The organism is Pelagibacterium halotolerans (assembly GCF_044811015.1).
GTDB lineage: Bacteria > Pseudomonadota > Alphaproteobacteria > Rhizobiales > Devosiaceae > Pelagibacterium > Pelagibacterium halotolerans_A.
In genome coordinates, this window is sequence record NZ_CP085243.1 from 1420187 (window position 1) to 1881559 (window position 461373).

Here is a 461373-nt window from a genome sequence, read left to right on the forward strand (position 1 = left end):
CGACGATGGCGGCCCCGACATTCCGGGCGTGCATGTGATCTCGATACCGGACAGCAATCGCGTCACCGCCCATGTCATCGTGCCGCAACTTCCTGCGCCGGCCGGGCTGGCGCATTACACCGAGCATCTGGCGTGGCTCAATGCCGTCGGCGAAGAAAAGCGCGATGCCGACCGGCATTCCAATGCCTGGACGAACGACTATGCCATAGGGTACTGGCTGTCCGGCGCGCCCGCGGACCTGCCAGACATTCTGCGCACCCTCAAGGGCGTGTTCGCGCCTCTTGAGGTGCCAGAAGACTTCGCCGAGGACGAACGCGGGATCATCCAGCGCGAGTACGAATACCGCGTGGTGAACAATCCCGATGCACAAGCGGGCGAGGTGATGGACGCCTTCCTCTACGAAGGCAACGCCATCGCTGCCTCGGTGATCGGCACGCCGCAAGACATTGCGGCGCTCGATTATGACAACGCCCGGGCACTGCATGTGGCAACCCATGTACCGCAGGACGCAAGGCTTGTCGTCGTCGGCGGTGTCAGCGAAGGCGCGGTGCTGGCGGCGATGCGCGAAGCCGGTTGGCCCGAAGCCGACACGGATGAGCACAAGGTGGCCCCGCCTCAATTCGATCTCGACGCTCCGGCCACGCGCGCCATACGCCATGTCGAGGCCGATGCCGCTCCGCGTCTTGTGTGGCGGCGTGTCGTGACCCTGCCTGAACCGGTCCCCTTCGACCTTCTGGAGGCGCGGACCGCGCTCTTGCGCGATATTCTCGACACGAATCTGCCAGGGGGGCTGGCCGGTCCCCTTCGGTTCGACACGATGATCGCCAGCAGTTTCGGTATCGAGATCTGGCCGATTGACGAAGACAATATCGAACTCAGCTTCCGTGCGGCGCCGGACCGGGATGTCTCCCTGGCCATGCTGCAAGACGCCTTCGAGACAACGCTGGAAGATATCGCCCGGAATGGAATCCCTCAGACCACGTGGTCCCGTATCCTCGGCCGCTTCGACGGATTCTGGCCCGATTGGGCCGACGCGGACGAAACCGCCGACTGGATGGCCGCCTATGTCCTGGACCGCATTTCGACCCTGCGCGAGCCGTTGTCCGCGCACGAATTGGATGAACTCAAACCCGCGCTGACGCTCGCTTCCACCAACGCCCTTTTGCGCGCACTCGCCGGAGAGGGTCGCACTGCCGTCGCCTTCATCGGCCCTGAGGAGAGATTTGAATGATCCGTATTGCTCTTGCCCTGATCGCCCTTCTGGGCCTTGCCGCCTGCGGAGGCAACAGGCAACCGTCTGCTAGTGTGGAAACGAGCCCCGGCGGGATCGATTTTACGCTTGTGGAGATGCCGGACAATGAATGGGTGTCGATCCAGATCGCCTGGCCCACGGATTGGGCCTGGCGCGAGGATGTCAACCAGGCCGCCCCCTATGTCGGAACACAGCTGATCCTTGCCGGTGGCGCCGAAGGCTATCCGGCCGGTGAGGTGGGCGAGCGGTTCGCCGATCTGGAATCGGAGGGCAATCTCGGTGTTTCACCGGACCACATTTACGGGGACTTGACCTTCAAGACCGAGCACATGGCCGAAACGGTCGAGATCGCCAATGCCCATCTGCGCGCGCCCACGCTCGATGAGGGATGGTTTACCCGTGTTCATGACGGGTTCGCGCAGAGCATGGCCGAGGCCAAGGCGCAACCCGCGCAGCGCAGCTTCGATGCCGCCCGTTGGGCGGTATTCGGCGACCAGCCCCTGCGCGATGCGCTCTCGCTTGACGCGCCTACCACGATTCCGACGCTGACCCGCGAGGATGTCGTTGCCTGGCACGCCCAGACCATCACGCGGGACCCCGAAGCCATCGTGGTGGCTGGCGATCTCGACGCGGAGAAAGCCGGGGCTGCGCTCGATGCCCTGTTCGACGGTCTGCCCGAGGCGACGCACGACATCGCCAAACAGGAGGAGGCCGATTTTTCGCCGCGCCGCATTCTCTTGCACGTGCCCGCGGCTGAAACGACCAACCTAACCTTCATCGCCCCGCTGCCGCCAACGCGGCTTGGGGGAGAATACGAGGATGTCATCATCACGCAGGCCCTTGGCGGCGGCGATCAAAGCGCGTTGCATGAGGCCGTGCGCACACAATTGAGGGCCAGCTACGGTTTCGGGGCCGGTTTCACCAATTATACCCGCAACATGCGCATTCTCGTTCTCAGCGGCGCGGTCGACACCGAAAGATTGGCGGACGCTGAAAGCGTCGTGCGGGAGGCGTATGCGGCGTTTCGGGAAAATGGTCCCACCGGGTCGATTTCCGACCGCAAGGCGATCCTTGAAGAGAATCTCACGGAGATGTCCGAGTTCGTGTTCGACCAGGCCTACGCGGAGCTGCAAAGCGCATTGGACGGGTTCGAGCCGGGCCGTTCGCTTCGCTTGCATGAGGAACTGGCCGCTGTCAGCGAAGAAAGCATCCTCGCAAGACTTGCAGCGGATTACCCGCAGGACGGCGCGTTCCTGGTTGTCGCCGTTTCGCCGGATGCCGATGCCCTGCCCGGTGCCTGTGTGATCTCTGCGCCGGAAGAGGCCGTGGATTGCCGATGAGCGACCGTGCTCACGCGAAAGCGGGCGAAATCCCGCTTTCCTGGTTCAGCAAGACACTTTGGAAGTTCACGCCACTCTACATCGAGCTGATGTTTCTGGCGATCTGCCTGCGCCTGATCGGGCTGGTCGAGCCGTTCATCTTCCAGGTTATCATCGACCGGATCCTGCCGTTCCAGCGCGAAGCCTCACTGCTGGTCGTGGTGGCGATCTTCGTGGCCGTCAGCCTGTTCCAGCTGGGATTCGAGGTGCTGTCGCAACTTCTCGGCATGCTGACAGCCAATCGCGTCACGCGCGAGTTCGGCACACGCATATTCGAACATCTCTTCAAGCTGCCCTTCAGCCACTTCCGCAAATGGTCCGTCGGAGAAACCATCGCTAGGATCAGCGAAACCGACACGATCCGGGCGTTTCTGGTGGGGACGACAACCGGGGTCTTTCTCGATCTTGCCTTCGTGTTCATTTACATTGCCGTGCTGTTCGCCCTTTCGGTGGAACTGGCCCTCATCATCCTCGCGGCCCTTCCGATACAGATCCTGATCTATCTCGGTTTCGGTCCGTTCCTGCGGCGGCGACTGCGCGCCCAGTTCGATGCAGGCGCCGCGCATCAGACCCAGATGGTCGAGAACATCTCGGGTATCGCATCGGTCAAGGCGTTGAGCGCCGAGGATAAAATGCTTGAGCGGCTTGATCAGACGCTTCATGCCAACCTCAATGCCGGCTACCGGGTCGGCCTTCTGAACATCTGGAACGATAAGCTCCTTTTCATCGTCGACAAAGCGATCACCATCAGCATCATCTACTTCGGGGCACAATTCGTGTTCGCCGGACAGATGACCCTTGGCGAACTCATTGCATTCCACCTGCTTGCTGAAAAGGTAACGGGCCCCATCGAGAATTTCTCGAGCCTTTGGGAAAGCTGGCAGAACATCCGTGTCTCGCGGCAGCGCCTTGGCGATGTGGTCAATACGCCCATGGAGCCCTTCAACGCGTTGCCCAAGCTTCCGCGTAATATCGATGCGCGGCTCGAGTTCGTCGATGTCGATTTCGCCTATATCCCTTCTGCACCGATCCTGCGCCGTTTCAATTTCATCGCCGCCCCGAACACGCTGACACTGATCGTCGGTCCATCCGGGGTTGGCAAATCGACCTTCGGTCGCCTTGCTTCCGGTATTGACGTCCCCGACAGCGGAGAAGTGCACCTTGGCGGCGAGAGAATCGCAGAGTACGAACCGCACGATGTCAGAACCCGTATCGCCTATGTCCCCCAGGAACCATACCTTTTCTCCGGGACATTGCGAGAAAACCTGACGTTCGGAGACGCGGAAATCACAGACGAGATGATTGCCCATGCCCTCCGGACTTCTGCCGCCGAAACGCTCGTCGAAGAGCTTCCTCTTGGTCTCGATACCCATGTCGGGGAACGTGGCTCGGCTCTATCCGGCGGTCAGCGGCAGCGTGTCGCCATCGCGCGATCACTTGTCCGGAACCCCAAGGTCATCATTCTCGACGAGCCGACCAGCGCCCTCGATGCCGCCTCCCAGCGCCGTATGGCAGCCGAGTTGCAGAAGCTGAAACGCGAGGCAACGCTGATCATCATTACTCACAGCCCGGATACTTTCGAGAACCCCGATCAGGTGGTCGATTTCGAGGGGCTACGGTGACGTCATATTCCGAACCAATGAAGATCACGTCCCCGACATTGCATGGGACGGTCCTGCTCACGATCGCAGTCTTCGTCGCGATCCTCGTTATGTCATTCGTCTTCAGAGTCGAGATCGTGACCCGTGGCGCCGGTAGAGTCGTTCCGATCAGCCGCGTGCAGGTGGTTCAGCCGGAGTTTTCCGGACGCATCATCGCTATCCATGTTCGCAACGGCATGTCCGTTAGCCAGGGCGATATTCTGATCGAACTCGATCCGACCGAAGCCGTGGCCGAACTAGAGACAATTCGAGCGGAGCAGGAAAGGTTGCTTATCGAGATGGCACGCATCGATGCCATCGTGCGCGCACTTAACTTCAACCCCGATGACGTCGATTTCATGGAGCAAGCGCAACGCCTCTTCAACGTCCCTATCGCATTGCGTGAACATCCTTTCACTGACGAGCAACGCAACCTGTTGAACGCCGAGGTCGCGGACTACCTTGCCTCGCTGGCTCAGATTGCTGCACGCGAAGAAACCAACCGGCGATCCGAGGACGTCACCAATGCCAATATCGAACGTGTCAATGCCGCGCTGGACATCCAGGCCGAGCGACTGCGCACGTCTGAGGAGCTTCTGCAACGGGGCACGACGAGCAGGGCGGATTTCCTCAATGTACAACAGGCCTTCACGGAATTGGAACGCGAGCGGGACGTGCACCTGCGAGAACTCGAACAGAAGGTTGCCGAACGCGCTGCCCTCGATACAGAACGGCGGCGGGTAACGGCGGACCTACGGAGTTCTTTGCTCGACCGGAAAGTGCAAATTGACGCCCGTCTGGCCACACTTGCCGAAGAGGAGCGCACAGCAAAGCACCGTGTGGACGCAGCGAGGCTGGAAGCGCCCACATCAGGCGTCGTCGATCAACTCAAGGTCTTCACGATTGGGGGCGTAGCAGATGCCGGAGCAAAATTGCTTCGCATCGTTCCGACTGGCGTTGAAGTCGAGATCGAAGGAACGTTTTCGAACCAGGATATTGGCTTCATGGAGGTCGGCCAGCAGGCGAATATTCGCCTCGATGCCTATCCGTCGGAACGGTTCGGCTTCGTACGCGGTGTGGTTTCCGACATCGCTGCGGACTCAGCAGAGGTGACTGAAGGCCAATGGGGCTACACCGTGCGGGTTGAGCCAAACAAGGGTTTTCTGGAAGCTGGGTCTGAAACCCTTCCTCTGCGCCCTGGCATGACCGCGACAATCGACGTGACCACAGGTACGCGCCGCATCATCAGCTATTTCTTTGCGCCGATAGTAAGAACAATCCAGGATGCCATGGGTGAGCGTTGAGCGCAGTTTTCGGTCGTCCTCACGGTACGGACCGATGCATGCAATGGCCATTGCCGCGATCCATTTCGCGGAGAACGTTCGCCGCCGGTCGTTCCTCGCCGTCAGATATCGTTCTGGAAGTGCTGTCGATTGAAGTTGAGTTACCGTTCGATTTAGACTTGGCAAGTTCGTCCAAGAGGCCCAGGCGTTGGCCGTCAACTCGCCGACGCGATGTAGCCGCACTGAGCTCACCGCGCCGCGGCGATTGGTCTTGACTCGGTTGCCTGGCCGCGTCCGCACAGCGCCATCGGGAACACCCGTCCGATATCACTCATGAACGCATCAAGGGCAGCCGGCCCACCCTGATGGTTCATCCCCGGAAATTCCGAATCCGGGTGGTCCAAAGTCGGGTAGCAGCTCAAAACAACCCCGGAGTCTACGTCAGACCGACCGGCTCTATCGCAACCTCAAGGATTGGGTGACGCTTGACGAGTTGGATATCGAAATCCACCTCGCCAAGGAGGGCACGGTGCTCTCGGCCGATTCGCGCTCGTCGGAAAAGTTCATGCACGGCATCAAGGTGCTGATGGCGAAGAACTATATCGACAACCTCTCCGAGGAAGCGCGCAAGGGGCAGATGGAGAAGGCCGAACAGGGTATCTGGCCGTCCAAAGCGCCGCTGGGCTATCTCAACGTCACTGCCAAGGACGGCAAGAAAGTCATCGAGCCGGATCCGGCACTGGCGCCCATGGTCACCAAGCTGTTCGAGCGCTACGCGACCGGCCATTATTCTCTGAAAGCGCTCACCAAGGCGGCCCACGCCGACGGTTTTGTCTACCCGAAGAGCGGCAACCGCGTTCCGGTCAGCACGATCCATGCCATCCTGCGCAATCGGCTCTATTCCGGGCTGTTCGAATGGAACGGCAAGCTGCACCATGGCAAGCATGAGCCGCTGGTTTCCATCGAGCTATGGGAGCGGGTGCAGGGCGTGCTGACGGGGCGGAACACGACGCCGATCCATTCCTATGGCCGCGAATTCGCCTTCTCCGGCCTCATGAAATGCGCTGACTGCGGCTGCGCCGTTGTGGCGGAAATCAAGAAGGGCAAATACATCTATTATCACTGCACCGGCCATGCCGACGGCAATCGCGGCAATCCGTCCGACTGCCGGCGCAAATATGTGCGCGAGGAGGTGCTGGAGGCGCAATTCGCGGCGTTGCTGGATCAGCTCTATTTCGACGAGGAAGTGCTGGAATGGGTGCGCGAAGCGCTGAAATCCAGCCATACGGACGAGCGGCGCGATCATGAGGACGCCATCAAACGCTGCCAGGCCGAATACAAGCGGCTGGAGGACCGTCTGAACGCCATTTATCTCGACAAGCTGGACGGGCGGATCGATCAGACCTTCCATGATCGCATGGCCAAGGGGTGGAAGACGGATCAGGTGCGGCTGCTGCGCGAGATCGAGCGGCATACGGATGCTGAGCATTCTTATATGGACGACGGAATCAGGCTGCTCGAGTTGGCCCGGAATGCCCGCGAACTCTTCGCCAAACAGGAAGCTCACGAGAAAAAACGGCTTCTGAATCTGGTGCTATCGAACTCGATCTGGCGCCAAGGAGAGGTCGAGGCGACCTTCCGGCAACCTTTTGATTTACTTGTGAAAACAAACGCCGCGATCGCGGCGAAAAATGACCCTGGCGGAGACTTATCCACAGGTCATGCAGTTTGGCTGGGGCGGCAGGATTCGAACCTGCGAATGCCGATACCAAAAACCGGTGCCTTACCACTTGGCGACGCCCCAATGCGCGCTGCTTGTTACACCGTTCGGCTGACGTGTGCAACACCGCGAAACAGGCTTGAACCGTCAATAAACGCACTATATAAGGCGGGCCAACATGGTGATCGGCGGCAAAGCCGGTCCTGCTTGTCGGAGTATAGCGCAGCCTGGTAGCGCACCTCGTTCGGGACGAGGGGGTCGCAAGTTCGAATCTTGCTACTCCGACCATTCTTCTCACCCCGGCCTCGCTAGCGAGGCCGGGGTTTTGTTTGTTGCCCCTGCACGCGACCGCTGCGGAACGCCGCGTGTGGGAAGTCGCATTGCTGCTCACAATGTTGGCGCATCATCGTCGCGTAAAGCGCAACGATTATTTCATGAAGTCTCACCTATCTGATCGCTAAACATGGGAGACTTGTGGTATTCTTAATATTGCTTCCGACACGAGGGAGTATAATAGGGGACCACAATCATGAAAGCCAAATTTCTGGGGCTCAGTTTGGCGCTGACCGCCATCCTGCTTACCGTTCAAGCGCAAGCGCAAAGCTACGACCGGCGCGTCACAATTGAGAACTTCACCTCGGTCACGATGACCTATTTCTATGCCTCCAATGTCGACAGGGCGACCTGGGAAGAAGACATTCTTGGCAATTCCGTCTTGCCGTCGGGAAACTCGGTGGTGATCAACATCGATGATGGATCGGGCTACTGTCTTTACGACTTCCGCGCCATCTTCGCCGACGGTTCCGAGGCGATCCGCTCGGGCGTCAATGTTTGCGAGGTCGGCGTCTATACCTATTACGACTGATCCGCCATAGACCGCGATAAACAAAAGGGCCGGTCATTCGACCGGCCCTTTCACGTTCGACATTAGTCGAGCTCAACTCTCGCCGCGCTTTACCAGCGTCCAGCCGCCCACAACAGTGAGAGCCGCGAAGCCCATCTTGAGCGTGTCCCAGAGAATGAAAGGCTCGACCGCGCCCTTATAGGCGGAAACAACCACGTTGGACTGGTCGATCCAGCCGGCCTGCCCGGACATCACCAGAAGCCAGGTGAATCCGAAGGCGAACAGTGCGACCGCGCCGAGCATCATGGCGCCGAAGGCCGGCAGCACGCTGCGGGCCGCGCCGCGATCGGCGAGGTAGCCGATGATGACCGCCATGACGAGGAATCCAATGAGGAACCCGCCCGTGGGGCCCATCACATAGGCCGGGCCGGCATAGGCGCCGGCAAACACCGGCAGGCCGGCGAGGCCCTGGACAAGGTAGAGCGCGACAGTCGCCGCACCGATGCGCAGGCCGAATGCTGCCGCGATGATAGCGACCGCCATGGACTGCAGCGAAACGGGAACTGGCCAAACCGGAACCGAAATCTTGGCGGCGACGGTCAAAACGATCGAGCCGAGGAACGCCACCGCGATCGCGGTGATCGCCTGCGCCGTGCGGGATTTGGGCTGCAATGCACCCAAAAGCGTATTGGACGTGGCAAAAGTCATGGCCATCACGAATTCCTTTGCGTTAAAGCCGAGAGAACGTCCAACTTCTAGCCACACTCACGCACACGCGCAATGGCCATGCCGACGCTGCCGTATCAAACCGACTTCGATCCCCAGACAGGAACACCCGTCCCCGTCGGCGCGGGAATCGTCCGCCTTACTGCACCCAATACGGGGCCCTACACGTTCACCGGTACGAATAGCTTTATCCTCGGCGGATCCGAGGTCATGGTGCTCGACCCCGGGCCTGACGATCCCGTGCATCTTGAGGCCATCATGACCGCTATCGGCGGGCGCCCCGTGGCCGGTATTCTTCTTACCCATACGCATCCAGATCATTGCGCGCTGGTGCCCCGGCTCCAGTCGCGGACGGGCGCGCCGCTGCTTTCGGGCGGGCCGCATCGGCATTCCCGCCCGCCCACCTGGCGCGAATCGCTGATGCGCCGGCGAGGTATAGGTTTCCGGCTCAAACCGGACACGGTGCTTTGGGACGGTCAACCGCTCGAGCTCGATGGACTGACGCTCACCGCCATCGCCACGCCGGGCCATTGCGCCAATCACTTCGCCTTCGCTGTCGAGGGCACGCGGATGCTGCTTTCGGGCGACCACGTCATGGGCTGGAACTCCACACTCATCGCCTCTCCAGACGGCAAGCTTTCGGATTACTTCGCCTCGCTCGACAAGGTTATCGCCCTGCATCAAACGCGCTACGTACCCGCCCATGGCGGCGAAATCGCCGACGGGCGCGCCTTCGCCAAAGCGCTCAAGGCACACAGGATGATGCGCAACGACCAGATTCTCGACGTGCTCAGCGCGGGTCCCCTATCGCTCCGGCAAATCACGGCGGCAATCTATCCGCAGCTTCGAGGACGGCTCGCTTATGCCGCACGGCAGACGGTGCTCGCGCACCTCGAATACCTCGCCGAAACCGGCATGGTCGCGCTCAAGCGCGGCGCGTTCAGCGTCAGGGCGTGGTTACCGGCGTAGCATCCCCGGGTGCGTCGGGCGCGACATCCGGCACGACATTGCTACGAAGATGCTCAGCCACGGCCTGGTCCAGCGCAACCAGAAAGCTCTCCAGCGCACGGCCATTCGCTCCCAGATCGTGTTCGACATTGCGGACCGACGCCCCGCGCACATCGAGCCGGGCGCCGAGCGGCGCCGGCTCGATCCTGACCGCGATCTCGTCGGACCAGCCCAGCAGCGATTTGTGGATTGCGTTGAGCTGGCGTGCAGCGTCCGCGCCTTGCGAATCCTGGATGAATATCAACTGCCAGCCCCTGCCCTCGATAACCCCCCGCGCGATGCCGAAGAGGGTGGCAGGATCGAGCCTGTAAGACCGCGTAAGAACGCGCGGAAACGCCTCGAGGGCCATATCGGGATCGATCGGCTCCGGGCTCCCGGAACGCGGGAAAATCAATTCGGGGGCGTCGCGCGGGTCGGTGGATATGTCGGCGGTCGAAGGGTAGCTCGCCATCAGCCAGACCGCTGTACCCGCCGGCAGGAGGCACAGGACGCCCGTGAACAGCCCGATGCTCGCAAGGCTCCATCCCTTGTCGCCGGTGAACCAGAGCCTGACGTAGCCGGCCAATGCCAGCAACACGGCAAGACCGCCCGCCGCCGTCGCGATCGCGAGGCAGACTTCAAAAACGTCCGTGCTGATCTGGCCAAAGACGTGCAGGAGAATCGACAGCACCAGAAGGGGTACCCCGAAGGTGCCAACCCGCCGCGACCAGACCGCAAACTTCGATGTACGAAGAAAGACCCGCATGAATGGTTCAGGTCCCGCTCAGGGGTAGAGCCGGGTGCGCGTCCAGGACGCGTCGAGTCCCTCGCGCCGGAAGACGAACCGGTCATGGAGCCGGAAGGCGCCGTCTTTCCAGAACTCGATTTCAAGCGGTTTGACGCGAAAGCCCGACCAGTAGTCTGGGCGCGGCACGTCATCACCGAACTCAGCCTGTAGCTCTTCGACCTTGTCGACAAGCGCCTGGCGGCTTTGAAGCGGCTGCGATTGCGCCGAGGCATGAGCGCCGAGCCGCGATTGCACAGGGCGCGTCGCGAAATAGGCGTCGGCCTCCGCGTCGCTCACCGCTTCGACGGGACCGCGTATCCGGATCTGTCGCCGCAGCGATTTCCAATGAAACAGCAGCGCCGCCTTGGGATGCGCCTGCAGTTCGCGCCCCTTGGCACTGCCGAAGTTGGTGTAAAATACGAACCCTCGCTCATCCCGGCCGTTGAGCAGCACAACACGCGCGTCCGGCATGCCGGTCTCGTCGACCGTCGCCAACGTCATGGCGTTGGGATCGTTGATTTCGTTTTCTCGCGCCGCCTCCAGCCATTCGGAAAAGAGGGCGAAAGGATCGATTTGCCCCTCATAGCTGTCGTCGAGCAATTTGTCGGTCAAAAGCGAAGATTGCGCGGTCATATCCGTACCACTTTCAGGGGCTGTTAACACTATGGATAGGGGTTTGACGGGTCATAGTCCGAACAACAAGCGGGATTTTTCGCGACAAGGGACCGGACCATGACCCGCCCGAAGGGTTTTGCATAAATCGTTCAATGCCGACGCGTTTCCCCCAAAACGAGGAATAACCCGCCCTGCGGGAAACACTTGGCATTGAACGATTTATGCAAAATCAAACCCCTATCCATAGTGTCAACAGACCCTAGACATTAGGCGGGCCGGTCGCCATATAGGACGCGAAGATGCGGCGTTGCAACCGCCGCGAAACGAATAGAAGTTGATGGCTGTACCCGACTCAAACCAGAGCCGGGTACGCTGTTGCGGGACAAAAGAAAGAGCATGCGCGACCCTTATACAGTGCTCGGGGTGCCGCGGGACGCGAGCGATAAGGACATCAAGTCCGCCTATCGTAAGCTTGCCAAGGCTCTGCATCCCGACCAGAACCCCGACAATAAATCGGCACACGCCAAGTTTGCCGAGGTGACCGCTGCGTACGACTTTTTGTCGGACAAGACCAAACGCGGCCAATATGACCGCGGCGAGATCGATGCCGACGGCAATCCGAAATTCGCCGGGTTTGGCGGTTTCGACGGCGCTGGCATGCGCGGCGGACGCGGCAGCGCTGGCGCGGGCGGTTTTTCGGCTGAGGATATTTTGAAGGAATTCATGAGCGGGTTCGGCGGCGGACGGCGCTCGGCTGGCGCCAACCCGTTTGCGGGAACCGCAGGCGGCGCGAGCTGGGATCCTTTTACCGCATCGACGTCTTCCACAGGCCGGTCGGCCAAGGGTGAAGATGTCACCGTCAATCTCGCCGTCACGCTTGAGGACGCGCACCAAGGCGCTTCGGTGCCCGTGACGCTGCCAACGGGCAAAACGGTGTCGGTGAAGCTCCCCCACCCGCTCGAGGAAGGCCAGCAGATTCGCTTGCGCGGCCAGGGCAAGCCTTCTCCGCTCGGCGGGCAGGCAGGCGATGCGCTGGTCACCGTAAAATTCGCGCGCCACAAGCAGTTCAGGCGCGAAGGCAACGACCTGCGCGTCGACGTGCCGATCACGCTCTACGAGGCCGTTCTGGGCGCCAAGGTGCGTGTCCCCACGCTTTCGGGCACAGTTGAACTCAACCTGCCGCCGGGCGTGGATACGGCCAAGGCACTGCGTCTCAAGGGCAAGGGGTTGTTCGGCAAAGGCGATCTCTACGTCAATCTGCGAGTGGTCCTGCCTGAGGGCGGCGACCCGGACCTCGAGAGCCTGATGCGATTCTGGCGGGATCAGAAGCCCTATAAGGTGCGGGATTAACCCGCATTTTGTTGTGGCACGGCCGGTGAGGCGCTTTATCTCATCACAGCGGCTTCTTGAGCCACTTGCCCAGCACGCCGACGATCCCCTCGCGGAACAGGAGCACCGCGACGACGAAGATCGCGCCCTGCAGCACCGTGACCCACGCGCCGAACCCGGCGAAATAGTTCTGCATCGTGACGATGATCGCCGCGCCGAGGATCGGGCCAAACACCGTATGCATACCGCCCAGAAGCGCCATCAGCACCACCTCGCCGGACATCGCCCAATGCACGTCGGTCAGTGACGCGAGCTGGAAAACCAGCGCCTTGGTTGCGCCCGCAGTCCCGGCAAGCGTCGCCGACATCACAAAAACGGTGAGTTTGTAGCGGTTGACGCGATACCCGAGCGAAACCGAGCGCGCCTCGTTTTCCCGAATCGCCTTTAGAACCTGCCCGAAGGGCGAATGGATGATCCGGTAAATGAGGAACAGGCAGGCAAAAACAACCACGAAAACGAAGACATAGAGTGCCCTGTCGCTTGAAATATCGATCAGCCCGAACAGCATGTTACGGGGCACGGCCTGAATACCATCCTCGCCGCCGGTGAACGGGGCCTGCAAGGAAACGAAATAAACCATCTGTGCAAAAGCGAGCGTCACCATCGCGAAATAAATGCCCTGACGGCGGATCGCGAGAGACCCGATGACGAGCCCCAGAAGCGCCGCCGCGCCGGTACCGAGGAGCAGGCTCAGTTCGGGCGTCAGTCCCCAGGCCTTGGCGGCATATGCGGACACGTAGCTTGCCGAGCCGAAGAAAGCGGCATGGCCAAAGCTCAAGAGCCCGCCATACCCGAGCAGGAGGTTGAACGCACACGCAAAGAGCACGAAGCACATAACCTTCATCAAAAAGACCGGATAGAGAAAGAAGGGGCCTATAGCGAAGAAGGCGACGAGCGCCGCGAAGATCGCAAGGTGGAGCCTGGGGATATTTAAAGGCGTCGTGTGTCGCGCGTTGGTCGGGTTGTCCATAAGCGTCTGGTCGGTCATCACGCGACCCTCCCGAACAGGCCGGCGGGCTTTATGAGCAGCACCAGCGCCATGATGACGAAAATGACGACGGCGGAGCCTTCAGGATAGAAAACACGCGTCAGTCCCTCGACGATCCCCAATCCGAATCCGGTCAGGATCGCCCCCATGATCGAGCCAAGCCCGCCGATGACGACGACAGCGAAAACGACGATGATCAGGTCGGTACCCATATTGGGATTGACCGAATAGATCGGCGCCGCCAGCACGCCCGCGAGCGCGGCAAGGCCAACGCCGAAACCGTAGGTGAGCGTAATAAGCCTCGGCACGTTAATGCCGAAAGCGCCAACCATTGTTGGGTTTTCCGTCGCAGCGCGCAGATACGCGCCCAGCCGCGTCTTTTCGATCAGGAACCACGTGCCGAAGCACACGACGACCGACGCCACGACGACCCAGGCCCGGTAGTTTGGCAGGAACATGAATCCAAGATTCGTACCGCCCTGCAGCGCGCTGGGAATGGAATAGGGCAGACCTGAGACACCGTACTGGTTACGGAACAGGCCCTGGATGATGAGGGCCAACCCGAAGGTCAGTAGCAGCCCGTAAAGGTGATCGAGGTGATAAAGCCGCGAGATCATCAGCCGCTCGATGACGACGCCGGTTGCCCCCACGATCACCGGCACGAGGATGAGCGCCCACCAATAATCGACACCCAGATAGGTTAGCAGCATCCAGGCGACGAACGCACCCATCATATATTGCGCGCCGTGGGTGAAGTTGATGATGTTCAGAAGCCCGAAGATAACAGCCAGCCCGAGGCTGAGCAGCGCGTAAAACGAGCCGTTGATAAGCCCGAGCAGCAATTGGCCAAAAAGGGCGGCGGCCGGAATGCCAAAGATTTCGAACATGGGCGTGTGCTTTCAGACGACGCTGGATTTAGGGGATGCGCCAGCGGTCGGCGCATCCCTCTGTTCGTCAAGGCCGGGTTATTCCACCAGCTCGCATCCGCCCTCTTCAAGCGGGCGAAAGGCGTTCTCGGCCGGGATCGTATAGACGAGATCATAGTAATCCCACGCACCTTCGGACTGGTCGGGAGACTTCACGCGGAACAGGTACATGTCGTGGATCTTGCGCCCATCGGCACGGACCTCGCCCTCACCGAAGAGCGGATCGGAGGTCGGCATGGCCTTCATCGCCGCCATCACCGGGCCGGCTTCGACGCCTCCGGTTTCCTCGATCGCCTTCAGATAATGCAACATGCCCGAATAGACTCCCGCATGCACCATGGTCGGCATATTGCCGCCATTGCGCTCGGCAAAGCGTTCGGACCATTCGCGCGTGCCCTCATTGAGGTCCCAATAGAAGCTCTCGGTCAGCACCAGCCCCTGCGCGGCTTCGAGGCCGAGGGCATGTACGTCGGTGATGAACATCAGAAGAGCGGCTAGCGACTGACCTGACTGGGTGATGCCGAATTCGGCGGCCTGCTTGATGGCGTTGACCGTATCACCGCCGGCATTGGCCAGCCCGATCACCTCAGCACCTGAGGACTGCGCCTGCAAGAGGTAGGACGAAAAGTCCTGGCCAGGGAAGGGGTGACGGACCGAGCCCATCACCTCGCCGCCGGCCTCTTCGACAACCGCGCCGGTATCGGCCTCGAGCGCGTGGCCGAACGCGTAGTCGGCGGTGAGGAAGAACCAGGTGTCGTCCCCGGTTTCCACCATCGCCTGCCCCGTACCATGGGCCAGCGACCAGGTGTCATAGGTCCAGTGCACGGTATTGGGCGAGCACTGCGCGCCCGTCAGATCGGACGACGCCGCGCCCGAAACGATGAAGATCCTGTCCTTTTCGCGCGTGATCTCGTTGACCGCGAGCGCCGCCGAGGAGGTCGGCACGTCGAGGATCGCATCGACGCCCTCTTCGTCGTACCACTGGCGGGCGATGGTCGAGGCGACGTCGGGCTTGTTCTGGTGGTCTGCCGAGATGATCTCGACATTGATGCCACGCTCCGCGGCGCCGAAATCCTCCACCGCCATTTGCGCGGCGATCACCGAGCCTTCACCCGATAGGTCGGCATAGGTGCCCGAGCGGTCGTTCAGGACGCCGACCTTGACGTCGACGGCATAGGCCGATCCGGCCATGGCCAGGCCCATGGCGGCTGCCAGGATGGGGGTTGCGATTTTCACGTCTCTATCCTCCCTTGATAAACGTGACGAAGGCGCCTCCGGACGCCTCCCACTGGTTTCACACGCCAAGATAGGCGTGCAGTTTCTCGATATTGTCCTCGAGTTCGGCGTTGGGGATCATGTCGATCACCTTGCCCGTTTCGACGACGTAATGCCGGTCCGCCACCGAAGCGGCGAAATGGAAATTCTGTTCGACCAGAACGATGGTGAAGCCCTCTTCCTTCAACCGTGTGATAGTCCTGCCGATCTGCTGGACGATTACCGGCGCGAGCCCTTCGGTCGGCTCGTCGAGCAGCAGCATTTTCGCGCCCGTGCGCAGAATGCGCCCGATCGCCAGCATCTGCTGTTCGCCGCCCGAAAGCTTGGTTCCCTGGCTCGACAGACGTTCCTTCAAATTGGGGAACATCTCGAAGATCGCCTCGACCGACATGCCGCCCGGCTTCACCCTTGGCGGCAGCAGCAGGTTTTCCTCGACCGAGAGCGAAGAGAAGATCGCCCGCTCCTCCGGGCAGAGCGCAATCCCCGCCTTGGCGATCGCGCGCGAGGGCGCGTTGATCAACTCCCTTCCCTCGAACCGCACCGAGCCGGTGCGCTTTTCGATAATCCCCATGATCGCCTTGAGCGTCGTGGTCTTCCCTGCCCCGTTGCGGCCCAGAAGCGTCACGACCTCGCCCGGCGCGACGTCGAACGCCATGCCGTGCAGCACATGGCTTTCGCCATACCAGGCCTCGAGGTCGGAAACGGAAAGAAGCGGCGCTATGTCGGTGCTCGGCTGCGCGCTAGTCATGGCCCACTCCGATATACGCTTCGATAACGCGCTCGTCGTTCGAGACCGTCGCGTAATCGCCCTCTGCCAGCACCTGGCCGCGCGCCAGAACGGTGATCGTGTCCGATAGATCGGCGACGACCGAAAGGTTGTGTTCGACCATCAGAATGGTCCGGTTCGCCGAAATCCTCTTGATGAGCCCCGAGATGCGCTCGACATCGGCCTGCGCCATACCGGCCATGGGCTCATCGAGCAGCAGCATTTCAGGTTCCAGCGCCAGGGTTGTCGCGATCTCGAGCGCGCGTTTGCGCCCGTACGAAAGCTCGCTGGCGGTGTGATGCGCGAAGTCCGCGAGCCCCACTTCCTCGACCCGGCGCACGGCTTCATCGTTGAACTCGGCCAGAACCTTCTGCGCCCGCCAGAAGTCGAAATTGTGCCCCCGTCGCCGCTGCAGCGCGACACGGACGTTCTCGAGCACGGTGAGTTTGGGAAACACCGCCGAAATCTGAAACGACCGCACCATTCCGAGCCGCGCGATCTCGGATGCGGCCAGCGTCGTGATATCGCGGCCCTTGAAGGTGATCCTCCCGGCGGTCGGTTGCAGGAACTTCGTTAGCAGATTGAAGCACGTGGTCTTGCCCGCGCCATTGGGCCCGATCAGCGCGTGGATCGACCCGCGCCGGACGTTGAGATCGACGTCGTTGACCGCCATGAACCCCGCAAACCGCTTGGTCATGCCCTTGGCCGAGAGGATGAGGTCCGTGTCCGTCATTTGGCTGTCCAACCTCCATCGATCGAGATCGCGGCACCCGTGATCGAGCGCGCGAGATCGCCCGTGAGGTAATACGCCATCTCGGCGACCTCCTCGGGCAGCACGAACGCTTTCGTCGGCTGGGGCGCAAGCATCACCTTGCGCACCACGTCCTCCTCGCTCATCTTGTGCACCCGCGCCTGATCGGCCACCTGCGCAGCGACCAGCGGTGTCCAGACGTAGCCCGGACATATGGCATTTGCCGTAATCCCGGCCTCGGCAACTTCGAGCGCCACAGTCTTGGTGAGCCCGACCACCGCATGCTTGGTCGCGACATAGGCCGATTTATAGGCGGATGCCCGCAGCCCGTGCGCTGAGGCGATGTTGATGATCCGGCCCCAGCCCCTGGCCTTCATCCCCGGCAATGCGGCGCGGATCGTATGGTAGGCGCTGTCGAGGCTGACGGCGATGATCCGATGCCAATCCTCAGACGGAAAGTCCTCAATGGCCGCGACCTTCTGGATACCCGCATTGTTGATCAGCACATCGACGCGTCCGAACCGCTCGAGCACCCGGCCCGCGAGCGCCGCAGCCTGATTGTCATCGGAAAGATCGGCCTTGAAATATTCAGCCTTACCGCCTTCCGCCGCGGTTTCCGCAACCGCCGACGCCGCCTCGGCATCGGCTTCAACGCCGTTGACTGCGACCGTATGACCCGCCGCCGCGAACCGCTTTGCGATCGCTAATCCTATCCCGCTCGTTGCGCCAGTGACCAGCACAACACGATGTTCGACCTTCTCGGACACCGAGGTTCCATCCCTTTGTCTCGTCCGGACCGTTCGTCGGCCCGCCTTGTTACGCATAGGCCTATCAAGGACCGTGCCAGTTTGGCGGACCAGTCCTGGGAGGTCTGGCGCGGTAAGGGTTTGGTCTCCACCACGTTGCATTTCGGATGGGGCGGCGCACCGGCGCCTGTCCGATGTGCCGGACATGTCTGTCCGTCAAACCGGACACCTCGGGCTCGTCTGGGTGGCGACGTACGGGCTAGCGCATCGGACCACAAACCCACCAGCCCCACCGGCGCAAAGGCGTGCGACGATAAGCCGGCGAGACCACTGGCACGGGCATTGCTTCACACCGGAGGCGCTGCAAGCATGCACGATGCACGGTTGCCTCTTTCTGCCCCAGGCCAGAAAGCGGTACGCTATACGCTATCGCCACAACAGGTGCGAACTAGCGCGCCGGGAGGAGAATGAATGACCACAGACGTCCACATCGTCGCGGCCAAACGCACGGCTATCGGCGTTCTCAACGGCGGGTTGGCCTCGCTTCCCGCACACGCGTTGGGCACAATTGCGATAAGAGCTGCACTCGATGCGGCGGGCGTTCGTCCCGACGCGGTTGAGGAAACCATTCTCGGCCAGGTGCTCACCGCCGGGACCGGCCAAAACCCCGCCCGGCAGGCCGCGCGCGGCGCGGGCGTTCCAGACGCCAGCACAGCCTTCGGCGTCAATCAGGTCTGCGGCGCGGGCTTGCGGGCCGTTGCGCTGGGCTATCAGCAAATACTCTGCGGCGACGCGGACGTCATAGTTGCCGGCGGACAGGAATCGATGAGCCAGGCACCACATGTCGCGACACTGCGCGCCGGCAAGAAGCTCGGCGACATCACCCTCATCGACACGGTGATGCGCGACGGGTTGGTGGACGCGTTCTACGGCTATCCCATGGGCGTGACGGCGGAAAACGTCGTCCGCCAATGCGGCATCAGCCGCCAGGCGCAGGACGCCTTCGCGCTCGCATCCCACCAGAAAGCCTCCGCCGCAACGAAAGAAGGCCGCTTCGCTGCCCAGATCGTTCCGGTCACCATCAAGACCCGAAAGGGCGAAACTGTCGTCTCCGAAGACGAACTCATCCGCCACGACTCTACGCTCGAAGGCATGTCTAAGCTCAAACCCTCCTTCGAGGCCGATGGCACCGTCACCGCAGGCAACGCTTCGGGCATTAACGACGGTGCTGCCGCGCTCGTCCTGATGTCGGACGGCGCGCTCAAATCCCACGGCGCAACATCCATGGCGCGCATCGTCTCCTGGGCGACGACCGGACTTGATCCCGCCGTCATGGGTCTCGGCCCCATAGCCGCATCGCGCAAGGCGCTTCAAAAGGCCGGCTGGTCCGCCGACAGCGTCGACCTCTGGGAGGCTAACGAAGCCTTCGCGGCGCAGAGTCTCGCCGTCGTCGATGACCTCGACATCGACCCCGACCGCGTCAACGTCAATGGCGGCGCCATTGCACTGGGGCATCCCATCGGCGCCTCGGGCGCACGGGTTCTGACGACGCTCATTCACGAGATGACCCGCCGCAATGTCAAACGCGGCGTCGCGACGCTCTGCATCGGCGGCGGCATGGGCATCGCCATGTGTGTTGAACGGTAAGGAGGAGACAATGAACGATATCCTCTGGAAACCCACCGACACAGCGGTCCGCGCCACCGCCCTCTGGGGCTTCGCCAACAAAACCCGCCCCCTGCATGGCGCCGCGCCAGAGAACTACGCCGCCCTCCTCGACTGGTCGATCAACGACCCTGACACCTTCTACGGTGCCCTCTGGGACGAACTCGGCATCATCGGCGACAGGGGCGAAGCCGCCTTCATCCCCGGCGAAACCATCCGTGATGCGCAGTTCTACCCCGGCGCCAAACTCAACTACGCCGAAAACCTCCTCCAGCGCCGCGACGACAACCCCGCCATCATCGCCCACCGCGACGACGGCACGCGCCGGGCCATAAGCTGGGGCGGGCTCTATGATGCGGTCTCCCGGCTCGTCCAGGTCCTGCGCGCCGAAGGGGTTGGTCGCGGCGACCGCGTCGCGGCCATCGTCACGCACGATATCGAAGCGATCATCGGTTATCTCGCCACCTCGGCCATCGGGGCAATCTGGGCCTCATGCTCGCCCGACTTCGGTCCCGCCGGCGCGTCGGACCGGCTGTGCCAGATCGACCCCAAGGTGCTGATCGCGGTGCCGGGCTATTCCTACGCCGGCAAGGCCATCGACGTGACGTCGACCATCCGCGCCGTCGCCGAGGGCACCAGCCTCAACCGCATCGTCACTGTCGGTGATGTGCCCCCATCGGTCGCGGACCTACCGGCTGTCTCATGGGACGACGCGCTCGGCGCCCATACCCCGCAAAACATCACCTTTGAGCGCATGGACTTTTCCGCACCGCTCGTCATCCTCTTTTCCTCCGGCACCACGGGCAAGCCCAAATGCATCACCCATTCGGCGGCCGGCCTTCTGATCCAGCACAAGAAGGAACTCGCGCTCCACTGTGACATCCGCGCCAACGAGCGCTTCTTTTATTTCACCACCTGCGGCTGGATGATGTGGAACTGGCAGGTCTCCGGCCTGTCGCTGGGCGCAACGCTCGTCACCTATGACGGCAACCCCTTCTACCCCGAGGCCGGCCGCCTGTTGGACCTCATCGACGCCGAGGACATATCCGTCTTCGGCACCAGCGCAAAATACATCGACGCCTGCGCCAAGGCCGGCCTCAAGCCGGGGCAAAGCCACAAGCTCGAACAGCTCAGGCTCATCCTCTCGACCGGCTCGCCGCTGATCCCCGCAAGCTTCGATTACATCTACAACGACTGGAAAAAGAACGTGCACCTCGCTTCGATCTCGGGCGGCACCGATATCTGTGGATGTTTCCTCGGCGGCAATCCGATGCTTCCGGTGCGGCGCGGGGAGCTCCAATGCGCGCTCCTCGGCATGGACGTCGATACGGTCGATGACGACGGCAATCCGGTCTCCGGTGCCCCGGGCGAACTGATATGCCGCAATCCGCACCTGTCCATGCCTGTCAAATTCTGGGCCGACACGGACGGCAGCCGCTACACCGAAGCGTACTTCTCCCGCTTCCCCGGCGTCTGGGCGCATGGCGACTTCGTCGAAAGGCGCCCCTCGGGCGGCTTCATCATCCATGGCCGCTCCGACACGACCCTCAACCCAGGCGGCGTGCGCATCGGCACGGCGGAGATCTATCGTCAGGTCGAAACGCTCGACGCTATTGAAGAGGCTGTAGCCGTTGGACAGGACATCGACGGTGATCAGCGCGTCATCCTGTTCGTCAAGATGCGCGAAGGCCGCGCGCTCGACGAGGCGATGGAAAAGGAGATCCGCAGCCGCATCCGCGCGGGCGCGAGTCCCAGGCACGTCCCGGCAAGGATCATCGCGGTCCCGGCGATCCCGCGCACCCGCTCGGGCAAGATCTCCGAGATTGCTGTGCGCGATACGATCCATGGGCGCCCGGTCAAAAACACTACCGCGCTCGCCAATCCTGAATGCCTTGCCGCCTATCGCGATCTCCCGCAGTTGCAGGTCTAGCGGGACAGGCGTAGCCTCGGGTCGAGGAGAACCCGCCGATGATCGAAACTATTGGACCGTCTGGCAATACGCCCCCCGCCCTTGTCGCCGCCGCGATGGGGGCCTTCGATATGCTCCGGGAGTATTTCGAAGGCGCGATCATGGTGGACGCGGATGCGCGCATCCTCTGGCTCGACGGGAGATATCGTCGCCTTCTGAAGCTGGCGGAAGATTTCGACCCCGTTGGTCGTCCCGTCGAGGACGTGCTGCCGCATTCCCAACTGCGCCGTGTGGTCAAGACCGGCCGTCCAAGCCTTCTCGACATCATGCAGTTCGATGACCGCCAGTTTGTCGTCTGCCGAATTCCATTAAAAGACGAGGACGGTGTCGTTCAAGGCGCCATAGGCTTCGTCTTCTACGACAATGTCGATTATCTCGCGCCGATCCTCAAAAAGGTCGAATCCCTGCAGCGCCAGCTCACCCGCGCCCAGGCTGCCCTCACCCGCGAGCGGCAGACCAAATATTCGCTCTCGAATTTCGTGGGCACGAGCGAGCTTGTTCAGGAGCTCAAATCCCAGATCCGCCGCTTCGCGCTCCGTGACGGCCCGGCGCTTCTCCTCGGCGAAACCGGCACCGGCAAAGAACTCCTCGCCCACGCCCTGCACCAGGCCTCGGACCGCGCCGAGGGGCCTTTCGTCGCCGTTAACATGGCCGCAATTCCTGAGTCGCTGCTCGAGTCCGAATTCTTCGGCGTTGCGCCCGGCGCCTATACGGGCGCGGAGAAAAAGCAGCGCAAGGGCAAGTTCGAGCTCGCCCATGGCGGCACGCTGTTCCTTGATGAAATCGGCGACATGCCGCTCTCGATCCAGGCCAAATTCCTGCGCGTCCTGCAAGAAGGCGAGATCGAGGCGCTGGGCTCGAATGCTGTCAAGAAAATCGACGTCCGCATCATCGCCGCCACCTCGCAGGACCTTGACGAGCTGATGGCTGAGCGCAAATTCCGCGCCGACCTTTACTACCGCATCGCGGTCCTCACCGTGAACGTCCCGCCCTTGCGCGACCGCCTCGAAGACATCGGCCCCATCTGCGAACGCCTCCTCGACACCATCCCCCGCGCCGAGGATATGGCCGGCTGGAGCCTCGAGCCCGAAGCGATCGCCTTGCTGTGCCAGCACGATTGGCCCGGAAACGTCCGCGAACTCCGCAACACGCTTGAACGCGCCGCCGCCATCGCGCCCACCGAAACCCTTGACGCTGAAATCATCGCGCGCGCCATGCCGCGGCCCTCGCGCCCGGCTTCAACCGAAGCCCCCGAACTCGCCGACGCCCGCGCCCGCGCCGAACGCGAAGCGATGATCGACGCCCTCAAACGCGCCAACGGCCAAAAAGCCGTCGCCGCGCGCCTGCTCGGCGTCTCCCGCAGCCAGTTTTACGAAAAGCTCAAGCGGTACGATTTGAGCAATTGAGGCGGCTCAACGCACCACAAACCCGTGCGCATACGGATCCCTCGGATCAACGAAAATCGTATTGTACCCCGTCATCCGCGCCCATCCGCCGACCGAGGGGATGATCGCGTCGAAATCCCCCACCTTCGCCACCCCCTCGATCCGGCCACGAAACAGCGAGCCGATGATCGACTCGTGGATGAACTCATCCCCCACCGCGAGCTTACCCTTGGCCGCCCACTGCGCCATGCGCGCGGACGTGCCCGTTCCGCAGGGCGAGCGGTCGATGGCCTTGTCGCCGTAAAACACCGCATTGCGCGCCGTCCCGCCCGGCTCGGTCGGCGCGCCAGTCCAAAGAATATGGCTCAGCCCGGAAATCTGCGGCTTTTCGGGATGCACGAACTCGTATTTCGCGTTGAGCGCCGCCCGCAATTGCGGCGACCAGCCGATCAAATCGACCGCGCGGTGATCCGCCATATCGCGGAAAGTCTCCTGAGGGTCGACAATCGCGTAAAAATTCCCCCCGAACGCCACATCCACCCGGACCGCCCCGAGCCCGGGCACTTCGGCACTCAGACCGGTCGCGTAGAGAAACGACGGCACGTTCGTCAGCCGCACCTCTTCGACGAACCGCCCCTCCTGCCGGTATTCGGCCACCACCAGCCCAGCTGGCGTATCGAGACGCAGCACCCCAGGGTCGCGCGGGGTCACCAGCCCGTTTTCGAGCGCCATCGTCACCGTGCCGATGGTGCCGTGCCCGCACATGGGCAGGCACCCCGAGGTTTCGATGAAGAGAATCGCCACATCGCAATCCTCCCGCGTCGGCGGATAAAGGATCGCGCCCGACATCATGTCGTGCCCGCGCGGCTCGAACATCAGCGCGGTCCGGATCCAGTCGAACTGCTCAAGAAAATGCGCGCGCTTTTCGAGCATCGTCGCGCCCTCGAGCCGTGGCCCGCCGCCGGACACCAGCCGCACCGGATTGCCGCACGTATGCCCGTCAATGCACTGGAACGTATGGATCATTCTAGCGCCTGTCCGCCCGGAAGGGCGCCACATCGATGCCCGGCGCCTCGCCGCACACCATTCCTGCGACAAGCTCGCCCGTCCCCGCCGACTGCGTCAATCCCAGATGTCCGTGCCCGAACGCATAGGTGACGCCTTTCACCCCCGGCGCGGGAGAAATCACCGGCAGGCTATCGGGCATAGAGGGCCTGAAGCCCATCCACTGCGTCCCTCCGCCGGTTTTCAACCCCGGCAGGAATCGCGCGGCCTTTTTCAACATCGCCTCGGCACGCCTGAAGTTCGGCGGCAGGTCGAGCCCACCCAGCTCCACCGCGCCGCCCACGCGCACGCCCTCGCCGATGCGCGAGACGACAAACCCGTGCCCGCCGAAGGTCAGATGCGTCTCGAGTGGAAACGCCCCGGCGGGCAGCGTCGTGTTATACCCCCGCTCGGTCTCGAGCGGAACGTCGTGCCCGAGTTGCCGCGTCAGCCGCCGCGACCACGCGCCCGCGCTCACCACCACATGTCCGGCAAGGATCTCGCCATCCCCCGTCTCGATGCTCACCGCGCCATCCCGCGCCGCGATCCCGCGCACCTCGGCGGTCTCCACCGCCCCGCCGCGCTCTTTGAACCGCTCCGCAAGCGTCCGCGTCCAGACCATCGGATCGGTAACGTTGAACCAACCCGGCGTATATCCGGCATGGGTGAACCGCGGTGCGATCCCCTTCTGCACCCGCGCAATCGCCTCGGGCCCTTCGAGGTGCTCGAACGCGATCCCCGCCTCTTCGCGCAACCGCCACCCCGGCAGGCTCGCCTCGAACTCCCGCGCGCCCTCGTAAAGCTGCAATTGCCCTTCGCGCCGGATCAGCTCTTCAAGCCCGTAGTCGGCAATCTGCCGCTCCAGCGCCTCCTGCGATACCCGCATCAGCGCACTCTGCGCCTTAACCGCCGCCGCATACCGGTCCGGCCAGCTCGCCCGCCAGAACCGCAAGAGCCACGGCGCAATCTTGAGCGCGTAGCGCGGCGGAACGCTCAACGGCCCGAGCGGATCGAGGAGCCATTTGGGCGCCTTGCGCATGATCCCCGGCGTCGCCAGCGGAATGATTTCGGAAAACGCGAACGCCCCGGCATTGCCTGCCGAAGCCCCCGCGCCCGGCCCGGTCTTGTCGAGCACGGTCACGTCCCGCCCCCGCGCCTTGAGCGCCAGCGCGACCGAGAGCCCGACCACGCCGGCACCGATCACCACAATGTCACGGGAGACCATCTGTATCTTCCAAACAGCTAGTTATACTTCGAAAGGTCCGGCCTGCACGCGAAGCGTTCGTTCACCAGCGCGTCCACCCGCGCGCGGTGCTCGCCGACGAGCGGCATGCGCGGAGCGCGGACATATTCCTCCGACCCGAACGCGATCTTCTCGGCCAGCTTGATCTGCTGGACGAGGAAGGTCGAGACGTCAAGATCGAGCAGTGGCCGCATCCAGCGGTAGAGCTCCCGCGCCTCTTCGATCCGCCCGGCCTTGGCCAGATCGTAAAGCTTCTGGTTTTCCTCCGGAATCGCAATCGAAACCCCCGACACCCAGCCGTCGCACCCCATCAGAATGGCCTCGAGCCCCAGGTTGTCGACCCCTGTGAACACCTTGAACCGGTCGCCCACGGTGTTGAAAATCTCCGTGCACCGCCGGATATCGTCCGAGCTTTCCTTGATCGCAACCATATGCTCGTCCTCGGCGAGCTCGACCATCATCTCCGGCGTCACGTCGACGCGATAGCTCACCCGGTTCGAATAGATCATGATCGGCAAATTCCCCGCCGCCGCGATGGCCTTGAGGTTCGCGATCGTCTCCTCATAATTGGTGTGATAGATCGGCGAGGGCACCACCATCAGCCCGTCCGCACCGGCTGACGCCGCGCGCCTGGCGAGGTCGCAGGCCTCCCGCGTCCCCGGCTCGGAGACGGTCAGCAGCGCCGGTTTCGCCCCTGTCACCGACTTGGCGATCCGCACCACTTCGAGCCGTTCGTCATGGCTGAGCATATTGCCTTCGCCCAGCGTGCCGCAGGTGATGATCCCCGCGTTTCCCGCCGCGATCTGCAGCGCCATCGATTTCTCGGTCGCCGCCGCATCGAGACTGCCATCCTCTTTGAACTTGGTGGTGATGGCGGGCATCATGCCGGTCCACATGGGCTTGGTCCTTCCTCTCGTGCGCGGATAACCGGGCGCCTTTGGTCACGCCCCGCATCCACTTTATATTTTATTTGTCGACAAGAAGATTGCAGCTTGTCGACCCGCCGGTCAATCCCTAAAAATTCTCCTCGAATGGAACCGCCGGAGCCCACCACCGATGACCCCGCCCAAAAAGCCTAAACCCCCCGCCACCCCTCGCCCGCGCGGCTCGGGCGTGCGCACGGTTTACGAGCAGCTCAAGGCCGAAATCATCGACCTCACCCTGCGCCCCGGTAGCCCCATCGACGAGGCCCAGCTCTCCACCCGCTTCGCCATGTCGCGCACGCCGATCCGCGAGGCGCTGGTGCGGCTGGCGGCGGACGGGCTCGTCGAAACCCTTCCCAACCGCTCGACCATCGTCTCCAACATCGACTTCCTGAATCTTTCGAGCTTTTTCGACGCCCTGACGCTCATGTACCGCGTCACCACGCGGCTCGCCGCCCAAAACCGCACCGAAGCCGAACTCGAAACTATCCGCGCCCGCCAGACCGACTATCTCGAAGCCGTTGCCCAGAAGAACGCCCCCGCCATGATCGCCGCCAACAGCGCCTTCCACGCCGAGATCGCCCGGGCGGGCAAGAACAAGTACTACACTGAGCTATTCTCAAAAGTTCTCGACGAAAACCGCCGCATCCTGCGACTCTATTATTCCTCGTTCAACGACGAGGTGCCCCGGCAATATGTCGAGGAACACGAGGCGATCATCGCGGCGATCGAGCGGCGGGATGTGGAGGCGGCGGACAAGCTGGCGACCCGGCACGCAGATCAGGTGGTCAAGCAGATTCAGTCGTATATTGCGGCGGATCGGCGGGGGTGGGTGGAGTTGGGGTGAACATGATGACGCCCCCACACGAAAGCTACTTTGGGGAACGGCGATGCTCAAGCTTTCAGTAAATTGGCGGAGGGTAGGGAAAGAACCGATAACGGCGCGGATACCTTGTCCCGGGACGAGCCCGGGATGACAATTGGAGTATGGCACCACCTTGCACCATCCCCAATCTGTCACCCCGGCCTTGTGCCGGGGCCAGGTATGCGCGCCGCTCTCGGCTCTTGCACCACACACCGAACGCCTGGCCGCAGCGGTTCCCCCGAGAAACTTATCCCCGCCCCCGAAACCTCGCTTATGATGCTTCTCACGGACCCGCTTTTGATGGGCGCAGGCGCAACGAACGTTTGGGCGGGACCGGTCCGGGTCCGATGGGAGTCGTCCCAGCGGAGGCCCAAACGTCACCGAGGCCAGCCACGGCCGAGCTGTGGTAACCGCCGAAAGGCGGCGGGGATTGGCCCCAGCCCGAGCGGACGCCAAGCCAAAAATCCCGGACGTATGCGGCGAGGCGTGCCTCGCATCTATAATCAGTATGAGGCGCGTCTCGCCGCATACCGTCCACGCTATTTGACATCCGAGGCTTCAAGGCCGTCGGACGAATAGGTGTGTCTCGTTTGGGGATTTTATCCGCGGACGGGCTTTTTGCGTACGCGGCGGACGGGGCCGGCAGCTATGCGGTCTTTTTCGTCCTGCTCTTCTTTTTCGAGCCGGAGGGCCCGCAGGCGGGCGGTTTTGGCGCGGGTTGCCTCTAAAGCCAGTTCCTCCTGGCGGAGCGCCTCGCGCTGGCGGGCTTCCAGTTCCAGTGTTTTGCGCTGCGGACTGACTTTGGGCACTCTTGGGACGCCTCCAAAAAAGAAAAGGCCGCCCGGAGGCGGCCTTTGAAAGCCTTAGGCTTCCTGGATGTTGATCGCTGACGTACGACCGTCGCGACCCTTTTCCAGATCGTAGGTCACCGCCTGGCCTTCGACGAGGGTCGAAAGGCCCGAGCGCTCGACAGCCGAGATATGCACGAATGCATCCTGGCCGCCCTCGTCGGGCTGAATGAAGCCGAAGCCTTTGGTGGTGTTGAAGAATTTGACTTTGCCGGAAACCATGATGGATCCTTTCAGTGGCAGGGTTTCTTGCCGCTTATGCAAGCAAGCCGATCCTCTCTTTAGGATCTAAACGTCTTGCAGATCAGGTATCCAAGTGACCGGCAGAACCGGGAAATCAGGTAGCTAAGAGCATCGAACGTGTGCGCGCACAATATCAGCCACGCGCGAACAAAACAAGATGGGACGTTGTTCGTCTAACCTCGCGGCGCGGCAGCGCGTTCCAGCCGGTCGTTGATCGCCTCGCCCAACCCCGTCATCGGGATCGGCGCCACGGCGATCTTCCCGGCGTCCGAGGCGTCCAGCCGGGCGAGGAAGGAAAAGAGGTTGCGCGCAGCCTCGTGCAGATCGCCCATGGGCGACAGGTTGAGCGCGGCGCGGGCGCCCTCCCCCGTAAAGTCGCCGAAGCCGAGATAAGCTTCATCGGCGTGGGGCGTTTCGGCGTTGAGCCGCAGCCGGGCATCGGGCGCGTAATGGCTCAAAAGCATCCCCGGCGCGGCCACCGCCGCATTATGCCCCGCCACCGGTACCGCGATCCCCAGCGCCGCCTCCACCGCTTCGCGCGGCAGGGCGCCGGCGCGCAATTGCGTGACGGTGCTGCCCTCGACTGCAAGGATCGTCGATTCCAGCCCGCTCTCGCACGCCCCACCGTCGAGCACAGGCACGCGGCCCGCAAACCCCCGCCGCACCGCCTCGGCGGTCGTAGGGGAGAGTTTGCCCGAGGGGTTGGCCGAAGGCGCGGCCACCGGGCGCCCCACCGCAGCGACCAGCTTTCGCGCGGCCTCGTGCCCGGGAATGCGCAGCGCGACAGTGCCGAGCCCGGCGGTGACGAGATCCGATAGTTCCGCATCGGGCGCCAGCGGCAGCACCAGCGTCATCGGTCCGGGCCAGAAGCGTTCGGCAAGCTCCTCGGCGCGCGGGGAGAACACCGCGATCTTGCGCGCCATCTCCATATCGGGGCAGTGGCAGATGAGCGGATTGAAGCGCGGGCGGCCCTTGGTTTCGTAGATCGCGAGCACGGCGTCCGAATTGGTCGCGTCCGCGCCGAGTCCGTAAACGGTCTCCGTGGCAAAAGCGCACAGTGCTCCCGACCGCAGGATCGCGGCGGCCTCTTCAATCGTTTTCGGGTCTTTCTGTGGGGCGCGCATCGACGCTGTTTGACAAGGCAATTGTGTCCCGTCAAGAAGTGGTTCAACGGAGAATGTTCAAACCCATGACGACCCTTCTGGTCAGCCAGACGAATGGTGACAAGCACGTAACGCCAAAAGGCCATGCCGAGCGCCCTGAGCGGCTCGAGGCCATCGCCAACGTGCTCGCCCAGCCGCGCTTCGACCGATTGCAGCGTGAGGATGCGCCCGCGGGCGATCTGGCGCTCGCCGAACTCGTCCATGCGCCATCGGTGCTCAACACGATCCGCAGGATGCGCCCCGCCGAGGGCATCGGGCAGATCGACGCGGACACCTTCGTCTCGGGCAAGAGCCTCGAAGCCGCAGGTACGGCGCTCGGCGGCGGGTTGCGTGCGCTCGAAGCGGTCGTTCTGGGGGAAGCGGACAACGCCTTCGTCGCCGCGCGGCCGCCGGGGCATCACGCCGAACGCGACCGCTCGATGGGCTTTTGCCTCATCAACACCATCGCCATCCTTGCCCGCCAGGCCCAGCGGCTCCACGGCGCAGAGCGTGTCGCCATCGTCGATTTCGACGTGCATCACGGCAATGGCACGCAAGACATTTTCAAGGCCGATCCGACCGTCTTCTACGCCTCCTCGCACCAATGGCCGCTCTATCCGGGTACCGGGCACCCCGACGAAACCGGCGTGGGGAACATCGTCAATTGCCCGTTGCCGGAAGGTTCGGGCGGCGCGGCGATGCGGGAGGTCTATCGTGACCGCATCCTCCCTGCGCTCGATGCGTTTCGGCCCGATATCATCCTCGTTTCGGCAGGGTTCGATGCCGAGCGGCGCGATCCGCTGGCGCAGCTCGAATGGGTGGCGGACGATTACGCATGGCTCACGGGAAAGTTGTTGGACATCGCGGGCAAGCGATGTTCAAACCGGATGGTCTCGATGCTGGAAGGCGGCTACGATCTTGCTGGCCTTGCCTCCGGAGTCGCGGCGCATGTCGGTGTCCTTCTGACCGGTGAAGCCGGACGGGAACATGAAGAAGACTAGAAGGATATCGAAATGACCGAGATTTCGGAACTGAGCTTCGAGGCTGCTCTCGACGAGCTCGAAAAGATCGTCCAGCAGCTCGAAAGCGGCAAGGCCCCCCTGCAGGAGTCGATCGCCATTTACGAGCGCGGCGAGGCGCTCAAGCGCCATTGCGAAACCCTGCTCAAACAGGCCGAGGCTCGCATCGAGAAGATCACGCTCGCGAAAGACGGCACGCCTACGGGCACAGAGCCGCTGGACGGGCAATAAAGCGAGAGACAATTTCCGGGGGAAAAAACAGTGCTCAATAAGGTTCGCATCGCCCTTTGGGCGCTTGTGGCGCTTGCCGCCATTGCTGCAACGGTCATCTATTTCACGCGCCCTATGGACCGCTCGGGTTCGATGTTCGGCGGGCCGTTCGAAATGGTTTCGACCGCAACGGGCGAGACCTTCACGCAAGCGGACCTTCAAGGAACGCCGACGCTAATGTTCTTCGGCTACACCTATTGTCCGGACGTCTGCCCGCTCACGCTGGCTGAAGCCACGGCCTGGAAAGAGCAGCTGGAGCTCGGTGCGGAAGACCTCAACATCATCTTCGTGACCGTCGACCCCGAGCGCGACACGGTCGAAACGGTGCGCACCTATCTCTCCAATTTCGGCGAGGATGTTTTCGGCCTTGTGGGCAACGAAGCACAGACCGAGCAGATCAAGCGCTCCTATGGCGTTTTCTCCGAGAAAGTCGAGCCTGAAGGCTCCAGCGAATATCTCGTCAACCACACCTCGTCGGTCTATATGATCGACGCGGAGGGCGAGTTTTTCGGCACCATCGCGTATGGCGAGGACACCAGCACAGCGATGGACAAGATCCGGCGTCTCACCGGGGCATGAGCGAACGCGAAAGGCTCGACCGCGCGCTCGAGGCCCGCGGCCTCGTTCCTTCGCGTGCGCGGGCTTCCGATGCGATCAAGCGCGGTGTCGTGACGGTCAACGGCATCACCGCACGCAAGGCGGGCCAGCAGGTTGCCCACGACGACGTTATCGCCATATCCGACCCGGTGGGGGGCTATGTTTCCCGCGCCGCCCTCAAGCTCGTTGCGGGACTCGACGGCGCGGGGTTCGATCCCAAGGGCAAGGTCTGCCTTGATCTCGGTGCCTCGACAGGAGGATTCTCGCAGGTTCTCGCACAACGCGGCGCTGAAAAAATCTACGCCGTCGATGTTGGGCATGGGCAATTGCACCCGGACATAGCCGCGCTCCCCAACGTCGTCTCGCTGGAAGGCACCAACGCCCGTGACCTCGACGAGGCGCTCGTCCCCGAACCCATCGACATGCTCGTCTGCGACGTCAGTTTCGTCTCGCTCGCCAAAGTCATCTCACCGCCATCTAAGCTTTGTAAGCTTGGGGCGGAGGCAGTGCTGCTCATCAAGCCACAATTCGAAGTCGGTCGCGACTTCATCGGCAAAGGCGGCATTGTCATCGAGGGGTCACATGTCGACGCTGCGGTTCAGGCGGTGATCGATCATATGGCGCAACTGGGCTGGACACTGGTTATGCGCTTGCCGTCGCCCCTTACGGGCGGGAACGGAAATATGGAGTATATCGCGGCGTTCCGGCTCTAAGATGTGGGAAAATTGCAGATGGCGCGGTTTGTCCTCGTCCCGTTCGCCCTGGTGCTTTTGATCGTCGGCGCCATCGTCGCCCCGACCCCAATCCCCTTTGGCGTCCCGATGATGGCGCTTGCACTCTTCATCCTGATTGGAACATCCAAAACCGCGCTGCGCCTCGTCCGCCGCGCCCGCCGGCGCTGGGACTGGCTCGACGATGCGCTTACCGTGCTTGAGCAAAAGTCGAAGGGCGCGGTCGCGCGCACCTTCAAACGTTCGCGGCCAACGCGGCTCAAGCGCAAGCACAAAATCTGCTGAGCCGTTTATTCGGCGATGGTGATCCCGAACGCTTCGAGCCCGATATAACGTCGCGAGCGTGACGCCATGGGCTTGATCGAAGAAATCCCCAGGTCGCGCAAAATCTGCGCGCCCAAACCGACCTCGCGCCATTCGGCCTCGCGATCCTTGGCCGAGCGGTGCGTTTCGCTCTCGTCTGCACCGCCGTCATGGGCCACGCCAGCAGTTCCCTCGCGCAGATAGACCAGAACACCACTTGTTTGGGCAAGGTTTTCGAGAGTTGTATTAAGCTTGGACGCTCCGCCGAAAACGTCCGAGACGATATCCTCGCGCTGCAGGCGAACCGGAATGTTTTCGCCGCGCGAGATATCGCCGAAGACGATGGCAAGGTGCTGCACGCGGTCGTACGGAGTCGTATAGGCGTAGGCGATGGCTTTACCCGCGCCCGTTTGGATATCGAAAGTCCCTGCCCGCTCGATCAGTTTTTCGCGGCGTTGGCGGTAGGCGATGAGGTCAGCCACCGACACGAGCGGCAGGTCGTGTGCCTTGGCGAATTCCGACACCTGCTCGCCGCGCGTCACGGTGCCGTCGTCATTGACCAGTTCACAGATGACGCCGACGTCGGGAAGCTCCGCGAGCTTGCACAAATCCACCGCCGCCTCGGTATGACCCGAGCGCATCAGTACGCCGCCGCGCCGGGCGATCAGAGGAAAAATGTGCCCCGGACGCGAGAAATCTTCTGCGCCCACATTGCCGTTCGCAAGCGCGCGAACGGTTGCTGTGCGATCGTCTGCCGAAATTCCCGTCGTCGTGCCGTGCTTGAAATCGATCGAAACCGTAAACGCTGTCGAATGCGCAGAATCGTTAACCGCCACCATCGGGTCGAGATGGAGCTTTGCGGCCCGCTCGCTGCTGATCGGCGCGCAGACGATCCCCGAAGTGTGCCGCACGATAAAGGCCATCTGCTCAGACGTGATCATGGACGCAGCGACGACGATGTCGCCTTCGCCCTCGCGGTCATGGTCGTCGATGACGACAACCATGCCGCCACGCTTCATCGCCTCGAGCGCGACTTCAACCCGTGCGTCAGATTCGCTTTTCGCCATCGTCCTACTCCCTAAAACCGATGCCGCCGTCACGGCCGGTCTGCCCGCGATGCCTCAAATAATGATCGGCGAGAACAATCGCCATCATGGCTTCGCCTATGGGCACAGCACGAATCCCCACGCATGGATCGTGGCGCCCCTTGGTCACGATATCGACATCCTCATTGGCGGTCGTCACCGTCTCGCGCGGTGTCAGGATCGAACTCGTCGGCTTGACCGCAAAACGCGCGATGAGGGGATCACCATTGGAAATCCCACCCAGAATGCCGCCGGCCTTGTTGGACAGGAATTTCGGCATCGGCTTGTCGGAACGCATCTCGTCGGCATTCTCCTCGCCGGTCAGCGCCGCAGTCTCGAAGCCCGCGCCGATTTCGACCGCCTTCACCGCATTGATGCTCATCATTGCCGAAGCGATGTCCTGATCGAGCTTGCCGTAGACCGGTGCGCCCCAGCCTGCCGGAACGCCCTCTGCAACTACCTCGATAACAGCTCCCACGGATGAGCCTTTTTTGCGAATGCCGTCGAGATATTCGGCCCAGAATTCAGCCGCCTTGGGATCGGCGCAAAAGAAGGGATTGTTGTCGACTTCGTCCCAATCGAAGTTGGCGTAATCGATCTTGTGCGGCCCGATCTGGACGAGCGAAGCCCTGATCCTGACCTCCGGGATAACGAGCTTCGCCACCGCGCCCGCTGCAACGCGCGCAGCCGTCTCGCGCGCGGAGGATCGTCCGCCACCGCGATAGTCGCGGATGCCGTATTTCTGGAAATAGGTATAGTCCGCGTGCCCTGGCCGAAACTTGTCACGGATATCGGAATAGTCCTTGGAGCGCTGATCGGTGTTTTCGATCATCAGCGAGATCGGCGTGCCGGTCGTGCGCAAGCCGTCGGTCCGCTCGTCCTCGAAAACGCCCGAAAGGATCTTCACCATGTCCGCTTCGCGGCGCTGGGTCGTATAACGCGACTGTCCGGGCTTGCGGCGGTCGAGATCTCGCTGGATCACCTCGGCGCTGATTGGCAGGCCCGGCGGGCAGCCGTCGACGACGACGCCTAGCGCGGGCCCGTGGCTCTCGCCCCAGGTGGTAATGCGGAATAGCTGACCGAACGAATTGAAGCTCATTGGCACCCCGAAAGTGAGTTGGCGCCTTTCTAACGGAATGCTCGGCAAAGGGAAATGCGCTTTTCGGAGGGCGGTGTTTCAGCTTTGAAAATCGCTTTGCATCGCTGTCCGTAGCCGCCAGGCAGATCAAGGTCGCACAGTATGGGCGAATGGACACAATGGAGGACTGCCATGCAACGCAATGATTTTGGAAATCTCGGCAAGGTCAGCCGCCTTACCCTTGGCGGGGGCGGTATTGGCCAGGTGTGGGGAGAAACGACCCGTGAAGAAGGCATTGCTACGATCAAGATGGCGATCGACGAGGGCATAGACGTTCTTGACGCCGCGCCCGGCTATAACGTCTGCGAAGCACTGATCGGCGAGGCGTTCAACGGGCAACTGCCAGAGCACGTCAAGGTGACGACGAAATACGGGTTCGCCGCAGCGCCGGGCGAGGAGGCTTATGCTCGATTCCGCGCCTCTCTCGAAGACAGCCTCAAGGCCATGCGGCTCGATCGCGTCGACCTTCTGTTCCTTCATAACGAAATCCGACCGGATGACGGCGTGGCACCGGACGGCCATTCGCATTTCACGCGCTGGTCGGTCTATCGCGACCATGTCATTCCCGCCTTCGAGCGGTTGATGGATGACGGCCTGATCGGCGGCTGGGGCCTTACGGGCGTTGCAAAGACGCCTCAGATTCTCGATGCGCTCGGCACCGTACCGGCACCCCATGCGGTGCAAGCCGTCGCGAACCTGCTCGACAGCCCTGGCGGGCTCGTTGTCGAGGACGAACAACCGCGCCAGCGTGAGATCATCGCCATGGCGCAACGCAATGGCATCGGCGTCATGGGTATCCGAGCCGTCCAGGCCGGCGCGCTGACACGAAGCTTCGACCGGGACGTCCCCGAAGGTAATCGCGATCTGCCCGACTACCGCAAAGCCGCACCGTTCCGCGCACTTTGCGCCGAATGGAGCGAAGACCCGGCGGTCATCGCGCACCGCTACGCTCTGGGTATCGAGGGAGTGGATACGCTTGTGCTCGGCGTCAAGAATCGCGCCGAGTTGAAAGACGCGCTCGACGCTGAAGCGGCCGGACCGCTTGATCGGGAACAGATGCAGGCGATTGAGGATTTGGGTCTGCGGCCCAAGGTCAATCGGGCTGCTTAGTCGTCCCACGTCTTTTCGGCGGCGTGCAGCGTCATGCTGCCGCCGACGAAATGCGCGATCACGCCTTGGGGCGGCGCCCAGTTGAGAACGTCCTTACGCTCCGCGCCTTCGACGATATGGCGCAGAACGCGCAGGATGCCTCCATGGGCGACAATGACGCAATGGTGCGTCAACTCCTCGGCGAACGCGACGAGCCTGTGCGCAACGTCATCGTAATTCTCGCCGTTCTCTGGCCGGAAGTGCCAATAGTCCGCATCCCGGTCGCCCGGCGCGAGGGCAAGCTCCCGATTGATTTCGTCGTGTAGCCGGCCTTCGAGATTGCCGAAGGAAATCTCGACGAGTCGCTGGTCGTAGTGTACCTCGGGCAACCGCACGTCGAAGGCCGCGCGCATGCGCTCCATCGTCTCCCGCGCGCGACCGAGCGGCGAGGCATACCAGTTGAGACTTGCCGGGTCGGTGCCGGCCTCCTCGAGCAGGAAACGCAAGAGAACGCCATTCGCGTCGGCCTGCTTGCGGCCCGTCGCGTTGAGCGGGATGTCCCGGCTCCCCTGGTAGCGGCGTTCTTTGTTCCAGTCGGTCTGGCCGTGGCGCGCGAAATAGAAGTCGGGCCAAGAAACGGCAGTCATGGCAGTCGATCTTTTCAAACAGGCGGGCGGTTATTCGCCCTCATTCTCATCGAGCGTTCTCATGCCGATGACATTGTAACCGGAATCCACGTAGTGAACTTCGCCCGTCACGCCGTTGGAAAGCGGCGAAAGCAGATAGAGCGAGGAATTGCCCACCTCGTCGATGGTGACGTTGCGGCGTAGCGGCGCGTTCTCCTCGTTCCACTTGAGCATCTCGCGCAGACCCGCAATGCCGGACGCGGCAAGCGTCTTGATCGGGCCTGCGGAAATCGCGTTCACGCGGATGCCGTTGGGGCCCATATCGGCAGCGAGGTAGCGCACGGACGCTTCGAGCGCGGCCTTGGCGACGCCCATGACGTTATAGTGCGGCAGGACTTTTTCGGCGCCGTAGTAAGTGAGAGTCAGGATCGAGGAGCCCGGTTCCATCAGCGGCTCGGCGCGCTTGGCGAGTGCGGTCAGCGAATAGACCGAGATGTTCATCGTCAGCGCGAAATTGCCGGGCGTCGTGTCGATATAGCGCCCATCGAGTTCTTCCTTGTTGGAAAAGCCGATGGCATGGACAAGGAAGTCGAGCTTACCCCATTTGGACTTCAAGACATTGAACACGGCATCCATCGCGTCCGCATCGGTCACGTCGCATGGCAGCACGAGGTCGGATCCGAATTCCTCGGCGATCGGCAGCACACGGCGGTGCAGCGCCTCACCCTGGTAAGTGAAGGCCAGTTCCGCCCCCTGTGCGTGCAGCGCCTTGGCGATGCCGTATGCAATCGAGCGGTTGTTGGCGACGCCCATAATGAGCCCGCGCTTGCCTTCCATCAAACCAGCCATGTTTTTCTCCGCAAAATGACCTTTGCAGGGGTTTTGGCACAGCGCAGAGCGACGGGCAAGGTGGATCGCGGACGCGTTTTGCGATACCCCCGACGGCATAGCCGGGACGCCGCAAGTTGTGGCATAACAAGTTCCGAAAGAAGACGGCGGACCTACAAGATACTCTATGACACTTTCCCAGGACCAGATCATCTACGCGCTCACTGAGCTTTTGGGTGCTGACAGCGTGATATCGGCGCCCTCGGAGATGGCAGGGTATCTCACAGAGCCCCGGCGTCGTTTCACCACGCCGGCACGCGCGGTCGCCCTGCCCCGCACGGTTGCCGAGGTACAGCACGTGATGGCGTGGGCGCATGAAACCAACGTCCGCATCATTCCGCAGGCAGGCAACACCGGGCTTGTAGGCGGCCAAGTGCCGCTGTTCGGCGATGAGGTGATCGTCTCAATTTCCAGGCTGAAGGGCGTACGCAACGTCGATCCGGCAGCGGGGCACATGACGCTCAATGCCGGGACAACACTCGAGGAAGCACGCGAGATCGCAGAAGACGCAGGACTCCTGTTCCCACTCCACATCGCATCGCAGGGGTCCGCGCGAATCGGAGGTGTACTGGGAACGAATGCCGGCGGTGTGCAAGTTCTCTCCTATGGAAATGCGCGCGAACTGTGCATGGGCGTTGAGGCAGTCCTTGCCGACGGCACGCTTTATCAGGGCCTCAACGCCCTCAAGAAGGACAATACAGGCTACGACCTCAAAGACCTGTTCGTCGGCTCCGAAGGCACGCTTGGGATCATCACAGCGGCAACGCTCAAGCTTTTCCCCAAGCCTGCGGACTACGAGACGGCGTTCCTCAACGTCGCCTCACCCGATGCGGCGCTCAAACTGTTCGGACAATTACGCGCGCGGGCAGGCAATACGCTGACGGCGTTCGAATTGATGCCGCGCATTGGGATCGACTTCCAGCTCAAGCACAGCATGCTTGAGCACGACGTGGCCACTGAGCCCTCGCCTTGGCACGTTCTGGTGGAGATTTCGGTACCCGAGGGACGCGCGCCAGGTGCGCTGATGGCGGCGCTCGAGCCGGCATTCGAATCCGGGCTGGTCAGCAACGGCGCGATTGCCGAATCGCTGGCGCAACGCGAGGCGATGTGGCGGGCGCGCGAGCAGATGTCGGAAGTTCAGTCGCGCGAAGGCGCGTCGATCAAGCACGACGTCTCGGTGCCCATCACTGCGGTGCCTGCATTGATCGAACGTGGTTCGAAGGCTGTTGCCGGGATTGTCGAGGGCATCCGCCCGGTGCCCTTCGGACATCTGGGTGATGGCAACATCCACTTCAATTTCAGCCAGCCCGAGGACGCCGATCCCACGGCCTTCATGGCCGGCGCCGAGCCGGTGCACGCGGCTGTTTATGCCATTGTACGAGAGCTTGGCGGTTCGGTTTCGGCCGAACACGGGATCGGGCAGCTCAAGACCGGGCTCCTGGCCGAGGTCAAAGACCCTGTCGCAATGGCGATGATGCGCTCAATCAAATCCGCGCTCGATCCCAAGGGGATTTTGAACCCCGGCAAGGTGCTGGGCTAGCAATCTGTGCCCAACCGCCTACATTGACCGAACCACAAGACATCTCAGGCCTCCTCCCAATGCTTCTCGACATCAATTTTCTCGATGATGCCACGCGTCCGCGTGCACCAAAACTCGAAAACCTCACCTCCGCCCAGCGCCGGCCCGGCATGCACCTCAAGATGATCCATGATCATCTCCGCCAGAACGTCACGACCCTGCGGCAGGTGGTCAAGGATACCGCCAAGGGCAGGATGAGCGCGGCGGAAGTCGAGAAGGCCATCGATTCGCTTGAAATGGTTTCGAACTACCGGCAGTTCGGCAACCTATGTGGCCAGCACTGCCAAATCGTCCACGCGCACCACTCGATCGAGGATGCGCACATCTTCCCGGCCCTTTCGGAAAAGGGCGAAGCGTGGAAGAAAGTCACCGATCGTCTGATGGAAGAGCATAAGGTCGTCCACGAACTTCTGGTGCGGCTCGTCGATGCGCTCAACGCCCTGGCGCAGAACCCAAGCCAGGAAAATTTCGAGGCCGCGAGCGAGATCAACGACGCGCTGGGGCGCGTGCTGCTCTCGCATCTGGGCTATGAAGAAGAGTCGATCGGCGATGCACTGGGGTATTTCGAGATCGACGTTTAAACGAGCTTGTGCGCAATAAGGCTCTCGGCTGTTGCCGAGACAGCTTGGTCCGCTGCAATCAGCCTGCGGCCGAGCAGCGCTTCTGCGGTGCTGGAATCGAGGCTTTTGCGTATACCGAGTTCCCCGAGAATCCCGCGGATATCCTTGTCGAAGAGAGCATAGATGCGTACGGCCCAGTCGGGCATTTCGAAACGCGGAAGCTTCCGGGCATAGTCCGCATGGGTCTTGCGCAAGACCTGTGCCACCTCGAACATGAACATCGGGCGTTCGCCGATGGGTAGGCGCTTGCCGCCGACGTCGCCGGTCAGCGCGGCAACATGCGCGGCAGCGACGTCGCGGACGTCGACGATCACGAATGGCACGCGTGGCGCTGCCGGTACCGTGCCGTCGAGAAGGCGCTGAACGATCGCCGCGGAGGTGCCTGGATCTTCGTCGAGGAGCGGCCCCAGGATGCCGCTGGGATTGATGGTGACGAGGTCGTCTTCGCGCCCGGCGGCCTTCATCAGCTCCCAGGCGCGGCGTTCCGCGCGGGTCTTGGATTCCACATAGGCAGTGACATCTCGGCCTTCGAGATTGGTCCAATCATCTGCCGTGAAGGGCGCAGTGCGTTTCGGATCATGGCCGTAAGCTATTGAAGCCATTGAGGAAGTCAGGACAATGCGTTCGACGCCAGCAGCGAGTGCGGCGTTCAGCGCGCGTTCGGTGCCCTCTACGGCGGGGCGGATCAATTCGTTCTTGTCCCGGGGCATCTGGATAACGAAGGGGGAGGCGGTGTGGAGGAGGTAGCGGCAGCCTTCCATCGCTTCACGCCAGCCCTCATCGCGGGTCAGGTCGAGGGCGACGAATTCGAGATTGGTTGTGTCAGCGCCAGCATTTTCAAGGGTTTGGCGGACCTTGTCAGCCTTGGAAAGGTTGCGCACACTTCCACGTACGGTATATCCCGTATTGAGAAGGGCCAGGGCAATATGGCCGCCGAGGAAACCCGAGATGCCCGTCAGAAGAACACGATCTGTCATAATGACCTCATTATCAAAACTGAACGATATATATGATATTCGTTCATTTCGTTCAATACGGCGATGACGACAATGGCACAATCGATGAGAAGCCGGGACAGGCGGCGTCGGATTCTCGAAGGGGCGGAAGCGGTATTCCTGCGCTCTGGGCTCAAGGGCACGACGATGGAGATGGTCGCCAGGGAAGCCGGCGTCGCCAAGGCGACGCTCTACAGCTACTTCCCTGACAAGGACGCGATCTATGCGGCCATTATCGAGATGATGGCCGCGGACAAGCTTGCGGCGTTTCATCGCGGGCTGGCCCATCATGGCCCCCTCGATGAACGGATCGGCGAAGCGCTCGCCGGCAAGCTTGGGGTGGCAGCCGACCTCCTCGCCCGCTCGCCTCATGCGGACGAGATCTTAAACGAGCACCACCGGCTCGCCGGCAAGCTCAAGGCGCTCGACGACCAGGTGGAAACGGAGCTTACCGATCTGCTCGCCGCAGAGGGCGTCCCCGACCCGGAGATAACCGCACGCATGCTTCTGGCTTCGGCCTATGGCATCCTCCTCAAACTCCCCGACCCCGCCCAAATGCGTGCGGCGATCAAGCTTCTGGCCACCCGGGTGCTTGGTGACGGGGATAAACCGTAGTAACTATACGGTTACAACCTCTCGCCAACGGAGCCCCTGCCCCATGAACCACCGCGACCTGCTCAAGGCCATGTTCCAGGCCGCCGTCGATGCCGCCGACCCGATGACGGGCATCAGGGCGCATCTACCGGCAAAGCCCAAGGGCAAGACGGTGGTGATCGGCGCAGGGAAAGGTGCCGCGCAGATGGCGGCGGCGTTCGAGACACTCTGGGAGGAGCCGCTCTCCGGTGTCGTGGTGACACGCTACGGCTATGGGTGCGAGACGCGGGATATCGAGATCCTCGAAGCGGCGCATCCGGTGCCCGATGCGGCGGGGCTTGCGGCGGGCAAGCAGCTTATCGATGCGATATCGGGGCTTTCCGAGGACGATCTTGTCGTCGCGCTCATCTGCGGGGGTGGCTCAGCGCTCCTGCCCGCACCGCCCCATGGGATGACGCTTGAAGACGAAATCGCGGTCAACGAGGCGTTGCTGGCCTCCGGCGCGCCGATTTCGGCGATGAACACGGTGCGCAAGCATCTCTCCACCATAAAGGGCGGGCGGCTCGCGGCAGCGACCAAGGCGCCAGTGGTTAGTCTCATCGTCTCGGACATTCCCGGTGACAATCCGGCGCATGTGGCCTCGGGCCCCACGGTGCCCGACCCGGCGACGCGGCATGACGCGCTCAGGATCGTCGAACAGTACGGGCTCGCCCTGCCGTCCCCCGCGCTCAGGCATCTTAACTCCGAAGCCGCCGACGCGCCCAAGCCGGACGATCCCGTCTTCGCCCGCGACAGCCACCACATCATCGCCTCGGCGGGCGTTTCGCTCGAAGCGGCGGCGCAGGTCGCGCGAGAGGCGGGCTTCACCCCCGCCATCCTTTCGGACGCCATCGAGGGCGAATCGCGTGAAGTCGCAGGCGTCCACGCCGCCATCGCCCGCGAAGTGCTCCACCGCGACCGGCCCTTTCAAAAGCCCGCCGTGCTGCTCTCGGGCGGGGAAACCACGGTGACGATCCGCAAAAAGGGCGGCCGCGGCGGGCGGAACGGGGAGTTCGCGCTGGCCTTCGCGCTCGAGATCGAGGGGGAAGCCATCACGCTTCTGGCCGCCGATACGGACGGGATCGACGGATCGGAAGACAATGCCGGGGCGTTCGCGGATGGTGAGACGGCAGCGCGGATGCGCGCGGTTGGGCTCGACCCGCGCGGGCTGTTGGATGCGAATGATAGCTATACGGGGTTTGCGGCAGTCGGGGAGGTGTTCGAGACCGGACCGACGGGGACGAATGTGAACGATTTCCGGGCGGCGGTTGTGGGGTAGGCGACCGTAGTCACTTTCTACTCAGAAGCTCGCTGCTCGTCACTGACCTGCACCGATGTACCGTCCTTGCCGTGCGATGCGAGAAATTGCCGCCCGAGTGCCAAGGCACCTCCCCCCAGTATCAACACGACAATCAAGATAGCAGCCCACACGACCTGCCTTTCATAAATCATATAAAATGCCGCCGCTAGGCCAATTGCTACAGTCCCAAACATTAAGAAATCTCGTCGACGCATCTGTGCGCTCGGGACACGAATCGCTTCACTTTCCCAATGGTGCCTATGCTTCTGCTCTTGCTGCAAATGACCAAACAGAATTGCTGGCGCCTCAGGGTACAGCTCTGCGTATTCTTTCATCGCTTTAGCACTTGGCAGTGGTCCGGAATGAGAGCTGACGTATGTCTGGCTAACTTCGACAGCCATTCCGGCAAAGGCAGGCGCCAACACTTCGGTAAGGACATCATCCGGAACATCGCTTCCGCGCTTTGCAAGTTCACCTTTGACATGACGTACGGCCGCTTCTACGTGATGCGTAGCCACCTCGGAAGCGTCCTCCGTAGCCACATCATCCTCGTCTTCGGCGTCGTCAATCGGATGTTCCAACGCCCCACCTTTCACGTAAGGCGGCCTTGACCGCTCTAATCTTGTTCCTATGCGTTTCGGCAAGCTGGTCGTAACCACGGGGACTCCGTGGATGGCCGTGCATATCTCCGGCGGATGTCGTCTTGACTACTAAAACCGCAAGGTCATGAGCCATTGCTTCGGCATCGCGGCATAGCCCCGACTTCTTTGGTTGAACAAAAACCAAATCATCGCCACCGGTACTTAGCGACGCGAGAGACGAAAGGTACCCTTCCTCACCGTGAATTGGGCCAACGAAGGCATACTCGTTAAGCGGAATCAGTTTAGCCCTACCTATGCCCCACGACACCAGATCATCGCGTTTACCAGATCGGAACTCTTCCAGCGTTGCGCCCGATAGAGCAATCGTTTCTGACACAGGATGCAGCGTAGGTGGGACTACCGTTTTCGACACATGAAACTCTGATGCTTTATCCGTCCGACTTGTCACGACAGTATCTCACGCTCTACCTAATCGGGGATTAATGCATATTTGCGGGCCTTTGCAAGGCACTATCACTAACATGTTATACCATAACGACTGATCACTTTTTCAATAGATCAACTTCGGTTGCCACACAGGGGCATACGCCGGCATGGTCTGTCAATGACACCCACACCAAGGACCGGCGGCGCTTACGCCACCAGTCCGTTGTCGTCGTCCGGTGCGTCGGTGAAGGTTTCGCCGAAATCCCCTGCCCCGTCGACCAGCGCACGGGCGGCCTGTTGGGCGGCGGCGACGGACTCGAAGATCTTGCCTTCGAGGGGGAAGACGCCGAGCTTGACGGCCATGAAGCGGAAGTCGCCGTCGCCGGGGACGACAACACCCTGAGGTTCACCATGGACAGAGATAACGATCGGCTTGGTCATTTCGAAAAGTCTCCGAAGCGATCCGCCCAAACCCTATGGGCAGTGCTAGCAGTCTAATGTGAGGGTCTTGTGACGGCGGTGTGGCGTTATCGCGCTACGTGCCAAGTCCAGGAACTACACATCGAACCCGTATGTTTGAGCCATACGGAATACGTGGAGACGGACGCGGTCAGGCGTGCCCAAACTGTTAGTGTTGCCATTGTGCCGAACTCCAGCCTGACCTTACGGACACCCTTTACGGGCGTCACGATCGGTCTTTTACCAAGAACTTGCGTGGAAATCGAGCCCCCTTGTGCCAATTGGGCGCACGGACGCGAAAAACTTCCCGCGCAGTGAACGGCAAATGGGGAACGACGTTCCCGGTTTAAAGGCTAGAAAAGGTCGAGTTGAGATGGATTTGCCGGCTTGACGTCCTTGGCTTCGCCAGAATCCGCCTGGGGCTTTTCCACAGTGACCGGTGCGATCAAATCCTCGCCCTCGTTGCGGGCGGAATTAACCCGGTTCGAGACCGGATGGGCGGTCATGGTGCCCTCGGGGGCGGAGCGAATCACCTGAAGCGCGGTTTTGGGATCGGTGCCGCGAACGTCGAGCCAGGCATCGATGTCGGTCATACCGAGGATGGCAGGCATGCGGTCGTGGATTTGGGCAAGGTCGGAATTGGCGGGCACGGTGATGATGGCCGCTGTATCGACTTCCTCGCCGTTGGGTCCCATCCAGGACGCGTAGAGCCCGGCCATGGCCAGGGGTTCGCCAGATGCCGAGGTGATGTAATGGGGCAGCTTCTTGCCGTCGGGGGTGCGGCGCCATTCGTAATACCCCGAGGCGGGGACGACGCAGCGGTGGTGACGGACCGATGCCTTGAAGGTGGGCTTTTCCGCCATGGTTTCGGCGCGGGCATTGATAATGAGGGAAAAATCGCGCGGGTCCTTTACCCAGGCGGGGACTAGCCCCCAGCGGGCGAGCTTTGCGGCGCGTTCGCCCGATTCGTCACGCCAGATGGCGAGGATGGGCTGGGTAGGGGCAATATTGTAGCGCGGCGGGTACTCCGGTACATTTGCGACCCTGAACAGGATCTCCATCGCCTCGGATGGCAGCGTGAAAGCGTAGCGTCCGCACATGATTCTTCCGGCTCCTTGCCGGAACGTTATAACAAGAGGAAGCACCCCATGCAGCCCAACGGATGCTCAATTGCGCTTCTGAATGGCAACGCCGTGCTTCTGATCCAACGCGCCTATGCGCCCTTCGAGGGGCTCTGGACACTGCCGGGCGGCGGGCGGGAGCCAGGGGAAAGCCCGATCGAATGCGTGACACGGGAACTTTTCGAGGAGACCGGGTTGATCGTCGAGGCGCCGGCGCAGGTGCTTATCGAAACCGCCGAGGAGGCGGGCATAACCTATCGGCTCGCGGTGTTCGCGGCGCGGCACCCGTTCAGGGCGCCAATGGTTTCGGACGAGATCGCCAATTGGGACTGGGTGCTGCTTGAGGAAATTCCCCGCTATCGGACGACGCCGGGGCTCGACCGGGTGGTTGCTGCTTGCGCGCGGCATCTGGACCGCTATGGATATGCGTCTTAGCGTGTGTTTGCACACGCCAAGCTATTGCCGGGGTTTTTATTCTGAAGCGCCTTTTTGCCATCCTTATCGCTTTGCTGCCGGGCGCGGTGCTGGCCGTCGATCCGCCCTACCAGCCGCAGATGGAGCGACTCGCGGAGATTCTCGGAAGCCTCTATATGCTCGCACCGCTATGCGGGCAGGAGGAGATCGACTGGCGGGCGCAAATGGCCGAATTGATCGCGCTCGACGAGCCGGATGCGGACCGGCGGGCCCGACTCGCAGGGGCGTTCAATGCGGGGTACGAATCCTACGCGCGATTCTACCGCACGTGCACGCCATCGGCGGAACTGGCGCTCGAGCGGCTTTTGACCGAAGGCGCGGCGCTGGCGCAGGATATTCATACGCAGTTTGCCGAATAGCCTGCCCTTCGTAGCCTTGCATACGGATTTGCACAGATTTCGCCTTCCGCGTTAACCAACTGGTCATTTCTTCTTAGCAGTGCCGCAAAGCCGTGTTAACAGTCGGCTCATGAGCACGTTTCGTACCACGTTCCCGTTTTCCGCATCCGTATCCGGCTTCGAGGCCGAGCACGAAGAGCGCCGGATTGCGCTCGAATACCTCGCTGAAGCGTGGAACGCAGCCGATAGTGATGGCGTGGATACCCAGGCCCTCGCGCATGCGGCAATGTTCGCCGCCCTCGCGACGCTGGTCAAGAATTACGGCGAAGAGGCCGTAGCCAGGATGATCGGCGAGATCCCCGACCGGATCAGCAACGGCGAATATACGCTCGACCGCGTGCTGCAGTAGGGCCTCACCACTCCAGAACGATCTTGCCCGCGCCGCCCTGAATGGCGGATTGGAAGGCCGTGTCGAAATCATCCGCCGGGAAGCGGTTGGTGATGACGGGGCGGACGTTGAGACCGGATTCGAGCATGGCGAGCATCTTGTGCCAGGTCTCGAACATTTCCCGGCCGTAGATGCCCTTCAACGTGAGCATCTTTAAGACCAGCTTGGCGAAGTCATATTCGAAGGGTTTTGCCGGGAGCCCGAGCATCGCGATCTTACCGCCCATGATGAGGTGATCGGTGAGCGTCGCCAGCGCGGCGGGGGCGCCGCTCATCTCGAAGCCGACATCGAAACCCTCGTTCATGCCGAGCGATTTGACGATGGCCGTAAGATCGTCGGAGGTGTTGGCGGTGACGATTTCGGGCTCGGTCTTTTTTGCGAGTTCGAGCCGATGATCGTTCGGGTCGGTGATGACAACGTGACGCGCGCCGGCGTGTTTTGCCACCGCGGCGCTCATGATGCCGATAGGACCGGCGCCGGTGATGAGGACGTCCTCACCCACGAGGTCGAAAGCGAGCGCGGTGTGGACGGCATTGCCGAGGGGGTCGAGGATGGCGCCCATTTCGTCGTCGATCGTGTCGGGCAAGGGGACGATGTTGAAGGCGGGGACTTTGACGTATTCGGCAAAGGCACCGGGAAGGTTGACGCCTACCCCCTTGGTCTCAGGGTCGAGATGGAAGCGCCCTGCCCGGCTCGCGCGGGACTTGAAGCCGATGACGTGGCCTTCGCCGGAGACGCGCTGGCCGATCTCGAGGTTGGTGACCGCTGAGCCCAGTTCGGCGATGGTGCCGCAATATTCGTGGCCGATGGTCATGGGGACCGGGACCGCTGATTGGGCCCAGGCATCCCACTTATAGATATGCAGGTCGGTGCCGCAGATGCCGGTCTTGGTGACCTTGACCAAGACGTCGTTGGGGCCGAGTTCGGGGATGGGGACGGTTTCCATCCACAGGCCGGGTTCGGGCTTGGCCTTCACGAGGGCTTTCATGGTGCGGGTCATCAAATGGCTCCGAAGTCCTTGCCCACGGCAATGAAGGCATCAATGGCGAAGGTGAGGTCGTCCTCGGTCAGGGCGGCGGACATCTGGGTGCGGATGCGCGCTTTTTCGCGCGGGACGACGGGGAAGGAGAACGCGGAAACGAGGACGCCTTTTTTCTGCAACGCGCTGGCCATGGCCTGGGCCTTCCCCGCATCGTAGAGCATAACGGGAATGATGGGGGTTTCGCCGGGAACGAGGTCGAAACCGGCATCGGCGAGCGCGGTGCGGAAGCGGGTGGTGTGGCGGGCGAGGGTATCGCGGCGGTCGTCGGCTTTTTCCGCGATGTCGATGGCCTTGATGGCGCCCGCGGTGACCGAGGGTGGCAGGGCGTTGGAGAAGAGATAGGGACGCGCGCGCTGGCGCAGGATGTCGACGACAGGTTGCGGGCCGGCGATGAAGCCGCCCATGGCGCCGCCGAGGGTTTTTCCGAAGGTGCCCGAGATGATGTCGACGCGGTTGCCCGCACCGGTCAATGCGGGCGTGCCCCTGCCCTTTTCGCCCAGATGGCCGGTGGCGTGGCAATCGTCGATCATGACGGCGGCGCCGTAGCGTTCGGCAAGGTCGCAGATTTGCGGAAGCCTGGCGATGTAGCCGTCCATCGAGAAGACACCGTCGGTGACGATCAGCTTGAAGCGCACGCCTTGGGTGTTGGCGATCTTCAATTGGGTTTCGAGGTCGTCCATGTCCGAGGTGGCGAAGCGGAAGCGGCGGGCTTTCGAAAGCCGCACGCCATCGATGATCGAGGCGTGGTTGAGGGTGTCGGAGACGATTGCGTCGTCATGGCCGAGCAGGGTTTCGAAAATGCCGCCATTGGCGTCGAAGCACGAGCCGAAGAGGATCGCGTCGTCCTTGTCGAGGTAGCGGGCGACGGTCGCTTCGAGTTGCTTGTGGAGCTCGTGGGTGCCGCAGATGAAGCGGACCGAGGCCATGCCAGAGCCGTATTTTTCGAGCGCGGCCATGCTGGCGGCGACCACCTCGGGGTCGTCGGCAAGGCCGAGATAGTTGTTGGCACAGAGGTTGACCATCTGCCTGCCGCCGACCGTGACGCGGCCGGATTGAGATGACCCGATCGCCATTTCGTGCTTTTCGAGCCCGTCGGCGCGAATGTCCTCAAGGGTGGCCGAGAGATGCTCGGCGAGACCTTTCATCATGGGGTAGCCTCCTCAACTCGCACATTAGGGCTACCCTGAGGAACTCAGACCGGCAAGGGGCCGTCGGATTTGACCTCTTCCATAACGGGATATGTGCGAGTTTCGCTGACGTTTGGGAGGGTCAACAACACATCGCCCAAAAAGGCCCGATATTGCGACATGCCCGCGAGGCGCGCCTTCAACAGATAGTCGAAGCCGCCAGCGACCATGTGGCATTCGAGCACCTCGGGGACCTTGCGCACAGCCTTGGCGAATTTGTCGAAGGCGTCTGGGGTGGTCTTGTCCAGCGAAACTTCGACCAGGACGAGGAGTTCGAGCCCGACGCTCTTGGGATCGACCCGGGCTGAAAAGCCGGTGATGACGCCGTGCGCCTGCAGGCGCTTGAGTCGGTCGCTCATAGAGGTGGGGGCGAGCCCGACACGCTGGGCGAGCTCGGCATTGGTTATACGGCCATCGAGCTGAAGCTCTCGCAGGATGCGCCGGTCTATACGATCAACTTCCGTCATTTATACGCTCTATTCCGGTATTTCCTTATATTATACGGAAATAATCGAAAAAATCCAATAGCTCTCCGGGCGGAACCGAAGCATGCTCAGTGCAATTGCCCTCGCAGGGGCAAGCGAGCATAGTTAAACCCAGGCATGAGAGGCATCCTGCGATGGCTATTGACGCAACCACCGCGCCCGCTTCCGACGCTCCGGCGCGGCCCTTTTCCGACTTTCCGGGGCGCTCCGCGCGGGCAGACGAGCCGCTCCGCGCGGCGATCACCGCGGCCTATCGGCTCCCTGAGCCCGAGGCCGTGCCGCCGCTGATCGACGCTGCGACCGTTACGAGTGCCGAGGCGGACAAGATCCGGGCGCTTGCCGAAGACACCATAAAAGCCATCCGCACGCACGGGCCCGGCTGGGGCATCGACGGGCTGATCCACGAATATGCGCTTTCGAGCCAGGAAGGCATCGCGCTTATGTGCCTTGCCGAGGCACTGTTGCGCACGCCGGACAACGAAACGCGCGACCTGCTGATTGCCGACAAGATCGCGCCGGGGAACTGGCAAAGTCACCTCGGCATGGACCGCTCGATCTTCGTCAACGCAGCGACCTGGGGGCTGGTGGTGACCGGCAGGCTGGTGACGCCGGTGGACGAGCAAGGGCTATCGAACGCGCTCTCGCGGCTGGTTTCGCGCTCGGGCGAACCGGTGATCCGGGCCGGCGTCAAAATGGCGATGAAGATGCTCGGGGAGCAGTTCGTCTGCGGGCAGACGATCAAGGAAGCCATCAAGAATGGCAAGCGGCTCGAGGAAAAAGGCTTTTCCTATTCCTACGACATGCTGGGCGAAGCCGCGACGACGGCAGCGGATTCCGCGCGTTACATGGACGACTACGTCAACGCCATCCACGCGATCGGCAAGGCCGCCAAGGGCAAGGATCTCTATGAAGCGCCGGGGATTTCCATCAAGCTCTCGGCGCTGCACCCGCGCTATACGCGGGCAAAGTACGAGCGCGTCATGGACGAATTGCTGCCGCGGGTGAAGGATCTCGCAGCGCTGGCGCAGGGCTACGGGATCGGGCTCAATATCGACGCCGAAGAGATGGACCGGCTCGAACTTTCGCTCGACCTGCTCGAAGCGCTCGCGATGGACCCGGCTTTCAACGGCTGGGACGGGATCGGGTTTGTGGTGCAGGCCTATTCCAAGCGCTGCCCCTATGTGCTCGACTGGATCGTCGACCTCGCCAAACGCAGCGGGCACCGGATCATGGTACGGCTGGTCAAGGGCGCCTATTGGGACTCGGAGGTCAAACGCGCGCAGCTTGAAGGGCTCGAGGACTTTCCGGTCTTCACCCGCAAGGTGCATACCGATGTGAGCTACATCGCTTGCGCGCGGAAACTGCTCGACGCGCGCGAGCACGTGTTTCCGCAGTTTGCGACGCATAACGCGCAGACCATGGCGACGATCTATACGCTCGCCGGATCCGACTTCAAACACGGCGACTACGAGTTCCAGTGCCTGCACGGGATGGGCGAACCGCTCTATAATGAGGTGGTGCCTAAAGAGAAGCTGGATCGGCCCTGCCGGATTTACGCACCGGTCGGGAGCCATTCGACGCTTCTGGCGTATCTGGTACGCCGGCTCTTGGAGAACGGGGCGAATTCGAGCTTCGTCAATCAGATCGCGGATGAAGATATTCCCGTCGGGCGGCTTGCCGCCGATCCGGTCGCGGTTGCGAGCGCGATTTCGCCGGTGGGATCGAAGCATCCCGACATCGCTCTGCCGAAAGACATTCTCGCCCGCGGGCGGATGAATTCTCGCGGACTCGATCTGAGCAACGAGGATGCGCTTATCGCGCTTGGAAAGGCGCTTGGGGAAACCGTCGGGACTGACTGGACCGCTGGCGAGGACAAGGGCGGGAACCGTCGCCCGTCGATCAACCCCGCCGACCACCGCGACATCGTGGGAACCGTGTTCGAGCCAACCGAGGCGATGATTCCCGAGGTCATGGCGCGCGCGCAGGCGGCAGCGCCGGGGTGGGCGGCCGAGGCACCGGCAACGCGGGCGGCGATGCTCTATCGCGTGGCCGATATGATGGAAGACCGCATGGAGCGGTTCATGGCGCTGGCCATGCGTGAGGCTGGGAAGACCGCAGCCAACGCGATTGCCGAGGTGCGGGAGGCCGTGGATTTCCTGCGCTACTACGGACAGCAGGTTGAGGAGATGTTCGACAATGCAACGCATAGCCCGCTCGGGCCGGTCGTTTGCATTTCGCCCTGGAATTTCCCGCTTGCGATCTTTACCGGGCAAACGGCTGCGGCACTCGTCGCGGGCAATCCTGTTATCGCCAAACCGGCGGAAGAAACCCCGCTCATCGCGCAGGAAGCAGTGCGGCTGTTCCATGAGGCGGGCGTGCCTGCCGATGTGCTGCAGTTTCTCCCCGGTGACGGGACGATCGGCGCGGCGCTCGTCGCGCAGAGGGAAGTGTGCGGTGTGATGTTCACCGGGTCGGTGCCGGTGGCGCACGCGATTGCGCGGCAGCTGGCCGGGCGGACTTTGCCCAATGGAGCACCGGTGCCGCTGGTCGCGGAGACCGGCGGACAGAATGCGCTGGTCGTCGACAGCTCGGCGCTGACCGAACAGGTGGTGCTCGACGTCATCACCTCGGCGTTCGACAGTGCGGGCCAACGGTGTTCGGCGCTGCGGGTTTTGTGTCTGCAAGAGGAGGTCGCGGACCGGACGCTCGACATGCTCAAGGGCGCGACCGAGGAGCTGGCGCTGGGCAATCCCGATCAGCTTTCGACCGATGTGGGGCCGGTGATTACCGATGAGGCGCGGGACAATATCACCGCGTATATTGCTGAGATGAAGGAGAAGGGGTTCAGGGTCACGACGCTGGATCTGCCGGGATCTACGGCGCACGGCACCTTCGTTGCACCGACGATCATCGAACTCAACGATATCTCCGACCTCGGACCGGAAGTGTTCGGGCCGGTGCTGCATGTGGTGCGCTACAAGCGCAGCAAACTCGATGCGCTCATCGGCAAGATCAATGCACTCGGCTACGGGCTGACCTTCGGGCTGCATACGCGGATCGACAAGACGATGGCCGATGTGGCCGGTCAGATCGAGGTGGGCAATATCTATATCAACCGCAACCAGATCGGCGCCGTGGTGGGCGTACAGCCCTTTGGCGGACACGGGCTTTCGGGCACCGGCCCCAAGGCGGGAGGGCCGCTCTATCTGCGGCGGCTGGTTTCGACGACGAGCCGCAAGGTCTTTGACCTCCCGTTGCGTCAGGCCGGACCAACGCTTACGGGGCTCGCCGAGTGGGCGGACGCGCGGGACGAAGACCAGCTCGCCGACGCCGTGCTGCGCTATGGGCGGCATCCGGCGATCAACGCCGAGAGCGAATTGGCCGGACCCGTCGGGGAAAAAAACGTCTATCTCACGCACAGCAAGGGCGTCGTGCTCGTTGCGCCGCAAACGTTGACGGGGCTGGCGCATGGGCTGGCGGCGGCGCTGGCGGCGGGCAATGACGTGGTAGTCGAAGGTGGCGAGGAGATCGAGGCTCTGGTGGCGACCTTGCCGCAGGAGATCGGCTCGCGTGTGCGGATGGCGGTTGCGGGAGATTTCGAACGGGTCGATGCGGTGCTGGCCGAAGGCGATGCGGCGACCGTGAGCGCCATGAGCCAACGCGCAGCGGCGCTCGAGGGGCCGATCGTGCTGGTTCAGGGGTTTGCAACCGAACAGCTGGCGTCGGGTGAAGCGGTTTACGCTGTGGACCTGCTGGTCAACGAGGTGGCGATCAGCACGAATACGGCGGCGGCCGGCGGGAATGCGAGCTTGATGGCGGTGGCTTAGGGACGTGTGGCCTCACCCCTCCCTGTCAAGGCTACGACGTTCACACATTTCATTTTGAGGCACAAATCCTCGCGCCAAGCACGGGGTCCCTTCTCCCTTGAGGGAGAAGGTGGCCGCGAAGCGGTCGGATGAGGGGTGCGCGCCTGCGACAATGCGCAGACGCTGTGTTGTTCGAAGCGCCGCAGACACCCCTCATCCGACCTTTCGCTGACGCGAAAGCCCACCTTCTCCCGCAAGGGGAGAAGGGGAACCGTGCGTATGGCATGAGTGAGTACCACAAATAAGATGTGTGAACGTCGTAGCCTTGCGCGGGAGGATGGGATCCAGCGAGAAGCCGAAATTCTCTAACCGACCGGCTGCAGCGTCTCCATAAACCGGATGGGCTGCCCCTGTGCGGCTGTGACGAGTTCGTTTTCCCACATCACCGTCGCGCCCCGGATGACCGTGCCCACCGGCCAGCCCTTGACCGAAACGCCGTCATAGGGAGTCCAGCCGGCCTTGGACGCCACCCAATCATTGGTTATGGTTTCGGTGCGGTTCATGTCGACGACAGTCAAATCCGCATCGTACCCCACCGCGATGCGGCCCTTGCACGCGAGGTTGAAGAGGCGGTTGGGACCGTGGCTGGTCATGTCGACGAAACGCTGGAGCGAGAGCCGGCCGGCGTTGACGTGGTCGAGCATGATGGGGACGAGGGTCTGAACGCCGGTCATGCCCGAGGGGGAATTCGGGTAGGGCTTGTCCTTCTCCTCGCGCAGGTGCGGGGCGTGATCAGAGCCGAGGATATCGGCGACGCCGTTGGCGACGCCCTTCCAGATGCCCTCGCGATGCTCGGCGTCGCGGACGGGGGGGTTCATCTGGGCGTAGGTGCCTAGCCGGGTATAGGCGGTTTCGTCGAGCGTCAGGTGGTGCGGGGTGACTTCGACGCTTGCGACATCCTTATGGTCGGCGAGGAAGGCGATCTCTTCTTTTGTCGAGATATGGAGGACGTGGATGCGTTTTCCGGTTTTGTGGGCGAGGGCGACGAGGCGTTTGGTACTCATCAGCGCCGCTTCTGGATCGCGCCAGAGAGGATGCGAGGACGGATCGTTCTCGACGCGGACGGATTTGCGGTCTTCGAGGCGGTATTCGTCTTCCGAATGGAAGGCGGCACGGCGCGAAATGGCGCGGAGGATGGCTTCGACGCCTTCGTCGTCTGCGACAAGCAGCGAGCCTGTCGAGGAGCCCATGAAGACTTTGACGCCCGCGCAGCCCGGGAGGCGTTCCAGGATCGGGAGATCGGCGATGTTCTCGCGGGTGCCGCCGATATAGAAGGCGAAGTCGCAGTGCATGCGGTTCGTCGCGCGGGCGATCTTGTCTTCGAAGGTTTCGCGGGTGATGGTCAGCGGGTTGGTGTTGGGCATTTCGAAGACGCCCGTCACCCCGCCCATTACGGCGGACAGCGAACCGGTGGCGAGGTCTTCCTTGTGGTCGAGGCCGGGTTCGCGGAAATGGACCTGGGTGTCGATGACGCCGGGGAGGATGGTGAGGCCGGTGCAATCGACAATTTTGTCGGCGGTCGCGTCCGAAAGCGCGCCGATGGCGGCGATCTTGCCCTTGGAAACGCCGATATCCGCACCACCTATGCCATCGTGGTTGACCAGCGTGCCGCCTTTGAAGAGACAATCGAAATGGCGACTCATGGCATAAGCTCCTGGTGGTGGTGGCGATTGCCGTCGGGTGTAGCGGAGTGCGGGGCGGAAAGTCCAGATTGGAGCCTGAAATGACCGTTTATTTGCGCGCGGATCGTGTTGTTTTCCGGTTTTCCGGACCCGATGCGACGCATCTTCTGGCCGACGTTCTGACTGCGCCGGTCGATGAGACCGAGGGCATAGCGCGCTGGTTCGGGCTGTTGACGCCGCAGGGCAAAATCATCGCCGAGGGGCTGACCGGTTGGGCAGACGGGGTGCACTGGGTCGATGTGCACGAGAGCGTCGCGGAGAATTTCCATAAGCGCATGCGGATGTACAAGCTGCGGGCGAAGCTCGAGATCGAGATGCTCAATGAGACCCATCGCGTGGGATGGGCCGAGGCTGCGCCGCAAACCGGCATCAGCCATGCCGATCCGAGGGGCGGCGGCTTGGGCTACCGCGTGATCGCGGAGACCGATGCGGCGGCGGATTGGGCGCGGGGCGATGCGCCGGAGGCGGCGCGGATTGGCGCGGGGATTGCGGCGCTCGGGTGGGATTTCGGCACCGAGGAGGCCTTCCCGCACGATATCGGCATGGATCAGCTCGACGGGGTGGATTTCAAGAAGGGCTGCTATGTGGGACAGGAGGTCGTTTCCCGGATGCAGCATCGCGGCACGGCGCGGCGGCGGCCGGTGATCGTTTCGGGGATTGGCGAGGCGGCACGGGGGGATAGCCTCGTACTCGACGGCAAATCGGTGGGAACGATCGGCACGCCGGTCGCGGGCAAAGCGGTCGCCATCGTGCGCGTCGACAAGGTGAGCGATGCCAATGCAGTGACGCTCAACGACACGTCCGTTCAGCTTGCCCTGCCCGGGTGGGCGCGCTACGGTTTTGCCCTCGAAACGACCGATTCCGAATAACAAAACCTCGTGGGGGCCGGATGGCAAGGGCACAATCGCGCGCCTGGCAGCGCATGCTTTCGGGCCGCAGGCTCGACCTTCTGGATCCCTCCCCGCTCGACGTGGAACTCTCCGACATCGCGCACGGACTTGCGCGCGTGGCACGCTGGAACGGGCAGACGCAGGGCGATTATGCCTATTCGGTGGCTCAGCATTCGGTGCTGGTGACCGAAATCGTGGGAGCCATGGAGCCGAACGCGGACGATGTCACCCAGCTCTATGCGCTGCTCCACGACGCGCCCGAATATGTGATGGGCGATATCATCTCTCCGTTCAAGGCGGCGATGGGGGGAAATTACCGCGAGGTCGAGGACCGGCTCCTGAGCGCGATCCATATCCGCTTCGGCTTGCCCGCGACGCCGCCGACCGCCGTGCGCAAGCTCATCAAGCGCGCGGACAAGGAAGCGGCGTTCTTCGAGGCGGTGAACCTTGCCGGGTTCGCCGCAGATGAGGCCCGCAGGATTTTCGGCGAGCCGACGCTGGCCGGATTCGACCTACCAGGATTCGAGCGGTTGATCCGCCCTTGGCCCACGCAGGAAGCCCATGAGCGCTTCGTGGGCGTTTTCGACAGCCTTTTCACCGAGCGCTGAAGCAAACGGCGACAGGTTTCGCCGTCTACCTAACATATTGAAATCCTTAAAATTTAAATCAAATTTTCGCTATTAACCGTCGCGAAGGAAGGGCTTTGCGTTAACGGGTGGGAAAGGTTGATAAAGCGTTAACGCAACGTTGACGCTTTGAGGAATGGCCATGCGACATGCCCGTCACACGCCCGCCCATCACAGCACGCTGATCGCTCCGCATATCCGGATTGCGGTCGCGTTTTTGTTTATTTGTGTCTCGCTTTTGGGTGCGAGCGAAGCGTTTGCGGACGAAGCCACGCCGCTTTCGAATCTCGTCAAGTTCGACGGGCGGGACTATCGCGTCACTGCGGCGGGCTGGGTGTCGCTCGAACCAACGAGCACGGCGAGTGTGCGCAAGATCGGCTATGGCAAGGTGACCGAGGTCAATATCGCGACGACCGCGACGGGGGTCTATTCGAGCGATGCGATCGTTTCGCCGTATGTGCTTTATCCGGGCATCGACGTGCAGCCGGTCTTCTCGCTGCGCACTCTGTGGGAACTGGTTTCGAAGGCGATGTTGTCTTATGGGGGGGCGCAGGGGACGTCGTCTTCGATCTATCTTTGGGGGGAAGCTCCGAGCGGGCTACGGACCTATACCCGGATCACGGATCTGGGCCTGCGCTCGTGCATGTCCGGGGGCAGCTTCATGGCGTGCTATACGAGCCGGTAGGGCTCTACCCGAACAGCCAGCCGGGCTTGAACCTGTAAAAGACGTGCAGGCCGACCTGCGTTACCTGCTCCATATTGCGTGCCCAGTGCGGGCGGACGTAAGTCGCGTGGTAGTGCGTCGCGTCGGCGACTTCTGAGAGGTAGATATCCTCGTTGAGGACTTCGGCGGTGATTTCCTTGGCCTGCGCCCAGGCCTCGGGCTCGTTGATGCGGTCGGCAATACCGTCGCAGGCGAACGAGAACTGGCAGGCATTGCGCCGGTGCTGGTTCTGGTAGACGACGCCGCATATGGTGTCGGGATAGTCCTCGTGCGCGACGCGGTTCATGATGACCTGAGCCACCGCGACCTGACCACGATAGCTCTCCCCACGTGCCTCGAAATAAATCCCCGTCGAGAGACACCATTGCTCGCGCTCCGAGTAATTGTGGCGCGGTGTGAAGTCTGTTGGCGGGGTGGTGGCGCGGGCGTAAGCCAGGCTTTCGGGAATGGAAACAGGCGCCGGCCGGCTGGAAGTGCCTGAGGTGCCCCCAGAAATCGCATCAATGGCGGCGAGGCCGCCCGACGAAACCATATCCGGGTCGATCGACGCGACGGACATACGCGGACCGGCTTCGTCCTGGACATCTTCGTTATCGGCCATCATGAGTGAGGACTGCCTGGTGATATTGGCGTCCTCAAGCGAACGCGCCGAGGCAATGGCGATCCGGGCCTCATCGAACGCACCGGAGAACTCCGCAATATCGGTTTGCGGCGCTGCACGGCTCGTCTTGCCCATGCGATTGGGGCCGGTGAACATATCGTTCTCAAAGAGCGTGGCGACCGAGCCGGTGATGACGGGGGTGCCGGTCTCGTAGCTTAAATAGGCGGTTGGGGTGGCCGGCATCTCGGTTTCGAGGTCAACGCTCCGCCCGCCGCCGGTGGGCGCCATCGTCATGCCATAGAGAGAAAGGCTGAGCGCGAGCCCCAAAATGGCACGCGCTGGTCTACTCGATATGCGGACCTTCGCCCGCACCGGATCCTGCCGATACGCCATACTCTAACGCCAACTACCTTTTTCGGTGCGACAGCGGCCAACCCGACCGTTCGGGCGCACCGAACGCCACGCAAACTCTTCGGCAGTACGCGAGCCCGGCATGAGACTTTCCCAAGCCCTCTGCAGCAGCTCAAATTCGCGACCGCAAACTCCGCGATGCCCAAAAGCAACACAAACACGATCAAATGCCGACAATCGGGATGATCGATTATTAAGGTTAGAAAGGTGTAAACAGGGGCATTCGGGCGCTGGAAAGGAGACAATCAGGCAGCGGGGAGGAGATTTTCCGGCCAAGATATGGCAGTATAGTTGACTAAATTTGAGTGCAGGTTCCCGAATCCCTTTCCCATCCCTCCCGCAAAGGGGGGGGAGTGCTACACCATGTTTCTGACAACGAGGTGCCCGCCAAGGGGGCAACACCCTCCCTTGTTATGGGAAGGGTGGAGCACCGCGCCGGCGGAGCGGAGATACCCCCTACACATCCTCCTGCGCCAACACCATGCGCGCGACCGGGACCCGATAGGGGGAGCAACTCACGTAGTCGATGTCGAGCCCGGCGAAGAACCGTAGCGAGCGGGGTTCACCGGCGTGTTCGCCGCAGATGCCGACCTTCAGATGCGGGTTGACCGCCCTGCCCCGCTCTATGGCGATGTGGATCAACTCGCCAACGCCGCGCTGGTCGATGGTGACGAAGGGATCGACATCGTAAAGCGCACGGCGGTGATAGGCGGCGAGGAAAGCCGGGGCGTCGTCGCGGGAGATACCGTAGGTAGTCTGGGTCAGATCGTTGGTACCGAAGGAAATGAAATCCACCTCGCGCGCGATATCGCCCGCACGCAGACAGGCGCGGGGCAATTCGATCATCGTGCCAAAGGAGAGGCTGGCGCCTTCGCGGAAGACTTCCGCGTTGCCGATGAGATCTCGAACGCGGGATCTGACCCAGGCAACTTCTCGCGCGGACGTGACGAAGGGCACCATGATTTCGAGATGGACCGGCAGATCCTGATTATCCATCGCCGTTTCGACGCCCGCGACCAGAGCCCTGATCTGCATGGAGAGGATTTCGGGATAGGTGATGATCAGGCGGCAGCCACGATGCCCCAGCATGGGGTTGACCTCAACGAGACGCTCGAGCCGCGCGCGCAACGCCTTGACCGATAAGCCCAGCGCCGAGGCGGTTTCCTCGATATCGTCTTCGGAGCGCGGCAGAAATTCATGCAGTGGCGGATCGAATAGACGAACGTTGACCGGCTTGTTCTGCATGGTCGCAAAAAGCGCGGCGTAGTCGGCGGCCTGATAGTCGACGAGCCCTTCAAGGGCGGAGGCGCGGTCATATTCGTTTTCCGAGAGGATGAGGCGCCTGAGCGCCAGCATCCGGTCGGCGGAAAAGAACATGTGTTCGGAGCGCGCGAGGCCGATGCCCTCCGCGCCGAAGCTCAGGGCGGTGCGCGCGGCTTCGATGGTTTCGGCGTTGGTGCGCACCGCAATGGTGCGGCTGTCGTCGGCCCAATCGAGCAGGCGCGACAGCGCCCCCCCGATATGCGGGCGCGATAGTGGCAGCGCGTCAGCGAAGACCTGCCCCTCGGTCCCGTCGATGGTGATCTTGTCTCCGGCGGCAAAGCTGCGCTCGCCGATTTTGCAGGTACCACTGGCAGCGTCGATCTGCAGAGCCTTCACACCCGCGACGCAGGGTTTTCCGGTGATACGCGCGACCACGGCGGCGTGGCTGGTCATGCCACCACGCGCGGTGAGAACGCCTGTCGCCGCCTTCATGCCCTCGATATCGCCTGGCCCGGTTTCAATGACGACGAGTATGCAATGCCGCCCGCGTGCGCGGAGCCTCGCGGCGTCCTCTGGAGAAAAGACGATCTCGCCGCTTGCGGCGCCCGGGGAGACGCCCAACCCGCTGGCGAGCGGCTCGGTACCCGCGCCGTCGGCAAGCCGAGGGTGTAGCAATTGCGGCAATTGCGAGGGGTTGAAGCGCCTGACTGCCTCCGCGGGCGTCCAGACCTTGCGGTCGACCCTGTCGACCGCAGCTTCAAGCTGTGCGCCTGCGCTCACCTCGACCGACCGGGCGGAAAGGAAGTGCGCCTCGTCTCCTGCTATCGCGACGGCGCAGGCCATATGCTGGCCGGAGGCCGCATCGATTGCATTGGCCAAATCGAGCGCGCTTTCAGGCAATTTCGGCAGGCGGTCGCCCGGAAGCGCGACGGGGCCGAAGGCACCGGTCGCGGTATTGCGCGTCAGGAAATGCGCAAGCCGGCCTGCGGCCTTGGACTGGACGATGACGATCTGACTGTCGCGCGCCTCTATTTCCGCTTCGCCAGCCCAGCCTTCAGGGGCGCCATATGACGCGAAGGCGGCGTCGATCGCCTTGCCCAGCGGCCGTTCGGGATCGACGGCATCATCCTCGCTTTGCGGGGCGGGAATGCCGATCTTTGCGGATTTCAGGCCAGGCATATGCTTGGGCGCGGAGGTTCTGACCACAAGGTCAGGCGGCTGGGTGCCGGGTTTGACGAGCTTGAAGAGCGTGGCAACCCAGACCTTGCGCAGGTTATCCCCCTGCGTTGGGCGTTCGGCCTGCAACGCATCCCACGCTGCCCGAGTGATCGCGATTGTAGGAACGACCGGCAATCCCACCTCGGCCATCGCGTAGATCCACAGCGCCTTGCCCACCAAAAGCCGGATCTGACTTTTGGCGAGCGAAGGCAGGCCCATGGCCGGCGCGAGTGCAAACATTTGCTGGGACGGTGCCACCGGAAAATTCCCCTTGATTCCCAATCATATTGCCCGTGAGCGGGGCGTTGGGCAACAGCCCGACACTGCGGTCAATTGACTGACGATCGTGGCTTGACTTGGGCGGGTGGAAACCGCATGTCAGGACCTATGAGCGCCAAACCCCATCTCGATATCTATCTATGCGCCCCACGTGGCTTCTGCGCGGGTGTGGACCGCGCGATCCAGATCGTGGATCTGGCGCTCAAGAAGTATGGCGCGCCCGTCTATGTACGCCACGAGATCGTGCACAACAAATACGTTGTCGACGGATTGCGGGCCAAGGGTGCGGTGTTCGTCGAGGAGCTTTCGGAAATCCCCGAAGGGACCGAGGCGCCGGTTATTTTCTCCGCGCATGGCGTTGCCAAATCGGTGCCCGAGGAAGCGCGGCACCGGAACATGTTCTATCTCGATGCCACATGTCCGCTCGTCACCAAGGTGCATGTGGAAGCCCAGCGGCACGCCGAAGAAGGGCGCGATATCGTGCTGATCGGGCACAAGGGGCATCCGGAGGTGATCGGCACGATGGGGCAGTTGCCGCCGGGCAAGATCACGCTCATCGAGACGGTTGCGGACGCGGAAGCGTTTACCCCGCGCGATCCTGCCAATCTGGCGCTCGTGACGCAAACGACGCTTTCGGTGGACGACACCAGCGCCATGGTGATGGTGCTCAAAAGCCGGTTCCCCGAGATCTCGGTGCCGCATAAGGAAGATATCTGCTACGCGACGACCAACCGGCAGGAGTCCGTCAAGGCCGTCGCGCCGAAGGTGGACGCGATGATCGTCGTCGGAGCGCCGAATTCGTCGAATTCGATGCGATTGGTGGAAGTGGGCGAGCGCGCCGGATGCCGCGTGTCGGTTCTGGTGCAGCGGGCGAGCGACATCGACTGGGCCCAGTTCGAAGACATCGCCTCGATCGGGATCACCGCCGGGGCGTCCGCGCCCGAGGCGCTGGTCGAAGAAGTGATCGACGCGTTTTCGGAACGCTATGACGTTGCCGTCGAGATGGTCTCGACGGCGGACGAGAATATCGCCTTCAACATCCCACGCGTCCTGCGCGAACTCGAAGCAGCGTCCGGGCACGTGGCGTGAGGCAGAGCGTCGTCATTCACACCGACGGAGCGTGTTCGGGCAATCCCGGCCCTGGGGGCTGGGGCGCGATCCTGCAATATGGCGGGACGACCAAGGAACTCAAAGGCGGTGCACGGCTGACGACCAATAACCAGATGGAACTGACCGCCGCAATCGAAGCGCTCAACGCCTTGAAACGTCCCTGCGAGGTGGAGCTTTATACTGACAGCCAGTATGTCAAGAACGGCATCAATGGCTGGCTTTTTTCCTGGAAGAAAAACGGCTGGAAGACGGCGGCGAAAAAGCCGGTCAAGAATGTGGAACTCTGGCAGGCGCTGGACGCGGCCGTTTCTCGGCACAAGGTGAATTGGCACTGGGTGCGTGGGCATGCCGGGCACGATCTCAACGAGCGGGCCGACGAGCTCGCCAATGAGGGGATGGCGCCGTTCAAGACGGGTGCGCGGGCGGGTTAGCGGGCTGCCGGTTTTTCCTTGCGGAACAGCCCCAGCACCGGCGCAATCGCAAATTCGGCGACCGGGATCAGGATAAATCCAACGACAAGGCCGAGGACGCCCGAAAGCGTGGCAGCGGAGAGCCAGCCAAGGATGCCGCCAAGGGCAGGAATGGCGGCTTGCACTGCGTGGGCGGCGTCTTCGATCCAGTGTTCTGGGTCGTGGAGCCCGAAGCCGGCAAGGCCGTGGATGAGGATGCCCCCGCCGACCCAGATCATCGCTGCGGTGCCGACCGCCGAGAGGGTTCTCATGAAGCCCGGCATCGCCTTTACGATCCCGCGCCCAAGCGCCCTGCCCCAGGCGGTGCGGCCGTTCTTGGCAATATAGAGCCCGAAATCGTCGGCCTTCACGATCAGTGCGACGCCGCCATAAACGACGCCGGTGATGCCGAAGGCGACGACGGCGAGGACAAGGGCCTGGTTGACGATATTGCCCGCGGGGATGGCCGCGAGGGCGATGGTCATGATTTCCGCCGAGAGGATGAAATCGGTCTTGATCGCTCCGGCGACCTTTTCGGCCTCGAGCTTTTCGGCATGGGCAGCGGAGGGCTCGACCTTGGCCTCGTGGTGCGCGGCACTGTGGGGGAAGAGGGTCGCGTAGACCTTTTCGGCGCCTTCATAGCAGAGGTAGGCGCCGCCGATCATCAAGAGCGGGTTGATGAGCCAGGGGAGGAAAAGGCTCAGGATGAGCGCGGCGGGGAGGAGGAAAATGAGCTTATTTTTGATCGAGCCGAGCGCGATCTTGCCAACGATGGGCAACTCGCGTTCCGGGGCGAAGCCGTGGACGTAGCGCGGGGTGACGGCGGCATCGTCAATGACCGCGCCCGCGGCCTTGGCCCCGGCTTTCATCGCCTGGCCGGCAATATCGTCGAGCGAGGCGGCGGCCACCTTGGCGATGGCGGCAACGTCGTCGAGAAGGGCGAGAAGGCCGACACTCATCGATGGGCTCCGTCTTTCGTTTCCGCTTATCCGGCGACCCTGCCGAAATCGGCAACCAGGTGCATGGTGTCGCGCAGTTTCGCCAAGAGGTTCAACCGGTTGGCGCGGATGGCCGGGTCGGCATCGTTGACCAGCACCGCTTCGAAGAAGGCGTCGACCGGACCGCGCAGGGCTGCGAGAGCGCTGACGGCACCCGCATAGTCATCGGCGGCCAGCTTGGCATCCACGGTGGTGCGGGCAAGGTCGATGGCCGTTGCCAGTTCGGTCTCCTCGGGCGCGGAAAGCGCCTTCGAGTCGACGTCGCCAGTATAGGCCTTGCCGTCCTTTTTCTCCTCGGCGACGACGATGTTGACCGCGCGCTTGTAACCCGCGAGGAGCGCCTTGCCATCGTCGGTTTCGAGCAAAGTGCCGAGCGCGGTGACGCGGGAGACGATCTGGAGGATGTCGTCGCTGTCCTCGGAGATCACCGCGTCGACGAGGTCGTGGCGGGCGCCGGCGTCGCGGAGGGAGACTTTGAGGCGGTCGTGGAAGAAGGCGAGGAGCCCCTCATTCGGATTGAAGACACGTTCGAACGCTTCCCAGTCCTTATCCGAAGGACGCGCAGCTCGAGCTATAGTTAGTGTCGAAGACATCACCACGTAATTTCGTTCGCCCTCGCTCAGCCCCCGGCCCAACAAGCGCTGTGCGATCAGACCGAGCAAGTTTAGACGCAGACCATTCTCGCCAACGATCCGGATCACGCCTAGCGCCGCCCTCCGCAATGCATATGGGTCCTTACTGCCGGTCGGCTTTTCGTCGATTGCCCAGAAGCCGGTGAGGACATCGAGCTTGTCCGCGAGCGCGACGGCGATGGCGACGGGATCGGTGGGCACGCGGTCCGACGGGCCGAGCGGCTTGTAGTGGTCCTCAATGGCGGCAGCGACCTCGGGCTTTTCACCCTGTGCCAGCGCATAGTAGCGCCCCATCAGGCCCTGGAGTTCGGGGAACTCGCCGACCATGCCGGTGGGAAGATCGGCCTTCGAGAGCGTCGCGGCGCGCTTGGCGTCGGTGACATCGGCGCCCACCAGCGGCGCGATTTCGGCGGCCAGTTTTTCGATGCGCGCGACGCGTTCGGCCTGGGTGCCGAGCTTGGCGTGGAAGACGACGTTTTCGAGCTTGGGCAGATTGTCCGCGAGCGGGGTTGCGAGGTCGGATTCGTAGAAGAATTTGGCGTCCGAGAGCCGCGCGCGGATGACGCGCTCATTGCCCGAACGAATAGTCTTGCCGTCATCCTCGGCGATGAGGTTGGAGGTCAGGATGAACCTATTGGCAAGCTTGCCCGTGGCCGCGTCGCGCAGGCAGAAGCATTTCTGGTTGGCGCGGATGGTGGCGATGATGGCTTCCTCGGGGACCGAAAGGAAATCCTCGTCGAACGTTCCCATCATCACGACCGGCCATTCGACGAGCCCGGCGACTTCCTCCAAAAGCCCCTCATCCTCGATCAGTTCGAGCCCCTGCGCGAAAGCAAGCTGACGGGCGTCGGCGCGGATGATGTCCTTGCGGCGGTCGATATCGAGCACGACCTTGGCCTTTTCGAGCGCCTGCACATAATCGTCGAAGCGGCGCACCTTGATAGCGTCGGGCGCGAGGAAACGGTGGCCGAAGGTCTGGTTACCGGTTGCAATCCCATCGATTTCAAACGGCACAATCTCCGGCTCCTCGCCCTCGGGGCCGAAGGTCGCGGTCACCGCGCGCAAGGGACGGACCCATTCGAGCCGGCCCGAGCCCCAACGCATGGGCTTGCCCCAGGGGAAGGACTGGACGGTCTTGGGCAGGATGTCCTTCAAGATCTCGATGGCCGGGGCGCCCTTCTTTTCGATCACCGCGACGTAGAAATCGCCCTTTTTGGGGTCGGACTGGATCTTGGCCTCGTCGATCGAGGTGAGCCCGGCGCCGCGCAGGAAGCCTTCGACGGCTTTTTCCGGCGCGCCGACCTTGGGGCCCTTGCGCTCCTCGCGCGTATCGGGAGACGCCGGCGGCAGGCCGGTAACGGTGAGCGCAAGGCGGCGCGGGGTGGCAAAGGCACCGGCGCTTTCATAGACGAGACCGTTTTCGACCAGCGCGTTAGTGACGGCTTTTTTGAGATCCTCGGCAGCGCGGCGCTGCAGGCGGGCGGGAATTTCCTCGGAAAAGAGCTCGAGCAACAGTTCAGGCATGGTCGGATGGCCTTGGGCGGGTCATTTTGGGGTTTGGTTGGGCGAAGCGGTAGCAGGGGACGGGGCGAAAGTCCATTGGGTGGGAGGTGCCGCGCGGCGGCTACTCGCAATATGTGGCGAGGTTTTCGAGCGTCGAGTTGAGTCCCGCCTCGTGATCCTCCGCCCGGATACCGTGGGGCACGTTTTCGGCTCGGATCGTGACCCGCGTGCCATCTTCGGATGGTTCCAGCGCCCATGTCATCGTCATGGTGCCCGCAAAGGCAGGATCGTCGGAGACGAAATCGACCGCCCAGACCATGCGCGCACCGGGGATCAACTCCGCGAAACGCGCCTCGACGATATCGGCGTTCTCCGAAGCCTTGCCCAGAGCACCTTCGGGATTCTCATAAATCAGCGTCATGCGGAATCGTCCGCCGGGATGCGGCTCGAAGATTTCGAAATGACCGCTCATGCCATGGGGCGGCAGCCAAGAGGCGACGGCGTCGGGCGTGACGAAGGCGCGGTAGATGGCGCCCGGTGCAGCACGAATGATGCGGGATGCGGTGTCGGTGCGTTTGGCCATTGTAGCCCTCCTCGACAGCACCGTTTCACCATAGTGGCTTCCCACCCCCTTGTCATCGCCGTGCTCGGCCCGGTGATTACAAGGGAGAGGAAGTGCTGATCCGCAATCATGGCTACGGCGTCCCGATCACCATCCGATTGCCCTCGCTATCCCGAAACTCCGCAACCGTCCGGCCAGGCTGCCAGGCGGGCTCGTGCGGCTCGGTGACGATCTCGACCCCCTTGGCCCTCAACGCTTCGACAGCCGTTTCGACGTTGCGCTCGACGAGGACGAGAACCGGCATGTCCGAAGGCGTGTCGTTTTCGCGGTGAATGAAATGCAGATGGGTCTGGGCGCCGGGGAAGCCGAGTTCGATCCAGCGCCAGCCATCCTCGCCCATAGGAGCGTCGGCGGCGACGGTGCAGTTGAGGTTTTCGGTATAGAACGCCTTGGCGCGGTCCTGGTCGAAGACGGGCAGTTCAGCGAATTGGATGTGCATGTCCGGGCTCCTTACCGGGATGAAAAGGTTTGGTGCAGGATTTCGGCGAAGCCGTCCGCATACGCTTCGAAACCCGAATGATCGCCGGGAAAGGTGACGGGATCAACACCGAGGGCCTTGGCGAGCGCGAGGCTCATTTCGGCAATCGGCAGGCCTTCGGACTCCGACCCGATGCCGACGATGACACGCGGTTCGCCCGCCTTCAGCGTATCGACCTCGGGGCGGTAATGCGCGAGCGGCAGCATGCCATGGGCGAGCCAGTACTCGAAATTGCCGCTGACGCGCTCGAAGGTTTCGAAGGCCTCGGGCGGTATATCCAAATCGGGCGGACCATCCGAGCTGTCCGAAAGGGCGTTGGCGCCGAAGAACATGCCCATGGCCGCGTCGACGCCGTCGTTTTTGTAGGTCTCGTAAAGCGCCTCGTCGAAGGCGATGGCTTCGGCGGGGTCGTCGAGAAGCATTGTCGTGGGCGGCTCGTGGGCGAGGAGCATCTTGACCTTGTGCGGATAGCGGGCCGCGAGGTTGAGCCCGATCTGGGCGCCACCGCTGGTGCCGAAGACATAGGCGCTGCCCTCTCCCAGCGCGTCGATCAGCGCCGCCGCGTCATCGGCCTGGGTATCGAGATCGAGCGGCTGGGTGTCGCCGTCGAACGGCGAGCGCGAATTGCCGCGCGGATCGTAGGCAACGACGGCATAGCGATCCGCCAGGACACGGGCGAGATCGGCGAAGACGCCTGCATCTTGCGGGCCGCCGGGGATAACGAGCAGCATCGGCCCTTGCCCCCAGCGTTCATAATAGAGCGTTGCGCCGGGCACCTTGAGCGTGCCGGCTTTTGGGGACTGGGACATCGCATATTCTCCTGTTGCGTCCATCGCGGTTTCCATCTGCGCCGGGGCGGTGCCCGGGACCATGATTGCGGCGGCGACCGCCAGAAGTCCGATCGGTTTCATCTCGCGCTCCTTCTGAGGCGGCCAACTTATAGAACTAGACCGTCCAGTACTAAATGACTTGCACAGAACTAGACTGTCCAGTACTGTGGTGTCAACATCGAATCGGCTCAAGGGGAATGAACCTTTCATGGCGAAAGCGACTCCGGACGACCATTCAGGCTACGCAGCGAGCCTGCGCTCGACCAAGAAACGCAAAGCGATCCTCGATGCGGCGACGGAGATTTTTCTCGTTAACGGATATCTGGGGACCAATATGGACGAAATCGCCGCGCGTTCGGCGGTGTCGAAACAGACTGTCTACAAGCATTTTTCCAGCAAGGAGGCGCTGTTCGTCGAGATTGTCTCCTCTATGACGAACGCCGCTGGCGACCTCGTGCATGAGAAGGCACCTGACGTCGATAGCGTGAACGTCGCGGCCTATCTCGAGGAATACGCCTTTCGCCAGCTCTATATCGTCCTCACACCGCGTATCATGCAGTTGCGGCGGCTGGTGATCGGCGAGGTGCCGCGCTTCCCCGAGCTTGCGAAGGTACTTTACGAACGTGGTCCGATGCGGGCCATTGCGACGCTGGCGCGGGTATTCGAGGCGCTCAAGGCGCGCGGCGTCCTTGCGTTCGACGATGCCATGATGGCGGCAGCGCATTTCAATTGGCTGGTGATGTCCACCCCACTCAACCGGGCGATGCTCTTGGGCGACGATGCGATTCCCGGCCCAGACGAATTGCGCAAGGAAGCGCATGAGGGCGTACGGGTGTTTCTCGCCGCTTATGGCGTAAAGAAGGGAAGTTGATGGCTCAGGAACAGAGAATCGCCCGCTGCGCGTGTAGCACGGTGGAGATCGCCGCACTCAGCAAGCCGGTCGCGCATATCGTCTGTTATTGCGACGACTGCCAGGCGGGTTCGGCTGCGGTCAGCGCCCTCGGTGCCGACGGTGGCTCGGATTATCTCGTTTATCGGGAAGATCGGATCGCGCCGGTCAAGGGCGAAGACCTTTTAGAAGGGTACAAGCTCAAGCCCCGGTCGGCGACGAACCGGGTGGTTGCCAGCTGTTGCGGCGCTGCGATGTATATGGACTTCGACGATGCGCGGCATTGGGTTTCTGTCTACAGCGCACGGTTTGACGAGGACGTCCCGCCGCTCGACGCGCGGATCTGCGTCAAATACGCTCCCGCGCCTGCCGCTCTTGCCGAAGACGTCCCATGTTCGGAGAGCTATCCGGTGCGGTTCTTGCTGCAATTGCTTGGGGCAAGGGTGGCTATGCTGTTCGGGCGATGAGCCGGCGCTATCCGGGCGGAAGCGGGCTTGGGGCCTGGACCCTAATATGCCCGGGCCGTGCAGAATTCGGGCACGTCGAAGAGAATATCCCTCACCTCGGATGGCGCGATGTCCGCGAGCGCGGCGCGGGCGGCATTGGCGTGCCGTTCGGCTTTGGCCATCGTTTGGGCGAGCGCGCCGTAGCGGTTGAGAATCGCGAGCACCGCTTCGAATTCGACATCCCCGCCATCGGCGTTGCCGAGCGCGACTTCGATGATGCGGCGTTCCTCGGGCGAGGCGGTCTGTAGCGCGAGGATGATGGGCAAGGTCATTTTGCCTTCACGAAGATCGTCGCCGGTGTTTTTCCCCAGCGCACCCTTGGCGCCGCCATAATCGAGCACGTCGTCGACCAGTTGGAAGGCCATGCCGAGCTCGCGTCCGTATACGGCCAGCGCCTTTCGCGCGAGCGGGTCCGCGCCACCGGCCTTGGCGCCGACTTCGGTCGCCGCCTCGAAGAGCGTCGCGGTTTTGGCGCTGATAATCTTTTCGTAGTCCTCGGGGGTCGCGGAAAGATCTCCGGCCTTGGCGAGCTGAAAGACCTCGCCCTCGGCAATGACGGCCGCGGCGCGCGAGAGCACGCCGAGCGCATCGAGGTCACCCGATTCCACCATCATCAAAAACGCCTGCCCGAGGAGAAAGTCGCCCACGAGCACCGATGCCTGGTTGCCCCATATGGTGCGCGCGGCGGGGCGGCCGCGGCGCATGTCGCTTTCGTCGACCACGTCGTCGTGCAAAAGCGTGGCGTTGTGCATGAATTCGACAGCGGCGGCGAAACGCACGCCATTGCCCTGGGCCGTACCGAAGAGCGCGGCGGCGGCGAGCGTCAGCATGGGCCGGAGCCGTTTGCCGCCAGCGTCGATCAGGTGATTGGCGACTTCGGGAACCATATCGACCGGCGAGTCCGACCGTGACAGGATGAGCCGGTTGACCGCCTCCATATCCTCACGCGTCGATGCGATCAGACGGTCCATTGTGCCGGGACTTACGCCCTCGTACTGTTTCGCCAAACTCTCAACCGGCATATGTCAGTTCTCTTTCGCGAAGACGGCCTCGTCCCTAGGCCATCGCGTTGCAAACGTCTATTGTTGTGTTCTCGACACCTATGAGGCGGCGCACACAAGCAAGATATGTCGGTAAACCAGACGCCCGGTTTTGTAAAACATCAAGACACGACAATCGATGCCTTTCTGGGCGGCAAATTGTCCATCTGCCAACCCAAGGGCGGGTTCCGGGCCGGGCTCGACTCGGTGCTTTTGGGCGCCAGCGTGCCTGCCGGAACCGGCAGACTGCTCGATATGGGTGCGGGCGTGGGCGTCGCCGGACTGGTGGCGCTGGCGCACGCACCGGCCATGCACGTCCATATGGCGGAAATCGACCCGGAGATGGCCGCGCTCGCTCGCGCCAACGCTGAACGCAACGGGTTTGACCGTCATGCCGAGGTTTCGGTCCTCGACGTAACCGCCTCCGGTACCGCCCGCGCCGCGGCGGGCCTGGGAACGGACATCTACGATGTCGTTATCGCCAACCCCCCTTTTTTCGGCAACGGCACGCTGGCGCCAGACAACGGCCGCGCCCGGGCGCGGCATATGGACGAGACCGCGATCGATGCATGGGTCAAAACCGCGGTATCGGCTGCTCATGCGCACGCAGAAGTGATCTTCATCCACACGGTCGCCGCCCTGCCCGAACTGCTCGCCGCATTCACGGCGCGCATGGGTGGGGTCAGTGTCCTGCCCATAGCGGCGCGGCCGGGCATGGCGGCGAGCCGGGTGCTGATCTCGGGGCGCAAGGGCTCGCGCGCGCCGCTGACGCTCTTGCCCTCGCTCGTGCTGCATGGCACCGAAGGCAACGCGTTTTTACCCCATGTCGACGCGGTCTTCCGCGGAAAATCGGTGCTGGACTGGCGAAACGGCGTTGAAATGCCTAAATGCTCGGCTGAGTAGAGGAGTTCGAGATCTATGACCGATACCGCGCCCACCAAGCCGGCTGCCGCCGCACCCCTGCCCTGGTACGGGCGCGTTTTCAGACGCGGCGGGCCGGTCATCCCCGTCGTGCGGATGCAGGGCGTCATCAGTTCCGAATCGCGGCCGGGCCGGCTCAACATTGCGGGGGTCAATCCGCTCCTCGAAAAGGCGTTCGCGTTCAAGAAGGCGCCGGTGGTCGCCATCGTCGTCAATTCCCCGGGCGGCTCGGCGGTGCAATCGCGGCTCATCGCGCAGCGCATCCGGCAGTTGGCGGATCAGAAACATAAAAAGGTGCTCGTTTTCGTCGAGGATGCCGCGGCCTCTGGCGGATACTTCATTGCCACGGCGGGCGACGAAATCATCGCCGATCCGTCCTCGGTCGTCGGGTCGATCGGCGTGATCTTTGCGAGTTTCGGGCTGGTCGAAGCCATCGGCAAGCTCGGCGTTACGCGGCGGCTCTATACGGCGGGCAAGAACAAATCGTTCCTCGACCCGTTTCAGCCGGAAAAGGAAGAGGACATCGCGCGCGTCAAGCAGTTGAGCACGGATGTGCATGAAGTCTTCATCGATCACGTCAAGGAGCGCCGGAGCGACAAGTTCAAGGTGGACGACGACGTACTCTATACCGGCGAATTCTGGACCGCCAAGCGCGGGCTCGACATGGGGCTGGTCGATGCTCTGGGCGATGTCTATTCGACGCTCCGCGAGCGGTTCGGTCCGCACATCAAACTCAAGACGATCGCACCGCGTCGCGGCTGGTTCGCCTTGCCCCGGTTCGGGCTCGGCGCGGACGCCGCCGCCGAAGCGATCGCGCGGATCGAAGACCGGTTGATCTGGTCGCGGCTAGGGTTATAGCGCCATGGGCATATCCACACTCGTCCTCATTGTCACCGGACTGCTGATCGGGCTAGGCCTGCGCACGATCATAAAGGACTGGCGCAAAAAGTTCGAAGAGGATGACAAACTGGCCGAAGCGCGCAAGAAGGCGCAACAGGCCCGCAACCGCGAGGAAGCCAAGCGCCCGGACGTCGTAACGTTGGAGCGTGGCGAAGACGGGGTCTACCGGCCCGGCAAGCGGGATTGAGCGTGCTTGACCTTATAGTGCACCCAAACTAGGTTCGCGCGGCTTTTTGCCCGAACCTGTCGAGACTGCCATGCCCGATACGTCCAAGCCCCACATGGACCCCCGAAACTCCTTTCAGGGGCTCATCCTGACGCTGCAGAACTTCTGGGCCGAGCAGGGTTGCGTGATCCTGCAGCCTTACGACATGCAGGTGGGCGCGGGCACCTTCCATCCGGCGACGACGCTGCGCTCGCTCGGCCCCAAGCCGTGGAACGCGGCCTATGTGCAGCCCTCGCGGCGCCCGACCGACGGGCGGTATGGGGAAAATCCCAACCGGTTGCAGCACTATTATCAGTTCCAGGTGATCCTGAAGCCCTCCCCGGCAAACATCCAGGACCTCTACCTGCAATCGCTCGCCGCCATTGGGCTCGATTCGAAGGTCCATGACATCCGTTTCGTCGAGGACGACTGGGAAAGCCCGACGCTGGGTGCGTGGGGGCTGGGCTGGGAGTGCTGGTGCGACGGGATGGAGGTCTCCCAGTTCACCTATTTCCAGCAGGTGGCGGGGTTCGAGTGTGCGCCGGTGCCCGGCGAGATCACCTACGGGCTCGAGCGCTTGGCGATGTATGTGCAGGGGGTCGAGAACGTCTACGACCTCAACTTCAACGGTGGCGGGGGTAACTCCAAGGTCACCTATGGCGACGTCTTCCTGCAGAACGAGCAGGAATCCTCGAAGTATAATTTCGAAGTTGCCGACACCGAGATGTTGTTCCGGCATTTCGCCGACGCGGAGAAGGAATGCCTCGCGCTACTCGAGGCAGGAGATGAGGGCGAACGGCACACGCTGGCCCTGCCTGCCTATGAGCAGGTTATCAAGGCGAGCCACACCTTCAACCTTCTCGATGCGCGCGGGGTGATCTCGGTGACCGAGCGGCAGAGCTATATCCTGCGCATCCGCGAACTGGCCAAGCAGTGCGGTGCGGCATGGCTGAAGACTGAGGGCGGCGGGGCTTAGAGGCCCGTGGCCTCACCTCTTCCCTGAGACCACGGATTCATACATCCGTTCAGAGGCGCGGTTTCGCCGCTGCCACGCTTTACAATCCGAGATGCTGCATCACCAAATCCCATTGATATCGCGCCATGCCGGTGCGAAAGTCGCTTTCAGCCAATCGCGAAGAGGGATGCGGATATGGGTTGGGTTATTCTGGTGCTGGCCGTCGCCATCGTCGGCTACGCCATCGTTCTCTACAACAGCCTCGTCAAGAACCGGCAATTGACCGAGGAGGGCTGGTCGGGCATCGACGTGCAATTGAAGCGCCGAGCGGACCTCATTCCCAATCTGATGGAGACCGTCAAAGGTTATATGAGCCACGAACGCGAGACGCTGCAGGCGGTCACCGATGCGCGCGCGGCAGTGCAGGCGGCGCAGAATGGCACGCCAGGAGAGCGCGGGCAGGCCGAAGGGCTGCTTTCGGGCGCGTTGGGGCGGTTGTTCGCAGTGGCCGAGGCGTATCCGGATTTGAAGGCCAATACGACCTTTATAGAATTCCAGGAGGCGCTGCAGACGGTTGAGGACGAAATCCAGCTCTCGCGGCGCTATTACAATGGTGCGGTGCGCAATCTCAACGTGTCCGTGGAATCCTTTCCCTCCAATATCGTCGCCAACAGCTTCGGGTTCACGAAAGCGGAGTATTTCGAGCTTGAGAATGAAGCCGACCGTGCCGTGCCGGAAGTGAGCTTCGCGCGTTAATCCGGGCGCCATATTGCGGGGGAACTCATGACAAAGACCGCAGCCTTCGTGCTGGGCTGGATGATCATTGCCGTACTGGTGCTCATCGCACCGGCGGGTATCGCGTCCGCCGCCGAGGTCATCGAGCGGTTCGATACGAACATCACCGTTCATACGGACACGTCGGTAACGATCACCGAGACGATCGCCGTCAACGCCGAGGGGATTTCCATCAGGCGCGGGATTTTCCGCGATATCCCCACGGCGCTCGAAGGGCCGCAAGGCGCGCCGATCGTCTCGAATCTCGACGTCATTTCCGTCACCCGCGACGGCCGCCCCGAACCCTACGCTGTCGAATCGATCCGGAACGGCAAGCGCATCCGGATCGGGGATGCGGACGTCTTCATCAGCCACGGGCTCCACACCTACGAGATCACCTATACGATGGATCGCGCGGCGCGCATGTTCGCCGAGCATGACGAACTTTATTGGAACGCGACGGGTAATTTCTGGCAGTTCCCGATTCTCGCGGCAAAGGCCACCGTCACCCTGCCCGAGGGCGCGGACATCATCGATCTCAATGTCTTCACCGGCGCGCAGGGCGCGACCGGCAGCGCCGCGCGGGCGGAGCGTGTTTCCGATACCGTCGCGCGCTTTGCCACCACCGCGCGCCTTGCCCCCTATGAAGGCATGACCGTCGCCGTCGCCTTCGAAAAGGGCGTCCTTGCCGGACCGAGCGGCGGACAGGCGGCCTGGTACTGGTTCTGGGACAATCGCGGGCTCATCATTCCGGCGATCCTGCTTGTGATCGTACTTGCCTATAATGGCTATGCGTGGTCGTCGGTCGGGCGCGATCCGGCCAAGGGGGTCATTTTCCCGCGGTTTTATCCGCCGGCCGGTTTCTCGCCGGCGCTCACCCACTACGTGCACCGCATGGGCTGGCAGCGCAGCGGCTGGACGGCGTTCTCGGCGGCGCTCATCTCGCTCGCCACCAAGGACCTCGTCGAGATCGACCAGGAAGGCAAGAAGACCATCGTGCTCAAGGTGACCGGGAAGCAGCCGGAAGATGAATTGCCGCCGGGCGAGGAAATCATTTTCAACTTTCTTTCGAGGAAGGGCACGGTCAAGATCGACAAGAAGCATGGCAAGGCGCTCGGCGAGACACGCTCGAAATTCGTTTCCGCGCTGCAGAACGAGAACCGTTCGGTCTATTTCAAGAACAACATCCTTTATACGCTGTGCGGTGTCGCAATCGGCATTGGAGCGCTGGTGGTGATGGTGCTTGCCGGCATTCTCGATCCGCTCTTCCTTTTTTTCGGCCTGTTCGCCTCGGTCTTTCTTTCGCTTTTCGTCTTCGGCGTGCGCTCGATCTGGCAAGGACCGCTCTTCGGCCGCTTCATGGGCGGGCTCGTCGCTGCCGTGTTCCTTTTCAATTTCGGAGGCATAGCGCTGGACGCGCTGGACATGGCCAGCATTAACTTCCCCATTATCGCGGCGATCTCGATTGCCGCGACCACCATCGTCTTCGGCATCCTGATGCGTGCGCCGACCGTGCATGGCCGCAAGGTCATGGATGAGATCGAGGGGTTCAGACTGTACCTCGAGACCGCCGAAAAGGAGCGGCTCAACTTCCAGGACGAGCCGGACATGACCGTTTCCCGGTTCGAGGCGATCCTGCCTTACGCGATGGCGCTCGGGGTGGAAAAGCCGTGGTCGGAGCGGTTCGAGAACGACCTCCAGCGCCATGCGGTACGGGATGCGGACACGAGCTATACGCCGCGCTGGTATCACGGCGGCGATTTCTCGAGCGGCCGGTTCGCCTCGACGATGAGCGGGGTGGCGACGGGCATGGCCGCAGCGATGGTCTCGGCGCAGCCGTCGTCATCGTCGGGATCCGGCTTTTCGGGCGGTGGGTCGTCCGGTGGTGGCGGGGGTGGCGGTGGCGGCGGCGGTTGGTAGGCCGGTTGCTCCCCGAGAATTCGGATGGGCCCGTACGTCCGCCCTACGCCGCCAATATTGGTGTCGCGGCCACCCAATACCCCGGCAGCTTCTCCCTCAAATCATGAGCTGCCTGATGCGCCGCCGCAGCGCTGCCATAAAGGCCGAAGCAGGTGGCGCCCGAACCGGACATGCGGGCGAGCGCGCAGCCTTGGGTCTGGGCAATCGCACCGATAATGCCGCCAATCGCCGGGACGATTTCGCGCGCGGGAGCTTCGAGATCGTTGCGGGTATCAGCGAGCCAGAGCGAAAGCATCGCCGCACGATCCATGGTCCCCGGAAGCTGCGGCATGGCGGGATTGCTCCGCGATTTCAACCGTCGGAAGACCTCCGGGGTCGAGACCGCCTCGCGCGGGTTGACCAGTACCAGATGGAGCGCGGGGAATGGATTGACAGGCTTCAGCGTCTCCCCGATGCCCAGGACCTCGCAGGGGCGCGAGAAGAGGCACATCGGTACGTCTGCTCCCAAATTTGCGGCGAGCGCGAAGAGGTCGGCGTCGGGGATGGGCTCGTCCACCAGTTGCGCCAGGAGCCGGATCACAGCTGCCGCGTCCGCCGAACCGCCGCCTAGACCTGCGGCGACAGGCAGGTGTTTTTCGAGGTGCAGCGCCACGCCGGTTTCAAGCGCATCGGGAAAGCGTGCGCGGAACTTTTCAACCGTACGGACGACGAGATTGGACCGGCCATTCGGCAGGTCGTCGCCGAAGGGGCCCGATACCGACAGCGCGTCGGTTTCCGCCGGCTCAGCGGAGACCAGGTCGGCGAGTTCGGTGAAGACGCACAGGGAATGGAGCGTATGAAAACCGTCCTCGCGCCGCCCGGTCACGTGCAGCGCGAGGTTGACCTTGGCCGGCGCGGTCTCAGTGAGGCGCTTCACGTTAATAGACAGCCCATCATCAGAAGCGCCTTACTCATTCTTGCCGTGGCCCCGTTCCCTTCATCCAAATCGCCAGGCTAACACGCCTGTCATCTGGATGAAGCCTGGCACTCAGTGAGCCTCTACGTCGGTCTGGACGTGATTGCCGTTGGCAACGGTGGCCTCGCCATCCAGTCCATGGATGAGCTTGGGCCGCGCCCTCGCGGTGACTGTACCTTCCTCATCGACGTCGATGGCGATGCGCCATTGGAACATGGCCTCGCGCCGGCGCCCGGCCATCCAGTAAGCATCGCCCAGATGGTCGTTGAGCTCGGGATCGTTTGGCAGCAGCGATACCGCGCGTTCGAGTTCGGCAACGGCGTCCTCAATGCGGCCAAGCTTGAAATAAGCCCACCCGAGGCTGTCAATGATGTAGCCGTCACGCGGGCGCATCTCGACCGCGCGCTGGATCATGTCGAGCGCGGTTTCAAGGTTCATGCCCTTATCGACCCAGGTGTAGCCCAGATAGTTGAGCACCTGAGGCTGTTCGGGGTTGAGTTCGAGCGCATGGAGGAAATCGGCCTCAGCGGCATCCCAATTGCTGGCGCGCTCATAGGCAATGCCGCGGACATAATAGAACCGCCAGTCGCGCGGGCGTTCGCCGTCGATTGCATCGAGAAGCTGCGAATAGGCTTCGGCTGCGCCTTCCCACTGTTCATCATAGCGCAAGATGTCGCCAAGCGCCCCCAGGGCTTCGACATTGCCCGGATCGTTGTTGATGATGTTGCGCAGCCGCGAAATCGCCTCGTCCTGCCGTTCCTGGGCGTCGAAGTTCTCCGCGATGGAAATCAGAGCGCTCGTTCGCAGCGGCGAGGTTTCAGGGATGGACGCGTAAATTTCATTCGCCGCGTCATACCGGCCCGCCGCAGAAAGAATGTCGCCGAGACTCATCGAAACGATATCCGCGTCGGGGTCGAGATAGAGCGCGAGGCGCAGGAAGATAATCGAAAGCTCGGACGAGCCGTCGCGTGCGAGCGCGGCGCCGAGCCCGTGATAAACCTCGGCTGCACCGGCTTGAATGTTGGCGGCGAACAAACCCGGCTTGCGCCCTTCGGCAATCGGCTTGCGCAGAGCGTCGATCACCGGGTGGGCGATGCCCTCTTCGGTGAACCTGTCGAGCACGGCCTGCGCCTCCTCAAACCGCCCGGCATTGCCAAGGATGCGGATATAGGCTTCGGCGATACGGGTGACGAAGGGGTCGATCTCGTAGGCCTGCCGCGAAAGCGTGATCGCCTGTTCGCGATTGCCGCCCAGATCGGCCATAACGGCGCGATGGAAGACGAGAAACTCCTCGAAACCTCCCTGCCCTATCGAATCGAGCGTCGCGTTGGCTCCGGCAAGATCGCCATTGCCCAATTGCGCCCAGGCGCGGGTAATCCCGGCGGTAATCCCGACGAGCGATAGGTTCGGAATGCGCGCGAACATCTGATCGGCGGAGGTATAGCGGCGCTCTTTGAGCGCGACCGTACCAAGGGTCAGCCGGGCGAGTTCGTCGGCGGGGTCGAGATCGAGCACGTGCTGGGCGATCGGCGCGGCCTCGGAAATCTTGCCGGCTCCGAGATAGGCCAGAAAGGCCCGGCCGGTGAGGATCGGGTTGTCCCAATCGGCCTCGGCCGCGCGCATGAAAAACTCAGCCGCGACCCCGGGATTGAGGTCGTCCTGCGCGGCCAGCCCCGCGAGATAGGACCCAGTGATCGAGGGCTCGCGCAGCGACAGCATGTCCGTCTGCGCCGCCGCGGCAAACGGAGCCACCGTGGAGGCCGCGATGGCGAGCCCGAGGCCGGTCAGTTTCCGGAGGATGATATGCACGCGTTTCCCTTTGATTTTCCTGGCGCTAGAGCTTTTTCGATTTTGATGGAATCAAAATCGGGCTCCAAGTCTTTGTTTTGTCACGTGTCCGAACCGAAAAAGTAGTAACCACTTTTTCTGGACACGCTCCAGCGATACCCAAACAGGCCAAGCATGTCGAATTTGAGACGATCCTAGGCAGCAAAGTCTTTACCATTCGCGAACCGCCCGCAAGCCCGGCGCATTCACGCACCCGTCACATCCCCGAGTAATTCGGTCCGCTGCCACCTTCGGGCGGCACCCAGGTGATGTTTTGAGCCGGGTCCTTGATATCGCAGGTCTTGCAGTGCACGCAGTTCTGCGCGTGGATGCGAAAGACTGGCTCGCCGTTTTCCTCGGTCATCTCGTAAACGCCCGCCGGGCAATAAAGTGGCGCGGGTTCGCCATAAAGGGGCAGGTTGTCCTCGACCGGCACCGCCGGATCGGTCAGCCGCAAGTGCACGGGCTGATCCTCATCATGGGCGATGTTGGCGTGATAGACCGCTTCGTTGCGCGCGAAGGTGATCTTTCCGTCGGGTTTGGGATAGGTCAGCGGCTTGACCTTTGAAATCGGCTTTAGCCGCGCGAAATCGGGCTTGTGCGACACCATCCCGCCGAACGGCGACTGTTTTATGAGGCTCGATACCCACATGTCGAAACCCGCCAGGGCAACCCCCACATACAGCCCGAAGCGTGACCAGAGCGGCTTGACCGAGCGGATGGGATAGAGATCGTCGCGGATGCCGCTCGAAAGCACTGCCTCGTCGAGCGTTTCGATCTCGTCATTGGACCGCCCGGCGCCGATGGCGGCGGCGATTTCGATAGCCGCGGCCTTGCCCGAACGGATGGCGTTGTGGATCGCCTTGAGCCGGGGAACATTCATGAAACCCGCCGAACATCCGATCAGCGCACCGCCGGGAAAAGCGAGCTTGGGGATCGCCTGCCAGCCGCCCGAGGTGATCGCGCGCGCACCGTAGGAGATCATCGTCGCGCCTTCGAGCAACTCCCGGATTTCAGGATGCAGCTTGAATCGCTGGAATTCGCCGAAGGGCGAGAAGGTCGGGTTCTCGTAGTCCAGATGCGGCACGAGCCCCAGATAGATCTTGTTTCCCTCCGCGTGATAGCAGAACCCGCCGCCCGAGGTCGCGTTGCCCAACGGGTAGCCCATATAGTGGGACACCTTGCCCGGGCTATGCTTGGCCGGATCGATCTCCCATATTTCCTTGATCCCCAGCCCGTATTTCTGCGGTGCGCGGCCTTCATCCAGATGGAAATTGCGGATCAGCCGCTTGGCGAGCGAGCCGCGCGCGCCCTCGCCGATCAGCGTATACTTCGCGCGCAGCTCGATCCCCGCTGCGAAGGTGGACTTATGGCTGCCGTCGCGCGCCACCCCCAGGTCGCCGGTGATGATACCGAGAATTTCGCCGTCCTTGCCGAAAATCAGATCCATCGCCGCGGTGCCGGGGAAAACGTCCACCCCAAGCGCTTCGGCCTGCTCGGCCAGCCAGCGACACAGATTGCCCAGCGAGGTGATGATCCCGCCCTTCGTCCGCATGATCGGCGGAATGAGGGCGTCGGGGAAGGTATAGGCCTTGGTTTCCGTCAAGTAGACGAAATGGTCTTCGGTCACTTCCGGCCCCACCGGCGCCCCTTTTTCGCGCCAGTCCGGGATCAGTTCGTCGAGCCCGGCCGGGTCCATCACCGCGCCGGAAATGATATGCCCGCCCACCTCGGCGGACTTTTCCACCACGATGACTTCGAGGTCGGGGGATTGCTGCTTGAGCGCGATGGCCGCGGCGAGGCCCGAAGGACCTGCGCCGACGATCACGACATCGGTTTCCATTGTCTCGCGCTCGAGGGAATCACTCATGTGAGGCCGTCCGTACTTGCTTGCAAAAGGGGTATGCCCCCTACGCGCCGATATGCAATAAGCGTCTTGCATACAGGGTAGAGAATGGCAAATCGAGACCTCAATCGCGACGAAATCCTCGCGGCGCTGGACTGGTACCGCGCCGTAGGAGTGGATATCGCGGTGCGGGAAGACCCGGTGGACCGGTTCGCGCTTTCAGCCATCGCGCCAGCGAAAACCCAACGTGCCGCACCGCCGCAACGGGCATCTCAGCAGGCCCCGGCGAGCCAACCGCCCGCCGCGCCTGCCGCTTCCACATCGGACGCCGATCCGGAAACCGCCCGTGCCCTCGCCGCCAAGGCACAAACCCTCGACGACCTGCGCGAAACCCTCGCGGCCTTCGAAGGCTGCGGGCTCAAACTCCGCGCCACCAACCTCGTCTTCGCCGACGGCAATCCGGACGCCGACATCATGCTCGTGGGCGAAGCGCCGGGCCGCGACGAGGACCTGCAAGGCAAACCCTTCGTGGGCCGCTCGGGGCAATTGCTCGATAGGATGCTCGCCGCGATCGGGCTGGACCGCACGAAAGTCTATATCGCCAACACCGTCCCCTGGCGTCCGCCGGGCAACCGCACCCCTGCCCCGTCCGAAGTCGCCGTGTGTCTGCCGTTTTTGTACCGCCAGATCGAGCTCGTCGCCCCCAAGGTCCTGGTCGCGCTGGGCGGCGCCTCGGCCTCGACGCTGTTCGAGACCAATACCGGGATCACGCGGCTCCGGGGCCAATGGCGGGATTTGACGATCAATGGCCACACCATGCGCGCTGTCGCGACGCTGCATCCGGCGTACCTCCTGCGCCAGCCGGCGGCGAAAAAGCTTGCGTGGCAGGATTTGTTGGCAATCCAGGGGGAATTGGGTGGATGATGTCGCCCTGATGAATGCCGGTGAGCCCCGCTTTCACTTCTCCCGTTGAGAGAGAAGGGAAAACGAACCTCCGAACGCCGTAATTTATCCCATAAATCCCGCGTCTAAGCTGGGCTCGAAACCTTCCGCGATTTCGTCCGGTCGATCCCCAGCATATGCTCGCGGTAGATGATGAAAATCCCGGCCAGCACCACGATCGTCCCGCCCACGAGCATTTCAGGCGTCGGGATTTCCCCGAAGACGATGAGCCCGACGAGGATCGAGAGCACCATCGAGGAATACTCGAAGGGCGCGATGGTCGAGATTTCGGCGTGCCTGTAGCTCTCGGTCAAAAGAATTTGCCCGAGCCCTCCGGCGATCCCCGCGCCGACGAGGATGGCGAATTCGGCAGGTCCCAGCGGCACCCAGCCGAAAGGGATGGTCATGAGCCCGATCGCGGCACTCACGATGGAGAAATAGATCACCACCGTCGCGCTACGTTCGGTCTTGACGAGCGTGCGGACCATGAGCTGCGCCGATGCGGCGACAGCGCATGCGGTGAAGGCTGAAAGAGCGCCGAGCGTTTCGGGACCCATCGCCTCGGTGCCACCGGAAAAAACCGTCAAGCGCGGCCACATGATGATCACGACGCCCACGAGCCCGACCAGCACCGCTGTCCAGCGGAAGGCCCTGATCTTTTCGTGCAGAAAGACCGCCGAGAAAATGACGACGAAGAGCGGCGTCGCGTAATGGATCGTCGTCGCTTCGGGCAGGGGTAGCCGCGTCAATCCGAAAAAGATGAGGAACATGCCCGATGTGCCCATGACGCCGCGCAGGATGTGCCCCGCAAGCCTCGTGGTCTTGAACCCGTCGATCAATTCGCGCCTGACGCCGAGAAAAATCATTACGGGCATGAGCGCGAAGGCTGAGCGGAAGAAGACAAGTTGGCCGACCGGCACGCCTTCCGCGGATTTGATGATCGCGCTCATGCCGACAAAGACGAAGACCGAAGCGACTTTAAGCGCGATCCCCAGCATGACGCTGCTTTTTACCGCCCAGCGTTTGGCAGTGGGCTTAGGGGATGCAGGTTGAATATCGGGCACGGAATATTTCCAAGGGTGGGCGGCTTAGGCCGACATGAATGCAGAAGCAAGGCTAAAATATTAGTTGCTGGCGCGGCCGTTTCGGTCAAGGGTCTAGACGGTCTTTTCGTTCGCATCGGTGAAGGACAACGCCATCGTTATGTCATTTCTCCCTGCCTATCGTCCTTGTGCTTCGTACGGGTAGGCAGCCACGTTCGGAGCAGCTACCATCACCGCGAATTCCTATTCCATCCAAGGCCTTGGCATGTCGCAAGTCGTCAAGATTTCCGCCCTTTTATTCAGTTCGGCGCTGTTGATGTTCGCGGGCGGGATGCACGGGCTGATTCTCCCTGTGCGCGGTGAGGAGGAGGGATTCTCGCTCCTTGCGCTGGGTCTCATCGGCACGGGCTGGTCGATCGGGTTCATCGCAGGGTCGATTGCGGTACCCAAGCTCGTCAAGGCGGTCGGGCACATTCGCGCCTATGCCGTGATGGCCGCTGTCGCGTCGATGACAATCCTGCTGAACCTGCTCGTCATCAATGATTGGGCGTGGATATTCCTGCGTATCTTTTCCGGCTTCTGCTTTGCCGGAGCGGCGATGGTGGTGGAAAGCTGGCTCAACGAGGTGTCGGACAACGAAAGCCGGGGCACGACCTTTTCGATCTATATCTCGGTGACGCTGTTCGCTTCGACCGCCGGCCAGATGGCGATCTCGGTGACCGGTGTGGCCGGGTTTATCCCCTTCGTTCTCGCCGCGCTCGCCTATACCGCTGCGGTGCTGCCCACGGCCGTGACGCGCACGCCGCAACCTTTGCCGCTGCAATCGGCCACTCTGGACATACGCTATTTGATCAGGACGTCCCCTATCGCGGTTCTGGCAGCCTTCGCGGTCGGCATGACGAACGGCTCATTTGGGACGCTGGCCCCCGTCTATGGCATCGAAAGCGGATTTTCGACCGCAACGATCGCCTATATCATGAGCCTCGCCATCGTCGCCGGAGCTCTGTCGCAAATTCCACTGGGTCGGCTTTCAGACAGGATTGACCGCCGCAAAGTTATCATGGGCACGTCGATTGTCGGTGCCGCGGCGGGGATTGCGATGATTACGATCAATCCCGGCGAGAACCTCATGCTCTATGCTCTGTTTGCCGTCTATGGGCTCGCGGCCTACTCGATCTACGGAATTGCCGTTGCACATGCGAACGACTTCGCGCTCGACGGGGACTTTTCGAAGGTTGCTTCCGGCATGTTGCTGATCTTCGGAACGGGATCGATGCTCGGGCCGATCGCGTCGTCGGTCGTCATGAGCATCTTGGGACCCGTTGCCCTGTTTGCCGTAGGCATCATCTTTCACGGAACCCTCGCCGGTGCCGCCTATTGGCGCATGCAAGCGCGCGACGCAGCGCCTGCCGAGGAACGGGCACCTTATCAGGTCGTTCCGGCCGACCATATCGTAACCTCGGAAACCGCTGCCCTCGACCCGCGTTCCGACCCTGAGGACATCGTTTTGCCTGACGACGATGAAGAGCAGGAAGAGACACCACAGGCGCAACCAGGATAATCGGGGCCAGCCATGTTTCCCTATAAGACCGACGACAGCATCGCCTTCGTGCCCGTGACTTTCGCCATCCTCGCGGTGAGCGATACGCGGACGTTGGAGACCGACACCTCGGGCGCGCTCCTCAAGGAGCTGATCGAGGCCGACGGACACCGGTGTTTCGACCGCAAGGTGGTGAAGGACGACCGCGAGGCGATTGCCGGCCAGGTCAAAGCGTGGATCGATGCTTCGGACATCGACGTGGTCGTCACGACCGGCGGCACGGGCTTTTCCGGCCGCGACGTCACCCCCGAGGCCGTTGAGCCCATGTTCGATAAACGGATGGAAGGGTTCTCCGTGCTCTTCCACCAGTATTCGGCAACCAAGGTTGGCACCTCCACGATCCAGTCGCGGGCGACCGCGGGGCTGATCGGGCATACCTTCGTTTTCTGTCTGCCCGGCTCGCGCGGCGCATGCCGCGATGCCTGGGAGGCCATCCTACGGCATCAGTTCAATAGCCGGCACATGCCGTGCAACTTCATCGAGGTGATGCCGCGACTCAATGAGTGAGTTATCGCACTCCGGCAAATGTTCTTGTTATGTTCCGTTCGTTTCGCTAAAGTTAACGGGAACGGACAAGGCGTGATTCGCCTTGTTCCTCGCGAAATGGACGGAGACCGGATATGGCGCAGGTTGCGGCATCGGGGCACATAAACGAAGCACGGGCGCGGCTGTTCGGCACGCGGGATGTCGATCTTTTAAGCCGGCCAATCGTCGAGAGCGACGCACTGAGAGGGCGCGGCGCGCGTTCGAACGAGAGCGGGCGGTTCGAGCGGCTGCGGCGTGAATTCGTCGAGGACGGCTGGGAGGCCGACCACGAGGAGACTTTCGAGACGCGTGAGCATATCGAGCGCGCCAAATCGATCATCACCCGAAACGTCTCGCCCGACATTGGTTTCGACCGCTCGATCAACCCCTATCGCGGGTGCGAGCACGGCTGCTCCTACTGCTACGCGCGGCCCAGCCATGCCTATCTCGGGCATTCGGCGGGGGTCGATTTCGAGCGCGACATCTATATCAAGGTCAACGCCGCCGAATTGCTGCGCGCCGAACTCGCCAACTCGCGCTACAAGCCCAAGCCGATCGCGATCGGTACAAATACCGATCCGTACCAGCCGCTCGAGCGCAAATACAAGCTTATGCGCGGCATCCTCAAGGTGCTGCTCGACGCGCGGCATCCGGTGATGATCACGACGAAGTCCGCACTCATCGTGCGCGATCTGGATTTGCTTACCAAGCTCAACAAGCACGGGCTGGTGACGGTGGGTTTGTCCGTCACTTCGATGGACCACAAGCTCTCGCGCTTCATGGAGCCGCGTGCCTCGACGCCCTCGCGGCGGCTCGAAGCGCTGCGGCTGCTCTCGGAAGCCGGCATTCCAACGCGGATCATGGCGTCCCCGATGATCCCGGCGGTCAACGACCACGAGCTCGAACGCATTCTCGATGCGGGCAGGGCGCAGGGCGCGAGTCTTGCGTCGATGATCGTGTTGCGCTTGCCTGGGGAGGTGCGCGACATTTTTCGCGAATGGCTGCTTTCGAACTACCCCGACAAGGTCAAGCACGTGATGAACCTCGTGCGCGACATGCGCGGCGGGACAGAAAACGATCCGCGCTTCGGCTCGCGATTCTCCGGCGAGGGGCCTTATGCGGTGATGATGCAGCAGCGCTTCGACAAGGCTTGCGCGCGCTACGGGCTCGAGCATGACAGCGTGCCGCTGCGGACCGATCTGTTCGTTCACCCGCAAAAGGACGATGCGCAGTTGAGCCTCTTCTGATAGGCTCAGCAGGCCGATTTTGAGCCAGGGTGGAGGCAGCTGTGACTGACGGAGCGGTATTGGCATCCGAATACTGGCGCCGGATGAATACCAACCGGTGGGCCTTGGCGGGCGAGCTTTTCGCACCGGATTTCGAGATTGTCTGGCCGCAATCGGGCGAGGTGATCTCAACACTCGACAATTTCGTCGCGCTCAACGAGAACTACCCCGCCAGTGGCCCGTGGACCTTCACCGTCCACCGCCTGATCGGCTCGGGCCGGCAGGCGGCCAGCGAAACGCTCGTCAGCGACGGATCGGTCGAGACCGTTGCGCTATCGTTCTTCGAATGTGCCGACGACAAGATCAGCCGGCTCACCGAATACTGGCCGGAAGCCTTCGAAGCCCCGGAATGGCGAGCGCAATGGGTCGAACGGATGATCGACTGAGAGCCCATCCGAAAATTCGCTTGCGCAGCCCTTCGGGTCGGACGGGTCGATCTGTCGGGCTTTTCCTCGGCGCGCCGTTGGGGCAGTTTGGCCGTCATGGTCAAATCCGATTCGTCAGTTCCCGATGCTCCCAGCTATGCGCTCGAAAAAGCGGCACTTGAGCGCGGTTTCAAATGCATCGCGGGCATAGACGAGGCGGGACGTGGCCCCTTGGCTGGCCCGGTCGTCGCCGCCGCTGTCGTTCTCGACCCGGACCGCATCCCCGACGGTCTCAACGATTCCAAAAAACTGACCGAAGCCAGGCGATCGGCAATCTTTGCCGCGATCATCGCGAACGCGGATGTCGGGTTCTGCGCGGCTCCAGCCACTGTCGTCGACCGGCTCAACATCCGCGGCGCGACGCTTTGGGCAATGTGCGGAGCGCTCGATGCCCTGCGGACGAAACCGGATCTAGCACTCGTCGATGGACGCGACATCCCCGAAGCTCTTTCCTGTCCGGGCGAGCATGTCATCGGCGGGGATGGCAGAAGCCTATCCATCGCGGCAGCTTCGATCGTCGCCAAGGTGGTCCGGGATTCGATGTGCCCGATCATGGATTGCGGCCATCCGCATTTCGATTTCGCCCGGCACAAGGGCTATGGCACGGCCGCGCATCTCCAAGCGCTTGTTGCACACGGCCCGACCGAACTGCACCGGCAGAGCTTCGCGCCCGTGATGGCGGCGCGGCGATAGCCGCCTCAATCGCGCGACACCACCGCATCTTCGAGGCATTCTTCCTGCTCCGCCGACGCAGACCGGCGCTCGCGCCATTCGCACCAATGCTTTTGCCAGAGGATCATCCACAATAGCCCCTGCCATTCCGGCGCCTGCAGCGGATCCGCGAAGCGATCGCGCGAGCGGCGTCTTTGCATGCGGCCAGCATGCACATACAGTGCAATCCAGTCATACATGAGAATGCTCCTTTGTTCGGAGCACCTCACATAAAGGGCCTGTCCGGACCAATGTAGACCGGCGGGTGAAAGGGGCCTTTCATCCATGAAAAACGAAAGCGGGGATGATCTGCGGCTCTTTCTCGAAGTCGCGCGGCACGGCGGCTGACCGGCGCCGCCCGGGCCGATGCGCCGCGCACACTGCTCGACCTCGTTAGAGCAGGAGCCGGATACAGTGTCCCCCCATGCTTTGTGGGCGATAGCGAACCGGACCTCGTCCGTTACGGAGAAGCGATCAAAGCGCACAGCGCGCTATTTAAGGGCCGGTCCGGACAAAAGCATTTCCTGTTTTGATGGAATCAAAACAGGAGCTTTAAGTCTTTGTTTTGTCGCGTTTCGCTTGTGCGGCCCTTCGGGTCCGAACCGCAAAAGTGGTATCCACTTTTGCTGGAAACGCTCTAATGCTCGGGAATGAAAGGACGCGAGGATGACCCATCTGCCGACGCTCGCCCTGGTTTATCTGGGTGCCGCCGTCGCCGAAATCGCCGGCAGCTTTGCCGTTTGGGCCTGGTTGCGCAACGGACAGTCGGCGCTTTGGCTCATTCCCGGCGGCGTGATGCTGTTTGCCTTCGCCTATCTTCTGACGCTGATCCCGGCGGATTATGCAGGCCGGGCCTATGCCTCCTATGGCGGGGTTTATATCGCTGCTTCGCTCGCCTGGCTCTGGCTGATCGAATCGCGCGTGCCCGACCGCTGGGACCTTGTCGGCGCTGCGCTGGCGCTGGTGGGAGCTGCCGTGATCGTTCTGGGCCCGCGTAGCTAACCCTATGTTAACCCTAAACCTTAGGCCCGGTTTAACCCTAACGGGGTACAAACAGGACCGTTAGTTTTGCGTTAGGGTTACTGTTATGTTGCGTACCGGTGCGGCGGCGCTTATGCGCCCGCAGGACGGCCTTTCCGGCCGCGAGTCTCTTCCCCTCGATACGATCCTCGTCGGCGATTGCATCGCGCATATGGAGGCCCTGCCCGCCAATTCGGTCGATCTGATCTTCGCGGACCCGCCCTACAATCTCCAGCTCGAAGAGGGCTTGACGCGACCCGATCAGAGCCGTGTGGATGCCGTCGACGACGACTGGGACAAGTTCGAAAGCTTCGCAACCTACGACGCGTTCACCCGCGCCTGGCTCACCGCCGCGCGGCGGATTTTGAAGCCAGATGGGGCGATCTGGGTCATCGGCTCGTACCACAATATCTTCCGCCTCGGCACGGCGCTGCAGGATCTGGGATTCTGGATGCTCAACGACATCGTGTGGCGCAAGGCCAACCCGATGCCGAACTTCCGCGGCACGCGGTTTACCAATGCGCATGAGACGCTCATCTGGGCGTCGCGCGACAAGAAGAGCCGGCCGGTCTTCAATTACGAGGCGCTCAAGCTTGCCAATGACGACACGCAGATGCGTTCGGACTGGCTGTTTCCCATCTGCACGGGCGCCGAGCGCTTGAAGGACGATAACGACGAGAAGGTACACCCCACCCAGAAGCCCGAAGCGCTGCTTTATCGCATAATGCTCGCAACGACGAAGCCGGGGCACGTGGTACTCGACCCCTTCTTCGGCACGGGCACCACCGGCGCGGTCGCCAAAAAGCTGGGGCGGCATTTCATCGGCATCGAACGCGAAAATGCCTATATCAATGCCGCTTTGAAGCGCATTGCGGCCATAAAACCGCACGAAAAGGCTGCTATTGCCACGATAACGCCAAAACGCGCGGAGCCGCGCGTTGCGTTCGGGGCGCTCGTCGAACAAGGACTAGTGACCCCTGGGACGCAACTGTTCGACGCAAAACGGCGTTATACTGCCACGGTACGCGTGGACGGTTCGCTTATGAGCGACGCCCATAGTGGTTCGATCCATAGGGTCGGCGCGCTGGTGCAGGGGTTCGATGCCTGTAACGGCTGGACCTTCTGGCACTATGAGGATGAGGGCCAATTGCGGCCCATCGATGCGTTAAGGGCCCAGGTGCGGGCGACGATGGACAAGCTTTCTGCCTGATTTCGACCTCCAATCAGTCAGGCATTCTGGCCCCCGGCAACCTACCGGGGGCTTTTTTTGTCCGGCCCGCCTGCGTGAGAATCTTCGCCCCTGCCATCGTCCAACCACAATTTGGCGCATTGACGCAATGCCGCACCCTACCACTAAGCTTCCAACCCATTGATTTAACTTCATTTTTAAGCCATCACATCGCCTTGACTTCCCCCAAAGCCAACACTATGGTGCGCGCGACTTTTCGAGGCACCCTCTTGCCGGGTGTCCGGCGGGGGTGGAGTGGGCAGGTAAGTCGCGTGACCAATTCCAATAACACCCCTGACGGACATGAGCCCAAAACGGGCGCGCACCCTTCGGAGACTTCCGATCTGGCTGCGCGCATCGCCAAGGCCCAGGCCGCCAGGCGCGCTCAGACCGAGGCGCAGAATGGCAGCCGGCAGGACGACATGACGGGACTGGCTCGCGGTTTGCGGATCGGTGCCGAATTTGTTGCGGCCATTCTGGTGGGTTCAGGGCTAGGCTACCTGATCGACCAGCTTGCGGGGACCTCGCCTTGGGCATTGCTCATCATGTTCATGTTGGGCTTTGCCGCTGGTGTTTTGAACGTCACTCGTGTAGTGGCGGAACTGAATGCGAAGAGCGCGGCCGGGAAACCGGACGCAGAAGACTAGACCCGACGGGCAGGACAGGGGCGAAACGACCTTGGCGAACGATCCGATTCACCAATTTGTCATCCAGGACATATTCACCTTCGGAACGATCGGCGGAGACGCCGCCGAAGGTTCGGGCATTTCGCTCGCCTTTACCAATTCCGCGTTCTTTATGGTGCTCACAACCGGCATCGTCGCGGCTTACCTTATCCTTTCGACCCGGGGCCGCGGTCTTGTACCGACCCGCTGGCAGCTGACCAGCGAGCTGATGTACGAATTCGTCGCCAGTATGGTGCGAAGTAGCGCGGGCACCGAGGGGATGCGGTTTTTCCCGTTCGTCTTCTCGATCTTCATCTTCATTTTCGTCGGTAACATGCTGGGCATGGTACCCTACTTCTTCACCATCACGAGCCACATCATCGTCACCTTCGCCATGGCGATGACGGTCATGACCGTCGTGGTGGCTTACGGTTTCATCCGGAACGGGCCGAAATTCCTGAAGCTTTTTGTGCCCGCGGGTGTCCCGGGCTACCTTCTTTTTCTCGTGACGCCGATCGAGGTCATTTCCTTCCTCTCGCGTCCGATCTCTCTTTCGGTGCGACTGTTCGGCAACATGCTGGCCGGCCACATCACGCTCAAGGTGTTCACCGGCTTTGTTGTCACAATGGGCTCGCTGGGCTTTTTGGGCATACTGGGTGCAGCCCTTCCGCTTTTGATGGGCGTTGCGCTCACAGCTCTCGAATTCATGGTGGCCGCAGTTCAGGCTTATGTCTTTGCCGTCCTGACCTCCATGTACCTCAACGATGCGATCCATCCGTCGCATTGATCTCCTAAAACGAAAATCAACGTTCCAAGGCTTTGAAAGGATCTAAAAATGGAAGCTGAAGCCGCAAAGTTCATCGGTGCCGGTTTGGCCTGTTTCGGTATGGCGGGTGCTGCCATCGGTGTGTCCAACATCTTCGGCAACTTCCTCTCCGGCGCCCTGCGCAACCCGTCGGCTGCGCCTTCGCAGACCGGCAACCTCATCTTCGGCTTCGCTGTGACCGAAGCTCTGGGCATCTTCTCGTTCCTCGTTGCCCTCCTGCTGCTGTTCGCCGTCTAATCGACCTTTCAAGCGAACTTAGAAACGGTTTCGGCAGCCGGGGCTTGACCCTTGGCTGCCGGTTCTTGTCCGGATCCCATCCGGAAATACGCACCGGCGAGTGACAAAGATATGGCACGCATTCTCATTGCCCAGGCCGACGGCACCGAAGGGGAACTGCACGTTCCTGCCGAGGACCAGATCCAGTTCGACGAGGTCGGTGGCGATCATTCCCAACCCGAGGGACACCTGATCGAGGGGACCGAAGCGCATGGCGGCGAGCATACGGATATCTTCCCGCCGTTCGATACCTCGACATTCCCCTCGCAAATTCTTTGGCTCGCGATCAGCTTTGCCGCGCTCTATTTCATCATGAGCCGGATTGCCCTGCCGCGGATCGGCGAAATCCTCGAAGTGCGGCGCGACCGTATCGAGGGCGATCTGGCGGAAGCCGACCGGCTGCGCCAGAAGACCGACCAGGCAATTGCCTCTTATGAAGAGGCACTTTCGGATGCTCGATCCAAGGCGCACGAGATCGCGGAAAAGACGCGTGCGGAGATCAAGGCCGATCTCGACGCCAAGCGCGCCAAGGTCGAAGCCGACCTGGGCAAGAAGATGTCTTCGGCCGAGGCCCGTATTGCCGAGACCAAGGCTGAGGCGCTAGGACATGTAGATGCTATCGCTGCGGAGACGGCGCAGGCGCTCGTTGCCCAGCTCGTGGGCAAGGTTCCCGTCAAGGCCGCGCGCGATGCTGTTGCCAAAGTGACCAAGGAGTAGCTCGATGGAATTCGATAATACTTTCTGGGCCTTCATCGCGCTCATCCTGTTCTTCGCGGTCATCATCTACCTCAAGGTTCCGGGTATGATCGCCGGGCAACTCGACAGCCGCATCCGGAAGATCGAGGAGGACCTCGAGGAGGCGAAAAAGCTTCGCGAGGACGCTCAGGCGCTACTCGCCGAATACGAGCGCAAGCGCAAGGCTGCCGAAAACGAAGCCGATGAGATCGTCGCCGCCGCTAGGGAAGATGCCGAGCGGATGACATCCGAAGCCCAGACCGCGCTCGAAGAGCTTGTCGCGCGCCGCACGAAAGCAGTTGAAGACAAGATTGCACAAGCCGAGGCGCAAGCGCTCGCCGAAGTGCGCGCCCGCTCCGCCGACGTTGCGGTGGAAGCGGCCCGTGTTCTGCTCATCGATCAGGTCAAGGAACAGGGCAGCGACCTTGTCGATCAATCGATCAAGGATGTCGGTGCCAAGCTGAATTGAGGCGTTGCCGAAGCGTTGAATTTGAAACGGGCCCACAGGGGCCCGTTTTGTTTTGGAGGCTTGTCGCGGTCACTGCTACGCCCAGTCCACCCAGCGACCGTGATAGTCCGCGAGCCCCAGCGTTTGCTTTTCACCGCCCGGCCAGACGGTTTGTTTAAGCACTGCACCGCCTGGGTGATCTTCGGTTTCCATATACATCCAAACAAGTGGAGTTTCGTCGGTAGCTTGTGCACCGGCGGCTTCGAAGGCTTTTGCGATGTGTAGGCGCGTATCAAGCGGCAGGTATTGCCAGACGATCGTATGAAAAAAGACTCGCACGATACCGGGTTCGGCAGGGGTGGCGAGCATGCGGTCAACCCAGTCGGCGGCGTCGGCCTTTTCGACACGCAGAGATGTGCTGGCAGCGGCTTCGAGCGCGGCAGATATCCGGCCTATACGCTCGTGCTGATCCGCCCAAATATAGGCTAGAAGATGCTCGACCTCCTCGGGATCGCCGGGATCGAGCGGGTTGCGGTCACAGCCAGCGCGGCTTTTGATTTCGAGCTTGGTTTCAAGGTCGGGGGCATTGCCGCGCCACTCACTTTCAATATGCACGAGCGCTTCGGGCGAGCCCCATTCGCGGTCGTCGCCGAGGACGTAATGGAAGCTGTCGAAGGCGAGATTGATGCCGGCGCTGGCGCCGATCTCGTAGATCGCCAGTGGCATATCGAACCGTTCGGCAACGTTCAGCATCATCCCCAGGATGGCCGATGAGCGCATGACCTCATTGGTTTGTGGAGGGCTGTCGAGAAAGTCGTGCAACACATCGTCATGCCTGTAGATCGCGGCAGCGATGGCTTCCCAGAGCACGTCGGGTTTGGTCTCGAGCGGTGGATAGAGCGACGCCAGTTCGCGCGCCTTGCCCGAACGCACCAGGCTGTGCAGCGCACCGACGGCACGCAGCGCCAATGCGTCGTCCTTCACCGATTCGGGCCAGTTGATGATCCGCGCCCCAAAACGCGACGACGCATCGAGATGGTCAGCGAAAAGCTCGCAAAGCTGCGCGGTGAAAGGGGAGCCCAAACTTCGGCAGGCCTGTGCCTGGAACCGGAAGTTCTCAAGCACATGGGGGGTCATGTTCGACATATTTGCCCTCCGCGAAGAGAACCTTGCGAAGTGCAAGGCGCTCTATAATCCTGTTGGTCGCGCCATCGACCCGCGAAAGTGCACCCCACTTTCGCTGATGGCGCTCCAGATGCCGGGCGAGTTTATTGAGATATCGAACGCAATCAATGACAAGTTTGCCCCACCCAAATATGGCGAGGCATTGACGCAGCGCTATTGAGCTGCTTCGGACAGGCTCCATTTGAGCCGCGGCTGGCGCGCTGCGCGGGTTTCGTCCAACCGGCGCAGCGGAGCGCGGACGGGGGCGGCGGCAAACCGTGCAGCGTTGCCTATTTTTGCGTCCTGGGCGAGATCGCGCATCATGGCGATGAACGCATCGAGCGTCTGCAGCGATTCGGACTCGGTTGGCTCGATCAGCATGGCGCCATGGACGACGAGGGGGAAATACATCGTCATCGGGTGCACGCCCTCATCGATCATCGCCTTGGCGAAGTCGAGAGTGGAGACGTCCGTGCCCTTCAAGAACGTGTCGTCGAAGAGCACCTCGTGCATCACCGGTTGATGATTGTAGGGCGCTGAAAAAAGGTCCGAGAGACGGGCCTTGATGTAGTTGGCGTTCAACACCGCGTCGCGTGCAGCCTGCGCCAGCCCGTCGGCGCCGTGGCTGAGCATGTAGGTGAGCGCGCGCACGAACATGCCCATCTGTCCGTGGAAGGCGGTCAGACGCCCGAAGTGCTGGCCCTCGGTATGTTCGACGAGCTCGAGCGCATCGCCCTTGTGCCGCACAAAGGGAACGGGGGCAAACGGTGCGAGCGCAGCGGAGAGAACCACCGGCCCGGCGCCCGGACCGCCGCCGCCATGGGGCGTCGAGAACGTCTTGTGGAGGTTGATGTGCATTGCATCGATCCCCAGGTCACCCGGACGCACAACGCCCATGATGGCGTTGAAATTGGCGCCGTCGCAGTAGAAATACGCGCCGGCTTCGTGAACCGCGCGGGCAATCTCGATCACCTGTGGCTCGAATAACCCGCAGGTGTTGGGATTGGTGAGCATGATCGCGGCGACATCCTCCGAGAGCGCGGCCTTGACCGCCTCGACGTCGACCGTTCCGTGTTCATTGGCGTCGATTGACTTGACCGTGTAGCCAAGGAATGCGGCGGTTGCCGGGTTGGTGCCGTGGGCGCTTTCAGGCACGAGCACGATCTTGCGGTGCCCCTGCCCTTTGGCTTCGTGCGCGGCCTTGATGGCCATCATGCCGCACAATTCGCCATGCGCGCCGGCCTTGGGGGACATGGCGACGGCGGTCGTGTTGGTCAACTCCATCAGCCAATGGCTGAGCTGTTCGATGACGCCGAGCGCGCCCTGGACAGTGGAGACCGGCTGAAGCGGGTGGACGTCGGCAAAGCCGGGCAATCGCGCGATTTTCTCGTTCAATCGCGGGTTGTGCTTCATGGTGCACGAGCCCAGCGGATAGATACCCGAATCGATTGCGTAGTTCTGGCGCGAAAGGCGTACATAATGCCGCATCGCCTCGGGTTCGGTGAGCCCGGGCAGGTCGAGCGGCGTCTTGCGGCGGAGCCCGCCGAGGCGGTCGTCGGACACCTCGATATCCGGCAGGTCAACGCCGGAATGATCGCGGTCGCCGATTTCGAACAGCAACGGTTCAGCGGGGAGCAGCGCGGCCGTACCAGTGGGGAGGGGACCGGGCGCGGTGACCGGGGCGGAGGGACGGCCTTGCGTGTTCATGCTCATGCCAGTTCTCCCTTAAGGGCGACACAAAGCGCGGCGATGTCGTCGTCCGTTGTCAGTTCTGTGGCGGCAAGGACGATGAGGTTTTCGACCTCGGGCTTGCCCGGCTCCAGCCGCGATACGGGAACACCCGCGAGAATACCCTTGGCCGCGAGTGCTTCGACGACCGGCGCGGCGGGCCTGGCCAGCCGGATGGTCATCTCATTGAAGAAGGTCTTGTTGAGCACCTCGACGCCCGGCACGGCGGACAGCGCATCGGCCAGCGCCACGGCGCGGGCGTGGTTGAGGCGCGCGAGCCGGGAGAGCCCGACTTCGCCCAGCAGCGACAGATGGATCGAGAAGGAGAGCGCGCAGAGCCCCGAATTGGTGCAGATGTTGGAGGTCGCCTTTTCGCGGCGGATGTGCTGCTCGCGGGTCGAGAGTGTCAGAACGAAGCCGCGCTTGCCGTCCGCATCGACGGTTTCCCCGCAAAGCCGGCCCGGCATCTGCCGGACGAATTTCTCGCGGCAGGCCATGAGACCGACATAAGGCCCGCCGAAGGTGAGCGGATTGCCGATGGACTGCCCCTCGGCCACGACGATATCCGCGCCAAGTGCGCCGGGCGCTTCGAGGAGCCCCAGCGAGACGATCTCCGTGACGACAACGATCAGCAGCGCGCCTTTTTCGTGCGCAGCGTTGGCGAGCGCGGAAACATCGCGCAGGTGCCCATAAAAATCGGGGGTTTGGATCACAATGGCCGCGGTGTCTTCATCGATGTGGTCGACGATATCGCCCTGCCCTTCAGGCGACGCAGACAGGCACTCAAGACCCTCTTCACCCGAAAGATAGGTGACGACGGTATCCCGATATTGAGGATGCAGACCGCCCGAAAGGAACACCTTGCTCTTCTTCGTGATCCGGCGCGCCATCAGCACGGCCTCGGCAGTCGCGGTCGAGCCGTCGTACATGGACGCATTGGCGATATCCATGCCCGTGAGGTGCGCGACCTGGGTCTGGAACTCGAAAAGCATCTGCAAGGTGCCCTGCGAGATTTCCGGCTGGTAGGGGGTATAGGCGGTGAGCCATTCCGAGCGCTGGATCAGGTGATCGACCGTCGCTGGAACATGGTGCCGGTAAGCCCCTGCCCCAACGAAGAACGGCCCGTCGGCACCGGAGCGATTCTGTTTCGCCAGAGCGCGCATATGCGCTTCGACAGCGAATTCGGGCTGGTGGTCGGGCAGATCGGGCGCGAACGTGCCGAGCACCGATTTGGGCACGGCGGCAAAAAGATCCTCGATCCCGGCCGCGCCAATGGCGGCGAGCATGTCGGCCCTGTCGGCCGCGGAATGGGGCAGATAGCGCAATTTACAGCCTTTGCTTAAGCGGTGTGATCGGCGTAGGCGGCCTCGTCCATGAGGCCTTCGAGTTCGGATTCGTCGGAGAGTGCAATTTTGAAAATCCAGCCGCCATTGGCGGGGTCGGAATTGATGAGCCCGGGTTCGTCGCCCAGCGCCTCGTTAACTTCGGTCACGGTGCCCGAAACGGGGGCATAGATTTCCGATGCGGCTTTGACCGATTCAACGACGGCAGCCTCGTCGCCCTTCTTGAGGCTTGTACCAACGGCGGGCAGCTCGACGAAGACGATATCGCCGAGCTGTTCCTGAGCGTAGTTTGAAATCCCGATAGTGCCGGTCTTGCCCTCGACACGGACGTATTCGTGATCTTCGGTGTAGCGGGTGGTCATGGTGAGGTTCCCTCGATTATGGTTTGCGCACGTAGTGGTTCTGAACGAACGGCATTTTGACGACGGCGCCGGAAATGGGCTTGCCGCGCACCAACGCGGTGACCGGACTGCCAACGCTGGAAGCATCGGTGGGCATATAGCCCATGGCGATCGGCGCCTGGATGGTTGGGCCGAACGTGCCGGAAGTCACTTTGCCGATAACATTGCCATGCACATCGACCAAGTCCGCGCCCTCGCGCACGGGCTGACGACCTTCGAATTTGATGCCGACGCGCTTGTTCTCGGTGCCCTCGGCGATCTTCTTGAGAATCGCCTCAGCGCCAAAGAAACCACCTTCAGTGCGGCGATTCTTGCCGATGGCGAAGACGAGGCTCGCCGAGACCGGATCGGTCCGATCGTCCATGTCGTGACCATAAAGACAAAGACCCGCCTCAAGCCGCAGGCTATCGCGGGCGCCAAGCCCGGCAGGCTTCACCCGCGCGTCGGAGACCAACAGATCAAAGAGCGCTTCGGCATCCGCGTGGCCGATGGAAAGCTCGAACCCGTCCTCGCCGGTATAGCCGGACCGGGACACGACCGCTTCAATACCGCCAATCGTGGTAGGCGCAGCCTGCATGAAGCCGAGCTTTTCGACGATATCCGTGTGTTGGCCGAGGACTTCGGCAGCCAGCGGGCCTTGCAACGCTATGAGCGCGAGGTCGGGCCGCATCTCAATACGCGCCGCGCCTTCCAATGTTTCCTGCATGTAGCGCAGATCATGATGCTTGCGGGCCGCGTTCACGACCATAAGCATCACCCCGTCTTCGGCCTGCCCTGCAACGGGGCGGGTGATGATCAGATCGTCCTCGATGCCGCCATCTCGATTGAGCAGAACCGTGTAACGCATCTCGCCTGGCGCGAGAGAGGCGAGATCGGCGGGCGTGACGGTTTCGAGCGCCTTGACCGCCGCCGCGTGATCGTGCGCGACGAGGACGATCTGGCCCATATGTGAGACGTCGAACAGCGACGCCGAATTGCGCGTGTGGTTATGCTCGGCGACAATGCCGTCGGGGTATTGGACAGGCAGCATATAGCCGCCGAATTCGACCATGCGGCCGCCGGCGGCGACGTGCTTATCATAGAGCGGTGTTTTATTGACTTCGCCGGTCAGCGCTTCGGCCATGCCGATCTCCCTGGTTGCAAGACGCACCGTGCCGACACGAAGTTGTATCCTGCGCGGTGCCCCCTCTGTCGGTCAACCTGAGAGATTTCCCGGGATGCTTGTCTGCATCACATCCCGGCTACGCCCTTCGGTGGGAAGCGATAGCGCTTCCGCTTTCCAGAGTTCTACGGCGGGCAGCGGTCCCTTGTGCCTGAGAGTTTCCGGGGCGGTTGCTCCTTCGGCGCCTCGATCTTTGAAGTCGAGGACTCTCCCGCTGCCTGGGACCGACCTTTAAAGAAAGCCGGCCACAAGTCAATTGCCCCGGCGCGGAACAGCATACGCCGGGACGGTTTTTACAAGGCTAGTTGTCGAATCCCACCCAGAACGTGATGTCCTCGCCGCCGACATAGGGTACGGCAACATTTTCAGCCGTGTAGGCGAATTCGTTGGCTGCATTCGCCGAGACCGTGACGGGAATGCTGTAAAGCTCGGAAAAAACCGCCATGCCGTCGCGCACAACGACGAAGCGAAGCGGCACGTTGACGGATGACTGGTTGAATGCCGGACCGGGAATGACGCGACCGACCGCACCCATGCTCACCGTGATCTGCCCGTTCGAGACGACACAGTTGCGCGAAATCCTGTCGATGACCGCCTGGTAGCGCACAGCGTTGCCGGAAGTCACGCGGTAGGAGCCCGCGCCGTCGCGCACCTTGATTTCGGGGCATTCCGTGGCGATCGCCGGCATAGCCCCGGCGACGGCGGAATCGATCTGACTCTGGCTGGGAGTGACGCTCGACAATGCCGGATCGCCTCCACCAAACATCGAGCCCATGGAGCACCCGGCAAGTGCCAGCGCGAGGACCGGGGTCAGGATGCGTGGGATGAAAGTCAACGTCATGGCCGGTGCTCCTTTCGCGGTTTTTCAGAGTGCCTTGACGGCGTCGAGCATAACGGGAGCGCCGGACTCAACCACCTCGCCGGGGGCGGCTTCGGTATTCACCGTCTTGACCACGCCGTCGACGATGATGAGCGCATGGCGACCGAACCTTGTCCCCAGCCCGCCCGCCGACAGATCGCGGTCGAGCCCGATGGCCTTGGCGAATTCGGCCAGGCCGTCGGCGATAAACTCGACCTTGTCCAAAGCATCGGTAGCTTCGGCCCAGGCGCGCACCACGTGGTGGTCGTTGGCCGTAGCGCAGACGATTTTGTCGACACCGGCAGCCTTGAAGTCGTCCGCTGTGAGCAGGTAACCTGGCAGATGATCGACGTGGCAGGTGGGTGTGAATGCACCGGGCACCGTAAACATTATGACTGTACCACCCCCGAGAATTTCCGCCGCGCTGGCGTCAGCAACGCCTGCCTTGGTGACATGCTTGACGGGAACAGCTGGAATCGGCTGACCGGGTGCAATCGCCATATTATTCGTCCTTATACGTATGTTCTGCCGGCCCTTCATATTGCAGTTGTCGGGCGACGTCGAGCGTTCCGGCGGAAATTGGATCTCAGAGTCTGCCGACTTCCCGGGTAACTTCGTAGGGCCCGTCCTGGGTCATAAAAGTCAGCGTTGCACTCTTGCCCACCAGGTCAGGATGTTGGCCATTCGCAAAGACGGGAAAGAGCAGTTGGCTCCCATCCGCGCTCAGCTGCCCCGGTCCCAAAGGCGTCGTTTCCCCGGCAATGTCGGCGATCGTGGTTTCGTAGGGAAAGCCAGAATCCAGAAGTTCGACGGCAAGTTGGGAGGTTTCGGAATCGAAACACGCGTCGCCGAAAGGATCGGTATTCCCGTCCCACGGAAGCGGTGTTTCCGCGAGCGCCTGGCGGATGCGCAGGCTGTGACCGGTGTCGGCAGCATCGAACGCGAGCTGGTGAGTGAAGCTGACAACGACAGGGACACAGATATGCGAGCAGATCCCAAGCGTCGCTTCAGCTTCAAGAACCGGCGCGTCGCCCGTGGTTTGAAGCTTTATCGGCAGAACCACATGGCCGTAATAAACGTAGTCGAGATAGCCGCCATCGGTCTCGCGGACGGGGAACGGCCAGACCACGTCCAGTGCGTTTATGCCTTGCGAACCCGAGATATCCAGCGTCAGAGGAATGCCGGTTTCTCCCGGTACGCGCCAGTAGGTCTTGGTGCGGGGCGGCATGTCGATTTCGACCGCTGCCCATGTGCTGCCGTCGCCTTCGCGAACGTCGGAGAAGACGAGGCGCAGGCGCGAATTCTCACCAACCGATTGCCATTCGGTTTCCCCTGCGTACGAGGCATTGGTCATCGCAAAAAGAGCAAAAGCAAAAAGCAACAATCTCATGGCGGATTTGATAGCCCGGCGCGAAACATCCGCCAAGCACGAAACGATCAGGGGTTCGTGATCGTTAGACTCTTTGTGTTTGGATCTCGTTGGCTGTAAACTTGGAGGTGCGGCGGGCAGAAAGAGAAGGGCATGATGGATACGCTCAAAGGTCAGTTCCTCATTGCTACGCCCGACATGGCCGATGAACGCTTTGCCGGGGCGCTGGTCTATGTCGTTGCGCATGGCGAAGACGGGGCAATGGGACTCGTCGTCAACCAGGCTCTACCCGATATGCACTTTTCCGATATTCTCGACGAGGTCGACCTGGGCACGGATGACGAAGAAATCCGCGTCTCGGACAGTTTGCTCGACAAAGACGTCCTGCGCGGCGGGCCGGTGGATTCGAGCCGCGGGTTCGTCCTCCATACCGCCGATTACTTCCGCGACGGCAATTCCTATATCGTCGACGACAATGTATGCCTGACCGCAACCCTCGACGTTTTGCGGGCGATTGCGCAGGGCCAGGGCCCCGAGCAGAGCCTTCTGGCATTGGGCTATTGCGGCTGGGGTGCGGGCCAGCTCGAGGCCGAGCTCAAGCAGAATGGCTGGCTGACGATGGAATTTTCCGACGAGCTGTTGTTCACCGTTCCACTCGACAAGCGCTACGATGCGGCGCTCAAGAAAATCGGCGTCACGCGCGCGACACTCAGCCCGCAACAGGGTAGCAGCCTGCCGAATTAGCGCTATCCCTTGCCGTTCAGCTTGCGCCGTAGCTCTTCGGCAGGCATCGCCGCGCCATAGACGTAGCCCTGGGCGTAGCGGCAGTTGAGGGACTTGAGCCGTTCGGCCTCTTCCATGCTTTCAACCCCTTCGGCGATAAGCGCGATATCGAGATCGCGCGCGAGCGCCACGACCGAAGAGATAATCGGTACCTGCGTGTGCGACATGCCAGCGTCGTCATGGATCTGCACGAAGGTCGCGGGCAGCTTGAGCGTGTCGAAGGGGAACCGGTGGAGATAGGCGAGGGACGAATACCCCGTGCCGAAATCATCGAGCGCCAGACCCAGCCCAAGGTCCTTAAAGGCTTTGAGCATATAGACCGCGTGCTCGGGATTGCTCATGAGCTGGCTCTCGGTCACCTCGAGCTTCATATGGTTGGCGACGCCGCGATATTCACGCATGAGCGCGCGAATGTCCCCAAGAAGGCTTTCGCTGGTCATCTGTCCCGCGGAGAGGTTGACCGAAACGAAGAAGCGCTCGCCCAAGTCGAGTTCGTTCACCCAAGTCTGTGTCTGTGCGGCGGCTTGCTCGAAGGCGAGGCGACCGAGTTTTTCGATCTGACCGGTGCGTTCTGCGAGCGGGATGAAGGCGTTCGGGCTCACCGCCCCGCGCTCGGGATGGTTCCAACGCATCAACGCCTCGGCACCGACGACAGCCTCGGTATGGATGTCGACGATGGGCTGGTAGAGGAGTTGCAGATCGCCATTGTCGAGAGCCTGCTCGAGATCGTCCTCCATGGCTTGCGCGTAAATCGCAATCGAGCGCGTCGCGGCACGGAAAGCCTCGATACGGTCCCCACCATGGCGCTTGGCATAGTGCATGGCCAGTTCAGCGTCACGCAGCACATCCTCGGCGGAGACCGGACGGTTGTCGTAGATCGTGATGCCGATCGAGGCTGTGAGCGAGAGATTGCGATCGCCGAAGTTGAAAGGTGTCCGCAGCGCCTTGCGCAATTGCTCGGCGACGTCGGCGATCTGGCTGGCGGATTGTTCGGAGAGCAGAATCACGGCGAACTGGTCGCCGCCGATCCGCGCGAGCGTATCGAGCGGGCGCAGGAGCCGCGAGAGGCGGCGGGAGACGCCGAGGACGACAGAGTCGGCGGCCATGTGGCCAATGCGCTCGTCGATATCTGTGAACTTGTCGATGTCGATCAGGAAAACCGCCGGTTTGACCTCGTCGAACTCGCGCGAGCGCATCAGCGCGCGTTCGAGCCGGTCGAGAAACAGTTGGCGATTGGGCAGTCCGGTGAGGCTGTCGTGCACGGCGTCGTGCAGAAGCCGCTCGCAGGCGGCGCGCTCATCCGTGACGTCCTGGAGCGTGCCCACGATACGGATCACCTGGCTATCGCTTCCCAGAACCGGTTTCACCCGCATCTTGAAGGTCCGGTAATTGCCGTCGAACCCGGCAACACGGATATCGGAATTGACCTTGCCGCGCTTGAGTTCGACCAGCGTATCGAGCGCCGTGCGGAAGCGGTCGCGGTCGTCGGGGTGAATGCGGTCGAGCCAGCGCTTGATCGCTCCGCGCAGCGCGCCCTTGCGCTCGCCCAGCCGCGTGGCGAGCTCGTCGGAGACATTGACGCGGTCGCGGTCGATGTTCCAGTCGAAGACGAAATCGCCCGATCCGGTCAGCGCCAGCGCACGGCGCTCAACTTCCGACAGCGCACCAATCGAAACCTGCCCGTCGGAAAACGCATGCTGGATTGCCGTGAAACCCAGAAGCATGACGATGAGCACCAACCCGCCGGAAACGGCGGATTGTGCGATGTCGTTGGAGACCTGCCCCGTAACCACCATCCAGGCATAGGCAAGCCATGCGAGATAGATGACCCAGGTCGGGACGAGCAGGATCGCGCGGTCGTAACCTCGTATCGAGAGAAGCGCGATGAGGAACAGGCCCAAAAGGCCGATCAGTGCCAGGGAGGTCCGGGCGATGCCTGCGGCGATGACCGGATCGATGAACGAATACCCCAAAAGCGCGAGGAAGATGGCCGAGAGCCCGAGCGCAAGGTGGGTGAACCGGATGTGCCATCGGTGGAGGTTCAGATAAATGAACAAGAACGCGAATAGCGTAATTGCGAGACCGGCCTCGGCGGCAGCGCGCCAGGTCTGGATGGCCTGGTTTCCAGTCCCGAGCAATTGGCCCAGAATACCGAAATCGACAAGGAGATAGGCCAGAACAGCCCACGCGAGCGCGGCCGTCGCCGGAAATACGCCCCTGCCCTTGACCACGAACATTATGGTCAAGAACACCGCCGCGAGTGACGAAATACCCAATACCGTGCCGCGAAAGAGCGTGAATGAGTTGATGTACGTCCGGTAGGCGTCAGGTTCCCACAGATAGAGCTCGGGCAAATCCTCGCCGGCGAGTTCGGCAACGAGCGTCACCGTCGCTCCGGGATCGAGAACGATTTCGTAGACATCCGCTTCGCGGTCCGGCACACGCTTGGGGCGCAGACCCTGCGAGGGGGTCAGCGCGGTAATCCGCGCGCCGCCAAGGTCCGGCAGAAAGACACCCGATCCGGGCAATCGGAAAAAAGGCGCGACAAGCAGCCTTTCGATCTGTGCATCGCCCTCGTTGCGCAAGGCGAAGGCGGCGAAGTTCGGGTCGCCTTCGGAATCCACCGCGACAACCTCAATGCGGCGAATGATGCCGTCGGCGCCCGGAGCGGTGCTCAGCTGAACATGCCCGTCGTCGCCATCGAGAATGTCGACACCGGCGGCAACGTTGAGCGCATTGATGCCCTCGGGCACCGAAATCACTTCGAACGCCGCAGCCTGCCCTGCCCAACCGGCCAGCGTCACGACCATGACGGCAATCGCGATCAGAAGGCGGGAAAACGGCTGGCGCATAAAACTCACAAAATCCTGATATACTCTTTGGTAACGGCGATCCGCCTGCTTTGGCAACCGCACGCAGTCAGTTCTTAGGGGCCTGTCAACACTTATGGATAAGCCCTAACCGGCAAGCGCATCATAGTGCTCGCGGGTTAGCGCAAACAGCATGTGATCCCGCCAGGCGCCGTTGATCTGCAAATAGTGCTCGGCAATGCCGATTTCCTTAAATCCGTTCGCTTTGAGAACCCGCCGGGAGGCTTCATTGTCCGGCAGGCAGGCCGCATCGATGCGGTGAAGCGCCAAAGTGTCGAAGACAAAAGGCAAGATCAGGGCAACCGCCCGCGTCATTATGCCTTGTCCCGCATAATCTTCGCCCATCCAGTAGCCAAGCGTCACGTTCTGCGCGGCGCGCCGGCGAACGTTGGAGAGCGTCAGGCCGCCGACCAGAGGCAACTGCTTGTCGATATGAGCGAAAATGAAGAACGCGAATTCAGTGCCCAACATCGCATCGCGCCGGTTGCGCCGTACGCGGGCGGCGAAGTTGCGGGCGGAGAGGTCCGCGTCGGACCAGCGCGGCTCGAAAGGCGTGAGGAATTTACGGCTTTTTACACGCAGCGCGCGCCATTCGACGTGATCGGATTGATGGGGGCAGCGCAACAGCAGTCCGTCGCCCTGGATAACAGGCGTTGGCTGGCGCATGACGGCAAAACCGAACACCCCCGTTCGCCGTCACTTAAAGTTGGAAGCGATCGCGGAATAGTCCGGCATCTTGTGGACCGGGCCGACGCTCGCCACCGAAGGATTGGCCGCCGAGAGGATCTGCCCGGCCACATGCTTCACGCGATCGGCATCGATACGGTTGATGCGGTCGACTGTTTCCTGCAGCGGAATGGGGCGGCCCCAGAGGATTTGCTGCCGCGCAAGCTGGCCAGCGCGGGAGGACGGGCTTTCGAGCGACATCAGCAGTCCCGCCCGGATCTGGGCGCGCACGCGCATGACCTCTTCCTCGGTGATATCCCGCGCAGCCTTTTGCAATTCTTCGAGCAACACAGGCATCAGTTCGCCGACCTCGTCGCCGCCGGTCGATGCCGCCACGCCGAAAACCCCGCTGTCGGCAAAGGCCCAGTGGAACGCATAGACGGAATAGCACAAGCCCCGGCGCTCGCGCACTTCCTGGAACAGCCGGGAGCTCATGCCTCCGCCCAATACGGTCGCGAGCACCTGGGCGGCGTAGAAGCCGTCCGTATTGTAGGCGCGGCCTTCGAGCCCCAGAACGATATGGGTCTGCTCGTGATCGGAATCCTCACGCTTGTCGCCGCCCTTGTAGCTTGCACGGTCGGGTTCGGGCGCGCCGGTAGGCTTGAGGGTATGGAAACGATCGTTGATAACGTCGACGAGTTGGTCGTGATCCACATTACCGGCAGCCGAAACCACCATGTGATCGCCCACATAATGGCTATCCATATAGGCGCGCACCGAGCCGGAATCGAAACTGCGCACGGTTTCCGCCGTACCTAGAATGGTCCGCCCGATGGGCTGTTCGGGATAAGCGGCGCTTTGGAAAAGGTCGAAGACGTGATCGTCGGGATCGTCCTGGGACGCTCCGATTTCCTGGACGATGACGTGCTGCTCGCGCGCGAGCTCCTTTTCGTCGAAAACCGAATTCTGAAGGATATCGGAGAGGATGTCGGCGGCGAGTGCCACGTCGTCCTTCAAGATACGCGCGAAATAGCCGGTGTGTTCGATAGATGTCGCCGCGTTGATATCTCCGCCCACCGATTCAATGGTTTCGGCGATTTCGCGAGCCGAGCGTGTCTTAGTGCCCTTGAAGGCCATATGCTCGAGTAGGTGCGAGATGCCGTGCTGGTCGTCGTTTTCGCTGCGCGACCCGGACCTCACCCAAACGCCAAGAGCGGCACTTTCGAGATGAGGCATGGCATCGGTGATCACCGTCATGCCGTTATCGAGGGTCGTGCTTTTTACGGGCAAAATTCTAATCCTCCCAGGCGCGTGTTTTCGCGCGAATGAAATCTTCCACTTTCGAGGCGTCGTTGGCCAGCACCGTATAACGCTCCTCGCGATTATTTAGGTCGGCGAGACGCGGCGGCAAGGCCGGATGCACGCCCGTCGCCGCTTCTACCGCTTCGGGGAACTTGGCCGGATGCGCCGTCGAGAGTGTGATGATCGGCGTGTGGCCGAAATTGAACCCGCGCCCAACCGCAACGCCGACAGCGGTGTGCGGATCGATCAGATAAGACGAATGCTCGTAAACATCGCGGATGATATTGGCCGTTGCCGTCTCGTCGGCCATGCCGGCGCCGAAGTCCGAGCGGATCGTTTCGAGCGCAACGCCCGGAATGGCGAAGCCGCCGGACTGCTTGAGCGACCCCAATAGCGCTGCGGTCTTTTCCCCGTTCCTGTTGAGGGCTTCGAACAGGAGCCGTTCGAAATTGGACGAGACCTCGATATCCATCGAGGGGCTGGCCGTGGGGATCACGCCGCGCTTGTCATAGCGGCCGACCTTGATGGCGCGGCGCAAAATATCGTTGGAATTGGTTGCAACGATCAGCTTCTCGATAGGCAGGCCCATCTTTTTGGCGCAGTAGCCGGCGAAGATGTCGCCGAAATTGCCGGTCGGCACGCAGAACGTGACCGGGCGGTGCGGCGCGCCAAGTGCGATAGCCGAGGTGAAGTAGTACACAATCTGAGCGACGATCCGGCCCCAGTTGATCGAATTGACGCCCGAAAGCTTGGCCGCGTCCCTGAACCGATGGTCGGCGAAGAGATCCTTGACGATAGCCTGGCAATCGTCAAACGAGCCTTCGAGCGCGATGTTATGGACGTTGGCGTCCGCCACCGTCGTCATCTGCCGGCGCTGCACGACGGATGTGCGGCCCTTGGGGTGCAGAATGAAGATATCTGTGTTCTCGCGTCCTTTGAACGCCTCGATAGCCGCCGATCCCGTGTCACCCGAAGTCGCGCCGATGATCGTCGCACGCTGGCCGCGCTCGCCAAGGATATAGTCCATCACCCGCGCGAGGAACTGCATCGCCACGTCCTTGAAGGCGAGCGTCGGGCCGTGCCAGAGCTCGAGCACGAAATGACCCGGTTCGAGTTCGGTCACGGGTGCAATCGAGGGATGGTTGAAGCTCTTGTAGGCTTCCTTGATCATGGTCTTGAGGACATCGGCAGGGATTTCGTCCCCGACGAAGCGCGAGATCACCGCGAGCGCCACATCCTCATAGTGGCGGTTGGCGAAATTGTGCATCTCCTCGGCGGTAAATTGCGGCCAGCTTTCGGGAACATAGAGCCCGCCATCGCGTGCGAGGCCCGCCAGCACAGCATCACAAAATCCCAGTGCCGGCGCTTGGCCGCGCGTACTGACATACCGCATGAAAGAGGACCCCTTATTGTTTTGGGCGCACCTTAACTCGGACTTCTCACACTGGCTACGTCCTGCGTCGGATTTTGGCGAGTCGCATACGGGTGCGGAGCGAAAAAGCGTATCGGGCATACGCTTTTCTCGCGCCGTGCCCGGAGGCGGCCGCCAAAATCCGACCCGAAGGGCTGGTTGAAAGTGGCGACAGTGTACGCCGGAGAGCTTGCACGTATGTCCAATACGCACTGCGCTCTCCGGCTACCCTGACGCCACTTTGAACCAGCGCAGGGCATAGCCAGTGTGAGAAGTCCGAGTTAGTTGTCATTGTCCCGATGGGCAAGATTTCCCGGATGGAGCTGGCGCCATATCCAGAAGCCGAGCATCACGAGGGTTACGAGTGCGAAGGCATACCATGTACCCGCATATTCGAAATGCCGGTTGGGAAACGTGATCTTCGTTTCCCCGCCCTGGGGCAAGGTGCCTGATGGACCCGCGATCTGGTCCAGCGTGACGGGCGCAACAGGCGCGATCCCTTCGGGCAGGAACAGCGCGAGCCGTTCCGGATCCCGCACCCATTCGCGGCGCTCGGCGACCTTGGGACCCGGCGTAAACGGATTGGCCATTTCGGGGCGTCGCGCGACACCTTCGATTGCGACTTCGCCCTGGGGTGCGGGGCCCCCATTGGCAAAAGAGGAAGCCTGATTTTCAGGCACGAAGCCGCGATTGACCCAGAGCGCGCCGTCATTGTCCGTCATAAGGGGTGCCATCACCCAGTATCCCGGGCCGGAGAACTGGCCATTCGCATCGGTGAGGTTATCGAAAACGAGCACCGTCAGGTCGTGTCTGAACGTGCCTGTCACCTTGAAAGGGCGGTAGTCGAATACTTCGGGATCGATCGAGGACCATGCGCTGGCCGCTGGAAACGCAATAGGCGCTTCGGAAAACCGCGCTTCGACGCGAGCGATGAGCGTGTCTTTCTCCGCGAGGCGTTGAACTTGCCAGGTGCCCAGCACCAGAAACACGACCATCAGGAGGAGCATGAAGACGACGAAAGTCCACTGACCTAGCGAGCCGAACCTGCGCGCTGCCATCAGCCTTCCATCTCTCCCGGTCCCCCGCCGGGCCGGGCGCCGGCCTTATATTGGAGGTTGATCATCACGCCCTTGAATGGCCGCAGGAGCGCGATCGAGAGGATGATCGTGGTGGGGAACCATAAGAGGATATGGACGATGAACGGAAAACCGAACAGCGCATCCGTTAAGAGCCACAGCAGCACGACGATGGTCCCTACGGGGAACATGATGAGGACGGCAGGGCCGTCACCGCTATCGGCAAAGGAATAATCGAGCCCGCAGCTTTCACAGGTGTCGGCGAGGGTCAGGAAGCCTGAGAATAAGTGCCCCTCGCCACACCGGGGACACCGGCCAGCAAGACCCGTAGCGATTGGGGAAGGCGGCGTAGCGTTCATGTGAGTATCGCCGGGAGCCCGAATCGGGCTCCCGGCCTTTCTGTTTGTCTAATGGATCCCGACCGCGCCGATCGAGCCCCAGACGTAGATCGAGGAAAACAGGAACAGCCACACGACGTCGACGAAGTGCCAGTACCAGGCAGCGAATTCGAAGCCCAGATGCTGCTTGGGCGTGAACTGCCCGGCTATCGCGCGGACAAGGCACACCAGCAGGAAGATCGTGCCGATGAAGACGTGGAAGCCGTGGAAACCCGTCGCCATGAAGAAGGTCGCGCCGTAGATATTGCCCGAGAAGGAGAACGGCGCCTCGGAATATTCGAGGATCTGGACGGAGGAGAACAGCACGCCGAGCAGGACAGTCAGCACAAGCCCCCATTTGAGGCCCTCCCGATCACCCTCGAGCAGCGCATGGTGCGCCCAGGTGACCGTGGTGCCCGAAAGCAGCAGCACGAGCGTATTGAACAGCGGCAGGTGCCAGGGATTGAACACTTCGATGCCTTGGGGAGGCCAGTGGCCACCGGTGAACTCCGTACGCGCGAACTGAACCGCCTCGCCTGGATACCAGGACGCATCGAAATAGGCCCAGAACCAGGCGACGAAGAACATCACTTCCGAGGCGATGAACAGCATCATGCCGTAGCGGTGATGAAGCTGGACGACCGGCGTGTGGTAACCGGTTTCAGCTTCCTTCACGACGTCCGACCACCAGGCGAACATGACATAAAGCACGCCCACGAGCCCGGCCAGGAACATCCATGGCGGCGAGCCGTGCATGAAAAGAATACCGCCGATGGCCATGATGAGCACCGCGACGGACCCCAAGAAGGGCCACGGGCTCAGATCGACCAGATGGTAGTCATGGTTCTTGGTAGCTGCCATGATTTATGTGTTCCCCATCAATTTTGGTGAAATGTGTAAGACAGCGTGATCTGCTGGATCGTCCGCAAGGTGCTGTCGGAATCGAGGTCGGGATCGACAAAATAGGTGACGGGCATTTCGACCGTCGTATTGGGCGGAATCGTCTGCTCGGTAAAGCAGAAACATTCGATCTTGTTGAAATAGATACCGGTGGTCTGCGGCGTTACGTTGAAGCTTGCCGTCGTCGTCAGCGGTTCGCTCGAAAGGTTGGTCGCGCGGTAGACGATAGTCTGCACCTCGCCGATCCTGCTCGTCGTCACCGCCGCGGGTTCGACATGCAGCGGCAGACCCGCATCTATATTGGCGTCGAAGCGCACGCCCATTTCCCGGTCGATAACGCCCTTGGGATTGGCCTCCGCCGCCTGTGTGGTGCCGCCATATCCGGTAACGGCGCAAAAGATGTTGTAGAGCGGCACGGCGGCAAAGGACATCCCCACCATGAACGCAACAAAGCCCGCCGCCATCAGGACGATGGTGCGATTGGAAACTTTGCGGTGGATCGGATGCGCAACGGCCATCGGAGTGCTCCCTAAAGCGGCCTGTCGAGGACGCCCGGACCGAGCTTGATGATGGTCACGGCGTAGAAAATAAGAACCAGCGCGCCCAGCGCCAGACCGATCGCGATAGAACGGCGGCGGCGGCGCTTCTGAAATATCTCAGCTTCGGTCATATTCTTTTCCTCATCCGCCATCAGACCGACCCAAACCATCTGATGAGGCCCACATCGGCCAGCAGCGCGACAAAAAGCACAAACAGATAGCTCAAGGAATAGGCGAAAAGGACGCGGGCGCGGCGCTTCATCTCAACCCCGCTCGAAAGGCGGACCCGGACGGCGAGCGCGGAGAATATAGCCCCCAGAACCGCAGCCGGGATCGCATAGAACCAGCCCACGAGCCCGGTCAGCACCGGACCGAAGCCGGTTACGGTCAGAAGCACCGTATAAATGACGATCTGGTTTTGCGTCGCACGTTCGCCGGCGACATTGGGCAGCATCGGAATGCCTGCAGCCTCGTAGTCACCTTTCTTATAGAGCGCCAGTGCCCAGAAATGGGGCGGAGTCCACAGAAAGATGATCATGAAAAGGATGAGGGCATCCATCGAGACCGTGCCGGTCACCGCCGCCCAGCCGATCATCGGCGGGAAGGCGCCCGCCGCACCGCCGATCACGATGTTCTGTGGCGTCGAACGCTTGAGCCACATCGTGTAGATGACAACATAGAAGAAGATCGTAAAGGCCAGAAGGCCCGCGGCGAGCCAGTTGGTCGCCAGCCCCAGCGTGCCGACGGAAAAAGCCGACAGCGTCAACCCGAAGCCGAGCGCCTCCTCGCGCGTGACGCGACCGGAAGGGATCGGCCGGTTGAGCGTGCGGCTCATGATGGCGTCGATATCGGCGTCGTACCACATATTGAGCGCGCCGGAGGCCCCTGCCCCCACCGCGATGCACAAAATGGCGACGAAGCCGATGAACGGATGAATATTGCCGGGAGCGACGAGCATGCCCACAAAGGCCGTGAACACCACAAGCGACATGACACGCGGCTTTAAAAGCGCAACGTAATCCTCCACCCGCCCGCCAGCGGATGAAGAAGCCGTCTTTGCGTTGTGCTCCACGAAAACCAAGAGTGAGGATCCCGGTACTTTTTCTAAAAGATGCAACCCGGCGAACCGGGTTGCACATGTCTTGCATGACTTCGAAACGCCCGGCCTAGCTGAAGCGCGGCAGGGTCTCGAACTGGTGGTACGGCGGCGGCGAAGAAAGCGTCCACTCGAGCGTGGTCGCGCCTTCCCCCCAAGGATTGTCCGCTGCCTTGCGCTTTTTGGCAAACGCTTCAACCAGCGACCACAGGAACACAGCAACCGCCGCAAGCGTAATCACGTAGCCAACCGAGGAGACCATATTCCACAGCGCATAGCTGTCGGGGTAGTCGATATAGCGGCGCGGCATACCGGCGAGGCCGAGGAAATGCTGCGGGAAGAAGATCAGGTTCACACCGACGAACATGATCCAGAAATGCAGCTTGCCCAGGAACTCGGAGTACATCACGCCGAACATCTTGGGGAACCAGTAGTACCAGCCCGCGAAGATGGCGAACACGGCGCCCAGCGAAAGCACATAGTGGAAGTGCGCCACGACGTAGTAGGTGTCGTGGAGCGCGCGGTCCGCACCGGCGTTGGCCAGGACGACGCCTGTCACGCCGCCGACGGTGAACAGGAAGATGAACCCAACGGCCCAGAGCATCGGCGTCGTGAAGCGGATCGAGCCCCCCCACATCGTCGCAATCCACGAGAAGATCTTAACGCCGGTCGGCACCGCGATGATCATGGTCGCGGCAACGAAGTAGCGCTGGGTGTCGAGCGACACGCCGGTGGTGTACATGTGGTGCGCCCACACGACGAACCCGACGGCACCGATCGCGATCATCGCGTAGACCATGCCCAGATAGCCGAAGATCGGCTTGCGCGAGAAGGTCGAGACGATGTGGCTGATGATGCCGAAGCCCGGCAGGATCAGAATGTACACTTCCGGGTGACCGAAGAACCAGAACAGGTGTTGGAACAGGATCGGATCACCGCCGCCGGCCGGATCGAAGAAGGTCGTTCCGAAATTGCGGTCAGTCAGAAGCATGGTGATGGCGCCCGCAAGAACCGGCAGCGAAAGCAGCAGCAGGAACGCGGTGATCAGCACGGCCCAGGGGAAGAGCGGCATCTTGAACATGGTCATGCCGGGCGCGCGCATGTTGAAGATCGTGGTGATGAAGTTGATCGCACCAAGGATCGAGGACGCGCCGGCAATGTGCAGGGCCAGGATCGCAAAATCCATCGCAGGCCCGGGCTGACCGGTCGTGGACAGCGGCGGATAGATCGTCCAACCGCCGCCGACCCCGAAAGCGCCCGGAGGGCCTTCGAAGAACATCGACATCAAGAGCAAGATGAACGCCGGCGGGAGCAGCCAGAACGAGATGTTGTTCATGCGCGGGAACGCCATGTCCGGCGCGCCGATCATGATGGGCACCATGAAGTTGGCAAAGCCGCCGATCATCGCTGGCATGACCATGAAGAAGATCATGATCAGCGCGTGCGCGGTGGTGAACACATTGAACATGTGCTTGCCGGCGTCAATCGCAGCATTACCCTCGGCGCCATAGGCCATAGCAGCGAGGCCGTGGAAGATCTGAATGCCCGGCTCGGCAAGCTCCCAGCGCATGAAGCCCGAAAGCGCGCCGCCGATGACCCCCGCCACGACGGCGAAGACCAGATAGAGTATGCCGATATCCTTATGGTTGGTCGAATAGACGTAACGCTTCCAACCGGTCGGAACACCGTGGTGTTCGGCGTGAGCGTCGTGAGCCACGTCAGCCATTATTCTTTCCCTCACTCAATCTTCATTCGGCCTGCGCCAGAAGCGCATTGGCCCCGGCCAGGTCGCCCTCGCCCGCCTGCGCGATCCAGGCATCGAACTGCTCCTGGCTTACGACGCGCACAGCGATCGGCATGAAGGCGTGATCCTTGCCGCACAATTCCGAACACTGACCGTAGTACATCCCCGTCTCACGGGCATAGAACCAGGTCTCATTATTCCGCCCAGGCACCGCGTCAACCTTGATGCCGAAAGACGGCACCGCGAACGCGTGGATTACGTCGGCACCGGTCACGAGCACACGCACCGTGGTATCGACTGGAACGACGAGTTCCTGATCCACGGCCAGAAGGCGGGGTTCATCCGGTTTCTCCTGGGCGCGCTGCTCGTCGGTGAGCATGATCGAGGCGAAATTGACGCCGTCATCCATATATTCATAGCCCCAGTACCACTGGTAGCCGGTCGCCTTGATGGTCAATTCGGGCGCCGGAACAGCGACCTCGCCATTCGAGAAGATCGCGGATCCCAGATAGCTGCGCTCGCCATCGGGAATGGTTTCCTGATCGGCCAGAACGCCGAAGGACGGGATCGCGATAACGATGAGGATCAGGATCGGCACCACGGTCCAGACGATCTCGACAAGCGTGTTGTGGGTCGTCCTGGAAGGCGTGGGATTTGCGCGCTGATTGTACCGCACGATCACCCAGATGAGGAGCGCAAGGACAAACAGCGTGATCGCCGTAATGATCCACATAAGCAGGTTGTCATGGAACGCTGTAATGGAGTCCATGATGGGGGTAACCGACGTCTGCAAGCCAATCTGTCCCGGGGCCGCATGTCCGTCCTGCGCCATTGCGGCGGCGGGAGACACGGCGGCAAGTGCCGCGAGCGAGGCCTTAGCGAGACGGAAAGAAAATCCTGTCACCTGGATCTCTCCTGAACCTTCGTTTGTTTTATATGCCCCCATTACCCGGCCCGACGCACGCATAGCGATAAGCTGCACGCGCCCGACTCAGATGCAGGGTGCAGGGTTTTCTCGTGGGTCAGCTAAACCACATCCGGGGAATGAAGGCAATTGAACATCAGCCCCGGTTCGTGCGTCATATTGCACCGATTTCGCCTCATGCGTGCCGCAGTTGTGCCTCAAGCGCTGTGATTGGATTGACAAAGGCGGTTGCGCCTTGGACACAAGGGCGAAACCATGAGCCGACTCGGAAATAGTCGGCCGGCGTTCGGCAGGAGAGAATTCGTGACGCGTATGACCATTCCGCTTTCGGCGCTGCTCATTGGGCTTGGCCTCATCGTTACCGCGCTCCTTACCCAGCCCGCGCAGGCGCAAGGTACAGTGCGTTCGCAGCACGGAGACTGGCAGTTGAGCTGCGACATGCCTCCCGGCGCGAGCGAGGAGCAGTGCGCGCTCATCCAGAACGTCACCGCCGAAGACCAGCCCAACGTTGCGCTCTCGGTCATCGTGATGAAGACTGCCGACCGGCAGGCGCGCCTCTTGCGCGTGCTGGCGCCGCTCGGCGTACTCCTACTCGGAGAATCGTCCGACGGCCAGCCCGTCGGCGGGCTCGGGCTCAATATCGACGGCGAGGATCAGGGACGCGTCCACTTCGTACGCTGCCTGCCCAACGGGTGCATCGCCGAAGTGGTGATGGACGATGCGCTGATAGAAAGGCTGTCCACGGGCGAGACGGGTATCTTTATCATCTTCCGCACACCGGAAGAGGGCATCGGCATTCCGGTTTCACTCAACGGCTTCGCGGAAGGCTTTGCGGCTCTGCCGTAGCCCAAAAACAAAAGCCGGACCCCAAAAAGGTCCGGCTTAAGGCTAGGAAACACAAGGCCATAGGCAAATTCGACCTTGCTGAGGTGGAGGACCTTCCGTGCTTTGAATGGCCCACCCACGTCGGCAAAAACGCAGGGGGGCAGAAGGCCCACCGTCAGGCTATCGGCAAGGGGTCACCGAAGCCATTCGGCTGCGCGCGCGTTACGGCGCGCGTCGAGGAATGCGCCGGCGGCAACACCGGGGTGACGCAAGGCCTCTGCAACATCATGATGGGTCAGGCCCATATCACCGAGTTGGGCCGCGTCCATACGCATCATTGAAACAAGGGTGGACCGGCGCATGCCGGAACCTCTGTGGGATTTACCAAAAAACCAGGCCATCGATCAACTCCATCTGGCACTAGCACGGGCGCAAGGCACCGCGCGCCCGGCAGGGCCGGGCACCGTTATTCAACCGATCGGACTCGTCGTCTTTGGGGCGCTACGTCCGGATCATCATGCACGAAAGGGGAGATAGGCACTTGAACCGCATTATTCAAACAAATAGATTTCATCTTTCTGATCAAAAAAAGTGATGGATTTGCGCAATGGCTGCGCCCCTCGATCTCGACCAGCTTCAGACCTTCTGTGCGATTGCCGATTGCGGCAGCTTCACCGAAGCGGCAAAGCGCGTCTACAAGACCCAGTCGGCGGTTTCCATGCAGATCAAGCGGCTGGAAGAACGGCTTGGGCAATCCCTTTTCACGCGCGACGGACGGCGTGTCACGCTCACCACGGAAGGCGAGGGGCTCTACGCCCGCGCCCGGAGAATGCTCAAGATCAATGCCGAGATCATCGATATGTTCTCGGAGGGTGACCTTGCGGGCAATATCCGGTTCGGCGTGCCGGACGACTACGCCGTGAAGCTCCTGCCCGTGCTGCTTTCAAGCTTCCAGCGCACGCACCCCAAGATAACGGTCGATGTGAGCTGCCAGCCTTCGGAAGTGCTGCTCAAAGGCATGCGCGAAGGACGGTACGACATTATCGTTTTCACCCAGGGCACCATGCATGAGTTCGGCGAGCTCTTCCGTACCGAGCGGATGTTCTGGGTGGCGAGCCATGGCGGCCGGGCGCTTGCGACCGACCCGATGCCGCTCGCCTGTGGCCCCAATTTCTGCATCTGGCGCGCCGATGCGGTGGACGCGCTGAGCCGGGTCAACCGCGATTTCCGCATCGTCTACACCTCGTCGAACGCCATGGCGATCACGAGCGCGGTGCTCTCGGACCTCGCCGTTGGCTTCCTGCCCGAAAGCGCGCTGCAGCCGGGTATGCGGGTGGTCGGCGAGGAACAGCGCCTGCCCCGCCTGCAGGATGCCCAGATCGCCCTCCTGCGCGCCTCGCACGCCTATGGCGGGATCTACGACGCGCTGGTGAAGCATATTACCGAGTCGATGGGCAATCTTCCGGGTTCGGACCGCAATGGGGCCGAGGCAGCGGAGTAAGCCCCTACTCCTCAAACGTCTCTTCGCTGATCGGCTTGCCGGCATCGTAGGCGCTCTGCGCCTTGCGCGTCATGATCTGCGTGTCGCGCTCGAACGCGCGAGCTTCCACGATCCGGTCTTCGTTGGTTCCTTCGGGCGGTACCATATGTTGCATCAGAAGACGCGTGCGCTCCCGGTTGATGGCAGTGTTCATTTCGATGAAGCGCGTAATCGCATCGATTTCTTCGACGGTGAAATACTGCATGATCAGGACGCCGATATCCGCGAACTGGCTGAACACGCGCGCTGCAATCCGCCCGGCAAGCTCTGTCGGCTCGATCCAGACCTTGCGCCGGTCGGTTTCATCGCGCACACGGCGGGCGTAGCCGGCACGCTCAAGCCGATCGACAACGCCGGTCACCGCACCCGTCGTTAGCCGCGCCTGTTCGGCCAATTGCCCCGCGGTAACCCGCCCCGCAAGGCTCATGATCTCAAGGCAACGTCCGCCGTTGGCGTCGATTCCGAGAAATGCCGCGAAGGTCTCGTCGAAGAGCGAGGTTGCAACCTGGTCGTGCCGCACGGCGGATTTGAGCGCCATAGCCGCGTCAGCGGGGTTGCCATTTGAATTATCTTGCTTCATAAGATATTTATACCCTAAGATAATATCCATCGTCCAGAGTTTTTGCCCATGCCTACCCCTGCTTCCGATCTCATCGTGCATGCGCGCGGATTGAGGCGCGTGTATAAGACCCGCAAGACCGTGATCGAAGCCGTTCGCGGTATCGATATCGATGTCCATCGCGGCGAAATCGTCGGCTTTCTCGGTCCCAACGGCGCGGGCAAGACAACGACGCTCAAAATGCTCTGCACCCTGCTCGAACCTACGGGGGGCGAGGCGCAGGTCGTCGGCTGCGATCTCTTGAAAGATCCCGAAGGCGTGCGGCGGCGGATCGGCTATGTCTCGCAAAGCGGCGGTACGTTCGGCGAGGCCATAGCGGGCAATGAGATTGTCGATCACGCCCGGCTCTACGGCATCCCCAAGCAAACCGCGATTGCACGCGGCAAGGCACTGCTTTCGGCGCTCGATCTCGAGGGCATATGGGACCGCAAGTGCAATGCGCTTTCGGGCGGCCAGCGGCGACGGCTCGATATCGTGATGGGCCTCATCCACGAGCCTGAACTCGTCTTCCTCGATGAACCCTCGACCGGTCTTGATCCGCAAAGCCGCGCCAATCTGTGGGATCACATCCGCAAGCTGAGGGACGAGCTGGGCACGACAGTGTTCATCACCACCCATTATATGGACGAGGCCGACCAGCTTTCCGACCGCATTCTTGTCATTGACCATGGCGAGATCGTCGCGACGGGCACCCAGGAAGAGCTCAAGAAACGCGTTTCGGGCGACGCGGTGACGCTGACGCTCGAAGACCCCGAGACAGCCGAAACCGCCGCCGGGCTGCTCGGCGAATTGCCTGGTGCGGATGCTCCGATTGTCGAGGACAGTGTTGTGCGCGTCCATCTTCCCGACGGCGGCGCGGCATTGCCAGGCATCCTCCGGCTTCTGGACAAGAACGCCATCGAGATCGCCGGCGTCGCGGTCAAGCGCCCGACACTGGACGACGTGTTTCTGACTTTGACTGGCCGCTCGCTACGCGACGAAGCCGCTTAGAGGATACCCCCAATGCGCTTTCTCTCCGAAACCTACATCGTTTTCCTGCGCGCGCTGCGGTTGTCGCTGGCAAACCCCACGTGGAGCCTCATCTCCATCATGCAGCCGATCCTCTATCTCACGCTGTTCGGTCCGCTTCTGCAGCAGGTCGCGCAGACGCCGGGATTTCCCGCCGGCGATGCGTGGCAGGTGTTCGTTCCCGGACTGCTCGTTCAGCTGGGGATTTTCGGTACGGCATTTGTCGGCTTTGGCATCATCGCCGAGTGGCGGTCCGGCGTGATCGACCGTATGCTCGTCACACCGGCGAGCCGCTGGGCGCTGATCGGCGGCCGGGTTTTGCACGATACGCTGCTCGTCATCACCCAGGGGCTTATCCTTCTCGGCGCGGCGTATGTCATGGGGCTCCGCGTGCCTTTGGACGTCGTCGTCGTCGGGATTTTCGTCGTGGGCCTGCTGGGCGCCGCCTTTTCCGCGCTTTCCTACGCGGCGGCCCTGAGCTTGAAGAGCGAAAACGCCTTTGCCCCGCTCGTCAACATGTTCGCGCTGCCGATCCTGCTGCTATCGGGCATCCTCCTACCCATGAGCCTCGCACCGTTCTGGCTCCGGATCGTTTCCGACATCAATCCGATCAAACATGTGGTCGAGGGTTTGCGCGCGGTCTTCCGCGGCGACATCGCGTCACCGGAAACCGGCATTGGCGTCGCCGTCGCGCTGGGCTTTCTGTTACTGGGCACTTGGCTGGGCGTGCGGGTATTCAAGGCGCAGACGAAATAGCCAAACGCCGACTGCTCTACGCCGCTCCGCGTGCCATCGCATGATCGGTATAAATGCGGGTCACATCCCCGTGCCACTCGCCATAATAGCAATCAAGCAGCCGTTCGGCGGGCGTTTTGCCGGTTTCGAGCGTAAAATCGAGTGGCTTGAGAAAGATCGACTCGTCAGCGCCTTCCCAATTGCTGCGGTCGCGCGCCTTGAGCCCCACGCGTGCGATTGCGACAGCCTCTCTGGCAAGGTCGCGAACCGTTCCGGACCGGAATGGCGTATTGAGCGCCGTGCGCGGCACCTCGGCGCGTAAACCTTCGCGTTCCTCGGCGGTCCAGTCCTTGACGAGATTCCAGGCGGCCTCCAGGGACGGACTGTCGTACATAAGCCCGACCCAGAACGCGGGCAGCGCACAAACGCCCTGCCAGGGTGCGCCGTCCGCCCCGCGCATTTCAAGGAATTGTTTCATCCGCACTTCGGGGAAGAGTGTCGAGAGATGGTCTTCCCAATCCTTCAGCGTCGGAACCTCGCCGGGCAGTTGCGGCAGCCTGCCATCGAGAAAAGCGCGGAAGCTCTCGCCGGCGCAGTTGATGTATTTGCCGTCGCGGATAACGAAATACATCGGCACGTCGAGTGCGTAGTCCGCATACCGCTCGAAACTCATCCCCTCCTCGAACACAAAGGGCAGCATGCCTGTCCGCGCTGCGTCGGTATTGCGCCAGATGTGCGATCGGAACGAGAGATAGCCATTGGGCTTGCCCTCCAGGAAGGGCGAATTGGCGAAAAGCGCCGTCGCGATCGGCTGCAACGCCAACCCGACGCGCAGCTTTTTGACCATGTCCGCCTCATCGGCAAAGTCGAGATTGACCTGCACCGTGCATGAGCGGAACATCATCGAGGTGCCCAGCGTGCCGACCTTTTCCATATAGGGCGCCATGATCCCGTAGCGCGATTTCGGCATTTGCGGGATTTCCGCGAGCGTCCATGTCGGCGTTACGCCCATACCGAGAAATTCGATCCCCATCGGCCCGGTGAACTTGCGCAGCATGCGTAGATGATCGTTGGTCTCGACGCAGGTCTCGTGAATCGTTTCGAGCGGTGCGCCCGAAAGCTCGAACTGCCCCCCTGGTTCGAGAGAGATCGCGCCACCGCCAAGCGGGTTGTTGAGCCCGATGACGTTCTCGCCGTCATAGTACGGCAGCCACGCGGTCTCGCGCTGCGCTTTGTCGAGCAGCGCGCCAATGCCGCGCTCGCCGAAATACGGGACGGGTTTGAACGTGTCCGAATAGTAGGTGAATTTCTCGTGCTCGGTGCCGATGCGCCAGTCGGATTTGGGCTTGCAGCCACGTGAAAGGGTTTCGACGAGCTGATGCCGCGATTCGATAGGCGGAGACGACGCATGGGCCATGAGCTACCTCGGTAATCGGCGCCGGCGATCTTGTGGATTGGTTTTGTACCGGCGCCGCGACAATACCGGTCCAGATTTTGGTTTCAATCCCTTTTATCGTCAATTGCCGATAAATGTCTTACCAGTCTCCGGCAACCGCCTGTATCAGCGCAAGCGCCGCCACGGCGGCGGTGTCGGCCCTCAAGATACGCGGCCCAAGGCTGATGGGGATCACGAAATCTTGTGCGAGCAAACGTTCGCGCTCCTCGGGCGCGAACCCGCCTTCCGGCCCGATAAGGAGCCCCAGACGCTCCCCTTCGAGCGCTGCGAGGGTATCTATGGGCGACTCGGACGCCGCTTCCTCGTCACAAAACACAAGCTTCCGGTCGCCATGGGCCTCCCGCCAGCCGGAGAGAAGCGCATCGAACGCGATTGCGTCTCCAATCTGTGGAACCGAGAGCACTTCGCACTGTTCCGCCGCCTCTATGGCGTTGGCGCGCAGCTTGTCAGGATTGACGCGCGGGTTCTGGACATGTCGCGTGAGGACCGGTTGGATGATCCCGGCCCCCATTTCGGTTGCCTTCTGGACGATATAGTCGAGCCGCTTGATCGGCGCGAAGCCGTACCAGAGATCGTTGGGCTCGGTCTGCACCGCGCTTTGCTCAACCAGCGTGAGCGTTACGGTCTTCTTGGACGCCTGCGCGATTTGCGTTAGAAACGCGCCGTCGCGGCCGTTAAAGACCACACACTGCTCCCCTGCCCCGCGCCGCAATACGTTGACGAGGTAGTTGGTCTGCGCCTTGTCGAGCGCGATCTCGGCGCCGGGGCTCATCGCGATATCGACGAAAAGGCGCGGCAGGCTCTTGTGGGTACGCGGCATCGGGTCCAATTGACTTGCTGGTTACGGAAGCTACTGCTTTGTGAGAGAAGCAAAACTCCACGCCCGGGGATAGCCCCCTTGCGCGCCTTGCCACAAGAGGCTCGCTCCATTGGGTAGGAAAGGAACCGTCATGTCATCGCCATCCGCCGGACCGTCGGGCAGCGTCGCGGACGCGGTAAAGGGCAATTGGGTCGACCGTTTCGCGCCCGAAGCGGCAAAACCCTATCTGCGCATGTCGCGGCTGGACCGGCCCATCGGCTACCAGCTCCTGTTCTGGCCCTGCGCCTTCGCGCTCGCTATCGCCAGCACGGCAACCGGGACTGTCTTCAACATCTATTATTTCGTGCTCTTCCTCATCGGTGCAGTGGCCATGCGCGGCGCCGGGTGCACGTTCAACGACATCGTGGACCGCGATATCGACGACAAGGTCGCCCGCACCCGCTCGCGCCCGATTCCGTCTGGACAAGTGAGTGTGAAGCAAGCCGCTGTGTGGCTCGTAGCGCAGGCGCTTGTCGGGCTCATCGTGCTGTTGCAGTTCAACACGCTCACCATCCTCTTCGGGCTTGCCTCACTCATTCCGGTGGCCATTTATCCGTTCATGAAACGGTTCACCTACTGGCCGCAGCTCTTCCTCGGTTTTGCGTTTTCGTGGGGGGCATTCGTAGGGTGGACGGCAGTTACCGGCGGCTTCAGCTGGGCCCCGGTCGTCCTCTATGCCGCGACCATCGCCTGGACCATCGGCTACGATACGATCTATGCGTTGCAGGACGTGGAGGACGACGTTCTGATCGGCGTCAAATCCACCGCACTTCTGGTGGGCGAGCGGCCCAAACCCTTCGTCACCGGCTTTTACGCGCTCGCGATGGTCCTCTGGTTCGTCGCCGGCCAACTTGCAGGCTCAGGCTGGGACCTTGCAGTCTTCATGCTGGCGCCGGGCGCGATCCTCGCCTGGCAGGTTGTAACGCTCGACCGGATGGATGGACAGAACTGCCTTACGCGCTTCAAGGCGAACCATTGGGTGGGCGTGGCGCTGACGCTGGCATTTATTGTGGCGGGGCTGGTTTAGGGGCTTTGCCAACCGACCGACGCAGTCACCGCTTGTCAGCTGCCTTGTACACCTGCCCTCTGTCGCGTTTACCAACCGCGATCACAACGATAACCAGCTGCGCGTCGCGAACCTCATATACCAGGCGGTAGCCGACACCGCGAAGTTTGATTTTGTATCGATTCTTCGCACCCGACAGCCTCGCGGATGCCACATGCGGTGCGACAAGGCGCTCGGCCAGCTTCTTCTTGAACTGCGTCCGTGTGTTGCTATCAAGCTTGCGCCATTCCTTTAGAGCCGGCTCGACGAACGCAAGCTCATAGCTCATCCAGCTTGACCTTGACGACGGGCTCGTCCGCGCGCGCGTCGGCTATGGCGTTCAGTTCGGCGTCTTCGAGACGTTCGAGCATCGCTTCATAGACATCCGCCGGAACGCAATAGAATGCGGGTTCATTGCGGTTGAGGACTGCAACCGGTGCGCCCTCGCCCGCAGCGACGGTACCCATCGGGTTCCGCTTGAGTTCAGAGACGCTTGCCGTAACCTCGGCCAGGACAATATGAGGCATGGGATTTTCCATAGCACTTTTTATCATGCCCTATATAGCATCTTTAAGAGCGCTATTAAAGATGCTTACGTGACATCCAAAAGCCCGGCCGTCCCCGACCGGGCTTTCGCCTATACCCCCAAAGTGTCCTGCAGTTACGCGCGCTTCTCGCCGGGCTTCCGGCGCCGCGCGAAGCGGGTGCGGCGGTCGATGTCGGGGCCGAGCATGCGGCGGCCCGATTGCTCACCAACCATCAGCCCGTCGACATTTTGCGAATAGGCAATGAGATTGCCGTCACCGGCCCGGATATAGAGCGGCAGACGGAGCTTCTTGCCCCAGTTCTGCCATTCGGCCACGACGTTGGTGTTGCCCTTTTCCTCATAGACCCGATAGGTGAGATCGGAATTGGGATGAATGAGTTCGATGGCGCTCGATAACTCTCCGTCCTCGGAAATCGATGTCGCGACAGCGACCCCGGTATATTCCTCGACCGGCACCTTGATCTTGACCACCAGGCCGCTCTTGTCGAGCTTGCGCCGTACGGTAACGGTCATCACCTCGCGCGCGGGGCGATTGTCGTTGGCCGCGTAAAGGGGCGTGCCGGGTGGAAAGGGGGTGCCCATGTTAAGAGCGACGGGCGAACCGATAATGCTAGCGCCGCGAACCATATTTAGCCTCACTGTCAACTTTCGAGAGCTTGTTTTTTGTTCCGCTCTCTTTTGATGAAGCCAACCTATCGCACCGGGCTATGCATCCGCTTAAAAAACTGGGTTAAGTTTGTCTTGTCTCAAAATGGGTTAGCAGTTTCTCACCGGGTGTAAGGGGTGATTAACCGGGCTCACTTGCGCCTTTACCGCCAAGCGCATAGGAAGGGCGCAAACCGGTAGGCTGCAAGGGCCTGCCGGATGCTCGCGGTCAACCACGGAACCCCTATGTCCATACCCGCCCCGACACCGGCACAGGACGACCTGGCGCTTCTGCGCTCGGCTGCGGTGCATGCGGGGATTATCGGATTGGGGTTTTTCCGGACCGATCTCAAGACCTGGACCAAGAACATCTCCTCGCCGGTCACCGAAGCGGATATCGCCATCGATACCTTTCTTGGCCAGGCGCTTCTGGGCGCGCGGCCTGACTATGGCTGGCTGAGCGAAGAGCAGATGGACACGACCGACCGGCTGGCGCATAGCCGGGTCTTTATCGTCGATCCGATCGATGGCACGCGCGGGTTCATCAAAGGCGAGGACAGCTGGTGTGTCAGCCTTGCCGTGGTGGAGGACGGGGTGCCCGTGGCCGGCGTCGTCTACGCCCCGGCGCGCGATGAAATGTACGCCGCTGCGCTTGGCATGGGCGCGACGCTCAACGGTCAGCCGATCAAGGCTGCGTACCGGACGGATGAAAGCCGGTTGATCCCCGGCCCCGCGGCGGTGCACAACGAACTGCAAGGCGCAGGGCTGACGTACAAAAAGGGGCCGATGTACCCCTCGCTCGCCTACAGGCTCGTTCAGGTCGCGCGCGGCAAACTCGATGCCGCCGTCGCGCGGCGGGGTGCACAGGATTGGGACATCGCCGGTGCCGACATCATCCTCACCGAAGCCGGAGCAGATTTTGTCGATGTTTGTGCCGGCCGGCCGCGCTACAACCGCGCCGATACCCGCCACGGCGCCCTTGCGACAACCGCCGATCCCTCGCTAAAAGACATGCTGTGCGACGCCCTGCGCACCGTCTATGGCTGTCCTGAACCAACCACCCCGGAGCAAAACGAAAGATGAGCGAGACCGAACAAAAACAATTGCTGCACCTTGTCATCGGCGGCGAACTCTCGGACCTTGAGGGCGTGCAGTTCAAGGACCTCGATGCTGTCGATGTCGTGGGCGTCTTTCCGAACTACAAGGCAGCCTACGATGTGTGGAAGCAGAAGGCGCAGATGACGGTCGATAACGCCGAGATGCGCTATTTCATTGTGCACCTGCACCGGCTGCTCGATCCGGCGGAAAAGGCTTAAGAAGCGGCCAACCGGTCAGCCCTTGTGATCCCGTAGATAGGCCGTAAACGCCGCCTCGGCATTCGCATAGGGCTCCTGCCGGTCGACGCTCCAATAGGTCAGTTCTTCGATTGGAATCGGCGCACCGGTCACCGCGCAGCGCACGAATGTGCCCGGCTTGACGACGACATAGTCGGCATCGAGGTATTTGATCTGCGCTTCGGACGGGGTGAACCCGTTTTCGAGAATATTCATCACGCTTTCTTTTTACGCTTCGGTGCAGGCCCCGTCAAAAGAGACTTTCCTGCTCACCGGGATCTGGCTTGGCCTTGCGCCGCGGCGCGGCGGGCGCGCCGGAGACATGGGCATCAATCTTGCCCTCCGCAACCGTGATTTCAAGCGCATCGCCGGGTTTGACAGAACCGGGCGAGCGCACGATCTGCCCATCCGCATCGGTCACAAGCGCGAAACCGCGCGCGAGCACCTGCTTGTAACCGACAGTATCGAGCAACCGTGCCGCACTATCGAGCCGGTTGCGCCTGTCCTCCACCTTTCGGACGAAGGCGGGCACAAGCCGCTGCGCAAGCGTGTCGATCCGCGTCGTGGCACGCTCGATCGGCGTTTTGAGCAATTGCGGGCGCAGGGCGCTGGCGAGAGGGGAAAAGCGCAGTTGCGCGCGAGAGACCCGGCCCGTGGCCAGATAGGCGGCCCGGCTCGACAGCCGGTCGAGATCGGCGCGGCTTTTCTGCATCCGCGTCTGCAGGAGCCCCGGCCCGAATGCGCGGGACTTTTCCGAAAAGGTAAGCACTTTCGTATGCTGGGCCGAGCGCAGTGCCGATGTCAGTCGCGTTGCCGCCATGTCGAGCCGCTGGCGCTGGGTGGCTGTGAGGTCGCTGGCGCGCGGCAGGCCCGCCGCAGCGGCCCGGAAGCGATCCCGCAGGTTCCCGGCCAACCGCCGCGCCGCGCCGCGCTGGCGTGTGCCAAGGTCTTCGACATAAGCGATCAACTCGCCGCGGACCGGTACGGCCATTTCAGCGGCACCAGTCGGTGTGGGCGCGCGCTTGTCGGCGACATAGTCCACGAGCGTGATATCGGTTTCGTGCCCTACCGCCGAAATTACGGGAATGTCCGAGCGCGCCACCGCGCGCACGACGCTTTCCTCGTTGAAGCCCCAAAGGTCCTCAATCGACCCACCGCCGCGGGCGACGATCAGCAGATCCGGACGCGGAATAGCCCCACCGGGCATCAGTGCGTTGAACCCGTCTATGGCTGCGGTCACCTCCGGTGCGCAGGTTTCCCCTTGCACGCGGACCGGCCACACGATCACATGGGATGGAAACCGGTCTTCGAGCCGGTGGATGATATCCCGGATCACGGCCCCTGTGGGCGATGTCACCACTCCGATGACACGCGGAAGGTAAGGCAGTTCCTTCTTGCGCTCGGGTGCGAACAATCCTTCGGCGATGAATTTCTTCCGCCGCTCTTCGAGCAGCGCCATCAGCGCGCCTGCACCGGCGGGCTCGAGCTGTTCGATGACAATCTGGTATTTGGATGAGCGCGGATAGGTGGTCAGCCGCCCTGTCGCGATGACTTCGAGCCCCTCTTCGGGCTTGAAGGCGAGCCGGTTGTAATTGCCCTTCCAGATCACCGAGTCGATCGCGGCGCTCTCATCCTTCAGAGTGAAATAGCAATGCCCGGACGAGTGCCGCCCGCGAAAGCCCGAGATTTCCCCGCGCACGCGGACATAGCCGAAATTGTCCTCAACCGTGCGTTTGACCGCCTGGGAGATCTCGGAAACGGTAAATTCGTGGGCGTTCGATTGGGCGTCGCTCATTGTCCTGTGGTCGCGCATTGGAGGGATTCGGTCAAGGCTGGCGGGCACGCGCCGCCCATGATAGACGGACCATCTCAACGCAATTTACGAAGGGGAGCGGGCGAGAATGCGGGTATTGCTGATCGGGTCGGGGGGCCGCGAGCATGCGCTGGCATGGCGGATTGCAATGTCTGACCGGCTCGAAAAGCTCTTTGTCGCACCCGGCAATGGTGGCACGTCACTTGTCGCTGAAAACATTGCACTCGACATTGATGACCACGCTGCCATCGTCACCTTCTGCCAGCGCGAATTGATCGACCTTGTCGTGATCGGCCCCGAAGCGCCGCTTGTGGCAGGGATCGCCGACGACTTACGCGCCGCCGGTCTCGCAGTCTTCGGCCCCTCGAAAGCCGCGGCACAGCTCGAAGGCTCGAAAGCCTTCACCAAGGCACTCTGCGACGAGATGGGCATCCCCACCGCGCGCTACGCCAAATTCGACGCACTCGAACCCGCCCTCGCCTATCTCAAGGAGCAAGGCGCACCCATCGTCATCAAGGCTGACGGGCTCGCCGCCGGCAAGGGCGTAACGGTCGCCGACACGCTCGAAGCCGCCGAAGCTGCGCTGCGCGATTGTTTCGACGGCGCGTTCGGAGAGGCGGGCGCAGAAGTCGTCATCGAGGAATGCCTTGTCGGTGAGGAGGCGAGCCTGTTCGCAATCTGCGACGGTAAGCATATCACCCTCCTGCCCGCCGCCCAGGACCACAAGCGCGCCTATGACGGCGATGAAGGTCCGAATACCGGCGGCATGGGGGCCTATGCGCCTGCCCCTGTCATGACGGACGCGCTCGTCGAACGCTCCTTACGCGAGATCATCGAGCCGGCAATTCGCGGCATGGCGGCGCGCGGCACGCCCTTTTCCGGCGTGCTCTTTGCCGGTTTGATGATCACCGCGGACGGCCCCAAGCTCATCGAGTTCAACACAAGGTTCGGCGATCCCGAGTGCCAGGTGCTGATGATGCTTCTCGAAAGCGATCTCCTCGATCTTCTGGAAGGCGCCGCCAGGGGCACGCTGGCACAGACGACGCCGCGCTGGCGCGATGGCGTTGCACTCACGGTCGTGCTGGCTGCCAACGGATATCCCGGCGCTTACGAGAAAGGCACGGTGATCGCGGGAGCGGATGCCGCCAATTCCGATGGTGTCCAGGTCTTCCACGCCGGCACGGCCCGCGAAGACGGGGTCCTCAAGGCCAAAGGCGGTCGCGTTCTCAACGTCACCGCACTCGGCCGCGATGTCGCCGAAGCGCGGGCACGTGCCTATGCGGCGGTCGATACCATCGACTGGCCCGAAGGCTTCTGCCGCCGCGACATCGGCTGGCGCGCGCTCTCTTCTCAATAGGCCTCTCTTGGTTTAGCCTCTTAATTAGAAGAACAAGAGGCTAGAGCGTGGGCACAATCAGCGATCCTCGGATCGGTATCGCACTCGGGGGCGGGTCCGCCCGGGGGCTTGCGCACATCCCCTTCATCGAAGCCATGGACGAAATGGGGCTCAAGCCCGACCGGATCGCCGGCACCTCGATCGGCGCGCTGATCGGCTCGGGCTGGGCTGCCGGCATGAAAGGCGAAGAGATCAGGGAATTGTCTCAGGAGCGGCTGGGCTCGATGAACGGCTTGTTCGGCCGCCTGCTCTCGACGCATATGCGCTCGATCAAGCAAGTTCTGGCCGAGGGACTGTCGATCCAGCTCAATGCCGAGAAGGTCTATGACGCCTTCACGCCTTTGGACATGCCCAAGGTCTTCGAAGACCTGACCATTCCCTTTTCCTGCATCGCGACGGACTTCAAATCCTGGCATCAGGTGGTTTTCCACGAAGGGCCGCTACGTCCGGCTGTCGCCGGGTCGCTCGCCATTCCGAGCCTGTTCAGGCCCGTCCATTACCACGAAACGCTTCTGGTCGACGGCGGTGTGGTTAACCCGCTGCCGCTCGATACTGCAGCAGACGGCAGCGATATCCTCATCGGCATCGACGTCAATGGCGACCCGCAGGACTGGCCGCGCGACGTCGTCCCCTCGGCCCTCGATATCGGGCTGGGTTCAGCGCAGATCATGATGCATGCGCTGACTGCGCATATGATCGCCGCCTATCCGCCGGACCTCTATTTCCGCCCGTTCCTGTCGGCCTATGGCGCGCACGAATATTGGCGGGTCAAGGAGATTATCGCTGCGGGAGATAAGGAAAAGGACCGGTTCAAGCGGCTTTTGAACGACAAGATCGAGGAATTCATCGCCGCTCAGCGAAAAATCTCCTGAGCATCTCCGCCGCCCGTCCTTCGGAGAGCCCGCCGATCACCTCGGGCGCGTGATGGCATGTGGGCTGGCCGAAGAACCGTACGCCATTGTCCACCGCCCCACCCTTGGGGTCTTCGGCACCGTAATAGAGCCTGCGGATTTTCGCATGCGCGATGGCCCCTGCGCACATGGTGCAGGGTTCGAGCGTCACATAGAGATCGCACTGCGCCAGCCGCCCGCTGCCGATCTTCTTGAGCGCGGCGCGGATCGCGAGCATTTCGGCATGCCCGGTCGGATCGCCGGAAGCACGCATGCGATTGCGCTCGGCGGCAACGAGTTGCCCGTCCCTGACAATCACGGCGCCCACCGGCACTTCTCCGGCAAGCGCGGCCTGTTCGGCCAGGGCAAAGGCCATATCCATCGGGTTGAAACCTGCATCCATGGCGAAATGCCTCTATCAGCTTTGGACTTCTCTGTCTCGCCTCGTGCATCGCCGGAGCGGGCCGCCTAGAATGGCGCCAAAGGAGAATCACCGCCCCATGGCCATCCGGCAGCTTCCAGACGATCTGGTCAACAAAATCGCGGCGGGCGAGGTCGTTGAACGGCCCGCAAGCGTCGTCAAGGAGCTCGTCGAGAATGCGCTTGACGCCGGCGCCAAGCGTATCGCGATCACGACGGCAGCCGGTGGCAAAGGCCTTATCCGGATCGAGGACGACGGCCATGGCATGGACGAAACCGACCTCCTCCTGTCGGTCGAGCGCCACGCCACCTCGAAACTCGCCGATGACGGGCTCGACGACATCCGCACTTTGGGCTTCCGCGGCGAGGCATTGGCCTCGATCGGCGCGGTTTCGGACCTTTCGATTGCCTCGCGCACGGCAGAAGCGCAAAGCGGGCTGAAGCTCACGCTCAGGCGCGGCTTGCGAGATGGCCCGGTGCCGCAGGCGATGAACCGGGGCACCATCGTCGAAGTGAAGAACCTCTTCGCCGCCATTCCTGCCCGTCTCAAATTCCTCAAATCCGACCGCGCCGAAGCCAATGCGATCACCGACGTGGTCAAGCGCCTCGCCATGGCACATCGCGGTGTACATTTCGTGCTCTCGGGTTCGGACCGCTCGGCGATCAATTGGCCCGCTCAGACGGGCGAAAACGCGGTGCACGCTCGCCTGGCGCAGATCATCGGTACGGACTTTCCCAAGAACGCGCAGGAGATCGCGTTTTCGCGCGGCGGCATCGTCGTGGGCGGGCTTGCGGGGTTGCCGACCTTCAGCCGCGCCAACACACTCAACCAGTTCTATTTCGTCAATGGCCGCTCGGTGCGCGACAAGGTGCTTCTGGGTGCCGTGCGCGCGGCCTATGCGGATTTCCTCCACCGCGATCGTTTCCCGGTGCTGGCGCTCTTCGTCGCCATCGACCCGGCGGATGTCGACGTCAACGTCCACCCCACCAAGGCCGAATTGCGCTTCCGCGATCCCGGCGCGGTACGCGGCACGGTGATCCGTGCGCTGACCGAAGCCCTCGGCGCGGCAGGCTTCCGCGCCTCATCCTCGGTGGCCGACAATGCGCTCGCGAGCTTCCGTGTGTCCGAGGCAAAGCCGCAAGCTCCCGAACCAAGCCAATCGGCCTTCGCCGAGCCTGCGCCAGCGCACTCGGCGCCTCCACCGGGCTGGACGCCGGCGGAACGCCCAAGCTTTTCGGCGGACATCGCCGCGCATCAGCGCCGGTTCGATGCGCCGAGCGCGCGCATGGAGGTGGTGACCGAATCCGCTCCGGACACCGACTACCCCCTCGGCGTTGCGCGAGCGCAGGTGTTCGAAAACTACATCGTGGCGCAAAATGGCGATGCGCTCGTCCTCATCGACCAGCACGCCGCCCATGAGCGCCTGGTCTACGAGCGCTTCCGCAATCAGCTCCGCTCCGGCCCGGTCCCCAGCCAGGCACAGCTCATTCCCGTCGTTATCGATCTCCCAGAGGAAGACTGTGGCCGTCTCGAAGAGGCCCGGCCCGTACTTGAAAGGCTGGGGCTTTATCTCGAACGCTTCGGCCCTTCGTCCATCGCCGTCAACGAAACCCCCGCCCTGCTCGGTCAGACCGATGTCGAAGGCCTCATCCGCGACCTTGCCGACGGCCTCGCCGAATGGGATAGCGTCGCGATCATCGAAGAGCGCATGGACGCGATCATCGCGCGGATGGCCTGCCACGGCTCAGTCCGCTCGGGCCGTCGGCTGCGTGGGGACGAGATGAACGCGCTCCTGCGCGAAATGGAGGCAACGCCGCATTCTGGCCAATGCATCCATGGACGCCCGACTTATATCGAGCTCAAGAAGGGCGATCTGGAGCGGTTGTTCGGGCGCCGGTAGATCACAACCGATAGGGAACGCGGATACCTGGCACATCGTCCGGAAAGTCTTTTCGGTCGCGGGTGACCAACAACATGGAATGAACGTCCGCCGATGCCCATACGACGGCGTCGGGCAGTTTGATGCGATATCGCTTTCTCAGCGCGACCGCGCGCTCGGCAACGAGGCTGTCCAAGGGTAGGATTGAAAAACCATCAAGGAACGCACGGGTTGCCGCCTCAACCTCCGTAGCCGCACCGACCAGCACTTCCATCCAGGTAATGATGCTGATCGCCCTTTGGCCATAGCGCGCCAATTCATCTCGCGCCTCGGGCACGGCGTTCAGATAGTCTATGAGGATGTTGGTGTCAAAAAGCGCTCTCACCATTCCTCACGGATTTTGTTCTGGTAGGCGAGCCCGTCGACTTCGCGCTGCCCCCAAAGTCCGAACGCTTCGGTAACAGCCTTTTCAGAACGCTGGTCCAGATAGGCACCAATAGCCTCCCGGATCAGGGCCGCACGCGGCCGCTTCTCCTTCTTGGCAAGCAAATCCAACTGCCGGAGCTGTGGCTCCTTAATGTCGATCAAGGTGCGCATAATGCACTCCGATATGTGATATCGACAATATATATCTTTTTTGGAGATTTCCAAGATGCGTGGACGACGATGACTGTCTCACGGCATCAACTGGCCGCCATTGACCTCAAGCGTCTGCCCGATCACGTAGCCCGACAGCATCTCCGACGCGAGAAACAGATACGCCCCGACGCAATCTTCCGCCGTGCCCAGCCGTCCCATCGGAATGCCCTGGCGGATCGCTTCCAGCCCCTCGGGCGTCGAATACCGCTCCTGGAACGGCGTCGTGATCACGCCGGGCGATACGGCGTTGACGCGGATACCATAGGGGATGAATTCCTTGGCCATGCCGCGCGTGGCGTTCGAGACGAATGCCTTTGCGGATCCATAGATCCCCGCTCCGCCCAACCCGCCGGTGCGCCCGGCGATGGAGCTTGTGTTGATGATGAACCCGCCTTTGGCCTTCATATGCGCGAAAGCCACGCGCGAGGCGATGATGACCGATCGTGCATTGAGGTCCATGACCTGGTCGTAATATTCGTTCGTCGCGTCGGCATAGTCCACGCGTCCGATCATCGCGCCGGCGTTGTTGATCAACCCATCGAGGCCACCGAGCGCCGCGACCGCTTCCTCAACGACCCGTTCGACGTCCTCGGGCTTGCTGAGGTCGCCTTGGAGCAGCGTCGCGCTACCGCCCGCAGCTTCAATCTCGTCGGCGACGGCCCGCGCGTTTTCAATACCACTGTTGTAATGCAGTCCGACCTTCGCCCCCTGCCTGGCGAATGCACGCGCGAGCGCCGCGCCGATCCCTGTCGAGGCACCGGTGATCAGGACGGCCTTGTCTTTGAGGTCGGGTATAATTAGCGCTTGGGCCATTCTCGCACTCTCCCTTACGATGGCATCGCGTTACGCGGCCACCTCCATCAGTGTCACCGCTGTATCGGCATACTCCCGACGGTCCGTAACCTCAAACCCCTCGGGCGCAACAACTTCCACATCCTTGCGCTCTTCGAGCACAACCAGCGCCCCCGGCGCGATCCAGCCGCCCCTGAGCGCGCTCGCCAACGCCCTTTCGCCCAGTCCCTGCCCGTAGGGCGGATCGGCGAAAACGAGCGTTGCGGGCTTGAGCCGCTCTATGGGCCCCAAATCGGTCGCGTCGCGCTTGAGCAACTTGACCTGCCCCGCCACCCCAAAGGCCTCGATATGCCCACGGATCAACCCGCGTGCCTCAATCCCGGTATCGACAAAGATGCAATGTTCGGCGCCGCGTGAGAGCGCTTCAAGTCCCATTGCGCCGGTTCCAGCGAAGAGGTCGAGTACCCGCACCCCTTCGAGGTTTGGCCCGATCCGCGAGCCAATGATCGACAACACCGCTTCTCGCACCCGGTCCGCCGTGGGACGGATGGCACCGGATTTGGGCGTGTCGAGTTGCTTGCCCCGGAACTTGCCCGCAACGATCCGCATCGTTTATTCGCTTCGCGGTTTGCGTGAACCGGGACGTCCACCGGGCTTTCCGCCGCGCGAGCCACCGGGTTTGTCGGTGCGGCGCTGGCCATCGGCACGCTTGCCAAAAGGTTTGCCGCCTGGCTTGCCGCCGCTGCGCTCTGGGCGCGGGCCTTTGCCAAACGGTTTGCCGCCGTCGCGGCGAGGGCCTTTGGCGAAGGGCTTGTCTCCCTCCCGGCGGGGTGGACGTTCCCCGGCCTCGCGCTGCTCCCGGTCGGCGCGGGTTGGACGTTTGGACATCGGGCGCCCTTCATCCTTACGGAAGGGTTTGTCGCCGCGCGGCCCCTTGGCGAAAGGTTTCTTGTCGCCGTCGCGTGCAGGGCGCTCGTCGTCACGTCCGCGCTTTTCGAATTTCGGCTTCTCGACGAAGGTTTCGGATGGGCGGCCGTCGTCGAAGTGAATGGTGCGCTCGCGGCCTCTCGGCGCCTCGTTGCGCTTGAAATCCGGCCGCTTGCGCAGCCCGCCGAACCGGTCGCGCTCCGTGGGGCGGCTTTCGGGTTTTTCCGGCATGCGGCGGCGCGGCTGATTAGAGGCATCCTCGCGCTCGGGACTGTCGAAATCGGCGCCCGATCTTTCAGCAAGCTTCTTGCCCAGCTGATCCTGAAGGATGCGCGTTTTCACCTTTTCAACCGCGCCAACCGGCAGATCGCCAAGTTGGAACGGGCCGTACGAGATGCGGATCAGCCGGTTGACTTCGAGCCCGAGCGCGCCGAGCACCACGCGCACCTCCCGGTTTTTGCCCTCGCGCAGGGCAACCGTCATCCAGACGTTGGAGCCCTTGACGGTATCGAGCTTGGCCTCGATGGGCCCGTATTCGACGCCCTCAACCGTCGTACCCTTGGCAAGCGTATCGAGCTGCTCCTGAGTCACCACGCCGAATGCGCGCACGCGATAGCGGCGCAGCCAGCCGGTCGCGGGCAGCTCGAGTGTGCGCTTTACGCCGCCGTCATTGGTCAGCAGCAGCAGACCCTCGGTGTTAAAATCCAGCCTCCCCACCGTCAGCACGCGCGGCAGACCGAGCTTGGCGAATTCCTCGAACACCGTCGGGCGCCCCTCGGGGTCTTTCTCCGTCACCATCAACCCGGCGGGCTTGTGGTAAAGCCAGGCTTGCGTCGGCTCGCGCCTCGCCACCGGCTTGCCGTCGACCGCGACCGTATCGGTCTCGATCACGTTGAAGGCCGGTGTCTTGACTATGCTGCCATTCACCGAGACGCGACCGGCGCTGATCCATGTTTCGGCGTCACGGCGCGAGCACAGTCCGGCGCGGGCGATGACTTTGGCGAGGCGTTCGCCGGAGGGTGCTTTGGTGTCGTTCATTTCTCAGGGCGCTCCCGGTAAAAAAGGGTGCGGTCTCAATTCAAGGGGTCAAATGACACAAGCGAGGCCCCACGGGACCTCGCCTGAAGAAAGGTCGGAACATCGTCAGTGCTACTGGTTCTGCGCCGCCAGTTGCGCCCGGACATCGGGCGGGCACGCGGGATCGTTGATAGATACCAGATCGCCATTGGGTGCAAGGCAAATCAGGTCCTCGCCGCCGACTCGGGTGAAATAGTCTTCCGGAGGCAGATATATGTTGCGCTCGACGATCCCTTGCTGCCGGTTGTACGCGGCCATGCGAGCGGCGAGCTGACGGGTTTCGGCCTCGGTCAGCGGCCGTCCCGAGGTTGAAGCCACATCGACCACACGCCCCTGGCGCAGCATTTGCAGATCGGCCTGGGTGAGGCCGGAAGCGTCAACCACCACCTCGTCGCGGTCCTCGGGGATCGTCGCGGTGGATTGCTGCGGCTGGGGTGCCGTTGTGCCGGCGGCGGGGACGACAAGCGGGGCACGTTCGACGGATACCGGCGTCTTGTCCTCTTCGGGCACGAGCCCAACCCCCTGCAGCGTCGAGCGCAGCACTTCGCGCTCGAAGGTCACGGGATCCGTCATCGCATTCGTGCCCTCGATGGTCGTGCAGGCATTGAGCGCCACAAGACCGAACAGGGCGACCACGCCCGCCATTATACGGGCGGGGCCACCGCCATGCGTAAAGATATCGACTACGCGAGAATACATACGACGCCTCGAACCCATAAAATCGTGCCCCCTATATCGCATCTCACCCGCTATGGCCAGAATTTGACTGAATTCAGGTATCCGCCCTGCGCCGAGGCCAGACCACGTCGGCGACAAGCAGAACCACGCCAAAGGTGATGGCGACATCGGCGATATTGAACACGTACCAGGAAAAATTCCCTACGTAGAAATGGAAAAAATCGGCCACCGCGCCGTAGATCACGCGGTCGATGGCGTTCGACAGCGCGCCACCGATAACCAAGGCGATCCCGACGCGGGTGAGAAGCCCCTCGTCCTTCGCCCACCAAAAGGCAAGCGCGACAATCGCGATACCCATGACGATCAACAGCATCTCCGGCGTCAGCCCGCCGAGCAGGCCATACGAAATGCCTGTATTCCAAACGAGGATATAGTCGAAAAACGAGGTCACCGGCACGACCTCGCCGCCCGTCCAGCCGAAGACGTCGATCTGGATGTACTTATGCAGCCGGTCGAGGATCAGGACGTCCGCCCCCAGGAAGAGGCTCCAGAGGACGGACGGTTGGGAAACTGCCCTCATACAGGCAACCCGGCACTCGCACGCTCGCGCATGGCCTGCGCATCTCGTGGAGTGATATCCGGATACTCAGGGTCGGACCCGACATCGGCGCTGATCTTCCACGAACGCGCGCAGCGCTTACCCGCAGCGAGCGCAAACTCGACCGCGACGCCGGGGACGTCTTCAAGCGCGAACGCATCGGCAGGCGGCGTGCCGCCTTCGATAATCTCCAGCCCCGAGGTGATGGCGATATCGGCCATGTCGTGGCCGCTCATCGCTTCGAGCAGCGCCGGATCGGAAACGTAGACCTTGGGCGCGGCTTCGAGCGAAGAACCGATGGTCTTGTTCTTGCGTTCGATCTCCAGCGCCCCGGTGATCACCCGGCGCACGGCACGGATTTTCGACCATTTTTCAGCGAGCGCCTCATCCTGCCAGTCGGCTGGAATGGCGGGGAAGACGCGGGTATGCACCGAACTCGTTTCGCCCGGGTTCCGTTCGAGCCAGACTTCTTCCATCGTGAACACGAGTACCGGCGCGAGCCAGGCGGTGAGGCACGAATAGAGCTGATCGAGCACGGTGAGCGATGCCTTGCGGCGCACCGAGGAGATCGGGTCGCAGTAAAGCGCGTCCTTCCTGACGTCGAAATAGAACGCGGAGAGCTCAAGGTTCATGAAATTGCCTACGAGCGAGACGGCGCGCTTGTAGTCGAACGCCTCATAGGCCGCGCGCACCTCCTTATCGAGCACGAAGAGCCGATGGAGGATCAAGCGTTCGAGCTCCGGCATCTGCGCGCGCTCAACCGCCTCGTCGGGGTTGTAATGTGCGAGATTGCCCAGAAGCCAACGGAACGAGTTGCGGATTTTCCGATAGGTCTCGACGGTGTTTTTGAGGATTTCATCGCCAAGCCGGTGATCCTCGGCGTAGTCGATCGTCGCCGTCCAGAGCCGCAGGATATCGGCGCCGTACTGCTTGATGATATCCTGGGGCGCGACGACGTTGCCCGCGGATTTGGACATCTTGAACCCGTTCTGGTCCATGGTGAACCCGTGGGTCAGAACCGAATCGTAGGGCGCCCGTCCCCGCGTCACGCAGCTTTCAAGCAGCGAGGAATGGAACCACCCGCGATGCTGGTCGGTGCCTTCGAGATACATCGAGGCCGGCCATTTGAGGTGCGGCCATTTCTGCTTGTTTTCGAGAACGAACGCGTGCGTCGAACCGCTATCGAACCACACATCGAGGATGTCGGTCACCTGCTCCCAATCGTCGTGGTTTTCGACCGCATCGCCGAGGAACCGCGCCTTTGCGCCCTCGGCGAACCACGCATCGGCACCTTCTTCCTCGAAGGCCTGCGCGATGCGATGATTGACCGTCTCGTCGACGAGAATTTTGCCGGTGTCCTTATGGACGAACACAGTGATCGGCACGCCCCAGGCGCGCTGGCGCGAGAGCACCCAGTCGGGCCGGTTCTCGATCATCGAACGCAGGCGCGTCTGCCGCGCGGCGGGCACGAATTTGGTGTCGTCGATGGCTTTGAGGGCGCGCGAACGCAGCGTATCGCCTTCCCCGTCGATGTCCTTGTCCATATAGACGAACCATTGCGGGGTGTTGCGGAAGATGATCGGCTTTTTCGAGCGCCAGGAATGCGGATACTGGTGCTTGACCCGCCCGCGCGCAAAGAGCCTGTCGGCTTCGATCAACGCAGCGATAACACGCTTGTTGGCGTCGCCCTTCTTGCCCTTGTCGTCGATGATCCGTGCGGCACCATCCTGGGAGTCCGGGCCGAAGCCGGGGACGTCTTTGGTGTAGAAACCGTCGGCGTCGACGAGGAAGGGGATGTTTGTGTCGATGCCGCGCGCTTCGAGTTGCCGGGCGTTCGACATCCAGACTTCAAAGTCGTCCACGCCGTGACCGGGTGCCGTATGCACGAAGCCGGTGCCCGCCTCGTCGGTGACGTGCTCGCCGTCGAGGAGGGGGACATCGAAGTCGTAGCCGTTGCCGAGGCCTCGTAACGGGTGGTAGCAGGTGATCGCGGCGAGTTCTTCGGCCCTCACCGAGGCGATGGGCTCTAAGGTCAGCTTTGCTTTCTTTGCGCATTCCTCAGCTAGAGCGTCGGCAAAGATCAGCTTTTCGCCCGGCTGCGGCCCGAAATCGTTCTCGGTGGCCTGAACTTCATAGAGGCCGTATTCGAGCTTCGATGAGTAGGAGATCGCTCGGTTGGCCGGGATCGTCCACGGAGTCGTTGTCCAGATAACGACGGAAGCATTTTTCAGTGAAGCAGCGGTGAGAGACTCGTACTCAAGGCCAGCTTCGTTAGGCGCTTCCTTTGGCGTCGTCGCCACCGGAAACTTCACCCAGATCGCATCGCTCTCATAGTCCTGATACTCGATCTCGGCCTCGGCCAGCGCCGTGCGCTCGACCACGCTCCACATCACGGGCTTGGACCCGCGATAAAGTTGCCCCAGCCCCGCGACCTTCATCAGCTCCCGCGCGATCTGCGCTTCGGCGTCGAAGCTCATGGTGAGGTAGGGATTGTCCCAGTCCCCCATGACCCCGAGCCGCTTGAATTCCTCGCGCTGCACGTCGACCCAGTGTTCGGCAAATGTCCGGCATTCGGCGCGGAATTCGTTGATCGGCACTTCGTCCTTGTTCTTGCCCTTGGCGCGGTATTGCTCCTCGATCTTCCATTCGATGGGCAGGCCGTGGCAGTCCCAGCCCGGCACATAGGCCGAATTGTAGCCCAGCATCTGCATCGAGCGTGAAACGAGGTCCTTCAATGTCTTATTGAGCGCGTGCCCGATATGGATGTTGCCGTTGGCGTAGGGCGGGCCGTCGTGGAGGGTGAATTTGGGCCTGTCGGCGCTTTGTTCGCGCAGGCGTTCGTAAAGGTTCATATCCTCCCAGCGCTTGAGCCATTCGGGCTCGCGCTTGGGCAGGCCGGCCCGCATGGGGAACTCGGTCTGGGGCAGGAAAAGCGTTGTCGAATAGTCGCGCTCGGTCGTCGCGCCCGGTGCAGTATCGGTCATTGCTACTCGCAAAATCTTGAAGAGATTTCGGGGTTGGGCCGCTTTTAGCAGTGCAGCCCGGTTTATCCAACGAACTTTTAGTCCGCGATAAAGCCCAGCGCCGCGTCGAGCTGCGAAAGCGGACGCGCCTGGGCGATGGTAATTCGCGCAGCCGCCGTGTCGGCGTCCATCTGTGCAATGAGCGCGTCGAGGCTGTCGAATGTCATTTGTCCGCGGATATAGCTCAAAAGCGCCACCTCTATGGTCTTGCCATAGATATCGCGGTCGAAATCGAAAATGAAGGCCTCAAATGGCGGACGGATGTTGTCGAACATCGGCTTGCCGTAAGCAGCCACCCCGCCGAACACCTCGCCCCCGACCTGCACCTTGACGGCATAGACGCCCTGCGCCAGCGCGCTGGTCTCGGGCAGCGCGAAATTGGCGGTGGGGTATCCCAGTTCCCGCCCGCGCCTGTCGCCTTCGACCACAGTGCCGGAAATGAAGTGATGATAGCCCAGCAGCCGGTTGGCCGCCTCGACCCCGCCCTCGGCGAGCGCCGCGCGTACGCGGGAAGAAGACACCGGCTCGTCGCCCTCGGCGAGCATATCGATGAACCTGACGTCAAAACCGCGCCGTTCGCCCTCGGCCTTCAAGAACTCCGGCGTCCCGGCCCGGCCCTTGCCAAAATGAAAGTCCGCTCCGGCGACGACGCCACTCGCCCCAAGCGCATCGATCAGATAGCGCGAAACGAAGTCGGGCGCCTCGACACTAGAGAGTTCGCGCGAAAACGGCATCACCGCGATCCCGTCGAACCCCAGCGCCTCGGCCAGCTTCGCCTTGGCTTCGGCATAAGTCAGCCGATGCAGGAAGGGCGCGGGCGCGAAGACGTCGCGCGGGTGCGGCTCGAAGGTCAGGATCAGCGCCGGCACGCACTTTTCCCGCGCCATCGCCTTGGCCACCTCGAATACGCTCTGGTGCCCGCGATGAAACCCGTCGAAATTCCCAATCGCAACCACCCCGCCCCGAACCGCGTCGGGCACGGCATCGAGGCCGTCGAGCCTGAAAAATTCGGAGGTTGTGGTCATCGGGGGCGTGTGAGGGGTTGATTGTCGTTTTGAGGCGGGAACCTGCCTTGTTCGGGTGTCGGATGCAAGGGGATAGTGGGTTGGCCGTTTTAGAGCTTGATCCGCTCATGTTGAATCGCTTTGCGAGCACAGCGCCCCCAACTCCTCGTCATCGCCGGGCTTGACCCGGCGACCTTGCAGCCCATCGCCCGCAATGCGTTTGCGGCGAGGCACTCAGGTCCGCAGGGTGAGGAGACGGCGTCCGAATATCGAGAGCAAGCGGGTAAACGTCGATTTTCCCGCGTGGATGGTTACGGGTCTGGACCGGCAGGCCAAACGCTTGGGTATAACCCGGCAAGCGCTCTTCAAGATGTGGATAGCGGAACACTTGGAATAGTGCAGTTCACCACTCAAGCTTCGGCATATACCCTGCCAACCGCGCCCGGCTGGGCGAGATGAAATCCGCAATCCGCCGCGGAGGCGGATTGTTGAACGCATCGAGTTCCGCCGCATGAATCGAGCCGGTGACGAACAGCAGGTCGATCCCGAACTGCGCCGCGCCCATCGCGTCGGTCCGCAGCGAATCCCCGATCGCCAGCACGCGAGAGGGCGCAAAGGTGCGCCTGCCGGCATCGTCGAGCATCTGCTTGGCCTGCTCGTAGATCGGGTTGAACGGCTTGCCTGCCATCATCACCCGCCCGCCGGCATCCTCATAGGCATCCGCCAGCGCGCCGCCGCAATAGACAAGCCGGTCGCCGTCTTCGACCACCTTGTCGGGATTGGCGCAGATCATCGGCAGTCCGCGCGCGAGCCATTGTTCCATACGGTCGCGGTAGTCGTCCGGCGTGTCATCGTCGGTATCGAGATCGGTCACCACCACCGCGCTGGCCTCGCTGACGTCGCCAAAGGCGATATCGAGGCCATCGAAGAGGACATCATCCTGTTTCGGTCCAACCCGGCAGACCGTCTTGCCCTTGAACCCCTCAAGCAGTGTCCGCGTCGCGTCTCCGGACGAAATGAGCCCGTCATATGCGTCACGGGAAACCCCGAGCGCATCGAGCTGCGCAATGATCGGTCCGCGTGGACGCGGCGCGTTGGTGATCAGCACCACGCGCCCACCCTGCGCACGGAACCGCACAAGCGCATCGACTGCGGCGGTGTGCTGGGTGACCCCGTTATGAACGACACCCCAGACATCCGAAAGAATGGCATGGTACTGCGAGGTCAATACGGAAAGGCCCGGAAGAGGGCCGGTCAGTTCGGTCATGGGTGCACGTTTACTCATTCGAAGCGGCTTACGCCAAGCCTATCTGCGCAGGCCTGAAGATTTCGTGTCGGGGAAACGCCAGGTCAACGTCCGGCCGCGGTCTGCAGATCGTCATCGCCATCCTCGGCGAGGTCGGACCGGACGGGCCCCGGTTCGGCCAGCGCATTACCCTGGGCGAGCTTCACCTCGTCGTCGAGCAGCGACAAAATCTGCTGTTCGGAACGCGTGCCGGCGGCGACCAGATTGATGCCGAAGCGGCGGATATAGTCGTTGATATCGGCGGAGTGGAAATCGGTGAGCGCAGACGGCCGGTCGATGAACTGGCCCGCATCGACGGAAAGATACCGCACACCCTTGCCCGCCAGCGCGGCGAAATCGAGCCGCAGCGTATCCGCCTCCCGCACGGCCAGCCCGGCGCCTTCTTCGACGAGCAGGGCCAGCCGGTCGCTCTCGGTCTTGTCGAGTGTGGTCCAGTCGGCATAGTCGAGTGCAAAAAAGAGATCGGGATTGATCGCACGGTTGGCGGCAAGCAGGGCCATGAGTTGGTCGAAATAGGCGCGGTTGGCGAGCGAGGACGGTGCGAGCGGAACGTGCACCTTGATCGCCTCCCCTAAAAGCCGTGCGCGCCGGACGAGGCGGATGGCCTCTTCGGTACAGATCCGCTCGATCCGCCGAATGACAGTAGCGCCGCCTTCGATCCCGACCGGCATATATTCGGGCGGATCGGCGAGCCTGCCGCCTTCGAGTTGCAGGCGCGGGTAAAGCTCGTAAGCGTGCAACCGCCTCTGGGGCAGCGTCAGGATCGGGCGGACATGATGGATGAGCCGGCCATTGTCGAGCGCCGCCTCGACGACCGTAAGCGGAACGGTCGGGCTTGCTCGCCGTACCGGCTTGTCGACTTGCCCATTCTTCGAAGCGAAATTCGCCGACGCCGCTTGCGCCGTTTCGAGCTCCGACACCGCCTCGGCAACCTGCCGGACGACCGTACCCAGCACGCTCATGTCAGCCTCGATCACGTCCATGCGCGCACCCAGATCGAGATCGATCAATGCGTTGACCCGCTTGGACAAGACCTGCCCGGCCTGCGCGTCGGTGCTCAAGAGCTTGGTCATCTCGCTCACCGCCTTCTGCAGCTTGGCCTCGGCACGGTGGCGCAGGGTGCGTTCGAGGATCAGCACGCCGCCGATGAAGACGATGAGAGCCAATAGCGCCGCTTCGATCGGCGTAAAGGCGAGCATAAAATAAGTGGCGGTGCCCAGTCCGGCGCCGCTCAGCGCTATGAAAAGATAGACAAGACCTTGCACGCCTTTAGGACCTGTTAACACTTATAGATAGGAGTTTGACGGATCATAGTCCGAGAACCTTTCGTGGAAAATCCTGCGCCGTGGACCAATGTCCACAAGCGGGTTTTTCGCGACAAGGGGCCGGACCATGGCTCGCCCGAAGGGTTTTGCATAAATCGTCCACTGCCGGCGCGTTTCCCCTTGCGAAGGGGAGTCCCTGCGCGGCGGGAAAACACTTGGCATTGAACGATTTATGCAAAATCAAACCCCTGTCCATAAGTGTTAACAGGTCCTCGCCTCGAATGGGGAATCGATCCTGCTTTGCTTGCAAAGCCTTAGCACCGGTGGCGCCGTGGAAAAAGGCGCAGGCGGCAAATGCTCCCCGTTTGCCAACCGTTTGTTTACCCTAATTGGCAAATAGTAGGGGCCACGCAATAGCCGCGCTGATCCGGCAAGGAGAGTATCACCCCATGCGTTCCGGAGTATCGTCCGCCGCAGATGTTTCGTTGTTGCTCATCGAGGCAGACGCAGGCGCGGCGCGCCAAACCGTTGCCGCGATCCAAAACCACTGGGGCGAAGGTGCCCGTATCGCGCACAGCGAAGACACGGCCCGCGCCCTGAGAGTGCTGCGGGTTGAGCGGTTCGACGTCATTTTGGCGGACATCTCCGCGATCAAGGCTGGCGACGCAGCGCTTGAAGACGGCATTTCCCGGCTCGCGCAGCACGCCGATGGCGCACTCGTTATCGCGCTGTCGGACGGCGCATCGGTCTCCTCCGCCGTCGGCGCGATGCAGGCGGGTGCGCATGACTTTCTCGCCAAGCCCATCGGCGGGCCAGCGCTTGCGGCACGGCTCGAGGAACTCGGCCAGCGCCACGGCAAGGCCCGCGCACTTGCCTGCGACGCCGCCAAGGGCGTCGAAGCGGATTTCGAGGGTTTTGTCGGCACCTCGCCGCAGATGCGCGCGGTCTACGATCAGATCGTCCGTATCGCGTCTTCCTCCGCGCCCGTTTTCATCACGGGGGAAAGCGGCACGGGCAAGGATGTGAGCGCCGAGGCGCTGCACAAGCGCAGCCCACGCGCCAACGGCCCGTTCATTGCTCTTAATGCCGGCGCCATCCCGCGCGATCTGCTTGAAAGCGAGATGTTCGGGGCGGCTAAGGGCGCTTATACGGGCGCCGTTCAGGACCGCAAGGGTGCTGTCGAGCTTGCTGACGGCGGAACGTTGTTCCTCGACGAAATCGGGGAAATGGATCTCTCGTTGCAATCCAAGCTTCTGCGCTTCCTGCAGACCGGCACGATCACGCGCGTCGGCGATGCCAAGGCACGCACAGTCGACGTCCGCATCGTGTGTGCGACCAACCGCAACCCGATGCAGCTTGTGACCGACAAGAAGTTCCGTGAGGACCTTTTCTACCGCCTGCATGTCCTGCCCATCCACCTGCCGCCGCTCCGACAACGCCCGGCGGACATCATGACGCTGGCCAATTGCTTCCTGAGCCGTTTCGCCGCTGAAGAAAACAAGCAGTTCTCGGGCTTCGATTCCGAAGTCGCCGACCTCTTCGTCGCGCGCGAATGGCCGGGCAATGTCCGGCAGTTACAGAACCTCGTCAGGCGCGTCGTCGTGATGTTCGACGGGGGGCTCGTCACACCGGAAATGGCAAACGCCGCCGATATCGAAGCGCGCGGCCCCATAGGCGCCGAGCCGCCCGTCTCCTCGGCCATGCCGGCAATCCTGCCCATGTGGCAGCAGGAGCAAAGGATCATCGAGGACGCACTGGCGGCTTATGGCGGCAACATCGCCCGTGCCGCCGCCGCGCTCGAAATCAGCCCCTCGACGATCTACCGCAAGAAGCTCAACTGGGAGCGTGAGGGCAAGCTGGCCGGTGCGGCTTAATCGCCGCCCCGGAACCCCGTCGCCCGGAAAATCTGGATATCGCTAATCTCAACGGTACCACCGCGCGCGATGGAAACCGTACCGATATGCTCGATGGTCTCGAACGCGTCGTCATAGCTCTCCACGACCCATGTGGGATCACCGGTTTGCGACGCCACGTACGCGTCCCATCCGGTAAGCGTCTCCGGATCGACTGCAAACCCGAGATTGCGCGGATCACCGCCCATGCACAGAAACGGTATGCGCCCCTCGACCTGCGTATCGATATACCCGCAATCGATCCAGTTTATCCCGGCAACAAACGTCTTGTCCGCGTCGAATGCGCCCAGCGCTTCGAGTTCCTCCCCCAGCTCCGTCCACGGGAGCTGAAGCGCCGTCGGGTCTTCCCAATCCCCTGGCACGACCTGCCGCCCCCAACCCGTCGCCGCATGGCTGACGAGCAGTGCGAGGATAATGAAGGTCAGTATCGCTGAGCCGTAAAGCCACACGCGTACACCCCTGCCATCCCGGTTCGCCGCCCACGTGCCCATGAGGATAAAGAGCATCAGGTATCCCGGCGCCTGCCAATGGAAGTGGAACTGGGTATCCGACCAGAGCGCGACGACGGTGAAAAAGAGGACCGGCGGCCAGCCGATATAGCTCAGAAGCGCCGCCGCGCCGGACGGCATCCCCGGCGGATAAACGCCACGCGCGCCCGCGAAAATCGCACGCGCACCGACCATCAATGCCGGAATGGCCAGCCACGGCACCATGTAGAGCAGTTGCCCCCAGATCATGCGAACGAGCCGATCCCAATGCAGCCCTTCTTCGGCAAGCGCGCGTCCGCCCTGAAAGCCGAACGAAACCCAATCGTTCTGCGCGTTCCACAGAATGACCGGCGAGAAAACAACAAGCGCGATCAGCACCGCGAGATAGGGCGCCGGATGGAAAAGCCACCGCCGCGCATCGCGGTTGAGGAGGACGAACAGACCGGTCCCCGCCACGAGAAAGGCCGCGTGGTATTTCGAAAGAAACGTCAGCCCCAGCAGCACCCCGGCCATCGCCCAATTCCTATAGGGCTGCTCCCCGCCGTCACCGAAAAAAATGCCGACGAGCACCAGGAAGGTTGCCAGCCAGAACAGCAGCATGGGCGCATCGGGCTGCGTCCAGGAGCCGATGGAGAGCGAAAACAGGACACAGGCGTTGACGATCAGCGCCGCATAGAACCCGCCAAGCGGAGAATGCAGCCGTTTACCGATGAGATAGATCAGCCATGTCGAAACCGCGAACATCGCGATGAACGGCAACCGAATGACGAGCACGTTCTCGCTGCCCGTGAGCGTCATCGTTGCCCAGATGGTCCAGAGCGAAAGCGGCGGCTGGTCGAAATAGCTCAGCGCCGGCACGCGTGCCGAAGCGAGATAATAGGCCTCCCCCGTCCCCCAGCCGATCGCGGCAGCGCCGATCATACGCAGGATGAAGGTGACTGCGATGAGGATGAGTGTGGCCTGGGCAGGCGTAAACGGGCCGACCTTCACATTATCCGGACGCATCGCCTACGACCGCCACGTAAAGGTGCGCGTCACCGAATAATTGAACACCACGCTCATGACCGCCCCCGCGATCCCCGCGATCAGGAAATTGGCCAAATTGGTCTCGTAGATGATGCTCGCCACCGACACGTTGGCGAGCGTGCCGAAGCTGCATACGAGATAAAAGCTCAAAAGCCCGGTGAAGAACCGGTGCCCGCGCAGGCGCTTGTCGGCATAGGTCAATTCGTTATTGAGGACGAAGTTCGTCGTCATCGCCACCAGCGTCGCCAAAAGCTGGCTGTTGGCGAAGTTGAAGCTCAGCACATCGAAGGCAAAGGTCAGCGTCGCCAGATGCACGACGACGCCACTTGCGCCCACGAGCGAAAAGAGCAGGAAGCTCGTCGGCAGGATGCCGCGCGAAATCTGCGAGACGATCAACCCGAGAAACTGCGCGGCAATCAGCGGACTCATCTTGCTCTCGCCGGCATGGCGCGGACGGAAACTGTAGGGCACTTCCGCAATCGTAATTCCACCGCGGTCGCGGTTGGCCGAGACGATGATGTCGAGCAGAATCTTGAAGCCCTCGCGCGACAGTCCCGGTACCACGGCGTTGAACAGCTCGCGGCGCAGGAGGAAGAACCCGCTCATCGGGTCGGATAGCGCCTTGCCAGTCAAAATCTGCGAAAGCCGCGTTGCAATCGTGCTCCCCGCCTGCCGGCGCTTTGAGAACCCCTCGGTCGAGGACCCTTCGCCCGCGTAGCGCGTTCCCACGACGATATCCGCGCCGCTTTCGGCTTCCTCGAGCATCCGGGGCAGAATCGCTTCGTCGTGCTGATGATCCGCATCGATCACCGCAACGAATTCGGCCGCGCTCGACGCCATGCCCTCGATCACGGCCGAGGACAATCCGCGCCGTCCCACGCGATGAATGCAGCGCACATACGGCCGCTCACCGGCGACCTCTTTTGCGAGTTCGGCGGTCCCGTCGGGACTGTTGTCGTCGACGACGATGACTTCGAACGGCACGTCTACGAATACGGTTTCGAGCTTGTCGATCAACGGCACGATATTATCGCGCTCGTTGAAGGTCGGCACGATAACCGAAAGTTTCGGCGCGGTCCAAATGGACGCGCTCGGTTGGACAAGGGTTGAAGTCATGGTCTTATTATGGTTCTCGTGATCGGCAAAAGCGAGGCGCGCCGCGCAGCTTCGCTTAGCAAGCTCGCCCGCACGATGCAAATTTTTGTCACCGGCGCGCTTGACTCTCTTCTGGCCGCTCCCTATCTCACCGCCATCCTGTTAGCACTCTTGCTCAATGAGTGCTAACAGGGGAGGAAATTGAGCTTTCAACCTACGTTCCAAGGAGCGACCATGAGCTTCCGTCCATTGCACGACCGGGTAGTTGTCCGTCGTGTCGAAAGTGAAGAAAAGACCGCTGGCGGCATCATCATTCCCGACACCGCGAAAGAAAAGCCCTCCGAGGGCGTGATCGTCTCGGTTGGCCCTGGTGCCCGCGACGATGCTGGCAAGGTGGCCCCGCTCGACGTCAAGGCGGGTGACCGCGTGCTGTTCGGCAAGTGGAGCGGCACCGAAGTCAAGATCAACGGGGAAGACCTGCTGATTATGAAAGAATCCGACATCATGGGCGTGATCGAGGCCTAAGCACCTCTCACGTCTTTTTTGGAGCGCTTCCAGAAAAAGTGGACACCGGTATTTCGGTTCGGAAGCGCGACGAAACCATGATCAAGTGCAACTTGCATTCTATTTGAGGAGCCAAGCAAAATGGCTGCAAAGGACGTAAAGTTCTCGACCGATGCCCGCGACAAGATGCTGCGCGGCGTCAACATCCTGGCCAACGCGGTCAAGGTGACCTTGGGCCCCAAGGGCCGCAACGTCGTCATCGAAAAGTCCTTCGGCGCTCCGCGCATCACCAAGGACGGCGTGACCGTTGCCAAGGAAATCGAACTTGAAGACAAGTTCGAGAACATGGGCGCACAGATGCTGCGCACCGTGGCCTCCAAGACCAACGACGTTGCCGGCGACGGCACCACGACCTCGACGGTCCTGGCCCAGTCGATTGTCAACGAGGGTGTCAAGGCGGTTGCCGCCGGCATGAACCCGATGGACCTGAAGCGCGGTATCGATCTCGCCGTGACCGACGTCGTCGAAAACCTCGCCAACCGTGCTGTCAAGATCTCCAATTCGAGCGAAGTCGCTCAGGTCGGCACCATCTCGGCCAATGGCGAAAAAGAAATCGGCGAGATGATCGCCGAAGCCATGCAGAAGGTCGGCAATGAAGGCGTGATTACGGTCGAAGAAGCCAAGACCGCCGAAACCGAACTCGACGTCGTCGAAGGCATGCAGTTCGACCGCGGCTATCTCTCGCCGTACTTCGTGACCAACTCCGAGAAGATGGTCGCCCAGCTCGAGGATCCGCTCATCCTCCTGCACGAAAAGAAGCTCTCGAACCTCCAGGCCCTGCTGCCGGTTCTCGAAAGCGTCGTTCAGTCCAACCGTCCGCTCCTGATCATCGCGGAAGACGTTGAGGGCGAAGCCCTTGCCACCCTCGTGGTCAACCGTCTGCGCGGCGGCCTCAAGGTTGCTGCCGTCAAGGCTCCGGGCTTCGGCGACCGCCGCAAGGCCATGCTCGAAGACATCGCGATCCTCACCGGTGGCCAGGTCATTTCCGAAGACCTCGGCATCAAGCTCGAGAACGTGACCCTCGATATGCTCGGCACTGCCAAGCGCGTCGAGATCACCAAGGAAGAGACCACGATTGTCGACGGCGCCGGCGCCAAGGAAGACATCGAAGGCCGTGTCAACCAGATCAAGGCCCAGATCGAGGAAACCACCTCGGACTACGACCGCGAAAAGCTCCAGGAACGCCTGGCCAAGCTCGCGGGCGGCGTTGCCGTGATCCGCGTCGGCGGTTCGACCGAAGTCGAGGTGAAGGAACGCAAGGACCGCGTCGACGACGCGCTCAACGCGACCCGCGCCGCTGTTGAAGAAGGTATCGTTGCCGGCGGCGGCGTCGCCCTTCTGCGCGCTTCGACCGAAATCAAGGTCAAGGGCGTTAACGCCGACCAGGATGCCGGTATCGCCATCGTACGCCGCGCGCTGCAGGAGCCGGTCCGGCAGATCGCCAACAATGCGGGCAATGAAGGCTCGATCGTTGTCGGCAAGATCCTCGACAACGCCGACGCCGCGTTCGGCTTCGACGCCCAGACCGGCGAATATGGCGACCTGATCAAGATGGGCATCATCGACCCCGTCAAGGTCGTCCGCGCCGCGATCCAGGACGCCGCCTCGGTTGCCGGTCTCCTGATCACGACCGAAGCCATGGTTGCCGACCTGCCCAAGGACGAAGCTCCGGCAATGCCCGGTGGCGGCGGCATGGGCGGTATGGGCGGCATGGACTTCTAAGTCCGGCTACAAGCCAATCGCTTTCGAACCAAGTCTCTCCAGACTTCGAAACGGAAAGGGCGGCTCTCGGGCCGCCCTTTTTGTGTGTGAAGGAGGGCGATCGTTTGAAGTGAAATTGCTCCGTGGCACGCCCGCTTGGTGGCTTTTACACTTACCGCCAGAGACTTGCACACCGACCGCCCCTCACTCCACCGTCATCCTCGCGCTTGACGCGAGGACCCGCAAGCTCGAAGCACCCCGCGCAGAGGTTGATGCCCGTGCGGTTAGGCAAGGCGCGTCCGTCTCCTGCCGGGCTTGCGGTGGCGTTGCGGATCCTCGCGTCAAGCGCGAGGATGACGGCGGGGTACGGGTAGGCGCGGTGCATCAAGGAATACCGCACAGTTCGCGACGGCATTGCTTCAAGCGATCGCCCTTTTTGTGTGTGGCGACCTATACCGCCTCGCGTTACATAACGCATCGCGTTATATGGATCTAATGATCCAAAGTTTCGCCGACCCGCAAACAGAGTTGTTTTGTCTGACACGATGGAGGACCAAGCGATGTCGAAATCGTCGACTACCACGACTGAGCTTCTCCCAAACCCGCATCCTGGCGAAATCCTGCTTGAGGAGTTCCTGAAGCCTATGAACCTCAGCCAGAACGCGCTCGCCCGCGCCGTGCACGTCCCGCCGCGCCGGATCAATGAAATCGTTCTGGGCAAGCGCGCGATGACGGCGGACACCGATCTCCGGCTTGCCCGTTATTTCGGTATGTCCGAGGGATTCTTTCTGCGGCTGCAAGCCGATTACGACCTCATGGAGCGTCGGCGGCAGATCCAGGACGACCTCTCCACGATCGAGCCACGGGCAGCATAAGGGGCGACCGGCTTTCCGGCCACCCGCACGCCCCCTATTCGTTCAAAATCTCCTCGAACCCGCCCCAGATCAGGCGCTTGCCGTCGAACGGCATCTGCATGTTCGCCATCTCCGGGTCGTCCATCATCGCTTTGTTGGCTGCGTCGCGCGTGGCCTTGTCCGGATATTCGACCCAGCTGAAAACCGGCGTCTCGTCGTCCTTGGCCTGCGTGGCCTTATAGAAGTCGGTAAGCACGCCTTTGGGCACATCGCTGCCCCAACACTCCACGCAGCGCGTCGCGCCGAGTTTCTTGAAGTATGCCGCCGCCTCTTTGGCGTGCTCGACGTACTTTTCCTTATTGGCCGTCGGCACTGCGGCAACAAATCCTTCGATATAGGGCATGGCAGGTCTCCTTTCTTGCTGTACTCACCCTTCGCGTTTTCCCAACGCACGGGATAAGACGAGCGATCCCTGCCCATACCGACAAGGCGGGCGTTTTTTTTCGCTATGGAAACAGCAGAAGCCGGATCGCGAGGATGATCGACACGACAATCACCAGCGGCCGGATCACCTTCGCACCGAACTTTATGCCGGTCAGCGCGCCGAGATAGCCGCCCACCACCTGCCCGAGCGCCATCGCGATCCCCGCCGACCAGACGACATCGCCCGAGGGGATAAACAGTGCCAGCGCCGCGAGGTTGGAGGTGACGTTCAACACCTTGGTATGCGCCGAGGCTCGCGCCGCGCCCAGCCCGAACAGCGCAACGAAAGTGAGCATGAAGAACGAGCCCGTTCCGGGGCCGAAAATACCGTCGTAAAATCCGATCACGAAGCCGAAAACCGGCACGAAGACCGCGAATTTGAGCCGGGCGATGCGGTCGATATCCTTGATCGAGGGCGAGAAGGTGAAATAGAGCGCCACCGCGATGATCGCGATGGGCACGGCAATATCGAGCGCCGATGTATCGATGGCCTTGACCGTTATCGCCCCGAGATAGGACCCGGAAAAGGTCGCGACGATGCCGGGGCCCATCGTCCTCAGCGTCACATACCCGCCGCGCCAATAGGTGAATGCGGCGGTAAACGTGCCCACGATGCCCTGCACCTTGTTGGTCGCGAGCGCCGCGACGGGATTGAGCCCAGCGGACAACAATGCGGGAAGCGCAACCAGTCCCCCACCCCCGGCGACCGCGTCGACGAACCCCGCGATCACCCCCACGCCGCCCAAAGCGACGAGCACCCAAAGATCCAGCACGCGAATCCATCCTCAACAACACAATTGAGACGCTGCTGTATCAAACTTCACGCAAAGTCCAGCCGTCTCCAGCGATATTCTGCATGCATGTGCGTGCCATTGGTCGCTATCGCTGAACAATCTGTGTGGCGAGAGGGGCATTTTCTCAACGCGAAAGCTGCGTCATCTTGCCACTATCGCATCTCAACCAGGACGTACACAATGAACGGACTTCAGACTTACCTGCCCACCGTCGGGCGGATTCTTATCGCCATCATCTTCATCCTGTCGGGCTTCAACAAGATCACCGGCATGGAAGGCACGGTCGGTTACATGGAAGCCTACGGTCTGCCGGGCGTCCTGATCTGGCCGACGATTGTCGTCGAGTTGGGCGGCGGCCTTCTGCTGCTCGTCGGCTATCAGACCCGCCTGGCCGCAGCGGCGCTTGCAGCATTCACACTGGCCTCGGGGATCATCTTCCACTCCAATTTCGCCGACCAGATGCAGATGATCAACTTCCTCAAGAATCTCGCGATCACCGGTGGCGCACTCTACGTCGTCGCCTATGGCGCGGGCGCTCTTTCGGTGGACGACCGCAAGGCCACCGCCTGACGGACGCCGACGCAACACGATCAAAGGGGGCCAAGCGGCCCCCTTCTTCTTTACCCGAACGGCTCCGCGCCGATCTTGCCAAGCAGCGCATTGAGCGTTGCGCGCTTTTCGTCCGGCCAGTCGGCGTTGCGCGAAACCATCAACAGAGACTCGCTTTTGAGGATCACACCGTCCTCAAGAATGCGCAGCCCGTTGGCCTTTAGCGTCGAGCCCGTCGAGGTGATATCGACGATCAAATCCGCCGCGCCCGAGGCCGGCGCCGCCTCGGTCGCCCCGAGGCTTTCCACGATCCGGTATTCCGCAATTCCGGCTAACGCGAAGTGCCGGCGCGTCAGGTTGACGAATTTCGTTGCCACCTTGAGCCAGCGCCCATGCCGCGCCCGGAAGTCGGCAGCGACGTCCGAAAGATCGTCCATCGCCGTCACATCGATCCACGCATCGGGCACCGCCACCACCGCGTCGGCACGCCCGAAGCCAAGGCGCTTGACGATCTCGACCTGGCTCGGCCCCATCTCGGCGGTTTCGTGAATCAGGTCCTCGCCTGTAATCCCCATATCAATGGTGCCGCGAATGAGTTCCCGCGCGATCTCCGACGCCGAAAGGAAGCGCACGACGACGTCCGGCATCCCGGCCATATCTCCAAGATACGACCGCGCCCCGCCGGGCCGTTCAATGGGCAGCCCCGCATCGGCGAACACCTTGACCGCATCTTCCTGAATGCGTCCCTTGGACGGCAGCGCCAGCATGATCGTGCTCATCGCCCCGCCTCCTTCTCCAGCCGCGCCACCCAGACCGCGCACCCCACGGCCGGAATATCGCTCTTTGCGCCCAGACGCTTCAAAAGCCGGTCGTACTGCCCGCCCGAGGCGAGCACCGCCCCGTCCCGCCCGGTCACCTCGAAGGTGATGCCGGTATAATAATCGAGCCGCGGCGAGAACCCGGCGTCAAATGTCAGCGCCCCGAGCGCGTTGCCGTTCCGAAGCTGCGCCAGCCGCTGGTGGGTCACCTCGAGCGTCGCGCCAAGGTCGATCCCCGCATGAATGGCCAGATCGGCAATCCGCCCCAGCGCGGCACCGGCTTCACCGTCAATCGCGAGATATGCCTTTAGGAGCGCAATCGTCTCGCCGGGCACCTGCGCGGCCTCGAGCGCCTGTTTTTCGACATAGCGCCACGCGATTTCCTCCGGCGAGCGGCTTTCGGTAAGGCTCAGTCCGCTTGTAAGCATCAACTCGCGCACCCAGTCCGCGATGTCCTCGACCGGCATTCCCTTGGGCCCTTCGGTGGGCTTGTGCGGATCGGCCAGCCGGTCCAAAAGCCGCGCCATGGCCTCAGGGTGCCCGAAACGCGCGCGGATGCGCGGGCGCCAGACGTCGGGCATGTTGCAGGCGGCGAGCAGCGTTTCGAAAAGGTCGATGCTCCCCACGCGCACGCGGGGTTCGGTCACCGCGTAGAGCTCCAGCACGTCGCGGGCAAACCGGATTATTCGCTCCAACGCCGCTTCGGCGTCGGGCTGGGCGAGGAGTTCGAGCCCGGCCTGATCGAATTCGGCCGGCCCATCGGCGCGCTGGCGGAAGACCGGGCCGAGATAGCCATAGGCCGCCGGCGTCGCCCCTCCCGCCTCGAGATGCCCCATGGCAATGGGCAGCGTGAAATCGGGCCGCAGGCAAAATTCCGCGCCATCGGCGGCGGTCGTCAAAATCATCCGCGCGCCGAATTCCTCCCCCGCGAGGTCGAAATACGGTGCGGGCGGCACGAGGATCGGCGTCGCGGCGAAGGCGATCCCTTCGCCCGACACCAGCCCCTTGAGCGCTTCGCGGCGGGCGTGGCTCCGATACTCACGCATCGTAAAAGCTCCGGCAGTATAGCACTTTTCCCTTCTCCCCTTGAGGGAGAAGGTGGCCGGAGCGTAGCGGAGGTCGGATGAGGGGTGCACGCCAGAGAGGAGCACCCCTCATCCGACCCGGCTGCGCCGGCCCACCTTCTCCCTCAAGGGGAGAAGGGAAACCGGGCCTAATGTGAGCCCCCGCGCATGACCGACGTTCTGCGCTCATCCGCCCTATCACCCGTTCGCCTTCATCCACGCGGCGACCGCCGGGATCTGCTTGATGAACTCCACCATCTCCCCGCGCGGCACCGAATACTGCCCCGGGCGCTCCATCTTCCAGGCGGCGTTGTCGGTGATCGACTTGGCCGCCTCGGCGCCCTCGGCGAGGTCCTTGATCTGGACGATCCCGCCTTCGCGCTCGTCCGAACCTTGAATTACCACCGCCGGCGCATTGCGCTTGTCGGCGTATTTCATCTGCTTGCCCATGTTCTTGGACGAGCCCAGGAACATCTCGGCCCGAATACCGGCGGCCCGCAGCTCGGCGACCATCTGCTGATAGTCCGCGATCCGGTCCTTCTCCATGACGGTCACGACGACGGGCCCGGTCACCGGTTCGGTGCCCAAATTGCCGGTCAGCTGCAATGCGTGCGCGAGCCGCGAGACGCCAATGGAAAACCCGGTTGCGGGCGTTTCCTCATTGCGGAAGCGCGAAACGAGCCCGTCATAGCGCCCACCGCCGCCGACCGAGCCGAAGACGACCTCCTGGCCCTTTTCGTTGGTGACGGGGAAGGTAAGTTGAATCTCAAAAACCGGGCCGGTGTAGTATTCGAGACCGCGGACGACGGAGGGATCGATCTTGATGCGTTCGTTCCCCATTTCCGAGTAGCCTGCAGCGCCGAAAAACAACTCCATAATCTCAAGCTCGTCACAAGCCTCGGAAACCAGCGCGCTATCCTCAAATGCGCAACGGATATTGTTTATGGTAATGCCATTCGCAACACCCGCCGAACCGGAACCGGCTTCTCCCCAGCCAGTGAGATTGATGAGCCTTGTGATTTGTTCGTCAGAAAGGCCCGCACCTTTCGTAAAGTCACCACTCGCGTCTTTCCGACCGGAACCAAGAAGCTTCACTATTTCTTCGACCGGAAACTTATCCAATTTGTCGAAAGACCGCATAATCGCTAGCTTCTGTTCGGCGTCTACAACACCTACAGCTTCCATAGCACCATCAAGCACCTTGCGGTTATTCACCCGCACCACGTACTTCCCCGCAAGCCCCAACGCGTCCATCGTATCCGCCATCATCATGCAGATTTCCGCGTCCGCCTCCGGCCCGGCGGCACCCACGGTGTCGGCGTCGAACTGCATGAACTGCCGGAACCGCCCCGGCCCGGGCTTTTCGTTCCGGAACACCCACCCCGCCCGATACGAGCGGAAGGGTTTTGGCAAATCCTGATAGTTCTGCGCGAAATAGCGCGCGAGCGGCGCGGTCAGGTCGTAGCGCAGGCTCATCCACTGCTCGTCGTCGTCCTGCACCGAGAAAACCCCGGCATTGGGCCGGTCGGTGTCGGGCAGGAACTTGCCCAGCGCCTCGGTATATTCGAAGAACGGCGTTTGTACCGGATCGAAGCCATAGCGCTCATAGACCTTCCTGATCTTCGCCATCATCTCATCGACGGCGGCGAGTTCGGCAGGTTCAAAGTCGACAAAGCCGCGCGGCAGGCGCGGCGTGATGAGCGCGGTATTCTTCTTGGACATTGGTCTTTGCGGCTCCGAAGTCGCCCATGATCGGGCAGTGTGCAAATCCGCGCCGTTCCTAGCCGATTAGCCTTTTAGAGACAAGGCAAGCGGCACGCTGTTGCGGATATGTCACAGCCAAGCGTGATGTGCGACATTCTGTCCCGGCGTGGGTTGGCGATGACGGATTCGTGATCTACAAGCAGCCTCGCTTTGACACCAATCCCTCGGGAGGCGCATCCATGACAGCATCTGTTACCGCCACAACCCGTTGTGTCGAAGGCACCGGCTGGTCCGCAGTAAATCCGCTTCGCCATTATAATATTATGCGTCGCGGCTAAGGCAGCCCTCTTTCCGGGCCGCCCAAAGGCTCCGGTCTTTCCAGCACAACTCCCGACCATAGCGATTCCCGACGCCGGCACCTTTGCGTCCTGACGCCAGGATTCCCTTCAATTTCACCCCGGATCGACGCCCGTAAAGCGGGTGCCGGCCCATTTCCCAACTCCAAAAGGAGCCAGCTCGCCTTTGGCGGCTGGATAATTGACTATGCAAAACGTGCATTTGCGCGCGGACGCTGGCGTTCCGCATGTTTCGATCGAAAACCTGATTGCCCAGCATGGGGCATGGCGTGTCTTGAGGGCTGCTCTCGTCGCTTTGATCTGGAGCGAAGAGCGCAAGAAAAGGCGCATCGCCCGGCACCTGCCCAACTACCTGCGCAAGGATGTTGGTCTGCCGCCGATCGAAGACGACATCGGCATGCCGCCCGAGGCGATCTTTCCCGGGGCGTTGCCGCGCAAGGTTCATCCCTTAAGTTTCAGGGATAGTCAGTATTAGCGCATCGGGGCGGAGATAACGGCGAACCAGGCGTATCTCCGTCCCTTCGAGCCCCCACGCACCGTGTCCCACCCCTCCCCATCCCTCCCCGTCAAGGGGAGGATGGGAGGGGGGTATTCGGCGAGAAGCCGAAGTTTCCGCCTCAAAACTTATCCCCGCCCCCGAAACCTCGATTACTATACCTCTCACGGATCCGCTTTTGATGGGCGCAGGCGCAACGAACGTTTGGGCGGGACCGGTCCGGGTCCGATGGGAGTCGTCCCAGCGGAGGCCCAAACGTCACCGTGGCCAGCCACAGCGATCCTGTGGTCACCGGGGAAACCTGGCGGGGATTGGCCCCAGCCCGAGCGGACGCCAAGCCAAAAATCCCGGACGTATGCGGCGAGACTCGTCTCGCATCTATAATCAGTATGAGGCACGTCTCGCCGCATACCGTCCACGCTATTTGACACCGGGGCTCGAGGGTCGCCGGACGAACAGGTGCGCCCTTAGACCGGTCGCACGAACGCCGCACGTTCGGCCTCTGCCTTCTCCCGGCAGTGGCATTCGGTAACATGATCGTTCACCAGCCCCATCGCCTGCATGAACGCATAGCACGTCGTCGGCCCCACGAACGAAAAGCCGCGCTTTTTGAGATCTTTCGAAAGCACCGTCGAGGCCGGGGTCGTCGCAATCTGGCGCAGGCTTTCCCAGCTCAAATCACCCGGACGATCCTCGGGCCGGGGCTCGAAGCGCCAGAAATAGGCCGCGAGCGATCCGAATTCCTCCCTCAACGCAAGCGCGCGCTGGGCGTTGTTGATGGTCGAATTGATCTTGCCGCGATGGCGCACGATCCCCGCATCGGAAAGCAGGCGCTCCACATCCGCCTCAGTAAAGCGCGCGACCGTCTCGATATCGAACCCGGCGAAGGCGGCGCGGAAATTCTCGCGCTTTTTGAGGATCGTCAGCCACGAGAGCCCGGACTGGAACCCTTCAAGGCACAGCTTTTCGAAAAGCCGCGTGTCGTCATCGACCGGATACCCCCATTCGGTGTCGTGATAATGCTGGTAGAGCGGGTCGCTGCCGGCCCAGTCGCAGCGCGTGATCTCCACGTCCATCCTGTCCTCTCGCGCATTTTGGTGATTCACGTTTGGGCAACCATAGCGCTGAAGCGGTATTTAACCATCACATTTGACTCAATCTTTGCCCTCTTTGCGCACAATGACTCACAAGCCGTGTTTCCTGCGGCATCGATCAAAAAAGTTACCAGCGTATCGGACCGGGTCATGTTGCGTATCGTTCTGGGCATCGCCGTTTCTCTGGCGCTCGCCACGCCCTCTCTCGCCGCCTCATCAAGAGCATTCATGAACGCGATGTTCGGCCCGCCGCCGGGCATGGAGCTGACGCAGAGCCGGCCGACGAACGCCCTGCAATACCAGACAAGCTATGTCAGCCACCCGGCGCTCCTGCGACAAGTCGTCAACTACCGGACGTCGGAAGCACCGGGCACGCTCGTCGTCGATACCGGCCGGCACTTCCTTTATCTCGTAATGCCGAATGGCAAGGCGATGCGCTACGGCATCGGCGTGGCGCGGTCGGGTTTCGAGTGGTCGGGAACGCATCGGGTCAGCGCCAAACGCGAATGGCCCAGTTGGACGCCGCCGGCGGAAATGCACGCACGCCAGCCGGGTTTGCCGACCTTCATGCCGGGCGGGCCGAACAACCCGATGGGCGCTCGTGCGCTCTACATCGGGTCGACGCTCTACCGCATTCACGGCACCAACGAGCCCTGGACCATCGGCCGCTCAGTCTCTTCGGGGTGCATCAGAATGACCAATGAGGACGTCGTCGACCTTTATAGCCGCGTGCCCGTGGGTGCCAAGGTCGTCGTCATCTAGAAAAGGAGGATGGTACCGCCTCCCCGGATCGAACGGGGGACCTCTAGATCCACAATCTAGCGCTCTAACCTACTGAGCTAAGGCGGCATGAGGAGCGCCCGACCGGTGCCAAACGCATCACGGCTCGGAACGGGGCGGACCATAGGTCGAGACGATCGCAAAGACAAGAGGCGTTTTCAGACGATTGACCAGTTTTCCTCTTAGAGCCCAACCGAAAACTCGGCGGTTGAGGACTTGCGAGGGATTTTTCCCTTCTCGGGAACAAACAAGACCCGCAAGGCGGACCCGTCCGAGTTTTCGGTTGGGTTCTTAACCATCCGGCAGATTGTCGCGACGCATTAGCGCAGCGTGGATGGACCGAGCGCTTCGCGCACTATATTTAAGACTTGATAAAATCCCGGCAAAGGTTGTCCCAAATCGGGACAGATAAAGAGGCACGGGGCGAATGGAGTAGCAGGCTCGCGGATGAACCAGGATTGGACAGAAAAGCCCGACGCGCACCGCGCGCTCGCGCTCCAAGGCGATCCCCGTCCGGCGTGGCTCTGGGCGGATGGCGGCAAAGAGCTTCTGTGGCACAACGATGCCGCCGAGCTTTTCGGCGCCAAGATCAAATCGTCCGGGCTCAAGCGCGCCGAGCCCGCCGAACCCGTCAAGGGCCAGATCACCCGCATTCTGCGGCTTGGGCTTTTGGGTCAGTCCACGCTGTCGCGGATGCAGTTCGTCGCCGGCCGCAAGCCGCTGTCAGCCACCTGCGTGTGCACATCGCTGGATTTGGGCGACGAGCGTCCGGCGCTGCTGGTGGTTGGCGTCGATCCAATCGCCGAGGACATCCGCGCCGCCGCTGCACCCGTTCCGCCCCATAACGAGATACCCGAAGCGGCCGTCGAGGAGGTGACCGCCGAGCCTGAAGCCGAAGAAGTTGCGCCGGCTTCGGAAGACGAAGAAACCGTCGAGGAGGCACCTCAAGAGGAAACAGCCGAATCTGCCGGCAGCGGATTGAGCGCTCTGGTGTCCCGGCTGGCCGATAGCGGTGCGCTCTATGAACCGCTGAGCGAAGCCGACGACCTCCCGCTCCCGCCCGAGGCGATACCCGAGCGTCCCACTCCACCCCCGGAGACGCTCCCGGAAGAAGACGAAGGCGAGCAAAGCGATTGGGGCGAAGAAGCCTCGGTCGACGACACCGAGGTGTTCACCGCCGATGCAGACCAGGACGTCAGCGAGCGCGCCGGACTGTGGCAGATCACCGGGCGCGGGCTGACCCTGCCCAAGGCGACTTATGCGGCCGAGCCGCCCGAACATGAGGAGACGCAAGCCGAGCCCCCCGAACCCGAAGACCGGTCGGCACGCTACAATTTCGAGGAACTCGCACGCATTCTCAACGACCGGATCGGAGGCGATGCAGAGCCCCAGCCTTCCGAGCCCGCCGAACCGGCGCCGGAAGTACCGCGCGAAACCGGTTCCCTCGTCCCGCTGAGCGATGAGACGCTCGTGCTGAACCGCCTGCCCCTCGGTATCCTCATCTTCCGCGACCAGGACATCCTCTTCGCCAACCGCGCGCTCGTCGACCTGACCGGCTACGAGAATGCGACAGCATTGCGCGCACTCGGACTTGCTACCATTTTCCCAACCGTCGACACTTCCGAGCCTGCCGGACCGGTTACGCAACTCGTACGGCGCGACGGCGAGAAGATCTCCGTTGCCGCACGGCTGCAGACAGTCACCTGGCAGGGCCGCAACGCCTTCATGCTCTCGGCGCGCGCGCAGGATGGCGACGCGCTCAATGAGGGCGAGGTCAAACGCTTCGCGCAATTGGCGGCGAGCCTGTCAGGCGACCTCTTCCTTGCAACTGATGCTAATGGCGTAATCACCGAAGTCAGTACGAGCGGCGAGGACAACGACGCGCCCACGCTCGGCATGACGCTCACTACGCTCATCGCTCCAGACGCCAAGGCCGACCTCAACCGTTTCCTCGAACTTCCAGCGCGCTTCGCGGAATCCCGGCGCCCTGCGGTGACGCTCAGGGGCAAGAACCGCGGCACGCGACTCAAGCTTTTTGCGCAGGGCCGCGCCGGTGTGGTCTCGGGCTATTTCGGCATCCTCGAAATGCCGGAAACGTTGGGCACTGCCGCGCATACAGGCGTTCCGACCGCAACGCTCTCGCGCATCAGCCGTGAAGTGCGGCGGCCACTCAACACAATTTCGGGATTCGCCGAACTTATCGCTGCCCAAGCCTTCGGCCCAATCGCGAATCCGCGTTATCTCGAATATGCCCGCGACATTAAGGCCGCCGGTCAAGCCATCGGCGATTTGGCGGACGAACTGGACGATTTCGTACGACTCGCCAATGGCGAGATGCAGCTTTCGCCAGCCGATATCGATCTTGCGACGCTGCTGGCGGATTGTCTCGTGCGGGTCAGGGGGCACGCGGGATCCGCTCGTGTCCTCCTGCGCAGTGCGGTTTCCGAGCGGCTGCCGTATGTTCGGGCCGATGAAGGAACACTCAAGCAAACCATCCTCAACATGCTCGCGAGTGCCATCGCGCAAAGCGGGGAAGGCAGCAAAGTTGTGCTTTCGGCCCAGCGTGAACCTGATGGCGCGGTCTCGATCCATGTGCGCGACGCGGCGAAGTCTCCCAATGCGCTCACCGAGCAGTTCGTCGTCTTCCGCGATGGGCAGGATAAGAACGGAAGTGCGCGCGTGCCCGTACGGTCGAGCATCGGCCTAACGCTCACGCGCTCGCTGGCTGCGGTCAATGCGTGCTCACTCAACCTGGCACCTGCGAGCGAAACCGGCACGCTGATGACGCTCAGCATTCCCGCTACGCTGGTCGTCAACCAGCCGGGAGCGTCTTGACAAAAGGCCCCCCGGGGCGCTTGTGACGAGATATGATCCAGACGAAAACAGCTACCCTTTCAATTCGGAACGTCACGCGCCGCTTCGGCGCGGTTACGGCGCTCGATGACGTGTCGCTCGATATCGCGAAGGGTGAGGTCGCCTGCCTTGTGGGTCAGTCGGGTTGTGGCAAGTCCACGCTTTTACGTGTCATCGCCGGGGTCGAGGATATCGATGCCGGCTCGGTCTCGCTCGACGGCACCACAGTCACCGGTCCGGATATCTTCGTTGAACCTGAAGACCGCAATGTGGGCTTCATGTTCCAGGACTATGCCCTTTTCCCGCACCTGACCGCCCGTCAGAACATCCTGTTCGGCCTGAACCATCTCGGCCGCAAATCCGCCAGCGCGCGTGCTGACGAGTTGCTTTCAAGGCTCAAGATCGATGCACTGGCGAACCGGTATCCGCATATGCTTTCCGGCGGAGAGCAGCAGCGCGTCGCGCTGGCCCGGGCGCTCGCGCCCCAGCCGCACGTCCTTTTGATGGACGAACCGTTTTCAAACCTCGACCGGCGGCTGCGCGACAGCATCCGGCAAGAAACGAGTGCGGTGCTACGTGCGCTGGGAACGACCGCGATCATTGTAACCCACGATCCCGAGGAAGCGCTGTCGCTCGGCGACAAGGTCGTTCTCATGCACAAGGGCAAGGTGATCGAAACCGGCACAGGCGACGCGATCTACACCTATCCCCAGACCGCCTATGCCGCCGAGTTCTTTTCCCGAGTTAACCGCATCCCGGCACGCAGATCGGGCGATTGGCTCGACAGTCCTCTAGGTCGGTTCCCGGCAACCTGCGGGAGTGCCGGTCCGGTTTATCTCTATGTCCGCCCACAGGCCATCAAGCTCAACGGCAGAGGCATTGCAGCACAAGTCACCAGCCGTGTTCTGCTGGGGGAGATCGAAGAAGTCGGCCTGGCGGTCGAAGGCATGAGCGAACCGCTGGTCATGCGAACAAGCGCGCGATCGGGGCTCGATGTAGGACATACCGTACGGGTCAGTATCGAACCGGAGGATGTCCTCGTCTTTGCGGCGGACGAAACCGCACGCGCCACCCTCCCCCGAGCCTAACCCAAAGTAACCAAGCGATTACAATAGTTTAGAATGCCTCTAAACTGTCTTCATTATACTTGACTTGCATCATCAAGTATGAATTAACGCGCGGCATGGGCGCGTTTTGGCCGATGGCGCCCTTTGGGTTAACCGAACTGGGAAAGTCTCCTTATGACGACCTTCAAGACCTTTACCGCCGCCGGCCTGTTGGCGCTGGCAGCTGCCGCTCCGGCGGTTTCACAGGAAGTGAACATCTATACCACCCGCGAGCCGGGACTGATCCAGCCGATCCTGGACGCTTTTACCGCGGAGACCGGCATTACCGTCAACACCGTTTTCCTCCAGGATGGCCTTGCCGAGCGCGTTCTGGCAGAGGGTGAAAGCTCGCCCGCCGACATCCTGATGACGGTCGATTTCGGCGTTCTGAGCAGTCTCGTGGATCAGGGTCTGACCCAGCCGGTCGAGTCCGAGGTTCTCGAAGCGGCTGTCCCCGAAGCGCTGCGCGATGCGGAAGGCAACTGGTTCGCGCTGTCGGGTCGTGCCCGCGTGCTCTATGCGGCCAAGGACCTCGATCTCGATACGTTCACCTATGAGCAGCTCGATGATGAGGAATGGCGCGGGCGCCTTTGCATCCGTTCAGGCCACCACCCGTATAACACAGCGCTGTTTGCAGCCTATATCGCCCATCATGGCGAGGAAGCTGCGCTCGAATGGCTCGAAGGCGTGAAGGCCAATCAGGCCCGCGTGGCCGCCGGCGGCGACCGCGACGGCGCGCGCGATATCGCGGCCGGTGTCTGCGACATCGCGATCGGCAACTCGTACTATGTCGGATTGATGGCCAGCGGCGCGGGCGGCGACGAGCAGAAGGCCTGGAGTGACGAGATCAAGGTGATCCTGCCGACCTTTGAGGACGGTGGCACGCAGGTCAACATTTCCGGCGCGGGGGTTGCAGCGCATGCCCCCAATCGCGAGGAAGCGGTGCAGCTTCTCGAATATCTCGTCTCGGACGAAGCGCAGAAGCTCTATGCTGAAGCCAATTTCGAGTACCCGGTAACGGGCACGGCGGAAGTTCATCCGATCATTGCAGCCTTCGGCGAACTCGAACCCGACCCTATCCCGCTGACCGAAATCGTGCAATATCGCACGCTGGCGAGTGAGTTGGTCGATCAGGTCAACTTCGATACGTTCGGAAATTAACGACACACCGCGGCGGACCATCGGTCCGCCGCTTTTTTCCAGGTCTTAATGGCAGCAGTTCTTCCGGCACAGGCGAGCAGACGGCGTCACGGCGGCAGCAGGGTATGGGTCGGTCTGGCCATGCTCGCGGCGACGCTCGCGGTTATTCCAGTGTTAACCATCGCACTGACAGCCATGAGCGATACCGGCACGCTCTGGTCCCATGTCATCGCTTATGTGCTGCCGCAGGCGGTACAGAACACCGCAATCCTGCTCATAGGCACCGGACTTATCGCCACATTTGTCGGAACCGGTGCTGCATGGATCGTTTCGGCCTACGATTTCCGCGGGCGCGGGATTCTCGAATGGGCGCTTCTTCTCCCCCTCGCCGTACCGACCTATATCATGGCCTATGCTTATCTCGATGTCCTCAGCCCGCTCGGGCCGGTTCAAGGCGTCATCCGGGCCGTTTTGGGCTATGACAGCCCGCGCGATTTTCGGCTTCCCGATATTCGGTCGATGTGGGGCGCGATCCTGATCTTCGGCTTCGTGCTCTACCCTTATGTCTATCTCACCACGCGAGCGATGTTCCTCACCCAGGCCGCGAATCTCGTCGAAGTGTCTCGGACGTTGGGTGTCCGGCGCTCGGCGGTCTTTTGGCGTGTCGCTTTGCCGCTCGCCCGTCCCGCGATTGCAGTCGGGGTAAGCCTTGCCCTCATGGAAGCGCTGAACGACGTCGGTGCGGCGCAGTTCCTGGGTATTCGGACTTTGACAGCGTCTGTCTACACGACATGGATCATACGCACGGATCTGCCCGGAGCGGCGCAGATCGCGATGGCGATGCTGGTTTTCGTGGTGATGCTCATCGTCATCGAGCGCTGGGCGCGGCGCGACCAGCGATTTGCCCATAGCGCGCAGCGGGCGCGTCCGATGGTGCCGCGCCGTCTCGCAGGCGCCCAAGGTCTGCTGGCGTTCGCGCTGGGTGCGCTGCCCATCGTCATCGGCTTCCTCGGTCCGGCGCTCTACTTGTTTTTCGAGGCCATTAAAAGGATCGAATTCGCAGGCGTATCGCCCTATCTCATCCGCGCTACGATTAATACCGTCAGCCTCTCGGCCATCGCCACCCTGGTCGTTCTGTTCATGGGCTTTGCCGTCTCCTATGCTGCGCGCCTCAGGTCGGATCGGCTGACGGCCGCAATGGCGCGTGTTGCGACGCTTGGTTATGCGGTGCCCGGCACAGTGCTGGCGATCGGAATTCTGATCCCCGTCGCCTTTTTCGATCGCACCCTCGACCACGCCATGCGCGAATGGTTCGGCCTTTCGACAGGGCTTCTCCTGCTCGGCTCGGGTGCGGCGCTTGTCTATGCTTATTCGGCCCGCTTTCTCGCCATCGCGTCGGGTGGGATCGAGGCAGGATTGAGCCGCATTCCCCTATCCTACGACCACGCAGCCCGCACGCTCGGGCAATCGGCGACAGGGGCGCTCGTAAAGGTCCATCTCCCGCTCTCGCGCGCGGCGCTAACGGCGGCGGGGCTTCTCGTCTTCGTCGATTGCATGAAGGAGTTGCCCGCCACGCTGCTACTCCGGCCACTCAATTTCGAAAGTCTCTCGACCCTGCTCTATGGCGAGGCGGCGCGCGGGACATATGAGGACGCGGCGCTCGCCGCGCTCATCATCATCGTAATTGGAATTCTTCCGGTAATCTTGTTGGCGCGCACCGGGCGCATAGCGCCCGGCACCGAGAATAATCACATGGCATAGCGGGAAACCGATCAGGCCTTGGGCTTGGCCGGTGACTTGCGAGCGGGTGCCTTACGTGCTGTCGATTTGGCGCTCGTGCCCTTGGATGCGGCTGAACGCACCGCGGGCTTTTTCGCGGCGGGCTTCTTTGCCGGCATCGCCACGCCGCCCGCGGAGCCGACAACGCCCTCATCCGGCGCGCCTTCGGCGGACGCATTGGCTGCACGGCCGGATCGCCCTGCCGACGACGAGGACTTCGTCGTGGCCGGTTTGGCCGGGACAGCAAAGCCGTCATTCAACGGTCGACCCTCTGCGTCGAACCGGTGGAACAGGTCACCCTCCGGCCCGAAGGCGATCTCGTCACCGGCATGATAGGTCGCCTTGCCGTCCTGGCGGACAATCACGGGCTCTTCCTCGCCGATATCGACATAAATGAAGCTGTCCGAGCCGAGGTTTTCCGAATAGATCACCTTGCCCGACCAGCCGCCATCGGGCTTGTCGTAGATCGTCATATGTTCGGGCCGGACGCCGACTGTGTGGCACTTGTATTTTTCGGCATGCTTGCCGGTCAGGAAATTCATCTTGGGCGAGCCGATGAACCCGGCCACGAAGAGCGACTGAGGATTGTCATAAAGCTCCATCGGCGTGCCAACCTGCATCACGACACCATCTTTGAGAACCACGATCCGGTCGGCCAAGGTCATGGCTTCGACCTGGTCGTGGGTCACGTAGATCATGGTGGTATCGGGCAGCGTCTCGTTGAGCTTGGCAATCTCCATACGGGTCGCCACGCGCAGCGCGGCGTCGAGGTTGGAAAGCGGTTCGTCAAAGAGGAAGACCTGCGGGTTGCGCACGATGGCGCGCCCGATTGCAACGCGCTGGCGCTGGCCGCCCGAGAGCGCCTTGGGCAGGCGGTCAAGATAGGGGCGAAGCTGCAGCATATCGGCAGCTTCCTCGACCTTCTTGCGCATCTCGTCCTTGGGTGTGCGCAAAAGCTTCAGGGAATACGCCATGTTGTCGAACACGGTCATATGCGGATAGAGCGCATAGGACTGGAACACCATGGCGATGCCGCGCTTGGATGGCGCCACGTCGTTGACCACGCGACCGCCAATCTCCAGCGTACCGCTGGTAATCGTCTCGAGACCCGAGATGGTTCGAAGAAGCGTAGACTTACCGCACCCGGAGGGACCGACGAAGACGACGAACTCGCCGGACTTGATGTCGAGATTGATGTCCTTGAGGACTTCGACCTTGCCGTAGCTCTTATAAAGATTGGTGATCTTGAGATCAGACATTCTTCCTCCCAACGGGCTTCGCCCTAGCTTATGCGCCCAATATAGGCCCCGAACGGGCCAAAGCTCAACCGATTGCCGTCCAATTGCCCGTCCGATCCGGGAGCGCCGGCATCGGTGACAGGCACATCGCCCGCGAGGTCATACACGACCGGCTGTGCAGTCATATTGAAAGCGCAGAATAGCGTTTCATCTTCGAGCGTCCGGGTAAAGGCCAGAACACCCTCGGGCGTATCGTGCCGCACCGAAATACTCCCCCTCGCCAAAGCCGGGTGCTGCTTACGGAAAACCAGCATCGCCCGATAGAATTCGAGCACCGAATTGGCGACGTTCTCCTGCTGGTCCACGGCATTATGCAAATGGTGCGCGGGTACCGGCAGCCACGTGCGATTGGCCGAGGAAAAGCCGCCCTGATGGATGTGGGCCTGCCATACCATCGGTGTCCGGCAACCGTCCCGACCCTTGAATTCGGGCCAGAATTCAATGCCGTAGGGGTCGACGAGATCCTCAAAGGAAAGCTCCGCCTCGCCCAGGCCCAGTTCCTCGCCCTGATAGAGGCAGACCGAGCCGCGCATGCTCATAAGAAGCATCGCTGCCTGACGCGTGAAGCGTTCCTCATGCCCATGCGGTGCCCAGCGGGTAACATGCCGGACGACGTCGTGGTTGGAAAAGGCAATGCAGATCCAGCCCTCGGGCGCGGCCTTCTCGGTCGCTTCGATCGCCTCACGGAAATGCGCCGCGGTGTATTCGCCACCGAGATAATCGAAGGTGTAGCACATATGCAGCATGTCATCGCCCGAGGTATATTGGGCCATGATTTCGAGTTGACGCTGCGCATCGCCGATTTCGCCAACTGTCGCCTTGCCCGGATATTCGTCGAGCAACACACGCATGCGCTTTAAGAATGCGATATTGTCTGGCCGGCTCTTGTCGTAGATGTGATCCTGAAGATTGTACGGGTTCACCGCCGGGGCGATCGAAGCGTTAAAGCTTTCCGGGCTCACCGGCGGATTGTTCTCGAGTCCCTCGGAATGGAAATAGAAATTCACCGTATCGAGCCGGAAGCCGTCGACGCCGCGCTCGAGCCAGAAGCGCATTTCCCCCAAAACCGCGTTCTGCACGTCCGGGTTATGAAAGTTCAGATCGGGCTGGGCGACGAGGAAGTTATGCAGATAATACTGCATACGCCGCCCGTCCCAATGCCAGGCCGAGCCGCCGAAGATTGAAAGCCAGTTGTTAGGCGGCGAGCCGTCCGGCTTGGGATCGGCCCAGACATACCAGTCCGCCTTTTCGTTGGTGCGCGAGACACGGCTTTCAGCAAACCAGGGATGCCGGTCCGAAGTGTGCGAGATCACCTGATCGATGATCACCTTCAAACCCAGTGCGTGCGCTTTTTCAACGAGCCTGTCGAAATCCTCGAGCGTGCCGAAGATCGGGTCGATGTCCCGATAGTTCGAGACGTCGTAACCGAAATCCTTCATCGGCGAGGTGAAGACGGGCGACAGCCAGATCGCATCGACACCGAGGTCCGCAACATATTCGAGCCGCGAGGTGATACCTACAAGATCGCCGACGCCATCGCCGTTCTGGTCCTGAAACGAACGCGGATAAATCTGGTAGATCACCGCACCGCGCCACCAGTTGCGGTCGAGGGGAGAGGTGTCGGTCGGATGCCAGTACTGTGTGGAATCAGGCGCAAAATGACTCATGGCCTGGAAGGTCTCCCCTAATCGATCGCGGGTGGCGCCGTAACACTGGCCCGGCTGCTTCTTGCGATCCTGCCCTAGCGAATTTTCTTTCCAAAACGTTTTGGATATGACCTCATTACGCATGGAAAAGAGCCGCCGTCAACAGGGGTTAGGGCATGGTCTTTTTCCCGGCCCACCACTATAAGCGGACGCATGGAGGAGCCGGCTTGCCGGTCGAAGACATATTGCGGGAGGAAGGTGATGGCGCCGTCGCCACGCCGAAGGAGAGCTGCGGACGAAACGCCCACGCGCGGCGTTACAATCAAGCATCTGGCCACCGAACTGGGGCTCTCGATCACGACGATTTCTCGCGCGCTGAACGGGTATTCCGATGTGGGCGAAAAAACACGCGAACGGATCATCGAAGCGGCGCGGAGGGCGGGGTATACACCCAACCGCAACGCGCAGCGGCTCGTGACCCAGCGCAGCCATACAATCGCCTGGGTGCAGTCCGATCACGACGCGAAATTCGCCGACCCGCACTTTGTCGAGGTCTTGGCGGGGGCTCTGCGCGAAGCCCGGCTGAGCCGGTACGATATCATCCTTGCGGCAGAGCCGCCCGAAGGCCAGCTTGCAGCCTATGAACGCTATGTCCGGGACGGCAGCGTCGACGGGTTCATCGTCGATGTGCCGAGGCCTGAGGACCCGCGCGTTGCGTTCCTCAAGGCAGCCGGGGTGCCGTTCGCCGTTCATGGCCGGGAGGGAGTCGTTGAGGACTATGGCTGGGTGGACATCGACAATTACGGGATTTTCTACAATCTCGCCAAGCTGATGGTCGAAAATGGGCATCGGAAGTTCGCCTTCATCAACGGCGACGAGCAATACCTTTACGCTCGTACCCGCCGGCGGGCGGCCGATACCGCGATCCGGGACCTCGGCTTGCCGCCGGACACCGTTCTGCATTTGGAAGGCACACATCCGATGGGCGATGCGGGATATCAATTGACCGAACTGGCCTTGGCAGACCCGGATGTGACCGCGATCATCTATTCCTCGATTCTCTTCACCATGGAGGGTCTGGCCGCGATCACACAGGCGGGCAGGAAGCCCGGCAAGGACATCATGATCGCCTCGATGAACGACCAGCTCCAATATCTCAATCTCGCGCCACTCGAAGGGGTCGTGACCCTCGTCAACTCCTCGCTGCGCGCGGGCGGGCGGGCACTGGTAGCCGAGGTTATCCGGCAATGCGAAACCGGCAAGACCGGCGGCACGATGATCCCCGCATTCTTCTATCTCGCCGATGGCGTGCGCGCCGAAACGATCAAGGACGACGTACTCTTCGCCTAAAGCACGCATTGGCACATACTTTTCAATGCGGTATGGGCAGGGCCAACCAACCTATCAACATTTGAGGGAAGAGCATGAAAACACGCGCGGCGGTCGCTTTCGAGGCAGGTAAGCCATTGGAGATCGTGGAACTCGATCTTGAAGGTCCAAAGGCGGGCGAAGTGCTCGTTGAGATCAAGGCGACGGGGCTCTGCCATACTGACGATTTCACGCTTTCGGGTGCCGATCCGGAGGGGCTCTTTCCGTCTGTCCTCGGTCACGAAGGAGCAGGCGTGGTGGTGGATGTCGGCGCGGGCGTCACGAGCGTAAAAAAGGGCGACCACGTGATCCCGCTCTATACGCCCGAATGTCGGGAGTGCCCCTCATGCCTCTCGCGCAAGACGAATCTTTGCACCGCAATCCGCGCCACGCAGGGCCAGGGCCTGATGCCCGACGGGACGACGCGCTTCTCCTACAACGGCAAGCCGGTTTTCCACTATATGGGCTGCTCGACCTTTTCGAACTACACGGTGATGCCTGAGATCGCGGTGGCCAAGATCGATCCGGCAGCGCCGTTCGATAAGGTTTGCTATGTGGGCTGCGGCGTCACCACCGGTGTCGGGGCTGTGATCAACACCGCCAAGGTCGAACAGGGCGCGACTGCGGCCGTCTTCGGGCTCGGCGGCATCGGGCTCAACGTCATTCAGGGCCTGCGCATGGCGGGCGCGGACATGATTATCGGCATCGACATCAACAACGACAAAAAGCCGTGGGGCGAACGCTTCGGGATGACGCATTTCGTCAACCCAAAGGAAATCGACGGCGATATCGTTGCGCATCTGATCAACATGACCAAACGCGGCGCCGATCAGATCGGCGGCGTCGACTACTCCTTCGACTGCACAGGCAATGTCACGGTGATGCGCCAAGCGCTCGAAGCGAGCCATCGCGGCTGGGGCAAGTCGGTGATTATCGGGGTGGCCGGCGCGGGGCAGGAAATCTCGACGCGCCCGTTCCAGCTCGTTACCGGACGGCAATGGATGGGCACCGCCTTCGGCGGCGCACGCGGCCGGACAGATGTGCCCAAGGTTGTCGATTGGTACATGTCGGGCAAGATCGAGATCGACCCGATGATCACGCACACGCTGCGGCTCGAAGACATCAACAAAGGCTTTGAATTGATGCATTCGGGCGAATCCATTCGCTCGGTCGTGCTGTACTGAGCCGTGCTCATGGAAACCGTTTCGACCGCCAAGGCGCATGGCGGGGTTCAGGGCGTTTATCGTCACAATTCCGCACAGACCCGCTGTGAGATGACCTTCGCCGTCTTCGTGCCACCCCATGAGGCGGGCACGAAATTGCCGGTGCTCTGGTACCTTTCGGGGCTGACCTGCACGCATCAGAACGTCATGGACAAGGGCGAATACCGGCGCCTCGCCGCCGAATTGGGGCTGATCGTCGTCTGCCCCGATACAAGCCCGCGCGGCGCGGACGTTCCCGACGAACCCGACAATTGGCAATTCGGGTCGGGTGCCGGGTTCTATGTCGATGCCACGCAGGATCCGTTCGCGCAGAACTACCGGATGCGGTCGTATCTGCTCGACGAGCTTCCGGAGCTCATCGCAACGCATTTTCCTGCCGATATGTCCCGGCAGGGCATATTCGGCCATTCGATGGGTGGCCATGGCGCGCTGACGTTTGCGCTCAGCCATCCGGGCCGCTTCAAATCCTGCTCCGCGTTCGCGCCGATCGTCAATCCGATGCAGGCGGATTGGTCCGCCGGCGCTTTTGCGCGCTATCTCGGGCCCGACACATCCGCATGGCGGGCCTACGACGCTTGTGCGTTGGTCGAGGACGGCAAGCGTTTTGATGGCGACATCCTGATCGACCAGGGCACAGCGGATGGCTTTCTCGAAACCGGCCTGATGCCCGAGCGGTTCAAGACCGCGTGCGAGCGGGCCGGCCAACCGCTTACGCTGCGGATGCAGGAGGGGTACGACCACTCCTACTTTTTCATCTCCACCTTCATGGACGACCATTTGCGCTGGCATGCCACGCGATTGACATGAAAAAGGGCCGTCCCGAGAGGCGGCCCTTTTCCGTTGTGCTTTCGCGTCCGCGTCAGCCGCCCTTGACCGACCCGGCCAGAAGGCCGCGGACGAAGTAGCGCTGGAGCGAGAAGAAGACCATCAGCGGCACGAAGATCGAAATGAACGCTCCGGCGGTGAGGATTTCCCAGTTGTCGCCGCGTGAACCGAGAAGTTCGCGCAGCCGGGCGGTCAGAACGATCTGGCCTTCATTGTTGCCCAGGAACACGGTGGCGACCAGCAGGTCGTTCCAGACCCAGAGGAACTGGAAGATCGCAAAGGACGCGAGCGCCGGGAACGAGAGCGGCAACACCATCGTGGTGAAGATCTGGAAGTGCGACGCGCCATCCATGCGCGCGCTTTCCATGATCTCCTTGGGCAGGCCCGCCATGTAGTTGCGCAAGAGGTAAATGGCGAGCGGCAGGCCAAAGCCGGTGTGGGCGAGCCAGATTCCCAGATAGGTCTTGGACGCGCCGCCGGTGATCCCCGCGATGCCGTTGTACATCCGCAAGAGCGGGATGAGCGACATCTGCAACGGCACGACAAGCAGCCCGACGATGAGCGCAACGAGCGCGCCCCGGAACGGGAAGTTCATCCACGCGAGCGCGTAGGCCGCGAACGCCGCGATCAGGATCGGGATCACGGTGGCGGGCACCGTCACCGTAAACGAGTTGATGAAACTGCGCCCGATGCCCTCGGAGGTGAGAACCTCGAAATAGTTTTGGAACGTGAAGCGCGGAGGAATGCCGACAACGACGAAAATGCGCGCGCGGTCGTATTCGAACGGCGCGTCGGATACCATCTCGAAGGAGCCGTCGGAGTTGACGGTGATCCGGCCGCCGGCACGCAAATCCAGCGTTTCGCCAGCCGCCGCCTCGGAGGGATTGTTGATGGACGTGCCGAAGCGCAGCACGGTTCGCCCGCTATCGGCGGAGAACACCTCCCCGCGGATAACGTATTGGCCGTTCTCTTCGACTTGCGTGTCGGCCGGCGGCAAGGCAGCGGCTTCTCTGGATTCGCTCATCACCAGAGCTTCCCACCAGCCCGAGGTGGTCAACTGGTCCTTGTCGCGGACCGAACTGATGAGGAGCCCGGCGGTGGGGACCGTCCAGACGACAACCAGGAGCAAAAGCGCGAGTTGCGCAACGACCTTGCCTACCGTCAACTGGGAAAGCCACGCGGCAACCGCCGAACGCTCGGTCCGGGACGTCGCTGTTGTGCCGGAAGTGATCGTAGCCATCAGCGTGTCCCTTCTTCCTTGCTGGCCTGGCGGATGTTCCAGATCATGATCGGAATGACCGCGATCATGATGCAGATGGCCACGGTAGAGCCGCGCCCGGCATCGCCACCGCCGCGGAACATCCAGTCGAACATCAGGTTTGCGAGGACCTGCGTATCCCACTGGCCGTTGGTCATCGCCAGAACGATGTCGAAGATCTTCAGAACGACGATGGTGATCGTCGTCCAGACCACGAGAATGGTCGGGAAAATCTGCGGGATCATGATGTCGAAGAAGATGCGGATATCACTCGCGCCGTCGATGCGCGCGGCCTCGATGGTTTCCTCGGGAATGCCGCGCAGCGCAGCCGAAAGGATGACCATGGCAAAGCCGGTCTGGATCCAGACGAGGATGATCATCAGAAGGAACGAGTTCCAGAAGGGCGTGATCGTCATCCAGGCCTGCGGCGTACCGCCAAACATCTGCACAATGGCGTTCAGAATGCCGATCTGGTCGACGTCGGTGCCGCGGTAATCGTAGACGAATTTCCAGATCACCGACGCGCCGACAAACGAGATGGCCATCGGCATGAAGATCAGCGACTTGGCGACCTGTCCCCACCAGATGCGGTCGGCGAGGACGGCGACGATCAGCCCGAAAGCCGTCGCAAGCGTCGGCACGATGATCAGCCAGAGCAGATTGTTGAGGATCGACTGCTGGAACTGCGGGTCGTTGAGGGCCCAAGCGTAATTGGCAAAGCCGATATAGGTCGTGCCGAACCGGTTGAAGAAGGTCAGCCGGAACGTTTCGACGACCGGAAAGATGAGGTAGAGCCCCATGAAAAAGAGTGCCGGGGCCAGAAACAGCCATGGACGGATGCGTGTACGCAGCCGGTCCTGCCCGGCCGTCGCGACACCGTCACCCACGCCCCCTGCTCCAGAGGTTCCCAGGGTCCTGTCAAGCACCCAGTTGGTGCCCCAAAAATATAGAACGCACGCCGCGACCCCGATAACCACGGTGACGAGCGCGCCGGCTATCTGAAGCCACATAACACCCCTCCGCTATGATCCTTTGACGATCATTTTCTTCTCTTGCGCCTGTGCCCGGCACGTGTAGCGCCGGACACATTTTCGTTGGGGCTGCGCCCTTTTTATTTAATCGCGTCCCAGCTCGTCTGGATCGCGTCGGCAACTTCTTCGGCCGAAGCGCCGCCGACGTAATCGACCATACCGGTCCAGAACGAACCTGCACCGACAGCGCCCGGCATAAGATCGGACCCGTCGAAGCGGAAGGTCGTGGCGTCGAGCAGAATCTCACCCTGGCCGCGCAGTGCCGCGTTGGCATAAGCGTCAAGGCTGACGTTCTTGTTCGGCGTCAGGAAGCCCGACAGCCCCATCCAGGTCTCATGTGCCTCGGTGGTTTCGAGGAACTGGATGAACGCCTGGGCCGCTTCGCTGTCTTTGGTGACGGCGAAAAGCGTGCCACCGCCGAGAACCGGCTTGCCAAGATCCTCATCCGCGAAAGCGGGGAAGTAGAAGAAGTCCGCATCGCTGCCCAGTTCGGTGCCTTCGGGGAAGAAGGACGGAATGAACGAAGCCTGACGGTGCATGTAGCACTGCGGCGGCACCGAGAAGAGGCCCGCCGGGCTATCGCGGAAGTCCGTGGTGCCTACAGCGGCAGGCCCGCCGGCCACGAAGTCGGGATTCTTGGCAAACCAGCCGAACTCCTCGATCGCGGCGATGACACGCGGATCGTTGAAGGGGATCGCGTTGGTCGTCCACTCGTCATAGACTTCCGGCGGGTTGACGCGCAGCATGAAGTCTTCGACCCAGTCGGTCGCAGGCCAACCAGTGGCCGCACCCGACCCCAGCCCGATGCACCACGGCGTACCGCCATCCGCAACGATCTGCTCGGTGAGCGCTTTGAGGTCTTCCATCGATTCAGGCACTTCGTAGCCCGCATCGGCGAAGTTGTCCGGCACGTACCAGACGAGGGATTTCACGTCCGCCTTGTAGGGGAACGCGTAAAGATGGGTCTCGCCATCTTCGCCTTCATAGCTCGAGAGATCGACCCAGGACTGGCCGGCGGCATAGTTGTCGACGAGCCAGCTTTCAACGTCGTCGCCAAGCGGGGTCAGAAGACCGCGAGCGGCGAGGTCGGCGGCAAGGCCGGGCTGAGGAAAGACAGCGATGTTGGGCGCGGAACCGGCCTGCGTGTCGATCACGATCTGCTGCTCGAAGCTGTCCGAGCCCGAATATTCGACATTGGCGCCGGTGGCTTCTTCGAACAGCGCGATGACCGTTTCGAAGTTTTCCTGGTCGGCGGTGAGCCAGGGGCCGAAAATGGTGAGGGTCTGCCCGGAGAGGTCCATTGCCTCGATATCTTCCATCATTGCGGCAGAGGCGCCGGAGGCGGAAGCGAGCAAAAGCGTGGCGGCCGAGATACCGGCCATAAGGGATTTGTGCATGTAGTCCTCCCATTGCACAGTGTGACGCAATGAAAACGTCTTATTTTTGCCGTCCATCCAAAACGTTTTGGAACCAAAACGTTTAAGTGCCCGGATACGGGTCTTGTGAATGGCGTTCGGCAATGTTCAAAGTCGCACAATCTTCCCTGCTTGCCAAGCCGATCATGCCGTAATGAAAGGAGAAATCGGCGCGCAGCCGAAAATGTCCGACGGCCTTGCGGCCTCGGATGATCGGTAGAGCGGTATGCGGCGAGACGCGCCTCATACTGATTATTAAAGTGCGAAGCGAGCCTCGCCGCATACGCCCGGGGTTTTTGGCTTGTCCGCCCATCTTACAGGCTGGGGTTTGGCCCTCCGAGCATAGCTCTCCGGGCGTTCGTGCACTGACGAAGGTCCACCGGACCTTCGTCTTTGGCTTTGCCAAACCGTTTCGAACTCCCCGCTGGCTTTCGCCAGTACGCCGTCGCAGCGCGACGACCGGCTCTGGTGACGTTTGGGCCTCCGCTGGGACGACTCCCATCGGACCCGGACCGGTCCCGCCCAGATATTCGTGGTACCTGCGCTCATCAAAAGCGAAACCGTGAGACACATCATAAAAGAGGTTTCGGAGGCGGGGATAAGTTTACGCCAAGAGCTTCTGTTTGCTCCTGAATACGTCCACCCTACGCCACTTGGGACTGATTGGCGCCGGTGAGCAGCATCTTGAACGCCTCGTAGCTCTTCTTGGGCGTACGCTTCTGAGTGTCATAGTCCACGTGGACCAGCCCGAACCGCTTGGCGTAGCCTTCGGCCCATTCGAAATTGTCCAACAGCGACCAGCCGAAATAGCCGGTAACGTTAGCGCCGCGCTTTTGTGCTGCAAGGACTGCGGACAGATGCGCGTCGTAATAGGCGATGCGGCGCGGGTCGTCCGTACCCTCGACTTCGGCCATGCCGTTCTCGGTGACGGCAAGCGGGATATCGGTATAGTCCGCGGCGATACGGGTCAGAATTTCTTCGAGCCCCTCCGGGAAGATTTCCCAGCCCATTTCGGTTTTTTCGAGCGGGCCATCGACCTTTTTGATCGGGAATACGGACCGGCTGGGGTCGGCCGCATAGAGGCCGCGCGTGTAATAGTTGACGCCGAGCCAGTCGAGCGGGGCCGAGACCGTCGCCATGTCGTTCTCGAATCCGTCCGGCATATAGGGGCCGAAGCCCTTTTCGAGGACGTCGGCGGGGTATTGCCCCTTGAAGACGCCGTCGAGATACCAGCGGTTGAAAATGCCATCCCAGAGCCGGGCTGCGGCGAGGTCTTCAGGCTTACCGGTCGCGCCCTGGGCGACCTCGAAATTGAGGACGATACCGAGGTTCTTCGCGCCCTCAGCGCGCAGGGCGTTGATCGCCGTGCCATGAGCGAACAGCACATGATGGGACGCCCGCGCGGCGGCGCGCAGGTCGCGATAGCCCGGCGCGTGGACGCCGAGCATGTGGCTCAGGAAGGCCACACACCAGGGCTCGTTGATCGTCGCGGTTGCCGCAAGCCGATCGCCGAAGCGCTTGTTGATCTCAACCGCGTAGTCGGCGAGCCAGCCGGCAATATCGCGGTTCATCCAGCCGCCCTTGTCCTGCAACGCGCTGGGCAGATCCCAGTGGTAGAGCGTCGCGTAGGGCTTGATATTGCGCTCGAGCATGCCGTCGATCACGCGATCGTAGAAATCGAAGCCCTTCTCGTTGCGCGCGCCCGTGCCTTCGGGGATCAGGCGTGGCCAGGAAAAAGAGAACCGGTAGGCGTCGAACCCCGCATCGGAGAGAAGGTCGAGATCTTCGGCCCAGCGGCTGTAGTGGTCGCAGGCGATGAGCCCCGTATCGCCGTTATAGGTGTTGCCCGGCGTGGCCGAGAATGTGTCCCAGATCGACGATCCGCGGCCATCGGTCTGGCCGCCTTCGATCTGGTAGGACGCCGTTGCCGTGCCGAAAATGAAGTCATCGCCGAAATCGGCGCGCTTGGAAGAAAACATGAGACCCTCCGCCCGGGCAGTTGTTCGGGATTTTGCAGGTCTTCTTTGCCCGCCTGCCCCGTTTGTCGAAAATGTAATCGATTACAGATAGCGTAGCAGCTTTCCGCAACGCTGTCATCAGCGTTGATCAGGCGATCGAGGCGGCCTTGCGCTCAAGTGCGGGGGCAAGCTTGTCGGCGATCGCGATGAACGCTCGGGCATCGGCGCCTTCGGGATCGGCGGCGACGGCGGGGCGGCCTGCGTCACAACCTTCGCGAATGGACATCACGAGCGGAATCTCGCCCAGGAACGGCACGCCGAACTCCGTGGCGGCTTCCTTCGCGCCGCCGTGGCCGAAGATGTCGTAGCGGGCGCCGGTATCGGGGGCGAGGAAGTAGCTCATGTTCTCGATGATGCCGAGCACGGGGATCTTCACCCGCGCGAACATGTCGATGGCCTTCTTGGCGTCGATCAGCGCGAGATCCTGCGGCGTCGAGACGATGACCGCCCCGGCGAGCTCAACCTGCTGGACGAGAGAAATCTGGATGTCGCCCGTACCCGGCGGCAGGTCGACGACGAGGACGTCGAGTTCGCCCCACTCGGTTTCGCGCAGCAACTGCCGCAGTGCCGAGGTTGCCATCGGGCCGCGCCAGACCACCGCCTGATTACCCTCAAGCATCGGGCCAATGGACATGGCCTTGAGCCCGAAGGCGTCGAACGGGCGGAAAATACCGTCCTCGCGCAGCGCGGGCTTACCCTCGAGGCCCAAAAGCTTGGGGAGAGAGGGGCCGTAAAGGTCGGCATCGAGAATGCCGGTCTTGAAACCCTTCGCGGCGAAAGCGAGCGCGATATTGACCGCGCAGGTCGATTTTCCGACCCCGCCCTTGCCCGAACCGACGGCAATGATGTGCTTGATGCCGGGGACCGGCGTGCGTGGCGGAGGCGCCGGCCTGCCCTCCCCCTGCGGCGCGGCCTTGGCGGGCGCTTTGTCCGCCGTCAATGAGACCATGACTTTGCGGCCTTCGGCGTGCTCGGTTGCGACCACCTCGGCCTTCGAGCGCACCGGCGCGAAGGCGGTTTCCATCCCCGGAGTGACCGAAATGGCGAAAGCCACGGCGCTTTTAGTGACGATGATGTCGGAGAGTCCATCAAACTCCGCAAGCGAACCGCCGCCGGGCACCTCTATAGCGCCCAGCGCGTTGCGGATTGTCCTATCGAGCGGCGCGTCGGCCATTCGCGGGCGCGATCCTTAAACGATCGACTGACCGGTGGCTTTCCAGTCCTTGACGAAGGCATCCAGACCCTTGTCCGTCAGGGCGTGGCTTGCGAGCTTCTTGAGGACCGACGGCGGGATGGTCGACACGTCGGCACCAGCCAGGGCGGCCTGGGAGACGTGGTTGGCCGAGCGGATCGAGGCGGCGAGAATCTCGGTCTCGAAGCCGTAATTGTCGTAGATCACGCGAATGTCGCCAATGAGCTCCATGCCGTCGAGGTTGAGGTCATCGAGCCGCCCGATGAAGGGCGAGATGTAGGTCGCGCCGACCTTGGCCGCCAGAAGCGCCTGGTTGGCCGAAAAGCACAGCGTGACATTGACCTTGATGCCCTGATCGGTCAGGTGCTTACAGGCCTTCAAACCGTCGAGCGTGAGCGGCACCTTGACCACCACGTTGTCAGCGAGCGCGGCGAGCACCTTGCCCTCGGCCATCATGCCGTCATAGTCGGTCGCGGCGACTTCGGCCGAAACCGGCTTTCCGGGCAGGATCTCGCAAATCTCCTTGACGACTTCCTTGAAGTCGCGGCCGGATTTGGCGACGAGCGAGGGGTTGGTGGTGACGCCATCGAGCAGGCCGATCTCGTGCAGTTCACGGATGTCGCTGACCTCGGCGGTATCGACGAAAAACTTCATTTCTCTCTCCCGTTTGGGATTAGACTTTAGTCGTAGTCTATAGGTGGACAAAAAGCGGCTCGGCTGCAAGGGCAAACGCCAGATCTTTTGGCGAATTCCGAAAAGCTTACCGCGTTGCGTTGACGATGGCGTCGGCGAGACGCTCGATGCGCTCATCCCCGAGCCCGGCGATATTGATCCGGCTATCATCCAGCATATAAACGGCATTTTCCGTTTTCAGGCGGTCGATGACCGGCTTGGGAAGCCCCAAAAGCGAAAACATGCCGCGGTGCTCGGCGACGAAATCGAAATCCGAGCTGTTCGAGCGCGCGCGGATGGCGTCGGCCAGCTTTTTCCGATTCTCGACCATGCGGGTGCGCATGGCTTCGAGTTCGGCCTTCCACTCGGCTTTGAGCGCCTCGTCCTCGAGGATGATGCGGACGATTTCCGCGCCATGATCGGGCGGCTGGGAATAGGCCGAGCGGATAATGTTGAGCATCTGCGAGTTCGCCGTATCGGCCTGGGCCACGTCGCGCGCGACGACCATCGCGCAGCCGACGCGTTCGCGGTAGAGCCCGAAATTCTTCGAGCAGCTTGTCGCGATCGCAACTTCGGGGAGAACGCCGACGACCGCGCGGGCGCCATAGGCGTCTTCCTCAAGCCCATCGCCGAAGCCCTGATAGGCGAGGTCGATAAAGGGGAAGGCGCCAGTCTTTTGCAGCGAGGCGATCACTTGGTCCCATTGTTCGGGGGAAAGGTTCGCGCCCGTCGGGTTGTGGCAGCAGCCGTGCAGGAGAACGATATCGTTCTTGCCCAGCCCGTCGAGGGTGGCAAGCATCTCCTCGAACCGGACCTTACCCGTCTCTGGATCGAAATAGGGGTAGGTCTTGACCGTGAAGCCGACGTTTTCAGCCATCGGCTTGTGGTTGGGCCATGTAGGGTCGGACACCCAGAGTGTCGCGTCAGGGTTCCCGCGCTTTAAAAGCTGCATCAGCACCCAGAGCGCGCCGGTGCCACCGGGCGCCTGTGCGGCGCGTACGCGATCTTCAGGCACCGCGCCATCGAGCGCGAGACCGACCATCGCCTTGGAGAAGGCCCTGTTGCCGGCGACGCCGATGTAGGTCTTGGTCCTGGCGGTTTTGAGAATACGCTCCTCGGCCTTTTTGACCGCGCTCATGATGGGCGTGTTGCCGTCGTCGTCCTTATAGACGCCGATGCCGAGATCGATCTTGTTGGGCCGATCGTCGGCGGCAATTTCCGCCATCAGCGCGAAAATCTTGTCCTGGGGTGCCTTGGAGAATGCTTCGAACATGGTGCCTCGCGAAATCGAGGAGAAAAGGTGCGCGGCGCCCGTTATAGAGGGCGTGTGCGACATTGCAATGGGTATTGCTGGCGGTGTTGGTGTCGCCCCCCCCTCTCGTCATCGCCGGGCTTGACCCGGCAACCTCGCGGCCAACCCTCCGCACGGCGCTTGGAGATATACTGCAAGGTCCGCGGGTCAAGCCCGCGGATGACGACGGAGAGAGGAGTGCAGGTCTGCGGCATAGCAAGCGTGCGAGACATCAGCTCCCGCCCAACCGCTTTTCCAACTCCACTGTAAGCTGCGGGACGACCTCGAACAGATCCCCCACCAGCCGGTAGTCCGCGATCTGCATCAGCGGCGCGTCCGGATCATTGTTGATCGCGACGATCTTGCGCGCGCCCTGTATGCCGGCGAGGTGCTGGAGCGCGCCGGAAATGCCGATGGCGATGTAGAGGTCCGGGGCGATCGCCTTGCCGGTCTGGCCGATCTGCCAGTCGTTGGGTGCGTAGTTGGCATCGACCGCCGCACGCGTGGCGCCGACGGCGGCGCCGAGAACCGCGGCGAGTCTTTCGATCATCCCGAAATTGTGGGTCGAGCCGAGCGCTATTCCGCCCGCGACGACAATGCGCGCGGTCGAGAGGTCCGGGCTGTCGGACACCGTGCGATGCGCGACGAGGAACTCAGCAGCCTCCGCGACCGAAGTCGTGGGGGCTGCCAGAGGTTCGATTGGCGCAGATCCGTCCGAACGCACGGGCGAAAAGGCAGAAGGGCGGATAGTGAGGACAACCTTGTCCTCGTTGCAGCTGACCGTCTCAATCGCGTTGCCCGCATAAATCGGACGGTCGAAACGGTTGGGACCGTGCACCGCGGTCACGTCCGTCACCGGGCTCACGTCGAGCTTTGCGGCAAAGCGCGGCAGGACATCCTTGCCGATGGCCCCCGCGACGGCGGCAAAGTGCGAATATTCGTCCTTGAGCGCGAGGAGAACGCCGGTCAGCGCCTCCGCCCCGCGTGCCTCAAGCGCCGCATCGTCCAGCACGCGCACCTTGCGCACGCCCTCGATTGCGGCAGCTTGGCCGCCCACAACGCCGACATTGGCGCCGATGACGAGGATATCGATGGGCAACCCCATGGGCGCGAGCGCCGCGACGGCGCGCGCGGTGGTTGCGGAAAGCTGGCTGAGATCGTGTTCGGCAAGAAGGGCGATGGCCATTATGTGCGCTCCCCCGCCGTGGCGGTTTCGGCGATGATATCGACAAGTTCGGCGACCGAGCCGACAGCCTGCCCTCCGGTTCTCTCGGGCGGCGGCGACACCTTTTCGACCGTCAGACGCGGCGCGATGTCGATCCCAAGATCCGCCGCCGGGCGCGTGTCGACAGGCTTTTTCTTGGCCTTCATCACCTGCGGCAGCGCGGTGTTGCGCGGTTCGTTCAAACGCAGGTCAGCCGTCACGATGGCGGGGGTTTTGAGCGCGTAGGTCGCGCGGCCATAATCGACCTCGCGGGTGATCTTGAGCCCGTTGTGGTCGACCTCGATCCCGGACGCAAACGTGGCCTGCGGCCAATCGAGAAGACCTGCAAGCATCTGGCCGGTCTGGTTGGCATCGTCGTCGACCGCCTGCTTGCCCAGCAGCACGAGATCGGGCTTTTCCTCCTCGACGACGGCCTTCAGGAGCTTGGCGACGGCGAGCGGTTCGGTGCGCGCCTCGGTGACAAGATGAATGCCGCGATCGGCGCCCATGGCGAGCGCGACAAGCAGCACGTCATTGGCCTTGGCCGGACCGATGGTGACCGCGACGACTTCGTCGGCATGACCATGTTCAGCAAGTTGCACCGCGGCCTCGACGGCGTGTTTGCAAAACGGGTTGATCGAGAACCTGGCGTTGTCGGTATCCACGCCCGATCCGTCGGGCCGCACGCGGATGCGGACGGTATGATCGACAACCCGTTTGACGGCCACGAGAATTTTCATTGCCAAGATGCTCCCGGTCGCAAAGCTCCGGCATGTCTTTGCAAATCGGGGCGCGCGCGGCAAGCTGGCGCCCCTGAAAAATCGCGCCATTTGCGCGCCGGTTTGGAGAACGTCAATCCGCTGGCCGGTGGAACGCGGGCTTTTCGCCCTGCTCCCCGATCACAAACACATCATAGCGCGTGGTTTTCCCCACAATCTGATGGGACGGCTTGCGTAGACCGGGCAAGGGCGAGGCGCGCAGCGGCCATTTGAGGACGACGCGGCGCGCGCCCGAGGATAACGCAGCATCCATCAGAGCGCCCGCATCCGGGTCGGTCCCGACGATATCGCGCAGGATGCGCATCTCCTTTTTGACGAGCGCGGATTTGACACGCGGCGGGTGCATGGGATCGACCAGAACGACTTCGGGCGCAAGCGTTTCCAGAAGGTCTTTTGCGTCCCCATGGAGAAGCCTCATACGCCCGACGACCTGCGCATAGTCCTCCCCGGCGCCCCGCGCGGCCTCGAGCGCACGCGCCAGTGCCGCGTGAACCACCGGACTGCGCTCGATCATCGTCACCGTCGCGCCAAGGCTTGCGAGCAGAAATGCATCGCGCCCCATGCCTGCCGTTGCATCGACGACGAACGGGTTCGCGCCCCTGGCCATCCCAACGGCTCTGGGCAGAGCCTGCTTGCGCCCCTCCCCTTGCCGCAAGCGATAGCCGACGGCGCCGCCGACGAAGTCGATAGTGAGCTCGGTTTCCATGCGCTTTCCATGCCGGAAGCCGCGTGCGACGTCAAAGTCTATCGCTTTTCCAAAGCCTGCCATTGACGCGACGGAACAAGGCGCAGAAAGTGCGCGCTTACTGATTTCTCCTCAGGTTCCTTTATGCCCGTCATCAACCGCGTAGCCGAATTCCAGGCCGACATTGCCGCTTGGCGGCACGATTTCCACGCCAATCCCGAACTGCTCTACGATGTTCACCGCACCGCGCAGACGGTCGCCGAAAAGCTCAAGAGCTTCGGTGTCGATGAGGTCGTGACAGGGATCGGGCGTACAGGCGTCGTCGGCATCATCAAGGGCAGATCGGACACTTCGGGCAGGACCATCGGGCTTCGCGCGGACATGGATGCCCTGCCGATCACCGAGCGCACCGGCAAGCCTTATGCCTCAAAAAACACCGGCAAGATGCACGCCTGCGGGCACGATGGACACACCGCCATGCTTTTGGGCGCGGCCCGTTATCTCGCCGATACGCGGAATTTCGATGGTTCGGTCGCCGTGATTTTCCAACCCGCCGAAGAAGGTGGCGCGGGCGGCAAGGCGATGATCGACGATGGGCTTATGGAGCGCTTCGATATTTCCGAGGTTTTCGGCATGCATAATATGCCGGGTATTCCGCTGGGGCGTTTTGCCATCCGCGAGGGAGGCATCATGGCGGGGACCGACGAGTTCGTCATCGAGATCACGGGGCATGGCGGGCACGCGGCGATGCCGCATCTGGCAGTCGATCCGGTGATCGTTTCAGCGCATGTCATAACGGGTCTGCAAACGCTCGTCTCGCGCAATGTCGACCCGATCCGTTCAGCGGTCCTTTCGGTCACCAAGATCAATGCAGGGACCGCACATAACGTTATTCCGCGAACCGCGAAGATCGCCGGCACCGTGCGGACGCTCGACGAGGCGGTGCGCAACCGGATGGAAGAGGGTATCAGGCGGCTCGCGCCGCAACTGGCGCAGGCCTTTGGCGCGGAGGCGGCGGTTTCCTATCACCGGGGCTATCCGGTCACGGTCAACACGCCGGATCAGACGGCGTTTTCGATCGCGGTCGCGCGCGAGATCGCCGGGGATGATCGGGTCGATCCCCGCGTCGATCCCACCATGGGCGGGGAGGATTTCGCCTATATGCTGCAGGCGCGGCCGGGCTCGTATATCTTCCTCGGCAATGGCAAGAGCTCCGAGCTCCACACCGACACCTACGACTTCAACGACGAGGCCATCCCCTATGGCGTGAGCTATTGGGTGCGGCTGGCCGAGCGTGCGCTGCCGGTGGGTTAAACCGAGATCGTCTCAGGGTTCACTCCGGCGCCCAGATCGACAAACGCAAAGCCGTTGCCTTCGAGCGCCAACGTCTCGCCCTTGAGCGCGGCGCCTTCGGAGATGGCGTCGAGCGTGATGTCATCGGGCAAGCCCTTGAACGCGATCTTCTGCGCCTTGGCCGATAGGTTGAAAACGCAGAGCATGGCTTCGTCTCCCGCACTGCGGGCGAAAGCGAAGACGGGCGGCTTGGCATCATAGAAATGGATGTCGCCCACCGTCAGCGCCGGATGCGCGCGGCGGAAGGCCAGCATGGCGCGGTAGAAATGGAGCGGTGCAGCAGGGTCTTTCTCCTCGGCCGCAACGTTGCGGGCAAGCTGGGGCGGCTTGACCGGGAGCCAGGGCTTTCCGTCCGAGAACCCGCCGTTTTTCGCGTCGGTCCAGGGCATCGGTGTACGGCACCCGTCGCGGCCCTTTATGGCGGGCCAGAAGCGGATGGCGGGCGGGTCGGTCAGTTCCTTATATTCGAGTTCGGCCTCGGGCAGGCCCAGTTCCTCGCCTTGGTAAATGCAGACCGAACCCTTGAACGAAAAGAGCATGGCGGCGGCGAGCCGCGCCATGGCGTCCGGGGTTACCGCATGGGCTTCCCAGCGGGAGACGTGGCGCATGACGTCGTGGTTGGAAAAGCTCCAGCACGGCCAGCCATCCGGCGCGCCCTTGAAGAACTCCTCGATGCGCGAACGGAAATGCCTGGGCGCGAAATCGGGGCCGAGCATGTCGAACGAATAGCACATGTGCAGGAGGTCATCGCCAGCGGTATAGGCGGCCATGATCTCGATGGCACGGTGCGCTTCACCGACTTCACCCACTGTCGTCGTGCCGGGAAATTCGTTCATCAGCGCGCGGACGCGCTTGAGGAACTTGATGTTTTCCGGGCGGTTCTTGGAATAGAGATGAAGCTGCATGTCGTACGGATTGTTCGCCGGCGGCTTGCCTTTCTGCTTGGGCGCCGGCGGATTGTCGCGCAGCTTCTTGTCGTGGAAGTAGTAGTTGACCGTGTCGAACCGGAAGCCGTCGACGCCCCTTTCGAGCCAGAACCGCATGACATCGAGCACCGCGTCCTGCACTTGGGGATTGTGGAAATTGAGGTCGGGCTGACCGGTCAGGAAATTGTGCAGATAGTACTGTCTCCGCGTGGCATTCCATTCCCAGGCCGGACCGCCGAAAACGGAGGGCCAATTGTTCGGCGGCATACCGTCTTTGCCCGGCTCGACCCAAACATACCAGTCCGCACGCGGATTGGTCCGCGAGGCCTTCGATTCGATGAACCAGGGGTGCTTGTCCGAGGTGTGGCTGACGACCTGGTCGATGATGACCTTGAGGCCGAGTTCGTGCGCTTTTTCGACCACCGCGTCGAAATCGGCGAGCGTGCCGAAGAGCGGGTCGATATCGGTATAGTTCGAGACGTCGTAGCCCATATCCGCCATAGGCGAGGTGAACACCGGGCTGAGCCAGATCGCATCGACGCCGAGGCCCGCAACGTGTTCGAGGCGCGAGAGAATCCCGCGCAGATCGCCAACGCCGTCCCCATTGCTGTCCTGAAAGGAGCGCGGATAGATTTGGTAAATGACGCAGCCGCGCCACCAGTCGTTCATACTACTTCCCCAAGCGTCCAAAGCGATTTGGGCGCACCGTAGCGGCGGCGCATGGAAATGCAAGAGGCGGTTTCAAATCCAGGATCAAACCCATTGGAGACTCACCATGCCCCACATCCTACGCGCCGCGGACGCCAGCCGGACGATCACGTTCGAAGGCGCGCCGTTCGGTGCGAACATCTCGTTTTTCGCCGTCGATTCGGGACCCGGCGCGCATGTCGGGCTGCACGTTCACCCCTACACCGAAATCTGGATCGTCAAATCGGGATCGGTGCGTTTTACCGCCGCCGGAGAAAGCCATGAGGCGGGATCGAATGACATTTTCATCGTCGAACCGCAAACGCCGCACGGCTTCACCAATATCGGACCGGACCGGTTGGAGATGATGTGCATCCACGATAGCGGGACGATTATTCAGACGTTTCTGGATGAGGCGGAGAGCTAGCTTGGAAGTCGGACGTGCCCAGGCTTGCGGCAATTGGTGACGGATGGCGCAAGAGCCGATACCGGCACGCGGACCCTGCCCCAGGACAGGCCCGGCGATACTCCCGGTTTCTCACAAACTTATCCCCGCCCCCGAAACGTCAAGTATGATGCTTTCCACGGACCCGCTTGATGGGCGCAGGCGCAACGAACGTTTGGGCGGGACCGGTCCGGGTCCGATGGGAGTCGTCCCAGCGGAGGCCCGAACGTCACCGTGGCCAGCCACAGCGATCCTGTGGTCACCGGGGAAACCTGGCGGGGATTGGCCCCAGCCCGAGCGGACGCCAAGCCAAAAATCCCGGTCGTATGCGGCGAGGCTCGCTTCGCACTTTAATAATCAGTATGAGGCGCGTCTCGCCGCATACCGTCCACATTTGCAAACCCCGGAGCCCGAGGGCCGTCGGGCCGATGAGCATGTCCGCAAAAGTCGATGGGCAATTCATGCCCGCTGGACGACACTCGATAAATATGCACCAATACCTACGCGTGTTGGGAAGCGCCCCCTATTCAGCGGGAACGCATGAGCGATAAAAAGTATTTCGACGAAATGCTCAATGCGGACGGTTCGGTCCGCGATCCCTACCGCATATTGGGGGAATGGCTGGACAGCCAGCCCACACAAGCCCTCAGGCAGCTCTCGCGCGATGCCGAGACGATCTTCCGAAGGCTGGGGATTACCTTCGCGGTTTACGGTTCGAACGAATCGACCGAACGGCTCATCCCGTTCGACGTGATCCCGCGCGTCATCTCGGCGGCCGAATGGCGGCGGCTCGAAAAGGGGATCGAGCAGCGCGTCAAGGCGCTCAACATGTTCCTTTACGATCTCTACCACAATCAGGAGATCGTCCGGGCCGGGCGCATTCCCGAAAAGCTCATCGTCCAGAACGAGGCGTTCTGCCCGCAAATGATGGGATTGAACCCGCCGCGCGGGATCTATTCGCATATCATCGGGGTCGATATCGTCCGGGTGGGGCCGGACGAATTCTACGTACTCGAGGACAATCTGCGCACGCCCTCGGGGGTCTCCTATATGCTCGAGGACCGCGAGGCGATGATGCATCTCGTCCCGGACCTCTTCCACAAGCTCAAGGTCGCGCCGGTCGAGACCTATCCCGAAAACCTCCGCCGCACGCTCGAAAGCGTCGCGCCGGAAAGCTGCACGGGCGCACCGAACCTCGTCGTGCTGACGCCGGGCATCTACAATTCGGCCTATTTCGAGCACTCCTTCCTCGCCGACCAGATGGGCGCGACGCTGTGCGAAGGGCACGACCTCTTCGTCGAGAACGGCAAGGTCTATATGCGCACCACGCTGGGACCTGAGCGGGTGGACGTCATCTACCGACGAATCGATGACGACTATCTCGATCCCCTTACCTTCCGCCCCGATTCGATGCTCGGAGTACCCGGGCTGTTCGATGCCTACCGCGCCGGAAACGTCACGCTCATCAATGCGCCAGGCACGGGGATCGCCGACGATAAGGCGGTCTACACCTACGTCCCGCAGATCATCGAGTTCTACCTCGGGGAAAAGCCGATCCTCAAAAACGTGCCGACCTACAACTGCACCGACGACGAACAGCGCGCCTATGTGCTCGATCACCTCGAAGAGCTGGTGGTCAAGGAGGTTCATGGCTCCGGCGGATACGGGATGATGGTGGGGCCGACCTCGACCAGGAAGATGCGCGCCGAGTTCGCCGAGAAGATCAAGGCCCGGCCGGACAATTACATCGTACAGCCGACCCTCGCGCTGTCGACGTGCCCCACCTTCACCGGCAAGGATATCGGCGCAAGGCATGTCGATCTGCGCCCCTTCGTTCTCGTGGGGGACCAGATCCGCATCACACCCGGCGGGCTCACCCGCGTGGCCCTCAAGCAGGGGTCTTTGGTGGTCAACTCCTCGCAAGGGGGCGGCACCAAGGACACCTGGGTTCTGGAGGATTGAGCGATGCTGGGAAGAACCGCCGCCAGCCTCTTCTGGATGTCGCGCTATGTCGAGCGCGCCGAAAACATCGCCCGGCTCCTCGAAGTCGGATACCGCATGAGCCTCACCCAACGCGAGGAAGATGGCGCGAACGATCATCTGGTGTCCATGCTCCAGGCCGCCGAGGCCGACGAGGATTTTGCGCGCAAGCACGATGTAACGGACGTGGCTTCGGTCGCGCATTTCATGCTGTTCGACACCGACAATCCCAATTCGGTGAAATCCTGCCTCGAAAAGGCGCGCATGAATGCCAAGGCCGTCAGAACGGCGATCACCACGGACATGTGGGAGAGCCTCAATTCGACATGGCTGCACTTCTCGCAGGTCCAGCCGAGGCAAGTGCTGGGCAACAAGCTTCCGGGCTTCCTGCAATGGGTCAAGCACAGCTCGCACGAGTTCCGCGGCGCGCTATTGGGGACAATCCTGCGCGATGACGGCTTCGCCTTTGCCCAGGCAGGAGGCTTCATCGAACGGGCGGACAACACCGCGCGTATCCTTGACGTCAAATATTACGTGCTCTTGCCGCGCGCTTCCATGGTGGGCGGGGATGTCGATATCCAGCAATGGACGATGATCTTAAGGGCAGCGTCGGCGCACCGGGCCTACCGGCATGTCTATCACGACCGGTACAAGGCCTGGAACATTGCGGATTTCCTGATCTTCCGAAAGGAGATGCCGCGCTCTCTCGCCTTCTGTGTCACCTCGGTGACCGCGATGCTGGGGATGCTCGAACAGGTCTATGGCGAACCTTCGAGCTGCCATGACGATGCGATCAGGATGGCGCAGCATTTAACGACCGGCAGCATGGACAAGGTCTTCTCCGAAGGGCTGCACGAATATCTCACCGGGTTCATCGCATCGAACAACGCGCTGAGTTCGGCGATCTCCGAGAGCTACAATTTTTATTAGGGAGCGGGAAATGCGCATATCCATTCGCCACGAATTCCGCTTCGCCTACCCCGAAGGCACGCAGCATGCGGTCCAGCACCTCCTGTTGACTCCCACCCCGACAAAGGCGCAGGCGATCGCGGAATGGTCGATTGCCATGCCGGGTATCGAAGGTGCCGCGCAATTCGTCGACGCATTCGGCAACACGGCGCATCTGGTCAACCAGACACGGCCGGACGACGATCTCTTCATCGCGGTTTCGGGCGTGGTCGACACGCACGATACGAGCGGGGTCGTGGGTTGGGTCGAAAGCGATCCCAACATCGCGCTCTTCAAGCGCATAACGGCGCAAACCCGCCCCAATGGACACCTGGTCAACCGGCTCAAAGCCCAGCAGAAGGCGGGAATGGCAGATGTCGAGCTCTTCCACTGGCTCATGGGCACGCTTTATGAGGCGCGGGTTGTGCAGGCGGACGATGAGGACGACGGAGAAGACCCCCTCGATATAGTAGCCGAGGACCACGCACATGTTTTCGTTGCCGCCTTGCGAGGCATCGACATTCCGGCGCGGTTCGTGACCGGATACGTGCTGGGGGAAGCAGACGCCCCTGCCCGGTTGCATGCCTGGGCCGAGGCATTCGATCCAGGGCTCGGCTGGATCGGGTTCGACCCTTCAGCCAATCTGTGCCCGACCGAAGCCTATGTGCGGCTTGCTGCGGGACTCGACGCGGAAACCACGGCGCCGGTGCGCCTGGTGCCCGATCTTTCGCCCGACGGTGATGAAACCGTTCGGGTATCGCAGATCATGATGAACCAGCAGCAATAGGACTAAGGACCCAGCACCAGCAGCCACGCGGAAATGGTTATGATCGAAGCAACCGTCGAAAACAGGATGGTGTTGGTCGCGACGTCGATCGAGCGGTTGTAATAGGTTGCAAAAATATAAGCGTTGATGCCGGTCGGCATTCCAGCGAGCAGGACGCCGTAGCGCGCGATATGCGGGTCAACGCGAAGGATCGGCACCATCACGATCCAGGCGATCAGCGGGTGCGCGATCAGTTTGAGCCCGCTCATGATGGCGGCTTGCGAGAGGTTTTCGGCGAGCTTGTAATCGTTGAGCGCGCCGCCAAGCCCGAAGAGCGCGACCGGCATAACCGACGAAGCCAGGAGAAGCGTCGTATCTTCGAGCACGCCGGTTAGCCGAATGCCGAGGAGGTTCCCGGTCACCCCGAGCGCGATGCCGATCAAAAGCGGATTGGTGACCGCGCTTCTCACCCCCTGCAGGAGCGCCGTCGAAAGCTTGCCCCCATCGCGCCGGGCAAGCTCCATGTAGAGCATTCCACCGGTCATCAGGAGCGGCGCGTGCAGGCCGATGATGGAATAAACCACCGGCATGGCCTCTTCCCCGTAAGCACGCTGCATGATCGGCAGACCGACGAGGACGGTATTGGTGAACATCGCCGCAAAGCCCACGGCGACGGACTCTCCCGGGCTGCGGCCGAAGAATTTCCGTGCCGCCAGCGACCCGAAGACCATCATCAGCACCGCGCCGAGATAGAACGGCCCGATGATCGCGGGATTGAACGCCGCTCCGAAATCCACCGTCAGCATGGCACGGAACAGGAGCGTCGGGGCGGCGAAGGTGTTGACGAAGCTGATCAGCCCGCCGACCCCCTCGCGCGGGTAAACCCGCAGCCGGACGGCGGTATAGCCGAGCGCGATGAGCGCAAAGACGGGGGCGACGACGTTGAGGACTGAAAGCATTGATGGGGCAAAGCGCTATCGGATGGTATGATGCCGACAAGATACGCTTTGCGCCCCGCGGTCAATGGCTACGCAGAGCCCCAATCCGGAAACGGGTCGGGGAGACCGGCCCACAGCTCGGGCGTGAACATCACATCGGGCTCAAGGCAAGCATCAAGACAGTCTGCCAGCCCGTACGAAGCCAGTGCCCGACCCCGCTCTCACCGGGCGCTTATCGAGACGACGCTTCGCGCTCAACGCACTCTCAAGAAGAACGGCGTCGGATCGGGCTTCAATCTGCCGCGTCGTATACGGCGAGGAGGTTCGGCAGGACGGCGAGCTGCCAGTTGATCGACTCGCCTGCCGCTAATGCCTTGCAGGCCGAATTGGCCGCATGGATCGCGGCAAAGGCGAGGATACGCTTGCGCTTGAGGCCGAGCTTTTCGGAATAAAGATCGGCCATGGCGTTGATGCGGGTTGGATTGGCGGCAAGTTTCACTTCGCCCCAGGGATGCATGAAGCTTGGTGCCAGGTCGTAGGCAGGATCGCCTAGAAGCCCGACCGGAATGCCCGCGATCCAGCCGCGCTCCGCAAGAAAGACGTCATCGTGATAGACGTTGCCGTGGAGCGGTATCTGGGCGTGCGGCTTGTCGAACACCGAATACGCGATACCGACCGACCGCGCGAAGAGATCGCGCGCCGTATCGGGCCAAAAGCGCACATCGGCGGCAAAAAAGTCCGCGAAATGCTCCCGCAAGTCGATCAGATTCTCGGGAGGATCCGGCCTGTAGACGTGGAGCATACCGACAAGATTGGCGATGGCGCTCATGGCCTGGGCGTCCTTGCCGTCCTTTGCCGGCACCGAGAGTGTCGTGCCTTCGACCCATTCGGTCAGAAGGCACTCCGGTGTCGAGCCGTAGTGCCGCACCGCGCCGTCGCCGCGATACCACTCGAGCAGCCGTCCGGCCCGCTCACCGATGCCGTCGGGCGACTTGAAGATACGTAGTGCCGCGCGACTGTTGTCCTCACGCTGGACACGATAAATCCAATAGGACGGCGTTTCGGCAACCGGTGCGAGCTTGGACAGGCTCCACCGGATCGTCGCCTTGTTGAGAATGGTTTCGTTCGGTTGTGTACCGATCTTCAGCCCCCGTCTGACACATGCTCTGCCGATTTCGGCAGAATCAGTTGGACACTGTCACCAGTGTTTCTGTTTTGAGCAAGTTTGTCGACGGCAAGTGGTTCCAATTTATGGCAGAACCGGATGAATGCGATCTATTGCCCTTTGGGCCGGGCTGACCATGCGATCATATCGATAGGTTGATGGGCGGCATTCGCAGCGCAATGAACACTGCCGTTAATGAGGCTTTTATCGAGGTCGATCAGGCGTGCGATGGCGATGTTGAGCATATGGTCGACCTGGTCGTCCCTCCAGACCTCATTGGCCATCATCGCGCGCGCTTGTTCGAGCTTGTCCTTGGCAAGGATGTATGCGGACGGCACGGGCACTCTCCTGGGTCTTTTGCGTACCTCCTGCGTATGAGCCTCAAATGAGTCGGACCAGCGGCACTATCAAGCGATGCACAAGTGCGCGGCGTCATGGGTAACAATCGGGTAACCCTATCAGCGCAATTTTCGGCAAATGTGCGGATAAATGTACCCACTTCCGCGTTAACGGCCGTGCAAGGGGACGTGCATACATTCGACCGCGCGAAAGGAGGCGAGCTATGACGGCCCACGATCTCGATGGCGCACGCGTACTGGTTGTGGAAGACGACGTCCTTATCGCGCTGGATATCGCAGATAGTCTTGAGAAGGGCGGGGCAACAGTTGTGGGACCATGCTGCACGCTAAGCGCTGCGCACGAGGCGGCGTGCACGATGGACGTGGACCTTGCGCTTCTCGATGTCGACCTTTCCGGTGAAAAGGTCTTTCCGGTGGCGCGCATCCTGCTCACCCGCGGGATCCCGTTCATGTTCCAGACCGGACACAATGACCGCGACATACTGAAATCGGAGTTTTCCGACGTCCCCGTCCGCGCCAAGCCCGTCGAACCGCGAAGACTTCTCACCGAACTGAGCGCCCTTCTGCGCCTTGCCGCATAGCGTGAGGCTATGACTTCCTTTTTGGAAGGTTCTCGCGCTTTGTCTCGGCGAGGTCCTCAAGTTCCGTTTCGGTCATGGACTTTTCCATATCGCGAGCCGCGCCCTTGAGCTGACTTTTTGGGATTTCCCCGCGCTTGGCAGCAAGGGCCGCGCCTGCAGCTTTTTGTTGTGCCTTCGATTGTGCAGGCATTTGTCGTCTCCGATTGACATCAAAGGACGAACGCTTGGGCCGGACCAGTGTTCCCTACTTCAGCCTTTGATAAAGCGCTTTTCCAGCCAGCCAATGATGCGGGTGATAATCAGCACCAGCACCGCCCCGATGGCGGCGACGGTATAAAAACCGGCGCCGCAGGCCACGCCGATCGCGCCCGCCATCCACATCGTCGCACCGGTCGTGAGCCCTTTGACTTCGGCACCCGCCCGGATGATCGCACCGGCAGCGAGGAACGCGACACCGGCGGTAACGGCTTCGATGACGCGGATAGGATCGAGGCGCGCCGTGTCGCCCCCGAGTTCAGCCATCTCGTAGTAGATCTCAAAGGTCATGATGGTGAAAAGGCCCGCCGCGAGTGAGGTCAGCATATGCGTGCGCAGGCCTGCGGGGTGCCTTTTGAGTTCACGTTCGAGCCCGATCAACGCCCCGAGGACCGCAGCGATCAGCATCCGCACGGCGATAACGCCGAGCGGCGTATGGGTTGGATTTCCTGCCAGCGCTGCAATCGTGTCCATGCTTGCCCCAATTCCCACCGATATTTTCAACGCCGGCGCACACGTGCCGTTCCGCTTCAACTAAGGCACAAGCGGCCAGAATATCGGAATAAATATCATGGACATGGTGAAGACGACGAGATTGATCGCTATGCCGACGCGCACAAAATCGAAGAACTTGTAGCCGCCAGCGCTATAGACCAGCGTATTGGTCTGATAGCCGATCGGGGTCAGGAAGCTCGCGCTCGCGGCAAACATAACAGCCACGACGAACGGCCGCGGATCGAGGCCGAGGCTGGTTGCCAGCGCAATGGCGATAGGAGTGACGATGACAGCCACGGCGTTATTCGTGACGGCTTCGGTGAGGACCGAGGCGATAATGTAGATTACGCCCAATGCAAAGATCGGTGAAAGTCCGCCGAGGAACGGTGCGATGACCCCGACGATATTCTCTACGAGACCGACCTTTTCCATGGCCACGCCGATCCCGAGCATCGCGATGATGAGACCCAGTATGCGCCAATCGACGGCCTGTACGGCTTCATCAACCTCGACGCAGCGCGTCACCAGCACCGTCGCCGCGCCAATGACGGCGAGGCCGGCAATCGGCATGATGCCGAGCGCAGCGCCAACGACAACCGCGGCCATAACGCCGATCGCAAGCGGTGCCTTAGCGCGCCGGAACCCCCGGGCGGCAGGCTCAGACACGTTGACGAGGTCATAATCCTCCACGAGGCGCCGCAAATCTTCCTGCGCGCCTTCGACAAGCAGGGTGTCGCCCACCTCAAGCGCAGTCGTCTCGAAGCGCTCGGCAAGGTTTGCGCCGCGCCGATGCAGCGCTATGGGATAGACGCCGTACCGCCGGCGTAGGCGGAGGTGACGCAAGGTTTTGCCCAGAATACCGGAGTCGGGGCCGATTAGAACTTCGACGACGGTCGATGCACGTGCGCCGAGGGACTGCATATGCTCGGTCTCTGGCGCCGTGTTCAAATCGCCCTCCTCCTTCATGGAGAGCAATTCGGCGACGGACGTACGCAGAACCACGACGTCGCCGGGCTGCAAGACCACGTCGTGCATGTGCCGGCGTAGCGAGAACGTAGCGCGCAGGACATCGATCAACTGCCGGTCCGGCCGGTTGAAGGCAGCAACCTCACGCGCTTTCTTGCCAACATGGGGAGAGTTGTCCTCGATCACTGCCTCAAGAACGAACTTCTTGTTGTTTTCCGAGACGGAAAGCGAGGATACCGTCGTCCGGTCCGGCAGCAACCTCTTGACCAGCAGTATGACGCCAATACCGACTGTGGCGACAATGACGCCGAGCGGAGCGATCTCGAAAATGTGGAACGGCTCGATACCGTTCTGCTGAGCGACACTATCGACAAGGATGTTGGTCGATGTGCCGATCAGCGTGCACATGCCGCCGAGGATTGCAGCGAACGAGACGGGGATAAGCAGCTTGGAGGCCGAGCTTTTCATTTCCCGCGCCATGGCGACGGCCACCGGTATCATCAGCATCACGAGCGGTGTGTTGTTCATAAAGGCCGACATGACCGCGATGGCAATGAGGAAAAAGAGCAGGGTCCGCTGTGGGTGCACCTTTGCACGCGCGGTTACGCGGCGCGCGAACGCCTCGAGCGCACCGGTGCGCACAAGCGCTGACGAAATGACGAACATTCCCGCGATTGTCGCCGGCGCGCTGTTGGACAGCACACTCAGCAGGTCGTCGACCGAAAGCACGCCGACGACGAGAAGTACGGATACTGCCACGGCGGCACTGACTTCGGGAGAGCGCCATTCACGGGCGAATGCAACGAACAGGACAGCAACGACCGCCGCGACGATCAATGCACCGAATGGCTCGACAAGGCTAGCGATCAAATCCGCCTCCGCTTGATCTGCCGGGCATCCTATTGGAAGCGCAGGTTCGCGTGAACGCACAATTTGGTATCATCGCCCCTTGCCCCGTTTTATTTGCCCGGTCGGCTGTCCGCGATGAAGAACGGATTCGCAAAGTCGGTCTCATCGGCCTGATCGCGCTTGCCGTAAACTAAAGGCTCGTCACTGAGGGTCCGCACACGGCCGCCTGCGGCGCGCAATATGGCGTCGCCGGCGGCCGTATCCCATTCCATGGTGCGACCAAAGCGCGGGTACAAATCGGCGCGACCTTCGGCAACGAGACAGAATTTGAGCGACGAGCCAACCGAGACGAAATCGGTGACCGGGATAGTCTTGAGGTAGGTATCGAGTTCGGGCGTTGCGTGCGAACGACTGCCGACGACGCGAAGACCGTTCTCGCCGCAAGGCTGGCACGCGATTTTCCTGGCATCGGTTACGGTGCCGTTCGCGACGGCGGCATGAAAGGCACCTCCACCTTCACTGCCCCACCAGATTTGCCCGAGCGCGGGGGCGTAGACAACGCCGAGGACGGGAATACCTCTTTCAACGAGCGCGATGTTGACGGTGAACTCGCCATTGCGGGAGACGAATTCCTTGCTGCCATCAAGCGGGTCCACGAGAAAGAAGCGCTCGGCGCTTTCAGGTACGCGACCAGCGGCGACGGATTCCTCGGCGACGACGGGAATGCCCGGTGCAATCGCGCCCAGCCCTTCAAGAATAATGGCTTCGGCGCGCAGATCGGCTTCGGTGACAGGGGAGGCGTCGTCCTTGAGGGTAACCGCGAAGTCCTCACCGTAGATTCTGAGGATTTCGGCGCCGGCTTTAATGGCCAGCTCGATGATCGCGTCTATCTCTGGTCTCAATTGATCGCCCGGGAACGCCTAAAGAAGTGTCCAGAGAGGTACGCGATGCACTCTTGCGGCGCAAGGCTCGGGGTTGGCAACGGGTTCTGTTTGCAGCGCGCACGGGAGAAAATGGTGCTCGCACGCGCGTTTATTCAAGAGCAGACAGTGTTGAAGCGTTCGACACAGGCGGCGAGTGTTTCGTCGCCCGGACGCTTCCACCAATTGTCTTGCGAGAAGATTTCAACTTCCTGGGCTCCATGGAAGCCTGCGGCTTCGATCCAGCGGCGAATGCGTGGCAGGTCGATAACGCCGTCGCCCATCATGCCGCGGTCGAGCAGCAGATCTTTCGTCGGCACAAGCCAGTCACAGATATGGTGCGCGAAGATCGCACCCATCTGGCCGGCCCGGGCGATCTGTTGCTCAAGTTCGGGATCCCACCAGACATGGTAGACATCGATTGCGACGCCGACGCCGTCGCCGAGTTCCACACAGATATCGAGCGCCTGCCCGAGCGTGTTCACGCAGGCGCGGTCGGCTGCGTACATGGGATGGAGCGGCTCGATGGCGAGGGGGACATTGTTCCCGCGCGCGTAGGGCAGGATCGCCGCGATGCCGTCGGTCACCTGCTTGCGGGCATCGCCGATATCCTTGGACGATCCTGGCAAGCCGCCGACGACGAGCACGAGACAATCGGCACCGAGCGCGGCGGCCTCATCGATGGCGCGTTTGTTGTCGTCGATATTGGCCTGGAAGCCGGCGGCGTCCATGGCGGGGAACATACCGCCGCGGCAGTGGCCGGTGAGTTTGATGCCGTTGCCTTCAACGATCCGCACGGCTTCCTTGAGCCCGATGTCGTGGACCTGGTCGCGCCAGGGCGAAATCGAGGTGATGCCATGGCGCAGGCACCCGTCGACCGCATCGGCAAACCCCCAAGCGCCGCGCGTCGTGGCAAGGTTGATGGACAGGCCTTCAAGGCTCATTGTGTATTTCCCCCCGATTGCATCGGTGCCATTGCGGCCTACCCTTGCGCGATCCCGCGCACCGACATGACCTCGCGCATGCGCCTTTCGGCAAGCTCGGGGTTCATCAGAACGCGAGCGTCATCGGCCAGCCGGAACAGCTCGGCCAGATGTTGGGTCGAACGTGTGGACTCTTGTCCGCCGATCATCGTGAAGTGGTCCTGGAGGCCATTGAGATAGGCGAGGAACACGACGCCGGTCTTATAGAAGCGCGTGGGAGCCTTGAAGATATGGCGCGAGAGCGGGACGGTCGGTTCGAGAACGTCGTAGAATGCCTTTTCGTCGCCCTTGCCCAAAGCCTCGAGCCCAGCTGAAGCAGCGGGGGCGATGGCGTCGAAAATACCCAGCAGGGCATGGGAATACCCGGCATCGTCTCCCGCGATGAGTTCGGCGTAGTTGAAATCGTCGCCGGTATACATCTTGACGCTCTCAGGCAGGCGCCGGCGCATGTCGATTTCCTTTTCCTTCGAGAGCAGGGAAATCTTGATGCCGTCGACCTTGCTGGCGTTGCCCGCGATCACATCGAGCGCGATATCCATGGCCGCCATGTGATCGGCCTTGCCCCAATAACCTTCGAGCGCGGGGTCGAACATCTCGCCCAGCCAGTGGATGATGACCGGTTCGGCGACCTGCGAGAGAATGCGGTCGTAGACGCGCATGTAGTCGTCCGGCCCCGTGGCTGCGGCTGCGAGCGCGCGCGAGGCCATGAGGATGATGCGGCCGTTGTGGGCTTCGACCGCCTCGATCTGCTCTTCATAGGCCCTGACGATATCATCTATTGTGACGTCGGGGCCCGGCGCGACGTGGTCGGTGCCCGCACCGCAGGCGATCAGCGCGTCGTCTCGGCTCTCCGCCTCCTTAAGTGCGCGGCCGATCAGGTCTTTCGCTTCCGGCCAGCCAAGGCCCATGCCGCGCTGGGCCGTATCCATGGCCTCGGCGACACCCAGTCCCAAATCCCAGAGGTGGTGACGGAAAGCCACCGTCTTGTCCCAATCGATCGCGGGGGTAAGCCAGGGATCGGTGTCGGCGAACGGGTCGGCAACGACGTGGGCAGCGGCATAGGCGATGCGATTGAAACCGGAGGCCTTGCGCTTTTTGATTTCGACCGGCGCGTTCTTGACCGTGTAGGCCGAGACCGAGCCGTCGGCATTGGGCAGGTTGACCATAGCGTGCCCCCTTAAAGGCCGAGATCGGGAACGTCGAGCCAGCGACGTTCTTCCCAGGACTTGAGGCCGAGTTCGGCAAGCTGCACGCCCTTGGCGCCGGCTTCGAGGCCGTATTCCCATGGACCATCTTCGACGACGTGTTTTAAGAACAGCTCCCACTGGACCTTGAAGCCGTTATCCGCGGGCCAATTGTCCGGGACCTCTTCCCAGTCGTTGAAGAAATCCATGGTCTGGGGTTGGTCGGGGTTCCAGACGGGCTTGGGCGTGTTGACGCGGTGCTGGGTCCAGCATTTGTGCAGCCCGGCAACCGCCGAACCGTGCGTGCCGTCGACCTGGAAGGTGACGAGGTCGTCGCGGCGCACGCGAACGGTCCAGCTCGAATTGATCTGGGCAATGATGCCGCCTTCGAGCTCGAAGGTTGCGTAGGCCGCGTCGTCGGCGTCGGCTTTATAGGTATTCCCCTGCTCGTCGACGCGCTTGTTGATGTGCGTCGCGCCAAGGCACGAGATGGATTTGACCGGCGCAAAGGTCTTGTCCATCACATAGCGCCAGTGCGGAAGCATATCGAGGATGATGCCGCCGCCGTCGCCCTTGCGATAGTTCCAGGAGGGACGCTGCGCCTTCTGCCAGTCTCCTTCGAAAACCCAATAACCGAATTCGCCGCGAACCGAGAGGATCTCACCAAAGAAGCCGGACTCGCGCAGCATCTTGAGCTTCATCAGACCCGGCAGGAACAGTTTGTCCTGAACCACACCGTGCTTGAGGCCGGAAGCCATGGCCTTTTTGGCAATATCGATGGCAACGGAGAGGTCGTCCGAGGTCGGCTTTTCACAATAGACATGTTTGCCGGCGGCGAGCGCTTTCTCAATCAGGCCCGCGCGGATTTTGGTGGCGCCGGCATCGAAGAAGATTTCGTCGTCCTTGTTGGCGAGCGCAACATCGAGGTCGTCAGAATAGCGGGCAACGCCGTGCTTCTCCGCTACGGCCTTGACCTTGTCGAGGTTGCGGCCAACCAGAATGGGATCCACCATCAGCGTATCGCCATTCGACAGCGATAGGCCGCCCTGGTCCCGGATCGCGAGGATCGAGCGGACCAGGTGCTGATTATGCCCCATACGGCCAGTGATGCCGTGCATGATGATGCCGATGCGGCGTTGCGCCATTGCGGACCTCCACCCCTCTTTGTGTTGGTATCGTTGTAACTATCCAGTTACTTACAAGAGGATTCCGGAGGCGTCAAGCGGCGTTGAGCCCGTCTTTGGTCGAATGGGGAAAGAGTCGAGATAGCGTTGTCCCCGTCCACCCAGCGGCCGCAGAGCGGGCGGACATGCATAGGACTTTCTTGCTCGAGGGGAGTAGCGAGCACTTCGATTACAAGGGAACTAACCAGTTACTTACTTCTTGACAGCTTTCAACTCTGTCGTCAGAGTCCCGTGCCAGCGCTGCGCATTGTCATGCCTGCGGCGCGATAACTTTTGGGAGGAAATCATGCGTCTTGTGACCAAGGCCGCGCTTGCCGTGGCCGCCTCGACCATCGCCCTCACGGCGGCGGGGGCGTTCGCCCAGGACTATTCCTGGCAGCCGGATCGCCCGATCAACATCATCGTACCATGGGGTGCTGGCGGTTCGACCGACCAGGTAACCCGCGTTACGGCTCCGATCCTTGCCGAGCAACTGGGCACCGAGATCGTCGTCGTCAACCAGCCGGGTGCATCGGGCGCCGTGGGCACGCAGGAAGTGCTCAACGCGCCAAAGGACGGCTACACCTGGACGGCCAATGCGATTGCCAACAACGCCACCTATACCGTGACCGGGCTTGTCCCCGACACCAGTATCGATGACTGGCACATCTACCTTTCCGTGGCCAATGTACCAGTGGTATCGGTTCCGGCCGACAGCGAATTCGAAGATTTCGGTCAGCTGCTTGAAGCTTTCAAGGATCACGGCAGCGAAATCACCGTCGGCACGGCGGGCGTCACCTCCTCAGGCGGCATGGCGATCGCCGGGCTTGGCCATGAGGGCGATTTCGAATACCGCATGGTGACCTATGACGGCGGCGGACCGGCCGCGATTGCGACGGCCGGTGGCGAAGCCATGGTCACCACGCAGCTTGCCGTCGAGCAAGCCGAGTTGATCCGCGGTGGACGGCTGCGTCCACTCGCCGTGCTGTCGGCCGAGCCGCTCACCATCGAAGGCGCCGAGCCGATTCCGCCGATCACCGAGTGGATGCCGGAATTCCCGATCGCGCCTGACTATTTCGGTATCTTCATTCCGCAGGGCGTGCCCGAGGAAGTCGTCGAAACAGTCAACCAGATCTGGGAAGAACACGTTTCGAACTCGGAAGCGCTGATGGACTACGCGCAGACCAATGGTGCCGTGTTCTCGCCTTCTTATGGTGAAGAGGCGCGTGCACTCTCCATGCCCGTCGTGATCATGGAAGCCTGTGCCGCCGAAGGCCGCGGACTTGAAGTGAACGACCCTTCGACAATCGGCATCGATTGCGAAACCGGCACCGAGATGTAACCGTCTCGCACAGACCGAGTGTTCGGGCACCCGGCGCGTTCCGGGTGCCCTTTGCCAATTTTCCGGGTGCGCAAATGGACGAGCAGACCTCCGATTCCGAACACCGGCCAGACTGGATGAACCGCGCCGATTTCCTCAGCGGCGTAGTGTTTACCCTTCTGGGCCTCACGATTGTTTACCTGTCATGGGTGATGCCCCGTCTCGAAATCCGCGGCATTCATCCTTCGACCGTTCCCGGGCTGGTACCCGGCTTGTTGGGTGCGCTGCTGGCGATTAGCGGCGTCCTTCTGGGCGCAAAGGGCCTTTCGCGTATCCGGGGCAAAGCCGGTTGGGGCGCGTTTGCTGCGATTTTCGTTTCCCAACAGGCGATCCGCTTCGCGGTCGCCACCGCACTGTCGCTCATCTATGCGCTGGTGCTCGTTGGACTTGTGCCGTTCTGGCTGGCGACGGGGCTCTTTGTATTCGCGCTCATCGTCGCCTTCGAGGTCTGGCTCAACGATACACCCAAGCCGCTCCTGAGATCGGCGATCCTGGCCGCCATACAGGCCGTGATCGTCGCGGCCGTCGTGACGGCGGTCTTCCAGTACGGCTTCCTTGTCCGCCTTCCTTAGCGAGACCAAAGCATGTTTGACGGCCTCATCCTCCTTGCCAATGGCGTTACGCACTTTCTGACTCCCGAGGCGTTGTTCAATCTCGCCTGGGCTAGCCTTCTGGGCATTGTCATCGGCGCGCTGCCGGGCCTGACAGCAACCATGGGCGTCGCACTGCTGGTGACCCTCACTTACAAAATGGCGCCGGATCAGGCGATTCTGAGCCTGATGGCTATGTATGTGGGCTCGATCTATGGGGGCAGCCGCTCTGCCATCCTACTCGCCATTCCCGGCACGCCGGCGAGCGCAGCGACGACACTCGACGGTTTCCCGCTCGCCAAGATGGGCAAGGCGGGGATGGCGATGGGAATCGCTACGACGTCCTCGGCGCTCGGCACAGTGGTCGGCGTATTCTTCCTTGCGCTGATCGCCCCATGGCTGGCGGAGTTCGCGCTGCGGTTCCAGTCCTACGAATTCTTTTGGCTCGCCCTTTTCGGCGTGATTATTTCGGGGCGCCTCACCGCGATCGACGATCCTATCAAAGGTTACATCGCCGGTATTCTGGGTCTGATGTTCGCCATGGTGGGCATGGAGAACCTGCACGCGCATCAGCGTTTCACCTTCGGGATCAGCCAGCTCGGTGGCGGGATCGATCTTATTCCGGCCATGGTTGGGGCATTCGGTTTTGCGGAAATCCTCACGGTGATGAAGCGTACGGCTGTGCCTGAAATGGCGCAGAGCACCGATCGGGTCATCCCCCGGTTAAGCGATATCACCAAGCATTGGTGGACGACGATCCGTTCAGGCATCATCGGAACGATTGCCGGCATTATCCCTGGTGTAGGTGAGGATATCGGCTCCTGGTCGTCCTACGCTGCCGCGCGGCGCGCAAGTAAGGAGAAGCACCTTTACGGCAAAGGATCGATCGAAGGGCTTGTCGCCGCCGAAACTGGCAATTCCGCGGTTATTCCCGGCGCCATGATACCGACGTTGACGCTCGCCCTGCCCGGCTCGGCCGCAGCGGCCGTTCTGATCGCGGCGATGCTCATCCACGGCATTCGTCCCGGCCCGCAGATCATGGTCGAAAACCCGGAATTCGTCTATCAGGTCGTCGGTATGCTTCTGCTCTCGACAATCGCCATCACGATCTACGGACTGTCGCTCACCCGCCTGCTCGTGCGTGTGCTGACGGTGCCGCGCGAGAAGCTGATGCCGGTGGTATTCGTCTTGTGCGTCGTCGGCTCATTCGCCATCACCCAACGCATGTTCGACGTTTATGTGATGATCGCGTTCGGACTGGTCGGCTTCGTGCTGCGGGAGATGAAATATCCCATGGCGCCGCTCGTTCTCGGGATCATCCTGGGCGATCTGCTCGATGTCAATTTGCGACGCGGACTTTTGATCACCGACGGCGATCCGACGCCATTTTTCACGCGCCCGATCAGCGCGGCCCTGTGGATCGTCATCGTAATCACAATTTTAATGAGCATTCCCAAGGTGAACGCAGGTGTCGCGGGTCTCTTCAAGCGCGTCCTCCCCACGGGCCGGTCCGGCTAACGAAACCGGGGATAGGCCGGCGGCATCCAAGGCCCGCCCCCGCGACGCAGCACGGACGCAGGCAGCGATCCTTGCGGCTGCGCGGGCAGAGTTTACCGAACGGGGCTTTGAGGGTGCGCGGATCGATGCAATCGCGAAGCGCGCCAAGGCCAACAAGCGGATGCTCTACCATTATTTCGGCAACAAGGAAGGCTTGTACAAAACCGTCCTTATCGAAGCCTACCGCCAGATCCGGCAGGGCGAGCGGGCGTTGGAGCTCGATCAATACGAGCCCGCCGAAGCCGTTTCGCGGCTGGTGCGCTTTACGTTCCGGCACTTTCTTCAAAGCCCGTGGTTCATCGCGCTTTTGACCAACGAGAACCTTCTGCAGGCACGCTACATCAAGACTTTGCCCGAGATGCACGGGTTGCATTCGCCGCTCGTCGAGCAGTTGCGCAAGCTGGTTGAGCGCGGCAGCGCAGCTGGCGTGTTCAGATCCGATGTCGATCCTGTGCAGCTATACATTTCGATTGCCGCGCTCGGGTATTTCTACGTCTCGAACAACGCCACGCTTTCCGTCATCTTCGAGACCGACCTTTCAAGCGAAAGTCAGATCGACGCGCGCGAGGCGCACGCGGTCGAGATGGTACTCAACCATCTCAAGCCCTGACAGAGGCCAGCGTCGTTTCCACAACGTGCTCTTCCCAGCTCTTGAGCCGTTCGGCTTCCTGCAAGTCGCGATCGAAGATCGCTGACAACGTATGCTTGTTGGAGAGGTAGAAATAGCACATGGCGGCGATGGTGAGATAAACCGTCAGCGGATCGATGCCGGGGCGGAAGACGCCCTCAGCAGCCCCACGTTCGAGTACGTCGGCCAATTCCGTCATGAAATGCGAATGCATTTCCATCAGATATTTCGAGCCCTTGAGGTGCTCGGCCTCGTAGAGGTTTTCAGTATTGAGCAGGCTGATGAATTCCGGGTGGGTGAGGAAATAGGTCCAGGTGAACCGGGCGAGCTCGGATAGCGCTTCGACCGGGGATTTATGGGTGAGGTCCAGTTCATGCTCGGCGGTCCGGATCGAACGATAGGCCGCTTCGAGAACGGCGGTGTAGAGCCCGATCTTGTCGCCGAAATAGTGATAGAGCATGCGCTTGTTGGTGCCTGCGCGCTCGGCAATCGTGTCGACCCGCGCGCCACCGATACCCTTTGCGGCGAATTCGGCGGTCGCCGCCTCGAGGATCGCGCTTTGTGTGCGTTCGGGATCGCGCTTGTTCGCTTTTGCGCCGTTCTGTGTGTCCATCTACCCGATCTGCCCCAACGCCTCGACTCGTTATTGAATACTGAGGGCGATCAATAAACGAGATGCGGCGCCAATACAAAGGCGGCAAGCGGAACGCTCAGCCGCGCCCGCAGATCGCGTCGATCCGCACTGTCATGGCCTCGACCTCGATAGCCGTCAGCAGGCCCATCCGATAGTTGGCGCGCCAGGTGCTGTGTGCCGGCACCGCCGCGTAGCGTCCAGCGGCCTGTTCGGTGGCACGTCCTTCGGTGCCCGAGGTTGAAGGCAGCAAGAGCCCGAGCGCGTCTTGGTCGCCAGTGCGGCATATCCAGCGGATGGCGCGGGGGAGCTGGTCAGGGCGATGCGAGACGTAGTCGGCAGTGCCGTCTGGATGGCGCTGCAGGGCATGGGCCCAGCCTTCGGGATCGGTCTGCATCGCAACATCGAAAACAACCTCGGGATCAAATGCAAGATCCGGCTTGATGTCGTGGTGGAGCTCAGGTTCCTTCGCCAATGCCGCAAGAAATTCGGGATACCCGGGCTTGGGCGTGATGTGGCTGGGGATCGCTTCGCGGACCCGAATGGCTTCGGGCGTATAGGGCGCCGAATAGACCAGCTTCGCACCGTCGACAGGCCGGAAATTGATGTGGCCGAGATACATGAGCGCGATCTCGGCGCTCATCAGATTGTCGAGCGTCACAGCGACATCCATCACGGCAGCATCGGCACCGAGCGTGACTTCCGTACGAAGCCTATAGTCTATGGCGAAAGCCTTGCCATAGCGCACCACGCCTCCGATGGTGACAGTGCCGGCATCCGTATCGAACCGCAGATAGGCGGTATCGAACGTCATGTTGGGTACCTCACCATGAAGAGGATGATCGTCACGAGGCCCAGGCGCACCAATGGCGGACATGCCGCAATGGATGAGGAAGGCGCCGTAGTTTTCGAGATAGTTGCTTGTCTGGCGCGGCGTATCGAACATCGACTTCATAGTGAGGTCGCGACCATCGAACCGGGCGCGCCAAATCTGCTGCCCCTTGAATGGGAGCACGACGATTTCGCCGCGCGCATTGGCGATACGGAGCGCGGCGATTCCGTTGTCATAGCGGAACGTACTGGCGGTAATGGCACCGTACTGCGCCAGTTCGCGCTCACGTTCACCAAACAACGCCTCACTAAGGTGCACTGTGACGGTGTTGACTGCAGTGCCTGCAAGATCAGTCATGCTCTGTTCACGCTCCTCCCAAACCGGAACAGGGCGTAGCATAGTGCGGCACAGAGCCCAAGCGTGATCGCGACCTAGGCGACCTTCATCTGCGACGTTCTGCGTAGCCCGTAGGCGAGCGCGAACTGGACCGCCAGTCCGCTCCCCAGCAACAGCGCGTCGGTAATAAGGTGATCGCCGATACCGGCCTTGATCGCCTGCATGAGAATCGACAGCACCGATCCGGTAGCAAAAACGGCAAGACCGTGCTGCCCCAGGAGCGCGAAGGGTGCCATCCAGGTGCTGCGCGCAAACCTTTCAACCCAACCTTGCGTGGAGAGAAAATAGGCGAGCGCGAGGAAGTGCAGCATGCGCGGGAACGCCAGGAAGGTCTTGTCGAACCCGACGAAGGAGTACGGGACTCCCAATTCACGCAACACACCCAGCCCGGCCCGGCCCATAACGCCCATCTCGGGCACCAGACGCCAGATCAGTATGGCAAGAAGAAAAAGGCCGCTCGCCCATGTCAGCCAGCCGATTTTCGGCACAAAACGCTCACCGCGCTTCATCGCCATGCCGGTCAGAAGCCCGAGCACAAAAAGGATCTGCCACGTCAGCGGGTTGAAAAACCATCCGCCGGGATTGGGGTAAGCAGGGAAGTTCAAACGGAACTGGGCGGCAATCGCCCAAACGAGGATCGACGTCCCGAGCAGGAGCAACGGCCGCTTCAGTCCCACAATGATCATCGCGGGCGTGGCCAGCAGGAACACCGTATAGAGCGGCAGGATATTGAAATATCCCAATTGGTGGCCGAGCGTCGGGATGCCGATCATGACGCCGAGTGGATGGGTGAAGATCGGCGCCATGTTTATTGTTCCCAGCAATTGGGGTAGCCTGAAATAGAGCGCTCCGGCTGCCATGATGCCCATTGCCATGGCGGTCGTCGAAAGATGGACGAAGTAAAGCGCGCGGGCGCGCGCCCAGACCTTCGCGATTGCCGGCCACAGCGGACGGGAAAGGAAGCGAGTCGAATAGGCGAGCCCGGCAGCGACGCCGGAAAGAAAGACGAACGCCTCCGCGGCATCCGAAAAGCCGTAATTTCGGTTGGTAAAATGCTCGAACAGGGTGCCGGGCACGTGGTTGATGAAAATCATCACGAGCGCCAGCCCGCGGAACACGTCGATCCGCGCATCCCTGGGGCTCTTCCCAGCCGATGCAACCGATTGCACGACACCGGGTGGAACGACATCGCGCGTCCGCAGCGCGTCTTTATGCATGGCGGCGCGCACCACCGGTAGGTTTGTTTTCTACCACTTCCATGATGCCTTGCGGTCCGGTCCAGGCCAAAACAGCGCGTTCACGTTCAAGCAGCACTGGGCTCGGCTCAGCCTCCAATGGGGAACGGAAGAGCGCAGTTGTGCTCCGGCCGGACGACCAGGAAACCAGAAGCGGCGCTGCGATCATCGGAATAGCAACGGGCAGGATCCATGGCACGATCTCGGGAAGGAAATACGATGCGCCAGCAAGGAAAAACGCACCAATGACGACCACCCAACTGGTCACGGCCCAAGCGTCGCGCAACGGCATCACCGTGCCGTCGCGCCGAGTCGGCGGCCAACCACCGTCAAGCCCCAAAAGCACCTCGATGACGGCCCGGGTCTGGAACATCAGCATGAGTGGCGCAAGAAGACTGGACAGGATCAGTTCGGTGGCCACCGAAGCGCCTGCCAACGCTGCCCCGCCGAAACGGCGAACCTCACCCGTCATCACGGCGCGTATCAAAATGAACAGCTTGGGCATGATCAACAGACCGAAAATGCCCGCAAGGAGCGCTATGGCCTTTGAGGTCTGATCGTCCGGAAAGACCGGGAACAATTGATAGGGTTCGGGGAAGTAATCCGGCGGTGGCACGAAATGGGCGGCGGCGAGGCTCAGGACGAGAAACAGCGCCCAGATCGGCGAGGACAGGTAGGCGAGGATGCCCTGAATGAAAATAAACCGGTTCCAGGCTTTGAGCCCGGGGGCAAACAAAAGCCGTGCGTGCTGCAGGTTGCCTTGACACCAACGCCGGTCGCGCTTGGCGAACGCGATGAGGTCTTCCGGCCCCTCTTCATAGGAGCCTGTAAGATCGGGATCGAGGCGCACCCGCCACCCGGCGCGAGCCAACAGCGCGGCCTCGACATAGTCGTGGCTGAGGACGTAGCCACCGAATGGCGGTTTGCCGCTGAGCTCGGGCAATCCGCAACTGCCCGCGAATGCCCGCGTGCGCACGATGGCATTGTGCCCCCAGAACGGCCCCTCTCGACCCTGCATAAGCGCGATACCACGGGCGAAGACAGGGGAAAAGAAAGAGGCCGCGAACTGCATAGCGCGGCCGAAGCGCGAGCGCGCGCCGACGATAACCGGCAAGGTCTGCAAGAGCCCCAGTTCAGGCTCGGCCTCCATGCGCCGAACCATTTCCACTATGGTGCCCCCTTCCATCAGGCTGTCGGCATCGAGGATCAGAATGAATTCGTAGGCGGCGCCCGAATGGGTGATGAAATCCTCTATATTGCCGGCCTTCTTGCCCGCATTGTCCCCGCGGCGTCGGTAGAACATGCGCCCACGAGCATCCCGGCTCGCAACCAGACGGGCAAACCATTTTTCCTCGAGGGCAGCGATGGACGCGTCGTGCGTATCCGAAAGGATAGCGAAATCAAAGAAATGCCCCATGTTGGTCGCAGCAAGAGATGCATCCATCGCGGCAATGCGCGAGAAGGTTTCGATGGGATCTTCGTTGTAGATGGGTACCAGAATGGCGGTCCGCCCGCGGATCGGGGCGCCGGTTTGTGCCTGGTCGTGGGTCCTGGAGCGGTAGAACAAACCGACGATGCTCTGGCTCGCACCCCAGGCCAGCCAGAGTGTACTCACCGCGATCAGTGCCGTGCGCAGCAGATCAAGCGCGGTGAGGCCATCCACCGATGCAAACTGGATGAAGAGCGAAGACGCCGTGGCACTCAGCCCCGCGCTGAGCGCAAACGCTGCAGCCCTATATCCCCCCGCCTTGGCGGCGGAACCGGTCATCTCCCTAATATCCTCGACGTATGGTGAGAAGCGGTAGCCGCACCATACGCACCAGGACACTGCGCAACGGCACCTCGGGTTCGAGCTGTTGGCGAGGCATCGGCAACGGTGCGTAGGGCAATTGCGCCATAGCGGTCTCGTTTCGAGACTCTTGGGATTCGGAGAAGGCACTCATGCGGTCGGCATCCATTGATATAGCCAAGTTTCAGTCAGGCGCTGGTTGAATCCTGCGACATGGGCGACCAGTTCGATCGTTTCTTCTCCGGCAAACCGGACGTCGATCGCGAGCCGCCAGACATCGATCCCGTCAATCTTGAAGAGTGCGGTATGCACGATCTCCCCGCCAGCGATCGAAACGACCGGTTCGGGTGGCGTTTCTATGTCCGCGGGCAAGCGGCCAAGCTTGCCGCCTTTGAAGTCAACAACGAACTTGCGGAGATCTGGTTCATTTTCTACACCGGCGACCCCGCCGTGGCCGGTCCGGGTTTCGAGCACATAGGCCAGGTCCGCGGCCGGATCGGGGTCGAGATTGCCCCAGCGCATGCGGTAGCTGTATTCACGCTCGTCGCCTGCCTTTGCCTGTTGTGCGGGCACCCAGAAGGCCACGATGTTGTCGTTGATCTCCATGTCGGAGGGAATTTCGACCAGCCGGATGTTGCCTTCCCCCCAGTCACCGACCGGCTCGATCAAGAGCGATGGGCGGCGTTCGTAATGAGCTCCGGCATCCTGAAATTCAGCAAAGCTCCGGTCGCGCTGGAACAGACCGAACGCACGGGGGTTGGTCTCGGCGAAATACGAACTCGCAAGACGCGGCGGATTGTTGAGCGCGCGCCAGAGCACATCACCATCGCTGCGCAAAATCTGCAGTCCGTTGCTATCATGGACCTGCGGACGGAAATCGTCGAAGTACGAGCGATTGTTTTCGGCATAGAGGAACATCGAGGTCATCGGCGCGATACCGATCTGCTCGACGTCCTTGCGGAAGAAGAAGCGTGCGGTCACGTCGATGACTGTCTCTGTCCCTGGCCGGATATCGAACCGAAGCGCACCTGTGGCGCTCTGGCTTTCGAGAGCTGCGTTGACGACGACGTTGCGGGCGCCAGGCAGCGGCTTTTCAAGATAGAAAGCGGAAAAGCGCGGAAATTCCTCGCTGGCGGAAAGGCCGGTATTGATCGCCAGCCCGCGCGCGCTCAGCCCATAGAAATTACCGCGCCCCAGCGCCCGGAAATAGCTGGCACCGACGAAGGCGATGACTTCGTCGAAGAGGTCGGGACGATTAAGCGGATAGTTGAGCCTGAACCCGGCGACGCCAGGCAATTCGGCGTCGTCCGCAACGCTGTCGGCCAATGCACCTCGATAGTCGAAGTCTGCTGTTGTGAAACCGAACGGGATGGCCTGGCCATCCGCGACCACGTAAAGACGTACAGGCTCGTTATAGAGCCAGCCAAGGTGGAAAGCATGCACCCGGAATGCGCTATCCTGACCAGACCACCGCGCATGGTCCGGACGGAAATGGATATGCCTATAGGCGTCATAATCCATCTCCGCCATGAAAGGCGGCAGTTCGATTGCGGCGGAGCTGAACGGCTCTCCGGCTCGCCTGCGCATGGTCTCGGTCAGAATATCGAAGGAAAACGGCTCGCCCTCCGGGCGCGGGCCCGGTTCCTGGGCTTGCGAATTTTCCTGCGCAAAAAGAGCGGATACAGCAGTCGACGAGAGGAACAGGCTAACGGGCAGCGCCCCCAGAAGAAAGCGGCGGCGGGAAGAAAAAGCGGAGGATGACAAAGGCATGGATTTCGACTCTATGACGACCTCTCGACGTAAACACCGGCGCGCAAAACTGCGCTAGCGCCAAACGCGCAAGAGCCCATGAAGTTCATGCATATCTCCCCTGCATTTGTCGCATAACTGAATTTCCGACCTGAAATCATACACCTAGCCGGGCAGTTTTTGGCGCCGGGAGCGCGCTACGGCCGGTTTAAGGCAAACTTATGGACGCCCGTTCCGCACCGGAGATGCCGCAAATGCCGAACACGACCCAGGATACCCGCGTCCTCACAACGGGCGGCGCGATCCCTCTCCCACATCCGTCCGCGATGCCCCACCCCCTCAACTTCCGTGGCGTTTCGGCGACGGCACCTCAGAGCCACTGAACTCGGGACAACACGGCCAAGCCGACAGAAATGAAAAGGAATTTCATAGTAGGCCGCGATTTTCCGTAAACAATGTTGACAAGGGGTGGGTTTTTGATCAGTTTACGAAAATAAATTACACGACAGAGGGACCAGAACGGGCGTCGGCATGAAGGTTGGAATTGTAGGGCTCGGCTTCAGAATGGGCTATCTGGCCCATGTATTTACGGAGATGGGGCGCGATTTCGAAGTTGCGGGTTATGTCGATCCCGCGCCGGCTGGCCTCCCGTCCATGACGGAAGCGGGCATTCCTGCCGGCACCTCGTATGAAAGCATCGCCGCGTTGCTTGCGAATGAAAAGATCGATCTCTTGATGATCGGTTCGCCCAACCACATGCATCTCGATCATATCCGCGAGGGGCTAGAGGCGGGATGCACGGTTTTTTGTGAAAAACCGATCGTTTCGACCATCGAACAGAGCTATGAACTGGCCCGGTTAATTGCACGTCATGGCCGTAACCAGCTTTTGGTTGGGCTCGTGCTGCGCTACGCGCCTTTATATAAAGACCTGCGCGCAGCCCAGGCAGAAGGGCTCTTGGGTGATATCGTCTCTATCGAAGCGTCCGAGCATATCGAGCCGGGGCATGGTGCGTTTTTCATGCGTGACTGGCGGCGCTACGAGCAGTATGCCGGCGGCTTCATGCTCGAAAAGTGCTGCCACGATCTCGACCTTTACAACGGCGTCGTCGGCGCGCGGCCAGCGCGTGTAGCAAGCTTCGGCGGGCGCAAAAGCTTCGTTCCGCAAAACGCTCCGGCCAATGACGGCGCAAACGATCTCGACGTCTACTATGCCAAGCCTTCGGGCTGGATGGCCAGCGACAAGGTCTTCGACAGCGACGGTGACATCGTCGATTTCCAGACAGCCATCGTTGAATACGAGAACGGCGTGTCGATGACCTTCCATACCAATCTCAACGTGCCCGACCAGTTCCGGCGCTTCTGCGTTATCGGTTCCAAAGGCATGGCCGAGGGCGACTTCATCCGCGGCTATCTCAACGTGCATGAGGCACGGACCAACGCGCATCTGGTCGACAAGCGGTACTCGGCACGCACAGCTCTTTCCCAGCACTACGGTGCTGATGAGCAGATGGCCGAAGACGTTACCGCGCATGTGCTCGAAGGTGCGCCTTTGCCGGTTACGGCAATCAACGCACTCGAAGCCGGCCTGCTAGCCATGGCGATGGACGAGGCGCGGCGAACCCGGAAAGTTATTGAAATGCGCGAGATATGGGATCGCTTCGATCTCGCGCTTTCCGCAAACGCAGCCTGAGGGGGGCTACGAAATGACTGGAACCCGAAGCGCCATTACGTTCGCTTGGCTCCTTCTGCTTCCTGCCCTCGTCTACATCCTCGCGATCGTTGGGTATCCCCTCATCGATACGATCAACCTGTCGTTCACCGACGCGTCCTTGCGGCCGACGGTCAATTTCGTCGGTTGGGAAAATTACGAAGATATCTTCAACGCCGAGTTCGGCGGCATCATCCTGCGCACCATCGTCTGGACCACGTTTTCGGTGGGCCTCAAGATTTTGATCGGCACCTGCGGCGCGCTGTTGCTCAACGCAGCGATCCCGGGGCGCACGCTTTTCCGCATCCTCACCATGCCGCCCTGGATCATTCCGATCCCCATCGGCGTCTTTGCCTGGGGCTGGCTCTACAACGGCCAGTTCGGGATGATTTCGGCGATCCTCGAAGGGCTCGGGCTCACCAGCGGGCCGACGGAATTCCTCGCTTACGGCAATACGGCCTTCTGGTCGACCATCGTTACTGACGTATGGATCGGTGTGCCGATGGTGACGATGTATCTGCTCGCCGCCGTTCAATCGATCCCCAAGGACCTCTATGAGGCCGCATGGACCGATGGGGCAAACCGGTTCTACCGGTTCCGGCGCATCACGCTGCCGATGCTCCTGCCGGCGATCGCGACGATGTCCACGCTCTCGCTGATCTTCACCTTCAATTCCTTCGACATCATCTGGATTTTGACCGGCGGCGGGCCGCGCGGGCAGACCACGACAATGATCATCGATACCTACAAGACCGCCATCGGCAGCTACAAATACGGGGCCGGCGCCGCCCGGGCGGTGATGATCTGCCTGTTCCTATCGGTCTTCTGTTTCTTCTACTTCCGGCTGATCAACAAAGTTTCGAGGCAAGGCGCATGACGAGCACAGACAGCATCGTGCGGGACGGCATCGCCGCGGAAGCTACGCCCATAGTCCCCCAGACGCAGGCCGCGCCCAAGGCCAGCGATACCCCGATGATCGACCGGTATGGGCCGATCGAAAAAGTGCTGCTTTATATCGGCGCAGGCGCCTTTCTCCTGTTCATCCTGATGCCGTTCATCGAAGCGGGTCTCGTGTCGCTCAAGCCGCTGAGCCACCTCTTTTCGCGCCCGTACAATTTCTTCCCGGAAAATGCGTCGTTCGATGCATATATCGATATGTGGCAGAGCGTTCCGCTTTTGGGCCGGTACATTGTTAACGGCCTTTTCATCGCGCTTGTGCAGACCGCGCTGGCACTCCTGCTCATCGTGCCGGCATCCTACGCGCTCGCACGTTTCGAGTTTCCCGGTCACGGCCTCGTTCTCGGTGGCTTCCTTGCCGTCAGCATGTTCTCGGGCGCGGTGCTGCTGATCCCGCTTTACCGGCTGATGCGCACATTCGGTATTCTCAACACCTATTGGGCCATGATCATTCCGGGCACAGCCTTCCTGCTGCCGACGGGCATCTGGCTCTTGCGCACCTACATGCTGCGTATTCCGCGCGAGCTCGAAGAGGCCGCGTGGGTCGACGGCGCGGGACGGTTCTATATTTTCCGCCGTGTGGTGCTGCCGCTTGCCATGCCCGGCGTCGTCGTCGTGGCGCTCACCGCCTTCATCACATCCTTCGCCCAACAATTCATCTTCGCGCTGACCTTCAACTCCAAGAGCGAATTGATGCCGCTATCGGTCGGCCTGTTCTCGTTCTTCGGACGCCAGGAGGTCGTCTGGAATGAATTGATGGCCGCGAGCATTACCGGGATTTCGCCGGTGCTCGTGATGTTCATATTCCTGCAACGCTACCTCGTTGCAGGCATGACCGCTGGCGCAGTCAAACAATAACAAAGCGCCAAACCGACTACTCAAGGAGAAAAGGGAACATCATAATGAAAGCACTATCGCCCAGCGTGTTGGCAGGCGCCTCCGCCGTTGCGATCCTTGCCGCGAGCCTGCCGGTTGGATCGGCATTTGCCCAGGACACGGTTATCCGATTCATCCAGTGCGGCGACCAGATCGCCGAAACCTATCCCGAGCTTATCGAGCAATTCGAAGCCGACCATCCCGGCGTGACGGTCGAGGTCGAAGTCGTCGGCTGGGGCGAATGCCAGGACAAGGCAACCACCCTCGCCGCTGCCGGCGATCCGGTCGGGCTCGCCTATATGGGTTCGCGCACCCTCAAGCAGCTCGCGCTCAATGAGCTGATCGTGCCCATTCCGATGACCGAGGAAGAAAAGGCGTCGTATTACCCGCACATCGTCGACACCGTCACCTTCGACGGCCAGCAGTGGGGTTTCCCGACGGCGTTTTCCACCAAGGCGCTCTATTATAACAAAGGCCTGATGGAAGCGGCTGGCCTCGATCCCGAAAGCCCGCCCACGACCTGGGATGAGCTTTACGAAATGTCCGAGGCTGTCGCCGAGGAAACCGGAGTTTCCGGCTACGGTCTGATTGCCAAGAGCTTCGACTCCACCGCACACCATTTCCTCAACTGGCTCTATACCAACAATGGCAGCGTCATCGACGAAGAGGGCAACATCACGCTCAACAGCCCCGAGGCCGTCGAGGCGCTGGCAGCGATCGGACGGATGGTTCCGGTCTCCGAACCCGGCGCGACGGCCTATGAATCTGCCGAGCTTCGCGCGCTGTTCAACGACGAGCAGCTCGCCTTCCTGCAATCGGGTCCCTGGGAGCGCGTGCGCTTTAACGAGGGTATAGACTGGGGTGTAGCTCCGTTGCCGACCGGCCCGAGTGCGACCGGTCCGGGCACGCTGCTGATCACCGACAGCCTGGCGGTCTTCAACGGCACCGGGTACGAGGATCTGGCAATCGAATTCGCCCGCTTCCTGACCAATCCGGAAAACCAGTTTGCCTATGAAAAGGTGCATGGGCTTACGCCCTTGCGTCCGGTGCCGGGCGTTGATGATTTGGTGGCCGAAGACCCGACGTGGAAACCCTTCATCGACGGCATTCCAAATGGCGGGCCCGAGCCGCTGTTCGTCGATTATCGCGGGTTCCAGGACGTCATGATCGACATGGTGCAGTCCGTGGTGCTCGGCGAGGCGACAGCAGAGGACGCGATTGCGACCGCGGCAGCCGACCTCGAGGAATACAAGTAGGTCTCTCTTCCACCCACAACCCCCGCGCGGCACAAGCCGTGCGGGGGAAGTTCCGGACGATGTCCCGGTATCCCAAGCCAATAGGAGTATCGCCTTGGGCCAGCTCACCCTATCGAAACTCAGGAAGTCCTTCAGCAACATTGAGGTGATCAAGAGCGTCGACCTCGATGTCAAGGAAGGCGAATTCGTCGTGTTCGTAGGGCCGTCGGGCTGCGGAAAGTCCACGCTTTTGCGCATGATCGCCGGGCTCGAGGAAGCCACGAACGGCGACATCATCATTTCCGAAAAGCGGGTCAACGACCTTCCGCCCGTCAAGCGGGGAATTGCGATGGTGTTTCAGTCATACGCGCTTTATCCGCACATGTCGGTCTTCGAGAACATCGCCTTCCCGCTGCGCGTCGAAAAGATGAACGAGGCCGATCTGAGTACCAAGGTCCAAGAGGCGGCACGCGTTCTGCAACTCGATACGCGGCTCAAGCAGAAGCCGGGGACGCTTTCGGGCGGCCAGCGCCAGCGCGTGGCGATCGGGCGCGCTATCGTGCGCGAACCGAAGATTTTCCTCTTCGACGAGCCGCTTTCGAACCTCGATGCGGCACTTCGGGCCGAGATGCGGATCGAGTTGACGAATCTGCATAAAAAACTCGGCGCGACGATGATCTACGTCACGCACGACCAGATCGAAGCCATGACGATGGCGGATCGGATCGTGGTGCTCAATTTCGGCGAAATCGCCCAGGTCGGAACGCCGCTAGAGCTCTACCACAAACCAGCCAACACCTTCGTTGCCGCGTTTATCGGCAACCCCAAGATGAACTTCCTCAACGTAACATGTACTGGCGCCGATGCGTCCGGCGTGACGGTTTCGCTCGACGGGTCCGGCGAGGCGCTGATCCCCGTCGCACGCCATGATGGCCTAGTGGGCAAAACGTTGACGCTGGGTATCCGCCCCGAGCACGTCCACCTCGGCAATGGCGATCTCACGACGACGTTTACCCCCGGTGTCATTGAACGACTGGGCATCCACTCGGTCGCCTATGGCGCCGTTGGCACCTCTGGAGGGGGCGACTTCTGCGGCCTTTTCCCAGGTACCGCCGCTATCCACGATGGCAAGCCAGCGACGGTCGGCATCAATGCCGTCGATTGCCATCTGTTCGACGAGCATGGGCTGGCGCTCGAGCGGCAGATCGAGCTTTCGGAGGCCGATCCGGCGCTCGTCGACCCTTCAGCCGCATAAGAGCCCGATTTAAAAGTCGGTCGGGTCGGTCTGGCGGGCCTTGTTTGCCTGTGGGAGGTGGAAACTCGAAGTCAATATGGCTGATATTGCCTCCGATTTTCCACCTCCCACAACCAAAAATCCCTCGCCAGCCCTCTGCCGCCGACTTTTAAATCGGGCTCCAAGAGGAATCTGGCCAGCCTACCAGACGCGACCGCGTGCCGCGACTGGCAGGCGGCGCGTCACCACCCCCTCGTGGTGGAACACCACCGCGTCGAACATGTTTGAAACCACGCAGGTGTGATTGGGGATGATGCGGAGCTTCTCCCCGATCTCTGGCTTTCTCGCACAAGCTGAAAGGTCGACGACGGCGTGCTCTTCAGAGAGCCCGGTGATGCGCGCATCAGGGTAGTCCACGATCAACCCGTAATCTTCGAAGCCAAGCAGGTCTGAAGTGAGCGCCTTCGATCCGGAATCGAGGACAGCGCGCGTTTCAGTCGGACGGGAAACGACCGTTGCGAGGACGTGCATGGCACATTGGTCGAGACTGGCGTGCCCGGCACGCATCATGGCCCGATCGTTGTAGATATACGTGCCCGCCCGGTATTCGGTGGCCGATGGCACTTTATGAGCCGAATAGAGCGAGGGCGTGCCGCCCGTCGAAACCACCGGGCAGTCTATGCCTGCCTCAGCAAGCAAGGCGAGCGTCGCCGAAAAGAACGCCTCGACAGCCTCTTCCGAAGACGGTTTGGGATAGGTCAGCAGTCCACCGAAGCGGAGCCCTGGCGCGGCGGCAATCGCCTTGGCGAGATCAAACGCGTCGGTGGGGCCTTGTACGCCGCACCGCCCGCCTCCGGTGTCGCACTCCACGAGAACCGTCAGCGGTTGGTCGGCGGAGAACTGGCTGGCAAGCCCCGCGACCGTCTGCCGGCCGTCGGCGACGACCTTGAGGCGCGCGCGTGTGTTGAGGACCGACAGTGGGTCCAATTTCTCCGCACCCAGGATGTTGAACGTAATCAGGATGTCGTCGAAACCCGCGTCGGCGAAAACCTCGGCCTCGGAGATCTTCTGGCAGTTGATGCCCCGCGCGCCGGCTTCTCGCTGGGCTTCGGCAAGCGCGGGGATCTTATGGGTCTTGATGTGGGGACGGAATGCGAGGCCGTGGGCGTCCATATAGCTCTGTACGCGCGCAATATTACCCGCAACAACGGCCTCGTCGATCACCGGTACCGGGGTGGACAGTTCGTAGATGGACGTCCCGACGAGCATTGATGGCCTCGGTTGCTGAAAAAGGATGCCGCTACTTTTCGCTCGGCTCAGGAATTTTTTTTCCATAAGAGGCTGACCCAAAAGTCCGCGGTTGAGGATTGGCGAGGGATTTTTGGTTGGAATTGAAGGGGAATTTTGGGCAATATTGGACATATTGGCTAAAATTCCCCTTCAATTCCGGCCAACAAAGACCCGCCAAGCCGACCCGTCGGACTTTTGGGTCAGCCTCTAAGCCCGTGCGGGTCGGCAACCATCGGCCAGATGTCCTGCCGCGCCTTGCGGTAGGGAGTCTTGGCCGGATCGTTCGGATAGGGCGTCCCCGCCGCACAATAGATAATGCGGCTGGCGATGCGGGAGAAGGAATCGTAGAAATGATTGGTGGATTTGACCACCAGCACGTCCTTGGCCTCAGGATCGATGCCCAGTGCCGAAAACAGGCTCGGATCGAAACTTTGGGCGCGGGTAGAGTTGAGGATCACATCGATCCCGTCGACCTCGATCAGCGCGCAATCTCCCATTGGGACGAAGCTGTCGCCGAAGCGCATTTCGGCCTTGGGCACCACGCGGGCGATCCGGACATGCGCGTCGATAGGATCGCCGGTGCCCGGAGCTGACTTGGCGCCGAACCGGAGAGGAATGTGAGCGCCCTCTCCCGCTGCCATGCAGATCTGAACGGCGACGGGGTCCCAGATTGTGCCGACGGCTGCGTTGCTGACACCGCGCTTCAAAAGCTCTGCAAGTACAATGGTCGCATCGCCCGCCGTGCCGCCGCCGGGATTGTCCCACATGTCGGCGATGACGACCGGCTTGCCCGGCGGAACAGATAACGCTTCGTCGACGGCTGTCGCGACGTTCGCCTGCGGCATCAGGAAGGTTCCACGCTTGGCAAAGAGCTCCATGCCGAGGCGTTCGGCGAGCGCCTGTCCTTTTTGCCGATTGCCGTCGGTGATCGCAATAATCTTGGTGCCCATCTCGGGTACATCACCAGCCATGAAGCCATGAATGACCGATAATGAAAGCACCTCAGGGTCTTCTCGCTCTATGCGCATCAGTTTCTCGATGAAGCTGCGCATGGGTTCGCGCGATGTCGGGAAAACGTCGATCATCTTGACGTCGAAAACGGACATAACGGGTACGATTTCACCCTTGAGCGTACCTACGGCAATGCTCCAGAGGTCTTCGGCGCGCTCGACGAAGTCGGTATGGGGAAATTCCTTGAACGCGACGAAGAAATTGGCAGCTGCGCAGCGACGGGCGGTGAGGTGGCTGTGCGGATCGAGCTCGGCGCAGACCAGCATATCCGGACCGACGATCTCTCGAACGCGGTCGAGCAGATCGCCTTCCGGATCGTCATAGCCATCGGCGACCATGGCGCCGTGTAAACCAAGCACAACGCCGTCGACCGGCATGGCCTGGCGGAGTTGATCGAGGATTTCGTCGCGCAGGGATTCGTAGGCCTGCCGATTGATCAGCCCGGCCGGATCGGCCCAAGCGCTCGTGCCCTCCACCAAATCCCAGCCAAGCTCTTTTGTAATGGCCCGCCCTACCGTAAGCGGTGCCGAGCATAGCGTAGGGGTTTCCGGATGTTTGCCCGGAGGCGCGTAAAGCGAAGCCTCGAACGCCCTGCGGTCGATGCAGATGGGGGAAAAGGTGTTGGTTTCGGTTGCGAGGACTGCAACGAAAAGTCGCAAGAGGAAACTTCCTTATCGAGCGATACTGACGCGGCCCTCAGACCGTCGTGCTGCCGCCTCCCATCGGATAGGGCATGTAGCCGGTAAAGCCGGAAATCTTCCAGCGCTCATCATGGCGGCGGCAATAGTAAAGCGTCTGCCACCTCATTTCGTCGTAACCTCCATCGGCACGTTTGATACCACCGTTGAATTTCTTATGCGCCAGCGCGAGGTCCCCGGCGATTTCGATTTCGGTCAAGTTCGTGGTCGCGAAGATCGCCATGCGTGGATCCTCGGCAAATTCCTGTGTGGCGAAATCAGCTGCCTGACGCAGCCATTCGTCGCGATAGGCGGCAAGCGAAGGGAAACCGAGCCGCCAATCATCAGGGTTGGGCGCGCGCCGGGTATCGATGCCGATAAATCCCTCGGCGATAAAGTCACCCGCCACCATGCTCCAGTCCGCGGACAGGAAAGCATCGATGTCGCGCGGCACGAGCATTTCCCAAATGGCGCGTCTGTCGACATCGGTGGCGGTAAACGGATTGGCGAATGGGTCCATCATTGAAAAAATTTACATGATCCGCGATTTTTCCTAGCAAAAATCCCCTGAATCTGGTCAGATGTCAACCAAACAGGAAAATGATTTACAAAAATGTCGCAAAGAAGGGGCGAAAATGGCCATTAAGCGGTATGGCGCGGAAAAGAGCGGGGCCGGCGGGCAGAACCTGCCGTTCGCGCGCGCGGTCGAGGCCGACGGCTGGCTCTATGTGTCCGGTCAGGTCGCGATGAAAGACGGCGAGATTATCAATGGCAATATCGTCGAGCAAACCCACCTGACGATCCAGAACGTCCTCGCGATTCTCGAGGAGGCCCGCTACGGGCTCGAGCATATCGTGCGCGTCGGCGTATGGCTCGACGATCCGCGCGATTTCTGGTCGTTCAACGGCGTCTACAAAAGCTATTTCGGCGAACATCCACCTGCCCGCGCCTGTGTGCAATCGCGCATGATGGTGGACTGCAAAGTCGAAATCGACTGTGTTGCTTATAAGTCCGAAAAGGACTGATCGAAAAACCCCACGGGAGGAGCAACGCATGGACATCATGGCCACTTTGCAGGACGAAATGGGCAATCTGAGCCGCTCCGAGCAGCGGATTGCCGATATCGTTCTGTCGGATACGAGCTTTGCGATGAACGCCTCGATTATCGAGCTGGCTGCGCGGGCCGAAGTGTCGCCGCCGACCGTGACGCGGTTCTGCCGCCGTCTCAGCTGCCAGTCCTTTTCCGAGTTCAAGGTCCGGATCGCCCAGACCGCCTATATCGGTACGCGCTATCTCAATCCCGAAACCGAAGCACAGTCCGCGCGCGATATCGCCGAGAATATCGTCACCAAAGCGCAGTCCGCGCTTTATGCGGTACACAGCAGCCTCGATATCGACCTGATCGAAGAGGCTGCAGCCAAGGTTGCGTCTGCGGGGATGGTCTATGCGTTCGGTTCGGGCGGCAATTCGGCAATGCTGGCCAATGAGTTGCAGAACCGGTTATTCCGGCTCGGTCTCAGGGTGACCGCGAGTGCCGACCATACAATGCAGCTCATGCTGGCAGCGGCGATGCAGTCCGACGACATCATCATCGCCTCCTCCTTTTCGGGCCGCAACATGGAGCTCGTCCGCACCATCGAAACGGCGCGCGGCTACAAGGCGTTCACCATTGCATTGACGCGGCCCAACAGCCCCATCGCGGATGCTGCCGATATCGTTTTGCCGGTGGATTTGCAGGAAGGGGTCAGGATCATGCGGCCGACCTCCAGCCGCTATGCCTTCCTGATCGTCGTCGACATCCTGGCAAACCTCGTAGCGGTCAAGCGCAATCAGGCTGCGGTCGAACCGTTGCGCCGGATCAAGCAACAGCTCGTCACCCACCGCGACAAAGACGACACGGAGGTTCTGGGTGACTAGCCTACATTTCTCCTCGAATCCCACCCAGGGCCTGTCATCGGAGTAGCCATGAGTGCATCGGTTGCCATCATTACAGGAGCCGGCGGTGATATCGGACGGGCGATCGCGCAAAAGCTCATGCGCGCGGATCGTATCGTCGTACTTGCAGACAAGGACACCGCCGCGGCTAAAAAAAGCATTGAGGCGCTGTCTGGCGCGCCGGGACGCGCCGTAGCGATCGCGTGCGACGTAACCGACCCCGCCTCGGTCTCCGCCATGGTATCTGAAGCGGCCAGCCATGGCGAAATCGCTCTGCTGATCAACAATGCTGGCGCGTCCCTCGGTGTCAGCCTCCAGTCCTCAACGCCCGAGAGCTGGGCACAGGATGTCGCGCTCAACCTCAATGGCGCCTTTCACTGCTTCCACGCCGCTGCTGATCACCTCAAGGCCAATGCCGGTGTTGTCGTCAACATCGCCTCCGTCAACGGCACCGGCACATTCGGGCACCCAGCCTATAGCGCGGCGAAGGCCGGGCTCATCCACTTCACCCGCGCTATCGCGGTCGAATATGGGAAGTTCGGCGTCCGCGCCAATGCGGTCGCACCGGGCACGGTGCGCACGCAGGCATGGGAGGAGCGCGCGCGGGCCAACCCCAATGTCTTTGAAGAAGCGCGCCAATGGTATCCGCTCGAGCGAATCGCCCGCCCCGAGGATATCGCCAATGCCGTCGCCTTCCTCTCTGGTCCCGACGCCGGTGCGATCACGGGCGTCTGCTTGCCGGTGGATTGCGGGCTTTCCGCCGGACAGGCCAAACTCGCCAGAACCTTTTCTCAATCGTCCGATTTCTAGGAATCCCATATGCCGTACCCTGTCTTGCGTCTCGAATCCGTTTGGGAACCTGCCGCCACGCCCGGCGGAAAATTCACCTTCACGCTCGCCAATGTCTCCGGCGCGCGGCTCGAAGGCTTCACCCTCGCCTATTCCTCGCTCACGCGCACGCAGAAGGACCACACCTGCGAGAATGCGACCCTCAAGCGGGTCATCGCCAATTTCCATGAGTACGCGCCGCCGGCTGGGACAATCATCGAAGACGGGGAAACGTGGACCTTCACCGTCGAGGGCCTCAATCGCCCTGCCAGGCACATCACGGATGGTGCCAAAAGCGCCTACGTCGCGCTTGCCGATGGGAGCACGCGCCCCGTCGCGGTCGGTGACCTCATTTTGAAGGGCGCAACGGCAACGCCTCCCGCTCCACGCCTGCCCGAAGGGAGGCTCGACCAGCCGCTTTTCATGTTGCCCTGGCCCAACCGATGCGAAATCTCCGAAACACAAGCTGCACCGGTCGCCTTGTTTGCCGCGGAAGGCGCGAACCGTGATGCCCGTGGTGCGATCAACGACATTGCCGCGCTCTCGGACCGACTCTTTCCGGAATTGGCCACCCCCTTCTCCCTCGTTCCCGTCGAGGGCGGATTGCCCATCGCATTCAACTCGAACGCCACCCTCGCCGAAGAAGGCTACCGTATCGATTTCAGCACGGGCGGCGTTTCGGTTACGAGCAGCACAGACGCGGGGTGCCGCTATGCGCTCGTTACGCTGGCACAGTTGCTTCATGGTACTCGCATTGACGCCGAGCGCTTCTCCTTCCCCCTTGCGGGTACCATCGAGGACGCGCCGCGCTATGGCTGGCGCGGATGCCATCTCGATGTGTCCCGGCATTTCTACCCGGTCGCGGATGTTGCGCGCTTCCTCGATATCCTTGCCTGGAACAAGCTCAACATCTTCCATTGGCACCTTTCCGACGACGAGGGCTGGCGGCTCGAGATCGACGCTTATCCTGAACTCACGGATATCGGCGCCAAGCGCGGCCACGCCGAAGCGCTTATGCCGCAGCTCGGTTCGACGGCGGAAACCTATGGCGGCTATTACACCAAAGATGAAGTCCGCGGCCTGATCACACACGCGGCGGCACTCAACATCGAGATCGTTCCGGAAATCGACATTCCGGGGCACTGCACCGCAGTCCTCAAATCCCTGCCCGACCTCGTAGATGGACAGGAGGCGCCCGACAGCTATCATTCCGTCCAGGGCTATCCCAACAACGCGCTCAACCCCGCGATCGAAGACACCTATACCTTCCTCGACACCGTATTGGGTGAAATCGCCGAACTCTTCCCGTCCGACTACATCCATATCGGCGGCGATGAGGTTGCGGACGGCTCGTGGCTCGCATCGCCGCTGGCGAAGGGCCTCATGGCGCGCGAAGGACTCAACGGCACATTCGACCTGCAAGCTTATCTGCTCAAGAGGGTCAAGGCGATGCTGACCGCGCGGGGCAAGAAGATGTCAGGCTGGGACGAGGTTTCGCACGGCGGTGGGGTCGATCCCGATGGCACACTGCTCATGGCCTGGCAGAAGCCCGAGAATGGCGTGATGCTGGCCGAGCAGGGCTATGAGGTCGTGATGACGCCGGGACAGGCCTATTATCTCGACATGGTCCAGGCCGAAGACTGGCTCGAACCTGGCGCGAGTTGGGCGGGGACAGTGCCCGTGGAGCACAGCTACACCTATGAGGCGGCAGGTGCGTTCCCACCCGAACTCTCAGACAAGCTCAAGGGCGTGCAGGCCTGCATCTGGACCGAGAATCTCTTCAATCACGGGCTTTTCAACCGGCTCGTCTTTCCCCGGCTTTCAGCGGTTGCCGAGGCGGGCTGGACAGAAACGTCGAACAAGGCGTGGCTGCGCTTCGCGGCGCTCGCGCCCCTGATGCCAATGCTTTGAAGGAGCGATCAATGCGGATCGCGGTCGGCGGCTTTCATACCGAGTCGAGCACCTACAACCCCGTCCTGGCGACAGCGGAGGATTTCGTTATCCTGCGCGGGACGGACCTTCTAAAGTCGTCGTACTTCGCCTTCCTCGAGGACTACGACGCGGAATTCCTGCCCACCTTCCATGCCCGCGCCGTTCCGGGCGGCCCGATTGCCCGGACGACCTATGATGCGTTCAAGGCTGAATTCCTCGAGCGCCTTGCGTCCTATGGCGAAATCGATGGCCTCTATCTCGCCCTCCACGGCGCGGCGTCGGTCGAGGACCTGGACGACGCCGAGGGTGATTTCATTGCCGCCGCCCGCACAGCGGTCGGCCCCGATTGCCCCATCGCCGCAAGCTACGATCTCCATGGCAACCTTACCCAGTCGATCATCGACAATCTCGATATGTATTCGACCTACCGCACGGCACCCCATATCGATGTCGAGGAAACGATGCGGCGCGCGGTGAGCATGCTCGTGCGGCGCCTTTCGACGGGCGAAACGCCGCACGTGATCTGGTGTCCCGTTCCTGTCGTGCTGCCCGGCGAAAAGACGGCGACGACCGACGAGCCGGCGAAAAGCCTTTACGCCCGCCTACCCGCAATAGACGCCCGTAAGGGCATATGGGACGCCTCCTTGATGGTCGGTTATGTATGGGCCGATCAGGCCCGTGCGACTGCAGCTTCCGTCATCACCGGCACCGATCCCGTGGCAATGGAAGAGGCTGCCAAGGAGTTGGCCACCGCCTACTGGAACGCGCGTCACGATTTCGGCTTCGCCGTCAAAACGGGTACCATCGCCGAATGCGTTGCCTGGGCCACCACGTCCGATACCGCGCCCGTCGTTCTCGCGGATTCAGGCGATAATCCCACCGCCGGCGGCGTTGGCGACCGGACAGATGTGCTCAAGGCCCTGATCGCGGCTGACGCCCAAGGCGTCGTCCTCGCGGCCATCGCCGACCGTCCGGCGACTGAAGCTGCCTATGCTGCAAGCGCAGGCAGCCGCATCACGGTCCAGATCGGCGCATCGCTCAGCCCCGAGGCGACCGAGCCGGTTACGATTGAAGCTGATATAGCCTTCCTAGTGCAGACCGATATACCCGCCGAACGCGAAGCCGTATTACAGATTGGTGGTATTCTCGCTGTCGTTTCAGCACGCCGGCGCCCCTATCACACCATCCCGGACTTCGAACGGCTTGGACTCGATCCCCGCAAGGCGCGGATCATCGTGGTGAAATCGGGCTATCTCGCACCCGAGCTCGCACCGCTCGCAAATCCAGTCCTTATGGCGCTCTCGCCAGGCGCCGTCGATCAGCATGTCGAGCGTCTCGCGCGCACCAAAAAGGCGCTCCCGACCTTTCCCTTCGACAAGGATTTTTCCTGGGAGCCGAAAGTCTACGCATCGATGCGACAAAAGCGTCAACTCACCTGAACCGAAGCGCGGAGCGGCGGCACATATTTGTGCCGGACAATTTTACAAGAGGCTACGGCATTTAGCCTGATGGCAAGGCTGTGGCATGACGTATTGCGTCTCCAGCCGGCCAACATCTGGCGGAACCCATGGAAGCGATCGACGTTGAGGGGACATGACTCTCCCCCTGCACGGCCTCAGTTTTGAGGAGATACGACCATGCTCTTGCCGGTTCCCAGGACCACCGCGATCTGCCGCGCGCTGATTGTATTTCTAACCACCGCCTTTTTGGCCCAACCAGCTTTCGCCTATGTCGGTCCGGGCGCCGGCCTCACAGCCATCGGGACGATGGTTGCGGTCCTGGCCGCGCTCATCTTGGCCCTTGTTGGTTTCATCTGGTATCCGCTCAAGCGCCTCATGCGCAGAAAACGCCCGGCGGACCAAATTGACGGTTCGAAATGATGGCGCTTGCTACCCTTGTCGCGGGGCTGATTGCTTTTGTTGCAGTGCTGAAAGGCCTCGCAGTCGAGCGCCATGCCGTCAGCGCAATCAGGATCGCCCAGAACGCCGTCAATGTGATCGCAGACCCCGAACTCAACGACGACGCCAAGGAAAAACATGTCCAGCGCGCGACGTTTTCGCTCCTCGGAAGTGTTGCGGTCCTGTTCGCTATCGGCGTCGCCGCTTGCCTGACTGCGGCGGCTTTCGTCGTTGGCGGTGGCCTTCTGGGTTTGGCCGATATCGACCAAACAGTCGGCATTGCGACGAGTTGGACATTCATTCTCTGGTCATCCGCTGGCGCCGTCCTGCTTTGGCTGGCCCTCACCAAACTTGGCGCGCGGCGCGGTGCCGGAGAGAGAGGCCATAAAGACGAGCGTGACGAGGTGCCCTATTCGCCTCTCGATAAAGCCCTCCACAATTTCGCCTTTGCCGCGCCGGAGCGCCAAATCACGCTTTCAGCGATGGAAGACCGGCTGTGGCGCCGTACCATCGAAAGCGCGTCCAGCGAACGGCCTGTCTTCATAACCTCCCTGCCGCGCGCGGGAACGACCATCCTCCTCGAACTTCTCGCCAACCAGAAAGAATTCGCCTCGGCCACGTACCGCAACATGCCCTTCACAATGGCGCCGCTGCTATGGGGCCGGTTCTCTGGGGTCTTCCGTAAGGCTGGCGAGAAAGCCGAGCGCGCGCATGGGGACGGGATTATCGTCGACTTCGACAGCCCCGAAGCCTTTGAGGAAATGATATGGATGGCCTTTTGGCCGCAACATTACGAAAGCGGCCGGATCGGGCTTTGGACGGAAAGCGACAGGAAGACGGATTTCGAATCCTTCCTCGCACGGCATATGCGCAAGATCGTCGCTGCTGCCCCCGGCGCACGACGCTATATCTCCAAGAACAACGCCAACGTCGCTCGGCTGCCATTGCTCTTGACCGCGTTTCCAGATGCGCAGGTTGTGATCCCCGTGCGCAATCCGGTTGCGCAGGTCGCATCTCTCATGCGGCAGCACCAGCGTTTTACCGAGTTGCACAGGCGCGATCGCTTTGCGCGGCAATATATGGAGGGAATCGGACACTTCGAGTTCGGCGCCGCGCTCAAGCCGATTGCGTTCCCCGGCGCACCGCAAAGCGCCGAAGGAGCGGAGCATGTGGATTACTGGCTAAGCTACTGGATTTGTGCTTACGAGCACATTCTAGACACTGCGCCGGTGGGAACCGCGTTTGTCGATCACGACGCGCTCAGCAACAATCCTGTGCTGCATTTACCGCGCCTCGCCGAGGCACTCGGTATAGGCGACCGGGGAAGTCTCCTCTCTGCCGCACCCATGTTCCGCGCTCCGAAAGCTCCGCCCAGCCTGCCTGGCGCATCGCCTGACCTCCTAAAGCGCGCGTTCGAACTGCACGCAACGCTCCGCGGGCGTGCGCTGCAGCCGGTACCGTTCGACAAGAAGGCTGGATGACCCGTGACACAATCTGCTCTCTCCAAGGAACGATCCCTTTTCGAGCGTGTAGGCCCTATTCTGTCGATGGCATCGCTCGCCGTTATCGCCGTGATCTATGGTATCGTTTCGTCCTGGTGGGGCTGGTTCCCCGCGCCGCAAGTCGGGCTCGCGCACCGTACCTATCTCGATCTGTCCAAGAACTGGCAGAACGATCTTGCGCTTGTGCCGACCAGGCATTTGGTGATGCCGGGTGGCGCCGATGCGGGTCCGGAACGCGGCCTTTCTGGCGTTCCGACCGGGGCCACCTCGGGAGGGTACACGCTTGTTGCGGGGCTGAGCGAGAACCAGGATCAGTCCTTCCACGCCGTCCGGCTCTACGATGGCGAAGGTAACGAGGTACACCGTTGGCCGATTTACTATGACCTGCTTGACGAAGAAAAGGAGCCGCAGAATGTCATGCTGCATGGCATGGAGGTGTTCGAGGACGGCTCCCTCGCAGTGACATTCGATGCTGGCAACGCCATTGCGCGGATCGATGCCTGCGGCCAACCGATGTGGACGGTTAACGGCAACTTCCACCATACCATCACGCGCGACGGCGAAGGCCAGCTCCTCACATGGCGGAACGATGGGGTTATTTGGCTCGACGAGAATACCGGCGAGATCCTTCATACCCTCGACGTCAAGGGCGACATGATGGTGGCGGACAACGGATCGCAACGTGCGCTGCTCAATATCCGGACCCGGACACCCGAAAGCGACCAGGGAGAGGTACGTTTCCTCGTTGATCCGTTTCACCCGAACGACGCCGAGCCTTTGCGTACGGACCTGGCGAATGCCTTTCCGATGTTCGAGACCGGAGACGTCCTGATCAGCCTGCGCGAACTTAATCTGCTCGCAGTGGCCGATCCCGAGACCGGGCGCTTCAAATGGTGGCAAGTCGGGCCATGGTTCAAACAGCACGATCCCGACTTCCAGCCGGACGGCACCATTACGGTCTACGACAACTCCACCGGTCTGGGCGCGAGCCGGGTTCTCCGAATTCGTCCGGGCGAAGACGGCATCGAGACAGTTTTCGCGGGATCGGAAGAGATCCCTTTTTATAGCTGGCGCCGAGGCAAGCACCAGGTCTTGCCGGATGGCAACGTGCTCCTGACCGAAGCGGAAGGAGGGCGTGTCCTCGAAGTCGCCCCCGACGGCGACTTAGTCTGGGAACGTCACATGGTTTGGGACGAGGAACACAACCTCATCATCACCGAAGCGCGATACGTTCCGGACGACTTTTTCGAAGACGGCATCCCCGAATGCACAGCGAGGTAAAAGAGAATTGCGCTCGTGCGCACGCTCAACCAGAAAATGACATTGCTGGGTCTGCCCCAGGCAAACATGCCACCTTCGGCGCCCTGTCCAGCCGGTATCCCGGCCTGCTATACTGCCCTTTCCGGATCACCGGAAAATCGGAGCAAGCGCAACGCATTGACGGTTACGAGCACAGTTGCACCGGTATCGGCCAGGATTGCCATCCAAAGCGGCGAGATACCGCTTAGCGTCGTGACCAAAAAGACGGCTTTGAGACCAAGCGCAAGAGCAATGTTCTGCCAGATGTTACCGACCGTTGCCCGGGAGAGACCGACCAGTTCGGCGACGCCCGTCACGCGGTTCTTGAGCAGGGCAGCGTCGGCCGTTTCCAACGCAACATCGGTGCCTCCGCCCATGGCGATGCCGACTGACGACGCCGCAAGCGCAGGCGCATCGTTGATGCCATCTCCAACCATGGCGATGCCGCCATGCGCCCGAAGTTCACCGATTGCCGAAAGCTTGGCGTCAGGCAAAAGGTCCGCTTTCGCCTCAAGACCGAGACTGCCGGCGATCGCATCGGCGGTGCACCGGTTGTCGCCGGTCAGCATCACGGTCCGGACGCCCAGAGCATTAAGCCGAGCAATCCCTGTTGCAGCGTCTTCACGTGGTTCGTCGCGAAGGGCGATCATACCAAGAAGGCGTTTGCCGGACAGCACCACCACCGCCGTCTTCCCCTCTCCCTCCAGCGCTTCAAGTTTTGCGCGGAGGCCTTCCGCGATATCTACCTGCTCGACCGCGTAGCGCGGTGAACCCACCGAGACGAAGCCTTCCTGAAGCCGTGCTGTAACCGCCTTGCCAGGGACGGCCACTGCTCCGCCGAAGCGCTTGGGCAGCTCCAGGCCGCGTTCTTGAGCGGCCTCCACAATTGCAGCGCCAAGCGGATGGCTCGAGTCGCTTTCGACGGCAGCAGCTTTCGCCAAAATTCCGGTCTCGTCGCCCTCGACGGCAACGACGTCCGTAACCCGTGGCCGCCCCACCGTCAGCGTTCCCGTCTTGTCGAAGGCGACGGTCCGCACCTTGCCGAGCATTTCCAGCGCCGCGCCGCCCTTGACCAGAAGGCCGTGCCGCGCTCCCGCGGCCAGGCCAGAGGCGATCGCCGCCGGTGTCGAGATGACCAGCGCACATGGACAGGCGATGAGAAGTGTCGCCAACCCGCGATAGATCCAGGTCCACCAATCGGCCCCAAGAAGGAGGGGTGGCGCGATCATGATGAGGGTGGAGACCGCCATGGCGGCGGGCGTATAGTACGTGCTGAAGCGATCGATAAATCGGGCCGTAGGCGCCTTCGAACTCTGTGCGTCTTCAACGAGGTGGATGATGCGGGCAATCGTGTTATCTGCCACCGTGCGCGTGATCTCCACCCGAAGCACGCCGTTGGCGTTAATGCTGCCGGCATAGACGGCACTGCCTTGCTCCTTCAGCACCGGCACGGATTCACCGGTCACCGCCGCCTCATCGAGTTCCGAACTGCCATCGATCACCTCGCCGTCCGAGGGCACGCGGTCTCCTGGCCGTACGACCACGATATCGCCGATCTCGAGCTCCTCGACGGGAATTTCCGTAACCGCACCGTCCCTTTCCCGGCGCGCCACACGCGGCACGAGATTCATCAATGCCTCAATGCCAGCCCGCGCACGACCGGAAGCGACGTTTTCCAACAACTCTCCCACGGCGAAGAGGAAGACGACGACAGCGGCTTCCGCGCCTTCGCCGATCGCAACCGCACCAGCTGCGGCAACCGACATAAGCGTTTCAATGCTGAATGGCGTACCGTGCCGCACGCCCGCTATCGCGCGCTGAAGGATCGGCAACACGCCCAGCAATGCCGCTGCCATATAGGCCCATTCGGCGAATTTGGGCACAATCGTCGCCACGAGGAAAGCAAGACACAGCAAAGCACCGGTGCCGATAACGAGCTGGCCTTTTCGCGTCCGCCACCACCGCTGTTCAACAGTCCTCGATCGCCTCGGCGAACCCTCCGTTCCGTCTTCATTTTGCATTGGGCGCGGCGTATAGCCGAGCGCGCGGATACGCTGCTCCACGGCCCTTCGGGACGTGCGGTCCTCATCGAAAACGAGCGAAAGCGTCTCCAGCCCGTAGTTCACGGTGATGGCGCTGACACCGGGCAGTCGCTTCAATCCGTTCTCGATCTTGAGAGCACAGGCGCCGCAATCCATGCCTTCGACACGGAGCTTGAGTGCTGTGGTGGCCTCGGCCGGCATGTGTCACCTCGACATATTCGATGCAACACCCTACATGCACCCTGTAGCAACTATAGGGTCAAGATCATGACGCGCGATACCTTCTCAATTGGTGATCTCGCGAAAGCGACCGGCACCAAAGTGGAAACCATCCGCTATTATGAACGCATCGGTCTCCTCCCGGAGCCGGCCCGGACGGCCGGGAATTATCGCAGCTATTCCGGCACACATATGGGCCGTCTCAGCTTCGTCCGCCGCGCGCGGGACCTAGGTTTCTCGATTGAGCAGATAAGGGGGCTTCTCGGACTGTCCGATCAGCGCGACCGCTCCTGCGCAGCGGTCGACGTAATCGCGCGCGAACACCTGGCGGATGTTGAGCGCAAGCTCGCCGACCTCGAGGCGCTCCGGCACGAATTGGCCAGCATCATCAACCAGTGCGGCCGTGGCACAATCGCGGAATGCCGGATCATCGACGCCCTGTCTCCCGAACGCTGAGGCGCCGGGTGGCGAAGGGCTCCGATCGGCAAGCGTGTGGATCAGATCATTACCCAGCCGCCATCGACGTTGATGGTCTGGCCGGTGATAAAGGACGACGACTCCGACGCAAGGAACATCAGGACCGACGCGATCTCGTCGGGCGTTCCACGCCGTTTGATCGCCTGATGCTCGAGAATACGCTGCTCGTAGGCTTCGAGATCGGGATGGATTTTCTCGGCATCTGTCGGGAACGCTCCTGGCGACACGGCGTTAGCGGTGATCCCGTACCTGCCGAACTCGCGCGCCCAGCCCCGGGCAAGCGCGATGAGCGCCCCCTTGGATTGAATGTAGGGCGTCAACCCTTCCCATCCCCCTGAGACGGTGATCGAAGCGATGTTGATGATCCTGCCCCAACCCTTCTCTTTCATATGCGGGAGAGCCGCCATGACACAGACAATGCCGGCTTCGACATTGATGCGCTGCACCATCTGGATTTCCTCGATGGTGAAATATTCGAAGGCTTTCGACGGATAGATCGCGGCGTTGTTGATGACGACGTCGAACCCGCCCGTTTCGCCCGACAGCCGCGCGAGCGTTGTCTGAAGCGTGCCGAGATCGGAAAGGTCGGTCTTTTCGATGGTGAGTCCGGAAAGCCCTTTTTCCTCAGCTTCGGTCTCTAACGCGGCGATCTTGTCCGGATCGTTATCCAGAACGACGACCCTGGCGCCGGTTTCGAGCATACGAAGCGTGGTCGGCAGCCCCAATCCGCCGGCGGCGCCGGTATATAGAATGGTCTTGCCCTTGAGCGAATTGAACCTGTCCTGCACGCCTTAACGTCTCCCTATGACCGCTCGGTGGTTACCCGATGGTTCAAGATAGTCATCGTCGGGCTGGCTGAATGCCAGCCCCCATCGGCAATACCCCAAATGATACCCCCAATTTGATGCGAAGCAAGGGTGAGCCCCGAGCTCCTATAAGTAGCTCAAACTCTCTAAACCATTGATTTTCCAAGTTCTAGGAGATGGCATGAGAAGGGGTAATGGTGCCGGGAAGTCAACGCGGTACAGCGGCGGTTCTTCCTTCTCCGGCCATCACCTCGACGCGACATACTCAATGCTGTCCGGTAATCCGTAGGCTTCAATACCTGCTGCGAGCATCAACCCTGCATTTCGCATATAAGCCAAATGCTCTTCGTTCTCGTTTTCAAAACGAACCGCCGTACCCTCCACCATGGACTTTAATGTCTCGTCGGCGTGCCTGAGTTGTTCGGGAAACTCCGACCGGATTGCTTCGATCGTTTCGAAGTCCGATGCACCACCAAAGAACTGCCACACGGCACGGAAAAAGCCACCAGCCTCGATAGCTTTCAGCTCTTCCATATGCTCAAGGGAAATGAAGGCCGGACGATATGCCACCGGATAGCTTTGCTCGGTCAGCAGTTGAATCCGGCGCGTTGTTCCGTTGCTCAGTTCGATCCCTGGGGCGATTTCAACGGGAACGGGTAGCTGCCGAAACAACCTGGCCAGATCGGCCTCGACCTCGGCCCCCACCGTGATGTTCTGCGACGTCTCGAACGTATAGCTCTCTCTGGCTTCAATGACCGTCGCCAGTATCCAGGGTATCGACCGCCACGGATCACTTGAGCTGTCTTGCATCAGCGTCCATTCAATGTGATCGCGACAGGCTTCGTTGGAAGTGTTCGCCAACCCAGTGGTAATTTCATCCCAAGTCATGCTGTGCGCCCGGGCGTCTGCAAAGGAAATGGAGAGCTTATCTCCGGTATCGACGCCGACACTGACCAAGGCCGAAGCGATATCCGGTAGACTGCCCGCGAACTCTGCTTCAAGCGTAGACTGATTTTGCTCAAAGTAACTCGGGAGCACCGTATCGACGGTATCGATGGGGGTTCCCGGGAAGCAATCCTCACTCCGGAATTGGAACTTGCGGATGGGATCGATGTAGATATCGCCGGGGATGTCTTCCTGAGGAAGTATGATGGGGAGCGCGTAGAGTTGCGTCGCAAAGTACGCTGCTCTGGCTGAGTCAAGAATAGTAGCCCGTTGCGCCACCGCACTTGATGCTTGAAACAGACCAAACGTTAGTACAGTGGCAGCAATAGCATATCGGCACAGTACGGGATTCATGGTGCCCTCCCCAAGCGTGCATTATCAATGCAATAGTGCCGTAGTTTTCGAGTGACGGCAACTTTGGCGTATGGCAACTCCCAATCTACTGGAAGAACTGACACGAAAACAGAACCCATCCGGGTGCTGTTTGACCTCAATATTCCGACGCCAACATTATCGTCAGCACACGGCTGGTGATCTCGGGATTAGCCGGATCATCAGACAGGAAGATTAGGGCGGGATCGTAGTAATCGATCTTCCAGCTGATCGAGAGGCCGCCCACCGTTGGGATGGCGCAGTTGTGCTCCCCGTAGTCGGTACGGTCTATCCTTGGCCTTGGCGCTTTTGCCAAGCGAAGTCAGAGAGGGCCATTGGGTAACGCCTCCTATGGGTAATGGGTAACACCCAGACCGTTACCCAATTTCAGAGGCGTTGCAAGGGTATGCGAGGAGCCGCTATGAGCAGCCAAAACCCGCTAAACCATTGATTTTCAACGATCTGGGAGATGATATGAGAAGCTATGGGAAGGGGTAATGGTGCCAGGGGCGGAATCGAACCACCGACACGCGGATTTTCAACGTGACTGAGGCTGCGGACGATGTTCGATCTTGCGCCACATAAGGCACGTCGGAGTTCAAGCCACACAATGTTCCGGCGCGACGGAGCCCAACACCCCGTGATGTCTTGCCATCAGCAATTGCAAAATGGCTTTGAACCCCGCGGTTACCCGGGGCTAAAGAGTAGATCCATTCATGTACTTCGTCCGCCCTTTAGCTCACCATTCACCCATCTTCGAAAGCTGTTCGGACCAGGCACCGTCTTCGCAGCGTTCTTGAAGGCTACGGCAGGAGTTTCTCCATCGAGTAGATTTCGAACAAGAAACGTCTGCACAAACTGGGACGAGATCGCGGCATGTACTGAATGAAAGGGAGCTATCACCTGTTCTACGAATGCTAGCTCCGAAAAGGATTTGGAAAAGGCTGCACGCCCGAGCTGGCAACATAAGAATGTGAACTTCCATTTTCTCTGCGGGTCGTGTGGCATCGCTTCTGCCAGCGCAGCAGGGCTAAGCGTGGAGTTCCCAACTCGGATTTCACCATCCTCAGAGCCGTGACCCACAAAAATCACGTGGTCAACGTCGTTAACAAAGTGGTTTTCCCAGATGTGCCTGATTTCAACCCCTGTTCTAACTTTGTAGGTTTTGACGAGAGAATCATCGCCGAACAGAAGCCTGCAATACTGAAGAATCGATTTCGCCAAAGGGTCCAGAACGACCTGCTCTGTCTGGAAATCGCCCAAAGTGACGATGCAAGCGCCAATCCTCTTGTGGGCATATTTCGTCGATATAGGGTCACTGATCTGCCCCCCAGGAAGATATATCTGGATAGACCTGTGTTGCCGATCCACAACGTTGGCCGAGTGGAAGGCTTTTCCGTTATCAGGCAGACCGTTTACTCGACTTGAGCAAACGTAGATATGATCACCCACCCCAATTCCCGATACCATTACTCTGTCCCCCAAAATACCGCCACATAGTAAACCCTGACAGAGCTTTGTCTCATCGTCATTATTTGGCGCATGAAGATGAAGCTCACTCCAAAGACAGTCGAACACCTTAAGGCCGACGACAACCGGCGCAACGAGGTGTGGGACCTGACGTTGCCCGCCTTCGGCTTGCGTGTCTACCCGAGCGGCCGCAAGTCGTTCTTCGTCATGGTGCGCGTCCGAGGCGAACAGAAGCGAAAAACAATCGGCACCTATCCGGCCGTCTCCTTAAAAGAGGCCCGAGACCGCGCTCGCGAAATCATCCGCAATGCCCAGTTCGGGATCCTCGACGAGGAACCCGAGGAGCAGAAGCTGACTTTCGGCGAAACGGTACCGATGTTCATTAAGCTTTACGCGAAGCCGAGGAACCGAGGTTGGAAGGAGACCGAGCGCATCCTTCTGGACAAGTTCCAGGCGCTCTCGAACAAACCGCTTGATCAAATCAAGCGCGCCGACGTCGTGCGTATCCTGGACGATCTGATCGCCTCCGGAACGCCTTATCGTGCGAACCGTGCTTTGTCGGCCATAAAGAAGCTGTTCGCGTGGGCATTGGACAGGGGCATGGTCGATGTTCACCCGGTTACAGGGCTGTCCCCATTGCATACCGAGGCGGCGCGCGAGCGGGTCCTGACTGACACTGAACTTTTGGCACTTATGGGCGCCGCTGGTACGGAAGGCTATCCGTTCGGCGACCTGTTTAAGGTGCTGGCTCTGACAGGCCAACGGCGGGGTGAGGTGTCGGGCATGCGCTGGTCGGAAATCGACCTGGAACGGGCTATCTGGACGATCCCGTCTGCGCGGTCGAAGAACAAGCAATCCCATGACGTGCCGCTCTCGCCTCAGGTACTGGCTATCCTCAAAGGCGTGCCGCGTTTTCTCGGCTCCGATTTCGTTTTTACGACCACAGGACGAACTCCTATTACAGGCTTCGGTCGCGCCAAGGACCGGATCGACGATGCTGTGGGCACCAGTGACTGGCGAACGCACGACTTGCGGCGCACGGTCGCCTCGGGCATGGCGCGGATGTCGATCCCGCCCCACGTCGTTGAAAAGGTTCTGAACCACAAGTCCGGAGTTATTTCCGGGGTGGCGGCCATTTACAATCGGTATGGCTACGAAAAAGAGAAGCGCGAAGCGCTTGAGAAATGGGCAGACTATGTAGAGGCGCTAGCGCGCGCCTCCGAACCGCCCGTTAGGGACGGGGCCTGTCGATCAGGGGCTGATTGAGTCTGCATAATACCGGCTTCGGTGCGCCATGCTATGCTGCGTGACGTTTACCTGTGATTCCGAACCCGATCGCCTTTAGCACCGCCAGCGTCGTTTCCAGCGTCGGATTACCGTTCTCGCTAAGCGACTTATATAGCTGTTCCCGTGCCAGTCCTGTCTCACGGGCAATCTTGGTCATGCCCTTTGCGCGCGCGACCACGCCCAGCGCTTTAGCGATATAGCGGGAATCTCCGCTCTCGAAGGCATCACTAAGAAAGATTTCGATCGCCTCATCCGATTTCAGCGCATCGGCAGGATCGTAGTTGTAGAGCTTTTCTGCCATTTTCAATCTTCCCATGCGGCCAAATCGATCTGTGATTTAAAAATCACGATCTGTCAACCTTAGAGATGCAAAGCAAGCCTTCGCAACCGAGAGCAACAGGGCTGCTGCGAACAGAACGGCGCATGCATCTTGAGAAGCCGGCAGACTTTGTAGAAACTCGCCGGGATCATTTGAATGGATTTCTTGATGCCCGGAGCGCTGACCAACCAAACCTGGCTGAGCTTGCGTGACACCGCCCGCGAGATCGGGCGTGAGTTGCTGGGGGACGATTGGCACGACGCTATCCTCGACCGCGACCGAAAGGCGGATAGCACTCTTGGGGAGGTCTATAAAGACCTGAGGAAGGTGCTCGACAGTACCGAGGTGACCGTGCATCTCGAAGACCACGAGCAGCGCATTCCCCTCGACCCTAAGGATCTCTATCACTTCGCTTCAAAGATCGACCTGAAGAGCAACACGATAAAATTGGGCAGATGGCCGGGCGAGGCCTTCAGGTGTTTCGTCAATGCGAAGGAGCTAGCTGATTTCCTGCAAAGGTATCGTCACACTCGGACGGGCACGTTGTCCTCAGATGAGCGCTACCGGCAGTGCCGCGACTGGTTGCGGGACCTGATGGTCAACCATCCGTCTGATAGCAAGCGCCCAACCAAGGCGGAGTTGTTCACTAAAGCCCAACGACGGTTTCAGATCGGCAAGCAACCGTTCCACGACGCATGGACTGAAGCCATCAAGTTGTCTGGCGTTAATTGGGCTAGACCTGGGCGTCCAAAATCATCCCGAAAATCGTCCCCCGCGATAAAATAAACCGCAATTTCAAAGCTGAAAAACTGCGCCACCCTCCTGTCCATACTGTGAAAGGAGGTGATCAAATGCGTGCGATACAGGGCAGTATGTCCCGCCGTCTCGTGGACTATAAGCAGCTCAAGGCCATGGGCATTCCATGGAGCCGTGAGCACATCTATCGGCTTGAGGCAAAAAACGCCTTCCCGAGGCGGCTTTATCTTTCACCACAGCGAATAGCCTGGTTCGAGGACGAGATACTCGAATTCCTCGATACCAAGGCTGCCGAACGGCATTCCCGAGAATACCCAACCCACGACTAGATGGCGTTCGCATCGTCAAACATATTTAAGGAGCGAGATGATGGAAGCGTTAAGTTTCGGTCGCGTCTGCCCTCCAGGCGACCGGCCATTGAAGAACCACTTCAGCGGCGCATATGGGTGGCGCAGATCTGCGCATGATTTTTGGAGCGAGTTTGAGCCCGGCAAGAAGTATACCTTCTGCGATGACTGGTTTTACGATGGTACGGATTTTATCGCCCGACTTGGGGAAGGCGACCCGGGCCACCGCGTTTGCGTCAATTCCGTATCGGCTCAAGGCAAGATCAAGCGCGAGGAGTTGGTCGATCCGAGCGACTTCAAAAAAACCAATGCGCGCTTGGAGGAGCTTGATCCGGTAAGGAATTCGCTGCTGTTCGATCCGGTCCTATGGCTGGATGAGGAGAGAATGGACACCACGCGTTTTGGCTGGGTGACATTGTCCGGAAGCCACCCTCTCAGCCTATTCCCCGAACCGGTGATCTATTGGGCCATCGGCTCGAATGCGTATCAAGCCCTGATACCCTGGCATCGACCGCTCACAGTCAAGGAGTCGTGCCAGAGGATCACCGAAGCCGTATTTCAAGGGCAGGAAGGAGAGGCAGAGTCTGGCGAGGATGATTTCCTTTATATGCCCGGCTCTCTGATCCATCTGGAAGGTCTACCCGCATTTACCGCCACGGTCTTATACGACGCGTTCGCGCTGGTCGACGGCATGTTCGCCGAGTACCGCTGGGTCGAGTACTGACTATGAGGGCGCCTTCGGGCGCCCTTTCCACTTTCACGACAGGAGAGTATAGCGATGACGATCATCGATCGCATCGACGGGGACATCGTATCCTCGTCGGCGGAAAAAGCTGCGCTTGCATGGGCTGAACTGGGCGTGCGCATCTTGGCCGTCTGGGGCGTCGAGAACGGCGTATGCGACTGCGGCAACCCGAATTGCGAGAATGTGGGCAAGCATCCGATCGGCCCAGCATTTCCGCATGGCCATAAGGATGCCACTACGAACCGGGCGGAGATTCGGCGCGTCTTCAAGAAGTACCCCGACGCCAATTTGGCAGTTGTCCCGCCCGAGGGTCTTGTGGTGCTCGATGTCGATGGCCCAACGGGCGCGAAGACGTATAGGTCGTTGGGGCTACCGGAGACAGCGCACCTCAAGACGGGTCGCGGAGCGCACTACTATTTCCGATACGAGGGATCGCTGCCCGACCGTGTGCCGCGTCTCGACGGTATCGATATCAAGACGGGCAACGGATACCTCGTTACGTCACCTAGCGACCATACGAGTGGCAAGCGCTACCGTTGGAACCGGTCTGGTCCGCGCAGAATTGCGACACTACCCAAGGATTTCTTCGCCGCCCCGGAATCAGCACCACGTACCGTGAACTTTTCGGAATCTACGTTGCGTGTAGGCCAGGGCGGACGAAACTCCGTATTGACGAGTTTTGCGGGATTCTTGCGGTATCGTGGCTTAGCCGAGAGTGCGCTCGAAAGAGTGCTTCAAGCTCTGAACGGTGAAGTCTGCACTCCACCTCTTTCAGATGGCGAAGTTGCGAAGATCGCCGAGAGCGTCGGGCGCTACGAGGTCGGCAGCGAGGATGCCTTCCTGTCCTTGGCCGATATCGAGGAGGAAGACGTTCAATATCTTGCCTATCCCTATCTGGTGCGTGGTGCTGCCAACCTGCTCGACGGCCATATGGGGCAAGGAAAATCCACATTTACGGCAGCGCTGGCAGCGGCAGTGACGACCGGAAAACCGCCACCCTTCTTGACTGAAATTGAGCAGGGTAATGTTCTGTTTCTCTCTGCAGAAGATGATGCGGCTCGGGCGTTGAAGCCGAGGCTAGTGGCCAACGGCGCCGACGTTTCGCGTATCCGGTTCCAGAACCAGCCCTTTACCCTCGACGACAAGGGCATGTTCCTACTCCGCCAAGAAGTCGAGGTGCATCGCCCTGCACTGGTCGTTATCGATCCGGTCATTGCCTACATGGACTCGGACATCGATGGCAACAGTGCCAACGATACCATGCGCTTCATCGTTAAGCTCGACTACTTGGCGCGTGAATTCGACACCTGCATCCTGCTTGTGCGCCACTTCCGCAAGGCCAAGACCGACACACCCATGCACCGCGGCGTTGGCTCGATCGCGCTTGCCGCGCGGGTACGGTCGGCTCTGATGCTCGGCACGCATCCCGAGGACGGCGACTTACGCCTCGTTGCACACGCCAAGGCCAACTATTCCATGCAGGGGCCAAGCATTGTGTTCGAATTGGCGAGTACCGGCGAGCGAAAGCCCTCCAAGGTCGTCTGGCACGACCTCCGGCCCGACCTAAGCGAATACGACATCGTGGACAAGCCGGAGGGGCAGCGTGGACGCCCCAGCGCCGAGCGAGACTTTGCCAAAGATTTTCTTCACCGTTCCCTTCAAGACGGCCCAATGGAAAAGCACAAGCTTGTGCATATGGCGGAAGCGCGAGGAATAACGCCACCCACCTTACGCCGTGCGGCGAATGAACTGGGCGTCATCAAGTTCAGAGGCGAAAGCGGTCGTTCGATGTGGCGCCGACCCGACGCCGGCGATCCGCCGACCAAGAAGGATTCGTAACGAGAAGCGGCCCGGCCACCGCGCCGGGCTTTTTTGTACCGACACCCACTTGCTCAAAATTCACCCACGTAGAGCAATTTTGAGCAAGTGCCGATGGGCGCACCAAGAGGACGTGCTGTTCCCGTGCACCGACCGCTATCTTATGAAACGTGATGCAACAACAGGAGCGGTACGATCATGAGACAGCCTGAGAGTCATCAGAAAATCCTTTACACTCGCGCTGACCTTCGGCGATTGGGCATCACGTTCTCGAACGCAACCTTGCTTCGGCAGGAGGCGGCGGGACGGTTTCCGCGGAGGATATACCTTTCTCCAGCCAGCGTGGCATGGGTCAGCGCGGAAATTCATGCTCACATCCAGAGCAAAATCGCCGACCGTGATGGAGGCGAGCCGACGCCATGACCGGCAATTTGCTGAACCCACATCCGGGGGAAGTGCTACTTGAGGAGTTCCTGAAGCCGATGGGTGTCAGCCAGAATGCTCTTGCGCGTGCTGTACATGTGCCCCCGCGCCGCATCAACGAGATTGTTTTAGGTAAGCGGGCGATGACCGCTGACACGGACCTGCGCCTCGCGCGCTACTTCGGCATGTCCGAGGGCTTCTTCCTCGGGCTTCAGGTTGATTATGACCTGATGGAACGTCGCCGAGAAATCGAGGGGGAACTAAACAACATTACTCCTAGACACGAATACAGAAGCGGCTAGCGGACCACCACCTCGGCAGTCGATGTGGGCACTTGTCCGCGCCCGGAGGAGTTGCGATTAAAAAAAGCACCTCCCCGCCTCCACTCTTGCCACCAAGGAGAAGGTGATGCGCGCATCCCATAACGCTACTAAGGATATTGACGAGCGAGCGAACGCGCGGATGAACATCCGCACCAAACCCTGCGTGAAGAAGGCAATCCAGCAGGCGGCTGCGTTGAGTGGAGTAAGTGCCACTGCTTTCACGGTGAACTCTGCCTATCGTTCTGCGTTGGAAGTCATCGCCGAGTATGAACATACCACGCTCCATCAGGCGGATCACGCAACGTTCTTTTCATCGCTTGACCATCCAGAGGGCCCGACCGAGGATTTGCAGGGTGCTTTTGTTCGCTATCGAGCCACTGTTGCGCCGAAATGACATCACAAGTGAACCCGTCGTAATCAACCCGCCGAGCGGCGTTCAGGGCGACACGCTGATATATCGTCAAGCCGTCGTGCCGATCGTGGCGGCCGAAAGTCGAACGTTTTCAATCGGTCCGACACGAACATGACGGGGACACCATCCATCGGGTAACATATAGGCGCTGAAAGTGCTCAAAATCGAGCCACGAGGCGCTGTTTCCCTGGCACCGGCAGTCGCCCTCGGCATTGGCGTGCAATCGCAGCCGTGGCGCGTGCAAAGGCCCACGCGGACATCGAGGTGTACTACTTGTTCTCCTGACCGGCACTTCTCCAAGTGCCATTCCAACGCGGCCGTGCGCGCGGAAGTCCGCCTGCCGGATCGGTTCGTTGCAGATGCTAATCCCATTCGCCAGCCTCGTATCGCCGCCAAAGCTCACGGCGTACCCGTCGCCATTTTGCCTGCTCGTAGGTATCCGACCTGTACCAACCTTCTTCTTCGTAACCACGCGCCCAATCCTCGGCGTCTGAGCCGTACTTCTCGATCAGTGCATCCACAACCGCATTGATTTCGGGTTTCGGAATAAACAGGGGGCGAACGCGGAATTCCCACACGTGCCACACTGCAACCCCACCAACGAGCACCACGAGAACCGGAACAGCCGGATAGGATCGAATGAATTCGAGCATGCTTTCCATAGGACCACGATTTGTCGGTTTCTATGCCGCCATATTGTACATGGACCCGTGGTGTCTGTCAGGAACACTTTGTTCTTATGGATTCATTTTCAGATACCCTCAGAAGACGCGCGGCGGATTTGGGAATTTCCAACGCCGAAGTTGCTCGACGCGCGGGGCTTACAGAGCGTCGGTATGGCAACTACGTCAGCGGCAGACGTGAACCGGACCTCGCGACACTTGTCCGCATCGCGCGCGTTCTGGAAACAACGCCAAATGTGCTTTTGGGATTTGAGGAGATCGGAAGCAACGGCGGTGATGCGCTTCGCGCCAAGATCAATTCCGCCGTGGCCGCGCTAGGCAATGACGACCGGGAGACCTTGGCGGCATGTGCGGAGGCGATCGTAAAATTGCGATCAGGTTGAGCTAGGGTTTTCCCTGACACGCCCGTATTGGCTATCTTAATAGAAGGATCGTCTTGAAACCAAAGGAGACGATCAATGACCGACAAGACCCCTGAAATCGTCACGCTCAAGCAGCTCTGCGCGGAGTTGAAGGTTGACCCTCGTGAAGCTCGCGAACGTCTGCGCGCTGCCGCCCGCGACGCAAAGAAGAACCCCGAGCTGGCAAAGATGCACAAGCCCCGCACACCCTGGCAGTGGGCGAAAGGATCGCCTGCCGAGAAGGAGGCGTGGGCAGCTCTCACCCACTGACATCTCGTCAAACACTTCGGAAAGGGCGGCTCTCAGGAGCCGCTTTTTTTGGTCGAAACGCCGTCTTAGCAAGTCAGGGCCTTGGAACGATTTCAACCGCCGTGTAACAATGGATTATCGACTCGGCAATTGGCGAGTGACGGGGGCAAGTTTATTGGCGAGCAAGGAAGCAACGGCGCGCATTAAGATCAACCGCCTGCTTGATGAGGCAGGTTGGCGCTTCTTCGACGACGAGAATGGCCCCGCTAATATCGTCCTCGAGCCGAACATCAAGATCAAGCAGACGGATATCGAAGCGCTCGGACAAAACTTCGAGAAAACGGCTAAGGGCTTTATCGATTTCCTTCTGCTCGACCAGGATGGCAAGCCCCTGATCGTTTTGGAGGCGAAGTCTGAGGACAAAAACCCACTTTCTGCCAAGGAGCAGGCGCGTAAATACGCACGCTCGCAGAACGCCCGCTTCGTGATCTTGAGCAACGGAAACATCCATTATCTTTGGGACCTAGAGCAGGGAAATCCTTCGGTCATCTCCGAATTCCCCGGGCCGGGCGAGATCAAGAACCACTATGCGTTCGAACCGGACGCCAACAGACTGGCGGCTGAGCCAGTAGGGCTGGATTTCATCGCGCTGACACAGATGGCCGGATATGCCAACGAAGCAGCGTGGAAGAACGAGGCCGAGCGTCCAGCCTTCATCAGGAAGGTTGGGTTGCGGTTTTTACGGGACTACCAGCGCCGCGCGATCGTACGGGTTCAGGAAGCCGTGAAGAGAGGCGCTACCCGGTTCCTTTTTGAGATGGCCACAGGAACTGGCAAGACGCTGACATCGGCCGCCGTCATCAAGCTCTTCCTGAAAACCCGCAACGCCAAGCGGGTATTGTTCCTAGTCGATCGGCTTGAACTCGAGGTACAGGCCCAGACAGCATTCAAGGATCTTCTAAAGAACGACTTCACGTCAGTCATCTACAAGGAGCAACGCGATGACTGGCGAAAGGCTGACATCGTTGTCACCACTGTCCAGTCACTGCTCTTCAACGACAAGTACCGGCGCCTCTTCGCGCCCACGGATTTCGACCTGGTCATCTCCGATGAAGCCCATCGCTCCATCGGCGGCAATGCGCGTGCCGTTTTCGAGTATTTTATCGGCTACAAGCTCGGGCTCACCGCTACGCCCAAAGATTATCTGAAACAATCCAAGGATCGTAAGTCGGCTCGTGACCCGCGCGAAACCGAGCGCCGGATGATGCTCGATACCTATCGGACCTTCGGCTGCGAGACAGGTGAGCCCACGTTCCGCTATTCCCTCATCGACGGTGTGCGCGATGGTTTCCTGATCAACCCTTACGTGGTCGATGCCCGAACCGGCGTAACCACCCAGCTCCTGTCTGACGAAGGCTTCGTTCTCGATACGCTGGATGAAAACGGCAACGAGACGCAGGAAGCGTTCGCGGGCCGCGACTTTGAGAAGCGCTTTTTTGCCGAGGCAACCAATCGGGCATTTTGTCAGACCCTGCTCGAGCACGGGTTGCGAGACCCGATCTCAGGCGAGTTCGGTAAAACTATAGCCTTTGCCGTAAGCCAAAACCACGCGGCCAAGCTCACCCAAATCCTCAACGAGATGGCCGACCAGCTTTGGCCCGGCATGTACCAGTCCGATTTCGCCATGCAGGTCACCAGCCACGTGGCCGATGCGCAAAAGATGACAATCAATTTTCGGGACAACAATCTCGGCGGCTGGAACGAGTTCACGCAGGACTATCGGACCAGCAAGACGCGCGTTTGCGTCACCGTCGGTATGATGACCACAGGTTATGATTGCCCGGACATCCTGAACCTGGCGCTTATGCGCCCCATCTTTTCGCCATCCGATTTCGTCCAGATGAAGGGCCGCGGCACGCGTACGCACGATTTCGCAAACGAGATGTTCGATCCCGCCAAAAAGGCACAAATCGGCACGGCGAGAAAAACCGCGTTCCGGCTCTTCGACTTCTTCGCCAACTGCGAGTTTTTCGAGGAAAGGTTCCAATACGACGAAGAGATCGAGCTTCCGAAGCCGGCAGCCATGCCTCTGCTCGGCGGTGGCGAAGACGGCGGCACCACCACCACACGCAGCACGTTCGAATTCTCGGAGCCCGATCAGGTCGTCTACCAGGCCGAGCAGCAGATCGGCCCAGATGGCATGCGCGTCGACCGCGAGCTGTTCCAAAAGTTCGAGCAGATGGCCCGCTCGGACCCACACCTGTCAGAGCTTGTTGAGCAACAGAATTGGGAAGCCGTATCACGCCGCGTCATCGAAGAGTTGTTCGACAAGCCCGACGAATATTTCAATCTCGAAAGGTTACGTCAGGCTGCCGGTGTCGATCGCCGCATTTCAATCCGGGAACTTATCGAAAAGGCGTTCGGCCACATCCCCAAGTTCAAAAACAAGGCCGAGCTTATCGAAGATGAATTCCAGAAGTTCCTGGCTGATCAGAAGCCCGAACAGGCCGACCGCATCCGCGAGATGCGTTATTTCTTCGAAGCCTATATCCGCGACGCCAAGGTCCGCGCTTTGATCGACGCAGGCCATTTTGCCGACCTGAACGTCAACCCCACCTTCACCACCCGCGACCTAAAGGAAGTGCCTGCGCCTTGGCGCACCCGCATCCCTGAGTACATCAAGGACTACGTGTCCCTGAACCCCTTTATGTAACGAAAGACCACCATGCTCGACTCTGCCACGAAGCGTCGTATTGATACCTGCCGCGATATTCTCGTCGGCAAAGTACCCGACCCCAAAAGTCAGGTCGAACAGATCACCGTCGCTTTGATCTACAAGTTCATGGATGACATGGACATCGAAGCCGAGGAACTGGGCGGTCAGCGGCGTTTCTTCACCGATGAGTTTGAGCGCTACCGTTGGGCAAAGCTTGTTGCGCCCGGCGTGTCTGGGCAGGATATGCTCAACACCTATTCCGAGGCGCTCACCAAGATGGTCGAGAACGAGCGCCTGCCCGCGCTCTTCCGCTCGATTTTCCGCAACGCCTATCTGCCCTATCGCGACCCCGAGACGCTGCGCAGCTTTCTGCGCGAGATCAACAATTTCACTTACGACCACAGCGAGAAGCTGGGCGACGCTTTCGAATATCTACTTTCGGTGCTCGGCAGTCAGGGTGATGCAGGTCAGTTTCGCACACCGCGCCACATCATCGACTTCATGGTCGAGATCATCGACCCGAAAAAAAATGAAGTCGTTCTCGATCCGGCCTGCGGCACGGCCGGCTTTCTCATCTCGGCCTTCAAGCACATCCTCAAGCAGAACTCGACCCATGTCGTAAACGGCAATGGCGACGGACCGGAGACAGACGCCGCTGAACAGGCGCTCGAAAGCCCGATGCGCTTTCCGGGCGACCTGCTGTCGGGCGAGGATCGTGATCGTTTGGCGCGCAATATCAAGGGCTATGATATCTCGCCCGACATGGTGCGGCTGAGCCTTGTGAACCTCTATCTGCACGGCTTTGCCGATCCCAAGATCGAGGAATACGACACGCTGACGTCTGAAGCCAAATGGACCGAGACGGCAGACGTCATCTTCGCCAATCCGCCCTTTATGTCGCCGAAAGGTGGCATCAAGCCGCACACGCGGTTTCAGGTGCAATCCAAGCGCAGCGAAGTGCTGTTCGTCGACTATATTGCAGAGCACCTGAACCCCAATGGGCGTGCCGCCATTGTCGTGCCCGAAGGGATTATTTTTCAGAGCCAGAGTGCCTATGCGGCTCTGCGCAAGATGCTGGTCGAGAAATACCTAGCCGCCGTCATCTCCCTGCCCGCCGGCGTGTTCAACCCCTATTCGGGCGTCAAGACCTCCATCCTGATCCTCGACCGCCCAGTAGCCAAGACCAGCCAGCACGTTGCTTTCTTCAAGATCGAGAATGACGGCTTCGCCCTTGGCGCCCAACGCAAGGCGGTAAAGGGGTCGCAACTCGCGCTGGTGAAGGCCGAACTCACGGAGTGGCTGCAGGCCGCGCGATCAGGGGGCGGTGAGAATCTAGAAAGCATTTTTGGCAATGCGATCGAGCGGAAAAAGTTGGCGGACGATGGCAACTACAACCTGAGCGCCGAACGCTATCAAGAAAAAGAAGCCGTGCAGCGCGCTTGGCCAATGGTTGCGCTTGGTCAGCTAACCAAACGTCTCAGCGGCGGAACCCCTTCAAAAGCAAACCCGGATTTCTGGGAAGGTGACATTCCCTGGGTCTCACCGAAAGACATGAAGGTCGACTTGCTGAGTGACACTGAAGACCATGTTTCCCGGGCCGCCGTCGAGAGTAGCGCGGCGTCACTCGTTCCACCCGGAACAATCCTTTGCGTGGTCCGCTCCGGCATTCTCCAACACACGTTCCCCGTTGCAATCGCGTCTCGAGAGATGTGTTTCAACCAAGATTTGATCGCCCTCATAGCTGACGGCGAAAAGCTGCTGAGCAAGTTCCTTTTCTGGAACCTCAAGGTACGTGGCAAGGAAATCTTGGCACAGGGCATCAAGCCCGGCGTTACGGTTCAAAGCTTTCATTCAGGGTTCTTCCAGAACTTTGAAATACCCCTTCCGCCGCTTGAGATACAACGCGAGATTGTGGCCGAGGTCGAGGGGTATCAGCGCATCATCGACGGTGCCCGTGCCGTCATCGACAACTACCGCCCCCACATCTCGGTTGATCCTCAGTGGAACACAGAAGAATTGCAAAATCTTGTCGACACGGTCACACCGCCGTTGAAGCTACCGACCTCAGAATATGATAAGGCCGGAGCAATACCGATCATCGACCAATCACAGGAATACATTGCGGGATGGACGAACAACGTGGAGGCGTCCATTTCCCCCCAAGATGGTCTGGTGATCTTCGGTGACCATACCTGTGCAGTGAAGTTCGTCGATCAACCTTTTGCCCAAGGGGCTGACGGCATCAAGATTTTGCGCCCCCGACAGGGCCTTTTGCCGAAGTATCTGGCATTTTACTTACAAGCGCACCCCCTCGCACAGGATGGCTACAGACGCCACTTCTCATTACTCAAGCGCCATCCGGTAGCAGTACCGCCTCCCGAAGTGCAAAACGCGATTTCTGCCGAAATCGAAGCTGAGCAAGCCCTCGTCAATGGCAATCGCGATCTGATCGACCGCTTCGAGAAAAAGATTCAAGATGCAATCGCTCGTGTCTGGGGCGAGGCAAGAGCTGAGGACGGTGTCTGATGGAGGAGGCACTGGAACTTGCAGAGTATCTGCCGCAGTCCTTCGCGAGTGCAAACGAGCAGGCCTATCTCGATTTCCTCTGGTCGGCCTTTCAAACGAATTACGAAACCGGACGTTACGAATTTGCCAGCCTCGCCTTTCATCTGCTGTACATGAGCTTTGTCAGCTTCTCGATTTGGCAGATCAGGCTAGCGCGGCCAGAGCAGTTCGCCATGGCAATGGTGGGATTTGATAAGCAGGAGAGCAACCTTGTATCCTGCAAGACTCCTTTCGACTTCTATGAATGCCTCAAAGAAAGTCAAATATTCCGGTTCCTGAAGTTGATTGGTTGCACGAACCAACAAGTGGGTGAGTTTGCCAAATTCGTGAGACGTCGTAATAAGATCGCGCACCCGACCGGCAACGTATTTTTTAATGATCACGCCGCGATCGATGCTGAGATAGCGGAGATGATGAAGGAAGTTCGGAACATTGAGCAGCACATGGAGCCGGTCATTTCTGAACTGTACAGTCGCTTCCTTGAAACCAGCGCCGAGATAGAGGAGCGTGAGTACACCGATCCAAAAGACGAGATAACGGCAAATTTAGTCCATGCCAGCTATATGTCCTCCGCCGACTTGGCCTTTTGTCGCACGTTCGATCTGGCCTCGTTCTCGGATCACGACCTGTATCCAGAAATAGTCATTCTTCAAGAGGCTCTCGTCACCCTCTACCCAGCTGAAGAAGCAGAGGAAGCCGCATGACCTCACTCTACGGAATTGTCGGAAATCAGCTTCGTCCCGCCACCCGCCGAGCGCTCACCAAAGAAAGTCTGATAGAGGATTGGCTTGCTGCAGATCCGAGGCTTGCGGGTCTCGATGCCATGATCATTGGACGCCAGGTGCCAACCGACCACGGCAAGTTCATCGACTTGCTGGCATTGGACGCCACGGGCGTGCTGATCATCATAGAACTGAAAAAGGATCGCACACCGCGCGAGATCGTAGCGCAAGTGCTCGACTATGCGTCCTGGGTGCGCACGCTGACGACGCCTGAAATATACGAGCGCGCGGAAAAGTTCCTCAACAAGCGGCTCGTGACTGCCTTCCGCGAAAAGTTCGGCGAAGCGATCCCCGATCGGCTCAACGCCACGCATTCCATGCTGATCGTCGCCAGCGAGCTTGACCCGGCCTCACGCCGGATCGTCGAATATCTTTCCGAGGAGTACGGTGTCGCCATCAACACCGTATTTTTTAACGTCTTTGAGGCCAATGGACAGGAATGGCTGACCACGGATTTCCTGCTCGATCAGGAAGAGGTCGAAGAACGCTCCGAACGCAAGGTTCGCGCGCCTTGGTCCGGCTACTTTTTCGCCAATGCCGGCCTCAACGAAAGTCGGACTTGGGAAGACTATCGCAAGTATGGCTTCATAGCGGCTGGAGGTGGAGAATTCTATTCAGGCCGCTTAGGCCAGCTGAGTGTTGGTGACGAGGTTTTCGTCTTCGACAAGGGTAATGGCTACATTGGCTATGGCGTCGTCACGGTGGAAAAGACCCTAGCAGCCGACTTCCAGACGCCGGACGGCCCTCTTCTCGAACAGCCGCTAATTGGACAGAATTTGGGACATGATGCCGACAATCCCGAGCTCGCCGAATATGTGATCGGCATAGACTGGAAGCACACCGTCGACCGCAGCCAAGGCAAGTGGTTCAAAGGCGCCTTCGCCAACCAGAACATTGTCTGCAAACTGCGCGACCAAGCCACGGTGGATTTCCTGGTTCAGGAATTTGGGGTTGTTAGTAAGAAGTTGGAACCTGACCGGATCGGATCGTCCACATGAGCACCGCTCATTCGCACCGGCAAGGGTCGTCGAGAAGCTCAAATGCTATGCGTATACGCGAGATTTTAAGCACAACTCCGGAGAAACCGATCCACCTTTTTGGCAACCAAGTTCTGGTCGCGAGTCTCGCATTCCCAAATCACCATTGCCGACCAGCCTTGCCGTTGTAGTTCCATCATGACTCTCCTGTCGCGAGCGACGTTGTCTCGGAACTTCGCTTCCCAGTACTCCCGGCGCGTTTTCGGCGTTGTTGATCTCGGACAACCATCGTGCCGGTGCCAGAAGCAGCCGTGCACGAAGATGACCGCTTTGCGAGACGGGAATACTAGGTCGGGACTTCCCGGTAGGCTTGCCCGATGGAGTCGATGTCGAAACCCGAGCGCGTGCGATATTCGCCGGACGACCATTTCCGGAGCGGAACCTTTTTGCCGTACCCGCGCCATCAGTGCGGACCGGCTGGGATCTACGTCGACTGGATTTCGGGATTTGTTCATTGCTGCCGGATATGGTTCATTCGAGTCTCGGAAACAAATTTGAACGGAAGTCCGTCTTGCAGACAATCAACTTCACAGTTGACGCCGCTCTACTGCAGGAGTTGGGCGAACGTTTGATAGGAAAGCCGCACATCGCACTCGCGGAACTTATCAAGAATTCGTACGATGCCGACGCCTTTAGCTGCACGGTCACCTTTGGAAACGACAGTATCGAGATTGCCGACGATGGACATGGTATGTCCTTCGATGAATTTCGTAGCTTTTGGGCACGGATCGGAACCACCCATAAACTGGAAGACGGGGTGTCTCGAGAACTGCACCGCCCCCTAACAGGCTCAAAGGGTGTCGGGCGCCTGGCAGTTCAGTTTCTTGCTCGGGAAATGGAGCTCCGGACGGTAGCCAAAGGAGCCGAGCATCAAACACTGCACGCGCTCGTCGACTGGACAACCATAACGCGCGGAAGAGACCTCAACACAGTCGAAATCGCTTGGCAGACTCAACAGCAAGGCTCGTCATTTCCATACGGTGCGACATCGGGCACGATCATCACCCTCAAGGGGCTCAGGGACAAATGGGACGCAGACAGACTGCAAGAACTGGGGGAGGAGCTTTGGTCCTTGCGCTCCCCGTTCAGGCGGCGACATGCCAGCCCCACCACGCGTACGGCGGAAGACTTTGACGTCTCAGTTGTGGCCCCCGAAATCGAGGACGCACAGCAGAAATTTGACGCCCACATCAATGCCTTGCGCACCAATTGGAAGGCGCGGATCCGAGGCAAACTGAGAAATGGTCGCAGGGGGCACCCGGCATCGGTTGTCGTCGAATTCAAGGAAGGTTACCCCGCCAAAGCGCCAGCTGAAAAATTCGAGCATTCGGTTTCGCTTCCTATCAGCGATTCCAGTGATGCCCTTCTTGACCGAGTCGATTTTGAAATCCTCGTATTCAAGCTGGAGGGCCGACAAGCAGGGGGCGTGCTCGTTTCCGAGCTGAGGGACTATCTGACCAGGTTTGGCAATGTCGCTATATACGACGCCGGATTCCGACTGCCCTACTACGGAATGGCTCACGACTGGCTAGACATCGCGGCGGACCAAGCTGCGCGGACGTCGATTTCGCTGCTGCTACCAGCAAGCCTACGAATTGGCCAGCGATACATGCTGGACCTGCCCGATGCACGTCGTCTTTTTGGTGCGGTCGACATCAGTACGAGCCATGAGCGCTCTGTGGCAGAAAGTGCGAGCGAAACGCCTGGAAAGTATCTGCAACTCCAGCCCGGACGTGATCGGCTCCATGACAACGAAGCTCACCGTCAATTGCGCGACTTGGTTAGATTCAGCATCGATTTTTATGCAAACCGGTATCGACTGCGGGAGGCGCGCCGTGTCGAACAGGTCAGGACTGTGGAAAGGGCGACAACCAAGCAAGCCCGTGTGCTAGAGGTCCTGGAAGAAAACAAGGCCTCAATTCCGCAGAACGTTTTCAGCGAAGTGCGTAGGGAGGTTTCCGACGCTCTTAAGACCTCGAAAGTTGAAGAAGAAGAGCAAGACCGCCGGGCGGCTCTTCTTGCACCTCTCGCTTCGGCCGGAATGGCGGCTTTGGCCTTAAGCCACGAGCTATCGCGCGAAAGGCGACTGCTAAAGAGTGCAATTCAACAACTGAGCGCGTTGGCAGTGGAGCACGAACTAACGGAACTGCAAGACGTGCTAGCGAGCCTAAACGAGGCTCACGATCGGCTACAGAATCTCCAGGGTCTATTCGTACCCTTACTTTCGGATGAGGATAAGTCGGCACTTCACCGGCTCAAGGTAAAGCCTGTTGTGGAGCAAACAGTCAATGCGGTGAAGACTATCATGCCCGGCGTGCAATTTGAGATTGAGGCAATTCCTGACGATTTGCGCTTTCCCATAGGCTCTGCTGCAGAATGGAACGCTTTGATACAGAACGCACTCACGAATGCATGGAACGCCATGTTGCAGACACCCCATCCTCTTATTTGCATTGAAGGCGGCCAACGCAGCCGATCAACAGAATTCCTGCGTATCAGCGACAACGGTAGGGGGCTAGGAGTTGCGGTGGATCAAGCTGATAAACTATTTGAACCATTCGAGCGCCTCCTCGAATTAGATCCGGACCACGCATCAATTGCAATTGGAGGTCAAGGATTGGGACTGACTATTTGTCGAATGATAGCTCGCCAGCGCCGGGCGGACATATGCTTTGTTTCCCCTCCGGAAGGATATTCCACCTGTCTAGAGGTTTCGTGGAGGGCATGACCTTGAAGATCCTACTTTGTGATGACCGTGAGGTTGAGCGTGGCAAAACTCAAGGTCTTATCGAAGACACACTCGGAAATGCTGAGCACCACGTTACGGCCTGGGATAACACAGAGCTTTCAGACGCCTTGCGAACATTGTTTGGGATCGTAAAGTCCCGTTTAGATGAGAACGCGTCGTCTGCAGTGGCTACTTGTACGTTTGACGACTACGACCTCGTCATCATTGACAACAATCTTTCCGCTTTGGAGCTATTCGAGACCAGATTGACGGCGGAGTCCATTGCGGGCTATCTGCGGGCCTTTTCGCGCGTTCCTTATGTCGTGTCACTGAACAAGAACCCTTACGTAGACTTTGATCTCCGCTTTCTCATGGGTGACTACAGTACACGAGCCGACGTAGCGATTAGAACCGAGCATCTTCAAAACGACTGGCTATGGCACCGAAAGGACAACGGCTCACCCGACGAATTTAGACCGTGGTACTGGCCCTGCTTGTCGCAGGTATCGTCCTCAAGGCAGCAACAGATAGAATACGTTAAAGAGCATCTAGATGACCCCATCCTACCCACACTAGGGTTCGATGCGCGAGCAGCGGCTGGACTCTCTAGGCATACGGAAGGTGCGCTTTCACCTGAAGTAGGTCCTGAAACTGGAGCTGATGCTTCGAAAGATCCGTTAAAGGTCACGTTTCGCGATTTCTTTCGCCACTCAAATCGTTCACTGCCGCTCTATGACGAACGAGAAACACTTCTGCAAAATGGAGAGGATGACATAATATCTCGGGTTGTCGCGGCAGAATGGGACGTATTGATGCGTCGCGATATCGTCGGCGCCCAAGCCGTCCTTGTGGATTTACCGCATCTCTTGGCACGCATGCCATTTCTTCTAGGGCCGGGAGCGAAATCACTCGATAGTTGGAACAATTGCTTGCTATCAGACGCCCCTCCATTTGGGCTTGACAAAGACATCTATGACCGAGTTCTAAGCCCAGCGCGCTTTCAGCATGATCTCTGGTCGCAGCGGCCTGCATTTTGGTGGACGACGCTGGAGGACAATCCTGAATTGCGACGGTTGTTTTACGAATCGAAAGGTGAATGGGGCGACTTCGTTTTTTGTGAGGACACGTCCAAATTCGCACCCCGACGTTCGAAAGGGGGGCAGAAAGTCTACGAATTCGCTGCAGAGTTTGAAAGTGAATGGGACCGTCGATTCATCCAGAAGATAGATGGATATAACTATTCCCCGAATAGCCGATTCGCACTGTGAACACCCAAATGACTAACACTTGGCACAACGTAGATATTTCAGATTACTGCGATATGATTCGTATATACGCAGAAAAAGGAATAAAGAAATATAAATCCCTTGATTCCGATGTCAGAACTCCGATCGAAAATTTCATATTCGACATTGAGAGAGATGAAAAAAAGATTCAGTATAAATTTTCTGACATGAAAAAGGGGAAGGATACGAGCGTAGGATTTATTCCTATGCCCGACCACAATGATCGCGGATACAGATACACCTTCTTTAGGCCAAAAATTCAGCCGACGGATGGAGGTTTTCTTTGTGACTTTTCAATTCTCTTCTGGGTCGGTTCGTCCAAAGAGGGTGAGTACGCTGGTCGCACATTCGCCTATCGGATGGAAGCCATAGACGCAGAAGGAGCACACTGTTATCCGCACATTCAAATATGTCGCGCGCTGTTTGGAGCAGACGCTGACGGCAATCAGCTCGAAACTTCTTTGCCTGGCTGGCTACCCGATAGCTATCCAGCGTTTCCTATAGTACGTGCGAACCCTACTACTTTGTTTGCCACGATGTTGGTATCCGTGCATGGCTTCGACCCTCACGATACAGGGAAGTTCGCCTACTCGGTTTTGCGCGATTCCTTTTCCAACAGCGCCCCAAAAGTTGCAGTGCAGCTGGCTACAGACATCGTCAAGTGGCTATTCGTATGCGACTAGACTCGGATCTGTTCTAGGAAGCGCTTATAGCATCTCACATAACCGCCCTTAACCTTGGGAGCTATGCCTTCCAGAGCCTTGGCCAATCCCCCCTTGGCCAACTGGCGATACAAGCATTCCAGATCGTCGCTCTCGCCGAAGATTGCGTAAACGCCGTGTGACGGAATTGCCCCGCTTGTATCGAAGGCTATTCGGGGAACCTTGGCGATTTCGGGCACAAGGAGTTTCGGCTGCTCCCAATCAGTGGCACAGACTTTGTCGATTGGTCGGTACCACTCAGCACCTTTTCTTGAAACCGCTCGGTTCTCAAGCGTGGGACGGAACTGCGCCATGTGACGCCCTGCGAGGGGATAATGTGATAGATCGCGCAACTTTCCGTCGTCCCCATAAAGGGCAATGACTTTCCTTCCCCGGTAGTCAATAGCACCCTCTTTCACCTCAGTTCCGTCCAACCAGGGCACAAGAATCTCAGGCTCTAGATGCTGTGCCGCCTCCGCATCCAAGACAAATGCGGGGGTACAACCCAGCGCGGGGCCAACCTTGACCTTGAAGCCCGCCTCGCGGAGAGTTTTCTGACTAGATACAGGTTTCCGGTCAACTCTCTTCGTCGCGCGTCGTCTCAAAACCAGGAGCGTCGGATAAGCGTCGACATCGCGCACATATGCATCGATCGCGCTGATCGGTTCATCCAACTGAATTTCAATTTCCGGTAACCAATAATCGCGGAACTCTTCCGCGAACGCCATAAACCGCCACCGGTCCGAACACACCATACCTAGCCGACCACCAGGAAGTAAGGAGCTGAGGGAACGGTCAAGGAAGGGCAGGAACAAGTCCCCGCGTGCTGTTCGACGCGGAAGTACCCGTTCATAGAGATATCTCAGTCTTTCGGGTATAGTCGACCACCGCGCATACGGTGGATTTCCTGCGACGTGACTAAAGGCGCGCTCCTCGTAGCCCTCGATCAGGAAGTCGCCTGTGCGCAACCATCGTCTCGCCAAGTGGCCCGCGTCCTCTTTGCGGAGGCCATGTTCGACGAGGCAGGTCCTGATTCTTTCTCGTGCTTTCGCCGCCTCACTCTCAAGGATCTCATAGGCAACGATAGAATTTTCCACCTCGTTTACTTTGGGAAGGCACCCCCTCCTCTTGAACGAGCTAATCAGACGTGAAGCGGCTTCGACGACAAATGCCCCATCACCTGCAGCCGGCTCAAGTAGTCGACTGACAGACAGATTCTCTCGCGCGCTCCAGCTTATGGCGTCGAGTAGCTCACTCACAACCTTCTGCTGCGTATAGACTCCACAGCGCTCGTGCAGCGCTACAACGTCGTCATGAAATGGTTGTGGCGACGTCGGATCGAGCATACTCACCTATCTGACAGTAACACGAGAAAACCTTCGGGTCTCGCTACCACATCTTCTATAAGACGGAAACTGTTGTCGAGTCGGAGACCTCAATGAAGGTAGCGGGGCTTTTTGCCGGGATTGGCGGAATCGAATTGGCCTTCTCAAGGGCAGGTTGCGAAACGGTACTGCTTGCCGATTCCGATTCCGCTGCACAATCGGTGCTGCAACACCACTTTACCGATGTGGAGATTTCGGGAGACGTTGCGGAGCTGGCGGCGCTGCCATCCGAAGTGGAGGTTTTGACCGCTGGCTTTCCTTGCCAAAACTTGAGCATGGCTGGAGACAAGAGTGGCATAGCCGGGAAGAAATCCGGCGTCGTATCGAACCTGTTTCGTCTTATCGAGGACGCCCATGTTCCGACTATTGTCATCGAAAACGTGTACTTCATGCTTCATCTCGATCGCGGCAAGGCCATGGATTGGCTCCTCACGCAGTTCGAAAATCTAGGCTACGCGTGGGCATATAGAGTACTGGATACGATCGGATTCGGAGTACCGCAACGTCGGCGCCGTGTGTACCTCGTAGCCAGTCGTACTCTCGATCCGCGAGAGGTGCTGTTTGCCGACGATCAGCCGACGCAGAAGCCAAAGGCGCCGCACATTTCCAAGCCTATTGGTTTTTATTGGACCGAGGGACGCTCCGGAGTGGGGCTAGCCGCTGAAGGGGTTCCACCGATTAAGGGGGGATCAGGCCTCGGCATTCCGTCTCAACCTGCAGTGCTGTTTCCGGATGGGAAAGTTCTGAAACCCGACATTGAAACGTGCGAGCAGCTGCAGGGTTTTCCTCGTGGGTGGACCGAGTCAGCGGTTGGAAACAGAAACCCCCGTTGGCGTCTGATAGGTAACGCAGTTTCAGTGCCAGTCGCCGAGTGGGTAGCGAAGAACATTAACAAGCCGCGTGCTGTTCTGGAATTTGAGGCTATTCCCATGGCGGAGTATCGAACATGGCCCGACGCTGGCTTTGGCAATGCCGATGGCCGTTTCGGGATGATGGCCGGAGACAAGCCCATTTCAGTGACTGCACCATCCATTTCCACGTACAGGTCCCCGTCCTGGGAACCACTTTCACCAAGAGCTTTACGCGGCTTCCTCTCTCGCGCAAGGGAGGGGGGCCTCTCATTCCCTGCAGGCTTCCTTGAAGCGCTAGACTGCGCTCTTCAACAGGTGACCGAGTCGCCGTCGGAAACACTTGCCCCTTAAGCCGCTGAATAAATCTATCGCACCCCAGTGCACTCCGGTGTTACCCAAAGTGACACCCAGCGCGATTTCGTCTGTCTGAACGCAAATGCAGGTAGACATTAAACCATTGATATTATTAAAGAAAAATGGTGCCCAGGGGCGGAATCGAACCACCGACACGCGGATTTTCAATCCGCTGCTCTACCAACTGAGCTACCTGGGCATCCAAAGCACGGCGCATGATGCACCGGCGTGTGTTGGTCGGGCGGTTTATAGGGGGTTGGTTGGGGCCTGTCCAGCGGGAGGATTAAGAAAATTCGCCGGTTCGTGAACTTTTCACAACACCAGCACGAAGGCACCCCAAATGCCCATCTGGACTGTCACTCGTCATCATCCTCGAAGGTCGGCGTTTCCTCCTCGTCGAGCCCTTCGGCAAGGGGTTTGCCAGGGATGGCATAGCTCCCCTTGAGCCAGCGGCCCAGGTCGAGATCAGCGCAGCGAGATGAGCAGAAGGGGTGGTAGGCCTGTACCGAGGGCTTGCCGCAGATGGGGCAAGGTTTGGGTTTTCTGAGCCGGGTAACGTTGTCGGGCATGGGTTATACTCCAGTGGCGACCGGATTGAGCCAGCCGAACTGAACGGGATACCCCTCGCCTGCAAGCAACGATACCGTCTCATAGAGCGGCAGGCCGACGACGGCGGAATAGGACCCGCTGAGCTTGAGCGCGAACGCCCCGGCGATGCCCTGGATGGCATACCCGCCAGCTTTCCCGTTCCATTCGCCCGAAGCGAGATAGGCTTCGATATCCTTGTTGGATAGCCGCTTGAAGCGGATGCGCGTATCGACAACCCGCTCATGCGCGTGCCCGCCGGGCGAGAGCACGCAAACGCCCGTATAGACCCTATGCGACCGCCCCGAGAGCAGCTTGAGGCAATCAGCCGCCTCGTCCATGGTTTCGGCCTTGGGCAGGATGCGCCGGCCTACGGCGACGACCGTATCGGCGGCAAGAACGATTGCGCCGCTCGCGAGCCCGGCCTGCTTGGCCTTTTTTTGCACCGCGACCGCCTTGGTGTGCGCGAGGCGCTGGGCCAGCCGGCGCGGCAGCTCGCCGCGCTCGGGGGTCTCGTCCACATGGGCGGGAATCAGGTGATCGGGCTCAATGCCGATCTGGTTGAGCAGGGCGAGCCGGCGCGGAGAAGCCGAGGCCAGAATCAGTTCGGGACGGGCTGCCCGCATGAGGTCTCCTGGGGCCTGCTACTTGAAGCGGTACGTGATACGGCCTTTGGTGAGGTCGTAGGGGGTCATTTCGACAAGAACCTTGTCGCCCGCCAGAACGCGGATGCGGTTCTTGCGCATACGCCCAGCGGTATGGGCGATGATTTCGTGATCGTTCTCAAGCTTGACGCGAAAAGTTGCGTTGGGGAGCAACTCGACAACAACGCCCGGGAATTCGAGCACTTCTTCCTTTGCCATTGGGTCTCCTGACAATAGCGGACGGGCCAGTAGATGTCGTGCCTGGCCTCGGTCGCGATCCAATAAAAAACACCGGGCACCGCGCATACCGCGATGCCCGCAGCCCGGTTTATTTCACCCGGCGGCGATTTGGCGCGCAAACTAAACGGAATTGCCCATAAATAAAAGGGGTCAGACGTCCTGTCCCGCATCGACGAGAAATTGCGGGAGCGTCTTCAATAACCTTGCGTCGAGATCCTCGCGCAAATCGCGGTATGCGGCGAGGACGGTTTCGCGCCTCCCTTCGATCTCGGAAGGGTCAGGGACGTTCCAGTACAGCATTTGGCCCGCTTCCAATCCGCGGTCGAGCACGGCCTTTTTTGCGTCCTCGGCGAGCGTGATCACCAGATCGAAATGGCTGGCCATCAATTCATCCATTGTATGCGGGGTATGGACCGACATATCGATGCCGATCTCCTCCATCACCTCGTGGACGAAATGATCCGCCTTGCCCGAGCGTACGCCCGCCGAACGCGCGATCAGCCGGCCGGGGAAATGCTTGCGCGCAAGTGCCGCGGCGATGGGCGAGCGTACCGAATTCATGGAGCACACGAAGAGAATCGTGGGCAACTCGCTGTCTTTCTCCGCAACGCGCGCAGCGTAGGGCTGGATCGCGCAGATGAGCGTGAAAAGCCGCCGCGCGGTCTCGAGATCCATCACGAGCTTGTTGTCGAGGCGCTCGATCAGCAATTCGGCGGCCTGGTTGTGCAGCCCGCGCCGGCCCATATCGACGGCCTCGATCTGGAAGGTCGAAGCCGAACGGATGGCTTCGTAATAGCTCTCGCGGATACGGAAATAGTCGCGGATCAGGCCGCGGAACGGGGTCAGCGAGAGGTAATGCGCGGCGATGGGGCTGAAATTCACCGGATCGCGGACGTCGAGCACGACGTGGTTGCCGATGATCGAAAGGTGCAGCGCGTAGGGCCCTTTGGCAGAAACACGCGCGGGATAGAATTTGTTCGAATCGACGAGATCGTATGTCGCGATGCGCCACTCATGCACCTCGTCGGGGTCGACGGAGGTGATGGTGTTGGGGTCGAGCGTGACCGTGACGATCCTGTCGGTCTCTGGATCGAACGCCCGTTTGCTCATGGTCTTACCGATTGAGCCTTATGGAGACCGACCGGCCATGTGCCGAAAGACCTTCGGTTTCGGCAAGCGTAACCGTTGCGCCTGCAAGTTCGGCGAGGCTGGAGGGATCGCAGCCCAGCACCGACGTGCGCTTCATAAAGTCGAACACACCCAGACCGGAGGCGAAGCGGGCCGTACCATCTGTCGGCAGCACATGATTGGAGCCGCCGACATAATCACCAATAGCTTCGGGCGTGAAATGACCGAGAAAAACGGCACCGGCATTGTGGACCTTGTCGAGGTGACGCCTCGGCTCATCGACAGCCAGCTCAAGATGCTCGGGCGCAATGCGATTGGTCAGGTTGAACGCTTCATCCAGCGTCCGGACGGTTATAACGGCGCCCAGGTTTTCCCAGCCTTCACGCGTGATGTCCGCGCGCGGCAGCAGGATAAGTTGACGCTCAACCTCCGCGGCGATGGCTTCGGAAAGCTTTGGATCGGTGGCAATCGCAATAGCCTGCGCCCCTGCCCCGTGCTCGACCTGCGCCAAAAGATCGGCAGCAACCCATGCCGGATTGGCCGTACCGTCCGCGATGACCAGAACGTCGGATGGCCCCGCAATGGTGTCGATGCCGACAGCGCCGAACACCTGGCGTTTGGCTGCGGCGACATAGGCGTTGCCCGGCCCGACGATCTTGACGACCGGTGCTACGTTCTGTGTGCCATAGGCCAAGGCTGCGACTGCATGCGCACCGCCTATGCGGTAGACTTCGTCCACCCCGGCGATACGGGCAGCCGCGAGAACCGCGGGGTTGAGCGCGCCGTCCGGGGTGGGAACGACCATTGCGATACGCTCGACCCCTGCGACCTTGGCCGGCACCGCGTTCATCAGCACCGAGGACGGATAGGACGCCAGCCCGCCGGGCACATAAAGCCCCGCTGCCTCGATCGGCGTCCAGCGCGTTCCGAGTGTCACGCCGATATCGTCGGTATAGATATGATCCTGCGGTTTCTGCTTTTCGTGATGCGCGGTGATGCGCCGATGCGCGAATTCCAGCGCCTCGCGCACCTCCGGCGCTGTTGCCTCATAGGCAGCGTCGATCTCCTCGCTGGAAATCCGCAGCGTCTCGGGCGTCAGCGAAAGCCTGTCGAATTTTTCGGTATAGTGGATCAGCGCCGCGTCGCCGCGGTCCCTGACATCCGCGATGATGGCGGCGACGGTCTCGCCGACCTCCACCGAGGATTCGCGTTTGGAACCGAGCAGATCGGCAAAGGCACGTTCGAAACCGGCATCGGCCGTCGAGAGAAAAACCGTCATATCCGGCGAATAGCCCCCGTGCCCTAAGAGGTCAATCGACTTCGTGCCTGGGTTGCGCCTTGGCGGCCCAAACGCCGCCCAGGTCTTTGAGGCGCGCTTCGAGGCATTCGACATCGAGCCTGACCGTCGCGCCGCCCGCAAATGTCAAAAGCACCTCTCCCGCCGGGTCGTCTCCAGTGAGAAACCGTACGGCCAGCAGTTCGAGCACGCCGTCCTTGGCCTTGATATCGAAGCCCTCGGCATGGGCGTTGGTGACATAATCGAAATGCAGCCCCGCCCTCTTGCGCTGGCCGCGCCCACGCGGATCGTCCGCCTCCCATGCATAGCGGTTCATCAGGAGTACGAAGCGCCGGTCGGCCTTGGCGTAACCCATGTCGCCCACGCGCACCACGGCGTCCTGCACATGCGCGGACAGCACGTCGAGGTCTTCACTATCGAGGGCGAGCAGCTTGAGGTCGGTCATGGCATCCCGGCTTGAAACAATATGCGGTTCGGTTGCCGCATATCTGGGGTACGCGACACGTGCCTGCAAGGCCACGCTTTACTAGCGTGTCCTTTTGTCCAATGCGAGGGCCAATCGTGGATATGCCTAACCGGTAACGCGCTCGATCTCGGCGCCGCAACGGCTGAGCTTGTCTTCCAGCCGCTCGAAACCCCGGTCGAGGTGATAGATGCGGTTGACCACCGTCTCCCCACGTGCCGCAAGCCCGGCAATGACGAGGGAGACCGACGCGCGCAGGTCCGTTGCCATTACCTGAGCGCCCTTGAGCTCTGGCACACCCCTGACCGTTGCTGTCTGGCCGTCGACATGGATGTCGGCGCCAAAGCGCGCAAGTTCGGCCACGTGCATGAAGCGGTTTTCAAAGATGGTTTCCTTGATCGCCGAGGTGCCGTTCGCGCGCGTCATCAGCGCCATGAACTGGGCCTGCAAGTCGGTGGGGAAGCCGGGGAAGGGCTGGGTCTCGACGTCAATAGCTGTGAGCCCGTTGCCGTTGCGCTTGATACGCAGCCCTTCGGTCTCATGGCTGACGGTAACACCGACCTCGCCCAGCGAATCAAGCGCCGCCTGCAGCAGATCCCCCCGCGCTCCGCGCAGCAGGACATCGCCACCGGTCATGGCCGCGGCCATGGCATAGGTGCCGGTTTCAATACGATCGGGCAACACTTCATGGCTGGTGCCGTGCAGACGTTCGACGCCTTCGATCACGAGCCTGTCCGTCCCTATGCCGGAAATCTTTGCGCCCATGGAGACGAGACAATCGGCAAGGTTGCCGACTTCCGGTTCCCGGGCGGCGTTCTCAATCACCGTCGTGCCATCGGCTAGCGAAGCCGCCATCATCACCACATGCGTTGCGCCCACGGAGACGCGCGGGAATGCGACTGTCGCGCCCTTGAGCCGACCGCCAGGCGCGGCCGCGACGACATAGCCCCCATCGATGTCGATCTGGGCACCGAGCGCGCGCAAACCCTCAAGATAGAAATCGACCGGCCTGGTGCCGATGGCACAGCCGCCGGGCAGCGAGACGCGTGCCTGCCCTTCGCGCGCCAGAAGTGGACCGATGACCCAGAAGCTCGCGCGCATCTTCGCGACGAGCTCATAAGGCGCAGTCGTATCGACGATATCTCCGGCGGTAATCGTGAGCCGCTGCCCGCCCATCTCGCGGTCGCCGCGGCGCCGGCCGTGAACGGCGATATCGACACCATGATTTTCAAGGATACGTTCGAGCTGTTTGACGTCGGCGAGGCGCGGCACGTTGAGCAACGTGACCGGTTCATCGGTCAAAAGCGCGGCAATCATCAGAGGCAGCGCGGCGTTCTTTGCGCCCGAGATTTCGATCTCGCCGTTCAGGGCGTTGCCGCCGACAATGCGTATCCGGTCCATGGTGATACTCCTAGGGTATGCGCGCGGCGCGAATCATAAAAGGGAAGCCACGGGCATCAGCGCGAACGCTCTGGTACCGCAGCGTGTGGGCGGGTGCAAGAAATGGTCAGGACTTGGAGGACGTCCTGCTACTTCGGACGGCCGGTGGTGTTGCGGCCGGCTTGCGCGTCATCGTCTTTCCCCTGCACTTTATCGTTCGTCTCATGCGCCTGGCGCGCCTTGGCCTGCGCTTTGCGACGCTTAAGATTTTCGCGGAGCTTTGCGGCCAATCTTTGATTGCGGTCGGGGTTGGTCATTGCTTAGTCAAATCAAGATCAGAGAAAGTAGCAGGAATCCGCTGCAAACGAGCGCAAGCACTCCTAGGCCCTTGGCAAGGTAGAGGGACAGGTCCTTCGCCTCCGCAAAGGACGTGGCAGCCCAAATGGCCAAGAAAACAAAACCCATGAGATAGGCGATACCAACCCAGAATGCGTGCGACCTAATCGTTGGCACGGTAATAAAGATGCCGCAAACGAGCGCCCAGGCCAACTGGCTGACTAGGAAGACCAAGAATCTGCCTCTTGGTGGGGCGTGATCGGGGAATCGCGTCACTGCTTCTGCTTTGCTCGCCGGATAGTCTGTTTACCGAGGCCCCAAATGCCCACCCAAATTGCTGTGGCGATGCCTGAAAATACAAGTGCGGTAACAGGGTCTGGATGGTTTGTTACCAAAGCGATTGCGATGCCAAGGCCAAAAACCAAAGCGATAGCCGAAAAGGTGGCGACAACAACGTTCGGCGCGAGCCAGACGGCAAGTAGAGCAATGATCCACACGAACGGATCAATCATCGTTCCGGCTAATCGTCCAGCGAAAGCGGCCAACTCGACCATCTAACTCCTTCCTTGGAGGTCAACTGAACACCGAAACCACGATCCTGACAAGGGTTGCTTTCCCACGCGACCTATTTGCCGCCGTTGGGGAACTCAATGTCATTCCAAATCGACCGTACGGCACCACCCTGCGACGTCCGAATGGATCGTTGCGCTGACTTACAGCGCCATAATCTCTGCCAGCTTATAATCACGGGCGGTTTCAAGAAAAACACAGGTTATTCATTGCCCCGAGAATCGCAGCTTTTTGCCCTTGCGTCCATAAGGGGTCTGTGGCAGTAGAAGCGCGCATCGGCGGCGGCGCCTCGCGCGGCTTCCACAAGCATGATTTCAAGCTGCTGTAGCTCAGGGGTAGAGCACTCCCTTGGTAAGGGAGAGGCCGAGAGTTCAAATCTCTCCAGCAGCACCATTTTCCCCGCATTACCGATCAAGGCAGACTGCCTGTGTCCTGCCTGCCGATAATGGCCATGATCTCCACTCTATCCCCCACGACCCGGTAATAGATGCTTTCGCTACCACAGATTGCCCGGCGATACCCGGCGCGTATCTCGTCGACGGCCTGATGCATCAGCGGTTGCCGGGCAATATGTTCGAATGCGTCGAACAGAGCGTTATAATACTTGTCGGCTTGAGCTTCGCCGAACTCGCAAAGCCCGTGCATGTAAATCCGCCGCAAGTCCTCTTTGGCGTGAGCCGATAGCCTATAGATCGCCATGCCGGCGCGCCTCATCCTTGAACTCTTCAAGGATTTCGGCACGCGTCTGGTCGATCAGAACACCCTGCTCGGCCTCGACAAGCTTGCCACGAACTGCCTCGATCTCGCGCGCACGCCGGATAAGGTCGTTCACGACCTCGCTCTTGCTCATATATTCCTGACTTTCGACCCGCGCCTTCAGCCAGTCATCGTTCGGCTTGGTCAGGGAAACGCTTTGTCTCACCATGTCCGAGACTCCTCATATTGACGGTGCAATTGTGCACCATATGTGCACCACAAGCAAGTCGCACCACTGCTCACGACTTCCGCCGCATCGCATCCGCCAGCGCCGCGCCGAATACGCCTTGCCCTGCACCGCCACTCTCGCTCCGCCCCTTGCCACGCGGTTTGCCACCGCGTTCCGGCGCCGGCCGTTTATCCGTCCCCGCCACTCCATCCTTGCGCATCGAGAGCCCGATCCGCTTGCGCTTGACGTCGACCTCCACGACGCGGACCTTCACAACGTCGCCAGTTTTGACCACCTCGTGCGCGTCCTTCACGAACCTGTCGGCAAGCTGGGAGACATGGACCAGCCCGTCCTGATGCACACCGATATCGACGAAGGCGCCGAAGGCGGCAACGTTGGTCACAGTGCCTTCGAGCATCATGCCGGGTTTGAGGTCCGATATCTCCTCGATCCCTTCGGCAAATTGCGCGGTCTTGAATTCAGGGCGCGGATCGCGGCCGGGTTTTTCGAGTTCGGCGAGAATGTCCCGCACCGTGGGCAGACCGAAATGCGCGTCAACGAAACGCTGCGGATCGAGAGCCTTGAGCGCCTTGCTGTCTCCCATCAACGTACGGATATCGCGCCCGCACGCAGCAACAATCTTGCGCGCGACGCCATACGCTTCCGGATGCACCGAGGAGGCGTCGAGTGGCTCGGCGCCGTCGCGGATGCGCAGGAAGCCGGCGGCCTGCTCGAAGGCCTTGGGGCCAAGCCGGGGTACCGCCTTGAGATCACTCCGCGCCGCAAACGCACCATTGGCGTTCCGATGCGCGACGATGGCTTCGGCCAGCGACGCGCCGAGTCCCGAAACGCGGGCCAGCAACGAGGCGGAAGCCGTATTGAGATCGACACCGACCGCGTTCACCGCATCCTCGACCACCGCGTCGAGCGATTTGGCCAACCTGTGCTGGTCGACGTCGTGCTGGTACTGCCCCACCCCGATCGATTTGGGTTCGATCTTCACAAGCTCCGCCAGCGGATCCTGCAGCCGCCGTGCAATCGACACCGCGCCGCGCAACGATACATCGAGATCGGGCAATTCGTTCGAAGCGGCTTCAGAGGCAGAGTAGACCGATGCCCCTGCCTCGCTCACGACGACCTTGAGCGGTTTGGGTGCGGGAATGCGCGTCAGCATGTCCGTCACCAACCGCTCGGTCTCGCGGCTGGCGGTGCCATTGCCGATGGCGATCAGTTCGACCCTGTGCCGGGCGATGAGCGCCATCAGCGCCGCCTGGCTGCCCTGCACGTCGTTGCGGGGCGCGAAGGGATACACCGTCGCTGTATCGAGAACCTTGCCGGTTGCATCGACCACCGCAACCTTGACGCCGGTGCGGATGCCGGGATCGAGCCCTAGGGTCGCCCGGCTTCCGGCGGGTGCGGCGAGCAGCAAATCCTTGAGGTTGCGCGCAAAAACCGTGATTGCCTCTTCCTCGGCGCGTTCGCGCAGGCGCGTCATCAGATCGACCGAGAGGTGCAGCCACAGCTTCACCCGCCAACTCCAACGCGCAACCTCCATCAACCACTGATCCGCTGGCCCGCCATCGGCGGTGATGTTGAAATGCCGCGCGACCATAAGTTCGGCGGGCTTAAACCGCCCCTCGGCGTCCGCATCGAGCTCAAGATCGACCGAAAGCACCTCCTCGTTACGTCCGCGCAACATGGCGAGGGCGCGGTGGCTGGGGACTTTCGACCAGGGTTCGGCATGGTCGAAATAATCGGAAAATTTCGCGCCTGCCTCCTCCTTGCCCTCGACAACGCGTGACCGCAGCAGCGCTCTCTGCTCCATATATGCCCGGAGCGTGCCGATCAGCTGCGCGTCTTCGGCAAAGCGCTCGGCAAGGATGTCGCGCGCGCCTTCGAGGGCGGCTTTGGCATCGGGCACGTCATCGGTCAGGTACGCTTCGGCAGCTTCAAGCGGCACAAGGCTCCGATTGCCGAACAGCGTATCGGCGAGCGGCTCTAGCCCACGCTCGCGGGCGATCTCGGCCTTGGTGCGGCGCTTCGGCTTATAGGGAAGATAGATATCCTCAAGTTCGGCTTTTGTCGTCACCCGCGCGATTTCGGCGGCCAGCGCGTCGGTCAGCTTCCCTTGCGAGTCGATCGACTGCAAGATCGCCGCGCGCCGGGCCTCGAGCTCGCGCAGATAGGTGAGCCGGTCCCCGAGCGTGCGCAATTGCGCATCGTCGAGCCCGCCGGTTGCCTCCTTACGGTAGCGCGCAATGAACGGCACCGTCGCGCCTTCATCGAGCAGCTTCACCGCTGCCACGACCTGCTCGGGCCGGGCGGCGATGTCTTTTGCGATAGTCGCGGCGATGGCGGTTTCGTTGGCGCTCATGAATACCTCTTGCTCGTAAGGAACCGGACCATATGCGTGTAGCAGCCATCGCGCCAAGCCTTTGGCACGCGCCATCCACAGGACCAGTGTTGCACCATGGCAACGAGAATGGGCGTTCTGCAAGGTCACTTCAACGTGATCCGATATTGCCCCGATCTTGCCCCTTTTGACCCGCTAAGCGCGAGGATATGTCACGCTTTCTGCCCATCGTCCTTCTGGCCACAGGCCTCCTTCTGATCTTCACCAGCTTTGCATCCGCCAACCCAACCGCCAACGCCGGCCCGGTTGAGAACGCCATCTGCGAAGAGGTCGCTGCGGACGCCCGCGTCGAACCATCGACGCCCAAAGCACATTGCTGGAAGAAGATCGGATTGGGCAAAGTGCTGCCCTCCTGCCCGACCGAACACGCCATTGTCGCGGCGATCACCCTGCCCGTGCAGGCACCGCGGGCCGAACCGGTCTTTGAACCGATCGCGAGGGATGTCCCGCTTGCCGCCACAGGTTTCGATCCGCCCCCGCCCAAGGCCTGATCCGTTCGCAAACCCATCCCTGGCATTCACCGCGCGCCTGGCGCGCGATATTTCGTTGCGAGCTTACCGATGTTTCATTTCTCTTCCGCCCCTAACCGGCGCGGCTTCCTGACTGGCGCCGCCAGCCTTTTGGCTCTCACCGCCGCCGGCTGTTCGACCACGTTCAGTCCAACCCTCCCGGCCCAGCCGGCACGCCCACCGATTCCCGAACACGCGCGGCTCATGTACAGGGCAATGCCGGAGGAGGACTTCTCGCTCCCGGCTATAGACCTTAACCAACTCGATCCGATCTATTACCGCCAGGTCGTCGACTATCCGACCACCGAAGCTCCCGGCACGATCGTTGTCGATACGCCCAACCGTTTTCTCTACCACGTCCAGGACGGTGACACGGCGATGCGGTACGGTGTCGGCATCGGGCGCGCAGGGTTTGCGTGGGGCGGTCTCGCGCGCATCGCTTATGGCCGCAAATGGCCAACGTGGACGCCACCAGCGGAGATGATTGAGCGCCAGCCCGAGCTCGAGCAATGGCGTGGCGGCCAGCCGCCGGGGCTCACCAATCCCCTGGGAGCCCGGGCGCTCTATATCCACCAGAACAACCGCGACACACTCTACCGCCTGCACGGAACCGGTGAGGTCTGGTCAATCGGTAAGGCGGTCTCCTCGGGCTGCGTCCGCCTCCTGCATCAGGACGTTATCGATCTTTATGACCGGGTCGCATGGGGCTCAAAGATCGTGGTCCTCCAGGAACCCGATGACGGAGTCATGCCGCTTAAGGTTTGACCCGACACAAAAAGGCGCGCCCGAAGCGCGCCTTTTTCATATTCGTTGAAAACCTGAAGCCGTGAGGCCGATCAGCTCCGGATCGGAATGATCGTGATTTCGACGCGGCGGTTCTGCGCGCGGCCGGCTTCGGTGTCGTTGGAGGCGATCGGGTTGGCCTCGCCGCGACCTTCGACAAAGAAGCGTCGCGAATCGACGCCATTCTGGGCCAGAACGCGGGCAACAGCCGTGGCGCGCTGTTGGGACAGCGTCAGGTTGTAGCTCTCAGAACCCGTCGAGTCGGTATATCCGACGATATCGACCAGCGTCTGGTTATATTCCTGCAGCACCAGCGCGACCGAGTTCAGCGTGCTCTGGAACTGCGGCTGCACCGTTGCCTGGTTGGTGGCGAAGGTGATGTTGGAGGGCATGTTGAGGATGATCTGGTCACCCACTCGGGTCACCGACACACCCGTGCCCTGGAGCTGGGCGCGCAACGCAGCTTCCTGCTGGTCCATATAGTTACCGATCGCGCCACCTGCGAGCGCCCCGACACCCGCGCCGATCAACGCGCCGATCCGCGGATCGCCGCCGACCACGGAGCCGATCACCGCGCCGCCGATGGCGCCACCGCCGGCGCCGATCAGCGCACCGCCCGCGGTGTTGGAAATCTTGGTTTCACCGGTAAAAGGATTAGTCGTCGTGCAGCCCGCGAGGGTCAGCGCCGCGACGGCGGAAAGTGCAATTGCTTTTTTCATGATGATTCTACCGCTCTATTGGTTATGCCTGCGTTCTCGCGTGGCGCGGGTCACGACTGTGTCTTTCGCCGGCAAAACCACGCATAATCAAAGATCTAGGGTCTGTCTCCGAAATTTCGCGCCCCAAGTCCTCTCTCGCTTGGCACTCTAGGTGCAATTGTGGCAGCACCGTGTTTATGCCTCCCCGCGAGAGCGGAGTTTAGCCTATTTTCCGGCCATGTCCCAGCCGGTGGGTGCCGTATTTCCGCCCGATCCTCCGGAGCGGCATTGCGTCACGCTGGCGAACGTCCGGCAAAGCGCATAAATTGACAAAATCTTGTGACCGGTCGTCGGGTGGATGCCGCCGTTTCGCATTTCGTATGATCGACTTAGCGGCGTTTGATCCAGATCAAACTGCATAAACCCGGCTCCCGTTAGGGTTGATTCGTCACAAGAAAAGCCCACACTGTGCCAAGCCGCAGTTTGGCGGATGGCTTGAATACTATTGAATAGGAGCGCGGACCGGAACGGGTATGTCCCCCGCGGCGGAAAAGCGCCAGAATCGGAGTAGGCCTCATGGACTATCGCGGCATTTTCGAGGACGCGCTCGACGCGCTTCGAATAGAGAAACGCTATCGCGTTTTTGCCGATCTCGAACGTATTGCGGGCAGCTTCCCGCGCGCGGTTTATCGCGATAGCGCCGACAACGCCCGTGAGATTACCATCTGGTGCTCGAACGACTACCTGGGCATGGGCCAGCATCCCAAGGTTATCGCCGCGATGCAGGAGACCGCGGGCAAGCTCGGCGCGGGCGCAGGCGGCACACGCAATATTTCGGGCACCAACCGCCCGCTGGTCGAGCTGGAGCGCTCGCTTGCCGATCTGCACCACAAGGAAGCCGCGCTTGTTTTTACCTCGGGGTTCGTTTCCAACGAAGCTGCGATCTCGACCATCGGCCGGCTGATCCCCGACTGCCTGATCCTTTCGGACCAGCTTAACCACGCCTCAATGATCGCTGGCGTGCGGCAATCGGGCATGGAAAAGAAGATTTTCCGCCACAACGACCTTGAGCACCTGCGCGAGCTTCTCGCTGCTGCCGGCAAGCAACGGCCCAAACTCATCGTTTTCGAGTCTGTTTATTCGATGGATGGCGACATCGCGCCGATCAAGGAAATCTGCGATCTGGCTGAAGAATTCAACGCCATGACCTATATCGATGAAGTCCATGCCGTGGGCATGTACGGCCCGCGCGGCGGCGGTATCTGTGAGCGCGAAGGCCTGATGGACCGGATCGATATCATCGAAGGTACACTCGCCAAGGGTTTCGGCGTCATGGGCGGGTATATTGCCGCCAACAAAACGATTGTCGACGCGGTACGTTCCTACGCGCCCGAGTTTATCTTCACTACCGCCCTGCCCCCGGCGCTCTGCGCGGCAGCCCGGACGTCGATCGAGCATCTGAAGACCTCCGATGCCGAACGCGAGGCGCATCAGCGCCAGGCCGGTCGCGTCAAGCGCGTCCTGGCAGAGGCCGGGCTGCCGGTGATGCCGACCGATACGCATATCGTTCCGCTGATCGTGGGTGATGCGCGGCTGTGCAAGGCGGCCAGCGACATGCTGATGGAGCGGCACAACATCTACATCCAGCCGATCAACTATCCCACGGTTCCAAAAGGCACCGAACGGCTGCGGATCACGCCAACGCCATATCATACAGATGACATGGTCGCCGAACTATGCGACGCGCTGATCGTCGTCTGGCAGACCCTCGACCTGCCACGCGATTTCGACATGTCGCGGTTGATGGAAAACAAGCTGATCGCCGGCGACCTGACGCTGCCCACAGTGGGTGGGTGAGCTGGATGCGGTCATGTCGGGCTTTCTCCGGCCCGCGCAAGTCATCGGGATTCGTCGGTTAACAGGTCCGCCGTTGTCGTTTCGAGCGCCTCTGCGAATTTCGCAACCACGGTGATCGTGGGATTCCTGACCTGCCTCTCAATCCCGGAGACATAGGTGCGGTCGATCTCTGCCCGCGCGGCAAGGTCTTCCTGCGACAGGTTCAACCGTTTCCGGGCAGCCTTGATGTTTCGGGCCAGTATCGCGCGCACGTCTTCCATGCACGCCATCGGTTCGCTATGTAGACGAAAAACCCACGGACGATGAGTCTCTTTTTTGCTTTCAGCCCAGCTGTGTTGACTATAGGCTACATTGCACTTTCTCGGGAGCGGTGCGATGTGGGATATACTCGGTCAAGCATTCTCATGACTCTTGCTGATCGTCTTCGGCGGTCAGGCCCTCATCTTCATCGGCTTGGTTCTGTGGATGATCTGGACCGACGCCATCAAGCCGAGGTTGATCCCCATGCGGGAAATCGACCGCGTGGCCGCCGACATTATCGCCAACTACCCCGCCCCCGAGCTTGAGGCGTTCGCCCGGCACGAGTACGCGTGGTACCGCAGCGACGGCGCGGAGCAGGCCTATTGGTATCGAGTGCGGAAGGCCGTCAGGCAGCGACTTGGCCGTTGCTAGAGTGGGATGCGGAATCGAAGGTCCGCGCAAGCGCAAAGCCGCGAACCGGAGTTCCGCAAAAAATCCCACGCAACCAAGGATCTAGAGCGATATGGCGCTTCAACGAAACGCCATCTCGCTCTAGGCATCGGGGCTCTGACGAAAGCCTCCCTCCTCAGCTCGTCAGCACGATCCGGATCAAATCCGCTGTGTTGCGCGCGCCAAGCTTTTCCATCACCCGCGCGCGGTGAACTTCGATGGTGCGCGGCGAGATACCCAATTCGCGTCCGGCCTCCTTGTTGGATTGCCCGTTGGTGATCAATTGCAACACCTCGCGCTCACGCGGGGTTAACTGGGTGAACCCACGAATTTCGACTTCGCGCTGCCCGTCCCGTACCGCGCCTATATGCACGTCGCGGCGCAGGGTTTCGCGAACCGCGCGAACGAAGCGATCGGTATCGATGGGTTTGACGAACACATCGCTGGCGCCCAGCCGCATGGCCTCCACGGTCATGCCGACGTCCGAGGTATCGGAGATGACAAAAACGGGAACACCCGTCCGCAGTGCTTTGACCTCTTCGAGCACCGGCAACGCCGAGGCGCCGTCCATGATCGCATTGAGCACCACGACATCGGGCTTGCGCTCCTCGAACCGGCCCAGGAAATCTGTCATATCGAGCGACACGGCGGTTTGGAATCCTTCGAGCCGGAATAGCAGCGTCAGCGCCTCGCAAGTATTGGCGTCGTTATCGACGACGTGGATCAACCGGTCGCGATTGAGAAAAGAACGGTAGGAAATTTCCGTGTTCATCGTGTCCTCCAGACATGTGAGGCGCCCCCGGCACCCCGGCTTGCTATGACTGGTTTCACCGGCAGGCGCCTTGCCACGCGTCCGCCCCGAAACCCGCGTGCGTCCCCGTTCCCCTGTCAGGCATCCGGATCAACCGGTGCCGTCAAGGAGCGGTTCGGGCATAAGGAGAGTGTCCGCCGTCCGGCAGAATTGCCGGCACGCGCAAGAGCCCCCGCTATGTCCATCCTTCAGGTCCGCTGCATGCGCCTCAGAAGAATCGCGCACGCATTTTGCGATAGGTAGGCCGCCGTGCCGAGTGGATGAATCCGTAGGAGCGACTACCTACGATAGGACTATAGACCTATACGCGGTGGGATGACAATCCGTAACTTTACCAATGGGGTTGCAGCTTCCGGGTCTTCCACATGGAAAGCGAAAACGGCGCGGCCGCAGACTGCCTTCCTACAGGCCTACCGCGCCTTGAGCAGGTCCCGGATTTCGGTCAACAGGACCTCCTCGCGCGGCGGGGCGGGCGCAATTTCGGGCTCGGGCTCCTTGGCCTTTTCCCGGCGCAGATTGTTGATGCCCTTGACCACGAGGAAGAGCACGAAGGCCACGATCGCGAACTTCACCACCGCGTTGATGAACAGCCCGACATTAAGCGTCGCAATCCCTGCTTCCTGGGCGGCGGCCAGTGACGGCACCGCAATGCCTTCGGGGTTGGCGAGAACGATGAACAGATTCGAGAAATCGATCCCCCCCAGAATCAGACCGACGACCGGCATGAAGATGTCGTCGACGAGCGAAGTCACGATCGCGGTGAACGCAGCACCGATGACGATGCCGATGGCCATGTCGACCATGTTGCCCTTTACTGCGAATTCCTTGAACTCTTTGAATAACGACATCTGCCTCTCCATATCTGTCGTAACATTCGTGCCAACGCGCTGGAATGCTTGGAGAAAGCTAGCCTCAACGGGCGGCAATTGTCCATTGGAATAACTTGACAGCCGCGCCCTGCGGGCCGACCAAGGCAGTAACGCGCAACAATGAGGTCGTCGGCGTGAGCGAGGTATCGCATTCCGAAACGGTGAGGCAGGACGCCTATTTGCGCGTCGCGGTCGACCATTTGCCTTACGGCATCGCGCTGTTCGATGCCGATCTCAGGCTCGTGGTCGCCAACCCCACCTACGCCCAAGTACTGGCGTTGCCGGAAACCCTGGTGAGAGAAGGCACGAGCCTCGACGAAATTCTTCTCTTTGTTGCCCGCAGGGGCGACCTGGGGCCGGGCACACCCGAAGTGCTCGCCGATCAGCGCCGACGCTTGATCACGTCGCAACCCACAACGCTTACCCAGCGGCTCTCGGTTCTGGGCCACTACATCGAGATCCACACAAGCCAGGCACCGGGTGGCGGGCTCGTCATTTCCCTTTCCGACGTCACCGACCGGGCCAAGGCCGAGGCCGCGCTCGAACAGATCAATCATACGCTCGAAGAGCGCGTCGACGATCGCACACGGGCTTTGACGCTGCTCAACGCCGAGCTTGAAAAGGCGCGCGCCAAGGCGGATGCGGCCAATCACGAGAAGACGCGCTTTCTCGCGGCGGCCAGCCACGACCTCCTGCAGCCGCTCAACGCCGCCCGGCTTTACACCTCGACGCTTTTCGAGCGCACGCGCGGCACCCCGATGGCCGATCTGGCGTCGTCCATCGATGCGTCACTCAATGCGGTCGAAGATATCATGTCCACGCTGCTGGACATCTCGCGGATGGACAGCGGCGCGCTCAAGGTGACGCGGTCGAACTTCAACAGCCTCGATCTTTTGAAGAAAGTCGAGATCGAGTTCCAGCCGCTCGCGGAGGAAAAGAATATCGATCTGCGCGTTGTCGGCGCATCCTTCCTCGTGCGGTCGGACCGTATGCTGCTCGCGCGGGTCATCCAGAACCTGGTTTCGAACGCCATCAAATACACAAAGCCCGGTGGCCGGGTGCTCGTGGGATGCCGGAAGCGGGGCGAGACCGTCCGGATCGACGTGATCGACACCGGCATCGGCATCGACAGTCATCAGCACCAGATGATCTTCACCGAGTTCTCGCGGCTCGAGCAGGGCGCGCGGATCGCGCAGGGGCTGGGGCTCGGGCTTTCCATCGTCCAGCGCATCCTCATCGCGCTCGACCATCCTCTCGCCATCGAGAGCGTGGTGGGCAAAGGCTCGCGCTTTTCCGTCACGGTCCCCCGCATCGTCGAGAGCGAGCCGATTGCCGTTGTCGACGAACCGCCGGCGACACGCCCCGATTCCCAACTCGCGGGCCTTCAGGTGCTCTGTGTCGATAACGAACGCTCCATCCTCGACGCCATGTCGGGCCTTCTCGAAAACTGGGGCTGCGATGTGCGGACCGCGACGTCGCTCAAGGACATCTCACAGGCCAACATGCTCGAAGGCTGGGTGCCCGACCTTGTTCTGATGGATTATCACCTCGATCAGTCCTCTGGCCTCGATGCCATCGAATGGCTCAAACAGGTCGCCGGTGGCCAGCTTCCGGCAATCCTCGTCACGGCAGACCGCACCAATGCAGTGCGGCAACTGGCCGAGGCACGCGGGACGGCGGTGCTCAACAAGCCTGTGAAACCGGCGGCGTTGAGGGCGTTGATCACGCAGGTGACGCGACGGGGCTAATCTCGAGACCCCGCCAACCCCTCGATCACGGCAACCATAACTGCATCGACATCCGCCCGCGCTTCACCGGCTGCAACCGCAACGGCCGCTCGGTCGAATGCAGCTGATAGAATCTGCGTCAGCGCATTGAGCGGCAAGGCTCCGATGACACCAGCCTCGATCGCGGCGATAAGTCCCTCGCGCAATGTGCGATTGGCGTGTCGCTCGTCTATCGCAGTGTTTACAGCCTGCCCCAACACCGCAGGTGCCTCGAGCAGGAGGAGCCGTGTGCGTCCTGGCGCCTGCATGGCTTCGAGATAGGTTCGCCCCCCCGAAATAAGCGCCTCGAGCGGCTCCATTCCGGCAGGTGTTGCCGCATCGATCTCCGCTGCTACCGCCGCGGCCTCGGCCTCCACTACCGCAGCGAACAGCGCGCGCTTGTCGGCAAAGTGATGATAGAGCGCGCCACGTGTCACGCCCGCCTCGGCGACGAGTTCCGGAGTCCCCACATCGGCGTAGCCGCGCGCGATAAACAATTCCCGAGCCGCTGCCAGAAGCGCCCCTCGTGTGGCATCCGAGCGAGCCTTGTTCGACCGCCGTGATTCATTTTCTTGCATACATGCAGCCTGTATGTTATTTCATCCTAACATACATACTGTATGTTTCTTTTTGTTGCGAGGGAAGCCATGAAAACAACAAGCTATTATCCGGTCATCATGACCGACAACGTTGCAGTCACCGCCGCGTTCTATCGCGCTCATTTCACCTTCGAAGCGGCATTCGAGGCCGATTGGTATGTGCACTTGCAATTAAGAAGCGATCCGGCGGTCAATCTTGCCGTACTCGACGGTAGCCATGAAACCATCCCCGCTGCCAGTCGTGGAAAGGTGAACGGACTTTTGCTCAACTTCGAAGTCGACGACGTCGATGCAGAATATGTCCGATTAAGGAACGCGGGGTTGCCAATCCTGCTGGAATTGCGCGACGAGGATTTCGGTCAGCGTCATTTCATCACCGCCGATCCGAACGGCGTCCTGATCGACATCATCAAGCCGATCCCGCCGAGTACGGAGTTTGCTATGCAATATGCAGATGACGCGCTTCCGGAGTAAGAGTTCTCACTCCCCCTCGACAAGCTGGGCAAACTGTCCCTGCTCGATCTTCGAAGCAGCGATCACGGCTTGCGTCCGGCTGTCGACATTGAGCTTCTGCAGGATCGCCGAAACGTGCGCCTTGACCGTCGCTTCCGAGATCGAAAGCTCATAGGCGATCTGCTTGTTCATCAGCCCGTCCGAGAGCATCATCAGCACCCGCACCTGTTGCGGCGTCAGCGTCGCGAGCCGGGCCAGCATTTCGGTCTGCTCGTCCTCGCCTTCGAGCGAGATGCCTTCGGGCACCCAGAGCTCGCCCGACAGCACCGTATCGATGGAGGACCGGATCGTTTCGGCGCTTTCGGATTTGGAGAGATAGCCCGCGGCCCCCAGATCGAAGCAGCGCCTGATCACCCCCTGGTCCTCGACCGCCGAGATGATCATCACCGGGATTTCGGGGAATTGCGCGCGCAACAGCAAGAGCCCCGAGAACCCGCGCACGCCGGGCATGTTGAGATCGAGCAGCACGAGGTCGCAATCCCGGTCGGCTTCGAGCGCGCCGAGGAGGCCGTCGATATCCCCGGCTTCCTCGAAGGCATAGCCGTTATCCTCTCCTTCGAGCGTCTGGCGCAATGCCGCGCGGAAGAGAGGATGATCGTCGACAATGATGATGCGATGGCTCATATGCCAAATGTCCCGAGAACAAGCCCTTTTTTGCGTTTACCGGATGCGGGAGCAGTACACAAGCAAAAGGCCTGTACCTATTGGTCTAACTGCAGAACGCGGCGTTATATAATATCCCCCCGCCCGTCAGGGTCCTGCGGCTCGGATAGCATGCCCTCGATGATCTGCTCGACGCGCGCCAGTTCGCTGAGCGATTTTTCAATCGCCGCCCGGCGCTGCTGGAGAAGGTGGCGCTGGTGGTGCACCTTGTCGAGCGCCCGGCGCAGATGGTCGTAGGAGCCGTCGCGCAGGTCGTAGGTGTCGAGATATTCCTGTATCTCGCGCAGCGTCAGCCCCACCTGCTTGCCGTCGAGGATGATCCGCAGGCGGCGGCGGTCGCGGTTGGTATAGAGGCGCTTGTTGCCCACGCGGCGCGGGCGCAGCATGCCCTTGTCTTCGTAAAAGCGAAGCGTTCTGTGGGTTACGTCGAAGGCTTCGGCGAGCTCGGCGATGGTGTAGATGGCCGGGCCATCACCCCTCCGCTGCGCGCGGTCCTTCCGGGCGGCGTTGGTCATATCTAGGCGTTTCACGAATCCGGAAATTTCTCGGTTTTACAAACTGTACGATTGGGCGGCGCGGCGCAAGCGTGGCGTAATGACCGCGCGCGTCGACATGTCAGTCACGAGATTGGGAAAAGCCGTTAGGGAACGCGTTACCGCCGCACCGGATTGCGTTAGGCGGTGCTCCGCCCGATGGCGTGGGTGTCCAAGACAAACGGAGGAGGAAGGAATATGGGAGCAAAGCTCAAATTCGGCGCGGCGCTTTGTGCCGTTTTCGCAATCGGCGGCGGGGCGGTCGCGCAGGACGCCATGTTCGGAACACAGGACGATCTCGATACGGCCGCCGCGCTGTGGCAGGCCATGATCGACGCGCGACTGGCTGGCGAGGACGCAATTCACACCCGGCCTTATGAAGGTACGGAACCCCATGGGGCGGTGCTCGAAACGTTTTATGCACCGTTCGCATTGAACGGTCAGGAAGGACAATTGATCGTCAAGCGTAACCATATGGCGGAGGGCCTGACGCCCGGTGCCGTCTGGGACGATCCGGACGCTTCGCTCGCCGCTGTTACGGTCATGTTCGAACAACCGGACGCCGAAAGCGGCTGGTTCTGGGCGAAATATTTCCCCGACGGCTCACTCGATCAGACCCCGGACGGTGTCGCACTCGCCGGCCAGGCTGCCGGCTGCATTTCTTGCCATAGCGGGGCAGCGGGCGGCGACATGGTGTTTGCCAACGACTGAACCTGCGGCGATCGGGACCGGCTCAACGGGTTGGCCGGCCCTGCTCTTGGCGCTACGAATAAACAGTTAGCTCTTGCGCTAAGTATTGCGCCATGATACTTAGCCTTATGGCTCAGTATTCACATACTCTCGACACGATCTTTCAGGCGCTCGCCGATCCGACCCGGCGGACGGTGCTGAAGCGGCTGGGCGCAGGCCCGGCGAGCATCAGCGATCTGGCCGAGCCGTTCGACATGGCCTTGCCCTCCTTTATGAAGCACATCCGCTGCCTCGAAGAAGGTGGCCTGATCCATACGCGGAAGGAAGGGCGCGTGCGTACGTGCACGATCAATACCGAGCAATTCGCCGCGGTTGAAGACTGGCTGTCGAATCAGCGTGCGATCTGGGAGGGCCGGACCGACCGGCTTGAGCAGTTCGTCACCGCCAAAGCCGAAAGAAAGGCGTAAATCATGACACAACCAGTTAATCCCGATCTCGACCTCACGATTTCCCGCATCATCCAGGCGCCCCGATCGGCGATCTGGAGCGCTTGGACCAACCCGGACCAATTCGCGCAATGGTGGGTACCCGCACCGGCGCTCTGCAAGGTCGAAGTGATGAACGTCCGTCCCGGTGGCGGGCTTGTCACAAAGATCAGCGAAGACGGCGGCGATTTCGGGCCGCACCTCGATGCATGCTTTCTTGCAGTAGACCCGGGCGAACGGATCGTCTTCACCAACGCGCTCATCGCCGGTTGGCGGCCTGCTGAGCAGCCCTTCATAACGGCGATCATCACGCTCGCGGACCATCCGGGCGGCACGGACTATTCCGCGCACGTCATGCACAAGAGCAATGCCGACCGTAATAAGCACGCCGAATTGGGCTTTTACGATGGCTGGGGAACCGTCATCGAACAACTCGCTGCGCTTGTCGAAAAACGGACTTAGGGCACTCTCAAGAATAACTGCGTCGGATCGCGCCGGATTTTTCTTGTCCGGCAAGGCGCGCGATGTCCCGCATATCCAGATATACGGGGCATCGCGCAACGCCGCCGGGCGAGAAAAAGACAAGCGAGGCGATGCGGGTATTCTTGAGAGTGTCCTTAGACGACAACTACGAGAGCGTCCGCCTCACCGCATCGGCCCAGCCCGCAAGCTTCACCCGCCGCGTTTCGGCGTCCATCGTCGGGGTAAACTGCCGGTCGACCGCCCAGCCCTTGGCGAATTCCTCCTGGTCGGGCCAGACACCAGCCGCCGAACCCGCCAGCCACGCCGCGCCGAGCACCGTGGTTTCGAGCATTTTAGGCCGGTCAACGGGTGCATCGAGAATATCGGCGAGGCATTGCATCGTCCAGTCGGACGCGACCATGCCACCATCGACCCGCAGGACCGTGCGGGCATCGCCGGATGCCCAGTCCTTGTGCATGGCTTCGAGAAGGTCGTGGGTCTGATAGCAGACCGATTCCAGCGCCGCGCGGGCAATCTCGGCCGCGCCCGAGGCTCGCGTTAGCCCAAAAATAGCACCGCGCGCATCCGGGTCCCACCAGGGCGCGCCGAGCCCTACGAAGGCAGGAACGAGGTACACCGACTGGTGCGGGTCCGATCGCCCGGCAAGCGCGCCAGTTTCCGCTGCAGACTTGATGATACCGAGTTCGTCGCGCAGCCACTGGACAGCCGCCCCGGCGATGAAGATCGAGCCTTCGAGCGCATAGGTTGTCGTCCCGCCGAGCCGGTAGGCGATGGTGGTCAAGAGCCTGTTCTTGGAAGGTACAAACTCCTCTCCGGTGTTGATCAGCGCAAAGCACCCCGTGCCGTATGTCGACTTGATCATTCCCGGCGCAAAACAGGCCTGCCCGATCACCGCAGCTTGTTGGTCTCCCGCCACCCCCCGGATGGGAACAGCAGCGCCGAACAGCGCCGGGTCGGTCTCCCCGAACGCATCCGCGCAATCGAGTACCTCGGGCAACATCGACTGGGGCACCCCGAGGATGGCGCATAACTCGTCGTCCCAGGCGTTCTCGCGGATGTTGTAGAGCAGGGTGCGACTGGCGTTGGTCGCATCGGTGACGTGCCTCTTGCCGCTGGTCAGGCGCCAGATCAGGAAGCTGTCGATGGTTCCGAAAGCAAGTTCGCCGCGCTCTGCCTTTTCGCGCGCGCCGTCAACCTCGTCGAGGAGGTACTTGACCTTTGTCCCGGCGAAATAGGGATCGACCAGAAGCCCGGTCTTTTCGGCGAATACCCGCTCGTGCCCGTCTGCGCGCAGCCGCTCGCAGATCGGCGCTGTGCGCCTGTCCTGCCAGACGATGGCGTTGTGTATCGGCTTGCCGGTCGTCCGATCCCAGACGACGACCGTCTCGCGCTGATTGGTGATCCCGAGCGCAGCCACCTCGTTCACCGACGCACCCGCCTTCTCGAGCGCAGACTTTACCGCCCAAACCGTCGTCTTCCAGATCTCCTCAGGGTCGTGCTCGACCCATCCCGAACGCGGAAAATGTTGGGTAAACTCGGTTTGCGCGGTGGCGACCGCATGCATCTTGCCATCGAACACCATGGCGCGTGTCGACGTTGTTCCCTGATCGATGGCGACGACATAAGCGGTCACGGCATTCTCCTCCCGGCGGCGATAACGAAACTGAACCGAAAACTATACGAAAGCGCCCGCCGGTCAATCACCGGCGCCTGCCTCAATCAGTTGCACACCGTGTTCGGCACACACAGCGCGCACCGCCCCGCTCGTGCAGCGGTCGGTGACGAAGGTCGAAATCTGACTCAGATGCGCGATCCGAACCGGCGCGGTGCGTTCGAATTTCGTGGCGTCGGCGGCGAGGATCACGTGACGGGCATTGGCGATGATCGCCTGAGCGACCTTCACCTCGCGAAAGTCGTAGTCAAGCAGCGCCCCGTCGTCGTCGATGGCCGAGGTGCCGATCACCGCATAATCCACCTTGAACTGGCGGATGAAATCCACCGCCGCCTCACCCACAATACCGCCATCCGAACCGCGCACCACACCACCGGCGATCACGACTTCGCAGTCTTTAAGTACACGCAAGCGATTGGCGACGTTGATGTTGTTGGTGATGACCATCAGCCCCTTGTGGCCCGCGAGCGCCTGCCCGACGGCCTCGGTCGTCGTGCCGATATTGATGAAAAGCGAGGCATTGTCGGGGATGAGCGTGGCCACCGCACGCCCGATCTGCGCCTTTTCCTCCGCCGCGATCTGGCGGCGGGCCTCATATTCGAGGTTCTCGATTCCCGATGGATAGAGCGCACCGCCATGGATGCGCATCAGGCGTCCGTCCGCGCACAAGGTATTGAGGTCCTTGCGGATCGTTTGCACCGAAACCCCGAACGTCTCGGCAAGCGCCTCTGCGGAAACCCGTCCCTCCGTGCGCGCGAGCGCAAGGATTTCGTCGTGCCGTGGATTGGGTGGCTGCATGGGGAGAAGTTTCGCTTTGTTTCGCTTCGAAACGCGAACTAGGCCATGATCGGGATAAAAGTACAAGCCGTGGATGCGCAGGAAACATTGGAAAAGCGGCACCCGTGTGCAGTTTGCAACGGAGGTTAACGCGATATTTACTATAAGTTCTCAACAGTCAGACTAGGCGAATCCATAAGAGATTGGCGCGATGTCGCGCCGGCGAACGGCCTGGCTTTGGGAATTTGCAATGGCGCGTACCGAACCACACAGCGACTGGCAGGAAACAGGCACCAAGTCTGGAACAAACGCCGAGTGGGAAAGCCTTCGAAACGAGCTCGTTGCCCTTCTCGACCAGGTCGAAGACCAGATCGGGTCTACCGGCCAGGTTTCCGTTCCCAGACCCTCTGCTCCCAAACCGTCCCCGCGTCAGACCGCACCGGTTGAAGAAAAAAAGTCGCGCCACGAAATGGCGCTACGTTCTGTACGGCATGCTGTCGACAAGCTGGCCGAACGCGGAGAACCGGCCGCCAATCCTTCCCGGTCCGACAGCGTAACCGATGCGATCAATCAGATTCGTGCGCGCCAGGGCCGGCAGACGCACGAAGCCGCACAGACCGCGCCGCGTGATATTCCGCCCCAGTCCGCCCCGCGCGCACCTGAACCCCAGGCGCTCTCGGCGCATGAATTGGCGGGATTTGCCGATGCCGTCTCCCGGCTCGGCGAGCGCATTACCGAATTCGAAGGCCGGATCTCCGAACGGTTCGACACGCTCGACCAGCAGGGTGACGTCGCAGGCCAAATCGCCCAATTGAGCGAAGTCATCGAGCTTTTAGCCAATGCGGTGGGTGAAAGCGGACAGGTCAAGCGGCTCGAAACGCAGATCGCGCAGCTTGCCGACGACGTCGTACGCGCGCACGCCCAGGGCCCGGATGCGATTGCCGCGCAGATCGAAGCGCTCGCCGACAGCATCGACAAGCTCGCAACCCATCAGGTCCAGAATGCGGGCCGCGACGCGCAGACCGAGGCCCGTCAGGCCGAGAGCATGCGCGTGATCGAAGAGAGCGTGCGTAATATCTACGACCGGATCGATGCGCTTGAGCACGCGCGCCCGGAAGGCTCTGCGGACTTTGAAAGGATGAGCCGCGACGTCGCCGCGCTCGCCGCGGCCATCGAAAGCAACACCGACGCCGAGGTTCTCGTTCATAAGATCGACGCGCTGGGCGCGCAGATCGCACGGCTCGAAACCGCGCCGGGGGACATGGGCGCGCTGCGCGAGGCGGTCACCGAGGCCATCGATCCCAGATTATCGGCGCTCGAAACGCGGATCGACGATCTGGGCACCCGGCTCGACACCAACACGACCGCGCCTCAGGACCTTTCCGAAATCGAAGCACAATTGCGCCACCTCTCCCAGCGGGTCGAGGAGACCAGCAGCGAACTGAAAGTGCTCGCGGGGCTCTATGAAGGCCACGAAGGTGGCACGGATGGGATCGATGTCGACGCGCTTGCGCGGGCGATTGCCGCCCATTCCCCGTCCCAGCCGGCATCCGAGGCGAGTGAAGGCATTGCCCGTGCCGACCTCCAGGCGCTCGAAACCCGGCTGGCCGGTTTGCTTGCACGCGAAACCGACGCAGGCGAACATAGGGATGAGCATCTTTCCGGTGTGAAGGATGGCATCGCTCAGGTCGATAGCCGGCTCGCACGGCTTGAAGCCATGCTCAACAGCAATCAGACAAAGGTTGCCGAAACCGAGACGGCACCGCAGCCGGAGCAACGTTCCCGGCGCATGGCCAGCGACATCATGCCGAATGACCCTGCTTCCGGTGCCAGCCGCAAGATCGAGCCGGCAGAGGCGCCGTTTTCCGCACTGTCGCAGGCTCCGCTTTCAAAGTCCGAACCCTTGATCCGCCCCGAACTCGCCAAGGACGCTCCGCGTCATGAGGCAGGGCCGACCTTTACGCTCGATCCCGAGCATGTCGAGCGTCCGAGGAAACCCGTGTCGCGCCTGGCCGCCGACCTTGCGGACGAAGCCCCAGAACGGGCAGATCGAGAGCCACCGCAGGAGGCCGACGATCCCTCGCCTGAACTTCAAAGCGCCAATGCCAGCCGTGCGAGCTTCATCGAAGCGGCGCGCCGTTCGGCCCGGCAGCATGCTTCCGAAGAGGAAAATGCCGAGCCCAAATCGCTGATCGGCCGGGCCCTGGCTCGCTTCCAGCGCTCAGAGGCAGCAACGGAGGACGCGGACGACACGCCCAAGGCTCGGGCTCCGAAGGTCGCGCCCGCCGAAGAACCGCAGCTTGAAGGGTTCGGCGGAATCGACGACGAAATCGACCCGGAAGATAGCCGTCCAGGCTTTATCGCCCGCAACAAGCGCGCGCTGCTTCTGGGCGCGGCACTGGTGGTCGTTCTCGGACTCACCGCGGCGCTCGTGATTTCGCGCGGCCCAGGCAACAGGGTGCCTGCATCCGAGCCCGCCCGAACCACGCAGTCCACGCCCGCGGAAACCACCGAAACACCGACCTCGGATGCGGGTGCCGGCAACACCCCTGCGCCCGGCAAGCCTACCGCCGCGCCCTCGGGAACCGGGGACGGTTCGCTGACGTCCAATGTCCGTGTGATTGAGCAGAACCCGGCACTCGCGAGTGGCCGGCCGGACATCGCCGCAATGATGGGCGATCTCGGCGTCGACACGACCGAAACCGCTGCAATCCAACCCGCTCCGGACCGTTATATCGACAGCGCCGATACCGGATCGCTCGCCGCAGAGCCGGTTGCGCTCTCCACCCTGCCACCGGTCGCGGTGCCTGAAGGCATCGAGCCTGCGCAATTGCGCGAGGCGGCCGAGGCCGGTGACATGCGGGCGCAATTCGAGGTCGGAGCGATCCTCACCGAGGGGCATGTCGTTGCACAGGATATCACCCAGGCCGCCGCCTGGTACGAGCGCGCCGCCGCGCAGGGCTTCGCCCCGGCGCAATACCGGCTCGGTAATCTTTACGAAAACGGCCAGGGCGTCGAGAAAGACCTTGAGCAGGCCCGGCTCTGGTACCAGCGGGCGGCCGAGGCGGGCAACCGTATGTCCATGCACAACCTCGCCTCGCTTTATGCGGGCGGGGAGCTTTCAAGCCAGGATTTCGAAGCCGCGGCGCACTGGTTCGAGGAAGCCGCTGCACGGGGGCTCACCGACAGCCAGTTCAATCTGGGCATGCTTTATGCGCGTGGACTCGGCGTGGAGCAGAGCTTTGAGAATTCCTACATCTGGTTCTCGCTCGCGGCCAAATCCGGGGATGAAGACGCCGCTGCCGCTCGCGACGACGTCGCGCGCTCGCTCGATGCCGACACCGTGCAGCGGCTTAACCAGACGATTGAAAGCTGGCTCCCGGTCGAGATCGATATGGCCGCAAATTTCGCGCCCATCGGGACCTGGGACGAAAATTTCGACCCCGGCCAGGAAATCGGTAATGCTGATGTCATCAAGCGCGTCCAGGAGCTTCTTGACAAACTGGGCTATGATGTCGGAACACCCGACGGCATAGTCGGTCCCTTGACGCGCGACGCGATCGCCGCGTTCGAAGAGGCCACCGGCATGAGTGAAAGCGGCCAAGTCAATCCGCGCCTGCTCGCCGTCCTGGGCAGTCAGCCGGTCTGATCGGACGAGTTGGATGAAGCGTGTCCAGAAACGGATACGCGACAAAACAAAGACTTGAGGGTCTCGGGCTGAGTGCAATTCAGCGCGACAGGCGCTCGTTACGAACCTGCATACGGGACGCGCCGCCGCCCTGTGATGCGTTTCTCATGGGCTGCCGGCAGTGCAAATCTATTTGCCTATCGCGGAAATCTCGGTCAACCTCTTCTTCCTCGTCGGAATTGGTGGCGCGATCGGATTTCTGTCGGGGCTGTTCGGTGTCGGCGGCGGTTTCCTCCTCACGCCATTGCTGATCTTTTCCGGCGTTCCCTCGCCGGTGGCCGTTGCCTCGGTGACCGGCCAGGTTGCCGCCGCCTCGACTTCGGGTGCGCTGTCGTACTGGCGGCGCGGTGGTATCGATCTGCAGCTTGCGATGTTCCTCGTCATGGGTGGCGTACTCGGCGCTGCGCTTGGCGTGTGGATCTTCGACCTGCTGCGCTTCCTCGGGCAACTCGACCTCGCGATTTCGCTCGGTTACCTCATTTTCCTCGGCTCCATCGGAACGCTGATGCTGATCGAGGCCGTGCGCTCGCTTATCCGTTCGCGCAAGGCCGGCCCGGTTCAGCGCCGCCTGCCCGGTCAGCACAATTGGGTGCACGGATTGCCACTGCGGATGCGGTTCAAGCGCTCCAAGCTTTACATCTCCGTGCTGCCGGTCATGGGCATCGGTTTTCTCATCGGCATTGTCGGCTCGCTCCTGGGCATTGGCGGGGGATTCATTCTGGTGCCCGCGCTCGTTTATATCCTGCGCGTTCCCGGCGCCGTGGTTATCGGCACTTCGCTTCTGCACGTCCTCGCGGTGATGGCGGTCACCTGTGTCCTGCACGCAACTCTCAACCAGAGCGTCGACATTCTGCTCGCGTTCAGCTTGATGGTGGGCAGCGTCGTGGGCGCGCAATTCGGCGCCTCGGCGGGTCAATACCTGCGCGGCGACCAATTGCGCGCGCTTTTGGCTCTCATCGTTCTGGGTGTGGCCATCCGGTTCGCGCTTTCGCTGCTCTTAACCCCGGAAGACCCCTTCTCCATGGCCGTCCTGAGCTTCGGAGAGTCGATATGACGGCGCGGCTCATTCTCATTCTCGTCGCAGCTTTAGCCTTTGCGAGGCCAGCGGGCGCACAAGGGGTGATCTTTGCCAGTTCCGATCCGATCGTCTCGATCACGTCGAACTTCTCGGGCGCGACCATCACCTTTTTCGGCAATATCGAACCCTCCATCGAGGGCACGATCGCGCAGGGCCCGTTCGACGTGGTCCTCGTCGTGCGCGGTCCGCTGGTCGATCGTGTGGTTCGGCGCAAGTCGCGGCAATTCGGCATCATGCTCAACGCCGACTATGCGCTTTATGAGCGTCTCCCCTCCTTCTACCGCGTGCTCTCAAGCCGGCCGGTCGAGGATATCATCGATCCCGCGATTATCGGCGAGCGGATCGTGACCGTTGAAGATCAGGTGGAGGGAACGCTGGCCGCATCAACGGGCAATGTGGCGCTTTTCAACCATGAAGCGATCCGGCTCATGGAAAGAGCGGACCTCTTCCGGACCGATGGCCGCGCCATCGCGTTCCTGTCGCCGACATTTTTCGCAACACGAGTGGGCTTGCCGGCCAATGTGCCCAATGGCCGCTTTCTGGCTCAGGTCTTCGTCGTCAAAAACGGCGAGATCGTCGCCGAGCGCAGCCAGAGTTTTTTCGTCGAAAAAACCGGCTTCGAGCGCTTTTTGGGCGATGCGGCGCACAACCAACCGTTCCTCTATGGCCTCGCCACTGTCCTGCTCGCGCTTTTGACCGGCTGGCTGGGCGGGGTTGTGTTCAGGCGGTAGATGCGAGGATCATGGCATGGGACTGATCAAAAGCTTTTCGACACTCACCGGCGCCGCCGCCCTTTTGGGACTGCTACCGTTCCTTGCGGGCCTATTCTTCGCTATCTTCCCCGCGCTCCTGCCGATCGATGCAGTGATCTACGAACGCGCCATGCTCGGCTATGGCGCAGCGATTCTTTCGTTCCTCGGCGGGGTGCGTTGGGGCGTCCGGCTTGGCAGCGGCGCGGGGTCGGAGTTGACCTATGTCGCCGGCATCCTTGGCTCGATCCTGGGCTTCATCACCATCCTGATGCCGCTGAATATCGGGCTCGGCATGCTGATCTTCGGTTTCCTGGTCTACGGCGCCTGGGACGTCTGGTCCGGCTACACCGGCGCGCTCCCCTCGGACTACGGCCGCATCCGCTCGGTGATGACGCTGTTTGTATGCCTGGTGCTGGTGATGATCATTCTGGTGCGGCTGGTTTAACCGTTCACCAGCCGCCCCGCACTCACCGGGTACACCCGCCCTCGCCCCAGCATCATCACCCGCATCTTCGAGCGGTCGATGAGCCCGTTGAACGCCGGCGACAACACGTTGAGGCTCCCCGTCGAGGCCCCATAAGCGGGCAAAATCATCACCTCATCGTCCCACACAAAGCACGCGCGCCGCGAGGATTTCCCGTTCATCGCCACGCGCGCCGCCGGATGAAGGTGCCCCGCGATCAGCCCGGGAATGCCCCGCCGCGGCTCGTGGGTCAGATGGCACCCTGCAACGCCAAGCTCGGCACAGCACGCCCCGCCCAGCGCGTGCGGTGCCGGGTCGTGGTTGCCCGATAGCCATGTCCATTCGGCCCGGTCGGTGAGGCTTTTGAGATGTGCGCGGTCGCCAGCAAGCAGCGTCGAGGTTCCTTCATCGCGATGAAAGCTGTCACCGAGCGCAAAGACCCGTTCCGCCCGCGTCAGCATCAGGTCGCGCTCGAGCCGCCGCAGCGTCATGCCCGTGTCGTAGGGCGGCAGAAGCTGACCGGTTCGGGCAAAGCTCGAATGCTTTTCGAGGTGCAGATCGGCAACGAGCAGCGCATTCAGTCGAGGCCAGTAGAGCGCCCCTGAGACAAGCGGCACGAACTCTGCACCGGCAAAGCGGATCGGCGAGGTCACCTCGTCCTCATCTCGCAGCAGCACGCTTGTCAATGTGCATGGCCTCCGCAATCAACTCGTCGGCGGCCTCGCGCAACACCGCTTCGCGCGCCTCGCCGAAAACCGGCTCCTTGCCGATGTCCAGCATTACCGGTACCGCAAGCGGAGAGATTCGGTCCAGCGGCTTATGCTGAATGTGCCGCCGGATGCGCCTGAGCGCCTGCCCCAGCCGCTCGATATCCAGGAGCCCTCGCGCCGCGTCGCGCCGGGTGGCCTCGATAAGGATATGGTCGGGCTCGTGCTGGTAGAGCACGTCGTAGATGATGTCCGAACTCATCGTCATCTGCCGCCCGGATTTCTCCTTGCCCGGATGCCGCCTTTCGATCAGCCCCGCAATGATCGCGCAATTACGGAAAGTCCGCTTCATGAGCGCCGACTCGTCGAGCCAGGCTTCGAGATCGTCACCCAGCATATCCTCGTCGAACAATTGGTCGAGCGAGAGCCGCCCGGTCCGGATCAGCCCGCCAATGTCGCTCGCGCACCAGATCGCCAGCGAATAGTCCGACGCCACGAACCCCAAAGGCTGCGCCCTTGCGCGTTCGAGCCGTCGTGTCAGCAGCATCCCGAGTGTCTGATGCGCCAGCCGCCCCTCGAACGGGTAGCAGACCATGTAGTATTTATCCGCGCGCGGAAACGTCTCCACGAGCAGGCTGTCCCGCCCCGGCAGCACCGAGACCGCGCGCTGGATTTCCAGCCATTCGCGCACCTGATCGGGCAGCACCCGCCAGCTTTCCGGGTCGGCCAATTGCCGCCGCACCCCGTCGGCGAGATAGGTCGAGAGCGGAAACTTCCCGCCCATGTAAGAGGGGATTTTCGGATTGTCCGAGAAGGCCCGGGATACATAGGCCTCCGTCTCCACCACCCCCTCGAAGGCAACAATCTCGCCGCCGAACATGAAGGTATCCCCGCGCACGAGCTGGTCGATGAAATATTCCTCGATCTGCCCCAGCATACGCCCGCCGCGCCCGATCGGCCCCGTCGTCGCACCCTTCTTGATCCCCCGCGCCCGCACAAGCCGCACCCTGAGCATGGGCTCCTCGACAATAGTCCCGATATTGAGCCTGTACTGCTGCGCAATCTGCGGGTTGGCGATCCTGAGCTTGCCATCCGGCGTTTTTCTCAACTTGGCGAACCGCTCATAGGCGCGGAGGGCGTATCCGCCCGTCGAGACGAAATCGAGCACCTTGTCGAACTTCTCCCGCGTCAGTTCACGGTAAGGCCAGGCCGATATGATCTCGGCAAACGTCTCATCCGGGTCGAGCGGCGCCGAGCACGCGAGTCCCAGAAGATGCTGCGCGAGCACATCGAGCCCGCCCGGCAGCGGCGTTTCGGAATCCTGCGCCCCAGCCGCCACGGCCTCCAGCGCCGCCTCGCATTCGAGCACCTCGAAGCGGTTGGCCGGCACGAACAGCGCCTTGGAAGGCTCATCCAATCTATGGTTCGCCCGCCCGATCCTTTGCAGCATCCGAGAAGCCCCCTTGGGCGCGCCGATCTGAACAACGAGGTCGACATCGCCCCAGTCGATGCCGAGGTCGAGCGTCGACGTGCACACCACTGCGCTCAGCCGCCCCGACACCATCGCGCTTTCCACCTTACGGCGCTGCTCGACCGAGAGCGAACCGTGGTGGAGCGCGATGGGCAGGCTGTCCTCGTTGATCGCCCAGAGGTTCTGGAACAGCATCTCAGCCTGCGAGCGGGTATTGACGAACAGGAGCGTCGTCCCGTGTTCCTTGATGATCCGGTAGAGATCCGGCACCGCATAGGCCGCTGAATGGCCCGCCCAGGGCAGCCTGTCCTCGCTCCTAAGAATAGAAAGCTCCGGCGTTGCGCCGCCCGGTGCGTTGAGCAGCACCGCCGGGCGCGGCGCCACCGGCGCGGCGATCCAGTCGCGCAATGTCTCGGGTTGGGCAACAGTCGCCGAGAGCGCGGTGACCTGCACCTGCGGCGCAAGCCGCGCCAGCCGCGAGACACCGAGCGAAAGAAGATCGCCGCGCTTGGACGTCACCAACGCGTGCAATTCATCGAGTACGATGCGCTTGAGCCCCCCGAAAAGCCGCACACTATCGGGATGGCTCAGAAGCAACGCAATCTGCTCGGGCGTCGTCATCAGGATATTGGGCGGGTCGAACCTTTGCCTCTGCCGCCGCGACGCGGGCGTATCGCCCGTCCGCGTCTCGACCTTGATCTTGAGCCCCATCTCGGCAATCGGGTCCGAAAGGTTCCGCGCCACGTCCACCGCCAGCGCCTTCAAGGGCGAGATATAGAGCGTATGGAGCCCCTCATGCGGTGCTTCGATCAGATCCTCGATAGAAGGCAGAAACCCCGCCAGCGTCTTGCCCGCGCCCGTCGGCGCGATCAACAGCACCGAATTGCCCGCCCGCTCGGCCTCGAGCACGGCCAATTGGTGTGGCCGAGCCCGCCAGCCCTTGGCCTTGAACCAGTCGGCAACGATCGGAGAAAGTTCAGACAAACGCTTCGCGCTCTTTGCAATGGACACGGTTTCGACCCATATGCGGGGACTATAATGGGAATCGAACAAGAGGACATGAGCTTGGCAGAGAGTTTTAAAACCCGCGAGCCCCGATCGCAGAACGGGCTCACCGCCTTGCTTGGCGATACGCCGGGCCGGGTCGTTGTCCGGCTGGTGCTTTTAAGCCTGTTCGTCGGCTTTCTGATGGCGCTTTTCGGTGTCAGTCCCCAGGACCTCCTGCGCGGTGCCGAGCGGATGGTGTCCGGCCTTTTCGACGACGGTTTCGCCTCTGTGCGACAGATCGCGGGCTACATCCTGACCGGCGCGATCATCGTCGTGCCCATCTGGATCGTCGCGCGCCTCCTCGCAATGGGCAAAAAACGCTGACGTTCCGGGAACTTCCGCCTACGGCAACCCGTTCCTGATGGGCACATGCAAATCAGGAGGACGGAACAATGACCGTTGCACGGGTAACCGAAATCTCGGCAACCTCGCCGACAAGCTTCGATGAGGCGGTCCAGCAAGGGATCGCGCGGGCATCTAAAACGCTGCGCGGGATGAAAAGCGCCTGGGTCAAGGACCAGAACGTCGAGATCGAAGACGGAAAAGTTGCCGCCTACCGCGTCAATCTCTCGGTCACCTTCGTCCTCGAGGACTAACTAGGTCCGTCTCCGCGAGCCATCCGGGTGATGGCAAGCGAGCCGCTTTGCCCTCGGCCAGCGACTCGTTTACACCCGGCTTGTCTTTGATTCTGGGGAATGGACCGCAATGCAGCCCGTCATCTTCATCACCGGCGCCACTTCGGGCTTCGGTCAGGCCACCGCCCGCAAATTCGCCTCCAACGGCTGGAAAGTCATCGCCACGGGCCGGCGTGCCGAACGGCTCAAGACGCTCGAAAACGAGTTCCCCGGCATCGTCCACGGCATTGTCATGGACCTCGTCGACAAGGCGAGCATCGACGCCGCCGTCGCAGCCATCCCTGAGGATTTCAAGCCGGTCACCTGTCTGTTCAACAATGGCGGGCTCGCACTCGGCACCCAGCCGATCCCCGATATCGACCCCGAGCAGTGGCGGACCATGGTGGAAACCAACATCATGGGGCTCCTGCATACCACGCTCGCCGTCCTGCCGCTCCTGCGCGAAACCGGCAAGGGTGCCTCGATCATCAGCACGGGCTCGATCGCCCGACGTTTCGCCTATGCCGGGGGTAACGTCTATGGCGCGACCAAAGCATTCGTGCACCAGTTCTCGATGAACCTCAGGACCGACCTTGCCGGCACCGGTATCCGCATCACCTCGCTCGAACCCGGCCATGCGAAATCCGAATTCACCGCCGTGCGCACGGGCGGGGATTTCGAGGCCAACGAGAAGATGTACGCCGACAACGATCCCCTGATGCCCGAAGATATCGCCGAGGCCGTTTGGTGGGTCGCGACCCTGCCAGATCACGTCAACATCAACGTCATGGAGATCATGCCGGTCTGCCAGGTCCCAATCCGGCCGGTGATCTTGAAGCGCGACGAATTCGAGAACTGACCCGGCCACGATTTCGTCTACAAAAGTGACGGTTAGCGGCTTCTTTACCCTAACCGTCATAGTCTCTGGAGCCACCAGAACGGTTTCCAGAGTATTAATCATGAAATTCCGCATCGCCACCCGTCTCTACATCATGGGCGCCATCGCGCTTGGGATGATGACCCTCGGGACGCTTTTCAGCGTCGTCAACACGCAGAACCGGCTCGTCGAAGAGCGCAAGACCATGCTCACGGCGATGACCGACAGCGCGGTTTCCATCATCGAGTCCTATGCAGGTCTCGCCGATGCGGGAACGCTCTCGGAGGCGGAGGCCCAGCTTCAGGCGCTCGAGACTATCCGAGCCATGCGCTATAATGAATCGGACTATCTGTGGATCAACGACATGACCCCAGTGATGGTCATGCATCCCATCAAGCCCGAGCTCGACGGCCAGAACCTCTCAGCGATAGAGGACCCCAACGGCAAGCGTCTGTTTATGGCTTTCGTCGACGCCGTGCGGCAAAATGGAGCGGGTTTTGTCGACTATATGTGGCCCAAGCCCGGCAGCGACCAACCTCAGCCTAAACTTTCCTACGTCAAAGGCACCGACTGGGGCTGGATCGTTGGCACCGGCGTTTATACCGACGACCTCGCCGCGATGTTTTGGGACAATGTCATGCTGCTCGGCGCCGCGCTGATTGCCGGGTTCATCGCCATGGGCGCCGCCGCTTATGTCATCACCCGCTCGATCACCAAGCCGGTCAACGCCCTGACCACCGCCATGGGCAAGCTTGCCCAAGGCGATAACTCAGTCGACATCCCAGGTACCAAGGCGGGCGATGAAGTCGGAGACATGGCCCGCGCCGTGCTGGTCTTCAAGCAGGCGGCGATCGACAAACAGGCGATTGAAGCCGAGGCGGCCGCAACCCGTCAGCAGCGCGAAGCCGAACGCACCGCGACCGAACAGGAGCGCGCCGCCGCCCAGGCTGAGAAGGAGCGCGAGGCGCAAAGCGACATGGTCGTCGTCGAGAGCATTTCGGACGGCCTCTCGGCACTGGCATCGGGCGATCTCACCTACCGGATCACGACGGCATTCCCCGAGAAAGCGCAGCGCATCAAGGACGATTTCAACCGCACCGCCGAAACGCTGAGCGACGTCGTCTCACGGCTGCGGACCACGTCGCGGGCGCTCAAATCCGCCACCGGTGAAATCCTCGCTGGCGCCAACGACCTCTCCGAGCGCACAACCAGGCAGGCCGCTACCATTGAGCAAACCTCCGCGGCGATGGATCAGTTGACCAATGCGGTCACGGCCAACGCCGACAAGGCCCAGGAAGCCTATGCGGGCAGTCAGACCGCCGCAAAGCTTGCCGATGAAGGCGGTACCACAATGCAGGCGGCGACAAGCGCAATGGAGCGAATTACGGCCTCCTCCTCGCAGATTTCCAACATCATCGGCATGATCGACGACATTGCCTTCCAGACAAATCTCCTGGCTCTGAATGCCTCGGTCGAAGCCGCCCGCGCGGGTGAAGCCGGCAAGGGCTTCGCCGTCGTCGCCATCGAGGTGCGCCGCCTCGCGCAGTCGGCCGCCGATGCCTCGGCCGAGGTCAAGGCCCTTGTCGAAAAGAGCGGCGGAGAAGTCGCGGACGGTTCTAAACTGGTTGCTGAGGCGGCGGCCAAGCTTGGGGACATTCTCGAAGCCGTACAATCGAACGCCAAACTGATGCAGGGCATTTCGGAAGCCAACCGCGAACAGACCGACGCCATCCGCGAAGTCAGCACCGCCATTCGCCAGATGGACGAAATGACCCAGCACAACGCCGCGCTGGTTGAAGAGACCAACGCCGCGATCGAGCAGACTGAGGCACAGGCAAGCGAACTCGACGGGATCGTCGAAGTGTTCAGCATTGATGGCACCAGCGCCAGTGGCAGGATCAAGCCTGCAGTAGAACCGGTCTCCAGTTCCAAAGCGCCACCGCCCAAAACCACACAAGCGGCAAGAGCCTATCTCTCGGACGGCGGTGCGGCAATCGACGCGGACTGGGCCGAGTTCTAATGACAGCGTAGTCAGAAAAGGCGTCTCTCGAGGCGCCTTTTCGTTTCAGTTTATCCAAAACGCGCGCGCAAAGGTCGATATGCGCACCTCGTTTCCTTCGGATAAATCATTGAAACTTATAATTAACAATCGGTTCCTTAAGATACGCGAAAACAAGCGGTTAGGTATGTCTCAACGAAAGCGTAACAGCTGCCACGAGCGAACTTCACCTGCAATTGCCATCGATCTCAACTAGACAGAAAGATGAGAAAACAAATGCTTAAAGGCATGCTCGGCAGCAAAGATCAGAAACAGAACGCAGCTATGGCACAGGCAACCCTCGATGCCATTCAGCGCTCCCAGGCAACGATCGAGTTTCAACTCGATGGAACTATTCTAACCGCAAACCAGAATTTCCTCGATGCGCTCGGCTATGATTTGTCTGAAATCGTTGGCCAGCATCACCGGATGTTCGTAGATCCTGTCTATGCCCAAAGCACAGAGTATCAAGCTTTTTGGGACAATCTGCGGCGAGGTAAATTCGAGGCCGCCGAATTCAAGCGCATCGGCAAGGGCGGACGCGAGATCTGGATTCAGGCGTCATACAACCCGATCCTCGACGGCAAGGGCAATCCGGTCAAGGTCATCAAATTCGCAGCCGATGTAACCGCCCAAAAGCTGGCCGCAGCCGATGCTCAAGGCCAGATCGCCGCAATCTCAAAATCGCAGGCGGTCATTGCGTTCGATCTGTCCGGCATTGTCCTTGAAGCCAACGAGAACTTTCTCTCGGCCCTGGGCTATCAGTTGAGCGAGATTAAAGGCCAGCACCATAAGATGTTCGTTGAGCCCCAGTTTGCTCAGAGCGCCGAGTACACGGCATTCTGGGACGGCTTGAGGCGTGGCGAATACCAAGCTGCCGAGTTCAAGCGTATCGGCAAGGGCGGGCGCGAGGTCTGGATTCAGGCGTCCTACAATCCGATCTTCGATCTCAACGGCAAGCCGTTCAAAGTAGTCAAATACGCGACTGACATTACAGGCCGCAAGCAAGCGGTCAACACATTGGGCATTCATCTTGCAAAACTGGCGGAGGGCGATTTGACCGCACAGATCGACACCGTCTTTGTCGGTGAGCTCGATGAGGTGCGCCTCGCCTTCAACGAGACCGCATCCAAGTTTGCAACGATCATGCGCAGGCTACGCAATGCATCGAACGGAATTCGTACGGCCACCACCGAGATCGTGGCCGGGTCCAACGACCTCTCCGAGCGCACAACCAAGCAGGCCGCTGCCATCGAAGAGACCTCGGCGGCAATGAACCAGCTGACCAGCACGGTTGCAGCCAATGCGGACAACGCCAATGAGGCCTATGCGGGCAGTCAGACCGCCGCAAAGCTTGCCGATGAAGGCGGTACCACAATGCAGGCGGTCACCAGCGCAATGGAGCGAATTACGGCCTCCTCCTCGCAGATCTCCAACATCATCGGCATGATCGATGACATTGCCTTCCAGACAAACCTCCTGGCTCTGAACGCCTCGGTCGAAGCCGCCCGCGCGGGTGAAGCCGGCAAGGGCTTCGCCGTCGTCGCCATCGAGGTGCGCCGCCTCGCGCAGTCGGCCGCCGATGCCTCGGCCGAGGTCAAGGCCCTTGTCGAAAAGAGCGGCGGAGAAGTCGCGGACGGTTCTAAACTGGTTGCTGAGGCGGCGGCCAAGCTTGGGGACATTCTCGAAGCCGTGCAATCGAACGCCAAACTGATGCGGGGCATTTCGGAAGCCAACCGCGAACAGACCGACGCCATCCGCGAAGTCAGCACCGCCATTCGCCAGATGGACGAAATGACCCAGCACAACGCCGCGCTGGTTGAAGAGACCAACGCCGCGATCGAGCAGACCGAGGCACAGGCAAGCGAACTCGACGGGATCGTCGAAGTGTTCACCATCGACCACGCGGCGAATGACCACGCCAAACCCGTCGTGGAGGCACAACCTGCCAAGGGCAGACGGCACGCGCCCGCAGGTGCCGCCAGAACCTACCTCTCGGAAGGCGGAGCTGCCATCGACGCGGACTGGGCAGAGTTTTGATCTCAAGCCGCAAGACACAAAAAGGCGCCTTCTGGGCGCCTTTTTTAATGCTCGCCTATCCGTTTCGCGCGCACTATAGCCGAAAAACGCACCGAATTTGCTTTGATAACACATTGAAATTTATTGTTAATATCCTTCTCGTCTAAAGGTTGGCAGCGGAGCTTGAAGCGCCGGATTTGAGCGTAGTGGTGCGCACACGGTCAAGGCTGGGACTTCATCCGCGTAGGCGGCAACGTCGCCGTGGCTGGGCTTACGCTCTGTAAGTCCGTAAGCCGGGCCGGCGCTTTCATCCCCCTCCACCGCGAGCGCCGGCCCCTTCCCGTTCCGAGGCTGGGAGAATCGGATACCTTGGTGACCGTCTCCACCCAGGGCCTGCCGATGTCCTCCCAGCAACACGCCTTCTCCGTCCGCAGCAAGGACATTTGGGCCATCGCCCTGCCCGCCTCACTGGCGTTCATCACCGAGCCGGTCGCCGGCGTTGTCGATACCGCTGTCATCGGACAATTGGGCGATGCGGGGCTTTTGGGCGGACTGGCGTTGGGCGCCGTCGCCTTCAGCGTCATCTTCGCGCTCGCCTTCTTCCTGCGCTTCGGCACTGCGGGGCTCGTCGCCCAGGCCGTCGGCGCGCGCGACCCCAAGGATGGGCTTTTGCATCTCGCCCGCGCCATGCTCGTCGCTGTGGTTCTCGGTGTCGTGCTGCTCGCCCTGTCGGTGCCGGTCTACTGGTTCTTCGCCGCAACCCTCGCGCCGCCCGCAGAATCCCAAACCGCCTTTACCGATTACCTCTTCACCCGCCTGTGGTCGGTCCCCTTCGTCTTCGTCAACTATGTGCTTTTAGGCTGGTTCTATGGCCGGGCGGCGGCGAAGACCGGCATGGCGCTGCAGATGCTCGTCAACATCGTCAACATTATCCTCTCGGTCGTCTTCGTTTTCGGGTTCGGCTGGAGCGTCGTCGGTGTGGCCGCCGCGACCGTGATCGGGCAGGTCTGTGCGAGCGTTGGCGGCATCGTCCTCACAATCCGTCACTATGGCGGTCTCGCCAATATTCTCGCCGGCACGCCCCGGACAGAGTTGCTCGACCTTGCCGCGATCCGCCGTATGGTCGGCATCAGCCGCGATCTCATCATCCGCTCTGCGGCATTGATGGGTGCCTTCGCCTATTTCGCCGCGCAGGGTGCGCGGATGGGCGAGATCATCCTCGCGTCCAACGCCATCCTTTTGCAGCTCTTTGCGATTTCGGCCTTCTTCCTCGACGGGCTCGCGACCGCCACCGAACAGCTCTGCGGCCGCGCCGTCGGCGCCAACTGGCGCCCGGCCTTCGAGAGGGCCATGAAGCTAAGCTTCGTCTGGGGAACTTTGATTGGCGGCACGCTTGCGCTTGTCCTCTTGGCATTCGGTTGGCTCGCCATCGATTTGATGACCACCAATGCCGCAGTCCGCGAGACCGCACGGGTCTATCTGGTCATGGCCGCGCTCACGCCGCTCACAGGCATGACGGCCTTCATCTACGATGGCATCATGATCGGCGCGACGCTCAACGTCACCATGCGCAACGGCATGCTTGCCTCGTTGGCAATCTATCTCATCGCCGCGATCATCCTCCAGCCGCTGCTTGGGCTCTGGGGCCTATGGCTGGCTCTGCACATCCTCCTGCTCACCCGTGCAGGGATCTATGCAGTCGCAATCGAACGGCGGAAGGGAGAGCTTTTTGCCTAATCCTACTGTGTCACAAACGCCATATTGGCCTGCAAATGGAGGGTTTCCTAACCCACCACCCCCGTCATCACCCGGCTTGTCCGGGTGATGACGGGGAGGGGGATGCAGTAGCCCTAAAGGTCTGCGCGGCCGGAAGCCCAGGCATCGACCGCAGTACCGGTCAGCCCAGCGACGGACGTCAGTCCCCGCTCGGCCACTGCCCGCGCCAATCCCGCCTTGATTTCATCGATCATCTCGAGCCCGCCATAAACCAGCGCCGAATAGAGCTGCACCGCATTGGCCCCCGCCTCGAACTTGGCCACCGCACTCCGGCCCGAATGAATGCCGCCAACCCCGATGATCGGAAAGTCCGGTCCCAGCCTCTGGCGCATCTGCGCGAGCCTTTGGGTCGCGAGCGCAAAGAGCGGCTTGCCCGACAGCCCGCCGGTTTGATCGGCGTTGGGCATCCCCGCGACCGGTTCGCGCGAGAGCGTCGTATTGGAGACGATCAGCCCGTCGATCCCGCTTCCGAGCACCACCCGCGCGATGTCGTCCATCTCCGGCTCGCTCAGATCCGGCGCGACCTTCAAAAATACCGGCGTCTGGCGCGGCTGTGCTGCGCGCGTCTCGGTGATAGCTCCCAACAACCGCGTCAGCGCCTCGTCGGACTGGAGGTTCCGAAGCCCTGGCGTGTTGGGCGAGGAGATATTCGCCGTCAGATAATCCGCGATGGGCGAAAACGCTTTCACGCCGAGAACGTAATCGGCAACGAAATCCTCGCTGTCCTTGTTCGCCCCGATATTGACCCCGATCACCTGGCTGCGGTCCCGGTCGGTCAGCCGCTCGAATGCAGCCGCGTGGCCTTCATTGTTGAACCCCAGCCGGTTGACGACGCCCATGGCCTCGGGAATGCGAAAGAGCCGCGGCACCGGGTTGCCCGTCTGCGGACGTGGCGTCACGGTGCCCACCTCGACGAAGCCGAACCCCACCTTTGCGAGCGGCCCGGGCACTTCGGCGTTCTTGTCGAATCCCGCCGCCATGCCGACCGGATTGGGCAACTTGAGCCCACATAGCGCGGTTGCAAGGCTCTCCGCGTCCGGCGCCCCCTTAGGTGCGAACCCGAACTTCAGCGCATTGATCGTCGCCCTGTGCGCGGTTTCGGGCTCCATGCGCAAAAGCGCATCGCGGGTGAATTTCTGCACGCCCTTGTTGCGCAGGATGTCCGTCCACCCCATCAGCCGATCTCCGGCAGGTCGAAGCCGCCATCCGGGCGTGCGTCGAGTGCGCGTTCGGCAATCACCGCGCTCATGGGCAGCGCTGCGTAAAGATGCGGGAACAGTGCCCCGCCGCGCGACGGCTCCCATTTGAGCCCCTCGGGCAAAAGGCCCGGATCGATCGTCGCCAGCACCAACTCCGACCGTCCGCGATAATGCTTGTCCAGCGTTTCAGCGAGTTGATCGGCTGTTGAGAAGTGAATATAGCCGTCCGCCAGGTCGATGGGTGTGCCCTTGAGTTCGCCAGCCGCCCATGCGGCTTCCCAGTCGGCCTTGGTGGCAATTTTGTAGATCGGTTCTGCCATATTCCGCACCTTTTATTGCGCGGACCCTACAAGGGGACCGTAGGGCCTGTCATCGATTGTAGATAGGGGTTTGACGGGCCATGTCCGGAGGGAGTGTCGTGGACAGACCGGACCGAAGGCTTTTGCCGCCTCTGGGCCGGACTGTTCGCGAAAATCACCCGGATATGCCCGCCCGAAGGGTTTTGAATAAATCGTCCGCTCCCGGCGGTTTTCCCCGCGCGCGGGGGATAACCCTGCACGACGCGAAAAGCCTTGGCATTGAACGATTTATACAAAATCAAAACCCTATCTACAATTGATGACAGGCGCTGGTACTGCCAGGGCACGTTTTGACTTTACAAAACGGTTAACTGCCTGTAGAAAGAAATAGGATTATTTCCCTTATTGGAGACTTCATTCCTTTAAGATGATTTCGCACCGCGCCATATGGGTCGCTCTCGACGCCCTCGCCGAGCGGCATCAGCTTTCGACATCGGGCCTGGCAAAGCTTGCCGGGCTCGACGCGACGGCGTTCAACCCCTCAAAGCGGGTTTCCAAGGATGGGCGCGAGCGCTGGCCGTCGACCGAATCGATTGCCAAGGTGCTCGAAGCGACCAACGAGACCTTCGACAGCTTCCTCGCCGGTTCGGTGCCCTATTCGCAGACAGCCGCGCGCGCGTCGGGCCAGACCGTGCCGCTTCTGGGGCTTGCCCAGGCTGGCTCGGGTGGCTTTTTCGATTCAGCGGGCTTCCCCGCTGGCCAGGGCTGGGACGAAGTGCGTTTCCCCGGCTTTTCGGACGGCACGGCCTATGCCCTCGAGGTCACGGGGGATTCGATGCAGCCGCTCTACCGCGACGGTGACGTCCTCATCGTCTCGCCCACCGAGCAATTGCGGCGCGGCGACCGCGTCGTCGCGCGCACGCAGGAGGGCGAGGTCATGGCTAAGATTCTGCACCGCCGCACTGAAAAGCAGATCGAATTGCACTCGATCAACCCCGACCATGCCCCGCGCATCTTCAAGCCCGAGGAGATCGACTGGATCGCCCGGATTTTGTGGGCGAGCCAGTAGACCGGCCCGCCCCTTTTTCAAACAGGAACACGCTTTAACGGCACCCGGCGCGTTCGAGCATATCGGCAAGGATGATCGGGGCTGCCGGTGTCTGCGCCCAAGCGCTGCTGTCGGGTACAGCCGTCGCGATTGCGGCCCAGGCGGTGTCGCTGCCCAGGCTGAACGAATGCGGGCATTCGAACGCCACCCCGACATCCTCCGACATCGATATGAGATACCCCGCGCTCTCGCCGATCCCTGTGAGGTAGAGGCTGAGCCGCTGGCGTGCCGCGCTGTCGCTGGGCGATCGCGAGATCATGTCGGCAACCGTGGCGACGGAGATGTGACCCTGAGCGGTCCGGCCTTGGGATTGTGCCAGCGCGGTTGCGGGCAGCGCGAGCATGGCGAGGGCGATGGGCAAGGCAAGGCGCTTTACACGTCTGAGAGAAGAGAAGGGGAAGGCAGGCATACTCAAGCTCCTGATGCTTTGATGGAACAGCCATATCGTTTTGCGAAAATTTTTTATTGTCAAACGATAATTTTTTGGCATTATCCGCATACCACAACGAACAGCACTGGATCACTTCATGACCGCTCCTATCACCGCCCCCCTTTCGAGGTCCGCACGCACCAGCATCTCGGCGCTACGCCTTATGGCGCTCCTTACCATTCTCGCGCTGCCGGTCGGCATGGCCTATTTCTGGTTCGCGCTCGACGGTGCCGAGCTTAAAGGGATTCTGCATATGCCTGCGACGGCGGACCCGGTCGGCACGTTCGAGCGCGGCGCGGGGTTCGCGCTTTCGATGATCCCTGGCGGCGTCCTGATCTTCGGGCTTGTCCGGCTTCGGGCGTGCCTTGCCGCCTTCCTTTCAGGGGCCATCTTCTCAAGCACGGCGAGTGCAGGGTTGAGGGATTTCGCAATCGGGATCGGCGCCAGCGCGCTTGCCCGGCCGTTCGTTTCAGCGCTTTTGAGCGTCGTTCTGAGTTGGTCGGCCCCGCCGGGTCAACGCATGATCGTTTTTTCAATCTCTTCGGACACGATCCTGTTCGTGCTTTTCGCAGGCACCATTGCCGCTGCAGCATGGGTGATGCAGCAAGCCGCCCGGATCGCCGAAGAAAACGCGCAGTTCGTTTGAGGATTTTGGTATGCCGATCAAGGTCAATCTCGGCGTCGTCCTGGCCCAGCGCGGCGTCAAGTCCAAAGACCTCGCCGAGCATGTGGGGATCACCGAGGCCAATCTCTCGCTTTTACGGCAGGGCAAGGTCAAAGGCGTGCGCTTTGAAACGCTCGCTGCGATCTGCGCCTATCTTAGGTGCCAGCCGGGCGATCTTCTCGAATACACTGACGAATAGGCGCGCCTTTCCGCTGCGCGCCCATCGTTCAAGCCGCCAATTGCCCGCTCAACCCCTTCTCGATCAGCGCGCGGGTGTTCTCCACCCCGTAAAGCGCGATGAACGAGCCGAAGCGTGGGCCCTGGTCCTGCCCCAGCAGCACCTGATAGATCGTCTTGAACCAGTCACGCAGGTTCTCGAACGGATGGCTCTTGCCGATCTCGTAGACGATGTTCTGCAATTGTATTGCGTCGGTCGATCCCGCATGAGGCGCGAGGGCTTCCGAGAGATCCCGTAGCGCTGCCGCCTCGATCTCCGTCGGCGCCCGGAAGGATTTCTCGGGTTTGACGAAATCCTCGAAATACCGGATCGCGAAGGTCGCGAGCTTGGCCAGTTCGGGGTGGTTTTCCGGCGTTCCGCCCGGCACATAGCGTTCGATGAAGCCCCAGAGCACGGTCTCGTCTTCGGCGTTGGCCGCCGAAACGAGGTTAAGCATCAGCGCAAAGGAAATCGGCACATCGTAAGCCGGCGGCCTGTGCGAATGAATATGGAAAGCCGGGTTCTCCAGCAACTGGGCCGCATCCTGCTCCTGTGCGGCGGCGGCGAAGCTATAGTATTCATCTACGGCTTTGGGGATGACGTCGAAGTGCAACCGCTTGGCCGCCTTGGGCTTCTGGAACATGAAGAGCGACAAGCTCTCTGGCGTGGCGTAGCGCAGCCATTCCTCGATGGAGAGGCCGTTGCCCTTTGACTTCGAGATCTTCGCGCCGTCCTTGTCGAGGAACAGCTCGTAATTGAACCCCTCGGGCGGCGTACCACCGAGCGCGGAAACGATCCGGCTCGAAAGCCGCACCGAGTCGATCAGATCCTTGCCCGACATCTCGTAGTCCACGCCCAGCGCATACCAGCGCAGCGCCCAGTCGGCCTTCCACTGGCACTTGACCTTGCCGCCCGTCACTGTGGTTTCGATATGCGCGCCCGTATCGGGGTCGAGATAAACGATCGTCCCCGATGCCGCGTCGCGCGCGACAACGGGCACCTGGAGCACCTTCCCCGTCGTCTGGGAGATCGGCAGGAAGGGCGAATAGGTCGCCCGACGCTCTTCGCCCAGCGTCGGCAGGATGATCTCCATCACCTCGTCGTAGACTTCGAGCATACGCATCAGCGCCGCATCGAAGACGCCGGAGCCGTAATACTCGGCGGACGAAGCGAAGTCGTACTCGAACCCGAAATCGTTGAGGAATGCCTGCAGCCGCGCATTGTTGTGCGCGGCAAAGCTCGGATACTCATTGCCGAACGGATCGGGCACACGCGAAACCGGATAGCCGAGAAACCCGGCCAGCATCTCCTGGTTCGGCAGGTTCGTCGGCACCTTCCGCAGCGCATCCATATCGTCGGAAAACGAAATGAGTCGCGTAGGGATCTTATCTCCGGTCAAAAGCCGGAACGCCGTGCGTACCATGGTCGTGCGCGCAACTTCGCCGAACGTGCCGATATGGGGCAGCCCCGATGGTCCGTAGCCGGTCTCGAATATGGCCTCGCCCTTGCCCGTTTTCTCGATCCGCGCAACGACTTTGCGCGCTTCCTCGAAAGGCCATGCGCGTGCGTTGGGAGCCGCCTCGATGGCGGCGGGGTCGAGTGGTGACAGGGTGCCGGACACGGGTGCCCATCCTTTTGGTTGGTGGTAGTGGAAGCGTGGCAGGTGTTGCACCATCGGCCGGGAAAGGTCAATGCCGGGGCCCGCGGGAGACAAGAAAGTGACAAGCTATGCCCCAGCCGCAACGCTGTTTGCTGTCAGTCCGTGGCATCCGGTTTCTGCTGATCAAGCCACGCGGCCCATCGTTTTGACGTTTCAGAAAGCGGGATCAGCGACCGATACACCGCCTGCCCCAACTCCGTGACCTGATAGCCATCCGCGCCTTGCGTAACGAATCCAGCCGCCTGAAGCTCCTTCAACCGGGCGTTCAGAACGTTGGGCGATATCGTTTCGCAGGCCGATTGCAGCGCGCGGAACGTGCTGGGGCCGCGCTCACTGAGCGTCCAGACAACACCCATCGCCCAGCGCCGTCCCAAAAGATCGAACAACGCCATGATCGGACTGCCAGTTCTGGATCCCCTGACCGGTTGTCCCGGTACCGGTATTTTCATCATACCGCCCCTTGCTATTAAAAACGTAGCACGCTATTGATTTCGTAGCAGTCTATAGGGAGCGCGCTGGTGGATGTAAAGGATTTCGGGCTTTGGTGCCTGCTTGCCTGCCTCTGGGGCAGTTCGTTCCTGGCTGTTGACATAGGCATTGAAACCATTTCACCGCTCTTTCTGGTCGCCGGCAGAATGGCTGTCGGCGCTCTTTTTCTAGTCGCCTTCGTCTACGCACGCGGTGGCGCGCTCCGGCTTGGCGTCCGCGGATGGCTTATTGCAGCAATCGTTGGAATCACCGGTAACGTTCTGCCCTTCCTGCTCATCGGCTTCGCAGAACAGCGTGTCGACAGTGGCTTGGCCGCTCTCATTATGGGAATAGCCCCCGTCCTAACCTTAACCATCGCACCGCTTGTCCATCCCGATGAAACGCTTGGTCCGGTCAAGGCATTGGGCGCAGCCATCGGTTTTTGCGGCATTGCCGTGCTTGTCGGACCCGCCGCGTTCGATGGCCTGTCCGGCCCGTTAATCCCGCAAGTAGCACTCATCGGTGCCGCGATGTGCTACGCGTCGACGGCACTCTTCTCCCGCCGCTTTCCGCATCCCGATCCGATCCAGATGGCGGCAGGCTCGGTTCTGGTCGGTGCTGGCGTGATTTGCGGGATTGCCGGGCTGAACCTGGCCGGAAACGCATCTGCGGCCCCTTCTGCCGGTTCGTTGCTCGCCATCGTCTATCTGGGGCTCGGCCCCACGGCTCTGGCGGCTCTGATATATTTCCGGCTGATCTCACGGATCGGCGCAGGGCGCCTGCAGCAGGTCAATTATATCGTGCCGGTTCTCGGCGTTCTTCTGGGAACGATATTTCTTGGCGAAACGCCCGGCTGGAACGCTGCAGCCGCCGTCCCCATGATCGTGACTGCGGTCTATCTCGTGTCGCACAAAGTCAGCGGACGTGCCAATCGCGCTGGCGCCCCTGGGTAATGCGATCATGCAGCATGAAAGCGATGACCTTCGCTGCAACCGCTTGCGCACCCCCGCGCCATTCCCTAACTTCGGGCAACCGCACAACGATAGGTTCCCACATGCAGCTCTCGCCCATCGATGCCCTTGTCTATTCCATGGTTATCGCGGCCGTCTCGGACCGGGACATTACGGACCGCGAACTCGACCGTTTCGCGGCACTCATCAGCCGATGGCCGGTTTTCGAGACCTTCGATATAGCCCAACTGCCCCAGGTGGCGAGCGACTGTGTCGATCTCATCAACAAGGGCGGGCTCGACGCTTTGCTCGTCGCCATTTCCGATGCGCTCGAACCGCGCCTGCAGGAGACAGCTTATGCACTCGCCGTCGAAATCACGACGGTCGATTTGAAGCTCAACCAGGAAGAATTGCGACTATTGGAAATGATCCGCGACGCTTTCTCCATCGACAGGCTCACCACCGCCGCGATTGAAACCTCGGCACGGATCAGACATCGACGGTTATAGATCCGCCGTTGCCGCCGGAAAAATCCGCGCGCGAAAGGGCTCTAATAAAACCCCACCGGGAACCACCGCAGGTACAACTCCGCCATCCGACCGTCCCGTGCCAGCCTCACCAGCGCCCAGTTGAGAGCGGTGCGCACGTTGTCGAGCCCCGCTGGTACGGCAATCGATAGCCCCGCACCAAAATAGTCCGGCCGGAAATACGGTTCGCCCGCAAAGGCGCAGCAATCGGCATTCTCGTTGAGCCAGAACGAAGCACGCATTCCGTCGGCAAAGACCGCCCCGATTTCGCCTTCCGCGAGCGCCTCGAGCGCGGCAAATTCGGTTGGATAGCCCATCTGTTCGAGATCGGGACGAACGTCTGCCAGAAGGTCCGCATGCGCTGACCCTTCGCGCACACCGATCCGTCCACGATAGATGCCTGGGTCGAACGTCCCCTCTTCCCCTCGCGCCGTCACGAACCGCGCGGGCAATTGCAGATAGATTCGTGAAAAATCGAAACGCTCGCCCGCCGCGCCGCTAATCGCAACTCCTGCAATCAGCGCATCCCCCTGGTTGTCCGCAAGCGCCTGTTGCGCGCGCTCCCAGGGCCAGGCCTGAATCGTGCAGCGCGCCGAAAGCACGCCGCAAATGGCCTTCGCGAGATCGACATTGTATCCGACCAACGCGCCATCCGTGTCTTCATAATTGAAGGGCGGGAAGTCCGTTGTCGTCAGGAATCGCAGCGCCGGCACCGTCTGGGGGTCGACCAGTTCTTCCCGCGCGCCAGGGTCGACATGGAGCGGCAGCGTTTGCGCGACGGCCATGGCCGGCGCCAGGAAAAGCGCAATACCGCCCAACACGCGCAGCACCTTCGTCATATCAATCCGCATGACCCTGGATCTTTTTTCTTCAAATTTTATGGCCCAGTCCTAATCGAATTGATAGGGTCCCCGCCAGATGCCAATTGGGGGCTTGGTCATCTATGACAAAGAAACATGATACAGCGCTCGTCAAGGCGCTGGCGGGGGACAGAATATCCGGAAGCGCCGCGGCAGCGGCCCTGGCGCGTGCCGATACGCTAGGCGTCGACCCCGCCGCGACCATCTGCAGCACATTTGGCGTCAGCCCCACCGTTCTTTATGCACGCATCGCACACTATCTGGGCGTCGGTTTCCGCGAAAGCGCGGCGCATCTCGTCGCGCCGCTTGAAGAGGATGCGGATCTCGACGTCCTGTCGCGTCTCACGACCGCGCGCGGGACGATTGATGGCCGTCCGGCACTTTTCATCGCCCCCGGCTTTTCCCAACTCGGCACGCTCAAGGCGGCCATTGCGCGTGACCCGGGCCTTGCGGACCGTCTTTGCATCGTCCCGCCCCATGCCTTGCGTCAGGCCCTCGCCGATGCCAATGCCGATGCACTGTTGGACTTCTCCGTCCAGCGCCTGGCCCGGCGCTTCCCAGGCGCCAACTCCCATCTCGAACTGACCCCGGCCTTGCGGATCGGCTTTGTCGTGGCGCTCTACGGGCTTATGGCGCTGGCGCTTTTTTCGCCGCTCTTCGTGCAGGCGCTGCTGCTGCCCATTCTCACGCTCATTCTCACCGCCCCGTCCATTTTCCGCATCTGGGCCGCCGCGACCGCGAACCGGACGAGCGTTCTCGATACGCCGGACCTTTTGGGCGACGCCGATCTCCCCAGCTATTCGGTCCTCATTCCCTTGCGTGAGGAGGCACATATGGTGCCCCAGATTGCCGAGGCGATGCGGCGGCTCGATTATCCGGCTGAAAAGTTGGAGATCGTCTTCATCGTGGAGAGCGCCAGCCCGGACACGGTCGCCGCGGTCAGGGAGCAGCTTGAGGACCGGCGCTTTTCGCTCGTTGTCGTGCCGCGCCGTGCGCCGTTTACCAAGCCCAAGGCGCTCAACTATGCGCTGCCACTGGTGACCGGCGAACACGTCGTCGTCTTCGACGCCGAGGACGTCCCCGAACGCCAGCAATTGCGCCGCGCCGCCACGCTCTTTGCGCGTCACCCCGGCGTCTCGTGCCTGCAGGCTGAGCTTCTCATCAACAACGGCGCCCGCAACTGGATCACGGCAATGTTCACGTGCGAATATGCGGGACATTTCGCGGTCTTTCTGCCCGCCATTGGCCGTGCGCGCCTGCCCATGCCGCTCGGGGGCACCTCCAACCATTTTCGCACCCGTGAATTGCGGGCTATAGGCGCCTGGGACGCGTTCAACGTCACCGAGGACGCCGATCTGGGGATCAGGCTTGCCCGGCTGGGTATGCGCTGCGCGCGCTTTGCCGCGTTGACGAGCGAAGAGGCCCCCGAAACCGTCATGGCCTGGATCAAGCAGCGCACGCGCTGGATGAAGGGGTGGGTGCAGACCTTCCTCGTTCACAACGCACACCCGCGGCAACTCCTTGCCGATCTGGGCTGGCGCGATTTCCTTGCCTTCAACGTTTTTGTGGGCGGCATGGTGTTGTCAATCGCGCTGCACGGGCTGTTCCTCATTATCGTCGTCGCCCGCGCCGGGGCCAATCTGATCTTTTTGGGGCTGGTCGACCTCTGGACGCTCGCGCAGGTCTGCATTCTTGCGTTCGGCTATAGCGGCACGGCAGCGATCAACCTGATCGGTCTTTCGCGGATTGGCCGGCAGGACCTCGCGCCCCGGCTCTTTCTTTTGCCTTTCTACTGGCTCGTCGGCTGGGTCGCCGTTGTCAACGCAACGCTCGAACTCGTTTACAAACCTTTCCATTGGGCAAAGACACACCATCTGGGCCTCGGACATCTCCTCCGAAGCCCGGCACGCCGCAGATAGCTACGATTTTCGACGAATTTGCATCAGATACGGAACCTGGCCTTAGGTTTACCCCTTATTGGCCGGTCCCGCCGTGCGTATTATGGAATACAATGTCTCATTGAGAGAGTTGGGGACGCTTGGGGGGACGCCATGCGGTATAATTTTGTCACGCAATCTTACGGCCCGGACGATGACGGGGCGGAGGGAGCGCCAGGGTGCAGCCGCTGGCTGATCGCTGCGGCGGCGATCGGGGTTGCTGCGGCAATCGTCATGAGCTTCTCGGCAGCCTGGCAGCTTTCCGTGTTCGCGCTTGTGGTCGCCGCGATCGTTTATCTGTGCGGCGCGTTCGCAGTCATCCTGCTCACCGCCAACACGACGCTCGCGGATTATTCGCGCTGGCTGCTCGCTGCGCTCGTACCACTGCCGGCCGGTGCCGCGGTTTGGTTCATCCTGCAGCTTCTGGGGCTTTAGGGCACTCTCGAAAGTTCCCTAACCCGCCCGGACCATGCGCCCGTCGTCACGCGCGACAAGCGCGCCCCGCCCGGCACGGGACCAGGCCTCCTCCGCCATGGCGCGGTCGGCGGGCTGCAGGACGCCCATGCCTGCGGCATCGATCGAGAGCACCGAGGATTTGAGCAGCTGCGAATAAGGATGTTCGGGTGCATCGAGCACGGCGCGCGCCGGGCCCATCTCCACTACGTAGCCCTTCTGCATGATGATGATCCGGTCGGAGATGTAATACGCCGTCGCAAGGTCGTGGGTGATGTAGATCACCGAAACCTTGAGCGTATCGCGCAACTCCTTCAAGAGATTGACGATCGACATGCGCAAGGACGCGTCCACCATCGAAACCGGCTCGTCGGCGATCAGCAGCGCCGGGTTGGGAATGAGCGCGCGGGCGATCGCCACGCGCTGCAGCTGCCCGCCCGAAAGCTCGTGCGCGTAGCGCCCTGCGATCTCCTTGAGACTCAACCCCACCTTATGAAGCGCGTCGTCCATCGCCGCATCCACCTCGGCCTTGGTTTTTACACCCAGAAGCGTGCGCGCCGTCGCTTCGAGATAGCGGTCGACCTGCTTGAGCGGATTGAACGTTTCAAACGGGTTTTGGAAGATCGGCTGCACCCGGCGCATGAACTCCAGCCGCGCCGCGCGGGTATTGCGCTCGGCGGCACTTTTGCCCTCGAACAGAATATCCCCCTCCGTGGGATGTTCTAACCCCAGGATCATGCGCGCCAGTGTCGTCTTGCCCGACCCCGACTCCCCGATGATCGTGAAGATCTCGGGGTTCTCCGAAGCGAGCGAAAAATTGGCGTCCACCACCGCATCGATATGGTTGCGCGAGAGCAATCCACCCATCTGAAAGCGCTTGGACACGTGGGAGACTTCGAGCAAAGTACTCATGCGACAGCCTCCGCTTGCGGCGTTCCGATTTTCGCAAGCGGACGCACCTCGTCCGCCCTCCAGCAAGCCGAGCGGTGGTCGGTCCCCACCGTTTCAAGCGGTGGCACGTCGGTCTTGCATTTGTCGATTGCCAGCGGGCAGCGCGGATGGAACCGGCACCCGGCGGGCGGATCGGCCAGGTTGGGCGGCCGCCCTTCGAGCGCCGCCTTGGGCGTCGTATCCCCGATGCGCGGCAGCGAGGCGACGAGATGCGCGGTATAAGGATGCTTGGGCGCGGCAAAAAGCGTCCGCGTCGGCCCTTCCTCCACCAGCCGCCCGGCATAAACGATGCCGATCCGGTCCGCGATATTGGCGTGCACGCTCATGTCGTGGGTGACGAACACGACCGACGATCCCATCTGCCGCTGCACGTCGCGGATCATCGCCAGCACGTCCTTTTGCACCACCACGTCGAGCGCGGTTGTCGGCTCGTCGGCGATGATGAACTCCGGCTGGCACACCGTCGCGAGCGCGATCACCACACGCTGGCGCATGCCGCCCGAAAGCTGGTGCGGATAGGCATCGAGAATTTTGGGCGACAACCCCAGACGCTCCAGATGCGCCCGCACCTTCGTCCAGAACTCGGTCCTGGGCAGCCCCATGGGCCTGAAGGCGAAATCCTCGAACGTCTTCTTGATCCGGCGCACCGGATTGAGCAGGCTCATCGAGCCTTGCATGATATAGGAGAGGTTCTTCCAGCGGATCGCGTCGACCTCCTCCTTGCTCGCCTTATAAGGATCGATCTCCTTATTGCCGAACCGGTAGGTCATCGACCCGTCGACGATCCGCAAGGGTGGCCTGATGGCTGCTGCAAAGGTCTTGATCAGCGACGTCTTGCCCGAGGAGCTCTCCCCGGCAATGCCGTAAATCTCGTTCTGGCGGATCGAAAGCGTGATGTCGTCCACCGCGCGGACTTCCCGGTCGATGCCGAAATAGGCCATCTGGTAGTAGGCTTTGAGGTTCTTGACCGTCAAAACATCGGCCATCATTCGCCTCCCATGCGCCGCAAGCGCGAGCGCGGATCGATATATTCGTTGAGCGAGACCGCGAGCAGGAACAGCCCCACGAAGGTCGTGACGACCAGCACCACGGGCACGACGATCCACCACCAGGTGCCCACCACCATCGCGGAGTGGTTGTTGGCCCAATAAATCATCGTCCCGATGGTGGGGATGTTGATGTTGGTGAAGCCCAGAACCGCCAACGTCACCTCGAGCCCGATCGACCAGATCATGTTCGCCATCGCCGTCGAAAAGACGATCGGCATCACATAGGGCAGATGCTCCTCGAACATGATTTTCCGCGCGCTCATCCCGGCGAAGACCGCATGGCGGGTGAACTCCCGGTGCCGCAGCCCCAGCGCGACCGAACGGATCAGCCGCGCGTCATAGGGCCAGCCGAAACACGCCATGATGAGCGCAAGGGTGACGGTATTGAGGTCGTTCCTGAGCACGAAATAAAAGAGCACCAGGATGGGGAAGATCGGCAGCGCCACGAAGATGTCGTTGAAGAACATCAGCACCCGGTCCACCCAGCCGCCCAGATAGCCGGCCAGAAGCCCCACGGTGATCGAGATGATGCGCGAGAGTACTGCCACCATCAGCCCGAAGGCGAGCGTATTGCGGATGGCGAAGGTCGCCTGCCAGAAGAGGTCCTGCCCGCGCGAATTGGTGCCGAACCAGTATTGTGCCGAAGGCGGCATGTCGGGCGGCTGCATATAAATGAGCGTCGGGTCGATCGGCGAGAAAAAGCTCAAGAGCGCAAAAAGCACGACGATGGTGACGAGCGTAATCCCGATGGCGAATTCGATATTGTAGCGGATGAGATCGCGGACAACTTGAAACATGACGCTACTCCGTCCGCACACGTGGATCGAGGACCGGATGCAGCAGATCGACGATGAAGATCGCCGCGGCCACAGCCGTGATCGCAACAACAGAAACCGCGAGCACTGTCGTGCTGTCGCCGGCATTGACGGCATCGACCAAAAGCGTGCCGAGCCCCGGATAGTTATAGACCTGTTCGGTGATGATCGTGCCCGAGAAGATGGCACCCAACGTCATCGCGAGCGCGGTCAACTGCGGCACCGCCGCGTTGCGGATCACATAGGAAAAGACGATCCGCTCGCGCTTGACGCCCGCCAGCTCGGCGTAGGTCACGTAGTCCTCCGTAACGATGTTGGAAACGAGCGCCCGCATGCCAAGGAACCACGTGCCGAACCCGACGATCACCAGCGAGGTCGCCGGCAGAATGGCATGCTGGAGGATCGACAAGACGAATGGCAGCGTCCATCCGGGCCGCACATTCATCGCAAACCCGCCAGAGATCGGCAGGATCGGCCAAACGAAGCCGAACAGGATCAAAAGGATGAAGGCGACAATGTAATAAGGGATCGGCTGAACGCCCATGGCGACAACGCCGAAAACCTTCAAAAGCCGGTTGTTCTGGAAATACCCCGCGAGCCCGCCGAGCGTATTGCCCAAAAGCCATGTGATCAGGATAGAGGTTGACAAAAGCCCCACGGTCCAGGGCAGCGCGCGCATCACAAGGTTCATGGCCGGCGTCGGGAACGCGATCAGCGATGGCCCGAGATCACCCACGACGACCCGGCGCCAGAAATTGATGTATTGCTGCATGATCGGCGCATCGACGCCGTAAAGATCGGTGAGCGCCGACCGCATCGCCTCGATCGCATCGGGGCTGAAGTTGGACCGCGCCGTGATCCGGCCGAGCACCTGTTCAACGGGATTGATGGGCGAAAGACTGGTGATCAGAAACGCCGCCGAAACGCCGAAGAAGATGACGACGATCAATTGCACCGCGCGCTTGAGCGCAAACCAGAGATAGGCCTTCATTGGAGCAGGGTCCTATGGGCAGATTGGCTAAATGCGGTGGGGATAGATCCCAGGGCAATCCCTTGACGCGATGGCATACCTTCCGCGCTTTTTCTGGATGCACCCCGTCTCCTCCCCCCACCGTCACCCTCGCGCTTGGCGCGAGGGCCCGCAGCCTTTGCGCCGGACGCTGAAGGGGTTGCTTGCTGGACGCGGCGGCCTCTCCCACACCTTCTCGTGCCCCTGGCCTGCCCAGCGGGCCCTCGCGTCAAGCGCGAGGGTGACGGTGGGGGGAGGGCGGGCGCCCGATCAAGAACCGCAAGGGGTCCACACAACCCGATGGCTTTCACACTCATACAAACGTCCCGATCACATCGTTCAGCATCGCGGGTCTTGGCCCGTTTACGGATGCCCGGCGCCAGCCGGGCATCCGCGTGCTTGCTAGGGAGACTAATTCCCGACCGGCTCAAGCTGGGTCAGGATGTACCGGGCATTGGCCCAGTTGTTGACCGGATTGGCGTAGGGGTTTTCCGCTGTCGGATAGCCCGTCCAATACCGTTCCGAGAGCGCTACGAACACGTTGTAGGACATGATCGGAATGTTCGGCATCTCCTCAAGGTGCAACCTCACGAACTCCTTGCCCAACGCGATATTGCGCTCGACATCGGTGAAGTCCACGGTGCGGATTTCCTCGATGATCCGGTCGAGCTCGGGGTTTTCCCACCGCATCCAGTTGCGCGCGGGCTGCAGTTCGCCAGGTTCGGCGATGTACTCGGAATGGTAGCTGTCGAGGAAGAAGGAGAGGTCGGGGTGACCGCCCCATGTCTCGACGGCCCAGGCCACATTGGCTTCATAATCGCCGGCGGCCTGCCGGTCCCAGCTGTCGGGCGCGACTTCCGGGGTCACCTCGACACCGGCCTGTGTCCACATCTGCGCAACAATCGTGCCCAGACGGTTGATCACGCCTTCGGAGGGCACCATCAGGGTGAAGGTGAACCGCTCCCCATTGGGCATGTACCAATCATTGCCCTGCTGGGTGAAGCCGGCGCTGCGCAGCAATTCCCCGGCTGCCTCGATGTTCTGGTTCCACCAGCCATAGCCGAAGGCGCGGCGGATTTCCTCTTCATCGGTCGGGACGTCGTCGCCGAATTGAGGCCGAACCATATCGGCAATCTGCAGGCCGATATCCGGGTTGTACGGCTGGATCACGCTTTCGCCGGTATCGAGCTCGAAATTGATGAGCTCTTCCTGCATGGGCGCATGATAGTCGTCCGGATGCGTGCCCGTCGGCGGGATCGAGATTGCCGAAAGCGTCGCCGCACCGCGATAGCTCGCCATCGAGATCCCGCGCGCGTCGAGCATCAGCGCAAGGGCCCAGCGCACACGGCGGTCCTGGAACTTCTCGTCCTGATGGTTGAAGATGACCATTGGCAGCGTGGGATCGGGGTGCGCATAGGGGAAGCCCGGGAACCAGCCGCGCACGTCGTCTTCCTGCTCGACGATCGAGAACATGCCCTCCGGCGAGAGGTCATGGATCATATCGAGATTGCCGTTGCGCATCTCGATGAGCCGGTTATCGATCGGCATATTGTTGCGGTAGATGACGTATTGCGGGGCAGGCTCGCCGAAGTCCGCGACCGAGGTGCGGTCCCAGTCCTCGCGCTTTTCCCAGATGTACCAGGTGCCGTTGGGATCGAAGCTGTGGAGCGTGTAGGGCCCCAGGCCAACCGGCGGGTTGAAGTCGTAGGAGAGAACGTCATCGACTTCGGAAAAGATATGCTCGGGCATGATCCAGGCGGCGTTCCAGCGCACCGAGAAGACTGCGTGGAAGCGTGAATTGGGATTCTGGAGCGTGAAGTGAACGGTCTGATCGTCCACCGCTTCAACGCTTTCGACCTGGGTCGAGAACGCGCCGCTCCAGGTCATGCCCGGAGTGTTCATCTGCGTTTCGACGGTAAAGACCACGTCGTCCGCGGTGAACTGCTCACCGTCGCTCCAGTAGATGTCGTCACGCAGGTGGACGGTCATCTCTGTGAAATCGTCGTTGTATTCCGCCGGCCCGGTGGTCAGCGAATTATGCGTCACCCCGTCGATGCCCGCATTGGGATCGATGAACCACAGGGTGTCCATCATCAACTGGTGCAGGCCGGTCGACCAGCCGCCGCCGCCATTGACCCAGATGTTGAACCAGCCGGGGTTATTGATGACCCCCTCTGGATTTTGAAGAATGAGCGTTTGCTCGCGCGGCAGATCCTCGATCGGCGGGGCCTCGCCCCCCTCCTGCGCCAGAACGGCGCCGGACAGCATGGCCGACACAAGACCGACCGACGCCAGAAGCGTCTTCCAGTTTCGCATAATATCCTCCCTTAAGAAGAATGCCTCCTCAAGCATTCCAGAAAGCATGCTAGCGCAGGATGCGATCCTGTCAACATATTATATGATATAAATCGGATATCGCGATATGAATGCAAAATGGCGTGGGAGGCGATGCACCTCCCACGCCGTCATTAAAGCTTTGAAACGCACATGTTTATGCGAAGTTCGCGACGCTCACGACCTTCCCCTTTTCCCTTCTCCCCTTGAGGGAGAAGGTGGGCCTCGCGAAGCGAGGGTCGGATGAGGGGTGCGCGGTAGCGACAAGGTGCTGACGCAGTGCTTTTCGAAGCGCCGCAGGCACCCCTCATCCGACCGCTTCGCGGCCACCTTCTCCCTCAAGGGGGAGAAGGGGAAGAGTGCGCACCGGTCCGCAGAGCGTCGACGGTCGCTCCCTACCGCCCTAACCGCACCATCTGGTACGAATAGGCCGGCAGAGAAACCGCCAGGTTTCCATCGGAAACCGATGCCCCTTCGCCCTTTTTCGGCGCAACCTCGTCCATCTTGCTCTTGGAATTCACCGCCTTGAGGTCGGCATGTGTCATCACCTGATGGTCGATGACCTTGAGATCGCCGAACCCCTGCAGATCGAGCTCAAGATCCACCGCCTCGCTCGCATGCCGGTTGACCGCAAAGACCGTAACCGTCCCGGCTTCCTCGTCATGCACCGCCGAAACGTCGGCATAAGGCACGCCCTTGTAGTCCTCGCTGTCATAGGTCGGGCAATCGACCGACACATTGAGCGCCGTGCCGCGGCCGAAACGCGAGGCGAAGTAGTAGGGGTAATAGATCGTCTGCCGCCAGGCCGGTCCACCCTTCTCGGTCATGATCGGCGCAATGACGTTCACGAGCTGGGCGATGCAGGCGATCTTCACCACGTCCGAACGCCGGATGAAGGTGTTGAGAATGAGCCCGACCTGCAACACATCCTCGAAATTATAGATATCCTCCAAGAGCGCCGGGGCGTGCGGCCACCCGTCATTGCCCTCGAGAATCTTCCGGTCCTGCGCGTTGGAGTGGTACCAGACGTTCCACTCGTCAAACGAGATATAGACGTCCTTTGTCGAGCGCCGCTTGGCCTTGATGAACTTGATGACCCCGGAAACGGCCTCGATGTAGTCGTCCAGCTTCTCGTTCAGCGCCAGATATTTCGCGGTGTTGTTATCCCGGTTGCCGAAATACATGTGCAGCGAGATGTAGTCGACCTCGTCATAAGTGTGCTCGAGTACGGTCGCTTCCCAATCGGGGTAGGATGGCATGTCGGAGTTGGATGAACCGCAGACGACCAGTTCGAGCGACCGATCGAAGGCCCGGATCGCCTTGGCGGTTTCAGCAGCGAGCTTGCCGTATTCCTCGGCATCCTTGTGGCCGATCTGCCAGGGTCCGTCCATTTCATTGCCCAGGCACCAGAGCTTGACGTTCCAAGGCTCCTCGCGCCCGTTCTTCTTGCGCAAGTCGCTCCAGTAGCTGCCGCCGGGGTGGTTGACGTATTCGACGAAATTGCGCGCCGCATCGAGCCCGCGCGAGCCGAGATTCACCGCCAGCATCATCTCGGTGCCAACCGAATCGCACCAGTCAGCGAATTCGTGGACGCCGACCTCGTTGCTCTCGGAGGTATGCCAGGCGAGGTCAAGCCGCACCGGACGCTCTTCTTTCGGCCCGATGCCGTCTTCCCAGTTATAGGCGGAAACGAAGTTCCCCCCGGGGTAGCGAACCACGGGCACATCGAGCTCCTTGACGAGCTCGATCACATCCGCGCGCATCCCGTTTGCGTCGGCGGTCGGGTGATCGGGCTCGTAGATACCCGAATAGATCGCGCGCCCGAGGTGCTCGAGAAACGCGCCATAGACGCGGTCGTCGATCTTGGACACCGTGAAATCTTTATGAGCAACCGCCGCAGCTTTCATTGCCCCCTCCCCTTTATCGCAGGATTTTAGATATGTATCGGAATTAATGATTGATAGGATCGCGCTTGTCAACGCACCGTTTGCATGGGCGGCAAAATAGTTTGACGGGCCGATCGGACTCCTAGCGCGCCTGATAGATCCGCATCACGATGTCCTGGTCGTAATTGCCGAAGCCCCGCCCGAAGATGTTGATCCCGCCGGGCCGTGTGGCGTCGTCGCGGATGCCGACGCGCAGGCGGATCGAGTGATGGGCACTGATATCGAGATCGGCGAGGGTCACCGGGGATATCTTCAGCCCGTCGACATAGCTGCCGTCCTTGGTGACCCGGAAGGTCTTGAGCTTCCCGTATTGCGAGCCCTTGAGCTTCCACCAGCTCGGCGTATAGACGCCACGCTTGTCGCCGTAATCGCCCGGCGAGGTCCAGGTGCCGATATCGGTGCCATTGACCCAGACAGAGATGTCCGAAGGCCAATCCGCGCTCGTGCCGGGCACTTCGGAGGACAGTTCCATCGAAAATTCAATGGCCTCGATCTCCGTATCCGAGAGTTTGGCGTTGTTCGGGAACTGATATTCCACATGGCCGCGCGTAAACCAGATCAGCCCGGCCCGCATGCGCTCGGGGTCGAGAAACGTGTCGGGCACGTCCAGAAGCCCCACGACACCATCCGGCGTGCACAGCCCGCACGGCGCAAGCACATCGCAGCTCGTATAGAGCCCCAGCGGCATCGACACCTCGATATGCCCGCCCTTGACCTTGGCGATGTCCTCCTTGAAGGCGACGAGCACCTCGTCGAAGGTCGAGTGGCAGATCTTCTGGTTGCCCTTGCGCGCCTTTTGCGTTTCCGACCGTACCAGCCCGGCATCCTCGAGAATCGAGACATTGGACGAAACCGTCGACTGCGGCAGGTCGAGGATGTGCGCAATGTCGTTGACGTTCTGCGACCCCTTCTCGTGAAGAAGCTTCAAAATCTTCACCCGGACCGGCGAAGCGAGCCCCTTGAGCACCGCCATCCCCTCTTCCGGGTCAACGACAAGAAAATTGCGCGTCATAAATATCCAGCCCCCATGCCGGTTTTCCGTCGGAATGATCGAATATCGAGGTGTATCAGCTTTTCTGATAGAATCTAGTCTGGCGCAATAAGGCTGTCGCTTTTTATACTCAGGACGTGCCGTCGCGGCGCTGGCTCTGCCGGAATTCGCTCGGCGAAGTATCGTGCACGCGCCGGAAGGCCTTGGCGAAATAGTTGGCGTTGGCGAACCCGCACGCCTTTGCGATCTCGTTGACGGTCGCATCGGTGGCCAGAAGCATGCGCTCGGCCCGCGCAACGCGTGCGGCAAAGACATAGTCGGACGGCGGCGCGCCCATGGCGGCGGTGAACTGCCGTACGAAATGTGCCCGGCTCAGTCCCGCGAGCCGCGCGAGGCTATCGACGTCGAGTTGTCCGGAAAGATGGGTATGAACGAAGCGGACGGCGCGCTCGATCCGCGGTGGCGGCGCGTTGACCGGCGCGGGCGCGCTGAAGGCTTCGTCGTAAAGTGCCATGACTGCCCCATAAGCTGCGGCAGACATCTCTCCCGGAGTCGCGTCGGGACGGGCCAGCAGACGCAAGCAACTCTCCGCCATACGGTCGACCGCCGCCTGCGCCGGGGTCAGCACCGGCCCTCTGGCCGAGAGCACCGCACCAGCGACCCGCAGCGCTTCGCGACCAACGAGGATGATCCAAAAATACTCCCAGCTCTTGCCGTATTCGAGCCAATACCGATTGGCGTGCGGAAAGGTCAACAGCATGGTCTCGCCCGGCCCGAGCCGATGGTTGGCCCCGGCGTAATCGAGCCGCCCTTCCCCCGCGATCGTGTGCTGGATCAGCGCAAACGGTGTATCGCCGCGCCGTAATCCGTCCCAGGAATAAATCTCGTTGACCCGCAACTCATACCCCGCGCCACCGGCCATGCAAAAGAGCCCGACATCGGATTTCCCGGTCGAGAGCTGGCGCATGCCGTGGCCATGGGCGATGAGGTCCGAGAGCATGAAATTACCCTAATTGGCACAACCTTTGTCTACACCGTCCGGCATCGTTGCGCTAGAGCTAAGGAAAGTCGGCGCAATGCCGGATATCGTATGGAGGAAAGCTCATGAGCTTCAAGGTCGCCATCATCGGCGCTGGGTCGGTCGGGTTCACCAAGCGGCTGGTTTCGGACCTCTTCAAGGTTCCCGAATTCACCGACATCGAAATCGCGCTGACCGATATCAATCCGCACAATCTCGACATGATCCGGCAGATCATCGAGAAGATCGTGTCCGTCAACAACCTGCCGGCAAAAGTCACCGCCACAACCGACCGCCGCGAAGCCCTCACCGGCGCACGCTACATCATGAGCTGTGTGCGCGTGGGCGGGCTCGAAGCCTTCTCAAGCGATATTTCCATCCCCCTCAAATACGGCGTCGATCAGTGCGTGGGCGATACGCTCTGTGCAGGCGGCATCCTCTACGGCCAGCGCAACATCCCCGTCATCCTCGACTTCTGCAAGGACATCCGCGAGGTCGCCGAACCGGGCGCGAAATTCCTCAACTACGCCAACCCCATGGCCATGAACACCTGGGCGGCCAACGCCTATGGCGGGGTCGAGACCATCGGGCTGTGCCACGGCGTCCAGCACGGCGCCGAGCAGATCGCACGGGTTCTCAACGTCGAACTCGACGAGCTCGATTACATCTGCGCAGGGATAAATCACCAGACCTGGTATGTCGATATCCGCGCCAAGGGCCGGAAGATCGAGAAAGACGAACTGATCGCCGGGTTCGAAAAGCACCCGGTCTATTCCAAACAGGAAAAGGTCCGGATCGACGTCCTCAAGCGCTTCGGCGTCTATTCGACCGAATCCAACGGACACCTTTCCGAATACCTCCCCTGGTACCGCAAGCGTCCCGAGGAACTCCACCGCTGGATTGACATGAGCGACTGGATCCACGGGGAGACCGGCGGTTATCTGCGGCACACCACCGAACAGCGCAATTGGTTCGAAACCGACTTCCCCAAATTCCTCGAAGAGGCTGGCAAGCCGCTCACCGAGCACACGCGCACCTCCGAACACGCCTCCTGGATCATCGAAGCCATCGAAACCGGGCGCGTCTATCGCGGGCATTTCAACGTCCGCAACAACGGCATCATCCGGAACCTCCCGGAAGACGCCATCATCGAAAGCCCGGGTTTCGTCGACCGGTTCGGTCTCAACATGATCGAGGGCATCGAACTGCCGCTCGCCTGCGCGGCCACCTGCTCGGCCTCGATCTCGGTCCAGCGCATGAGCGTCGAAGCGGCGATGACCGGTGATATCGACCTCCTGAAGCTTGCGGTCCTGCACGACCCGCTCGTTGGTGCCATCTGCACGCCGGACGAAGTCTGGGCGATGGTCGACGAACTGATCGTCGCGCAAGCCGAATGGCTCCCACAATATGCCGACGCTGTCCCGGCGGCGAAGGACCGCATGGCCAAGTCGACGGTCAAAACCCGCGAATGGGAAGGCGCGGCGCGGCGGAAGGTCCGGAGCGTCGAGGAATTGCGCAGCGCGGGGTGAGGATAGGCCTTGGATCTCGGTGCCATCGCGTGATATGTTATTGAAAGGTATTACCTCTCGATAAAGAGGGACGCGATGGCAACCTCGGTCAAAATCGACGACGACCTCAAGGCGCGCATTCAGACGCTCGCCGGGCAGCGCCGTCGCTCGGCACATTGGATCATGCGCGAGGCGATCCGGGAATATGTCGAACGCGAGGAGGCGCGCGAAAGCTTCAAGCAGGAAGCCTTGGCGTCTTGGGCGCACTTCCAGGAAACCGGACTACACCTCACCGGCGAGGAGGTCTTTGCCTGGCTTGATACCTGGGGCACTGACGAAGAGCAGGATGCCCCTGAGTGCCACACCTGATCGTTACCGAAGACGCGCGGCGCGGCCTCAACCGGTGTCTCCAATTTCTCGCAACCAAAAATGCGCGGGCGTCGAGCCGGGCAGCAATGGCGATCAAGGATCGTCTTTTGCGGCTACAGCATAGCCCTGACATCGGTCGACCGTTCGATGGCGAAGTGGATTTACGCGAGCTTGTCATTCCGTTTGGCGATACGGGATATGTTGCACTGTATCGGCATATTCCTTCGCTTGATGCGGTCTACATTCTCGCTTTCCGACACCAAAAAGAAGCAGGATATTGAGCACCGCTCAACCAAGGTTTTCCGGGTTCTAAAGAAACCAGGCAATACCGCCGCCCACGCTCTTGCCGCCTCATCCTGATCACCATAATCTTCCCCGCGGGAAGAGGATAACCTATGGCAAAACCTATCGAATTCGTCATAGTCGGGGGCGGCACGGCGGGGTGGATCGCGGCCTTCATCATCCAGGATAGCGCCCGCCGCAAAAAGCTCGACCTCAAGGTCAAGGTCGTGGAATCCTCGAAGATCCCCACGGTCGGCGTGGGCGAGGCGACGACCGCGGCGTTTCGCGTGCTCATCAAGCATTTCGGTATCGACGAATTCGAATTCTTGAGAAAAACCGAAGCCACCTTCAAGCTCGGCATCAAGCACGAGGACTGGCGCCGCAAGGGCTACAGCTATTTCGGCCCCATCGACGATCCCCATCAGGTCGTCGCGGTCCCGCGCGGAACGCCGGACGATTATCTCAACGTCTATGCGGTTTCCGCCGGCAAGCCGGTCGCCGACATGCACATGTTCGGGCCGCTGCTCGAACGCAAGAAAGCCCCGTACGCACAAAAGCCGGATGGCTCGCTGATCCCGCTCGGCCCCTTCCACCATGCCTATCATTTCGATCAGGCGCTCGTCGGTAAGTTCTTCGCGTCGAAATCTCAAGGCGTCGAGGTCGTCGACGCGCTGGTTTCCGGCGTCGAACGCGATTCCGAAACCGGCGATATCGCCGCACTCGTCCTCGACGACGGCAGCACACTCACCGGCGATTTCTTCATCGACGCCACGGGCTTCCGCAAGCAGTTGATCGTCAAGGAGCTCGGCGCGGCGTGGAAATCCTATGCCGAAGAACTCCCGGTCAACCGCGCCCTGCCCTTCTGGATCGATATCGAAGAGGGCGCCGAGATCGCCAACTATACCCGCGCCTGGGCCCAAAGCTCAGGCTGGATGTGGCAGATCCCCACCCAGTTCCGCTATGGCTGCGGCTATGTCTATTCCGATGCGTTTCTCACGCCTGACGAAGCGAAAGCCGAAGTCGAAACCGCTCTGGGTCATCCCATCGAAACGCGCGGCGATATTCCGTTTTCCATCGGGAGGCTGGAGACGCCGTGGCTGGGCAATTGCCTCGCGGTCGGGCTCTCTTCGAGCTTCCTCGAACCGCTCGAATCCACTTCGATCCACGGCACCATCGTCCAAATGATGCTCTTCGCGGGCCGCTTCCTCGACGATCCGGCAAGAATGACGCCCGCGCACCGTGACGATTACAACGCCCGCATCGGCCGCCAGGTCGATGATTTCCGAACCTTCGTCAACATGCACTATATGACGGAGCGCGACGACACCCCCTTCTGGCGCGAGGTCCGTGCCCAGCGCATCCACCCGGAGACCCGTGCGCGGTTCGAACGCTGGCAAAAGGAAATGCCACGCCGCGCGCATTTCCGCGATTATCTCGATGGCCTGCCGCATATCGAAACGCAGCTCTACTACCCGGTGCTCGACGGGCTGGGGCTATTGGACCGGGAGGTCGCGAAGGCCGAAATGGCGCGCGACCCCAAGCTGCGCAGCTTCGCCAAGAAAACCTATGACGGGCTGGTCAAGGAATACAAGCAAGCCGCCACCAAGGCGCTGGGGCATGCGGAGTTTCTACGGCTGGTGCGGGAGATGGGGTAGCGGCCGGAGCGAACGCTTTGCGCGCCCGCGCCGGTCCAATGTACCAGTTGCGGTAGACGCTAAGCCACCCGCTTCCGATCAACCCGTGCCCATTCGGGCAGCATATCGCCATGCGCCTCCAGGAGCGCATCGACGAGCTTCCAGATCTGGTCGAGATCCAGCTCCGCCGCCGTGTGCGGGTCCATCATCGCCGCGTGGTAGATGTGCTCGCGGTTCTCGGTCATGAGCGCTTTGACGGTCAGTTCCTGCACGTTGATGTTGGTGCGCATCAGCGCGGTCAGCTGCGGCGGCAGCTCGCCGATATAGGTGGGCTGGATACCCGAGGCGTCGACGAGGCACGGCACTTCGGCCGCACAGTTCGCCGGCAGCGAGGTGATGCAGCCATTGTTGCGCACATTGCCGTAAATGATCGCGGGCTGCCCGGTCCAGACCGCATTGACGATCTCGGACGCGTATTCGTGGCTGGCCTTGACCTCGATGGTCTCGGCATTGCGGTATTCTTCGGCTTGGCCTTTCCAGTGCTCGATCTGCTCGATGCAGCGCTTGGGATATTCGTCGAGGGGCACGCCGAATTTCTCGATGAGGTCCTCGCGGCCCTCCTTGATGAAATAGGGCGTATATTCGGCGAAATGCTCGGAGCTTTCGGTGACGAAATAACCGAGCCGGCGCAGCATCTCGTAGCGGACCTTATTGGGGCAACGCGGCATGGCGCGATGCTTGGGCAGTCGGCCTTCGAGATAGCCCTGGAGCAGGTCCGGATAGAGGTTGCGGTAGGACCCGTCCTCCATGCGTTCCTCGAATTTGAGATAGAACGCCATGTGGTTGATGCCCGCCGAGCGGTAGCGGATTTTCTCAAGCGGAATGCCGAGGTCCCGCGCCAGTTCGTGCGCCGTACCCTGCACGGAATGGCAGAGCCCGACCTGCTTGATCTGCGGATATTTCTCCGCAATCGCCCAGGTGTTGATCGCCATGGGGTTCACATACTGGAGCATGATCGCCTCGGGACATACTTCGAGCATGTCCTCACAGATCGCCCAGAGGTGCGGCACCGTCCGGATGCCGCGCATGATGCCGCCCACACCGAGCGTATCGGCGATGGTCTGGCGCAGGCCGAATTTCTTGGGGATCTCGAAGTCGATCACCGTCGACGGCTCATAGCCCCCGATCTGGAACGCGACGACAACAAAGTCGGCGCCTTCGAGGGCCGTGCGCCGGTCGAGCGTCGTCGAAACGGTTGCCGAGACTCCAAGCGCCTTGATGATCTTGGAGACGACAATCTCGCTCTCCTCGAGCCGGGTGGGGTTGATGTCCATCAGCGCCACATGCGCGCCCGAAAGCGCCTCACGCTGGAGGATGTCGCCGACGATGTTCTTCATGAAGACGGTCGAGCCGGCGCCGATGAATGCAATCTTGGGATGTGCCATGGAAAAAGACTCCGTATTCAGGCAGCGATTTCGAATGCGGCGCGGACGAGCCGGGCCGTGTATTCCGTTTTGGGGTTGGTCAGCACCTCGCTGACGGGCCCTTCTTCGACGATCTTGCCGAATTGCATGACCATCACGCGATGGCACAGGGCGCGGACGACCTTGAGGTCGTGCGAGATGAAGACGTAGGAGAGGCCCTTCTCGTCCTGCAGCTTGCGCAACAGGGCAATGATCTGGGCCTGTACCGAAAGGTCGAGCGCGGAGGTCGGCTCGTCCAATAGGATGAATTCGGGTTCGAGCGCGATGGCGCGCGCAATCGCGATGCGCTGACGCTGGCCGCCCGAGAATTCGTGCGGGAAGCGATTGAGGATCGTGTCGGGCATCCCGGCATCCACCAGCGCCTGCCGCACGCGATTGACGCGGTCCTTGGTGTTCGCGCCAATCCCGTTGACGATCAGCCCTTCCTCGATGATCTGGCGGATCGACATGCGCGGATTGAGCGAGGCGAAGGGATCCTGGAACACCACCTGCATCCGGGAACGCAAGGGCCGCATCGCCTTGCGGTCGAAGCCGTGGATCGGCTGGCCATCAAAGAAGATTTCGCCGCCCTGATTGCCGATCAGGCGGATGAGCGCCTGCCCGAAGGTCGTCTTGCCCGACCCCGATTCGCCCACCAGCCCGAGCGTTTCATGGCGCTGGAGCTTGATGTCGAGGTTGTCGACCGCGACGAGATCGAAATAGTCGGGCTTGAAGAACCCGCCACGCTTCAGCGTAAACGAGACCCGCACATCCCTGCCTTCGAGCACCGTATCGTGCTCTCCGACAAGCGGATTGGCGACGCCCTTGGGCTCGGAGGCCAGCAAATGCCGCGTATAGGCGTGGCGGGGATTGGCAAAGAGCGCCTCGGTCTCGTTGTGCTCCTGCACCGCCCCGTTCTGCATCACATAGACGTACTCGGAGAACTGCCGGACGATGGTGAGATCGTGCGTGATCAGGATCACCGCCATGCCGTAGCGGTCTTTCAAATCCTTGATGAGGTGCAAAATCTGCGCCTGCACCGTGACGTCGAGCGCCGTCGTCGGCTCGTCCGCGATGAGCACCTCTGGCCGGTTGGCGAGCGCCATGGCGATCATCACGCGCTGGCGCTGTCCGCCCGAGAGCTGGTGCGGATACTGCTTCAAGCGTGCCGCCGGTTCGGGGATTTGCACCTCTTCGAGGAGCTCCCGCGCGCGATCCATCGCCTCCTTGCGCGACATCTTGTTGTGCAGGTGCAGAATTTCGCAGAGCTGCTGGCCGATCGTGTAGACCGGGTTCAAAGAGCTCATCGGCTCCTGGAAGATCATCGCGACGTCGTTGCCCCTGAGCTTGCGCATCTCGCGGTCGCTCATCGCAACGATATCCTGGCCTTTCAATGTGATCTTCGTGCCCGGCAGGATCGTCGCGCGCTTGGTCAGAAGCCGCATCACCGTGCGCGCGGTCACCGATTTCCCCGACCCCGATTCCCCCACAAGCGCGATGGTCTCGCCCTTGTGGAGCTGGAAGGAGACGTCCCTGACCGCGTGTACGGTGCCGCCTTCGACCTTGAAGTCGACAGCCACGTTGCGCGCATCGAGGATCAGTTCCCGGCCATGCGTGCCGAGGTCGTGCCGTTCGGAGGGTGCAAGAGTATCGTGTGTCATGTCTTCCTCCTCAATACGGGTCGATGGCGTCGCGCAGCCCGTCGCCGAGCGCGTTGAAGGCGAAAACGGTGATCAGCACGAACACCACGGGGGAGAGGATCCATGGATACGACCCGATCACCGAGAAGGTGCCGGTGTCCTGGAGCATCAGCCCCCAGGAGATGAGCGGCGGTTTCACGGCAAAGCCCAGAAAGCCCAAAAAGCTTTCGAGCAGCACCACGGTGGGAATTGCTATCGTCACCGCGACGATGACGTGGCTGAGCACATTGGGCAGAATATGCCGCACGATAATCCGCAGATCGCCAGAGCCCACCGCAATGGCGGCGCGCACATATTCGATCCGCGCCAGCGCCAGGGTTTTCGAGCGCACTTCTCGGGAAAGCTGCGCCCAGCCGATCGCCGCCATCACGCCGATGACGAAGGCGATGAACACGTTGGTCGGCGCGGTCACCGGGACCAGCGAGGTGAGCGCCAGATAGAGCGGCAGCTGCGGGAAGGCGAGCACGAACTCGACGAAACGTTGCAGCCACGTATCGAACCGCCCGCCGATATAGCCCGACGTGATCCCCACCAGCGTGCCGACGATAGTCGTGATCGTCACCACGGCAAGGGCAATCATCAGCGAAATACGCGAGCCGACAATGCCGCGCGAGAGGATATCGCGGCCGAACTTGTCGGTCCCCAGAAGCTGGATCGGGCGGCCGTCCGTCGTCCCGAAGAAATGGATATTCGCCGGGATGAACCAGAACAGCCGGTATTCGTACCCCTGAACGAAAAAGCCCGTGGGCGTCGGATCGTCCATCACCGGTCCGGTCAGGGGCTGGAAGGTGATGGGATCGAGTTCCCCGGTCTCCCCGATAGGATAGACATAGGGAATGAGGCTGAAATTGCCCTGCGGGTCCTGAAACGCGATCATGTCGGGCGGCGCGAAGGGCAGCTCGGACCGCTTGGGGTCCATGGGGGCGAAGAAATCCGCGAACACGGCCATGAGCAGCAGCGCAACGACGAGCACCAGCCCGATCATGCCCATGGTCGAGCGCCGGAAGCGCCGCCAGACAAGCTTGGCATAACCTTCATTGCCGCGCGCGAAGCGGTCCTCGAGCGTATCGATATCTTCCTCGATCTCCGGGCCGGGCGCGGCGCCGATCCCGGCGTCCGACGGCAGGGGCGGGGTGGCGTGGTGTTTCACATCAGTCATTTTTCTCCCCTCCCAGGCGGATGCGGGGGTCGAGAAGCGCCAGCAGGATATCGGCGATGATGTTGCCGATGATCAGCGTCGTGGCGAGCACCAGCATGAAGGTCGCGGTGACGAAGACGTCACCGACCCCCATCGAGCCCACGATGGCGGGACCGACGGTGGCGAGGCCGAAGACGATGGCAACCTCGATTTCACCGGTCAGCATATAGGGCATCACGACACCCTGATAGGCGACCAGCGGATGGAGCGCATTGGGGACCGCGTGGCGCATGATGACCGTGCCCTCGGGCAGGCCCTTGGCGCGCGCGGTTTCGATATATTGCGCGTTCAAAACATCCAGCAGGTTGGCGCGCATTACGCGCATATTGTAGGCGAGCCCGCCAAAGGTCGCGATGAAGACGACAGGCCAGATGTGCTGGACGAGGTTGACGAACTTGTCCCAACTCCACGGCGCGCCGCCATAGCGCGCGGAAAAGAACATGCCGACTTCCGAGACGTTCAATCGGAAAACCAGGAGATAAAGAATGATGATCGCCAGCAGAAAGCGGGGGATCGTCATGCCGAGGAACGAGAAGAACCCCAGAAGCGTATCGACCCAGCTATATTGGCGCGTCGCCGCGACGACGCCGAGCGTGATGCCGAAAATCGATGCGAGAATGTGGCAGGTGAGCGCGAGCATGATGGTCGCGGGCAGGCGTTCGGCAACCACGTCGCCGACAGGCTTGTTGTAGTAGAGCGAATGCCCGAAATCGAAGCGCGTCACGATGCCCGTGATCCAGCGGAAATACTGAACGACGAGCGGATCGTTGAGCCCGTTGGCCTCGCGATAGGCCTCGGCCTGCGCTTCTGCCTGCTCAATGGTTGCGCCGCCCTGATTGATCAGCATCGACTTGATGTAGTCGCCGTAGTCGCCTGGAGGCGCTTGGATGATGGCGAACGTAACGACGCTGAGAAGCAGGAGCAGCGGAATTGCACCCAGTATTCTCGCAGCCAAAAATCGGAACATGGTCGCGGCCCTTCAATCGGTGGCGAGGCAGGGGAATAAAATCCCCCTGCCTCTGGCTAGGGAGGAGCTAGGAAACCGGCCCGTTGCCGCCCGGAACGTCGGGCAGGGTCTGCGGGTGCAGCTCGTAACCGGGTTGATCTTCCGCGGGCACATAGACCCGTTCGCGGATGATGTTGTCTTCCGCCCAGTTGAACATGAAGATCGGCGCGCCTGCAGGGATATTGGCAAAGCGCTTGTTGATGATCAGCGCACCGGGATACTGGGTCAGGCCGACCGAGTAGACGTTCTCGGTGAAGATCCGCTGATACTCCTTCATGAGTTCGGCACGCTCGGCATTATCGTCGGTTGCGACAAACGCATTGACGATATCGACGAGTTCCTCCTCGAACGGCAGCAGATCGAGCGTACCGTCCGAACCCGCGCGGTGGAACTGGTGATTGCGCAGGCCAACCGGGGCCAGGCCGACGGTGTTTTGAACCACCGAAATGTACTCGGCAGGCTGGCGCATGACGGACCAGTCGAATTGACCGGAGTCCTGCATGTCGTCGCGGGCATTACCGGACTGGAAGTTGGCGATGACCCGAAGCCCCAGCGGCTCCATCATGGCGATCACACCCTCGGCGAGGTTGGTGTCCGTGGCGTAGTCGGTATTGGCCAGAAGCGTGATCTCCACGTCCTGCCCGCCGGCTGTGCCTTCGGGGAAGTTCCGCACGCCGTTCCCATCGGTATCGACCAGACCGAGACCGTCAAGCAGGGCCTGGGCTTCCTCGAAGTTATACGGATAGTACGCCGTCGATTCCGCGTCGTAATAAGCCGTGCCGGCATAAAGCCCGCCCGGATAGATGGCGGTAAACGGACCGCGCACAAGCGCGTCGCCGAGCCACTGCCGGTCAATCGCCATCGTGATGGCCTTGCGGAAGTCGAGATTGCGGTTGAGCTCACGCACGGCCTGGGCGCGGGCGTCGGGATCACCCCAGCCATTGCCCGACATATTCATCTGCAACGCGTAACCGATTGTGCGGGCGCCGAACTGTAGACGGGCAGGCGCGTCGTCATCGGCAGAGCGGCGCAGGGCCTCGACGTAGCTTTCGGCCTGCTCGAGGTTGGAGAAGTCGCCCGAACCGGCAACCGCCTGCACGTCGCGATCAGCCCAGGTCGAGAGGCGATAATGCATCTCGTCGAGATAGGGAAGCTGGTTCCCCTCTTCGTCGACCTTCCAATAGTAGGGGTTACGCCGCAGGACGATGATGTCGTTGGGACGGTACTCGACCGGCACCCAGGCGCCCATTACCGGGAAATTGAGGTATTCGGGCGGGAAGGCGTTTTTGTATTCTTCGTAGGTGTTATCCGAGTATTTGGGATGCTCGGGCTTCAGGATGTGGCTCGGGCCAGGACAGAAGGTGCCATAAGCCATCTGATAAAGATATTGGGTCGGGAACGCCTCCTGGAAGGTCCATTTGATCGTGTACTCGTCGATCGCTTCGAGGGTCGTCCCCTCGCCAAAGCTCTGGGGCGTCGCGCCATTGAGCGGGGAGACGTTCGGATCGAGGACGTTGTCCTCCCAGTAGAACATGATGTCTTCCGAATCGAACGGATCCCCGTCGGACCATTTCGCACCTTCGATCAGGTGCATGGTCAACTCATGCCCGTCCTCGGACCATTCCCAGCTCTTGGCGAGGTTGGGGAGCGGTTCGAGTTCATCGGCGCGCACCATGAACAAGGGGCCTGTGCGCGTCAGACACTCATACATCCCGATATCGATGCCGCCCCAGCCCTGGGACTGGCCACCGATATAGTTCCAGCCTTCGGGCCGGCCGCCGATGACGTGGCGCATGACGTCGCCATATTCGCCGATCCCGTCGGGCATGTTGGCGGTCTTGTAGACCATCGGTTCGACGGGCAGACGCTCCTCGACCGGCGGCAACTTGCCTTCATTGACGAAATTCTCGGTGATCCAGGCTGGCTCGGAATAGCTGTCGAGCGCGCGGAATTCGAAAATATCGGAAATGCCGACGAAGTTCGGCTCGCTCTGGGCGGCGAATTCCGGCGGCGGTGGCGGTGTCGTCGGTTCGACCGACTGGGCATAAACGGCAAATGCCGAAATCCCCATAAGCAGACTTGCCCCGGTAAGGGCTATAGGATGCTTTCGCATATGTCCTCCCAATCCATACGATGAACATGCGCAGGGTCTCCTCAACCCCATCGCTGCACCCTCAATCGTAGGACTTGCAAAAAGTATGACAATTCGTATTGTTAAACACTTCTTCCGGGTTTTAAAGATCGATAGCCATGACTGAAATCACAAATTCGACACTGGCCCGCAAGTCGCCGAGTGCTGCCCCCGTCCCCAGGCCCGACCGGAAATTCTATGCGCATACCCGCGCCTTCGGGCGTTTCGGTATCCGCTGGTTCGCTCCCCAGATCATGCCGCGCGAGCATTGGCATGGGCATATCGAGTTCAATTGGCTCACCGAAGGGCAGATGGATTATCTCTTCGATGAGCGCGCCATTACCGTGCCTTCGGGACGGCTCATTATGTTCTGGGCGGGCATCCCGCACCAGACCGTTTCCATCGACCGGGGGCCGTCGCACGAAAGCCGTCAGTGCAATATCTACCTTTCGCTCGACTCGTTCCTTTATATGCCGGGGCTCGGTTCCCTCACCGAGACGATGATGGGTGGCGGTGTCATCATGCTGCCCCGGGATGCCGTCGATACCGCCTTGCTTGAACGCTGGTACAGCGACTATCGCAGCGGCAACGCCGAACGCACTGACATTCTCAAATCCGAAATCGCCAGCATGCTCCGCCGGACAGCGATGGTCGGTTGGGATACGTTGCTCGATCCGTGGATCGAGCCTGACGCGAAGGGCACGCGCACCGGTACACCGCTCCGCTATGTCGTCGCGATGGTGCGCCACATCCTTGAAAACCTCTCGGAGCCCCTAACGAGCAAGGACGTTGCCAAAGTCGTCGGCCTACACCCCAATTACGCGCTCAACCTGTTCACGAGCGTCATGGGCATCGCGATGCAGAAATTCGTCATCCGGATGCGGCTCATCCGGGCCCGCTCGCTTTTGTTTGCCAATTCGATGTCGATTGCCAATGTGGCATATGAATCCGGCTTTTCCTCACAAAGCCAGTTCTACGAACATTTCCGCTCCGCCTATGGCATGACGCCCCGCGAAATGCAGAAGAGCCTCGCGGCGAGCGGCTATTTGCCGGGGAGCGAAAAGGTGTATTAACTTTTTACAGTTGCATATTCGCGCACAATGCCGCCCTCCCCCCACCGTCATCCTCGCGCTTGACGCGAGGACCACAAACCCTCCGCGTTCCGCAGCAGGGGTGATGCGCATAGCTTGGGGGCGGGCATTCAACTTCAGTTGGGAATGTGGCGACGCAGCGGGTCCTCGCGTCAAGCGCGAGGATGACGGTGGGGGAGGGCAATCGGGTGAAGGGACCTTCTCTCTACCTTGATAGAGGTATGCTCCAGCGCCTCCACCATTCCCACGCCGCCCCCGACTTGATCGGGGGCCTATCAGCGTTTGGGTGCCCGAATTGGTCGTACGATGCCAAGCGTTGCCTTGAACCGAGTCCGTTCCGGATGGTGAGACCGCGAGGGGCGTGTTGTCAGCCCAATGCACCCGATGTCCTCACCATTCGGCATGGCAAGGATCGGCAGCACCGCCGTGCATCGCACGAGGATCCCGGATTAACAAAGCTCTGATGGACCCCCGATCAAGTCGGGGGCGACACCGGAGGGGGGAGAGGTTGGTTTCACCCGATTGCCCTGACGGTGGGGGGAGGAGATGTTGCGCGAATGCGCAATTGTGTCCAGAACAAGTGGTTGCCACTTTTTCGCTTACGCGGGCCTTCGGGTCCGTTCGGACACGCCCTACCCCTCCGCCCGCCGCGCCTTGAAGGCGAGGACCTTACGCGCGAGGCTCCACAGTGCCGGGTTCTGCTTGATCGTCCGCTTCGCCCGCCGCGCGGCGCGCAGCATCGGCGCGGCGATCTGCCCCAGGGCCGACACGGGGACAACGCTGTCATAGACCGTATGGCGAGACGTCCATTCCGTCTTGTAGTCGAAATCCCCGAGCCCCATGTCGAAGCTCTCGATGCCTTTGGCGCGTAACTCATCGACGAGCAACGAGAGCGTCACGCCCATGAGCGCGTATTTCGCGGCCTCTCCATCGGTGGTCGAGTTGATGTACTGCGAATAATGCTTGCTGGCGGAAACCCCGATGCTGGTGGCGACGACAGTCTCGCCGGCATAAAGCGCATGATAGCTCAGGACGGGTGTCCCGCCATCCGGACCGGAATGCGCGGCTGTCTTGAACAGAACTTCGAATTCCGGGCGGGCGAAGATGTTCTCGACCCCCATCTGCTTGAAACGCTTGCCGCGCTGCTTGAGGAAGATCGCGTGGAGGGCATCGATCTCCTCTTCGGTCGTCGCCTGGCGGAGCTGTAGTTCGCCGAAGCTCTCGTTGAGCCGCCGCATCGAGCGTCTGATATTGGTGCGACGCTTACGGGGAAGCGCCTCGTCGATATAATGTCCGTCGGCCTCAAGAAAGGTGCAAAAGTAGAAATGGTCGGGCGATGGTGCGTGGGGGAAGGCCAGCAACGGATTGCGGCGCTCCGTTTCGCCGGCGAACAGGCAATGGAAATTAACGATGTCCACAGCCGCCCCGGTCTTGCCGAGTGCCTTGAACGCCGCCTTGAGCACGCGCGGGGTCAGCCGGTCGGCATAAGCCGGGTCGTAGACGAGGCTGTCCCCGTTGGAAATCTCCATGCCGATGACATGTCCGATCCGGACGCCGAACCGTGAGGAGATTTCGAGCGGCAGCAGCGCAACCGGCTTCCCGCTATCCATCCACACGATGACCCGGACCTTAGCGCCGGGGGAAAACCCCGCGATCCGGAACGCCCGGATCCAGTCGAAGGTTTGATAGGGCGTCAGAACGGCGCGCGCTTCGAGTTCGCGCCAGACGGGTTCGACCGTATCGAGCGTATCGAACACGGCGACGTCGAGCCCTTCGACCGCGTCGGCCGTGTGCCCGGCTGCCGCTTGGCCGTAGACTGCCTGAATTGCCATAGATCGCACCCATGCATCGGAAATCGCTGCGGATACTGGGCCCAAAATGCTATGGAAAGCTGAAAACAGCCGTGTGAATAACGGGCAAACCGGCTCGCATGGTTAACAAAAGCGCAACGACCCGCCAGGCATGTACCGGGCGGGCCTTGCATGCCTTGCCGGGCGGTCGGCCCAGCCGGCGATCAATCGCGACCGGTCAGCCGTTCACGACTTCGATGAGTTCCACGTCGAAAACCAGATCCTTGCCCGCGAGCGGGTGATTGGCATCGACGGTCACCTCTTCCTCGGTCGAGTTGACCACCGTCAGGGTCATCGCGCGGCCATCCGCGCCGGTTGCCTGCAGGCGCGCGCCGGGGGAAACATCCACGCCTTCGGGGATGCGCTCGCGCGGCACGGTCTGAACGCCCTCGGGCCGATGCTGGCCATAAGCCTCGTCGGCCGGGATCGTCACCGTTGCAGATTCACCCTCGTTCATTCCCTGCACCTGGTTATCCAGGCCCGAAATGATCTGACCCGATCCAAGCTGGAACTCGAGCGGCTCCCGATCTTTCGAGGAGTCGAACTCGGTCCCGTCGGTCAACCGGCCGGTATAATGGATGCGCACAGTGTCCCCGTGCTTTGCCTGGGTCATGCTGTGTCCTTCATATGCTTGCGTTTGTGTTGGGACCGGAAAAGCGTACTTCGCGCACGACAAAACGAACCGGATCCCGCGAAAGTCCGCCGCAGCGTAAAAGTGCCACGAACGCGGACGGCACCTCCAACTGTAAGCCTCAGAACACAGATGTAAACCGTCAGCTGCGCTTAAGTTCCCGCATCCAGAGCCGATCCGCTGCGACATTACCGCCACCCAGCGTCGCGAGCGTCAGCGCCATCGCGGCCCAGGGCAGATGGAAATTGGCCCAGCCCTCGGGCACCGTAAGCTGAATGACCGCCGTCATCGCGAGGATGCCCAGCGCGGTGAAGCGGGTAAAGAGCCCCAGTATCAGCAGGACCGGCAGGACGATCTCGGCAACCCCGGCAACGAAAGCCATGACGCCGGGGAAAGGATACGCATAAGCCGCGCCGAAGATGTGGAGCTTGAAATGCTGCTCGAAGAGGAGCCGCGCTGACGGCGAAAGGCTTAAAAAGCCGTCCCATTTGGTGAGCCCCGAGCGGAAAAACGGCACCGCGAGCGCCACGCGCAACGCGAGCAACGCAAGGGACGGGGGAATAGCCGCAAGCAGCGCGTCGGCGCGATTGATGAGGCGGGTACGCATGGGGTTCACCGTGGTCATGGAAACTACTCCTTGTTGATGGCACCGAAGGCACCGAGACCGATAAGCCCGACCAGCGCACGACCGGCGTCGAAGCCGTGCGCGTTCTGGCCGCCTTCGCTCGCGTCGTTGATCGTCGCTCCGGTGAAAAGCGCGGTCGCGAACCGGCTGTCCGCTGTGGGTATCGCTGTCACGCGGACCTCGGTGCCGGGCCGGGTGACGAGGACGGTTTGCGCATCGGTCTCCGTAAGCTTCCCCACCGCTTCGCTTTGATGCGCCGCCCAGATCGCGCCGACGGGGTAGGCCGAGACAACGAGACGCGCCGCCGGATGCGGTTCGAGCCGCGCCGCCGCAAGGGCATCGGGCGCGATCCCGGCGATATCGGAAAGCCCGAGTGGCGCCGCGTCGGCGGCGTGATAGCTCTCTGTCCAGGCGTATTCGAGCCGCGCGACGTCAGACAGATATGGAAGGGACGCCGCGGGCTCGAAGCCTGCGATGAAATCGGGGAAGGTCTCCCCATAAAAGAGCATGACCGGCGAAGCAGGCTTGGTCTCTCCCACATAGACGCGCGCCATCGCCTTGAAGAAATCCGCGCCCACGAGCCGGCGGGTCACCGGAAACGCTTTGCCGAGCGCTTCAACAAGGCTCACATGCACATTGTTGCGGTAAACCGCGAATCGCAGCGGGTCCGGTTCGCCGCGTGCCGATGTGACCCCGTCGGGCAACGCCCTCGCGGGATCCGCAAGCGCGGCGGCGAACGCATCCTGAGAAACCACCGCGCTCATTGCGCGGCCCTCATTTCCCGCCCTGCAGCCGCATCGAGCGCAGCCTGCGCGCGTCGGGACTCGGCATAAAGCGTATCGAAATCGGGCACGTCGTTATCCCATTCGACAAGCACCGGCTTGGGGCCGGTCCGCTTGAGCGTGAAGAGGAAGAGCTCGAACACATCCGGCCGGATCGCCGATCCGTGGGCGTCGATCAAAAGCCGCTCGCCGGCGCTGTCCTCGGTTTCGTCATACCCCGCAAGATGGATCTCCCCTACCTCGTCGATCGGATACGCCTCGACATAGGCAAAGGGGTCGCGCTTATGGTTGACCGCCGAAACCATGACATTGTTGACGTCGAGCAACAGCCCGCAGCCCGTGCGCTGGGCAATCGCGGCCATAAAATCGATCTCGTCGATGGTGCTCTCTTCAAAGAGCACATAGGTCGAGGGGTTTTCGAGCAGCATTCTGACCCCGAGCGCGTCCTGTACCTGCGAAACGTGCGCACAGACCTGATCGAGCGTCTTTGGAGTATAGGGCAGTGGCAAAAGGTCGTTGAAATAGCCCGTATCGTGGGTAGACCATGCCAGATGCTCGGAGAATGAAGCGGGGCTGTATTTATCGATCAGGAACCGCAGGCGCTTCAAATGTTCTTTATCGAGTGGCTTCTCTCCGCCGATGGAGAGGCCCACGCCGTGAAGCGAAAGCGGATAATGCGCACAGATCGCCTCCAGATAGCGATGGGGCGGCCCGCCCGCGCCCATATAGTTTTCCGCATGGACCTCGAAGAACCCCAGTTCCGGCTTGTGTTCGAGAATCTGCGCGTAGTGTTCGGGCTTTAGTCCGAGCCCTGCGCGATTGGGCAATGGCGCTGAAAGCGGCATGATCGTTCCCCTCGTCGGCATCGAAAATGGGTAGGGCACCCTCATGCGCCCTACCCGCGGCACCAGCCTTACGCCGGCAGATCGCGGTCGAGCGGTTCAAGGCTGCCCATGCGCCCGCCCGGCAGGTCCATGGTTTCGCAAGTGCCGGCGGGCACGTACTTCCAGGAATTGCCCTGGTAGTCGACGCTCGCGGTGCCCGCGCAGGTCGTGCCGGGGCCCGCGGCGCAATCGTTCTGGCCGGCCAGCGCAACGCCGTAGCACTGCACCATATCGCCTGCCATGGCATCCGAAGCCATCGAGTCCTGCGCAACGGCGGAGCCGGCGCCGATGGCGGCGGCCAGCGATGTTGCCAGGGCGAGCGAAGTGATGTGACGATTCATGAGGTCTCTTCCTTTGACTGCATTGAACGTTTGTCTTTTGAGAGGCCACCGGTGAAGTCCGGCGCCATAATCGCCATTTCGACGCGTGAAGATGTTTGTTACGCCCCGTTTTCCGCCTCACGGGCTTGTGATTGCCTTGTGAATGCTGTTTCGTCGATTTTGCACGCCGACGCGTAACATCTGCCGGGACGCAAACGTATTGAGGAGTGGTGGTGACGCCGCAAAAAGATAACGAGCTGGCCGCGCGCATGCGTGCGGCGATAGCCGGGGACACGACGGGGTATGACCAACTCCTGCGCGACATCGCAGGGCTGGTGCGTGGTCTTGTTGCCCGCAAGCTCGGGCCCGGCTCGGCGATCGATGCCGAGGATATCGTGCAGGAGACGCTCTTGGCAGTGCATCTCAAACGGCATACATGGCGCCCCGAGGCCCCCATCCTGCCCTGGATCTATGCCATTGCGCGCTACAAGGTCATCGATGCCTTCCGGCGCCGCGGACAAAGGGTCACCCTCGATATCGACGAGTTTGCCGATGTGCTGGCCGCCGATGAACCCGAAACCGCCAGCGAGCGCGACATCGAACGCGCTTTGGCGAGCCTTTCGGATGGCCAACGGAAGGTCGTTGCCGCGATCAGCGTCGAGGGCCGTTCGATTTCCGAGACGGCAACGACGCTGGGCATGAAGGAAACCGCGGTTCGCGTCGCGCTCCACCGGGGGCTTGCGGCAATCGCGGCGAAGTTTGGGAAGATAGATTGATGAAGACCGACGATCTCATCGCTGCCCTGGCTGCCGACGCCCCTCCGCGGGGGCCGCGCCTCGATTCGGTCTGGGCGATTGCTCTCGTCTGCGCGGCCCTGTTCGCCCTCGCTGTCTTTTTTGGCACCATCGGCCCGCGTCCGGATTTCTGGAGCGCTATCCAGACGATCCGTTTCGATTTCAAGTTCGTCCTGACAGGCGTTCTCGGCGTCACGAGTTTCGTCATGCTGCGTGCCCTGGCTGTCCCCGGCGCCAAACGGCCCCACTGGAGCCTTTTGGCGCTTGCGCCCGCGCTCGGCATCGCTGCCGTCATCCTTGAGCTTATCGCGCTGCCCCCTGACACCTGGCAGATGGCACAGATCGGCAAGAACTCGGTCGTCTGCCTCACCTTCATCCCGATCATCGGGCTCGCGCCGGTCGGAGCACTCATTCTCGCGCTGCGGCGCGCGGCGCCGACCCGCCCGACCCTCGCCGGCGGCGTTGCCGGCCTTGTCGCTGGCGGTATCGCGGCCACGCTCTATGCGGCGCATTGCATCGACGATTCCCCGCTCTTCGTCATGACGTGGTACCCGCTCGCGATAGCGATGCTGGTCGTGCTTGGGGCGGTGCTGGGACGGATTTTCGCGCGCTGGTAAATGGCTAGCCCGCAGGCCGATCGCCTGAAGTGATGTGCTATCTTCCCGGATAGAGGCGTGCTCTGGCTCTGGCTCTGGCTCTGGCTCTGGCGCTTCCACCTCCCCACCGCCGCCCCCGACTTGATCGGGGGCCTATCAGCGTTTGCGCGCCCGAATTGGATGTGCTGCGCAATGCGCTGCCTGAAACCGGGCGCATACCGGATGGGGAGACCGCGACGATCCCGTTGCCAACCCAATGCACCCGACGCCCTCACCATTCGGCACGGCAAGGGTCGGTGGCACTGCCGTGCATCGCACGACGATCCCGGATCGGCAAAGCGCTGATGGGCCCCCGATCAAGTCCTACAGTATCCACACATCGTTTCGGCCCTGTGCCACGCCCTCGTGGTTCGAGGCGAGGCTTTGCCTCGCACCTCACCATGAGGGCTACTGGGAAGGCCACGCACCTACAAGTAGCCCTCATCCTGAGGTGCCCGCGAAGCGGGCCTCGAAGGGCGAGGGCGTGGCACGAACGCGCGCAACGGGATGTGTGAATCCCGTAGGATCAAGTCGGGGGCAACGAGCGGGTAGCGGAGAATCTGGCGTCAAGCGATTCCCCTGGCCTACCCCCGCATCGGCGCAAACGTCTTCGCACTCAATTCCAGAAACGCCTCCACAGGTGCCGAAACCGGCCCCTTCTTCCGCCGCGCGATCAGCAATTGCCGTTTGGCCCAATCCTCCCCGAGCGGTGCATAAACCAGATCGGTCCCCGCCAGCAGATGGATCGAGGAATTGCGCAGGAACCCGATCCCGAATCCCGCCTCGACCATGCGCACCATCGCGGGGAACCCCTCGACATTCACCCGCCCGTGCAGGGCCTGTCCCGCCTTCTGCGCCGCGTCGTTCAGGAGCCGGTCGAGCGCGCCGGTATGGTGCACGCGCACCACTTCGTGCGCGACGGTTTCGACAAAGCGCAGAGGTTTGCGCGTTCCCATCCGCGCGGCCAGCGGATGGTCGGGCGAAGCGATCACCCAGACATGGTCGTCCTCGAAAGGCGATACCTCAAAGCGCGAAAAATCATAACTGTCGACAACGATGGCGAGATCCACCTGCGCGTCCTCGAGCGCCGAGAGCGATGCGCGCGCGGCCATTTCCTTAATCTCGAGCGTGACGCCGGGATTGGCGCGGGCATATTCCGCCAAAAGCTCGGGTAGCCGCCCCGAAAGTGCCGACGAGGACGAAGCAATCTGCAACTCACCCGCCTTGCCGTCGGCATAGCCGCCCATCGCGGTTTCGAGGTCGGCAATCTCGCGAAAAATCCTGCGACAGCCTTGCGCATACTCCTCCCCCGCCGCCGTCGGCGTCACGCCGAAGGCCGAGCGGTCGAACAGCACCACCTCAAGCCGCGCCTCAAGGTCGGCGATGCGTCGCGAAATCGCCGAAGGCGCGATCCCCTCATGCTCGGCGGCCCTGGCAATCGACCCGTCACGCGCGAGAGCCAGAACGAGGCGGGCGGTGACGGGGTCGAAATGGGACATGGGCTGGCGTTCCGAATCTCAAACAGAGCCGGACTATATCAAGCGGATGCATCTTTGCGCGACTGCTATGGGTGGCCGGAATAGGGCTATCACGTGAAGTGATGTTCTATCGGCCCGGATGGAGGTATGCTCTGGCGCTCCCTCTCCTCGCCGCCCCCGACTTGATCGGGGGCCCATCAGCGTTTGCGTACCCGAATTGGCAGTGCGATGCAGAGCGCTACCTGGAACCGGGTGCATACCGGATGGTGAGACTGTGAGGATTCCGTTGCCCGTCCAATGCACCCGACACCCTCACCATTCGGCACGGCAAAAGTCGGCGCCGCCGCCGTGCATCGCACGACGATCCCGGGTCGGCAAGGCGCTGATGGGCCCCCGATCAAGTCGGGGGCAGCGAGCGGACGGTGGAGAGGTTGGCTTCAAGCGATTGCCGTGGTGGGTGGAAATCACCCCACGGGTATGGGCAATGCGGAACGGCATACGTTGGACTGGCCTCACGCGCTCCGGTACGCGGTTTGCGGTTCCTCAATCGGCAAAGCCGCTCCCCGCCCCACCGCGTCGCCAATGGCGATAATCGTCGGCTGGCGCACATCGACCGCCATCGCGCCATCCCGCAGATCGGCCAGCGTGCCGAACGCCACCGTCTGCTCTGGCCGCGACACCGAGGAGGCCACAACGAGCGGCGTCGAAAGCGCCAACCCGGCCTCCGCCAGCCTCCCGGCCAACGCCCGCGACGTCCGTCCGGCCATATAATAGACATGCGTCGTCGCCGGGTCGGCGAGCGCGCGCCAGTCGAGACTGTCCGGTAGTTTGCCGTTGCGCGCGTGCCCCGTCACGAACCGCACCGATTGCGCATAATCGCGATGGGTGAGCGAAATACCAAGCTGTGCCGCCAACGCGAATGCCGTGCTGATCCCAGGCACCACCTCGACGGGGATATTCTCGGCCTCGAGCGCGGCAATCTCCTCCCCTGCGCGGCCGAAAATCATCGGATCGCCGGATTTCAATCGCACCACGCTGCGCCCTTGCTTGGCCAGCGAGAGCATCATGGCGTTGATGTCGTCCTGCTTGCAGCTTTCGCGCCCGCCGCGCTTGCCCACGAGGATACGCTTGGCCTCGCGGCGCGCCAGTTCGAGCACGTCGTCGGACACCAGATCGTCAAAGAGGATCACGTCCGCAGATTGCAAGGCACGCACAGCCTTGATGGTCAGATATTCCGCATCCCCCGGCCCGGCCCCCACAAGCGTCACGCGGCCTTCGGGTGCGGCTTTCGCCTTCTCGATCCAGCCTTCGGGAGAGTTATCCCCGGGGTCCGCACGGAAGGCATAATCGGCAAGCCGTTCCCAGAACGCGCGCCGCTCGGCGCCGGGAGCGAGCGCTTCGGTGACGCGCGCGCGGACCGTCCGGGCCATTTGCGCCCAGGCCGCGAGCGTTTTGGGCAGAAGTGTCTCGATCCGGCGCCGGACGGCCTGCCCCAGGATCGGCGCGGCGCCATTGGTCGAAATGCCGACAACGACCGGTGAACGGTTGACGATGGAGCCGAACTGGAACTGGCAGAAGGCGGGCTTGTCGATCACGTTGACCGGAACGCCCTCTGCCGCGGCGCGATCGGCGAAGTCCTGCGCCTCGTCCTCCGCGCAATCGCCCACGGCAAGCGCCATAATCGACCAGTCAGCGTCCACCCACGATGAATCGTGAAGCACGACAACGCCTGCGTCTGCGAGTTCGCGCATATCCTCGATTGTTTCATTGTGGTCAGCGTAGACATGCACGATGGCGCCCGCCGCCGCGAGCAGTTCCGCCTTCCACGCCGCCGCCTCCGAACCACCGGCGACGAGCACGGATTTACCCGTCAGCGTAAAGAAGACGGGGAGACAGGCAAGCTCACCCATCCGGCGGCGGTCATTCTGCGGCCTGGAGACGATGCGCATCGATGATCCTCCTGATTTCCGTGCGGCACGAGCCGCAATTGGTCCCCGCCTTGAGAGCCGCCCCCACCGCATCCACAGTCGTCGCTTCGCCCGAAGCGGCGAGTTCGGCGATCTGGTTGGCGCCCACGCCAAAGCACGAGCATACGAGCGGCCCCGGATCGGGCCTGTCGGCGCCCGGACGCCCGGAAAGCACAGCGCTGCGAGCCATTGGCTTGTCGTGAGTTTCGGTCAATTGCGCCACCGCCCATTGGCGCGAAACGAGCACCGGATCGGGCGCAAGCCAGAGCGCGAAAACCAACCGCGGCCCGGCGAATGCGGCAAGGCTGGCGCGCCCGGATTTGGCGTCACTATAGGAGAGGACGTCGAGCGCGGTTGCGTCGCCAAAAAGCGACGCAGCGATGTCGTCTGTGGCCTCGAAAAGCCCCAATTCCGTGCGCCATCCACCCTCGGCGCGGGCCGTCGCCCAATAGTCGGCAGCCGCGCAATCGGGCCGTGCAGCAGACACAGCGAACCCATAGAGCGCGACCTTCGCCGGATAGAGGCTCACAGCGCTCATCTTGAGCCCGGGTTGGCCAGAAACCGGGTCGGCCATGGGTGCCACGAGCGCATTGACGCGGCCTTCGGAGGAATAGGCGCCGGTCCAGTGCATGGGCGCAAAGACGGTCCCGGGCCGCTGACGGTCGGTGACCTGCGCCCGCATGACGGCCCGCCCCAGCGCGTTTTCGAGCTGGACCAGAGTGGCGCCGCGGATGCCCAGGCGATCGGCGTCGGTGGGGTGGATTTCGACGAATGGTTCGGCGTAGTGACCTGAAAGTCTTGGCGTATTCCCCGTACGCGTCATCGTGTGCCAATGGTCGCGCACGCGCCCGGTGTTGAGGATCACCTGCCCCGGCGCCGTCGCCTTGGGCGGTGGCGGCTGGGTGGCGATGAAGCGGGCTCGGCGGTCGGGGGTGAAGAACGCACCATCGGCAAAGTTGCGCGCAACCGGGGACGAACTTGCGCGGACTGGCCATTGCGTTGGGACCAATCTGTCATAGTCCTGGTCCATGAGCCCGGAAATATCGAAATCGCGCGTCCCCCCATTCTCGAACCCCGAGAGCGCGGCGTGCTCGGCGAAGATCTCCGCGGGCGAGGCGAAGGCGAACGCATCGCCGAAACCGAGCCGTTTGGCGACCTCGCAGATGATCCACCAATCGGGCCGCGCCTCGCCCGGATGAGCCAAAAACGCCCGTTGGCGCGAGATGCGACGCTCGGAATTCGTCACCGTCCCGGACTTCTCGCCCCAGCCGGCGGCGGGGAGGAAGATATCGGCGCAACGGGCGGTGTCCGTGGTCGCATACATGTCCGAAACGATGACCGTATGGCACCCCAGAAGCGCCTCACGGGCCTTGTCGGCGTCGGGCATGGAGACCACTGGATTGGTGGCCATGATCCAGACGGCCTTGACCGTCCTGGCTTCGAGCGCGGCGAACAAGTCGACTGCCTTCAAGCCCGGTTCGCGGGCGATGTTCGGAGCGCTCCAGAAGCGCTCGACGATGTTGGCCTTGTCGAAATCCATATGCGCGGCCAGCATGTTAGCCAATCCGCCCACTTCGCGTCCGCCCATCGCGTTGGGCTGGCCGGTGATCGAGAACGGCCCCATGCCAGGGCGCCCGATCCGGCCCGTCGCGAGGTGGCAATTGATGATGGCATTGGCCTTGTCAGTCCCCGAAACCGACTGGTTCACGCCCTGCGAGAAGATGGTCACGACATTTTCCGTGCCGGCGAAAACGTCAAAGAACATAGCGACATCGGAGGTTGAAAGGCCGGTCGCCCCGGCAACCTGGGTAATCGTCCAGGGCTCGGCCAGCTCGAGCGCGGTCTCGAACCCGGTCGTGTGCTTTTCGACAAACCGCCGATCAACCGCGTTGGAGGCCACCAAGTGCGCAAGAAGGCCGGAAAACAACGCAACATCGCCGTCATTAGCAATAGCAAGATGCAGGTCCGCCTGCTCGGCGGCGTTGGTGCGGCGGGGGTCGATGACGACCACCCGCATGTCGGGCCGGGCTTCCTTGGCAGCGAGAATGCGCTGGTAGAGGACAGGGTGGCACCATGCAAGGTTCGAGCCCACGAGGACGATGAGGTCCGCCTGCTCGAAGTCCTCGTAGCAGCCGGGGACTGTATCCGAGCCGAAGGCGCGTTTATGCCCGGCGACCGAAGACGCCATGCACAGGCGCGAGTTGGTGTCGATGTTCGCCGTGCCGATGAAGCCCTTCATCAGCTTGTTGGCGACGTAGTAGTCCTCGGTCAGGAGCTGACCCGAACCATAAAGCCCGACAGCATCCGGGCCATACTCGGCGATGACGCTTTTGAGCCGGTCCGCCACCGCATCAAGCGCGGTATCCCAATCCACCTCGGTCCCGTCGACCATGGGGCGCAATTGCCGGCCTTCGAGCGAGAGGGTCTCCCCGAGCGCCGAGCCTTTCGAGCACAACCGCCCGAAATTGGCTGGATGATCCGGGTCGCCCGCGATCGTTACAGTGCCGTCGGGCTGCGGGGTTGCGAGAACGCCGCAGCCGACGCCACAGTAAGGGCATGTGGTCCGGATGGCCTCGCGCGACATACCTTACTCCGCCGCGGCTGCGAGCAGGACGTTCGCGTCCATGAAGATTTTCTCACCGTCGAGCCTGAGCGCAAAGGTGCGCACCGCCCCCTCGTCCGCGCCCTGGGCCTCGCCGGTTTCGAGCGAGAAGACCCAGTTGTGCAGGGGACAGGTGACCTGTGCGCCATGAACGATGCCCTGGCTCAAGGGGCCGCCCTTGTGGGGGCACTGGTCATCGATGGCAAAGACCTCGTCGGCCGCAGTACGAAACACTGCGATCTTGCCGATCGGAGTTTTGACGCAGCGGGCGCCGCGCCGAGGAATGTCGGAAAGCTTGCCGATTTCGACCCAATCACTCATTTGCCTTTACTCCGCTGCCTGGGGCATGCCGAATTCGGCCATGGCGGCGAATTCGTGGGCGTCCTTGCCATTGACCCGCTCCTCCCACGGATCGACCTGCGCAAACTTCTGTGAGTAGACGAAGCGGTCGAAGTATGAGCGGCGCTTTTCGAAATCATCAACGATCGCGGCCTTGATCGAATCCGAACCGACCCGCTTGGCCCATTTGTAGATGCGCTCGAGATAGCGTCCCTGCTCGCGGTAGAGCTGGACCAGCGCGACGATGATCTCCATCGCCTCGTCCTCGGTCTTGGCGTGGCAGAGAACCTCGGTGCCCTTGATGTCGAGGCCAGCGGCGCCAGCGAAGTGGATTTCGTAACCCGAATCCACGCACACGACACCGACATCCTTGCAGGTGGCTTCCGCGCAGTTGCGCGGACAACCCGATACGGCCATCTTGACTTTGGCCGGGGTCCAGGCGCCCCACATGAACTTTTCGATGCGGATGCCCAGCCCGGTCGAATCCTGCGTGCCGAAACGGCACCAGTCCGAACCCACGCAGGTCTTGACCGTGCGCAAACCCTTGGCGTAGGCGGCGCCCGAGACCATGCCGGCGGCGTTCAGATCCGCCCAGACACCCGGGAGATCTTCCTTTTTTACGCCGAGCAAGTCGATGCGTTGACCGCCGGTGACCTTGACCGTCGGGATGTTGAACTTGTCCGCGACATCGGCGATTGCGCGCAGTTCTTTCGGGTTGGTAATGCCGCCGAACATGCGCGGCACGACCGAATAGGTGCCGTCCTTCTGGATGTTGGCGTGGACACGCTCGTTGATGAACCGCGACTGGTTGTCGTCCTCATATTCACCCGGCCAGGTGGCGACGAGGTAGTAGTTCAGTGCCGGACGGCACTTGGCGCAGCCGCAGGAGGTCTTCCATTCGAGCTCCTGCATGACCGCCGGGATGGATTTGAGCTCCTTGGCAACGATCAGACGGCGCACTTCGTCGTGCCCCAGTTCGGTGCACGGGCACATGGGCTGAATGGCAGCGGGGTTGTACGCGTCCCCCAGCGTGGCCATCAGGAGCTTTTCGACAAGTCCGGTGCACGAGCCACACGAGGCCGAAGCCTTGGTGTGGGCCCGGACATCGTCAAGGCTGGTCAGCCCTTTTTCCATGATCGCGCCGGTGATCGTGGATTTGCATACGCCGTTACAGCCGCAGATTTCTGCATCATCCGGCAAGGCTGCAACGGCCGCCGTAGGGTCCAGTTGGGCACCCCCCTGATAGGCCTGGCCGAAGATCAGCGTGTCGCGCATTTCGGTGATGGGTTCGGCGCGCTTCAGTAGATCGAAGAACCACGCGCCATCGCCGGTTTCGCCGTAAAGCACGGCACCGATGATCCTGTCCTCCTTGAGGACCACACGTTTATAGACGCCGGCGGCGGCATCACGCAGCACGATCTCCTCACGGTCGTCCGCTTCGGCGAAGTCGCCCGCCGAGTAGAGGTTGACGCCGGTGACCTTCAGTTGCGTTGCGGTCTGGACCGGCTTGAAGGCGGCTTGGGTGCCCGTGAGCGTTTTTGCGGCGATCTTGGCCATGTCGTAAAGCGGAGCGACGAGACCGTAGACCATGCCGTTGTGCTCGACGCATTCGCCAAGCGCGAGGATGTCGGGATCCGAGGTGCGCATCTGATCGTCGACGACAATGCCGCGCTCGACGGCGATCCCAGCGTCGGTGGCGATGCGTGTCTCAGGCCGGATGCCGACAGCCATCACCACCAGATCCGCGTCGTAGACGGTGCCGTCCTCCAACAGCACCGCCTCGACGCGCTCCTCCCCGAGTATGGCTTTGGTCTGCGCCTTGCAGTGGATCCTGATGCCGCGACTTTCGAGTTCTCTTTGCAGCAGATAACCCGCAGCGGGATCGAGCTGACGCTCCATCAGGTGACCCATCAGGTGCAGCACCACCACATCCATGCCGCGATTGGAAAGCGCGGCGGCGGCTTCGAGCCCCAGGAGCCCGCCGCCGATGACAACGGCCTTGGCGCCGGGTTTTTCCGCCGCCGCAACCATGTTGTTGACGTCATCGAGATCGCGAAAAGCCATGACGCCCGGCAGGTCCTTGCCCGCGACCGGAATGATGAAGGGTGCCGAACCGGTGGCGATCACCAGCTTGTCATAGGGCGTTTCCACACCGTCGGCGAAAACCGTCTTGCTCTCCCGGTCGATCTTGGTCACTGTCTGGCCGAACCGGCAGGTGACGCTGTTTGCCGCGTACCAGTCCTGATCGTGGGTAACGATCTCCTCGTAGGTCTTTTCGCCCGCGAGCACCGGGGAGAGCATGATGCGATTGTAGTTGCCGCGCGGTTCGGCGCCGAAGAGCGTCACGTCGTAGGTGTCGGGACCGGCTTCGAAAAGGTGCTCGAGCATGCGGCCAGAGGCCATGCCGGCACCGATAACGATGAGCTTCTGTTTCATCGTCTGTCCTCCTATTCGGCCGCGACTGCGCGTTGGGCGCGCTTGGAACGGATGCGGTCGAGTGTTTCCTGGTCGGGATTTGCGCCACCCTCATAGGCTTCGAGGAAATCGAAGAGTTCCTCGCGATAGGCGTAGTAATCCTTGTGAGCGAGCAGCGCCTTGCGCGAGCGCGGGCGCGGCAGATCGACATCCATGATGTTACCGATCTTGGCGCTGGGGCCGTTCGACATCATCACCACACGGTCGGCGAGGAGGATCGCCTCATCCACGTCGTGTGTGACGCAGATGGCTGTGACCTGGGTCTTGGCCCAGACGTCCATCAGGACGTCCTGAAGCTCCCAGCGGGTGATCGAATCGAGCATGCCGAAGGGCTCGTCGAGCAGCAGCAGCTTGGGCGAGAGCGCGAAGGCACGCGCAATGCCGACACGCTGCTTCATGCCGTTGGATAGATCGCCAGCGCTGCGATCCATGGCGTCGGCCAAACCGACGCGGCTCAGATAGTATTCGATGATGTCGCGGCGCTCGGCGGTGCTGGCCTTGGGGTAGACGCGGTCCACGCCGAGAGCGACGTTTTCACGCGCCGTGAGCCAGGGCATCAAGGAGGGCGCCTGAAAGACGACCGCGCGATCTGGCCCCGCTCCCACGACTTCGGTACCGTCGAGAATAATGCCGCCGGAGGATATATCGTTGAGCCCCGCGACCATCGAGAGGACGGTGGACTTGCCGCAGCCCGAATGGCCGATGAGCGTGACGAACTCCCCCTTCTTCATCTTGAGATCGAACCCGTCGACGACCGTCAGCGGACCCTTGGGGGTGGGGTAGACCTTCTTGACCCCGGAGAATTCGAGATAGCGCTCCGACGCCGGTCCGGCGGCGGCGTCCTTATAGGCCTTGGGTGGCTGGGCCTTGCCGATGGAAATCGGCACGACATTGGGCAGCCGGACTTCGCGTTCGACCTCGATGTTGCGCTCAGCCCCTGCATCCATCAGATATTCTGTGATCTCGCGGCGCAACGCGATGAACCTGTCGTCGCCGTTGAGCTCGCCACGGTCGCGGGGACGCTCGATATCCACAGTAAAGGACGGCCCGAGCGTTGCGTCGGGACCCGGCGTCAGCGGGATCACGCGGTCGGCGAGAAGGATGGCTTCGTCCACATCGTTGGTGATCAAAACGATGGTCTTTTTCTCGGCTTGCGAGATTTCGGCAAATTCGTCCTGGAGCTTGGAACGGGTGAGCGCGTCGAGCGCCGAGAGCGGCTCGTCGAGCAGCAGAACTTCGGGCTGCATGGCCAATGCGCGGGCAACCGCCACGCGCTGGCGCATGCCGCCGGATAGCTCTGCAGGACGGCGGTCGGCGGCATGGTCGAGGCCGACCATTTCGACATAACGGTTACGCAGCGCCACGCGCTCGGCCTTGGACAGCTTGGTGTGCACAGCATCGACCGCGAGGTCGACATTGCCGGCGACAGTGAGCCAGGGCATGAGCGAATAGGACTGGAAGACGACACCCCGTTCGCGGCCCGGGCCGTCGATCTCCTTACCCTTGAAGAGCACGCCGCCGCGGTCGGGCTCGATGAGCCCGGCCATCAGCGAAATAAGTGTCGTCTTGCCCGCGCCGGAGAACCCGAGGATGGCGACGAATTCGCCATCCTCGACCTTCAAATTCAGCCCGTCGAGTACGCCGTTGCGCTTTGCGCCTTCGCCGTAGTGCTTGGCAACGTCGGTGAGTTCGAGAATGGTCGACATCTGGCTCTTCCCCTATCGATTGGACGAGAAGGTGAAGGCGGTCTGCAGGGTGAACATCACCCGGTCGAGCAGGAAGCCAATGATACCGATGGTCAGAACGGCCACCATGATGCGCGCCAGCGAGGAGGAAGAACCATTCTGGAACTCATCCCAGACGAACTTTCCGAGCCCGGGGTTCTGCGCGAGCATTTCGGCGGCGATCAGCACCATCCAGCCCACGCCCAGCGACAGACGGAGCCCGGTAAAGATCAGCGGCAGCGCCGAGGGCAGCACCAGCTTGGTGACGGTCTTGGCCGTCGAAAGGCGCAGCACCTTACTAACGTTGACCAGATCCTTATCGATCGAGGCCACGCCAAGCGCAGTATTGATCAGCGTCGGCCAGAGCGAGCACAGCGTCACGGTGACCGCCGAGATGACGAGCGACTTGGGTAGCGCTTCGGAGGCGTCCACGTAAACAGCCGACACCACCATTGTGACGATGGGCAGCCAGGCGAGCGGTGAGACCGGCTTGAAGAGCTGGACGATGGGATTCAGGGCACCGTTGAAGGGTTTGGAGAGCCCCGAGGCAATGCCGAGCGGAACGGCCACGACGGTTGCGATGAGGAAGCCCAGGCCGACGGTCTTTAGCGACGTGAATATCTGGTCGATGAAGGTCGGGCTGCCGGTATAGTCGCGCCACTTGATCCGGTCGGTTTCGCCTTCGGCTTCGAGTTCGGCGTTGCGTTCGACCTGCATCTGGTAAAAGCGGTCGGCTTTTTCGCGCTCTTCGACATGATCTTCCCAGAGCCCGCCGGCCTGTTCGAGCACCTGGAGCGGGCCAGGGATGGCGCCGAGCGAGGTCTGGACCTGCGGCGCGAGAATGGCCCAGCCGGCGACGAAGACGGTGATGCCCATCAGCGGGAACAGGAGGGTATCGCGCAGCTCGCCCATCTGCTGGCGCGGATCGTCGCCCACTGCGATCTTGAGCAGCGGGGTGAGCCAGCCAAACCCCAGCGCGCCGAGCCAAGCCGACGCGCGGTTGATGACTGCGAAGAGCTTTTCGCGGCGGCCCGCGCCTGTGTTTTCGGAAGTGTCACTCGCGATGCTCATAACCGAAACATCCTTCTGGTTGTTGGCGGGCGGCCAGGGAGGAGCCCGGTCGCCCGAAAAGTGAGGAACAGCTAGTTGGTCGAGACGATCGCGTTGCCTTCGACGACCTCGCCGGTCTTGAGCCCGATTTCGAGGCTGTCGATATAGGCGTTGGGTTCGCGGCCGTCGTAGAGAATGCCGTCGATGAATTCGTCCGTCGGTTCGCGATAACCGTCGGTATCCCAGGGGATATCGGCTTCATCGATCAAACCCTCATCGACGAGCATCCGAGCGGCTTGGAGGTAGATATCCGGGCGATAGACGGACTCGGCGACTTCGGCGTACCAGTCGTCGGGTTTATCTTCTGCGATCTGGCCCCAGCGGCGCATCTGGGTGAGGTACCAGATGGCGTCCGAATAGTATGGATAGGTCGCGTAATAGCGGTAGAAGACGTTGAAATCCGGGATTTCGCGGATGTCGCCAGCTTCGTACTCGAAGGTGCCTGTCATCGAGGCTGCGATGACTTCCGCATCCGCGCCGACATATTCGGGCTCGGAGAGGATTTCGACGGCTTCGGCGCGATTGGCGTTGTCGTTTTCATCGAGCCATTTGGCGGCACGGATCAGCGCCTTGGTAATGGCGATGGTGGTGTTGGGGTATTGTTCGGCAAACTCGGCGGTGATGCCGAACACCTTTTCCGGGTTATTCTTCCAGAGTTCGTAGTCGGTGATGACCGGGACGCCGATGCCCTTGAAGACGGCAGCCTGGTTCCAGGGCTCGCCTACGGCATAGCCGTCGATGGTGCCAGCTTCGAGCGTCGAGGGCATTTGCGGCGGCGGGGTGACCGAAAGATAAGCATCTGCATCAATCTGGCCGGTGACGTCGTCACCACCCGCATAGAATCCGGGATTGATGCCACCGGCCGCGAGCCAGTAGCGCAATTCGTAATTGTGGGTCGATACCGGGAAAACCATGCCCATATTGAAGGGGCGGCCGCTGGCCCGGTATTCCTCGATGACCGGCTGAAGCGCCGAAGCCGAGATCGGATGAACGGGGAAACCGTCCGCGTTCATCTCGAGGTTTGGTTTCATCAGCTCCCAGACTTCGTTGGAAACGGTGATGCCGTTGCCGTTCAAATCCATGGAGAAGGGAGTGATGATGTGCGCCTCGGTGCCATAGCCGATGGTGGCGGCGAGGGGTTGGCCGGCGAGCATATGCGCGCCGTCGAGCTCACCCGTGATCACGCCGTCGAGCAGCACCTTCCAATTGGCTTGGGCTTCGAGCGTGACGTAGAGTCCCTCGTCCCAGAAATAGCCCTTCTCGTAGGCGATGGCGAGCGGCGCCATGTCCGTGAGCTTAATAAAGCCGAAGGTGAGCTCGTCCTTTTCGAGGTCGAGCATTTCGGCGTTCGCGGCTCCGGCGCTCAGCGCCGAGGCAGCCAGCAGCAATGTTGCCGCAATTTTGGCCTTGCCCCTTGTCCAGTTCATTGTCGTCTCCGTCGTTTGCACCGTTTTGTCCAACGTCTGCCGGCACGCGCACCGCGAAATGCAAAAAGCCGCCAACCGACACGCGCGCCGGGACTTTTGCCCGGACACATGCACCAGTTGGCGGCTTTGCCATTTTCCGCGGCGCCCGCCCTTGGACGCCAGATCTATCATGAGCCGTCTTGGGAGGAGCTCATTCGCATACTGCTTTGCAGGAAGCGTGCCAGTTTGGAAGAATCCCGAAAAATAGTTGAGTCTCAAGGATATAAGCATACGGCTGGAAAATCGCGCCAACCGCAGGCGGAAATTTCACCGCACAAGACTCGCGCATATTGATTATATTTTGCGCACAAGTCGGCAGTGATTACAGCGGCGGCACACGTAATTATGCCGCAACGCCTGAGCTTTGCGCGGCAATATAGCCGTCGATGGCGTCGGGATCGAACTGCATCCCGTCGAAGAAGCCGTCCGGGCCAAGGATCAGCCTGCCCTCCATCGCCCCGAGTGCCGTCGGTTCGGAGAGCGCACCTTCAACCTTGGCGTTGGCGGCAGGCACGGGAATGCCCTGCCCGGCAAGCGCGGCGCGATAGATGTCGGGTCGATAGGTGGCGGTGACCTTGGCAGCATTCTCCGCACTATGGGCAACCTGCCCCCAGCGCACCATTTGCGCGTAGAACCAGAGAGCGTGAGAAATCCAGGGGAAGTTTGCTGCCCGCTCAAAGGGAATAAAGAAGTCCGAAACCTCAAAGACCGCGCCACCTCCAAGGTCGAGCCTGCCCGAAAGCGCGCCCATGAGAATGGGAGGCGCAATGCCGAGGCGGTCATCACGGGCGAGAATATCCGCCAGCTTACCGTGATTGGCCGGATCACCACACCAGCGCGCCGCGCGCGTCGTCGCACGGATCAGGGCCGCAAGCTGCTCGGGATAACGCTCGGCCCATTGCGTACGGGTACCGAGAACCTTCTCGGGGCTCGAGCGCCAGATCGAAGACTTGGTCGTGACGATGCGCCCGACACCGCGCGCGACCGCAACCGAATTGAACGGCTCTCCGACGCAATAGCCATCGATTCGACCCGCACCCAGCGCGTCGGGCAAAAATGGCGGCGGCACAATCACGATTTCGATATCGCGGACCGGATCGATACCCGAAGCCGCAAGCCAGTAGCGCAGCTCATAGTTATGACCACTTTCAGGATGTACAACGCCAAATCTTAGCGGAGGCTGGCCACTGGCGGTACGGGCTTCAATAACACGCTTGAGCGCCAAGCCCGAAGCCGCAGCTTCGACACCCTCAGACGCCCCCTGACCTTTCATCGCGCCCCAGAGGCCGTTGGAAACCGTTACGGCATTGCCGCCGAGGCCAAGCGCCATCGGCGCGGCCATGGAAACCTCAAGCGGCGCCAAACCGAGATTCACACTCAGCGGCATGGGGGCGAGCATATGGGCGACATCGAAATGGCCGATGGCGACGCGGTCGCGAATATTGGCCCAAGACGTCTCGCGCGTCAGCGTGAGGAAAAGCCCCTCAGTTTCGGCGAACCCCATTTCCTGGGCAGCGATCAGCACAGCGCTATCAAGGAGGGGCACATAGCCGACGGAGATGTGGGTCAGTCCCATGGTTTTTCCCTTCCCCTCACGACTCGAGTAGTCCGGCCGCCGTGATGAGACTCTGCGCGATTTCGACAACGCGGCGGTTCTGGTTCATCGCCGTGCGGCGCAAAAGCGTATAGGCCTCTTCTTCCGAGAGCCCGCGAGTCTTCATCAGAATGCCCTTGGCCTTCTCGATAGTCTTGCGATCCTCGAGTTCGGATTTCGCAGCCGCGAGTTCATCCCGCAGGCGCGAGAATGCGCGGAAACGGGAGATAGCCATGTCAAGGATCGGCTTGATCCGCTCCTTGCGCAGACCGTCGACGACATAGGCCGAGACGCCCGCATCCACCGCCGCCTCCATCGAGCCGATATCGGATTTGTCCACAAACATCGCGATAGGACGCTGGAGCGCCCGGGAGAGCGCGAAGAAATGTTCGAGCATGTCACGGTTGGGGTTTTCAAGATCGATGATTACGACGTCTGGTGCGATCTCGCCGATCCGGGCCGCGACCTCGTTGACCTCCGTAATCACGACAACATTGGCATGCCCGGCCTCACGCAAACCGTCCTCGATGATCGAAGCCCGGATGCGATTATCGTCCACCACCAATATGGAAAGCTCGTGAGGCATGCGCGCCTTATCGCGCAGCTTTACGCATTAGGCAATGCGGTATATTGCACAATTATTGTGCAATTGCACTCACTTCCAGGCCGCCCTCGACGGCGCCACACCATATCGCTCTTTGTATTGCGCCGCAAACCGGCCCATATGGGTGAACCCCCATTTCAGCGCAACCTCCCGGACGGAGAGCCGATTACCCGGCAACGACAACTCCGCATGCGCGGCCTCGAGGCGGATACGGCGCAGGTAGGCGGCCGGAGTTGTCTCATGAAATTGCCTGAAGCCGGTCTGCAGGGCCCGCGCACTGACGCCAACAGCCGTCGCAATGTCGGTTATCGTGAGGGGCTTATGAATATTGGCGTGCATGTAGTCGACAGCGGCCCGAATATGGCGCGGAAGAATAACGTATCGGTGCGAATGCATCCGACTGGAAAGCTTATGGGGCACGTTTTCCATGATCACATGCAGGACGCTCTCCGTAAGAAGAGCCAGCGCCTTGGGCGACCGATGCAAAGGCTTGTCACCCCCCAACCCTGAAACAAGCGTTGTCAGGAGCATGCCGAGCGTAAGACCAGCGGACTGGCTCAGATCGACCACAGGCGCCAAACCCAGAGTGCTTGCGGAAATACCCTGCGCGCACTGGCCGAGCGCCCGGGCGACCGCATCGGCGCTAAACCGTATTGCAGCCCCCGAACGCATGGCGTTGCTGAAAACATCCAAACGCTCGACATGCAGCCTCGGCATAAGCAGAGCCACTCCAGGCGCAATGTCGAACTGCCCGCTTCGCGCTGTCACTCTATACCCGCCCGCCCGCGGCATCACAACGTAGAGGTCGTCTTCCGTTCCTTCATAGATAGACCGACAGGACCAATCCGCGTCAAACTGCATCCGGAACAGCGTAAGCGCTTCGGTTACCACGAAGGACGCACGCCAGTTAAACGCATCCCACGCCCCCTTCGGCGCAGGGAGCCCCATTAACCCGTGCGGTATGAACGTCTCACGAAAGGTATCGAAGTCGCTTCCATGCAATGTAGCGAACTGATGCGCTGACCCTTCACTCAATGCAGCCACCCGTCCCGGTTGCAACGTTATTGTCAGGTGCTGCCGAGCGCGCCGTGCTTCCACAGAAACGCAAAGCAACACCAAAACCCCGCCGCATAAGAGAAGAATCAATGGGCGAGACAGACCCAACACGCAAGCAGCACCTTTCAGAAACCTGCGTTTTTCGGACTTGGGCTGCGTTTATTGGATATACCCAACAGCCGAGAACGCTTCTGGCGCCCCTATTGTCTTTGCGCCACACTCTCTGTATACATTATGTTATGAAATAAAACATTCTACTCATTATCGGAGAGGAGGCCGGGCATGAGCGATCAAACATTCCCCTTGAATGCATGGTATGCGGCGGCTTGGGACGTTGAGGTGAAACGTGCGCTGCTGCCGCGCAAGATCTGCGGGAAGCCGGTTGTTTTGTATCGCCGACAGGATGGCACTGCCGTCGCTCTCGCCGATGCATGTTGGCACCGGCTCCTTCCGCTTTCGATGGGCGAGCTTTATGGCGACAACGTCATCTGTGGTTATCATGGGCTCGAATTCGACGACACGGGCCGCTGTGTATACATGCCGTCGCAGGATACGATTAATCCCTCAGCCTGTGTCAAGGCTTACCCACTTGTCGAAAAACATCGTTTCATCTGGTTGTGGATGGGCGATCCGGCACTTGCAGATCCTGCGAAAATCCCGGATCTGCACTGGAATGACGATCCCGAATGGGCTGCGGACGGCAAGACCATCCACGTCAAATGCGACTATCGGCTGGTGATAGACAATCTGATGGACCTGACCCACGAAACATACGTGCACGGATCGTCCATCGGCAACCGAGCCGTTGCCGAGGCGCCATTTACTGCGACCCATTCGGACACCACAGCAACCATAACCCGCTGGATGATCGATATCGACGCCCCACCTTTCTGGCGCGGCCAGTTGGGCAAGCCGGGCAATGTCGACCGCTGGCAGATCATCAATTTCGAAGCGCCTGCGACCATCGCCATCGATGTGGGTGTGGCGCCGCATGGTACCGGCGCACCCGAGGGCGATCGCAGCCAAGGCGTCAACGGCTTCGTGCTCAACACAATCACGCCGGAAACCGAAAAGACCTGTCACTATTTCTGGGCGTTCGCGCGCAACTACAAGCTCGACGAGCAGAGGCGGACTCACGAATTGCGCGAAGGCGTCGCCTCGATCTTCAGGGAAGACGAGACCATCCTCGAAGCCCAGCAGATTGCCATAGACGCCAATCCCGACCACGTCATCTATAACCTCAACATCGACGCGGGATCGATGTGGGCGCGCAAGCTCATCGACAGAATGATCGCCGAGGAACAGGCGATCCAGAACGCGGCGGAATAACAATGAGCCTGTCCCATCCCCTCCGTCAGCAACCCCAGGCGCTCAAGGCGCTGATGGGAATCCGCGATCTCGTGCTCGGCGGCGCGGTAACCCCCGGCGCGCGTCTCTCCGAGGTCGCCATCGCTGAGCGGCTGGGGATTTCGCGCACGCCCATACGTGCAGCGCTCGCGCGGCTGGAACAGGAAGGCCTCGTTGAGATTCTGCCCTCCGGTGGATATGCTGTACGCCGCTTTTCCCGGGCCGAGGTCGTCGATGCCATCGAGTTGCGCGGCGTTCTCGAGGGGACGGCCGCCCGCCTCGCCGCGGAACGCGGGCCATCGCCGGACCGGCTTGCCAATCTCAGGAACGTCGTCGAAGCGCTTGAGAAAGCGGTCGCGGATTGGCCGGAAGCGCTCGATTTCGACTGTTACGTCGAGCTCAACGCAGCATTCCACGATGCGCTTGCCGCGCTCGCAGGCAGCGAGACGATCCGGCGGGAGGTCGAACGGGTCAAGAACCTGCCTTTCGCCTCACCAAGCGCATTCCTCGACAAGCAGGCCGACGTTCCCGCTTTCCGCCGGTCGCTGGTTACCGGCCAGGCCCAACACCGCGCCATCGTCGAGGCCATCGAAATGCGCGAGGGTGCCCGCGCCGAGGCACTTGCGCGTGAGCATGCGCGGTTGGCACGTGCAAATCTTGAATATGTCATGGAGGAAGACCGGAGCCTTTTAGCGCGGGTCCCCGCGCTGGCGCTGGTCAACGAATGAGGAGGCCTCATGCGCAGCAAGCTTGAATGGCGCCAGGCTCGAGTCGCGGCGGTTTGCGACGTTGCCAGCGATGTCCGGCAGATCGATTTTGCCCTCGACGGATTCGTTCCCCGGTTCGATCCCGGATCTCACGTCAATTTCCAAACGGAGATTTCCGGCGCACCGGTAACGCGGACCTATAGCTGTGTGCCGACGCCGCATCCGGGGCAGATCCGGGTAGCGGTGAAACTGCATGAAAAAAGCCGGGGCGGCTCGCGCTTTATGTGGAGCCTGAAACCTGGCGACACGATCACCATGAGCCTACCGGAAAATCGGTTCGAGTTGTCATGGCGCGCGCCCTACTACCTCTTGCTCGCCGGTGGGATCGGGATCACGCCGATCTATGGAATGGCGTTAACGCTCAAAGCGCGCGGCATACCATTCCGGTTGGTTTACGGTGCGCGCAGCAAGGCGCTGATGGCCTATGCGGACGACCTCGCGGCGCAACTGGGCGAGGCCGTCACGTTCCGTGACGGCGAAAAAGACGAGTTCATCGACATTGCCAGCGAGATCGCGGCGCTGCCGGAAAAGGGCGAACTCTATGTCTGCGGGCCAATCCCCATGCTCAACGCGGTCAAGGCTGCATGGGAAGACGCGGGTCGGCCGCCGGGCCGACTGCGCTATGAAGTTTTCGGAGATAGCGGCGCGTTCACCGAGGAAGCCTTCGAGGTGACCGTTGCCAACCGTGACGTGACCGTGGCCGTGCGACCCGACCAAAGCCTGCTCGAAGCGCTTATGGCGGCAGGGGTCGACATGATCTACGACTGCCAGCGGGGCGAATGCGGACTGTGCGCAGTTGACGTCGTGGAGCATACCGGCGAGATCGACCACCGCGACGTGTTCTTCAGCGCCGAGGAAAAAGAAGAGGGCAAACGCATGTGTGCATGCGTCTCCCGTCTTGCTTCGGGCAGCGCGACAATCGATATCGGCTATAGACCGTAGGTGGCGCAAAAAAGGGCGCCACGCAGGCGCCCTTTTTCGGGTTGATCCGAAGATATGCTTTATTGCATTTCGGCTTCAAGCGCCGCCTGGGCTGCCGCATAGAGCGCCTCACCGTCGATTCCGACGGCTTCCATGTCGGCAAACCACTGCTCGATGGTCGGCTGCGCTGCCTCGCGCCAACGGGCGGTTTCTTCTTCATCGAGAACGATAATATTGTTGCCCCGTTCCTCGGCGATCTGCAGGCCAACGATATCGCCCTGGTCCATGACACGGCCAAATTCGCGTGACGTCTCAAGGCCCGAGTTTGCGTCGATGACAGCCTTGAGGTCGTCCGGCAGACTATCGTAGCTCGCTTGATTCATGACAAAGCCGAAGGTCAGGCTATAGAGCCCCCGATCACCAGAGAACCCGGTGTGATTTCCGACGAGTTCGGAGACACGTAGGGCTGGCGTTACCTCCCAGGGAATGGTTGTACCGTTGATCACACCGCGCGAAAGCGCCTCGGTGACCTGCGGCACGGGCATGCCGACGGGTTCGGCTCCCAGGTTTGCCAGCATGTCGGAAATGATGCGTGAACCACCCCGGATTTTTAGACCCTCCAGATCCTCGAGCGACTCGATTGGCGTGTCGGAGTGGAAGAGTCCGGGCCCGTGAGCATGCAGGGCGATGACGTGTACGCCGGAAAATTCGTCCATGGCGTTGTCCTGGACGTAGTTGTAGAAGGCCGCCGAGGTTTCCTCACCATTGGTTACCATGAACGGCAGTTCGAATACCTCGGACTTGGGGAAGCGGCCCGGCGTATAACCTAGAACCGTCCAGACGACGTCCACGACGCCATCGAGTGCCTGGTCGTAGAGGCTCGGCGGCGTCCCGCCCAATTGCATCGCCGGATAAAGCTCGACATTGATCCGCCCGTCGGATTGCTCCTCGATGCGCTCGGCCCAGGGCTCGATTGCCTGGGCGGGGATGGTTGCCTGCGCGGGCAGCATCTGGTGGACGCGCAACGTCACTTCCTGGGCGAACGCCGTGGTCGATAGCAAAGCCGCTGCCAGGGCTGCTCCCACTATGGTCTTCAATAGTCTCATCTTCTCTCTCCCTTTTTGTCATGCCGCTCGCATGATCCCTCCGAAGGCCAGCTTAATAATGGATTTATCCGGCGCTTCGAACTCTCCTTGCTCATTGCAAGAGCCATACCAGCCCGAGCGTGAGGCTCGGGAAGGCAATCAGAATGCCGGTCCGCACGATATCGCTCGCCACAAAGGGCAGCACACCGCGGAACGTGTCGGACAGTTTGGTGTCGCGCGCCATCGCGCTGATGATGAATAGGTTCATCCCCACGGGCGGGGTAATCAGCCCCACCTCGACGACGATCAGGACGAGAATGCCAAACCAAATGGCGAATTCGTCCGGCGTCAGGCCGAAGTCCAGCCCCGTCATCATCGGGAAGATGATGGGTACCGTCAGCAGGATCATGGAAAGAGAGTCCATGACGCAGCCCATGATGAGGTAGAATATCAGCACGACGACAAGGACGAGCCATGGGTTGAACCCCTGCTCGGCGACCCATGCCGATGCGAATTGCGGAAGTTGCGAAAGCGCGAGAAAGCCGTTGAGCGCGGCAGCGCCCAGCACGATCAGGAAGATCATCGCAGTCGAGGAGGCGGTCGCAAGAAGGGCCTCCACAAGCTTTTCGCGCGTTAGGCTTCCCGACGTGAGCGCAATGAGCCCGGTACCCGCAGCGCCGATGGCCGCAGCCTCGGTCGGGGTGAATATCCCCGAATAAATGCCGCCGATGACGAGCAGGAAGATGAGCAGAACCGGCCAGACACGAAGGAGTTGGCGGAAGCGCTCGCGATAAGGCACCCGCTCCCGCAGGCCCGAGGAATGGGGATCGACGCGGACGTAGATGGCAGCGACGATCATATAACCGATGGCCGCGAGTATGCCGGGAACAAATGCCGCCATAAAGAGCTTGGCAATGTTCTGTTCGGTCAGGACCGCAAAAATAACAAGGATCACAGAGGGTGGAATGAGGATGCCCAGCGTGCCGCCTGCAGCGATAACGCCGGTTGCGAGCGCGCCCGAATAACCGTGCTTGCGCATTTCAGGCAGTGCGACGTGCCCCATGGTGGCAGCAGTCGCGAGCGAGGAGCCGCAGATAGCGCCAAACCCGGCGCAGGCGCCCACCGCCGCCATCGCAACGCCGCCGCGCCTGTGCCCGAGCCAGCCTGAAGCCGCCTCGAAAAGTGCCGAGGACATACCGCCAATCGTCGCGAACTGCCCCATGAGCAGGAAGAGCGGCACCACCGAAAGGGACTCGTTGGCGAAGGTGCCGTAAGTAAGGTTCTTGAACTGGGCGAGAACCGGGGTGAACGACCCCATGATGAGATATGAGCCGAAAATGCCGACGCCCATCATGGCAAGGCCGATCGGCACACGCAGAAAGATCAGCGCGAGAACGATGGGAAACGCGTAAAGGCCGAGTTCGACGTTGCTCAATGTCCCGCTCCCCCTTCATGCGCTGCCGGCCCACGCCCGGCGATAGCATCTGCGAAAGAACGGACGAACACATAAAGCGCAACGATGACGAAGACGACCGCACCGACCAGTCCGGCAGCATAGCCCCAACCCAGCGGCATACGCAGCAAGAGCGTCGTCTCACCGTAGTTGAACTTGTCAATCATGCCGAGCCCATGCCGCCAGGCTATAAAGATTGCCGCAGCGAGCATGAAAAAATCCGTTACGACCAGGATCCAGGCGTTGATACGTGGACCGAAACTGTCGGAGAGAATAGTCACGACAGCATGGCCGCGATTGAGATGCGCCCAAGGCAGAAACGCGAAAACAGCGAAACCGACGCCGGTGGCAACGAGTTCATAGTCGCCGGTAATCGGCCGCAGCCCAAGCCAGATCAGTGCGCGGCCTGTAACGCTGACGACGACGAGGGCCGCGAGCAGCAAAAGTACGAGACCACCGGCTATTGCCGTCAGTTTCGCAAGGCCGCTGACGGCGCGTCCAACGATTGTTCGGTCCATCTGCACGATGGTTCCCCTCCCGATTAAAACCCCTGCGCGTTAGCTCCCAGGAACAGAGCCATAATGCTGAGCGCGCCCGGTAACGTAAAATGAAACGTCCGGCCACAATGATAACTTGAGAGTTATTCTTTTAATATTCGCGCTTTCTTCCCTTTCGGCATAATTCCGATCCCCTTCCCGAGACGGCGATGCCCCGGGTTTCGGCGCGTCACCCGAACTTCGGCTGCCGCTTTTCGAGAAATGCCTTCAGGCCTTCTTCGGCATCCGCACCGGTTTGACTGAGCGCCGCTGCGAGGCTTTCGGTATAGAGTCCATCCTCGGCGGACATGTTGGCGATTCGCGCTATCGACTGGATGACGAGATAATTGACGGCACTTGAATTGGACGCGATCTGACGCGCGAGTTCCTCTGCCTTACCAAGCGCACCACCAGTTTCGGTGAGATAATGTACGAGACCGAGGTGCTCCCCTTCCTCGGCGGAATAGGTGCGTCCGGTAAGCATCATCTCGGTCAGCCTGTCCGCCCCGATGATATTGGCGACCCGGACCGAAGCTCCACCACCAACGAAAATCCCCCGCTGGCCTTCGGGCATACGGAACCGAACGTCAGGCTCGGCAACGCGAACATGACATGCCGCGGCGATTTCAAGCCCGCCCCCCATAACCGCACCAGTCATCGCGGCAACGACGGGAATACCGCCAAGTTGGATGCGCTGCGCAACGGCGTGCCAGTCCCGCGAATGACGCATGACGTCGAGCGGTTCGCGACGGACCTGCTCGGACAGATCGAGGCCGGCAGAGAAGTGACCTCCGCTGCCCGAGAGAATTGCGACCCGGACGCCCGCCGGGATATCGGAGAAGAACGCACGTAGCCCATCGATGACGGCATCGTTGATCGCATTGCGTTTTTCCGGACGATTGAAGGTAAGATAGGCAATCTCGCCTTCAATCCGCGTTTCCAATACCGCGTTACTGTCGGTCACCCGCTTCTCCTCATCGCTACTCTCCGCGCAGGGCTTTGACCTGCGCCACTGTTTATGAGAATGTTATAGTACATAACAATAAAGAGTGCCAGCCATGAATGTGATCAGGGGTGAATGCGAATATCCGGTCGCTCGTCCACTATCCCTTGCGTTTGCATGCGCGCGCCGGGATAAGGTTCGTGATGCGCGCGCAGTCGAGCGGGAGCGAAGGATATGACCGAAATCGCGAATCAGAGCCCTCGGAAAGCGGGAAGCAGGTTCACTGCAACGCCGGTTACATCGATCGTCGGATTCCAGCTCCGCCGGGCCCAGCTCAGCGTTTTCCAGCGGTTTCAACAGCATTTCGCCGATCATGACGTCCGCCCGGCGGAATATTCCGTGCTCGCGCTCATCGCGAACAATCCCGGCTGCAAGCAGATCGACATCGCCCGAGTTCTGGGGATCAAACGGGCCAATTTCGCAGCGCTGATGAATCGGCTCGATGCACGCGGCTGGACCGAGCGCCATGCGGCGGAAGGCGACAAACGCTCGCAAGCGCTGTTTCTGACCGAGGCCGGCGAAAAGCTCATGGTCGAACTCGACGCGCTGCAGGCCGAGTTCGAGCGAATCTGCGTCGAACAGCTCGGCGGAGAGGCGGAGCGGGATACGCTTGTCATGCTGCTGAGACGGTTGTCCGAACTTTAAACTATCCCCGCTCGAACGCCGCAATGACATCTTGCGGGATCGGCGCAGCGCGGATGGCATCGGGGTTGTCGGGGTGGCGTTCGGCCCAAACCCGGACTTCATGGGCGACAATCGCCTCCTCTTCACCGTGGAAGAGGCGATGCTCTACCCTGAAGCTCGTGCGCTTGAACGCCTCGACGCGCGACTGGATCGAGACAACGTCACCATAGCGGGCAGGCTTGGAAAACGACGCGCCAGTATCGACCATCGGAATGCCGGCGATGCCAAATTTCTTTGTCCAGGCGATCTTCTTCATGCCGAGCGCGGCTTCGAAAAGATGCGCGGTCGACGCGTCGAACATCCTGAAATAGTTAGGGTAATAGACGATCCCCGCGGGATCGCAGTCGCCGAATTCGATCTCGACGGTGCGGGTGTGAACAAACATCGGGCGTCCTATTTGGGCTGCATCCGCAAGGCGCCGTCGAGCCTGACGATTTCGCCGTTGAGATAGTCGTTGTCAATCATCGCCAGAGCGAGGCTGGCAAATTCCCTGGGATCGCCCAGGCGAGCCGGATAGGGAATGGCAGCGCCGAGGGCGGCCTGGGTTTCCTCGGGCAATTCCTCGAGCAGCGGCGTCTTGAAAAGGCCCGGCGCGATGGTGAGCACACGGATGCCGAAACGCGCCAACTCGCGCGCGACCGGCAGGGTGAGTGCAGCGATACCGCCCTTCGATGCCGCATAGGCGGCCTGTCCGATCTGCCCTTCGAAAGCAGCGACAGACGCCGTCGAGATGATGACGCCGCGCGCGCCGGTGACATCGGGTTCGCCAACGCTCATCCGCGCTCCAACGAGCCGGATCATATTGAACGTGCCGATGAGATTGACCCGGACGACGCGCTCGAAATCCTCGAGTGGCATCGGCCCGTCGCGCCCCACCACCCGGCTCGCGGTGCCAATGCCCGCGCAATTGACGAGAACCGCAGGAGCACCGAACGCTGCGATGCAGGTTTCAAGCGCCGCTTCCGCGCTACGCGGATCGGCAACGTCGCAGGCGCAGAAGGTGCCGCCGATCTCTTCGGCGAACGCCGCGCCCTTTTTCGCGTCGCGGTCCAGAACGCCGACCTTTGCCCCCTTGTCCGCCAGCGCGCGCGCCGTCGCGGCCCCGAGCCCCGACGCGCCACCGGTGACGATGGCCAGACGGTCTTTCACCTGCATGGATCAGGCCTCCATATTCTCGATCAAGAGTGCAATACCCTGCCCACCGCCGATACATGCCGACGCAATGCCATAGCGCAATCCCGACCGGCGCAGCTCGTATCCCAACGTCAGCGCCAGCCGCACGCCCGTCGCACCGAGCGGATGGCCAAGCGCGATGGCGCCACCATTGACGTTGAGCTTGTCCTCATCGAGCCCCAACTCTTGCACGCAAGCAAGCACCTGCGCACCGTAGGCTTCATTGATCTCGATGCGGTCGATCTGATCGAGGCCCAGCCCACTTGCGTCGAGCACTGCGCGGATCGCAGGGGCTGGCCCGATGCCCATGATGTGCGGCGGCACACCGACGGCCGCGCTGCAGATCATGCGGGCAAGCGGCTTGATGCCATTGCGTTCACAATAGGTCTTCGAGCCGACGAGCGCTGCTGCGGCGCCATCGACGATGGCCGAGGAGTTCCCGCCGGTCTGCACCCCGCCAAAGGCCGGGCGCAGCTTGGAAAGAACCTCGAAGGGCGAGGGCCGGATATGACTGTCCGCATCGACACCCTCGACACCGCGCCCAAGCTTGATGCCCCGTGGCTCCAACCCGTCACGCTCGAACGCTTCGGTGACAACCGGGGTAATCTCCTCACTGAAAAGCCCCTTCTCGCGCGCCGATATCGCACGCTCGAAACTGCGCGAGGCGTAGCGGTCGACTTCCTCGCGGGTGATGCCATAGTCGCGGGCGAGGTTTTCAGCCGTATCGCCCATCGAACAGCGCGCGGCGGGATCGAGCAACGCTTCCCAGAGGAAGTCCTTGAACTCGACCTGCCCCATGGTAAAGCCGTTGCGGTGGGTGTAGGCGGCGATGGGGTTGCGGCTCATGGATTCCGCGCCGACGCCGAGAACGAGATCGGCACGCCCAAGCGAGATCGTGTCGGCGGCCTGGCTAAGGACCTCGATACCGGTTCCGCAAATGCGCTGAACGAGATGGGCAGGCCGGTCAACCGGGACGCCTGCATAAAGCCCGATATGGCGCGGCGTCACATAGGCGTCGTAAGAGGCTTGCGCCATCGAGCCGGCAATCGTCGTCCCGATGTCTTCGGGCGATACACCGGTTTTGGCAATGGCCGCACGGGCCGCCTTGATCCCCAGATCGATGGGTGAGATCATCGAGAGCGCGCCGCGATAGTCGACGAACGGCGTGCGGGCGCCATCGATCAGGTAGGCGTTTTCGAATTTGGCCTGAAGGCCATGCGATGCGGTTGTCACGCTAGGCGCCCTTTCTTTTGAACTGGAGAACACTGGCCGGTACGGGATCGGCGTAGAGCGCGGAGAATTTGTCGGCACGCGCGGCGATCACGGCGCGCTGATTGATCGAGCCTTTGTCGGTCACCTCGCCCGCCTCCATGCTGGGTGGGCTGTCGAGGAGCACGGCACGGGCGATGTGGCTGGCGCTGCCGGTCGCCTGAGCCGCGAGCGCGTCCATAGCGTCCTGGAAGAAGGCAACGACCTTGGGATGCGCGGCCACTTCGGCGTCGCTTACGCTCCCGTCGAGCCCCGCATGCCGCCGGCAAGCCTCGAAATCGGGGAAGATCAATCCGCCGATATAGTTCCTGTCGGCACCGGTCACGACGATATCGCGGATCATCGGATTGCACGCTGCGATCGCCCCGGTCCGTACGCTAGCGGTATTGACCCATGTACCGGTCGAAAGCTTAAAATCTTCGGTAACACGGCCATCGAAGACGAAGCCACGCGAAACATCGTCTGGATCGGCGAATTTCAGAGCATCCCCGATCTTGTAGAATCCCTCCTCGTCGAACGATTCTGCAGTCTTGTCGGGCTGCTTCCAGTATCCAGGGGTGATCGAGGGGCCCTTGAGCCGCAATTCGAGCTTTTCGGCATTTGGCACCAGCTTGATCTCGAGCCCGGCTGCCGGAAGCCCAATGAGGCCGGCGCGGTCGACCGCCCAGGTCGTCGTGAACGCGAAAGGCGCGGTTTCGGTTGAGCCATAGCCGGTAATAATCATGATGCGCTCGCCGGTGGCCGATGTAGCGGCGGCGTCAAGGCCATCCCAGACGTGTTGGGCCAAGCTCGCTCCGGCATATTGGAGCACCTTTAGGTCCCTGAAAAAGGTCTCGCGCAGGCGCTGGTTCTCACTCAGGTGACCGACCAGCAGCTCATAACCCTTGGGCACGTTGCTATAGAAGGTTGGCGATATCTCTTCGAGATTTCGGACCGTCCGTTTGATGCCGTCGGGAGTAGCAACGCCATCGTCGATATAGAAGGTGCCGCCGTTATAGAGCACAATCCCGAAATTATGACTGCCGCCGGCGACATGGTTCCAGGGCATCCAGTCGACCATAACGGGAGGCTTGTCGGTGAGGAAGGCGAGTGCAGTACGGATCATCTCCTGGTTGCAAGTGAGCATGCGCTGGGTCGTGATGACCGCCTTGGGCATGCCCGTCGAACCGGAGGTGAAAAGAAATTTTGCAATTGTGTCCGGGCCGACCGATGCATTGGCCGCATCAACCGCATCGGTCACCGGTCCGCCTCGAACATCCTCGAAGAGTTCAGACGAACGGTCCTTGAGTGGGTTCTTGCGCACGAGGACCGGAACGTCGGGGCTAAAGACCGCATCGATCGCCGGACCGAAACGGTCCCCATCGCTTGCATAGACCATACCCGGTTCAAGCAAGCCGACGATATGCCGAAGCTTGGCAAAATCCTTCGAAATGATGGAATAGGCAGGCGACAAGGGTGCATAGGGCACGCCAACGAGCATGGCCGCAAGCCCCATAAGCGCGTGCTCGATCTCATTTCCCGAAAGGATGACCAACGGATGCTCGGCACTCAGTCCCGAATTGAGAAGGCGCTGCGCAACCGGCTGGATCGCTGCCCAGGCTTCGCCATAAGTCAGTTGCCGCCATGCACCACCTTCATCCCTGTCGGCAAGGAAGACGGCATCGGGAGTTTCGCGCGCCCAGTGTGCAAGCCGGTCCGTCAGAGTACGTGCCGCAGCAGGGAGCGGTTCTGTCGAACGCGCATAGATGATGCCGTTCCCGCCCCTTTCGACGGCGACATCCATTCGCCCCATCCGAACACACCGATAGCCCGACGCGTTGGCCATGCTTTCCTCCCTTGCTAATTGTTATATTTCATAACAATATCGAATGTACAGATCAAGCCGCCATTTCGGCGTGTGCTCGAAGAGGGAGGAGCCACCTTATGCAGGACCCGAAGCGCTCGGCAAAAGCCTCATCATCCGCAGCAGCCGCCTTCGACGCTGCGGGCGATTCAGAGGGCGCACGCGATATCGGTGCACTCGATGACGCCGCCAGCGCCGTCAGCCGTAAGCTTTCCGCGCACCGTGCCGGCCTAGTCGAGCGCCTGATCTATGGTCCGCTTCCGGGCATCGACGAATTGCGAGAGGGGGGCCGTATCTGCGCCACGCTCGAAAGCGAGGCCAATCCAATTCTCTCTTCCGCAATCGACATGTTGCAAAAAGGTGCCGCCTTCACGGCGGATGGCAAGCTGTCCGGAGAACTGCGCGAAACCATCGCGAAAGCGGGCGCCTACGGACTGACCATCCCGCATACCCATGGTGGAAACGGTGGAAGCTACTTGCAACTCGCATGCCTCGAAGAAGCGCTCGCCGCGAACGGCCTGGGTGCACTTGCCGTTGAGCTTTCCGGCCAGTTGACTATCGGTGCGGGCTCGCTGCTTGGATATGGCAGCGACACGCAGCGGAGCACCTTTCTGCCTCTGGTCGCCGAAGGCGCGCTGATGGCGTTCGCGCTCACCGAGGTCGGCACGGGTATCAACGCCAAGAAGATCCAGGCCTATGTTGAAACCGACCCGGATGGAAACTACCGACTCTTTGCGGAAGGCTCAGGCAACAAGCTGTGGATCACCAATGCCCGTCATGGCGGCTTGGCGGCTATCGCCGCGCGTATCGGCAAGGATGGCAAGGAATTGGGGCTATTCATTACGCAATTCCCCGAGACAAACATTTCTATGGAAGAACACGGCTGGGCATTCCGGTGCGAGCCGTCTGGCGTCGATGCATTCACGGCCAATTACAACTCGCGGCTGCACTTCTCCAATTATCCCATCCCCGCAGCCAACCGCATCGCGGGCGATGGGGTCGAGGTCCTGTTTTATTGTCTGCGGCTCGGCCGTTGCATGCTCGCAGCGATGTCAGCCGGTTACCAACGCATGCTGGCCGGCGACGCCGTCCACTATGCCAAGGAGCGCCCCGGCGTAGGCGGCCTGGTGATCGGGCATGAATTGCCGCGGCTTGCGATCGGGCGGATGCTGGGTGGGGCGCTGCAAGCCCGCGCCCTCGCCTTCCTCGCCCTTGCCCAGGATGAGGCCAAGGCAGACCTTGCCGGCCTTCGGGACATCACCAAATCGGCGGCCGCCCAAACGGGACTCGAATCCATGATCGCGTGCGAGCACGTCCTGGGCGGACGAGCCTTCGACCGGGCAAGCCGGGTCAACGCGGCGCGCGCCAATCTGCACCTGTTCGGCATCGTCGAGGGCGAGGACGAAATGATCCGCATGGGGATGGTTCGCGATGTGACTCAGCGTTTCGTCGACGCCTATCTTGCGCCGCTTCTTGGAGAGTTGCATGCGGCCAACAAAGCCCCCGGTGGGCAATCGGTCAAGACGCGGGAGCGTTTCCTGCGGCTGAGTATCGGAGGCGCCTTCCGGCGCCCCGGCCCAGCGCTTCGGCTTCTTTTCAAGGTTGTGGCGTCGCCTGCAGCGCTCAAGCTGGGCGGCTGGATCGCACGTAATGCTCTTGCCGACCTAGTGCGCGTCCCCCTTGGCCTTGTCCCAGGCGCAATGCACCCGCGATACCGCTTATTGCCGCGATCGCTGCGGCAGCATGCCCGCTTCGCCGAACGGGAACTCCGCCGCATCCGTTGGCACTACTTGAAGCTCAGCCTGGCATTTCAACTCGAATTGACCACAATGCAGATTGCGCTGCAACGACTAGGCCAACGGATCGAATGGCTCACGTCGATCCTCGCCATTTGCCATCACGCTGCACAGCAAGACCAGAGCCAGTGGCACGTGGCATCGCTACAATCCCTGCTCTTGGGCGAACGTGTCAGAGCAAATGCAGCCGGGCTCGGAATTTCGGCCCTAAAAACGCTGCACAAAGCTGTCGTCGAAGTGGGACAAAGCGCTCAGCAGGACCGCTGCAGCCTCTTGAAAGACCTGGCGCCGGAGCAATACGCGCACCCATTCAGATAGCCGCTCCGCGACGCTCCATGCCAACCATTTGTATTCGCTCAAATACAATATATCCCTTAAGGCATCACCCCAACTATCTAAAATATAGCCCCTCAATATTGTTATTACTTATTTCGAATATAAGATCACTCTCCTCTGAGGTGAACGCATTATTCGAATCAATTCACTTTGGACAGCTAAGCTGCATGGCTGCTGGGAACCAAAAGTTGGGGGCAAAGTATATGCAAGAACAGACAGGACTGGGGCGTTTGTCACTCGGCACGATCAGGTGCGTGCGTGAAGTTTTGACGTATCAAAGCGTATCGCTCGCCGCCGAGCGTCTGGGCGTCACCCAGTCGGCAGTGTCTCAGCAGCTTGCGCGGTTTGAGAAGCTCTCCGGCATTCCCGTAATGGCGCGGAACGGTGGCAGCTTTGCGGTGCGGGGAGATGAGGTTGGCCGTCTTCTTGCGGCGATGGTCGAGGCAGCGGATACGCTTTCGCGGGTCGCGAGCGGCAACGGCAAATTCCGGCTCGGGCTTTGCGATGACTTGGCCGTATATTATTGCCACAGCATCGCCCTCTACCGCGAACTCGAGTGCGATTTCGACGTACATGTCGGCCACCCGTCCGGCCTTGCCGAAATGTTCGGTCGCGGGGAACTCGACGTCGTCATCCGGCCCTTGTTTCACCGCGAAGTCGAAATGGACCTGATGATGGAAATTCCATTGGTCTGGGTGACACTTGAGGGCAAGGCCGATCCTGCCGCAGCAGCGCCGGTTATCCTCGAAACTCATCTCTCTCCCTATGCCTACTATACGGAACGTCCCTTGCGTGAGGCGCGCGTCCCGTACAAAGTCGTCGCCCATATCGACGACTATTTGATCCGTTCCCGCTTTGTCGCCCAAGGCCTCGGCCATGCCGCCGTTCCAGCCTTTCTGCTCTCCGCCCTCCCAGAGGAGATCACGCAGACCCAGATCCTGCCGAGCCCTCACAACGTCAGATACGCTCTTTTCAGAAACAGCAAGACGATCTCTTACCGCGACGCCGAAACCATCTTCGAGCGGGTCAGAACGCAAATTGAAGACGGTCGACAGGTGCTTGAAAGAGTTTGATCGTCTAACTGATTGAAAGCGTTTTCAAAAGAACAGCGCCGTTACACCAGTATCACAGTACCGACAGTATCCTCGATCCACAGCTGTGTGCCACCATTTGTATAAAGGCTGAACCCGTCGATTGGCTCGCTAGGCTCGGCGTCAAGGACGAAGCCCGCCGCATTGACGGCATCGTCAGCATCACCGAAAACTTTCAGCGTGTCGGTAGTGTCCGACAGATCGAGCACATCCTGCAAGCTTAAGGCCAGAGTGTTGGCGCCCGATCCGGTGATGTCGATGGCCTCGATGCCGGTCACGTCGTTGCCGGCATCGAGGCCACCGGTGAAGTCTAGATCGATGTCCGCGCCGTCGAGCACGAGCACATCTGTGCCTTCTCCGCCATCGACCAGCACGAAGGTTGCGTCCGAGACGTGCAATACGTCATTGCCTTTGAGGCCGAGTAGTGTGTCCGCACCGCCACCGCCGATCAGCACGTCATCGCCGTCCGATCCGGTCAAAGGGTTCGGGCCTCCGTCGCCGGTTTGATCGATCCCCCCTGCAGTTTCCTTCGCAACAGCTTGGTCCGCACTGACATTCCCGGCTTCGTCCTTCGCTGCCACAACCACCGTCTCGCCGGGCGTAAGGCCAGACAAGTCGATATCGGTCGAGATCCATATCCCTTTTGCATTTGCAGCCGACGTGCCCGTCGATACGCCGTCGACGAGCACCTCGATGGTCTCACCGGGGCGGGCATACCCCCAAATACGGACCATATCCTCATAAGTCTTGAAGTCGCCGAGGGTACCGTAATCGTTCGACATGGCCTCGATCGTCGGCGCGGCGGTATCGATCGTAAGGGCAAGCTTTTCGGACATCTCCGACATATTGCCCGCGACATCCCACTGCCGGGCTTCGATGGCATAGCTGCCATCGGCCAGCGCGGTTCCGCTGTGATCGTAGCTCCAGTTGCCGGCAGCATCGGCAACAGCACTGCCAATAGCTGCGGTCCCGATGTAGACATCGACAACGGCGTCCGGCTCGGCCATTCCCGAGATAATCAATGTGTTGTCGTTGGTTACTCTATCGCTGGCGGATACGCCGCTATCCCCGGAAACGCCGGTGACCACGGGAGGTGCGGCCGAAGTGTCCACTGTCATGCTGAAGGATTCGGACGGGACGCTCACATTGCCGGAGGTATCCGCTGCTGTAGCGGTCAAGGTCCGGGTACCGTCCGTTAGCGCTCCGCTGGCGATGCTCCACTTGCCGGTAGCGTCTGCTGTCGCCGTTCCGACCAGGCTGGTGCCGTCATATAAGCTGACCACTGCCCCCGCCTCAGCCGTTCCGAAATATGTGGGTGTATCGTCATTCGTGATCGCATCGGATGCTGAACCGGTGATCCGGACGTTCTCCGAATCGCTCTCAATGCGCAAAATCATCGGAAAGGCCGGCGGCGTCACATCCGATGTCGGATCGCCGTCATAGGTCAGGACCGCTGGCGCACTCACGTTGCCCGAAGCGTCTGTTGCCGTCACCGTCGTTGCGCCCTGCGGTTGTGGATTTTTGCTGGTGGCTGTGAACCTGCCGTCAGGACCAGCGGTTGCGGTTGTTATCGTGCCGTCGGGCCACATAACCGAAACCGTCGAGCCAGGCTCGGCCGCGCCGGTCACTGTCACTGTGCCGTCTTCATTGGTCGTATCGGACAAGTTGCCGGGTTTGGCCGGCGCCGTCGTGTCGTCGGTCGTGTCCGCCCGGTAGGGCGCCGTCGCGGGATCGCTGGTATTGCCCGCACCGTCCGTCACTGTCACGGAAACCGTGCCTTGCGGCTGTGGGGTAGCGCTGCCGGCGGTAAACTTGCCCGTCTCATCGGCTGTGACTGTGCTGGTCGTCCCATCCGGCCAGGCGATCGTCACTTTCGCGCCAGGTTCAGCCGTGCCGGAGATTGCCATCGTTCCATCGGAATTGGTCCTGATGGACAGGCCGCCTGCGGCCTCCGGTGCGGCTGTATCGCTTGCGCCGCCGCCCGCGACCCCGAATGCGAGCAGCGCAGCCGCGGCGACCGCGGCTCCGGCGCCTGCGGACGATAGCCCAAGGGAGGCCATCGATCCATCGCCGAGTTCGGCAAGGCTGATGGAAACACCCGAATAGCGCGGCGTCAAAAATCCGGGAACCGTATCAACGAACCTGACCTGGACGAAATCCTCGGACGCTCCCCTTTCGAGCCCGATCACGCCGTCGGGATCTGCTTGCCGGACGAGAACCAGCGCCGGCTGCTCCGTGCCGAAAAAATCGTCAAGCCGAATCCGCTCTCCGTTCTGCAGGATTAAAATGAGATCGTCCCCCTCACGCCGATAAGCGAAGACATCTCCGACCGACACGTGCAACACGAGCTGGGATGCGTTGCCGACAGCAAGAACGGGCGACGCACCGTTCAACCTGCCCTGCCCCCTTTCACCTGAAAGCAGGTCGAGCACGTCATAGTCGATTTTCATTTATCACCTTCGCTTTTTGGGAATCGCTGAGCGGCGTTTTTCGGCAAGCAATGCGCACGATGTGCACGACGCGAAAACTAATAAGCAAATTAAGCGATAATGACCTTTTTTATTAATCAACTGTTTACCGGCAATTACGCGACGGCTCAGGTCATGGATTTGCGGGCGATCAACAAAGTGTTGATTCGCGGGCGTGTGGCACGTGAGGCTTGAAGTGGCGGATGGGTGGAATGCTGGCTTGTGCCAGAACCTAGCCCGGACTTCTCACACTGGCTACGCCCTTCGGGTCGGATTTTGGCGAGCTGGATACGGGTGCGGAGCGAAAAAGCGTATCGAGCATACGGTTTTCTCGCGCCGTGCCCAGAGGCGGTCCCCAAAGTCCGACCCGAAGGGCTGGTTGAACCGAAGGTCTGCACCAGCGAAAGTGGCGACAGTGTGCGCCAGAGAGCTTGCACGTATGTCCAAAACGCACGGCGCTCTCCGGCTACCCTCTCGCCACGTTGAACCAGCGCAGGGCATAGCCAGTGTGAGAAGTCCGGGCTAGAGGTCGAAGCTCACGCCTCCGACAAAAACTGCACAGGTATGGACACAGTCTGATGGGAAGGCCATCAGGGAAAGCGACCCCAGACGCGCGGCAAGACCTGCCAACGGTACGATATCCCCTACATGCAGCGGAAAGCGGCGGCCATAGACGGGATAGTAGGCCACGCCACCAAAACCCTCCAGAACGAGAGCCTCTTCCTCGACCAGCGGAACCGATACGAACCCCGCAACCGATGGCAGGGAATAGCTGTTGATGAAGGCACCGGCGGATATGTCGATATCCACTCCCTCCCATGTCAGTACCGCGCCGGGATTGAAGGCGTTATAGTCCCAGCCTTCGCTGCGCTCGGCGATATGATATGATGCCAGGGTGAGCGTCGCCCTATCCGGCGAGTTGTGCACGCACCCGCCGAGCACTGCACAGATCGCCATTAGCAGGACTGAAACCCTCCTGCTCATGGTGCCCGTTGCAGCCGGACAAGTACCATTGGAATGCGCAAATGCATTGCTGTCCGCCGGACTGGCAGTCGTCCATCGGGGTGCCATATGGCATATGCGGGGGAGATCAACACGAACTCATCCGTGGCGAAGTTGTCGATTTGCCACGTCTGAGCGTTCATTCACCTAATAGGCAAATTAACGCAAGTGCCACCGCGCGATAGCTCAGCCTCCCGGACTTGCCGTCGGCTTTTCGAACCATCGACACGCTGGTATGAAATGCATACCGATTGGACCGGAGCTACCTGATGAAGCCCTTTCTGCAACTCTTTCTTCTTTCGATTTTGGCTGCCACTCCACTCAAGGCCGCCGACCCTCATAAAACTGCGGCCATCGAACTCGCAGCCATTGAGGCGACCGTTGCAAGGGGCGTAATGTCGGACGGTGCGGCAATCGAGGTGCGCCTCGATACGCAAAGCACGCTTGCTCTCGCCGCCTTCACAGAGACGCATATGGACCAAGTCGTAGCGGTTTATGTGAGAGATAGACTGCTTGTTGCGCCCGTTGTCCGCGCACCCATTACCGGCGGCGTGCTGCAAATCTCCGGCTTCCAGGAAGAGGAGTCGGCGGAAGACATTGCGGAACGGCTTGAGGCCGGTGAAGTGATCAGGATAGTTGCCGAGGATTGAATGCCTCGGTCTTCGGTGCGACGCGACACAACGCTACACCTTCTGTACCGCTGGTCTCCCGCGCGCTGACAGGCCGCGATCACATTCTATCGGCTGACAGCCGTTAAGCTAATCTGATGAGGGACCAATAGAAGTCGAGGTCACAACGAAGGATCGATGCGCGGTATCATCCAATGGCTCGGATTGGGAAGAGGAGGTCCGGCCAGGAAACTGGGCTGCACCGGTCAATGCCGCATGCAGGGTAAACGGCGGCAGGACGAACAGAAACAGAAATGCCCATACGGGATAACGCATAAAACACAACCGGCAATAACAACCGGATGTACGCTACCAGCTGCGAGCGCTTGCCGCATTGCCGGGGTTAAGCCAGAGCAAATACCTGGCTATCGGAATTGCTGCAATTTTATCGAGCCATGCCGGGCTCGCTGACTGGAGGCGGCGCGTTACGGCGGTTGCCGGCAGGTACGCGACGGGCAAAGTTGATCGATAGCATCGATTCCAGTGTCAGATAGTTCCGCACGATCCTGAAAAGGAAATATTCAGGCAGCCCCAGAAGCGCCCTGAAATTGCCGTTCACCAGCGCGGCAAATATGGCCATGAGAATAGGAGCGCCCAGAATCAAAGCGATGATCATCTGTGCGGAAAGAGAAGACTGCTCATTTAGCGAGAAAGCGTAATTCACGAAGCTGAATATGACCAATGGCAGCCCCATTGCCCGGCGTGCGCTGTTGATCAGCATGAACGGCAATACCACCTTGCCGCGCACCGAGAACACCCAACTGTCGAGGTAGTTCCGGTTGCGCGCCGTAACGTGATAGACCGACCGGAACCAGCGCAATCGCTGTTCACGCAGATGACGCCACGTGTTGGGAACTTCCGACACGTAGGTAATCGACGGGTCGCCGAGCAAGCGATAGCCCGCTTCTCCGATGCGCAGGGATGCGTCCGTATCCTCGCCGTTCATCCCCTGCACGAAACCGCCGACCTCGCGCAACGCATCCGTGCGATACGCCGCGAACATGCCCGGAATGCCGACAATGGCATCGATCGCGCAATAGGCGACCTGATAATAGCCGTGCTTGAGCAGAACCTCGAGCGTACGCGGGCGGTCGAACGGACCGCCACCCGGCGCCAACGGCATTCCGCCAACCGCTCCGACATCCGGTCGCGCAAACAAACGCATTGTGCGGCGAATTGTGTGCGGACGGATCTGCGTATCGGCGTCGATCCTTATGAGGTAGGGCGTCTGGGTTAAGGCAATGCCATGATTCAACGCGATCGCCTTGCCCGGCGTCGTAACATCCACGACGTCTCCGTCAACGTGAGCGGCGGCATCGAGTGCCGCCTGAGCCCGTGCACGTGTATCGTCCTCCGAGCAGTTGTTGAGAACCAAAACGCGCACCGACCCGCCATACCGGGCCGCCGAAACGTCTATGGCTCCCAGGGTCCTGGCAATGACGTGGGCTTCGTTATGCGCCGGGATGATCACGGTCACCGGCGGCGCATAGGCGGTTCGCCTGCGGCCAATCGCGCGGATCGTGCCAAGAACATAGAGCATGAAGAACAGCGTAGGCAGGAACAGAAAAACGCCCGGCCCGGTGCCCCCCAGGAGCGCGACTTTACGCAGGTCGTTGATGGCCAGCAGGTCGAGCCGGTCGACGGCGATCGAGATGAAGATAGCGGCGATGACCACCATAAAGAGCAATATGGCGGATATCGGCTTGAAGCCGGAACGATAGGGCGTAGCGGCACGCGGAGGCATGGCACCACAGTCGAGCAACCGTATCGAGAAAACCAGGAACCCGGCCAACCCGGAAAAAATCTCGATGACGTGGATGGAATAAACGAGGCCAAAGGCCCTTTGCAAAACGATGTTTATAAGGTCGGTCGCGGCACACAGCAGTACGAAATAAATCGTCAGCTCGAAAAAGAGCCAAATGCGCACGCGCAGCGTCGCCCTTACCCCGCTCGCATATGCCGCAAAGAAAGACAGGATGAAAATGCGCAGCGGTAAAGAGTGCGTACCGGCGTAGGGCGAGAAAACGATGTCGTGGTTAGGAAATAGCTCCGCGAGCGCCGGCGTCCGGTTGACCAGCCAAGTCAACCAGACGCTGACGAGGACGAAGACCCCAAGCACCCAGGGTCCGGCCAAAGACGGTACCGGACATGTCAGGCGCTCGGGATTGCTGTCGACCGACCAGTAGCGGTGATCTCGCACGCCTGGGTTTCCTTCAGGTCCAGATGGCAACGACAACGTCCTGCGGGCCCAACCGATCCAGAAGCGGGGTCAGGTCCTCTTCGCCAGCGTCGTGCAGGCTGAGGACATCGTCATCGACAGCAGCGCCGGGCAGAGCGAGCCACAGGCCACCTGTCTTGCCGCTGCCGCTCCGCGACACACGGCTCGCGAAATCCAGAACTTGCCTGAACTCGGCCACCGTGAATACGGACAGCCGTACGCCATCCATTCCGTCGCCCTGCCCGAAGCGCATATCCGTGCGGGCGGGAACGAACTGGCTTAACATGGCCGTCGCGCGCATGGCCTGGGATGCGTTGAGGAGACTATCGACCTCGAAAACGACTGAACCGGCATTGGCAATAGTGCGTATCAAACGCGCCCAACCCCGCTCCGGCTGTTGGTCCGCTATCACAAGACGGGTCTCGGGCAGAAGCTGGGCCTTGACGCTGAGCCTGGCTTCGCAGACGTCGTCCGACGACGAGGTGTCGACCAGTTCTATGTCCAGAGCATTGGATATGTATTGAAGACTGGACGGCAACGCGACGGACCAGCGCTCGACGTCCGCCTGGCCATCCAGCCGCCGGCTCTCGAGCAAATGTCCGTTGAGCGAGACGTGAACCAGCCAGTCCGAGCCCGGCGTCAGTGGGCCAGTCTTCAGTGCGACATCCAGCCGCTCGGGCATCATGCCGTTTTCGAGGGCCGCCAGATCGTATTGCAGTCGCCAATGCCGTTTGCCGCGGAAATCGACCTCGGTGGTCGTAACGTCGAAATCGGCTGCAAACGCCGGCCACCCCACGGTTTCCGGTAAGCTCGCCCGCAACGCCGCAATGCGGCGCAAACCGGCGGCACCGCCGGCCAGAACCACATCGCCGTCCCGAGTCGTGAGCGGTTCATCGGCCTCGGGGACGAGTTCCAACGCCGGTGTCCTGTCGCCCTCGGAGAAGACTGTATCGATCCCACGGCGCGACAGGTAGTGGGCCAAGCCGATGGCGCGTGCCTGCTCCATCTCGGTTTCTCCCAGGTGGACGTTGAAAGGCTGCTGCATCGTGGCAACGATCACATCTCCGCCTTCGACGGGCGAAGCCGTCTCAACCGTGAGGACGCTTTGTTCGGCGAGCGTTATAGCAGCGCCGCTGTTGACGGCGCTGGTGGGACAAATCTGACCGCCCGTCGTCGTTCCGTTGGCAGCAAGTTCCACCTCTAGATAGGCGCCCAACAGGTCACCGCGTTCGACCGCGATGTCGATCTTGTGTTCCGCGATCCCCTCGTTGAGTACAATTTCGCCGCGCGGGCGTCCGTTGACGGCAACCGAAAGCCTGCCGTCACCGCCGTCGGCAATGTCAGAGCGGATCGTCAGATTGAGTTCACCCTGCTGCGCATCGAGACCGGAAGGCAGCGGAAAGCGGACTTGAGTACGGTCCGGAAAGCCCGCAAGGCCCACCCAGGTATCAGCCCGCGGGCGCGGAATGGTAAGAGTGTAAGAGATCGCATCGGCGGTCTCGGCATATGCCGCACCGCTGGCTTCATGCTGAACGGGTACGGACGGCTGTACCGCAGGAGCGGCACTGGCCTGGAGGACCGTCGAGTTCGCGGCCGTGTCGGTTCCCTGAGCGCCCGCTACAGGCGGCAGGTAAGCCGCGAGCGTGCGGTAGACAGGCGTGGTGATGGCGCTGAAATTGCCGTCGCGCGAATAGACGATAACGCCGCCGATCACGAGGAAGCTCATCACACCCAATAGCAGCAACCGTATAAAGTCACGCATTGGCGGCCTCCTTCATCTGCTCGCGGACGACGCCGGGGTTGTGGTTGGGAGTCCATACGGAACGGGCCGGAATGGCATCGAAATTGCAACGGTCGGCATATTGGGCCGCGATGTCCATCGTTTCGGACAAGAGATGATCCTCCAGAAGGATCGGCTGCAGCCCTAATGCGCGGAAGGTTGCGTTGGAGACGGCCAACGAATTTTCCGCCGCCTCACGGCGCGGATTATCGACAAAGGAGACCTCGGCGCCGGTCAGCTTGGCCACCAGGGCGGCCAAGTCACGCACGCGATGTGTTTCCGCCACCTGGTTGAGGATTTTGACTGCGTCGCCGCGCGCGGGCGGATTTTCCAGCGCCATTGCGATACAACGGACGGTATCCTGAATATGGATGAACGCGCGCGTCTGCCCTCCCGAGCCGTGGACGGTCAAGGGATGGCCGACCACGGCCTCCATCGCGAAACGGTTGAGGACCGTGCCGTAGTCGCCGTCGTAATCGAACCGGTTGATGAGGGCTGGATCGCGGCGTGTCTGGTCGGTCTGGGTACCCCAGACGATGCCCTGGTGCAAATCGGTGATCCGCAGCCGGTCATTCGCCGCGTAGAATTGGAACAGAAGCTGATCGAGCGATTTGGTCAGGTGATAGACGCTGCCCGGATTGGTCGGATAGAGGATTGAGCGGCGGTGATGCGCGCCGTCCCTGCCTTCCAAAAGCACGTCGAGATAGCCCTCGGGCAATTCGAGGTCCGCTGAATCATAGCCATAGACGCCCATGGTGCCCAGATGCACCAGATGACAGTCGAGCGCCAATTCCGATAGCGCGGCGAGCACGTTGTGCGTCCCGCGCACGTTGTTGTCCACGGTATAGGTTTTGTGCCGGGCATCCTTCATGGAGTAGGGCGCAGCCCGCTGCTCGGCGAAATGCACGACGGTGCCCGGCTTATAGCGCTCAAGCAGGCGACGAAGCGCCTCGTAGTCGGCGGCAATATCGATTCTTTCAAAGCCGATCTCAAAGCCGCTCACACGTTTCCAAGCCCTCAGCCGTTCGGCAATGCTCGAAATGGGAGTGAGGCTGTCGATCCCAAGTTCAGCATCGATTGTGCGGCGCGACAGATTGTCCGCAATGACCACATCAAAACCGATCGAGGATAGATGTAGGGCCGTCGGCCAGCCGCAGAACCCGTCTCCCCCAAGTACCAGAACTCTTTTATTCACACCGGACATACACGCTCCGTTTCTGTCAGGGCGCGGGTGCAACGCGTCGTCGCCATACCGCGCCAGCCTTCCCGCACGCGGCGTTTCGGGTAATGTTAACAATCCCTTAATGCGTGAGGACGGCGGTGTAATATGCGGAGAAACGGTGTTTGTCAGTTGGGATGATCCCAAACCCGTAAAATTCTGCGCAATTTGGCCAGCGTTTGCGTAAATCGGATATTATCACCTAAGTATCTGTGTATATTAACTATTTTTGGAACTGCGTGGCGGCACCCGAGAGCGTCCGAGGTTTGTCCGATCACGGTGTCAGAGCATATCGTTGCCCGGCTGCTGCACCTGCTCCGCATGACAGCGCCATGGTGCTACCTCGCAGCTTCATCGATCCGCGTGATCGCCGAGATCATGGGCAGGGAAGAAGAGAGCGTGGCGAAGATCACCCGCTGCTACGTCGATCGGCAGACGGCCATGCGCACCGCCATTCGTCAGTTTAACGAGGCCAAACGGTGAGCAGGTTCTGCAAAACCGGCCCGACCTGAGAGATCTGGAAACTACCTGAAACGCCCGGTGAGCGGGCTGGAGCGGGTGAAGGGAATCGAACCCTCGTCTTAAGCTTGGGAAGCTTCTGCTCTACCATTGAGCTACACCCGCCCAAAGGTGCTTTCAAAGCACCGGGTGCGCCTTGTTTGCGGCAAATCTGGTGCGTCGTCAAGATAGCTCTCGCCGTGTGAAGCGGGCGAACGCGCGATGGCTTGCCGAAGAAGTGAATTGCACCGTAAACGTAGTGATTTCAGGTGGTTCCCGGCACCCCGGAACATCGCCAATGTAAATTTTCAACACCACAGCGGTTGAACTGCATCAATCTCCGCCTTATTGTGCCTTGTGCACATTATTTTACGCGCTTCGCACGGCTGGTTTTTATAAAAAATCTGGCCTCGCGGCGCTTTGCGCTGAACAATTATTTCTGGATTTCGCGATTCACGACTTTGTATACGATAGAACAACTGTAAGGGAGCTTATGCAAGCCAAGTTATCCGTCCGAAACGTCTTCAAGATTTTCGGTGATGCCCCCGAGGAGGCCCGCGCACGGCTGGAGCAGGGTGAGACGAAGGAGGCAATCTTTGAGGCTACCGGCTCGACCGTCGGCGTGCAAAACGCAAATTTCGATGTCGAGGAAGGTGAAATCTTCGTCGTCATGGGACTTTCAGGTTCGGGCAAGTCCACGCTCGTGCGCATGCTCAACGGCCTTATTAAGCCCACCTCCGGCGAAGTCCTGATTGATGACGAGGACATCGCCAGTTGCGACGCGGAGACGCTGCGGCGCATCAGGCGTTCGAAAATCACAATGGTCTTTCAGCATTTCGCGCTCTTTCCGCACTGGACCGTTGCCGAGAACGCGGCCTACGGGCTCAAGGTCAAGGGCGTCGGCGCGGCGGAGCGCCGCGAGCACGCGCTCAAGGCGCTCGGCCAGGTCGGTCTCACCGCTTGGGCGGACAGCAAGCCGTCCGAGCTTTCGGGCGGCATGCAGCAACGTGTCGGACTTGCACGCGGTCTTGCGACAGATGCACAAATCCTCCTGATGGACGAACCGTTCGGCGCGCTTGATCCGCTTATTCGCCGTGAGATGCAGGACGAACTGCTCGAACTGCAAAAGACACTCAAGAAGACCATTGTCTTCATCACGCACGACCTCAACGAGGCATTGCTCCTGGGCGACCGGATCGCAATCATGCAGGACGGCAAGTTTGTACAGGTCGGTACTGCACAAGAGATCGTCTCCGAGCCTGCCGACGATTACGTAGCCGCATTCGTCGCGGATATCGACCGTGGGCGGGTCTTTACCGCCGATACCGTCTTCAACAATCCCGAAGCGCTAGTCCTAGGCAAGGATACCGCGGAGGTTGCGATGCGGCGGATGGAAGACCTCAACCGCAACGCCCTCTATGTCCTCGATGGCAAGAAGGTCGCCGGCATCGTTACCTATCAGGATCTCGCCACCGCCACCCGCGAAAACGGATCGGACCAAGACCTCATCAAAAAGGTACTCATCACCGATTACCCGACCGCCGACAGCGCGCACCAGCTTGCCGACCTTTATAGTGCCGCGAGCGCCGGCCTGCCGATCGCGGTCATGGATGAAAAGGGCAGGCTGATCGGCATCGTCGAACCGGAATCGGTCTTTGCGCAGCTTTCGGGCGACGAAGAGAGCGAACCGGATAGCGACAAGCCTGCTGATCCCGCCATGCAGCACAAAGGGGACGCCAATGTTTAGTCCCGCCGATCTTTTGGTCATTCCGTTCGACGACTGGGTAAACACCTTCGTGCGCGGGTTTCTCGTCCCTAATTTCCGGGATTTTTTCCGCGCCGCTCAAGTCCCCATCACCACCACGCTCAATGGACTCGACGGTTTCTTCCAATGGGTCCCGATGCTCGTCACGACCGCGCTGTTTGCGCTCGCGGCGCTCAAATGGGCCGGTCGCGGCATAGCGATTTTCGCCATACTGGGCCTGTTTTTTATCGACATGATCGAACTCTGGCCCGAGACGATGACGACTCTGGCTATGATCATCACCGCTGTGCTCTTCTGCGCGGTGATCGGTGTACCGCTCGGCATTCTAGCGGCCCGCAGCAACAAGCTTTGGGCGGTTACGCGGCCAATCCTCGACATCATGCAGACGATCCCCTCCTTCGTCTATCTCGTCCCGATCGTAATGCTCTTCGGCGTGGGAACGACACCAGGGATCATTGCGACCATCATCTTCGCCCTCCCGCCCATCGTACGCCTTACGAATCTCGGCATCCGCAACGTGCGGGGCGATCTGATCGAGGCGGCGAACGCATTCGGGTCGACAGGCTGGCAGATGCTTTGGGACGTCCAGATTCCCCTGGCGCTGCGCACCATTATGGCGGGCCTCAACCAGACGCTGATGCTGGCGCTTTCGATGGTCGTGATCGCGGCCCTGATCGGGGCGGGCGGCCTTGGCCTCGTGGTTAACACCGGCCTGGGCCGGCTCGATGTCGGCGGTGCCACCGCCGGCGGCGTGGGCATCGTCATCCTCGCCATTATCCTCGACCGCATCACGCAGGGCATGGGCGAGGCCAATGACGTCAACACCGTTTCACTGCGTCAAACGCTGATGAACCTCTTTCGCCCGCAAGGCACAAAGTCCGAGGGCGATACCAAGAAGGCGGGTTGAGCCCGCCCCAAAAAGGCTGGAGCCGAAGGCCCCACGCCTTTCGCATGGCGGGTCCGATGCCCGTCCAAATTGTCGAAAATCAAAAAGGAGACGCGATCGTCATGTTCAGTCTCAAATCTTCCCTTGCAACGCTCGGCGTCGCCGCTCTCGTCGGCGCCGGCGCCCTAGTGCCAGCGACCGCCCAGGACATGCCAGGCGAAGGCACCACGGTCAATATGGCCCGGGCCACCTGGGACACCGGCTGGTTCCACGCCGAAATCTACCGGCAGTTGCTGCAGGAACTCGGCTACGACGTGCCGCAGATCACCACGCTCGACAACCCGCCTTTCTATCAGTCCGTCGCCCAGGGCGACATGGACCTGTGGGTCAACGGCTGGTTCCCTCTACACAACACTTATGAGGACACCTTCAGTCAGGGTGCTGAGATCGTCGGTGCCGTTGCTGTGGGTGGTGCGCTCGAAGGCTACCTCGTGGACGCTGCCGCAGTCGAAGAGTTCGGCATCGAAACGCTTGACGACTTCAAGCGCGACGAAGTGAAGGCTGCCTTCGACCGCAATGGCGACGGCAAGGCCGACCTCGTTGCCTGTCCTCCGGGCTGGGGCTGCGAGATCAATATCGAGCATCACCTCGACGCCTATGATCTGCGCGACCACATCAACCCGATCAAGGCGGGTTATTCCGCTTCGATGGCTGACGCTGTCGCAGCCTACCAGAACGGCGAACACATCCTGTTCTATACCTGGACTCCGAACTGGACGGTCAACGAGCTGGTCCCGGGTGAAGACGTGATGTGGATCGAGGTACCGGAAGTGAACCTGCCGGATATGAGCCTTGCCGATGCGGCGACGCTCGAAGGCGTGGAGGGCTGCGTTGCCGATCCGTGCACGCTGGGCTTCCCGGCCAACGACATCGTTCCGGTCGCCAACAGCGAATTCATCGACAACAACCCTGCTGTCGAAACGCTGCTGCAGACCGTATCCATCCCGCTCGGCGACATCTTTGCGCAGAACGCGGCAATGAATGCGGGCGATGATGACATCGAAGCCCAGGCTTCCGCCTGGATCGAGGAAAACCGCGGCACGGTCGACGGTTGGCTCGAAGAGGCCCGCGCGGCGGCTGCGATGTAAGCCAGGTTTGTCCGTATGAAGAACGAAGGCCGGGGTCCGCCCCGGCCTTTTCTTTTGCAGGCGCCCTACTTCGCGGCGCCCGGCAAGCCCTCGAATGGCTTGAAGTGCTTCGAGAGCTTGAGGCTCTGTGCCTGATAGTTCGAGCCCAGCGCGGAGCCGTAGAGCCGTTGCGGGCGCTCGGCCATTTTCTCATAGACGAGCCTGCCGATAGTCTGGCCGTGCCCGAGAAGGAAGGGCACTTCGCGGCTGCGTACCTCGAGGACGGCACGGCTACCCTCACCGCCGGCCTCGGTATGCCCGAAGCCCGGATCGAAAAAGCCGGCATAGTGCACGCGGAACTCTCCCACCAGCGGATCGAAGGGAACCATCTCGGCGGCGTAGTCGGGCGGCACGTGCACGCTTTCGCGCGAGACGAGAATATAGAACTCATCTGGGTCGAGGATCAGCTCGTTGTCGCCACGATTGTAGAGCGGCTCCCAGTAATCGAGCACGTCGAGCGCGTCCTTCTTGTCCACATCGACAACCGCCGTGTGGCGCTTGGAGCGGAAGCCGATCAGCCCTCCCCGGCCCTCCCCCATAAGATCGATCGAGAGCGAAACACCTTCCCCAACATCCATATTCGGATCGAAGACGAGCGTTTCCTTCTTGTGCACGGCCTTGTGCTGGGCGGCGGTCAGGCGGGAATTACCGGTGCGAAAGCGCATCTGGGAGAGCCGCGAGCCGGTGCGCACGAGTATCGGGAAGGTGCGCGGCGAAATTTCGAGATAAAGAGGCCCGTGGTACCCAGCCGGGACCATGTCGAAGCCACGGGCGTTATCGGCGATCACCCGCGTGAAGATATCGAGACGACCGGTCGAGCTTTTGGGGTTCGCGGCAGCGGCGACTTCGGGCGGCAGCGCCAGACTTTCGAGCAGCGGCACGATATAGACACAGCCGCGTTCGAGCACGGCGCCTTCCTTGAGGTCGATCTCGTGGAGCTTGAGGTTCTCCACTCGCTCGGCCACGGTCCGGTTGGGGCCGGGCAGGAAGCTCGAGCGCACGCGCAGCGCCTTTTCACCCAGACGCAGATCAAGGCTGGCTGGTTGGATCTGATCGGCGTCGAATTTCTTGCCCGAGGCAATGGCTCCGCTTTTGGCCAGATCCTTGATCATCCGGGCCGAAAAAATGCCCTGGGGCCACGTGCCGCTCATTTGGTGCTGCCTCCCGTGCAAGTCTGCGCTTTTGGCTTAGCAATCGCAGCGATTGACGCCAAGCCGGTTTTGGCAGTAAGTCAAAGGAGATTGCCGGAAACGGCTCTCAGGTGGTGATTTGGCCGGTCCGATTGCAGGCCACCTAAAATAAGACTGCTAAAGCGACCATCTGTACCGGCCGCACTTCGCGCGCCGGTTTTTTCGTATTCGAGGTATACCCATGTCCCGTTCCAGTAACCCGCTCTCTGACCCCCAAAAGCGCAAGGCGCAGACGATGCTGGTCCATGGTGGCATGGAGCGCAGCCAGCACGGAGAGACCTCCGAAGCCATCTTTTTCAATTCGGGCTTCGTTTACCCGACCTCCGCCGGTGCCGAGGCGCGGTTTAAGGGCGAGGAACCGGGGCATATCTATTCGCGCTTTTCCAACCCGACCGTCGAAATGTTCCAGCAGCGCATGGCGCTTCTCGAGGGCGCGGAGGCGGCGCGGGCCACGGCGACCGGCATGGCGGCGGTGACGACAGCCGTGATGGCGCAGGTACGCGCGGGCGATCATGCGGTCGCCGCGCGGGCGCTATTTGGCGGCTGCCGGTTCGTCATTGAGGACTACCTGCCGCGTTGGGGTGTTGAGACCACGCTTGTCGACGGCCGTGACCCCGCAAACTTCGAAAAGGCGATGCGGCCCAACACCAAGGTCGTGTTCGTTGAAACACCGACCAACCCGACACTTGAACTCGTCGATATCGAAGCTGTCGCAAAGATCGCACACGCGCATGGTGCCCTGCTCATCGTCGACAACGTCTTTGCCACTGCGATCTGGCAAAAGCCCCTGGAGTTGGGCGCCGATATCGTCACCTATTCGGCGACCAAGCATATCGACGGCCAGGGGCGCGCGATGGGCGGTATCATCCTGGGGTCGAAAGAGCTGATCGAAGCGGATATCCACACCATCATCCGGCAGACTGGCCCCTCCATCAGCCCATTCAACGCCTGGGTGATGCTTAAGGGCCTCGAAACGCTGCCGCTGCGCGTCAAGGCGATGACCGAGAGCGCAGCGAAGATCGCCGATTTCCTCGCCGATCATCCCAAGGTCGAAACGATGAACTATCCGCACCACAAGAGCCATCCTCAGTATGAGCTCGCCAAACAGCAGATGGGTGCGGGTTCGACGCTGGTCGCGTTCTCGGTCAAAGGTGGCAAGGACGCTGCGTTCAAGGTTGCAGATGCGCTGGCGGTGATTGCTATCTCCAACAATCTTGGAGACGCCAAGTCCATCATCTCGCACCCGGCGACGACCACCCATCAGCGGTTCTCGGATGAGAACAAACTGGAGATGGGGATCACGGAGGGTTTGCTACGGCTGTCGGTAGGTCTCGAGGATGCCGAGGATCTTATCGCCGATCTGGCGTTCGCGCTGGATCAAGTCTAGGGTCGCAATCCGACAGATCCGCGAACCGGGTAGGGCATGGATTTCCGCACTATTTTTTCGGCGATCGGCGCCCTGACAGCGGCTCTCGGCATCTCCATGCTGCTGCCTGCGCTTGCGGATTTCGTCTACGGCAATGACGACTGGTTGATCTTTCTCACCTCGTCGCTCATTACGACGATTTTCGGTGCCGGCCTGTGGGCCTCCTCGACCGGCGGCACGTCGGAATTGAGCCTGCGTCAGGCTTTCCTGATGACGACGCTCATCTGGGTGGTTCTGACGACCTTCGGCGCACTGCCGATCTACCTGTCGAACCTGCGTCTGAGCTTCGCCGACGCCATGTTCGAAGCGATGTCGGGGATAACGACGACCGGCGCCACTGTGATCACCACGCTCGATACCGCGCCACCGGGCATCCTCCTATGGCGCAGCCTGTTACAGTGGTTCGGTGGGCTTGGCGTGGTCGTTATGGCCATCGCGGTTCTCCCCATGCTGCGCGTGGGTGGCATGCAAATGTTCCGGGCCGAAGCCTTCGAAACGCCTGACAAGATCCTCCCGCAAGCGGCTCAGATCGCCTCGGCGATGACAGTCATCTACGTGCTGCTCACATTTGCCTGTGCAGTCTGTTACTGGGTTGCGGGCATGTCGGCGTTCGACGCCGTGGCGCACGCGCTGACGACGCTGGCGACAGGCGGATTTTCAACGCGCGACGCTTCGCTCGGCGCGTTCGAGCAACCCGGGATTCACTATGTGGCAACGGTCTTCATGATCCTGGGGGCCCTGCCGTTTGTGCTTTATCTCAGCGCGTTGCAGGGAAGCGTCGTTCAGCTTTTCCGGGATTCGCAAGTGCGGCTGTTCATGTTTCTTTTGGCAGGCATCACGCTGCTTGCCGTCATGATCCAGATCCTGGGCGAGCACCATTCTGGCGAACTTGCCTTCCGCCAGGCCGCATTCTCCGCAGTTTCCATTATGACCGGGACGGGTTTCGGAATTGTGGACTATGGCGCGTGGGGGCCGCTTTCAATGGCGCTTTTTTTTGTTGTCATGTTCATCGGTGGGTGTACCGGCTCAACTTCGTGCGGGATCAAGGTTTTCCGGTTTCAAGTGCTTGCGCGTGACCTCTACCAGCACGTGCGGCAGATCGTTTTTCCATCGATAATTTATGTGAAGCGCTACAACAACCGTCCGCTGCCGGACGACGTCTCGACCTCCGTGCAGAGCTTCGTCTTCATCTATTTCGCGAGTTTTCTGATCCTTGCCGTGCTCCTCTCGCTGAGCGGAATGGCTCCGCTCGAGGCACTCAGCGGCAGCGCGACGGCCATGGCCAATGTTGGCCCGGGCCTGGGTGAAATCGGGCCTGCGGGGAATTTCGCCAGTCTCAGCGATACCTCGAAATGGCTCTTGACCATCGGCATGTTGGTCGGTCGGCTTGAAGTACTCGTTGTCCTCGTCCTGTTCACGCCGCGGTTCTGGCGAGCCTGATTATTCCGCGGACGCTTTTGGCGGGTCGTCTTGCTGACGGCCCGCCAGCTAGCCGATATACGGCGTATCGTACTGCCACCAGATCCAGACGGCATGGCCGGCTAGGACCAGACCGACAAGCGCTTTGTGGAATGCTTCCGAGCGCACGACAATCGCCACGAGACAGGCCGCGATCATGACGAAATTACGGATGGGATACTCGCTACCGAGCCAGTCGAAATAGTCTTGACCCTTGATCGCAGTGTCGATGAAATCGATGGCATAGGTGAAAGCAAGAATGCCGAAAAACCATTTGCGGCGGGAATAGAAATAGTCCTTGAACCCCGCATAGTCGCGCAACTCGTCCGGGAACAAAAGCGCGCCGAGGAAAAAGAAGACGCTCGCATAAAAGACCAGAAAGCCGTAGATGGCGAAATTCCAGTCCGTGATGCGAACCAATTCGATTTCCCACCACCAGAAGCTCACAACTGTAAGCAAGACGTGGGCGACCCAGCCGATATGGACCCAATAAACCTTGTCGCGCGACGGGTGTTGCACGAAGCGCGCCAGCCCGGCGAGCAGGCGCGCAATCGACAGCCCGAGCACCATGCCGATGATCGTGCGCACAAAAATGAAGAGTTCGGGATTGATATCCTGCCCCATGCCCCTGCCCCGCCGCTCGAAGACAGATTATGGGCATGACGGCAGGTTTGAAAGGGGCTTCGTCGGCCGCTCAGAATTGATTGGGATTGAAGCTGTAGTGGGTCGAGCAGAATTCGCACACTACCTCGATCTCACCATCGACGACCATGTCTTCGCGCTCTTCGGGCGTGAAGTCGTTGATCATCTGTTCAACGCGTTCGGCCGAGCAGGTACAGCGCTCGACAAGAATCTGCGGCTCGAACACGCGCACACCGGTCTCGTGGTAGAGCCGGAACAACAGCCGCTCTGACGAAAGCTCGGGATCGGCCAATTCGGCGTCCGAAAGCGTGTCGAGCAGCGCCTTGGCCTCGGTCCAGTGATCATCCTCGACGAAGTTGGGGTCCGCTGTCGCTTCGTTCTCGAAATCGCCGTCGCCCGGCAGGTCCGGCATGGTCTGGCCGCCGTGCTCGGGCAGGTGCTGAAGCAGCACGCCGCCGGCACGCCAGCTTGGACGCGGCTGGCCGCGCTCGGAATATTCGGCAACCGCGAGCCGCACCCGTGTGGGAATTTGCTCGGACTGCTGAAAGTAGGTATGCGCCACCTCCTCGAGCCCTTCCCCCTCGAGCGCGACGATGCCCTGGTAGCGGTCCATGTGGACACCCTGATCGACGGTCAGCGCGAGAATGCCCTTGCCCAGAAGATCCTCCGGTTTGGTCTTGCCCTCGGCGACCTGCGCGTCGAGTTGATCCTGATCGAAGCGCGCATAGGCGCGCAGGCCATCCGGCGTGTCGTAATCGACAACGAGAAGGCTCACAGGTCCGTCGGTTCGCGACTGCAGGATGAACCGGCCCTCGAATTTGAGCGATGTCCCGATCAGCGCGGTCAGCGTGATCGCTTCGCCCAGAAGCCGGGCCACGGGCTCGGGGTAACCGTGGCGATTGATGATCACATCCAGCGCATCGCCCAGCCGCACAACGCGCCCGCGGCTGTCAAGGCTGTCGAGCGTGAATGGCACGACAACGTCATCACCGCTTTCGGGCCTGTCGAGCCCAAACTGTTCGAGAGAGGTCTCGCTCATGGCGGTTCCTTATAGCGTTTCGATTCCGAAGGCCCAGCACAAGATGGCCTTCTGGACGTGAAGCCTGTTTTCGGCTTCATCAAAAACAACCGACTGCGGCCCGTCGATCACCTCGTCGGTGACCTCGTCGCCCCTGTGGGCAGGCAGACAGTGCATGAAGAGCGCGTCGGATTTGGCGTTGGCGAACAATCTGGTGTTGACTTGGAAGGGTTTCAAGATGCGGCGGCGCTCGCCCTCGTCGGTATCACCCATCGAAACCCAGGTGTCGGTAATCACAAGATCGGCACCGGCCATCGCCGCGACCGGGTCCGTGCCCAGCGTCACGGAGGCGCCGACCTCCGCGATGTCGGACAACAACCCCTGGTCGGGCCAGTATTCCTTGGGACAGGCAATTGCCAGCGAGGATCCAAACTTGGCGGTCGCGTGCACCCAGGAGGCCAGCACGTTGTTGCTGTCACCGATCCAGGCGACCTTCTTGCCCTTGAGCGAGCCCCTATGCTCCTCATAGGTCATGATATCCGCCATCACCTGGCAGGGATGCGAGCGGCGCGTCAGCCCATTGACGACCGGGATCGAAGACGCGCCGGCAAGGTCGAGCAAATCGTCATGGCTCAGTATGCGGATCATGATCGCATCGACATAGCGGCTCATCACGCGCGCCGTATCCTCGATTGTCTCTTCGCGCGCGAGCTGCATTTCCTGGCCGGTCAGCATCAACGTCTGGCCACCGAGCTGCCGCATGCCGACGTCGAATGAGACTCGTGTGCGCGTGGATTGGCGCTCGAAGATCATCGCGAGCACCTTGTCCTGCAAAAGCGCGGGGCGTTCGCCATCCTTGAGCTTCGCCTTGAGCGCGTGCGCGAAATCGAGAATGCCCCGCAGCGTTTCGGCGGGCATATCCTTGAGATCGAGAAAATGTCTGGGCTGTCCCGTCATGATGACTGGTCCTGAAAAATGGGGATGTAAAAAAGAGTGCCTATTGCGCGGCGTTTGCCGTTTCGGCGTCGAGCTCGTCGAAGGCGCTGGAGACCATCGCCATCGCCTCTTCGATATGCTCTTTTTCGACGATGAGCGGCGGCAGGAAGCGCAGAACGTTATCGCTGGCTGCTGCCGCAAGCAGCTTGTGCTTTCGCAGCCGCGCGACGAAATCGCGGACCGGCGGCGTGATCTTGACCCCCGCGAGAAGTCCCTTGCCGCGCACCTCGGTGACGTATTGCGGGTATTTCTGCGCGAGCTGTTGGAGATGCCAGGCGAGCACTTTGCCCATCTCCTCGACATGTTCGATAAAGCCGGGGCTCTCGATACGGTCGAGCACCGCGTTGCCGACCGCGCAGGCGAGCGGATTGCCGCCATAGGTCGAACCGTGCGTGCCCGGCACCATGCATTTGGCGACCTCTTGGGTTGCAAGGCACGCACCCAGCGGAAAGCCTCCACCGATGGCTTTGGCGACAGCCATGATGTCCGGCGTAACGCCCGCCCATTCATGGGCAAAGAACTTCCCCGTACGACCATAGCCGCACTGGATCTCATCGAAGATCAAGAGCATGCCGTGCTTGTCGCACAATGCCCGGAGGCCCTTGAGGAAAGCATCCGGCATGGCGGTCACCCCACCCTCGCCCTGCACCGGTTCGATGAGGATCGCGCAGGTCTTGTCGTCAACGAGTGCCTCGACGGTGGCAAGATCGCCCGGAGCCGTATGCTTGAAACCGGGAACCGCCGGGCCGAAACCTTCAGTATAGCTGGGATTGCCACCCGCCGCGATGGTCGCCATCGTGCGGCCGTGGAACGACCCGGTAAAGGCAATGATCTCGAAGCGATCGGGCTCGCCCTTGTCGTAGAAATAGCGCCGCGCGGTCTTGATCGCACATTCCATCGCCTCGGCGCCCGAATTGGTGAAGAACACCGCATCCGCGAAGGTTGATGCTACGAGACGCTCGGCGAGCTTTTCCTGCTCGGGAATACGGAAAATATTAGAGACGTGCCAGACCTTGTCGGCCTGCGCCTTGAGCGCGGCGACGACGTGCGGGTCGCCATGGCCCAGCGCGTTGACCGCGATGCCCGAGTTGAAATCGAGGTAGCCCGTCCCGTCGCTCGTGAACAATCGCACGCCCTCGCCCCGCTCGAAAGCGAGTTCGGACCGGGCATACGTGCCATAGAGCGCAGACATGGGATGAGAACCTTTTTGCTGTTGGGGTTTACTCAGAAATAAATGCTTCAGATTGCGCCGGGATTTTTGTTCCTGGCGGTGTTGATGTCAGCCGGGAATATCGAGACATTTCCGGCTGACAGCAACACCGCCAAGGGCGAAAAGACCAAGCAAGATGACGTAGTTATTTCTGAGCAAACCCTTAGTCTCGAAGTGCAGGAAAGGCCCGTTCGGGCCCAAACGAAAAACGCGCACCCTTATCTGGCGCCGTCCCGCTGCAATTCTCTTGCGTTTTGCGGAACCGCCCAGCGTTCAGGTACGCCGTCTTCGTCTTGCTTATGCTGTCAGCAGGGCAAAAAGTCAATGTCGGCGCCCGGGATGCGGGCGTTTTGGAGCGCGCGGCCACAAGCCTGACTCATCGGCGCCACAATCGAGGTCTAGCACGTCCCCGTCGCGCGCTGTGGACCGCGTGCAACAGCGATGGCTTCTTTCCGGCGACACATTCGTTTTGGGTGGGATAAACGGGGGAAACTCGGATCGCTCACTTGAAACCGATTTCGCCGCCTGTGTAGGATGAGGCCATTGGGAACACGACATCTCGTGTGGCGGACCCCATCATCATACGACACATTGTGTTTTTGCCGCTGGTGGCTATTGGCGGTGCGGGAACGGACTCTATAAAAGCGAATTGCGGTGGAGCTAAACCATGACCTGGACGGACGAGCGCGTTGCGCTGCTCAAGAAGCTCTGGATGGAAGGGCTGAGCGCGAGCCAGATCGCTGGCGAGCTGGGCAATGGCGTGACGCGGAATGCGGTGATCGGCAAGGTGCACCGGCTTAAGCTTTCAGCGCGTGCCAAGCCGACTAACGTCGCTCCGCGCGCCAAGACGTCGCGCCCGAGCGCACCACGCCGCCCGTCGTCGGGCGGATCGGGCGGCAGTGCGAGCCGTGGCGGCGGGTCGAGCACGACCTACGCGGCAAGCCAGCGTCGCACCACGTCCGCTCCAATGGTCGGTGCGACGGCGCTCAAGATGGAAGAAACCCTTGAGGTCGAAGTCGAGGTTCAGAACAAGGTTGCTGAACTCGTTATTCCACCCGAAGAGCGCATCTCGCTCCTTGAGCTGTCGGAAAAGACCTGCAAGTGGCCGATCGGTGACCCCATGAATTCGGATTTCCACTTCTGCGGACGCGAGTCCGATGAGGGTAAGCCTTATTGCGATTTCCATTCGCGGCGCGCCTATCACCAGATCGACCGCAAGAAGCGCTAGGCATTCCTCCCGGCGAACCTGACCCCGGCTATTTCGCCGGGGTTTTTTCTGTATCCTCTTTTTGGCTAGCCTTCGGCCGAACATCAGCCCGGATCCCACGCCATGCCGCCCATGATCGTTTCCCTTCTTCTGGTTGCAGTCGGGGGGGCAGTGGGTGGGTTATTGCGCTATTGGATCTCACGCCGCGTCACTGACCGGCTGGGGCATGCAGTCTGGGGCATCCTGACCGTCAATGCCACCGGAGCACTGGCCATCGGGCTTGTCGCCGGACTGACACTTGATGCTGCAACGCTGGAAACGGCTGGGCAGCCGCATTGGACCCTTCTGGCGACTGGCATTCTCGGCAGCTACACGACGGTCTCATCCTTCGCACTCCAAACGCTTGAGCTAGCAGGCACCAGACACTATCACCGCGCCTTGCGATACATTGCGGCGTCTTTGACTGCGTGCATAGCAGGAGCGGCGCTGGGGCTTTGGCTGGGGTGGACGCTGTGAGGGCGGCGGCGCGGATTTCGCTTGCAATCGCAGGTGGGAGTGCGGTCGGCGCGGTATGCCGTGCGCTGATTTCGTTGGCATTTCCGGTTTCGTTTGGCGCCGGCCTGCCCTGGGCAACGCTCATCGCCAACGGGCTCGGCTCGTTTTTGATCGGACTTATCGCTGCCGTTGGCGCGCCATCAGGACGCTGGCCGCTCCGTGCGGTCGGACGGCACCTGTGGATGACGGGGTTCTGTGGCGGGTTCACGACCTTCTCGGTCTTCAGTCTCGAGGCGGTTGCGCTGGTGCACACGGGGGCTGCGGGAATGGCACTTGGCTATGCGGCACTGTCACTCGGTGTTTGGCTGGGAGCGGTATGGCTGGGGGCCGAGGCCGGTACGATGGTCAATCGGCGCATCGACAGGCGGTGAAAGAGCCCAAATCCGGCCTCCGTGCCACGCCCTCGTGGTTCGAGGCGAGGCTTTGCCTCGCACCTCACCATGAGGGCCACTGGGATTGCGGCGCTCTATATAAGTAGCCGTCATGGTGAGGTACCCCCTTGCCCGAAAGCACCCGTCCACCAGTAGCCCCTTATCCTGAGGTGCCCGCGTGAGCGGGCCTCGAAGGGCCGAGGGGCGTGGCACGACGCAGGCAGCATCGCACAAGTGCACTCACAAACTTATCCCCGCCCCCGAAACGTCAAGTATGATGCTTTCCACGGACCCGCTTTTGATGGGCGCAGGCGCAACGAACGTTTGGGCGGGACCGGTCCGGGTCCGATGGGAGTCGTCCCAGCGGAGGCCCAAACGTCACCGTGGCCAGCCACAGCGATCCTGTGGTCACCGGGGAAACCTGGCGGGGATTGGCCCCAGCCCGAGCGGACGCCAAGCCAAAAATCCCGGGCGTATGCGGCGAGGCTCGTCTCGCACTTTAATAATCAGTATGAGGCGCGTCTCGCCGCATACCGTCCACGCTATTTGAAACCGGGGCTCGAGGGTCGCCGGACGAACAGGTGCGCCCTCAGGGCGTTACGAACTTCTCATCGAACGCATACCCCGCGCCGCGTACGGTGCGGATCGGGTCTTTCGCCCGGCCACGGTTGATAGCCTTGCGTAAGCGCCCGACGTGAACGTCCACCGTCCGCTCATCGACATAGACATCCGTGCCCCACACACCATCGAGCAGCTGCTCACGCGAATAAACACGCCCTGGATTGCCCATCAGGTATTCGAGCAGCCGGTATTCGGTTGGCCCGAGATGGACTTCTTTGCCCGAACGCCGCACACGGTGTGTGGTACGGTCGAGTTCGATATCCCCGGCCTTCAAAATCGCCGCGATCAATTGCGGGTTGGAGCGGCGCAGCAGTGCGTTTATGCGCGCCATCAGTTCAGGGAGCGAGAACGGCTTGACCACATAGTCGTCAGCCCCAGTCGCGAGCCCGCGCACGCGCTCTTCTTCTTCCCCGCGCGCGGTGAGCATGATGATCGGCACCCGTGCGGTTTCCTCGCGGGCGCGCAAGCGGCGGCAGATCTCGATACCCGAGGTGCCCGGAAGCATCCAGTCGAGCAAGATCAGGTCCGGACGGTTCTCGGCAACCCGCAGCATCGCCTCTTCGGAATCTTCAGCGGTCGAGACCGCGAAATTCTCAGCCTCGAGATTGTAGCGCAGCAACTCGACGAGATCGGTCTCGTCCTCGACGACCAATATATGCGGTATCATGACTAGCTCTTGATCTGCTCGCGCTTGATATCCTCGATATCCGAGGTCAGCGTATTGCCTGTGGCCATGAAATAGGCCTGCTCGGCAATGTTGGTGGCATGGTCACCGACCCGCTCGAGATTCTTGCCACAGAACAGAAGATTCGTGCACATGGTAATGTTACGCGGATCTTCCATCATATAGGTCAGAAGTTCGCGGAAGAGCGAGACATAGAGCGCGTCCACTTCGGTATCGCGCTCGACAACCTCGACGGCCATATCCTTGTCTTTGGATGCAAACGCATCGAGAGCAAGCTTGACCTGACGTAGCGCCAGATCCGCCATGTGGCGCATGCCGTTCTTGAACTGGGTCGAAGCGGCGAGTCCGTCAATTTCGGTTGAACGGCGAGCCGTGGATTTGGCCATATCGCCAATACGTTCAAGATCGTTGGCGACGTGGATCGAGGCGATCACTAACCTCAGGTCCGACGCCATGGGCTGGCGGCGGGCGATGATCGAAACGGCCATCTCGTCGATCTCTTTTTGCATCGCATCCACCTTCTTGTCGGCGGCGACGGTGGCGAGCGCAAGTTCGGCGTCGTTCCGCACCAGCGCGTCGGCGGCATTGGCGATGGCTTTTTCGACGAGGCCGCCCATCTCGGAGATCGAGCGGGCCAGTTCGGTCAGTTCGTCCTCGTAAGAGGCGACGATGTGTTCGTTGGTCGGCATGTTGAGAGCGCTCCTACCCGATACGGCCCGTGATGTAGTCCTGGGTTTTCTTGTCCTTGGGATTGGTGAAGATCCCTTCGGTCGGCCCTTCCTCGATCAGCTTGCCCAGGTGAAAGAACGCGGTTTTCTGCGAGACGCGCGCGGCCTGCTGCATCGAGTGGGTGACGATGACGATGGTGTAGTTCTCGCGCAATTCATCGATCAACTCTTCGATCACCGCAGTTGCGATGGGGTCGAGCGCCGAGCACGGCTCGTCCATCAGAATGACTTCGGGGCCGACGGCGATGGCGCGCGCGATGCACAAACGCTGCTGCTGGCCCCCCGAAAGCCCGGTGCCAGGCGAGTGAAGGCGATCCTTGACCTCGTTGAAAAGCCCCGCCTTCTGCAGCGAGGAGACAACGATTTCCTCGAGGTCGGTCTTGTTGCGCACGAGCCCGTGGATCTTGGGGCCGTAGGCGATATTCTCGAAAATCGATTTGGGGAACGGGTTGGGCTTTTGAAAGACCATCCCGATCCGCGCACGCAGTTCGACGACGTCAAGGCTCGAATCGTAAAGGTTCTGACCATCGAGGGAGATATCGCCGACAACCCTGCAGCCATCGATGGTGTCATTCATCCGGTTGATGCAGCGCAAGAAGGTCGACTTGCCGCACCCCGAAGGACCGATGAAGGCGCTGACCGCCTTTTCGGGGATATCGATCGAAACGTTAAAAAGCGCCTGCTTTTCTCCATAGAAGACGCTGACGTCCTGGGCACGCAGCTTGACCGAGCGCTCGATTTCGTCGGGCGTGCGGATCGTCTCGAACTTTTGCATTTCAGCCGAACTGGCGGGAGCAGCGGTGGCCATGGGAATACGTCCTTAACGTTGGTTACCAGGTGCGCTCAAGGCGCTGGCGCAGGAAGATCGCAATGCCGTTCATAACGATCAGGAAGCCGAGAAGAACCAAAATGGCAGCGGATGTTCGCGCGACAAAGCCGCGCTCGGGACTGTCGGCCCAGATGAAAATCTGCGTCGGTAAAGCGGTCGATGCGTCCATCAGGCCACCCGGGGGGCTCGTGATGAACGAATTCATTCCGATCAGCAGCAAAGGCGCGGTTTCGCCAAGCGCCTGGGCGAGGCCAATGATGGTTCCTGTGAGGATGCCTGGAAGCGCGAGCGGCAGTACATGATGCATGATCACCTGATGCCTGGACGCGCCCATGCCCATTGCCGCCTCGCGGATAGACGGTGGAACCGATTTGAGCGCGTTCCGGGTCACGATGATGATCGTCGGCAAGGTCATCAGCGACAGAACCATACCGCCGACGAGAGGAGCCGAGCGCGGCAGGCCGAATATCTGGAGGAAGACCGCAAGACCGAGCAGGCCGAACACGATGGACGGAACCGCGGCCAGGTTGTTGATATTAACCTCGATGATGTCAGTCGCCCTATTTTTCGGCGCAAACTCTTCGAGATAAATAGCCGCCGCGATGCCAACCGGGAAGCTGATCACAAAACAAACCATCAGCGCATAGAACGAACCAACGATCGCACCCGCCAAGCCAGCGATTTCCGGGAATCGGCTGTCGGAATTGAAGAACAACGCCCAGTTGAAAGGCCGCGAAACCAAGCCTTCGTCGACGAGCTGATCGAAAAGCCCGATCTGCTCGTTGTCGAGGCGCCGGCGGTCTTCCGGCAGGTCGCGGTCGAGGACGCCCTTGTTGAGCTGGTCATAAGGATCGGAGGCCGGAACTTCCATAACGAGTGTGCCGCCGATCACCGAAGGATCGCGCATCACCGCATCGCGGACGAAGAACTGCGTGTTATTCGTCAGAATCTGACCGGCAGTCCGTAGTGTAGCGGGGTCCTCGATCTGCGGGAACAGCACCTCTACGCCCTCGGCAACGACGGCGCGCCAGTTGCTACCCCGTAGATCGTCGGGATCGACATACTCGGTCGAAATCGGGAATGCGACACGGACGTGGGTCTGCGTAAAAGCCTGATAGCCGCCCAGAACAAGTGTCGCGATCAGAATGCCGAGCAGTCCGATAGCCGAAGCGATCGCGACCACGCCGTAGGCCCTGAGGCGTCGGTCGGCTGCATAGCGCCGTTTGCGCAGCCGCTCGCCGATATCTGCCGGCTGGGATGCGACGGAATGTTGCACGAGGTCGGTCATCTTGTTTGCATCCCTATTCATATTGCTCGCGATATTTACGCACGATCGTGAGCGCAACGACGTTGAGGCATAGCGTGACGATGAAGAGCACAAGCCCTAGGGCAAAGGCAGCGAGCGTCTTGGGATTGTCGAAGGCCGTATCGCCTATCAGGAGCGTCACGATCTGAACGGTAACAGTGGTGACGGAGTCGAGGGGATTGATTGTGATCGATGCGATCAGCCCAGCCGCCATTACCACAATCATGGTTTCTCCGATCGCGCGCGAAAGCGCGAGAAGGATGCCGCCTGCAATGCCCGGAAGTGCGGCCGGAAGCATGACCCTGATCATCGTTTCAGCGCGGGTCGCGCCCATGGCAAGGGAGCCGTCACGCAGCGCACGTGGCACGGCGCGCAGCGCATCGTCCGAAAGCGACGAGATAAAGGGAATGATCATGATACCCATGACGCCGCCAGCCGCCAACGCAGAGTTCGGCGACGTTGCAATGCCCATGAGGCTGCCGGCTTGGCGGATCGCGGGCGCAACGGTCAAAACCGCGAAAAAGCCGTAAACCACGGTCGGGATGCCGGCGAGAATTTCCATGATCGGCTTGACGATATTGCGCAGCCGCTGATTCGCATACTCGACCAGATAGATGGCCGTGAATACGCCCACCGGCACGGCGACGACCATAGCGATCGCAGCGATAACGAGCGTACCGACAAAGACGGGGACTGCACCAAAGGCGCCGCTCCCGGCGATCTGATCTTCGCGAATGGGGATCTGAGGCTCCCAATTGAGCCCAAAGAAAAACTCGTGCGCCGGCACCATTGCGAAGAATTGCATGGACTCGGTCACAAGCGAAATGATGATGCCCGCCGTTGTGATGATCGCAATCAGCGAGCAGAAAATCATGAACCCGCTCACGAACAATTCGACATTGTTCCGCGCACGAAAGCGCGGCGTTAGCCGCTGGTAGGCGATGAACCCGCCGATCAGCATCACCGCCAGCGCGACGACCACCATGGCCCAGCCCGCGATCGCGTTCCAGCGCAGCCAGGTTTCAGCGGCCGCGGTCACTTCGGGCGAAGGCTCACCGAACGTCATCCCGGCGGCGGCGTTCTTGATTTCGGAAAGCAGCAGATTGACGCGGCCTGGTTCCAGGCCTTCGGTCATCGAAGGCGGCAGGCTCGCAAGAAGGAGACCGTCAATGACCGTCCCTTGGAACAACAGCCACATGAGAACGAGAACAAGCGCCGGTACGCCAACCCAGATCGCAACGAAAGCGCCGTGATATCCGGCGAGGGAATGCATCTCGGCGCCGGCACTTGCGAAAAACCTGTTGCCCGCGCTTCGGCCGACAAAGAATGAGACCAGTGTCAGAATGACGATTGCTGCAAAAATGACGCCAACCACTTGCGGTCTCCGGTAGGTGTTCCAGAAAGGCTGTATGGCCGGGGATCGATACCCCCGGCCATACGTTTAGGCTTATTCGTAGCGCGTCATGTTGGTGCGCGCTTCGATGTTGGCGCGTGTCGCATCGCGCTCTTCATCCGAAAGCGGGATCAGGCCGCGTTCTTCGAGGTAACCGCCCGGACCGAAGGAGGCCTCGGAGACGTATTCGTTGACGAACTCGGTAAGACCCGGGATCACGCCCATATGCGCGTTCTTGACATAGAAGAACAGCGGACGGGAAACGCCGTAGGAACCATCGGCGATCGTTTCAGGTGCCGGCGAAACGCCCTCGATGGCGACGGCCTTGAGCGTATCCTGGTTCTCATAGAGGAACGAGTAGCCAAAGATACCCAGAGCATTGGCGTCAGCGTTGAGGCGCTGAACGATCAGGTTGTCATTCTCACCGGCTTCCACGAACGGGCCGTCCTGGCGCATGCGCTGGCAGACTTCGTCCATCTTGTCTTCGTCAAGAGCGGCGATGGCCGGGAATTCGGCGCAGCCTTCTTCCATGACGAGTTCAACGAACGCGTCGCGGGTGCCCGAGGTCGGAGGAGGACCGAAGACAGTGATTTCGAAGTTGGGGAGCGACGGGTCGATTTCCGACCAGTTGGTGTAGGGATTGGCAACGACTTCGCCGTCGACTTCAACCTCGGCAGCCAGGGCCTGGAAAAGCTGGGCCTTGGTCAGGTCCATGTCCGGCGCGCTCTGCGAATGAGCGACCGAAAGTCCGTCAAAGCCGATCAACACTTCGGAAATGCTGTCTACGCCGTTGGTCTGGCAAAGTTCGTACTCAGATTCTTTCATGGCACGCGAGGCGCCGGTGATGTCGGGGAACTCGGCACCAACACCCTCGCAGAAGATCTGCATACCACCGCCCGTGCCAGTGGATTCAACGACCGGAGCAGCGAATTCTGTGGCAGCGGCGAATTGCTCGGAAACCGCCTGCGTGTAGGGGAACACCGTCGAGGAACCAACAATGCGAATCTGATCGCGGCTCTGCGCATTCGCAGCGGTCGCACCGAGCGACGCCGCGACGAGAAGAGCAGCAGTGCTCACGTAAAGTGCGGTCTTCATAATTTCTTGCCTTCCTTTAAGAAGCCTGTTCAGGGCCTTCCAGCCCCCTTTGAAAAACTGACGAGACCCGCTCTAAGCATGATCTCGACCCTTGACGGCTCGCACCCTAAGACCCGCCCCTAAAGCTTCTATGTCGTTTTAGTGACAGTTGGATGACAACGGAACCGATTGATATATAGCATTAATTTCCCAGACCACCTGTGAACAACGGAAGTTCGGGCGGTATTTGTCACATGCGCTAGGCCGTCTCCGCGCGGTTGGGAAATCCCGCGGTCCTGTCGGCGCAGATGCGCTACGCAGCTATCGTGGCAAGAGAACTTCGACCCTGGTACCCTCTCCCACCGTCGAGCGGATCGTCATCTCGCCATGGTGGCGCGAGACAATGTGCTTGACGATGGCCAAGCCCAGGCCCGTACCCTTTTTCTTGCGGCTCGATTCCGCATCGACCCGATAAAACCGCTCGGTGAGGCGTGGGACGTGCTCCTGTGCAATACCGGGTCCGTAGTCGGTTACGGTGATCGCATGGTGCGCACCTGTGCGGCTCGCCCCCGGGGTCAGCGTGATGTCGACCCGGCCACCGCTGCCGCCATATTTGATGGCGTTGTCGGCGAGGTTCTCGAGCACCTCAAACAATTCCTGCCGGTCCCCAATCACCGTGATCGGAGTGTCCGGCAGGTCGAGATTGAGCTTTATCTTCGCCTCTTCGAGCCGTGGCTCTAGCCCTTCGGCAACCTCGCGCAACAGCAGGTTGAGGTTGACTTCCGTTGTCGGTTTGACGTGCTGGCGCAGTTCGATGCGCGAGAGCGACAAAAGGTCGTCGATCAATCCCGACATCCGCTCGGCCTGGTTGCGCATGATGCCGAGGAACCTTGCACGGGCGGCCTCGTCCTTGGCTGCGGACCCTTGCAGGGTATCGATAAACCCCATCAGTGAGGTCAATGGCGTACGCAATTCGTGGCTCGCATTGGCGACAAAGTCAGCGCGCATACGGTCGGTGCGCTTCTGCTCGGTGAAATCGAAGAGCGTGATCGCGACACAATCGTCACCGTCTTCGCCTTCGGCTCGGTAGGGTACCACGGCAGCGCGGTACCAAGTGTCGTTAGGCACCGTCAGATGTACCTCGACATGCTGCGCCGCTTTCGTTAGTAGCGCCCTATCGACGGCCTCGACGAGATCGGGATCGCGCAGCGTGAAGGCGAGCGGATCACCCAAGCGTGCACGAGGGAATTGCTGGGCGGCGGCGGGGTTGCGGTAAATGAGGACCGCGCGGTCGTTCACGATAAGGCAGGGCTGGGTGAGCGTGTCCGCGAAATGGGCCACGGCCGGCGCAACTCCGGTTTCCGGCTGCGCATCCGCTTCCTGCTCCGCGGGCGCGGTGATCAGACGTGTAGCGATCAGCATAATTGCAGCGATGGCTCCAGTGCCAAGCACGGCATCAGACCAGCCGAGCCGCCCGAAAAATGCCAACAACAAAAGGATCGCCGCAGCCGCCAGGCCGGTAGCATATTCTGGACGTGCGAACGCTCCAGGGCCACGGCGCGGCTTTGCCTTTGCGGCACGATTCCGGTTCATTGCAACAGACTCATCCATAGTGTCATTGCGCTTAGCGCGGCCATATGACATTGCCATGATATTGGTTGGAGAGGACCATAGCCCAAGTACCGGATATCACTAGATATCCACACCTCAAAGGAACAGCGGACGCGCTTTATGCCCGAATTCGATCTCAACGATCCCGATTTGCCCAAATGGGTCAAGACGAACGCCCTGGAAAGCGGCGGCTATCCTTATGGCGACACCATGGACGGCGACCTTTATCGCGACAGGCTGCGAGCGCTACAGATCGAACTGGTGAAATTGCAGAGCCACCTTCTCGCAACGGGCGGGCGCGTGTTGGCGCTGTTCGAAGGACGGGACGCCGCGGGCAAAGGCGGCACGATCAAACGCTTTCTGGAAAACCTCAACCCCCGCAATGCGCGGACCGTCGCTCTGCCCAAGCCGTCGGACCGCGAGGCGGGACAATGGTACTTCCAGCGCTATGCTGCCAACATGCCGGCGGGCGGCGAAATCGCGCTTTACGACAGGAGCTGGTACAACCGCGCGGTCGTTGAGCCGGTGATGGGGTTCTGCACCGAGGCGCAGACGGCAGCCTTTTTGCGCGAGGCGCCGCAGTTCGAGCGCATGATCAAGGACGACGGCATCCATTTTTTCAAATTCTGGCTCGAGATCGGACGCGAGATGCAGTTGAAACGCTTCCACGACCGGCGGCACGATCCGGTCAAGGTCTGGAAACTCTCGCCCGTCGATCTCAAGGCGCTCGACATGTGGGACGCATACACCGAGCACCGCGACGCGATGTTCACAGCGACCGACACGCCGGACACGCCCTGGACAGTCATTCGCGCCAACGACAAAAAGCGCGCGCGGCTCGCGGCGATCCAGTCAGTCCTTTGGGCCATCGGCTATAAGGACAAGGATTTCGGCGCGATTGGGGAGATCGACACAAGCATCGTGATGTCACCCGAAGCCTACCTCGCGGAAAGGGCGCATTCCTGATGGGCGGGCGGATCGTTTCAGCCGGCGAGGCTATGGTGGAATTGAGCGGCGGCCATGCAGGGATGTACCGGCTGGGGTTTGCGGGAGATACGCTCAACACTGCCTATTATTTGCGGCTAGGACTGGGCACGGACTGGCAGGTGGATTATTTCACCACGGTCGGAGACGACATCTATTCGGACCAGATGGTTGACCATATTGCCGCAAGCGGTATCGGCACCGATCTGATCGCGAAGATCCCCGGAAAGCGCGCCGGGCTCTACATGATCCATCAGGCCGAAGGCGACCGGCACTTCACGTATTGGCGCGATACCTCGGCGGCTAAATTGCTGGCCGACGATCCGGCGCAGCTCGACGCGGCGCTCAGGGATACAAATGTCGTCTATTTTTCCGGCATCACGCTTGCGATCCTCGCGCCCGAAGCGCGGCAACGGCTGATCACTGCCATCGGCGCGCGACGACAAGCCGGCGCGATGGTGGCGTTCGATCCCAATATCCGGCCAGCGCTTTGGCCGAGTGACGATGCCGTCCGGGAAGCGCTCACGGCAGCGGCTCGGATATCGAGCATCGTGTTGCCCACACATGCAGACGAAGTGCGCTATTTCGGCGATAAGGACGCAGAGGCCACTGCGGATCGCTATCTTGCAGCCGGCGCGGTTGAGGTCGTCGTCAAGAACGGCGGTGACCCTGCGCTCGTTGCCGCCGGAACGACGCGCGTCAGCGTGCCTGCGCAGATCGTCTCCACCGTCGTTGACGCAACGGGTGCGGGCGACAGCTTCAATGGCGGCTATATCGCAGCGAGGCTTTCCGGCCGCGACCCGGAAGCCGCCGCACGCCAGGGCCATGCCACGGCAGGCGTCGTCATCGGTCACCATGGCGCGCTGGTGCCAAAAGAGGCGTTCGTGGCTTAGGACACTCTCAAGAATACCTGCGTCGGATCGCGCCGGATTTTTCTCGCCCGGCGGCGCTGCGCGAGAAAAAGACAAGCGAGACGATGCCGGTATTCTTGAGAGTGTCCTTAATGCACCTTCTTGCGGATCGCGCGCATCGATAACCATACGCCCAAAAGCGCGAACGGCGCGGCGATTGAGAGCGCCATCGTCTTGTCCCAGTGCAGCACCGATAGCGGTCCGGCCAGCGCGTAACCGATTATGCCCAGAAGATAATAGGTAATCGCGATTATCGAGAGTCCCTCCACCGTCCGCTGCAGGCGAAACTGGCTCTGAGACGTCCGGGCGATGGTTTCGAGCACTTGTGTATTCTGGATCTGCATATCGAGCCCGATCCGCAGGTTCAAAAGCTCGATGCCGCGCTCGATCTTGGCCGAGAGCACCGCGATCCGCTTATTGATCGCCTCGCAAGTCGCGAGCGCCGGCTCGACACGGTTGCCAATAAAAGTGGTCAGCGACGAGCCATGCCCCAGTGTTGCCTCGCGCAGCTTGTCCAGCCGCATTCTCAGGATTTCGCCATAGGCCTGCGCCGCCGAGAAGCGGTATCCGAGTTTTTCCGAAATCTGCCCGGACCGCACCGAAAGCGCGTGCAGTCCCGCCAATCGCTCCTGAATCTGCTCAGGCGTTGTCGCATTCGAAAGGCCCTCGATCAGCGCTTCGAGCTCCGTTTCGGCGGCCCGCAGGGTCGGGGCGGTCTCGCGCGCGAGCGGCAGGGCGAGCAGCGCCATGGTCCTGTAGGTTTCGATTTCGAGCAGGCGTCTTAGCGTGATCGAGCGGCGGAAAGCCGTGAGCCCTCCGGCGGCAAATTCGAAGCGCGTGAACCCGTCCGCGTCGGGCACGAAGTCGGTCGCGACTTGCGCCTTACCGGTCTCCACCGAGGCCGCACATAGGCTTTCGGGCCGAAACGTCGCCAGAAGCGTCTGTGGCAGCGCGGCGCCTTCGATGACATCGACACGCGTCGCGCCGACAAGCTTTGCGTCGCCCAGCGCGCTCAGACCGATATCGTCGGGCCAGTTCTCGTTGTCGTCGAGCGGCGCATACCAGGTAACGGTGATGAATTCCGTATGGAATTCCCAGGTGACGCAGCGGGTTTCGGTTTTAAAACTGTACTGGCGCGCGGAGCGCTCCGCGCAGTCGATGCCCAAGGGTGTGGCGAAGGCTGAAAAACGCTCAATCGCCGCGCGCATCGCCCCGGCCACTGGCGCAACCACAAGCACCACCCGCCGCACGCGCACACCGGCATCGATCAGGTGGAGCGGACGCGCGTGCAATTCGGATAATACTGCGTCGCGGTCCGGGTGGAGGAATGGATATGGCGTGCCCATAGATGGTTCCCCGCTCGGAGTTTCGGCGAAGACTGTAGCGTGTGCGCATACGCGGCAAAATGCGCCTTTGGTCCTGTGCGCTGCTGCCGCAGGTGCCGATCAGAACACGCTTTCAGACCGCTCGGCGATATAGGCTTCTTCCTCGGGAGTCGAGGCACGGCCCAGCGCTGCGTTGCGCTTGGGGAAGCGGCCGAAGCGAACGATGACATCCCTATGGTCGAGCGCGTATTGGAGCAAATCGTCATTGCCGAGCGATCTGAAGAGTCGGACCGCCTCCTCCTGGATAGGAAGCGATTCCGCGTGCTGGAACGGCATGTAGACAAAGAGTTTCTGGTGTTCGGTGAACCCCTCGTCGAGCCCGCGATAGACGATTTCCTGCGCCAAGCTCACCGCCATCGTGTCGGATGAAAAGGCCTGCGGCTGGCCGCGATAAAGTTGACGCGAGAGCTGGTCAAGCAGGATGATTTCGGCTAGCCGGCCCTCGGGCGTTTCGCGCCAGGCCCAAAGCTCGGCCCGAACGGCTTTGGCGTGAACCCCCGAAAGCGCCTCACGGCAAGCATCGTCGAAGTCACCGTCGCCACCGAACCAGTCGTCGGGACCGTGCCGCTCAAACCAGAATTCCAGCACCTCTTTCGCCTGCATTCTTGTTCCTCATCCAAACTGGTCACCGACCTCGATGCCGCGCTAGTGTTGCGGTTCGACCCTGATGATTCTCTCGATTACCCGAACTGGAGTGTGGCGCACAAATGGTTGTCTGGTCCAGCCAGCAGGACGCTGCGCTCAAGGCAGTCTCTAGCTGGCTCAACGACCCCGCCGGCAAGCAGGTCTTCCGCTTGTTCGGCTGGGCCGGTACGGGCAAATCTACCCTTGCGCGCCATCTGGCGCAGGACGTCGACACCGTCAAATACGCCGCGTTTACAGGAAAGGCGGCACTCGTCATGCGCAAGCGCGGTTGCAAGGGCGCCTCGACCATCCATTCGCTGATCTATACGCGCGTGAGCGAGAAAGAAGGCGAGCCGCGCTTCGTACTCGATCCTGAATCGCCTGCGGCGGATGCGGACCTTATCGTCATCGACGAGGTTTCGATGGTCGATGAGGCATTGGGCTTGGACCTTTTGAGCTTCGGCACAAAAATTCTCGTTTTGGGCGATCCTTTCCAGCTCCCTCCGGTACAAGGCCAGGGCTTCTTCACTGCCGAAGAGCCCGACGTCATGCTCACCGAAATCCATCGCCAGGCACGGGACAACCCCATCGTGCGGCTCTCGCTCGATATCCGGGAAGGGCGTGGGCTCGACTATGGTACATATGGCGAGAGTAAGGTCGTCCCGCGCCGCGAGGTCGATCAGGCCGAAGTGCTCGACGCAGATCAGGTGCTTGTCGGGCGCAACAAGACACGGCTCCACTACAACAACCGTATCCGTGAACTCAAAGGCCTACCCGCCGATATTCCGGTCAAAGGCGACCGGCTCGTCTGCCTGCGGAACAATCCGCAGAAGAAACTATTGAACGGCCAGATCTGGTCTGTCGCCGAGATCAAAAAGCGCGCCGGCGGCACGCTTGAGTTAACTATCGACCCCGAGGATAGCGATCGCACCTCGGTACAGACCAAGGTGCGCACGCATCTAGGTTTTTTCACCGGCGACGACGCGGAAATGAGCTGGCAGCTCCGCCGGCAATATGACGAGTTTACCTATGGCTATTGCCTCACGGTCCACAAGGCGCAGGGCAGCCAGTGGGATCATGTCTACCTTTTCGACGAAAGTTTCGTCTTTCGAGAGGAGGCACAGCGGTGGCTTTATACGGGTATAACGCGGGCGGCGGAGCGAATTACCGTCGTGCGGTGAGCGGCGTTCAGCGCGGAATGCGGTTATATCGGATCGCGCCTAACCGGCCTCCTCCGCCTTCTCCCGCTCTCGCGCCGCAACAATCTCCTCGGCTTCGGGATTGATGGCAGTGCCCTGACGGCGCGGCTTGGTCAGCGGTGAGGGTTTGGGAATGCCCGTATTGCCTTGGAGCATGTCCGCGCCGGCCATCATGCCTCCGGCGATCTGCATCTCGAAGCGATCGGCGTCGCGCAATCGGACGTCCTCAATGATTTCGCGGGCCTCGTCGGCATCCACGCCGAGGGCCACCAGTGCCTCTGAGCCAAAGACAAGGGCGGATTCGAGGGTTTCGCGGATCTGGTAGTCTACACCAATCCGGACCAGTTCGAGCGCATGCTGCCGGTCAAAGGCGCGGACGTAGAGCTTGGCGAGGGGATATTCGGATTTGACATGCTCGGCGATCCGCGTCGCGTCCTCTGGCTTATCGATGCAAACGAGTATGGCCGTTGCCGTGCCCGCGCCGGCGGCGTGGAGAATATCAGGGCGCGTGCCGTCTCCGTAATAGACCTTGAAGCCAAAATCGGCGGCAGCCTGGATCATTTCGACGTCGTTGTCGATGATCGACACATCGACACCCTTGGCGAGCAGCGGCTGGCTGACGAGTTGAGCGAAGCGACCAAAGCCGATCATCAGCACCGAGCCCGAGAGCCCGTCGGGCACTTCCTCAACGCCATCGAGGTCTGTCTCGGGCTTGGGCGTCAGCCGCGTCATTGCCATGATCGCGAGCGGGGTCAATATCATCGAGACAATGACGGTGGCGTTGAGGATAGCCGCCATCCCGGCGTCCAAAATCCCGACCGAAAGGGCCGACGAAAACAGCACGAAAGCGAATTCCCCGCCTTGCGCCATGAGCACGGCCCGCTCAAGCGCCTCTGTGTGCGAGGAGCGCAGAAATCGCGCCACGGCATAAATGCCGGCGGATTTGACGACCATATAGGCGATCACCGCGAGCAAAATGAGCGGGTAACTCTGCGCAATCACATTGAGGTCCAGCGACATACCGACCGCGATGAAGAAGAGCCCCAGAAGGATGCCGCGGAACGGCTCGATATCGGCCTCGAGCTGGTGCCGGAAGGTGGATTCGGAAAGCAGAACGCCTGCGAGGAAAGCGCCCATCGCCATCGAAAGGCCGGAGATGTCCATCGCGAGAGCAGCGCCCAACACGACTAGCAGCGCGGCGGCAGTCATCACCTCACGAGCATGCGCGTTTGCGAGGATACGGAACAGCGGGTTCAGGAGGAACCGGCCAACAATCACAAGCCCGGCGATGGCCGCGACAGCAATACCGATGCCGGTCAGCCGCCCGGCTAGAGAGACATCTTCAGCCTGGGGAGCGATGAAGGCTACGAAGGCCAGCAGCGGCACGATGGCGAGGTCTTCGAGCAGAAGTACCGAAACCATCTTCTGGCCCGCCGGCGTAGCGATTTCGCCACGCTCCTCAAGCACCTGGAACACGATCGCCGTTGAAGTGAGTACGAAGCCCAGCCCCGCGATAAGCGCGATGAGCGGTGGCAGGCCGATCACCACGCCCGCGCCCGTTAGAAGCGTAGCGCATGTCGCCACCTGCAGGACCCCGAGGCCGAAGATTTCCTTACGCAGGCTCCAGAGCCGCCGCGGCTGCATTTCGAGCCCGATGACGAAGAGGAACATCACAACGCCCAGTTCAGCAGTATGAAGGATCGTCTCGGGTTCGCTGACGATGCGCAGCCCGAACGGACCGATCGCAAGGCCCGCCGCGAGATAGCCCAGCACGGAACCCAGCCCGAACCGCTTGAAAATCGGCACGGCAATAACGCCGGCGGCCAGAATGGCGACGACGGGGAAAAGGTCGAACCCGTGCGCTGCAGCCTCTGCGGCCGCGTGTGTTGCCTCGCCTGCCATGCGTCCTCCGGCCAATTAGGGTACTCTGGGCGCAAACCTAGAACGGGCCTACCAACCCGGCAAGAGAGGCGCTTGCAATTAGCGCTTGCCAAATCAGATATAGTGTACTACTCATGTAACACACTATGAGAGTTAATACATGACACAATGGCGAGACGATACGCCGATCTTCATCCAGATCCGGCAACAAATGATCGGGATGATCCTCGGCGGCACCATAGGCGAAGGTGCACCCCTGCCCTCGGTCCGGCAGGTTGCCACCGACCTTTCGGTCAATCCGTTGACCGTCACCAAGGCTTATCAGTCTCTCGTCGATCTGGAAATCGTGGAAAAGCGCAGGGGGCTGGGCATGTTCGTTCTTGAGGGCGCGCGGGAAAAACTGCGGACACATGAACGTGAAAAATTTCTCGAAGAAGACTGGCCGATGATCAAGGAGCGCATCGCCTCGCTCGGTCTCAGTCTCGACGATCTTCTCAAGCGTGAGGGCAAGAGTGATGAGTGAGAGGCCAATCGTTTCAGCACGGGGGCTCCGCAAGAGCTTCGGCAAGACCGAAATCCTGCACGGGCTGGACTTCGATATTCCGCCAGGCCGCATCTATGGGCTTGTCGGGCATAACGGGGCGGGCAAGACGACGACGCTGAACGCACTTCTGGGCCTGACCCAGTGCGAGGGCAAGATCGAGGTCCTGGGACTCGATCCGTTCGCAAGTCGCACGCAGTTGATGAACAACGTCGCATTCATTTCGGACGTCGCCTCATTGCCGCGGTTCTTGCGCGTTCGCGAACTGTTCGCGCTCCTTTCGAACATCCATCCCAATTTCAGTCAGGACAAGGCACGCGAGTTTCTCTCGGGCACGGATATCCGGCCCGAGGCCAAGATCAAGAACCTCTCCAAAGGCATGATCGCACAGCTTCACCTCGCTGTCGTCATGGCGATCGATGCGAAGCTTCTGGTGCTCGACGAACCCACGCTTGGGCTCGACATCACCTATCGCAAGCGCTTCTATCGCCGTCTTCTTGAGGACTACATGACCGAGGAGCGCACGCTCCTGATCACCACGCACCAGGTGGACGAGATCGAGTTCATGCTTTCGGACATCATGTTCATCCGCGACGGCGAGATGATCGTCCACATGCAGATGGAGACCGTGAACGAGAAGTTCGCGCAACTCGTCATTTCCGATCCGGCACATGCCGAAAGCGCGAGGGCGCTTGGGCCGATTTATGTCGAGAGCCGCTTCGGGCAGACGGTCATGATCTTCGATGGCGTAGACCGTAGCGAGCTCAAGCCGCTAGGTCAGGTCTCCACGCCGACGCTGTCGGACCTTTTCGTTGCGCTCATGCAGCGTGAGACATTCAACGCGGGAGCGGCCTGATGCGCGCCTTTATTGCTCTTATCAAGCGCGAATATATCGAGCACAAGCTTGCTTTCGTCGTCGCCCCGATGGTTTTGATCGGGCTCATGCTGGCCGCAGCGCTTTACGGCATGGTCGGGCATTCCGTGGATGCCAGCTTTTCGAATGGTCCGTCGAGCTCGCTAAGGCTCTATGAGGCCTTTCTGTCGGTGAGCATCGCGGGCTGGTGGATATATCTGCTCATTACGCTGACGTTCTACTACGCCAATGCCTTTTCCGCGGACGGCCGCAATAATGCGATGCTGTTCTGGAAATCCATGCCGCAATCGGATCTCAAGATCCTGTCCTCGAAAGTGGCCGCGGGGCTGACGATCTTCCCGGCCGCGATCCTTGTCGCGACGCTATTCACCGCCCTGATCGCCTATCTCCCGACCCACACCGTGGCCAATCTCCTGCCCAGCTTCAGTCCGCCATCGGTTGTAGAAGTCATGACAACGCTTCTCAACGTGATCGCTATCGCCGCAGCGCTGTTCGTGCTTTCGCTCCTGTGGTTCCTGCCATTCTATGGCTGGATTGGGCTTCTGGGCACGATGTTCGGACGTTGGGCAATCCCGCTCTCGGTACTGATTCCGGGCGTCGTGTCGCTATTCGAGGCTATCGCCATGCGCAACTTCCAGCGCAGCGGCGGTTATGTCTGGCAATTCCTCCAAAACCGGCTGACCTTCGGCATTGATACCATCGATTTCGAGGCCGTTTGGGAAGGAACCGGGCGGCTCGAAGCGGGGCCAGTCATCACGCAAATGCTCGTGCAGATCGACTGGATATCGATGATCGGAGGGCTGGCGGCTGCAGTGCTTCTGATCTATGCGGCGAGCGAATATAGGCGCCGTTTCGTGCTCGCCTAGAGACTCAGGACGAGCTTTGATTCGAAAGCCGACGAATTATGAATCATCTCTAAGGTCTTGAGAAGACGCCGATATCAGAAACCCACTCACATTAGTTTGCATGGATTCTTTCCAAGGGAACGCTTGCCAAACCGGGCAAACCTATGCACCATCAACATGGTTTCAACCAAGTGAAAGGAGGTGATCCAATGTCTAGTGAGATCCGCGCATGCGGGAGTGGCTTTGGGTGTGAGGTGATTTTAGCGAGGCAGCCCTCGTTGAGTTAACCCTCCCTTCCGAACCACTTGGTTGCAAGGGGTTCAAGCCATTCTCTATGGCGATTTCATGGAAGGACCGCTCTCTTAGGGCGGTCCTTTTCTTGTTTCCGGTTGCCGATTGCGTTGGCGGCACAATCATTCTATTTCTTTTATCGGCTTTTCACGATGAAATGCCGCAACATGTTCTCAGGGCGGGGTGGAAGTCCCCACCGGCGGTGATGGACCGAAAGGTCTGAAGCCCGCGAGCGCTTCGTTTCAATGAAACGAAGGTCAGCAGATTCGGTGCGATTCCGAAGCCGACGGTCATAGTCCGGATGGAAGAGAACGGGAGTGACGCTCAAGGCTCGGCATCCGCCATGGTGGCGGAGGCATCGCGCCGTCGATCCCGCATCCCCTGAGGTCCCTGGTGGTATGCGAAAGGATCGACAGATGAACCAGACGACCTCCTCACTTGTGCACGGTTCGGCGCTTACGGGTGCTGGGCTGATGCTTTTGGCCGGCATCGCGTTCGCCGGCATCAACATCACCGTGCAATGGGCTGGAATGATAAGTGGGTTGTCCTCGACGACCGTCGCGTTCTGGCAATACTTTCTCGCCTTCCTGTTCGCGCTTCCGCTCGTCTGGCGGCGCGGTTTCGGGGCAATGCGAACACGAAGGCCCGTCTTGCACTTTGCCCGCGTGATGATGTCGGCAGCGGGTGTCCAGATCTGGGTTTACGCACTTGCACATGTGCCGCTGTGGCAAGCGATTGCGCTTTCGATAACCTCACCGTTCTTCGTACTCGCTGGCGCCGCGCTCTTCCTACACGAACGCGTGACGATTCAGCGGGTCGGTGCAACCACCTTCGGCTTCATCGGCGCGCTGATCATCATCGCGCCGTGGTCGGAGGCATTCTCGGTGTTTTATTGCTACCTGTCGCCGCGGCGGCGCTTTGGGCGGGCGCCTCGCTGATCACCAAAGAGCTGACAAAAAGCGAGATGCCGGAATCGATCGCTCTTTACCTCCTCTTGTTGCTCTCACCTATCAATTTCGCCGTTTATCTCGGCTCGGGCCTGGACATTCCGCCCGCCGGGGGCTGGACGATATTGTTGACGGCGGGCGTTCTTACCGCGGCGGCGCAATATCTTCTCACGCGTGCCTACGCAGTCGCCGATGCAGCCTATCTTCAGCCCTTCGAAGATCTCAAGCTGCCACTCAATATCGCTCTGGGGTGGCTGGTGTTCGGCGCGGCGCCCAACGCTGCATTCTGGCCGGGTGCCGCAATGATCGTCCTAGGATCGCTCTACATAATGCGCAGGGAAACCGGGCGACTGTAAAGGATTGGCAGCACCTCACAAAAAGACGGCGGAATATGGAATTAGCATTCCATATTACCGCCGGAGGTTGCTCTTGCCCTTCGCGCTCTCGCGAAGGACTTCAGTGTAAACATATTGGCGCGCGATTTCCAGACGGGATTGCATACTGGTTAAGCACGGCGCTGTGATGCCTGCGATCCGACCCGGGAGATTGGTGTTTGAGACCGGCTAGGTCGCGTCGGCGACCCGAAAAGGCCGTGCCAACGAAATGCGGGTTCCTCCTTAAAGGCTGTATTAAGTCCTGTGGCATACACAATGATGTCAAGAAAACGGGGACATGGGCAGTGGCGGGAGCGAAAAAGCCTGCAGGCAGGCGCAGAATTATGCCGCGCGGCATTCGTGCGCTTTTCCGCGCGAACACCATTCCCACGATTATCGCGCTTGCCGTCACGGTCGCAGCCGCCTTTTTCGCCGACTATCAGAACCGCGCCTATTTCGAGCAGGGCCAGCGCAGCGCCGTACTCGACCACCTCTCGCTCGTGCGCGCGCGGCTCGAGGGCAAGATTAACGCCGATATCCACTTGGTGCACGGATTAGTGGGCACCATCACGGTCGAGCCGCGCATGAACCAGGACCGGTTCTCGCGGTTGGCATCCCACATATTCGAACAAGACAACCAATTGCGCAATGTCGCTGCCGCTCCCGACCTCGTGGTGCGGATGGTCTACCCGCTCGCTGGCAACGCATCGGTGCTCGGGCTCGATTACAACGCGAATGCCGCGCAGCGCGAAGCGGCGATGCGTGCCAAGGATACCGGTCAGATGGTCCTGGCCGGCCCTGTCGACCTTGTCCAGGGCGGAACGGGCTTTATTGCGCGATTTCCGGTATCCTATCGCGACGCGCTCGGACACTCTCACTTCTGGGGCATCGTTTCAGCGGTCATCGATGCCGAGGCGCTTTACACCCAGGCCGGACTCGGCGATCCCGAAAGCCCGTTCGAGATCGCGCTCTCGGGGCGGGACGGCAAGGGCGCCGACGGATCGGTCTTCTTCGGCGATCCCGCGATCCTCAAGGACGATCCCGTTACTGCAACCGTGGCTTTGCCAAGTGGCAGCTGGCTTTTGGCGGCACGGCCGGTCGGGGGGTGGAGCACTACACCACCCAACACCTGGCAGTTGCAGCTTATTCTGGCGGTTGGCGCCGCGCTCGTTCTGATCCCCATCCTGCTTGCGAGCCGGTTAAGCGAAGAGCGCCGCCGGCGCGTGATCGAGCAACGCCGGCGAGAGATCGAACTTGCACGGCTTTCGCGTCGGCTCGAACTGGCGCTGGCAACCTCGCAGGTCGGCGTGTGGGAGATGAATATCGTCACCGGCGACCTTTCCTGGGACGACAGAATGAACGAAATCTACGGCCTGCCCACCGATGGCGGTTCGCGCGACTATACGCATTGGCGGAACGCGCTGCATCCGGACGACCTTGAGCGTGCCGAACGAGAGTTCAAGGAAGCGATCAGCTCAGGTTCGCGCTACATGTCCAACTACCGCGTCAGAACGCCAGCCGGGGAGATGCGTCATATCCGGGCGATCGGCGCGGTTTATCAGGATCCTGGATCGAGCCCACGCATCGTGGGCGTCAATTGGGACGTCACCGCAGACGCGGAGCTCTCCGAAGCGCTGATGCGGGCCAAGACACAAGCCGAAGCCAAGAATTTCGAACTCGAGACCGCCAAGGCGCGGATCGAGCATAACGCGCTCCATGATCCTCTCACCGGCTTGCCCAACCGCCGTTACCTCGACGAAATTCTGGACATGCACGCGCGCGACGACACCCAACCCCGAGTGGAGTTCTCCATCCTCCATATCGATCTCGACCGCTTCAAGCAGATCAACGACACGCTCGGACATGCGGCAGGCGACGCGATGCTGATCCATGCCGCCGAGATTCTCAAATCCTCCGTCCGCCGGGACGATTTCGTGGCTCGGATCGGCGGGGACGAATTCGTTATTCTATGCATCGACCGCAAGGCTTCCGACGAATTGAAGCGGCTTTCCGAGCGCATCATCGAGGCAATGCGCCAGCCCGTCACCTATCAAGGGCATGAATGCCGGTTCGGCGTCTCGATCGGAATTGCGAGCGGAAACGGTACCGTCTCGCCCAAGCAGATGCTCATCAACGCCGATATTGCCCTTTACCGCGCCAAGCGCCGGGGGCGTAGCCGATACGAGTTCTTCTCGGAAGAGCTGCAGGCCGAAATCGTCAACACCAAGCGCACTGCCGACGAGATCCTCAATGGGCTCGAATCCAACGCATTTGTCGCGCATTACCAACCGCAATTCGATGCCAGGACGCTTGAGATTGTCGGGCTCGAAGCGCTGGCACGCTGGCAGCATCCCACAATGGGCCTTCTGGGTCCCGATCGTTTCATGGATATCGCCGAAGAGCTCAATGTCGTGGCTACACTCGACAAGCAGATCCTTGAACAGGCCATCGCGCAGCGTACAGAGTGGCAAAAGGAGGGAGTCGCCGTTCCCCGCATTTCGGTTAACGTTTCGGCGCGTCGGCTGGCCGACGAGACGCTTGTGGATACGCTCAAGGCGCTCAAGATCGCACCGGGCACCGTGTCGTTTGAATTGGTGGAATCGATTTACCTCGACGAAAGCGATACGATGGTCTCATGGACCATCGACCAAATCCGTGAATTGGGGATCGATATCGAGATCGACGATTTCGGAACGGGCTACGCTTCAATCGTCAGTCTTTTGCAGCTTAAGCCCAACCGGCTCAAAATCGACCGGCAGCTCATCATGCCCATTACAGCGTCGGTAGCCCAGCAAGGGCTCGTGCGCTCTATTGTCGATATCGGCGCCTCGCTCGGGGTCGAAGTCGTCGCCGAAGGTGTGGAAACGCTTGAACATGCGCGCATCCTCAAAGAGATGGGTTGCGACAGCCTCCAAGGTTACGCCTTCGCCCGGCCGATGAGCGGGGAAAGCGTTGCTGATTTCATCCATTCGGAACGCTGGCGTCAGACCGGCTGAAACCTACCAGCGGCTGAGGGACCTGGAGAGCCTGTTTTCCCGGACGTTTTTATTGCCCGGAACGGCCGTTCGCCGTATCCGGTGGAGCCTTGTCGTTTCCGCGCCGTGCGGCCAGCCGGGCGCGGCGTGCAATCTGAAAGCTCGTCACAACGCCCCGCACGAGCACGTAAAAGAAGACCCAGGTAAAAAGCGCCAACGGCAGCGCGCCGACCATCATGGTCTGAAAGAGCGGGAGAATCTGCCCCAGATCGAGCGCGAACAGCCCGCCCGAGAGCGCTTCCGTATTCTCCGCACTCATCTTTACGGTTCCTGCGCCCGGAGCCCTGAAAAACGCAAAGATCGCGCTACCGAACTGGTAGCTCAGCGAGAAGAATAAGGGAAAAGTGATCGGGTTGCCCCAGGCTGTGCCAATCGCCGCAGCGAGCATGTTGCCACGCGTGACGAACGCGAGCACGAAACCGAGAAAGAAATGCAACCCCACCAGAGGAAAGACCGAAACGGCGGCGCCCGAGGCCACGCCTGCGCCAATCGCATGCGGGCTCGCGCTCAATCGCAGCACCTTTTTCTGCAGATAAGTGAGGTAGCGGCGTAACCCCATGCGGGGCCACACCATGTCCCGCACCCGCGCGCTTACCGGTTTTTTCCGCGGGCCGTTGGGCGTGGGCATAAAGGTTCTTTCTCCGGGGTCTGGAAACATTCTCACATGTAAACTAAACCCCAGGGGAAACGGTTTCCAGAGAATTGAACCCTCCGAGGTCGGAAAACAGCAGATTTCCAAAGCCGGCGTGTAGCAAAGAACGACGATTTATGACGATTTCGTCATAAATCGAATGATCAATGACACATCGCTCCTGTAGAGCGGCGGAACAACCTTGCCCAGCTTAATCGCGATACGAAAGCCCCATGGCCAAAAGTGCAATCGATAAAGATCTCAAGCGCGTCGACCAATTGAAAGCCGCGACCAGGGACAGTTCCCGCGCCATGGCAGCGCCTGGGCTGGCTCTTGTCTTTCTGCTGGCCGCCCTGATCTGGGCGATCTTTGCCGCTTCGGGCAGTCCGCTGAGCTATCTGGTCATGATCGCGACGGTCATCGCAGCCTATATGGCGCTCAATATCGGTGCCAACGACGTCGCGAACAATATGGGGCCGGCGGTTGGCGCCAAGGCATTGACGATGGGCGGCGCATTGGCGATTGCAGCGATCTGCGAGGCTGGCGGCGCGCTGCTTGCCGGCGGCGACGTGGTCTCGACGATTTCGCGGAGCATCATCACGCCCGAAACGACACTGGGGATCACCGCCTTCATCATGATCATGATGGCCGCCCTCTTGTCGTCCGCCTTGTGGGTCAATCTTGCGACTTTGTTCGGTGCGCCGGTTTCCACCACACACTCCGTGGTCGGCGGCGTCGTTGGCAGCGGTATCGCGGCAGCGGGTTTTGGCGCAATCATCTGGCCGACCATGGGCAAGATCGCTGCGAGTTGGGTGATTTCACCGCTGTTGGGCGGCGTTATGGCAGCGGCCCTTCTGGCGGTCATCAACGCGACAATCCTTTTCAAGTCCGACAAGGTCGATGCGGCACGTATATGGGTTCCAGTGCTCGTCGCGCTCATGAGCGGGGTCTTCGCCATGTATATGGCGATGAAAGGCCTCAAGCGAGTGTGGTCGTTTGAGGCCCATGAGGTATTGCTGCTCGGGTTGGTGCTGGCCGGTGTCGGTTGGATCTTGACGATACCCTGGGTGCGGGGCCGCACGGGAAATATGGAGAACACAAACAAGCAGGTGGGCACCCTTTTCCGGGTTCCCCTGATTTTCGCTACGGCGCTGCTGAGCTTTGCTCATGGCGCCAATGACGTGGCCAACGCCGTGGGACCTCTTGCGGCGATCGTAGCGGCGGTTGGGACCGGAACTGCGGTATCGGACGGTGCCGTCACCTTGCCGATCTGGGTGCTGGCGATCGGCGCTCTTGGCATCGCGCTCGGGTTGGCCTTGTTCGGTCCGAGGCTCATCCGGACCGTCGGCGAACAGATCACCAAGCTCAACGAAATCCGTGGTTATTGTGTCGCGCTCGCCGCAGCGATCACGGTTCTGATTGCTTCGGCGCTCGGATTGCCGGTGTCTTCGACCCATATCGCAATCGGGGCCGTTTTCGGCGTAGGCTTCCTGCGCGAGGGCTTTTCCAACCGCGGCATTCGTAACAAGGCGGTGAGTCCCGAAGGGGTCTTCCTAAAGACCAATCATCTCAACAAGACCCCTGAAGAGGCCGTGTCCAATTTCCAGAAGCGTCAGCGCCGCTATCTCGTGCGGCGCCAGCACGCCTTCTCCATCGGCGCGGCGTGGATCATAACCGTTCCGGCATCAGCCTTGCTCTCTGCAGGCCTCTTCTTCGCGATGTCGGCTGTTTTCGGTTTTTAGCTTCCCTCTTTTCCTGAACAAACAAGACCCGCTAGGCCGACCCGTCCGAATTTCCGGTTGGGCTCTTAGCCCTCGATTGCTCGCGACTGGCGAGGGCAGCCGCCAGATCGGCGAGTCCGTCATGGGTAATCAAGCGCTTGGCCTCGGGCAAAACCGCCCAGTGCCGGTACCGCTGCCCCATTTCCTTCCAGTCGTCGCGCTGGCGCGTCACCTTAAGCGGGAACATCTTGACCTCAACCCGCGCAGGGCGCTCGTCGGTTACGGGTAGGAAATATGACCCGATCGGCGTTTCTTCGATCTCACCTTCGACACCGGCTTCCTCATAAGCCTCATGGGCCGCGCTGTCCCAGGGCGTCATCCCCTCAATTTGCCGACCCTTGGGGAAAATCCACTTCCCACGTCCGCGCGAGGTGATCAACAGCACAACAAGCTGACCATCCACGAAGGTGTAAGGCAGCGCTCCGAACTGGGGTCCGCCGGGCTCGGGGGCACCGCCCTTCAGATTACGGAACATGGCGATCACGCGATCGAGCATGAAAAAGATATCCCCAGTTGCATTAGGGCCTGTCATCAATTGTAGACAGGGGTTTGACGGGCCATATCCGGAGGGAGTTTCGTGGACGGTCCGGGCCGAAGGCTTACCGCCTTCAAGCCGGACCGTCCGCGAAAATCACCCGGATATGGCCCGCCCGAAGGGTTTTGTATAAATCGTCCACTCCCTGCGGCTTTTCGCGCGCGAAGGGGATAACCCTGCACGACGCGAAAAGCCTTGGTATTGAACGATTTATGCAAAATCAAACCCCTGTCTACAATTGATGACAGGCCCTACGATGATTGTGCCTGATTCGGTCACATAGGGCTGTGCGTAAAGCCATCGCAAGACTTGCCGGGGCCAGCAGCCCCGGTGCTAAACTGATATAGGGCGTGTTCGCGCTATCGGCAAAGAATCATTCACTCACAGGAGACTGGAAGCAGCAATGACTGTCGCGATCGACATGGGCATGAGCAACAAGGGGAGCGCCGCCCAACTCGATCTCGAAGAATTGCTCGCGACACGCCTTCTGGTACAGGGCAATTCGGGCTCGGGCAAATCGCATCTTCTGCGCCGCCTTCTTGAACAGAGCGCCAACTGGGTACAGCAATGCATCATCGATCCTGAAGGGGATTTCGTGACGCTGGCGGAGAAGTTCGGCCATGTGGTTGTCGAAGCCGACCGCTCCGAGCATGAGCTCACCCGTATTGCAGGACGCATCCGGCAGCATCGGGTTTCGGTTGTCCTTAACCTCGAAGGCCTCGAGGCTGACGCCCAGATGCGCTGCGCCGCGGCATTCCTAGGCGGACTTTTCGATGCCGAGCGCGACTATTGGTATCCCATGCTCGTGGTTGTCGACGAAGCGCAGCTTTTCGCACCCGCCGCCGCCGGCGAAGTCTCGGACGAAGCGCGGAAGCTCTCGCTCGGTGCGATGACCAACCTCATGTGCCGGGGCCGCAAGCGCGGACTCGCGGGCGTCATCGCGACCCAGCGGCTTGCCAAGCTCGCCAAGAACGTCGCCGCGGAAGCCTCCAACTTCCTGATGGGCCGGACCTTCCTCGATATCGACATGGCGCGGGCGGGCGATCTTTTGGGCATGGACAAGCGTTCGACCGAAATGTTCCGCGATCTCGAGCGCGGGCATTTCATTGCGCTCGGCCCAGCCTTGGCGCGCCGTCCCCTCAATATCGCCATCGGTCCGGTGGAAACGCAGGCACGCTCGACAAGTCCCAAGCTGATGCCGCTCCCCGAAGCGCGCGGCGAGGACGCCGCAGACCTGATCTTCACGCCCGGCGCCGACGAAGACATCCGCGCGCCGATCCGCCGCGCACCCCAGCCAGCACCGCGTCCCACCGCAGATATCCTCGCCCAACTGAGCGCTCCGCCTCCCCCCGAACTTGGCCGTACCGGGCTTTTCCCCGAAATCGACGAAAAGGAACGCGAGGACGCGATCACGACGGTGCTTGGGGAAATTCTCGAAGACCCCGAAGCGAGCTATCGCTCGGTTGCGGTGCTCTATCAGGATTTCCTCGTCCGCTGCCGTATTCGTCGCGTGCCCGGAGCCCCGCCGGACCTTGCCGATTTCAAGCGCCGCTTCGCCGTCGCCCGCGCAGGCGTCGATACGGGAACCGAACAGAGCGCGCTCTGGCAACAGGCCTTGGCGCTCGCTCAGACGCTTAGCGACGATCTTCAGGGTGTATTCCTGGTCCTTGCACGTGCAGCGGTTACGGGCCAGCCCTGCCCGTCCGACGCAACGCTGGCGCGCGCCTATGGCAGCCATTCGACCGGTCGCGCGCGGCGGGTACTTACGCATTTCGAAGAGCGGGATCTCATCGTCCTGCGCGAGGATTTTTCAGGAAATCGAATCGCGGCCTTCCCGGATCTCGCGTGCGAGACCGGGCCCGGCGATCCAAATGCCCCCGCTATGGGAGACGGCCGCGCCGCGGCGGAATAACGGTTTCCGAGGCCCAAAGCGCATTGGTCAAATTTGAAGCAAACTGAACTTGTATTGCGCTAAAATCCGCTTAGCGTGCGCGCCCATGATTTATGGGTTCGACATCGGCGGTACCGCGATCAAGGGCGGATTTTCCTTTGATGCCAAAACCATTGGCGATCCTGTCCGCGTGCCCACGCCAGCAGACGATTTCGACGCCTTTGTCGATGCCCTCAAGGCGCTGATCGAAACAGCGCCCGGACGCCCCAAAGGCGTTGCGATATCGATTACAGGGGTCGTCGACCCGGACACCGGTCGCACGATCTGCGCCAACATTCCGGCGGTCGACGGGCTTGAGCTCGACACCGTCCTCGCCGAGAGGCTCGATATACCGGTCATCATTGCCAATGACGCGGACTGCTTCGCGCTTGCAGAAGCAGAACTCGGAGCCGGGCGTGGATATTCTATCGTTTTCGGCGGCATTTTGGGCACCGGCGTCGGGGGTGGACTGGTCGTTGGGGGTGAACTTGTCAATCGCGATGGCGGGTACGCGGGTGAGTGGGGCCACGGCACCATCCTTGCAACGCATGTCGGCGATCCTCCACGCGATATCCCCCATTTTGCTTGCGGATGCGGGCGCCAAGGCTGCGTCGATACCGTCGGCGGCGCGCGCGGGCTCGAGCGGCTCCATGCGTATCTGAGCGGCCACGCCCTTTCGAGCGAAGCAATCCTCGCCGCATGGGCCGCCGGCGAGCCTGCCGCAAAAGGAACACTTAGCGCCTATATTGAGCTCGTCGCTGCCCCGCTTGCACTGGTCGTCAACGCGACCGGCGCGGATATCGTGCCGATGGGCGGAGGGCTTTCGACGGATTTGGCGCTGGTTGCCGCGCTCGACGAGGCAGTTCGCCACCGCATTTTGCGCCGCATGGCACGGCCTCTCGTGGTGCCCGCGCAATGCCGGACCGAGCCGGGCTTTCTCGGGGCGATTTTGTTGGGTCTACGTCAGTTTGAGTAACAAAGTGATTCTGGAAGTATGCGTTGACGATGCCGACGGCCTCGCCGCCGCGGTGGAAGGCGGTGCCGACCGCATCGAGTTGTGCTCTGCGCTCGCACTTGGCGGGCTCACCCCTTCACCCGGGCTCATCAAGCAGGCTGTGGACTGCCCCGTTCCCGTTTATGCGATGATCCGGCCGCGCTCGGGAGATTTCGTTTACTCCGAGACGGCAATCAGGAGCATGATGGATGACATAGATTGCATCCGGAATCATGGGCTCGATGGCGTCGTCTTCGGCGCCAGCTTGCCCGACGGAAGGCTTGACGCGGAAGTCTTGACGGCACTTTCATCCCGCGCGGAAGGGATGGGGCGAACACTCCACCGTGCCTTCGATCTGGTCCCCGAATTCGACAAGGCGATCGACCTCGCCGTACGGCTCGGGTTCGAACGCATCCTGACCTCAGGCGGTGCTGTAACCGCACCCGGGGGGCTCGCGGCGCTGCACGCGATCACGGCCTATGCCCGGGACCGCATCGCGATCATGCCGGGCGCCGGGATCAACGCCGCTAATGTCGCGGATGTGCTCTGCATCGAGGGGATCAACGAAATCCACGCGTCGTGTTCGATGGAAATCAAGGTATCCGGCGGACCAGCCCGCAAGCTCGGCTTCGAAACGCCGGGGCGCAGAGCGACCGCGACGGAAATCGTAAGAAACCTCAAGCACGCGATCGCGCACCCGCGGTAAACCGGCGCCGTCCCCCAGGGTAAATCATTTTACTTGTCATAATCTGGTCGCCGCCGCACACTCACAAAAGCGGAGACGATACCGGCCAGGAGGGGACTATGGCTAAGCGTACGGTCTATGCATTCGTTTTTTCCTTCTTCTTTCTTGCCTTGAGCGCGGGCACCTGGGCGCAGGATTTCGATCCGGTGGCCACGGCCTATGACGCGCGCAAGGCGATCGGCAAGAGTCTCGATGCCGAAACGCTCGGGCTGATGACGCTGATTGAGGCGAACGATGCCACCGCCGAGGGCGCGGAAGGTTTCGGGCACGCTTTATTGATGAACCGGCACCTCGCACCGAGCGGCTACATGTTCGCACTCGCGGTCGAACGCGATCCTGAACGCGCCGCGGCGCTGTCCGATCTTGGCGTTGTGGGTTACGAACTCGCCGCAACCGGCCAGCCAATTACGGCGCTCGGCCCAGATGCAATCGTCGGCCTGCAGCGCGCAGCGCTTGCCCAGGCGCCGGACGATCCAGCTATCCAGTACAACCTCGCCGGCGCGCTGATGGATGCGGGCGGCGACGGCGCCCTTACCGAAGCCGTCAGTATCCTGCGTGACCTCTACGCGGCCAATCCCGATGATCCGCGCTATGCTAACCGCCTCTCCGCTGCGCTCAAGCTCATGGGCGAGGACGCTGAAGCCGAGGCGATCGCGGCGGAAGCCTTCATGCTGGATCCCGCGAGCCCGCGGTTGAGCGCTGCGCGCATCCAGTATTTCGGCGGCGCACCGGTCAGCCCCGGACAGAACATGTGCAACGTCGATTTCCGCTGCGCGGAGATTTGTCCGGGCGGCATTATCGGTCAGATCAATCGCGTGACCTGCGAGATGGAGAGCGCGAGCGCCCAGCTTTCGTGCACAGAGGGCGAACCGTTCCCAACCGGCTACAATTGCGATATCGAGATGCCGCAATTCGGCATCCTCATTCCAGGCCTCTTCCCTGGCTTCTCGATCCTCACCCCGTTTGGCAGCCTCGACGTTCTCGTCCAGGGTGGAGGGCGCATCGACTACAAGGTCAAGATCAACACCCCCGCGCTTGGCCCCGTCCAGGCCTTCGTCGACAGCCAGGGCAGCTACCAGCCCTCGACCGGCGCCCTGCAATGGGATGTCGGGGGTGGAGTGCAGTACGCGCTCTACACACAGGGCGCGGCAGCCGAAGCGCTCAACGCCTACGACCTTGGCCCCAGCGGCGTCATCCGCTACGGCTCGGACCAGGAGCGCTTTGAAACAAGGATCGACGGCGCGCGCGGGATCGTCGTCACGAACTGACGCCGAACCGCTTGCGCTCGTCACACAAACCGGCGAGAGAACGGGCATGCTCGTTTTCGACTCCCCGTTGCCGATCGATTCCGTCCTCGCGCCGCTTTCCCAAGCGCTTGGGACCGGCACGCGCGCCGTGCTCGTCGCCCCGCCAGGGGCGGGCAAGACCACCCGCGTGCCGCTTGCGCTTCTCCATGCCCCGTGGCGCAAGGGTGGCAAGATTGTCGTCCTCGAACCCCGCCGTCTCGCCGCTCGCGCGGCCGCGCGACGCATGGCGCAGACATTGGGCGAGGCCGTGGGCGAAACGGTCGGTTATCGCGTGCACCTCGACACCAAAGTGAGCGCGAAGACCACGATCGAGGTCGTCACCGAAGGCGTTTTCACACGTATGATCCTCGACGATCCGGAACTCTCGGGCATCGCCGCGATTCTCTTCGACGAATTCCACGAACGCAGTCTCGACGCGGATCTCGGCCTCGCGCTGGCGCTCGACGCCACCGCGCTGCGGGAGGATTTGCGCCTCCTCGTCATGTCCGCGACCATTGACGGCGCGCGCGTCGCGAGGCTCCTGGGCGATGTCCCCGTCATCGAAAGCGAAGGCCGCGCCTATCCTGTCGAAACGGTCCACATCCCGCCCGCCCCCGACGCACGGCTCGAAGACAGCGTAGTTACCACCGTCGCGCGCGCGCTGCGGGAACACCCCGGATCGCTCCTCGTCTTCCTCCCCGGCCAGGCCGAAATCCGCCGTGTCGCCGAACGCCTCACCGCGCTTGTCCCACCCGATACCGACATCGCCCCGCTTTACGGCCAGCTCACCGGCACCGAGCAGGACCGCGCCATCCAGCCCGCGCCTCAAGGCCGGCGCAAGGTGGTGCTCGCGACCACCATCGCACAGACCTCTCTCACCATCGAGGGCGTGCGCATCGTCATCGATTGCGGCTTCGCCCGCGTGCCGGTCTATGAGCCAGATACGGGCCTCACCCGCCTCGAAACCCGCCGCATCTCCCGCGCCGCAGCCGACCAACGCCGCGGCCGCGCCGGGCGCACAGAACCTGGCGTCTGCTACCGGCTCTGGCACGAAGGGCAGACCGCGAGCCTGCAACCTTTCGATATGCCGGAGATTATGCAGGCCGACCTTTCGAACCTCGTTCTTGACCTCGCCGGCTGGGGCGTCACCGATCCGGCGATCCTCGCCTTCCTCGATCCCCCACCCGCTCCCGCCTGGGCCGAAGCCGTCGCGCTCCTAAAAGCCCTCGACGCGCTCGACGATGCTGGACGGATCACGCCGCACGGCGCTTTGCTCGCAAAGCTCCCGCTCCACCCGCGCCTCGCGCATATGATCGTTGGCGCCGCAGCCGAAGGCACTGCGGGCGACGCCGCCTTCATCGCCGCGATACTTGCCGAACCCGGTCTCGGCGGACGCGCCACCGATCTTGCTCACCGGTTCGACGACGTTCGCCGCGACCGCTCCCGCCGCGCCGAGGACGCCCGTGCCCTCGCCGCCCGCTGGGCGAAGCTTGCCGGTGGCGATGGCCGCTTGAGCACCGCCCCCGATATCGGCCACCATCTCGCTCGCGCCTATCCCGACCGCGTCGCCCAGGCAGCAGGTGAACCAGGCCGCTTCCGACTCGCCAATGGGCGCGGCGCACGTCTGGTCCCCTCCGACGCACTCGCAAAATCGCCCTATCTGGTCGTCGCGGACCTGACCGGCGCCGCCGCCAGCGCAACCATCCGCTGCGCGGCCACCATCAACCGGAGCGACATAGAAGCGCTGTTCGCAGACCGCATCGAAACGGCCATCGACCTCACCTTCGATCCGCAATCCAAATCCGTCCGCGCCCGCAAGGTTGCCCGGCTCGGCGCACTCAAGCTGGATGACACCCCCATCGCGATTCCCGATCCCGATATCGCCGCACCGCTCCTCGCCCAAGGGATCGCAAACCTCGGCATCGGCATGCTCCCTTGGAGCCGCGACCAGAAGACCCTCCGCAGCCGCGCGACATTCCTCCACCAGAGCGTCGGCGCCCCTTGGCCCGACCTTTCGGACATAGCGCTGGCGGAGAATGGTGCTTCTTGGCTGGTCCCGCACATCCCTGGCCTCACGCGCCTTTCCGACATCACAGCCGAACATCTCTCTGCGGCGCTTTACGAACTCCTGCCCTGGGCGTTGCGCGATCAGATCGATACGATGCTCCCCAGCCATTTCGATGCCCCCTCGGGCAGTCGTGTTCCCATCGACTACGACGCCGAAAACGGCCCCGTCCTCGCCATCCGCGTGCAGGAGCTTTTCGGACTCGAAACGCACCCTTCCGTCGCGAATGGCAAGGTCAAACTGCTGCTTTCGCTTCTTTCCCCGGCCCACCGTCCTATCCAGACCACGCGCGACCTCCCCGGCTTCTGGCGCGGGAGTTGGGCTGATGTGGCAAAGGATTTGAAGGGCCGCTATCCCAAGCATTATTGGCCGGACGATCCGCTTGCCGCGCAGGCGACGAACCGGGCGAAACCGCGCGGATCGTAGCGGTTAGGGCACGAGCAACAATAAATGCGTCGGATCGCGCCGGGATTTTTGATCCTGGCCAGGAGCGATGAGCCGGGAATATCGAGATATTTCCGGCTCGGTCGCGACGCCGCCAGGGACAAAAAGACCAAGCGAGGCGACGCAGTTATTGGTGCGAGTGTCCTTACCCTCGTTCTTCCACCTCTGCCCGCACCGCATCGATCATCGCCAGCGTCGGCACCCCTAGCTCCGCCCCTGCCCGCGTCGTGATCCCCACCGGCCCGTGCGAGGCCACCATATCCATCTCGAGCGCGACGAGATCGCCCTGCTCGAGATCGGTGGCTACCACCGAGCGCGAGATGAACCACACAGCATCGCTCATGAGCACATAAGCTCGCCCGAAGCTGTTGGAGACTGTCTCGATCTCCTGTGCCAGCCGCCCCACGGAATTGGCCACTAAAAGCGCATCCACGGTAGGCCGGATGATCGCACCGGGCGGTGGCATCAGCACCGGAAAGCGTTCGATGGCCCGAAGGCTCAATTCCCCTGTTCCCGCCAGCGGATGACCCGGCCGCGCGGCGAGCACGAGATCCTCGGAATAAAGGTGTTCGAAGGTTAGCCCGGTCATGACATCGGTATGCGGCATCCGTCCGATGAAGAAATCAATCGCTCCGGTGCGCAACAGGTTCAAAAGGTGCGGGCTCGGCCCGCTTTCCACCTGCACCCGGCAGGCGAGCGGACCTTGCAAGAACCGTAACACCGCACGCGGCACCACCTCCACCTCCACCGTGGGCAGCGCACCGAGTCGAACCACCGCCGCCCTGGTCTGCGCATTTGCGACACTCTCGATCCCTTCCCGCAGCGCCGCAACCGAGGTCGTCGCATAACGCAGAAACATTTCCCCGAACCCCGTCAGTGCCAGCTTGCGCCGCGACCGGTCGAAAAGGGCCACGCCCAAGATATCCTCGAGTTCGGTCACGGCTTTGGAAACTGCGGGCTGGCTCAACCCCAGCGCCGCGCCCGCGCCCACAACACCGCCCTGCCGGTTGATTTCGAGAAAGCACGCCACGTGCCGTAGCTTAATGCGTGGATCGATGAGGCTCGCAACCATATATTCCTCCATGATATATATCACGCGTCAAATATCATTTTACGCGCGAATTGTCTTGGTATTGAGTGCAATTTGGTTATCTGTCAGACAAACGGGACGGACGATGAGCAAGGTTATGCCGCTCACCGAAGCGGTGCGGAACAATCTCAATGACGGGGATACCGTCGCTTTCGAAGGATTCACCCATCTCATCCCCCATGCCGCCGCGCACGAAGCGATCCGGCAGGGTAAGAAGGACCTGACCCTGATCCGCATGACGCCCGATATCGTCTACGACCAGATGATCGGTATGGGGATGGCCAAAAAGGTGATCTTCTCTTACGCGGGCAATCCCGGCGTCGGGCTCCTGCGCCGCATGCGCGACGCTATCGAGAACGGCTACCCGCGCGCCATCGAAACCGTTGAGCATTCCCACGCCGCCATGGCCAACGCCTATGAGGCCGGCGCGGCGGGCATGCCGAGCGCGTTCTTCCGAGGCTACAAGGGCGCGGACCTACCCAAGGTCAATCCGGAGATCAAGTTCGTTACCTGCCCGTTCTCGGGCGAGGAGCTTGCCGTCGTCCCTGCGCATCGGCCCGACATCACCTTCATCCACGCGCAGAAAGCCAATAAAAAGGGTGATGTTCTGATCGAGGGCATTGTCGGCGTGCAGAAAGAAGCGGCGCTCGCAGCCAAACGCGTCGTGGTGACGGTCGAGGAAATCGTCGAGGATTTCGAGGGCCTGCACCCGAACCTCACCGTCCTGCCGCACTGGACGATCACCGCGATTTCGGTGGTCAAAGGCGGCGCGCATCCCTCCTACACTCACGGCTACTACGACCGCGACAACGCGGCTTATCTCGAATGGGACAAGGTGTCCGCCGACCGCGCGCTTTTCACCGAGTGGATGCAAGACAACGTGCTGAACGCCACCCCGGACGTTTTCGCCGAACGGATCAAGGGGCTTTAAGACATGACCGATTTCACTCCCACTGAAATGATGACCATCGCCGCCTCGCGCGCGCTCACCTCCAAAGACGTATGCTTCGTCGGCATCGGCGCACCCTCCGCGGCGTGCAATGTCGCGCGGCTCACCCACGCACCCGATATCACGCTCATCTACGAATCCGGCACCATCGGCACGGCCCCGGATGTACTGCCGCTGTCGATCGGCGATGGCGAATTGTGCGAGACCGCCGTCACCACCGTCGCGGTGCCCGAGATGTTCCGCTACTGGCTCCAGGGCGGCCGCATCACCGTGGGGTTCCTCGGCGCTGCGCAGATCGACAGGTTCGGCAATATCAACACCACCGTCATCGGCGATTATCACCACCCCAAGGTCCGCCTGCCGGGCGGCGGCGGCGCGCCGGAAATCGCAACGTCCTGCGGCGAGATCTACATCACATTGAAGCAGGCTAAGCGGGCGATGGTCGAGAAGATCGACTTCTTCACCTCCTTCGGTCACGGCGAGGGCGGGGATCATCGCCAGCGGCTGGGCATCAAGACCAAGGGCCCAACAAAGCTCATCACCGACCTCGCGCTCTGGGAGCCCGATCCGGTGACCAAGGAATTCACCGTCGTCTCGCTCCACCCTGGCGTCACCCGCGAGATGGTGCAGGAGACCTGCGGCTGGACGGTCAAATTCGCCGACGATCTCAAGGAGACACCGCCCCCCACCGCAACCGAACTCAAGACGCTCCGCGACCTCAACGAGCGGACCCAGCGCGCCCATCAGGGAAAGGCAGCATAATGGCCGAAGCTTATATCTGCGCCTATGTGCGTACCCCCATTGGCCGGTTCGGCGGAGCGCTCTCTTCAGTCCGGCCCGACGATCTGGGTGCCCTCGTCATCAAGACCCTAATGGAGCGGCACACTTCGGTCGACTGGGCGGCGGTCGACGACGTCATTTTCGGCAATGCCAATCAGGCCGGCGAAGACAACCGCAATGTCGCGCGCATGTCGCTCCTTCTTGCCGGCATGCCTGAAACGGTGACTGGCACGACCATCAATCGCCTTTGCGGTTCCGGCCTCGACGCCGTCCTCACCGCCGCGCGCGCGATTAAGACTGGCGAAGCGGATCTCCTGATTGCAGGCGGCACCGAATCCATGAGCCGCGCGCCCTTCGTGATGCCCAAGGCGGAAACCGCCTTCTCGCGCAATGCGGAAATCTACGACACCACCATCGGCTGGCGCTTCGTCAATCCGGTGATGAAGCAGCGCTTCGGTGTCGATTCCATGCCCGAGACCGGCGAGAACGTCGCTGAAGATTATAAAATCAGCCGCAAGGATCAGGACGCCTTCGCCCTGCGCAGCCAGCAAAAGGCCGCCGCCGCGCAGGCGAACGGGCGGCTGGCCAAGGAGATCGTCCCGGTCACGATCCCCCAGCGCAAGGGTGACCCCATCGTTGTCGAAAAAGACGAGCACCCCCGCGAAACCAGCCTCGAAAAGCTCGCCAAGCTGCCCACCTCGTTCCGCCAGAACGGCTCGGTCACAGCGGGCAACGCTTCGGGCGTCAATGACGGCGCCGCCGCGCTGATCATCGCCTCGGAAGCCGCGATCAAGAAGCACGGCCTCACCCCGCTCGCCCGCATCCTCGGCGGCGCCACCGCCGGTGTCCCGCCCCGCGTCATGGGCATGGGGCCGCTTCCGGCAACGCAGAAGCTCTGCACACGGCTCGGCATTTCTCCCGAGAGCTTCGACCTTATCGAACTCAACGAGGCCTTCGCCAGCCAATCCATCGCCGTCCTGCGCGGCCTCGGCATTCCCGAAGACGCGACGCACGTCAACCCGAACGGCGGCGCCATCGCGCTTGGCCACCCATTGGGCATGAGTGGCGCGCGCATCGCCGGCACGGCGGCGCTGGAACTCTCGCTTTCGGGCAAGAAGGCCGCTTTGGCAACCATGTGCATCGGCGTCGGCCAGGGTATCGCCGCCGCGCTCGAAGCCGCTTAAATAACCCGGAACATTTCGTATCCGCCCGGCGTTCGACGAGTGTCTAACCCCTTAATGTTCCCTGACTGACCCCGGCCTTATTGCCAAAGGCCGGGGTTTTCTTTCAATCCAGCGCCCTGTCGAGATGCGTATACCCGCCATCGACGAAGAGCCATTGCCCTGTCGTATGGCTCGCGCGGTCCGAAAGCAGGAACACCACGGTATCGGCGATCTCCCGATCCTCGGTCATACGCTGACCGAGCGGGATGCGCCGGGTAATTTCGGCAAGTTTTTCTTCCGGGTTTTCGAAGGTTGCAATCCACTTTTCGTAAAGCGGCGTCATCACCTCGGCGGGGATCACGGCGTTGACCCTGATCCCGTCCTTGCGCAGCGACGTCGCCCATTCCCGCGTCAGCGACAGCTGGGCTCCCTTGGCAGCCGTATAGGCGCTCGTGCCTCCTTGCCCCGTCACTGCGGTCTTCGATGAAATATTGACGATAGCGCCTTTGGTTTCCCGCAACGCCGGCACGCACAGGTGCGCCATTGTGTAATAATGGATGAGGTTCTTTTCGAGCGACGCCCGGAACGCGTCCGGCCCCGCTTCAAGCCCGATCCCGTCATTGACCCCGGCATTGTTGACCAGCCCATCGATCCGCCCGAACGTCTCGATCACCCGATCCACGGCGGCGGCACATTGCGCGTCTTCGGAAAGCTCGGCCTGGACGAACAGATAGTCCGGCGTCAATGCCTTCAGTCTCGCCTCGAACTCCGGCGCGAGTGGCGAACGCCCGACAATCACCGGCACGGCGCCCTCATGTGCCAGCCCCAACGAAATCGCCCCGCCGATCCCCGCGCCACCGCCGGTGACGATAACGACCTTGCCCTTGAGGTTGAGGTCCATTGGCATGCCTCCTGTTTGCCCTCCGGGGAGCTTGTGCTCCCCTCTCTATCCCCCTTGGACGGGGAGGGGTGACTACACCCTCTATGGCGCTCCCTAAACGGGAGCGGCCCATATGCCTACCCTGTGAACCGGTATTTCTCGCGCGAGGCTGGCTTGATCTCGATGGAGAAACCCGGTTTCTTGGGCGGCATATAGGCCGCATTCTCAACAACGCACGGGTCCTCGAAGTGCTCGTGCAGATGGTCCACATATTCGACTACGCGGCCTTGATGGGTGCCCGCAATTGAAACGTAATCGATCATAGAGAGGTGCTGGACGTACTCGCATAACCCCACCCCGCCCGCATGCGGACAGATGGGTAGGTTGAATTTCGCCGCCATCAGCATCACGGCGAGGATTTCGTTGACCCCGCCCAGCCGGCAGCTGTCGATCTGCACCACGTCGATGGCGCCGCGCATGATGAACTGCTTGAACATGATGCGGTTCTGGCACATCTCGCCGGTGGCGACCTTAACCTCTCCAATTCCCTCGCGGATCTTCCGATGCCCCTCGACATCATCGGGACTCGTAGGCTCCTCGATGAACCAGGGCTTGGCGAAGGCGAGGCGGTTGACCCAGTCGATGGCCTCGTCGACTTCCCACACCTGATTGGCGTCGATCATCAAGTTCCGGTTCGGCCCGATCACTTCTCGGGCAATCGTCAGCCGCCGGATATCGTCCTCGAGGTCGCGTCCGACCTTCATCTTCACGTAGTTGAAGCCCTCGTCGACCGCTTCCTGGCAGAGCCGGCGCAGCTTGTCGTCGGGATAGCCCAGCCAGCCCGCCGAGGTCGTGTAGCAGGGGTAGCCGTTCGCTTCGAGATCGGCGATCCGCCCTGCCTTGCCTGCCTCTTGCCCCTTGAGCATCTCGAGCGCTTCGGTAGGCGTGATGCAATCGGTGATGTAGCGGAAGTCGATGCAACGCACCAATTCTTCCGGGCTCATATCCGCCACCAACCGCCAGAGCGGCTTGCCCTCCATCTTGGCGTAAAGGTCCCATACCGCGTTGACCACGGCCCCGGTCGCCAAGTGAATGGCGCCCTTGTCCGGGCCGATCCAGCGCAACTGGCTGTCGGAGGTCACATACCGCCAGAATTTGCCCATGTCGGCAACGACGTCGGCCATGTCGAGCCCGACGAAGAGATGGCGCATGGCCTCTATCGCCGTGCAGCAAATCTCGTTGCCCCGCCCGATGGTAAAGGTCAGCCCGTGGCCCTCGAGGGGACCATCGGTCCTTAAAATCACATAGGCCGCCGAATAATCGGGGTCCGGGTTCATGGCATCCGAGCCGTCGAGATGCTGGGAGGTCGGGAAGCGCAGGTCGATGACCTGCATATCGGTAATGATCGTCATTTCTCAGCTTTTCTGGGCGGCGCTCGGACGAAAACATAAGAAGTGCCGGAGGCGGCGGACCGCCTCCGGCGGGTTCGGAGGAAACGGTTATTCGTAAAGAACGGCCTGGATTTCCGGGTCGTCGATGTTGGTGGCGTCGTAATAGTAGAAGCCCGTGTCGATGCTTTCGGGCACGTCTTCACCATTGATCGCCGCGACCGCGGCGGCGACGGTCTCGTAGCCGATGCCAACGGGGTTCTGCGTGATCGCCCCGTCCATCGCGCCCGAACGGATCGCGCCGATCTGCGCCGCGCCCGAGTCGAACCCGATGATGACGATATCGCTGCCCAATTCGGTCGCGCCGTTGACGACACCGATAGCCGACCCTTCATTGGCACCGAAAATGCCCTTCAAGTCGGGGTTGGCCAGGAGGATCGACTTGGTGATCTCGGTCGACTGCAGATGGTCGCCCCCGCCATACTGGATCGAGACGATCTCGATATCGGGATAGTTCGCCTCGATCTGGTTGACGAAGCCATCGCGGCGTTCGATGCCCGTACGCGAGGTCTGGTCGTGAACGACCAGCGCGATCTTGCCTTCCCCACCGATCAGTTCGGCCATCTTGTCCGCGGCAAGCGCGGCAGCGGCCATGTTGTCGGTGGCAGCGGTCGATAGCGGGATGTCGCTATCGACGCCTGAGTCGAACGCGATGACCGGAATACCGGCCTCCTCGGCCTGGCGCAGCAGCGGGGTCGCGGCCTGGCTGTCGAGCGCGGCAAAGCCGATGGCGTCCGGCTCGCGGGCAAGCGCCGCGGCGAGCATGTCGATCTGCTTGTCGACCTGGGATTCGTTATCCGGCCCCTCAAAGGTCACGTTGACCCCGAATTCCTCGGCGGCCTGCTCGGCGCCCTGGGCAACGGCCTGCCAGAACTGGTGCTGGAAGCCCTTGGAAATCAGCGCGATGTCGAGCGTGTCCTGCGCCGAAGCGACAGGCGCCATCCCCAGCATCGCAATGGCACTGGCTGCGGCCAGCAATGTACGTCTATTGAACATGTTCTCCTCCAACGGGAACGCTTGTGGTTATCAATTATGATTGTTCGGAGCGGCTCCACCCGCCCTTCTTTGTCTTGGCACCGGACAAGCCCGGCGCGGAATACACATCAACTCGCCGCGGCCGCCCTCTGCCGCCGCAGCATGTCCGCGTAAACAGCGAGGATGATGATCGATCCGGTCACAACCGTCTGCCATTCCTGCGCGACCGAGAGGATACGCAGCCCATTGGCGAGTACGGCCATGATGAGCGCGCCGATAACGGTGCCCAAAATCGTGCCCTGCCCGCCGCGCAGCGATGTGCCGCCTATCACCACGGCGGCGATGGCATCGAGTTCGTAACCGAGCCCCAGGGCGGGCTGTGCGGAATTGAGCCGAGAGGCAATGAGCAGCCCCGCAATACCGACGATCGATCCGCCGAGCGCATAAATCGCGATTTTCCAACGGTCGGCGTTCACACCCGAAAGCCGCAGTGCTTCTTCATTCGAGCCGAGCGCGAAGGCATAGCGACCGAGAATCGTGCGCCCGAGGATATAGGATGCGAGGCCGGCGACAGCGAAGAGGATCACAACGCCATTCGGCAGCGGTACGGCCGGGATAACCATCCCCACGATCGAACCCGTAGCAATCTCGGTGAAGCCTGGCGTGTCGTTGAAATAGATCGGGCGCGTGCCGGAGATGACCAACGAAAGGCCCTTCAGGATCAGCATCATGCCGAGCGTGGCAATGAACGGTGGGACCTTTAGCTTGGCAACGAAAGTGCCCGAAAGCAGCCCCGACGTCGTCCCGGCGAGTATAGCCGCGACGATGCCGACCGGCATGGGCAGCCCCAGATAGGTCAGCACCACGCCCGCGATCACCGCGCAGAAGGTCATGCCCGTACCCACCGAAAGGTCGATGCCGCCGGTGATGATAATCAGCGTCGCCGCCACCGCGAGCACGCCATTGACCGAGGCCGCCTGCAAGATGGCGATGATATTGGGCGTCTGCATGAAATTGGGGGACGCCAACGAGAACCCCGCGATCAAAGCGATCAAACCGGCAAAGGCGAGCAACTTTTGCGCGCCCTGCGTACGCAACACATTGCCCAATCCCGGCTGTGATGAAACCGCGCTCATGCCTTCTCTCCCATTTTCGCATCCTCCGGGATGTCCCCGGTGGGCGCATTGTTGTCGCTTCGCTGCGTTGCGAGCCGCATGATCTCCTCCTGTGGCGCACCGCCAGGCAAAAATCCGGTCAGCCGGCCCTCGCACATCACCGCGATGCGGTGCGAGAGGCGCAGGATTTCCGGCAGCTCGGACGAGATCACGATGATCGCCCGGCCCTGCGCGGCGAGCGCGTTCAAGAGCCTGTAGATTTCGCTCTTCGCCCCCACGTCGATCCCGCGCGTGGGTTCGTCGAAAATCAGCACGTCGCAATCGCGCAACAGCCATTTGGCGACGACCACCTTCTGCTGATTACCGCCCGAAAGAAGCCGCGCTTCCTGGCGTTCGGAGGGGGTCTTGATCGAAAGCTGGTCGATATATTTGCGCGCGATCGCACGGATTTCGGGATCCTTGAGAACACCACCCGCGCCGGTGAACCGCTCGAGGCTCGCCATTACCACGTTGGTCGCAACGTCCATGCCGGTCGCGAGCCCGAAATGCTTGCGGTCTTCGGAGAGGTATCCGATCCCCGCGCGCACCGCGTCCTGCGGCTGCTTGATCGTAATCTTTTTGCCGTGAACGAAAATCTCACCCGAGACGAGCGGATCGGCGCCGAAGATCACGCGCGCGACTTCGGTTCGCCCGGCACCCATCAGCCCGGCAAAGCCGAGTATCTCGCCCTTCTTGACCGAAAAGCTGACATCCTGCACTTCGCGCCCGCGGTTGAGGTTTTTCACCTCGAGCACCGTTTCGGCATCGGCTAGGTCGGGGATCGACGGCGGCTCGTCGGAAATCGCGCGGCCCACCATCATCGAGATGATCTTTTCGACAGGCGTATCGGCGGCAGGAACGGTGCCGACATACTCGCCGTCGCGCATCACCGTCACGCGGTCGGCAATGCGTTTGAGTTCATCCATCTTGTGGGAGATATAAATGATCCCCACGCCCTCGGCCTTGAGCTTCCGGATGATGCGGAACAGTTCGTTGATCTCGTTGTCGTTGAGCGCGGCGGTCGGCTCATCCATGATCAAAACGCGGCTCTTGTGCGAGAGCGCCTTGGCGATTTCGATCATCTGCTGCTTGGCGATCGTCAGCCGCGAGACCGGCGTCCGGGGATCGAGCTTTAAGTGAATCTGCTCGAAAAGCTTGGCCGCATCGGCGTTCAGCTTCTTCTCGTCGATCAGGAGCCCGCCTGCCGTCCGCGGTTCGCGCCCGATGAAGATGTTCTGCGCGGCATTGAGATCTCGCATCAGGGAAAGTTCCTGATGGATGATGCCGATGCCCATCTCCTGCGCCTGGCGGGGAGACGCGATCTCAACGGGTTGCCCGTCATATTCGATCGTCCCGCCATCGCGCTCATAAATTCCTGAAAGGATTTTCATGAGCGTCGACTTGCCCGCACCATTCTCGCCCATGAGCGCATGGACCTCGCCGGGCAGCACTGCCAAGCTCACCGATTTCAGCGCATGAACGCCGGGAAAGGATTTGTCGATCCCCTTCATCGCGACCAACGGCGTCGCCGATGCGCTTTCCATCGCAGCACTCATCGATCCGCCTCCAATCCGTAGAACCGCGCGGCAGTGCCCGAAAGGATATTGCTCTGCTCCGCGTCCGAAAGCCCGGCAATCAGGTGGTCCGTCACTTCGGCCCAAAAACCGTAATCCGCCGCAAGATTGACCACCGGCCAGTCCGAGCCCCAGGCAAGCCGATCCGCGCCGAACCAGTCCAGAAGCTGGTCGAGGATCGGCGCCAGTACCCTTGCCGTCGCTTCGGGCGTCGTTACGTCCTCGGGCGACATCTCGTTAAGCAGGCCCGAGAGCTTACAGCAGACGTTCGGCAGTCCCGCCAACCCTGCCATAGCGGTTGCCCAATGTAGGCGCTCGGGTGCATCGGAGGGAAGCGAAAGATCGGGCTTCGCCGCATGGTCGATGATAATCGGCAGGTCTGGGTTGGTCCGCGCGAATGCGAGCACGGCGTCGATCTGAGCAGGCTTGGCGAGCGCGTCAAAGCGCAGCCCCAGTTCGATCAGCTTGGCCACCGCCTCCCGCCTTGGGCGCGTCACGATCCAGTCGGGTTCGGAGAGGTCCTGAAGCATTGGCCGGATACCCTTGAAAAGAGGATCGACGGCGAGCCGTTCGAGCTCGTCGGCGGCATTGGCGGCAGACAGGTCCACCCAGCCGACGACACCTGTCGCCTTGGCATCGGCCATCGCGCACAGGAGCAGGAATTCGGTTTCCGCGACCGTCGGCGCGGCTTGAACCAGCACGCGCTGCGCCACATCGAGCCCCATGGACGCCGCATCGTGATCGGCGGCGCCGAAATCGCGATAGATCGGCTCGAGGTCGGGCGTCAGCCAGCCATATTCATCCCGCGCTAGCGTCCAATAATGACAATGGGCGTCAATGCGGCTGCCGGTCATATCGTCACCCCGCCATCGACAAGAAGTGCCTGCCCCGAGACGAATTGCGATTCGTCCGAGAGCAGGTAGACCGCCATGGGCGTGATATCGTCCACCGTTGCGAGCCGTCCCATGGGCTGGCGCGCGATGAACGCCTTTTCCGCCTCAACCGGGTCAGGAAAGGCTGCGATCCTCTCGCGCAGCGACGGCGTATCGACGGTGCCTGGGCAGAGCGCATTACAGCGCACCCCCTTGGTCACATAGTCCGCCGCTATCGCTTTGGTGAACCCGATCACGGCAGCCTTTGTTGTCCCGTAAACCAGCCGGTTCGGAAACCCTTTCGTTGAAGACGCCATCGACGCCATGTTGAGGATCGACGCCGTTCCGCTCGCCTCAGCGCGGCGCAAAAGGCCCGGCAGGAAGGCTTTGACCGTCCGGTACATGGATTTGACGTTGAGATCGAAGCTGAAGTCCCAGTCCGCCTCGGCCACCGCTTCGATGGTCCCATTATGGACGAACCCCGCACAGTTGAAGATCCCGTCGAGGTCCGGAAGCGTTGCGGCGAGCGCGTTGACGGCGCTTGTATCAAGCACATCGAGCGCGTGCGTTTCGATTTGCGGAAATTCAGCACGCAGTCCGACAAGGCCGTCCGCATTGACGTCGGTCGCAAAAACCCGCGCGCCTTCCTTTGCGAAGGCGATTGCGCTGGCGCGGCCGATGCCCTGAGCCGCGGCGGAAACAAAGATGGATTTGCCCTCAAGCCGCATCGCGATGACTGCCTCCCTACAATCGTCGTTGCGTTTCTTATATGAATATACTATTCATAAATGAACACATGCCGCAAGAGGGAAAGTGCAATGGGAGAGGCGGAAACAGTCAAAAGCCCGCGTGCCGACAGCGAGGCACGCTATCGCGCACCGGCGCTCGACAAGGGACTCGACATTCTGGAGCTTCTCTCCACCCAGTCAGGCGGAATGACGCGGGCGGAAATCGTTAAGGCAATGGATCGCGGCCCATCGGAGATCTACCGCATGCTCGAACGGCTGGTGGCGCGCGAATATGTCTCGCGCTCCCCGGAGGGCGACCGGTACTCGCTTTCGCTCAAGCTCTTCGTTCTCGCCCACAGGCACCCGCCGGTCCGGCGACTCGTGACCCGCGCGCTGCCCCTGATGGACGCCTTTGCGCGAGATGCGCGGCAGTCGCTCCATCTCGTCGTCGAGGATCGTGGCCATGCGCTCGTGGTGGGGCAAGCGCATTGCCCGGCCAATTGGGAGTTCGGTGTGCGCGCGGGGGCCGAAATCGACCTGCTGCACACGGGCTCGGGCCTGACACTTCTTGCCTTTCAGGACGATCATGCCCGTGAAGCGCTCGATGCGCGTTGGGAAGGAACGGATCGGGTTACAGAGCGCGAGGCACTTGAGGACACGCTCTCATCCATCCGCAAGGCGGGCTATCGTATCGGCCCCAGCCAGCAGATTCGCGGTGTCAACGACGTCACGGTCCCCGTCCTGAACACCGAGGGTTACGCCATTGCGGTTCTCACCTGCCCGTACATCGAACGGCTCGATCAGGACGACCACGCAACCATCGAAGAAACCCTCGATCTGCTCAGGGACCTCGCGGAGACGCTCTCGCTGCGGTAGAACCAATGGTGCGCCGTGGGCGTTGGCCCTTGGCAGATCCATTGGAGGACCCGCGCGATGGCCACGCTTGACACCACAATTCCCCGCCTCGGCTTTGGTACCAATGTCCGCAAGGGCTCGGATGGCATCCGCGCCATCCTCTATGCGTTGGAAGTCGGCTATCGGCATATCGACACCGCGCAGGATTACCAGACCGAAGGCGAAGTCGGCGCCGCTGTCGCACGGTCGGGCCTGCCGCGTAAGGAGGTGTTCGTCACCACCAAGATCGCGCCGCGCAATTTCGGCCAGGGCGCACTGATCCCATCGCTTGAAAAGAGCCTCGAAACGGCAAAGCTCGAACAGTTCGACCTCGTCCTCATCCACTGGCCCTCTCCACATGGCGAGGTCCCGCTCGAAGTTTATCTTACCCAGCTTGCCGAAGCGCAAGAGCGAGGCTTCACCCGCCTCATCGGCGTTTCGAACTTCACCATCGCGCTCATTGAGGAGTCCCGGAAAATCCTCGGCGAGGGCCGGATCGCGACCAACCAGATCGAGCTCAACCCGGTGATGCAGAACAAAAAGCTCGCCGACCACTGCATGAATGCCGGCATCCTCGTCACCTGCTACCGCCCCATCGCGCGCGGCGCGCTTTCGGGCGAGGACATTCTCGCCGAGATCGCCGAGCGGCACGACGCCACAACCGAACAGGTTGCCCTCGCCTTCGAACTCGGCAAGGGCTACTGCGCCATCCCCACTTCAGGGAAAGAAAAGCACATCAAATCCAATTACGCGGCGGTCAATCTCAAGCTCTCGAACGAAGAGATGGCGCGGATCGAAACGATGGACCGCAACGCGCGGACCATCGATCCCGATTGGGCGCCGGAATGGGATTGAGGGAAGAGGGCTCGCCAATCTTTCGCGTCCCCCCAAGTCCGCCCCACTCCGTCATCATCCGGTTTATCCGGGTGACCCAGGGCGGTGGGCGAGAACTGGCATGCGCTCCGCTTCCTATTCGTGAAACGCCGCCACCGTCTCCCGCCTCCCCAGCATCATCGCGTCCGCCACCTGCCGCAGCGGGGTAACATCCACATCGCTTTCGCCCGACGCAAGCAACTGCGCGAAATGCGCATAGATCCCCGGATATTCCCGGTCCTCGCCGTCAACCACACGCTCGCCATCGATCGCCATCTTCGCGCCGCCCTCGGAAATCGCGAGCGTGCCGGCGTCGGTCACCACAGTAATATCCCAGCTCTGCGGCCCTTCCTGCCGCCAGTCGAAATCGCCCTTCACCGCCACGCCGCTTGCGGTGACAAAATCCACCTGCGCGGCAATCGGGGTCTGGCAATTGGCCGGGAATTCGAGGTTGGCGCGGGTTACATGGATGGGCTCGGGCAGAATCGCCGTCAGGATCGAAAGCCCGTTGATGCCCGGATCGAAGACCCCCAGGCCGCCGGCCTCCCAGATCCATTTCTGCCCCGGATGCCAATGTTTGACGTCCTCGCGCCAGACAATTTCGACGCCGGTTATCGCCTTGCCTTTAAGCCAATCGCGTGCCGGCTCCACGGCTGGCGCGTAGCGCGAGTGCCAGGTGGCAAAGAGCACCACACTCTTCTCTCGGGCCATCGCTTCAAGGGTCGCGACCTCGGAAAGCGTCGCCCCCGGCGGCTTTTCCAGGAGCACGTGCTTGCCCGCCGCGATGGCCTTCTTCGCATATTCGAACCGCACTTGCGGCGGTGTGCACAGCGCGACGACACCGATGTCGGGACGGCTCTCGAACAGCTCTTCGAGCGTCGCGAAATTATCGACCCCTTCGGCGCGTGCGTTCCGGCTCACCGCTGCGGCGAACGTGAAATCCGGGTTCTCCGCGATCGACGGCACGTGCTGGTCGCGCGCGATCTTGCCGAAACCAACGATTGCGATCTTATGGACCATCAGTGCGAATCCTTGGGCACGGCCTTACCGCGCTTGCCTTTGAGAAAGTCGAAATCGGCGCCGGTATGGGCCTGCTGCACATGGTCGAGGAAGAGCTTGGCATAGCCGGATGTCGGCTGGTCGGGCAGCGGCTTCCACTCTTTGAGCCGGCGCGCGATCTCCTCTTCGGAGACGTCGAGATGCAGCCGGCGGTTCTCGACGTCCACCTCGATCATGTCGCCGGTCTGCACTACCGCGAGCGGTCCGCCCACCGCCGCCTCGGGTGAGGTATGCAGGATCACCGTACCATAGGCCGTGCCACTCATCCGCGCGTCGGAAATCCGGATCATGTCCTTGATCCCCTTGCGCAGCACCTTGGGTGGCAGCCCCATATTGCCGACCTCGGCCATGCCCGGATACCCCTTGGGCCCGCAGTTCTTCATGACCATGATGCAGTTCTCGTCAATATCGAGACTCTCGTCATTGATCCGCGCCTTGTAGTCGTCGATATCCTCGAACACCACCGCGCGGCCCCTATGCTGCATCAAATGCGGGCTCGCCGCCGAGGGCTTGAGCACAGCGCCATTGGGCGCGAGATTGCCTTTCAAAACCGCGATGCCACCATGTTCGGTCAGCGCCTTATCGACGGGCCTGATCACCTCCTCGTTCCAGTTTTTGACCTCCGAGACTTCCTCGGCCATCGTCTTGCCCGAAACCGTCAGCGCATCGCCGTGGAGCTTGCCTCCGTCGAGAAGCGATTTGAGCACCACGGGCAGCCCGCCAGCGTAGAAGAACTCTTCCATCAAGAAGCGGCCCGAAGGCATCAAATCGACGATGGTGGCGACGTCGCGACCAAGCATATCCCAGTCATCGAGCGAAAGATCGACGCCGACACGCCCGGCCAGCGCCAGAAGGTGGATCACCGCGTTCGTCGAGCCCCCGATCGCACCGTTTGTGCGGATCGCGTTTTCGAACGCCTTGCGGGTCAGGATATCGGACGGCTTCAGGTCGTCCTTCACCATATCGACGATCCGCCGCCCGGTCAGCTGCGCCATCACCCGACGGCGGCTGTCCACCGCAGGGATCGCCGCATTGCCCGACAATGCCATGCCGAGCGCCTCGGCCATCGATGCCATGGTCGAGGCCGTGCCCATGGTGTTGCACGAGCCCGGCGAGCGCGACATAGCCTGCTCGGCCTCGAGGAAATCCTCACGCGTCATCTCCCCGGCCTTGATCGCCTCGCTCATCTGCCAAAGCGCCGTTCCCGAGCCCACGCGCTCGCCCCGGAACCAGCCATTGAGCATCGGCCCGCCCGTGACGACGATGGCGGGGATATCAACGCTCGACGCGCCCATCAACAGTGCCGGGGTGGTCTTGTCGCACCCGACCATCAGCACAACGCCGTCGACCGGATTGGCGCGCAGCGCCTCTTCGACATCCATAGCCGCGAGGTTACGGTACATCATCGCCGAAGGCCTGAGCGAACTTTCGCCGGTCGAAAAGACCGGGAACTCCACCGGCAAGCCGCCGGCTTCGTAGACGCCGTTCTTCACCCGCTGGGCAAGGTCGCGCAGATGGGCATTACAGGGGGTCAGCTCAGACCACGTATTGCAGATGCCGATCACCGGACGCCCGTCGAAAAGGTCGGCGGGGAGACCCTGGTTCTTCATCCAGGAACGGTGATAGATGTTGTCGCGGCTATCGCCGCCATACCATTCCTGCGAACGCAGCTTGCGCGGCCATTCGGCTTTCTTGAACGTCATGGTTCTATTCCCTAGAGCGAGGCCACGGTGACGAGCGTTTCCGGATCGGTCGCTTCGTCCACAGCGATGGGGTTCTTGAGCGCGAGCCCGAAATCGGGCGCGGAAATTTCAAAGACATCGCCGGCACGCGTCGAGATGCCGTCGGCAAAAGAGAGTGTCGCCGTGCCGAACATGTGCACGTGCACATCGCCCGGCACACGGAAGATGTCGTATTTGAAGTGATGGTGTTCGAGATTGTCGATGGTGTGGGACATGTTGTCCTCACCCGAAAGGAACGGCTTTTCCCAGAGCGTCTCGCCATCGCGCGAAATCTTCGATGTCCCCCGGATATCACGGGGCAGGTCCCCAACAAGAATTTCCGGTCCCACCGAAGCGGGCCGCAGCTTGGAGTGCGCGAGGAAGAGATAGTTCTGTCGCTCGGTCACATGGTCGGAAAATTCGTTGGCGAGCGCAAACCCGATCCGCGTCGGCGTGCCGTCCGGCGCGATAACGTAAATCCCAGCGATCTCGGGCTCCTCGCCCGCGTCGAGCGCGAAGCATGGCGAGGCGATCGCCTCGCCCGGTGCCACCAGCGCGTGGCCGTTGCCCTTGTAGAACCATTCAGGTTGCACGCCGGCTTTGCCATTCGCCGACTTGCCGCCCTCGACGCCCATCCTGAACATCTTCATGGAGTCGGTCAGCTCGGTCTCAGGTTTGTCGGCCGCGTGCATCTTGTCGCGGGTCTGGGCTGAGCCGAGGTGCGTGAGACCGGTGCCGGTCAGATGCAGATGCGCCGGGTCCGGATGGGTAATCGGCGAAAGCATCCGCCCCTCGGCATAGGCCGCATCGAGATCAACCGTTTCGCCCAACCCCAGTTCGGCAATCCGCGCACCAAGCGTCTGGCCGTTGGCGATCGCATCGTTGGCAAGCGCGAGAACGCTTTGCGTGCCGTTGACGACACGCGCCTCGTTGCCCTCGCGCGCAACAACACGCACCTGCCCGTCAGCTCCGAGCACCTGAGAAATCAGCACCGCAACACCTCATATATTCGAATAGACCGGCGCGGACGGAATGGCCCGCGCCGGGTGCCGTTATTTAAGCGGCCTTGGTCTTGTTGTAGACGTCGAAGATCACGGCCGCGAGCAGCACAAGCCCCTTGATCATCTGCTGCCAGTCGATGCCGATACCCATGATCGACATGCCGTTGTTCATGACGCCCATGATGAAGGCGCCGATCACGGCCCCGACAATCGTCCCCACGCCGCCGGCCATCGACGCGCCGCCGATGAAGACCGCCGCGATCACGTCGAGTTCGAAGGTTTCACCGGCCTTCGGCGTCGCCATGTTGAGCCGTGCGGCAAAAACGAGTCCCGCAAGCGCGGCCAGCATGCCCATATTTGCGAAGACCATGAATGTCAGCCGTTCGGAATTGATGCCCGAGAGCTTGGCCGCTTTCTGATTGCCGCCCACGGCATAAATCCGACGCCCGATGGTCGTCTGCCGCGCGATGAAGCTATACCCCGCGATCAGCACCGCCATGATGATGAAGACGTTGGGCAAACCGCGCGAGGTCGCCAAGAGGTAGGTGAGCCACACGATCGCACCGGCCACGATGAGGTTGCGGCCAATAAAGAACGCGAAAGGCTCGTCGGGCGTCCCGTGCTTTTGCTCTTTCGCCCGCGCGCGCACCGACAGCCAGACGAGTATGGCCGCTACGGCAACGCCGAGAAAGACCGAAAAGAGGTGCAGTCCATCGCCGCCGAAGAGGTCGGGGATGAAGCCCGTCGAGATCATGCGGAACCCGTCGGGGAACGGCCCAACCGACTGTCCTGCCAGAAGCGCCATCATCAACCCCTTGAAGACAAGCATGCCCGCCAGGGTGACGATGAAGCTCGGGATCTTCCAATAGGCAATCCAGTACCCCTGGATCGCCCCGATCACCGCGCCGACGGCAAGACAGATGATCGCAGCAGGGACCCACGGAATATTGTAATTGACGATCAGCGTCGCCGAGAGCGCACCGACAAACCCCATGACCGAGCCGACCGAGAGGTCGATGTGGCCGCATACGATCACGAGCAGCATACCCACGGCCATGATGATGACGTAGGAGTTCTGCAGCACAAGATTGGTGAGGTTCACCGGCTTTAACAGGATCCCGCCCGTCGAGACCTGGAAGAACGCCATGATGACGATGAGCGCGAGCAGGATGCCGTATTCGCGCACGTGCGTCTTGAGATAGTCGAGAACGGGCGGACGACCCGCCGGTACCTGGCTGGAGGTTGCTTCGGTCATGCGGCCTTCCCTCCCTTTTGCAGAATCATGCTCATGATTTTCTCCTGGCTCGCTTCGGCGATGGGCAATTGCCCGAGGAACTGGCCCTGGTTCATCACATAGATGCGGTCACATGTCCCGAGAAGTTCCGGCATCTCCGAGGAGATGACGACAATGCCCTTACCCTGCCGGGCGAGGTCGTTGATGATCGTATAGATTTCGTATTTGGCGCCCACGTCGATACCGCGCGTGGGCTCATCGAGAATGAGGATGTCGGGCTCGGCATAAAGCCATTTCGAGAGCACCACCTTCTGCTGGTTGCCACCCGAAAGGTTGATTGTCTTCTGCCCGATCCCCGAGCTCTTGATCGCAAGTGCCTTGCGATACTCCTCGGCAACGATCCGTTCCTTGTGGTCGTCGACCACGATGCCGTTGGCGATGCCCCTGAGATTGGCGAGCGGGATATTGCGGCGGATGGTCTGGTCGAGCACCAGCCCATATTGCTTGCGGTCTTCGGTGGCATAGCAAATGCCGGAGGCAATCGCTTTTTCAACCGTTGACACGTCCACCTTCTGCCCGCGCAGGTAGACTTCGCCCGAAATCTTGTCGCCATACGATTTGCCGAAGAGGCTCATCGCCAGTTCGGTCCGTCCTGCGCCCATGAGCCCCGCGATGCCAACGACCTCGCCGGCCTTGACCTCGAAACTCACATCGTCGACGACCTTGCGATCCGAGTGGATGGGGTGATGGGCCGTCCAGTTCCTGACTTCGAGAAGGGTCTCGCCCACCTCGTGGTCACGCTTGGGGAAGCGGTCGGACAGCGACCGGCCCACCATATCGCGCACGATATCGCCTTCGCTGATCTCGCGGACATGACAATCCATGGTCGAGACCGTCGCGCCGTCGCGCAGGACGGTGATGCGGTCGGCGACCTGAGAGATTTCGTTGAGCTTGTGAGAAATGAGGATCGAGGAGACGCCTTTGTGCTTTAAATCCACAAGCAGCTCGAGAAGTGCCTGGCTGTCGTTCTCGTTGAGCGACGAGGTAGGCTCGTCGAGAATAAGCAGCTTCACCTCTTTCGAGAGCGCCTTGGCGATCTCGACAAGCTGCTGCTTGCCCAGCCCCAGATGCGTCACCTTGGTGCGTGGAGACTCCTTCAATCCCACGCGCTTCAGGAGCTCTTCGGTCCGCCTGTAGGTTTCGCTCCAGTCTACGACGCCGCGCTCGGCGCGTTCATTGCCTAGAAAAATGTTCTCGGCGATCGACAGGAGCGGAACCAGAGCGAGTTCCTGGTGAATGATGACGATGCCGGCGTGCTCGGAATCGGCGATCCCGTGAAAGTGCCGCTCTTCGCCCTCAAAGAAGATCTGCCCTTCATATTCGCCCGAAGGGTAGACCCCAGAGAGTACCTTCATGAGCGTGGATTTGCCCGCGCCGTTTTCCCCCACCAGAGCATGGATTTCGCCCTGCTCGACGGTGAGGTTCACATTGTCGAGGGCATTGACGCCGGGAAACGTCTTGGTAATGCCCCGCATTTCGAGAATGGCGGTCATGGTTCATTCCATTTCGTGTGTAGGTGAGAAGCACCCGCCTTCCGCCGGCACGGCTTCCTTTCTCCCTTGAGGAAGAAGGTGGCTTTCGCGATAGCGAAAGGTTGGATGAGGGGCGCCCCTTTCTCAAGGTAACCGGCACCCCTCACCGCATCCCCTCTCCCTCACGGGGAGAAGGGCTCAAGTCGCTTCTATGGACGACCTACTCGACGATCTGCTCGCGGGTATAATACCCCGAGCCGACCAGAACGTCTTCCCAGTTCTCCTCGGTGACCAGCACCGGATTGAGCAGGTAGGACGGCACGACCTTGACGCCGTTGTCATAGGTTTCGGTGTCGTTGATCTGCGGTTCCGCATCCTCGAGCACGGCCGAAACCATGCCCACGGTCACGCGGGCGAGCTCGCGGGTGTCCTTGAAGATCGTGGAGTACTGCTCGCCGGCGAGGATCGCCTTAACCGAGGGGATTTCCGCATCCTGGCCGGAGATGATCGGCATGGGCAGATCGTCCGAACCATAGCCGACACCCTTGAGTGAGGAGATGATACCGATCGAAAGCCCGTCATAGGGCGAGAGCACGGCATCGACCGTGTCGTCGGAATAGTAAGCGCTCAGAAGGTTGTCCATACGAGCCTGGGCGACCGAGCCGTCCCAGCGCAGCGTGCCGACCGTGTCCATGCCCATCTGGCCGGACTTCACCACAAGCGTGCCGTCGTCGATGTAGGGCTGCAGGACGCTCATCGCGCCGTCGTAGAAGAAGTAGGCGTTGTTGTCGTCGGGCGAACCGCCGAACAGTTCGATGTTGAACGGACCTTCGTTTTCGCCGACGCCAAGACCGTCGAGCAACGACTGGCCCTGCTGCACGCCAACCTGGAAGTTATCGAACGTCGCATAGTAGTCGACGTTCTCCGAACCGCGGATCAGACGGTCGTAAGCGATAACCGGGATGCCGTTGGCGGCGGCGGTTTCGAGTGCGCCCGTCAGCGTCGTGCCGTCGATGGCGGCGATCACGAGCGCATCGGCACCGCGTACGATCATGTTTTCAATCTGCGCGAGCTGGTTGGGGATATCGTCTTCGGCATACTGCAGGTCCGTCGAAAACCCGGCGGCTTCAAACTGCTCGACCATTGAGTTGCCGTCGGAAATCCACCGTGCCGACGATTGGGTCGGCATGGAAATACCCACCAGCCCCTTGTCCTGTGCGACAGCAGGCCCAGCCGTCAGCGCAGCGCCGACCACCAGGGCGCCAACGCCCATCATAATCGATTTCATGTGTGTCTCTCTCCCTAACAAATGGCGCCGCGGGTTGTCCCCATCGGCCCCTGACACCGCGCCGGTCTAACGCCGGCGCGGCACTAGATTTGCATATAGTATGATTATTTGTAAAGGGAGATTCGGCGCCCTGTGCATGACGCATGCGTATTTATAAGTATGCAGGTCAATCCACTCAGGCCAGAGCGCTTCCAGCAAAAAGGGGGCACCACTTTTGCTGTTCGGAAGCCCGCAATACAAGGACATGGAGAATTTTCGCAATTCGAAGAATCGTGGAATTTGTCCAAAGCAAGATGCTCTGAGTAAATCAGCCTTACGAGACGATTTCGTAGAGCCGCTCCTGCGCCGCTTCAGGTGACATGGTTGGGTCGTTGAAAAAGTCGTTGAGCACGCCGATCCACCCTTCCGACATCTGCGTGGGCATGGCCATGGACTGCGCGCTCACAGTGCTCGATTGCGTGATCATCTGCAGCCCGAGTTGCCCGCAGCGGTCGAGACCAGCTGGATCGACATCGGTGCGCACCGGTAGCGAGCCCTTGACACGGCTGAATGCGACCTGGTTGTCGCGGTCGAGGAGCATGCGTGCGAACTCCCGCTGCGCGTCCACCGTCTCTTCGCGATTGGTAAGCGGAAATGCAAAGGCGTCGATGACCATGAAGTACGAGATGGCTGTTCCAGGAACAAGACTGCACCCGAAGTCCTCATCCACCGCATAGCCGCGCGCGATAAGCTCGCCCTTGGCCCAGTCTCCCATAAACTGCATACCGGCCTGGCCCTCACCAACTGCGGCGGTCGCATCCGCCCAGCTCATCCCCTGCCGGGCGTCGAGCGGTTGCGTATAATCCGAGATTTGCCGCAGCATGTCGAGCGCTTCGATCATACGGGAGTCTGCGACCATCGCCGCATCGCCACTGATAAACCGCGCATACCCATCGGCCCCAAGCCTGTCGAACATGATGTTATTGAAGATCAGGGAGACCTCCCAGTGCCCGCCCCCAAGCGCAATGGGCGTATAACCTGCCGCCTCGATGCTGTCGGCGGCGGCAAAGATGTCCTCCCAACTTTCCGGGACGGAAAGGTCCAGTTCGTCGAAAATCGCCTGACTGGTCCACAGCCAGTTCTCGGCGTGGATGTTGGTCGGCGCGAAGTAGATCTTGTCCTGATAGGTAATGCGGTCGATCACGACCTGAGGCAAAACCGAGCGCCAGTCGTCGTCTTCCGCAACCTCCTCGATGTCGAGGACAATACCCATCTCCGGAAGCTCGCGCGAACCTTCATTTGCATTCCATTGCATAACCGCGGGCGCATAGCCGTTGACAACGCGTTCGCTGACGACCCGCTGGACGGCAACCTTGTTTTCGGCGGGCAGATCGACCCATTGATTGCCCGTTGCGGCCCATGCCTCGCGAAACACGTCCAGGGCCTGGCTTTCGCTTTCGGAAATCCAGAAGTGCACGACGTCGAGCGGCACCGCCTCGGCAGCTGCGCCACCATGACATACGCCAGCAAAGAGTATTGCTGCGGCAGCCGTTCTCCAACCCTTATTCCAGCCCAATTCCAACCTCCTTGGTTTCATGCGATGCCGCCCTCCTTCATGCCGTCCGGCGCTCCCGTCGCAATGTCGCGACACGGGATGGCTGGGAGAGCCATTTGCTCGCAATGTCCGCCGGAAGCGGCTTGGCGAAGAAATAGCCCTGCCCGGTCCTGCAACCGGTCTTAAGCAGGAAGCGGCGGTGTTCTTCGGTCTCGATACCTTCGGCGATACACCGTTTGCCCAGATTGCGCGCCAGATCGGCTACCGCGCGGATGATCTGCTCGGACCGGGTATCCTCGCCGATCCCGGCGACGAAGCTGCGGTCGATCTTGAGTTCGTCGAAAGGGAAATCGCGCAGGTGCACGAGCGAGGCGAAGCCGGTTCCGAAATCGTCGAACGAGACCGAAAGCCCGTGTTCGCGGAAACGCGTGACCATATCGATGATTTTGTCGGTGTTTCGGTTGAGAAAGACGTTTTCCGTGATCTCGACCCCGAAATCGCTCCATTCGAGTCCATGCTCGGCGATGACATCGGAAAAGATCTCATAGCCGCCGTCGTCGACGAGCAACATCTCGGGCAGGTTTATCGCGATAGCCTCAGGAGCGAGCCCGCAGGCCTTCCAGGCCTTGAGATCGCGCCCGGCGGCATTGACCACCGCCCGGGTCATGTCGCGGATCAGACGACTTTCCTCAATCAGGGGCAAAAACTGGCCCGGCCCCAGCAGCCCAAGTTCTGGATGTTGCCAGCGGACGAGCGCTTCGAAACCCAGATGCCGACCGCTCATAAGGTCTACCTTGGGCTGATAGTGGACCACGAACTCGTCGCGCTCCGCCGCAGTCCCCAGCGCATTGCGCAACTGGGTTCGCTCGAGTTGCTCGGCGAGCGACTTTTCGTTGAAAACGACGACTGTCCCGCGGTCGCGCTTAGCCGTATAGAGCGCCATGTCGGCTATGCGCGTCAGGTCGGCCTTGTCGCTGGCATGGGGCGGGATGATCGCGCCGCCGATACTGGCCGAAACCCACAGCGTACGGCCTTCGAACGTCAACTCGCCCAATATCGCTTCGGACAACCGCCGGGCGATCGTTTCGAGCTCTGCAGCGCCGGCAAGGCCAGGGAGAAGTACGGCAAACTCGTCGCCGCCGAGCCGGGCGGCAAGATCGCCGCCGCGCAGCACCCGCCGCATCGCGTCGGCAACGTGGCGCAGCGCTGCGTCGCCGGCCAGATGACCGTATCTATCGTTGACGGTCTTGAAGTGGTCGAGGTCCACAAGCAGCAGCCCGAACGTGGTGCCACGCTGCTCGAACTCACCGAACAGAGCCGAAAGCGCACGATTGAACGTCGACCTATTGTCGAGATCCGTTAGCGAATCGGTATGGGCGAGCTTTTCGAGACGCATTTTGAAGTCGGTCGTGCGGCGCTGCTCCCTGGCGAGCTTCTTGAGCAAAGGCCCGAACAGGAACAGGCTCGCCAGCACAACACTTGCGGCCAGCAGCCCCAGCAGTGCGGTGCTGATCAGTTTGGCATTGTTGATGGTCGATGAGCTGCTGGCATGTGCGTCCGCGATAAGATCGCTGAAGAGCCGGATCAGGGCACTGTCGGAGGCAATGGCGAAGTCGATAGCCCCCCAGAACGTGTAGCGCCGGCTCCGTTCCTCATTTGTGGCCCTGACGAGTTGTTCTGCCCTTGCGAGGAATTCGCTCAGCCGCCGATCGAGATCGGCGCGCTTGTGCACGGTGACGTCGTCATTCCCGTCGAGACGCTGGAGATAGTTCTGGTCGAGGTCGCGATAGAGCCCGTCGAGCTCTTCCGACATCGCCCGGACATCCTCAACCGCCTGCGTGACTTCATCGAGCATGGGAGTGACGATGAACTCTGGCAGGTTGGGATCGGCCGATGCCCTCATGAGCGCGCGCGTATGATTGGCCAATTGCTGAAAACGGACGAACTGGCTGCTCGTTAGAAAACTGATGTGATGATGAAGTTCGTGGCGTTCGAGCGCTGTCGTCACGGTGAAATGCGTCGCGCCAATCAGAAGACTCATGACGATCGCTGCATAGACGTAGACACGCCCGATCGTCCCAATATAGCGTTCGACCGAGCGCAACCGATGGTGGTACGGAAACAACGTTTGGGACATCTTGGGCCTGGCTATGCGTCCCTGCAACGGGTGCGCGGCGCCCCCCCAACGCTCCGTACCCCACGCCTTCCCGTCATAGGCCCGCCCCCCTCTTCAGCATGTTGATATCCCTCGCGCTAAAGACCGCAAGGGCGTGGTTCATGGGCTATTAGCCGGGGCAAAAAGTTAACCTGGTATTGCTCCGGGCTCTTCCGCCTCACTCCGCAGCGTGAATCGGATATAATCGGCGCAAATCGGATAAAATTACCGGCAAATGCGGGTCGAGCCTAGGCTCAGGACCTATTAATTTGATGTGAGATGTGATTCAGGGTCTCCGATGAAGGAGGTCCTGATGAGTGATTTGTTTCTGTTGAGCGAGCGCCAGATGGCGCGGATATCACCGTATTTCCCGCTTTCCCACGGCATTCCGCGGGTTGACGACCGGCGGGTGGTTAGCGGCATCATCTACGTGATCAGGAACGGCCTGCAGTGGAAGGACGCACCAAGCGGGTATGGCCCGCACAAGACGCTCTACAATCGCTTCATTCGCTGGAGCCGGCTGGGCGTGTTCGACAGGATCTTTGCAGCGCTGGCCGGCGAAGGGCCGCAACCCGAGCGCATCATGATCGACGCCACGCATCTGAAGGCCCACCGCACCGCGGCGAGCCTTCTTAAAAAGGGGATGTTCCCCGTCGTATCGGGCGGACGAAAGGCGGGCTGAACTCCAAGCTGCACGCCGTTTGCGACGCCGAGGGCCGGCCGCTGATACTGCTTTTGAGCGAAGGCCAGATGAGCGACCACAAGGGCGCCAGGCTCTTGCTCGACGTGCTGCCGTCCGCCGACAGCCTGCTTGGCGACAAGGGTTACGACAGCAATTGGTTCCGCCAAGCTCTCGCTGACAGGGGCATCGAGCCATGCATTCCGCCGACCAAAAGCCGCAAGCAGCCGATCGACTACGACAAAGCGCTCTATCGCCAGCGCCATAGAATTGAGAACATGTTCGGCAAGCTCAAGGACTGGCGGCGCATCGCTACCCGCTACGATCGATGCGCTCACACCTTCTTTTCAGCCATCTGCATCGCCGCAACCGTCATCTTCTGGCTCTGATTAACGAGTCCTGAGCCTAGCGCGTGGCCAATGTCGTCTGCGCCCGATCGACGCCCGACTGGATCGCCTGCCGCATGGCCATGCGGGCGACCTCGGGCTCACCCGATGCAATCGCTTCGGCGATATTGCGATGCATGCGCACGGCGCGATCGAAGGCTTCCCCACCCTCGACGGGGGAGCTTACCTTGAAGCTTGCCGTTAGCGCGACCTCGACCACCGCGCTCAAAGATACCATGAATGGATTGCCGGAAGCTTCGGCGACGACTTTGTGGAACTCAAGGTCGTTGTGGGCGAATTCCTCTGCGCTCTGCCCTGTTTGCTCCATCCGGCCCAGCCAATGCATCAGCGCCTCGACGTGTTCGGGTGTTCGGCGCTCGGCTGCGAGCGCGGCGGCCTCCGGCTCCACGGCCATGCGCACTTCGGCCAGCCGGTTTATGAAGGCGATATCGAGCCCGGATTCCAGATGCCAGGCAAGCACGTCCGGGTCGAACATGTTCCAGTGTGCCCGCGGCAGAACACGCGTTCCCACACGCGCGCGCGCTTCGATCAACCCCTTGGCCGAAAGCGTCTTTAGCGCCTCGCGCAGAACCGTGCGCGAGACGCCGAACTGCTCGGTCAGCTCCGAGTCGCCGGGCAGAATCGCGCCTTCGGGATACTCACCCTGCACGATCGCGGTGCCGAGTACCCAGATCACCTGGGAGTGGAAATTGCGCGGTCGCATCCGCCCCGCCGATCCTGTCCGGCCGGCGCGTTCTCCTCCCGCTTCCGTCGTGTCGCTCATCGCTTCCAAACCTTGCCGATTGGCCTTCCGAGGCTCCGGATCCTCCCGATTGCCCAGCACCAATATAGGCCACCGATAAAGATTATAATAGGATAAATGGCAGCCACTGCAATGCCCAGTTGAGGTTGCGGTGGACGAAGGGCGCGGTTAGCCTCGGCAAGAGAGACTCACCATAAGAGCCCGACCGAATTTTCGGTTGAGCTCTAAACCTCTGAGAGCGTCATCTTGGACCAACTGTTCGCGCGCCTGCAAGCCGATCCCAAAATCGTATTGCGCGACGTTTTTGGCTATGACGATTTCCGCGGACAGCAGGAAGCTGTAGTCCGGCACGTTGCAGATGGCGGCGACGCCGTCGTATTGTTCCCCACCGGCGCGGGAAAATCGCTGTGCTACCAGATTCCCGCCATCGCACGACCGGGCGTCGGCATCGTCATTTCGCCGTTGATCGCGCTCATGCGCGATCAGGTCGAAGCCCTGCGGCAGGCAGGAGTCAATGCGGCAGCGCTCAACTCGTCGCTCTCGGGCGCCGAAGCTTCCGCGGTGCGCGACCAGCTTCTTTCGGGCGAACTCGACCTGCTCTACGTCGCCCCCGAACGGGCGACGACGCCGGGCTTCATCCAATTGCTCGAGCGCGCCGAGATCGCGCTGTTTGCCATCGATGAGGCGCATTGCGTGAGCCAATGGGGCCACGATTTCCGCCCCGAATACCGCGCGCTTGCCGATTTCACCGCGCAGTTCCCCGGCGTCCCGCGCATCGCGCTTACGGCCACCGCCGATCCTATGACGCGCACCGATATCATCGAACGCCTCGGCCTTTCGGAGGCCGAGGTCTTTATCTCGAGCTTCGACAGGCCGAATATCACCTACACCATTGTCGAGCGCGCGAACGCCAAAACCCAACTCAAGGGCTTCCTCGCCAAGCACGAAGGTGCAAGTGGCATCGTTTATTGCCTATCACGCGCCAAGGTCGAGGCCACCGCCGAATGGCTCACTGCGCAAGGCATCCGCGCCCTGCCGTATCATGCCGGGCTCGCGCCCAACGTCCGCATGGCCAATCAGGATGCGTTCCTCAAGGAAGACGGGCTGTGCCTCGTCGCCACGGTCGCATTCGGCATGGGCATCGACAAGCCGGACGTGCGCTATGTCGCTCATCTCGACCTGCCCGCCACCATCGAGGCCTATTATCAGGAAACCGGCCGCGCAGGCCGGGATGGCCAGCCTTCGGATGCATGGATGTGCTACGGGATGGCCGACGTCGTCCAGCGCCGGCGCATGATCGAAGAAGGCAATGCGCCCGATGAGGTCAAAACCATTGAGCGGCGCAAACTCAATGCCCTGCTCGCGGTCTGCGAGACCGCCGATTGCCGCCGCAAGGCGATCCTCGCGCATTTCGGCGAGGCGCATGGCGGCAATTGCGGCAATTGCGATACCTGCCTTTCCCCGGTCGAGACCTGGGACGGCACCGATACCGCGATCAAGGCCCTTGCCGCGATCTACCGCACCGGCCAGCGTTTCGGCGCGGGACATATCGTCGATGTTCTGACCGGCAAGACCACCGACAAGGTTACCCGCTTCCGCCACGACCAGCAGCCCGTTTTCGGTGCTGGCCGTGACATCAACGCCAAGACCTGGCACTCGGTTCTGCGCCAGCTGATGGCGATGGGGCTGATCCACACCGATCACGCCGGCCATGGCGCGCTCTATCTCGACACGGAGGCCCGCGCCGTCTTCAGAAACGAGCGCCAAATCACCTTCCGCAAGGATGCCGTGCGCAAGACCACGGAGTCTCTCAAGCGCTCCCGCAGCCCTGTGGACATCTCCGAGGAGCACCAACCCGTCTTCGAAGCCCTGCGCGCCGAACGCACGCGGCTCGCCCGCGAACAGAGCGTACCGCCTTACGTCATCTTCCACGATTCAACGCTCAAGGTCATGGCCGTCGAGCGCCCGCAATCGCGCGATGCGATGATGGATTTACCGGGCGTGGGGCAAGCCAAGCTCGAGCGCTATGGCGACTCGTTCCTGGCCGTGCTCGGGCAGTTCGCGCCGGAGGAAGAACCTGACCGATAATTCGGTGAGACTCTAAGCCTTCACGCCCGCATCGGCCTCCCATCCCGGTCGAACCGGTGGATCTGGCTCTCGACCGGCGAAACCGAAATCCTCTCGCCCACCGGATGCCGGCTCGTCCCTTCCTGGCGCACGATCAGCGGTTCATCCGCACCGATCTCGACATAGACGTAGGAGTCGGATCCAAGATTTTCGGTATGTACCACATCGCCCGACCAGCGACCGTCGGGCGTGATCCGGATATGCTCGGACCGGACCCCGAGCGTCGTCGCCCGGAACGCGTCGGCGAACTGCCCGTTCAAAAAGTTCATCTTCGGGCTGCCGATAAACCCGGCAACGAAGAGCGATTGCGGGTTCTCGTAGAGTTCGAGCGGCGTGCCGACCTGCTCGATCACACCGTCACGCAGGACGCAAATCCGGTCCGCCAAAGTCATCGCCTCGACCTGATCGTGGGTGACGTAGATCATCGTGGTCTTGTGCATATCGTGGTGGAGCTTGGCGATCTCGAGCCGGGTCGCCACGCGCAGCGCGGCGTCGAGGTTCGATAGTGGCTCATCGAAGAGGAACACCTTTGGGTCGCGCACGATGGCCCGCCCGATCGCCACGCGCTGGCGCTGCCCGCCCGAGAGCTGTTTGGGCAGACGGTCGAGATAGGGTTCGATCTGCAGCATCTGTGCGGCTTTCAAGACCCGCTCGCGGATTTGCTCTTTCGATCCCTTGGCGAGCTGCATGCCGAAGGCCATGTTGTCGTAGACCGTCATGTGCGGATAAAGCGCGTAAGATTGGAACACCATCGCGATGCCGCGCTTGGACGGGGTCAACCCGTTGACCACCTTCCCATCGAACAGAAGTTCACCCGAGGTGATGTTCTCAAGCCCCGCGATCAGCCGCAAAAGCGTCGACTTCCCGCAGCCCGAAGGGCCGACGAAGACCATGAATTCCCCGGAATTGACGGTGAGGTCGACGCCACGGATCACGTCGACCATGCCGAAGGATTTGCGGATGTTTTTAAGTTCGAGATTGGCCATTGGACAGATGAACTCCTTAGCCTTTGACGCCGCCGGCGGTGAGGCCGGAGATGATCTTGCGCTGGAAGATGAGAACGAGGACGACGAGCGGCACGGTGACGATGACAGAGGCCGCCATGATATTCCCCCACGGGATTTCGTACTGACTGCCGCCCGAGAGGAGCGCGATGGCGACGGGCACCGTGCGCGTGGCGTTCGATGACGTGAACGTCAAAGCGAAGAGGAATTCGTTCCACGCCGCAATGAACGCCAGTAGCCCCGTCGTCACCAGCGCCGGCCACATCAGCGGCATGAAGACTTTGGTGATGATCACCCAGGGCGTCGCCCCGTCGACGATCGCGGCCTCTTCGATCTCGATGGGCAGATCCCGCATGAAGGTGGTCAGCACCCAGACGGTGAAGGGCAGGGTAAAGATCGTATAGGAAAAGATCAGCGCCCAGATCGTGTTGAAGAGGCCGAAAAAGCGGATCACCTCAAAGAGCCCGGCCAACACCGCGATCTGCGGGAACATCGAAACCGAAAGGATCGTCAGCAACAAAAGCCCCCGTCCCCGGAATCGCACCCGCGAGAGTGCGTAGGACGCGGTCACCGCCATCAGAAGCGCAAGGCACACAACGAGGGTCGAAACGATGAGCGAGTTCCAGAGGTTCTGGACGAAGCTGCCTTGTGTCAGGACCGAGGCGTAATTGCCCAGAGAGAGCGATGTCGGCCAATAGGTGATCCGAAAGAGGTCCGTACCCGATTTGAAGCTGGTCAGGATCGCATAGTAAAACGGGAACACTGCGATCACGACGATAGCGACAACGAGCGCGTAAAAGCTCGTGCGTTTTACGATTGCCCAGGCCATCAGCGGTCTCCCCCTTCAAGCCTGACGCGGCCGAGCCAGATATAAAGGATCGTCATCACCGCGATGATGAGGAACAAAAGCGTCGACTGTGCCGAGCCGTAGGCGAACTTGTCGAACTCGATGAGGTTCTCGCGGCTCACGATCGACATGGTTTCCGTCGCCGAGGAATTGGGCGTCAGCACATAGATGAGGTCGAAAATCCGCATGGCATCGAGCAGCCGGAAGATGATCGCGACCATGAGCGCGGGGCGCACCAGTGGCAGAGTAATGCGGAAGAACTGCTTTACCGGATGCACGCCGTCGATGTCGGCCGCCTCATAGATATCCTTGGGGATCATCTGCAGCCCGGCGAGGATCAAAAGCGCCATAAAAGGTGTCGTCTTCCAGATGTCGACCATCAGCACGGCCGTCATTGCCGTATCGGCATTGGCCGTCCAGGCGATCTTTTGCGAAATGAGCCCAAGGCTGAGGAACAGATCGTTGAGGATGCCGAACTGGTCATTGAGCATCCAGCCCCACATGCGGGCTGAGACGATGGTGGGGATGGCCCAGGGGATCAGGATCGCGGCGCGAACGATACCTCTGCCCTTGAATTCGGCGTTCAAAACCAACGCCACGATCATCCCGAACACCGCTTCGAGCGACACCGAGACGACGGCAAACCGCATCGTGTTCCACACCGCGTTCCACCAGTCGGGATCGACCAGCGTCCCGCGGAAGATCGTGCGGCCAGATTCGAGCGTGCGCCAATTGAGATAGTTCGCGAAGCCGACCCATTCGTGGTCGTAGAGATTGGTCAGCGAAGCGTCGGTGAAGGAGAAATAGATCGACCGCAAGAGTGGCCAACCGGCCACGATCAGAAGTGCGACGATCATGGGAATGAGAAAGATGCGTGCTGAGCGCACGCGCTGGGCCAGAAGCTCGTTCTTGATCGGCTTGGCTGGCGTCGCCATTGGGCTGGCAACGGTGCCTTCCACGCTCATTGGGCTACCCATTCAACGTTAGTTTTGTGGCCTGTGGACGGATAGCCGCCCACAGGCTGTTGCGGACGCACCGGGGATGACACCGGCGTGCCCAACGGGGAGGTCCTACCAGCCGTTACCCCTCAAATCCTCGAGATCGATCTCGAGGATTTCGAGGTTCTCGGCCGCTGAGCCGTTGCCCGAGAGCGTTTCGTGCACGGCACCCCAGAACAGTGAGGAGACTTCGTTATAGTCAGTCTTGGTGGGTGCCGAAGGCCGCGGCACGGAATTCTCAAAGACTTCCTTCCAGCGCGGAATGATCGGCTGGGCTTCGGCAATATCGGCGTCGTCGTAGAGCGCCTGGATGGTGGGGAGGTTGGATTGGCTGATCGCGCGTTCCTTCTGAACCTCGGCCGAGGAGAGGAACAGCGCCAGTTCGATCGCAGCGTCGGGATTTTGCGAATATTTCGAAACCGCGACATTCCACCCGCCGAGCGTTGCTGCCGAGCGCGCACCTTCGCCATCGCCCATGGGAAGCGGGGCGACGTCGAAATTCCCCGCAATGGCGGAGTCCGCCCCGTTTCCAAGCGAATAGGCATAAGGCCAATTGCGCATGAAAACCGCATTGCCGAGCTGCCAGACGCCGCGACTTTCCTCTTCCATATATGCGAGCACGCCTTCAGGCGCGATGGTACCGACCCAGCCTGCGGCCCTCTCGATGGCCGCCGCGGCCCGCGGGTTGTTGATCGAGATCGTACCGTCGGGTTCGACGATCTGCCCGCCGCCATTCGACATCACCCATTCGAGTGCGTCGCAGGTCAGCCCCTCGTAAGCGTTGCCCTGGAAGACGAAACCCCACATGTCCGCGTTCCCTGCGGCGCGCTCAGCTTCCATGACCTCGGCGGCGGTCGCTTCGAGCTCTGCCCAAGTCGTGGGGACGTCCTTGCCGTATTTTTCGAGAAGGTCGGTGCGATAGTAGAGCGCCGGCGCGTCGGTGAAGGCCGGCAATGCAACGAGACGCCCGTCGACGGTCTGGGATTCGATGATGGCGGGGAAGTGCTCATCGACAACATCCGCGGCGGCTTCAGTTAGGTCGAGGAACTGGTCGGCAAGCTGGGGCGCCCAGATGACGTCGGTCTGATAGACGTCGATGTCGGTATTGCCGGCGGCAAGCCAGAGCCGGTACTGGCCGAACTGGTCTGTCGTCGAAGAGGGCATGGGCACGATGGTGACGGTATGCCCGGTGTGCTCTTCGAAACGATTGAGTTGGCCGCGCAGGAATTCAAGCCCGTTACCGGTGTCGCCGGAGACGATCGACAGATCGGCCGCGCCTGCGACGCCCGCGAAAAGGGTCACACTCGACAAGAGACCGGCAAGTATTGTTGTTGCTTTCATAAAATCCTCCCAAGTTCTCAAAAGACAAAGGAGCACCCTCCGCCGAAACGCGATATCCACGCGGCGTAATTCCCTCCCTTGCAAAGCGACTATTGGCCCCCGACCTCCGTCAAACTGGCATCCAAAGCGCTTTGGCTGGAAATTGACAGAAGCTCATAGTCCTGTCAATACAGCCTGGTCTCACCATTTATACTTGGGGAATAATCGACATACCCGAGAATCCCTTTTGTCGGTATCCCGCTGAAATCGCGGCCATTTTTCACCAGCACCGGCAGATAGTCCGGTTCGTCCATTGCGCAATGAGACCGATTACATCACCAACGGGCGGTATATCTCGAAAAGAAATAATGCTATGGCAGGCGCGAAAATTCTTGGGATTGAACATTGGCAAGCGGTTCTGGCCCCTGCCTCAGCGCGACCGTAATGGTGAAACTCAAAGACCTCGCCGCCCAGCTCGGCGTCTCGCAAACAACCGTCAGCCGTGCCCTCAACGGCTATCCCGAAGTCAGCGAAGAAACCCGTGCGCGGGTGATCGAAGCGGCCATGCGGCTCGGATACCGGCCCAATGCAAGCGCATTACGGCTGGCGACCGGACGTGCGGGCGCGATCGGGTTCGTGCTTGAAAAGAGCGGCGAGTTGCACGCGAGCGAATTCCTGATCGGCATGGGTCAACGGCTCGCACCGGAGGAAATCGATATCGTCGTCAGCCCGCTCGAATCCGATCGTGACGAGGCCGACGTCTATAAGCGCCTTGCCGCCTCGCAAAAAGTCGACGCGATGGTGCTGCATTCGCCGATGCCCGATGATCCGCGCATCGACCTCTTGCACGATCTGGACATGCCGTTCATCGTCCATGGCCGGTCCGAAGGCGCCGCGCCGCATGCCTGGCTCGACATCGACAATGAAGGCGCGTTTCGTCAGGCGACCGCCGAGCTGCTCGCGCTTGGGCACCGCCGCATCGCCAATATCAACGGCCCCAAAGGCCGCTCCTATGTCGCGCACCGCGACGCCGGTTACCGCGAGGCGCTCGCCGATTTCGATATCGCGTCCGATCCCGAACTCATGTGCTACGGCATCTTCTCGGACGAACAGGGCTTCCGCTTCGCCAACGCGCTCCTCGATCTGCCGGACCCGCCGACAGCCTTTCTCGCGGGCTCGATGATGACCGCGCTCGGGATTTTCCGCGCCGTGCGTTCGCACGGCCTGGAGCTGGGACGCGACGTCTCGCTCATCGCGCATGACGACGAGTTTCCCTATCTCAACGCCTCCGCCATGGTACCGGCGATCTCGACCACGCGCTCATCCATGCGCAAAGCCGGCATCCGGATCGCCGAACTGGCACTCGAAATCCTTGCAGGACGGGCGCCTGAGGACGTTCACGAACTCTGGCCGGTCGAGCTGGTCCTGCGCGAGTCCACGGCACCGGCGCCCAAACGCTAGCCAGGATCGAGAATGGCCCGCGCCCGCTGGATCACGGGTGCATCGACCATTTTGCCATCCACCGCAAAGGCGCCGCCCGTTGCCGCCTCTGCCGCAGCCAACACCCGCTGCGCCCACGCAATCTCCTCAGCGCGCGGGGCAAAGGCGCGGTTGAGGATATCGACCACCGAAGGATGCACGCAGCTCGCCCCGTCGAACCCGTGCCGCCGTGCCTCAAGCGCCGCCGCTTCGAGCGCACCGAGATCGCCATAGACCGCCGTCGACGGGAACAGCCCGAACGACAGCAATCCAAGCGCCTTGGCGGCATAGTGGACCAGCAATTTGGGTAGTTTGAGCGTCTCGGCATCGGGCTCCGCCCCAAGCGCCAACGCGATATCCTCGCCGCCTGCGGTAAGCGCAATCACCCGCTTTTGCCGCGCGATCTCCGCCGCGTTGAGCACTCCGGCAGGGTCCTCGATCAGCGGCACGAAGCACAGCGGCTCTCGCCCGCCGTCGGCATCGAGCGTGCTTAAAAACACATCCAGCGCATCCAGCTTGGCCGCATCGGCCTTGGCGACATAAAGCCCGAACGCCCCGCCGCGATGCGCAGCCTCGGCATCCATCCGCGCGGTGTCGAGATCGGCATTGATCCGAACGAACACCCGCCCGCCCGCCTGCCCGACCCGCGCGATAGCGTCGGCCAGTCCCGCCCGCGCACGATCCTTGTCTTCGGGTTTCACCGCATCCTCGAGGTCGAGGATCACCGCATCCGCCCCACGCTCATGCGCCCTGGCGATGAACCGGTCATTATCGGCGGGCACGTAGAGCAGCGAACGCAGCCTCATCGATCCTGCCTCAACGCCGCAGCAATCGCCTCCGCGCCGAGCCCCGCCTCAGACAAGATCGCCTCGCCATCCGCCCCAAGCTCTGGCGCCGGCCGATAGAACCCACCCGGCGTCTCCGACAGCCGCGGCACGACATTGTGCATCGGCATCGCCCCGAACTCGGCATCCTCGAGATCGACAAACACCTCCCGCTCGCGGAAATGCGCGTCCCCATAGGCATCCGCAATCGAATAGATCGGCCCCACCGTCGCCCCCGCATTGCGCATGATCTCAAGCGCCTCACCGCTCTCATGTTGCGCAAACCACCCGCCGATGGCCGCATCCACGAGGTCGCGGTGCCTGATCCGGTCAGAATTCGTCGCAAAACGCGGATCCTCGATCATATCGGGACGCCCGATAGTGCGGAAAATCCGCTCGGCCACGCTCTGGGTCGACCCCGACAGCGCGAGATATTTGCCGTCGGCACAGACATAAACGTTGCGCGGGCATGAGGTGTTGGACGCCGACCCGATCCGCTCTTTCACCAACCCCGTATGCCGGAAAATCGCCGCCTCGGGCCCGAGCACCGAAAAGATCGGCTCGAGCAGCGACAG

At 61.2% G+C, this 461373-nt stretch carries 432 protein-coding genes, 6 tRNA genes, 3 pseudogenes and 3 riboswitches (2 of these 444 only partly in view); of the genes and pseudogenes, 195 read left to right on the forward strand and 246 right to left on the reverse strand.

From position 1 onward, the window contains the following. The 5 genes and pseudogenes from LG281_RS07025 to LG281_RS07045 all read left to right on the forward strand — a co-directional run. Positions 1-1231, forward strand: the 3' portion of a protein-coding gene (locus tag LG281_RS07025) for a M16 family metallopeptidase (protein WP_404405730.1). The gene continues 107 nt to the left of window position 1, outside the view; the window shows 1231 of its 1338 coding nt (coding positions 108-1338); the start codon falls outside the window, past its left edge; its stop codon occupies positions 1229-1231. Continuing rightward, positions 1228-2592, forward strand: a complete 1365-nt coding sequence (locus LG281_RS07030) for a M16 family metallopeptidase (protein ID WP_404405732.1) — start codon at positions 1228-1230, stop codon at positions 2590-2592. Before LG281_RS07025 ends, LG281_RS07030 begins: the two co-directional genes overlap by 4 nt. After that, positions 2589-4253, forward strand: a complete 1665-nt coding sequence (locus tag LG281_RS07035; protein WP_404405734.1) for a peptidase domain-containing ABC transporter — start codon at positions 2589-2591, stop codon at positions 4251-4253. The genes LG281_RS07030 and LG281_RS07035 overlap by 4 nt, the downstream gene beginning before the upstream one ends. 17 nt (positions 4254-4270) lie before the next feature. Then, positions 4271-5575 carry an HlyD family type I secretion periplasmic adaptor subunit gene (locus LG281_RS07040; RefSeq protein WP_404405736.1) on the forward strand — a complete coding sequence of 435 codons (1305 nt, stop codon included), beginning with the start codon at positions 4271-4273 and terminating at the stop codon, positions 5573-5575. A gap of 727 nt (positions 5576-6302) precedes the next feature. Continuing rightward, positions 6303-6713: pseudogene (locus LG281_RS07045) on the forward strand (recombinase family protein); the annotation flags it as partial. 570 nt (positions 6714-7283) lie between these two features. On the opposite strand, the gene LG281_RS07050 reads toward LG281_RS07045, so the two are convergent. Next, positions 7284-7358 (reverse strand) — tRNA-Gln (locus LG281_RS07050). Positions 7359-7485: 127 nt separating this feature from the next. Here LG281_RS07050 and LG281_RS07055 point away from each other — a divergent pair. Both LG281_RS07055 and LG281_RS07060 read left to right on the forward strand, forming a co-directional pair. Beyond that, a tRNA-Pro gene (locus tag LG281_RS07055) sits at positions 7486-7562 on the forward strand. Between the two features lie 241 nt (positions 7563-7803). Next, positions 7804-8139 carry a hypothetical protein gene (locus LG281_RS07060; RefSeq protein WP_404405738.1) on the forward strand — a complete coding sequence of 112 codons (336 nt, stop codon included), beginning with the start codon at positions 7804-7806 and terminating at the stop codon, positions 8137-8139. 72 nt (positions 8140-8211) lie between these two features. On the opposite strand, the gene LG281_RS07065 is transcribed toward LG281_RS07060, so the two are convergent. Continuing rightward, entirely contained in the window at positions 8212-8832 is a 621-nt protein-coding gene (locus tag LG281_RS07065) for a biotin transporter BioY (protein WP_404405740.1), read from the reverse strand. A gap of 72 nt (positions 8833-8904) precedes the next feature. Here LG281_RS07065 and LG281_RS07070 point away from each other — a divergent pair, with 72 nt between their 5' ends. Then, positions 8905-9813, forward strand: a complete 909-nt coding sequence (locus tag LG281_RS07070; protein ID WP_404405742.1) for an MBL fold metallo-hydrolase — start codon at positions 8905-8907, stop codon at positions 9811-9813. Here the strand turns inward: LG281_RS07070 and LG281_RS07075 are convergent. Both LG281_RS07075 and pdxH read right to left on the reverse strand, forming a co-directional pair. Further along, the gene (locus tag LG281_RS07075) at positions 9791-10597 is read right to left on the reverse strand and encodes a DUF1499 domain-containing protein (RefSeq protein ID WP_404405744.1); all 807 of its coding nucleotides are present in this window, start codon (positions 10595-10597) and stop codon (positions 9791-9793) included. The two genes, LG281_RS07070 and LG281_RS07075, sit on opposite strands and share 23 nt — an antisense overlap. Positions 10598-10615: 18 nt before the next feature. After that, entirely contained in the window at positions 10616-11251 is a 636-nt protein-coding gene (pdxH, locus tag LG281_RS07080) for a pyridoxamine 5'-phosphate oxidase (protein WP_404405746.1), read from the reverse strand. Between the two features lie 378 nt (positions 11252-11629). Here pdxH and LG281_RS07085 point away from each other — a divergent pair, with 378 nt between their 5' ends. Further along, on the forward strand, positions 11630-12583 hold the full coding sequence (locus LG281_RS07085) for a DnaJ C-terminal domain-containing protein (protein ID WP_404405748.1): 954 nt from the start codon (positions 11630-11632) through the stop codon (positions 12581-12583). Positions 12584-12626: 43 nt separating this feature from the next. Here the strand turns inward: LG281_RS07085 and LG281_RS07090 are convergent, their stop codons facing one another. The 6 genes from LG281_RS07090 to LG281_RS07115 all read right to left on the reverse strand — a co-directional run bounded on the left by LG281_RS07090 (position 12627) and on the right by LG281_RS07115 (position 18095). After that, positions 12627-13610, reverse strand: a complete 984-nt coding sequence (locus LG281_RS07090) for a branched-chain amino acid ABC transporter permease (RefSeq protein WP_404405750.1) — start codon at positions 13608-13610, stop codon at positions 12627-12629. After that, complete coding sequence (locus LG281_RS07095) at positions 13610-14497, reverse strand: branched-chain amino acid ABC transporter permease (protein WP_404405752.1); 888 nt, start codon at positions 14495-14497, stop codon at positions 13610-13612. Before LG281_RS07095 ends, LG281_RS07090 begins: the two co-directional genes overlap by 1 nt. A gap of 78 nt (positions 14498-14575) precedes the next feature. After that, positions 14576-15739 carry an ABC transporter substrate-binding protein gene (locus tag LG281_RS07100; RefSeq protein WP_404406655.1) on the reverse strand — a complete coding sequence of 388 codons (1164 nt, stop codon included), beginning with the start codon at positions 15737-15739 and terminating at the stop codon, positions 14576-14578. 91 nt (positions 15740-15830) lie between these two features. Then, positions 15831-16559 carry an ABC transporter ATP-binding protein gene (locus LG281_RS07105; RefSeq protein ID WP_404405754.1) on the reverse strand — a complete coding sequence of 243 codons (729 nt, stop codon included), beginning with the start codon at positions 16557-16559 and terminating at the stop codon, positions 15831-15833. Next, positions 16552-17310 carry an ABC transporter ATP-binding protein gene (locus tag LG281_RS07110; RefSeq protein ID WP_404405756.1) on the reverse strand — a complete coding sequence of 253 codons (759 nt, stop codon included), beginning with the start codon at positions 17308-17310 and terminating at the stop codon, positions 16552-16554. Before LG281_RS07110 ends, LG281_RS07105 begins: the two co-directional genes overlap by 8 nt. After that, a complete protein-coding gene (locus tag LG281_RS07115) occupies positions 17307-18095 on the reverse strand; it encodes a 3-hydroxybutyrate dehydrogenase (RefSeq protein WP_404405758.1) in 789 nt (262 codons plus the stop codon). The genes LG281_RS07110 and LG281_RS07115 overlap by 4 nt, the downstream gene beginning before the upstream one ends. 450 nt (positions 18096-18545) lie before the next feature. Here LG281_RS07115 and LG281_RS07120 point away from each other — a divergent pair, with 450 nt between their 5' ends. The 3 genes from LG281_RS07120 to LG281_RS07130 are packed head-to-tail and all read left to right on the forward strand — an operon-like array spanning position 18546 to position 23114. Continuing rightward, complete coding sequence (locus LG281_RS07120) at positions 18546-19721, forward strand: acetyl-CoA C-acetyltransferase (RefSeq protein WP_404405760.1); 1176 nt, start codon at positions 18546-18548, stop codon at positions 19719-19721. Positions 19722-19731: 10 nt separating this feature from the next. After that, complete coding sequence (locus LG281_RS07125) at positions 19732-21669, forward strand: acetoacetate--CoA ligase (RefSeq protein ID WP_404405762.1); 1938 nt, start codon at positions 19732-19734, stop codon at positions 21667-21669. Positions 21670-21707: 38 nt separating this feature from the next. Further along, the gene (locus tag LG281_RS07130; protein ID WP_404405764.1) at positions 21708-23114 is read left to right on the forward strand and encodes a sigma-54 interaction domain-containing protein; all 1407 of its coding nucleotides are present in this window, start codon (positions 21708-21710) and stop codon (positions 23112-23114) included. Positions 23115-23120: 6 nt separating this feature from the next. On the opposite strand, the gene LG281_RS07135 is transcribed toward LG281_RS07130, so the two are convergent. The 3 genes from LG281_RS07135 to LG281_RS07145 are packed head-to-tail and all read right to left on the reverse strand — an operon-like array spanning position 23121 to position 26276. Further along, positions 23121-24119 carry a 4-hydroxyproline epimerase gene (locus LG281_RS07135; RefSeq protein WP_404405766.1) on the reverse strand — a complete coding sequence of 333 codons (999 nt, stop codon included), beginning with the start codon at positions 24117-24119 and terminating at the stop codon, positions 23121-23123. Between the two features lies 1 nt (position 24120). Then, on the reverse strand, positions 24121-25362 hold the full coding sequence (locus LG281_RS07140; protein ID WP_404405768.1) for an NAD(P)/FAD-dependent oxidoreductase: 1242 nt from the start codon (positions 25360-25362) through the stop codon (positions 24121-24123). A 17-nt stretch (positions 25363-25379) separates the two neighbouring features. Beyond that, complete coding sequence (locus tag LG281_RS07145) at positions 25380-26276, reverse strand: dihydrodipicolinate synthase family protein (RefSeq protein WP_404405770.1); 897 nt, start codon at positions 26274-26276, stop codon at positions 25380-25382. A 160-nt stretch (positions 26277-26436) separates the two neighbouring features. Between LG281_RS07145 and LG281_RS07150 the strand changes: the two genes are divergently transcribed. After that, positions 26437-27150: a GntR family transcriptional regulator gene (locus LG281_RS07150; protein WP_404405772.1), complete on the forward strand. Its 714-nt coding sequence runs from the start codon at positions 26437-26439 to the stop codon at positions 27148-27150. Between the two features lie 617 nt (positions 27151-27767). Here LG281_RS07150 and LG281_RS07155 read toward each other — a convergent pair. The 3 genes from LG281_RS07155 to LG281_RS07165 all read right to left on the reverse strand — a co-directional run bounded on the left by LG281_RS07155 (position 27768) and on the right by LG281_RS07165 (position 29383). Further along, complete coding sequence (locus tag LG281_RS07155) at positions 27768-27977, reverse strand: hypothetical protein (RefSeq protein ID WP_404405774.1); 210 nt, start codon at positions 27975-27977, stop codon at positions 27768-27770. A gap of 54 nt (positions 27978-28031) precedes the next feature. Continuing rightward, positions 28032-28238, reverse strand: a complete 207-nt coding sequence (locus tag LG281_RS07160) for a cold-shock protein (RefSeq protein ID WP_404405776.1) — start codon at positions 28236-28238, stop codon at positions 28032-28034. A 194-nt stretch (positions 28239-28432) separates the two neighbouring features. Continuing rightward, a complete protein-coding gene (locus tag LG281_RS07165) occupies positions 28433-29383 on the reverse strand; it encodes an L-threonylcarbamoyladenylate synthase (RefSeq protein ID WP_404405778.1) in 951 nt (316 codons plus the stop codon). Between the two features lie 65 nt (positions 29384-29448). On the opposite strand from LG281_RS07165, the gene LG281_RS07170 reads away from it, so the two are divergent. From LG281_RS07170 to LG281_RS07190, 5 genes are read left to right on the forward strand one after another with little or no spacing between them, the layout of a single operon-like run. Continuing rightward, the gene (locus LG281_RS07170) at positions 29449-30402 is read left to right on the forward strand and encodes a histone deacetylase family protein (RefSeq protein ID WP_404405780.1); all 954 of its coding nucleotides are present in this window, start codon (positions 29449-29451) and stop codon (positions 30400-30402) included. A gap of 12 nt (positions 30403-30414) precedes the next feature. Further along, positions 30415-30651, forward strand: a complete 237-nt coding sequence (locus tag LG281_RS07175; protein WP_404405782.1) for an exodeoxyribonuclease VII small subunit — start codon at positions 30415-30417, stop codon at positions 30649-30651. Positions 30652-30681: 30 nt separating this feature from the next. Continuing rightward, positions 30682-31269 (forward strand): SCO family protein, encoded by a 588-nt coding sequence (locus LG281_RS07180; RefSeq protein ID WP_404405784.1) that lies wholly within the window; start codon positions 30682-30684, stop codon positions 31267-31269. Next, positions 31266-32000, forward strand: a complete 735-nt coding sequence (locus tag LG281_RS07185) for a TlyA family RNA methyltransferase (protein WP_404405786.1) — start codon at positions 31266-31268, stop codon at positions 31998-32000. Before LG281_RS07180 ends, LG281_RS07185 begins: the two co-directional genes overlap by 4 nt. 18 nt (positions 32001-32018) lie before the next feature. After that, the gene (locus tag LG281_RS07190; RefSeq protein ID WP_404405788.1) at positions 32019-32303 is read left to right on the forward strand and encodes a hypothetical protein; all 285 of its coding nucleotides are present in this window, start codon (positions 32019-32021) and stop codon (positions 32301-32303) included. Positions 32304-32308: 5 nt separating this feature from the next. Here the strand turns inward: LG281_RS07190 and ribB are convergent, their stop codons facing one another. Both ribB and aroC read right to left on the reverse strand, forming a co-directional pair. Next, entirely contained in the window at positions 32309-33388 is a 1080-nt protein-coding gene (gene ribB, locus LG281_RS07195; RefSeq protein ID WP_404405790.1) for a 3,4-dihydroxy-2-butanone-4-phosphate synthase, read from the reverse strand. 4 nt (positions 33389-33392) lie between these two features. Then, positions 33393-34505 (reverse strand): chorismate synthase, encoded by a 1113-nt coding sequence (aroC, locus tag LG281_RS07200; protein WP_404405792.1) that lies wholly within the window; start codon positions 34503-34505, stop codon positions 33393-33395. A gap of 171 nt (positions 34506-34676) precedes the next feature. Here aroC and LG281_RS07205 point away from each other — a divergent pair, with 171 nt between their 5' ends. Then, positions 34677-35654, forward strand: a complete 978-nt coding sequence (locus LG281_RS07205) for an aldo/keto reductase (protein WP_404405794.1) — start codon at positions 34677-34679, stop codon at positions 35652-35654. On the opposite strand, the gene LG281_RS07210 is transcribed toward LG281_RS07205, so the two are convergent. Next, positions 35651-36280: a histidine phosphatase family protein gene (locus LG281_RS07210; RefSeq protein WP_404405796.1), complete on the reverse strand. Its 630-nt coding sequence runs from the start codon at positions 36278-36280 to the stop codon at positions 35651-35653. The genes LG281_RS07205 and LG281_RS07210 overlap by 4 nt on opposite strands. A 30-nt stretch (positions 36281-36310) precedes the next feature. After that, entirely contained in the window at positions 36311-37108 is a 798-nt protein-coding gene (gene fabI / locus LG281_RS07215) for an enoyl-ACP reductase FabI (RefSeq protein WP_404405798.1), read from the reverse strand. A gap of 166 nt (positions 37109-37274) precedes the next feature. Here fabI and LG281_RS07220 point away from each other — a divergent pair, with 166 nt between their 5' ends. Further along, positions 37275-38687, forward strand: coding sequence for an FAD-binding oxidoreductase (locus tag LG281_RS07220; RefSeq protein WP_404405800.1), 1413 nt, complete (start codon positions 37275-37277; stop codon positions 38685-38687). A 59-nt stretch (positions 38688-38746) separates the two neighbouring features. Beyond that, on the forward strand, positions 38747-39307 hold the full coding sequence (locus LG281_RS07225; protein ID WP_404405802.1) for a hemerythrin domain-containing protein: 561 nt from the start codon (positions 38747-38749) through the stop codon (positions 39305-39307). Here the strand turns inward: LG281_RS07225 and LG281_RS07230 are convergent. Next, complete coding sequence (locus LG281_RS07230; protein ID WP_404405804.1) at positions 39304-40323, reverse strand: SDR family oxidoreductase; 1020 nt, start codon at positions 40321-40323, stop codon at positions 39304-39306. The genes LG281_RS07225 and LG281_RS07230 overlap by 4 nt on opposite strands. A gap of 72 nt (positions 40324-40395) precedes the next feature. Between LG281_RS07230 and LG281_RS07235 the strand changes: the two genes are divergently transcribed. Together LG281_RS07235 and LG281_RS07240 are read left to right on the forward strand one after the other, a co-directional pair. Next, a complete protein-coding gene (locus LG281_RS07235; RefSeq protein WP_404405806.1) occupies positions 40396-40956 on the forward strand; it encodes a TetR/AcrR family transcriptional regulator in 561 nt (186 codons plus the stop codon). A 43-nt stretch (positions 40957-40999) separates the two neighbouring features. Then, on the forward strand, positions 41000-42253 hold the full coding sequence (locus LG281_RS07240) for a glycerate kinase (protein WP_404405808.1): 1254 nt from the start codon (positions 41000-41002) through the stop codon (positions 42251-42253). 17 nt (positions 42254-42270) lie between these two features. On the opposite strand, the gene LG281_RS07245 is transcribed toward LG281_RS07240, so the two are convergent. From LG281_RS07245 to LG281_RS07255, 3 genes are all read right to left on the reverse strand, one after another. Continuing rightward, complete coding sequence (locus LG281_RS07245; protein WP_404405810.1) at positions 42271-42855, reverse strand: hypothetical protein; 585 nt, start codon at positions 42853-42855, stop codon at positions 42271-42273. A gap of 654 nt (positions 42856-43509) precedes the next feature. Next, positions 43510-43743, reverse strand: coding sequence for a hypothetical protein (locus tag LG281_RS07250; protein WP_404405812.1), 234 nt, complete (start codon positions 43741-43743; stop codon positions 43510-43512). Between the two features lie 371 nt (positions 43744-44114). Continuing rightward, positions 44115-44861, reverse strand: coding sequence for an SOS response-associated peptidase (locus LG281_RS07255; RefSeq protein WP_404405814.1), 747 nt, complete (start codon positions 44859-44861; stop codon positions 44115-44117). Between the two features lie 48 nt (positions 44862-44909). Between LG281_RS07255 and LG281_RS07260 the strand changes: the two genes are divergently transcribed. The 3 genes from LG281_RS07260 to LG281_RS07270 all read left to right on the forward strand — a co-directional run bounded on the left by LG281_RS07260 (position 44910) and on the right by LG281_RS07270 (position 46103). Beyond that, on the forward strand, positions 44910-45317 hold the full coding sequence (locus tag LG281_RS07260; RefSeq protein ID WP_404405816.1) for an NUDIX domain-containing protein: 408 nt from the start codon (positions 44910-44912) through the stop codon (positions 45315-45317). Next, positions 45278-45715: a TIGR02301 family protein gene (locus LG281_RS07265; RefSeq protein ID WP_404405818.1), complete on the forward strand. Its 438-nt coding sequence runs from the start codon at positions 45278-45280 to the stop codon at positions 45713-45715. The genes LG281_RS07260 and LG281_RS07265 overlap by 40 nt, the downstream gene beginning before the upstream one ends. 109 nt (positions 45716-45824) lie before the next feature. Continuing rightward, on the forward strand, positions 45825-46103 hold the full coding sequence (locus LG281_RS07270; RefSeq protein ID WP_404405820.1) for a hypothetical protein: 279 nt from the start codon (positions 45825-45827) through the stop codon (positions 46101-46103). A gap of 4 nt (positions 46104-46107) precedes the next feature. On the opposite strand, the gene tdh is transcribed toward LG281_RS07270, so the two are convergent. From tdh to LG281_RS07285, 3 genes are read right to left on the reverse strand one after another with little or no spacing between them, the layout of a single operon-like run. Continuing rightward, positions 46108-47142 carry an L-threonine 3-dehydrogenase gene (gene tdh, locus LG281_RS07275; RefSeq protein ID WP_404405822.1) on the reverse strand — a complete coding sequence of 345 codons (1035 nt, stop codon included), beginning with the start codon at positions 47140-47142 and terminating at the stop codon, positions 46108-46110. Then, positions 47142-48332, reverse strand: a complete 1191-nt coding sequence (locus LG281_RS07280) for a glycine C-acetyltransferase (RefSeq protein ID WP_404405824.1) — start codon at positions 48330-48332, stop codon at positions 47142-47144. The genes tdh and LG281_RS07280 overlap by 1 nt, the downstream gene beginning before the upstream one ends. 44 nt (positions 48333-48376) lie before the next feature. After that, a complete protein-coding gene (locus LG281_RS07285) occupies positions 48377-48838 on the reverse strand; it encodes an Lrp/AsnC ligand binding domain-containing protein (RefSeq protein WP_404405825.1) in 462 nt (153 codons plus the stop codon). Between the two features lie 152 nt (positions 48839-48990). Here LG281_RS07285 and putA point away from each other — a divergent pair, with 152 nt between their 5' ends. Beyond that, positions 48991-52683 (forward strand): trifunctional transcriptional regulator/proline dehydrogenase/L-glutamate gamma-semialdehyde dehydrogenase, encoded by a 3693-nt coding sequence (gene putA / locus LG281_RS07290; protein WP_404405827.1) that lies wholly within the window; start codon positions 48991-48993, stop codon positions 52681-52683. A 344-nt stretch (positions 52684-53027) separates the two neighbouring features. Here the strand turns inward: putA and LG281_RS07295 are convergent, their stop codons facing one another. After that, on the reverse strand, positions 53028-54365 hold the full coding sequence (locus tag LG281_RS07295) for a dihydroorotase (RefSeq protein WP_404405829.1): 1338 nt from the start codon (positions 54363-54365) through the stop codon (positions 53028-53030). Between the two features lie 80 nt (positions 54366-54445). Here LG281_RS07295 and LG281_RS07300 point away from each other — a divergent pair, with 80 nt between their 5' ends. From LG281_RS07300 to LG281_RS07310, 3 genes are all read left to right on the forward strand, one after another. Then, positions 54446-55273, forward strand: coding sequence for a YgfZ/GcvT domain-containing protein (locus LG281_RS07300; protein ID WP_404405831.1), 828 nt, complete (start codon positions 54446-54448; stop codon positions 55271-55273). Between the two features lie 20 nt (positions 55274-55293). After that, positions 55294-55902, forward strand: coding sequence for a hydrolase (locus LG281_RS07305; protein WP_404405833.1), 609 nt, complete (start codon positions 55294-55296; stop codon positions 55900-55902). A gap of 160 nt (positions 55903-56062) precedes the next feature. After that, positions 56063-56605: a hypothetical protein gene (locus tag LG281_RS07310; protein WP_404405835.1), complete on the forward strand. Its 543-nt coding sequence runs from the start codon at positions 56063-56065 to the stop codon at positions 56603-56605. Between the two features lie 4 nt (positions 56606-56609). On the opposite strand, the gene LG281_RS07315 is transcribed toward LG281_RS07310, so the two are convergent. Together LG281_RS07315 and LG281_RS07320 are read right to left on the reverse strand one after the other, a co-directional pair. Continuing rightward, entirely contained in the window at positions 56610-57638 is a 1029-nt protein-coding gene (locus LG281_RS07315) for a cell wall hydrolase (protein WP_404405837.1), read from the reverse strand. Between the two features lie 474 nt (positions 57639-58112). After that, entirely contained in the window at positions 58113-60395 is a 2283-nt protein-coding gene (locus LG281_RS07320; protein ID WP_404405839.1) for a putative PEP-binding protein, read from the reverse strand. A 129-nt stretch (positions 60396-60524) separates the two neighbouring features. Between LG281_RS07320 and ispH the strand changes: the two genes are divergently transcribed. Next, entirely contained in the window at positions 60525-61505 is a 981-nt protein-coding gene (ispH, locus tag LG281_RS07325) for a 4-hydroxy-3-methylbut-2-enyl diphosphate reductase (RefSeq protein ID WP_404406657.1), read from the forward strand. Then, positions 61502-61957: a ribonuclease HI gene (rnhA, locus tag LG281_RS07330; RefSeq protein ID WP_404405841.1), complete on the forward strand. Its 456-nt coding sequence runs from the start codon at positions 61502-61504 to the stop codon at positions 61955-61957. Before ispH ends, rnhA begins: the two co-directional genes overlap by 4 nt. On the opposite strand, the gene LG281_RS07335 is transcribed toward rnhA, so the two are convergent. The 5 genes from LG281_RS07335 to LG281_RS07355 form a co-directional block, all read right to left on the reverse strand. After that, positions 61954-62934: a DUF808 domain-containing protein gene (locus tag LG281_RS07335; protein ID WP_404405843.1), complete on the reverse strand. Its 981-nt coding sequence runs from the start codon at positions 62932-62934 to the stop codon at positions 61954-61956. The two genes, rnhA and LG281_RS07335, sit on opposite strands and share 4 nt — an antisense overlap. 26 nt (positions 62935-62960) lie before the next feature. Next, positions 62961-65129: a glycine--tRNA ligase subunit beta gene (gene glyS, locus LG281_RS07340; protein WP_404405845.1), complete on the reverse strand. Its 2169-nt coding sequence runs from the start codon at positions 65127-65129 to the stop codon at positions 62961-62963. 100 nt (positions 65130-65229) lie between these two features. Further along, on the reverse strand, positions 65230-65691 hold the full coding sequence (locus tag LG281_RS07345; RefSeq protein WP_404405847.1) for an SRPBCC family protein: 462 nt from the start codon (positions 65689-65691) through the stop codon (positions 65230-65232). A 112-nt stretch (positions 65692-65803) separates the two neighbouring features. After that, positions 65804-66169, reverse strand: a complete 366-nt coding sequence (locus tag LG281_RS07350) for a VOC family protein (protein WP_404405849.1) — start codon at positions 66167-66169, stop codon at positions 65804-65806. A gap of 11 nt (positions 66170-66180) precedes the next feature. Then, on the reverse strand, positions 66181-67119 hold the full coding sequence (locus LG281_RS07355) for an alpha/beta fold hydrolase (RefSeq protein WP_404405851.1): 939 nt from the start codon (positions 67117-67119) through the stop codon (positions 66181-66183). Positions 67120-67246: 127 nt separating this feature from the next. Between LG281_RS07355 and LG281_RS07360 the strand changes: the two genes are divergently transcribed. Next, positions 67247-67909 carry a TetR/AcrR family transcriptional regulator gene (locus LG281_RS07360; RefSeq protein WP_404405853.1) on the forward strand — a complete coding sequence of 221 codons (663 nt, stop codon included), beginning with the start codon at positions 67247-67249 and terminating at the stop codon, positions 67907-67909. Continuing rightward, on the forward strand, positions 67909-68394 hold the full coding sequence (locus LG281_RS07365) for a GFA family protein (RefSeq protein WP_404405855.1): 486 nt from the start codon (positions 67909-67911) through the stop codon (positions 68392-68394). The genes LG281_RS07360 and LG281_RS07365 overlap by 1 nt, the downstream gene beginning before the upstream one ends. Before the next feature lie 41 nt (positions 68395-68435). Here the strand turns inward: LG281_RS07365 and LG281_RS07370 are convergent, their stop codons facing one another. Then, on the reverse strand, positions 68436-69455 hold the full coding sequence (locus tag LG281_RS07370) for a polyprenyl synthetase family protein (RefSeq protein ID WP_404405857.1): 1020 nt from the start codon (positions 69453-69455) through the stop codon (positions 68436-68438). A 105-nt stretch (positions 69456-69560) separates the two neighbouring features. Between LG281_RS07370 and LG281_RS07375 the strand changes: the two genes are divergently transcribed. The 6 genes from LG281_RS07375 to LG281_RS07400 all read left to right on the forward strand — a co-directional run bounded on the left by LG281_RS07375 (position 69561) and on the right by LG281_RS07400 (position 75148). Further along, positions 69561-70376, forward strand: coding sequence for a tRNA1(Val) (adenine(37)-N6)-methyltransferase (locus LG281_RS07375; RefSeq protein WP_404405859.1), 816 nt, complete (start codon positions 69561-69563; stop codon positions 70374-70376). A gap of 15 nt (positions 70377-70391) precedes the next feature. Further along, positions 70392-71252, forward strand: a complete 861-nt coding sequence (locus tag LG281_RS07380; protein WP_404405861.1) for a S49 family peptidase — start codon at positions 70392-70394, stop codon at positions 71250-71252. Between the two features lie 4 nt (positions 71253-71256). Next, on the forward strand, positions 71257-71481 hold the full coding sequence (locus LG281_RS07385; RefSeq protein ID WP_404405863.1) for a hypothetical protein: 225 nt from the start codon (positions 71257-71259) through the stop codon (positions 71479-71481). A gap of 70 nt (positions 71482-71551) precedes the next feature. Then, positions 71552-72475, forward strand: coding sequence for a glycine--tRNA ligase subunit alpha (locus LG281_RS07390; protein ID WP_404405865.1), 924 nt, complete (start codon positions 71552-71554; stop codon positions 72473-72475). Between the two features lie 174 nt (positions 72476-72649). Beyond that, complete coding sequence (locus tag LG281_RS07395) at positions 72650-73210, forward strand: LemA family protein (RefSeq protein WP_404405867.1); 561 nt, start codon at positions 72650-72652, stop codon at positions 73208-73210. A gap of 27 nt (positions 73211-73237) precedes the next feature. Further along, positions 73238-75148: a DUF2207 domain-containing protein gene (locus LG281_RS07400; protein WP_404405868.1), complete on the forward strand. Its 1911-nt coding sequence runs from the start codon at positions 73238-73240 to the stop codon at positions 75146-75148. 43 nt (positions 75149-75191) lie between these two features. Here the strand turns inward: LG281_RS07400 and LG281_RS07405 are convergent, their stop codons facing one another. The 3 genes from LG281_RS07405 to LG281_RS07415 all read right to left on the reverse strand — a co-directional run bounded on the left by LG281_RS07405 (position 75192) and on the right by LG281_RS07415 (position 79800). Further along, on the reverse strand, positions 75192-76064 hold the full coding sequence (locus tag LG281_RS07405) for a 4-(cytidine 5'-diphospho)-2-C-methyl-D-erythritol kinase (RefSeq protein ID WP_404405870.1): 873 nt from the start codon (positions 76062-76064) through the stop codon (positions 75192-75194). A gap of 111 nt (positions 76065-76175) precedes the next feature. Continuing rightward, positions 76176-77912 carry a tetratricopeptide repeat protein gene (locus LG281_RS07410; RefSeq protein ID WP_404405872.1) on the reverse strand — a complete coding sequence of 579 codons (1737 nt, stop codon included), beginning with the start codon at positions 77910-77912 and terminating at the stop codon, positions 76176-76178. A 235-nt stretch (positions 77913-78147) separates the two neighbouring features. After that, positions 78148-79800, reverse strand: coding sequence for a 4Fe-4S dicluster domain-containing protein (locus LG281_RS07415; RefSeq protein ID WP_404405874.1), 1653 nt, complete (start codon positions 79798-79800; stop codon positions 78148-78150). A gap of 84 nt (positions 79801-79884) precedes the next feature. On the opposite strand from LG281_RS07415, the gene LG281_RS07420 reads away from it, so the two are divergent. Continuing rightward, positions 79885-80700: a uracil-DNA glycosylase family protein gene (locus LG281_RS07420; protein ID WP_404405876.1), complete on the forward strand. Its 816-nt coding sequence runs from the start codon at positions 79885-79887 to the stop codon at positions 80698-80700. Positions 80701-80804: 104 nt separating this feature from the next. On the opposite strand, the gene LG281_RS07425 is transcribed toward LG281_RS07420, so the two are convergent. Continuing rightward, positions 80805-81716, reverse strand: a complete 912-nt coding sequence (locus tag LG281_RS07425; protein WP_404406659.1) for a DMT family transporter — start codon at positions 81714-81716, stop codon at positions 80805-80807. A gap of 310 nt (positions 81717-82026) precedes the next feature. Between LG281_RS07425 and LG281_RS07430 the strand changes: the two genes are divergently transcribed. From LG281_RS07430 to LG281_RS07450, 5 genes are all read left to right on the forward strand, one after another. Next, positions 82027-83322 (forward strand): MFS transporter, encoded by a 1296-nt coding sequence (locus LG281_RS07430; RefSeq protein WP_404405878.1) that lies wholly within the window; start codon positions 82027-82029, stop codon positions 83320-83322. Positions 83323-83334: 12 nt separating this feature from the next. Continuing rightward, positions 83335-83868, forward strand: coding sequence for a molybdenum cofactor biosynthesis protein B (gene moaB, locus LG281_RS07435; protein WP_404405880.1), 534 nt, complete (start codon positions 83335-83337; stop codon positions 83866-83868). A 113-nt stretch (positions 83869-83981) separates the two neighbouring features. After that, positions 83982-85133 carry a PA0069 family radical SAM protein gene (locus LG281_RS07440; RefSeq protein ID WP_404405882.1) on the forward strand — a complete coding sequence of 384 codons (1152 nt, stop codon included), beginning with the start codon at positions 83982-83984 and terminating at the stop codon, positions 85131-85133. A 41-nt stretch (positions 85134-85174) separates the two neighbouring features. Next, complete coding sequence (locus tag LG281_RS07445; protein ID WP_404405884.1) at positions 85175-85558, forward strand: nuclear transport factor 2 family protein; 384 nt, start codon at positions 85175-85177, stop codon at positions 85556-85558. Between the two features lie 96 nt (positions 85559-85654). Beyond that, on the forward strand, positions 85655-86290 hold the full coding sequence (locus tag LG281_RS07450; protein ID WP_404405886.1) for a ribonuclease HII: 636 nt from the start codon (positions 85655-85657) through the stop codon (positions 86288-86290). Positions 86291-86295: 5 nt separating this feature from the next. On the opposite strand, the gene LG281_RS07455 is transcribed toward LG281_RS07450, so the two are convergent. Then, positions 86296-86508, reverse strand: a complete 213-nt coding sequence (locus LG281_RS07455) for a hypothetical protein (RefSeq protein WP_404405888.1) — start codon at positions 86506-86508, stop codon at positions 86296-86298. A gap of 466 nt (positions 86509-86974) precedes the next feature. On the opposite strand from LG281_RS07455, the gene LG281_RS07460 reads away from it, so the two are divergent. The 7 genes from LG281_RS07460 to LG281_RS07490 all read left to right on the forward strand — a co-directional run bounded on the left by LG281_RS07460 (position 86975) and on the right by LG281_RS07490 (position 91527). Further along, positions 86975-87310, forward strand: coding sequence for a YnfA family protein (locus LG281_RS07460; protein WP_404405890.1), 336 nt, complete (start codon positions 86975-86977; stop codon positions 87308-87310). A gap of 112 nt (positions 87311-87422) precedes the next feature. Beyond that, entirely contained in the window at positions 87423-88538 is a 1116-nt protein-coding gene (locus tag LG281_RS07465) for a site-specific DNA-methyltransferase (RefSeq protein WP_404406661.1), read from the forward strand. A gap of 290 nt (positions 88539-88828) precedes the next feature. Then, positions 88829-89203, forward strand: a complete 375-nt coding sequence (locus LG281_RS07470; RefSeq protein ID WP_404405892.1) for an AtpZ/AtpI family protein — start codon at positions 88829-88831, stop codon at positions 89201-89203. Between the two features lie 31 nt (positions 89204-89234). Then, a complete protein-coding gene (locus LG281_RS07475) occupies positions 89235-90008 on the forward strand; it encodes a F0F1 ATP synthase subunit A (protein ID WP_404405894.1) in 774 nt (257 codons plus the stop codon). Between the two features lie 48 nt (positions 90009-90056). Then, positions 90057-90284, forward strand: coding sequence for a F0F1 ATP synthase subunit C (locus LG281_RS07480; protein WP_404405896.1), 228 nt, complete (start codon positions 90057-90059; stop codon positions 90282-90284). A 111-nt stretch (positions 90285-90395) separates the two neighbouring features. Then, positions 90396-91040, forward strand: coding sequence for a F0F1 ATP synthase subunit B (locus LG281_RS07485; RefSeq protein WP_404405898.1), 645 nt, complete (start codon positions 90396-90398; stop codon positions 91038-91040). 4 nt (positions 91041-91044) lie between these two features. Next, positions 91045-91527, forward strand: coding sequence for an ATP F0F1 synthase subunit B (locus LG281_RS07490; protein WP_404405900.1), 483 nt, complete (start codon positions 91045-91047; stop codon positions 91525-91527). A 75-nt stretch (positions 91528-91602) separates the two neighbouring features. Here the strand turns inward: LG281_RS07490 and LG281_RS07495 are convergent, their stop codons facing one another. Next, positions 91603-92652 (reverse strand): DUF2332 domain-containing protein, encoded by a 1050-nt coding sequence (locus LG281_RS07495; protein ID WP_404405902.1) that lies wholly within the window; start codon positions 92650-92652, stop codon positions 91603-91605. Between LG281_RS07495 and LG281_RS07500 the strand changes: the two genes are divergently transcribed. Then, positions 92642-92851 (forward strand): hypothetical protein, encoded by a 210-nt coding sequence (locus LG281_RS07500; RefSeq protein ID WP_404405904.1) that lies wholly within the window; start codon positions 92642-92644, stop codon positions 92849-92851. The genes LG281_RS07495 and LG281_RS07500 overlap by 11 nt on opposite strands. Here LG281_RS07500 and gcvPB read toward each other — a convergent pair. The 7 genes from gcvPB to LG281_RS07535 all read right to left on the reverse strand — a co-directional run bounded on the left by gcvPB (position 92845) and on the right by LG281_RS07535 (position 99517). Next, the gene (gcvPB, locus tag LG281_RS07505) at positions 92845-94383 is read right to left on the reverse strand and encodes an aminomethyl-transferring glycine dehydrogenase subunit GcvPB (RefSeq protein ID WP_404405906.1); all 1539 of its coding nucleotides are present in this window, start codon (positions 94381-94383) and stop codon (positions 92845-92847) included. The genes LG281_RS07500 and gcvPB overlap by 7 nt on opposite strands. Continuing rightward, positions 94380-95723 carry an aminomethyl-transferring glycine dehydrogenase subunit GcvPA gene (gcvPA, locus tag LG281_RS07510; protein WP_404405908.1) on the reverse strand — a complete coding sequence of 448 codons (1344 nt, stop codon included), beginning with the start codon at positions 95721-95723 and terminating at the stop codon, positions 94380-94382. The genes gcvPB and gcvPA overlap by 4 nt, the downstream gene beginning before the upstream one ends. Before the next feature lie 14 nt (positions 95724-95737). Further along, entirely contained in the window at positions 95738-96103 is a 366-nt protein-coding gene (gene gcvH, locus LG281_RS07515) for a glycine cleavage system protein GcvH (RefSeq protein ID WP_404405910.1), read from the reverse strand. A gap of 16 nt (positions 96104-96119) precedes the next feature. Next, positions 96120-97265, reverse strand: coding sequence for a glycine cleavage system aminomethyltransferase GcvT (gene gcvT / locus LG281_RS07520; protein WP_404405912.1), 1146 nt, complete (start codon positions 97263-97265; stop codon positions 96120-96122). 167 nt (positions 97266-97432) lie between these two features. Then, a riboswitch (glycine riboswitch) is annotated at positions 97433-97528 on the reverse strand. Between the two features lie 77 nt (positions 97529-97605). Then, entirely contained in the window at positions 97606-98145 is a 540-nt protein-coding gene (locus LG281_RS07525) for a hypothetical protein (RefSeq protein ID WP_404405914.1), read from the reverse strand. Between the two features lie 24 nt (positions 98146-98169). Beyond that, positions 98170-98664 (reverse strand): peroxiredoxin, encoded by a 495-nt coding sequence (locus LG281_RS07530; protein ID WP_404405916.1) that lies wholly within the window; start codon positions 98662-98664, stop codon positions 98170-98172. An 85-nt stretch (positions 98665-98749) separates the two neighbouring features. Continuing rightward, positions 98750-99517 (reverse strand): protein-disulfide reductase DsbD domain-containing protein, encoded by a 768-nt coding sequence (locus LG281_RS07535; protein WP_404405918.1) that lies wholly within the window; start codon positions 99515-99517, stop codon positions 98750-98752. 168 nt (positions 99518-99685) lie between these two features. Between LG281_RS07535 and LG281_RS07540 the strand changes: the two genes are divergently transcribed. Then, positions 99686-100276 (forward strand): YqgE/AlgH family protein, encoded by a 591-nt coding sequence (locus tag LG281_RS07540; RefSeq protein ID WP_404405920.1) that lies wholly within the window; start codon positions 99686-99688, stop codon positions 100274-100276. 2 nt (positions 100277-100278) lie between these two features. On the opposite strand, the gene LG281_RS07545 is transcribed toward LG281_RS07540, so the two are convergent. The 12 genes from LG281_RS07545 to coxB all read right to left on the reverse strand — a co-directional run bounded on the left by LG281_RS07545 (position 100279) and on the right by coxB (position 113200). Continuing rightward, on the reverse strand, positions 100279-103167 hold the full coding sequence (locus tag LG281_RS07545) for an EAL domain-containing protein (protein WP_404405922.1): 2889 nt from the start codon (positions 103165-103167) through the stop codon (positions 100279-100281). 105 nt (positions 103168-103272) lie between these two features. After that, positions 103273-103869, reverse strand: coding sequence for a GNAT family N-acetyltransferase (locus LG281_RS07550; protein WP_404405924.1), 597 nt, complete (start codon positions 103867-103869; stop codon positions 103273-103275). Between the two features lie 12 nt (positions 103870-103881). Beyond that, positions 103882-105141 carry a M16 family metallopeptidase gene (locus tag LG281_RS07555; protein WP_404405926.1) on the reverse strand — a complete coding sequence of 420 codons (1260 nt, stop codon included), beginning with the start codon at positions 105139-105141 and terminating at the stop codon, positions 103882-103884. A 4-nt stretch (positions 105142-105145) separates the two neighbouring features. Next, the gene (thrC, locus tag LG281_RS07560; protein WP_404405928.1) at positions 105146-106546 is read right to left on the reverse strand and encodes a threonine synthase; all 1401 of its coding nucleotides are present in this window, start codon (positions 106544-106546) and stop codon (positions 105146-105148) included. A 299-nt stretch (positions 106547-106845) separates the two neighbouring features. Continuing rightward, positions 106846-107622: an SURF1 family protein gene (locus LG281_RS07565; RefSeq protein WP_404405930.1), complete on the reverse strand. Its 777-nt coding sequence runs from the start codon at positions 107620-107622 to the stop codon at positions 106846-106848. Beyond that, positions 107622-107999, reverse strand: a complete 378-nt coding sequence (locus LG281_RS07570) for a DUF983 domain-containing protein (protein ID WP_404405932.1) — start codon at positions 107997-107999, stop codon at positions 107622-107624. Before LG281_RS07570 ends, LG281_RS07565 begins: the two co-directional genes overlap by 1 nt. 48 nt (positions 108000-108047) lie before the next feature. Next, entirely contained in the window at positions 108048-108878 is an 831-nt protein-coding gene (locus LG281_RS07575) for a cytochrome c oxidase subunit 3 (protein ID WP_404405934.1), read from the reverse strand. A 17-nt stretch (positions 108879-108895) separates the two neighbouring features. Then, positions 108896-109435 (reverse strand): cytochrome c oxidase assembly protein, encoded by a 540-nt coding sequence (locus LG281_RS07580; RefSeq protein ID WP_404405936.1) that lies wholly within the window; start codon positions 109433-109435, stop codon positions 108896-108898. Between the two features lie 11 nt (positions 109436-109446). After that, on the reverse strand, positions 109447-109587 hold the full coding sequence (locus LG281_RS07585; protein ID WP_404405938.1) for a hypothetical protein: 141 nt from the start codon (positions 109585-109587) through the stop codon (positions 109447-109449). Between the two features lie 20 nt (positions 109588-109607). Next, positions 109608-110537 (reverse strand): heme o synthase, encoded by a 930-nt coding sequence (locus tag LG281_RS07590; protein WP_404405940.1) that lies wholly within the window; start codon positions 110535-110537, stop codon positions 109608-109610. Positions 110538-110622: 85 nt separating this feature from the next. Beyond that, positions 110623-112278 (reverse strand): cytochrome c oxidase subunit I, encoded by a 1656-nt coding sequence (gene ctaD / locus LG281_RS07595; protein ID WP_404405942.1) that lies wholly within the window; start codon positions 112276-112278, stop codon positions 110623-110625. Between the two features lie 22 nt (positions 112279-112300). Beyond that, a complete protein-coding gene (gene coxB, locus LG281_RS07600) occupies positions 112301-113200 on the reverse strand; it encodes a cytochrome c oxidase subunit II (protein WP_404405944.1) in 900 nt (299 codons plus the stop codon). Between the two features lie 333 nt (positions 113201-113533). On the opposite strand from coxB, the gene LG281_RS07605 reads away from it, so the two are divergent. Continuing rightward, positions 113534-114067 (forward strand): invasion associated locus B family protein, encoded by a 534-nt coding sequence (locus LG281_RS07605; RefSeq protein ID WP_404406663.1) that lies wholly within the window; start codon positions 113534-113536, stop codon positions 114065-114067. A 173-nt stretch (positions 114068-114240) separates the two neighbouring features. Here LG281_RS07605 and LG281_RS07610 read toward each other — a convergent pair whose 3' ends face one another. After that, entirely contained in the window at positions 114241-114408 is a 168-nt protein-coding gene (locus tag LG281_RS07610; protein ID WP_404405946.1) for a hypothetical protein, read from the reverse strand. Between the two features lie 245 nt (positions 114409-114653). Between LG281_RS07610 and LG281_RS07615 the strand changes: the two genes are divergently transcribed. Continuing rightward, on the forward strand, positions 114654-115547 hold the full coding sequence (locus LG281_RS07615) for a LysR family transcriptional regulator (protein ID WP_404405948.1): 894 nt from the start codon (positions 114654-114656) through the stop codon (positions 115545-115547). Positions 115548-115551: 4 nt separating this feature from the next. Here LG281_RS07615 and LG281_RS07620 read toward each other — a convergent pair whose 3' ends face one another. Further along, on the reverse strand, positions 115552-116166 hold the full coding sequence (locus tag LG281_RS07620; protein WP_404405950.1) for a MarR family winged helix-turn-helix transcriptional regulator: 615 nt from the start codon (positions 116164-116166) through the stop codon (positions 115552-115554). 48 nt (positions 116167-116214) lie between these two features. Here LG281_RS07620 and LG281_RS07625 point away from each other — a divergent pair, with 48 nt between their 5' ends. Together LG281_RS07625 and LG281_RS07630 are read left to right on the forward strand one after the other, a co-directional pair. Next, positions 116215-117195 (forward strand): ATP-binding cassette domain-containing protein, encoded by a 981-nt coding sequence (locus LG281_RS07625; protein ID WP_404405952.1) that lies wholly within the window; start codon positions 116215-116217, stop codon positions 117193-117195. Positions 117196-117207: 12 nt separating this feature from the next. Then, positions 117208-117969: an ABC transporter permease gene (locus LG281_RS07630; protein WP_404405954.1), complete on the forward strand. Its 762-nt coding sequence runs from the start codon at positions 117208-117210 to the stop codon at positions 117967-117969. A 16-nt stretch (positions 117970-117985) separates the two neighbouring features. Here the strand turns inward: LG281_RS07630 and LG281_RS07635 are convergent, their stop codons facing one another. Both LG281_RS07635 and LG281_RS07640 read right to left on the reverse strand, forming a co-directional pair. Further along, entirely contained in the window at positions 117986-119365 is a 1380-nt protein-coding gene (locus LG281_RS07635) for a glutamate--cysteine ligase (protein WP_404405956.1), read from the reverse strand. 118 nt (positions 119366-119483) lie between these two features. Further along, positions 119484-120224 (reverse strand): 16S rRNA (uracil(1498)-N(3))-methyltransferase, encoded by a 741-nt coding sequence (locus tag LG281_RS07640; protein WP_404405958.1) that lies wholly within the window; start codon positions 120222-120224, stop codon positions 119484-119486. 130 nt (positions 120225-120354) lie between these two features. Here LG281_RS07640 and ubiA point away from each other — a divergent pair, with 130 nt between their 5' ends. Further along, the gene (gene ubiA / locus LG281_RS07645) at positions 120355-121290 is read left to right on the forward strand and encodes a 4-hydroxybenzoate octaprenyltransferase (RefSeq protein WP_404405960.1); all 936 of its coding nucleotides are present in this window, start codon (positions 120355-120357) and stop codon (positions 121288-121290) included. 25 nt (positions 121291-121315) lie between these two features. Here the strand turns inward: ubiA and LG281_RS07650 are convergent, their stop codons facing one another. The 3 genes from LG281_RS07650 to LG281_RS07660 form a co-directional block, all read right to left on the reverse strand. Then, complete coding sequence (locus LG281_RS07650) at positions 121316-121597, reverse strand: type II toxin-antitoxin system RelE/ParE family toxin (RefSeq protein WP_404405962.1); 282 nt, start codon at positions 121595-121597, stop codon at positions 121316-121318. Further along, positions 121587-121835 (reverse strand): type II toxin-antitoxin system Phd/YefM family antitoxin, encoded by a 249-nt coding sequence (locus LG281_RS07655; protein WP_404405964.1) that lies wholly within the window; start codon positions 121833-121835, stop codon positions 121587-121589. Before LG281_RS07655 ends, LG281_RS07650 begins: the two co-directional genes overlap by 11 nt. A gap of 134 nt (positions 121836-121969) precedes the next feature. Continuing rightward, positions 121970-122482, reverse strand: a complete 513-nt coding sequence (locus LG281_RS07660) for a DUF6101 family protein (RefSeq protein ID WP_404405966.1) — start codon at positions 122480-122482, stop codon at positions 121970-121972. Between the two features lie 264 nt (positions 122483-122746). Here LG281_RS07660 and LG281_RS07665 point away from each other — a divergent pair, with 264 nt between their 5' ends. Then, positions 122747-123583, forward strand: coding sequence for a 3'(2'),5'-bisphosphate nucleotidase CysQ (locus LG281_RS07665; RefSeq protein WP_404405968.1), 837 nt, complete (start codon positions 122747-122749; stop codon positions 123581-123583). Continuing rightward, positions 123580-123816 (forward strand): DUF4170 domain-containing protein, encoded by a 237-nt coding sequence (locus LG281_RS07670; protein ID WP_404405970.1) that lies wholly within the window; start codon positions 123580-123582, stop codon positions 123814-123816. The genes LG281_RS07665 and LG281_RS07670 overlap by 4 nt, the downstream gene beginning before the upstream one ends. A gap of 15 nt (positions 123817-123831) precedes the next feature. Here the strand turns inward: LG281_RS07670 and LG281_RS07675 are convergent, their stop codons facing one another. Together LG281_RS07675 and xseA are read right to left on the reverse strand one after the other, a co-directional pair. Beyond that, positions 123832-124050 (reverse strand): DUF2093 domain-containing protein, encoded by a 219-nt coding sequence (locus tag LG281_RS07675; RefSeq protein ID WP_404405972.1) that lies wholly within the window; start codon positions 124048-124050, stop codon positions 123832-123834. Positions 124051-124084: 34 nt separating this feature from the next. Next, the gene (gene xseA / locus LG281_RS07680; RefSeq protein ID WP_404405974.1) at positions 124085-125629 is read right to left on the reverse strand and encodes an exodeoxyribonuclease VII large subunit; all 1545 of its coding nucleotides are present in this window, start codon (positions 125627-125629) and stop codon (positions 124085-124087) included. A 106-nt stretch (positions 125630-125735) separates the two neighbouring features. Here xseA and purD point away from each other — a divergent pair, with 106 nt between their 5' ends. Next, the gene (gene purD, locus LG281_RS07685) at positions 125736-127004 is read left to right on the forward strand and encodes a phosphoribosylamine--glycine ligase (RefSeq protein WP_404405976.1); all 1269 of its coding nucleotides are present in this window, start codon (positions 125736-125738) and stop codon (positions 127002-127004) included. A 47-nt stretch (positions 127005-127051) separates the two neighbouring features. After that, positions 127052-127915 carry a patatin-like phospholipase family protein gene (locus LG281_RS07690; protein WP_404405978.1) on the forward strand — a complete coding sequence of 288 codons (864 nt, stop codon included), beginning with the start codon at positions 127052-127054 and terminating at the stop codon, positions 127913-127915. Here the strand turns inward: LG281_RS07690 and LG281_RS07695 are convergent. Continuing rightward, a complete protein-coding gene (locus LG281_RS07695; RefSeq protein WP_404405980.1) occupies positions 127887-128336 on the reverse strand; it encodes a nucleoside deaminase in 450 nt (149 codons plus the stop codon). The genes LG281_RS07690 and LG281_RS07695 overlap by 29 nt on opposite strands. A gap of 97 nt (positions 128337-128433) precedes the next feature. Between LG281_RS07695 and mutL the strand changes: the two genes are divergently transcribed. Then, complete coding sequence (mutL, locus tag LG281_RS07700; protein ID WP_404405982.1) at positions 128434-130254, forward strand: DNA mismatch repair endonuclease MutL; 1821 nt, start codon at positions 128434-128436, stop codon at positions 130252-130254. 1 nt (position 130255) lies between these two features. Here the strand turns inward: mutL and LG281_RS07705 are convergent, their stop codons facing one another. From LG281_RS07705 to LG281_RS07745, 9 genes are all read right to left on the reverse strand, one after another. After that, complete coding sequence (locus LG281_RS07705; RefSeq protein ID WP_404405984.1) at positions 130256-130621, reverse strand: type II toxin-antitoxin system VapC family toxin; 366 nt, start codon at positions 130619-130621, stop codon at positions 130256-130258. After that, the gene (locus LG281_RS07710) at positions 130615-130830 is read right to left on the reverse strand and encodes a ribbon-helix-helix protein, CopG family (RefSeq protein WP_404405986.1); all 216 of its coding nucleotides are present in this window, start codon (positions 130828-130830) and stop codon (positions 130615-130617) included. The genes LG281_RS07705 and LG281_RS07710 overlap by 7 nt, the downstream gene beginning before the upstream one ends. A 78-nt stretch (positions 130831-130908) precedes the next feature. Beyond that, positions 130909-131685 carry an SDR family NAD(P)-dependent oxidoreductase gene (locus tag LG281_RS07715; protein WP_404405988.1) on the reverse strand — a complete coding sequence of 259 codons (777 nt, stop codon included), beginning with the start codon at positions 131683-131685 and terminating at the stop codon, positions 130909-130911. A gap of 30 nt (positions 131686-131715) precedes the next feature. Further along, positions 131716-132273, reverse strand: coding sequence for a 16S rRNA (guanine(966)-N(2))-methyltransferase RsmD (rsmD, locus tag LG281_RS07720; RefSeq protein WP_404405990.1), 558 nt, complete (start codon positions 132271-132273; stop codon positions 131716-131718). A 3-nt stretch (positions 132274-132276) separates the two neighbouring features. Continuing rightward, a complete protein-coding gene (locus LG281_RS07725) occupies positions 132277-133629 on the reverse strand; it encodes a pseudouridine synthase (protein ID WP_404405992.1) in 1353 nt (450 codons plus the stop codon). Positions 133630-133740: 111 nt separating this feature from the next. Further along, positions 133741-134367: a hypothetical protein gene (locus LG281_RS07730; RefSeq protein WP_404405994.1), complete on the reverse strand. Its 627-nt coding sequence runs from the start codon at positions 134365-134367 to the stop codon at positions 133741-133743. Positions 134368-134440: 73 nt separating this feature from the next. Beyond that, positions 134441-134926, reverse strand: coding sequence for a signal peptidase II (gene lspA / locus LG281_RS07735; RefSeq protein WP_404405996.1), 486 nt, complete (start codon positions 134924-134926; stop codon positions 134441-134443). Then, the gene (gene ileS, locus LG281_RS07740; protein WP_404405998.1) at positions 134923-137928 is read right to left on the reverse strand and encodes an isoleucine--tRNA ligase; all 3006 of its coding nucleotides are present in this window, start codon (positions 137926-137928) and stop codon (positions 134923-134925) included. The genes lspA and ileS overlap by 4 nt, the downstream gene beginning before the upstream one ends. 77 nt (positions 137929-138005) lie before the next feature. Continuing rightward, a complete protein-coding gene (locus LG281_RS07745) occupies positions 138006-138992 on the reverse strand; it encodes a bifunctional riboflavin kinase/FAD synthetase (RefSeq protein ID WP_404406000.1) in 987 nt (328 codons plus the stop codon). 193 nt (positions 138993-139185) lie between these two features. Here LG281_RS07745 and brnA point away from each other — a divergent pair, with 193 nt between their 5' ends. Next, positions 139186-139368 (forward strand): type II toxin-antitoxin system BrnA family antitoxin, encoded by a 183-nt coding sequence (brnA, locus tag LG281_RS07750; RefSeq protein ID WP_404406002.1) that lies wholly within the window; start codon positions 139186-139188, stop codon positions 139366-139368. 6 nt (positions 139369-139374) lie between these two features. Here brnA and LG281_RS07755 read toward each other — a convergent pair whose 3' ends face one another. Together LG281_RS07755 and LG281_RS07760 are read right to left on the reverse strand one after the other, a co-directional pair. Next, positions 139375-140256 carry a TIGR01459 family HAD-type hydrolase gene (locus LG281_RS07755; protein ID WP_404406004.1) on the reverse strand — a complete coding sequence of 294 codons (882 nt, stop codon included), beginning with the start codon at positions 140254-140256 and terminating at the stop codon, positions 139375-139377. Positions 140257-140321: 65 nt separating this feature from the next. Beyond that, complete coding sequence (locus tag LG281_RS07760) at positions 140322-141542, reverse strand: EAL domain-containing protein (protein ID WP_404406006.1); 1221 nt, start codon at positions 141540-141542, stop codon at positions 140322-140324. Positions 141543-141991: 449 nt separating this feature from the next. Here LG281_RS07760 and LG281_RS07765 point away from each other — a divergent pair, with 449 nt between their 5' ends. Continuing rightward, positions 141992-143416 carry a sigma 54-interacting transcriptional regulator gene (locus LG281_RS07765; RefSeq protein WP_404406008.1) on the forward strand — a complete coding sequence of 475 codons (1425 nt, stop codon included), beginning with the start codon at positions 141992-141994 and terminating at the stop codon, positions 143414-143416. Here LG281_RS07765 and LG281_RS07770 read toward each other — a convergent pair. Together LG281_RS07770 and LG281_RS07775 are read right to left on the reverse strand one after the other, a co-directional pair. Then, on the reverse strand, positions 143413-144948 hold the full coding sequence (locus LG281_RS07770) for an ArnT family glycosyltransferase (RefSeq protein ID WP_404406010.1): 1536 nt from the start codon (positions 144946-144948) through the stop codon (positions 143413-143415). The genes LG281_RS07765 and LG281_RS07770 overlap by 4 nt on opposite strands. A gap of 3 nt (positions 144949-144951) precedes the next feature. Continuing rightward, a complete protein-coding gene (locus LG281_RS07775) occupies positions 144952-146085 on the reverse strand; it encodes a glycosyltransferase (protein ID WP_404406012.1) in 1134 nt (377 codons plus the stop codon). A 9-nt stretch (positions 146086-146094) separates the two neighbouring features. Here LG281_RS07775 and LG281_RS07780 point away from each other — a divergent pair, with 9 nt between their 5' ends. The 4 genes from LG281_RS07780 to LG281_RS07795 all read left to right on the forward strand — a co-directional run bounded on the left by LG281_RS07780 (position 146095) and on the right by LG281_RS07795 (position 149204). Next, positions 146095-146253 (forward strand): hypothetical protein, encoded by a 159-nt coding sequence (locus LG281_RS07780; RefSeq protein ID WP_404406014.1) that lies wholly within the window; start codon positions 146095-146097, stop codon positions 146251-146253. 45 nt (positions 146254-146298) lie between these two features. Next, on the forward strand, positions 146299-146589 hold the full coding sequence (locus tag LG281_RS07785; protein WP_231801700.1) for a co-chaperone GroES: 291 nt from the start codon (positions 146299-146301) through the stop codon (positions 146587-146589). A gap of 120 nt (positions 146590-146709) precedes the next feature. Continuing rightward, positions 146710-148350: a chaperonin GroEL gene (gene groL / locus LG281_RS07790; protein ID WP_404406017.1), complete on the forward strand. Its 1641-nt coding sequence runs from the start codon at positions 146710-146712 to the stop codon at positions 148348-148350. Positions 148351-148889: 539 nt separating this feature from the next. Then, positions 148890-149204 carry a HigA family addiction module antitoxin gene (locus LG281_RS07795; protein ID WP_404406019.1) on the forward strand — a complete coding sequence of 105 codons (315 nt, stop codon included), beginning with the start codon at positions 148890-148892 and terminating at the stop codon, positions 149202-149204. Between the two features lie 34 nt (positions 149205-149238). On the opposite strand, the gene LG281_RS07800 is transcribed toward LG281_RS07795, so the two are convergent. Then, positions 149239-149586 carry a DUF1428 domain-containing protein gene (locus tag LG281_RS07800; protein ID WP_404406021.1) on the reverse strand — a complete coding sequence of 116 codons (348 nt, stop codon included), beginning with the start codon at positions 149584-149586 and terminating at the stop codon, positions 149239-149241. 103 nt (positions 149587-149689) lie between these two features. After that, positions 149690-150439: a TSUP family transporter gene (locus tag LG281_RS07805; RefSeq protein WP_404406023.1), complete on the reverse strand. Its 750-nt coding sequence runs from the start codon at positions 150437-150439 to the stop codon at positions 149690-149692. Between the two features lie 201 nt (positions 150440-150640). Here LG281_RS07805 and LG281_RS07810 point away from each other — a divergent pair, with 201 nt between their 5' ends. Then, on the forward strand, positions 150641-151030 hold the full coding sequence (locus tag LG281_RS07810; RefSeq protein WP_404406025.1) for a DoxX family protein: 390 nt from the start codon (positions 150641-150643) through the stop codon (positions 151028-151030). Between the two features lie 50 nt (positions 151031-151080). Here LG281_RS07810 and hisG read toward each other — a convergent pair whose 3' ends face one another. The 3 genes from hisG to hisS form a co-directional block, all read right to left on the reverse strand. After that, positions 151081-151788 carry an ATP phosphoribosyltransferase gene (gene hisG / locus LG281_RS07815; RefSeq protein ID WP_404406027.1) on the reverse strand — a complete coding sequence of 236 codons (708 nt, stop codon included), beginning with the start codon at positions 151786-151788 and terminating at the stop codon, positions 151081-151083. Further along, positions 151785-152873 (reverse strand): ATP phosphoribosyltransferase regulatory subunit, encoded by a 1089-nt coding sequence (locus tag LG281_RS07820; protein ID WP_404406029.1) that lies wholly within the window; start codon positions 152871-152873, stop codon positions 151785-151787. Before LG281_RS07820 ends, hisG begins: the two co-directional genes overlap by 4 nt. 216 nt (positions 152874-153089) lie before the next feature. Then, positions 153090-154613 carry a histidine--tRNA ligase gene (hisS, locus tag LG281_RS07825; RefSeq protein WP_404406031.1) on the reverse strand — a complete coding sequence of 508 codons (1524 nt, stop codon included), beginning with the start codon at positions 154611-154613 and terminating at the stop codon, positions 153090-153092. A 525-nt stretch (positions 154614-155138) separates the two neighbouring features. On the opposite strand from hisS, the gene LG281_RS07830 reads away from it, so the two are divergent. Beyond that, positions 155139-155426: a hypothetical protein gene (locus tag LG281_RS07830; protein ID WP_404406033.1), complete on the forward strand. Its 288-nt coding sequence runs from the start codon at positions 155139-155141 to the stop codon at positions 155424-155426. A 488-nt stretch (positions 155427-155914) separates the two neighbouring features. On the opposite strand, the gene LG281_RS07835 is transcribed toward LG281_RS07830, so the two are convergent. Further along, entirely contained in the window at positions 155915-156523 is a 609-nt protein-coding gene (locus tag LG281_RS07835; protein ID WP_404406035.1) for a DNA-3-methyladenine glycosylase I, read from the reverse strand. A 168-nt stretch (positions 156524-156691) separates the two neighbouring features. Here LG281_RS07835 and LG281_RS07840 point away from each other — a divergent pair, with 168 nt between their 5' ends. Next, a complete protein-coding gene (locus LG281_RS07840) occupies positions 156692-157303 on the forward strand; it encodes a L,D-transpeptidase (RefSeq protein WP_404406037.1) in 612 nt (203 codons plus the stop codon). A gap of 10 nt (positions 157304-157313) precedes the next feature. On the opposite strand, the gene LG281_RS07845 is transcribed toward LG281_RS07840, so the two are convergent. Beyond that, a tRNA-His gene (locus LG281_RS07845) sits at positions 157314-157390 on the reverse strand. 378 nt (positions 157391-157768) lie between these two features. Here LG281_RS07845 and LG281_RS07850 point away from each other — a divergent pair. The 4 genes from LG281_RS07850 (at position 157769) to LG281_RS07865 (ending at position 164181) form a co-directional block, all read left to right on the forward strand. After that, positions 157769-160156 carry a histidine kinase dimerization/phospho-acceptor domain-containing protein gene (locus tag LG281_RS07850; RefSeq protein WP_404406039.1) on the forward strand — a complete coding sequence of 796 codons (2388 nt, stop codon included), beginning with the start codon at positions 157769-157771 and terminating at the stop codon, positions 160154-160156. Positions 160157-160188: 32 nt separating this feature from the next. Beyond that, positions 160189-161262 (forward strand): ABC transporter ATP-binding protein, encoded by a 1074-nt coding sequence (locus tag LG281_RS07855; RefSeq protein WP_404406041.1) that lies wholly within the window; start codon positions 160189-160191, stop codon positions 161260-161262. Between the two features lie 153 nt (positions 161263-161415). Further along, entirely contained in the window at positions 161416-162441 is a 1026-nt protein-coding gene (locus LG281_RS07860) for an extracellular solute-binding protein (protein ID WP_404406043.1), read from the forward strand. 48 nt (positions 162442-162489) lie between these two features. Beyond that, positions 162490-164181, forward strand: a complete 1692-nt coding sequence (locus tag LG281_RS07865) for an ABC transporter permease (protein ID WP_404406045.1) — start codon at positions 162490-162492, stop codon at positions 164179-164181. Positions 164182-164456: 275 nt separating this feature from the next. Here LG281_RS07865 and LG281_RS07870 read toward each other — a convergent pair. Beyond that, positions 164457-165458 (reverse strand): annotated as a pseudogene (locus LG281_RS07870) (ABC transporter ATP-binding protein); the annotation flags it as partial. A 23-nt stretch (positions 165459-165481) separates the two neighbouring features. Next, positions 165482-167164 carry an alpha-glucosidase family protein gene (locus LG281_RS07875; protein ID WP_404406047.1) on the reverse strand — a complete coding sequence of 561 codons (1683 nt, stop codon included), beginning with the start codon at positions 167162-167164 and terminating at the stop codon, positions 165482-165484. Between the two features lie 240 nt (positions 167165-167404). Between LG281_RS07875 and LG281_RS07880 the strand changes: the two genes are divergently transcribed. From LG281_RS07880 to fghA, 3 genes are all read left to right on the forward strand, one after another. Continuing rightward, positions 167405-168493, forward strand: a complete 1089-nt coding sequence (locus tag LG281_RS07880; protein WP_404406049.1) for a substrate-binding domain-containing protein — start codon at positions 167405-167407, stop codon at positions 168491-168493. Between the two features lie 74 nt (positions 168494-168567). Next, complete coding sequence (locus LG281_RS07885; RefSeq protein ID WP_404406051.1) at positions 168568-169695, forward strand: S-(hydroxymethyl)glutathione dehydrogenase/class III alcohol dehydrogenase; 1128 nt, start codon at positions 168568-168570, stop codon at positions 169693-169695. A 9-nt stretch (positions 169696-169704) separates the two neighbouring features. Further along, positions 169705-170541, forward strand: a complete 837-nt coding sequence (gene fghA, locus LG281_RS07890; protein ID WP_404406053.1) for an S-formylglutathione hydrolase — start codon at positions 169705-169707, stop codon at positions 170539-170541. Positions 170542-170593: 52 nt separating this feature from the next. On the opposite strand, the gene LG281_RS07895 is transcribed toward fghA, so the two are convergent. The 10 genes from LG281_RS07895 to LG281_RS07940 all read right to left on the reverse strand — a co-directional run bounded on the left by LG281_RS07895 (position 170594) and on the right by LG281_RS07940 (position 182125). Next, positions 170594-171799, reverse strand: a complete 1206-nt coding sequence (locus LG281_RS07895) for a carbohydrate ABC transporter permease (protein WP_404406055.1) — start codon at positions 171797-171799, stop codon at positions 170594-170596. After that, positions 171799-172827, reverse strand: a complete 1029-nt coding sequence (locus LG281_RS07900) for a carbohydrate ABC transporter permease (protein ID WP_404406057.1) — start codon at positions 172825-172827, stop codon at positions 171799-171801. The genes LG281_RS07895 and LG281_RS07900 overlap by 1 nt, the downstream gene beginning before the upstream one ends. A 101-nt stretch (positions 172828-172928) precedes the next feature. Further along, positions 172929-174245 carry an ABC transporter substrate-binding protein gene (locus LG281_RS07905; RefSeq protein ID WP_404406059.1) on the reverse strand — a complete coding sequence of 439 codons (1317 nt, stop codon included), beginning with the start codon at positions 174243-174245 and terminating at the stop codon, positions 172929-172931. Positions 174246-174907: 662 nt separating this feature from the next. Further along, the gene (locus tag LG281_RS07910) at positions 174908-176242 is read right to left on the reverse strand and encodes a GH1 family beta-glucosidase (RefSeq protein ID WP_404406061.1); all 1335 of its coding nucleotides are present in this window, start codon (positions 176240-176242) and stop codon (positions 174908-174910) included. A gap of 127 nt (positions 176243-176369) precedes the next feature. Next, the gene (locus LG281_RS07915) at positions 176370-177455 is read right to left on the reverse strand and encodes an Mrp/NBP35 family ATP-binding protein (protein ID WP_404406064.1); all 1086 of its coding nucleotides are present in this window, start codon (positions 177453-177455) and stop codon (positions 176370-176372) included. A 15-nt stretch (positions 177456-177470) separates the two neighbouring features. Then, entirely contained in the window at positions 177471-178127 is a 657-nt protein-coding gene (fsa, locus tag LG281_RS07920) for a fructose-6-phosphate aldolase (RefSeq protein WP_404406066.1), read from the reverse strand. Between the two features lie 106 nt (positions 178128-178233). Further along, positions 178234-179418, reverse strand: coding sequence for an aromatic amino acid transaminase (locus LG281_RS07925; protein ID WP_404406068.1), 1185 nt, complete (start codon positions 179416-179418; stop codon positions 178234-178236). 250 nt (positions 179419-179668) lie between these two features. Then, positions 179669-180622 (reverse strand): electron transfer flavoprotein subunit alpha/FixB family protein, encoded by a 954-nt coding sequence (locus tag LG281_RS07930; RefSeq protein WP_404406070.1) that lies wholly within the window; start codon positions 180620-180622, stop codon positions 179669-179671. Next, positions 180622-181380, reverse strand: a complete 759-nt coding sequence (locus LG281_RS07935; RefSeq protein WP_404406072.1) for an electron transfer flavoprotein subunit beta/FixA family protein — start codon at positions 181378-181380, stop codon at positions 180622-180624. The genes LG281_RS07930 and LG281_RS07935 overlap by 1 nt, the downstream gene beginning before the upstream one ends. A 112-nt stretch (positions 181381-181492) precedes the next feature. Next, a complete protein-coding gene (locus LG281_RS07940; protein ID WP_404406074.1) occupies positions 181493-182125 on the reverse strand; it encodes a class I SAM-dependent methyltransferase in 633 nt (210 codons plus the stop codon). Between the two features lie 123 nt (positions 182126-182248). Between LG281_RS07940 and LG281_RS07945 the strand changes: the two genes are divergently transcribed. Then, positions 182249-183418, forward strand: a complete 1170-nt coding sequence (locus LG281_RS07945; protein WP_404406076.1) for a M20 aminoacylase family protein — start codon at positions 182249-182251, stop codon at positions 183416-183418. On the opposite strand, the gene LG281_RS07950 is transcribed toward LG281_RS07945, so the two are convergent. Beyond that, positions 183415-185052, reverse strand: coding sequence for an alpha-glucosidase family protein (locus LG281_RS07950; RefSeq protein ID WP_404406078.1), 1638 nt, complete (start codon positions 185050-185052; stop codon positions 183415-183417). The genes LG281_RS07945 and LG281_RS07950 overlap by 4 nt on opposite strands. A 106-nt stretch (positions 185053-185158) precedes the next feature. Here LG281_RS07950 and LG281_RS07955 point away from each other — a divergent pair, with 106 nt between their 5' ends. The 4 genes from LG281_RS07955 to LG281_RS07970 all read left to right on the forward strand — a co-directional run bounded on the left by LG281_RS07955 (position 185159) and on the right by LG281_RS07970 (position 189230). Next, on the forward strand, positions 185159-185497 hold the full coding sequence (locus LG281_RS07955; RefSeq protein ID WP_404406080.1) for a cupin domain-containing protein: 339 nt from the start codon (positions 185159-185161) through the stop codon (positions 185495-185497). Between the two features lie 558 nt (positions 185498-186055). Then, the gene (locus tag LG281_RS07960) at positions 186056-187477 is read left to right on the forward strand and encodes a circularly permuted type 2 ATP-grasp protein (RefSeq protein WP_404406082.1); all 1422 of its coding nucleotides are present in this window, start codon (positions 186056-186058) and stop codon (positions 187475-187477) included. A gap of 3 nt (positions 187478-187480) precedes the next feature. Then, positions 187481-188425, forward strand: coding sequence for an alpha-E domain-containing protein (locus LG281_RS07965; protein ID WP_404406084.1), 945 nt, complete (start codon positions 187481-187483; stop codon positions 188423-188425). A gap of 10 nt (positions 188426-188435) precedes the next feature. Then, positions 188436-189230, forward strand: a complete 795-nt coding sequence (locus LG281_RS07970; RefSeq protein WP_404406086.1) for a transglutaminase domain-containing protein — start codon at positions 188436-188438, stop codon at positions 189228-189230. Positions 189231-189232: 2 nt separating this feature from the next. Here LG281_RS07970 and LG281_RS07975 read toward each other — a convergent pair whose 3' ends face one another. From LG281_RS07975 to LG281_RS07985, 3 genes are all read right to left on the reverse strand, one after another. Beyond that, positions 189233-190168 (reverse strand): AEC family transporter, encoded by a 936-nt coding sequence (locus tag LG281_RS07975; protein ID WP_404406088.1) that lies wholly within the window; start codon positions 190166-190168, stop codon positions 189233-189235. A 271-nt stretch (positions 190169-190439) separates the two neighbouring features. Next, positions 190440-191321 (reverse strand): aminoglycoside phosphotransferase family protein, encoded by an 882-nt coding sequence (locus LG281_RS07980; RefSeq protein ID WP_404406665.1) that lies wholly within the window; start codon positions 191319-191321, stop codon positions 190440-190442. 101 nt (positions 191322-191422) lie between these two features. Further along, positions 191423-191650 carry a hypothetical protein gene (locus LG281_RS07985; RefSeq protein ID WP_404406090.1) on the reverse strand — a complete coding sequence of 76 codons (228 nt, stop codon included), beginning with the start codon at positions 191648-191650 and terminating at the stop codon, positions 191423-191425. Positions 191651-191874: 224 nt separating this feature from the next. Here LG281_RS07985 and LG281_RS07990 point away from each other — a divergent pair, with 224 nt between their 5' ends. Further along, complete coding sequence (locus tag LG281_RS07990) at positions 191875-192252, forward strand: response regulator (RefSeq protein ID WP_404406092.1); 378 nt, start codon at positions 191875-191877, stop codon at positions 192250-192252. Positions 192253-192259: 7 nt separating this feature from the next. On the opposite strand, the gene LG281_RS07995 is transcribed toward LG281_RS07990, so the two are convergent. The 7 genes from LG281_RS07995 to LG281_RS08025 all read right to left on the reverse strand — a co-directional run bounded on the left by LG281_RS07995 (position 192260) and on the right by LG281_RS08025 (position 199049). Beyond that, on the reverse strand, positions 192260-192442 hold the full coding sequence (locus tag LG281_RS07995; RefSeq protein ID WP_404406094.1) for a DUF3008 family protein: 183 nt from the start codon (positions 192440-192442) through the stop codon (positions 192260-192262). A gap of 59 nt (positions 192443-192501) precedes the next feature. Next, entirely contained in the window at positions 192502-192981 is a 480-nt protein-coding gene (locus tag LG281_RS08000) for an MgtC/SapB family protein (RefSeq protein WP_404406096.1), read from the reverse strand. A 60-nt stretch (positions 192982-193041) separates the two neighbouring features. Beyond that, complete coding sequence (locus tag LG281_RS08005; RefSeq protein WP_404406098.1) at positions 193042-194838, reverse strand: SLC13 family permease; 1797 nt, start codon at positions 194836-194838, stop codon at positions 193042-193044. A gap of 89 nt (positions 194839-194927) precedes the next feature. Then, positions 194928-195719 carry a 3'(2'),5'-bisphosphate nucleotidase CysQ gene (gene cysQ / locus LG281_RS08010; protein ID WP_404406100.1) on the reverse strand — a complete coding sequence of 264 codons (792 nt, stop codon included), beginning with the start codon at positions 195717-195719 and terminating at the stop codon, positions 194928-194930. Positions 195720-195853: 134 nt separating this feature from the next. Continuing rightward, positions 195854-196681 carry a sugar phosphate isomerase/epimerase family protein gene (locus tag LG281_RS08015; protein WP_404406102.1) on the reverse strand — a complete coding sequence of 276 codons (828 nt, stop codon included), beginning with the start codon at positions 196679-196681 and terminating at the stop codon, positions 195854-195856. A 38-nt stretch (positions 196682-196719) separates the two neighbouring features. After that, complete coding sequence (locus tag LG281_RS08020) at positions 196720-197886, reverse strand: dihydrodipicolinate synthase family protein (RefSeq protein ID WP_404406104.1); 1167 nt, start codon at positions 197884-197886, stop codon at positions 196720-196722. Positions 197887-197897: 11 nt separating this feature from the next. Next, entirely contained in the window at positions 197898-199049 is a 1152-nt protein-coding gene (locus tag LG281_RS08025; protein ID WP_404406106.1) for a Gfo/Idh/MocA family protein, read from the reverse strand. Between the two features lie 325 nt (positions 199050-199374). Between LG281_RS08025 and LG281_RS08030 the strand changes: the two genes are divergently transcribed. The 4 genes from LG281_RS08030 (at position 199375) to LG281_RS08045 (ending at position 203205) form a co-directional block, all read left to right on the forward strand. Further along, positions 199375-200409, forward strand: coding sequence for a Bug family tripartite tricarboxylate transporter substrate binding protein (locus LG281_RS08030; protein ID WP_404406108.1), 1035 nt, complete (start codon positions 199375-199377; stop codon positions 200407-200409). A 74-nt stretch (positions 200410-200483) separates the two neighbouring features. Then, positions 200484-201020, forward strand: coding sequence for a tripartite tricarboxylate transporter TctB family protein (locus LG281_RS08035; protein ID WP_404406110.1), 537 nt, complete (start codon positions 200484-200486; stop codon positions 201018-201020). Positions 201021-201032: 12 nt separating this feature from the next. Then, entirely contained in the window at positions 201033-202556 is a 1524-nt protein-coding gene (locus LG281_RS08040; protein ID WP_404406112.1) for a tripartite tricarboxylate transporter permease, read from the forward strand. Beyond that, the gene (locus LG281_RS08045; protein ID WP_404406114.1) at positions 202507-203205 is read left to right on the forward strand and encodes a TetR/AcrR family transcriptional regulator; all 699 of its coding nucleotides are present in this window, start codon (positions 202507-202509) and stop codon (positions 203203-203205) included. Before LG281_RS08040 ends, LG281_RS08045 begins: the two co-directional genes overlap by 50 nt. Here the strand turns inward: LG281_RS08045 and LG281_RS08050 are convergent. From LG281_RS08050 to LG281_RS08070, 5 genes are all read right to left on the reverse strand, one after another. Beyond that, entirely contained in the window at positions 203195-203836 is a 642-nt protein-coding gene (locus LG281_RS08050) for a TetR/AcrR family transcriptional regulator (protein ID WP_404406116.1), read from the reverse strand. The genes LG281_RS08045 and LG281_RS08050 overlap by 11 nt on opposite strands. A 97-nt stretch (positions 203837-203933) precedes the next feature. Next, positions 203934-205043 (reverse strand): DUF4432 family protein, encoded by a 1110-nt coding sequence (locus LG281_RS08055; RefSeq protein WP_404406118.1) that lies wholly within the window; start codon positions 205041-205043, stop codon positions 203934-203936. A gap of 74 nt (positions 205044-205117) precedes the next feature. Next, a complete protein-coding gene (locus LG281_RS08060; RefSeq protein WP_404406120.1) occupies positions 205118-206299 on the reverse strand; it encodes an OpgC family protein in 1182 nt (393 codons plus the stop codon). Beyond that, positions 206292-208085 carry a glucans biosynthesis glucosyltransferase MdoH gene (mdoH, locus tag LG281_RS08065; protein WP_404406122.1) on the reverse strand — a complete coding sequence of 598 codons (1794 nt, stop codon included), beginning with the start codon at positions 208083-208085 and terminating at the stop codon, positions 206292-206294. Before mdoH ends, LG281_RS08060 begins: the two co-directional genes overlap by 8 nt. Before the next feature lie 171 nt (positions 208086-208256). Then, entirely contained in the window at positions 208257-209876 is a 1620-nt protein-coding gene (locus LG281_RS08070) for a glucan biosynthesis protein (protein ID WP_404406124.1), read from the reverse strand. A gap of 510 nt (positions 209877-210386) precedes the next feature. Here LG281_RS08070 and LG281_RS08075 point away from each other — a divergent pair. From LG281_RS08075 to LG281_RS08095, 5 genes are all read left to right on the forward strand, one after another. Then, positions 210387-211547, forward strand: coding sequence for a Gfo/Idh/MocA family protein (locus tag LG281_RS08075; protein ID WP_404406126.1), 1161 nt, complete (start codon positions 210387-210389; stop codon positions 211545-211547). A 13-nt stretch (positions 211548-211560) separates the two neighbouring features. After that, positions 211561-212442: a carbohydrate ABC transporter permease gene (locus tag LG281_RS08080; protein WP_404406128.1), complete on the forward strand. Its 882-nt coding sequence runs from the start codon at positions 211561-211563 to the stop codon at positions 212440-212442. Positions 212443-212537: 95 nt separating this feature from the next. Further along, complete coding sequence (locus LG281_RS08085; protein ID WP_404406667.1) at positions 212538-213380, forward strand: carbohydrate ABC transporter permease; 843 nt, start codon at positions 212538-212540, stop codon at positions 213378-213380. A gap of 44 nt (positions 213381-213424) precedes the next feature. After that, positions 213425-214654: an ABC transporter substrate-binding protein gene (locus LG281_RS08090; RefSeq protein WP_404406130.1), complete on the forward strand. Its 1230-nt coding sequence runs from the start codon at positions 213425-213427 to the stop codon at positions 214652-214654. 94 nt (positions 214655-214748) lie between these two features. Then, the gene (locus tag LG281_RS08095; protein WP_404406132.1) at positions 214749-215888 is read left to right on the forward strand and encodes an ABC transporter ATP-binding protein; all 1140 of its coding nucleotides are present in this window, start codon (positions 214749-214751) and stop codon (positions 215886-215888) included. Between the two features lie 180 nt (positions 215889-216068). Here LG281_RS08095 and LG281_RS08100 read toward each other — a convergent pair whose 3' ends face one another. The 3 genes from LG281_RS08100 to LG281_RS08110 form a co-directional block, all read right to left on the reverse strand. Then, on the reverse strand, positions 216069-217136 hold the full coding sequence (locus LG281_RS08100; RefSeq protein WP_404406134.1) for a D-TA family PLP-dependent enzyme: 1068 nt from the start codon (positions 217134-217136) through the stop codon (positions 216069-216071). Positions 217137-217357: 221 nt separating this feature from the next. Next, the gene (locus LG281_RS08105) at positions 217358-218827 is read right to left on the reverse strand and encodes a M81 family metallopeptidase (RefSeq protein WP_404406136.1); all 1470 of its coding nucleotides are present in this window, start codon (positions 218825-218827) and stop codon (positions 217358-217360) included. A 37-nt stretch (positions 218828-218864) separates the two neighbouring features. Further along, the gene (locus LG281_RS08110; RefSeq protein WP_404406138.1) at positions 218865-219368 is read right to left on the reverse strand and encodes a hypothetical protein; all 504 of its coding nucleotides are present in this window, start codon (positions 219366-219368) and stop codon (positions 218865-218867) included. Positions 219369-219480: 112 nt separating this feature from the next. Here LG281_RS08110 and LG281_RS08115 point away from each other — a divergent pair, with 112 nt between their 5' ends. The 8 genes from LG281_RS08115 (at position 219481) to LG281_RS08150 (ending at position 228221) form a co-directional block, all read left to right on the forward strand. Then, positions 219481-219870 carry a RidA family protein gene (locus LG281_RS08115; RefSeq protein WP_404406140.1) on the forward strand — a complete coding sequence of 130 codons (390 nt, stop codon included), beginning with the start codon at positions 219481-219483 and terminating at the stop codon, positions 219868-219870. Between the two features lie 28 nt (positions 219871-219898). Beyond that, entirely contained in the window at positions 219899-220762 is an 864-nt protein-coding gene (locus LG281_RS08120; protein ID WP_404406142.1) for a MurR/RpiR family transcriptional regulator, read from the forward strand. Positions 220763-220810: 48 nt separating this feature from the next. Then, complete coding sequence (locus tag LG281_RS08125) at positions 220811-221590, forward strand: SDR family oxidoreductase (protein WP_404406144.1); 780 nt, start codon at positions 220811-220813, stop codon at positions 221588-221590. A 9-nt stretch (positions 221591-221599) separates the two neighbouring features. Further along, positions 221600-223519 (forward strand): beta-N-acetylhexosaminidase, encoded by a 1920-nt coding sequence (locus tag LG281_RS08130; RefSeq protein ID WP_404406146.1) that lies wholly within the window; start codon positions 221600-221602, stop codon positions 223517-223519. A gap of 11 nt (positions 223520-223530) precedes the next feature. After that, positions 223531-224979 (forward strand): M81 family metallopeptidase, encoded by a 1449-nt coding sequence (locus LG281_RS08135; RefSeq protein ID WP_404406148.1) that lies wholly within the window; start codon positions 223531-223533, stop codon positions 224977-224979. A 198-nt stretch (positions 224980-225177) separates the two neighbouring features. Beyond that, complete coding sequence (locus tag LG281_RS08140) at positions 225178-225420, forward strand: hypothetical protein (protein ID WP_404406150.1); 243 nt, start codon at positions 225178-225180, stop codon at positions 225418-225420. Continuing rightward, a complete protein-coding gene (locus tag LG281_RS08145) occupies positions 225417-226919 on the forward strand; it encodes a sulfotransferase (protein WP_404406152.1) in 1503 nt (500 codons plus the stop codon). The genes LG281_RS08140 and LG281_RS08145 overlap by 4 nt, the downstream gene beginning before the upstream one ends. Positions 226920-226922: 3 nt before the next feature. Beyond that, a complete protein-coding gene (locus LG281_RS08150) occupies positions 226923-228221 on the forward strand; it encodes an arylsulfotransferase family protein (RefSeq protein ID WP_404406154.1) in 1299 nt (432 codons plus the stop codon). A 107-nt stretch (positions 228222-228328) separates the two neighbouring features. Here the strand turns inward: LG281_RS08150 and LG281_RS08155 are convergent, their stop codons facing one another. Beyond that, complete coding sequence (locus LG281_RS08155) at positions 228329-230482, reverse strand: heavy metal translocating P-type ATPase (RefSeq protein ID WP_404406156.1); 2154 nt, start codon at positions 230480-230482, stop codon at positions 228329-228331. Positions 230483-230548: 66 nt separating this feature from the next. On the opposite strand from LG281_RS08155, the gene LG281_RS08160 reads away from it, so the two are divergent. Next, positions 230549-230956, forward strand: a complete 408-nt coding sequence (locus tag LG281_RS08160; RefSeq protein WP_404406158.1) for a helix-turn-helix domain-containing protein — start codon at positions 230549-230551, stop codon at positions 230954-230956. Between the two features lie 41 nt (positions 230957-230997). Here the strand turns inward: LG281_RS08160 and LG281_RS08165 are convergent, their stop codons facing one another. From LG281_RS08165 to LG281_RS08180, 4 genes are all read right to left on the reverse strand, one after another. Continuing rightward, on the reverse strand, positions 230998-231765 hold the full coding sequence (locus tag LG281_RS08165) for an SDR family NAD(P)-dependent oxidoreductase (protein ID WP_404406160.1): 768 nt from the start codon (positions 231763-231765) through the stop codon (positions 230998-231000). A gap of 264 nt (positions 231766-232029) precedes the next feature. Further along, positions 232030-233082, reverse strand: coding sequence for a hypothetical protein (locus LG281_RS08170; RefSeq protein ID WP_404406162.1), 1053 nt, complete (start codon positions 233080-233082; stop codon positions 232030-232032). 136 nt (positions 233083-233218) lie between these two features. Beyond that, a complete protein-coding gene (locus tag LG281_RS08175; RefSeq protein ID WP_404406164.1) occupies positions 233219-233416 on the reverse strand; it encodes a DUF3768 domain-containing protein in 198 nt (65 codons plus the stop codon). A gap of 398 nt (positions 233417-233814) precedes the next feature. Beyond that, complete coding sequence (locus LG281_RS08180; RefSeq protein ID WP_404406166.1) at positions 233815-234570, reverse strand: hypothetical protein; 756 nt, start codon at positions 234568-234570, stop codon at positions 233815-233817. 72 nt (positions 234571-234642) lie between these two features. On the opposite strand from LG281_RS08180, the gene LG281_RS08185 reads away from it, so the two are divergent. Continuing rightward, complete coding sequence (locus LG281_RS08185; RefSeq protein ID WP_404406168.1) at positions 234643-235836, forward strand: tyrosine-type recombinase/integrase; 1194 nt, start codon at positions 234643-234645, stop codon at positions 235834-235836. 31 nt (positions 235837-235867) lie between these two features. Here LG281_RS08185 and LG281_RS08190 read toward each other — a convergent pair whose 3' ends face one another. Next, the gene (locus LG281_RS08190) at positions 235868-236158 is read right to left on the reverse strand and encodes an addiction module antidote protein (protein WP_404406170.1); all 291 of its coding nucleotides are present in this window, start codon (positions 236156-236158) and stop codon (positions 235868-235870) included. Positions 236159-236332: 174 nt separating this feature from the next. Between LG281_RS08190 and LG281_RS08195 the strand changes: the two genes are divergently transcribed. The 7 genes from LG281_RS08195 (at position 236333) to LG281_RS08225 (ending at position 240982) form a co-directional block, all read left to right on the forward strand. Then, positions 236333-236962 (forward strand): hypothetical protein, encoded by a 630-nt coding sequence (locus LG281_RS08195; protein ID WP_404406172.1) that lies wholly within the window; start codon positions 236333-236335, stop codon positions 236960-236962. A 65-nt stretch (positions 236963-237027) separates the two neighbouring features. Further along, complete coding sequence (locus tag LG281_RS08200) at positions 237028-237261, forward strand: helix-turn-helix transcriptional regulator (RefSeq protein WP_404406174.1); 234 nt, start codon at positions 237028-237030, stop codon at positions 237259-237261. A gap of 88 nt (positions 237262-237349) precedes the next feature. Further along, positions 237350-238003, forward strand: a complete 654-nt coding sequence (locus tag LG281_RS08205) for a hypothetical protein (protein WP_404406176.1) — start codon at positions 237350-237352, stop codon at positions 238001-238003. Between the two features lie 54 nt (positions 238004-238057). Further along, positions 238058-239863: a bifunctional DNA primase/polymerase gene (locus LG281_RS08210; RefSeq protein WP_404406178.1), complete on the forward strand. Its 1806-nt coding sequence runs from the start codon at positions 238058-238060 to the stop codon at positions 239861-239863. A 177-nt stretch (positions 239864-240040) separates the two neighbouring features. Next, positions 240041-240265 (forward strand): helix-turn-helix transcriptional regulator, encoded by a 225-nt coding sequence (locus LG281_RS08215; RefSeq protein WP_404406180.1) that lies wholly within the window; start codon positions 240041-240043, stop codon positions 240263-240265. Beyond that, positions 240262-240567: a HigA family addiction module antitoxin gene (locus LG281_RS08220; RefSeq protein WP_404406182.1), complete on the forward strand. Its 306-nt coding sequence runs from the start codon at positions 240262-240264 to the stop codon at positions 240565-240567. The genes LG281_RS08215 and LG281_RS08220 overlap by 4 nt, the downstream gene beginning before the upstream one ends. 106 nt (positions 240568-240673) lie before the next feature. Beyond that, a complete protein-coding gene (locus LG281_RS08225; protein WP_404406184.1) occupies positions 240674-240982 on the forward strand; it encodes a DUF1778 domain-containing protein in 309 nt (102 codons plus the stop codon). Between the two features lie 380 nt (positions 240983-241362). Here the strand turns inward: LG281_RS08225 and LG281_RS08230 are convergent, their stop codons facing one another. After that, the gene (locus LG281_RS08230; RefSeq protein WP_404406186.1) at positions 241363-241653 is read right to left on the reverse strand and encodes a hypothetical protein; all 291 of its coding nucleotides are present in this window, start codon (positions 241651-241653) and stop codon (positions 241363-241365) included. An 86-nt stretch (positions 241654-241739) separates the two neighbouring features. Between LG281_RS08230 and LG281_RS08235 the strand changes: the two genes are divergently transcribed. From LG281_RS08235 to LG281_RS08255, 5 genes are all read left to right on the forward strand, one after another. Further along, positions 241740-242066, forward strand: a complete 327-nt coding sequence (locus LG281_RS08235) for a helix-turn-helix domain-containing protein (RefSeq protein ID WP_404406669.1) — start codon at positions 241740-241742, stop codon at positions 242064-242066. 142 nt (positions 242067-242208) lie between these two features. Next, positions 242209-245046, forward strand: coding sequence for a DEAD/DEAH box helicase family protein (locus tag LG281_RS08240; protein ID WP_404406671.1), 2838 nt, complete (start codon positions 242209-242211; stop codon positions 245044-245046). A gap of 12 nt (positions 245047-245058) precedes the next feature. Continuing rightward, entirely contained in the window at positions 245059-247575 is a 2517-nt protein-coding gene (locus tag LG281_RS08245; protein WP_404406188.1) for an N-6 DNA methylase, read from the forward strand. Further along, the gene (locus tag LG281_RS08250; RefSeq protein WP_404406190.1) at positions 247575-248318 is read left to right on the forward strand and encodes a hypothetical protein; all 744 of its coding nucleotides are present in this window, start codon (positions 247575-247577) and stop codon (positions 248316-248318) included. Before LG281_RS08245 ends, LG281_RS08250 begins: the two co-directional genes overlap by 1 nt. Next, a complete protein-coding gene (locus LG281_RS08255; RefSeq protein ID WP_404406192.1) occupies positions 248315-249394 on the forward strand; it encodes a hypothetical protein in 1080 nt (359 codons plus the stop codon). The genes LG281_RS08250 and LG281_RS08255 overlap by 4 nt, the downstream gene beginning before the upstream one ends. A 65-nt stretch (positions 249395-249459) precedes the next feature. Here the strand turns inward: LG281_RS08255 and LG281_RS08260 are convergent, their stop codons facing one another. Continuing rightward, positions 249460-249888: a very short patch repair endonuclease gene (locus tag LG281_RS08260; RefSeq protein ID WP_404406194.1), complete on the reverse strand. Its 429-nt coding sequence runs from the start codon at positions 249886-249888 to the stop codon at positions 249460-249462. Between the two features lie 56 nt (positions 249889-249944). Between LG281_RS08260 and LG281_RS08265 the strand changes: the two genes are divergently transcribed. From LG281_RS08265 to LG281_RS08275, 3 genes are read left to right on the forward strand one after another with little or no spacing between them, the layout of a single operon-like run. After that, complete coding sequence (locus tag LG281_RS08265; protein ID WP_404406196.1) at positions 249945-252161, forward strand: ATP-binding protein; 2217 nt, start codon at positions 249945-249947, stop codon at positions 252159-252161. Next, on the forward strand, positions 252158-253429 hold the full coding sequence (locus LG281_RS08270; protein ID WP_404406198.1) for a hypothetical protein: 1272 nt from the start codon (positions 252158-252160) through the stop codon (positions 253427-253429). The genes LG281_RS08265 and LG281_RS08270 overlap by 4 nt, the downstream gene beginning before the upstream one ends. Positions 253430-253437: 8 nt before the next feature. Further along, a complete protein-coding gene (locus LG281_RS08275; protein WP_404406200.1) occupies positions 253438-254130 on the forward strand; it encodes a hypothetical protein in 693 nt (230 codons plus the stop codon). Here LG281_RS08275 and LG281_RS08280 read toward each other — a convergent pair. After that, positions 254127-255494 (reverse strand): Eco57I restriction-modification methylase domain-containing protein, encoded by a 1368-nt coding sequence (locus LG281_RS08280; protein WP_404406202.1) that lies wholly within the window; start codon positions 255492-255494, stop codon positions 254127-254129. The two genes, LG281_RS08275 and LG281_RS08280, sit on opposite strands and share 4 nt — an antisense overlap. 92 nt (positions 255495-255586) lie before the next feature. Here LG281_RS08280 and LG281_RS08285 point away from each other — a divergent pair, with 92 nt between their 5' ends. Next, on the forward strand, positions 255587-256735 hold the full coding sequence (locus tag LG281_RS08285) for a DNA cytosine methyltransferase (protein WP_404406204.1): 1149 nt from the start codon (positions 255587-255589) through the stop codon (positions 256733-256735). A gap of 126 nt (positions 256736-256861) precedes the next feature. On the opposite strand, the gene LG281_RS08290 is transcribed toward LG281_RS08285, so the two are convergent. The 10 genes from LG281_RS08290 to LG281_RS08335 all read right to left on the reverse strand — a co-directional run bounded on the left by LG281_RS08290 (position 256862) and on the right by LG281_RS08335 (position 263365). After that, positions 256862-256937, reverse strand: a tRNA-Phe gene (locus LG281_RS08290). Between the two features lie 157 nt (positions 256938-257094). Next, positions 257095-257307 (reverse strand): DNA gyrase inhibitor YacG, encoded by a 213-nt coding sequence (gene yacG / locus LG281_RS08295; RefSeq protein ID WP_404406206.1) that lies wholly within the window; start codon positions 257305-257307, stop codon positions 257095-257097. A 3-nt stretch (positions 257308-257310) separates the two neighbouring features. Beyond that, on the reverse strand, positions 257311-257949 hold the full coding sequence (locus LG281_RS08300) for a Maf-like protein (protein ID WP_404406208.1): 639 nt from the start codon (positions 257947-257949) through the stop codon (positions 257311-257313). Positions 257950-257967: 18 nt separating this feature from the next. Next, positions 257968-258186: a translation initiation factor IF-1 gene (gene infA, locus LG281_RS08305; protein WP_024708546.1), complete on the reverse strand. Its 219-nt coding sequence runs from the start codon at positions 258184-258186 to the stop codon at positions 257968-257970. A gap of 171 nt (positions 258187-258357) precedes the next feature. After that, entirely contained in the window at positions 258358-259317 is a 960-nt protein-coding gene (locus LG281_RS08310; RefSeq protein WP_404406210.1) for a UPF0262 family protein, read from the reverse strand. A 4-nt stretch (positions 259318-259321) separates the two neighbouring features. Continuing rightward, the gene (gene hisD / locus LG281_RS08315; protein WP_404406212.1) at positions 259322-260614 is read right to left on the reverse strand and encodes a histidinol dehydrogenase; all 1293 of its coding nucleotides are present in this window, start codon (positions 260612-260614) and stop codon (positions 259322-259324) included. Between the two features lie 31 nt (positions 260615-260645). After that, positions 260646-261077: a DUF2948 family protein gene (locus tag LG281_RS08320; RefSeq protein ID WP_404406214.1), complete on the reverse strand. Its 432-nt coding sequence runs from the start codon at positions 261075-261077 to the stop codon at positions 260646-260648. 126 nt (positions 261078-261203) lie between these two features. Beyond that, on the reverse strand, positions 261204-262496 hold the full coding sequence (murA, locus tag LG281_RS08325; protein WP_404406216.1) for a UDP-N-acetylglucosamine 1-carboxyvinyltransferase: 1293 nt from the start codon (positions 262494-262496) through the stop codon (positions 261204-261206). 128 nt (positions 262497-262624) lie between these two features. Then, positions 262625-262792: a hypothetical protein gene (locus LG281_RS08330; RefSeq protein WP_404406218.1), complete on the reverse strand. Its 168-nt coding sequence runs from the start codon at positions 262790-262792 to the stop codon at positions 262625-262627. A gap of 291 nt (positions 262793-263083) precedes the next feature. Continuing rightward, positions 263084-263365: a hypothetical protein gene (locus LG281_RS08335; protein ID WP_404406220.1), complete on the reverse strand. Its 282-nt coding sequence runs from the start codon at positions 263363-263365 to the stop codon at positions 263084-263086. A gap of 334 nt (positions 263366-263699) precedes the next feature. On the opposite strand from LG281_RS08335, the gene LG281_RS08340 reads away from it, so the two are divergent. Next, a tRNA-Thr gene (locus LG281_RS08340) sits at positions 263700-263774 on the forward strand. 18 nt (positions 263775-263792) lie between these two features. Here LG281_RS08340 and LG281_RS08345 read toward each other — a convergent pair. The 3 genes from LG281_RS08345 to LG281_RS08355 form a co-directional block, all read right to left on the reverse strand. Continuing rightward, positions 263793-264080 carry a type II toxin-antitoxin system RelE/ParE family toxin gene (locus LG281_RS08345; RefSeq protein ID WP_404406222.1) on the reverse strand — a complete coding sequence of 96 codons (288 nt, stop codon included), beginning with the start codon at positions 264078-264080 and terminating at the stop codon, positions 263793-263795. Beyond that, positions 264067-264306 (reverse strand): type II toxin-antitoxin system ParD family antitoxin, encoded by a 240-nt coding sequence (locus tag LG281_RS08350; protein ID WP_404406224.1) that lies wholly within the window; start codon positions 264304-264306, stop codon positions 264067-264069. The genes LG281_RS08345 and LG281_RS08350 overlap by 14 nt, the downstream gene beginning before the upstream one ends. A 70-nt stretch (positions 264307-264376) precedes the next feature. Further along, the gene (locus LG281_RS08355; RefSeq protein ID WP_404406226.1) at positions 264377-266680 is read right to left on the reverse strand and encodes a Tex family protein; all 2304 of its coding nucleotides are present in this window, start codon (positions 266678-266680) and stop codon (positions 264377-264379) included. A 188-nt stretch (positions 266681-266868) separates the two neighbouring features. Between LG281_RS08355 and LG281_RS08360 the strand changes: the two genes are divergently transcribed. Beyond that, positions 266869-267210 (forward strand): hypothetical protein, encoded by a 342-nt coding sequence (locus LG281_RS08360; RefSeq protein ID WP_404406228.1) that lies wholly within the window; start codon positions 266869-266871, stop codon positions 267208-267210. Positions 267211-267279: 69 nt separating this feature from the next. Beyond that, positions 267280-267993 (forward strand): L,D-transpeptidase, encoded by a 714-nt coding sequence (locus LG281_RS08365; protein WP_404406230.1) that lies wholly within the window; start codon positions 267280-267282, stop codon positions 267991-267993. 71 nt (positions 267994-268064) lie between these two features. Here LG281_RS08365 and LG281_RS08370 read toward each other — a convergent pair whose 3' ends face one another. After that, on the reverse strand, positions 268065-268730 hold the full coding sequence (locus LG281_RS08370) for an OmpA family protein (RefSeq protein ID WP_404406232.1): 666 nt from the start codon (positions 268728-268730) through the stop codon (positions 268065-268067). Positions 268731-268934: 204 nt separating this feature from the next. Next, a complete protein-coding gene (locus LG281_RS08375) occupies positions 268935-269129 on the reverse strand; it encodes a hypothetical protein (protein ID WP_404406234.1) in 195 nt (64 codons plus the stop codon). A 156-nt stretch (positions 269130-269285) separates the two neighbouring features. Between LG281_RS08375 and hemA the strand changes: the two genes are divergently transcribed. Further along, complete coding sequence (hemA, locus tag LG281_RS08380) at positions 269286-270566, forward strand: 5-aminolevulinate synthase (protein WP_404406236.1); 1281 nt, start codon at positions 269286-269288, stop codon at positions 270564-270566. Between the two features lie 41 nt (positions 270567-270607). Here hemA and LG281_RS08385 read toward each other — a convergent pair whose 3' ends face one another. After that, positions 270608-270826, reverse strand: a complete 219-nt coding sequence (locus LG281_RS08385) for a helix-turn-helix domain-containing protein (protein ID WP_404406238.1) — start codon at positions 270824-270826, stop codon at positions 270608-270610. A gap of 148 nt (positions 270827-270974) precedes the next feature. Here LG281_RS08385 and LG281_RS08390 point away from each other — a divergent pair. After that, positions 270975-271238: pseudogene (locus LG281_RS08390) on the forward strand (hypothetical protein); the annotation flags it as partial. Positions 271239-271392: 154 nt separating this feature from the next. Here LG281_RS08390 and LG281_RS08395 read toward each other — a convergent pair. Together LG281_RS08395 and mscL are read right to left on the reverse strand one after the other, a co-directional pair. Next, positions 271393-272028, reverse strand: coding sequence for a response regulator transcription factor (locus LG281_RS08395; protein WP_404406240.1), 636 nt, complete (start codon positions 272026-272028; stop codon positions 271393-271395). Positions 272029-272477: 449 nt separating this feature from the next. Continuing rightward, positions 272478-272915: a large conductance mechanosensitive channel protein MscL gene (mscL, locus tag LG281_RS08400; RefSeq protein ID WP_404406242.1), complete on the reverse strand. Its 438-nt coding sequence runs from the start codon at positions 272913-272915 to the stop codon at positions 272478-272480. A gap of 155 nt (positions 272916-273070) precedes the next feature. Between mscL and LG281_RS08405 the strand changes: the two genes are divergently transcribed. Then, a complete protein-coding gene (locus LG281_RS08405; RefSeq protein WP_404406244.1) occupies positions 273071-274684 on the forward strand; it encodes a NahK/ErcS family hybrid sensor histidine kinase/response regulator in 1614 nt (537 codons plus the stop codon). Here LG281_RS08405 and LG281_RS08410 read toward each other — a convergent pair. Then, positions 274681-275280, reverse strand: a complete 600-nt coding sequence (locus LG281_RS08410) for a helix-turn-helix domain-containing protein (RefSeq protein ID WP_404406246.1) — start codon at positions 275278-275280, stop codon at positions 274681-274683. The two genes, LG281_RS08405 and LG281_RS08410, sit on opposite strands and share 4 nt — an antisense overlap. 69 nt (positions 275281-275349) lie before the next feature. Here LG281_RS08410 and LG281_RS08415 point away from each other — a divergent pair, with 69 nt between their 5' ends. Then, the gene (locus LG281_RS08415; protein WP_404406248.1) at positions 275350-275775 is read left to right on the forward strand and encodes a VOC family protein; all 426 of its coding nucleotides are present in this window, start codon (positions 275350-275352) and stop codon (positions 275773-275775) included. A 6-nt stretch (positions 275776-275781) separates the two neighbouring features. Here the strand turns inward: LG281_RS08415 and LG281_RS08420 are convergent, their stop codons facing one another. Together LG281_RS08420 and LG281_RS08425 are read right to left on the reverse strand one after the other, a co-directional pair. After that, on the reverse strand, positions 275782-276438 hold the full coding sequence (locus LG281_RS08420) for a response regulator (protein WP_404406250.1): 657 nt from the start codon (positions 276436-276438) through the stop codon (positions 275782-275784). Positions 276439-276542: 104 nt separating this feature from the next. After that, on the reverse strand, positions 276543-276992 hold the full coding sequence (locus LG281_RS08425; protein ID WP_404406252.1) for a MerR family transcriptional regulator: 450 nt from the start codon (positions 276990-276992) through the stop codon (positions 276543-276545). Positions 276993-277208: 216 nt separating this feature from the next. On the opposite strand from LG281_RS08425, the gene LG281_RS08430 reads away from it, so the two are divergent. The 3 genes from LG281_RS08430 (at position 277209) to LG281_RS08440 (ending at position 278647) form a co-directional block, all read left to right on the forward strand. Next, positions 277209-277721, forward strand: a complete 513-nt coding sequence (locus LG281_RS08430; protein WP_404406254.1) for a cytochrome P460 family protein — start codon at positions 277209-277211, stop codon at positions 277719-277721. A 107-nt stretch (positions 277722-277828) separates the two neighbouring features. Further along, the gene (locus LG281_RS08435; protein ID WP_404406256.1) at positions 277829-278167 is read left to right on the forward strand and encodes an ArsR/SmtB family transcription factor; all 339 of its coding nucleotides are present in this window, start codon (positions 277829-277831) and stop codon (positions 278165-278167) included. Between the two features lie 3 nt (positions 278168-278170). Next, on the forward strand, positions 278171-278647 hold the full coding sequence (locus LG281_RS08440; RefSeq protein ID WP_404406258.1) for an SRPBCC family protein: 477 nt from the start codon (positions 278171-278173) through the stop codon (positions 278645-278647). Between the two features lie 166 nt (positions 278648-278813). On the opposite strand, the gene glpK is transcribed toward LG281_RS08440, so the two are convergent. Continuing rightward, positions 278814-280301 carry a glycerol kinase GlpK gene (gene glpK, locus LG281_RS08445; RefSeq protein WP_404406260.1) on the reverse strand — a complete coding sequence of 496 codons (1488 nt, stop codon included), beginning with the start codon at positions 280299-280301 and terminating at the stop codon, positions 278814-278816. A gap of 63 nt (positions 280302-280364) precedes the next feature. Further along, positions 280365-281138: a DeoR/GlpR family DNA-binding transcription regulator gene (locus tag LG281_RS08450; RefSeq protein WP_404406262.1), complete on the reverse strand. Its 774-nt coding sequence runs from the start codon at positions 281136-281138 to the stop codon at positions 280365-280367. A 229-nt stretch (positions 281139-281367) separates the two neighbouring features. Between LG281_RS08450 and LG281_RS08455 the strand changes: the two genes are divergently transcribed. The 4 genes from LG281_RS08455 (at position 281368) to LG281_RS08470 (ending at position 287080) form a co-directional block, all read left to right on the forward strand. Then, positions 281368-284766 (forward strand): peptidoglycan-binding protein, encoded by a 3399-nt coding sequence (locus LG281_RS08455; RefSeq protein WP_404406264.1) that lies wholly within the window; start codon positions 281368-281370, stop codon positions 284764-284766. A gap of 160 nt (positions 284767-284926) precedes the next feature. Next, entirely contained in the window at positions 284927-285859 is a 933-nt protein-coding gene (locus LG281_RS08460) for a sulfite exporter TauE/SafE family protein (RefSeq protein WP_404406266.1), read from the forward strand. Continuing rightward, positions 285856-286614, forward strand: coding sequence for a TIGR02186 family protein (locus LG281_RS08465; protein ID WP_404406268.1), 759 nt, complete (start codon positions 285856-285858; stop codon positions 286612-286614). Before LG281_RS08460 ends, LG281_RS08465 begins: the two co-directional genes overlap by 4 nt. 16 nt (positions 286615-286630) lie before the next feature. Then, the gene (locus tag LG281_RS08470; RefSeq protein WP_404406270.1) at positions 286631-287080 is read left to right on the forward strand and encodes a DUF3429 domain-containing protein; all 450 of its coding nucleotides are present in this window, start codon (positions 286631-286633) and stop codon (positions 287078-287080) included. Here LG281_RS08470 and pdeM read toward each other — a convergent pair. After that, positions 287077-287775: a ligase-associated DNA damage response endonuclease PdeM gene (pdeM, locus tag LG281_RS08475; RefSeq protein ID WP_404406673.1), complete on the reverse strand. Its 699-nt coding sequence runs from the start codon at positions 287773-287775 to the stop codon at positions 287077-287079. The two genes, LG281_RS08470 and pdeM, sit on opposite strands and share 4 nt — an antisense overlap. Continuing rightward, complete coding sequence (locus LG281_RS08480; RefSeq protein ID WP_404406272.1) at positions 287759-290260, reverse strand: ligase-associated DNA damage response DEXH box helicase; 2502 nt, start codon at positions 290258-290260, stop codon at positions 287759-287761. Before LG281_RS08480 ends, pdeM begins: the two co-directional genes overlap by 17 nt. A gap of 54 nt (positions 290261-290314) precedes the next feature. Between LG281_RS08480 and LG281_RS08485 the strand changes: the two genes are divergently transcribed. From LG281_RS08485 to LG281_RS08510, 6 genes are all read left to right on the forward strand, one after another. After that, complete coding sequence (locus tag LG281_RS08485) at positions 290315-290647, forward strand: DUF6460 domain-containing protein (protein WP_404406274.1); 333 nt, start codon at positions 290315-290317, stop codon at positions 290645-290647. A gap of 68 nt (positions 290648-290715) precedes the next feature. Next, positions 290716-290919, forward strand: coding sequence for a dodecin family protein (locus tag LG281_RS08490; protein WP_404406276.1), 204 nt, complete (start codon positions 290716-290718; stop codon positions 290917-290919). A 109-nt stretch (positions 290920-291028) separates the two neighbouring features. Beyond that, on the forward strand, positions 291029-291796 hold the full coding sequence (locus tag LG281_RS08495; protein ID WP_404406278.1) for an SDR family NAD(P)-dependent oxidoreductase: 768 nt from the start codon (positions 291029-291031) through the stop codon (positions 291794-291796). A 100-nt stretch (positions 291797-291896) separates the two neighbouring features. After that, entirely contained in the window at positions 291897-293834 is a 1938-nt protein-coding gene (locus LG281_RS08500; RefSeq protein WP_404406280.1) for a methyl-accepting chemotaxis protein, read from the forward strand. A 303-nt stretch (positions 293835-294137) separates the two neighbouring features. Next, a complete protein-coding gene (locus LG281_RS08505; RefSeq protein ID WP_404406282.1) occupies positions 294138-295892 on the forward strand; it encodes a methyl-accepting chemotaxis protein in 1755 nt (584 codons plus the stop codon). 351 nt (positions 295893-296243) lie between these two features. Next, the gene (locus LG281_RS08510; protein ID WP_404406284.1) at positions 296244-297608 is read left to right on the forward strand and encodes an MATE family efflux transporter; all 1365 of its coding nucleotides are present in this window, start codon (positions 296244-296246) and stop codon (positions 297606-297608) included. Positions 297609-297721: 113 nt separating this feature from the next. Here the strand turns inward: LG281_RS08510 and LG281_RS08515 are convergent, their stop codons facing one another. Together LG281_RS08515 and LG281_RS08520 are read right to left on the reverse strand one after the other, a co-directional pair. After that, the gene (locus tag LG281_RS08515) at positions 297722-298822 is read right to left on the reverse strand and encodes a quinone-dependent dihydroorotate dehydrogenase (RefSeq protein WP_404406286.1); all 1101 of its coding nucleotides are present in this window, start codon (positions 298820-298822) and stop codon (positions 297722-297724) included. Next, positions 298822-299166 carry a DUF952 domain-containing protein gene (locus LG281_RS08520; RefSeq protein ID WP_404406288.1) on the reverse strand — a complete coding sequence of 115 codons (345 nt, stop codon included), beginning with the start codon at positions 299164-299166 and terminating at the stop codon, positions 298822-298824. The genes LG281_RS08515 and LG281_RS08520 overlap by 1 nt, the downstream gene beginning before the upstream one ends. Before the next feature lie 406 nt (positions 299167-299572). Here LG281_RS08520 and LG281_RS08525 point away from each other — a divergent pair, with 406 nt between their 5' ends. After that, positions 299573-300214 (forward strand): helix-turn-helix transcriptional regulator, encoded by a 642-nt coding sequence (locus LG281_RS08525; RefSeq protein WP_404406290.1) that lies wholly within the window; start codon positions 299573-299575, stop codon positions 300212-300214. A 34-nt stretch (positions 300215-300248) separates the two neighbouring features. Here LG281_RS08525 and LG281_RS08530 read toward each other — a convergent pair whose 3' ends face one another. After that, positions 300249-300662, reverse strand: coding sequence for a hypothetical protein (locus LG281_RS08530; protein WP_404406292.1), 414 nt, complete (start codon positions 300660-300662; stop codon positions 300249-300251). Positions 300663-300780: 118 nt separating this feature from the next. On the opposite strand from LG281_RS08530, the gene LG281_RS08535 reads away from it, so the two are divergent. Then, positions 300781-301329: a DUF2975 domain-containing protein gene (locus LG281_RS08535; protein ID WP_404406294.1), complete on the forward strand. Its 549-nt coding sequence runs from the start codon at positions 300781-300783 to the stop codon at positions 301327-301329. A gap of 10 nt (positions 301330-301339) precedes the next feature. Then, on the forward strand, positions 301340-301546 hold the full coding sequence (locus tag LG281_RS08540; RefSeq protein ID WP_404406296.1) for a helix-turn-helix domain-containing protein: 207 nt from the start codon (positions 301340-301342) through the stop codon (positions 301544-301546). 28 nt (positions 301547-301574) lie between these two features. Here the strand turns inward: LG281_RS08540 and LG281_RS08545 are convergent, their stop codons facing one another. Together LG281_RS08545 and LG281_RS08550 are read right to left on the reverse strand one after the other, a co-directional pair. Beyond that, positions 301575-303173 (reverse strand): lysine--tRNA ligase, encoded by a 1599-nt coding sequence (locus LG281_RS08545; RefSeq protein ID WP_404406675.1) that lies wholly within the window; start codon positions 303171-303173, stop codon positions 301575-301577. A 146-nt stretch (positions 303174-303319) separates the two neighbouring features. Continuing rightward, positions 303320-303616, reverse strand: a complete 297-nt coding sequence (locus LG281_RS08550; protein WP_404406298.1) for a winged helix-turn-helix transcriptional regulator — start codon at positions 303614-303616, stop codon at positions 303320-303322. Between the two features lie 126 nt (positions 303617-303742). Between LG281_RS08550 and LG281_RS08555 the strand changes: the two genes are divergently transcribed. Both LG281_RS08555 and LG281_RS08560 read left to right on the forward strand, forming a co-directional pair. Further along, positions 303743-304645 (forward strand): DMT family transporter, encoded by a 903-nt coding sequence (locus LG281_RS08555; protein WP_404406300.1) that lies wholly within the window; start codon positions 303743-303745, stop codon positions 304643-304645. Between the two features lie 101 nt (positions 304646-304746). Further along, positions 304747-305151 (forward strand): tellurite resistance TerB family protein, encoded by a 405-nt coding sequence (locus tag LG281_RS08560; RefSeq protein ID WP_404406302.1) that lies wholly within the window; start codon positions 304747-304749, stop codon positions 305149-305151. Positions 305152-305192: 41 nt separating this feature from the next. Here the strand turns inward: LG281_RS08560 and LG281_RS08565 are convergent, their stop codons facing one another. Continuing rightward, positions 305193-306020, reverse strand: coding sequence for a transporter substrate-binding domain-containing protein (locus LG281_RS08565; protein WP_404406304.1), 828 nt, complete (start codon positions 306018-306020; stop codon positions 305193-305195). Positions 306021-306112: 92 nt separating this feature from the next. Between LG281_RS08565 and LG281_RS08570 the strand changes: the two genes are divergently transcribed. Both LG281_RS08570 and LG281_RS08575 read left to right on the forward strand, forming a co-directional pair. Then, positions 306113-307948 (forward strand): glycosyltransferase, encoded by a 1836-nt coding sequence (locus LG281_RS08570; RefSeq protein WP_404406306.1) that lies wholly within the window; start codon positions 306113-306115, stop codon positions 307946-307948. A 132-nt stretch (positions 307949-308080) separates the two neighbouring features. Then, a complete protein-coding gene (locus tag LG281_RS08575; protein ID WP_404406308.1) occupies positions 308081-308401 on the forward strand; it encodes a hypothetical protein in 321 nt (106 codons plus the stop codon). Positions 308402-308419: 18 nt separating this feature from the next. On the opposite strand, the gene LG281_RS08580 is transcribed toward LG281_RS08575, so the two are convergent. The 8 genes from LG281_RS08580 to LG281_RS08615 form a co-directional block, all read right to left on the reverse strand. Next, the gene (locus tag LG281_RS08580) at positions 308420-309331 is read right to left on the reverse strand and encodes an ABC transporter ATP-binding protein (RefSeq protein ID WP_404406310.1); all 912 of its coding nucleotides are present in this window, start codon (positions 309329-309331) and stop codon (positions 308420-308422) included. Beyond that, the gene (locus LG281_RS08585; RefSeq protein ID WP_404406677.1) at positions 309328-310356 is read right to left on the reverse strand and encodes an ABC transporter ATP-binding protein; all 1029 of its coding nucleotides are present in this window, start codon (positions 310354-310356) and stop codon (positions 309328-309330) included. Before LG281_RS08585 ends, LG281_RS08580 begins: the two co-directional genes overlap by 4 nt. Beyond that, positions 310356-311216, reverse strand: coding sequence for an ABC transporter permease (locus LG281_RS08590; protein WP_404406312.1), 861 nt, complete (start codon positions 311214-311216; stop codon positions 310356-310358). The genes LG281_RS08585 and LG281_RS08590 overlap by 1 nt, the downstream gene beginning before the upstream one ends. A gap of 4 nt (positions 311217-311220) precedes the next feature. Next, positions 311221-312225: an ABC transporter permease gene (locus LG281_RS08595; RefSeq protein WP_404406314.1), complete on the reverse strand. Its 1005-nt coding sequence runs from the start codon at positions 312223-312225 to the stop codon at positions 311221-311223. A gap of 429 nt (positions 312226-312654) precedes the next feature. Next, a complete protein-coding gene (locus LG281_RS08600; protein ID WP_404406316.1) occupies positions 312655-314559 on the reverse strand; it encodes an ABC transporter substrate-binding protein in 1905 nt (634 codons plus the stop codon). A gap of 413 nt (positions 314560-314972) precedes the next feature. Further along, positions 314973-316484, reverse strand: a complete 1512-nt coding sequence (locus LG281_RS08605; RefSeq protein WP_404406318.1) for an alpha-N-arabinofuranosidase — start codon at positions 316482-316484, stop codon at positions 314973-314975. A gap of 121 nt (positions 316485-316605) precedes the next feature. Beyond that, positions 316606-317535, reverse strand: coding sequence for an ArsR family transcriptional regulator (locus LG281_RS08610; protein WP_404406320.1), 930 nt, complete (start codon positions 317533-317535; stop codon positions 316606-316608). Positions 317536-317644: 109 nt separating this feature from the next. After that, positions 317645-318514: a helix-turn-helix domain-containing protein gene (locus tag LG281_RS08615; RefSeq protein ID WP_404406322.1), complete on the reverse strand. Its 870-nt coding sequence runs from the start codon at positions 318512-318514 to the stop codon at positions 317645-317647. A gap of 104 nt (positions 318515-318618) precedes the next feature. Between LG281_RS08615 and LG281_RS08620 the strand changes: the two genes are divergently transcribed. The 4 genes from LG281_RS08620 to LG281_RS08635 all read left to right on the forward strand — a co-directional run bounded on the left by LG281_RS08620 (position 318619) and on the right by LG281_RS08635 (position 322346). Further along, positions 318619-320061, forward strand: a complete 1443-nt coding sequence (locus LG281_RS08620; protein ID WP_404406324.1) for an alpha-glucosidase/alpha-galactosidase — start codon at positions 318619-318621, stop codon at positions 320059-320061. Between the two features lie 75 nt (positions 320062-320136). Next, complete coding sequence (locus tag LG281_RS08625) at positions 320137-320409, forward strand: CopG family ribbon-helix-helix protein (RefSeq protein WP_404406326.1); 273 nt, start codon at positions 320137-320139, stop codon at positions 320407-320409. After that, complete coding sequence (locus LG281_RS08630) at positions 320397-320690, forward strand: type II toxin-antitoxin system RelE/ParE family toxin (RefSeq protein ID WP_404406328.1); 294 nt, start codon at positions 320397-320399, stop codon at positions 320688-320690. Before LG281_RS08625 ends, LG281_RS08630 begins: the two co-directional genes overlap by 13 nt. A gap of 114 nt (positions 320691-320804) precedes the next feature. After that, positions 320805-322346, forward strand: a complete 1542-nt coding sequence (locus tag LG281_RS08635) for a tryptophan halogenase family protein (RefSeq protein WP_404406330.1) — start codon at positions 320805-320807, stop codon at positions 322344-322346. Between the two features lie 59 nt (positions 322347-322405). On the opposite strand, the gene LG281_RS08640 is transcribed toward LG281_RS08635, so the two are convergent. The 5 genes from LG281_RS08640 to LG281_RS08660 form a co-directional block, all read right to left on the reverse strand. After that, a complete protein-coding gene (locus LG281_RS08640) occupies positions 322406-323770 on the reverse strand; it encodes an alpha-glucosidase/alpha-galactosidase (protein ID WP_404406332.1) in 1365 nt (454 codons plus the stop codon). A 17-nt stretch (positions 323771-323787) separates the two neighbouring features. Then, positions 323788-325449 carry an ABC transporter ATP-binding protein gene (locus tag LG281_RS08645; RefSeq protein WP_404406334.1) on the reverse strand — a complete coding sequence of 554 codons (1662 nt, stop codon included), beginning with the start codon at positions 325447-325449 and terminating at the stop codon, positions 323788-323790. Between the two features lie 10 nt (positions 325450-325459). Beyond that, on the reverse strand, positions 325460-326647 hold the full coding sequence (locus LG281_RS08650) for an ABC transporter permease (protein WP_404406336.1): 1188 nt from the start codon (positions 326645-326647) through the stop codon (positions 325460-325462). Beyond that, positions 326640-327653, reverse strand: a complete 1014-nt coding sequence (locus LG281_RS08655) for an ABC transporter permease (RefSeq protein ID WP_404406338.1) — start codon at positions 327651-327653, stop codon at positions 326640-326642. Before LG281_RS08655 ends, LG281_RS08650 begins: the two co-directional genes overlap by 8 nt. Positions 327654-327720: 67 nt before the next feature. After that, on the reverse strand, positions 327721-329805 hold the full coding sequence (locus LG281_RS08660; RefSeq protein ID WP_404406340.1) for an ABC transporter substrate-binding protein: 2085 nt from the start codon (positions 329803-329805) through the stop codon (positions 327721-327723). 137 nt (positions 329806-329942) lie between these two features. On the opposite strand from LG281_RS08660, the gene LG281_RS08665 reads away from it, so the two are divergent. Beyond that, a complete protein-coding gene (locus LG281_RS08665; RefSeq protein WP_404406342.1) occupies positions 329943-330896 on the forward strand; it encodes a helix-turn-helix domain-containing protein in 954 nt (317 codons plus the stop codon). A 650-nt stretch (positions 330897-331546) separates the two neighbouring features. Here LG281_RS08665 and LG281_RS08670 read toward each other — a convergent pair. The 6 genes from LG281_RS08670 to LG281_RS08695 all read right to left on the reverse strand — a co-directional run bounded on the left by LG281_RS08670 (position 331547) and on the right by LG281_RS08695 (position 336027). Then, positions 331547-332746 carry a GNAT family N-acetyltransferase gene (locus tag LG281_RS08670; RefSeq protein WP_404406344.1) on the reverse strand — a complete coding sequence of 400 codons (1200 nt, stop codon included), beginning with the start codon at positions 332744-332746 and terminating at the stop codon, positions 331547-331549. Positions 332747-332942: 196 nt separating this feature from the next. Continuing rightward, the gene (locus tag LG281_RS08675; RefSeq protein WP_404406346.1) at positions 332943-333377 is read right to left on the reverse strand and encodes a peptidylprolyl isomerase; all 435 of its coding nucleotides are present in this window, start codon (positions 333375-333377) and stop codon (positions 332943-332945) included. 160 nt (positions 333378-333537) lie between these two features. Beyond that, a complete protein-coding gene (locus LG281_RS08680; RefSeq protein WP_404406348.1) occupies positions 333538-334020 on the reverse strand; it encodes a DoxX family protein in 483 nt (160 codons plus the stop codon). A gap of 5 nt (positions 334021-334025) precedes the next feature. Further along, a complete protein-coding gene (locus LG281_RS08685; RefSeq protein WP_404406350.1) occupies positions 334026-334784 on the reverse strand; it encodes a DUF2063 domain-containing protein in 759 nt (252 codons plus the stop codon). Continuing rightward, positions 334781-335647, reverse strand: a complete 867-nt coding sequence (locus LG281_RS08690; RefSeq protein ID WP_404406352.1) for a DUF692 family multinuclear iron-containing protein — start codon at positions 335645-335647, stop codon at positions 334781-334783. The genes LG281_RS08685 and LG281_RS08690 overlap by 4 nt, the downstream gene beginning before the upstream one ends. A 68-nt stretch (positions 335648-335715) precedes the next feature. Beyond that, the gene (locus LG281_RS08695; protein ID WP_404406354.1) at positions 335716-336027 is read right to left on the reverse strand and encodes a DUF2282 domain-containing protein; all 312 of its coding nucleotides are present in this window, start codon (positions 336025-336027) and stop codon (positions 335716-335718) included. A 212-nt stretch (positions 336028-336239) separates the two neighbouring features. Here LG281_RS08695 and LG281_RS08700 point away from each other — a divergent pair, with 212 nt between their 5' ends. Continuing rightward, positions 336240-336782: a sigma-70 family RNA polymerase sigma factor gene (locus LG281_RS08700; RefSeq protein ID WP_404406356.1), complete on the forward strand. Its 543-nt coding sequence runs from the start codon at positions 336240-336242 to the stop codon at positions 336780-336782. Next, entirely contained in the window at positions 336782-337417 is a 636-nt protein-coding gene (locus LG281_RS08705) for an NrsF family protein (protein WP_404406358.1), read from the forward strand. The genes LG281_RS08700 and LG281_RS08705 overlap by 1 nt, the downstream gene beginning before the upstream one ends. Before the next feature lie 602 nt (positions 337418-338019). Here LG281_RS08705 and LG281_RS08710 read toward each other — a convergent pair. The 11 genes from LG281_RS08710 to LG281_RS08760 form a co-directional block, all read right to left on the reverse strand. Further along, positions 338020-338934, reverse strand: a complete 915-nt coding sequence (locus LG281_RS08710; RefSeq protein WP_404406360.1) for a LysR family transcriptional regulator — start codon at positions 338932-338934, stop codon at positions 338020-338022. 491 nt (positions 338935-339425) lie between these two features. Further along, the gene (gene cysG, locus LG281_RS08715) at positions 339426-340862 is read right to left on the reverse strand and encodes a siroheme synthase CysG (protein ID WP_404406362.1); all 1437 of its coding nucleotides are present in this window, start codon (positions 340860-340862) and stop codon (positions 339426-339428) included. Continuing rightward, a complete protein-coding gene (locus tag LG281_RS08720; protein WP_404406364.1) occupies positions 340834-343464 on the reverse strand; it encodes a molybdopterin-dependent oxidoreductase in 2631 nt (876 codons plus the stop codon). The genes cysG and LG281_RS08720 overlap by 29 nt, the downstream gene beginning before the upstream one ends. Before the next feature lie 3 nt (positions 343465-343467). Further along, positions 343468-343803 (reverse strand): nitrite reductase small subunit NirD, encoded by a 336-nt coding sequence (gene nirD, locus LG281_RS08725; RefSeq protein WP_404406366.1) that lies wholly within the window; start codon positions 343801-343803, stop codon positions 343468-343470. A gap of 6 nt (positions 343804-343809) precedes the next feature. Further along, positions 343810-346257, reverse strand: coding sequence for a nitrite reductase large subunit NirB (gene nirB / locus LG281_RS08730; protein ID WP_404406368.1), 2448 nt, complete (start codon positions 346255-346257; stop codon positions 343810-343812). An 11-nt stretch (positions 346258-346268) separates the two neighbouring features. Beyond that, positions 346269-348002, reverse strand: a complete 1734-nt coding sequence (locus tag LG281_RS08735; RefSeq protein WP_404406370.1) for an ABC transporter ATP-binding protein — start codon at positions 348000-348002, stop codon at positions 346269-346271. Between the two features lie 12 nt (positions 348003-348014). After that, the gene (locus tag LG281_RS08740) at positions 348015-349091 is read right to left on the reverse strand and encodes an ABC transporter permease (RefSeq protein ID WP_404406372.1); all 1077 of its coding nucleotides are present in this window, start codon (positions 349089-349091) and stop codon (positions 348015-348017) included. Positions 349092-349162: 71 nt separating this feature from the next. Further along, positions 349163-350557, reverse strand: coding sequence for a CmpA/NrtA family ABC transporter substrate-binding protein (locus tag LG281_RS08745; RefSeq protein ID WP_404406374.1), 1395 nt, complete (start codon positions 350555-350557; stop codon positions 349163-349165). Positions 350558-350939: 382 nt separating this feature from the next. Continuing rightward, positions 350940-352172 carry a CmpA/NrtA family ABC transporter substrate-binding protein gene (locus tag LG281_RS08750; protein WP_404406376.1) on the reverse strand — a complete coding sequence of 411 codons (1233 nt, stop codon included), beginning with the start codon at positions 352170-352172 and terminating at the stop codon, positions 350940-350942. A 16-nt stretch (positions 352173-352188) separates the two neighbouring features. Then, a complete protein-coding gene (locus tag LG281_RS08755) occupies positions 352189-352776 on the reverse strand; it encodes an ANTAR domain-containing response regulator (protein ID WP_404406378.1) in 588 nt (195 codons plus the stop codon). Between the two features lie 69 nt (positions 352777-352845). Further along, positions 352846-353940: a helix-turn-helix transcriptional regulator gene (locus tag LG281_RS08760; RefSeq protein WP_404406380.1), complete on the reverse strand. Its 1095-nt coding sequence runs from the start codon at positions 353938-353940 to the stop codon at positions 352846-352848. 192 nt (positions 353941-354132) lie between these two features. Between LG281_RS08760 and LG281_RS08765 the strand changes: the two genes are divergently transcribed. Genes LG281_RS08765 through LG281_RS08775 form a run of 3 tightly spaced genes read left to right on the forward strand, consistent with a single transcriptional unit; the run spans position 354133 to position 356906 of the window. Further along, positions 354133-355179, forward strand: coding sequence for a Rieske 2Fe-2S domain-containing protein (locus LG281_RS08765; RefSeq protein WP_404406382.1), 1047 nt, complete (start codon positions 354133-354135; stop codon positions 355177-355179). A 2-nt stretch (positions 355180-355181) separates the two neighbouring features. Continuing rightward, positions 355182-355925 carry a GntR family transcriptional regulator gene (locus LG281_RS08770; RefSeq protein WP_404406384.1) on the forward strand — a complete coding sequence of 248 codons (744 nt, stop codon included), beginning with the start codon at positions 355182-355184 and terminating at the stop codon, positions 355923-355925. Positions 355926-355934: 9 nt separating this feature from the next. Next, positions 355935-356906, forward strand: coding sequence for a PDR/VanB family oxidoreductase (locus tag LG281_RS08775; protein ID WP_404406386.1), 972 nt, complete (start codon positions 355935-355937; stop codon positions 356904-356906). Positions 356907-356965: 59 nt separating this feature from the next. Here LG281_RS08775 and LG281_RS08780 read toward each other — a convergent pair whose 3' ends face one another. From LG281_RS08780 to LG281_RS08795, 4 genes are all read right to left on the reverse strand, one after another. Further along, positions 356966-357991 carry a TRAP transporter substrate-binding protein gene (locus tag LG281_RS08780; RefSeq protein WP_404406388.1) on the reverse strand — a complete coding sequence of 342 codons (1026 nt, stop codon included), beginning with the start codon at positions 357989-357991 and terminating at the stop codon, positions 356966-356968. Positions 357992-358082: 91 nt separating this feature from the next. Then, positions 358083-359405, reverse strand: coding sequence for a TRAP transporter large permease (locus LG281_RS08785; protein ID WP_404406390.1), 1323 nt, complete (start codon positions 359403-359405; stop codon positions 358083-358085). Next, positions 359402-359941 (reverse strand): TRAP transporter small permease, encoded by a 540-nt coding sequence (locus tag LG281_RS08790; protein WP_404406392.1) that lies wholly within the window; start codon positions 359939-359941, stop codon positions 359402-359404. Before LG281_RS08790 ends, LG281_RS08785 begins: the two co-directional genes overlap by 4 nt. Positions 359942-360149: 208 nt before the next feature. Then, positions 360150-360923 (reverse strand): crotonase/enoyl-CoA hydratase family protein, encoded by a 774-nt coding sequence (locus LG281_RS08795; protein WP_404406394.1) that lies wholly within the window; start codon positions 360921-360923, stop codon positions 360150-360152. A 213-nt stretch (positions 360924-361136) separates the two neighbouring features. Here LG281_RS08795 and LG281_RS08800 point away from each other — a divergent pair, with 213 nt between their 5' ends. Then, positions 361137-361607 carry a MarR family winged helix-turn-helix transcriptional regulator gene (locus tag LG281_RS08800; protein ID WP_404406396.1) on the forward strand — a complete coding sequence of 157 codons (471 nt, stop codon included), beginning with the start codon at positions 361137-361139 and terminating at the stop codon, positions 361605-361607. A 1-nt stretch (position 361608) separates the two neighbouring features. On the opposite strand, the gene LG281_RS08805 is transcribed toward LG281_RS08800, so the two are convergent. Genes LG281_RS08805 through LG281_RS08820 form a run of 4 tightly spaced genes read right to left on the reverse strand, consistent with a single transcriptional unit; the run spans position 361609 to position 365913 of the window. After that, positions 361609-362031: an acyl-CoA thioesterase gene (locus tag LG281_RS08805; RefSeq protein WP_404406398.1), complete on the reverse strand. Its 423-nt coding sequence runs from the start codon at positions 362029-362031 to the stop codon at positions 361609-361611. 8 nt (positions 362032-362039) lie between these two features. Then, positions 362040-362801: an SDR family NAD(P)-dependent oxidoreductase gene (locus LG281_RS08810; RefSeq protein WP_404406400.1), complete on the reverse strand. Its 762-nt coding sequence runs from the start codon at positions 362799-362801 to the stop codon at positions 362040-362042. A 3-nt stretch (positions 362802-362804) separates the two neighbouring features. Further along, positions 362805-364052 (reverse strand): thiolase family protein, encoded by a 1248-nt coding sequence (locus LG281_RS08815; RefSeq protein ID WP_404406402.1) that lies wholly within the window; start codon positions 364050-364052, stop codon positions 362805-362807. Between the two features lies 1 nt (position 364053). Continuing rightward, positions 364054-365913, reverse strand: coding sequence for a feruloyl-CoA synthase (locus tag LG281_RS08820; RefSeq protein ID WP_404406404.1), 1860 nt, complete (start codon positions 365911-365913; stop codon positions 364054-364056). 98 nt (positions 365914-366011) lie between these two features. Between LG281_RS08820 and LG281_RS08825 the strand changes: the two genes are divergently transcribed. Next, complete coding sequence (locus LG281_RS08825; RefSeq protein WP_404406406.1) at positions 366012-368045, forward strand: acyl-CoA dehydrogenase family protein; 2034 nt, start codon at positions 366012-366014, stop codon at positions 368043-368045. A 272-nt stretch (positions 368046-368317) separates the two neighbouring features. Beyond that, positions 368318-369136, forward strand: a complete 819-nt coding sequence (locus LG281_RS08830; protein ID WP_404406408.1) for a LysR family transcriptional regulator — start codon at positions 368318-368320, stop codon at positions 369134-369136. Between the two features lie 41 nt (positions 369137-369177). On the opposite strand, the gene LG281_RS08835 is transcribed toward LG281_RS08830, so the two are convergent. Both LG281_RS08835 and LG281_RS08840 read right to left on the reverse strand, forming a co-directional pair. Beyond that, positions 369178-371604: an Ig-like domain-containing protein gene (locus LG281_RS08835; RefSeq protein WP_404406410.1), complete on the reverse strand. Its 2427-nt coding sequence runs from the start codon at positions 371602-371604 to the stop codon at positions 369178-369180. Between the two features lie 540 nt (positions 371605-372144). Next, complete coding sequence (locus tag LG281_RS08840; protein ID WP_404406412.1) at positions 372145-372606, reverse strand: hypothetical protein; 462 nt, start codon at positions 372604-372606, stop codon at positions 372145-372147. Positions 372607-372893: 287 nt separating this feature from the next. On the opposite strand from LG281_RS08840, the gene LG281_RS08845 reads away from it, so the two are divergent. Further along, on the forward strand, positions 372894-373274 hold the full coding sequence (locus tag LG281_RS08845) for a SecDF P1 head subdomain-containing protein (protein WP_404406414.1): 381 nt from the start codon (positions 372894-372896) through the stop codon (positions 373272-373274). A 403-nt stretch (positions 373275-373677) separates the two neighbouring features. On the opposite strand, the gene LG281_RS08850 is transcribed toward LG281_RS08845, so the two are convergent. From LG281_RS08850 to LG281_RS08860, 3 genes are read right to left on the reverse strand one after another with little or no spacing between them, the layout of a single operon-like run. Then, positions 373678-375492 carry a glycosyltransferase gene (locus tag LG281_RS08850; RefSeq protein WP_404406416.1) on the reverse strand — a complete coding sequence of 605 codons (1815 nt, stop codon included), beginning with the start codon at positions 375490-375492 and terminating at the stop codon, positions 373678-373680. A gap of 13 nt (positions 375493-375505) precedes the next feature. Beyond that, complete coding sequence (locus tag LG281_RS08855) at positions 375506-377272, reverse strand: hypothetical protein (RefSeq protein WP_404406418.1); 1767 nt, start codon at positions 377270-377272, stop codon at positions 375506-375508. Then, positions 377265-378494 carry an NAD-dependent epimerase/dehydratase family protein gene (locus LG281_RS08860; RefSeq protein WP_404406420.1) on the reverse strand — a complete coding sequence of 410 codons (1230 nt, stop codon included), beginning with the start codon at positions 378492-378494 and terminating at the stop codon, positions 377265-377267. The genes LG281_RS08855 and LG281_RS08860 overlap by 8 nt, the downstream gene beginning before the upstream one ends. A gap of 294 nt (positions 378495-378788) precedes the next feature. On the opposite strand from LG281_RS08860, the gene LG281_RS08865 reads away from it, so the two are divergent. Then, positions 378789-378992: a hypothetical protein gene (locus tag LG281_RS08865; protein ID WP_404406422.1), complete on the forward strand. Its 204-nt coding sequence runs from the start codon at positions 378789-378791 to the stop codon at positions 378990-378992. 67 nt (positions 378993-379059) lie between these two features. Here the strand turns inward: LG281_RS08865 and LG281_RS08870 are convergent. Then, a tRNA-Gly gene (locus LG281_RS08870) sits at positions 379060-379133 on the reverse strand. A 367-nt stretch (positions 379134-379500) separates the two neighbouring features. Between LG281_RS08870 and LG281_RS08875 the strand changes: the two genes are divergently transcribed. The 3 genes from LG281_RS08875 (at position 379501) to proX (ending at position 382806) form a co-directional block, all read left to right on the forward strand. Beyond that, the gene (locus tag LG281_RS08875; protein WP_404406424.1) at positions 379501-380754 is read left to right on the forward strand and encodes a glycine betaine/L-proline ABC transporter ATP-binding protein; all 1254 of its coding nucleotides are present in this window, start codon (positions 379501-379503) and stop codon (positions 380752-380754) included. After that, the gene (locus LG281_RS08880; RefSeq protein ID WP_404406426.1) at positions 380747-381679 is read left to right on the forward strand and encodes an ABC transporter permease; all 933 of its coding nucleotides are present in this window, start codon (positions 380747-380749) and stop codon (positions 381677-381679) included. The genes LG281_RS08875 and LG281_RS08880 overlap by 8 nt, the downstream gene beginning before the upstream one ends. A 101-nt stretch (positions 381680-381780) precedes the next feature. Beyond that, positions 381781-382806, forward strand: a complete 1026-nt coding sequence (gene proX / locus LG281_RS08885; protein ID WP_404406428.1) for a glycine betaine/L-proline ABC transporter substrate-binding protein ProX — start codon at positions 381781-381783, stop codon at positions 382804-382806. A 65-nt stretch (positions 382807-382871) separates the two neighbouring features. Here the strand turns inward: proX and LG281_RS08890 are convergent, their stop codons facing one another. Beyond that, the gene (locus LG281_RS08890) at positions 382872-383996 is read right to left on the reverse strand and encodes a 2'-deoxycytidine 5'-triphosphate deaminase (protein WP_404406430.1); all 1125 of its coding nucleotides are present in this window, start codon (positions 383994-383996) and stop codon (positions 382872-382874) included. A 100-nt stretch (positions 383997-384096) separates the two neighbouring features. Further along, a riboswitch (SAM riboswitch) is annotated at positions 384097-384177 on the forward strand. Between the two features lie 39 nt (positions 384178-384216). Here LG281_RS08890 and metZ point away from each other — a divergent pair. Then, positions 384217-385422, forward strand: a complete 1206-nt coding sequence (metZ, locus tag LG281_RS08895) for an O-succinylhomoserine sulfhydrylase (protein ID WP_404406432.1) — start codon at positions 384217-384219, stop codon at positions 385420-385422. 36 nt (positions 385423-385458) lie between these two features. Next, positions 385459-386901 carry a TrkH family potassium uptake protein gene (locus tag LG281_RS08900; protein ID WP_404406434.1) on the forward strand — a complete coding sequence of 481 codons (1443 nt, stop codon included), beginning with the start codon at positions 385459-385461 and terminating at the stop codon, positions 386899-386901. Positions 386902-386949: 48 nt separating this feature from the next. Here the strand turns inward: LG281_RS08900 and LG281_RS08905 are convergent, their stop codons facing one another. The 4 genes from LG281_RS08905 to LG281_RS08920 all read right to left on the reverse strand — a co-directional run bounded on the left by LG281_RS08905 (position 386950) and on the right by LG281_RS08920 (position 390767). Beyond that, positions 386950-387543 (reverse strand): hypothetical protein, encoded by a 594-nt coding sequence (locus tag LG281_RS08905; protein ID WP_404406436.1) that lies wholly within the window; start codon positions 387541-387543, stop codon positions 386950-386952. Between the two features lie 70 nt (positions 387544-387613). Then, positions 387614-388600 carry an Hsp33 family molecular chaperone gene (locus tag LG281_RS08910; protein ID WP_404406438.1) on the reverse strand — a complete coding sequence of 329 codons (987 nt, stop codon included), beginning with the start codon at positions 388598-388600 and terminating at the stop codon, positions 387614-387616. A 9-nt stretch (positions 388601-388609) separates the two neighbouring features. Next, entirely contained in the window at positions 388610-389536 is a 927-nt protein-coding gene (gene argF / locus LG281_RS08915; RefSeq protein WP_404406440.1) for an ornithine carbamoyltransferase, read from the reverse strand. A 40-nt stretch (positions 389537-389576) separates the two neighbouring features. Next, complete coding sequence (locus LG281_RS08920) at positions 389577-390767, reverse strand: aspartate aminotransferase family protein (protein ID WP_404406442.1); 1191 nt, start codon at positions 390765-390767, stop codon at positions 389577-389579. A gap of 685 nt (positions 390768-391452) precedes the next feature. Here LG281_RS08920 and LG281_RS08925 point away from each other — a divergent pair. The 3 genes from LG281_RS08925 to LG281_RS08935 all read left to right on the forward strand — a co-directional run bounded on the left by LG281_RS08925 (position 391453) and on the right by LG281_RS08935 (position 392918). Beyond that, the gene (locus LG281_RS08925; RefSeq protein ID WP_404406444.1) at positions 391453-392013 is read left to right on the forward strand and encodes a GcrA family cell cycle regulator; all 561 of its coding nucleotides are present in this window, start codon (positions 391453-391455) and stop codon (positions 392011-392013) included. Between the two features lie 102 nt (positions 392014-392115). Further along, entirely contained in the window at positions 392116-392508 is a 393-nt protein-coding gene (locus tag LG281_RS08930; protein WP_404406446.1) for a fluoride efflux transporter FluC, read from the forward strand. Continuing rightward, on the forward strand, positions 392496-392918 hold the full coding sequence (locus LG281_RS08935; protein WP_404406679.1) for a fluoride efflux transporter FluC: 423 nt from the start codon (positions 392496-392498) through the stop codon (positions 392916-392918). Before LG281_RS08930 ends, LG281_RS08935 begins: the two co-directional genes overlap by 13 nt. A 589-nt stretch (positions 392919-393507) precedes the next feature. On the opposite strand, the gene phoB is transcribed toward LG281_RS08935, so the two are convergent. The 7 genes from phoB to LG281_RS08970 form a co-directional block, all read right to left on the reverse strand. After that, entirely contained in the window at positions 393508-394206 is a 699-nt protein-coding gene (gene phoB / locus LG281_RS08940) for a phosphate regulon transcriptional regulator PhoB (RefSeq protein ID WP_404406448.1), read from the reverse strand. A gap of 2 nt (positions 394207-394208) precedes the next feature. Then, positions 394209-394913, reverse strand: a complete 705-nt coding sequence (gene phoU / locus LG281_RS08945; RefSeq protein ID WP_404406450.1) for a phosphate signaling complex protein PhoU — start codon at positions 394911-394913, stop codon at positions 394209-394211. Between the two features lie 13 nt (positions 394914-394926). Then, positions 394927-395766 carry a phosphate ABC transporter ATP-binding protein PstB gene (pstB, locus tag LG281_RS08950; RefSeq protein WP_404406681.1) on the reverse strand — a complete coding sequence of 280 codons (840 nt, stop codon included), beginning with the start codon at positions 395764-395766 and terminating at the stop codon, positions 394927-394929. A gap of 16 nt (positions 395767-395782) precedes the next feature. Continuing rightward, positions 395783-397069, reverse strand: a complete 1287-nt coding sequence (gene pstA, locus LG281_RS08955; protein WP_404406452.1) for a phosphate ABC transporter permease PstA — start codon at positions 397067-397069, stop codon at positions 395783-395785. Positions 397070-397082: 13 nt separating this feature from the next. Next, entirely contained in the window at positions 397083-398462 is a 1380-nt protein-coding gene (pstC, locus tag LG281_RS08960; protein WP_404406454.1) for a phosphate ABC transporter permease subunit PstC, read from the reverse strand. A 72-nt stretch (positions 398463-398534) separates the two neighbouring features. Continuing rightward, positions 398535-399575: a PstS family phosphate ABC transporter substrate-binding protein gene (locus LG281_RS08965; RefSeq protein ID WP_404406456.1), complete on the reverse strand. Its 1041-nt coding sequence runs from the start codon at positions 399573-399575 to the stop codon at positions 398535-398537. 300 nt (positions 399576-399875) lie between these two features. Continuing rightward, positions 399876-401147 (reverse strand): sensor histidine kinase, encoded by a 1272-nt coding sequence (locus LG281_RS08970; protein WP_404406458.1) that lies wholly within the window; start codon positions 401145-401147, stop codon positions 399876-399878. A gap of 138 nt (positions 401148-401285) precedes the next feature. Here LG281_RS08970 and ppk2 point away from each other — a divergent pair, with 138 nt between their 5' ends. Together ppk2 and LG281_RS08980 are read left to right on the forward strand one after the other, a co-directional pair. Then, complete coding sequence (ppk2, locus tag LG281_RS08975; protein ID WP_404406460.1) at positions 401286-402131, forward strand: polyphosphate kinase 2; 846 nt, start codon at positions 401286-401288, stop codon at positions 402129-402131. Further along, a complete protein-coding gene (locus LG281_RS08980; RefSeq protein WP_404406462.1) occupies positions 402131-403042 on the forward strand; it encodes a sugar kinase in 912 nt (303 codons plus the stop codon). Before ppk2 ends, LG281_RS08980 begins: the two co-directional genes overlap by 1 nt. Positions 403043-403149: 107 nt before the next feature. Here LG281_RS08980 and LG281_RS08985 read toward each other — a convergent pair whose 3' ends face one another. Together LG281_RS08985 and LG281_RS08990 are read right to left on the reverse strand one after the other, a co-directional pair. Further along, on the reverse strand, positions 403150-404406 hold the full coding sequence (locus LG281_RS08985; protein WP_404406464.1) for a DUF3422 family protein: 1257 nt from the start codon (positions 404404-404406) through the stop codon (positions 403150-403152). 99 nt (positions 404407-404505) lie between these two features. Continuing rightward, on the reverse strand, positions 404506-405048 hold the full coding sequence (locus LG281_RS08990; protein ID WP_404406466.1) for a DUF924 family protein: 543 nt from the start codon (positions 405046-405048) through the stop codon (positions 404506-404508). 104 nt (positions 405049-405152) lie between these two features. On the opposite strand from LG281_RS08990, the gene LG281_RS08995 reads away from it, so the two are divergent. After that, positions 405153-406250 (forward strand): ATP-dependent RecD-like DNA helicase, encoded by a 1098-nt coding sequence (locus tag LG281_RS08995; RefSeq protein WP_404406468.1) that lies wholly within the window; start codon positions 405153-405155, stop codon positions 406248-406250. Between the two features lie 39 nt (positions 406251-406289). Here LG281_RS08995 and LG281_RS09000 read toward each other — a convergent pair whose 3' ends face one another. Then, positions 406290-408170 carry a monovalent cation:proton antiporter-2 (CPA2) family protein gene (locus tag LG281_RS09000; protein WP_404406470.1) on the reverse strand — a complete coding sequence of 627 codons (1881 nt, stop codon included), beginning with the start codon at positions 408168-408170 and terminating at the stop codon, positions 406290-406292. A 139-nt stretch (positions 408171-408309) separates the two neighbouring features. Here LG281_RS09000 and LG281_RS09005 point away from each other — a divergent pair, with 139 nt between their 5' ends. The 6 genes from LG281_RS09005 to LG281_RS09030 all read left to right on the forward strand — a co-directional run bounded on the left by LG281_RS09005 (position 408310) and on the right by LG281_RS09030 (position 415017). Beyond that, positions 408310-408672 carry a GntR family transcriptional regulator gene (locus tag LG281_RS09005; protein WP_404406472.1) on the forward strand — a complete coding sequence of 121 codons (363 nt, stop codon included), beginning with the start codon at positions 408310-408312 and terminating at the stop codon, positions 408670-408672. Then, positions 408665-409546: an ABC transporter ATP-binding protein gene (locus LG281_RS09010; protein WP_404406474.1), complete on the forward strand. Its 882-nt coding sequence runs from the start codon at positions 408665-408667 to the stop codon at positions 409544-409546. Before LG281_RS09005 ends, LG281_RS09010 begins: the two co-directional genes overlap by 8 nt. Beyond that, positions 409546-410430, forward strand: a complete 885-nt coding sequence (locus LG281_RS09015; protein WP_404406476.1) for a hypothetical protein — start codon at positions 409546-409548, stop codon at positions 410428-410430. Before LG281_RS09010 ends, LG281_RS09015 begins: the two co-directional genes overlap by 1 nt. A 435-nt stretch (positions 410431-410865) precedes the next feature. Then, positions 410866-411017: riboswitch (FMN riboswitch) on the forward strand. 99 nt (positions 411018-411116) lie between these two features. Beyond that, on the forward strand, positions 411117-411638 hold the full coding sequence (locus LG281_RS09020) for an EamA family transporter (protein WP_404406478.1): 522 nt from the start codon (positions 411117-411119) through the stop codon (positions 411636-411638). Then, positions 411566-412003 (forward strand): EamA family transporter, encoded by a 438-nt coding sequence (locus LG281_RS09025; RefSeq protein WP_404406480.1) that lies wholly within the window; start codon positions 411566-411568, stop codon positions 412001-412003. Before LG281_RS09020 ends, LG281_RS09025 begins: the two co-directional genes overlap by 73 nt. 362 nt (positions 412004-412365) lie before the next feature. Then, positions 412366-415017, forward strand: coding sequence for an EAL domain-containing protein (locus LG281_RS09030; RefSeq protein ID WP_404406482.1), 2652 nt, complete (start codon positions 412366-412368; stop codon positions 415015-415017). Between the two features lie 49 nt (positions 415018-415066). On the opposite strand, the gene LG281_RS09035 is transcribed toward LG281_RS09030, so the two are convergent. Further along, the gene (locus LG281_RS09035) at positions 415067-415684 is read right to left on the reverse strand and encodes a DUF2062 domain-containing protein (RefSeq protein ID WP_404406484.1); all 618 of its coding nucleotides are present in this window, start codon (positions 415682-415684) and stop codon (positions 415067-415069) included. Between the two features lie 236 nt (positions 415685-415920). On the opposite strand from LG281_RS09035, the gene LG281_RS09040 reads away from it, so the two are divergent. Beyond that, positions 415921-417429 (forward strand): inorganic phosphate transporter, encoded by a 1509-nt coding sequence (locus tag LG281_RS09040; RefSeq protein WP_404406486.1) that lies wholly within the window; start codon positions 415921-415923, stop codon positions 417427-417429. A 31-nt stretch (positions 417430-417460) separates the two neighbouring features. Here the strand turns inward: LG281_RS09040 and LG281_RS09045 are convergent, their stop codons facing one another. Next, complete coding sequence (locus LG281_RS09045) at positions 417461-417964, reverse strand: NUDIX hydrolase (RefSeq protein ID WP_404406488.1); 504 nt, start codon at positions 417962-417964, stop codon at positions 417461-417463. A gap of 442 nt (positions 417965-418406) precedes the next feature. Between LG281_RS09045 and LG281_RS09050 the strand changes: the two genes are divergently transcribed. The 5 genes from LG281_RS09050 to hrpB all read left to right on the forward strand — a co-directional run bounded on the left by LG281_RS09050 (position 418407) and on the right by hrpB (position 425449). Beyond that, on the forward strand, positions 418407-419915 hold the full coding sequence (locus LG281_RS09050) for a helicase HerA domain-containing protein (RefSeq protein WP_404406490.1): 1509 nt from the start codon (positions 418407-418409) through the stop codon (positions 419913-419915). A gap of 85 nt (positions 419916-420000) precedes the next feature. Beyond that, entirely contained in the window at positions 420001-420909 is a 909-nt protein-coding gene (locus tag LG281_RS09055; RefSeq protein WP_404406492.1) for an ROK family protein, read from the forward strand. Between the two features lie 4 nt (positions 420910-420913). Continuing rightward, a complete protein-coding gene (locus LG281_RS09060; protein ID WP_404406494.1) occupies positions 420914-421633 on the forward strand; it encodes a copper homeostasis protein CutC in 720 nt (239 codons plus the stop codon). A 98-nt stretch (positions 421634-421731) separates the two neighbouring features. Then, on the forward strand, positions 421732-422940 hold the full coding sequence (locus LG281_RS09065) for a hypothetical protein (RefSeq protein ID WP_404406496.1): 1209 nt from the start codon (positions 421732-421734) through the stop codon (positions 422938-422940). Between the two features lie 46 nt (positions 422941-422986). Next, positions 422987-425449, forward strand: a complete 2463-nt coding sequence (hrpB, locus tag LG281_RS09070; RefSeq protein WP_404406498.1) for an ATP-dependent helicase HrpB — start codon at positions 422987-422989, stop codon at positions 425447-425449. 163 nt (positions 425450-425612) lie between these two features. On the opposite strand, the gene pcaQ is transcribed toward hrpB, so the two are convergent. After that, positions 425613-426539, reverse strand: coding sequence for a pca operon transcription factor PcaQ (pcaQ, locus tag LG281_RS09075; RefSeq protein ID WP_404406499.1), 927 nt, complete (start codon positions 426537-426539; stop codon positions 425613-425615). 103 nt (positions 426540-426642) lie between these two features. Here pcaQ and LG281_RS09080 point away from each other — a divergent pair, with 103 nt between their 5' ends. From LG281_RS09080 to pcaF, 3 genes are read left to right on the forward strand one after another with little or no spacing between them, the layout of a single operon-like run. Further along, complete coding sequence (locus tag LG281_RS09080; RefSeq protein WP_404406501.1) at positions 426643-427488, forward strand: CoA transferase subunit A; 846 nt, start codon at positions 426643-426645, stop codon at positions 427486-427488. A 3-nt stretch (positions 427489-427491) separates the two neighbouring features. Further along, positions 427492-428268 carry a CoA-transferase subunit beta gene (locus tag LG281_RS09085; protein WP_404406502.1) on the forward strand — a complete coding sequence of 259 codons (777 nt, stop codon included), beginning with the start codon at positions 427492-427494 and terminating at the stop codon, positions 428266-428268. Continuing rightward, positions 428268-429470 (forward strand): 3-oxoadipyl-CoA thiolase, encoded by a 1203-nt coding sequence (gene pcaF / locus LG281_RS09090; protein ID WP_404406504.1) that lies wholly within the window; start codon positions 428268-428270, stop codon positions 429468-429470. The genes LG281_RS09085 and pcaF overlap by 1 nt, the downstream gene beginning before the upstream one ends. Positions 429471-429573: 103 nt before the next feature. Here pcaF and LG281_RS09095 read toward each other — a convergent pair whose 3' ends face one another. The 7 genes from LG281_RS09095 to LG281_RS09125 all read right to left on the reverse strand — a co-directional run bounded on the left by LG281_RS09095 (position 429574) and on the right by LG281_RS09125 (position 437086). Then, positions 429574-430350, reverse strand: a complete 777-nt coding sequence (locus LG281_RS09095; RefSeq protein ID WP_404406505.1) for an SDR family oxidoreductase — start codon at positions 430348-430350, stop codon at positions 429574-429576. Positions 430351-430466: 116 nt separating this feature from the next. Further along, positions 430467-431741, reverse strand: coding sequence for an L-fuconate dehydratase (locus tag LG281_RS09100; protein ID WP_404406507.1), 1275 nt, complete (start codon positions 431739-431741; stop codon positions 430467-430469). An 87-nt stretch (positions 431742-431828) separates the two neighbouring features. Continuing rightward, positions 431829-432773 (reverse strand): ABC transporter substrate-binding protein, encoded by a 945-nt coding sequence (locus tag LG281_RS09105; protein ID WP_404406509.1) that lies wholly within the window; start codon positions 432771-432773, stop codon positions 431829-431831. 107 nt (positions 432774-432880) lie between these two features. Then, the gene (locus tag LG281_RS09110) at positions 432881-433888 is read right to left on the reverse strand and encodes an ABC transporter permease (protein WP_404406511.1); all 1008 of its coding nucleotides are present in this window, start codon (positions 433886-433888) and stop codon (positions 432881-432883) included. Further along, positions 433885-435462, reverse strand: coding sequence for a sugar ABC transporter ATP-binding protein (locus LG281_RS09115; RefSeq protein WP_404406513.1), 1578 nt, complete (start codon positions 435460-435462; stop codon positions 433885-433887). Before LG281_RS09115 ends, LG281_RS09110 begins: the two co-directional genes overlap by 4 nt. Then, on the reverse strand, positions 435459-436334 hold the full coding sequence (locus LG281_RS09120) for an amidohydrolase family protein (RefSeq protein ID WP_404406515.1): 876 nt from the start codon (positions 436332-436334) through the stop codon (positions 435459-435461). The genes LG281_RS09115 and LG281_RS09120 overlap by 4 nt, the downstream gene beginning before the upstream one ends. Beyond that, entirely contained in the window at positions 436331-437086 is a 756-nt protein-coding gene (locus tag LG281_RS09125) for an SDR family oxidoreductase (RefSeq protein ID WP_404406683.1), read from the reverse strand. Before LG281_RS09125 ends, LG281_RS09120 begins: the two co-directional genes overlap by 4 nt. Before the next feature lie 84 nt (positions 437087-437170). On the opposite strand from LG281_RS09125, the gene LG281_RS09130 reads away from it, so the two are divergent. Beyond that, on the forward strand, positions 437171-437956 hold the full coding sequence (locus LG281_RS09130; protein ID WP_404406517.1) for an IclR family transcriptional regulator: 786 nt from the start codon (positions 437171-437173) through the stop codon (positions 437954-437956). 57 nt (positions 437957-438013) lie between these two features. Then, positions 438014-438829, forward strand: a complete 816-nt coding sequence (locus LG281_RS09135; protein ID WP_404406519.1) for an aldo/keto reductase — start codon at positions 438014-438016, stop codon at positions 438827-438829. 114 nt (positions 438830-438943) lie between these two features. Here LG281_RS09135 and LG281_RS09140 read toward each other — a convergent pair whose 3' ends face one another. From LG281_RS09140 to LG281_RS09175, 8 genes are all read right to left on the reverse strand, one after another. Next, entirely contained in the window at positions 438944-439867 is a 924-nt protein-coding gene (locus tag LG281_RS09140) for a Gfo/Idh/MocA family protein (protein ID WP_404406521.1), read from the reverse strand. Next, the gene (gene araD, locus LG281_RS09145) at positions 439867-441609 is read right to left on the reverse strand and encodes an L-arabinonate dehydratase (RefSeq protein WP_404406523.1); all 1743 of its coding nucleotides are present in this window, start codon (positions 441607-441609) and stop codon (positions 439867-439869) included. Before araD ends, LG281_RS09140 begins: the two co-directional genes overlap by 1 nt. 11 nt (positions 441610-441620) lie before the next feature. Next, positions 441621-442619: an AraD1 family protein gene (araD1, locus tag LG281_RS09150; RefSeq protein ID WP_404406525.1), complete on the reverse strand. Its 999-nt coding sequence runs from the start codon at positions 442617-442619 to the stop codon at positions 441621-441623. Between the two features lie 64 nt (positions 442620-442683). Next, positions 442684-443883, reverse strand: a complete 1200-nt coding sequence (gene mmsB / locus LG281_RS09155; RefSeq protein ID WP_404406527.1) for a multiple monosaccharide ABC transporter permease — start codon at positions 443881-443883, stop codon at positions 442684-442686. After that, positions 443880-445415, reverse strand: coding sequence for a multiple monosaccharide ABC transporter ATP-binding protein (gene mmsA, locus LG281_RS09160; RefSeq protein WP_404406529.1), 1536 nt, complete (start codon positions 445413-445415; stop codon positions 443880-443882). The genes mmsB and mmsA overlap by 4 nt, the downstream gene beginning before the upstream one ends. A gap of 199 nt (positions 445416-445614) precedes the next feature. Further along, complete coding sequence (gene chvE, locus LG281_RS09165; RefSeq protein WP_404406530.1) at positions 445615-446682, reverse strand: multiple monosaccharide ABC transporter substrate-binding protein; 1068 nt, start codon at positions 446680-446682, stop codon at positions 445615-445617. Positions 446683-446995: 313 nt separating this feature from the next. Further along, the gene (locus LG281_RS09170) at positions 446996-448237 is read right to left on the reverse strand and encodes an ABC transporter substrate-binding protein (RefSeq protein ID WP_404406532.1); all 1242 of its coding nucleotides are present in this window, start codon (positions 448235-448237) and stop codon (positions 446996-446998) included. A 37-nt stretch (positions 448238-448274) separates the two neighbouring features. Further along, positions 448275-450353, reverse strand: a complete 2079-nt coding sequence (locus LG281_RS09175) for a putative bifunctional diguanylate cyclase/phosphodiesterase (RefSeq protein WP_404406534.1) — start codon at positions 450351-450353, stop codon at positions 448275-448277. Between the two features lie 331 nt (positions 450354-450684). Here LG281_RS09175 and LG281_RS09180 point away from each other — a divergent pair. Then, positions 450685-451439, forward strand: a protein-coding gene (locus tag LG281_RS09180; protein WP_404400331.1) for an IS5 family transposase whose coding sequence is annotated in 2 segments (ribosomal slippage) — positions 450685-451018 and positions 451018-451439 — 756 coding nt in all. Because the reading frame shifts where the segments join, the coding sequence is not laid out codon by codon here. A 16-nt stretch (positions 451440-451455) separates the two neighbouring features. Here the strand turns inward: LG281_RS09180 and LG281_RS09185 are convergent. Next, positions 451456-452220, reverse strand: coding sequence for a FadR/GntR family transcriptional regulator (locus LG281_RS09185; protein ID WP_404406536.1), 765 nt, complete (start codon positions 452218-452220; stop codon positions 451456-451458). A 225-nt stretch (positions 452221-452445) separates the two neighbouring features. Between LG281_RS09185 and recQ the strand changes: the two genes are divergently transcribed. Continuing rightward, on the forward strand, positions 452446-454287 hold the full coding sequence (gene recQ / locus LG281_RS09190) for a DNA helicase RecQ (protein WP_404406538.1): 1842 nt from the start codon (positions 452446-452448) through the stop codon (positions 454285-454287). 20 nt (positions 454288-454307) lie between these two features. Here recQ and LG281_RS09195 read toward each other — a convergent pair whose 3' ends face one another. The 4 genes from LG281_RS09195 to LG281_RS09210 form a co-directional block, all read right to left on the reverse strand. Further along, positions 454308-455312, reverse strand: a complete 1005-nt coding sequence (locus tag LG281_RS09195; RefSeq protein WP_404406540.1) for an ABC transporter ATP-binding protein — start codon at positions 455310-455312, stop codon at positions 454308-454310. A 16-nt stretch (positions 455313-455328) separates the two neighbouring features. Beyond that, entirely contained in the window at positions 455329-456159 is an 831-nt protein-coding gene (locus tag LG281_RS09200) for a carbohydrate ABC transporter permease (protein ID WP_404406542.1), read from the reverse strand. Continuing rightward, the gene (locus LG281_RS09205; protein ID WP_404406685.1) at positions 456159-457112 is read right to left on the reverse strand and encodes a carbohydrate ABC transporter permease; all 954 of its coding nucleotides are present in this window, start codon (positions 457110-457112) and stop codon (positions 456159-456161) included. Before LG281_RS09205 ends, LG281_RS09200 begins: the two co-directional genes overlap by 1 nt. 135 nt (positions 457113-457247) lie before the next feature. Further along, positions 457248-458516 carry an ABC transporter substrate-binding protein gene (locus LG281_RS09210; protein WP_404406544.1) on the reverse strand — a complete coding sequence of 423 codons (1269 nt, stop codon included), beginning with the start codon at positions 458514-458516 and terminating at the stop codon, positions 457248-457250. A 426-nt stretch (positions 458517-458942) separates the two neighbouring features. Between LG281_RS09210 and LG281_RS09215 the strand changes: the two genes are divergently transcribed. Next, the gene (locus tag LG281_RS09215; protein ID WP_404406687.1) at positions 458943-459956 is read left to right on the forward strand and encodes a substrate-binding domain-containing protein; all 1014 of its coding nucleotides are present in this window, start codon (positions 458943-458945) and stop codon (positions 459954-459956) included. Here the strand turns inward: LG281_RS09215 and LG281_RS09220 are convergent. Continuing rightward, entirely contained in the window at positions 459953-460780 is an 828-nt protein-coding gene (locus tag LG281_RS09220) for an HpcH/HpaI aldolase/citrate lyase family protein (protein ID WP_404406546.1), read from the reverse strand. The two genes, LG281_RS09215 and LG281_RS09220, sit on opposite strands and share 4 nt — an antisense overlap. After that, a protein-coding gene (locus LG281_RS09225) for a CaiB/BaiF CoA transferase family protein (protein WP_404406548.1) crosses the window boundary here: on the reverse strand, positions 460777-461373 show its 3' portion. It continues 621 nt past the right edge of the window; 597 of the gene's 1218 nt are visible here — the last part of the coding sequence; its start codon lies beyond the right edge, outside the window; its stop codon occupies positions 460777-460779. Before LG281_RS09225 ends, LG281_RS09220 begins: the two co-directional genes overlap by 4 nt.

Excerpts from the sequence above, each read along its gene's own strand:
- LG281_RS07030 (WP_404405732.1), top strand. The coding sequence starts at position 1,228 with ATGATCCGTATTGCTCTTGCCCTGATCGCCCTTCTGGGCCTTGCCGCC.
- LG281_RS07035 (WP_404405734.1), top strand. The coding sequence starts at position 2,589 with ATGAGCGACCGTGCTCACGCGAAAGCGGGCGAAATCCCGCTTTCCTGG.
- LG281_RS07040 (WP_404405736.1), top strand. The coding sequence starts at position 4,271 with ATGAAGATCACGTCCCCGACATTGCATGGGACGGTCCTGCTCACGATC.
- LG281_RS07060 (WP_404405738.1), top strand. The coding sequence starts at position 7,804 with ATGAAAGCCAAATTTCTGGGGCTCAGTTTGGCGCTGACCGCCATCCTG.
- LG281_RS07065 (WP_404405740.1), bottom strand. The coding sequence starts at position 8,832 with ATGGCCATGACTTTTGCCACGTCCAATACGCTTTTGGGTGCATTGCAG.
- LG281_RS07070 (WP_404405742.1), top strand. The coding sequence starts at position 8,905 with ATGCCGACGCTGCCGTATCAAACCGACTTCGATCCCCAGACAGGAACA.
- LG281_RS07075 (WP_404405744.1), bottom strand. The coding sequence starts at position 10,597 with ATGCGGGTCTTTCTTCGTACATCGAAGTTTGCGGTCTGGTCGCGGCGG.
- pdxH (WP_404405746.1), bottom strand. The coding sequence starts at position 11,251 with ATGACCGCGCAATCTTCGCTTTTGACCGACAAATTGCTCGACGACAGC.
- LG281_RS07085 (WP_404405748.1), top strand. The coding sequence starts at position 11,630 with ATGCGCGACCCTTATACAGTGCTCGGGGTGCCGCGGGACGCGAGCGAT.
- LG281_RS07090 (WP_404405750.1), bottom strand. The coding sequence starts at position 13,610 with ATGACCGACCAGACGCTTATGGACAACCCGACCAACGCGCGACACACG.
- LG281_RS07095 (WP_404405752.1), bottom strand. The coding sequence starts at position 14,497 with ATGTTCGAAATCTTTGGCATTCCGGCCGCCGCCCTTTTTGGCCAATTG.
- LG281_RS07100 (WP_404406655.1), bottom strand. The coding sequence starts at position 15,739 with ATGGGCCTGGCCATGGCCGGATCGGCCTATGCCGTCGACGTCAAGGTC.
- LG281_RS07105 (WP_404405754.1), bottom strand. The coding sequence starts at position 16,559 with ATGACTAGCGCGCAGCCGAGCACCGACATAGCGCCGCTTCTTTCCGTT.
- LG281_RS07110 (WP_404405756.1), bottom strand. The coding sequence starts at position 17,310 with ATGACGGACACGGACCTCATCCTCTCGGCCAAGGGCATGACCAAGCGG.
- LG281_RS07120 (WP_404405760.1), top strand. The coding sequence starts at position 18,546 with ATGACCACAGACGTCCACATCGTCGCGGCCAAACGCACGGCTATCGGC.
- LG281_RS07125 (WP_404405762.1), top strand. The coding sequence starts at position 19,732 with ATGAACGATATCCTCTGGAAACCCACCGACACAGCGGTCCGCGCCACC.
- LG281_RS07130 (WP_404405764.1), top strand. The coding sequence starts at position 21,708 with ATGATCGAAACTATTGGACCGTCTGGCAATACGCCCCCCGCCCTTGTC.
- LG281_RS07135 (WP_404405766.1), bottom strand. The coding sequence starts at position 24,119 with ATGATCCATACGTTCCAGTGCATTGACGGGCATACGTGCGGCAATCCG.
- LG281_RS07140 (WP_404405768.1), bottom strand. The coding sequence starts at position 25,362 with ATGGTCTCCCGTGACATTGTGGTGATCGGTGCCGGCGTGGTCGGGCTC.
- LG281_RS07145 (WP_404405770.1), bottom strand. The coding sequence starts at position 26,276 with ATGTGGACCGGCATGATGCCCGCCATCACCACCAAGTTCAAAGAGGAT.
- LG281_RS07150 (WP_404405772.1), top strand. The coding sequence starts at position 26,437 with ATGACCCCGCCCAAAAAGCCTAAACCCCCCGCCACCCCTCGCCCGCGC.
- LG281_RS07160 (WP_404405776.1), bottom strand. The coding sequence starts at position 28,238 with ATGGTTTCCGGCAAAGTCAAATTCTTCAACACCACCAAAGGCTTCGGC.
- LG281_RS07165 (WP_404405778.1), bottom strand. The coding sequence starts at position 29,383 with ATGCGCGCCCCACAGAAAGACCCGAAAACGATTGAAGAGGCCGCCGCG.
- LG281_RS07170 (WP_404405780.1), top strand. The coding sequence starts at position 29,449 with ATGACGACCCTTCTGGTCAGCCAGACGAATGGTGACAAGCACGTAACG.
- LG281_RS07175 (WP_404405782.1), top strand. The coding sequence starts at position 30,415 with ATGACCGAGATTTCGGAACTGAGCTTCGAGGCTGCTCTCGACGAGCTC.
- LG281_RS07185 (WP_404405786.1), top strand. The coding sequence starts at position 31,266 with ATGAGCGAACGCGAAAGGCTCGACCGCGCGCTCGAGGCCCGCGGCCTC.
- LG281_RS07190 (WP_404405788.1), top strand. The coding sequence starts at position 32,019 with ATGGCGCGGTTTGTCCTCGTCCCGTTCGCCCTGGTGCTTTTGATCGTC.
- ribB (WP_404405790.1), bottom strand. The coding sequence starts at position 33,388 with ATGGCGAAAAGCGAATCTGACGCACGGGTTGAAGTCGCGCTCGAGGCG.
- aroC (WP_404405792.1), bottom strand. The coding sequence starts at position 34,505 with ATGAGCTTCAATTCGTTCGGTCAGCTATTCCGCATTACCACCTGGGGC.
- LG281_RS07205 (WP_404405794.1), top strand. The coding sequence starts at position 34,677 with ATGCAACGCAATGATTTTGGAAATCTCGGCAAGGTCAGCCGCCTTACC.
- LG281_RS07210 (WP_404405796.1), bottom strand. The coding sequence starts at position 36,280 with ATGACTGCCGTTTCTTGGCCCGACTTCTATTTCGCGCGCCACGGCCAG.
- fabI (WP_404405798.1), bottom strand. The coding sequence starts at position 37,108 with ATGGCTGGTTTGATGGAAGGCAAGCGCGGGCTCATTATGGGCGTCGCC.
- LG281_RS07220 (WP_404405800.1), top strand. The coding sequence starts at position 37,275 with ATGACACTTTCCCAGGACCAGATCATCTACGCGCTCACTGAGCTTTTG.
- LG281_RS07225 (WP_404405802.1), top strand. The coding sequence starts at position 38,747 with ATGCTTCTCGACATCAATTTTCTCGATGATGCCACGCGTCCGCGTGCA.
- LG281_RS07230 (WP_404405804.1), bottom strand. The coding sequence starts at position 40,323 with ATGACAGATCGTGTTCTTCTGACGGGCATCTCGGGTTTCCTCGGCGGC.
- LG281_RS07235 (WP_404405806.1), top strand. The coding sequence starts at position 40,396 with ATGGCACAATCGATGAGAAGCCGGGACAGGCGGCGTCGGATTCTCGAA.
- LG281_RS07240 (WP_404405808.1), top strand. The coding sequence starts at position 41,000 with ATGAACCACCGCGACCTGCTCAAGGCCATGTTCCAGGCCGCCGTCGAT.
- LG281_RS07250 (WP_404405812.1), bottom strand. The coding sequence starts at position 43,743 with ATGACCAAGCCGATCGTTATCTCTGTCCATGGTGAACCTCAGGGTGTT.
- LG281_RS07255 (WP_404405814.1), bottom strand. The coding sequence starts at position 44,861 with ATGTGCGGACGCTACGCTTTCACGCTGCCATCCGAGGCGATGGAGATC.
- LG281_RS07260 (WP_404405816.1), top strand. The coding sequence starts at position 44,910 with ATGCAGCCCAACGGATGCTCAATTGCGCTTCTGAATGGCAACGCCGTG.
- LG281_RS07270 (WP_404405820.1), top strand. The coding sequence starts at position 45,825 with ATGAGCACGTTTCGTACCACGTTCCCGTTTTCCGCATCCGTATCCGGC.
- tdh (WP_404405822.1), bottom strand. The coding sequence starts at position 47,142 with ATGACCCGCACCATGAAAGCCCTCGTGAAGGCCAAGCCCGAACCCGGC.
- LG281_RS07280 (WP_404405824.1), bottom strand. The coding sequence starts at position 48,332 with ATGATGAAAGGTCTCGCCGAGCATCTCTCGGCCACCCTTGAGGACATT.
- LG281_RS07285 (WP_404405825.1), bottom strand. The coding sequence starts at position 48,838 with ATGACGGAAGTTGATCGTATAGACCGGCGCATCCTGCGAGAGCTTCAG.
- putA (WP_404405827.1), top strand. The coding sequence starts at position 48,991 with ATGGCTATTGACGCAACCACCGCGCCCGCTTCCGACGCTCCGGCGCGG.
- LG281_RS07295 (WP_404405829.1), bottom strand. The coding sequence starts at position 54,365 with ATGAGTCGCCATTTCGATTGTCTCTTCAAAGGCGGCACGCTGGTCAAC.
- LG281_RS07300 (WP_404405831.1), top strand. The coding sequence starts at position 54,446 with ATGACCGTTTATTTGCGCGCGGATCGTGTTGTTTTCCGGTTTTCCGGA.
- LG281_RS07305 (WP_404405833.1), top strand. The coding sequence starts at position 55,294 with ATGGCAAGGGCACAATCGCGCGCCTGGCAGCGCATGCTTTCGGGCCGC.
- LG281_RS07310 (WP_404405835.1), top strand. The coding sequence starts at position 56,063 with ATGCGACATGCCCGTCACACGCCCGCCCATCACAGCACGCTGATCGCT.
- LG281_RS07315 (WP_404405837.1), bottom strand. The coding sequence starts at position 57,638 with ATGGCGTATCGGCAGGATCCGGTGCGGGCGAAGGTCCGCATATCGAGT.
- ispH (WP_404406657.1), top strand. The coding sequence starts at position 60,525 with ATGAGCGCCAAACCCCATCTCGATATCTATCTATGCGCCCCACGTGGC.
- LG281_RS07335 (WP_404405843.1), bottom strand. The coding sequence starts at position 62,934 with ATGAGTGTCGGCCTTCTCGCCCTTCTCGACGACGTTGCCGCCATCGCC.
- glyS (WP_404405845.1), bottom strand. The coding sequence starts at position 65,129 with ATGCCTGAACTGTTGCTCGAGCTCTTTTCCGAGGAAATTCCCGCCCGC.
- LG281_RS07345 (WP_404405847.1), bottom strand. The coding sequence starts at position 65,691 with ATGGCCAAACGCACCGACACCGCATCCCGCATCATTCGTGCTGCACCG.
- LG281_RS07350 (WP_404405849.1), bottom strand. The coding sequence starts at position 66,169 with ATGCACATCCAATTCGCTGAACTGCCCGTCTTCGACCAGGACCGCGCC.
- LG281_RS07355 (WP_404405851.1), bottom strand. The coding sequence starts at position 67,119 with ATGAAACCGATCGGACTTCTGGCGGTCGCCGCCGCAATCATGGTCCCG.
- LG281_RS07360 (WP_404405853.1), top strand. The coding sequence starts at position 67,247 with ATGGCGAAAGCGACTCCGGACGACCATTCAGGCTACGCAGCGAGCCTG.
- LG281_RS07365 (WP_404405855.1), top strand. The coding sequence starts at position 67,909 with ATGGCTCAGGAACAGAGAATCGCCCGCTGCGCGTGTAGCACGGTGGAG.
- LG281_RS07370 (WP_404405857.1), bottom strand. The coding sequence starts at position 69,455 with ATGCCGGTTGAGAGTTTGGCGAAACAGTACGAGGGCGTAAGTCCCGGC.
- LG281_RS07375 (WP_404405859.1), top strand. The coding sequence starts at position 69,561 with ATGTCGGTAAACCAGACGCCCGGTTTTGTAAAACATCAAGACACGACA.
- LG281_RS07380 (WP_404405861.1), top strand. The coding sequence starts at position 70,392 with ATGACCGATACCGCGCCCACCAAGCCGGCTGCCGCCGCACCCCTGCCC.
- LG281_RS07385 (WP_404405863.1), top strand. The coding sequence starts at position 71,257 with ATGGGCATATCCACACTCGTCCTCATTGTCACCGGACTGCTGATCGGG.
- LG281_RS07390 (WP_404405865.1), top strand. The coding sequence starts at position 71,552 with ATGCCCGATACGTCCAAGCCCCACATGGACCCCCGAAACTCCTTTCAG.
- LG281_RS07395 (WP_404405867.1), top strand. The coding sequence starts at position 72,650 with ATGGGTTGGGTTATTCTGGTGCTGGCCGTCGCCATCGTCGGCTACGCC.
- LG281_RS07400 (WP_404405868.1), top strand. The coding sequence starts at position 73,238 with ATGACAAAGACCGCAGCCTTCGTGCTGGGCTGGATGATCATTGCCGTA.
- LG281_RS07415 (WP_404405874.1), bottom strand. The coding sequence starts at position 79,800 with ATGAGTGATTCCCTCGAGCGCGAGACAATGGAAACCGATGTCGTGATC.
- LG281_RS07420 (WP_404405876.1), top strand. The coding sequence starts at position 79,885 with ATGGCAAATCGAGACCTCAATCGCGACGAAATCCTCGCGGCGCTGGAC.
- LG281_RS07425 (WP_404406659.1), bottom strand. The coding sequence starts at position 81,716 with ATGCTGGGGATCGCGCTTAAAGTCGCTTCGGTCTTCGTCTTTGTCGGC.
- LG281_RS07430 (WP_404405878.1), top strand. The coding sequence starts at position 82,027 with ATGTCGCAAGTCGTCAAGATTTCCGCCCTTTTATTCAGTTCGGCGCTG.
- moaB (WP_404405880.1), top strand. The coding sequence starts at position 83,335 with ATGTTTCCCTATAAGACCGACGACAGCATCGCCTTCGTGCCCGTGACT.
- LG281_RS07440 (WP_404405882.1), top strand. The coding sequence starts at position 83,982 with ATGGCGCAGGTTGCGGCATCGGGGCACATAAACGAAGCACGGGCGCGG.
- LG281_RS07450 (WP_404405886.1), top strand. The coding sequence starts at position 85,655 with ATGGTCAAATCCGATTCGTCAGTTCCCGATGCTCCCAGCTATGCGCTC.
- LG281_RS07455 (WP_404405888.1), bottom strand. The coding sequence starts at position 86,508 with ATGTATGACTGGATTGCACTGTATGTGCATGCTGGCCGCATGCAAAGA.
- LG281_RS07460 (WP_404405890.1), top strand. The coding sequence starts at position 86,975 with ATGACCCATCTGCCGACGCTCGCCCTGGTTTATCTGGGTGCCGCCGTC.
- LG281_RS07465 (WP_404406661.1), top strand. The coding sequence starts at position 87,423 with ATGCGCCCGCAGGACGGCCTTTCCGGCCGCGAGTCTCTTCCCCTCGAT.
- LG281_RS07480 (WP_404405896.1), top strand. The coding sequence starts at position 90,057 with ATGGAAGCTGAAGCCGCAAAGTTCATCGGTGCCGGTTTGGCCTGTTTC.
- LG281_RS07485 (WP_404405898.1), top strand. The coding sequence starts at position 90,396 with ATGGCACGCATTCTCATTGCCCAGGCCGACGGCACCGAAGGGGAACTG.
- LG281_RS07490 (WP_404405900.1), top strand. The coding sequence starts at position 91,045 with ATGGAATTCGATAATACTTTCTGGGCCTTCATCGCGCTCATCCTGTTC.
- LG281_RS07500 (WP_404405904.1), top strand. The coding sequence starts at position 92,642 with ATGTTCGACATATTTGCCCTCCGCGAAGAGAACCTTGCGAAGTGCAAG.
- LG281_RS07495 (WP_404405902.1), bottom strand. The coding sequence starts at position 92,652 with ATGTCGAACATGACCCCCCATGTGCTTGAGAACTTCCGGTTCCAGGCA.
- gcvPB (WP_404405906.1), bottom strand. The coding sequence starts at position 94,383 with ATGAGCATGAACACGCAAGGCCGTCCCTCCGCCCCGGTCACCGCGCCC.
- gcvH (WP_404405910.1), bottom strand. The coding sequence starts at position 96,103 with ATGACCACCCGCTACACCGAAGATCACGAATACGTCCGTGTCGAGGGC.
- gcvT (WP_404405912.1), bottom strand. The coding sequence starts at position 97,265 with ATGGCCGAAGCGCTGACCGGCGAAGTCAATAAAACACCGCTCTATGAT.
- LG281_RS07525 (WP_404405914.1), bottom strand. The coding sequence starts at position 98,145 with ATGACGTTGACTTTCATCCCACGCATCCTGACCCCGGTCCTCGCGCTG.
- LG281_RS07530 (WP_404405916.1), bottom strand. The coding sequence starts at position 98,664 with ATGGCGATTGCACCCGGTCAGCCGATTCCAGCTGTTCCCGTCAAGCAT.
- LG281_RS07535 (WP_404405918.1), bottom strand. The coding sequence starts at position 99,517 with ATGACCAATGCCTCGTACGCAGGGGAAACCGAATGGCAATCGGTTGGT.
- LG281_RS07540 (WP_404405920.1), top strand. The coding sequence starts at position 99,686 with ATGATGGATACGCTCAAAGGTCAGTTCCTCATTGCTACGCCCGACATG.
- LG281_RS07545 (WP_404405922.1), bottom strand. The coding sequence starts at position 103,167 with ATGCGCCAGCCGTTTTCCCGCCTTCTGATCGCGATTGCCGTCATGGTC.
- thrC (WP_404405928.1), bottom strand. The coding sequence starts at position 106,546 with ATGCGGTATGTCAGTACGCGCGGCCAAGCGCCGGCACTGGGATTTTGT.
- LG281_RS07565 (WP_404405930.1), bottom strand. The coding sequence starts at position 107,622 with ATGGCAGCGCGCAGGTTCGGCTCGCTAGGTCAGTGGACTTTCGTCGTC.
- LG281_RS07570 (WP_404405932.1), bottom strand. The coding sequence starts at position 107,999 with ATGAACGCTACGCCGCCTTCCCCAATCGCTACGGGTCTTGCTGGCCGG.
- LG281_RS07575 (WP_404405934.1), bottom strand. The coding sequence starts at position 108,878 with ATGGCAGCTACCAAGAACCATGACTACCATCTGGTCGATCTGAGCCCG.
- LG281_RS07580 (WP_404405936.1), bottom strand. The coding sequence starts at position 109,435 with ATGGCCGTTGCGCATCCGATCCACCGCAAAGTTTCCAATCGCACCATC.
- LG281_RS07585 (WP_404405938.1), bottom strand. The coding sequence starts at position 109,587 with ATGACCGAAGCTGAGATATTTCAGAAGCGCCGCCGCCGCCGTTCTATC.
- ctaD (WP_404405942.1), bottom strand. The coding sequence starts at position 112,278 with ATGGCTGACGTGGCTCACGACGCTCACGCCGAACACCACGGTGTTCCG.
- LG281_RS07605 (WP_404406663.1), top strand. The coding sequence starts at position 113,534 with ATGACCATTCCGCTTTCGGCGCTGCTCATTGGGCTTGGCCTCATCGTT.
- LG281_RS07610 (WP_404405946.1), bottom strand. The coding sequence starts at position 114,408 with ATGCGCCGGTCCACCCTTGTTTCAATGATGCGTATGGACGCGGCCCAA.
- LG281_RS07615 (WP_404405948.1), top strand. The coding sequence starts at position 114,654 with ATGGCTGCGCCCCTCGATCTCGACCAGCTTCAGACCTTCTGTGCGATT.
- LG281_RS07620 (WP_404405950.1), bottom strand. The coding sequence starts at position 116,166 with ATGAAGCAAGATAATTCAAATGGCAACCCCGCTGACGCGGCTATGGCG.
- LG281_RS07625 (WP_404405952.1), top strand. The coding sequence starts at position 116,215 with ATGCCTACCCCTGCTTCCGATCTCATCGTGCATGCGCGCGGATTGAGG.
- LG281_RS07630 (WP_404405954.1), top strand. The coding sequence starts at position 117,208 with ATGCGCTTTCTCTCCGAAACCTACATCGTTTTCCTGCGCGCGCTGCGG.
- LG281_RS07635 (WP_404405956.1), bottom strand. The coding sequence starts at position 119,365 with ATGGCCCATGCGTCGTCTCCGCCTATCGAATCGCGGCATCAGCTCGTC.
- LG281_RS07640 (WP_404405958.1), bottom strand. The coding sequence starts at position 120,224 with ATGCCGCGTACCCACAAGAGCCTGCCGCGCCTTTTCGTCGATATCGCG.
- ubiA (WP_404405960.1), top strand. The coding sequence starts at position 120,355 with ATGTCATCGCCATCCGCCGGACCGTCGGGCAGCGTCGCGGACGCGGTA.
- LG281_RS07650 (WP_404405962.1), bottom strand. The coding sequence starts at position 121,597 with ATGAGCTATGAGCTTGCGTTCGTCGAGCCGGCTCTAAAGGAATGGCGC.
- LG281_RS07655 (WP_404405964.1), bottom strand. The coding sequence starts at position 121,835 with ATGCCTCATATTGTCCTGGCCGAGGTTACGGCAAGCGTCTCTGAACTC.
- LG281_RS07660 (WP_404405966.1), bottom strand. The coding sequence starts at position 122,482 with ATGGTTCGCGGCGCTAGCATTATCGGTTCGCCCGTCGCTCTTAACATG.
- LG281_RS07665 (WP_404405968.1), top strand. The coding sequence starts at position 122,747 with ATGTCCATACCCGCCCCGACACCGGCACAGGACGACCTGGCGCTTCTG.
- LG281_RS07670 (WP_404405970.1), top strand. The coding sequence starts at position 123,580 with ATGAGCGAGACCGAACAAAAACAATTGCTGCACCTTGTCATCGGCGGC.
- LG281_RS07675 (WP_404405972.1), bottom strand. The coding sequence starts at position 124,050 with ATGAATATTCTCGAAAACGGGTTCACCCCGTCCGAAGCGCAGATCAAA.
- xseA (WP_404405974.1), bottom strand. The coding sequence starts at position 125,629 with ATGAGCGACGCCCAATCGAACGCCCACGAATTTACCGTTTCCGAGATC.
- purD (WP_404405976.1), top strand. The coding sequence starts at position 125,736 with ATGCGGGTATTGCTGATCGGGTCGGGGGGCCGCGAGCATGCGCTGGCA.
- LG281_RS07695 (WP_404405980.1), bottom strand. The coding sequence starts at position 128,336 with ATGGATGCAGGTTTCAACCCGATGGATATGGCCTTTGCCCTGGCCGAA.
- mutL (WP_404405982.1), top strand. The coding sequence starts at position 128,434 with ATGGCCATCCGGCAGCTTCCAGACGATCTGGTCAACAAAATCGCGGCG.
- LG281_RS07705 (WP_404405984.1), bottom strand. The coding sequence starts at position 130,621 with ATGGTGAGAGCGCTTTTTGACACCAACATCCTCATAGACTATCTGAAC.
- LG281_RS07710 (WP_404405986.1), bottom strand. The coding sequence starts at position 130,830 with ATGCGCACCTTGATCGACATTAAGGAGCCACAGCTCCGGCAGTTGGAT.
- LG281_RS07715 (WP_404405988.1), bottom strand. The coding sequence starts at position 131,685 with ATGGCCCAAGCGCTAATTATACCCGACCTCAAAGACAAGGCCGTCCTG.
- rsmD (WP_404405990.1), bottom strand. The coding sequence starts at position 132,273 with ATGCGGATCGTTGCGGGCAAGTTCCGGGGCAAGCAACTCGACACGCCC.
- LG281_RS07725 (WP_404405992.1), bottom strand. The coding sequence starts at position 133,629 with ATGAACGACACCAAAGCACCCTCCGGCGAACGCCTCGCCAAAGTCATC.
- LG281_RS07730 (WP_404405994.1), bottom strand. The coding sequence starts at position 134,367 with ATGTATTCTCGCGTAGTCGATATCTTTACGCATGGCGGTGGCCCCGCC.
- lspA (WP_404405996.1), bottom strand. The coding sequence starts at position 134,926 with ATGAGGGCAGTTTCCCAACCGTCCGTCCTCTGGAGCCTCTTCCTGGGG.
- ileS (WP_404405998.1), bottom strand. The coding sequence starts at position 137,928 with ATGACCGATACTGCACCGGGCGCGACGACCGAGCGCGACTATTCGACA.
- LG281_RS07745 (WP_404406000.1), bottom strand. The coding sequence starts at position 138,992 with ATGACCACAACCTCCGAATTTTTCAGGCTCGACGGCCTCGATGCCGTG.
- brnA (WP_404406002.1), top strand. The coding sequence starts at position 139,186 with ATGCGTTTGCGGCGAGGCACTCAGGTCCGCAGGGTGAGGAGACGGCGT.
- LG281_RS07755 (WP_404406004.1), bottom strand. The coding sequence starts at position 140,256 with ATGAGTAAACGTGCACCCATGACCGAACTGACCGGCCCTCTTCCGGGC.
- LG281_RS07765 (WP_404406008.1), top strand. The coding sequence starts at position 141,992 with ATGCGTTCCGGAGTATCGTCCGCCGCAGATGTTTCGTTGTTGCTCATC.
- LG281_RS07770 (WP_404406010.1), bottom strand. The coding sequence starts at position 144,948 with ATGCGTCCGGATAATGTGAAGGTCGGCCCGTTTACGCCTGCCCAGGCC.
- LG281_RS07775 (WP_404406012.1), bottom strand. The coding sequence starts at position 146,085 with ATGACTTCAACCCTTGTCCAACCGAGCGCGTCCATTTGGACCGCGCCG.
- LG281_RS07780 (WP_404406014.1), top strand. The coding sequence starts at position 146,095 with ATGGTTCTCGTGATCGGCAAAAGCGAGGCGCGCCGCGCAGCTTCGCTT.
- LG281_RS07785 (WP_231801700.1), top strand. The coding sequence starts at position 146,299 with ATGAGCTTCCGTCCATTGCACGACCGGGTAGTTGTCCGTCGTGTCGAA.
- groL (WP_404406017.1), top strand. The coding sequence starts at position 146,710 with ATGGCTGCAAAGGACGTAAAGTTCTCGACCGATGCCCGCGACAAGATG.
- LG281_RS07795 (WP_404406019.1), top strand. The coding sequence starts at position 148,890 with ATGTCGAAATCGTCGACTACCACGACTGAGCTTCTCCCAAACCCGCAT.
- LG281_RS07800 (WP_404406021.1), bottom strand. The coding sequence starts at position 149,586 with ATGCCCTATATCGAAGGATTTGTTGCCGCAGTGCCGACGGCCAATAAG.
- LG281_RS07810 (WP_404406025.1), top strand. The coding sequence starts at position 150,641 with ATGAACGGACTTCAGACTTACCTGCCCACCGTCGGGCGGATTCTTATC.
- hisG (WP_404406027.1), bottom strand. The coding sequence starts at position 151,788 with ATGAGCACGATCATGCTGGCGCTGCCGTCCAAGGGACGCATTCAGGAA.
- LG281_RS07820 (WP_404406029.1), bottom strand. The coding sequence starts at position 152,873 with ATGCGTGAGTATCGGAGCCACGCCCGCCGCGAAGCGCTCAAGGGGCTG.
- hisS (WP_404406031.1), bottom strand. The coding sequence starts at position 154,613 with ATGTCCAAGAAGAATACCGCGCTCATCACGCCGCGCCTGCCGCGCGGC.
- LG281_RS07830 (WP_404406033.1), top strand. The coding sequence starts at position 155,139 with ATGCAAAACGTGCATTTGCGCGCGGACGCTGGCGTTCCGCATGTTTCG.
- LG281_RS07835 (WP_404406035.1), bottom strand. The coding sequence starts at position 156,523 with ATGGACGTGGAGATCACGCGCTGCGACTGGGCCGGCAGCGACCCGCTC.
- LG281_RS07840 (WP_404406037.1), top strand. The coding sequence starts at position 156,692 with ATGTTGCGTATCGTTCTGGGCATCGCCGTTTCTCTGGCGCTCGCCACG.
- LG281_RS07850 (WP_404406039.1), top strand. The coding sequence starts at position 157,769 with ATGAACCAGGATTGGACAGAAAAGCCCGACGCGCACCGCGCGCTCGCG.
- LG281_RS07855 (WP_404406041.1), top strand. The coding sequence starts at position 160,189 with ATGATCCAGACGAAAACAGCTACCCTTTCAATTCGGAACGTCACGCGC.
- LG281_RS07860 (WP_404406043.1), top strand. The coding sequence starts at position 161,416 with ATGACGACCTTCAAGACCTTTACCGCCGCCGGCCTGTTGGCGCTGGCA.
- LG281_RS07865 (WP_404406045.1), top strand. The coding sequence starts at position 162,490 with ATGGCAGCAGTTCTTCCGGCACAGGCGAGCAGACGGCGTCACGGCGGC.
- LG281_RS07875 (WP_404406047.1), bottom strand. The coding sequence starts at position 167,164 with ATGAGTCATTTTGCGCCTGATTCCACACAGTACTGGCATCCGACCGAC.
- LG281_RS07880 (WP_404406049.1), top strand. The coding sequence starts at position 167,405 with ATGGCGCCGTCGCCACGCCGAAGGAGAGCTGCGGACGAAACGCCCACG.
- LG281_RS07885 (WP_404406051.1), top strand. The coding sequence starts at position 168,568 with ATGAAAACACGCGCGGCGGTCGCTTTCGAGGCAGGTAAGCCATTGGAG.
- fghA (WP_404406053.1), top strand. The coding sequence starts at position 169,705 with ATGGAAACCGTTTCGACCGCCAAGGCGCATGGCGGGGTTCAGGGCGTT.
- LG281_RS07895 (WP_404406055.1), bottom strand. The coding sequence starts at position 171,799 with ATGGCTACGATCACTTCCGGCACAACAGCGACGTCCCGGACCGAGCGT.
- LG281_RS07900 (WP_404406057.1), bottom strand. The coding sequence starts at position 172,827 with ATGTGGCTTCAGATAGCCGGCGCGCTCGTCACCGTGGTTATCGGGGTC.
- LG281_RS07905 (WP_404406059.1), bottom strand. The coding sequence starts at position 174,245 with ATGCACAAATCCCTTATGGCCGGTATCTCGGCCGCCACGCTTTTGCTC.
- LG281_RS07910 (WP_404406061.1), bottom strand. The coding sequence starts at position 176,242 with ATGTTTTCTTCCAAGCGCGCCGATTTCGGCGATGACTTCATTTTCGGC.
- LG281_RS07915 (WP_404406064.1), bottom strand. The coding sequence starts at position 177,455 with ATGGCCGACGCGCCGCTCGATAGGACAATCCGCAACGCGCTGGGCGCT.
- fsa (WP_404406066.1), bottom strand. The coding sequence starts at position 178,127 with ATGAAGTTTTTCGTCGATACCGCCGAGGTCAGCGACATCCGTGAACTG.
- LG281_RS07925 (WP_404406068.1), bottom strand. The coding sequence starts at position 179,418 with ATGTTCGAAGCATTCTCCAAGGCACCCCAGGACAAGATTTTCGCGCTG.
- LG281_RS07930 (WP_404406070.1), bottom strand. The coding sequence starts at position 180,622 with ATGGCCATCGCCCTTCTTGCCGAACACGATCTCAGCCAGCTTTCCGCA.
- LG281_RS07935 (WP_404406072.1), bottom strand. The coding sequence starts at position 181,380 with ATGAAAATTCTCGTGGCCGTCAAACGGGTTGTCGATCATACCGTCCGC.
- LG281_RS07940 (WP_404406074.1), bottom strand. The coding sequence starts at position 182,125 with ATGGAAACCGAGCTCACTATCGACTTCGTCGGCGGCGCCGTCGGCTAT.
- LG281_RS07945 (WP_404406076.1), top strand. The coding sequence starts at position 182,249 with ATGCCCGTCATCAACCGCGTAGCCGAATTCCAGGCCGACATTGCCGCT.
- LG281_RS07950 (WP_404406078.1), bottom strand. The coding sequence starts at position 185,052 with ATGAACGACTGGTGGCGCGGCTGCGTCATTTACCAAATCTATCCGCGC.
- LG281_RS07955 (WP_404406080.1), top strand. The coding sequence starts at position 185,159 with ATGCCCCACATCCTACGCGCCGCGGACGCCAGCCGGACGATCACGTTC.
- LG281_RS07960 (WP_404406082.1), top strand. The coding sequence starts at position 186,056 with ATGAGCGATAAAAAGTATTTCGACGAAATGCTCAATGCGGACGGTTCG.
- LG281_RS07965 (WP_404406084.1), top strand. The coding sequence starts at position 187,481 with ATGCTGGGAAGAACCGCCGCCAGCCTCTTCTGGATGTCGCGCTATGTC.
- LG281_RS07970 (WP_404406086.1), top strand. The coding sequence starts at position 188,436 with ATGCGCATATCCATTCGCCACGAATTCCGCTTCGCCTACCCCGAAGGC.
- LG281_RS07975 (WP_404406088.1), bottom strand. The coding sequence starts at position 190,168 with ATGCTTTCAGTCCTCAACGTCGTCGCCCCCGTCTTTGCGCTCATCGCG.
- LG281_RS07990 (WP_404406092.1), top strand. The coding sequence starts at position 191,875 with ATGACGGCCCACGATCTCGATGGCGCACGCGTACTGGTTGTGGAAGAC.
- LG281_RS07995 (WP_404406094.1), bottom strand. The coding sequence starts at position 192,442 with ATGCCTGCACAATCGAAGGCACAACAAAAAGCTGCAGGCGCGGCCCTT.
- LG281_RS08000 (WP_404406096.1), bottom strand. The coding sequence starts at position 192,981 with ATGGACACGATTGCAGCGCTGGCAGGAAATCCAACCCATACGCCGCTC.
- LG281_RS08015 (WP_404406102.1), bottom strand. The coding sequence starts at position 196,681 with ATGAGCCTTGAAGGCCTGTCCATCAACCTTGCCACGACGCGCGGCGCT.
- LG281_RS08020 (WP_404406104.1), bottom strand. The coding sequence starts at position 197,886 with ATGGTCAACCTGCCCAATGCCGACGGCTCGGTCTCGGCCTACACGGTC.
- LG281_RS08025 (WP_404406106.1), bottom strand. The coding sequence starts at position 199,049 with ATGGCGCAACGCCGCATCGGCATCATCATGCACGGCATCACTGGCCGT.
- LG281_RS08030 (WP_404406108.1), top strand. The coding sequence starts at position 199,375 with ATGCGTCTTGTGACCAAGGCCGCGCTTGCCGTGGCCGCCTCGACCATC.
- LG281_RS08035 (WP_404406110.1), top strand. The coding sequence starts at position 200,484 with ATGGACGAGCAGACCTCCGATTCCGAACACCGGCCAGACTGGATGAAC.
- LG281_RS08040 (WP_404406112.1), top strand. The coding sequence starts at position 201,033 with ATGTTTGACGGCCTCATCCTCCTTGCCAATGGCGTTACGCACTTTCTG.
- LG281_RS08050 (WP_404406116.1), bottom strand. The coding sequence starts at position 203,836 with ATGGACACACAGAACGGCGCAAAAGCGAACAAGCGCGATCCCGAACGC.
- LG281_RS08055 (WP_404406118.1), bottom strand. The coding sequence starts at position 205,043 with ATGACTGATCTTGCAGGCACTGCAGTCAACACCGTCACAGTGCACCTT.
- LG281_RS08060 (WP_404406120.1), bottom strand. The coding sequence starts at position 206,299 with ATGCATAAAGACGCGCTGCGGACGCGCGATGTCGTTCCACCCGGTGTC.
- mdoH (WP_404406122.1), bottom strand. The coding sequence starts at position 208,085 with ATGACCGGTTCCGCCGCCAAGGCGGGGGGATATAGGGCTGCAGCGTTT.
- LG281_RS08070 (WP_404406124.1), bottom strand. The coding sequence starts at position 209,876 with ATGCCTTTGTCATCCTCCGCTTTTTCTTCCCGCCGCCGCTTTCTTCTG.
- LG281_RS08075 (WP_404406126.1), top strand. The coding sequence starts at position 210,387 with ATGAAGGTTGGAATTGTAGGGCTCGGCTTCAGAATGGGCTATCTGGCC.
- LG281_RS08080 (WP_404406128.1), top strand. The coding sequence starts at position 211,561 with ATGACTGGAACCCGAAGCGCCATTACGTTCGCTTGGCTCCTTCTGCTT.
- LG281_RS08085 (WP_404406667.1), top strand. The coding sequence starts at position 212,538 with ATGATCGACCGGTATGGGCCGATCGAAAAAGTGCTGCTTTATATCGGC.
- LG281_RS08090 (WP_404406130.1), top strand. The coding sequence starts at position 213,425 with ATGAAAGCACTATCGCCCAGCGTGTTGGCAGGCGCCTCCGCCGTTGCG.
- LG281_RS08100 (WP_404406134.1), bottom strand. The coding sequence starts at position 217,136 with ATGCTCGTCGGGACGTCCATCTACGAACTGTCCACCCCGGTACCGGTG.
- LG281_RS08110 (WP_404406138.1), bottom strand. The coding sequence starts at position 219,368 with ATGATGGACCCATTCGCCAATCCGTTTACCGCCACCGATGTCGACAGA.
- LG281_RS08115 (WP_404406140.1), top strand. The coding sequence starts at position 219,481 with ATGGCCATTAAGCGGTATGGCGCGGAAAAGAGCGGGGCCGGCGGGCAG.
- LG281_RS08120 (WP_404406142.1), top strand. The coding sequence starts at position 219,899 with ATGGACATCATGGCCACTTTGCAGGACGAAATGGGCAATCTGAGCCGC.
- LG281_RS08125 (WP_404406144.1), top strand. The coding sequence starts at position 220,811 with ATGAGTGCATCGGTTGCCATCATTACAGGAGCCGGCGGTGATATCGGA.
- LG281_RS08130 (WP_404406146.1), top strand. The coding sequence starts at position 221,600 with ATGCCGTACCCTGTCTTGCGTCTCGAATCCGTTTGGGAACCTGCCGCC.
- LG281_RS08135 (WP_404406148.1), top strand. The coding sequence starts at position 223,531 with ATGCGGATCGCGGTCGGCGGCTTTCATACCGAGTCGAGCACCTACAAC.
- LG281_RS08140 (WP_404406150.1), top strand. The coding sequence starts at position 225,178 with ATGCTCTTGCCGGTTCCCAGGACCACCGCGATCTGCCGCGCGCTGATT.
- LG281_RS08145 (WP_404406152.1), top strand. The coding sequence starts at position 225,417 with ATGATGGCGCTTGCTACCCTTGTCGCGGGGCTGATTGCTTTTGTTGCA.
- LG281_RS08155 (WP_404406156.1), bottom strand. The coding sequence starts at position 230,482 with ATGCCGGCCGAGGCCACCACAGCACTCAAGCTCCGTGTCGAAGGCATG.
- LG281_RS08160 (WP_404406158.1), top strand. The coding sequence starts at position 230,549 with ATGACGCGCGATACCTTCTCAATTGGTGATCTCGCGAAAGCGACCGGC.
- LG281_RS08170 (WP_404406162.1), bottom strand. The coding sequence starts at position 233,082 with ATGAATCCCGTACTGTGCCGATATGCTATTGCTGCCACTGTACTAACG.
- LG281_RS08180 (WP_404406166.1), bottom strand. The coding sequence starts at position 234,570 with ATGGTATCGGGAATTGGGGTGGGTGATCATATCTACGTTTGCTCAAGT.
- LG281_RS08185 (WP_404406168.1), top strand. The coding sequence starts at position 234,643 with ATGAAGATGAAGCTCACTCCAAAGACAGTCGAACACCTTAAGGCCGAC.
- LG281_RS08190 (WP_404406170.1), bottom strand. The coding sequence starts at position 236,158 with ATGGCAGAAAAGCTCTACAACTACGATCCTGCCGATGCGCTGAAATCG.
- LG281_RS08195 (WP_404406172.1), top strand. The coding sequence starts at position 236,333 with ATGGATTTCTTGATGCCCGGAGCGCTGACCAACCAAACCTGGCTGAGC.
- LG281_RS08200 (WP_404406174.1), top strand. The coding sequence starts at position 237,028 with ATGCGTGCGATACAGGGCAGTATGTCCCGCCGTCTCGTGGACTATAAG.
- LG281_RS08210 (WP_404406178.1), top strand. The coding sequence starts at position 238,058 with ATGACGATCATCGATCGCATCGACGGGGACATCGTATCCTCGTCGGCG.
- LG281_RS08215 (WP_404406180.1), top strand. The coding sequence starts at position 240,041 with ATGAGACAGCCTGAGAGTCATCAGAAAATCCTTTACACTCGCGCTGAC.
- LG281_RS08220 (WP_404406182.1), top strand. The coding sequence starts at position 240,262 with ATGACCGGCAATTTGCTGAACCCACATCCGGGGGAAGTGCTACTTGAG.
- LG281_RS08225 (WP_404406184.1), top strand. The coding sequence starts at position 240,674 with ATGCGCGCATCCCATAACGCTACTAAGGATATTGACGAGCGAGCGAAC.
- LG281_RS08230 (WP_404406186.1), bottom strand. The coding sequence starts at position 241,653 with ATGCTCGAATTCATTCGATCCTATCCGGCTGTTCCGGTTCTCGTGGTG.
- LG281_RS08235 (WP_404406669.1), top strand. The coding sequence starts at position 241,740 with ATGGATTCATTTTCAGATACCCTCAGAAGACGCGCGGCGGATTTGGGA.
- LG281_RS08245 (WP_404406188.1), top strand. The coding sequence starts at position 245,059 with ATGCTCGACTCTGCCACGAAGCGTCGTATTGATACCTGCCGCGATATT.
- LG281_RS08250 (WP_404406190.1), top strand. The coding sequence starts at position 247,575 with ATGGAGGAGGCACTGGAACTTGCAGAGTATCTGCCGCAGTCCTTCGCG.
- LG281_RS08255 (WP_404406192.1), top strand. The coding sequence starts at position 248,315 with ATGACCTCACTCTACGGAATTGTCGGAAATCAGCTTCGTCCCGCCACC.
- LG281_RS08260 (WP_404406194.1), bottom strand. The coding sequence starts at position 249,888 with ATGAACAAATCCCGAAATCCAGTCGACGTAGATCCCAGCCGGTCCGCA.
- LG281_RS08270 (WP_404406198.1), top strand. The coding sequence starts at position 252,158 with ATGACCTTGAAGATCCTACTTTGTGATGACCGTGAGGTTGAGCGTGGC.
- LG281_RS08275 (WP_404406200.1), top strand. The coding sequence starts at position 253,438 with ATGACTAACACTTGGCACAACGTAGATATTTCAGATTACTGCGATATG.
- LG281_RS08280 (WP_404406202.1), bottom strand. The coding sequence starts at position 255,494 with ATGCTCGATCCGACGTCGCCACAACCATTTCATGACGACGTTGTAGCG.
- LG281_RS08285 (WP_404406204.1), top strand. The coding sequence starts at position 255,587 with ATGAAGGTAGCGGGGCTTTTTGCCGGGATTGGCGGAATCGAATTGGCC.
- yacG (WP_404406206.1), bottom strand. The coding sequence starts at position 257,307 with ATGCCCGACAACGTTACCCGGCTCAGAAAACCCAAACCTTGCCCCATC.
- LG281_RS08300 (WP_404406208.1), bottom strand. The coding sequence starts at position 257,949 with ATGCGGGCAGCCCGTCCCGAACTGATTCTGGCCTCGGCTTCTCCGCGC.
- infA (WP_024708546.1), bottom strand. The coding sequence starts at position 258,186 with ATGGCAAAGGAAGAAGTGCTCGAATTCCCGGGCGTTGTTGTCGAGTTG.
- LG281_RS08310 (WP_404406210.1), bottom strand. The coding sequence starts at position 259,317 with ATGAGCAAACGGGCGTTCGATCCAGAGACCGACAGGATCGTCACGGTC.
- hisD (WP_404406212.1), bottom strand. The coding sequence starts at position 260,614 with ATGACGGTTTTTCTCTCGACGGCCGATGCCGGTTTCGAACGTGCCTTT.
- LG281_RS08320 (WP_404406214.1), bottom strand. The coding sequence starts at position 261,077 with ATGACCGACCTCAAGCTGCTCGCCCTCGATAGTGAAGACCTCGACGTG.
- murA (WP_404406216.1), bottom strand. The coding sequence starts at position 262,496 with ATGGACCGGATACGCATTGTCGGCGGCAACGCCCTGAACGGCGAGATC.
- LG281_RS08330 (WP_404406218.1), bottom strand. The coding sequence starts at position 262,792 with ATGACCAACCCCGACCGCAATCAAAGATTGGCCGCAAAGCTCCGCGAA.
- LG281_RS08335 (WP_404406220.1), bottom strand. The coding sequence starts at position 263,365 with ATGGTCGAGTTGGCCGCTTTCGCTGGACGATTAGCCGGAACGATGATT.
- LG281_RS08345 (WP_404406222.1), bottom strand. The coding sequence starts at position 264,080 with ATGGCGATCTATAGGCTATCGGCTCACGCCAAAGAGGACTTGCGGCGG.
- LG281_RS08350 (WP_404406224.1), bottom strand. The coding sequence starts at position 264,306 with ATGGTGAGACAAAGCGTTTCCCTGACCAAGCCGAACGATGACTGGCTG.
- LG281_RS08355 (WP_404406226.1), bottom strand. The coding sequence starts at position 266,680 with ATGAGCGCCAACGAAACCGCCATCGCCGCGACTATCGCAAAAGACATC.
- LG281_RS08360 (WP_404406228.1), top strand. The coding sequence starts at position 266,869 with ATGTCACGCTTTCTGCCCATCGTCCTTCTGGCCACAGGCCTCCTTCTG.
- LG281_RS08365 (WP_404406230.1), top strand. The coding sequence starts at position 267,280 with ATGTTTCATTTCTCTTCCGCCCCTAACCGGCGCGGCTTCCTGACTGGC.
- LG281_RS08370 (WP_404406232.1), bottom strand. The coding sequence starts at position 268,730 with ATGAAAAAAGCAATTGCACTTTCCGCCGTCGCGGCGCTGACCCTCGCG.
- LG281_RS08375 (WP_404406234.1), bottom strand. The coding sequence starts at position 269,129 with ATGCAGTTTGATCTGGATCAAACGCCGCTAAGTCGATCATACGAAATG.
- hemA (WP_404406236.1), top strand. The coding sequence starts at position 269,286 with ATGGACTATCGCGGCATTTTCGAGGACGCGCTCGACGCGCTTCGAATA.
- LG281_RS08385 (WP_404406238.1), bottom strand. The coding sequence starts at position 270,826 with ATGGAAGACGTGCGCGCGATACTGGCCCGAAACATCAAGGCTGCCCGG.
- LG281_RS08395 (WP_404406240.1), bottom strand. The coding sequence starts at position 272,028 with ATGAACACGGAAATTTCCTACCGTTCTTTTCTCAATCGCGACCGGTTG.
- mscL (WP_404406242.1), bottom strand. The coding sequence starts at position 272,915 with ATGTCGTTATTCAAAGAGTTCAAGGAATTCGCAGTAAAGGGCAACATG.
- LG281_RS08410 (WP_404406246.1), bottom strand. The coding sequence starts at position 275,280 with ATGCAAGAAAATGAATCACGGCGGTCGAACAAGGCTCGCTCGGATGCC.
- LG281_RS08415 (WP_404406248.1), top strand. The coding sequence starts at position 275,350 with ATGAAAACAACAAGCTATTATCCGGTCATCATGACCGACAACGTTGCA.
- LG281_RS08420 (WP_404406250.1), bottom strand. The coding sequence starts at position 276,438 with ATGAGCCATCGCATCATCATTGTCGACGATCATCCTCTCTTCCGCGCG.
- LG281_RS08425 (WP_404406252.1), bottom strand. The coding sequence starts at position 276,992 with ATGACCAACGCCGCCCGGAAGGACCGCGCGCAGCGGAGGGGTGATGGC.
- LG281_RS08430 (WP_404406254.1), top strand. The coding sequence starts at position 277,209 with ATGGGAGCAAAGCTCAAATTCGGCGCGGCGCTTTGTGCCGTTTTCGCA.
- LG281_RS08435 (WP_404406256.1), top strand. The coding sequence starts at position 277,829 with ATGGCTCAGTATTCACATACTCTCGACACGATCTTTCAGGCGCTCGCC.
- LG281_RS08440 (WP_404406258.1), top strand. The coding sequence starts at position 278,171 with ATGACACAACCAGTTAATCCCGATCTCGACCTCACGATTTCCCGCATC.
- LG281_RS08450 (WP_404406262.1), bottom strand. The coding sequence starts at position 281,138 with ATGCAGCCACCCAATCCACGGCACGACGAAATCCTTGCGCTCGCGCGC.
- LG281_RS08455 (WP_404406264.1), top strand. The coding sequence starts at position 281,368 with ATGGCGCGTACCGAACCACACAGCGACTGGCAGGAAACAGGCACCAAG.
- LG281_RS08465 (WP_404406268.1), top strand. The coding sequence starts at position 285,856 with ATGACGGCGCGGCTCATTCTCATTCTCGTCGCAGCTTTAGCCTTTGCG.
- LG281_RS08470 (WP_404406270.1), top strand. The coding sequence starts at position 286,631 with ATGGGACTGATCAAAAGCTTTTCGACACTCACCGGCGCCGCCGCCCTT.
- LG281_RS08485 (WP_404406274.1), top strand. The coding sequence starts at position 290,315 with ATGGGAATCGAACAAGAGGACATGAGCTTGGCAGAGAGTTTTAAAACC.
- LG281_RS08490 (WP_404406276.1), top strand. The coding sequence starts at position 290,716 with ATGACCGTTGCACGGGTAACCGAAATCTCGGCAACCTCGCCGACAAGC.
- LG281_RS08495 (WP_404406278.1), top strand. The coding sequence starts at position 291,029 with ATGCAGCCCGTCATCTTCATCACCGGCGCCACTTCGGGCTTCGGTCAG.
- LG281_RS08500 (WP_404406280.1), top strand. The coding sequence starts at position 291,897 with ATGAAATTCCGCATCGCCACCCGTCTCTACATCATGGGCGCCATCGCG.
- LG281_RS08505 (WP_404406282.1), top strand. The coding sequence starts at position 294,138 with ATGGCACAGGCAACCCTCGATGCCATTCAGCGCTCCCAGGCAACGATC.
- LG281_RS08515 (WP_404406286.1), bottom strand. The coding sequence starts at position 298,822 with ATGGGGTGGACGGACATCCTGCGCAACAAGGGCGTGCAGAAATTCACC.
- LG281_RS08520 (WP_404406288.1), bottom strand. The coding sequence starts at position 299,166 with ATGGCAGAACCGATCTACAAAATTGCCACCAAGGCCGACTGGGAAGCC.
- LG281_RS08525 (WP_404406290.1), top strand. The coding sequence starts at position 299,573 with ATGATTTCGCACCGCGCCATATGGGTCGCTCTCGACGCCCTCGCCGAG.
- LG281_RS08530 (WP_404406292.1), bottom strand. The coding sequence starts at position 300,662 with ATGCCTGCCTTCCCCTTCTCTTCTCTCAGACGTGTAAAGCGCCTTGCC.
- LG281_RS08535 (WP_404406294.1), top strand. The coding sequence starts at position 300,781 with ATGACCGCTCCTATCACCGCCCCCCTTTCGAGGTCCGCACGCACCAGC.
- LG281_RS08540 (WP_404406296.1), top strand. The coding sequence starts at position 301,340 with ATGCCGATCAAGGTCAATCTCGGCGTCGTCCTGGCCCAGCGCGGCGTC.
- LG281_RS08550 (WP_404406298.1), bottom strand. The coding sequence starts at position 303,616 with ATGGCGTTGTTCGATCTTTTGGGACGGCGCTGGGCGATGGGTGTTGTC.
- LG281_RS08560 (WP_404406302.1), top strand. The coding sequence starts at position 304,747 with ATGCAGCTCTCGCCCATCGATGCCCTTGTCTATTCCATGGTTATCGCG.
- LG281_RS08565 (WP_404406304.1), bottom strand. The coding sequence starts at position 306,020 with ATGCGGATTGATATGACGAAGGTGCTGCGCGTGTTGGGCGGTATTGCG.
- LG281_RS08570 (WP_404406306.1), top strand. The coding sequence starts at position 306,113 with ATGACAAAGAAACATGATACAGCGCTCGTCAAGGCGCTGGCGGGGGAC.
- LG281_RS08575 (WP_404406308.1), top strand. The coding sequence starts at position 308,081 with ATGCGGTATAATTTTGTCACGCAATCTTACGGCCCGGACGATGACGGG.
- LG281_RS08580 (WP_404406310.1), bottom strand. The coding sequence starts at position 309,331 with ATGAGTACTTTGCTCGAAGTCTCCCACGTGTCCAAGCGCTTTCAGATG.
- LG281_RS08585 (WP_404406677.1), bottom strand. The coding sequence starts at position 310,356 with ATGGCCGATGTTTTGACGGTCAAGAACCTCAAAGCCTACTACCAGATG.
- LG281_RS08590 (WP_404406312.1), bottom strand. The coding sequence starts at position 311,216 with ATGTTTCAAGTTGTCCGCGATCTCATCCGCTACAATATCGAATTCGCC.
- LG281_RS08595 (WP_404406314.1), bottom strand. The coding sequence starts at position 312,225 with ATGAAGGCCTATCTCTGGTTTGCGCTCAAGCGCGCGGTGCAATTGATC.
- LG281_RS08600 (WP_404406316.1), bottom strand. The coding sequence starts at position 314,559 with ATGCGAAACTGGAAGACGCTTCTGGCGTCGGTCGGTCTTGTGTCGGCC.
- LG281_RS08605 (WP_404406318.1), bottom strand. The coding sequence starts at position 316,484 with ATGAAAGCTGCGGCGGTTGCTCATAAAGATTTCACGGTGTCCAAGATC.
- LG281_RS08610 (WP_404406320.1), bottom strand. The coding sequence starts at position 317,535 with ATGACGCGCAATTTTCTTGTCGTTGACCCGGAAGAGGGGATGGCGGTG.
- LG281_RS08615 (WP_404406322.1), bottom strand. The coding sequence starts at position 318,514 with ATGCTCTCGGACCTCATCGCCCATGGCCACGGCATGCGCCAGCTCTCG.
- LG281_RS08620 (WP_404406324.1), top strand. The coding sequence starts at position 318,619 with ATGAGCTTCAAGGTCGCCATCATCGGCGCTGGGTCGGTCGGGTTCACC.
- LG281_RS08625 (WP_404406326.1), top strand. The coding sequence starts at position 320,137 with ATGGCAACCTCGGTCAAAATCGACGACGACCTCAAGGCGCGCATTCAG.
- LG281_RS08635 (WP_404406330.1), top strand. The coding sequence starts at position 320,805 with ATGGCAAAACCTATCGAATTCGTCATAGTCGGGGGCGGCACGGCGGGG.
- LG281_RS08640 (WP_404406332.1), bottom strand. The coding sequence starts at position 323,770 with ATGGCACATCCCAAGATTGCATTCATCGGCGCCGGCTCGACCGTCTTC.
- LG281_RS08645 (WP_404406334.1), bottom strand. The coding sequence starts at position 325,449 with ATGACACACGATACTCTTGCACCCTCCGAACGGCACGACCTCGGCACG.
- LG281_RS08650 (WP_404406336.1), bottom strand. The coding sequence starts at position 326,647 with ATGACTGATGTGAAACACCACGCCACCCCGCCCCTGCCGTCGGACGCC.
- LG281_RS08655 (WP_404406338.1), bottom strand. The coding sequence starts at position 327,653 with ATGTTCCGATTTTTGGCTGCGAGAATACTGGGTGCAATTCCGCTGCTC.
- LG281_RS08660 (WP_404406340.1), bottom strand. The coding sequence starts at position 329,805 with ATGCGAAAGCATCCTATAGCCCTTACCGGGGCAAGTCTGCTTATGGGG.
- LG281_RS08665 (WP_404406342.1), top strand. The coding sequence starts at position 329,943 with ATGACTGAAATCACAAATTCGACACTGGCCCGCAAGTCGCCGAGTGCT.
- LG281_RS08670 (WP_404406344.1), bottom strand. The coding sequence starts at position 332,746 with ATGGCAATTCAGGCAGTCTACGGCCAAGCGGCAGCCGGGCACACGGCC.
- LG281_RS08675 (WP_404406346.1), bottom strand. The coding sequence starts at position 333,377 with ATGACCCAGGCAAAGCACGGGGACACTGTGCGCATCCATTATACCGGC.
- LG281_RS08680 (WP_404406348.1), bottom strand. The coding sequence starts at position 334,020 with ATGACCACGGTGAACCCCATGCGTACCCGCCTCATCAATCGCGCCGAC.
- LG281_RS08685 (WP_404406350.1), bottom strand. The coding sequence starts at position 334,784 with ATGAGCGCGGTGGTTTCTCAGGATGCGTTCGCCGCCGCGCTTGCGGAT.
- LG281_RS08690 (WP_404406352.1), bottom strand. The coding sequence starts at position 335,647 with ATGCCGCTTTCAGCGCCATTGCCCAATCGCGCAGGGCTCGGACTAAAG.
- LG281_RS08695 (WP_404406354.1), bottom strand. The coding sequence starts at position 336,027 with ATGAATCGTCACATCACTTCGCTCGCCCTGGCAACATCGCTGGCCGCC.
- LG281_RS08705 (WP_404406358.1), top strand. The coding sequence starts at position 336,782 with ATGAAGACCGACGATCTCATCGCTGCCCTGGCTGCCGACGCCCCTCCG.
- LG281_RS08710 (WP_404406360.1), bottom strand. The coding sequence starts at position 338,934 with ATGTCCCATTTCGACCCCGTCACCGCCCGCCTCGTTCTGGCTCTCGCG.
- cysG (WP_404406362.1), bottom strand. The coding sequence starts at position 340,862 with ATGCGCATCGTCTCCAGGCCGCAGAATGACCGCCGCCGGATGGGTGAG.
- LG281_RS08720 (WP_404406364.1), bottom strand. The coding sequence starts at position 343,464 with ATGTCGCGCGAGGCCATCCGGACCACATGCCCTTACTGTGGCGTCGGC.
- nirD (WP_404406366.1), bottom strand. The coding sequence starts at position 343,803 with ATGAGTGATTGGGTCGAAATCGGCAAGCTTTCCGACATTCCTCGGCGC.
- nirB (WP_404406368.1), bottom strand. The coding sequence starts at position 346,257 with ATGAAACAGAAGCTCATCGTTATCGGTGCCGGCATGGCCTCTGGCCGC.
- LG281_RS08735 (WP_404406370.1), bottom strand. The coding sequence starts at position 348,002 with ATGTCGACCATTCTCGAACTCACCGACGTTGCCAAGCACTACGGCGAA.
- LG281_RS08740 (WP_404406372.1), bottom strand. The coding sequence starts at position 349,091 with ATGAGCATCGCGAGTGACACTTCCGAAAACACAGGCGCGGGCCGCCGC.
- LG281_RS08745 (WP_404406374.1), bottom strand. The coding sequence starts at position 350,557 with ATGAACTGGACAAGGGGCAAGGCCAAAATTGCGGCAACATTGCTGCTG.
- LG281_RS08750 (WP_404406376.1), bottom strand. The coding sequence starts at position 352,172 with ATGGGACTGACCCACATCTCCGTCGGCTATGTGCCCCTCCTTGATAGC.
- LG281_RS08755 (WP_404406378.1), bottom strand. The coding sequence starts at position 352,776 with ATGCCTCACGAGCTTTCCATATTGGTGGTGGACGATAATCGCATCCGG.
- LG281_RS08765 (WP_404406382.1), top strand. The coding sequence starts at position 354,133 with ATGAGCGATCAAACATTCCCCTTGAATGCATGGTATGCGGCGGCTTGG.
- LG281_RS08770 (WP_404406384.1), top strand. The coding sequence starts at position 355,182 with ATGAGCCTGTCCCATCCCCTCCGTCAGCAACCCCAGGCGCTCAAGGCG.
- LG281_RS08775 (WP_404406386.1), top strand. The coding sequence starts at position 355,935 with ATGCGCAGCAAGCTTGAATGGCGCCAGGCTCGAGTCGCGGCGGTTTGC.
- LG281_RS08780 (WP_404406388.1), bottom strand. The coding sequence starts at position 357,991 with ATGAGACTATTGAAGACCATAGTGGGAGCAGCCCTGGCAGCGGCTTTG.
- LG281_RS08790 (WP_404406392.1), bottom strand. The coding sequence starts at position 359,941 with ATGGACCGAACAATCGTTGGACGCGCCGTCAGCGGCCTTGCGAAACTG.
- LG281_RS08800 (WP_404406396.1), top strand. The coding sequence starts at position 361,137 with ATGACCGAAATCGCGAATCAGAGCCCTCGGAAAGCGGGAAGCAGGTTC.
- LG281_RS08805 (WP_404406398.1), bottom strand. The coding sequence starts at position 362,031 with ATGTTTGTTCACACCCGCACCGTCGAGATCGAATTCGGCGACTGCGAT.
- LG281_RS08810 (WP_404406400.1), bottom strand. The coding sequence starts at position 362,801 with ATGCAGGTGAAAGACCGTCTGGCCATCGTCACCGGTGGCGCGTCGGGG.
- LG281_RS08820 (WP_404406404.1), bottom strand. The coding sequence starts at position 365,913 with ATGGCCAACGCGTCGGGCTATCGGTGTGTTCGGATGGGGCGAATGGAT.
- LG281_RS08825 (WP_404406406.1), top strand. The coding sequence starts at position 366,012 with ATGCAGGACCCGAAGCGCTCGGCAAAAGCCTCATCATCCGCAGCAGCC.
- LG281_RS08835 (WP_404406410.1), bottom strand. The coding sequence starts at position 371,604 with ATGAAAATCGACTATGACGTGCTCGACCTGCTTTCAGGTGAAAGGGGG.
- LG281_RS08840 (WP_404406412.1), bottom strand. The coding sequence starts at position 372,606 with ATGAGCAGGAGGGTTTCAGTCCTGCTAATGGCGATCTGTGCAGTGCTC.
- LG281_RS08845 (WP_404406414.1), top strand. The coding sequence starts at position 372,894 with ATGAAGCCCTTTCTGCAACTCTTTCTTCTTTCGATTTTGGCTGCCACT.
- LG281_RS08855 (WP_404406418.1), bottom strand. The coding sequence starts at position 377,272 with ATGCGTGACTTTATACGGTTGCTGCTATTGGGTGTGATGAGCTTCCTC.
- LG281_RS08860 (WP_404406420.1), bottom strand. The coding sequence starts at position 378,494 with ATGTCCGGTGTGAATAAAAGAGTTCTGGTACTTGGGGGAGACGGGTTC.
- LG281_RS08875 (WP_404406424.1), top strand. The coding sequence starts at position 379,501 with ATGCAAGCCAAGTTATCCGTCCGAAACGTCTTCAAGATTTTCGGTGAT.
- LG281_RS08880 (WP_404406426.1), top strand. The coding sequence starts at position 380,747 with ATGTTTAGTCCCGCCGATCTTTTGGTCATTCCGTTCGACGACTGGGTA.
- proX (WP_404406428.1), top strand. The coding sequence starts at position 381,781 with ATGTTCAGTCTCAAATCTTCCCTTGCAACGCTCGGCGTCGCCGCTCTC.
- LG281_RS08890 (WP_404406430.1), bottom strand. The coding sequence starts at position 383,996 with ATGAGCGGCACGTGGCCCCAGGGCATTTTTTCGGCCCGGATGATCAAG.
- metZ (WP_404406432.1), top strand. The coding sequence starts at position 384,217 with ATGTCCCGTTCCAGTAACCCGCTCTCTGACCCCCAAAAGCGCAAGGCG.
- LG281_RS08900 (WP_404406434.1), top strand. The coding sequence starts at position 385,459 with ATGGATTTCCGCACTATTTTTTCGGCGATCGGCGCCCTGACAGCGGCT.
- LG281_RS08905 (WP_404406436.1), bottom strand. The coding sequence starts at position 387,543 with ATGGGGCAGGATATCAATCCCGAACTCTTCATTTTTGTGCGCACGATC.
- LG281_RS08910 (WP_404406438.1), bottom strand. The coding sequence starts at position 388,600 with ATGAGCGAGACCTCTCTCGAACAGTTTGGGCTCGACAGGCCCGAAAGC.
- argF (WP_404406440.1), bottom strand. The coding sequence starts at position 389,536 with ATGACGGGACAGCCCAGACATTTTCTCGATCTCAAGGATATGCCCGCC.
- LG281_RS08920 (WP_404406442.1), bottom strand. The coding sequence starts at position 390,767 with ATGTCTGCGCTCTATGGCACGTATGCCCGGTCCGAACTCGCTTTCGAG.
- LG281_RS08925 (WP_404406444.1), top strand. The coding sequence starts at position 391,453 with ATGACCTGGACGGACGAGCGCGTTGCGCTGCTCAAGAAGCTCTGGATG.
- LG281_RS08930 (WP_404406446.1), top strand. The coding sequence starts at position 392,116 with ATGCCGCCCATGATCGTTTCCCTTCTTCTGGTTGCAGTCGGGGGGGCA.
- phoB (WP_404406448.1), bottom strand. The coding sequence starts at position 394,206 with ATGATACCGCATATATTGGTCGTCGAGGACGAGACCGATCTCGTCGAG.
- phoU (WP_404406450.1), bottom strand. The coding sequence starts at position 394,913 with ATGCCGACCAACGAACACATCGTCGCCTCTTACGAGGACGAACTGACC.
- pstA (WP_404406452.1), bottom strand. The coding sequence starts at position 397,069 with ATGACCGACCTCGTGCAACATTCCGTCGCATCCCAGCCGGCAGATATC.
- LG281_RS08965 (WP_404406456.1), bottom strand. The coding sequence starts at position 399,575 with ATGAAGACCGCACTTTACGTGAGCACTGCTGCTCTTCTCGTCGCGGCG.
- LG281_RS08970 (WP_404406458.1), bottom strand. The coding sequence starts at position 401,147 with ATGAACCGGAATCGTGCCGCAAAGGCAAAGCCGCGCCGTGGCCCTGGA.
- ppk2 (WP_404406460.1), top strand. The coding sequence starts at position 401,286 with ATGCCCGAATTCGATCTCAACGATCCCGATTTGCCCAAATGGGTCAAG.
- LG281_RS08980 (WP_404406462.1), top strand. The coding sequence starts at position 402,131 with ATGGGCGGGCGGATCGTTTCAGCCGGCGAGGCTATGGTGGAATTGAGC.
- LG281_RS08985 (WP_404406464.1), bottom strand. The coding sequence starts at position 404,406 with ATGGGCACGCCATATCCATTCCTCCACCCGGACCGCGACGCAGTATTA.
- LG281_RS08990 (WP_404406466.1), bottom strand. The coding sequence starts at position 405,048 with ATGCAGGCGAAAGAGGTGCTGGAATTCTGGTTTGAGCGGCACGGTCCC.
- LG281_RS08995 (WP_404406468.1), top strand. The coding sequence starts at position 405,153 with ATGGTTGTCTGGTCCAGCCAGCAGGACGCTGCGCTCAAGGCAGTCTCT.
- LG281_RS09000 (WP_404406470.1), bottom strand. The coding sequence starts at position 408,170 with ATGGCAGGCGAGGCAACACACGCGGCCGCAGAGGCTGCAGCGCACGGG.
- LG281_RS09005 (WP_404406472.1), top strand. The coding sequence starts at position 408,310 with ATGACACAATGGCGAGACGATACGCCGATCTTCATCCAGATCCGGCAA.
- LG281_RS09010 (WP_404406474.1), top strand. The coding sequence starts at position 408,665 with ATGAGTGAGAGGCCAATCGTTTCAGCACGGGGGCTCCGCAAGAGCTTC.
- LG281_RS09015 (WP_404406476.1), top strand. The coding sequence starts at position 409,546 with ATGCGCGCCTTTATTGCTCTTATCAAGCGCGAATATATCGAGCACAAG.
- LG281_RS09020 (WP_404406478.1), top strand. The coding sequence starts at position 411,117 with ATGAACCAGACGACCTCCTCACTTGTGCACGGTTCGGCGCTTACGGGT.
- LG281_RS09030 (WP_404406482.1), top strand. The coding sequence starts at position 412,366 with ATGCCGCGCGGCATTCGTGCGCTTTTCCGCGCGAACACCATTCCCACG.
- LG281_RS09035 (WP_404406484.1), bottom strand. The coding sequence starts at position 415,684 with ATGCCCACGCCCAACGGCCCGCGGAAAAAACCGGTAAGCGCGCGGGTG.
- LG281_RS09040 (WP_404406486.1), top strand. The coding sequence starts at position 415,921 with ATGGCCAAAAGTGCAATCGATAAAGATCTCAAGCGCGTCGACCAATTG.
- LG281_RS09045 (WP_404406488.1), bottom strand. The coding sequence starts at position 417,964 with ATGCTCGATCGCGTGATCGCCATGTTCCGTAATCTGAAGGGCGGTGCC.
- LG281_RS09050 (WP_404406490.1), top strand. The coding sequence starts at position 418,407 with ATGACTGTCGCGATCGACATGGGCATGAGCAACAAGGGGAGCGCCGCC.
- LG281_RS09055 (WP_404406492.1), top strand. The coding sequence starts at position 420,001 with ATGATTTATGGGTTCGACATCGGCGGTACCGCGATCAAGGGCGGATTT.
- LG281_RS09065 (WP_404406496.1), top strand. The coding sequence starts at position 421,732 with ATGGCTAAGCGTACGGTCTATGCATTCGTTTTTTCCTTCTTCTTTCTT.
- hrpB (WP_404406498.1), top strand. The coding sequence starts at position 422,987 with ATGCTCGTTTTCGACTCCCCGTTGCCGATCGATTCCGTCCTCGCGCCG.
- pcaQ (WP_404406499.1), bottom strand. The coding sequence starts at position 426,539 with ATGGTTGCGAGCCTCATCGATCCACGCATTAAGCTACGGCACGTGGCG.
- LG281_RS09080 (WP_404406501.1), top strand. The coding sequence starts at position 426,643 with ATGAGCAAGGTTATGCCGCTCACCGAAGCGGTGCGGAACAATCTCAAT.
- LG281_RS09085 (WP_404406502.1), top strand. The coding sequence starts at position 427,492 with ATGACCGATTTCACTCCCACTGAAATGATGACCATCGCCGCCTCGCGC.
- pcaF (WP_404406504.1), top strand. The coding sequence starts at position 428,268 with ATGGCCGAAGCTTATATCTGCGCCTATGTGCGTACCCCCATTGGCCGG.
- LG281_RS09095 (WP_404406505.1), bottom strand. The coding sequence starts at position 430,350 with ATGGACCTCAACCTCAAGGGCAAGGTCGTTATCGTCACCGGCGGTGGC.
- LG281_RS09100 (WP_404406507.1), bottom strand. The coding sequence starts at position 431,741 with ATGACGATCATTACCGATATGCAGGTCATCGACCTGCGCTTCCCGACC.
- LG281_RS09105 (WP_404406509.1), bottom strand. The coding sequence starts at position 432,773 with ATGTTCAATAGACGTACATTGCTGGCCGCAGCCAGTGCCATTGCGATG.
- LG281_RS09110 (WP_404406511.1), bottom strand. The coding sequence starts at position 433,888 with ATGAGCGCGGTTTCATCACAGCCGGGATTGGGCAATGTGTTGCGTACG.
- LG281_RS09115 (WP_404406513.1), bottom strand. The coding sequence starts at position 435,462 with ATGAGTGCTGCGATGGAAAGCGCATCGGCGACGCCGTTGGTCGCGATG.
- LG281_RS09120 (WP_404406515.1), bottom strand. The coding sequence starts at position 436,334 with ATGACCGGCAGCCGCATTGACGCCCATTGTCATTATTGGACGCTAGCG.
- LG281_RS09130 (WP_404406517.1), top strand. The coding sequence starts at position 437,171 with ATGGGAGAGGCGGAAACAGTCAAAAGCCCGCGTGCCGACAGCGAGGCA.
- LG281_RS09135 (WP_404406519.1), top strand. The coding sequence starts at position 438,014 with ATGGCCACGCTTGACACCACAATTCCCCGCCTCGGCTTTGGTACCAAT.
- LG281_RS09140 (WP_404406521.1), bottom strand. The coding sequence starts at position 439,867 with ATGGTCCATAAGATCGCAATCGTTGGTTTCGGCAAGATCGCGCGCGAC.
- araD (WP_404406523.1), bottom strand. The coding sequence starts at position 441,609 with ATGACGTTCAAGAAAGCCGAATGGCCGCGCAAGCTGCGTTCGCAGGAA.
- mmsB (WP_404406527.1), bottom strand. The coding sequence starts at position 443,883 with ATGACCGAAGCAACCTCCAGCCAGGTACCGGCGGGTCGTCCGCCCGTT.
- mmsA (WP_404406529.1), bottom strand. The coding sequence starts at position 445,415 with ATGACCGCCATTCTCGAAATGCGGGGCATTACCAAGACGTTTCCCGGC.
- chvE (WP_404406530.1), bottom strand. The coding sequence starts at position 446,682 with ATGAAATCGATTATGATGGGCGTTGGCGCCCTGGTGGTCGGCGCTGCG.
- LG281_RS09175 (WP_404406534.1), bottom strand. The coding sequence starts at position 450,353 with ATGTCCCAAACGTTGTTTCCGTACCACCATCGGTTGCGCTCGGTCGAA.
- LG281_RS09185 (WP_404406536.1), bottom strand. The coding sequence starts at position 452,220 with ATGAGCGACACGACGGAAGCGGGAGGAGAACGCGCCGGCCGGACAGGA.
- LG281_RS09195 (WP_404406540.1), bottom strand. The coding sequence starts at position 455,312 with ATGGCCAATCTCGAACTTAAAAACATCCGCAAATCCTTCGGCATGGTC.
- LG281_RS09200 (WP_404406542.1), bottom strand. The coding sequence starts at position 456,159 with ATGGCCTGGGCAATCGTAAAACGCACGAGCTTTTACGCGCTCGTTGTC.
- LG281_RS09205 (WP_404406685.1), bottom strand. The coding sequence starts at position 457,112 with ATGGCGACGCCAGCCAAGCCGATCAAGAACGAGCTTCTGGCCCAGCGC.
- LG281_RS09210 (WP_404406544.1), bottom strand. The coding sequence starts at position 458,516 with ATGAAAGCAACAACAATACTTGCCGGTCTCTTGTCGAGTGTGACCCTT.
- LG281_RS09220 (WP_404406546.1), bottom strand. The coding sequence starts at position 460,780 with ATGAGGCTGCGTTCGCTGCTCTACGTGCCCGCCGATAATGACCGGTTC.